Source organism: Enterobacter cloacae complex sp. Mu1197 (assembly GCF_040059225.1).
Lineage (GTDB): Bacteria > Pseudomonadota > Gammaproteobacteria > Enterobacterales > Enterobacteriaceae > Enterobacter > Enterobacter quasiroggenkampii.
On record NZ_CP157375.1, the window covers coordinates 3261934 to 3721810 of the forward strand.

A 459877-nucleotide genomic window follows, 5' to 3' on the forward strand; every position below is an offset into this window, starting at 1 on the left:
ACGCCGAAGGCGCCGAGGCTGCTGAACAGGTAACCGGCCAGATAGACGCCCACGGCTTCCATCGACATCTCACCGCTCTGCAGCGCAATCAGCGCCACCATCAGGTAGCCCAGATGAGAGATAGACGAGTAGCCCAGCAGACGTTTGATATTGGTCTGGCTCAGCGCCATCAGGTTACCGAAGATGATGGAGACGAACGCAATAATGCCCAGCACTACGCGAACCGCTTCGCTGTCACCCACCGGTGCGTACAGGAACAGACGCATAACCACCCCGAAGATGGCGATTTTGCTCGCCGTCGCCAGGAAGGTCGACACCGGCGCTGGCGCGCCCTGGTAAACGTCTGGCGTCCACAGGTGGAACGGCACCAGAGAGAGTTTGAAGCCAAGGCCAACAATCATCATGCCCAGACCCGCCAGCAGCAGCGGCTCATGCAGCATGCCGTCACCGAGGCTCTTGCCGAGCGCCATAAAGGAGAGGTTACCGGACTGTGCGTACACCAGCGCAATACCAAACAGCAGGAACGAGGACGCCGCCGCAGACAGGATGGTGTACTTGATGCTTGCTTCCAGGGAGCGCTTCTGGCGGAAGGCGTAACCAATCAGACCGAACAGCGGCAGAGAGATCAGCTCAATACCGAGGAACAGCGCGGCCAGGTGGTTCGCATTCGCCAGCAGAATGCCGCCCAGCGCGGCAATCAGAACCAGCAGGTAAAACTCTTCTTTGTTGTCGTTGTAGCCTTCGAGCCATGGGTACGCAAAGGTACAGGTTGCCAGGCTCGCCAGCAGCACCAGACCGGTATACAGCATGGCGTAACCGTCAACGCGCATCAGCGGGGTGACGTCCATCGCCCCACCCTGGCCAACAAACCAGAGAGAGACTAACGCGGCGTTCAGGCCGATGACCGACAGCGTGGCATTCAGGAAGTGATTGCGTCGCCACGCAATGGAGAGCATCACAACCACCACCGTCAATCCGACGATCAGCAGCGGTAGCAGCGCGATCAGTTGTTGTGGAGTTATTGTCATGGCGAATTACGGCCTTGTAGTAGAAACAGAATTAACAAACCACTGCTGGATATTGCCCATCGCGCTGTGCGAGGTATCCAGAATCGGCTGCGGGAAGAAGCCCAGCAGCACCAGCAGTACGACCAGCAGCAGGATGATGAACAACTCACGCAGCGACATCCCCGGCAGTTCTTGTGCAGCAATTTCGCTCTTCGCTTTACCGAAGTAAGCGCGGTGCAGCATCGCCAGCGAGTAGACGGAAGCGAACACCAGACCAAAGGTAGAGATCACGGTAATCACCGGTACCACTTTGAAGCTGCCGAACAGAATCATAAATTCGCCGACGAAGTTACCGGTGCCCGGCATCCCCAGAGTCGCCACTGCGAAGAACATGGAGAGCGCTGGCAGCCACTTAATTTTGCTCCACAGGCCGCCCATCATACGCATGTCGCGAGTGTGCAGACGTTCGTACAGCTGACCACACAGGATGAAGAGACCGGCTGCAGACAGACCGTGCGCAATCATCTGGATCACCGCACCCTGGTACGCCAGCTGGCTGCCGGTGTAGATAGCAATCAGCACGAAGCCCATGTGGGAAACGGAGGTGTAGGCAATCAGACGCTTGATGTCGTACTGCGTGAAGGCCATCCAGGCACCGTAGAAGATACCGATCACACCCAGCCACATGGCAATCGGTGCGAATTCTGCGGAGGCGTTCGGGAACAGCGGCAGAGCGAAACGCAGCAGACCGTAGGCCGCCGTTTTCAGCAAGATGCCCGCTAGGTCAACGGAACCCGCCGTTGGCGCCTGAGAGTGCGCGTCTGGCAGCCAGCCGTGCAGCGGAACCACCGGCATTTTCACCGCGAAGGCGATGAAGAAGCCCAGCATCAGCAGATATTCCACGCCGTGAGACATTGGGGTCTTCAGCAGGTCTTCGTAGTTGAAGGTCCAGGTGCCGGTCGCGTTGTGGTGAACAAACACCAGCGCCAGAATGGCAATCAACATCACCAGACCACTCGCCTGGGTATAGATGAAGAACTTGGTTGCCGCCGTGATACGCGTTTTACCGTCGGATGCCTTGTGGCCCCACAGCGCGATCAGGAAGTACATCGGAACCAGCATCATCTCCCAGAAGAAGAAGAACAGGAACATGTCGATGGCAAGGAACACGCCGATTACGCCGCCCAGGATCCACATCAGGTTCAGGTGGAAGAAGCCCTGGTATTTTTCGATTTCACGCCAGGAGCAGAGTACCGCCAGAACGCCGAGCAGACCGGTCAACACCACCATCAGCAGTGAGAGACCGTCAATCGCCAGGTGGATCGTAATGCCGAAACGTGGGATCCACGGCAGGATGAACTCAGACTGCCACTGCGGAATGCCCGCAGACTGGGTCAGTGAGTAACCGCCCTGCAACCACAGTTGCAGGCCAAGCGCGAGCGTCAATCCCATGGTGATCAGCGCGATCCAGCGCGGCATCTTCACGCCAAAGCGTTCAGTCTGCCAGCACAGGAAGCCGCCGATGAAGGGAATTAATATTAGCCAGGGTAGTAACATGGCGATTTACATTCCTTTTTAAGGCCCCCAGCAGGGGCCTGATTTTCAACGAATTCGAATAAAATTCACTTAACGATCAACGCAACACCATCAGCAGCGCCAGCACGACAACCGCACCGATGCTCATGGACGCCACATACCAGCGCAGGTAACCGTTCTCGCTGTACAGCAGGCCTTTGCCTGCAAAGCGGGAAAGGATCGCCGGGATGTTCATCAGGCTGTTCAGCGGGTCGCGCTTCAGCAGCCACGCGATGCCCAGGAACGGCTTAACGAAGATCATGTCGTACAGCCAGTCGAAGCCCCACGCGTTGTACCACCAGGTGCCCAGCAGGCGGCCCGGCGCACTGTTGGCCACGGCAGTGACCAGCGTACGTTTACCCAGCCACAGCCATGCGGCAATCAGGATGCCCGCGATAGCGACCACACCGGAGGTGATTTCAAGCGTCAGAACGCGACCGTGCTCAAGCTCGGTGGTGTCTGGCAGCACGCCCTGCAGCGGAGGCACAATCATCGCGCCAACGAAGGTGGACAGTACCAGCAGCACAATCAGCGGCAGGTGATGGGTAATCCCCTTCCCTGCGTGAGCGTGAATTTGTTCTTTACCGTGGAATACGATGAAAATCATACGGAAGGTATACAGGGAGGTCATGAACGCACCGACCAGACCCGCAACCATCAGATTGATATGACCATTCGCCATGGCACCCGCAAGGATTTCGTCCTTACTGAAGAAGCCCGCGGTGATCAGCGGCAGTGCCGCCAGCGCCGCGCCGCCCACCAGGAAGCAGACATAGACCAGCGGGATAGACTTACGCAGTCCGCCCATTTTGAAGATGTTCTGCTCGTGATGGCAGGCCAGAATCACCGAACCGGATGAGAGGAACAGCAGCGCTTTAAAGAACGCGTGCGTCATCAGGTGGAAAATGGCCGCGTCCCACGCCTGAACGCCCAGCGCGAGGAACATGTAACCAATCTGGCTCATGGTTGAGTACGCGAGAACGCGCTTGATGTCGGTCTGCACCAGCGCGGCAAAGCCTGCCAGCACCAGCGTGACCGCACCGACGATACCCACCAGATGCAGAATTTCCGGGGTCATCAGGAACAGGCCATGGGTACGCGCAATCAGGTAGACACCGGCGGTGACCATGGTCGCAGCGTGGATCAGCGCGGAGACAGGGGTTGGACCCGCCATCGCGTCGGCCAGCCATGTCTGCAACGGCAGCTGCGCGGATTTACCCACGGCACCACCCAGCAGCATCAGCGTTGCCCACCACAGCATGTTGTTGCCTGCGGCGAAGTGCGCTGGCGCCAGTTCCACCATTTCGCGGAAGTTCAGCGTGCCCAGTTCGTTGTAAAGAATGAACAGCGCGAAAGCGAGGAAGACATCACCCACGCGGGTCACGACGAACGCTTTCATGGCCGCTGCGCCATTCTTCGGATCGGTATAGTAGAAACCGATCAGCAGGTAAGAACACAGACCCACGCCTTCCCAGCCCAGATACATCAGCAGCAGGTTATCGGCCAGGACCAGAACCACCATGCTGGCGATAAACAGGTTGGTGTAGGCGAAGAAGCGGGAGTAACCCTCTTCACCGCGCATATACCAGGAGGCGAACATGTGGATCAGGAAGCCGACGCCAGTAACCACGGAGAGCATGGTCAGGGAGAGACCATCCAGCACCAGGTTGAAACCGATGTTGAAATCACCGACTGACATCCAGGTCCACAGCGGCACGCTGAAAGGCTGACGCCCGTTGTTAAAGAAGTCGATACCCGCATACGCTGTCACCAGCGCGGCCAGGCCAACAGAGCCCATGCCAACGGTTGCAGACAGATTCTCAGACCAGCGGCCGCGAGAAAACGCCAGCAGCACGAAGCCAATCAGCGGAAAAATAATGGTTAAGGCAAGCATGTTCATCCACGCAACTCACTTACTGAATCGATGTTCAGATTCTGGCGGCGACGATGGAGCTGCAGCAACAGCGCCAGGCCAATACTCGCTTCGGCAGCCGCGAGGCTGATGGCGAGAATGTACATCACCTGACCATCGGTCTGGCCCCAGTAGCTTCCGGCGACCACGAAGGCCAGCGCGGAGGCGTTAATCATGATTTCCAGCCCGATCAGCATAAACAGCAGATTGCGGCGGATAACCAGACCGGTCAGACCCAGAACGAATAAAATCGCAGCGAGGATCAGTCCATGTGTTAAGGGGATCATGCGCGCTCCTCCGTTTTTCTTTTCGCGCGGTCGTCAGTGCGGTTGCTCAGCACCTCGCCAGCACGCTCTTCGCGGCCAACGTGGAAAGCCACAACCAGACCTGCCAGCAGCAGCATTGAGGCCAGTTCCACTGCCAGAACGTATGGGCCAAAGAGCGTGATACCCACCTCTTTCGCGCCAATCGGCGTGCCGTCGATGCCCTGATCGTTAACACCCAGAATGGCGTAAACGATCACCACCAGCATGATGGCCGACAAAATTGCCGGGCCGATCCACACCTGCGGTTTTAACCACTGACGTTCCTGCTCAATTTCAGAGCCGCCCAGGTTCAGCATCATCACCACGAACACGAACAGCACCATGATGGCCCCGGCGTAGACGATGATTTCCAGCGCACCGGCGAAGTGCGCGCCCAGTGCGAAGAACACCCCGGAAATGGCCAGCAGCGAGATGATTAAGTACAGCAGCGCATGCACCGGATTGGTGTGCGTGATCACTCGCAGCGTAGCCAGGATGGCGATAAGGCCACAGATATAAAAAGCGAATTCCATTGCCCTCTCCTTAAGGTAACAGGCTCTTGACGTCGATAGGCTTAGCTTCGTTCTCTGCTTCGCCCTTATCTTTGCCGTCGATTGCCATACCCGCCATCCGGTAGAAGTTATATTCCGGGTATTTGCCCGGACCGGAAATCAGCAGATCCTCTTTCTCGTACACCAGGTCCTGACGCTTGTACTCACCCAGCTCGAAGTCTGGAGTCAGCTGAATCGCCGTGGTTGGGCACGCTTCTTCACACAGACCGCAGAAGATGCAGCGTGAGAAGTTGATGCGGAAAAACTCAGGGTACCAGCGGCCGTCTACCGTCTCGGCTTTTTGCAGAGAGATACAGCCGACCGGGCACGCTACCGCACACAGGTTACAGGCAACGCAGCGCTCGGAACCATCCGGGTCGCGCGTCAGCACGATACGGCCACGGTAGCGCGGCGGCAGATATACCGGCTCTTCCGGGTACATCCGGGTTTCGCGTTTGGCAAACGCATGCAGGCCGATCATCCAGATACTGCGTACCTGGGTACCGAAGCCTACCAGTAATTCTTTTAAGGTCATGGTCTATTGCCCCTTATGGCTGCTGCCAGAGAATGACAGCGGCCGTTACCAACAAGTTGACGAGCGTCAGCGGCAGGCACACTTTCCAGCCGAAGGACATTACCTGGTCATAACGCGGACGCGGTAACGCTGCGCGAATCAAAATGAACATCATCATGAAGAACGCGGTTTTCAGCGCGAACCAGATGAACGGCGGTAAGAACGGGCCATGCCAGCCACCAAAGAACAGCGTTACCATCAACGCGGAAATGGTGACAATACCGATGTACTCGCCCACGAAGAACAGACCGAATTTCATACCGGAATATTCGATGTGGTAACCGTCGGCCAGTTCCTGTTCGGCCTCTGGCTGGTCAAACGGGTGACGGTGACACACCGCCACGCCCGCGATGGCAAAGGTAATAAACCCAAAGAACTGCGGAATAACGTTCCAGATGTCGGCCTGGTTGTTGACGATGTCGGTCATGTTGAATGAACCGGCCTGCGCCACCACGCCCATCAGGGAGAGACCCAGGAACACTTCGTAGCTCAGGGTCTGCGCGGAAGCACGCATCGCACCCAGCAGCGAGTATTTGTTGTTACTGGACCAGCCTGCGAACAGTACCGCGTAAACCGCGAGGCCTGCCATCATCAGGAAGAACAGAATGCCGATGTTCAGGTCAGCGACCACCCAGGTTGGGCTGACCGGCACGATAGCAAACGCCAGCAGCAGCGAGGTGAAGGCGATCATCGGTGCCAGAGTAAAGATCACGCGATCCGAGAAGCGAGGGATCCAGTCCTCTTTAAAGAACATCTTGATCATATCCGCGACCAGCTGGAGTGAACCACCCCAGCCCACGCGGTTCGGTCCGTAACGGTTCTGGAACAGACCGAGCAGACGACGTTCACCAAAGCTCATGAACGCGCCGCAGGTGACCACCACCAGCAGGATAACAATCGCTTTCAGAATGCTCAGCAGGATGTCGATAAGATCCGGCGTTAACCAACTCATGCTTTTGCCTCCTGCAGATTATCAAGACGCGCACCCGCCAGAACCGGCGCGATGCCAGGCATACCCATCGGCAGACCGACCTGCCCTGCTGTCAGACTTTCAGAAATAATCAGCGGCAGGCTGATGGTCTGGCCGTCATAGCTAAAGGCGATGTTCGCACCCGCGTTAACGCCAAGCTTCGCGGCATCCGCCGGGTTAAGCTTGATGTACGGCTGCGGCATACGGGTCTGGAAGACCGGTGAACGCTGGGACAGCTCGTCGCTACCGAACAGGTGGTAGTACGGCGCAATACGCCAGCTACCGTCCTGCGCCTGGAAGCTCGCCGGTACGGTGGTGAAGAAGTCCAGACCGGTTTCGGAAGCTTCAATCAGACGCACGCCCGGATCGCCGTGGCGCAGGGAGCCGCCCACTTCAGCCTGGAACTTGTTCCATGCCTGCGGGGAGTTCCAGCCCGGTGCCCATGCGAACGGGATTTGCGAACGCGGCGCAGACGGCTGGTTGTTCCCTTCCATTGAGAAGGCGAACATGGTGTCTTTATCCTGCGGCTGGCGCGGTTCGTGCACGCTGATATTGGCGCGCATTGCGGTACGGCCGCTGTAACGGTGCGGTTCACGCGCCAGTTTCTGGCCGCGAATGCGGAAGCTCGCTTCAGGCGCGGCATCTTTAATGCCTGCCAGCTGAGGCAGTTTTTCCACCACCGCGTCGATAACGTGGTCGAGCTGCGTCCAGTCCACTTCACGGCTCTGCACAGTGCTGTGCAGGGAGTGCAGCCAGCGCCAGCTTTCCAGCATCACGGTGTTGCTGTCGTAGTAAGACGGGTCATAAACCTGGAAGAAACGCTGCGCGCGGCCTTCGTTGTTGATAACGGTACCGTCGCTTTCTGCGAAGCTTGCCGCAGAGAGCACCAGGTGCGCTTTGTCCATAATCGCGGTGCGCTGATGGTCAATCACCATCACCAGCGGCGCTTTGGAGAGCGCGGCGTCAACGCGAGCGGCAGAAGCATGACGATGCAGGTCGTTTTCCAGCACCACCACGGCGTCAGCGGCACCGGATTCCAGTTCGCTTAACGCAGCTTCCAGCGAGCCGCCACCAATCATGCCCAGACCAATGCTGTTCACCGCACGGGCAATCATGGTCACACCGACGTCAGCACCGCGGCCTTTCAGGGCTTTGGCCACGTTGGCTGCGGCCTGAATGATCTCTGCGCTACCGGCGTTGGTACCGGAAATAATCAGCGGTTTCTTCGCACCGGCCAGGGCCTGAACAATCACGTCAACCTTGTTTTGCAGGTCGCGATCCAGCTCAACGGCCGGTGAGTTGTTGTCCAGTGCGTGGGCAATGGCAAAACCAAGACGCGCCTGATCTTCAACCGGTGCGCAGTAGGTCCACGCCGCGATATCGTCCAGACGGGTATTGTCGACGTTGGTCACAAACAGAGGATGCTTCGCGCGCTGACCGATGTTCAGGATCGCCGCAATCTGCCAGTCTGCCACTTTTTGCGCCGCTGCCATTTCACGTGCTTTACCCTTCACCGCCTGACGAACCGCCAGAGCCGCGCGGGCGCCGGTCTGGGTCAGGTCTTCACCCAGCACCAGGACCGCATCATAGGATTCGATTTCGCGCAGCGCAGGGGTATGGATACCGCCTTCACGCAGCACTTTCAGTACCAGCTGCAGACGTTCCTGCTCGCCCTGGGCGATGCCGGTATAGAAGTTTTCCGCCCCGACCAGCTCGCGCAGCGCGAAGTTGCTTTCGATGCTGGCACGCGGGGAACCGATACCGATCACTTTCTTCGACTGGCGCAGAATATCTGCCGCGCCCTGCATCGCCTGTTCTGCGTTCAGGGTAATGAAATCGTCGCCACGGCGCTGAACCGGCTGACGCGGACGGTCTTTCAGGTTCACATAGCCATAGCCGAAACGACCGCGGTCGCACAGGAAGTAGTGGTTAACGGTACCGTTGTAGCGGTTTTCGATACGACGCAGTTCGCCGTAGCGCTCACCCGGGCTGGTGTTACAGCCGAGGGAACACTGCTGGCAGATGCTTGGCGCAAACTGCATGTCCCATTTACGGTTGTAACGCTCGGAGTGAGTTTTATCCGTGAAGACGCCGGTCGGGCAGATTTCTACCAGGTTACCGGAGAATTCGCTCTCCAGCACGCCGTCTTCCGGACGACCGAAGTAGACGTTGTCATGCGCGCCATACACGCCCAGATCCTGACCGTCTGCATAGTCTTTGTAGTAACGCACGCAGCGGTAGCAGGCGATGCAGCGGTTCATTTCGTGAGAGATGAACGGCCCCAGATCCTGGTTACGGTGGGTACGCTTGGTAAAGCGATAGCGACGGAAGCTGTGACCGGTCATCACGGTCATATCCTGAAGGTGGCAGTTACCGCCCTCTTCACAAACCGGACAGTCGTGCGGGTGGTTGGTCATCAACCACTCCACCACGCTTTCGCGGAACTGTTTGGCTTCTTCGTCATCAATCGAAATAAAGGTGCCTTCGGTGGCTGGCGTCATACAGGACATCACCAGGCGACCACGCGTGTCTTCCGCGTTTTGATATTGCTTCACCGCACACTGGCGGCAAGCACCGACGCTGCCCAGCGCCGGATGCCAGCAAAAGTACGGAATATCGAGGCCAAGAGACAGACAAGCTTCCAGCAGGTTGTCCGCCCCGTTGACTTCGTATTCTTTGCCGTCTACATGAATCGTAGCCATTAGCATGCTTCCAGTTGGCTCGGTCGAAACCGAGCGTTAATCAAAATTCTTGTCGTTACCAGCGCGCTTTAAGCAGGTTCGGCTGAATCCCATTGATCGCATGGGTATTGCTGAACGGCTGCTTGATGCCTGCTTCGAACTCGTCGCGGAAATATTTGATCGCGCTCTGCAGAGGTTCGACGGCACCCGGTGCGTGGGCACAGAAGGTTTTACCCGGGCCTAAGAATCGACACAGTTGCTCAAGTGTTTCGATATCGCCAGGCTGGCCTTCGCCACGTTCGATTGCACGCAGGATCTTCACGCTCCACGGCAGACCATCACGGCACGGTGTACACCAGCCGCAGGACTCACGGGCGAAGAACTCTTCCAGGTTACGCACCAGCGAGACCATGCCGATCTCGTGGTCGACGGCCATCGCCAGCGCCGTACCCAGACGGCTGCCTGCTTTACCAATGCTTTCGAATTCCATCGGCAGGTCAAGGTGAGCTTCGGTCAGGAAGTCTGTCCCTGCCCCACCCGGCTGCCAGGCTTTGAATTTCAGGCCATCGCGCATGCCGCCGGCGTAGTCTTCAAGAATTTCGCGCGCGGTGGTACCGAACGGCAGTTCCCAGACGCCAGGATTTTTCACGCGACCGGAGAAGCCCATCAGCTTGGTACCGGCATCTTTGCTTGAGGAGATGCCCTGATACCACTCCACGCCGTTCGCGAGAATAGCCGGAACGTTACACAGGGTTTCGACGTTGTTTACGCAGGTCGGTTTCCCCCACACGCCGGAGCTGGCCGGGAACGGTGGCTTGGAACGCGGGTTCGCGCGGCGGCCTTCCAGGGAGTTAATCAGCGCGGTCTCTTCACCGCAGATGTAACGCCCGGCACCGGTGTGCACGAACAGTTCGAAGTCAAACCCGGTGCCCAGGATGTTTTTGCCCAGCAGGCCCGCTTCGGTGGCTTCGGCAATCGCGCGACGCAGGTTTTCCGCTGCTTCGATGTACTCACCGCGCAGGAAGATGTAGCCACGGTACGCTTTCAGCGCAAACGCGGAGATCAGCATGCCTTCCACCAGCAGGTGCGGCAGCTGCTCCATCAGCAGGCGGTCTTTATAGGTGCCCGGCTCCATTTCATCGGCGTTACACAGCAGGTAACGGATGTTCATGGATTCGTCTTTTGGCATCAGGCTCCACTTCAGACCAGTGGAGAAGCCCGCGCCGCCGCGGCCTTTCAGGCCAGACTCTTTTACCGCGTTAACGATGTCGTCCGGCGCCATGCCGCCAAGGGCTTTACGCGCACCGGCATAGCCGTTTTTGCTCTGATATTCGTCGAGCCATACCGGCTGTTTGTCATCACGCAGACGCCAGGTCAGCGGATGCGTCTCAGCAGTACGAATTACAGTTTTCATTTGTACTGCTCCAGCAGGTCAGGAATCGCTTCCGGCGTCAGATGACTGTGAGTGTCCTCATCAATCATCATGGTCGGCCCCTTGTCGCAGTTACCCAGGCAGCAGGTTGGCAGCAGAGTAAAGCGACCATCGAACGTGGTCTGGCCCGGCTTGATATTGAGCTTCTTCTCAATCGCAGCCTGAATGCCCTGATAACCGGTGATGTGGCAGACCACGCTGTCACAGTAGCGGATCACATGGCGGCCTACCGGCTGACGGAAGATCTGGCTGTAGAACGTGGCTACGCCTTCTACGTCACTTGCCGGAATACCCAGCACTTTCGCGATCGCATAGATCGCCCCATCCGGCACCCAACCACGCTGTTTCTGTACGATTTTCAGCGCTTCAATGGACGCCGCACGCGGGTCTTCGTAGTGGTGCATCTCGTGCTCAATGGCGGCACGTTCTGCTTCACTCAGCTCAAAAGCCTCGGTTTGTGGTTGTTGATTCTCGTGCATAATTAGCGGTCCACATCTGACATAACAAAATCGATACTACCCAGATACACAATCAGGTCGGAGACCAGACTGCCGCGGATGGCGGACGGGATCTGCTGCAGGTGCGCAAAGCTCGGCGTACGCACGCGGGTACGGTAGCTCATGGTGCTGCCGTCACTGGTCAGGTAGTAACTGTTAATACCCTTGGTCGCTTCAATCATCTGGAAGGATTCTTGCGCCGGCATGACCGGACCCCAGGAAACCTGCAGGAAGTGGGTGATCAGGGTTTCGATATGTTGCAGCGTGCGCTCTTTCGGCGGCGGCGTCGTCAGCGGGTGATCCGCCTTGAACGGGCCTTCCGGCATGTTGTTGAGGCACTGCTCAAGGATGCGCAGACTCTGGCGCAGCTCTTCCACTTTCAGCATCACGCGGGTGTAGCAGTCGGACACGCCGCCGCCCACCGGGACTTCAAAGTCGAAGTTCTCGTAGCCAGAGTAAGGACGGGCTTTACGCACGTCGAAATCAATACCGGTTGCGCGCAGACCTGCCCCTGTCGTCCCCCACTCCAGCGCTTCTTTCGCGCCGTAGGCAGCAACGCCCTGGGAACGGCCTTTCAGGATGGTGTTGCGCAGCGCGGCTTTCTCGTAAGACGCCAGACGTTTCGGCATCCAGTCGAGGAATTCACGCAGCAGACGGTCCCAGCCGCGCGGCAGATCGTGTGCCACACCGCCGATACGGAACCAGGCCGGGTGCATACGGAAACCGGTAATGGCTTCTACCAGATCGTAGATTTTCTGACGGTCGGTAAAAGCGAAGAAGACCGGGGTCATCGCGCCGACGTCCTGAATGAACGTGGAGATGTACAGCAGGTGGCTGTTGATACGGAACAGTTCTGACAGCATGACGCGAATCACGTTAACGCGATCCGGCGTAACGATACCCGCCAGTTTCTCAACGGCCAGCACGTATGGCATTTCGTTGACGCAGCCGCCGAGGTACTCGATACGGTCGGTATACGGAATGTAGCTGTGCCAGGACTGACGCTCGCCCATCTTCTCAGCACCACGGTGGTGATAACCGATGTCAGGCACGCAGTCGACAATCTCTTCGCCGTCGAGCTGAAGAATAATACGGAATGCACCGTGCGCAGACGGGTGGTTTGGACCGAGGTTGAGGAACATGAAGTCCTCGTTGTCGGTACCGCGCTTCATGCCCCAGTCTTCCGGTTTGAAGGTCAGCGCTTCCATCTCCAGATCCTGCTTGGCTTTGGTCAGCTCAAACGGATCGAATTCGGTGGCACGTGCCGGGTAGTCTTTACGCAGCGGGTGGCCGGTCCAGGTCTGCGGCATCATGATGCGCGTCAGGTGCGGGTGGCCGTCAAAGGTCATGCCGAACATTTCCCAGGTTTCACGCTCGTACCAGTTGGCGTTCGGGAAAAGTTTGGTGATCGTCGGCAGATGCATGTCGTTTTCAGACAATGCCACCTTGAGCATGATATCCGTATTACGGTCTATTGAGATCAGGTGGTAGAAAACGGAAAAATCCGCAGCAGGGAGACCCTGGCGGTGCGTTCTGAGACGTTCATCCATGCCGTGTAAGTCAAACAGCATGACGTACGGTTTTGGCAATTTCTTGAGGAAATCGACAACTTCCAGCAATTGTTCACGCTTCACCCAAACAACGGGTACCCCGGTGCGGGTAGCCTGAACAGTAAAGGCATCCGGCCCAAAACGGTTGCGCAGTTCGCCAATGACTGGGTCATCCAGATGATCCCGGGTCTGCCAGGCGGCTTCTTGCGCGGTTAAGTCGGTCATATTGTTCACCATTGCAAATGGTCCGTGGTGACTGTTGAGCCTGGCTTCGCGCTATTTGAGTAGTGATATGCGAAGGTGTTCTCCAGGCCTACAGGCGCAAATTAAATTTCGTCAGGCGTACGCAGATTGGTGACGGCAATACGTTCACCACGTTTACGCTCGCGCTCAGACTGCATGTTCGCGCGATACACACCCTGATCGCCAACGACCCACGACAGTGGGCGACGTTCTTTACCGATAGACTCCTGCAGCAGCATCAGCGCCTGCATGTAGGCTTCCGGACGAGGCGGACAACCCGGGATGTACACATCCACTGGGATAAATTTATCTACGCCCTGTACGACGGAATAGATGTCGTACATACCGCCAGAGTTAGCACATGCACCCATGGAGATAACCCATTTTGGCTCCAGCATCTGGTCATAAAGACGCTGAATAACAGGTGCCATCTTGGTAAAGCAGGTACCGGCTACCACCATCAGGTCAGCCTGACGTGGAGAAGCACGCAGTACCTCTGCCCCAAAACGCGCAACGTCATGCACCGCAGTGAATGACGTCACCATTTCAACGTAGCAGCAAGAAAGGCCAAAGTTGTAAGGCCAGATGGAGTTCTTACGACCCCAGTTGACCATATCGTGCATGGCATGTTCGAGTTTGCCCATGTACACGCTTTTATTGACTTCTTGCTCCAGGGGGTCGGTTACGATCTCCTGTTTTTGCAGGGGGTAACGGTCATTCTCACCGTTAGGATCTATGCGGGTGAGCGTATAATCCATCTTATTGCCTCGCTGTTACTGCTGACGATTAGAGATACTGTTTTCCGGGTTGATGTGTTCACGACGTGAACGCGCAGGCGTCCAGTCAAGCGCGCCAATACGCACCAGATAAACCAGACCGGCCAGTAGCACTAAAATGAAAATTGCGGCCTCGACAAAGCCCACCCAACCACTTTCGCGAATGGAGGTCGACCATGCGAAAAGGTAAAGCGCTTCCACGTCGAAGATGACGAAGAACATGGCTACCAGATAAAACTTGGCAGACAGGCGTAAGCGAGCGGTACCTACTGAATCAATACCTGATTCGAAAGGTGTGTTTTTGTGCCTTGCACGGGCGCGACCGCCCAGGAACCAGCCGCCGACTAACATCAGGCAGCACAGGCCAATGGCTACAATAAGAAAGATTGCGAATGCCCAGTGATGAGCGATGACTTCTGTGGATGTTGACATACTCATTGCTTACTCATCAAAAGTGATACCAACGACACTGCTCTTGCTGGCAGATGGGCATCACATCGATTCATGGGGAGGAACAAATAACCTTACACTAACTGTCAGAAATGAGACGTAGACAGCAAAATGATGGGGTTTTTTACTCCTTTCTATAACCTATTGTCAACTTTAACAAAGGTTTCTTCACATTAAATTACATCGAGCGATTCTCATTAACATTTGGTGCCCTTTAACCCTGGTGGGTTCATGACTTTCCGTCAAATGTATGTTGTTGAATCGTGTCCGTTTCGGAAGTAAAAAAAATAACCCTCCTATTTTGACAGGATTTGCCAACGATTCCTCCCCCCAAATAGGAGTATTTTCTTGATCTGCGACACGCTTTTGTTAATTCAACCTGGAAAACGGCAACATATTTCCTGTTTTTTTAACATAGGAGGGATGTGGATGACGTTAGAACGGAAAGCGGACAAGTTTTAGACAAAAGCATTTAGTTCATTGATAAATATAGAATATCCTTAAAAACCACGCACCATAAGAGGGTATTTTTGCTAAAAAAAAGCCACTGCATGTGAAAATCACACGAGTGGCTTTTTTTTACACTTACATTTTGTTACCAGAATTTTGAGCTGGCGATCACTCAAAATCCCCTTCAACGATCAGGGAGTCATCCCCCCCTTCGGAGGTAACGCGCTCGAACTGCCATGGGTTATGGTAGTTTTCCATCGCCTCGAACACCACCTTCGCCAGTTCGTTATGACTGGACGAATTGTGGCAGAGCAGATACTCCGTATCCGGCAGTGCAGGCAGGCCATCGGATTTGCCCAGAACGCGCAGATCGGGGCTCATCATTTCTACCGGACGGGCGGTGACACCCAGACCGGCTTTCACGGCGGCACGCACCGCTGGCAGCGTGGATGCCACATACGCCAGACGCCACGGAATATTGGCCTCATTCAGCGCCGTCAGTACCATATCGCGGAACGGGCTCGGGTCATCCAGCAACACCAGCGGCACCGGCTCCCCTTTTTGCAGAACGTATTCGGCCGCGCAATACCAGTGCGTAGGCGATGTACGCAGCGTCAGACAGTCAAACTGCCCGGGACGATGCGTGGTGACCACCAGGTCGACTTTATTCTCATTTAACATCTCAACCATAAAAGCATTACGCTTTACGCTCACGTCCAGCGCAAGCTTCGGATAAACCGAACTAATACGATTGAGAAGAAACGGCAATATAGTATCCGCCGACTCATCAGATGCACCTAACGTTAGCACGCCCTGAAGGTTGCTAAACATTAATGACATACATGCTTCATCATTAAAGCGAAGAATTTTCCTGGCATAACCCAGAAGCTGAATACCGTGTTCCGTTAAGAGCTTATTACGCCCGTGACGGGCAAAAAGCTCTTTACCAACCAGTTGCTCCAGCCGCTGCATTTGCTGGCTGACGGCGGACTGAGTTCGGCAAACGGCGGCAGCAGCTGCTGCAAAAGTGTTGAGATCGGCGACCGCAACAAACGTTCTCAGCAGATCGAGGTCGAGATTCATTATCGGACGATTTGCATTTATCATATCTATTCACTTTCAGGTTGCTCGTGCGGAGCTGCCCGGGTTGAAGCTGTGTGTGTACAGTTAAGCAATTCCCTCTGAAGATTTTCCCTCGCATCCCGGCCCGGCAGACTGCCTGACAGATAGTTATTGTGCTGCTTTATATCAACAGTCAGAAAGCACGTTTCATGACGATATTTTTATTCTCTTAAACGTTCAGGATATTTAGATGTTCGCAGGTTTATGTAAATTACATTAAAGGTATAACACCTTTTCTGCCATCTGTATCGCAGCGCTGTCAACGTAGCAGGAGATGTGCGACACATTCCAGCCAGAGATAACTCTAACAATAACAATCAATTAATTCGGAAAATCAGGGTCAGATATACAAAAAACGTGCATCTGCCCTCTGCTTTCCTGGAAGACATCTTAACCCAAATCCACTTTATTTATAAGTCTTATTGCAATATTAAGGATTAAAGAAGAATGTTAAGCTTCTAAACTAATTTTATTAAAATTAACTAAAGTTGCATTTTATAGGTTAATAATAAATAAATTTTAATTTAGATTAAGACCATTCATTAATGGCACTTAACATTAATTTCACATGGGTAACTTTTATCCACAGTATGCTATTACAGAAACAGGTATCAAGCATTCAGGTTTTACGAAAAGTCACTCAGGGTGACTGCCACCGCTGTCAAGCTCACCACTTATTTTTAACAGCACATTATACAGTATTTTGGTAAATGAATAGCACATTTAACCTAAGCTCTCGCGATGCGCACAACTTTAAGACAGTGAAAAAGCGTACCCGCAGCGAAAAAGATTCATCAAAAATTTGCACCCCGCACAAAATCTTCTACTGCACACCCTTCAAAACGAAGCGAGGGGGGAGTACATTATTCCGTGCTGACTTCCACGGCAGGGAGCGGCAATAATAGCGAAAAGGTTAAAGGTTCATGTCCCCTATCGAAAAATCCAGCAAGCTAGATAACGTCTGTTATGACATCCGCGGCCCGGTTCTGAAAGAGGCAAAACGCCTTGAAGAAGAGGGCAACAAGGTTCTGAAACTCAACATTGGTAACCCTGCGCCATTTGGTTTTGAAGCGCCGGATGAAATTCTGGTTGATGTGATCCGCAACCTTCCCACTGCACAAGGCTATTGCGATTCAAAAGGACTTTACTCCGCACGTAAAGCCATCATGCAGCACTACCAGGCACGTGGTATGCGCGATGTTACCGTTGAAGATATCTATATCGGCAACGGCGTCTCCGAACTGATTGTGCAAGCCATGCAGGCCCTGCTGAACAGCGGGGACGAAATGCTGGTCCCTGCGCCGGACTATCCGCTGTGGACGGCTGCCGTGTCGCTGTCCAGTGGTAAAGCGGTGCACTATCTGTGCGACGAATCCTCTGACTGGTTCCCGGACCTGGACGATATTCGCGCAAAAATTACGCCCCGCACGCGCGGTATCGTCATTATTAACCCGAACAACCCGACGGGCGCGGTCTACTCAAAAGAGCTGCTGATGGAGATCGTCGAGCTGGCGCGTCAGCACAACCTGATCATCTTCGCCGACGAAATTTACGACAAGATCCTGTACGACGCGGCGCAGCACCACTCCATCGCCGCGCTGGCCCCGGACCTGCTGACCGTCACCTTTAACGGCCTGTCCAAAACCTACCGCGTGGCCGGTTTCCGTCAGGGCTGGATGGTGTTAAACGGTCCGAAAAAACACGCCAAAGGCTATATTGAAGGGCTGGAGATGCTGGCCTCCATGCGTTTATGCGCCAACGTTCCGGCACAGCACGCGATCCAGACCGCGCTCGGCGGCTATCAGAGCATTAGCGAGTTTATCGTGCCCGGTGGTCGCCTGTACGAACAGCGTAACCGCGCGTGGGAACTGATTAACGATATCCCGGGCGTCTCCTGCGTGAAGCCGAACGGGGCGCTCTATATGTTCCCGAAAATTGACGCGAAGCGCTTCAATATTCACGACGACCAGAAAATGGTGCTCGATTTCCTGCTGCAGGAAAAAGTGCTGCTGGTTCAGGGGACGGCTTTTAACTGGCCGTGGCCGGATCACGTGCGTATCGTGACGCTGCCGCGCGAAGATGACCTCGAAATGGCCATCAGCCGCTTCGGGCGCTTCCTCTCCGGATACCATCAGTAACATTGCCTTTCGGCCGGGTGGCGCTTCGCTTACCCGGCCTACACAATCCGCAAATTTGCATCTTGCCTCCCCTCCCCGCACAATGAACGCCTGTCGCAGTGAAGACAAAAGGTAACCTATGAGTCAGAGTCATTTCTTTGCCCACCTCTCCCGCCTGAAACTCATCAACCGCTGGCCGCTGATGCGCAATGTTCGCACGGAAAATGTGTCAGAGCACAGCCTGCAGGTTGCGATGGTCGCTCACGCGCTGGCCGCCATTAAAAACCGCAAATTCAACGGTCAGGTCAATCCAGAGCGCATCGCCCTGCTGGCGATGTACCACGATGCGTCAGAAGTGCTGACCGGCGATCTGCCTACGCCGGTGAAATATTTCAACTCGCAAATTGCGCAGGAATATAAGGCCATCGAGAAAATTGCCCAGCAGAAGCTGATTGAGATGGTGCCCGAAGAACTGCGTGATATCTTCGAGCCGCTTATCAACGAGCATCAGTACACGGAAGATGAAAAGTCGCTGGTCAAACAGGCCGACGCGCTGTGTGCCTATCTGAAGTGTCTCGAAGAGTTGTCCGCAGGGAATAACGAATTCCTGCTGGCGAAAACGCGCCTGGAAAAAACGCTGGAATCCCGCCGCAGCGAAGAGATGGATTACTTTATGCAGGTGTTTGTACCGAGCTTCCATTTATCGCTGGATGAGATCAGCCAGGATTCGCCACTCTGATTTTCGCCCAGCGGCGCTGCGCTTGCAGGGCCTACGGGGTTGTAGGCCGGGTAAGGCGTAGCCGCCACCCGGCAAAATGCTCAGAACGGAAACAGGACCGGTATCAGTACCACGCACACCACCATCACCAGCACGGTGAACGGCACGCCCAGCTTCACGAAATCGCTGAATCGATAGTTCCCCGGTCCCAGCACCAGCGTGTTCACCGGTGAAGAGACCGGCGTCATAAATGCCGCGGATGCGGCCATCGCCACCATCATCGCAAACGGATACGGCGACACGCCCATGGACTTCGCCATCGCCAGCGCGATAGGCGCCATCAGTACCGCCGTCGCGGTGTTCGAGATAAACAGGCCGATGGTGGCGCACATGATAAACAGGCAGACCATCATCATGTACGGCCCATACCCGCCGCCCACGTCCATTAAGCCTTTAACGATCAGATCCACCCCGCCGGTTTTTTGCAGCGCCAGGGCGAAGGGCATCATCCCGACAATGAGAATGATGCTCGGCCAGTGAATGGCTTTATAGGCGCTTTCGGCGTCAATGCAGCGGAATTTGCCCATCAACAGGCAGGCGATAATTGCAGCGACCGGATTGGGGATCTCATCGGTCAGCATCAGCGCCACCATCAGCACCAGACAAAAAATCGCGTGTGGCGCCTGGCTGTGTGCTGGCGATGCATCGCTCTCCTCAACAGGCATGTTGAGCACCACAAAATCACGCCCTTTTTGTCCGAGCTGGCTAATGAGCTTCCAGTTACCGACGACGAGAAAGATATCGCCCAGCAGGATCGGCTCATCCACCACTGCCCCTTCCATCGCCACGCCATCGCGCTTCAGGCCCACGACGTTCAGGCCATAGCGGGTACGGAACCCCATCTCCCGCACGGTTTTACCCAACAGTTCCGACTCCGGGATCAGCGACACCTCGGCCATGCCGACATCCAGCGCCTGATCGGAGAAATACTCCCCGCGTAGCACCATCGGCTCCAGCAGCTGTTCGCTGCAGAACTCGCGCAGGTCCACATCCGCGGTGGACATATCAATCAGCAGGACGTCACGGGCGCGGAATTCCGACACCCCGTTGACGTTGACGATCACCCGACGAAACCGTCGCCAGCGCTCTACGCCGATCACATTCGCGCCATAGCGCTCACGCAACTTCAGGTCATCCAGCCTCTGTCCCACCATCGGCGAGCCGGGGCGAATAGCCAGACGGCGCGCGCGCCCGGTAAGGCGGTACTCCTTAATCAAATCGCGGAAGGTGCGTCGCTTCCATCCTTCTTTGTTTTTGTCCTGTTTTTCACCCTTCAGGGCGAACCTGGTCAGCAGCATATAGACCACGCCCATGACCAGAATGACCAGCCCAAGCGGGGTGACGCTGAAAAAGCTGAAGCCCTCAAATCCTTCCCGGATCAGTTCGCTGTTAACAACCAGGTTCGGCGGCGTTGCCACCAGCGTCATCATCCCGCTGATCAAACCGGCAAAACTCAGGGGCATCATCAGGCGCGACGGCGAGCTCTGCATCCGCATGGAAACACTCAACACCACCGGGATAAAGATGGCGACCACGCCCGTGGAGCTCATAAACGCCCCCAGCCCGGCGACGGTCACCATCAGGTAGATCAACATCTTGGTTTCGCTGCTGCCCGCCACCTTCACCAGCCACGACCCCATGATGGTCGCCACGCCGGTGCGCACCAGCCCATCCCCGATGATAAACAGGGCAGCAATCAGGATAACGTTGGGATCGCTAAATCCGGAGAAGGCTTCCGGCAGCGTCAGCGTTCCGCTCAACACAAACGCGACGATGACAAACAGGGCGACGGCGTCCATGCGTACCTTGCCCGTGGCAAAAAGAATGATGGCGATTAAAAGCAGGCTCAGGACCCAAATCAGTTCACCGTTCACAACCTATCCTTGTCAGTGGAAGATGAGGAATTTTGCCATAAAAAAGCCCCAGCAATGTGGGGCCATATCATGGGATTACACTTTTAGCGAGACGGTTACAACTCCGTCAGAGGCTTTTGAAACAGACAATGCCGTCAGGGAATCCAGCACTAAATCTGCCTCCTCCAGGCGGGGAGAACCGGCCGGAACGTTAACGGCGATGACGTGGCTCCCTGCGTTCAACCCGGCCAGTACGCCAGCCGCCGCATCTTCCACCACCACGCACTCTGCAGGATCGAGGCCCAGCAGTTCAGCGCCCAGTAAAAATGCGTCAGGCTCCGGTTTACCCCGCTTCACGCGCTCCGCCGTGATAAACACGTCCGGCGTCGGCAACCCTGCCGCCTTGTGTCGGGCGTGGGCAACCGGCACGGAACCGGAGGTGACGATAGCCCACGGGATCTGCGCCTCGTTCAGATGTTCAAGCAGTTCGCGCGCGCCCGGTAACGCGGTGATGCCGTCCGTATCGGTGGCTTCAATGTGTTCCAGGTATTTGAACTCCGCCTGAATGTCGTCCTCAGAGCGTCCGGCCAGGAAGTGCCGTAGCGAGGTGATGGCCTGTTTGCCATGGATAAAATTCAGCACGTCCTGATGGTCGATGCCATGTCTGTCAGCCCAATGGCACCAGGAACGTTCCACAACCGGCAGCGAATCCACCAGCGTACCGTCCAGATCAAACAGAAAACCTCTACACTGCACACGCACCTCCGTCAGGCATTAATGATTTGTTGAATTTCGTTGCTGCTTAAATGGTACTGACGCGGGCAGGCATGCCACGCGCTCAGCATGCGCTGATATTTATCCCACATCGGGGTCTGCGCGTTGAAGCCGTGGGTACCCGCGTCAAAGTGGGTATAACGCCCTTCCGTATTCACCATAAAGCGAACATAGCTCAGATAACGCGCTTCCGTTGCGGCATCAAAGCCTAAGAAAGTGACGCGACGCTCGTCAATGGACTGTTGATCTTTGAGATTTGTCCAGGAGACGTGCAGGGCGTGATACATCTCCATAATGTCGATCACGATGCGACAGGTTTCTTCTTTCAGCTCGCCAAACTCGCGGTCCAGTTCGCGCATTTGCAGACCAAAGCCGCGTTCGACGATGGTTTGCAGGCGGCTGTAGCGCGCAGCGTTGTCGGGATCAAGCATAGTCATCATCTTGTACTGGTTGGACAAAATCAGACGTTGAGCATGGGTCATTTCCATCTTTCGACTCCTGTAGCGCATTGCACTTAAAAAAAAGACACGGTAACTGATTGTTACTGTGCCCTCTTTTCGTCGTCGTTTCGATGATCAATCACAAATCATCGAGGAATGTTTTATCCAGTTGCTTAAAAGCACGCTTTAACGTGTCCGCCAGCGCCTGGTAATCCGGCTTGCCTTCCACCGGGGCGAGCGCCTGACCGGCCTCTTCCAGCTTACCGCGCACTTCATAAAACCAGTGTAAAATAGAAGGAGGAAGTGGCGTGATGGACCGTTTACCTAACCACCACAGGCCCTGCATCGGCAGGCTTAATGCGAAGAGCGCCGTGGCAACGGCAGGTCCAAGCTGCCCACCCAGCGCAATCTGCCAGCACAGCGTAAAGATAGCGACAGGCGGCATAAAGCGAATCGCATAGCGCGTGGCGCGGATGGTGCGATTCTCAATAAACATCGGCGCAAGGCGCTTTTCCATTGGCCACGTCTTTGCGTAATGCTGTCCCCGACGAAACAGACTGAAGAAATTTACGGACGGGTTCTCTGGTGTCGACATGGCTGTACCTCAACTTCACATATAAAAATTAAAATTTTCGTGCAAAACCACAACAAGCTATGACAACGTTCAAAATATTTTGTCATCTCTACCCCGTATCGGGTATCCTGTGCCAGCCTGATAGGGCCATAGACGAGAATCATTAGCTCGTCAAATTATTGCATATTATGCCATTGGCTGAAAATTGTGCAAAATGGCATAAAATCATAGTTATTTCTTCCATCATGCCACAATGTTCGTTTGGCATGATGTTAATCATAAATGTCCGAGTCATCATGCGTTACGCTGTTAGACTCACTGACGTTTTTTTAGCCACGTATCAATAATAGGTACTTCCATGTCGAGTAAGTTAGTACTGGTTCTGAACTGCGGTAGCTCCTCACTGAAATTCGCCATCATCGATGCGCTCAACGGTGACGAATACCTCTCTGGTTTGGCCGAATGTTTCCATCTGCCTGAAGCACGTATCAAGTGGAAGATGGACGGCAGCAAACAAGAAGCGGCTTTAGGTGCAGGCGCCGCTCACAGTGAAGCGCTGAACTTTATCGTTAACACTATTCTGGCACAAAAACCAGAACTGTCTGCTCAGCTGACTGCGATTGGTCACCGTATCGTCCACGGCGGCGAAAAATACACCAGCTCCGTCGTGATCGACGACTCTGTGATCCAGGGCATCAAAGACTCTGCCTCTTTCGCACCGCTGCACAACCCGGCTCACCTGATCGGTATCGCTGAAGCGCTGAAATCCTTCCCGAATCTGAAAGACAAAAACGTGGCCGTATTCGACACCGCGTTCCATCAGACCATGCCGGAAGAGTCTTACCTCTATGCCCTGCCATACAGCCTGTACAAAGAGCACGGCGTACGTCGTTACGGCGCGCACGGCACCAGCCACTTCTATGTGACTCAGGAAGCGGCAAAAGTGCTGAACAAGCCGGTTGAAGAGCTGAACATCATCACCTGCCACCTGGGCAACGGTGGTTCTGTATCGGCTATCCGCAATGGTAAATGTGTTGATACGTCCATGGGTCTGACCCCGCTGGAAGGTCTGGTGATGGGTACCCGTTCCGGTGACATCGACCCGGCGATCATCTTCCACCTGCACGACACCCTGGGCATGAGCGTTGACCAGATCAACAAAATGCTGACCAAAGAGTCTGGCCTGCTGGGTCTGACCGAAGTCACCAGCGACTGCCGTTACGTTGAAGACAACTACGCAGAGAAAGAAGACGCTAAACGTGCAATGGACGTTTACTGCCACCGTCTGGCGAAATACATCGGCTCTTACACTGCGCTGATGGAAGGCCGTCTGGACGCGGTTATCTTCACCGGTGGTATCGGTGAGAACGCGGCAATGGTTCGTGAACTGTCCCTGGGCAAACTGGGCGTTCTGGGCTTCGAGGTTGATCACGAGCGTAACCTGGCTGCCCGCTTCGGCAAGTCTGGCTTCATCAACAAAGAAGGCACCCGCCCTGCTCTCGTTATCCCAACTAACGAAGAACTGGTCATCGCGCAAGACGCGCACCGCCTGACTGCCTGATTCCACACCGCCAGCAATGCTGGCGGTGCTGTTTTGTAACCCGCCCCATTTGGGCGGTAACGAAAGAGGATAAACCGTGTCCCGTACTATTATGCTGATCCCTACCGGAACCAGCGTCGGCCTGACCAGCGTCAGCCTTGGCGTTATCCGTGCTATGGAACGCAAAGGCGTTCGTCTGAGCGTCTTTAAGCCAATCGCCCAGCCACGTGCCGGTGGCGATGCGCCAGACCAGACCACCACCATCGTTCGCAAGAACTCCAATCTGCCGGCGGCCGAACCGCTGAAGATGAGCCACGTTGAATCTCTGCTGTCCAGCAACCAGAAAGACGTGCTCATGGAAGAGATCATCGCCAACTACCATGCTAACGCGCAAGACGCGGAAGTGGTGCTGGTTGAAGGTCTGGTGCCAACCCGCAAACACCAGTTTGCCCAGTCTCTGAACTTCGAAATCGCGAAAACCCTGAACGCAGAGATCGTTTTCGTGATGTCTCAGGGCACTGATACCCCAGAGCAGCTGAACGAGCGTATCGAACTGACGCGCAGCAGCTTCGGCGGCGCGAAAAATACCAACATCACCGGCGTGATCGTCAACAAGCTGAACGCGCCAGTGGATGAGCAGGGCCGTACTCGCCCTGACCTGTCCGAGATCTTCGACGACTCGTCCAAAGCGAAAGTCATCAAAGTTGACCCGGCTAAGCTGCAGGAATCCAGCCCGCTTCCGGTTCTGGGCGCGGTGCCATGGAGCTTCGATCTGATTGCCACCCGTGCAATCGACATGGCGCGTCACCTGAACGCGACCGTGATTAACGAAGGCGACATCAACACCCGTCGCGTGAAGTCCGTGACCTTCTGTGCGCGTAGCATTCCGCACATGCTGGAACACTTCCGCGCAGGTTCCCTGCTGGTGACTTCCGCAGACCGTCCTGACGTTTTGGTTGCAGCCTGTCTGGCCGCAATGAACGGCGTGGAAATCGGTGCGATCCTGCTGACCGGTGCCTACGAGATGGACCCACGCGTCAGCAAGCTGTGCGAACGCGCGTTCGCTACCGGCCTGCCGGTCTTCATGGTGAACACCAACACCTGGCAGACCTCCCTGAGCCTGCAGAGCTTCAACCTGGAAGTGCCGGTTGATGACCACGAGCGTATCGAGAAAGTTCAGGAATACGTTGCGGGCTACATCAACGCAGACTGGATCGAATCCCTGACCGCGACCTCCGAGCGCAGCCGCCGTCTGTCTCCTCCAGCATTCCGTTACCAGCTGACCGAGCTGGCGCGTAAAGCGGGCAAACGCGTTGTTCTGCCAGAAGGCGACGAACCACGTACCGTTAAAGCAGCTGCTATCTGTGCAGAGCGCGGCATCGCGACCTGTGTGCTGCTGGGTAACCCGGATGAGATCAACCGCGTAGCGGCCTCTCAGGGCGTTGAGCTGGGCGCAGGCATCGAAATCGTTGACCCTGAAGTGGTTCGCGAAAGCTACGTTGCCCGTCTGGTTGAGCTGCGTAAGAGCAAAGGCATGACCGAAGCCGTTGCGCGTGAGCAGCTGGAAGACAACGTGGTGCTGGGGACGCTGATGCTGGAGCAGGACGAAGTTGACGGTCTGGTTTCCGGTGCGGTTCACACCACGGCGAACACCATCCGTCCACCGCTGCAGCTGATCAAAACCGCGCCAGGCAGCTCTCTGGTGTCTTCCGTGTTCTTCATGCTGCTGCCTGAACAGGTTTACGTTTACGGCGACTGCGCGATCAACCCGGATCCAACTGCAGAACAGCTGGCTGAGATCGCTATCCAGTCCGCAGACTCCGCGACCGCTTTCGGTATCGAGCCGCGCGTGGCGATGCTCTCCTACTCCACCGGCACCTCAGGTGCAGGTAGCGACGTAGAGAAAGTGCGTGAAGCGACCCGTATTGCGCAGGAAAAACGTCCTGATCTGATGATCGACGGCCCGCTGCAGTACGACGCCGCGGTCATGGCTGACGTTGCGAAATCCAAAGCGCCGAACTCACCGGTTGCTGGTCGCGCTACCGTGTTCATCTTCCCGGATCTGAACACCGGTAACACCACCTACAAAGCGGTACAGCGTTCTGCCGACCTGATCTCCATCGGGCCAATGCTGCAGGGCATGCGCAAACCTGTGAACGACCTGTCTCGTGGCGCACTGGTAGACGATATCGTTTACACCATCGCGCTGACGGCGATCCAGTCTTCGCAGCAGCAGTAATGTATTGCCGGATGGCGCTTCGCTTATCCGGCCTACAGGACCGTAGGCCCGGTAAGCGCGAGCGCCACCGGGCAACAAAAAGGCGACCACTTAACCGGTCGCCTTTTTTATTTACAGCAGCTCGCGCGCCGCCGATACAATGTCATGTGCCGTCAGGCCATACTCTTTCTGCAGGAAATCCTGCGTCCCCACCTGGCCGTAACGCTCCTTGACGCCCACCCGCCGCATCGGCACCGGGCAAGTTTCCACCAGCACTTCCGCCACCGCCGACCCCAGCCCGTTGTAAATGCTGTGGTTTTCACAGGTCACGATGCGCCCGGTTTTCTCGGCGTAGTTTTTCACCAGCATCCGGTCGATGGGTTTCAGGGTAAACATGTCGATGACCGCCGCGCTGACGCCCTCCTGCTCAAGCTGCCGCGCCGCCTCAAGGGCTTCTGCAACCATGATGCCGTTGGCTATCAGCGTAATATCGCTCCCCTCGCGCAGCACGTTACCTTTTCCAATGGTGAAGGTGGAGCCCGGCGCATAGACGCTCGGCGCCTGCTTACGGATGGTCCGCACCCAGTAGAAGCCGTCGAGATCGATAAGCTGGCGCAGCACGTCCTCAAACATCACCGCATCAGTGACTTCCAGCACCACCGAGTGCGCCAGACCGCGTACGATGCCCATATCCTCAAACGACATATGCGTTCCGCCGTTGTGGCAGGCCGTCACGCCCGCATCCGACGCTATCACCTTCACGTTGTTGCGCTGATAGTCCAGGGACATAAACAGCTGGTCAAAACAGCGGCGGCTGGCAAAGGCGGTGAAGGTGTGAACGAACGGCTTACGTCCGGTAAGCGACAGCCCGGCTGCCGTGCCGATGACGTTGGCCTCCATAATGCCGCAGTTAATCACGTGCTGCGGATAATCACGCGCCACGCCGTCCATCGCCATCGAGCTCATCAGGTCGGCTTCGAGCGCAATGATGTCACTTCCGGCCTCAATCTGTTTTGCCACGAAACCAGCGTAAACTTTACGCATCTCAACGGCGTCTTTCTGTCCTGCCGGTGCAACCTTAATCATGTGAAGCCTCCAGTTGGCGAATCGTCTCGTTGAGGGCCGCTTTGCTCTCCGCGGTCAATCGCAGATGGTGTGAGTTGCTGAGCTGCTCCAGATACGGCACCCCCTGGCCTTTGATGCTGTCGAGGATGACGACTAACGGACGCGCATCGGCTGCCGGGATCCGCGATGTCACTGCCAGCAGACCCGGAATGTCGTCCCCTTTCACCGTCACCACGTCAAAGCCAAAGGCGCGGAATTTTCCCTCCAGGTCAAACGCGCTGATGATCTCGTCCAGCTCGCCGTCGAGCTGCTGTTTGTTCCAGTCGACAAATACCGTCAGGTTGTTCAGGCGATGGTGGGCAATAAACTGGAACGCCTCCCAGCACTGCCCTTCGTTCAGCTCGCCGTCGCCGACGATGCAGAAGACCCGATTCGATCGCCCGGCCAGCCTGTGCGACAGCGCCATGCCGCCCGCGATGGAAATCCCCTGCCCCAGCGAACCGGTAGTGGCGTCCACACCGCGCGTTTTCAGGCGGTCCGGGTGGCTCGGCAGGCGCGTGCCGTTCTGGTTAAGCGTGCTCAGCTCTTCTGTCGGGAAGTAGCCCTTGATCGCCAGGGTACTGTAGAGCGCCGGGCCCGCATGGCCTTTCGACAGGACAAAGTAGTCTCGCTCCGGCCAGTCCGGATCCGCCGGGTCGATTTTCATCACCGCGCCGTACAGCACGGCCAGGGTTTCTACCACCGACATGCTACCCCCGTAGTGGCCAAAGCCCAGCTGCGTCAGTGATTTCAGCGTCTCAAGACGAATCTGACGCGCGAGTTCGGTTATCTCTTTCTCATTCATGATTTGGCTCCGGTGTTTTCCTGCGCGTTACCGTCCGCAGGTTTGTTTTTCGCGAAGACGTTGTACGCCACCAGCAGCGCGAACAGCGCCACGACCAGCCCGGTGATGGCCAGCGGCGACAGGAAGCGCGCCAGGTTGCCGAGGACAATCCCGACCGCGCCGAAGTCGGCGTCAGAGAAGGTGGTGTTCGCAAAACCAATGGCGCCGAGTACCGGCAGCAGCAGGACCGGCAGGAAGGTAATCAGCAGGCCGTTGGCAAAGGCGCCAATCATTGCCCCGCGACGTCCGCCGGTGGCGTTACCGAACACGCCCGCCGTTGCGCCGGTGAAGAAGTGCGGCACCACGCCCGGGAGGATCAGCACCCAGCTAAACTGACCGCAGATGAACAGCCCCACAATCCCGCCGAGGAAGCTGAACAGGAAGCCAATCAGCACCGCGTTAGGCGCATAGGGATAGACCACCGGGCAGTCCAGTGCAGGACGCGCGTTCGGCACCAGTTTTTCCGAAAAGCCGGTAAAGGCCGGAACGATTTCCGCCAGAATCAGGCGTACGCCCTGCAGAATGATGAACACCCCCGCCGCGAAGGTGATCGCCATGATGATGGCGTAGACGAGGTAGTTCTGCCCGGCGCTGAAGGTGGCCTCGACGTACTCGCGCCCGGCGCTCACCGCCATGATCAGGTAGATAATCATCATGGTCAGGGAGATGGAGATCGAGCTGTCGCGCAGGAAGCTCAGGTTCTTCGGCAGGTTCATCTCTTCCGTTGAGCGGGATCCTTTGCCGACCTTGCTGCCAATCCAGCCGGACAGCACGTAGCCCAGCGTGCCAAAGTGGCCGAAGGCAATCTCATCGTTGCCGGTAATGCGCTTCATGTAGCGCTGCGCAATCGCCGGGAAGAAAGCCATGATCAGGCCAAGGATCAGCGACCCGGTAAAGACCAGCCCCACGCCCTCAAAGCCCGCCACCGTCAGGATCACGCCAATCATGCACGCCATATAAAACGTGTGGTGTCCGGTCAGGAAGATATACTTCAGGCGGGTAAAGCGGGCGACGATAATATTCGCCACCATCCCGAAGGCCATAATCAGCGCGGTCGCTGCACCGTATTTTTCCAGTGCAATGGACACGATCGCTTCATTGTTTGGAATAATCCCCTGGATAGTAAAGGCGTGTTCAAACATACCGCCTAAGGGATTTAATGACCCGACCAGCACCGTGGCGCCGCCGCCCAGTACAATAAAGCCCAGGATGGTTTTGATGGTCCCTTTCACCACGTCGGAAAACGCTTTTTTCTGCGCAACCAGACCGATTAACGCAATTAAACCCACCAGCACCGAAGGGACTTTTAAAATATCAACAACGAAATTCAGCGTTTCAAGGATAAACATATCCACCTCGCCTTATCAGGGTTATTGTCTTTCGAACCAGCCGCGCAGCTGCGCTTCAAGTTCGTTGATGTCGATGATGTTGTTGATCACCACCAGCTGGCTTTCCGGCACGCTGGCGCTGGCGGCTATGTCTTTTGCCATCACGAACAGATCGGCCGCGCCCGGCGTGGCTGAGGAGAGATCGGAGTGTTCAACCTCAGCTTCAATCTCCAGCTTTTTGAGCACCTTTTTAATATTCATTTCGACCATAAAACTACTGCCTAGGCCAGAACCGCAAATAGCCATGATTTTCATTGTTGTCCCCTTATTTTGAGTAGAGTACGCCCCATCACGCTGACGCGTAATGTTGTGAAAAACCGGATTAAAGAATTAAATCAGAAGCGGTTAATAATCGTTTTAATTTCCTCCAGGGTATTCACCTGATGCAGTTCGGCCATATCGGTATCGCTGGAAAATAACTCTGCCAGCGACGAGATCATCTCGATATGGCTATTTTTGTCGGGTGCCGCGAGCATAATAATGACGTCGACAGGGTCAAACTCACCGGCACCAAACGAGACGCCCTGTTTTAGTTTTAATAACGACAATCCCAGTCCTTTGGCGCCTTCCTCCGGCCGCGCATGCGGCATCGCCAGCCCTGGTGCCAGCACATAATAAGGTCCTAACGTGTGGTGCTGCTGGATGATGGCCGTGACGTATTCAGGCTCAATCACCTGCAAATCCAGCAGCGGCTTCGCGCACAGCTCCAGCGCCTGCGGCCAGTCTTCCACGCTCTCCTGCAGCGTGATGGTTGTATCATATATCCATTTTTTGAGCACTTTTCACTCCCGCGACACGCTTAAGATGAGCAAACTTTATTCAACGCATCACTGATTGACTGCGATCGCGATCACAAAGATAGCGCTACCAATCGTTATCATGCAGAAATGTGATAGCGCTATCAAATTGCAATCACGTTGCTAAATCACAGCAAAAAAAGGGATTTAAGGCGTATACTGCCTGTCACGTGAAACGAAGGAAAATAAGAACGCGTCTGGTCAGCAGGAAGGTGTATGTCTCTAACCCGAAAACGGCGCAGTACTGGTAAAGTGACACTCGCCGATGTCGCACAGCTTGCCGGTGTGGGCACGATGACCGTGTCCCGTGCGCTTCGCACGCCCGAACAGGTTTCCGATAAACTACGAGAAAAAATTGAAGCTGCCGTGCAGGAGCTGGGTTATATGCCTAATCTTGCCGCAAGTGCCCTGGCCTCGGCATCGTCATGGACGATCGCCATGGTGGTGCCCAACCTCTCCGAAGCAGGCTGCTCGGAGATGTTCGCCGGGCTACAGCAGGTACTGCAGCCTGCCGGGTATCAGATCATGCTGGCTGAGTCCCAGCATCGTCTTGAGCAGGAAGAGAAACTGCTGGAGACGCTGCTGGCGTCGAACATTGCCGCCGCTATCCTGCTCAGCGTTGAACATACCGACACCGTTCGCCACTGGCTGAAAAACGCCTCAATTCCGGTGATGGAGATGGGCGCCATGCGCGCCGATCCGATTGATATGAATATCGGGATTGATAACGTGGCGGCCATGTATGAGCTCACGGAGATGGTCATTAAGCGCGGCTATCAGAATATTGGCCTGCTGTGTGCCAACCAGGAGCAGTGGATTTTCCAGCAGCATCTGCAGGGCTGGTACAAAGCCATGCTTCGCCACCATATGTCGCCGAACCGGGTCATTAACGCGGCGATGCCGCCGAGCTTCTCGACCGGCGCGGCGCAGCTGCCCGAGTTCCTGCTGGCCTGGCCGGAGCTGGATGCGCTGGTGTGCGTCTCTGACGAGCTGGCCTGTGGCGCGCTGTACGAGTGCCAGCGCAGGCGAATCAAAGTGCCGGACGATCTGGCGGTGGTAGGTTTTGGCGATAGCGACGTGAGCCGCGTCTGTCAGCCGCCGCTGACGACCATGGCGGTGCCGCATCGTAAGATTGGAATTGAAGCCGGGAAAGCGTTACTGGAGCGCCTGAATGGCGGAGACTGGCGCGATCAAAAGCCCATCGCGTCCAGTCTGTGTCTGAGAGAGAGTTGCTGAAGCTTACTCAGCCTCTTCCTCTTTCTCTGATTTGGTCGATTCGTTATTGGCGTTGCGGCTCATCCAGAGCGCCAGCGCTTTTAACGAATCCGGCGTGAACTCGTCGCAGCGCGCGGTAATCTCCTCCGGCGTCATCCAGTTCACTTCGCTGACTTCTTCTTCCTGCAGGGCGAACGGGCCGTGAGAGACGCAGCTAAACAGCCCGCCCCAGACGCGACAGTGTTCATCCTCGAAGTAGAACTGCCCGTGCTCGGCAAACGGCACACCGGCAATGCCTAACTCTTCTTCCGCTTCACGACGCGCGGAATCCAGCAGCACTTCATCCGCCTGGACGACGCCACCTGCAGTCGCATCCAGCATACCCGGGAGAAAATCTTTCGTGTCCGTGCGGCGCTGAACCAGAATTTTACCCATACCGTCATGCACAACGATATATGTCGCACGGTGACGCAGGCGCTCCGCACGCATTTGCTCGCGGCTGGCCTGCGCGATCACTTCATTCTCTTCGTTGACAATGTCAACCCACTCTGTACTTGCCAAATGACTCTGCTCCACCATCGGGAAACCTTCTCTTCTAAGCGCTCTTTCGGCGCGTTTGCAGTTGAGGTGTAACTTACGGATTAATCGCTACCTGCGCAATAACTTGCTGATCATTAAGTGCGATAACGCTCAGGGTATTTCCTTCCAGCATGCCGTAGCTCGCAGGATACCCGCCTTTTGGGATGCTGACCGAGCCCGGATTAAAGTGATAAATCTCACCGCGTTTTTCCGCAACCGGAATATGAGTATGACCGTAAACCAGGACATCGCCAGCCGCGAGGGCCGGAAGATTATCCGGGCTGAAAAGATGCCCGTGGGTCAGGAACAGGCGGTGTTGTTCAAGCAGCACCTGTTGCCACGGTGCGGTAAGAGGGAAATGCAGCAGCATCTGGTCCACTTCGCTGTCGCAGTTGCCGCGAACGGCAATGATGCGCGAGGCGGACTGGTTGAGTTTTTCCGCGACCTGCGCAGGGGCATAGCCCTCCGGCAGCGCGTTGCGCGGGCCGTGATTCAACACGTCGCCCAAAATAATCAGCCACTGCGCACCGCTTTGTGCAAACAGGGAAAGGACACGCTCGGTAGCAGGCAGCGATCCATGGATATCCGACGCAAACATCAGTTTCATCAGTCACTCCTCGGGAAAACAGACTGCCCCCATGATACCTGAAGCGGCAGGGCTTATCAGCCCGCGCGCTTAGCCGAGAGTGCCACATAGCGCTGCACGGAGGCACGCTGCCACTGGAACGCGGCATAATCCACCAGCAGCTGCGGCACCTCATCACCGTTGAGGATCAGGCGGTTTAACATCAACGCCAGATCGGCATCGGCAATGCACCACTCGCCAAACAGGTTTGGGTTGCCATGGGCGAGCAGCGAGGTGGCAGTTTCAATCAGCTTCTGCGCGCTTTCTGCACCTTCTGCGCTGAGAGCTGGCTTTTTCACCCCGGCAAACACAACGTCCGTGGAGCGTTCGACGCGAATCGGCACCAGATCGCTTCGCAGCCACGCCTGGATCTGCCGCGCCCGGGCGCGCTTTTGCAGATCGTGAGGATAGATACGTTCCCACTCCGGGGGGGCGAACCGATCTTCCAGATACTCATCGATCGCCGACGATTCGCTCAGGGCAAATCCATCAATCTCCAGCACCGGCACGCGTCGGGTCAGATCGTAGCCCTGCCAGTGCGGTTTAAGATGCTCACCACCGTCAAGATCAACGGTCTTCAGCGTAAAGGTGAGCCCTTTTTCGGCCAGCGCAACGTATACGCTCATAACATAGGGGGAAAAGAAGTTCGCATCGGACCACAACGTGATGACGGGCTGGTTCATAACATCCTCATAGGCTGATCGGTTTTTACTCAACATATAATCTCTTTGCCTCGCTGTCACTTGATGAAAACTCACGATTTACAACAACCACCTATACTCATTTGTCATGGCACCACTCTTCGCATGGACAGGAGTTGAGAATGATCGACCTTTATTACGCCCCTACCCCAAACGGCCATAAGATCACCCTCTTTCTTGAAGAAGCCGAGCTGGATTACAGGATCATTCGCGTGGATATCAGCAAAGGCGAACAGTTCAGCCCTCTTTTTCTGGCTATCTCGCCGAATAATAAAATCCCGGCCATTATTGATAACCAGCCAGCGGACGGGGGCAGACCGTTGAGCCTGTTTGAATCCGGTGAAATTTTGCTCTATCTGGCAGAGAAAACCGGCAAGCTGCTGAGCGGCGAGCTGCGTGAGCGTCACCATACCCTGCAGTGGCTTTTCTGGCAGGCGAGCGGGCTGGGCCCCATGCTGGGTCAAAATCATCACTTTACCGCTTACGCCCCGCAGCCCATTCCTCACGCGATAGAACGCTATCAGGTCGAGACGCAGCGGCTCTATGACGTTCTGAACCGTCGGCTGAAGAAAACACCGTGGCTCGGGGGCGATCATTACAGTATTGCCGATATCGCCTGCTGGCCATGGGTGAATACGCATGAAAAACACCGAATTGACCTGGCTTCTTACCCGGCGATAAACAACTGGTTCGAGCGCATCCGGACCCGCCCGGCGACCGAGCGGGCGATGCAAAAAATCCAGCAAATTTAACCCGGTATGAGGCTGGGTGCCTGTGAGGCACTCATGTATTATGGGCAGGAAATACTGACACGGAGAAGACCTGCAATGTCACAGCCAGACGCCATTATTCGTATAAAAAATTTACGCCTGCGTACCTTTATCGGTATCAAAGAGGAAGAGATCGCCAACCGTCAGGATATTGTCATTAACGTGGTGATTCACTATCCCGCAGACAAAGCGCGCGCCAGCGAAGATATTAATGACGCGCTGAACTACCGCACAATCACCAAGAACATTATCCAGTTTGTGGAGAATAACCGCTTCTCTCTGCTGGAAAAATTAACTCAGGATGTGCTCGATATCGCACGCGAACATCACTGGGTCACTTATGCTGAAGTTGAGATCGATAAACTTCACGCCCTGCGCTACGCCGATTCCGTCTCCATGACGTTAAGCTGGCGGCGCCAGGCGTAAACCTGGAGGTTGTATGAAGATTTTGCTGACCGGCGGTACAGGCCTGATTGGTCGTCACCTCATTGCGCGTCTGCAGGCCTTGCATCACGACATTACCGTCGTCACGCGCAGCCCGGAGAAAGCGCGTCAGGTGCTGGGGGCGGGTGTCGATATCTGGAAAAATCTGGCCGATCAGCAAAATCTGGACGGCTTCGACGCCGTCATTAACCTCGCGGGTGAACCCATCGCCGATAAGCGCTGGACGGAAGAGCAAAAACAGCTGTTATGCAGCAGCCGGTGGAACATCACCGAAAAGCTGGTCGAGCTGATCCGCAACAGCCACACGCCGCCTTCCGTGCTGATTTCGGGTTCCGCAGTGGGTTATTACGGCGATCTTGGCGAGGTGGTGGTGACCGAGGAAGAGCCGCCCCATAACGAGTTTACCCACAAACTCTGCGCCCAGTGGGAGCGTATCGCCAGTGCGGCGCAAAGCGATCGAACCCGCGTCTGCCTGCTGCGGACCGGTGTCGTTCTGGCACCGAAAGGCGGCATCCTGGCGAAGATGCTTCCCCCTTTCAGGCTCGGACTCGGCGGCCCCATTGGTAATGGCCGTCAGTATATGGCCTGGATCCATATCGACGATATGGTCAACGGGATTCTCTGGCTGCTGGATAACGATCTGCGTGGGCCGTTCAATATGGTTGCACCGTATCCGGTGCGTAATGAACAGTTTGCCCACGCGCTGGGGCATGCCCTGCACCGTCCGGCAATTTTGCGCGTGCCTGCCACGGTCATTCGTCTGCTGATGGGTGAAGCGTCTGTTCTGGTATTAGGCGGACAGAGAGCGCTGCCAAAACGACTGGAAGCGGCCGGGTTTGCGTTCCGCTGGTATGAATTAGAAGAAGCGCTGGGGGATGTGGTGCGGTGAATATGGTACAGTGACAGGCCATTTTCCGAAGATATGGCGTCACAATGGCAACCATCACCACACCCCGGCTTCACCTCACCCCTTTCGAACCCACTGACTGGGCCTTCTTCCGCTCGCTGCGTGAAGATCGCGCCATCATGCGCTATATGGCCGCCATCGCCCCGGAAAAAGAGACTCGACGCGTGTTTGCCGCGCGACTCGCTGCTGCTCATGTGTTTGTCATTCGCGCCCGGGATGATGATACGCCGCTAGGCGATATCGGCCTGCAAATCAGCGCAGAGAATCGTGAAGAGGCGGATATCGGCTATACGGTTGTGCCTGCCGCGCAAGGGAAAGGTATCGCCAGCGAGGCGCTGCGCGCGGTGTGTGATTATGCGTTCAACCAGACCGGCGTGAAGGCGATTAACGCGTACGTGCTGGCGGACAACGGCGGGTCGGTGCGGGTGCTGGAGAAAGCCGGGTTTGTGCGTATGCAGGTACTGGAAAAGGCGTATGAGATTGATGGCGTGCGCTATGACGACTGGGTGTACCGGCTGGTGTGTCGTACGGCCTGAATGCCGGGCGGCACTGCGTTTGCCCGGCCTACGGTTTTGTAGGCCCGGTAAGCGAAGCGCCACCGGGCAACTGTGCTGCACTGCGGTCTGATGCCCTCTTACTTCAGGGAGCCTTTCAGGAATTGCTGCAAACGCGGGCTTTGCGGGTTCGCCAGCACCTCGTCCGGGTGCCCCTGCTCTTCAATTTTCCCCTGGTGCAGGAATATCACGTGGTTCGAGACGTTACGGGCAAAGCCCATCTCGTGCGTCACCACCACCATCGTTTTGCCCTCTTCAGCCAGCTTCTGCATGATGCGCAGCACTTCGCCAACGAGTTCCGGGTCGAGCGCGGAGGTCGGTTCGTCGAACAGCAGCACCTCAGGCTCCATCGCCAGCGCGCGGGCGATGGAGACACGCTGCTGCTGACCGCCGGAGAGATGCACCGGGTATTTCATCTGCTGGCGCTCGTCGATGCCCACTTTTGCCAGGTATTTCACCGCGCGCTCGCGGGCTTCATGCTTGCTCAGGCCAAGCACCTGAACCGGCGCTTCCATCACGTTCTCCAGCACCGTCATGTGGCTCCAGAGGTTAAAATGCTGGAACACCATCGTCAGACGCGTACGCAGCAGACGCAGCTGGTGCTTATCGGCCACCTTCAGCTGGCCGTCTTTGTCACGCACCAGATTGATGTTCTGCCCACTCACCACAATCGAGCCTTCGCTCGGCTTTTCCAGGAAGTTAATGCAGCGCAGGAAGGTACTTTTACCCGAGCCGGATGAGCCGATGATACTGATTACGTCGCCCGCATTCGCCTGCAGCGACACCCCTTTCAGCACTTCATGTTCGCCGTAGCGTTTGTGCAAATCAATAACGTTTAATTTGTTCTCAGCCATCATCTTTCTCAGTGCGTCGAAGAAGGTTTTATATGCTGCAACCAGCGTTTTTCAGCCTTACGGAACAGGCTAATCAGAACATAAGAGATAATTAAATAGAGCACCGCCGCAATGCCAAATGCGGTAAACGGCTGATAGGTCGCGGAGTTAATATCGCGCGCGATTTTAAGCAGATCCGGCACCGTCGCGGTAAAGGCAAGCGCGGTCGAGTGCAGCATCAAAATCACTTCGTTACTGTACGCCGGTAACGCGATACGCAAGGCCGACGGCAGAATGATGCAGCGGTAGAGTTTCACCGACGAGAAGCCGTAGGCCCGCGCGGCTTCAATCTCACCGTAAGGGACAGAGCGAATTGCCCCCGCGAAAATCTCGGTGGTGTAGGCGCAGGTGTTGAGCGTCAACGCCAGCACCGTACAGTTCAGACCGCTGCGGAAGAACGCATTCAGCATCTCAGTGCCTTTTACGATCTCAAGCGTATACATCCCCGAGTAGAACACCAGCAGCTGCACGTACAGCGGCGTACCGCGAAACACGTAGGTGAAGAGCCAGATCGGGAACTGGACAAATTTATTGTTCGACACGCGGCCAATGGCGAGAAACACCGCCAGAATACCGCCCATCACTACGGAGGAGATCAGCAGCCAAAGCGTAATCGCCACGCCGGTAAAGCGGTAGCCATCCGTCCACAGCAGCGATTTCCAGTATTCCTGAATAATCTCAATCACAGGTCAGCCCTCTTCACACCCACGGAGTAGCGACGCTCGAGCAGAAGCAGCACACCATTGGAGACGGTCGTAAAGACCAGATAAATCACGCCACAGACCACCGCAAAGTAGAACGGCTCCCAGGTGCTCTTGCCCGCCAGTTGAGTCGCTTTCACGACGTCTTCCAGACCGAGCAGCGAGACCAGCGCTGTCGCTTTGAGGATAACCTGCCAGTTGTTGCCGATGCCCGGCAGCGCATAGCGCATCATGGCCGGGAACATAATCCGACGAAACGTTTGTGATGAGGTAAAACCAAATGCGGTTGCCGCCTCAATGTGACCTTTCGGCACGGCCATGTAAGCACCGCGGAAGGTTTCGGTGAAGTAGGCGCCGTAGATAAAACCGAGGGTAATAATACCGGCCACCATCGGGTCGATATCAATTTGTCCCATGCCCATCGCGTCCGTCACGCTGTTCAGCGCAATCTGCAGACCGTAAAAGATCAGCAGCATCAGCACCAGATCGGGAACGCCGCGAATAAGCGTGGTGTAGCCTTCAAAGATCAGCGCCAGCGGTTTGTTAGCCGAAAGCTTCGCCCCTGCGCCTGCCAGACCTATCAGCACCGCCAGCACCACGGAGCTGATAGCCAGCTCAAGGGTGACAAGCGCGCCCTGTAAAATAACGCCAGAAAATCCGTACAGCATACCGCGAGCCCTGTCGTATCGTGAGTGGTGGAACCGTGTCTTTTCCCCTCCCGCCGTGGGAGGGGCCGCACGTTATATGACGGGGCGATTAGCCGCCGTAAACATTAAAATCAAAGTACTTTTTCGCCAGCTTGTCGTAGGTGCCGTCAGCGCGCATTTCAGCAAACGCTTTGTTCAGCGCCTCACGCAGCTCGTTGTCTTCTTTACGCAGGCCCATACCGGTGCCCACACCAAACAACTTAACGTCCTTAATGGACGGGCCGCCAAACTTGTAATCTTTACCGACCGGCGTTTTCAGGAAGCCTTCGCTGGCCGCGACTTCATCCTGAAATGCGGCATCAATACGGCCTGCCGTCAGGTCAGCGTAGATATTTTCCTGGCCCTGATAGGAGACAATTTCAATCCCCTTCGGTGCCCAGTGCTCGTTGCCGTAGGTTTCCTGAGTGGTACCCTGCAGCACGCCCACGCGTTTGCCCTTCAGCGACTCCAGCGTTGGCTGAATATCAGACGATTTCGCCACCACCAGACGTGAATCGGCCGCGTAGAGTTTGTCGGTGAAGGCAATCTCCTGCTGGCGTTTTTCGGTGATGGAGAGGGAGGACATGATCACGTCGATTTTTTTCGCTTTCAGGGAGGGGATCAGCGCATCCAGCGGGTTCTCAACGTAGGTACACTGTGCTTTGATGCGTTTGCACAGCTCATTGGCCAGATCGATGTCAAAACCGACCAGTTCACCCTTTGAATTCTTCGATTCGAACGGCGCATAGGTTGGATCGGTACCAATGCGAATTTTCTGCGGAATAGCTGCGAATGCCGCGGTGGCGCTGGAAAAGGCCAGTACCAGTGATAATGACAACACGAGTTTTTTCATATTTGTCCTCAACAAACTGTCTTCATACGGGATTTTTACGACGACGGGGTGGTGCTAATGTGCCATTAATCCCCTCAGTCAGGCAAAGATTAATGCCTTTCAGGCGGGAATTTTTGCATTATAAATGCGTAAGTATGCACAAAGCGATCCAATACGGTGCAACACATGCACCGTATTGGGTCAACCACTTCCGTAACGCACCGTTACGGTGCGTTACCGCCAGGTGTTATTCACCGTATACGTTGAAGTCGAAGTATTTCTTCGCCAGTTTGTCGTAAGTACCGTCTTTACGCAGCTCCGCAAAGGCTTTGTCAAAGGCGGCTTTCAGCTCGGTATCATCCTTACGCAGGCCAATCCCGGTGCCGTCACCAAAGTACTTTTTGTCTTTCACCGACGGGCCTGCAAACGCGAATTCTTTGCCCGCAGACTGCTTCAGGAAGCCTTCGCTCGCGGCGACTTCATCCTGGAATGCCGCATCCAGACGGCCTGCCGCCAGGTCAGAGTAAATCAGATCCTGGTTCTGATAAGCCACCACGTCTACGCCCTTCTCACGCCAGTTAGCATTGGCATAGCCTTCCTGCGTCGAGCCCTGAAGCACGCCGACGTGTTTGCCTTTCAGCGAGTCGATGGTGGGCTTAATCGGGGAGCCTTTAGGCGCAATCAGGCGAGAATCCGCGGCGTAGAGCTTGTCAGAGAAGGCAATCTCCTGCTGGCGTTTTTCGGTGATGGAGAGAGAAGAGATAATGGCGTCGATTTTCTTGGCTTTCAGCGACGGGATTAACGCGTCAAAGTCGCTGCCCACCCATGTGCATTTCACCGCAATGCGTTTGCACATTTCATTACCCAGATCGATATCAAACCCCACGAAATCGCCTTTCGCATCCTTGGAAGAGAATGGCGCGTAGGTTGCGTCTGTACCGATACGTACCGTCTGTGGAAGCGCTGCGTAGCTACCTGCTGCCGCACTTAACCCCACGAGTAAAGACAGAGCCAGAACCGTCTTCTTCATACATTTACCCTCAAGTACCGTGATTTTATTATGTATTGTGTTGTGTGTTGTGTTGCAGGCTTCATCTTGCAGGTCTTATGCCACATTGCCGTCTGGTCAAAACTTCGACGTTAAATATGTTAATAAAACGTTGCGATATTGCCTTAATGGTGAAAGATAGCAGGTCTGCCGAACGAACCGGAGAGAGAAAAAGGGAAAAAACGAATTAAATGTCGAGGATATGATCGCCGTTGCATAATTGCCCTGAAACAGGGCAACTTGTCTTTTCATGCACCTGGTTTGTGCACAGATTCAGGCACCCTGCCAGCGGGTGAAGAGATCGTCGGGCAGGTCGATGTCAAACTGATCGAGCACCCGGTTAACCGTCTGGTTGATGACGTCGTCCAGCGTTTGCGGGCGATGGTAGAACGCGGGTACCGGCGGCATGATGACCGCGCCCAGCTCCGCAGCCTGCGTCATTAAGCGCAGATGGCCCAGGTGCAGCGGCGTTTCCCGCACGCACAGCACCAGAGGACGCCGCTCCTTCAGCACCACATCCGCCGCGCGCGTCACCAGGGTGTCCGTATAGCTATTCACAATGCCGGAGAGCGTTTTAATTGAACAGGGCAGGATAACCATGCCGGCTGTTTTAAACGAGCCTGAGGAGATGCTGGCAGCGATATCACGGGCATCGTGAACGACATCCGCCAGCGCCTGAACATCGCGCAGGGAGAGATCGGTTTCCAGAGAGAGGGTCTGCCGCGCCGCCTGGCTCATCACCAGATGGGTTTCGACGTCCGCAACGTTACGCAGAACCTGTAACAAACGTACGCCGTAAATCGCGCCGCTGGCACCGCTGAGCCCAACTATGAGTCGTTTCATGATTTTCGCCCTTACTGATTTCAGGGCAGACTGTGCAGGATTTTCCGGGGAGTTGCAAGTGAGGGCATATGCCCTCACTTGCCAGAGAATCAACCTTCGTTGTGCATCTCTAAGCTTTCAAGATCGTTCTGCAGCTGGACGGCTTTGGCGTCGTCGTTGCGCAGCGAATCAAGATAGTCGAGGTACTGCTGGTCAACGTCCTTGGTCACGTAAATACCGTTGAACACGGAGCATTCAAACTGCTGAATTTCTGGATTCTCGGCACGTACCGCGTCGATGAGATCGTTCAGGTCCTGGAAAATCAGGCCATCAGCGCCGATGATCTGGCGAATTTCATCCACTTCACGGCCGTGAGCGATCAGCTCGTTGGCGGTTGGCATATCAATACCGTACACGTTCGGGAAGCGAATCTCCGGCGCGGCAGAGGCCAGGTAGACTTTCTTCGCACCCGCTTCGCGCGCCATCTCGATAATCTGCTCAGAGGTGGTGCCACGAACAATGGAGTCATCCACCAGCAGAACGTTCTTATCGCGGAATTCCGCGCGGTTGGCGTTCAGCTTGCGGCGCACGGACTTACGACGCAGATGCTGCCCCGGCATGATAAACGTGCGGCCAACGTAGCGGTTCTTCACAAAGCCCTGACGGTATGGCTTATCCAGAATGCGGGCAATCTCCAGCGCGATATCGCAGGAGGTTTCCGGGATAGGAATCACCACGTCGATGTCCAGATCGTCCCACTCGCGGGCAATCTTCTCGCCGAGCTTCGTGCCCATATTGACGCGCGCGCTGTAGACGGAAATCTTGTCGATGAAGGAATCCGGACGGGCAAAGTAAACGTATTCAAACAGGCACGGGTTGCTGACCGGGTTGTCGGCACACTGGCGGGTAAACAGCTGGCCCTTCTCGGTGATGTACACCGCTTCGCCCGGCGCCACGTCGCGCAGGAATTCGAAGCCCAGGGTGTCCAGCGCCACGCTTTCAGAAGCAACCATATATTCGGTACGGCCATCGCCGAGGTCGCGCTTACCGAGCACCAGCGGACGAATGCCGTTTGGATCGCGGAAGGCGACCATACCGTGACCGATGATCATCGCAACGCAGGCGTACGCGCCGCGGATCTGACGGTTTGTCGCGGCAATCGCGGCAAAAATGTTGTCTGCTTCCAGCGGATAGTGACGGAAGTTATCCAGCTCGCTGGCGAACACATTGAGCAGGATTTCAGAATCAGAGGTGGTGTTAATGTGGCGACGTTTCTCTTCGAACAGCTTTTTACGCAGTTCATGCGCGTTGGTCAGGTTGCCGTTATGAGCAAGGGTGATGCCATACGGTGAGTTGACGTAGAAAGGCTGTGCCTCAGAGGCGCTGGAACTGCCAGCAGTAGGATAACGAACGTGACCGATCCCCATATTACCTTGCAGACGCTGCATATGGCGGGCTTCAAACACATCGTTTACCAGGCCATTCGCCTTGCGTAAACGGAAGCAGTTGTTTGCATCAATGGTGATGATACCCGCAGCATCCTGCCCACGGTGCTGAAGCACCGTTAACGCGTCATAAATCGACTGGTTTACCGGCATGAAACCGGCGATACCGACAATACCGCACATTCGTCTTTTCCTCGTTAAGCCACATCTCAGGGTTTATGCCCTGGGCAAAAAACTCGACGAGCTTTGCAGATAGTCAAAGAACCATCTGATGATGAAGCTGAACTCTGGAATGAGCTGCGATTTCTGCCAGTCTTCACTTTTGGAGAACCCGGTGAAGGTATCCAGGAAGAACAGGATCGCGGCCACAATCAGCACGCCTCGTAATGCCCCGAAACAGATCCCGAGCACCCTGTCCGTTCCTGACAGACCGGTTTTCTCGACCAGCTGACCTATCACGTAATTCACGATAGCGCCGACAATCAGCGTTGCGATAAACAGCACCGCGATAGCGATTCCATTTCGGACCAGTTCATCTTCAAAGCCCGTGAACCAGACAGACAGGTAAGTGTAGTAATGACTGGCGACAAAGAAAGCACAACCCCAGGTCACCAGCGATAACGCTTCACGAACAAAGCCACGGATCAGGCTAACCAGACAGGAAAAACCAATCACCGCAATGATGGCGTAATCAATCCAGACCATATGTGTCCCACGATTTAACGCCCTGTCATCCAGTTCGGGGCGAATTCTAACAGAAAAAGAAAACGTTTGCGTAGGGATTTCCTTCCCGCGCGTAAATAAAAAAGGCGCTGAAAAAATGTTCAACGCCGTGGCTTATCGCCTCTCTCTTAAAGGAGCAGGTCGTACTTAGTTTGCGCTGTAGCCCATCACCACACCGCTCAGGCCGGAGATCTGCTTCAGCTCACCCAGCGACCCTTTCAGTTTGTCTTTAGACGCTTCTGGCCCCACGAGGATACGGGTAATTTTACCCTGCACCGGCGTGGAAGGTGAAGTGTAAACACGATATCCCGCACTGCGCAGTTTGCTTACGACCTCGTTAACTTTATCGGCATTTTTCAATGCACCGAGCTGCACCACATAGGCTTTACCCGTTGGGGCAGCAGCGTCCTGCTGCGTCGGTTTTGCTGGCGGAGGCGTCTCTGACGCCGCGGCGAGCTGTTCTGCCGCTTTATCGCGCTGCGGTTTCGGCTGCGGCTTCTCAACCGGCTTCGGTTTTTCAACCGGTTTAGGCTGCTCGACCGGCACAGGATCGATATCGCTGTTGCTCGTGGCCGCCAGGCGAGACGGGTCGAGCGACGGTGCGGCGGCATCACCCGCGCGCACCTCTTCCGCCGCGCCTTCCGGTGGCTGAGCAGGCAGCGCCTGCGTCGCCGCAGGCAGCATATCCGGCTCATCGCGGTCACCCGGTTTCGGCACCAGCGGAATCGCGGCAAACTCATCCTGATAATGCTTTTTCTGCCCGTCGAGCAGCCCGGGAAGAATAATCACCCCGAGCGCGACCAGCACAATGGTTCCTGTTAAACGGTTCTGAAACTTACTCGCCACCGGTTCTCCCCGCGTCCATCACTTCCATGACATGTGCCACCGTGTGGAATGAACCACACACCAGCACGGTATCTTCTGGTTTAGCATCCGCCATCGCGGCATGCCAGGCCTGCGCCACGCTACTGTAGATTGCGCCTTTGCCGAGATGTTCCATCAGCTGCTCAGCCGTCGCGCCGCGAGGCCCCTCCAGAGGAGCACAATACCAGCTATCGACCACACTCTCCATGCAGGCCAGCGTCCCGCCGATATCTTTATCATGAAGCATACCGATAACCGCCAGCACGCGCCCGGTTTTTGGTAACGATTTGAGACGTCCCGCGAGATACGCCGCAGCATGGGGGTTGTGCGCCACATCCAGAATCAGGCGCGGTGACTCGCTGACTAACTGAAAACGTCCGGGCAGAATCGCGTTTTGTATGCCCTCGCGGATCGCCTTTTCGCTGACCACGAGGCCGCTGGCGCGCAGTGCCGCCAGTGCGGTAGCTGCGTTCGGCTGCGGCACCTGGGGCAGCGGCAGGTTGTCGAGCGCGCCCTGCGCATCGCTAAAGCGCCAGCCGTTGTCCTGAACCTCATACTGCCAGTCAACACCGCGGCGCAGCAGCTGCGCGCCCTTCTCGTTCGCCACGTCAGCAATGGTATACGGCATATCCGGCTCGCCAACCACCGCGGGCTTATTTGCCCGGAAAATACCGGCCTTCTCGCGGCCGATGCTTTCACGATCGGGCCCCAGCCAGTCGACATGATCCAGCGCGATGGAAGTCACCACCGCCACGTCCGCATCCACGATATTGGTCGCATCAAGACGTCCGCCGAGACCGACCTCAAGGATCACCACATCCAGCTGCGCCTGCTTAAACAGCCACAGGGCCGACAGGGTGCCGTATTCAAAATAGGTTAATGAGATCTCACCGCGTGCGGCTTCAATTTCAGCAAACGACGCCGTATGCGCGGATTCCGGCAGCTCGCGGTTCTGTACGCGAACCCGCTCGGTGTAGCGTACCAGGTGTGGCGAGCTGTAAACGCCAACCCTGTAACCCGCCGCCATCAGGACGGATTCCAGCGTACGGCAGGTCGTGCCTTTGCCGTTGGTTCCCGCGACGGTGAACACGAAAGGCGCCGGTTTGAGCACGTCAAGACGCGCCGCAACCTGGCTTACGCGTTCAAGCCCCATATCGATGGTTTTACTGTGCAGGTTTTCCAGATAAGAAAGCCACGCGGCCAGGGGCGACGTGGCTTGGGGAATGCTTTTATTTTCCATAATGCCCGGTTGTCATTAACAGATTAGAAAGCAAAAGGGCAGCGCCAACCGGCCCTGCCCTTTTCAGTTATCAGGCCTCGGGTTCCTGATCCGGTACCACCACGCCTTCGCGCGGTTCATCCGGGTTCGGCGCTGGCAGATTCATCAGCTTCGCCAGGATGCTCGCCAGCTTCAGGCGCATTTCCGGACGGCGGACGATCATATCGATGGCGCCTTTCTCGATGAGGAACTCACTGCGCTGGAAGCCCGGCGGCAGTTTTTCACGAACGGTCTGCTCGATAACGCGAGGACCCGCAAAGCCGATCAGCGCTTTTGGCTCAGCGATGTTCAGATCGCCCAGCATCGCGAAGCTCGCGGAGACGCCGCCCATGGTTGGGTCGGTCAGCACGGAGATATACGGCAGACCGCGCTCCTGCATCTTCGCCAGCGCTGCAGAGGTTTTTGCCATCTGCATCAGCGACATCAGCGCTTCCTGCATGCGCGCACCGCCGGAAGCAGAGAAGCAGATCAGCGGACAGTTGTCTTCCAGCGCCTGCTCAACGGCACGCACGAAGCGCGCACCGACCACGGAGCCCATTGAGCCGCCCATAAAGGAGAACTCAAACGCAGCGGCAACAGCCGGCATCCCGTGCAGGGTGCCTTTCATGACGACCAGCGCGTCTTTCTCGCCGGTCTCTTTCTGTGCAGAGGCCAGACGATCTTTATATTTTTTGGAATCGCGGAACTTCAGCACGTCTTTTGGCTCAAGCTCGCTGCCCAGTTCTACCAGAGAACCTTCGTCCAGCAGGCTATGCAGGCGGTTGCGCGCCGACATACGCATATGGTGGTCACACTTCGGACACACCTCAAGGTTGCGCTCCAGCTCTGCGCGATACAGAACCTGGCCGCAGCTATCACACTTCGTCCATACCCCTTCAGGAATGCTCGCTTTACGCGTTGGGGTAATGTTGCTTTTAATTCGTTCAATCCAGCTCATTGATAACCTTTCTGCCTGAACCTGGTCGTATGCCAGTTTTGCTATAAGAGGCGAATAATGCCATTTTTGCCTCCAACAGACCATGAATGTTGCACATTAAAACATAACAGCCCGAAACTTTGGATAAAAAAGTGGTCGAACCGCCAGTGTGCATTTACTTCGCTTGCTTTGCCGCCGCACGTTTGTGACGAATGATTTCGATAACGCCCGGCAGTACGGAAAGCACAATAATCGCTACAATCAGTAACTTAAGATTTTCCTGAACCACCGGGAGATCGCCAAACAGGTAGCCTGCATAGGTAAACAGCAGCACCCACAACAGCGCCCCCACGACGTTATACATGGCAAAATGACGATAGGACATATGCCCCATTCCCGCCACAAACGGTGCAAATGTGCGCACAATAGGCACAAAGCGCGCAAGGATAATGGTTTTTCCGCCATGGCGTTCATAAAACGCATGGGTTTTGTCTAAATAGCTGCGACGGAAAATTTTTGAATCCGGATTACTGAACAGCCGCTCACCGAAAACCCGTCCAATCGTGTAGTTGACCGCATCACCGACGATGGCGGCAATCACCATCAGCACCACCATAAGATGCACATTCAGATCGTTGGTGGGCAGCGCCGATAACGCCCCGGCGACAAACAGCAGTGAATCGCCCGGCAGGAACGGCGTGACAACCAGCCCGGTTTCACAGAACAGAATGAGGAACAGAATGGCATAAACCCAGACGCCATACTGCGCGACCAGCTCTGCCAGGTGAACATCAATATGCAGGATGAAATCAATCAAAAAACGAATTACGTCCATATTGTCTAAGCCTTAATTGCACCTTTGTTTAGTCCGCTAAAAACAGCGGCCCCATTGGCGGTTTCGGCAGGTCAAACCGATCCGGATAGTCTACCGAGACCAGATACAGCCCTTCCGCTTTCGCCGTGGCTGCCGCAAGCGTTCTGTCCTTCGCTGCCAGCAGGTCTGCAATCCAGCTCTCCGGCTGGTGTCCGGCACCCACTTCCATCAGGCTGCCCACAATATTCCGCACCATATGATGTACAAAGGCATTGGCTTTGATATCCACCACCACATACGCGCCAAAACGGCTGACGTTGATATGCATGACGTTACGCCACGGCGTGCGGGACTGACACTGCACCGCACGAAACGAGGTAAAGTCATTCTCCCCAATCAGACACTGCGCCGCGCGATGCATACGTTCAGCATCAAGCGGTTCATAAAAATGCGTCACGCCCTGGCTTAACACCGCCGGACGCAGACGCTGATTGTAGATGACATAACGGTAGCGACGCGCGGTGGCGCTGAAGCGCGCGTGAAAATCATCCGGCACAGCTTTCACCCAGCGCACCGCAATGTCACCAGGCAAATTCGCATTTACCCCCAGCGTCCAGGCGGCATCCTTACGCACGGCGGTGGTTTCAAAGTGCACCACCTGCCCCGTGCCGTGAACGCCCGCATCCGTACGGCCTGCGCACAGGACGTTAATCGGCTCGTTTGCCACCTGAGAGAGCGCTTTCTCCAGCTTCTCCTGGACGCTGCGCACCTCATTCTGACGCTGCCAGCCATAATATTTACTGCCATCGTACTCAATACCGAGGGCAATTTTATGAACCGGCTTTTGTTCCACGTCTGACATCAGTACAGGTACTCCTGCACCAGTTTTTCAGCGATCTTGACCGCCATCAGCGCGCCGCCGAAACGAACGTTGTCGGCAACGGACCAGAACTGGACCTGCTCCGGCATACCGTAGTCGTTACGCACGCAGCCAACGGAAAGATGCGCGCTGCCGGTGGCATCGCCCACCTGCGTCGGGAACTCGCTCTCTTCAGAGAGGACGATGTCTTCCCCGCGGCCAAACGCATCGCGCGCCTCTTCTGCCGCCAGGGGACGCAGCGCTTCAAAGCCGACCATCTGCGCGTGACCGTAGAAGACCGGGGACTGCACGACGCTTGCGGAGATCATCAGGCCATCGTCCTGCAGAATTTTACGTACCTCATCAACGATACGACGCTCTTCGCGCACGGAACCCTCGCGGTCCGGCAGCAGCGGCAGCATGTTGAACGCCAGCTGGCGGCCAAAGAAATCATCTTCGTCAATCGGAATGCCGTTCAGCAGCTTCGCGCTCTGCCCGGCCAGCGCGTCAACGGCCTTTTTGCCGTTTGCGGACGCGGACAACAGGCTGGTGACGGTAATGCGCGACAGGCCGCCGTCGTCGATCAGCGGTTTCAGCGCGGTCAGCAGCTGGCTGGTCAGGCTGTTCGGTACCGCAATGACGTTACGGTTGCGGTAATCAGCCAGTACAAACGGGTTCACGTCCGGCACCACCAGCGGCACATCCGGCTCCATGGAGAACAGGCCGCTCAGGTCGATGACCAGGCAGCCTGCGTTGGTCGCCTCTTCAACGTACGCCGCAGTGGCTTCAGGGCCTGCGGCGAAAAACGCCAGCTGCGCCTGCGTCCAGTCGAACGCCGCCGCATCCTGAACCATGACGGATTTACTGTTAAAACGCAGATGCTCACCCGCGCTATCCGTTCGCGCCAGCGCATAGATATCGCCCACCGGGAACTGACGCTCAGCAAGCGTTTCGAGCAGGGCTTCGCCCACGGCACCCGTGGCACCTAAAATGGCAATGTTCCAGCCTTCAGACATGGTGGTTTACTCCAGAAATAAAAAAGCGTCCCTGTCGGAGTATCCGACAGGGAGCATTAAGAAGACATTAATGCGCCGGATGATGAACGGCGTTAAACCCCAGCTTATGCAGCAGCGTCGCCGCCGAGGCGTCGTCGCACATCACATACAGGGAAGACCACTCGCGGCGCTCAACGTAGTGCTTGCGCAGCTTATCAAACTCACCCGGGATCCCCGCCACTTTACGCAGCAGCGCATCATCGCGGCGCACATCATACACCAAATGCACCAGCCTTTTCAGCGTTGCCTGATCGAGCGGGCCGTGAAGGGTAATGCGGCCAAATTCAGGCGCGGGGAGTAAGGTATCCAGCGCCACCTGCTGCGGATGACCGATAAAGGCGCTGTAGGCCTCGAAGACCTGCGTCGTGCCGCGGGCTTTCCCTTCGAGGGTATAACCGGCGATATGTGCGGTGCCCACGTCCACCTTGTTAAGCAGCTCAACGATGAGGTCCGGCTCCGGCTCCCAGACGTCCAGCACCACGCTGAGATCTTGTCCTTCGTTCAGACACGTCAGCAGCGCGGCGTTATAGACTACCGGACCACGACAGGCATTTATCAGAATAGTGCCAGCCTTCAGACGGCGAATGAGCGCCTCATCGGCAAGATGCAGCGACTTATACGGTCCCTCTTTAAACAGAGGCGTGTGGAACGTCAGCACGTCACACTGTTCAACCAGCTCGTCCAGCGAGCGGAAATCCCCGTCATCGCCATTGTCTTTGCGCGGCGGATCGCACAGCAGCGTGCGGATCCCTAACGCTTCCAGGCGCTTTTGCAGGCGCCCGCCGACGTTACCCACGCCGACAATCCCCACGGTGCGGTCTTTCAGCGCAAACCCGTCGCGCTCGGCCAGCATCAGCAGCGAGGAGAAAACGTATTCCACGACGGCAATCGCGTTACAGCCCGGCGCGGCGGAGAAACCGATTCCGGCCTGCTTCAGCCATTTATCATCCACATGATCGGTCCCTGCCGTTGCGGTCCCAACGAACTTAACCGCCTTACCAGCGAGCAACGCCTCATTTACTTTGGTCACCGAGCGCACCATCAGGGCGTCGGCGTCGTCCAGTTCGTTGACCGGGATCGGGCGACCAGGAACAGCCTTAACGTTACCCAGGCGGCTAAACAGCTCACGGGCGTAAGGCATATTTTCATCAACGAGGATTTTCACGTCTGAGTACCTGTTTGAGAGGAAGAAAACCTGCCAAGTGTGCCATAATCTGGCCGCCAGGCATATACGTCTGCCAGGTTTACGCTGAGTTTTGACTTTAAGGATTTTTGACGATGCAGCCCATTTCAGGTACGCCGCCACGCCCTCCGGGTGAAGGCCCTGTCACGCCAAACGTTGCCGGTGAACAACCGCTATCTACGCAACAGCGCACCGTGCTGGAGCGACTGATCACGCGCCTGATTGCGCTGACTTCGCAGCAAAACGCGGAAGTCTGGGCCGGGGTGAAGCATGATTTAGGCGTGAGGAACGACGCACCGCTGCAGTCGCGTCATTTCCCCGCTGCCGAGCAAAATCTGAACCAGCGTATTACGACCGCGCAGCAGAACCACACCACGCGCCAGATTGTTTCTCAGCTGACGGAGCTGCTGGGCCAGGGAAATAACCGCCAGGCGGTGAGTGATTTTATTCGCCAGCAGTATGGTCAGACCGCGCTGGGCCAGCTGACGCCCGATCAGCTCAAAACCGTGCTGACGCTGCTGCAGAACAATCAGCTGTCGATTCCGCAGCCACAGGTGCGCCCGGCGACCGAGCGTCCGCTGCTGCCCGCCGAGCACAATACGCTCAAGCAGATGGTGACCAAGCTGGCCGCGGCCACCGGCGAGCCGACGAAGCTCATCTGGCAATCCATGCTGGAGCTGTCCGGCGTGAAGGCGGGCGAGCTGATCCCGGCCAAACAGTTTACCCATCTGGTGACCTGGCTCCAGGCACGCCAGACGCTCAGCACCCAGAGCGCCCCGACTCTGCATACTGTCCAGGCCGCGCTGAAACAGCCGCTTGAGCCGCACGAGTTCGAGGTGATTCGGGATTATGCCCAGCAAAACTGGCAGGCCACACCGCAGACGGTACTGACTACCGCGCAGGTACAGGATTTGCTCAACCAGATCTTCGTTCGCCGCGCCGAACGTGAAAGTGGCGTGCCGGAGGTGAGAAATGTTCAGCCGATCTACAGCCCGCTGTTTGCGCCGGTCGTGGAGACCTTCAGAACCCTCTCTGCGCGTCCGGGATTGATGTTTATTGCACTGCTGATTGCGCTGGCGATTTTCTGGTTGGTTGCTTGATATTTTGCCCGGTGGCGCTGCGCTTACCGGGCCTACAACGGCTCGAACCGTAGGCCGGGTAAGGCGCAGCCGCCACCCGGCAACAAAGACTCACGTTCTGCGAAACGCCACCAGCGTCACCACGATCCCCACCACCGCGGAAACCGCACCGGCCAGGAAGACGGACGGATAACCAAACGAGGTGGCTAACAGCCCGGCCAGCGGCCCGGTAACGCCGTATGAGATATCCTGAAACGCCGCATAGCCGCCCAGCGCCGTCCCGCGCACCTGCGGGGCCACGCGCTTCACCACTTCAACGCCCAGCGCCGGGAAGATCAGAGAACAGCCGCAGCCGGTCAGCGCCGCACCCAGCAGCGCCACGGATGCCACGGGTGCATTCCACAACAGCAGAAGACCGATGGTTTCAATGACCAGCGACGCCACCGCCACCTTCACGCCGCCGAAGCGATCCGGCATCCAGCCAAAAAGCACGCGCATCAGAACAAACGCGCCGCCAAACGCGGTAAGCGTAAAACCGGCCATCGCCCAGCCGCGGCTCATAAAATAGAGCGAGACGAACGTCCCTATTACCGCAAAACCCACACCCTGCAGCGCCAGGCCCAGGCCCGGCTGCCAGATTTGGCCGACCACGCTCCACAGGGAAGGTCGCTCGCCTTTGTGCGCGGGCACCTTACGCACCGAGCCGTTAAACGCCCATGCCACCAGCGGCAGCGCCATGGTGGTGGCAGCCAGCGCCGCAAAACCAAACTGGTTGTTGATCAGCAGGCCAAGCGGTGCACCGGCGGCCAGCGCGCCGTAGATGGCCATGCCGTTCCAGGACATCACCTTGCCGGAACGTGCTGGCCCCACCAGCCCCATTCCCCAGGTCAGGGTGCCGGTCAGCAACTGGCTTTCACCAAAGCCAAGAATTAAACGGCCCAGCACCAGCAGCGCAAATTTATACGCCGCGTCGACCGGCAGAAGTGCCGCCAGCAGCCAGGCACCGCCCGCCAGCCCGCAGGCAAACATCCCCTGCAGCGCCGAGCGTTTTGCACCGTGCTGATCCGCCAGCCGTCCAGCGTATCCGCGGGTTAATACCGTGGCTAAAAACTGAATGCCCACGGCAATGCCGACCATGGTGTTGCCATAGCCCAGCTCCTGATGAACGAACAGCGGGATCACCGGCAGCGGCAGGCCAACGGTCATATAGGTCAGGAATACCGCAAAGGCGATACGGAACAGCGAGACGTTCGCTGAAGGGGTTGTTTCTGTTTGAGTTACTGCAGTCATGCTTTACTCCGAAATGAAGAGTAAGGCGGGGAAATGCCACGCCCCCTCTACCTGATTATCAGGATTAAGGTGCGTTGGTTGACGTTAAACGCTTACGCATTATCGTGAGGATAATGTTGAGTGGTGAAGTTTGCCTGTGAGATCAGCTGCTTGTCAATGCATAAAAAAGGGAGCCTTATGGCTCCCCTTCTGAATCAAACATAAAACTTATGCTTTCAGCTTACGCATGACCAGCGTGGCGTTGGTGCCGCCGAAACCGAAGCTGTTGGACATGACGGTAGTCAGCGTCGCTTCCGTTGGTTTGGTCACGATGTTCAGGCCAGCAGCCTGCTCGTCCATCTCTTCGATATTGATGCTTGGGGCGATAAAGCCGTTTTCCAGCATCAGCAGAGAGTAGATCGCTTCCTGAACGCCAGCCGCACCCAGAGAGTGACCGGTCATGGCTTTGGTCGCAGAGATCGCCGGGCTGTTGTCGCCGAAGACTTCGCGGATCGCACCCAGCTCTTTCACGTCGCCTACCGGCGTAGAGGTACCGTGAGAGTTCAGGTAGTCGATTGGGGTGTCAACGCCGTGCATCGCCATCTTCATGCAGCGCACCGCGCCTTCGCCGGATGGTGCAACCATGTCGGCGCCGTCAGACGTTGCACCGTAGCCTACGATCTCAGCATAGATGTACGCACCACGTGCCAGGGCGTGCTCCAGCTCTTCAACCACAACCATACCGCCGCCGCCCGCGATGACGAAGCCGTCACGGTGCGCATCGTAGGTACGGGAAGCTTTGTCCGGAGTCTCATTGTACTTGGTGGACAGTGCCCCCATCGCGTCGAATTCGCAGGCCATTTCCCAGCCCAGCTCTTCGCCGCCGCCAGCAAATACGATGTCCTGTTTACCCAGCTGGATCTGCTCAACAGCATTACCGATGCAGTGCGCGGAAGTCGCACACGCAGAGCTGATGGAGTAGTTCACACCGTGGATTTTGAACGGGGTCGCCAGGCATGCGGAAACCGCAGAACCCATGGCTTTAGTCACCACGTACGGACCTACCGCTTTCAGACCACGCGGGCTACGCATTGCGTCAGCACCAAATACCTGCGCTTTAGATGAGCCGCCGGAACCGGCGATCAAACCCACGCGCGGGTTGTTCTGATAAACCTCTTCGCTCAGGCCAGAATCTTTGATCGCTTCCTGCATGGAGAGATAAGCATAAATAGAGGCATCGTTCATGAAACGAACCACTTTGCGGTCAATCAAACCGGTGGTGTCCAGTTTGACGTTACCCCATACGTGGCTACGCATACCTGAATCTTTAAACTCTTCAGAGAAAGTGATCCCGGAGCGTCCTTCACGCAGAGATGCCAGGACTTCCTGCTGGTTATTACCGATGCTGGAAACAATGCCCAGGCCAGTAATCACTGCACGTTTCATTCAATACCTCTGTAAGTCGCACTATAGTAAGTTTCGAGTCGCACAATAGCGTACACTTGTACGCCGAACAAGTCCGATCAGACATTTTCTGCGGAAATTTGCACCGATGGACTCACATCGTTAAGATCGTGCCACTGCCTGTCAGACGAGTAACTTACGTGAAACAAAACGCTATACAACCCGCCAACCTCGAATTCAACGCTGAGGGTACACCTGTTTCCCGAGATTTTGATGATGTCTATTTTTCTAATGATAACGGACTCGAAGAAACTCGCTATGTTTTCCTCGACGGAAACCAGCTCAGCACCCGCTTCCCGGCGCACCCGCGGAGCCTGTTTGTGGTCGCGGAAAGTGGATTCGGCACCGGGCTGAATTTTTTAACCCTCTGGCAGGCGTTTAACCAGTTCCACGCTGCTCACCCCGAGGCTACGCTACAAAGATTACATTTCATCAGTTTCGAAAAATTCCCGCTCACCGCGCACGATCTGCGGCTTGCCCACCAGCGCTGGCCGGAGCTTGCGCCCTGGGCGGAGCAGCTTCAGGCGCAGTGGCCGCCCCACATAGGCGGCTGTCACCGTCTGATGCTGGACGGCGGACGCGTCACGCTGGACTTATGGCTCGGCGACATCAACGACCTGACCGACAGGCTCGATGATTCGATGAATCAGAAGGTCGACGCGTGGTTTCTGGACGGTTTTGCCCCTGCCAAAAACCCGGACATGTGGAGCCAGCATCTGTTTAACGCGATGGCGCGGCTGGCGCGCCCTGGGGCTACCCTTGCCACCTTCACCTCGGCGGGCTTTGTCCGCCGTGGGTTGCAGGAGGCAGGCTTTACCATGCAGAAGACCAAAGGCTTTGGCCGCAAGCGCGACATGCTGGTCGGCAGGATGGAGCAGACGCTGGACATCCCCGCTCAGACGCCCTGGTTTGCGCGCCGCGCGAGCGCATCGCGCGACGTGGCGATCGTTGGCGGTGGGATCGCCAGCGCCCTGCTCTCGCTCGCGCTTCTCCAGCGCGGCTGGCAGGTCACGCTCTACTGTGCTGACGACGCGCCCGCCAGCGGCGCGTCCGGCAACCGTCAGGGGGCGCTCTATCCGCTTTTAAGCGCGCACGACCCGGCCCTGTTCCAGTTTTTCCCGGCAGCGTTTACCTTCGCCCGTCGCCTGTATGACGCGCTTCCGGTGGCGTTCGACCATGACTGGTGCGGCGTTACGCAGCTTGGCTGGGATGAAAAGAGCCAGCAGAAGATCGCGCAGATGCTCTCTCTGGGTCTGCCTGACGAGATTGCCCGCGCGGTGAGCGCGCAAGAGGTGAAAGACACCGCTGGCGTGGAAACCGGGTGTGGAGGCATTCAGTATCCGCTCGGCGGCTGGCTGTGCCCGGCTGAACTGACCGCGGCGGTCATTGCCCTGGCGCAGTCGCGAGGGCTGACGGTGCAGTATGGCCACAAGGTGGAATCGCTCACCCGGACAGAACGCTGGGATCTGCGTTTCGCTGATGGCAGGGAGGCGAGCCATGCCAGCGTTGTGCTGGCCAACGGGCATCACATCAGCCAGTTTATTCAGACAGCGACGTTGCCGGTTTATCCGGTCGGCGGCCAGGTGAGCCATATCCCGACCGCGCCTGCGCTCGGCAAACTGCGTCAGGTGCTGTGCTATGACGGCTATCTGACGCCGCAAAATCCCTCTAACGGCCATCACTGCATCGGGGCCAGCTATCATCGTGGCGAAACGGAGATGCACTACAGCGAGGCGGATCAGTTGCAGAACCGCCAGCGCCTGATTGACTGTTTCCCGGATGCAGCGTGGGCGAAAGAGGTCGACGTTAGCGAGGGTGACGCGCGCTGCGGCGTGCGCTGCGCCACCCGCGATCATCTGCCGATGGCGGGCAACGTGCCGGACTACGAGGCGACGCTTGCGGCCTATGAGGATCTGGCTGAACACCAGGAAACCGCGGTGGCCTCACCGGTCTATCCAGAGCTGTTTATGCTGGGGGGACTGGGTTCCCGCGGGCTGTGCTCTGCCCCGCTGCTGGCTGAAGTGTTAGCCGCGCAAATGAGCGACGAGCCGATTCCGCTGGACAGGGTCACGCTTGCGGGTCTGAACCCGAATCGATTGTGGGTACGGAAACTGCTGAAGGGGAAGAAGGTTAAGTAAGGTGCGGCCTGGTGCCCTCACCCTAACCCTCTCCCACAGGGAGAGGGAAGAGAAGGCGGCGGCTTAGCGTTTAGCCTGCTGGAACAGGTTGTCCCACATGCCCAGCACTAAAGACTGGTCTCGCGGAGAGAGCTCCCCGGCCTGAATGGCTTTCTCCAGACTGCGGGCCACTTCAGCGTGAACGGCGTCGGCAGAGTGATCGTCACCTGCTTCCAGCTCAGCTACCGCGAGCGTCAGGTGACCACGCAGATAACCGCTGGCGAACAGCTCATCATCGCTGGCGTGTTCCACCATGTCATCAATTAACGCCAGAATGCGTGATTCAAATTCTGCGATCATCTTCTTTCCTCTGTTAAAGATCTTCCGGCCAAGGGAAGCATTCCGCCGTGATCACCGGCGTGTGGTAATAATTCTGTAAGGCCTCAATCAGGCGCGCCGGACGTTCCGGGATGCCTTTCTCAAGATAGTCCATCACCTGCGCATGCACGCGGCGCTGGAAGACGATACGGTCTGGCTCGAAGTCGCCTTCGAGGTTGTCACAGCTCACGTTGAACGGGAAACCCGCCGCGACGCAGAATAGCCATTCCAGCGCCTGCGGCTTCACTTCCACATCCTCAAACTGGCCCTGCGTTGCGGCGTCACGCCCGTCCGGGCAGTACCAGTAACCAAAGTCCACCAGCTCGCGACGCGCTTTTCCGGCGATGCACCAGTGCGAAATTTCGTGCAAACCGCTGGCGTAAAAGCCGTGCGCAAAGACGATGCGGTTATACGGAACCTCTGCATCAGCAGGAAGATAGATCGGTTCGTCGTCGCCTTTAATCAGACGGGTATTAAAATCGTCAGCAAAACAGCCGTCAAAAATCTCAATCAGCTGTTCGTATTTATGCGTACTGTTCATTAATGCATCCCCAACCAGGTGAGGATCTCCTGTCCATGGCTGTCATAAAGAAGTTTGGCGCTCATTACGGCCGAGACGATGACGATCATCGGTCGAATCAGCTTTTGTCCTTTGCTTAACACCAGACGCGAACCCGCGCGCGCGCCCAGGAACTGCCCTGCCATCATGACGAATCCGGTTGCCCAGATGACCTTGCCGCCAATGATAAACAGCAGCAGACCGCCGAGGTTCGACGTCGCGTTGAGCACTTTGGCATGAGCGGTCGACTTGGCGAGGTTAAACCCGGCCAGCGTCACGAACGCCAGCGCGTAAAACGAGCCCGCCCCCGGGCCGAAGAAACCGTCGTAAAAGCCGACGCAGCCCCCGGCAATCAGGGCAAACGGCAGACCGTGCAGACGACGCTGGCGGTCTTCCTCGCCGAGCTTCGGCATCAGCAGGAAATAAAGCCCGATGCAGATGACCAGAACCGGCAGGATCTGGCGCAAAATATCCGACTGCACGTGCTGAACCAGCAGCGCGCCCGACGTGGAACCAATAAAGGTCATCAGGATATTGAGCTTCTGGTCGGCCAGGCTCACCACCTTGCGGCGGATAAAATAGAGCGACGCTGAGAGCGAGCCGCCGCAGGCCTGCAGCTTGTTGGTGGCAAGCGCCTGCGCCGGGCTCATGCCCGCCGCCAGCAGCGCGGGTACGGTTAATAACCCACCGCCGCCCGCAAGGGCATCAATAAAACCGGCCAGCATGGCCACGAAGAAAAGAACCACCAGCAGCAGCGGTGACACCATAAACAGATCGACGAAATTATCCATTAAAGTACATGCTCATCCAGTAGCGCCTGGCAGGAAGGCGGCAACGGAGGCGGTGTCTTCTTCTCAGGCTTAGAGGTTCCAGGTTTTGCCGGTTCAAACCAGCTTTGCAGTTCCGCACCGCAGCCATCGCCTGGCGGCGGGAGCGGCTGATCTTCACATTCGAGGCTGTTCGCCGGGCAGCGCAGGCGAACGTGCATGTGCGCGCGATGCTGGAACCAAGGGCGCACTTTGCGCAGCCAGTCACGGTCCGTTCCGGCATCCAGGCAGAGCTGCTGCTTGATGGCCGGGTTGACGAAAATCCGCGTGACGTCGTTATCTTCTGCCGCCAGCTTGATCATGCTGGAGACCTCCCGCGTCCACAGGGACGGCACAACGCGCTTGCCGTCGCTCGCCACCAGATCCAGCGCCTGCGGCTTCAGCAACTGGGCAGACGTCCAGCGCGCTTTCGGCAACTGCAGGAAGATATCAACATCCAGCCCGGTCTGATGACTGGCGTGTCCACCGTTAAAACGCCCGCCGGCAGGCATCCCCATATCACCGATCAGCATCGTGCCCAGCCCCAGGTTATGCACCTGGTTGCCAAGACGCTGAATAAACAGCACCAGATCCGGGTGGCCAAAATAGCGACGCTGGTCGGTACGCATCACCTGATAGGTGTCTGATTGCAGTGGAAGTTCCTGCGCGCCGACGATACAGCCGTTGGAAAAGGCGCCGATGGACTGCGCGCTCCCCGCCACCGGGTGGGTGATTTTTTGCCATGGCGTCGCGGCCAGACTGGCTCCACTGGCCAGCAGCGCCAGCAGAGCAATTGCGGTTTTTTTCATGTTTACCAGCGTGGAATGGTGGTCGTCACATCCGCATTCTGCGCGCGCTGGCGCAGGAAGTGATCCATCAGCACGATCGCCAGCATCGCCTCTGCGATCGGCACCGCGCGGATCCCCACGCACGGATCGTGACGTCCTTTGGTGATCATCTCAACTTCTTCGCCATCGCGGTTAATCGTGTGGCCCGGCACGGTAATGCTGGAGGTTGGCTTCAGCGCGATGTTGGCAATAATCTGCTGCCCGCTGCTGATACCGCCCAGAATGCCGCCCGCGTGGTTGCTCTGGAAGCCCGCTTTCGTGATCTCGTCGCGATTCTGGCTGCCGCGCAGGGATACCACGTCAAAACCGTCGCCAATCTCAACGCCCTTCACCGCGTTGATGCTCATCAGCGCGTGGGCGATGTCGGCGTCGAGACGGTCAAATACCGGCTCGCCCCAGCCTGGCGGGACGCCGTCGGCCACCACGGTCACTTTCGCCCCGATGGAGTCGCCCTCTTTTTTCAGGCCCCGCATCAGTTCGTCCAGCGCATCCAGCTTGTCGGCATCGGCACAGAAGAACGGGTTTTGCTCGACCAGATCCCAGTCTTTGATCGCCAGCGGAATGTCGCCCATCTGGGTCAGACAGCCGCGGATAACGATGCCAAATTTCTGCTGCAGGTATTTTTTGGCAATGGCACCCGCCGCCACGCGCATCGCGGTTTCACGCGCAGAAGAACGTCCGCCGCCGCGATAGTCGCGGAAGCCGTACTTTTGTTCGTAGGTATAGTCGGCATGGCCCGGACGGAACACGTCTTTGATGGCGCCGTAGTCCTGGGAGCGCTGATCGGTGTTTTCAATCAGCAGACCAATGCTGGTGCCTGTAGTGCGTCCTTCAAAGACGCCGGAGAGAATTTTGACCTGGTCCGGCTCGCGACGCTGCGTGGTGTAGCGAGAGGTGCCCGGACGACGACGGTCGAGGTCGTGCTGTAAATCAGCTTCGGTCAGTTCGATGCCTGGCGGTACGCCATCAACGATACAGCCCAGCGCCAGCCCGTGCGACTCGCCAAAGGTGGTCACGCGGAATACCTGTCCAATACTGTTTCCTGCCATCACGGCTCCGATGTTGTTGTTTGTGTTTGAGCGTTGTGAAACGGGCCGAAGCCCGCTGGATTAATCTTTATAGATGCTAAAGTGTTCGCGCGCGTCGAGCAGCTGCGCTTTGGTCAGCATAAAGACGCCGTCACCGCCGTTATCGAACTCAAGCCAGGTGAACGGCACATCCGGGTACTGCTCTATCAGATGTACCATGCTGTTGCCCACTTCACAAATCAGAACGCCGTCGTCGGTCAGATAATCCGGCGCGCAGGCCAGAATGCGGCGGGTCAGCTTCAGGCCGTCAGATCCTGACGCCAGACCCAGCTCCGGCTCGTGACGGTATTCGTTCGGCAGATCGGACATGTCTTCCGCATCGACGTACGGCGGGTTGGTGACGATCAGATCGTACTGCAGCGTCGGCAGATCGCGGAACAGATCGGAGCGAATTGGCGTGACGTGATGGATCAGTCCATGCTCTTCAATGTTGTGCTCGGTCACGGCCAGCGCATCGGTGGAGATATCGACGGCATCGACTTCCGCTTCCGGGAAGGCGTAAGCGCAGGCAATCGCGATACAGCCGCTGCCGGTACACATATCCAGGATGTGCTGCGGCTGATGGCCGATCAGGCCTTCAAAGTGGTTGTTAATCAGCTCACCAATCGGCGAGCGCGGCACCAGCACGCGTTCATCGACATAGAACTCGTGACCGCAGAACCAGGCTTTGTTGGTCAGGTAGGCGACCGGGATGCGTTCGTTGACGCGGCGGATCACGCGCTCAACGATGCGGTGTTTTTCGCTGGAGGTCAGTCGCGCGGTGCGCATGTCTTCCGGAATATCCAGCGGCAGATAGAGTGATGGCAGCACCAGCTGCACGGCCTCATCCCACGGGTTGTCGGTACCGTGTCCGTACCAGATATTGGCGGCGCTGAAGCGGCTAACCGACCAGCGCAACATGTCCTGTATGGTATGCAGCTCGTTTACTGCTTCATCGACAAATATTTTATCCACTCTTTCCTCCAGGGCATGCTCGCATAATTTTCGGCGGCTAGTTTGCCATGAAGACGGCGATAAATCAGCAATGACGCGTACCGCTTGAGGTTAAAAAATGCGTTTAGTCGGGTACACTATCGGAAATACGAGATGAGAATGACGAATGAAAAAGAAAACATCGCTCAGCGAGGAGGATCAGGCGCTCTTCCGCCAGCTAATGACCGGGACGCGGAAAATCGCGCAGGACACCATCGTTCATCGCCCGCAGCGTAAAAAAATCAGCGAAGTCCCGGTCAAACGGCTGCTGCAGGAGCAGGCGGATAACAGCCACTATTTTTCAGATGAATTTCAGCCGCTGCTCAATACTCAGGGTGCGGTGAAGTACGTGCGCGAAGACGTCAGCCATTTTGAACTGAAAAAGTTACGTCGCGGAGATTATTCGCCGGAGCTGTTTCTCGATCTGCATGGTTTAACGCAGATGCAGGCAAAACAGGAGCTGGGGGCATTGATCGCCGCCTGTCGCCGCGAACATGTTTTTTGCGCCTGCGTGATGCACGGCCACGGTAAGCATATCCTCAAGCAACAGACGCCGCTGTGGCTGGCTCAGCATCCACACGTGATGGCGTTTCATCAGGCACCCAAAGAGTACGGCGGAGATGCCGCATTGCTGGTGTTGATTGAAGTGGAAGAGTGGCAGCCGCCAGAATTACCCTGACAGGACGGCGGGAGGCCTGTTTTGCGCCCCCGCACAATCACACGTCACGTCAGATGGCTTTTGCCATCCTCAGGTTGCACGGACTCATTTGCCAGTTAAAGACACCTTTACCCGTTTCGTCCAGAGACACATTGGCAATGGCGGATGTCGTGAACATCGGCGGCGTTTCGCCCGGGCACAGCTCAGATACCAGATAGCCAACCAGTGGTAGGTGGGAAATGACCAGCGCGGACGCAACACCTTCATTGCACAGCGCCTGAAGATAGGCACTGACAAGGCCTACATCGCCACAGGGGGTGAGTTCAGGAAGAACATCCACGCTGGCAGGCAGGTTCATGCACTCCCCTACCACCTCCAGCGTCTGTTCAGCACGCAGGAACGGACTCACCAGAACACGTTCGATGTCCACTTTTTGACCTTTAAGCCAGGTCGCCATCTGACGAGATTCGTCGCAGCCACACACGGTCAAAGGACGTACTGAGTCACTGGCGGCATCGAGTGCCGCGTCGCCGTGACGCATGATAAAAACTTGCATATTGCACCGCTTTTGTTAACCAGAATCACCGGCGTTAACTACCCGCGATAAATGCTGAGAGGTAGAAAACCCGATGGCCGGGCATTGTGCCTGATCCATTCGGTGAATGAAACGCTGTTTTTTACCTCAATGGCGTAAGTATAGTCAATCTCTGTTTACAAAATCGCCAGAACAGGTTCATTCACTTCAGGATTTACCCTTCTTTGACCTCAGCTTACGAGGACAGTTTCCCTTGCAGGCCAAAATGTCTGGCCCCGTTCCGCCATCTGCAATAATTCGTCACACGGTGTAAAGCGTGGACCATATTGCGAAGCCAGACGTTGCAGGATAGCAACCACTTCACCCGCGCCGAGCATATCCATGTAACGGAACGGGCCGCCAAGGAACGGCGGGAAACCAATGCCAAATACCGCGCCGATGTCGCCATCGCGCGCGCTTTTGATTACCTGCTCACCAAAGCAGCGCGCCGCTTCATTGAGCATCATCATCACGCAGCGTTCAGCGCACTGAACGGCGGACAGTTTTCCCTGACCGGTGGTCGAAATAAGCCCATAAACCGAAGGGTCGACCTGTTTCTTGCTTTTACGCCCTTTCGCGCCGTAAAGATAGAAACCGCGTTCATTTTTTCTGCCTTTGCGATCGTCCTTCAAAATTGCAGAAACAATGTTTGCAGGCGGGCTAAAACGATCGCCATAAGCCGCCTCCAGTACAGGTATAATTTTAGTGCCGGTGTCTATTCCCACCTCATCCAAAAGTTGGATTGGGCCCACGGGGAAACCAAACTTTACCAGCGCCTCGTCGACGTGCTCGATCTTCTCGCCTTCCGTCAGCAGCCGCATGGCTTCATTAATGTAGGGCGCCAGAATGCGGTTGACGTAGAAGCCAGCTTTGTCGGCGACCACGATCGGCGTTTTACCCTGCTTCTTCGCAAGTTTGACTACCGTGGCGATGGTTTGCGGGCTGGTGGTCGCATGTGGAATAACTTCCACCAGCGGCATTTTTTCTACCGGGCTAAAGAAGTGCAGTCCGATCACCTGCTCCGGACGCGCGGCTTTCGCCGCGATATCGCTAATCGGTAATGACGACGTGTTAGAGGCAAAAATGGTGTGCGGGGCGCAATGCTGCTCAACGTCTGCCACCATCTGCTGCTTAAGCGCCAGATCCTCAAACACGGCTTCAATCACCAGATCGCGGTGCGCAAAACCGCTGTAATCCGTCGTACCGGAGATCATCGCCAGGGTTTTATCACGTTCGCTTGCCTTGATATGGCGGCGCTTGACCTTTTGATCAAGGTTCTGCCAGCTGTACTGCAGCGCGTGGTTGATTCCCTTAGGATTAATGTCTTTGATGCGTACAGGCAATTTGCCTTTGCTTGCGGTAACAAAAGCGATACCGCCGCCCATAAGCCCCCCACCCAGCACGCCAATGGCACGCAGCGGCGCAGGCGATGCCTCGCTGCCCGGGTCTTTTTTCACCTCAGTGCTGGCGAAGAAGATGCTGCGTAGCGCCTGTGACTGGGGCGTCATCGCCAGTTCGCCAAAGGCTTTGGCCTCCGCGGCATAGCCGCTGCTGCTGCCCTGCGACAGCCCGGTTTCGATCACGTCCAGGATCCGCTTTGCTGCCGGGTAATTGCCTTTGGTCTTTTGTTCGGTCTTTTTGCCCACCATGTTGAACAGGAGCGTTCTGCCCAGCGGGCCGGCCAGCACGCGCTCGCGAACCGGCAGAGGACGTCTTGCCTGACGCCCTTTCAGCGCAAGCTCAACGGCGGCCTCCAGCAAAATGGACTGTGGCACGACGTCATCGACCAGACCGGCTTTCAGCGCCTGACGGGCACGCAGCTGTTTACCGGTTAAGATCATCTCCAGCGCCGTGCTGACGCCCACCAGGCGCGGCAGACGTTGCGTTCCGCCGGAGCCAGGCAGCAGCCCCAGCTGCACTTCCGGTAGGCCCAGAATGGTTTTCGGATCGTCGGTACATATACGGCTATGGCAGGCCAGCGCCAGCTCCAGCCCACCGCCCAGACACGCCCCGTGAATCGCGGCGATAACCGGGATCGGCAGGCTGTTGATCTCCGCCATCACCTGCTGGCCCTGACGCGCCAGCTCTTCGGCCTCCAGCGCGCTTTGTGCCCGGGCGATCATGTTGATATCCGCCCCGGCTATAAAGTTGTCGGGTTTGGCAGAGATAAACACCAGGCCGCGAATGGCTTTATTGTCGCGGATCTGCTTTAGCATCGCGCGCACCTGAACGCCAAATTCAGCCTTCAGGGTATTCATCTTTTCATCAGGCACATCAATAGTGATAACGGCCACGTTATCGAGGCGAACCGTCAGATTAAATGCAGATGGCATATCCATTATTCAGCCTCCAGAACCATTGCTGCGCCAAGGCCGCCCGCCGCACAGGCGGTTACAAGGCCAAACCCGCCGCCACGGCGACGGAGTTCATGTAATGTTTGCGTGATCATTCGCGCGCCGGTGGCGGCAAACGGATGACCGTAGGCGATAGAACCGCCCAGCACGTTGAATTTACTCTGATCCACTTCGCCTGTGGCATGGGCGCGGCCCAGCACATCGCGTGCGAAACGCTCGCTTGCCAGCAGCTGGACGTTTGCCAGGGTTTGTGCGGCAAACGCTTCGTGCATATCAATCAGGGTTAAATCAGCCAGCGTCAGCCCCGCGCGATCCAGCGCCAGCGGCGTGGACCACGCGGGACCTAACAGCATGTCCTGCCAGACGTCAATGGCGGTAAAGGCGTAGCTGCGTAAATAGCCCAGGGGAGTAATGCCCAGCTCCTTCGCACGGGATTCGGTCATCAGGATCACGGCGGCAGCCCCGTCCGTCAGCGGCGTACTGTTCGCCGCCGTCACGGTGCCGTGCTTGCGGTCAAACGCCGGGCGCAGTTTGGCGTAATCCGCCAGCGTTGAGGTGCCGCGAATATTGTTATCTTCCACAAGCGGTTCGCGATAGGGCGGAATGTAGGCGGTCATGACCTCGTCGGTCAGCTTACCTTCCGACCAGGCTTTTGCCGCAAGCTGATGCGAGCGATGCGCCAGCGCATCCTGCTGTTCACGGGTAATGCCGTAGGTTTTCGCCATCTGCTCGGCGGTATCGCCCATGCGCAGGCCGGTGGAATATTCCGCTACGGCAGGAGGGACAGGCATCAGATCGCGCAGACGTAAACGCGAGAAGAGTTTGAGCTTCTGACCCGTCGTGCGGGCTTTGTTGGCATCGACCAGGATACGCGCCAGCTTTTTACTGACCCCAATCGGCAGTACCGAAGAGGAGTCCGCTCCACCCGCTATCCCGGCGCGAATGGTACCCGCCATCAGACTTTCGGCGACGTTCGCCACGGCCTGGAAACTGGTTGCGCAGGCGCGGCTGACGCTGTAGGCGTCGGTATGAACATTCATCCCGGTACCGAGGACGATTTCCCGCGCGATGTTGGGGGCTTCAGGCATCTGCACGACCTGGCCAAAAACCAGCTGTTCGATGACCTCCGGCGGAATTTCGCTGCGAGCCAGCATCTCCCCCACTACCATTTTCCCCAGGTCGACGGCCGGTATGCCATGGAACGCCGTTGCCTGACGCGCAAATGGCGTGCGCAATCCACTGACGATGGCAATGCGATCGCCCTGACGGGTAATAAGCGGTAATGCCTGACTCATAACACTCCCCTGTAAAAAAAATTTTCGCAAACGCAAAGTGGTCTGACCTGATAATAGTCTTAACCATTTTTTTACATTCAGCCAATCGGGGAAACGAAAAAATGCGAGCTAAAACACAGAGAAGAAAAAGAAAATGCCCCTGCATGGCAGGGGCATTTGTGCGGTATGTTGCCGGGTGGCGGCGTTGCCTTACCCGGCCTACACGATCGTAGGCCCGTGCAAGCGAAGCGCCGCCGGGCAAAAAGGATTAACGCAGACCCAGCTGGAAAATCAGCGTTTCTGCTTCGCAAGCGAAAACAAAGTCGATGTCCAGCTTCACGCCGCCTTCCACTTCGGTAAAGGTCGACTTGATTTCACACGGATCGGATTCAACATCACGCGCACGCTTGCTCAGCGCGGCCAGGGTCTCTTCCGCTTCGGCGCGGTTGGTGAACACACGGCTGTAAGACGCGGTGCAATCGGTGTTGTCCATGATGGTCCCAACATCCATACAGCAGCAAACCGGGGTTTCATCAGCACTGCATTTACTCATAGCTCAATTTCCTCTGTATTCGCGCAGCGCGCGAGATAAACACGATGCTGCTATTTTACGCCCCGGCTCGGGCTCTCTCCAGCCGTTAATGGCGCAAAATCGGATAAGTGACCAATATCACACTAAAAAATGATCTAAAACAAAAACCACCCTTTTGGGTGAGTCGCGATGGTCACAATTTTGCCAACCAGATCTCGTTTCACGAAACATGTTTGAAAATATTAATAAACAAACTTGCAACATTCGGGCTGGTCGGACCTATACTCTGGCCACTGGTCTGATTTGTCTGTCATACCTCAGACCCTACACTTCGCGCTCCTGTTACGGTATGTAACAATTATTGAATAAAAATAACTCAATGAGGTTATGGTCATGAGCCAGAAAACCCTGTTCAACAAGACTGCGCTGGCAGTCGCAGTGGCACTCGTCTCCACTTCCGCATGGTCAGCGGGCTTTCAGTTAAACGAATTTTCTTCCTCTGGCCTTGGCCGCGCGTATTCGGGGGAAGGTGCGATTGCGGATGATGCGGGTAACGCGAGTCGTAACCCCGCATTGATAATGATGTTTGATCGTCCGACCTTCTCTGCCGGTGCGATTTTCGTTGATCCGGGCGTTGATATTACGGGCCGTTCACCTACCGGTGCCAGTCTGAATTCAGATAACATCGCGCCAACGGCGTGGGTGCCAAACCTGCACTTCGTCGCGCCAATCAATGACCAGTTTGGCTGGGGTGCCTCCGTGACCTCTAACTACGGTTTAGCGACCGAGTTTAGTGATAACTATGCCGCAGGGGCGTTTGGCGGTAAAACCGACCTGGAAACTCTGAACCTCAACCTGAGTGGTGCTTACCGTCTGGATAACCACTGGAGCTTTGGCGTTGGCTTTGATGCTGTGTATGCCAAAGCGAAAATCGAACGTTACGCGGGTGACCTGGGCAAAGTCGTTGCTGGCTCAGGTGCACTGCCGCCTGCTCTGGCGCGTCAAGTTGCGGGCATCCCGGCAGACACTCAGATCGCTTATCTGAAGGGTGATGAGTGGGGCTTTGGCTGGAACGCTGGCATCCTGTATGAACTTGATAAAAACAACCGTTACGGATTTACCTATCGTTCCGAAGTTAAAATCGATTTCGATGGCGATTATAAGAGTAGCCTGCCTTCTGCCTATAACCAAATCCTCGGCAACTTCGGCTTGCCGATGGGTACCAACGGCAGCACCACTGGCGGTTCTCTGAGCCTGCACCTGCCGGAAATGTGGGAACTGTCAGGTTATAACAAAGTGGCACCGCAGTGGGCAATTCACTATAGCCTAACCTATACCAGCTGGAGCCAGTTCCAGGAACTGAAAGCAACCAACAGCAAGGGCGACACGCTCTTCTATAAAGATGAAAGCTTCAGAGACGCTTACCGCATCGCGCTGGGGACCACCTACTATATGGATGATAACTGGACGTTCCGTACCGGTATTGCCTTCGATGACAGCCCGGTACCTGCCGACAAGCGTTCCATCTCTATTCCGGATCAGGACCGTTTCTGGCTGAGCGCAGGTGCTACTTATGCCTTCAACAAGGATGCCTCAATTGACGCCGGTATCTCTTATATGCACGGTCAAAAAGTTTCCTTCAAAGAAGGCCCGTATGAGTTCTCTTCCGAAGGTAAAGCCTGGCTGTATGGTATGAACTTCAACTACGCGTTCTAATCGTACTGGAATCAAAAAAGGTGAGCATTGCTCACCTTTTTTATTTACTCCGAATCGATATCTTTTAGTTCGTTTTCGATAGCCTTCGCGTTTGGATTCTCTTCCGGCTTCAGCTTACCGCCGTTGGCAATAAAGTCATGATTCTGGAAGTACGCTTCACGCACCATAATGTACGGGTCAGAAGACTGGCGCAGCAGACCGTCAGAGTCGAGCAGTTGCGCACGGGTTTCAATCCCTTCCACCGTCCATTTACCTACCGACAGCGGCCAGGTCAGCCACGACAGAACCGGATACAGCGTATCGACCATATCACCGCCATCATCACGCACGGTGAAGCTGCCATAGAACGGCAGATGAACGTAAGGGCCGTAGCCGACACCATAATGCCCCAGCGTACTACCAAAACGGTGCGGCTGTTCACGCTGCAGTTTCGGGTTCGCCATGCCAGCGACGTCAATAAAGCCGCCCATCCCCAGAATAGAGTTCAGGAAGAAGCGGGTAAAGTGCACCATCCCCTGATACGGGTCGCCCTGCAGGAAGTAGTTCACCATTACCGCAGGCTCTTCGAGGTTGCTGGTAAAGTTACTTAACCCGTTACGCGCGGGTTGTGGAACATAATCGCGCCATGCCACTGCCACCGGGCGAACCACATACGGGTCCAGCACGTTGTAGTTAAAGCTATACATGGAGCGGTTAAATCCTTCGAGAGGATCGGAGCGTCCCGTTTGCTCCCCGGAGCTGGCGCAGCCCACAAGCATCGTCGCGCCCAGCGCAAGCGCCGACAGCCGAAGTTTCATAAATATCTCCCTGTTCAGTATGGCTATCGTTGATTGCCATCCGTAACGGAGCCGTTGACGCTCCGTCTGTAAACGTGCAAGCGATTGTAACAGCACGTTTACCGATGTCTATGAGCACAATTACGGGCAGTAACCACCGTGACTCTGATCTCAGCATAGCCTGGCTTTTGGAATTCGTTTCGCTGGCAATTTTATAATGTCTTTGAAAGAGATGTATCACCTTTGTTGTCATTGCCGCCAATTTAAGAGCATCCCCACAGGCATCCCGACAAAAGCCGCTACGCTTAACAGAAAGATCAACCTCCGGGAGCAGATATGAAAGAAGTGGGCGAAGAAAAGATTGGCGAGAGCAATGAGGAAATTGAAATTGAAAGCGAGGAGAAAGCGCGCGGCGAGAAAATAGAAATTGATGAAGATCGCCTGCCTTCCCGCGCGATGGCCATCCACGAGCATATCCGCCAGGACGGTGAAAAAGAGATGGAGCGCGATGCCATGGCCCTCTTCTGGTCAGCTATCGCCGCTGGGCTCTCAATGGGCGCATCTCTGCTCGCCAAAGGGATATTTCATGTTCAGCTGGAAGGCGTACCCGGCGGATTTTTACTCGAGAATCTCGGCTATACCTTCGGCTTTGTGATTGTCATTATGGCCCGCCAGCAGCTGTTTACCGAGAACACGGTGACCGCCGTTCTGCCGGTAATGCAAAACCCTACCCTCGGCAACTTCGGTTTATTGATGCGTCTGTGGAGCGTCGTCCTGCTGGGTAATATCATCGGCACAGGCATCGCGGCCTGGGCGTTTGAATACATGCCGATCTTTGATGAACCCACCCGGGACGCGTTTGTAAAAATCGGCATGGATGTGATGAAAAACACGCCGGTGGAGATGTTCTCGAATGCCATCATCTCCGGCTGGATCATCGCCACAATGGTCTGGATGTTTCCTTCTGCAGGAAGTGCCAAAATTGTGGTGATTATATTGATGACCTGGCTGATTGCGCTGGCTGATACCACGCATATCGTGGTCGGTACCGTTGAAATACTGTATCTGGTCTTTAACGGTACGCTTCACTGGAGCGATTTTTTCTGGCCGTTCGCCCTACCGACGCTGGCGGGTAACATCTGCGGCGGAACGTTTATCTTCGCACTGTTAAGCCATGCCCAAATCCGTAACGACATGTCGAACAAACGCAAAGCTGAGCTTAAGGCACGGGAAAATGATGATAAATCGACAAAAAAATCGTCCTGAATGGTGACTCTTTGAGCAGTCAGGCGGCGATGCGCTTAACGCATAGTGTAAATAAGGCTATACTCGTGCCGCCTCGTCCCCTTAGTTAAATGGATATAACGAGCCCCTCCTAAGGGCTAGTTGCAGGTTCGATTCCTGCAGGGGACACTTTGACCTCCACGCGTTGTTGAACACATTCGCCTGTCCACCGCAGAATTCACTGCGAAGAAGAATCCCGTTTTATTTGAGCGTAACGCGTTGACAGCTGTTTAAGACGCAACTCCAGCTGGGTCTTTTCAGCTTCAGGAAGCACACCTCCTGCGGGATGCTGTGACAGGCGTCTGAGTTGTTCTTCAGCCGGTATTGTTTGGTTAAATGACTGTATAGTCGAAAAAACCACCGATTTAAGCTCACTCACGGTGATATATTTTCCCTTTTGCTCATCCAGACTACTCAGCCGAAGGCTCAGTTGCTGAAGCTTCATCATTCCCTGGTACCAGCTGTTCATGGCCTCAGCAGGCAACGCTGCCGCGTTAAATTTTTGCTGCCACTGCACGGCAAGCGGCTTTGCCTCCTCTGGCCGCACCGTCTGGAGTTGCGCTAACAGCTGAAGGCTGTAGGAAATATTCCAGTCAGGGGGCAGCTTATCCAGTCGGGCAAGCTGCTGCTGCGTTTCTGTAATAAACGTGGGCGGTAAAGTGCCTCGCTGTGCTAACGCCTCTTGCTGAGCAGGTGTAAGCGCTTCAGGTAACGGCGCCAGCGAGGCAACAGCCTGAGTCGTTAAGGGATCGGGTCTGGACAGAAAGCCCCCTCCCCACGCCGCGGCGAGGCTGACCACCAGCATAGAACACATCCCGGCGACAAAAGGCTTCCATGGTCTGACCGCCCCGTGCGCTGTCGTAAGCCCCTCTGCATCAGGCTGATTCTCCGGCTGCACAACATAGACCCATTTCACGTCGTCAACCGGTTCTGCCCTTTCCTGAGGTAATTCGCAACCGGGCATCATGCGTGCATTCCGATCTAATGCGTCATTACTGCTTTCCAGCCGTTCAGCATTCGAACGTATCATTGTTCGTAACGTATCGAACTGGCTTAGGTGTTTCAGTTCAAGACGCTGGAGCACCGCACTCAGCCGGGTAAGCAACGTTTCAGCACTGTAAAGCTCACTTAGATGGCTGTTGTTGAGTGGAAGCATACGCATGCGCTGCTGCAGTCGCTGGCTCAGGCCGGTAAGGATCTCCAGACGCGTATGTAACGTCTTCGGCCAGAAAACGTCCCACTGATGGCTAATCAGGGCCTCCAGAATCGCCAGCCCTTCGTTCAGGCCAGCCAATCCAGACAGGTGAGTCCGGGCAAGGGTGTACCAGGCCGCAGTCTGCAACTCCACACCGTTTTGTTCAAACAGAGAGAGACAGCGTTTTTCGACATATTGCCAGTTTACATCCGGGCGAGCAGGATGCGTCAGCTTGCTGAGTTCATCGCGGAGAGCAGCGTAATCTGGCAGCGTGCGCGGGTCGCCGCCGGTTTTTAACGTTATATGTGTGGTCATCCTGGAGGGCCTGCATATCCGTGTGGATAATTTCGTCAGTTGATGTGAGGGGCTATTTTGCGTTTAAAAGTGCAATGACTCAGAAATATCGCTATGGCAGCAGCGCTAAAATCAGACCGAAAAACACACCTTCATCCCATCGTTGTCCGGACCGGGATGAGGTATCAGGGGGAGTAAAGATCCAGCCATTTGCGTTCCCCACCCGCATGAACAGGCGTCCTTGAGAAATCACCTTGTCCCCGGAACAGAAAGTCACCTCGACACAACCGGCGACGCCCTGTCCATACAGAAAGATCGGCATAAAGTTGACCGCCCGGCTGTCATAGCGCAAAACGATACCGGAAATCTCAAATGCCCCGCCCTCCACCAGCAGATCCGGAACGGATACGGTCAGTGGCTCCACATTCAGTCCCGTATCCGTCAGCCACGCGTCCATTTGCTCCTGAAGCTGGGCCATTCGCTGGCGAAACTCTGCAATATCAGCCTGACTCTTGCTGATGGCAGGAACAGGTGAAAGTTGGCGTGCCTGCAACTTCTTCAGGAACTGTAATTTTACAGACATGATGTTATCGGACCTTATATACGGAGAGTGGTGTCGAGATACTGCTGTTGCCTGAGATGCCTTAACAGAACCCGTCCTTCGGGCATAAATTCAGTCCCGTAGCGCACCAGGCCAATCCCTTTAAGTTCAGCATCAATGGCATAGCGCAGTTCGCCGGGGACGTTTTGTTCCAGCAGGACAACGGTTATTTTTTTCAGACGCGGTTCATACTTGAGCAGGACGGCAGACAAAGTGCCCATCAGTTCATGGGCCGTTCCCGGCATGCCCTGCAGGATTTTGGTCATATCCGGCAGGCCGTAGTCAGGCAGATGCGCCAGCGTGCCGGCACGACAGTTGAGGATACGCTGCATGTTATCCAGTACCGAGAGGATGACCTGATTTTCCTCACTGACCTGGTTGAGATTGAGGCCACCTGTAAAATTTCCCGTTAACATTTCATACAGCGAAGGCGTGTTATGTCCGTAGGGCATCAGTCGTCCTTAAGCGGTTGCAGCGTCAGAGAGTTATCACCTGCTTCCAGGATACGTGGTTTATCCGGATCCAGGTCACTGCGTTTGATAACCTGCTTCCAGGCGTTGTTGTCCATATCCGGATGGCGGAACAGCCCTACCACCGCGACAAACTGCGCCTTTTCTTCCATTGGCATATCAAGGTTTGCATCGCCACCCGGTTTCACCACGACATCACGAATGGCCAGCATGTCGTCTTTCAGAATGGTGCTATCATCCTGAAGCAACTGCTGATACACCGTCTTATCAAAGGTTTTGCGGTCTTTGAGCTGGTAAACCCTTATCACCACCGGCTGAGACAGCGAGTTACTTTCACGGGAGTCGGTGTTCAGCGCCTCACGTGCGGTGAAATCCAGATGCAGGATTTTAATTTTTTTATAGAACACAGAATTGAACGCCGATCTGGTACCGTCGGTGACGCTCTGCGTTACCCCACAGCCCGTCAGAGTGAGTGCTATCAGCGGCATCAGCCAACGCGTAGTCTTAATTAAACTTGTACGTAACACGTCTGTTTCCTTGTTGTGTTTTTGCAGGCTCCAGGCCACTGTAATAACCCAGCTCTGTCGTAAAGGTCTCAGGAATATCATCCGGAAGGCTATCATCATCAGCGCCCAGCACGCCGTTCAGCCCCAGCCAGAAAGGATTTTCTCCCAGCGGTGGAACGGCCAGCAGACGTACGGAAGTGGTCAGGGTAATTCTGGCTTTAAACCGCCAGCCCAGATATACCCGTAGCATTACCAGAAAATCCAGGTACAACTGGCCATCCGGTTTCCAGCCCTGCGCTTCCTGTTCGTTGTCCGTTGCGAGAGCAACCAGCAGTTGGCTGCCGGCATCCATCGCTTCGTCACCCAGAGGCGTATTGCCATCAAGCAGAAACTCTTCGTCACCGTAAAAACCCAGCGGCCTGTCAATCTCTACAGACCGGAGACAATACGGACTCACCTGCACCGTCGTATCGGGGGCCAGCAGGCGCACCAGTGCCTGCATCCCTTCCTGAGTTTTGCCCGGCTGCTGCAGCACACCCAGTAGTGCCAGAAAGCGGGACACTGGCGTGGCTATATGATTCGCAGTGCCCGGTATTCCCAGACCAACCAGACCCAATAACGACTGCGAAATGCTGTCGGTCCCTCCGGGCTCAAACGTGGCCGGATACGAGTATTTACGCCAGACGCGGTAAAACTGCGTCAGGATGCGATGACTGAAAATATCCAGGAACCCCTGCAGCGCCTCATGTCCCTCCCGGCGCTGGGAAATGTCATCGAGATAGGCGGTCGGTAGAGGCGAATCAACACCGTACATCCCCATAAAGGTCGTGCGGATAAGCGGTGGCCTGCTGTCATCATCCTCGTCATACTCGACAGCCTTCAGTTCACTGGCCGGGAACCCCATTCCAGGGTGCGGCGCAAAGCGTACCGGGTCATCCGCCGGATGGCTGGTAGAGCCCATCAGCGGCCTGTCCGGATGGCGCTTCTCCAGTAGCTGGCATAAACGATAAAAGTTGATGCGGTGAAGATCGGCCTCCAGCCGCGGGGTCAGCCGGGAATGCGGCGGTTGTGCTTCTCTTCCCATTCCAGGCGCTCTCCGGTCGGTTGCAGAATAATAATCAGGCGGTTAAACAGATAGATATCGGTGTACAGTGCAAAGAAGCGGCTCAGCATCTCGCCGAACAGACAGATATCGCCGCGCCCGGCAAAGCCGTTGCTCTCAAGCGTCACCTCAATCTGCACCCCGCGCACCAGATATCCCTGCTCAAAGCGTTCCGTTTCACTGTGCTTCACATCGATAATCGCCTCCAGACGACGACGGTTCATCTCGCTGTCAGTCCACTCGTACAGCGCCAGCGTGCCGCGCAGCACGTCGGCATTGTCCATCATCGACAGGAAGCCGCTGCCGAGATGGCTCAGCACACGCCAGTGAAAGCGATCCTGTGCCGGGGGATAACAAGGCAGCGTCGGCGCACACAGGTTGCGCACGGCGATACTGGCTGAAGTGGTTTTCATCACTGTATCGAGCACGGTACTTTGCAACGCTCTGCGAGGTAGTTGGCCATTGGTGCCGGTTAGCGTCAGCGACAGGCTTTCATCCTCCGGCACCGTGTGGTTATCAAACGCTTCCCCGCCGAGGATAAGCCAGGTGTTATGCAACCCCGACGGGCCACGGCGCACGCGGGTGTGGTAGTAATATTCCGGGGCTTCATGGCGCATCATTCCGCCCTTGTGGCGGAAGCTTGAAAATGGCACGTAGGTATGCTGGCTCGATGACATCACCGAATCCACCGCATATATCTCGGTGTGGCCATCCTGCACGCGCATCGGGCGCAGCATGTATTCGGTCTGCAGGGAATTGAGCGTCAGCGGATCGGATTCCAGCGGGAACAGGTTAATCACCGGCACACAGTTCAGGCGCAGATGCTTTTCGGTAAAGCTGAAATCATGCTCCCAGCGTTCTACCAGCACCACGTCGATTTCAAACCATGGGAGCTCAGCCGGAAAGGCCACGGTCTCCAGCCCACGCAGCCCCGTGAACATGAATTTTTCACGAAAGGTGAAGTACTCCAGCAGCAGTTGATAGCCGCTAAAGCTGCTGCTTCCCTTCGGCCACAGGACGTCATCATCGCCAAAGCCCAGCGCGGTGAAATACCCGTCGAGCGGTCTTCTGTCCATGTCGCCCGGCATTCGCAGCCAGAGGCGAGCTGTATTCATGGTAAAGGCTTCATGCATTGCGCAGGCCAGCGGTGCATCCGCGTTGAAGTAGAGCGGGATCTGGCTGAGATCGATACGACTCCAGTCGGCAAGATGGCTGCAGTTAAAGCGCAGGCTGATAACCGAACGCCCGTCAGGGTCAGTCGACAGGCGGGCTTGCTCCAGCGACAACGGCAGGAGCTCGATCTCTTTGGTTGTGGTGTACCGACAACGCGTGGCCTTCTCGCCGATCGGCCGCGAGTTCACTTCGAAACCTTTGGCGATGCGCATCTGCTCTTTCATCTCGCGCCAGTCAGGGGTGAACTCCACCACCGACATCGACGGTATGGTGCGCAGATAATGCGGCCACAGCAGGCTGACCAGCCCTTCGGTCAGTTCAGGCAGGTCGTCATCGAGCTTTTCACGCAAGCGCCCCATCAGGAAGGCAAAGCCCTCGAACAGGCGTTCAACATACGGGTCGCGCGCTCCGGCTTTATCAAGGTTGAGCATTGCTGCCTGCTCGGGGTGAGCACGGGCAAACTCTTCGCCGGCTTCCAGTAGATAGCGCATTTCAGCGTCGTAGTAACGCAGGGTTAAGTCGTCCATAAAAAACCTGAATATAGGAATGTTAAAGGTAGCCAGGCGTTTTTATCCGCAAAGCACCGCACTACTTGCCGGGTCGAGCGCAATCAGACCGGCAAGAAGCTGGTCCATCTCAGGCTGAAGACGTGATTTATCGGTTTCACTGCGTGTAGCTTTCATGCGTAGCAGTCTGAGGCGACGGGATTTCACTTCAAATAACAGGGCCGGAGTCCACTGCGTGAGGGTGATTGACCGTGCGGCGCTATCGAGCTCACCCAGCAGATGCAGGGCCAGCTCATTTTTACCCTTTTGCTCGGCTATGCGGGCCATCAGCAGGCGCAGCAGCCATTTGTCTTTTGTAGAGTCGCAACCAGGACGGGTCTGGAGCCAGTGAAGTGTGGCATCCAGACCGTCAGTGTCCGCTTTATCCAGCGCTTCCGGCTCGAGGAGCAGGATATCGTTATCTGTCTCACCAGCAGCATTGACCGGCTCATCCCGCCAGTTGGACAAATCGCCCAGCACGCTCTGATTTATCCAGTTGAGCGTGACCTCATCGGCAAACGGCGTTCCGTCATTAAAGGCCAGCGTTTCAAGTCCTGTGAGACGGCTCAGCAGCCCTTTCAGATCGGCGATGATGATATCGGCCAGCACATCGTGCCCCAATTTCACCAGAGCCTGGTGGATATACCACTGCAAATCCAGCCAGAGGTGATTAGCACCACGCGAGAAGGTGCTGTCCGCCTGCTCCAGTATCTCCAGCCAGCTCTGTTGCAGGTACAACCGTTTAAGCATGGCCCGCTGGTCAGCCCGCGGTGGTTCGATACGTGTTTTCCCTTCGGCATCCGGTGCAGGGATCGCTCTCAGCGTGTCATGGCGCAGGCTTTTCATCAGCCGGTGTGCGGCTAGCCAGCCATCAGGCTGCTCGCGCAGATATCCCGTCAGGGTACGGGCCTGGGCCAGCAAATCCTGACCGGAGGTGATGCGGTTCAGAACCGGCGCATCTGACTCGGTCGCATGCGTAAAGGGCTGTGACTGCGCCTTATTCCCTGCGTTCTGCGGTACCACGGCATCCACACCACCTGCCTTCATCAGGCGAGACTCCAGCCCGCTGTACAGGGCATTCAGCTCTGGCCGCGATGCTTCCGGCTCTGTCTCCAGACGGGTACTGATGAGCAGCAAGGCTCCGGCTGTACGCTGTGCACCCTCGCGGATGACCTCCGGGAACAGTGACAGACTGTCCAGGACACGGCTACCGGCGAGCCATTCCAGTGCAGCCTTGCGGCTTCGGTCCCGCTGCGGGTGAAGCTGCATGCCGTAGCGCTGCAATAATCCGGCAAGCAGTTCAAGCCCTTCGGCAAAGCCGGCTTCGCCATCCTGGTGCAGTCGCGCCCAGCAGTAATAGGTCGCAATACGGATGTCTTTGGCTGTGGTGGTCAGTAACTTTTCAGCAAGCGTGCATATCAGTTCGGTATCAATCCCAGAGAGCTTATTAACCTCTTCGCGGATACGCTGAAAATCATCATCATATCCCGGGTCTTCCCCTGTCGGACTGGCTACGCTTACCGGAGCAAGCCAGGGCTGCCAGTTATCCGTGCGCGTCTGCGCCTGTTCACGCAGCTGAGCATCGTCAGCCTGACAGGCGGTAACCAAATTCTGCAATGTGCTCATTATTCGACGCCCTCCATGTCATTGTTTTCCGTATTAGCCATCAGCGCCTGAGCGGTGGCCGCGCTGTCGACACTGAATATGTGATCCGGCAGCGTGAAACCACGCAGATCCAACAGCGCCAGCGGGCCTTTTCCGAGTTGTGAACGCAGCACCCACTGCAGGGTGCGACCATCCGGTGCGGTAAAGCTCATCATCCACTGGCTGCGATCCAGCTGCTGACGCTTGCTCAAGTCCAGCCAGCGGATAAAGCCCCATGTCCCGCTGTAATCCCCGAACAGACGCGCACCGGCGTTGACCGTGGTCCATGTCAGCATCGTTCCCGACTTGTAAGTCTCTCCCGGCCAGCGGAAGCTTTGCCAGTCGGCCATCTGGTTGAAGTAGTGCAGCTTTTGTCCATCAATGGTTAGCTGCGTCTCCACCACCTGTGGCACAGGACGCGCCTGCAGCTCAAAGCTGATGCCCTGACTGCCATCGGTGAACAGGATGTCTGACAGCTGGCTCAGCTGGTTAATGGCCCGCAGGAAGGCCGGGTTAAAGTTCAGTCCCTGGCTGTTGACCTTATCCGGTACCCACTGGCTACCCTCTTTGTGCAACACACCGTTGAGCTCTGTCGACAAGAAGCGCTCTATCCGTCCACTGTCCTTACGCACAAATTCAGCCAGCATCGGTAAAGAGGCATCGCTTTTGCTGGCAGCAAACGGGAAACGACCGTCAAAGGCAGTTTGCCAGTTCGCGACAACCGAACGGCTCCATTTGTCATTCAGACTGGCTGCCGACGGCTGAAGCACGGTCTCCCAGGCCTGGGTCAGCGGCTGCACAAACATTGTGCTGCCAAATCCGCTCCACTCCTCGCCAAGACTTGCCGAAATCAGGCTGCCGTATTGCTGAGTGTCGGTGAGGTCCACGCTTTTGCCCTGGAATACGGTCTGCGCCAGGGTCTGCATCATTGCCTGCGGGTCAGAAGCGCTGGCCACCTGCTGCAGTCGCAGACGCACGCGGGTGATACGGGTCAGATACGTCTGCAGACTCAGGGAGTTGTCCGCCGACATGACGTTACCACCTTTGTTTTTACCCAGAAGCTGTAGCAGCGGGCCAAAGGTATCGTCCAGCGGCCCCTGCGGCCCTGACGCAGACTGATCAATGGCAGGTTTATCTTTTCCACCGACGAGATCTTTAGCCGATTTGATGAGGGAGTCCGAAAGACCTTCGCTTTGCTGGCCTGTCTGTCCCTGCCAGGCAAGGGTATTCATCAGGGCAATCAGTGGCGACTGGCGGACATCGCTCATCAGCGTCAACTGGTCGGTAACGTCCGCAATATTGTTTGCCGGGTTCCAGTGCAGACTGTTGAGGAAATTCAACCAGCTGCCGGCAAAGTCAATGAAATAACGCTCTGTCAGGCGTGCTTTGAGCGCTTCCGGCGACAGATCCGCCGATACGGCTTTACGGGAATCACTCAGCACCCAGTCAATTTCATCCCGGCGGGAATTTGCAGCCTTTTCGATAGCCTGCTGAATGCCACCTTCCCAGGCCTGGCGGGTAAACATGCCCGGCACGACCTCCTCGGTAGTAAAAAGTCGACGCGCATCGGTACCGCTGGTCATGTCCTCCAGGGAGACATCGGCGAAGTTACGACGCACTGACTTGAGCATATTTTCATACAGTGTGCTTTCAGCGTTACGACGCCCAATTTGCTGCAGCAGCAACTGGCGACTCTGGCTGACCAGCTGCGCATCCGGTGTGATTTTCCACTGTGGCTGCTTAGGCAGTTCGGTGATGTAGAAGGCCCACAAATCCGGCGCCAGGCTTTGCCACAGACCGGTAGAAATACCCATTCGTGTCGGCTGCACGGTTTTCAGGGTCTGCGCATAAAACGCGCCGTCGACTTTATCCGGACGGGCCATCATCAGCCAGGCTTTAAGCTGGTCATAACCTGGCTTCGCCAGCTGTGCACGCTGGTCGCTGTTGGGGGCAGAGTTTGCCAATGCGCTGAGTTTTTGTGTCAGCGCCTGATTCGCCGGGTCGCGTATCAGGCGGTTGTTTGCCACGCCGTACCAGGGCAGCAACGCATCGAGCAGCTGCTGGTTATGGTCCAGACCGAAGCGCTGGTACCAGGGCGCTCCTTCCTGAATACGGTGCTGCAGGCGGCCGGCGTCATTACGTAGGGTATGCAGAGCCGTGAGCTGGTAATCCGATACGGAAGAATGCTCCACCAGCGCATGCGCCTGCTCGGCAACAGAGACTATCTGCATGCGGTTGATCGCGAACGACAGCAGTATTCCCGCTCCCCAGATACCGATGATAGTCATCAGTGTCCAGGCCAGCGTCTGTTCCCAGGCCATACCGACACGGCGGCCACGCACACGGATGCAGTCATCCACAATGCCCTGCCAGGTTACGGGCAGGGCGAAGGCATGGCGTTGTGATTCGGGGATATATTTCTCAGGTTCGGCTGTCCCCTCTGTAGTATGAACAGGGTAACTTTCCGGCAGGCTGAACATCAGACCACGCAACGGAACACGCTGCTGAGAGGCAGCCAACCATGGCACCAGTTGTTGAGTCCAGCGGGCGATACCGCCGTCTTTGAGGTACTGGCCCAGACGCAGCAGGAAATCGTGGCCGTTGTTCTCAGCGACCTGACTCACCCCCTGTATCCGCAATGCAGGCAGCATCAGCTCAAGCTGACGGGTAATATCCTCAGCTTTGGCACGCTGCGGGAAACGGGCTCCTACCGCCTGTTCAGTACGTTTTGCCTGCGACCATTTGCTGTCACACAGTTGCCATAGCCAGACCGGCGCGGAATAACGGAGCAATTCGCTGATTTTTTCCACCCCGCGTAAATCGTTGTCGCTAATCTGAGGGGTGAGATTAAGCGACTGCGGTACGACGCGAATTATTCCGTCCAGAGGACGACCGCGACGCAGTTTACGCAACGCGGTATATTTCTCCCGGCCAGGCTCTAATGCCAGGCTCCCGCCGTAAATCAGCACGGTGCGGTTGCCTTCAAGCCACTGGCTTTCCTGCAGGCCAGGTACCAATTGCTCTATAGCGGCTTCATTGCCAGTGACGAGCAGCAGGTGGACTTTGCGTCGCCAAAGGACGCCATAACGAAGATTAAGATGCTGTTTTAAATCGGTATAATCTCTGATGGTTGTGCTCACATCTGGAGTTGTTTTAGTTTCAGCACTTGAGGGTTCCGGTGGTAAATAAATGAGCTGTTTTTTTCTTTGCTTCCAGCGCCAATAAAAAGGAGAGCAAATAGTGCCTAAGAATAAAAAACCAAATACACCACCCCACACCGACCAAATTTGGCGATATGTCAGTCCATATTTAAGCAAGGCATCTTGATTAATAAATAGTAAAAACGCAGTTATACCCGCAAGGCCAACAATTAAAACAAGATAGCCCCAAAATCCATAACGTGCTGACTGTAATTCCTTTTCTTGGGTCATAAGTAAAGTTTCCGAGTAATCAAACAAAGCAGTCTGGACTGAGGTGATGCCTGAATAATTAATAATTGGTTAGCTTCAGTCTTTTGAGCCGCGTCAACCAACAATGCGAGTGAAACAGGGAATACCATTTCACCAGGGGGACCAAAAGAAAAATCAATCAAATTAAAAGGATGTTTCTCTGGAAGTTTCCACTGACATCGATCGGCATACTGAATCAGTTTTGAATTAATATCAGCAGGAATACCAGAAAGCCAGACATGGCGTAAATCACGCTTGTCAATTCGATTGTATTCAAAAAGCATATCTAAATCTTTTTCAATATTCTCATTATCCACAGGCATAACACGGCCTAATCCGGCAAGTACCGGTACAGCATGTTGTCTGGAAAAAGTTGAGGATGATAAAAGCTGGGCAGAGACCATTTCGCTGGATTGTTTCGATACACCTGCCAACCAGCATTGGAAACTAAGAACTAATATCAAACCATCAAAATTAACGTTATCGTGGAATTTTCCAATACACTCAACGGAACAATTTACTTCAGGAAGCAGATCCCATTGAGACAGAATAATCTGGCATACGTTCTTTTTGTCCCAACCAGAGGGTTGCAATACATAAATAGTATGCAAAAATTTCCGATAACCAGGATACTGTTGCTCAAGCTGTTTGTCGATCATATCAGACAAAACACGAAGGGAGCCCCAGGAATGTGACAACGACCTGACTTTATCTGGATATGCTGGAATATCAGACAGAGGTCCAAGAAAACTCGCGGCCCCGTTTTCCTCAGGAGTAAAGATAACATTACCAACCACTGACAACTGCTGTCGGCTCCAGTGCTGCCATAAAGCCTTAGTTCTATCAGTTTCTTCTTTCCAGGCAGAAAGAGCGCTCCTTGACTGCTCATAACGGTTTAGCGCTGCGCCAAAAATACATAACCATATGAAAAATGCCGGAAGTAGCAGGAAAAATACTATTTTAGTATATGCCTCCGTTCCCCACAAAGAAAAACCAAAAACAGAACAAACCATTAAAATAGAAATAAGAACAATCCCCCATCGCTTGTATGACAAGCTGGCAATTGTACTTTTTTTGGGTACTTTGGGGATAGGCCACATAATATCAAGACTCAATAGTATTTTCGATGTGAGAACTAATGACTCTGCATCCACAGGAACAGGCGCAGTTATTAACAACAACGTTCATCCCATTTTCTGACGCTCCGGGATCACCTTCTTTTATCGGATTAATTCCGTGTTCTGGACATGAAACCAAATCACCGACCAAGGCAACCTGAATACCATTGATAAACATTGTCGACGACGCGGTAATAACCTTTCCACCATGGGTGGTATCATCACCCAGGCAAACAATTCCAGGCATATCTTCCTCTTTTTTAAAAATTAATTTACGACAATATAATGGTTTGCGACCAAGACAGCGCCCCACTTAATTATTATCGATAAAATTTAATTTTCGCTGTATGAAAATACATAATCAAAACGCGCCGGGGCGCACGCGTACGCTACGGCTGATCGTGTCCCAGAAGGCGATAATTTCCTCCTTGCTGTAGGAGGTTGGCGGCATGGAATCATTCTCCAGGGTCAGAATAAAATTGGGAGTCTTGTAGCTGGCTGTCATTTCATTGATGAACATATCAAAGCCGTAACGTGGCTCGTCCTGAGATGCCTGTAAACCCGTTGCCAGAAACTCCTGGGCCTGCAGTCCGTTAATACTAAAGGCCCCTTTTCTTTCCACATGGCCACGGTACAAGTTACTCTCTATCTCACCTGCTCTCTCCAGCACCGTGTCTTTTTCTCGGGTGAAGTTATCGGTAGAAAGAATAACTCTGATATGTTCCAGTGTTTTACTTTCAAGCCCAACGGAGATATCTTCCCGTTCCCTTGCCGCCGGGTCGGTGGCAATAAACGCATGGGCGATACAGGAACCTGGTTTCGTCGGAATGACGTCATTATCCCTGCCGCTAATTCTCGCCATCAGCGACTGCATCTGGCTGACGTCACTTGCGACATAATCTTGAATTGGATCGCCATTTCGTTGTCTTTCATAACGTGAAGCTGAATCATTGACCGTTTGCTTCTGAAACTTGATAACCACACCATTGGTATAAATATATCCTTCCAGAATCCGCATTGCGTCCGCGGCCCCCCCGTTTTCATTCCGTTCAAAAATAACACCATCCATACCAGTGGGTAACGGCCAGACTTTTTTTAAAAACGGCATATCCTGTGCGTCTATGGTTTTACTGTTTTGTAGCGCCTTTTCACGTAATGCTATTAACTGCACAAAACCTGGGTGGTACATTTTCTTTGTCGCCAGATAGGTTTTATACATATCCTCAGGCCGGGAAATCACCGCCGCCCAGATATTGTCATCCAGCGGTGCAGCGTCATTATAAGCCGTAAAGGATGATGGCAGGTCGAGCATATAGCGCCCGACGCAGTAAGGTTTCATTTCAGCGTTTATTTTGTTCATGGTTACCTGCTGTGATGACGTCAGTGTCTGCGGTGATGGATTGTAAGGGCGAAAATACTGATATACCCCGAATCCCAGTGCGAACAAAACAGCAAAAATAATGACTTTCCGTTTTATTTTATCCATTGTATAGCCTCCCTGTTATTTATCCGTGATCCTTTCCGGCTGGTCAAAACGCGCCGGGGCGCACACGTACACTACGGCTGATCGTATCCCAGAAGGCAATAATTTCCTCCTTGCTGTAGGAGGTTGGCGGCATGCGTTGATTATCAAGAGTGAGTATAAAACCCGGAGTCTTATAACTGGCCGTCATTTCATTAATATACATTTCAAAATTATATCGTGATTCATCGTTGTCTTCCTGCAAGCCCGTTGCCAGAAACTCCTGGGCCTGCAGTCCGTTAACACTAAAGGCCCCTTTTCTTTCTATGCCTCCCCGTGAACGGGAAATATTGCTTGTTATTTCTCCCATTCTGTCCAGCACCGTGTTTTCTTCACACGTAAAATTATCAGTGGAAAGCGCAACGCGTATATTGTTGAAAGTAGCACTAATGAGCCCTATGTTAATATCCTCCTGTTCCCTTGCCGTCGGGTCGGTGGCAATAAACGCATGGGTGATACAGGAACCTGGTTTTGTTGGAATAACGTCATTATCCCTGCCGCTAATTCTCGCCATCAGCGACTGCATCTGGCTGATATCATTTGCGACATAGTTTCTGGCTGGGCGCCCTCTTCGTTGCTCATTATATATAGAGCTCGAATCATTAATGGTTTGCTTCTGAAATTTAATAACTACGCCATTAGTATATAAATAGCCTTCCAGTGTTCGAATAAAATCTGCAGTACCCCCATTATCATTCCGTTCAAAAATAACACCATCCATACCGTCCGGCAACGACCAGACTTTTTTTAAAAAAGGCATATACTGAGTGTCAATTGTTTTAGTTTCTCGCAGAGCATTTTCGCGTAATGCGATTAACTGCTTAAAACCCGGATGGTACATTTTCTTTGTCGCCAGGTAGGTTTTATACGTATCCTCGGGTCTTGAAATCACCGCAGCCCAGATATTTTTATCCAGCGGCGCAGAGTCATTATAAGCCGTGAAGGACGATGGTAAGTCGAGTACATAGCGCCCGATGCAGTAAGGTTTCATTTCAGCGTTTATCTTGTTCATGGCTACCTGCTTTGATGACGTCAGTGTCTGCGGTGATGGATTGTAAGGGCGAAAATACTGATACACCCCATATCCCGCTACGATGAAGGCGACCAGGACCATTGCTTTTTGTTTTATCTTATTCATGGTAAGCAAGCCCTGTATTTTTTACCTGCTGTGCAATTTTTATAATTGAGCGAAGAGTAAACCAGCGCGCATCCATGGTGTTGTCAGGTTTGTACGCCCCCTCGTGGTCAACGCCCACACCGAACTGGGCCTTTAACTTCGGAGAATTAATCACTGCCGCTCTGACCGGTACAGTGCCGTCACCGTCTTCCACAGGAGGTAATAATTCATATTTGCGGGTAACATAACCCTGGTCAGGTGTTTCCAGTGTTGCATAGCGGATGGTCTGGTTAAATTTGTCTGCCGGGTAGAAAACTTCCCCCTGTTCGCTGACCTGAGAGCGGTAAGCTTCTGGGGTATGTTTTCCACTTACGTCCTTCCAGTGCAGTTCTGCATAAGAGGGGTAATTCTTCCCATCATTTCCATAAAAGGCATAGGTATGTTCATGGTAATGCCCATTAAGCCCCTCTATAAATATTTTGACTTTACCATCAATAATATCTACATAAGATTGCCAATCTTTTTCCAACTGGAGCTTATCCATCTTTTTGTTATCCGGATTAATAAAGCGCTCCTCACATAGCCCCCACCACGCCGATCGCTCAGTGTAGATATCTTTGTAGGGGTCTGTCTGAGGCAAAGGCTGTTGAAGTCCCTCGACGTGAAACCAGCCCATACCGTATCCTTTGCCAGGCAGGAGCTGTAAAGGGCCCGGCGATTGCGCCAGTACAGGGGTCATTTCAGCGCCACTGCTGCCAATCACTAAACCAACCGGCACTGCCTCTCCCGCTTTCATACGCTTATAGGCCATCGGGGCACCGCGGTCCGGCATCACCCCGTGTACAATACCCAGAATATTTTTCTGTCCGAAATCACCGTCCAACAATTCCGAATAGTAACGGGCAACCAGCCCTCCCATTGAGTGGGTCACCAGGATCACCTTTTCGCATTTGCGTCCGCTAGCTTTGTAATCGCCAATAATCTTTTCAATACGATCGGCTAGTGCTTGTGCAGAATCCATATTTGACTGAAGCCAGTTATAGCCCACCGCATGAACCGGAAAAAGGTACTGATAGCTTAGAGCCACTTCGTCAGTGGTCAGGGGACTCTCACCCGTTTCGGCTCCCAATGCTTTATCCAGCAGCCTCTCACGCAAGGTCAGACTACCATTTTTGCTGGTCTTATTTATTAACATTGTCTGATTATCGTTCAGCGTTTCCTGGAGCCAGGGGAGGAAAGTGCCGTAGCTCATTGCTCCCACCTCCCCCCAGCCTCTCTCCCGACGCGATGAAAATAACAGCCGCTCTTCCGGACTTTCGGTCTCGATTTTCCCGCTGGGATCAACCACGGTTTTGGTGGGATCCAGTAATTTTTTTCTTTTCGCTGGCCCCCTTCCAATCCAAGGTAACATGCTTGCATTACCGTTGACGGTCCAGACGGGTTTACCATCATCTGGGTTCATCAAATTACTCCCCATCACCCCCGGTAAAAACACAACCGGGATGACTCTGTCCGGCATCTTATAAAGTTTGAGCCATTGCTCCTTGTCTTTCGGCGTGGCAATGGCCTTGTAGAGGGGATGACCAAACTTGTCGTATCCCAGCAGAACACAATTGCTTTCAGTGGCTTCAATCATCTGTTAGTCCTCATCCTTCAGGTTTATCTGCACTGATGCAGGATCCACCAAGTTTTGCTTCTCCCCACGGCCGTCCGCAGAAGTCATTAACTCCTGCACGGTACCATCGCTGTGCGTCAGGCTGATTTTCTGACCCGCTACGGGTGTCTCAGAATAGGGCCACAGCACTTCAGGCCCCATTTCAAATTCGCTGCTCTCCCACTTCTGGGCCGCCTGACTAAAACTCTGTCCACCAAACTTCTGCCACACCGCCCCGCGCTCGATGATTTTGTCCGGCGCCGCACACTCCACCGTGCCGTCCGCTATCCGGATATATCCTCCGCCGCTCGTCAGCACTATCTCCTGCTTCGCGCTGATGATGAGTTTTCCCTCACTGCTGCTGATGCGGATATCCTTCAGCGCATCCAGCGTCATCTCATCCCCCTGCGCCTGGATCTCCACCTTCCCTTTGCCGGCAAACATTTTGATGCCCAGCTTTTGCGCATACAGACTTACCCGCTCCCCGGCCGCCACGGTGAATCTTTTCAGTGCGCTGAAATCCGTGTGCCCGCCGCTGGTGCTGATGATGTTGTCTCCCGCCGACTGCTGCAGGCTTTTCCCTGTCACCTGCGCTATTCCTTCCGGTGCCGAGACCAGCAACGCCGCTTTCTTTAAATCCGTCAGCGCCTCTGACAGCAGCGCCTTCTGCGTCTGCACATCTGCCAGTTCAGCCCTCGCCGCTTCTGCCGCGCTGCGTAACGCTTCAGCCAGCGACCGCGCCTGCTCCAGCTGGCTCATCGCTGCCTGCATCTCCAGCACCTCACCCTGCGCCCTGGCCTGCCCGTCAGCGCTGATAAATATCCCTTTCTGCGCCCGTATCGCGCCCCAGCTGTCGGTTCTGAGCTCAAACCCCTCACCGCGCTGCTGTTTCTCGCTGTCGACCAGGTGGCCGAGGTTCAGCTGGCTCTTGCCGCCGTACTCCGTGCTGACCTTGATGTGCTCTTTTCCGCGCTCGTCATCGAGGCGGATTTTGTTGTTCGCCGGGGTACGCAGGACGTTGCGTTTGTAGTTGCGGATGGTGACGTGGTCGCCGTGCGCCGAGTCGTGCAGCACGCCGGCAATGTACGGCCGGTCGGGGTTACCGTCCTCAAAGCCAATCGCCACTTCGGTGCCCGCCAGCAGCGGCAGGTGCAGGCCGTAGGTGTCGCCGGCGTACGGGCGCGACTGGCGTACCCACAGGCTCTCGAAGCCGGTTTCCCAGTTATCACGGTCAAACAGCATGTTGACGCGGTAACGACCGTCTTTATCGATATGCCCGTAGGTGTCGTTCTCGGTGGTGCTGGTGACGCGGGCCGGTAAGGTGCCGGCCATCACCGGGCGTGAGCCAGGTTCCGGGCGGAAACCAAAATCGGTGCTGTCCGGGATGCCGTCAAAATCAACCGCAAAGTCCTTATCACGGCGGGCATATGTGTGCATCGCCGTGATGACCACGCCCTGCGCAAACACGTCCGCCACTTCATACCCGCCGGTGACTTTCAGTACCTGACCCGGTGAGAGGGTCGGACAGCTGGTGATGCCCTGCGCCCGGGTCTGACCATTCAGGTAGCGTTCGTGACGAAGGCGGGCATAAAACGCCCCGGACTCCGGGGCCGGATTACGGTCATAGGTGCTGCCCGGCGTCAGGTAGTTATCCGCCCAGTGATAGGCATCACCGTATGTGGTGACATCCCCGCGGGTCGCATCCACCAGGGTGTTCATGTCCTGCGTGGCCTGACGGTAGTTGTAGTCCCGGGTGCTGACCTGCTTCTGCACCACGTTGTGATGGCATTCCATTCCCCAGACCGAATCCACGCCTTTTGAATGCTGGCCCGATGGCGGTACCGACGGCAGCGTCAGACCTTTTTCATACCCCTGTTGGCTGTCGTAAAACTCCACCACGTCAATGTTGAGGCGCGTGTCGGTGGTGAAGCGAAACCAGATACCGACCTCACCCAGCAGGCGGATGATAAAGTGCAGGTCGTCCTCACCGTACTGCATCACCTGTTCACGGCGCGGGTATTCTTTTGACAGCGAGAACAGAAAATCCTGACCGCGCATACCGTGGCGCTCGCGCAGGATTTTTTCCACGATTTGCGGAACCGACATGTCCTGGTAAATGGCGTTCTGGTGCGAGCGGTCGAGCAGCGCCAGACGTGGCCGGAGCGTCAGGGCGTAGCGGGTTTCATCTTTTGACGTGCTGAGGCGTTCAAAACCGGTCACCACACCCTGAAGGGTGCGCACGGCCTGCTGCACTTTAATGCCGTAACCCTGGTCTACCGGGGCCTGCAGCGTCAGCGAACCGGGCTTCATCAGCATCGCCTCTCTGGCGATAGCGTGGTCACTGCTGGTGAATTCAATACGGTAGCGGAACGGCGTGCTCAGGGCTTCATCGCCTTCAAACGCCAGCACGTCGAGCGCGGACCCACAGTCTTTCACCGCCAGCAGGTGGTGGCTATGGCTGTATCTTAATGGAGGATTATTACTCATGCGTCCACTCCCTGTTTCACATCAAATTCCAGCCCGATCCCCTCTTCCTCACTCCAGCTAAAGCGTAATGACTGTGGTTTCAGTTTTGCGGCCATATGGGTCAACAGTTGCTGACTGAGCACCGGCAGAATTTGCTGATTGAGCAGACTGTCGACGTTACGCGCACCGGTATCTGGCAGCAGGCAGGCTGAAGTCAGCGCATCATAAAGACTTTCATCAATGTGCGTGCTCAGGCCGTAGTGTCGATGCAGGCGCTTGCTAACCTGTGAGAGTTTCATTTCCACGATGGTACGCATGGCTGCTTCCGAGAGGGGGCGGTAAATCACGGTCTGGAAGCGGGCCAGCAGCGCCGGCTGGAAGTGATCGCGCAGCATCGGACGCAGCAGCTCGTGAAGATCGCCTTCGCTGGCCTCCGGCTGTTCGTCAAGCAGTTGCATCAGGTGGTCGCTGCCGAGATTCGAGGTCATCAGAATGACGGTGTTGCGGAAGTCGATTTCACGTCCTTCGCCGTCACGCATAAAGCCGCGGTCGAACACCTGATAAAACAGATTCATCACGTCGCGGTGGGCTTTTTCGACTTCATCGAGCAAAACCACACTATACGGGCGCTTGCGCACGGCTTCGGTCAGGATCCCTCCCTGGCCATAACCGACGTAACCCGGAGGTGAGCCCTTCAACTGGGAAACCGTATGCGGCTCCTGGTATTCGGAGAGGTTAATCGTAATGAGTGACTTCTCACCGCCGTACATGACATCGGCCAGCGCAAGCGCGGTTTCGGTTTTCCCCACCCCGCTCGGTCCCACCAGCAGGAATACGCCCTGCGGGCCATTCTCTGAGGTGAGACCCGTTTTTGCCGCACGCAGACGCTGGGCGATGGCCTCGAGCGCCACATCCTGCCCGACCACACGTTTACCCATTTCATTTTCCAGGGTCAGCAGTTCGGTCTGCTCATCTTTCATCAGCGATGACAGCGGAACGCCTGTCCAGTCAGCAATCACGTTGGCAACGGTGCGTACGTCAACATCCAGAGAGAGCAGCGGGTTGCTGTGCTGCATGCCGTTCAGTTCCTGTTGCAGCGTGCGCGTCTCGCTTTGACGGGAGATGTCCTGGCGGCTTTCCAGCAGTTGTTCGGTGAGTTTCAGTTCCTGCCCGTACTGCGTTTCAAGCTCGTCGAGAGCAACGATAAGAGCGTTCTCTTCCTGCTCAATGACGGTCAGGCGTTCACCATGGCTCTGATTGCCGACAGCAATATCTTCCAGCAGCGCCTGCTTCTCCATTTCAAGAGAGGTAATCTGCGAGCGAATGCAGGTCAGCTGTTCCGGTACCGTGTCGAGGCTCATTCGGACGCGCGCTGCGGCGGTGTCGAGCAGATCAACCGCCTTATCCGGCAACTGGCGGCCCGTGAGGTAGCGGCGGGAAAGCGTAACAGCAGCGCGCACCGCATCGTCGGTAATGTGCACGTTATGGTGCTCGGCGTAACGGGATTTCAAACCACGGAGCATCAGGCAGGCGGTGTCATCGTCAGGCTCATCGACTTTTACCATCTGGAAACGACGCTCCAGGGCCGCGTCGCGTTCGAAGTACTGCTTGTACTCGCTCCAGGTTGTGGCCGCAATGGTACGCAGTTCGCCACGCGCCAGCGCCGGTTTTAGCAGGTTCGCTGCATCGGCGCCTCCCGCCTGGTTGCCCGCGCCGATGATGGTATGCGCTTCATCAATAAATAGCAGGACCGGGGACGGGGATTGCTGCACCGCATCGATGACGTTTTTCAGCCGCTGTTCGAACTCGCCTTTCACGCCTGCACCGGCCTGCAGCAGGCCCAGGTCAAGGGTACGCAGAGTGACCGTTTTCAGGGATTCAGGCACATTACCCTCGGCAATACGCAATGCCAGACCTTCAACCAGTGCGGTTTTCCCTACGCCCGGCTCGCCGACCAGAATCGGATTGTTTTTGCGGCGACGAGAGAGGATATCCACCATCTGACGGATTTCTGTGTCACGGCCAAACACCGGATCGATCTTCCCTTCCTTCGCTTTGGCGGTGACATCGAGGGTGAATTTATCCAGCGTGTTCTGCAGCGCAGGGCTCAGTTCCCCCTCTTTCATTTCCACACCAGCCGGACGCCCGACAAACTCCACCTCACCACCGTGGTTCTGTGCCAGCTCGGCTTCGCGCTGCATTTCCGGACGCTCATCCGATTGCGCATCCAGCAACGGTCGCAGGCGCTCCAGCTGGCTCTGAGCAAGCGTTAACAACGGCCAAAGGCCGTCACAACGTGCCAGTTTTGGTTTTTCCACCAGGGCCATCAGCAGATGGATGCTGCGAATGTGCTCTTCGCCATTGAGTGAGGCAAGTAGCCAGGCTTGCTGCATCAGAGTCTGGATGTCATCAGAGAGCTGGGGCCGATGGCGCACGGATCGAGGTTGTCTGTCGAGCCAGCCAAGTAAATCCTGCCAGATGCCATCCATATCCCATTCATAGCGACGCGCCAACACCGTCAGGTCACCTTCCCCCTGCTCCAGCAGCTTCAGCAGCCAGTGCTCCGGCAGAATTTCGGCATGGGCACGGGTCTGACAGAGCGAAGCTGCACCTTCCATCGCTCGGGCACAGTAAGGGTTTAGACGACGTAACAGGATGGCTGGATTTTCCATGAGATTCTCTCTTTGTCGGTTCCTGGACACGCTACCGCCCCTCGCTGTTCACCAAAGCGCATAAGGTCAGGCAGGCAGATTGTTTTTTCTTTGCTGAGTGCCCGCATCTCAGGCACTCAGCAAAAAACTGCGGACAGGAAAACCTGCCCGCATCAGGATTACGCCGTGGCGCGTTCGTTCCAGGAATCGGAATGAATGATGTTGCCGTCTTTGTAGGTCCAGGTGATTTTTTCGTAACGCAGTTCAACGCGCTCAAGGTGGTTGTGCTTCTCTTTAGAAGGATCCTTGATGTCATACATTTCAGGATTCACTTTCACTACCTTCACGTTTTCCAGTTTGGTGTTGAAGTACTCCACTTCCTGGCCCGCGTCGTTGATTTTGTACCACTTGAATTCAGCGGATTTCAGGGTCTGACCGGTTGTCACCGCCTTGTACAGATACGGGCTGGAGGAATCAATTTCCTTCGTGAACAGGAACGGCGTGTGGATACGGGTGCCGGTCAGCTTGCCGGTGTTGTTGTCGGTTGGGATGTACAGGTTATGCTCCTGTGCAACCACTTCGATGCTGCCTTCACGATCCTGAACGTCAACAGACCCTTTGATGTCCGCGCCGCCGTCGTCCTTCAGCCAAAGATAAACAGGAATTGCCATGGAATTACTCTCCATTGTGTAGTGAAGCGCCATCATCCTGCGATGGCGCCGGGTGTTTGCCGGGTATCTGACAGGCGTTGGCCTGCGGTACCAGACTGATTTCGACACGGCGGTTGAGCGCACGCCCTTCCAGGGTGTCGTTGGTTGCGACAGGACGGCTTTCGCCATAGCCCTGCACCGCAAAACAGCTTTCGGGCACGTCGCCCGTGTCCCGCATCCAGTTGCGCACCGCTTCGGCGCGTTTCAGAGACAGCGTCTGGTTCAGCTGCGGATTGCCGGTGATATCGGTATGCCCAGACACGACAATCAGCCAGCCCGGTTTCGCTTTGATGCCAACCAGTGAATTCACCAGCATCCTGGTGGAACCCGCTTTCAGCACGGACTTGCCGGAATCGAACAGCGACATGCTGTCGAGCCTCACTATTTTCGGTGCTGGTTTTGGGGTTGGCTGCGGTTTAGGGGGCGGCGGCATATACGAGCGGATCGCTTCCAGTAGGGGTATCCGTAGACGTTCCCCCTGATAAAGCCCCAGGCTCAGCCGGACCGGTACGCCGTTACGTGCATAGTCATCCAGCAGCGCCGAATTCTCACGAAGGACCGCAACGGCGCCAGCTTTCGGGCCGTAGTCATCCATGGAGAGACTGTCGTAACGGGCTATATCGAAGCTCACGCGATGCAGCAACTGGCGATTGTTCCAGCCACTGCTCAGCAGCGCGGCGATGGCCGCCAGGGTGAAAAGACCAAGGGCACAGCGCCAGGTGCGGGCGCGGGGAGTAAGTCCACTTCCTTCCGGTAGCAGCGGCAGGATGAAATCCGGTAAGGGTGAGATCACCGTGCTGTCCGTCCCTATCGGTTGCCAGCCGGCTACCTGCTGCATGGCAGTATGACGCGATAACCATGCCGTCCAGGCAGAGGACGCAAGGCTTCCGGCAAGAATCGGTCCCATTCCCCACAGCTGCGCTGCAGGTGCAATGACCGGAACATCAGGATTCTCATCGATGAATACCGCCTGGACATGCTGATGGAACCAGCTCATCAGGCTGTTCATCAGCACCTGCTGCTGCATCACAGGCGCACCGCCAGTGGTGACCCACGCGGCGATCGAACAAGGCGCATTCGACTCACGCCAGACAGTCCACCCTTCACCCGGAATAGCGGCCTGCCAGAGCATGTCATCCGTCATCGCGCTGCCAATCTGACCATTCAGAATGAGTGGCACAGACTGTCCCGTTTCTTTACGCAACTGGCTGATTTGCCAGCGCAGAGCCAGCAGACGACTTGTCAGGGCTTCGCTGTCGACATGTTTCTGCGGGCAGACACTGACCATCACCGACAGCTGACGCCCCCAGTCCGGGCGCTGCCACAGAATCTGACGGGCAACCTGCTCCAGATCCTGATGGTCCTCAACGCGGATCCAGCATCCCTGCGTGACGATCAGTACTGGTGACTGCTGCGGCCAGGTCAGAGGCATATCGCCACAAACCAACACCACAGGTTGACGGTAAGTAGTTTCAGGAAGGTCATCCAGACGCAGGTTGACGTCATGCTCCGCACGAGGTCTGGCGATATACCAGAACGCGACGATAACCCCGATCATCGCCAGCAGAACGAGCACTGAAGCCAGCCGGGATAACGGCAGAAAAGCCAGGCAGACCACAGCACTCAGCAGGGCAGCCCACAGCGCAAGCCCGCGCTGTTGTACAGGACTCATTTTACGACTCCCGGCAACAGGGTCAGCAGCATCTGATCGAGCCAGCGATCCAGTCCCCACCAGAGTGCGGCAAGAACAATCACGCTCAGGCCGATACGCGCGGGCCAAGACGCCAGCCAGCCTCCCGCTCCCCGTCCGCTGCGGCTCTCGGCCAGAACGGGATGGGTCTGCGGGTAGCTGAACGGTGTAACGCGCTCATTGAGGGCGCTGACCAGCTTCTGGCGTTCCGGATCGTTTAGCGCACGAAAATCTCCCAGGAATCCGAGCATCATTACCCGCTGGAAGCAGGTCAGTACGGCATTATCTGGTGCAGGTTCACGCAGCACATCGCGCATCCTGTCACACAAAGTGTCACCCGCGTCCATTGTGCCGAGGAAGTGTCCCTGCAGAGGAATGTCATACCACTGCACACAGGCATCATCCTCTACACCGCGCCCTTTGACTGCCTCATCAAGCAATGCACATTGTGCAGTGAGGATATGCTTACAGCTGGCTTCATCAAGTTCACTCGCTTTCAGTTCACGCTGAACGCGTTCCACATCAGCGATACAGCGTTCCCACAAGACCCGACCTTCGCCTTCCTGAAACTGCGGGCCATAGCGAAGGCTGATGACCTGAAGCCAGGTATCCTGCAGCAGTGCGTCAATATCAATAGACACGACAGCGCCGTGTTTACGTTCACTCATGTTCTCAATACCGCAAAGAGTTCAAGTTCAGGCTCGCCGAGCATGCCCGGGACGTAAAACATACATGTCCCACTCTGGAGCATTTCAGTCGCCAGAGGATGGGAGAGATCGAGACTGAAATACTGATTTTCCAGGCGCAGTGGAATGGCGGCTGGCACATGGCGCAGCGGCGTCAGCGGCACGCCCACGCGGGAAGAGTTGACGATCCCGCGCACATGGTCAGGGCTGCCCACCTTACACTGGCGCGGAAACTGCTCCTGCAGTTGCGCCACCGGGATCGGTGAGCGCACAGAAAGATAGTAATCAGCCCCTTCGCGCAGACGCGGGTCATGCAGGCGAGCCTGCCAGAAGTGCAGCCGTGGGTCATAGTCGAGTGCCAGGGCCACCACGCGTGACGGCAGGCTGGCTTCAAGCAGATCGCCAAGCAAATCAAACAGCGGTGGAAATACCGCATTGAGTTGCTCGTGATGCCAGGCCGGTATGGCGCTCACCTGATGTTCCAGGGAAAAGGTCAGCAGGCTCCCCGCAAGGCGAGAAAGTTCCGGATACAGACGTTCCGGTGGGCTTTGAAGATTACGCTGGAACTGACCCAGCACGGGCTCGGCACTGTTCAGCGCGTTGAGCAGCCAGAACAGTGATACATCTGCCACGGCGAAATCAGCCATGCGCTCATTGCTTTCACGCCGCATTGCCATCAGACGGCAAAGTCGCGCACGCAGTTGTGTCAGTAGTTGTTCCAGTTGGGTAACCAGCCAACGGCTGCCCTGGAGGGTCAATAGCGGAGGAAGAAATGTTTCATCCAATAGCCATGTACCCTGCGAGTCTTGCTGCAGGCGGGCGACCGGACAAGTCAGATAATCGCTGTTGTTCTGATGGGCAAAACGCAGCGTCAGTTCAGGCTGCATCACGGCAATCTGACGAGTGTCTTCCCCAAAGGTATTGCGTACATCCCGCCAGCGCTGACGATATCGCACCGGACGCTCGGCCACCTCATCGGGTTTCAGGCAGTTGCCGCCGTTCGCCCGCAGTAGCGGGAGTGCCAGCACCACCGTCACCTCCTGCGATTCGCTTTCAAGCGACAGTACCGGTGGCAGCGAATCAGCATTGTCTGTATCAATCAGCGTACCGTCCTGAAAACGGACATGCAGATGACGGGCCTGAAGACGTCCAAGCCTGAGAGCTTCCGACTCGAAGGTAGCATTTATCACCCCCCACGGGCAGGAGAGGCCCAGCCGGGCAATGCACTCGGCAGACCAGGCCGCATACGCGACCTGTTGCTGAAAATGCTGGGGAGCGACCATAATGCCCCTACCCCATAACGGTTGTTCCGTTTTCATCGGCTTCCTGCCTGTTATTACGATTTCGCTTTCGGCATCTGGGAAACCAGCGACAGGTTGACGTCCATCCCTTCCACCTGGAAGTGCGGAATCGCATACAATTTCACGCGGAAGAAGCCCGGGTTATCCTCAATATCTTCCACCACCACTTTTGCATCACGCAGTGGATGAGATGCCTGAAGTTCGTCGCCCGGATCGGTCATTTCGGTCACCAGACTGCGGACCCAGGTGTTCAGCTCAAGCTCCAGCAGTCGGCGATCCTTGGTGGTTCCGATGTTTTCGCGCTGAATCAGCTTCAGGTAGTGGGCAATACGCGACAGCAGGAAGATGTACGGCAGGCGGGCGTTGATGCGGCTGTTGGCCGTTGCATCTGCGGTATCATACAGCGCCGGTTTCTGGGCGGAGTTGGCTGAGAAGAAGCAGGCATAGTCGCGGTTTTTATAGTAGGACAAAGGAATAAAGCCCAGATTCGCGAACTCGAATTCACGCGTTTCAGGGATCATGACCTCAGACGGGATTTTTACCTGATTGCCGGTACCCAGGTCATACAGATGGATAGGCAGATCCTGAACCGCACCGCCGGCCTGCGGACCACGGATTTGTACACACCAGCCATTATTGATGAAGCTACGCACCATGTTGGACGCGAAGGCAAACGACGCATTCGTCCACAGGTATTTGTCGTGATCCGGACCTTTGACTTCTTCAACATAGTTAAAGCTGCGAACCGGAACAGTATCCGGGCCATACGGTAAACGTCCCAGTACGCGGGGCATCACCAGACCAATGTAGCGAGCGTCGTCCGTATCGCGGAACGATTTCCACTTGATGTACTCCGCGCGGTCAAAATAGTTACCAATATCTTTAATCGCCGCGACGTCTTCCATGGACTCCTTGAGGAAGAATTTCGGGCCTGCCGAGCCGATAAATGGCATATGTGCAGCCGCAGATACTTTAGAGATGTTGCGCAGCAGAGCGACATCCTGCGCTGAAGCATCGAACTCATAAGCGGAAATCAGCGCCGCAATCGGCTCGCCGCCCGGGGTATCGTATTCATCAATGTAGGCGTGTTTATAGAGACCACTCTGGATGATTTCCGGGCTGTCTTCAAAGTCCTGGCGCAGGTCTTCTTTAGACATGCTCAGAAGCTCAATTTTCACGTTCTGGCGAAAATCCGTTTTATCAACCAGCGACTTCACGCCGCGCCACAGGCTCTCAACCGCCTGAAACTCTTCATGGTGCATAACGGCGTCGAGCTGGCGGCTTATCTGGTAATCGAGCTCAGCGATGTGGTGATCGATCAGGCTTTTATCCAGTTTTTCGACCTTCGAGCCTGCCTTGGTCAGGCATTCCAGAAAGACCTGCATACCTGCGGTGAGACGCTCGTCAGCGGTCGCATCCGACATCGCCTGCGCATCTTGCCAGATATCCAGCGCGCTCAGCTCGGAGACCGGGTTCAGATTGATTTTCTCAAACAGTGAAGCGTATACCCCACCCACAGCAGGGCGTTCCAGCACCACGCTTTCCCCGCCAGCAGTATTATTTTGTACAGACATGAGCATTCCTTGATTAATCCGTTAAAACAGCATGATGGTTAAGGTTTTTTTGAAGCCAGTGCGGATAGTTCATTTCGCAACTCAGCACTAAGTGACTGGTCAAGAACGATTTTCTCCAGCTCTTTTCGGAAAGTCTGGTTATCCAGCAGGTTGGCTTTCAGATCGCGGAGCAAGTTGCGCATTGCCAGCATCGCCTTCAGCTGTGGAATTTGGGCAGCCACCTGCTCTGGCGTGAAATCTTTCATGCTCTGGAAAGTCAGCTGAATGTTGTCCTCACCACCATCGTCAGACAGCGTATTTTTAACGGCCAGGTTAACTTTTGGGGAATATTCGGAAAGAACGCTGTCAAAATTATTTTTGGTGATGTTAATCTTTTCACGCTCAGATATTGTCGCAGATTCCTGCCCATTACTGAAATCACCCGCAACAAGCAATTTCAAGGGTAATTCCATTTTCTTGCTTGCTCCGCCAGTATGCAGGTCAAGCTTCAGGTTAATACGTGCCTTAGGCACCTCATTCTGAAAACTGTCAGCCATCTAATCATCCCTCTTTGTTTTGCTATGCCAACTTCACGGTATCGTTCTTTATGCGCAATAATAGAATAATGATCGGAACAAAATCAAATACACAGATCATTAATCCGATACAAGAATTTTCTTAAGAATTTTCCACTAAGACATTATCGTAAATAGGCCAACTAAATCAGGAAAAGAAACTGCTCTTTTCGCACAAAGCGAATATTTGTATCGCAGAAGGGGTTGTAGCCAGAGAGATGTTTATAAAAACTTCTTGTTTTGATTTGCATCACAGCATTACGTCAAAAAGCGCGAAAGAACGACAATATCTTATTGCGGCACGATTAAAAGAAGACAGGAATGGATGAAAGCAGATGACTATTCCATTGATGGTATGAATAACGCTTAAGAATTTTCACGAAGAAATTTCCTATTTATTATGCGGAGGAATAAATAAAGGCGTAAATGTTTAATTTGGCGCAAATAAACAATGCCGTTTTTTTCTTTACGCCTTCCCTCTGAACGCTAACGCTTTTGCCTTCCGCTCAGGCAGGAAAGGCGCTTTCATGCGACTGCCTATAAAATCTGTAAAATCAATCACCTTCCGAACTGCCGCTTTTTTAATCAAAAACGAGTAATAGCACATATCGTATAACGGTGCTACATTACGCCGCCCGCCCAAATCAGCAGTGGCCAGGCAACGCCGTAAAGTTCGGTAAAGCCTGCAACCATCACCTTGAAGAACGGTCTTATCGGCACGTCGTATCGCAAACTCTGCGCTACCTTTACAGGCTTCACATAGGTTTCACTATTTTGTCTCAATCCAAATTTCAACGCGCGTTTTTACACCCGCGTTACTGGTTTACATGGTTTGGTCTTGGCGTTCTCTGGCTGCTGGTTCAACTTCCGTACCCTGTACTGCGTTTGCTGGGGTCGAAACTGGGCAGCGCTTCCCGCGTCTTCCTGAAACGTCGCGAATCTATCGCGCGTAAAAATATTGAGCTTTGCTTTCCGCAGTACAATGCCGAAGAGCGCGAGAAGCTCATCGCTGAAAACTTTAAGTCTATCGGCATGGCGCTGCTTGAAACCGGCATGGCCTGGTTCTGGCCGGATGAGCGTGTCCGTAAGTGGTTTGATGTAGAAGGACTGGATAACCTGCAACGCGCGCAGATGCAAAAACGCGGCGTGATGGTCGTCGGCGTTCACTTTATGTCGCTGGAACTGGGTGGCCGCGTGATGGGCCTGTGCCAGCCAATGATGGCGACCTATCGACCACACAACAGTGCGCTGATGGAATGGGTCCAGACGCGTGGCCGCATGCGTTCCAATAAGGCGATGATCAGCCGTAACAATCTGCGCGGTATGGTCGGTGCCCTGAAGAAAGGTGAAGCCGTCTGGTTTGCACCCGATCAGGATTATGGACGTAAAGGCAGCAGCTTTGCGCCTTTCTTTGCGGTTAAAGAGGTTGCGACGACTAACGGCACCTTTGTCATTTCTCGTTTGTCAGGCGCCTCAATGCTGACCGTAACGATGGTGAGAAAAGCAGATAAATCAGGCTATCGTCTGCACATCTCTCCTGAAATGGCTAACTATCCGGAAAACGAGTGCGAAGCCGCGGCGTTTATCAATAAAGTCATCGAAACTGAAATCATGCGTGCGCCAGAGCAGTATCTGTGGATGCATCGTCGTTTCAAAACCCGCCCTCTTGGCGAAGCCTCGCTCTATATTTAAGCCTTTCATTAAGGTTAGTTTCGCTAAGAAACTAACCTTTTCAATCACCTGTCATCCCGTTGAGAAATCGTCTTTCATTGCGTCGCCCAAAGTGAATTTATTGCGATGCGAAATCAAACTGTCGCCGTTCCACGACACTCGTAAGTAACGGAAATTATTTAAAAAAATCCCTCTTGTCACCCCTCATTTTTAGGCGTACATTAGCGCCGTCTGGCAACAGGAAAGCACAGAATTCTGAGCTGGAGTGAGCGGCGTAACGGGAAAATTCTCATTTCCGTTTTGACCGGATTTCAGTTCTCTATAATCAGGTGGACTCTGTTTTTAAATGCGTACCACAAGATACGCGGAGCGATGAAACGTGAAATATTTCTTTATGGGCATTTCGGTGATTGTTTTAGTCTGGGCCGGAACCTTTGCCCTGATGATCTAGTGAAGAACATGCAGTCAAAAAAACAGGAGCCATCGGCTCCTGTTTTTTTATGTCATGTCGACGCGGGATGTTCAGCCACGCTCTTCGACGAAAGAAGGCCGTCGGCCCGGAACATACTCTTGATGCCCCTCACCGCCTGACGAATGCGGTCGCTGTTTTCAATCAGGGCAAATCGCACATGGGTGTCGCCATAATCACCAAAGCCAATGCCCGGTGATACGCACACCTTCGCATCCTGCAGTAGTTTTTTGGCAAACTCCAGCGATCCCATCGCCGCGTACGGCTCCGGAATTTTTGCCCAGACGTACATAGACGCCTTCGGCATTTCCACCATCCAGCCCGCTTCATGCAAGCCCTTTACCAGCACGTCACGGCGGCGCTTATACTGGGCGGCAATCTCGTGAACGCACTGTTGGTCGCCTTCCAGGGCAGCAATAGCCGCGACCTGTAGCGGCGTGAAGGTACCATAGTCGTGGTAACTCTTAATGCGCGCCAGTGCGCTCACCAGCGTTTTGTTACCCACCATAAAGCCAATGCGCCAGCCTGCCATGTTGTAGCTTTTTGACAGCGTAAAGAACTCGACCGCCACGTCACGCGCGCCCGGAACCTGCATGATGGAAGGCGCTTTCCAGCCGTCATAGACGATGTCAGCGTAGGCTAAATCATGAACCACCAGCACGTCATAACGTTTAGCCAGGGCGACGACTTTCTCGAAGAAATCGAGCTCCACGCACTGGGCCGTTGGGTTTGACGGGAAACCGAGGATCATCATCTTCGGTTTCGGATAACTTTCACGAATCGCACGCTCAAGTTCGTTAAAGAAATCGACACCTTCCACCAGCGGAACCGAACGGACCTGCGCCCCGGCAATCACCGCGCCGTAGATGTGGATCGGGTAGCTTGGATTAGGCACCAGCACCGTATCACCATGATCCAGCGTGGCCAACATCAGGTGTGCCAGCCCCTCTTTCGAGCCGATGGTGACAATCGCTTCACTTTCCGGATCGATATCAACCTGATAGCGATCCTGATACCAACGCGAGATCGCGCGACGTAATCTGGGAATACCGCGAGAGGTCGAGTAGCCGTGCGTATCCGGACGCTGGGCAACCGTGCAGAGCTTTTCAACGATATGCGGTGGCGTTGGGCCGTCAGGGTTACCCATGCTGAAATCAATAATATCTTCGCCGCGCCGACGCGCAGCCATTTTCAGTTCAGCAGTGATATTGAAAACATAAGGGGGGAGACGATCGATACGCGTAAAACGGCGTTCAGGACTGAATTCAGCCATAGATTCCTCAGATTAACGTTAGCGCCCGGACCGTCCGAGCGACGCTGCCACCGATGTGGCATGCTTAGAAAATAACCTGAAAAAAATCATGCTGTCGAGAGGGAAATGAAAAAAAAGCGATCGCCTGAAAACCGGAACCCGGCAGTGCCAAAAAGCGGAAGCCCCTGTTTCAGGGTTGGCTTTCTGATAGCCGTTATTTAACAGGATGATATCAAAACAGTTACCTGACGATACGCTGGCTATAAAAAATCAGGCCATGTCCGTGACCGCCGGACAATCCCCTTTAAGAATTATGGTTTTTCCTCATTTGATAAACCTGACGGATAGCTGGTCAATACGCGTCAGGTTTTTTATCATGGTTCTTTCCCGTTTTCCCAGGTCTACTCGTGCACGAAATATTCACTATGCTGCTGGCGGTTTTTGACCGTGCGGCATTAATGCTGATTTGCCTGTTCTTCCTCATCCGCATTCGCCTGTTTCGCGAGCTGTTGCACAAATCCGCCCACTCGCCAAAAGAGCTGCTGGCCGTTACCGCCATCTTTTCGCTGTTCGCCCTGTTCAGCACCTGGTCAGGCGTGCCGGTAGAGGGCTCGCTGGTTAACGTGCGCATTATCGCCGTGATGTCCGGCGGAATTTTGTTTGGCCCGTGGGTGGGCGTTATCACCGGCGTGATTGCCGGAACCCATCGCTACCTGATTGATATCGGCGGCGTCACGGCGGTGCCCTGCTTTATTACCAGCATTATCGCCGGGGTGCTCTCCGGCTGGATCAGCCGCAAAATCCCGAAAAAACAGCGCTGGCGCGCAGGGATCGTCGCAGGCATGGTATGCGAAACGCTGACCATGATCCTGGTCGTCGTCTGGGCCCCGACTACCGCGCTGGGGCTGGATATCGTCTCGAAAATCGGAATTCCAATGATCCTGGGCAGCGTCTGCATCGGTTTTATCGTGCTGCTGGTGCAAAGCGTTGAAGGGGAAAAAGAGGCCAGCGCCGCCCGTCAGGCCAAGCTGGCGCTGGATATCGCCAACAAAACGCTACCGCTATTTCGCCACGTTAACGCGGAGTCGTTGCGTCAGGTCTGCGAGATTATCCGCCATGACATCCATGCTGACGCCGTCGCCATCACCAACATTGACCACGTGCTGGCCTACGTTGGCGTCGGGGAACACAACTATCGCGACAACGATGACACCATCAGCCCAACCACCAGACAGGCGATCAACTACGGTAAAATCATCATTAAAAACAATGACGAAGCCCACCGAACGCCGGAAATCCACTCGATGCTGGTGATCCCATTGTGGGAGAAAGGCGTCGTGACGGGCACCCTGAAGATTTATTACTGTCACGCGCATCAGATCACCTCCTCGCTCCAGGAGATGGCCATTGGCCTGTCGCAGATTATCTCCACCCAGCTGGAAGTCTCCCGTGCAGAACAGCTGCGTGAGATGGCAAATAAGGCAGAACTGCGCGCGCTGCAGAGCAAAATCAATCCCCATTTCCTGTTTAACGCGCTGAACGCGATCTCCTCGTCCATACGTCTTAATCCGGACACCGCACGCCAGCTGATTTTTAACCTGTCCCGCTATCTGCGCTACAACATCGAGCTAAAAGATGACGAGCAGATCGACATCAAAAAAGAGCTGTATCAGATCAAAGACTACATCGCGATTGAGCAGGCGCGCTTTGGCGACAAACTCACGGTCATTTACGATATTGATGAAGAGGTCAACTGCGTGATCCCGAGCCTGCTTATCCAGCCGCTGGTCGAAAACGCGATTGTTCACGGCATTCAGCCCTGTAAAGGCAAAGGCGTCGTCACCATCAGCGTCACCGAAAGCGGCAACCGCGTGCGTATTGCGGTGCGCGATACCGGCCACGGCATTGATCCAAAAGTTATTGAGCGCGTGGAGTCTAACGAGATGCCCGGAAATAAAATCGGCCTGCTGAACGTGCATCACCGGGTCAAGCTGCTTTACGGCGATGGGCTGCACATTCAGCGTCTTGAACCGGGTACCGAAATTGCTTTTTACGTCCCGAACGAGCGCACTCCCGTTCATTCAACAACATCACTGTTGCCCCAGGTGGAGTAACCCATGAAAGTCATCATCGTAGAAGATGAAATCCTGGCTCAACAGGAGCTAACCTGGCTTATCAACACCCACAGCCAGATGGAGATTGTGGGCACCTTTGATGACGGTCTGGACGTGCTGAAGTTTCTGCAGCATAACCGGGTCGACGCTATCTTCCTGGATATCAACATTCCGTCGCTGGATGGCGTATTGCTGGCGCAAAACATCAATCAGTTTGCCCATAAGCCGTTTATTGTGTTCGTGACCGCATGGAAAGAGCACGCGGTAGAGGCCTTCGAGCTTGAAGCGTTTGACTATATCCTTAAGCCTTACCAGGAGTCGCGGATTGTCAGTATGCTGCAGAAGCTGGAGGCCGCATGGCAGCAGCAGACCGCCCCCGCTAGCGCCAGCCCAACGGTACGGGAAAACGACACCATTAATCTGGTCAAAGATGAGCGCATCATCGTGACGCCGGTCAATGATATCTACTATGCCGAAGCCCATGAAAAGATGACGTTTGTCTATACGCGGCGGGAATCTTACGTGATGGCGATGAACATCACCGAGTTTTGCAGCAAGCTGCCTGCGTCGCACTTTTTCCGCTGCCACCGCTCGTTCTGCGTTAATTTAAACAAGATCCGCGAGATCGAACCGTGGTTTAACAACACCTATATCTTGCGCCTGAAGGATCTGGATTTTCAGGTGCCGGTGAGCCGCAGCAAGGTGAAAGAGTTCCGCCAGCTTATGCACCTGTAACGAAAAAGCCCTCTCCCGCGGGAGAGGGCCAGGCATCAGAGAATCTGACCGAGAACCTGACGCAGGTGGGCACCCGACCCCAGCAGGCCTGGGTTATCATGCACGATCAGATAAACCGGGATGTCCTGCACGTAGCTTCTGAAGCGCCCTTTATCCTCAAACCCGCCGCGGAAGCCGGAGGCTTTAAAGAAGTCGAGGAAGCGTGGCACAATGCCGCCCGCGATATAAACGCCCCCGAAGGTGCCCAGCGTCAGCGCCAGGTTGCCGCCGAAGCGTCCCATAATCACGCAGAACAGCGACAGGGCACGACGGCAGTCAATGCAGCTGTCCGCCAGCGCGCGTTCGGTGACGTCTTTCGGCTGCAGGTTTTCCGGCAGACGACCGTCTGACTTCACAATCGCCCGGTACAGGTTCACCAGCCCCGGCCCTGACAGCACGCGCTCGGCGGAGACGTGGCCGATCTCAGCGCGTAATTCTTCGAGGATAATGCCCTCTTCTTCGCTGTTTGGCGCAAAGTCAACGTGACCGCCTTCACCCGGCAGGCTCACCCAGCGCTGAGCAACATGCACCAGATGTGAAACGCCCAGACCGGTACCGGCCCCGTAAACCGCAATCGGCTTACCTTCGACCGGCTCAGCGCCACCGAACTGGATCAGATGCTCAGGCTTCAGCATCGGGATCGCCATGGACACCGCGGTGAAGTCATTGATGATTTCAAGATGCACAAAGCCGAGGTTTTTTTTCATCTCGGCGATGGAGAATGCCCAGGTATGGTTGGTCATGGCGACCCAGTCGCCGGTTATCGGACAGGCAATGGCGATGCAGCCATCTTCGACGCTTACCTGATGCTCGTCCAGATAGACGCGAACAACAGCCTCAAGACTTGGATAATCCAGCCCGGAATAGGTTTTCGCCCGGGAAATTTCACCGCTACTTACATCGCATAATGCGAGGCGCGCGTTCGTGCCGCCCACATCACCTACCAAAGCATACTTTGTCATTCTTCTACTGCTCCGCTAAAGTCAGAATAAATCTTTGGGACACTGTAAATTCAAGGCGTGATAACAACAACGACCGGAAGGTGAATGCCCATGGATTATCGATCTTCGTCACAGAATAACTTTACCGTTTCAGCACCTTTTGCACTATTGCCATAAGGCTTAATGTGCAAAGTAACGTCATACCGTTTTGTACAAGGAAATCATCATGCTCCACCCGCGAGCCAGAACCATGCTGTTGCTGGCCATTCCGGCGCTCATCATTGGCGTGGTTTCAAGTCTGGTGCTCATCGTCGTGATGAAAGTCGCGTCGGTGCTGCAAACACTATTATGGAACGCGCTTCCTGCAGGACTGGGCGTCACCGCTGACTCTCCTGCCTGGATCGTTGGGATGCTGACGTTAACCGGTATTGCGGTGGGCCTGGTGATCCGTTTCAGTCCCGGCCATGCTGGACCAGACCCGGCGCAGGAACCGCTGATTGGTGCCCCGGTTTCCCCTTCGGCACTGCCGGGGCTGATTATCGCGTTGATTCTCGGTCTGGCCGGCGGCGTCAGCCTGGGGCCAGAGCATCCGATTATGGCCGTGAATATTGGCCTGGCGGTTTTTCTCGGTTCACGCATTTTGCCCCGCGTCGGCGCGCTGGACTGGACCATTCTCGCCTCAGCAGGCACCATCGGGGCGCTTTTCGGCACGCCCGTGGCGGCGGCACTGATCTTTTCGCAGACGCTCAGCAGTAATAACGATGTCCCGCTCTGGGATAAACTGTTTGCTCCGCTGATGGCCGCCGCCGCCGGGGCGTTGACCACCAGCCTGTTTTTCCATCCCCATTTTTCACTCTCCTTGCCCCACTACGGCCAGATGCAAATCGCCGATATCTTCAGCGGCGCCATCGTCGTCGCCATCGCCATTGCGCTGGGCATGGTGGCAGTATGGTGTCTTCCACGTCTGCATCGGCTGATGCATCGACTCAAACACCCGGTGTTGATTCTGGGAGCTGGCGGTTTGATCCTCGGTATTTTAGGCGCAATCGGCGGGCCGGTGACGCTGTTTAAAGGTCTGGACGAGATGCAGCAGCTGGCTTTCAGCCAGATATTTAGCGTCTCCGACTATCTGCTGTTTGCCGTGATCAAGCTGGCAGCGCTGGTGGTGGCGGCCGCCTGCGGTTTCCGTGGTGGACGTATCTTCCCGGCGGTCTTTGTCGGCGTCGCGCTGGGGCTGATGCTGCACGAGCATGTCGATGCGGTCCCGGCGGCGATTACCGTCTCTTGTTCTATTCTGGGGTTGGTTCTGGTGGTCACGCGCGACGCGTGGCTAAGCCTGTTTATGGCAGCGGTAGTCGTACCGGATTCGACGCTTTTCCCTCTGCTTTGTATTGTGATGTTGCCCGCCTGGCTCCTGCTGGCGGGCAAACCGATGATGATGGCCTGGCGAAACGACAAATAATCAGGCGCTATTGCGCGCTTCCAGCGCTTTGGTGATCGCCCCCAGCAGCGGTGGGATATCGGCTTTCGGCAGCATCACCTCAATCAGCGAGAGCTGCTCGTGGTGCGCCACTTTTTCAAGGACGTCCGCCAGCTGCTCCGCTTCACTGACCCGCCAGCACTGGGCCTGAGGATCAAGGCTCAGTGCCTGCGGGATTTGCGTCCAGTTCCATAGCGCAATGTCGTTATACCGCTGTTCAGGCCCATGGATCGCTCTTTCCACCGTATACCCTTCGTTGTTAAGGACCAGAATGATGGGGTGTTGTTTATCCCGCAGCATCGAGCCGAGCTCCTGGATGGTGAGCTGCGCCGCGCCATCCCCCGTCAGAACAATCACGCGCCGGTTCGGGCAGGCCGTTTGTGCGCCAAATGCCGCCGCCAGCGTATAGCCAATCGATCCCCACAGCGGCTGGACGATAAAGTTCACATCAGCCGGCAGACGAAGGTCGATCGCGCCGAAGGCCGAGGTGCCCTGATCCGCAAGAATGATGTCTCCCGGACGAATAAACGTCTGCAGCGTTTGCCAGAAATTCGCCTGCGTCAGCGAGCCATCCGGCTGCGGGTAGGCCATCGCGCTTTGAGAGGACGGCACGGGCGTCTCGTGCACGTGCTGTTTGCACAGCTCCACCAGCGTTTCGATTGCCTGAAGCATGGGGATGCCGGTAAACCAGATATCACCAACGCGTGAGGCATGAGGCTGAACTTCTATCGTCTGCGCCGGGGTGAGCTGATGCGTGAAGCCGGCGGTCAGGGTATCGGTAAATCGCGTGCCGATGCACAGTACGGTATCCGCCTCTTCAATCGCCTCTTTTACCGCGCCAGCGCTCGCCGAACCGCTGTAGGTGCCGTAAAAACCAGCGTGACGCTCGTCGAATATCCCTTTACCCATCAGCATGGTGGCGTGTGCCATCGGCACGTCTTTGACCCATTTCTGTAGCGCATGCTTCAGGCCATGGCGCAGGACAAGGAAATCGGCCAGCAGCGCAGTACGCTTGCTCCTGGCAAGCCTGTTTTCTGCAGCATCCCGGAATGCTTTCAGGCAGGCGCTGTCGGCATGCGTATGCCGGAGCGTGAGAGCGTTTACAGGAGGGGTGGCGGCTTTTTTTGCCACGTCGGCAGGCAGCATCAGATAGCCGGGGCGACGCTCCCGGAGCATGGTTGTTAACACCCGGTCGATTTCATAACAGGCGTTTTGTTCGGTCAGGATCGCCTGCGCAGCGGTGATCGGCTCGCTCATATGATAAAAGTGACTAAACTCACCGTCGCCCAGCGTATGGTGCAGCAGCTCACCTCTTTGCTGTGATGCCATCCCCGGCGCACCCACAATATGCAAGACCGGAACGTGCTCGGCGTAGCTGCCCGCAATGCCGTTCATGGCGCTTAACTCTCCTACGCCAAATGTCGTCAGCAGCGCGGCGAAGCCCTTACATCGTGCATATCCGTCAGCGGCGTAAGAGGCGTTTAATTCGTTGGCACAGCCCACCCAACAGATATCCGGGCTGTCTATTACATGGTCGAGAAACTGCAGGTTATAGTCGCCCGGCACGCCAAACAGATGATCGGCTCCACAATCTGTAAGACGGTCCAGCAGGTAATCGGCGACGCAGTATGGGGTACGCATAAACAGGTATCCTTCTAATGTTTTGACCTCACCTTGAGTATTAAATAAGCGTGATGGGTGTCCAGAATTGGCGATAAGAAGGACATGGAAAGAATGCTTTACAAAAAAGGCTGCGCTATGCTGCTTTTTTTCACGTAAATGTAAACGCATACACTGATTTTTCACTTCAGCGCCAGAGGTTACGAAAATGGGTTATCAGCCGGACAAAAATCGTTACGGGACAATGGAGTATCGTCGCTGCGGACGAAGCGGGCTCAGGTTGCCCGCCATCTCGCTTGGGCTGTGGCATAACTTTGGTGACGCCACCCTTATCGAAAACAGCCGTCAACTTTTACAGCGTGCGTTCGATCTGGGCATTACGCATTTCGACCTTGCCAACAACTATGGCCCGCCTCCCGGATCCGCCGAACGTAATTTCGGCCGTCTTTTGCAGGAGGATTTCCTGCCCTGGCGCGACGAGCTGATCGTCTCCACCAAAGCGGGTTATACCATGTGGGAGGGTCCTTACGGCGACTGGGGATCGCGCAAATATCTGCTGGCAAGCCTCGATCAAAGCCTGAAGCGCATGGGGCTGGAGTATGTGGATATCTTCTATCATCACCGGCCAGATCCGGAAACGCCGCTGCAGGAAACCATGAAAGCGCTTGACCATGCGGTGCGTCAGGGGAAGGCACTGTATGTCGGATTATCCAATTACCCGGCTGTTCTGGCTCGCCAGGCGATTGATATCCTCAATGACCTCGGGACGCCCTGCCTGATCCACCAGCCGAAATACTCCCTCTTTGAACGTGCGCCGGAAGCGGGACTGCTGGACGTGTTGCAGGAAAAAGGGGTCGGCTGTATTCCCTTCTCGCCGCTGGCTGGCGGGCAACTGACCAATCGCTATCTGCACGGCATTCCTGCAGACTCACGCGCGGCAAGCGGCAGTCAGTTCCTTAAACCCGATCAGCTCACCGAAGAGAAGCTGGAAAAAGTCAGGAAGCTGAATGCCCTGGCAGAAAGTCGCGGCCAGAAGCTGTCCCAGATGGCGCTGGCCTGGGTATTACGCCATGAGGAAGTGAGCTCGGTGCTGATTGGGGCAAGTAAAACGGCTCAGATTGATGACGCCGTGGGGATGCTGGCAAACCGCCATTTCTCAGAGGAAGAATTGGCCCGCATAGACGCGATTCTCAGCAGCTCAAAATAACACCACCTTTAGCAAAAAGTGCTCTCACCCAGGAATTCGGAGTTGAGGCGATGATACGAAGGTTTACCAACTCGTAAAATTGCGTTAACAGGCCCTACAAAGGCCCCGATCGTGAAGGAGAAAGAGTATGTTCAGGTCACTGATTCTTGCAGCGGTATTACTGGCTTCGGCGCCGCTGATCGCCACTGCGGGCGAAATCACCCTGTTGCCATCAGTAAAATTACAAATTGGCGATCGTGACGACTACGGCAGATACTGGGACGGCGGCTACTGGCGCGACCGTGATTACTGGCATCGTCACTATGAGTGGCGCGGCGATCGCTGGTGGAAACATGATAACGGCAGACACCGCGGCTGGTATAAAGACAGCGCCTATGAGCGCGGTTACCGTGAAGGCTGGCGGGATCGTGACGACCGTCGCGGCGGCTGGGGTCGCGGCAAAGGTCACGGACATGGCCACCACGGCCACGACTAACAGCAAAAAGGAGCCTCATGGCTCCTTTTTCTTTTACAGCCCCAACGCTGTGCCAATCAGCAACCACAGGTTCAGCGCCACCACCACCACCACGATGGCCCACCCGGTCCGTTTCACCAGCGTCGAGTTGACCAGCTCGCCCATCAGGGTTTTATCGCTGGTAAAGATCAGCAGCGGCACCAGCGCCAGCGCAATACCAAAACTCAGCAGCACCTGGCTCATGACCAGAATTCGCGTGGGGTCGAGCCCCATCAAAATCACCACAAATGACGGCAGCATGGTGACGGAGCGGCGCACCCACAGCGGAATATGGAACCGGACAAACCCCTGCATCACCACCTGGCCTGCCAGCGTACCCACCACCGTAGAAGAGAGACCAGCAGCCACCAGGCTAAGACCAAATATTGTGGCGGCAGCATGGCTCAGCAGCGGCTCCAGCGTGAGATACGCCTGGTCGAGGTCGGCAATACCGGTATGACCGTTAAAGTGGAAAGCCGCGGCTGCTGTTGCCATCATCGCCAGATTGACAAACCCCGCGATGGTCATGGCGATCGCGACGTCCCACTTGGTGGCGGAGTAGCGCTCTTTACGCGTCCCACCGTGGAGATGCTGTGTCAGCGAGGAGTGCAGATAAATCACGTGCGGCATGATGGTCGCTCCCAGCACGCCGGCGGCCAGGAACACCGCTTCCGAGGTTGGCAGGCTTGGGATCGCCATCCCTTTAGCGAGCTGCGCCAGATTCGGCTGTGAGAAAATCAGTTCGACAATATAGGCCGCCGCCACAAACAGCAGCAGTCCGCCAATGACCTTCTCCAGCGGCTTTTGACCCCGACGCTGTAGCATCAGGATCAGGAACGTGGCAATCCCGGTCAGTACCGCCCCCTGTAACAGCGACACGCCCAGAATCAGCTTAAAGCCGATTGCTGCGCCGATAAATTCAGCGAGGTCAGTAGCCATGGCGATGATTTCAGCCTGAACCCAGTAGAGCCAGACGGCGGGACGCGGATAATGGTCGCGGATTTGCTCCGCCAGGTTTTTACCCGTCGCAATCCCCAGCTTTGCGGAGAGCATCTGAATCAGCATCGCCATGAGGTTAGCCCAGACGACCACCCACAGCAGCTTATAGCCGAAGCTGGCCCCGGCCTGAATATTGGTCGCAAAGTTACCTGGATCGATATAGCCAATGGCAGCGATGAACGCAGGTCCCATTAATGCGAACCGCAACTTGCGCGCTGCTCTGCCACTGCTACCCTCTACGCGACTGTTTGTCATTTCTGCCTCTGAAATATAGCCTTTGCTATGTTTAATGCTATCAAAATGAGAATGATTATCAAGATCATTTATAAAGTTTGCAGTGATTTCTCTGATAGCTTTGAACGATAGACGGGCGGGTAAGCTGGGCGATCTAACAGAAACTCAAATCGCGGGCTCTTTTGTGAAGACTAGCACACAAACTTAACTTTTCACTCATTTACCTAACATAACAAAAATGTATTGTGGATCACTATTTTTGAGACTCGTCACAGGATGTAACTATAGTGTGTCCTCGATCTCGTTTTCTTTTCGGTTGTTACATAGAATGTGCACGAAAATTAAACCTGCCTCATATTTGGAGCAAATATGGACCGCGTCCTTCATTTTGTCCTGGCACTTGTTGTCGTTACTGCACTCGCATTGCTGGTCAGCACAGACCGCAAAAAAATTCGTATTCGTTATGTTGTCCAACTGCTGGTCATTGAAGTTTTACTTGCGTGGTTCTTCCTGAACTCCAACGTAGGCCTCGGCTTCGTGAAAGGCTTCTCCGAAATGTTCGAAAAACTGCTCGGATTCGCCAACGAAGGGACCAACTTTGTCTTCGGTAAAATGAACGACGAAGGTCTGGCGTTCTTCTTCCTGAAGGTTCTCTGCCCTATCGTCTTCATCTCCGCGCTGATCGGTATTCTGCAGCACATCCGCGTTCTGCCGTTCGTGATCCGTGGAATTGGCTTCCTGTTATCCAAAGTGAACGGCATGGGTAAGCTGGAATCTTTCAACGCCGTCAGTTCCCTGATCCTCGGTCAGTCTGAGAACTTCATCGCGTATAAAGATATTCTCGGCAAGATGTCCCGCAACCGCATGTACACCATGGCGGCAACCGCAATGTCTACCGTTTCCATGTCTATCGTGGGCGCGTATATGACCATGCTGGAACCAAAATACGTGGTGGCTGCGCTGGTTCTGAACATGTTCAGCACCTTTATCGTTCTGTCGCTGATCAACCCATACCGCGTTGACGCCAGCGAAGAGAATATCCAGATGTCAAACCTGCACGAAGGCCAGAGCTTCTTCGAAATGCTGGGTGAATACATCCTGGCCGGTTTCAAAGTCGCGATTATCGTTGCCGCCATGCTGATCGGCTTCATTGCGCTGATTTCTGGCCTGAACGCCCTGTTCGCCGCGGTGCTGGGTATCTCCTTCCAGGGCATTCTGGGCTACATCTTCTACCCGGTTGCATGGGTGATGGGTGTTCCGGCTCACGAAGCGCTGCAGGTGGGCAGTATCATGGCAACCAAGCTGGTTTCTAACGAATTCGTTGCGATGATGGATCTGCAGAAAATTGCCAGCACGCTTTCTCCGCGCGCGGAAGGCATCCTCTCCGTGTTCCTGGTCTCTTTCGCGAACTTCTCGTCCATCGGGATTATCGCGGGTGCGATTAAAGGCCTGAACGAAGAGCAGGGTAACGTGGTTTCTCGCTTTGGCCTGAAGCTGGTTTATGGCTCTACGCTGGTGAGCGTCCTGTCCGCGTCCATTGCGGCACTGGTTCTGTAACGTTTACCGTTAAACAAAAACCGGGAGCCTGGCTCCCGGTTTTTTTATGCCCGCAATTCTTCCAGCGGTTTGGGTTTGCCTATCAGGTAGCCCTGCAGGTAATCCACACCGAAGCGGAGCAGCATCTCCCGCTGTGCCGGTGTTTCCACATATTCCGCGACGACGCAGAGCGATTTCGTCTTTGCCAGATTACACATCGACTGCACGATCATTGCATCCATGTCGTCTGTACAAATGTCTTTCACAAAGCAGCCGTCGATTTTAATGATGTCCGCCTGCAGGCGTCTGAGACGCTCATAGTTAGCGTAGCCAGTACCAAAATCATCAATGGCGATCCGGAAACCGTAATCCCGCAGTTGCTGAATATTGTTGATACTCGAGCCTGAATTAGAGAATGCCTGCTCTTCGGTAATCTCGATCACGACGGCCTGCGGTGCCACGCCGTACCGTTCAAACAGCGCGCAAATCTCGGTCGCCACCTCTTTTTGCATCAGCGTCAGGGGCATCAGGTTGACGGAAAAACGGGCGCCAGCATGCGTTGCAGGGTTATCGCGCAGCCACACCAGTAATTTTTCCATGACGCACATATCAAACCGGTGGCTGAGATTGAACTGCGCAATCAGCGGAATAAAGCGGTCAGGGGTCATAATCTCCCCCTCGCTCTCCATTCGCGTCAGGATTTCATAGTACCCACTTCCGTCCGCCTTCTGGATCGGCTGCGCATACAAATGGAACTGCCCCGCCTCCAGGGCATGCTTAATTCGCGCCAGCATCAGGACACGCTCTGTCGTCTGTCCTGAGGCCGCCTCAAGGCTATTCGTGAGCGCGAGTACGTTTTGCTCTCCGCAGGCCTGTTCTGCCAGCCAGCTCAGTTGCCCCAGCGTGTGATGCAGCTTTTCGCCGTTTTCGACCATTCCCCAGGACGCGCCAAACTCAATATCCAGCCCGGTGTTGTTCCAGAAAATCTTATTGCTGTTGAGCCGATCGACCATATGCTGGAGACGTTCAGCAATTTCCGGCCCGAGCAAGACCAGCACCAACTCGCTTCCGGGCAACTGGAACAGCAGCTCATCTTTTTGCAGGAGCGGCTGAAGCGACGTGGCGATCGTTCGTTTGCAGTGGACCCGCATAATAATGCCGTAGTGGCGGCTCAAAAACTCCAGATTGTCCATGCGCAGAATGCACACTTTGGCATCCGGATGGATTTCAAGGTAATCCTCCAGCGCGCGAATATTGGGCAAACCGGTAAGAGGATCGGTCAGCGCCCTGTCCTGCCAGCCCCGCTTCAGCCACTCGCTGCGCTGGTAAATTCGCGACATGTAAAGCAAGCAGATGGCGAAAGAGATCAGCACGGAGAGGATAAAGGAGAGCGAATGGCCCGATTCCACCCCGTTAAGGAAGTTGTAGTTGTAGGTCAACAGCAGGAGCGCTGAGATGGCCCACAGCAGAGAAATCAACGCATAGGTCAGGCGGCTTATTGCTAAGGTAAAAAGAATAAAAATCAGCGGCATCAAATAACCCGCAATGACCGGTGATTCAAAAGGACCACATAAAATGACGAGAATGAAGCCTAAAAGCATCAGCCAGACAAAAATATATAATGGATTCTTGTGATAAAACACGGGCTTCACGCTTCGCCGCCAGAAGGCGATGGCATAACGAGGATTAATTATCATTCTTAATGGGTAATAGAACATCATGGTAAAAATCAGCCCCGCGCATATCAGGCTTTGAATATCCACAACGCTATAAATTACCGTTCCTTCGCCAAAATAAGTTGAAATAGTCACCGGAAAATCAAACAAATAGCCTGCCATATACATCGACAGCTTAATACCTAACGGCACCATAAAACCGAGCCAGAATATACGTAGCCCGATGTGCTTGTTAGGAATGCTGTGCCGCCAGCGCTTGCCCAGCATAAGGCGTAGCAGGCCGCACACCGCAAACAGCGCAAAGGTCTGACAGAAAAGCAAAACTGAATATTGTAGCGGTGCTAAATCAACATAAAATAAATTAGTGACAGTAAAACCTAACACAATGGGAAGAATTGCCCGGCGCCCAAATATCAAAATTACCGCCAGCATCACGCTGAGTGGCAACCATGCTAAATAAACGTCATGACCATTAACAATTGCACGCGGAGAGAGATAACGGGAGACAGGTACCGCAATCAGGCAAAGTGCCAGGGCAATCATAAATATCTTTACATTATTATACGTTTTTCTATTCATTAAGTTGGGGAATATATTATCCGTTCGAATTATTGACCGGATGGATAATAGGTTTATTAATTGCACGAATCAAGTTCAAGTCTATTTATAGACTGGTTTATTGATGTCGATTGAGGAGAGGTACAGGAATACCTTCTTTTTGATAACAAAATGCAGTAATGGACGTTACAAACAGATAAAAAAACCCTCGTCATATGACGAGGGTTTACAATTTTGGTGGAGCTAAGCGGGATCGAACCGCTGACCTCTTGCATGCCATGCAAGCGCTCTCCCAGCTGAGCTATAGCCCCACATGTGACTTTACTGACCGCACTCTGTTGGGTTCAGAGTTTGGTGGAGCTAAGCGGGATCGAACCGCTGACCTCTTGCATGCCATGCAAGCGCTCTCCCAGCTGAGCTATAGCCCCATCGTAAAGCTGTCATGTTGACGGGCGGCATAATATGAATTCCGCTGCGGAGTGTCAACGGCAAAATCAATGACCGCCGTTCGATCGCCGAAAAATCATGCAAATGAATCACTTTGCGAGCGTGCTCGTAATCAGGAGTTAAGCCTGTCACGTTTTCACGTAAAACGGTGCTATAAAATGAGCCGTTAATTAACCCCACAGATATTCAGGAAATTGTATGATCAAGGAACGAATGACGCCAGAAGAGTTAGCCCTGCTCACTGGCTATAGCCGCCAGACCATCAATAAATGGGTACGCAAAGAGGGTTGGATTACGTCACCAAAACCAGGCGTCCAGGGCGGAAAAGCGCGCCTGGTACATGTGAACGAAAAAGTCCGTGACTTTATCCGCAGCGCACGTCGGGCAAGCGAAACGTCCGAACTGCCAGAAGGCACCAGCCATGATCGTTCGCTTCATACCCTCCTCCTGACGCTGGCTAATGAAATGACGCCGGAAGAGCAGAAGCAGATGACATCGCTGTTATTACGGGAAGGGATCACCGGATTGTTGCAACGTTTAGGGATACGCGATCGGGACTGATATGAAAAGATTACGGAGCAAAATGACCACGGAAGAGCTGGCGGGAAGTTTGGGCGTCGCCAGACAAACGGTCAATCGCTGGATACGTCAGCAGGGGTGGAAAACCGAAGGGCTCAACGGCGTGAAAGGCGGTCGCGCGCGGCTCATTCATGTCGATGCACGCGTGAAGGAACATATAATGAGTCTCCCGGCGATCCGCAACCGTCAGGCGGTTTACCATCTCGCGGAGGCCACGTCTGTCTATAATGGCCCCTCTTCAAACCTGTCTCCGGGCATTATAGAGACGCTGGAGAGTATGACGCCGTCAGAACAGAAGCGTCTGGACGCCTTTTTGAAACGCGAAGGCATTCACGGTTTTCTTACCCGTCTGGGTATCGCGGAAAAAGAGGCATAAAAAAACGGCAGGTTACCCTGCCGTTTGTTTTTTCTTAGACGTGATTACTGCTGATTTTCACGTTCAGCGATAAAGTCCAGCGCCTTGTTAATGCGCGCCACGCTGCGTGATTTGCCGATGGCATGAACCGTTACGTCCAGCGCCGGAGACTGACCTGCCCCGGTCACCGCAACGCGCAGTGGCATACCAACTTTACCCATGCCGACTTCCAGCTCATCCGCCGTCGCCTGAATGGCATGATGCACATTCTCAGCGGTCCACTCGTTGAGGGCGGCCAGCTTGTCACGCACCACTTCCAGCGGCTGACGCGCAACCGGGCGGAGGTGTTTCTTCGCGGCGTCCGCATCGAACGCATCAAACTCTTCATAGAAGTAGCGGCAGCTTTCAGCAATCTCTTTCAGCGTTTTGCAGCGCTCGCCGAGCAGTTTCACCAGATCCGCCAGCTCAGGGCCCGTGCGGGTATCAATATTTGCCTGCTCAATGTGCCACTGCAGATACGTCGCCACATATTCTGGCGGCATGGTATTGATGTAGTGATGGTTCAGCCACAGCAGCTTGTCAGTGTTAAACGCGCTGGCGGATTTGCTGACAGAGCTCAGAGAGAAGAGTTCGATCATCTCTTCGCGGCTGAAGATCTCCTGGTCACCATGGGCCCAGCCCAGACGCACCAGATAGTTCAGCAACGCTTCTGGCAGATAGCCGTCGTCGCGATACTGCATGACGCTCACCGCACCGTGGCGTTTAGACAGTTTTTTGCCGTCATCACCGTTGATCATGGAGACGTGCGCATAGACAGGCACCGGCGCGTTCAGCGCCTTCAGAATGTTGATCTGACGTGGCGTGTTGTTGATGTGGTCTTCACCGCGCACAACGTGGGTAATTTCCATATCCCAGTCGTCAACCACCACGCAGAAGTTGTAGGTTGGGGAACCATCGGTACGACGGATGATCAGATCGTCCAGCTCCTGGTTGCTGAATTCGATCGGGCCACGGATCTGGTCGTCAAAGATCACAGACCCCTCTTGCGGGTTAGCAAAACGCACGACGCAAGGCTCATCAGCAGCATGCTCGCTGTGGTCATGGCGGCAGCGGCCGTCATAACGCGGCTTTTCACCGTTCGCCATCTGCTCTTCGCGCAGCGCATCCAGACGCTCTTTGGAGCAGTAGCACTTATACGCCGTGCCCGCGACCAGCATCTCATCAATGACGGCGTTATAGCGGTCAAAGCGTTTGGTCTGGAAATAGGGACCTTCGTCCCATTCCAGGTTCAGCCAGTTCATCCCATCCATAATGGCTTCAATTGCTTCTGGCGTGGAGCGCTCAAGATCGGTGTCTTCAATACGCAGCACGAACTCACCTTTGTTGTGGCGTGCGAAAAGCCAGGAATAGAGAGCGGTACGTGCACCACCGACGTGCAGATAGCCTGTCGGGCTCGGCGCGAAGCGAGTTTTGATTTTCATGAAATGGCCTTACGTTATAAAGATGCCGGCAATCGGCAAATCCTGGGGAAAAACGATGGGCAATATTCTATCACTGTGCGGCGATTCCTCAATGTTGTTCCCTGAATCGGGCCCGAGTTTGCGATTTTTGTTTAGAAATCATGCGCCACTGCCCGTTTCGCGATCGTTTTGCTTAATTTTACGACGAACGAATAAAAACTTTAGAAAATGCGTTGACTCATTTTCAACTCTCCCTATAATGCGACTCCACACAGCGGGGGTGATTAGCTCAGTTGGTAGAGCATCTCCTTTACACGGAGGGGGTCGGCGGTTCGAGCCCGTCATCACCCACCATCTACTTCGGTAGGCTCGCAGTGTAGATAAGAATTGAGATTGGGCGATTAGCTCAGTTGGTAGAGCATCTCCTTTACACGGAGGGGGTCGGCGGTTCGAGCCCGTCATCGCCCACCATTCTCACCTTATCGCAGCAGTTCCGAAATGGGCGATTAGCTCAGTTGGTAGAGCATCTCCTTTACACGGAGGGGGTCGGCGGTTCGAGCCCGTCATCGCCCACCATTTCGGGTCGTTAGCTCAGTTGGTAGAGCAGTTGACTTTTAATCAATTGGTCGCAGGTTCGAATCCTGCACGACCCACCAATGTAAAAAAGCGCCCTAAAGGCGCTTTTTTGCTATCTGCGATCTGGATGATTCGAACCTGCAGCAGGTTCGAGCCGAACGCAGTGAGGCACCGGAGCCGTTTACGGCGACGGCCCGAAGGGCGAGCGAAGCGAGTCATCCTGCACGACCCACCAATGTAAAAAAGCGCCCTAAAGGCGCTTTTTTGCTATCTGCGGTACTGAGCGTAAAAAACATAGCCTGATGACGCTACGCTTATCAGGCCTACGAAACCATCACACTCCTGTTAACGTTTCAATTAGCGTCTTCACCGCTGGCGTCGCCTGCTTCTCGTCATACACCACATACAAATCTGCCGGTATACGCTCTTTAAGCGGGCGGAACACCACGCCCGGCCACTGCATTTGCGCGTAACTGTCTGCGGCAAGCGTAATCCCCATGCCCATGCTGATCATCGCCAGTACCGTTTGCGGCTCAACGGCTTCACGCACGATCATCGGCGAAAACCCGGCCTGCTGGCAGACGCGATGTAAAAATGCCCAGTCAGAATGCGCTGAAGGCATCGTGACAAAATACTCGTCCTGCAACTCTGCGAGCGCAATCGATGATTCGCTCACCAGCCGGTGATCCTCCGGCATCGCCACCAGAAAAGCGGCCTCGCGTAACCGCACGCTGGTAAACCCAGCGGTGGGCTCGGTTGCCATTCGCCAGATGCCCACATCCAGCTCCCGGCGCTCAAGCAGCGCCATCTGCATGACCGGGGATTTCTCTCGGAATACAACATCTACATTCGGGTGCGATTTCAAAAAAGCGCGCATCACCGTGCGCACCTCACTCCACATGGCGGTACCGACAATACCCAGCTCAATGCGCCCTGCCTCCCCCCGGCCAATCTGCTCAACGCGAGCCAGCGCCTGGTTTGCACCGGCAAGCAAACGACGGGACTCTTCCATCAGCACCTTACCGGCATGCGTCAACGCGACGCTCCGTGAGTGTCGAATAAACAGTAACGTCCCCAGTTGGCTTTCTAGCTCTTTAATATGCAGGCTCAACGGCGGCTGAGACATATTGAGACGGGCCGCAGCCCGTCCAAAATGCAGCTCCTCAGCCACGGCCAGAAAATAGCGCAGCAGCTTGAGATCGGTCCGATAGGCGCGTTCCATCAAAACATATCCTGGCGATAACACTTATGTGCCTACCTTAAAGCCTTTCATCGTCCAGAGGGGAAATTTAGTGCGCAACTGTGCGCATCTCGCTGTTTTTGCAGGTGTGGCGATAGTTGAAGCTGAAATAAAACACCACCGCGAGCGCCAGGGCATAGGCCGCGAATACCAGCCAGATCGTCTGCCAGTCCTTCACTCCGTCCACCGAGAAATAATCGACGGCCATACCGCTCAATACCGATCCGAACCAGGCCCCGATACCGTTAACGGTTGTCATAAACAGCCCCTGTGCGCTGGCGCGTATATCGGCGCTCACCTCCTGTTCGACAAACACCGAGCCGGAAATATTGAAAAAGTCGAACGCGCAGCCGTAGACAATCATTGAGAGCATGAGCAGCACAAAGCCTGTTGCAGACGGATCGCCAAAGGCGAACAGCCCAAACCGCAGCATCCAGGCCACCATGCTCATCATCATGACCGTTTTAATACCAAAGCGTCCGAGGAAGTACGGAATGGTCAGAATGAAGAACACTTCAGAGATTTGCGAAACGGAGAGCAGGATGGACGGATATTTGACGATAAAGCTATCGGCATACGCCGGATTACGCGCAAAATCATGCAGGAAGGGGCTGCCAAACGTGTTGGTTATCTGCAGCACGGCCCCCAGCAGCATCGCGAATAAAAAGAACACCGCCATGCGGGGCTGTTTAAACAGGACAAACGCATTGAGGCCCAGCTTGCTGGCCAGCGACGGAGACGTTTTTGTTTTCGCCACCGGAATGGCTGGCAATGTCAGAGAATAGAGCGCCAGCAGCACGGACGCGGCAGCCGCCATATAGAGCTGCAGGTTGCTCAGCTCTGCCCCCATCAGGCTTACGGTCCACATCGCGGCAATAAAGCCCACGGTGCCATACACCCGCACTCGCGGAAAATGGCTCACCGTATCCAGCCCTGCCTGTTCAAGACAGGAGTAAGAAATCGTATTCGACAGCGCAATCGTGGGCATAAAGGCCATCGCATTCACCAGCATGACCCAGAACATCAGGCCCGGCTCATTGACCTGTGCGGCATAGCAGAGCGCGACGGCGCAAACGAGGTGACAAATCACGTAGGCGCGGTCTGCCCGCAGCCATTTGTCGGCAATAATTCCCACCAGCGAGGGCATAACAATCGCGGCAAGTCCTTTGGAGCTGTACACCATGCCCACGTCGGAGCCGGTAAAATGTAGGGTGTTAATCATGTAAGCGCCGAGGGTAACCAGCCAGCTCCCCCAGATAAAATATTGCATAAAGGACATCATCTTTAAGCGAGTCGTGATGTTCATAACCCATTCCTTATAGCAGTGTGGCCCTCACGGGCCACTTTATTGTTTTACTCAGGCAATATGGCGAAGAAAACCGCAGATAAGATTGATAAAGTTCTGGCGGGAAAGCTCAGCGGCAGCGAGGGTTTGTTCATGCGAGAGTTTGATATCGCCCAGCCCTTCCGCGAGATTGGTAATCGCAGAAACGGCCACGACCTTCAGGCCGCAGTGACGCGCGGAAATCACTTCCGGCACTACGGACATGCCCACCACATCGCCGCCGATAATTTGCATCATGCGGATCTCGGCCGCCGTCTCGAAGTTCGGACCGGGATAAGAAACAAACACCCCTTCATGGAGCGGGAAGCCGGCTTTCGTCGCCACGGTTTGCAGAATGGCGCGGTAATCCGCGTCGTAAGCATTGGCCAGCGAGAAGAAACGCTCGCCAAAGCGCTCATCGTTCAGCCCCACCATCGGCGTGCCCGGCATGGTGTTAATATGGTCGCTCAGAGCGACCAGACTGCCTGGCTGAACGTCCGGACGCAACGAGCCCGCCGCATTGGTGCTAAACAGCAGTTCGCACCCCAGCAGCTTAAAGGTGCGGATCGCATCGGTCATGATGGCCATCCCGCGCCCCTCATAGAAATGGCCGCGCCCCTTCATGCAGGCAACTGGCACCCCGGCAAGATGCCCAAGCACCAGCTCCCCGGCATGGCCATGCACGGTGCTCACCGGGAAGCCAGGCAGCGTTTCGTAGCTCAGAGAAACGGCGTCATCAATCTGGTCGGCAAGGGCGCCCAGGCCAGAGCCGAGAATAAACGCCACGCGAGGCGTGAAGTTTGGCTTAGCGGCGCGAATGATGTCGGCGCAGTACCACGGATTATTCGAGAGGGTCATAGAGGCTCCTTAAGGATGAAGATCGCGATGCGGGGATCGCATGACTTACGTCTTATATCCGCAGCCTGCCGGTGACCTCCAATACACTTTCACCGCACCATCAATACTGATTGTGTATCGATGCAACTCCCTGCCAGATATGGCAGTTTTGCTCAAGCTAATCCCGCCGGTGCCGATACCTCTGTTTTATACCGCGAGGAAAAAGTATGACGACCATTCAGGCTTCAACCCAACAGATACAAACCAGCGGCGCGAGTGGCACTTCGAGCAGTAACGATATCTCTGCGCAAATCACCCGTATTCTCGACAAGATCAAAAAGCTGACCCAGCAGTTAAAAGAGCTGTCGAACAGCCCCATCAGCACCGATGAGAAGAAAAAGCAGCAGGAACTGATTCAGACCCAGATCAAAGTGCTGCAGGCGCAGCTCGCCGCGCTGCAGCGCCAGCAGGCCGAAGAGGCCCAGAAAAAGCAGGAACAAAAACTGGGCAAAGTGGAAGGCGTGAATAGCCCGTCAGACACTAATCAGATTGATATCTACATCTAATCTTCTGATGCGTTAAACAGTGGATCGCGTATGCGGGCCTCGGTTAATCGCTGTGCCTGGATACGCACCACTTCCCAGATAGCCTGCGCCGCCCCCGAGAGTGAACGATTTTTTCGCCGCACCAGCATTAGCTTTCGCTCGACAACGGGCGTCAACCGCTTCACGGCCAGTCGACTTCCCTGCGGCAGGGGAAGCGCCAGGGCGGGCAATACGCTGATGCCAATGCCCGCTTCCACCATGGGAAACAGCGTTGCCGGGTGACCAATCTCCTGCACGATTGCTGCCTTGACCCCCTGATCCACCAGCGCGGAATCAATCAGCGGACGGCTTCCCGAGGCATAATCCTGTAAAACCAGGTTCGCGCCCTGCAGTGACTGCCACCTGACCTCCGGTAACGCGGCCAGCGGATCGTCGTCACGGCAGAGCAGCAAAAAGGGCTCTGAAAGTACGCTTTCGCACTCCAGATCGCTCACCTGGCCGGGATCGATAACAATACCAAAATCGACATCTCCCTGGCGGATGCTCTCCAGCACCCACTGTTGCGGTCTGTCATGCAGCACAAAATCAATGTCCGGGTAGAGATGGCTTCCCTCGGCAATACACTGCGGGATAAGGTGCGCAGAGATCGTCTGGCTGGCCGCAACCCGCACGGTACCCGAAAGCTGCTGGCCCAGTCTCCCCACGTCTCTGAGCGTGCTGTTCAGCTCATCCAGCAGCCGTTCAAGGCGCAAAGCCAGCTGCTGCCCGGCTTCGGTCAACACCACTTCGCGCGTGGTACGATCAAGTAATCTTACCCCCGTCTGATTCTCCAGCTCTTTCACGCTGTGGCTGACCGCCGACTGGCTCAGGCCAATCATCTCTCCTGCCCGGCTAAAGCTGCGGGCATGGGCGACGGTGACGAAAATGCGAAGCTGGCGTAAGGAATAATTCATCTGTTTAATTCATGAATGGATGCAATAAATCAATTTTATTTCTCAAATGGAAAAAAGCACAATAGCGACATCTGTTTTCAGGAGTCATTATGAAACTATTTCGTATTGTTGATCCGTTTACGCTCACCCTGGTGGTTACCGTTTTACTGGCCTCGTTCTTTCCCGCTCGCGGCGGGTTCGTCCCGTTCTTTGAAGGGCTGACGACGGCCGCCATCGCGCTGCTGTTCTTTATGCACGGCGCAAAACTCTCCCGTGAAGCCATTATCGCGGGCGGTAGCCACTGGCGACTGCACCTCTGGGTGATGTGCAGCACGTTTATTCTGTTCCCGATCCTCGGGGTGCTGTTTGCCTGGTGGGCGCCGGTTAACGTCGACCCGGCGCTCTACACCGGCTTCCTGTATCTCTGTATTCTTCCGGCCACGGTGCAGTCCGCTATTGCCTTTACCTCTCTCGCGGGAGGGAACGTGGCGGCCGCGGTCTGCTCGGCATCAGCCTCCAGCCTGCTGGGGATTTTCGTCTCGCCGCTGCTGGTGGGCCTGCTGATGAACATGCACGGTGCGGAAGGTAACCTTGAGCAGGTGGGCAAAATCTGTCTGCAGCTGCTGCTGCCCTTTGTCCTGGGCCATCTCTCCCGTCCGTGGACCGGGGCGTTTGTGACGAAGCATAAAAAGTGGATCTCAAAAACCGACCAGACCTCGATTCTGCTGGTGGTTTACTCCGCCTTCAGCGAAGCGGTCGTGAATGGGATCTGGCACAAGGTGGGGGCAGGCTCGCTGCTGTTTATCGTGGTGGTCAGCATTGTCCTGCTGGCGATTGTAATAGCAGTAAACGTCTTTGTGGCACGCAAGTGCGGCTTCAACAAAGCGGATGAAATTACGATTGTGTTCTGCGGTTCGAAGAAGAGCCTGGCGAACGGCATCCCGATGGCCAACATTCTGTTCCCGACCTCGGTGATTGGGATGATGGTGCTGCCGCTGATGATTTTCCATCAGATCCAGCTGATGGTCTGCGCGGTGCTGGCGCGTCGCTACAAGCGCCAGACCGAAAAGCTGGCGCAGGAAGCGACCCGCGCCGCGAAGGCTTAAGGACGTTTCAGGGGCTGCACCAGTTGGGTCAGCCCCTCGGTTTTGATCAGTAACGTTATCGCCATCAGCTCGCCCAGTCGCCCTGCCGGAAATTCATCCTTACGGGCAAACCACAGCAGATACTCCTCCGGCAAATCAATCAGCCTGCGGCCCTTGTATTTACCGAACGGCATCTCGGTATTGGCGATCTCAACGAGCTGCTCTTTCTCCACCTTACTCTCCTAACAGACGCATCATTTCCGCTTCGTCGATAACCTCAATGCCGAGCTCCTGGGCTTTCGCCAGCTTCGAACCCGCCGCTTCTCCGGCAATCACCAGGTCGGTTTTCTTCGACACGCTGCCCGCCACTTTGGCCCCCAGCGCCACCAGACGGGCTTTAGCATCGTCGCGTGAAAGCTGGCTCAGGCTGCCGGTGAGCACCACCGTTTTACCGGCGAACGGACTGTCGATCTCTTCAGCATTAACCACCACCGGCGCGGGCCATTTAATGCCCTCTTCCAGCAGTTCGCCGATGACGTTACGGTTGCTCTCTTCGGCAAAGAAGTTAAAGACGTGCGTGGCAACGACGATGCCGACATCCGGGACTTTCTGCAGCTCCTCGATGCTCGCCTTTTCCAGCGCCTCCAGCGTACCAAAGTATGCTGCCAGACCCGCGGCCGTGGCTTCACCCACTTCACGAATGCCCAGCGCGTACAGGAAGCGGGCGAAGGTGGTTTCTTTGGCGGCTTCCAGCGCGTTAACCACGTTCTGGGCTGACTTTGGCCCCATGCGGTCCAGACCGGTCAGTTTACCTGCGGTCAGCCTGAAGAGGTCCGCTGGCGTGTGGACATACTCTTTTTCAACCAGCTGATCGATAATCTTGTCGCCCATGCCGTCCACGTCCATTGCGCGACGGGAAACGAAGTGCTTCAGTGACTCTTTACGCTGTGCGCCACAGATTAAGCCCCCCGTACAGCGCGCCACGGCTTCACCTTCCACACGCTCAACGTCCGAGCCACACACCGGGCAATGGGTTGGGAAGACAACCTCGCGCGTATCGTCAGGACGTTCTGACTCCACAACGTTAACCACCTGCGGGATCACGTCCCCCGCGCGGCGAATCACCACTTTGTCACCAATACGCAGGCCCAGGCGGTCGATTTCATCGGCGTTATGCAGCGTAGCGTTACTCACCAGCACGCCCGCCACCTGCACCGGCTCCAGACGGGCGACCGGCGTAATGGCTCCCGTACGTCCCACCTGGAACTCCACGTCGCGGACGAAGGTCATCTGCTCCTGAGCCGGGAACTTAAACGCCACCGCCCAGCGCGGCGCGCGCGCCACGAAGCCCAGCTGCTCCTGCAGCGCCAGTGAATTCACCTTGATGACCACGCCATCAATATCAAAGCCGAGCGTCGGACGATCCTCTTCCACCTTGTGGTAGAACGCCAGTACCGCTTCCGGCGAGTCGCAGAGCTGAACGCGGTTGCTCACCGGCAGCCCCCACGCCTTAAACTGCAGCAAACGCCCGAGATGGGTATCCGGCAGCTCGCCGCCCTCCAGAATACCGACACCGTAGCAGAAGAAAGTAAGCGGTCGCTTCGCAGTGATGCGCGGGTCAAGCTGACGCAGCGAGCCCGCCGCCGCGTTACGCGGGTTAGCAAACACTTTCCCGCCGGTGCGACGCGCCTCTTCGTTAATTTTCTCGAAGCCCGCCTGCGGCAGGAACACCTCGCCGCGCACTTCCAGACGCGCAGGAATGTTGTCACCCTGAAGCTTCAGCGGGATCGCGCGGATGGTACGCACGTTAGTGGTGATGTCTTCACCCGTCGTGCCGTCGCCACGCGTCGCGGCACGCACCAGCACGCCGTTTTCATAGAGAAGGCTGACGGCCAGGCCATCCAGCTTCAGCTCGCAGCACCAGGTGAGCGCGTCGCTGCTTTTCAGGCGATCCTGCACGCGCTTGTTAAACGCGAGGAAGCTCTCTTCATCGAAGACGTTATCCAGCGATAGCATTGGCACTTCATGCCGCACCTGGCTGAAGGCCCCCAGCGGCTCTGCGCCGACGCGCTGGGTGGGGGAATCCGGCGTGATGAGTTCTGGATGCTGCGCCTCTAATTCCCGCAGCTCACGCATCAGGCGGTCATACTCCGCATCCGGGACTTCCGGTGCGTCCATAACATGATAGAGATATTCATGATGGCGAAGCGTGGTTCGCAGTTCAGTGAGTTGTTGTTCGATTGAGTCCATATCACACCATCAATGAGAAAAAACCCCCGACATGCGGGGGTTGAGGAGGAGTTGAAGTCAACGCGGCGATTACGCGTTAGCTTCCTTAACTTCGCGGATGCGGTCCTGATACTCGCGCAGTTTCTGCGGGGTCATCATTCGACGCTGATCGTCGAGCACCACACCACCGACTTCGTCAGCGATATGCTGAGCGGACTGCAGCATCAGCTTAAAGTTTTGCAGTTCGTCGCCGTAAGACGGCACCTGCATAAAGATAGTGACGCCAGGCGTAACGAAATCACCGGTCATGTCCGGATCAAAGGTACCTGGGTTAACCATGTTGGCCAGGCTGAACAGCGCCGGGCCGCTACCGTCAGGACTCAGGTGACGATGGAAAATGTTCATATCGCCAAACTTGAAGCCTGCCTGTTGAATACTGTTAAGCAGAACGTCACCGTTGAGATGGCTACCGTGATGCGCGGCCACGTTCATGATGATCACCGCTTCTTTACGCTGCGGTTTTTCAACAACCGGTTCTGGCTCTGCAACGGGCTCAGGCTCAACGTGCGGGGCTGGCGCGGGCTGCGGCGCAGGTTGAACATGAACAGGCTGCTGCGGTTGTGGTACCGGCTGTGCAGGCTGCTGTTGCACGGGCTGCTGCACCGGTTGCTGTTGAACCGGTTGTGGCGCAGCAGGCTGCTGATAGACAGGCTGTTGCGGCGGCTGGCGCACCGGTTCTTCCACAGGCTGCGGCGCTGGCTGGCGCGGCTGTGCAGAAGCATACGGCGGTTGATACTGGTGCTGCGAAGGACGAGGCGCTTCATGCTCCCCATGGCCTACGCCGGGCGCAGTATTGACCCGATGAACACGAACTTCACCCACGCCGTCGTCGTCGCTTCCATCGATGTCATCTTCACTGTCATCGTCGTCACGACTGGACTTCATGCGCTTCAGTGGGCGATCGCGAAACATCGAGGAACGCTCTTTACGGCTGGTCCAGAAACCATGTACCAGTAAAGCGATTATGGCGATCGCGCCAACAATGATTAATATCAGACGCAAATCCTGCATCATTATATTCTCTGTTGTTCTAACACCTTGCCACCACGGCAAACATTTACTCACTAAGAGTATTTGCCGTTTACGTCAAGTGCAAGTGTGTGCAGAGCATTCACAGCATAAAGATGAAGGAAATCGTGCTTTTTGCTGGTTTTTCGAACATTTCCGAACTGGTCATTGGTTCGTAAGTGGATAATATAGGCGGGCAATTCCACTGGTTGTGTAAAAAGGAGTACAGCCTGGCTATGGTTTCAACATCTTCTTCCCCCCCGCGCAGCGGCGTCTGGTATTTTTCTCAGGGCTGGAAACTGGTCTCCCTGCCGGGTATTCGACGCTTCGTCATCCTGCCGCTGTTGATCAACATAATTCTGATGGGCGGCGCGTTCTGGTGGCTGTTCACAAAGCTGGAGAGCTGGATCCCGTCGCTGATGAGCCATGTGCCAAACTGGCTGCAGTGGCTTAACTACCTGCTCTGGCCGGTGGCGGTGATCTCCGTGCTGCTGGTGTTTGGCTACTTCTTCTCGACGATTGCCAACTGGATAGCCGCACCGTTTAACGGCTTGCTGGCGGAACAGCTGGAAGCGCGCCTTACCGGCGCAACACCGCCGGACACGGGCATATGGGGGATCATGAAAGACCTCCCTCGCATTATGAAGCGTGAATGGCAGAAGTTTGCCTGGTACCTGCCCCGCGCGATTGTGCTGCTTATCCTCTATTTTGTGCCCGGCATTGGCCAGACGGTGGCACCGGTGCTGTGGTTCCTGTTCAGCGCCTGGATGCTGGCCATCCAGTACTGCGACTATCCGTTCGATAACCACAAGGTGCCGTTTAAAGAGATGCGCACCGCCCTGCGCAGCCAGAAGGTTGCCAATATGCAGTTTGGTGCGCTGACCAGCCTGTTTACCATGATCCCATTCCTGAATCTGTTCATCATGCCGGTCGCCGTCTGCGGCGCGACGGCAATGTGGGTGGACTGCTACCGTGCAAAGCACGCGTTATGGAAATAATGCAAAAATGTGTAAAGCAGGGGTGGCTTATGCCGCCCCTTATTCCATACTGATCCCCATTATTTCCTTGCAGTATATAGATATGCGAATTCCTTACTTCCCCCTACCTGCTTAGCAGGTATGCTGGGTCGGTATCCCAATTTCATACAGTTAAGGACAGGCCATGAGTAAGATTTATGAAGACAACTCGCTGACTATCGGTCATACGCCCCTGGTTCGACTGAACCGTATCGGTAATGGACGCATCCTGGCGAAGGTCGAATCACGTAACCCGAGCTTCAGCGTAAAATGCCGCATCGGTGCAAACATGATTTGGGATGCTGAAAAACGTGGCGTACTGAAGCCTGGCGTTGAGCTGGTGGAACCGACCAGCGGCAATACCGGGATCGCTCTGGCCTATGTTGCTGCCGCGCGCGGCTACAAGCTGACGCTGACCATGCCTGAAACCATGAGCATCGAGCGTCGTAAGCTGCTGAAAGCGCTGGGCGCGAACCTGGTGCTGACCGAAGGCGCGAAGGGCATGAAAGGTGCCATTCAGAAAGCCGAAGAGATTGTGGCCAGCGATCCGGCGAAATACCTGCTGCTGCAGCAGTTCAGCAACCCAGCAAACCCGGAAATTCACGAGAAGACCACCGGCCCGGAAATCTGGGAAGATACTGACGGCCAGGTTGACGTCTTTATCTCCGGCGTGGGTACCGGCGGTACGCTGACCGGCGTGTCACGCTATATTAAAGGCACGAAGGGTAAAAAAGATCTGATTACCGTTGCCGTTGAGCCGACTGACTCACCGGTTATCACCCAGGCGCTGGCGGGGGAAGAGCTCAAACCTGGCCCGCACAAAATTCAGGGTATTGGCGCAGGCTTCATTCCGGGCAACCTGGATCTGAAGCTGATCGATAAAGTGATCACCATTACGAACGAAGAAGCCATCTCTACCGCGCGTCGCCTGATGGATGAAGAAGGTATTCTGGCGGGTATCTCTTCCGGTGCAGCCGTTGCGGCAGCGCTCAAGCTTCAGGAAGATGAAGCCTTTACCAATAAGAATATTGTGGTTATCCTTCCTTCCTCGGGTGAGCGTTACTTGAGCACCGCGCTGTTTGCCGATCTCTTCACTGAAAAAGAGCTGCAACAGTAGTGCCAGCATGTTAATAACGCGTAAAAAAGCACCTTTTCAGGTGCTTTTTTGTGGCCTGCTTCAAACTTTTACCCCTCCTGGCATTGCTTCACCCCGTAGGGTCTGGTATTTAAACCAGCAATTATTTTGATGCGTGAAATTAATCAGCGAACGAAATAGCCTTGCTGAATCGATTTTATGATTTGGTTCAAGTCTTGCTTTCGCTGCATAATGTTTAATGACGATCGAAACGTCAGCGCTAACAATACAGGCTAAAGTTCAGTCGCCAGGCTAGACTTTAGTTCCACAACACTAAACCTATAAGTTGGGGAAATACAATGTTCCAGCAAGAAGTTACCATTACCGCTCCGAACGGTCTGCACACCCGCCCTGCTGCTCAGTTTGTTAAAGAAGCAAAAGGCTTTTCTTCTGAAATCACTGTGACTTCCAACGGCAAAAGCGCGAGCGCAAAAAGCCTGTTCAAACTGCAGACTCTGGGCCTGACTCAGGGCACCGTAGTCACCATCTCTGCGGAAGGTGAAGACGAGCAGAAAGCAGTTGAGCATCTGGTAAAACTGATGGCTGAGCTCGAGTAAGTTTCCGGGTTCTTTTAAATATCAGTCACAAGTAAGGTAGGGTTATGATTTCAGGCATTTTAGCATCCCCGGGTATCGCTTTCGGCAAAGCACTGCTGCTGAAAGAAGACGAGATCGTCATCGACCGGAAAAAAATTTCTGCCGACAAGGTTGATCAGGAAGTTGAACGTTTTCTGAGCGGTCGTGCCAAGGCATCTGCGCAACTGGAAGCAATCAAAACTAAAGCTGGCGAAACTTTCGGTGAAGAAAAAGAAGCCATCTTCGAAGGGCACATCATGCTGCTCGAAGATGAGGAGCTGGAGCAGGAAATCATAGCCCTGATTAAAGATAAAGGCATGACGGCCGACGCGGCTGCGCATGAAGTTATCGAAGGTCAGGCAACTGCCCTGGAAGAACTGGATGATGAATACCTGAAAGAGCGTGCGGCTGACGTACGTGACATCGGTAAGCGCCTGCTGCGCAACATCCTGGGTCTGGCCATTATCGACCTGAGCGCAATTCAGGATGAAGTGATCCTGGTTGCTGCTGACCTCACCCCGTCTGAAACCGCACAGCTGAACCTGAAAAAGGTCCTCGGTTTCATCACCGACGCGGGTGGCCGTACCTCCCACACCTCTATCATGGCGCGTTCTCTGGAACTGCCTGCCATCGTGGGTACCGGTAGCGTCACCTCTCAGGTGAAAAACGGCGACTATCTGATTCTGGATGCCGTAAACAATCTGGTTTACGTCAACCCAACCAATGAAGAGATCGATAAACTGCGCGCGGTTCAGGAGCAGGTTGCGACTGAAAAAGCGGAACTCGCTAAGCTGAAAGACCTGCCAGCCATCACCCTGGACGGCCATCAGGTTGAAGTGTGCGCAAACATCGGTACCGTCCGCGACGTTGATGGCGCTGAGCGCAACGGTGCGGAAGGCGTCGGTCTCTATCGTACTGAATTCCTGTTCATGGACCGCGACGCGCTGCCTACAGAAGAAGAGCAGTTTGCCGCGTATAAAGCCGTGGCTGAAGCGTGTGGCTCTCAGGCGGTTATCGTCCGTACCATGGACATCGGTGGCGACAAAGAGCTGCCGTACATGAACTTCCCGAAAGAAGAGAACCCGTTCCTGGGCTGGCGTGCAATCCGTATCGCAATGGATCGTAAAGAGATTCTGCGTGACCAGGTTCGCGCGATCCTGCGTGCCTCTGCGTTCGGTAAGCTGCGCATCATGTTCCCAATGATCATCTCTGTTGAAGAAGTGCGTGCACTGAAGAAAGAGATCGAAATCTACAAACAGGAACTGCGCGACGAAGGTAAAGCGTTTGACGAGTCAATCGAGATCGGCGTGATGGTGGAAACACCAGCGGCGGCGACCATTGCGCGTCATTTAGCCAAAGAAGTTGATTTCTTTAGTATCGGTACCAATGATTTAACGCAGTACACCCTGGCAGTTGACCGTGGTAATGATATGATTTCACATCTCTACCAGCCAATGTCACCGTCCGTACTGAACTTGATCAAGCAAGTTATTGATGCTTCTCATGCAGAAGGTAAATGGACTGGCATGTGTGGTGAGCTTGCAGGCGACGAACGTGCTACACTTCTGTTGCTGGGTATGGGTCTGGACGAATTCTCTATGAGCGCCATTTCCATCCCGCGCATTAAGAAGATTATCCGTAACACGAACTTCGAAGATGCGAAGGTGTTAGCAGAGCAGGCTCTTGCTCAACCGACAACGGACGAGTTAATGACGCTGGTTAACAAGTTCATTGAAGAAAAAACAATCTGCTAATCCACGAGATGCGGCCCAAATTACTGCTTAGGAGAAGATCATGGGTTTGTTCGATAAACTGAAATCTCTGGTTTCTGATGATAAGAAAGACTCCGGAACTATTGAGATTGTTGCTCCGCTCTCCGGCGAGATCGTCAACATCGAAGACGTGCCGGATGTAGTGTTTGCTGAGAAAATCGTTGGTGATGGCATTGCTATCAAACCAACTGGCAACAAAATGGTTGCTCCAGTTGACGGCACCATCGGTAAAATTTTTGAAACCAACCATGCGTTCTCTATCGAATCTGATAGCGGTATCGAACTGTTCGTTCACTTCGGTATCGACACCGTTGAACTGAAAGGCGAAGGCTTCAAACGTATCGCGGAAGAAGGCCAGCGTGTTAAAGTTGGCGACCCGGTGATTGAATTCGATCTGCCACTGCTGGAAGAAAAAGCCAAGTCTACCCTGACTCCGGTTGTTATCTCCAACATGGACGAAATCAAAGAACTGATCAAACTGTCTGGCAGCGTCACCGTGGGTGAAACCCCGGTTATCCGCATCAAGAAGTAATTCTTGCCGCACAGTAAAATGGCGCCTTCGGGCGCCATTTTTGTTTATGCCGGCAGGATAAGCTCGTCGTAGCCTTTCGACTGGGTGTAGAGCATCACGTCCGTCACCCGATCGCCAGCCATGCGAATGGCATCGGCAACGGTTTTCCCCTCAACAATGCCGCTCACCAGCTCTGAACAGAACAGATCGCCCGTCCCTTTCAGATCGGTTTCTACCCGCGGATGCGCGCTAACGGTAACGCCCTCGCGGGTGACCAGCACCACGTGGATGTTCTGCGGGTCATCAGCGACCGGCGCACTGGTGATCGCCACCCATTTCAGGCTGTCAGAGAGCAGTCCCTGTGCCGCCGCGATGGCGCTTTCCGGCGTACGGCACAGTTTGCCGCTTAGCACTTCCAGCTCATAGACGTTTGGCGTGATCCCTTGCGCCAGCGGCAGCAGGTGCTCCCGATACGCCTCGGGGATCTCGGGCTTCACGTACATCCCGCTGTCGATATCGCCTATAACCGGGTCGACCAGCACCAGCAGGTCAGGATGCTGCGCTTTGACCGCCTTCAGCCACTGCGCCAGCAGGGCGATCTGGCTGGCATTTCCCATATATCCGGTAGTGACCGCCTTAAGCTCGCGCAGGATCTCGCGCTCTTCCAGCGCCTTCAGGTAGCCGCTGAACCACTCATCGGGGATCACGCCGCCGTAGAACGTGTCATAGTGTGGCGTGTTGCTGAACAGTACCGTTGGCACGGCGGTGACGTTCAGCCTGTGGGTTCGAATATTCGGCACCGCGATGCTGTTTCCCACGCTGCCGTACACCACCTGCGACTGCACCGCGACAATATCGGTTTGCTGCGCCCGGGTATTATCCCGGAATAGAATCATCTCCATGACGCTTAAATCCCCGCCCCCTGCGAATAACTCTCTTCACCAAAGACGCCGGTAGACAGATAGCGATCGCCGCGATCGCAAATAATCGCCACCACCACCGCGCCCGGGTTTGCCTGCGCCACCCGAATCGCGCCCGCTACCGCGCCGCCCGAGCTGACGCCGCAGAAGATGCCTTCGCGCACGGCCAGCTCACGCATGGTATTTTCCGCCTCGCGCTGATGAAGATCCAGCACCTGGTCCACAAGCTGCGCATTAAAGATGCCGGGCATATACTCCGCTGGCCAGCGGCGAATGCCCGGAATGCTGCTCCCCTCTTCCGGCTGCAGGCCGACAATGGTGACGGCTTTATCCTGCTCGCGCAGAAAACGCGATACCCCGGTAATGGTGCCGGTGGTGCCCATGCTGGAGACAAAATGGGTGATTCGCCCGTCGGTTTGCTGCCAGATTTCCGGGCCGGTGGTGGTGTAGTGGGCGTAAGGGTTGTCCGGGTTATTAAACTGATCGAGCAGTTTACCTTCGCCGCGCTCGGCCATTTCTAACGCCAGGTCGCGCGCGCCTTCCATCCCCTGCTCTTTGGTCACCAGAATCAGCTCGGCTCCGTAGGCACGCATCGCGGCGCGGCGCTCCTGGCTCATGTTATCCGGCATCAGCAGCTTCATGCGGTAGCCTTTCAGCGCCGCAATCATCGCCAGGGCGATACCCGTGTTGCCGCTGGTGGCTTCAATCAGCACGTCGCCCGGCTTGATTTCACCACGCTTTTCGGCCTGGACAATCATCGACAGCGCGGCGCGGTCTTTCACCGACCCCGCCGGATTATTGCCTTCGAGTTTGACCCAGATTTCGCTGCCGTTGTCTGGCCCCATGCGCTGAAGCTTGACCAGAGGCGTGTTGCCGATGGTATGTTCTAATGTATTCATGATCGCTGTCCAATAAAAAGCCCGGTGGCGCTTCGCTTACCGGGCCTACAGACGTCATATTGTAGGCCGGGTAAGCGCAGCGCCACCCGGCAAAACTACGTAATCCTAACCTATCAGGCTGACTCCGCCAGAGCAATATCCTCGCGCGTCTCGATGCGTTCCTTGCCGTGATAAATACGGGCATGCTGCAGACCGACAAACAGGCGTTCTCCCCGATGCGGCGGGACGTCGTCGCGCATGACCACCGTCAGCGGCTCGGTATACCAGCCCAGCGGCTGTACCACCAGTTGGGTATAGTGCCCTTTAGGGCTCGCTTCCAGCACCTGCACCGGCAGTGGTGAATCCAGGCTGGTTCGACGGCTCACGTCCACTTCCCACGGACGCAGGAACAGATCGACCGGTCCCTGGTGGGCGGAGCTATAGCCCAGCGGCCAGCGGTGCGCGCCCACGTGGAACTGTCCGCCGCGAATGGTGCCCTGCAAACGGTTCACCTCGCCCATAAACTCCAGCACGAAGCGGGTCGCCGGTTCACGCCAGAGCTGCTCCGGCTCGTCAACCTGCTCAATGTTGCCCTGACTCATGACCACCACGCGATCCGCGACTTCCATCGCCTCTTCCTGGTCGTGGGTCACAAAGACGCTGGTGAATTTCAGCTCTTCATGGAGCTGACGCAGCCAGCGGCGCAGCTCTTTACGCACCTGTGCATCCAGCGCGCCAAAGGGTTCATCCAGCAGCAGAATTTGCGGCTCAACGGCCAGCGCGCGCGCCAGCGCCACGCGCTGTTTCTGCCCGCCGGACAGCTGGGCCGGGAAACGGTCCGCCAGGTGAGCCAGCTGCACCATCTCCAGCAGTTTGGTCACTTTCGCCTTAATGGTTGCCGCATCCGGGCGTTCGCGACGCGGCAGCACGGTGAGGCCAAACGCAATGTTGTCAAACACGGTCATGTGGCGGAACAGCGCGTAGTGCTGGAACACAAAGCCCACTTTACGATCGCGGGCGTGCAGGCGGCTCACGTCGGTACCGTGGAAACGGATGTGCCCGCTGGTCTGATGCTCAAGCCCGGCGATAATACGCAGCAGCGTGGTTTTGCCGGAGCCAGACGGTCCCAGCAGCGCCACCATTTGTCCGGAAGGGATATCCAGCGAGATATCATTCAGCACCTGGGTGCGACCAAAAGACTTCTTAATATTGGCAATCTCAATGCTCATGATTTCCCTCCTGATGCAGACGTTTTTCCTGATTTTCTAAACGCCACTGCACCACACTCTTCAAAAACAGGGTCAAAATGGCCATCAGCGTCAGCAACGCTGCGGCAGTAAAGGCACCGATGGTGTTGTAGTCCTGCTGCAGCAGTTCAATCTGGAGCGGCAGCGACAGGGTTTCACCCCGGATGGATCCGGAAACAACGGAAACAGCACCGAACTCGCCAATCGCGCGGGCGTTGGTCAGTACCACGCCGTAAAGCAGCGCCCAGCGAATGTTCGGCAGCGTCACGCGACGGAACATTTGCCAGCCTGAAGCCCCCAGCAGCACCGCCGCTTCGTCTTCGTTGCTCCCCTGGCTTAACATCACCGGCACCAGCTCACGCACCACAAACGGACAGGTCACGAAGATGGTGACCAGCACCATGCCTGGCCAGGCGAACATAATCTGCAGGTTATGCGCATCCAGCCAGCCGCCCAGCGGGCCGTTTGAGCCGTAAAAGAGCAGGTACACCAGACCGGCCACCACCGGCGACACGGCAAACGGAATATCCAGCAGGGTCAGCAGCAGCTGACGTCCCGGGAAGTTAAAGCGCGTCACCAGCCACGCCAGCAGGGTACCGAACACCAGGTTCACCGGAACGGTAATCAGGGCAATCAGCACGGTCAGCCAGATGGCGTGCAGCATATCCGGGTTCGCCAGGTTTTCCAGCGCGGGCATCAGGCCCTTGCTGAACGCCTGAACGAAGATATAAATCGTCGGCACGACGAGAATGAGGGCGGACACCAGCACGCCCGCCCCAATCAGAAACCATTTACCCCAGTTGATGCGGGGCGCATCGTATCGCTTCAATTGCGTAACTTCCGCCATCAGTGACCTACCACACGTCGACCAAAGCGACTTTGCAGAGTGTTAATCGAGTACAGCAGCAGCAGCGAGGCCGCGAGGATCACCGAAGCAATCGCGCTCGCCGCCGGATAATCAAACTCCTGCAGGCGAATGAAAATCATCAGCGAGGTCACTTCCGTTTTCCAGGCGATGTTCCCGGCGATAAAAATCACCGCGCCGAACTCGCCAAGGCTGCGGGTAAACGACAGCGCGACGCCCGCCATCAGCGCCGGAGACAACTCCGGCAGCACCACCTTGCGGAAGCTCTGCCAGCGCGTGGCGCCCAGCGTTTCCGCCGCTTCTTCGTATTCCGGACCTAACTCTTCCAGCACCGGCTGCACGGTACGCACCACAAACGGGATGCTGGTAAAGGCCATCGCCACCGCGATACCAAGCCAGGTATAGGTCACCTTGATGTCAAATTTCGCCAGCCACTCGCCGTACAACCCGTTCACGGAGAAAAGCGACGCGAGGGTTAAGCCTGCGACCGCCGTCGGCAGCGCAAACGGCAGATCCATCAGGGCGTCAAGCAGCGTGCGGCCCGGGAAGCGATAGCGGGTTAAAATCCATGCCATCAGCAGGCCGAACACACCGTTAAAAATGGAGGCGACAAACGCCGACAGCAGCGTCACCTTATAGGCCGCCACCACCTGGGGGTTAGTGACCACGTCCCAGTACTGCGCCCAGCTCATCTGCGCAAGCTGCATCACCAGCGCGCTGAGCGGCAACAGCAGGATCAGGCAAACGAACAGCAGGCTAGTCCCGAGGCTTAAGGTAAAGCCCGGCAGCACGCGTTTAGTCGATACTGCAAACATTACTTATGCCCCGCCGCCAGCAGTTTGTCTAACTCACCGCCACTGGCAAAATGCGTTTTCATCACGTCTGGCCAGGAGCCAAAATGATCTTCCACGCGGAACAGCGCGGTCTGCGGGAATTTATCTTTCAGCTTGTCCATCACGTCCGGGTTGTTCACGCGGTAGTAGTAATCGGTAATGATGGTCTGCGCCTGAGGGCTGTACAGGTAGTTGAGATAGGCTTTTGCCGCTTTCTCGGTACCGTTTGCCTGCACGTTTTTATCCACCCATGCGACCGGGAATTCGGCCAGAATGTTGGTTTTCGGGATAACCACCTCAAAGCCCTGCGCTTCATACTGTTTGCGAATGTTGTTCACTTCCGACTCGAAGCTGATCAGCACATCGCCCAGACCGCGCTCTGCGAAAGTCGTGGTCGCCCCGCGGCCGCCGGTATCAAACACTTCGACGTTTTTCAGGAACTGGGTCATGAACTGCTCGGTTTTGGCTTTATCGTTACCGTCAGCCTTGTCCGCCGCACCCCACGCCGCTAAATAAGTGTAACGCGCGTTACCGGAGGTTTTTGGGTTCGGGAAAATCAGTTTCACGTCGGAACGCACCAGGTCGCTCCAGTCGTGGATATTCTTCGGATTGCCCTTGCGCACCAGGAAACCCATGGTGGAGTAGAACGGCGAGCTGTTGTTCGGCAGACGGCTCTGCCAGTCCGCCGGGATGAGCTTGCCTTTGTCATGCAGGATCTGCACGTCAGTGACCTGGTTGTAGGTCACCACATCCGCTTTCAGCCCCTGGAGAATGGCCAGCGCCTGTTTGGACGAACCGGCGTGGGACTGCTTGATGGTCAGCTTATCGCCGTTATTGTCTTTCGCCCACTGCTGTTCGAACGGGGGGTTAAGGGCGGCAAACAGCTCGCGGGAGACGTCATACGAACTGTTCAACAGTTCAGTCGCCTGCGCCTGTGCCACCAGCAGTAAACCTGCCAGCGCCAGAGTTCCTTTTTTCAGTACAGTAACGGCCATTGCGCACCCTTATAAATGTGATGACTATCTTATAGTCATAATATTTATAACGGGGATGAAAGGAGTAACGGTTTTATATACCGTTTGGTGATTTAGAAGCAGAAAAGGGAATAAGGGGCAGGGAAAATTGCCGGGTGGCGCTAACGCTTACCCGGCCTACGTATGGAGAGCGGTTTTACAGCGCCAGCAGACGCTCAACGGACGGCGCGAAGTAGTAGCCGCCGGTCACCGGTTTGGTGAAGCGCAGCATGGCGTCGCGCTTGCCGTCGGTATCGCCGAACATGCTCAGCAGCTGCTGTTCAATATTATACAGGCGCGCGCAGTAGGCGCAGAAGTAGAGGCCGTGCGTGCCGCTTGCCGTGCCGTACGGCAGGCTCTGGCGGACAATCTTCAGTCCTTTACCGTCTTCCTTGAGGTCAACGCGGGTCAGGTGCGAGGTGACCGGACGGTCATCACCGTCGATCTCTTCGTTGGCCTCTTTCGTACGGCCAATCATCATCTCCTGGTCGTGCACGCTCATGCGGTTAAGCTGCTTGAGGTTATGCTCCCAGCGCTGCACGAACACGTAGCTGCCGCCCGCGTCCACGCCGTCTTTGATTACCGCGACTTCACGACGCGTCTCTTCCCCTGCCGGGTTTTCCGTTCCGTCGACGAAGCCGCTCAGATCACGCTCTTCGACCCAGCGGAAACCGTGAACCTCTTCCTGCACCTCAATGCTGTCGCCAAAGGCCGCCACCGCCGCCTGGGCAACGGAGAAGTTCACGTCGTGACGCAGAGAAAGAATGTGGATCAGCAGGTCGTACTGGGTCGCCGGAGCCAGGCCTTTGCCGTAAGGGATGAAGTCTTTCAGCTCTTCCGCCCCTTCCCCGCCGCTCAGTTGACGCCAGACGTTATTGCCAAACGCAACAACGGCGCCGAGGTGGGCTTCCGGGAATTTGGCCTGGAAGGTCGCCAGTTTATCAATAAACGCTTTGCTGGCCGCACGCAGGGCATCCACGTCCCCTTTGACATTGGCTTCAATCCAAATCGCCGCGCGGCAATGTTCTGGCAAAATGCCACTCTGAACCTGAGACATCGCTCCTCCTGAAATAAAGATGCCACGTCAGCGTGGCATTGATGGCGGCTATTATACCCGGATTTCAGCGAGGCGGTTTGTTCAGACGCAAATTACTGCTTCCAGAGTATTTTGCTCACCTTCCAGCTCTTCAGCGTGTCGTCAGACGGCATCAACCCTTCCGGACCGCTCCAGGTGCCGGTAAAAACATAGCTGATGTGCTGGCTGCCTTCCGCCTTACACTCCACCGCCACTTTATCGTCGGATGGCGCGCTGGAGCAGTTGCCAAAGGCCTGCTTATAAAGATCGCTGAACGGGGTCCCGACCTTCACGCCGCTGGCGGTCGGAATATCTTCATCCATGACGGCAATCCGGTTTACCGTGCCTTTGTCACCGTTGATCACCAGTGCCAGCTTGTCGCCCTTCAGCGCTTCGTAATAGCGCACTATATTGCCATTCTCTGTTTTCATGCCGCTGCGCAGGCGGTAATCGCTGCTGAGCGCATCCTGAATAGCATTCTGATCCAGCGCCGTCGCGGCGGTAATTTTCCCCACGCCCTGCTCGGTCACTTCCGTTGATGAGCCAAACCAGTTCCACGGATACGCGGCGGACCAGTTAATGGAGGAGAGCGTCGAACAGCCGGTCAATGCCAGCGGGAGAACGCATAAGAGTAAACGCAGCGATTTCATTGAAACGTCCTTACGTGTTAAATCAACGCTTGTTGGAGTGCGACATCGGCAAAAAGTGCCGGATTAATCATCCTGCGGCGCAAAACAGGCGCGAAGGCGCGGGTTGGTCAGCAGCCACAGCAGCGCCACAATATCGGCAACCACCAGCGCAACGCCGATGCCCGTCAGCGGTTCACCGTACCACCAGAGTACCGGCTGCCAGAAGAGCAGCGCAATCTGGGCAAGGATCAGCAGCCCGCGAAGCGCGCGCCACAAACGCGGGATCGCATGCCGTCGGCCGCTGCATAAGAAAGCCACCACCGCCGGTACGCCCGGCAGCAAGCCGAGCCAGAAGGCATCGTGATCGGGATAAAAGAGCGTCAGCAGCGTGTCGCCCTGCCCGCGCGACGCGGCGGCCATCACGAACAGCACCCAGGTCCGGGCCTGGAGCAGCAGAACGCACCAGAATAAAAAGGGCAGCCTGACGCGCCCCTGCGCATCATAGTCTGCCGGATGGATCTCAGTACTCTTCATCTTCGATGAGACGCTTTCCTAAATTCAGCACGTCAGCGTGAACGTAGCCCAGGCGTTCATACATGCCCAGCACCACGTCGTTATCTTCCCGCACCATGATCTGGATTTTCGGACAGCCGCGGGCGATCAGCTTCTTCTCGAGCCGGTTGAGCAGCGCATTGGCGATGCCGCGACCACGGTATTCCGGGTGCACGCCCAGATAATAGGCCGAGCCGCGATGGCCGTCGTAACCGCCCATGACCGTCCCCACGACCTCGCCATTGACTTCCGCGACCAGAAACAGACTGACGTCGTGATTCACCTTACGTTCGATATCCATTTCCGGATCGTTCCACGGACGCAGCAGATCGCAGCGCTCCCAAAGGGTGATCACCTCTTCGAAATCTTCCTGGCGAAAAACGCGTATCTCCATGGTATTAACCGCCTTTTCGGGTTTAAAAACAGTGATTATGGCGCGAACCACGCCTTTAGCCAATAACCGGGGAAAATCTCGCCAAAATTTGGCATAATGTCACTTTGTCACGTATTGAAATGAAAAGTAAAACAATTCTCACTATGGACTGTCGTAACGCTAAACGCGATACGATATAACACCAGGACCCCATTTTTTAGTATTCAGGCCGCATGAGCACATTCAAACCATTAAAAGCACTCACATCGCGTCGTCAGGTTCTCAAAGCGGGGCTGGCGGCCTTAACGTTAACGGGCATCGCAAAGCAGGCTCAGGCGAAAGACGAGAGCACGCTCAAAACCAGTAACGGACACAGCAAACCGAAAACGAAAAAGCCGGGCGCGAAGCGTCTGGTGATGCTCGACCCGGGCCACGGCGGTATTGATACCGGCGCCATCGGCAAAAACGGGTCGAAAGAAAAACACGTCGTGCTGGCGATTGCAAAAAATGTGCGGGCGATTTTACGCAGCAACGGCATTGACGCCCGCCTGACGCGCTCTGGCGACACCTTTATTCCGCTGTATGACCGCGTAGAGATCGCCCACCAGCACGGAGCGGATCTGTTTATGTCGATTCACGCCGACGGCTTTACCAACCCGTCAGCCGCCGGCGCCTCGGTGTTTGCGCTTTCCAACCGCGGCGCCAGTAGCGCCATGGCGAAATACCTCTCCGATCGCGAAAACCGGGCGGATGAAGTCGCCGGGAAGAAAGCCACTGACAAGGACCACCTGCTACAGCAGGTGCTGTTCGACCTCGTGCAGACGGATACGATCAAAAACAGCCTGACGCTCGGCTCGCATATTCTGAAAAAGATTAAGCCGGTGCATCGACTGCACAGTAAAGGCACCGAGCAGGCGGCGTTCGTGGTGCTGAAATCACCGTCCATCCCGTCCGTACTGGTGGAAACCTCGTTCATTACCAACCCGGAAGAGGAGCGACTCCTCGGCACCGCGGCGTTTCGTCAGAAGATTGCCAACGCCATCGCTTCCGGCATTATCAGTTACTTCAACTGGTTCGATAACCAAAAAGCGCACTCCAGGAAACGTTGATGAAACCCAATGCTCAACTGGTCAAAACGTTCCTGCTGCAGCTGCAGGATGAGATTTGCCAGAAACTGGCCGCCGCAGACGGCGGAGAATTTCAGGAAGATACCTGGCAGCGCGAGGCCGGTGGCGGCGGACGCAGTCGCGTGCTGCGTAACGGCGGCATCTTCGAACAGGCCGGGGTGAATTTTTCCCACGTTCATGGCGACGCCATGCCCGCGTCTGCGACGGCACATCGTCCTGAGCTTGCGGGCCGCAGCTTCGAAGCGATGGGCGTCTCGCTGGTGGTGCATCCGCACAACCCGTTTGTGCCGACCAGCCACGCCAACGTGCGCTTTTTCATTGCCGAAAAGCCGGGGGCCGATCCGGTCTGGTGGTTTGGCGGCGGTTTCGACATGACGCCCTACTACGGCTTCGAAGAGGATGCCGTGCACTGGCACACCACCGCGCGGGACCTTTGTCTGCCGTTTGGCGAAGACGTTTACCCGAAATATAAAAAGTGGTGCGACGACTACTTTTACCTGAAGCACCGCGACGAGCAGCGCGGCATCGGCGGGCTGTTCTTTGACGACCTCAACACGCCTGATTTTGATACCGCGTTCAGCTTTATGCGCGCGGTGGGTGAAGGCTATACCGACGCCTATCTGCCCATCGTCGAACGCCGTAAAAACACCGACTACGGCGTGCGCGAGCGTGAGTTCCAGCTTTACCGCCGCGGGCGCTACGTGGAGTTCAACCTGGTGTGGGATCGCGGGACGCTGTTCGGCCTGCAGACCGGCGGGCGCACGGAGTCGATTCTGATGTCGATGCCACCGCTGGTGCGCTGGGAGTACTGCTACGAGCCAAAAGAAGGCAGCCCGGAGGCTGCCTTAAAAGAGTTTATTCAGGTGCGGGATTGGGTGTAACTGCCGGATGGCGCTGCGCTTATCCGGCCTACTCAACCCGTAGGTCGGGTAAGCGAACGCGCCACCCGACACGCAGCGATTACAGCGGCTGCGTCTGCGCCTCAACCACCGCCAGCGCCACCATATTCACGATACGGCGCACGGAGGCAATCGGCGTTAACACGTGCACCGGTTTTGCCACGCCCATCAGCACCGGTCCTACGGTCACCCCTTCAGAGCTGGAGACGCGCAGCAGGTTATAGCTGATACGCGCCGCTTCCACGTTCGGCATAATCAGGATATTTGCCGATCCCTTCAGCGGGCTGTCCGGCATACGTTCGTTACGGATGCTCTCCACCAGCGCCGCATCACCGTGCATTTCCCCGTCAATCATCAGCTCCGGCGCGCGCTCGCGCACCAGCGCCAGCGTCTCACGCATTTTGCACGCCGCCGCGGATTTAGACGAACCAAAGTTAGAGTGCGACAGCAGCGCCACCTTCGGTTCGATACCAAAGCGACGCACGGTCTCGGCGGCCATCACGGTGATCTCCGCCAGCTCGTCCGGGGTGGGATCGTCGTTAACGTAGGTATCGGCAATAAAGGTGTTGCCGCTTGGCAGCAGCAGGGCGTTCATCGCCCCGGCGGTGTGCACGCCGTCGCGATAGCCGAAGATCTCCTGCACCACGCTAAAGTGCTCGTGGTAATCGCCGATGGTGCCGCAGATCAGCGCATCCGCCTCGCCGCGATGGACCATGATCGCGCCGATCACCGTCGTGTTGCTGATGACGGCTTTCTGCGCCTGCTCCTGGGTGATCCCCCGACGTTTCATGATCGCGTAGTATTCGCTCCAGTACTCTTTGAAGCGCGGATCGGATTCGTTGTTGACGATCTCGAAGTCGACGCCCGGCTTAATCTGTAGGCCCAGCTTCTGGATACGCATTTCGATCACGCTCGGACGACCAATCAGAATCGGCTTCGCCAGGCCTAAGGTGATTAGCTCCTGGGTGGCGTGCAGCACGCGCGCCTCTTCCCCTTCCGCCAGCACCACGCGCTTGGCGTCGGCGCGCGCCTGAGAGAAGATCGGCTTCATGAACAGGTTCGTTTTATAGACAAACTCGGTGAGTTTATCGACGTAAGCGTCGAAATCCTCAATCGGACGCGTCGCCACGCCGGAATCCATCGCCGCTTTGGCCACCGCAGGGGCAATTTTGACAATCAGACGCGGGTCGAACGGTTTTGGAATGATGTAGTCAGGGCCAAAGCTCAGATCCTGATCGCCATAGGCTGAGGCAACCACTTCGCTCTGCTCGGCGTGGGCCAGCTCCGCGATGGCGTGCACGGCGGCCAGCTTCATCTCTTCGTTGATTGCCGTCGCGCCGACGTCCAGCGCTCCGCGGAAGATGAACGGGAAGCAGAGCACGTTGTTGACCTGGTTCGGGTAGTCGGAACGTCCGGTACAGATAATGGCGTCTTCACGCACCGCTTTCGCCAGCGGCGGCAGAATTTCCGGTTCCGGGTTGGCCAGGGCCAGGATCATCGGCGCGCGCGCCATCTTCTTCACCATCTCCTGGGTCAGGACCTTCGGACCCGAGCACCCGAGGAAGATATCCGCGCCGTCGATCACGTCCTCAAGCGTGCGTTTACCGTCGTCTTCTACCGCATACGCCGCTTTGGTTTCCGCCATGTTCGGCTCGCGATCTTTGTAAATCACGCCCTTGGAGTCACAGACCACAATGTTGTGTTTCTGCATACCCAGCGCTACCAGCAGGTTCATACAGGCGATGGCCGCGGCGCCTGCGCCCGACACCACCATGCGCACGTCGGAGAGATTTTTCTCCACCACCCGCAGGCCGTTGAGAATGGCAGCGGTGCTGATAATGGCCGTACCGTGCTGGTCGTCATGGAACACGGGAATGTTCATACGCTCGCGCAGCTTCTGCTCGATATAGAAACATTCCGGCGCTTTAATGTCTTCCAGGTTGATCCCCCCGAAGGTCGGCTCCAGCGCGGCCACCACGTTGATGAATTTGTCAGGATCGAGCTCGTCCACCTCGATATCAAACACGTCGATACCGGCGAATTTCTTGAACAGCACCCCCTTGCCTTCCATCACCGGCTTACCGGCCAGCGCGCCGATGTTACCGAGACCCAGTACCGCCGTGCCGTTAGAGATCACGGCAACAAGGTTGCCACGCGCGGTATATTTGTAGGCCGCCAGCGGATCTTTTTCGATTTCCAGACACGGGGCCGCTACGCCCGGCGAATAGGCCAGCGCCAGATCGCGCTGGGTTGCCAGCGGTTTGGTTGGGGAGACCTGAATTTTGCCCGGGACAGGGAACTCGTGAAAATCGAGGGCACTCTGTTTCAACTGCTCATCCATCTTATTTATCCTTTCACGTATCGGTCAAAAGGGTGACGAAAGCGATCCGGTTGCACACCCTGGTGTGCCGCCTAGTATCGCCTCAGACCGCCTCCTAAACTTTGAAGGCTGCCAAACTCTCACCATCACACATTAAAAATTGTTATCAATTTATAACAGCCATGTTACCCGTCTCAAAAGCAATGCCTCCCCCGTCTGCTATGCTTTTTTGTTAAGTCCATCATGATTTTTCCAGAAGTGTGAACTAACGCACTCATCTAACTCTTTTATTTCCAAGGAGTAATCATTTATGAACCAGCTAGACGGCATCAAACAATTCACCACCGTGGTCGCCGACAGCGGCGATATTGAGTCGATTCGTCACTACCAGCCGGAGGATGCGACCACTAACCCTTCGCTACTGCTCAAGGCAGCCGGGCTTGCCCATTTTAGTCATCTGATTGATGACGCCATTGCCTACGGTAAGCAGCGCGGGAAAACGCAGGAGCAACAGGTCGCCGAAGCCAGCGACAAGCTGGCGGTTAATTTTGGTGCGGAAATTCTTAAAAGCATTCCGGGCCGCGTCTCGACCGAAGTCGACGCCCACCTCTCGTTCGATAAAGAAAAGAGCATTAACAAAGCGCGTCGTCTGGTGGAACTCTACCAGGAGCAGGGGATCGATAAATCACGCATTCTGATCAAGCTGGCGTCGACCTGGGAAGGCATCCGCGCCGCAGAGGTGCTGGAAAAAGAGGGGATTCACTGCAACCTGACGCTGCTGTTCTCCTTTGCCCAGGCGCGCGCTTGTGCCGAAGCGGGCGTGTTCCTGGTTTCACCGTTTGTAGGCCGCATCTACGACTGGTACCAGGCGAAACAGCCGATGGATCCGTACGTGGTGGATGAGGACCCGGGGGTGAAATCGGTGCGCAATATTTACGACTACTACAAGCAGCATCGCTACGAAACCATCGTGATGGGGGCCAGCTTCCGCCGTACCGAGCAGATCCTTGCCCTGGCAGGCTGCGACCGCCTGACCATCTCCCCTAACCTGCTCAAAGAACTACAGGACAAAGAAGAGACGGTGATCCGCAAGCTGGTGCCAACCTCTACCGTTCTGCCAAAACCGAAAGCCATGACCGAAGCGGAGTTCCGCTGGGAGCACAATCAGGACGCAATGGCCGTGGAAAAACTGGCGGAAGGTATCCGTCTGTTCGCCGTCGACCAGCGCAAACTTGAAGATCTTCTCGCTGCCAAACTTTAACCTTGCCACGGAGTGAACTATGTCCCGTAAAGAGCTCGCCAATGCCATCCGCGCCCTCAGCATGGATGCCGTGCAGAAAGCCAATTCCGGCCACCCCGGCGCACCGATGGGCATGGCCGATATTGCCGAAGTGCTGTGGAACGACTTCCTGAAGCACAACCCCAACGATCCCACCTGGTATGACCGTGACCGCTTTATTCTCTCCAACGGCCATGCCTCGATGCTGCTCTACAGCCTGCTGCACCTGTCCGGTTACGATCTGCCGCTTGAGGAGCTGAAAAACTTCCGCCAGCTGCACTCCAAAACCCCGGGACACCCGGAGATTGGCTATACGCCGGGCGTGGAGACCACCACCGGGCCGCTCGGTCAGGGGCTGGCAAATGCGGTCGGGCTGGCGATTGCCGAGCGTACCCTGGCGGCACAGTTCAACCAGCCGGATCACGAGATTGTCGATCACTACACCTACGTGTTTATGGGTGACGGCTGTCTGATGGAGGGGATCTCCCACGAGGTCTGCTCCCTGGCGGGCACCCTGGGGCTGGGTAAGCTGATCGGGTTCTACGATCACAACGGCATCTCCATCGACGGGGAAACCGAAGGCTGGTTCACTGACGACACGGCAAAACGCTTCGAGGCCTACCACTGGCACGTGGTCCACGAGATCGACGGCCACGATCCTGAGGCGGTGAAAAAAGCGATTCAGGAAGCGCAGAGCGTGAAGGACAAACCGTCCCTGATTATCTGCCGCACGGTTATCGGCTTCGGTTCACCGAACAAGGCGGGCAAAGAAGAGGCGCACGGCGCGGCGCTGGGTGACGAAGAAGTGGCGCTGACCCGCCAGAAGCTGGGCTGGAAATACCCGCCATTTGAAATCCCGAAAGAGATCTACAGAGCATGGGATGCGCGTGAAGCGGGTGAAAAAGCCCAGCACGCCTGGAACGAGAAGTTTGCCGCCTACAAAAAAGCGCACCCGGATCTGGCCGCCGAGTTTTCCCGCCGCATGAGCGGCGGTCTGCCGGAGGACTGGGACGATAAAACTCAGGCGCTGATTGAAAACCTGCAGTCCAACCCGGCAAAAATCGCCACCCGTAAGGCGTCGCAAAACACCCTGAATGCGATTGGCCCTCTTCTCCCTGAACTGCTGGGCGGCTCGGCGGATCTGGCACCGAGTAACCTGACCATCTGGTCGGGCTCGAAATCGCTGAAAGAGGACATTGCCGGGAACTATATCCACTACGGCGTGCGCGAGTTCGGGATGACCGCGATCGCCAACGGCATCGCTCACCACGGCGGCTTCGTGCCCTACACCGCCACCTTCCTGATGTTCGTCGAGTACGCCCGGAACGCGGCGCGCATGGCAGCGCTGATGAAGGCGCGGCAAATTATGGTCTATACCCACGACTCCATCGGTCTGGGAGAAGACGGCCCCACCCATCAGGCGGTTGAACAGCTGGCGAGCCTGCGCCTGACGCCAAACTTCAGCACCTGGCGTCCCTGCGATCAGGTCGAAGCGGCGGTGGGCTGGAAGCTGGCGGTAGAACGCCATAACGGTCCGACGGCACTGATTCTGTCACGCCAGAACCTGGCGCAGATAGAGCGCACGCCAGAGCAGGTGAAAAACATCGCTCGCGGCGGCTATATCCTGAAAGACAGCGGCGGCAAGCCGGACGTGATCCTGATTGCGACCGGTTCAGAGGTAGAAATCACGGTGAAAGCGGCGGAGAAACTGACCGCCGAAGGCCACGCGGTGCGGGTCGTCTCCCTGCCTTCCACGGATATCTTTGACGCCCAGGACGAGGCGTACCGGGAATCGGTCCTGCCGTCCAGCGTCGCGGCGCGCGTGGCGGTGGAGGCCGGTATTGCCGACTACTGGTACAAGTATGTCGGGCTCAAAGGAGCGATTGTGGGCATGCGGGGCTACGGTGAGTCCGCCCCTGCCGATAAGCTGTTCCCGTACTTCGGCTTTACCGTTGAGAACGTGGTGGAGAAGGCGCTGAGCGTGCTGTAGTGCGGCCTGCGTTGCCGGGTGGCGCTATCGCTTACCCGGCCTACGGCTCGGTTTTTTGTAGGCCGGGTAAGGTGAAGCCGCCACCCGGCACATTGCCACAGACCGCATGATTCGTAGGCCGGGTAAGGCGAAGCCGCCACCCGGCACATTGCCACAGACCGCAAGATTTGTAGGCCGGGTAAGGCGAAGCCGCCACCCGGCACATTGCCACAGACCGCAAGATTCGTAGGCCGGGTAAGCAACTGCGCCACCCGGCAAAAAGCTACCGCGTGATCCACAGCGTGGGCCAGGCGTCTGGCCCGTTCCAGTTATCGCAGCTGGGTTCCTCAGCATAACGCACCAGGCGGAAACGCTGGCCGTCAAACCGCCAGCGCGTCTGGAACCCACAGTCGCCCATACCGCGCCCCAGCGAGAGCGTGGTCAGCTCGCGCGTCTTCTCATCAAAGCTGGCGTTCATCAACTCTATTTCGCTGCTGTCGCTTGACGGCGTAAACGGCAGACGCAGCCTGACGCTGCGGGCAGAAAACGGTTTCTTACGTGACACCAGCCACGCCAGATCGACGGTGTTATAGGCCCCCGCCTCGCAGCTGACGATCAGCAGCGCCTTGTCATCGGTCAACGCGGTGACGCGTACTTCCCGGCGGTTAGGATCCAGCGAGCACTGGCTGCTGTTCATCCTGCCGGTGCCATAATCCAGCAGGTCGTTCAGTTCGGCATGGGAAAGCGGTGTTGGGGTAGGATTAACGGTCGCCACCTTTTTCAGGGCGGGTGCGGGCGGTACGCTTAACGGCGGATCGTCACCTTTTCTGATCCACGCGGTTTCACTGCCCACGCGCTTTTGCTGCGCATCAATGAACAGCAGCGCGGCTTTCAGACCGCTCAGAGAAATCACCTGCTTACCGCCGCGAAGGGTCAGGGCCTTCCCTTCCTGGATATTTTTCAGAAAGGCGGTGATGGTGGTCGCATCGTCCGTTTTCAGATGCCAGGGCGTGAGTTGCCAGCGCTGTTTGTCCAGCTTCAGAGGAATATTATCCAGCAGCAGCCGGGGGGCAATCTCAGGCTCTTTCACGGAAGGCGTATCAAGCCCGCCGAGATCGATACGCAGCGTGGCATCCGTTTTCGCCCCGGCGCTTCGGGTGAGCGTCATGACCAGACCACGGTGTTCGCCCGTGTTGCGGGCAAGGCAAAAGTTCTGGTTATTGCAGGTCACCTGCCAGTCAGAAAAGGCTTGCTGCGCGGGTGCAGCCCGCACCTGCGGCGCGAGGAGCACATAAAACAGGGAAAATAAAAAGACGCTGTAGCGCATGAATGGCACAATCCCGGAACGAAAACGCGTAACTGGGCAGTATCTTCGTGTTCCCGCCGGGGTTGCTCAATCGGATTTATCAGATATACCCGAAAAACAGGCTATATCCGTTCGAAAGGGTGATTCATCAGCCCGGTCGTCTGTAAATACTGCAGTAATATCACCGCTTTACCATCCCTGATTTCGCCTGAACGCACCATCTCCAGCGCCCGGGCAAAAGGAAGCTCCAGCACTTCGATATCTTCATCCTCTACGCCGCCGCCCCGGTGAGTGCGCTGCGCGTCGCTGTATTCCGCGATGAAGAAATGGACGATTTCCGTCACGCCGCCCGGCGACATAAACAGCTCGAAGACCTTTTTGACCTCGCCCACTTCGAAGCCGGTCTCTTCGACGGCCTCTTTGCGGATGCAGACTTCAGGCTCATCGTCATCGAGCAGGCCCGCGCAGGTTTCAATCAGACGTCCGTCCGGGTTGCCATTGACCCACGTTGCCACCCTGAACTGGCGGATCAGCACCACGCTCTGCTTTTCACGATTATAGAGCAGGATAGTTGCCCCGTTGCCGCGGTCGTAGACCTCGCGCCTGTGGCGGATCACTTCACCGTTGTTACGCGTCAGATCGTAGGTGATGTTACGCAGGACAAAGTAGTTTTCAGAGAGAATTTTGTCTTTGATAACGTCTATTTTCAGGGTCATACGGGCTCCACGACACAATGAGTCGTCCTATACTACGCCGTGAATCCCGCTTTGTCGCCCGCCGGATTAATGATGCTGTGGCGCATTACCTCCCAGCCAGTCGAGTATTCCTTGCGCGGCATGACGTCCTTCCGCCATCGCGGTCACCACCAAATCCGCGCCGCGTACCGCATCGCCCCCGGCGAAGATCTGCGGGTTGGTCGTCTGGTAACGGTAGCGGCTCTCGACCGAGGCCACGATCCGTCCCCACTCGTCCGTTTCAACCCCCTGCGCCTGCAGCCAGGGCATCGCGTGCGGATTAAAACCAAACGCCATGATGACCGCATCCGCGTCCATCACAAACTCGCTGCCCGCCACCGGAACGGGCCGACGCCGTCCCTGCGCATCCGGTTCACCGAGCACGGTTCGCAGCATCCGGATACCGTTGACCTTACCGTTCGGATCCAGCGTCAGCTCAACCGGCTGAACGTTAAACTCAAACGCGGCCCCCTCTTCTCTGGCGTTCTTCACCTCTTTCTTCGAGCCTGGCATGTTGGCCTCATCCCGACGATAGGCGCAAGTGACGTTTGCCGCCCCGTGGCGTAACGCAGTGCGGACGCAGTCCATCGCGGTGTCGCCTCCGCCCAGCACCACCACGTTCAGGCCACGGGTGTCGATGAACGGTTCGCTGGCCGTCGCCTCCAGCCCCATAACATGCCGCGTGTTGCCCACCAGGAAAGGCAGCGCGTCGTAGACCCCTGGCGCGTCCTCGTTCGGGATACCCGCCTTCATCGAACGATAGGTTCCCACCCCAATAAACAGGGCGTCGTAATCGTGCTTTAGCTGTGACATCGACACGTCCTGGCCCACCTCGCAGTTCAGCTCGAAGCGGATCCCCATCGCGGTAAATATCTCTCTGCGCCGCGCGAGCAGCGATTTGTCGAGCTTAAATGCCGGGATGCCAAAGGTCAGCAAACCGCCGATCTCCGGATGCCGGTCATAGACCGTCACGCTCACGCCGTGGCGCGCCAGCACGTCGGCGCACGCCAGCCCGGCGGGCCCCGCGCCGACAATCGCGACACGTTTACCTGACGGCGTGACGGCGGACATATCCGGCCGCCAGTCCATCGCCAGCGCCCGATCGGCGATATAGCGCTCGATGTTGCCGATGGTCACGGCGCCCGCCGCTTCACGCAGCGTGCAGGCCCCCTCGCATAACCGGTCCTGCGGACAGACGCGGCCGGTAATTTCAGGTAAACAGTTGGTCTGATGAGAAAGCTCAGCCGCGCCGGTGATATCCCCCGCGTTGAGGCGCTCAATCCACTGCGGAATGTGGTTATGCAGCGGGCAGGTCCATTCGCAAATGCTGTGCTCGCCGCACTTCAGGCAGCGCGACGCCTCGCGGTTGGCCTGTTCGGCCCGGAACGACAGGTAAATTTCGCTAAAATGGCTCACGCGTTCGGCGGCAGCCAGCTTATCGGGCTCGCCGCGGGGCGCCGTCGCCTGCATCTGCTGCAGTTTGGTATGCGGCGCGTCCACGCTGACGGCGTCGGCACCATGCCAGGGTTGCGCCTCCAGGCAGGCCGTGCGCTGTCGGCGCGATTTCGCCAGATTATCCAGCACGGCAGGCGTCGCCAGAGAGAGGACATCTGCGGGGCAATTTGCGATACAGGCCGGCCCGTGTGGACGCGTCAGGCAGAGATCGCATTTATTCGCCGAGGCCTTCACGCTGCCGTTGTCGAGCGGGGTGACGATAATCTCCATCGTGCCAAACGGGCAGGCCACCACGCAGGCCTTACAGCCGATGCATTTTTGTTGATTCACCTGTACGCTGTCATCGCATTTGCTGATGGCGCCGTTCGGGCAGCTTTGCGCGCAGGGTGCATTTTCGCAATGATGGCAGGTCACCGGGCGGCTCTTCTCGCCGGATCTCAGGACCGTGATACGGGGATGAAAATGGCGCTCGCTCAGGACATGCTGCTCATCGTTGTGCGCCATCACGCAGGCCACTTCGCAGGCGCGACACCCAATGCACTGCTGGCTGTTAGCCATAATAAAACGATTCATAACCACACCTGTTTTTGGTTCAATAACCTTTCTCTTTATAAGAGTATGGTATTTACGCATCACGGTGCGATCGGGCAATGTTCAAATGCCCTGAACGCCCAATTATTTCCAGTGAACCTGTGGCAGATCAATTTTATTCAGAGAGCCGTTCTGTGACCGTTAAACGACCTGTTTCCGGAAGCCTTGCCTGGGCTTTCTTTTCGATCATTGCCCTATCCGTGCTCAGCAGCACCGTCGCGCTGCTGACGCTGGCCAGCAGCCAGCGCGATGCCGAAGCCATTAATATCGCCGGTTCGCTGCGCATGCAGAGCTATCGTCTGGGCTACGAGATGCAGCGCAACAGCCCTTCCCTTGCGGCACATCGCGAGAGCTGGCAACAGACGCTCGGCGCGCCTGCCCTGCAGAAGCTGAACCGCTGGTACGTCCCGGACAATGTGAAAGCACGCTATCAGCAGCTGCATGTGGCCTGGCAGGAGATGGATGCGCGCATCGCCCGCGGCGACAGCGCGTGGTATCAACGCAATATTGAAGATTTTGTCGGCCGCATTGATGCCTTTGTGCTCGCCCTCCAGCACTACACCGAACATAAAATTCAGACGGTCACCCTGCTCTCGCTGGCTGGCGCACTCGGGATCCTGCTGCTGACGCTGTTTACCCTGCGACGCATCCGTCGTCAGGTGGTGCTGCCGCTGAATAACCTGGTGGCGGCCAGCGAACGCATTGAGCGCGGCGAATTTGCCACTCCTGCGCCGGATAGCGCCCTGCCGAACGAGCTGGGCCAGCTTTCGCGCGCCTTTAACCACATGTCGGCCGAGCTCGATACACTCTACCGTTCGCTCGAAGCCTCGGTTGCGGAAAAGACGCGGCACCTGCACGAAGCCCACCAGCAGCTCGACATGCTGTTCAAGTGCTCGCAGGCGCTCAATACCGGCCAGATAGACAGCCACTGTTTCCGGCATATCCTGCAGATTGTCCATGACTATACGCAGATGAATTATCTGGAACTGCGCACCAGCGACGACTGGCGGCTGTGTGAAGGGACGGAGGCTGAGGGTATCCCTCTGCAAAACCTGCCGGTACTGATGCAGGACACGCTCTACGGCGAACTGCGCTGGCAAAGCGAGGCGGACAGCGTCCCCCTTCCGCTGATGAGAAGCGTGGCGACCATGCTCGGACGCGGGCTGTACTTTAACCAGGCGCAAAAGCATTACCAGCAGCTGCTGCTGATGGAAGAGCGCGCCACCATTGCCCGCGAGCTGCACGATTCGCTGGCGCAGGTGCTGTCGTATCTGCGCATTCAGCTTGCGCTGCTCAAACGCGCCGTGCCGGAAGAAAATACCCAAGCGCAGGCCATTATCACCGACTTCTCCCGTGAGCTGAACAACGCCTGGCAGCAGCTTCGCGAGCTGCTGACCACCTTCCGCCTGACGTTGAACCATGCGAATTTACCCGCGGCGCTGCAGGAGTCCCTCGACGGGCTGCAGAGCCAGACGCAGGCGAAACTGCATCTCGACTGCCGCCTCTCCTCGCTGGCGCTCGACGCGCAAAAGCAGGTGCATTTGCTGCAGATCGTGCGTGAGGCGGTGTTGAACGCCATTAAGCACGCGCAGGCAAGCGAAATCACCGTCAGCTGCGTGACCGCAGCGGACGGTACGCACAGCGTCAGCATTCGCGACAACGGCATCGGGATTGGCGAAGCCAGCGAGCCGCCGGGACATTACGGGCTGAACATTATGCGCGAACGCGCGCAGCGGCTTGGAGGAGTGCTGCACTTTTCACAGCCGCAAAACGGCGGCACGCTGGTCAGCGTGACGTTCCCGGCGCCCACGCCGTTTACGGGTAAATAACGGTAAAGAGGGAAGCGCAGGGAAAAGCGCATGATAATTTACACTATCTCCTTTATTTCTCCACGTTTGACCTGGGCCTTACCGCTAAAGTTATGCGGGCAATAAACAATAATGACGTGCAGCAAAACGAGGTCACACTTTCATGGCGAATTTTTTCATCGATCGCCCCATTTTTGCCTGGGTGCTTGCCATCCTGTTGTGTCTGACAGGCGTCCTGGCGATTACTTCACTTCCCGTTGAGCAATACCCCGACCTGGCACCGCCGAACGTGCGCGTCACCGCAAACTACCCCGGCGCGTCGGCACAGACGCTGGAAAATACCGTGACGCAGGTTATCGAGCAGAACATGACGGGTCTGGATAACCTGATGTACATGTCCTCGCAAAGCAGCGCCACGGGACAGGCGACGGTCACCCTGAGCTTTAAGGCGGGCACCGACCCGGACGAAGCGGTGCAGCAGGTCCAAAACCAGCTGCAGTCGGCCATGCGCAAGCTGCCCCAGGCGGTGCAAAACCAGGGCGTGACCGTGCGCAAAACCGGCGATACCAACATATTGACCATCGCCTTTGTCTCGACAGATGGTTCGATGGATAAACAGGACATCGCGGACTACGTCGCCAGTAATATTCAGGATCCCATCAGCCGGATCAACGGCGTCGGGGATATCGACGCCTATGGCTCACAATACTCCATGCGTATCTGGCTCGATCCCAACAAGCTGAACAGCTACCAGATGACGGCAACCGACGTGACGGATGCTATCAAAGCCCAGAACGCCCAGATTGCCGTGGGGCAACTGGGGGGAACGCCTTCCGTTGATAAGCAAGCCCTGAACGCCACCATTAATTCACAATCCCTGCTGCAGACGCCGGACCAGTTCCGCAATATCACCCTGCGCGTGAATCAGGACGGGTCGGAAGTGCGTCTCGGCGATGTCGCCACGGTGGAGATGGGGGCGGAGAAATACGACTACCTGAGCCGCTTTAACGGCAATCAGGCCTCCGGTCTGGGGATTAAACTGGCCTCCGGCGCGAACGAAATGGCGACGGCAAAACTGGTGTTAGACCGTCTGGACGAGCTGTCGCAGTATTTCCCGCACGGGCTGGAGTACAAAGTCGCCTATGAAACCACCTCCTTCGTAAAAGCCTCCATTGAGGACGTGGTGAAGACTCTGCTGGAAGCCATCGCGCTGGTGTTCCTGGTCATGTACCTGTTCCTGCAAAACTTCCGCGCGACGCTGATCCCCACCATTGCCGTCCCCGTGGTGTTGCTGGGGACCTTTGCGGTGCTCTACGCCTTCGGGTACAGCATTAATACCCTGACGATGTTTGCGATGGTGCTGGCAATCGGCCTTCTGGTGGATGATGCCATCGTGGTAGTTGAAAACGTCGAGCGCATCATGAGCGAAGAAGGGCTCTCTCCGCGCCAGGCGACGCGCAAGTCCATGGGGCAAATTCAGGGGGCGCTGGTCGGGATTGCGATGGTGCTGTCGGCCGTCTTTATCCCGATGGCCTTCTTTGGCGGCACCACCGGGGCGATTTACCGCCAGTTCTCGATCACCATCGTCTCGGCGATGGTGCTCTCGGTGCTGGTCGCGCTGATCCTCACCCCCGCGCTCTGCGCCACCATTCTGAAACCGCTGCACAAAGGAGAGCATCACGGGCAGAAAGGGTTCTTCGGCTGGTTTAACCGCATGTTCAACCGCAACGCCGCGCGGTATGAATCTGCCGTTGGTCGCGTACTGCACCGCAGCCTGCGCTGGATGATGATTTACGTTGTGCTGCTGGGCGGCATGGTCTGGCTGTTCCTGCACCTGCCCACCTCGTTCCTGCCGATGGAAGACCGGGGGATGTTCACCACCTCGGTGCAGCTTCCGAGCGGCGCAACGCAGCAGCAGACGCTGAAAGTGGTGCAGAAAGTGGAACAGTACTTCTTCACCAAAGAGAAAGATAACGTAGTGTCGGTCTTCTCCACCGTCGGCTCCGGCCCGGGCGGAAACGGACAGAACGTCGCCCGCATGTTTGTTCGCCTGAAGGACTGGGACGAGCGCGATACCCGGACGGGCACCTCGTTTGCCATCATTGAACGTGCGACAAAAGCCTTTGCGCACATCAAAGAGGCGCGCGTCTTTGCCAGCAGTCCTCCGGCGATAAGCGGGCTGGGCAGTTCCGCCGGGTTCGATATGGAGCTGCAGGATCACGCCGGTGCAGGCCATACGGCGCTGATGGCGGCACGCGATAAGCTGTTAGCGCTGGCAGGCAACGATCCTGGCCTGACCCGCGTTCGCCATAACGGCCTCGACGACAGCCCGCAGCTTCAGGTGGATATCGACCAGCGTAAGGCGCAGGCGCTGGGCGTCTCGATCAACGATATCAACGACACCCTGCAAACGGCGTGGGGGTCGAGCTATGTGAATGACTTTATGGATCGCGGCCGCGTGAAAAAAGTGTATGTCCAGTCCGCCGCGCCGTTCCGCATGCTGCCGGATGATATTAACCGCTGGTTTGTCAGAAATAATGCTGGCGGCATGGTGCCGTTCTCCGCCTTTGCCAGTTCGCACTGGGAGAGCGGATCGCCACGCCTGGAACGCTATAACGGCTATTCTGCGGTTGAAATCGTCGGAGAAGCCGCGCCGGGCGTCAGCACCGGTACCGCCATGGACACCATGGAAAAACTGGTGCAACAGCTGCCCGCCGGTTTTGGTCTCGAGTGGACGGCCATGTCTTACCAGGAGCGTCTCTCAGGGGCGCAGGCCCCCGCCCTTTACGCGCTCTCGCTGCTGGTGGTCTTCCTCTGCCTTGCCGCCCTGTATGAGAGCTGGTCGGTCCCATTCTCGGTCATGCTGGTCGTGCCCCTTGGGGTTATCGGTGCGCTGCTCGCGACCTGGATGCGCGGCCTGGAGAACGATGTTTACTTCCAGGTGGGCCTGCTCACCGTCATTGGGCTATCGGCGAAAAACGCCATTCTGATCGTTGAGTTTGCCAACGAGATGAATGCCAAAGGCCACGAACTGATGGCCGCCACGCTGCACGCCTGCCGTCAGCGCCTGCGTCCGATCCTGATGACATCGCTGGCGTTTATTTTTGGTGTACTGCCGATGGCGACCAGCACCGGCGCAGGCTCCAGCAGCCAGCATGCCGTCGGCACAGGGGTGATGGGCGGCATGATTTCGGCCACCATCCTGGCCATTTACTTCGTTCCGCTGTTCTTTGTGCTGGTGCGTCGCCGCTTCCCGCTAAAGGAACGTCCTGAGTAAGTGGTTGAAATAAAAAAAGGCGGCTTTATCGGCCGCCTTTTTACTGTGTGATTAATTCACACTATGGTTATTTTACTTATTTTAGTGCTCTTGCAATTCTTACTGAATGTCATTTACGAAGCATGCCTTCGATAAAATCTTTCCAGTTCCCCAGTTCACGTTCAATCATAACAACCTCTCTTATTATTATGCGCATTCTACAAAAACGTACCATCATTGTGAAGACTATTTAACCAATTGCTGTGATTGTACCCCACGTCCTGCGGGGATTTATGATAAATATGAACGGAGAGCCCTCAATTTTTTGTGACGGCCAGCAATATTTTGAAATAACCCTACGAACGGGTGAGTTTTATTTTATTGGCTGAGTTTATTGGGTTTTTAAAGTTTATGGACATCTATGCTTAAATGATGAAAGAATATTCAGCGTACAGTTGTGAGTTGAATTAAGCAGGCGCATTAATCCAGACAATTCCTGAATGTGTTATATTCCACTTAAGGATATATCTTCGAATTTACTGAACATTTAATTATCAGAACATCAAAAGGATTCACCATGGTTGTGATGTACGGCATTAAAAATTGCGACACCATCAAAAAAGCCCGCCGCTGGCTGGACGCTAACAGCGTGGAGTACCGCTTCCACGATTACCGTGCCGATGGGCTCGATGCAGAATTTCTGTATAGCGCTATTCGCGAACTGGGCTGGGAAGCCCTGCTGAACACCCGCGGTACCACCTGGCGTAAACTGGACGACTCTCTGCGCGCCAGCATCAAAGATGCCGACAGCGCGGCAAAACTGATGCTCGAAATGCCGGCAATTATCAAACGCCCATTGCTCTGCGCGCCAGGGCAGCCTATGCTGCTGGGTTTCAGTGAAACCCTTTATTCCGACTTTTTTCGTTGAGGTGTAGTTTATGTCATGCCCGGTCATTGAGCTGACTCAGCAGCTTATTCGCCGTCCTTCCCTTAGCCCGGACGACGCAGGTTGTCAGGCTCTTATGATTGAACGCCTGCGCGCCATCGGTTTTACCGTTGAACGCATGGATTTTGGCGATACCCAGAACTTCTGGGCGTGGCGCGGACAGGGCGAAACGCTGGCCTTCGCCGGGCATACTGACGTCGTTCCCGCCGGTGACGCGGATCGCTGGATTAACCCGCCGTTTGAGCCGACCATTCGGGATGGCATGCTGTTTGGTCGCGGCGCGGCAGACATGAAAGGCTCTCTGGCGGCGATGGTCGTGGCGGCAGAGCGCTTTGTGGCGCAGCATCCGAACCACAAAAACCGTCTCGCGTTTTTGATCACCTCCGACGAAGAAGCCAGCGCGCACAACGGTACCGTAAAGGTCGTTGAAGCGCTGATGGCACGCAACGAGCGTCTCGACTACTGTCTGGTCGGTGAGCCGTCCAGCACCGAAGTGGTGGGTGACGTCGTCAAAAACGGACGCCGTGGCTCGCTGACCTGTAACCTGACCATTCACGGCGTTCAGGGCCACGTTGCGTATCCGCATCTCGCCGATAACCCGGTTCACCGCGCCGCGCCAATGCTGAGCGAGCTGGTGGCGATTGAGTGGGATAAGGGCAACGAGTTCTTCCCGCCGACCAGCATGCAGATAGCAAACGTCAAGGCCGGGACCGGCAGCAATAACGTGATCCCGGGGGATTATTTCGTCCAGTTCAACTTCCGCTTCAGCACGGAACTGACCGATGAAATGATCAAGGCGCGCGTTATCGCCCTGCTGGAAAAATATCAGCTGCGCTATACCGTGGAGTGGTGGCTTTCCGGCCAGCCGTTCCTGACGCAGCGTGGCAAACTGGTGGATGCGGTGGTGAACGCCATCGAGCACTATAATGAAATTAAGCCACAGCTGCTGACAACGGGTGGTACCTCAGACGGACGCTTTATCGCCCGTATGGGTGCTCAGGTTGTCGAACTGGGGCCAGTGAACGCAACCATTCATAAAATAAATGAGTGTGTCAATGCGGCAGATTTACAACTGCTGGCCCGTATGTATCAACGTATTATGGAGCAAATCGTCGCCTGACGAACGCTCTGAGAGGAATAGCGAATGGATTGGCTTTCAAAGTACTGGTGGGTTCTGGTGTTGGTTTTTCTGGTCGGCGTACTGCTTAACGTGATTAAAGACCTTAAGCGCGTGGACCATAAAAAATTTCTCGCCAACAAACCGGATCTTCCCCCGCACCGTGATTTCAACGACAAGTGGGACGATGACGACGACTGGCCGAAGAAAGACCAGAAGAAGTAACCGGTCTGTATCCCCTCTCCTGTGGAGAGGGGATAACCTCACATAAACTCAACAATATCATCATTATCCGGCTTACCGCCGCTGAGCGCTTCATCAAAGTAGTGCTTCGGTACGGTATAGCGTAAACGATCGAGCGCAAACTGCATGCTGCGGTCGTCAATGGCGTGGCCCAGATCGTCAACAATATCCAGCGTCACATCCCCACCTTCCCGAATCAGCGCTTCCTGGGCAGCAACCGCATGCGAGAGTTCAATCACCCGGTCTTCACCGCCGTGGATTAAGTGGATCGTGGTCTGCGTGGTTGCGCTTGTCGGTAACGTCGCAAAACGGCCGTTAAACGCGATCACCCGTGACACCAGACCTGGCTGCGCCTTTACGCTTTCCAGCGACATGATTGACCCCTGCGAGAAGCCAATCAGCGCGGTGGCATCGGCTCCTACGCCGCTCTGCTGCTGCCAGTAGCGGACGACCTCGATAAAGGTCGGCATGATGGCATCAATGCGCGCCTGACGGTTCTCTTCCGTCACGCCCTGAACCGAGAACCACTGGCGCCCGTTCGGGCCGCATGGCTCTACGCCACCAATGCTAACAATCAATGCCTCCGGAAAAACGGGCGCAAACCAGCTGCCAATCTGACCCATATTAACGGCATTATCGCCAACCCCATGAAACAGAAGCAGTAACTGTTTAGCCGGTTTGTCAGGGCTTTGAACAACAAAATGGTCGTGTTTCATGGTGGTCTCCTTAATAGATGACCTGGATTCTACGCCTCCCGGCGGGAATGACCATGCCACTTTACTGAAGAAGTCATTGAAAAAATTGCCATTGCAAAATGGCTTCCTTCAACTGCTGGCAGCGGGGATAATCAAGGCTTTCAAGCGCTTGCGCGGTTTCACTGCGCAGCTTGACCAGCAACGCTTTTCGCCCGACCTCATCCGTTTTCCCTGCCATTTTCCCCCGCAGGGCCGGAAGCGGCATATCAACGGTGAGCAACAACCGCGTCAGCGCGGCAACCGAGGTTGAAAACGCGCGATGGGCAAACGCAAACCCCGCCAGCTCCCGCCAGTCATCACTATTAAGGGTAGCTTCCCAGCCGTCGTCCACCGGGATCTTTTCACCGTTCCAGGCCGACAGGACGCGCATATCCCGGCACAAACGCTGATGTTCCTGCGCGCACAGCCGATGCCCTGCCTCGCTCAGCGGCAGCAGCGCCATCGCCGTGTAGCAGCCACTGCTGGCTTCCCGATGGCTCCCCATCCGCACCAGCACAAACCCGCACCGCTGCCAGAAATGCCACAGCTCGTCGGTATAACCGAAACTCACCGACAGATAATCTTCCCCGCGGGCGCTACGGATAAGCCGTTGCCCGATGCCTTCCCGCTGGCGCAGGGGGTGAACCGCAATGCGGCTAACCCGTCGCCCTTTCAGCGTTGCCGCGAGCGGAGAGCCGCCGTGCGCCGCCAGGGACTGCGCCACGAGATTCCCGCGTGGACGCCGGTATCCCGCCCACACGGCGCGGCTAAGCTCAGGGGACAACCCGCCCTCTTCCACCAGCCAGAGCGCGCCTGCAATCTCTGCCTCCGTCCCGGCAACAGCAAAGTGCTGGCCGGGCGCGTCCATCATCCGGCGTAAATCGAGCGGTGAAGTACGGTAGTGTGCCGCACACAGCAGTTCATACACGCTTGCCACGCGTGCCGGGTCGCTCTCCCACATCCGCGGCGCCAGCGGCGTTATACGCACGTCGCCTTCCGGTTTGCGGTCGATAAGCGCATCATCAAATAACAGAGCATTCGCCACGAACCGCTCAAGCGGACATCCGGCAGCCCAGCGAATGGGGGTCGATAAGGCATAATGCCGCAGTCCGCTAAAACGGGCGCAGAACTTCAGCAGGAACCCCCTGCCCGTCCCTTCATAGCCCTGAACCGTGGTGGTTAACACTACGCGCGGAAAGCGCGTGACCAGCTTCTCCAGCAGCGGGCCCGGGATGGCAGCCGCTTCATCGACAATCAGCCAGTCGGCCTGCAGCGTGGAGGCCAGCAGCGCATCCGGGGCCATAAAGTGGAAATGCTCGCCCGCAAAGCGCGCGATGACATCCGTTGCCCCTTTAGCCGGTGCCGTGACCACCGCACGCCCCTGAATGCTACTGAGCAGCATCCCCGCCAGCGCTGACTTTCCGCGCCCGCGCGGTGCCGTTACCGCGGCAATGCCCGCAGGCATGGTCAGAAGCGCGTCGAGGATCTCTGCCTGCTCACGCTGCGGTGCGCCGCTGGCAGGCTGCCAGGCGGGTAAATCCGGCGCAACGGAAACGGACAAGGGACGATGCTGCTGCCAGACAATCGCATCCGAATCGGTGGCAAGCGTCCGACAGAAGTGGTGCACAAAGTGTGGAGTGGCGATCGGCTCCGCGCTGTCGCTCCAGCGCAAAGAATCGCTGTCTGGCCTGTCGGCCCAGTCAGCAAGCGGAGGAACCAGCAGCACAAGGAGGCTTCCGGCGCGCAGCGTTCCGCTGAGCGCGGCGAACGCTGAGACGTCAAACCCGGCGCGCGCGTCAAAGACAGCATGCCGATATTCGCGTCCCAGCAGTCCGCTGAGGGCTTTAGAGGGATTATCATCCAGCCACAGCCAGTCTCCCGGCAGGGTATTACGCAGGTCAGTCGCCTGACTCAAGGTCCACTGCGCTTCACCGCTGAGCACCACCAGCCGACGATGGCCGGTGCGCTCAAGCTCGCGTATCAGCTGATCAAACGCCAGCATTACATCGCTTTGCCGAAGGTATTACACTGCGCCGGGTCGCCGCTGTCGAAACCGCGTTTAAACCAGCTGTAGCGCTGCTGTGATGTACCGTGGGTGAAGCTGTCCGGCACGACGCGCCCCTGGCTCTGCTGCTGAAGGCGGTCGTCACCGATCGCCTGAGCGGCATTCAGCGCCTCCTCAAGATCGCCGGATTCCAGCACGCCCTGCTGCTGCATGCTGTGGCCCCAGACGCCCGCGAAGCAGTCCGCCTGCAGCTCCATTTTGACGGACAGGCGGTTCACTTCCGCCTGAGACGCATTTTGCTGGAGCTGGCGCACTTTTGGCTCAATCCCCAGCAGCTTTTGCACGTGATGGCCGACTTCATGCGCGATCACGTAGCCCTGGGCAAAATCGCCGTCAGCGCCAAGCTTGCGTTTCATGTCATCGTAAAAGGAGAGATCGATATAGACGGTGCCGTCCGCCGGGCAGTAGAACGGCCCCATCACGGACTGTCCGGTACCGCATCCGGTGCGGGTGGCGCCCCGGTACATCACCAGCTTCGGCTGCTGGTAGGTGCGCCCCATTTTCTCAAACAGCTGACCCCAGGTATCTTCCGTTGTGGCGAGGATCACGGAGGTAAATTTGGCCGCTTCATCTTCATTCGGGCTGATGGAGCGCTGAGAATGCTGCTGTTGCAGCGGCTGACCGGTCATTAACCCGGTGAGATCGACGCCGTAATACCCCGCGACCAGCACCACTATCAGCAGGATGATACCGCCCTTGCCGCTGGGTAAACGGAAGCCGGGTCCCCCCATGGAAGGACCGCCGCCGCCATCACTGCGTCTGTCTTCTACATTGTCACTTTCACGACGCCCTTGCCAGCGCATAACCACCTCGAACTATTCCATTTATAATAGCTATGATCGTAGGCGGTTAACGACAAGATTACCATAGGAAACAAAGGTAAGACGCCAAAGGATGCGAACATCCTTTGGCAAGTGAGGGAGTTAGTCGAGCTTAACGCCTAAACGGTGAGCAACCGCTTCGTAGGCTTCAATCAGGCCACCCAGGCTCTGACGGAAACGGTCTTTGTCCATTTTATCCAGGGTTTCTTTGTCCCACAGGCGGCTGCCGTCCGGTGAGAACTCATCGCCCAGCACCACTTCGCCTTTGAACAGACCAAACTCCAGCTTGAAGTCGACGAGGATCAGGCCCGCGTCATCAAACAATTTTTTCAGCACGTCGTTGGCTTTGTAGGTCAGCTCTTTCATGCGCGCCAGGTTCTCTTTGTTCACCCAGCCGAAGGTTTCGCAGTAGGAATCATTGACCATCGGGTCGTGCATGGCGTCGTTTTTCAGGAACAGATCGAACAGCGGTGGATTCAGTTCGATACCTTCTTCAATGCCCAGACGCTTCACCAGGGAGCCCGCCGCACGGTTACGAATAACGCACTCAACCGGAACCATATCCAGTTTTTTCACCAGACATTCCGTATCGGACAGCAACGCTTCCATCTGAGTCGGGATACCCGCTTCGGCCAGTTTGGTCATAATGAAGTGGTTGAACTTGTTGTTCACCATGCCTTTACGATCGAACTGCTCAATGCGTGCGCCATCCCCTGCTGACGTATCATTGCGGAACTCGAGCACCAACAGATCCGGGTTTTCCGTGCTGTATACGGTCTTCGCTTTGCCACGATACAACTCAGCTTGCTTCTGCATCTTCATTACTCCTGGTGTGATGATTTGTGTTCAAAACTGGGGATATTATGCCACGCACACGTTTGCGTAGCACGAAAATAAAAAGGGCTGGATTCACCAGCCCTCGTATTTATTTGCTGAATGCTGCCTGGAAGACAGCGACCAGCGCATCGTTCTGCGACTGGGTCAGCGTGTGACCTTTTGGATCGATAAACTGCAGGCTACTGCGGTTATCAAGGTCACCGACCTGAATTTTGTAGTCACCGGAGGCAAGCTGAGGATCTTTCGCACCCAGTTCCTGCCACGCGCTGTCGGAGAGCGGCTTATAGGTTGCCGTTATGCTGCCGGTTGAGCGGGTGCTGTCAGTGACTTTCATGCCCACTTTTTCCAGCGTCGCTGGCAGACGCTGCCAGGTCTGGTTAAACGGTGCGCGCACCACCAGCATTGGCAGGCCGGTATCATCCGCGCCGCTCTGGACATCGAAGGTTACACCGTTGCGGCTCTGTGCGGCGTTGGCGGCATCGGTCGCGGTTTTATCCAGACCTGCGGCAATCACGTTCAGCATTTCGGTGCTGTAACGCTGCAGGGACGAGGCATCCGCAACCGGTTTACCCGCCTGCTCCAGGTTCAACAGCTTAACGTTGACCGCCTGCTGGTAACCCTGTGGTTTTACGGAGACTTGATAGCGACCGCGGTACTGCTGATCTTCATCCAGACGGTTCCATTCGATCCAGTCGGTGGTTAACGTCTGGCTGGCGTCATCGCGTTTATCGATGGTGTAGTTCTTCGACTGAATAACGCTGACAACCTGTGGCCACAGCGTGCTACCGCGCGCGCTCTCAACCATCAGAGACGCGGTATCACCGGTGAACTGGGTACGCGCCCCGTTAACCAGCGCCAGAGGCTGTGCTGGTGGACGAATATCAAGCGCTTTACCGACCAGGCCGCTGCCGTTGGTCACGGGAATATTATAATCGCCGTTCTGAATCGGCAGGATCATACCAGCCGGTGCGTGAAGTTCAGCAAGCGGGGTCGCATCCAGATAGGATTCATCACCGCTCACCTGGCGCTTGTAGCGCGAGTCTGAACTACAGGCAGCGAGCAGCATAACAAGCGAAACACTCGCAACCTTCGCCAGGCGCGACTTCTGTACTGAATAAGCCATCAAATCTCCCTAAACTCTACAGCAAACCGGCATGCTTCAGCGCTGCCCTGACGATATCACGACCGTGGTCGGTAATCGGTGTCATTGGCAGACGCAGCGTGTCGGTTGCTACAAGCCCCAACTCCTTACATGCCCATTTCACTGGGATCGGATTGGGTTCGACAAATAATTTATTGTGCAGCGGCATCAGACGCTGATTGATGACACGCGCTTCATCAAAGTGACCGGCCGCGGCCAGTTTGCACATTTCAGCCATGTCGCGCGCCGCAACGTTTGCCGTTACGGAGATCACGCCATGACCACCGAGCTGCATAAAGTCCAGCGCGGTCGCATCATCACCGCTCAACAGGATAAAGTCGTCTGAAACCAGCTCTTTGATCTGATGAACGCGGCTTAAGTTCCCTGTCGCCTCTTTAATACCGATAATATTTTTTACTTCCGAGAGACGGCCAACGGTTTCCGGCAGCATATCGCAACCGGTACGGGACGGCACATTATACAGAATTTGTGGCAAGTCAGTATGTTCAGCGATGGCTTTGAAGTGCTGGAACAAACCTTCCTGAGTGGGACGGTTGTAGTAAGGGGTCACCGTCAGACAGCCGACAATGCCGCTGTCGTTAAAACGTTTAGTCAGGCTGATCGCTTCTGCGGTGGCATTCGCGCCTGTGCCCGCGATGACCGGAATACGTCCGTCAGCCAGTTCCAGGGTCAGCATAACCACATCGCCGTGCTCGTCGTGGCTCAGCGTTGCAGATTCACCGGTAGTCCCTACCGAAACGATCGCCGAGGTTCCATTGGCGACATGGTAATCAATCAGCTTCTTCATGCTAGACCGGCAGACGTTACCTTTTTCATCCATCGGTGTTACAAGCGCGACAATACTTCCCGTGAACATGAGCCATCCTCTGTGCGAACAAGAGTCTCAATGGTACGTTTGGAACTGTAATAAAAGCAAGCGACCTGAGGCCCTCAGGCGGTTGTATGCATGTTTTTTTTATGCTTTCCTTAGGAAGACTTAACCATGCAAAGGAAGAACAGGTTTGACAACCTCATCACAACATTACCTGGTTATCACTGCGCTGGGTGCCGACAGGCCGGGTATCGTGAACACCATCACCCGCCACGTAAGCAGCTGCGGCTGTAATATCGAAGACAGCCGTCTGGCCATGCTCGGCGAAGAGTTCACATTCATTATGTTGCTTTCCGGGACATGGAACGCCATCACGTTGATTGAATCGACCCTGCCGCTGAAAGGCGCCGAGCTGGACTTGCTGATCGTCATGAAGCGCACCACCGCGCGACCGCGTCCAGCTATGCCTTCTACCGTCTGGGTGCAGGTTGAAGTGCCTGATTCTCCGCATCTGATTGAGCGCTTCACCGCGCTGTTTGACAGCCATCAGATGAACATCGCCGAGCTCGTTTCCCGCACACAGCCGGGCGACGCAAGCACGGTTCCCACGCTCTTTATTCAAATTACCGCGCACAGTCCTGCATCACAGGATGCGTCAAATATCGAGCAAGCGTTCAAAGCCCTCTGTACAGAATTAAACGCGCAGGGCAGTATAAGCGTCGTCAATTATTCGCAGCACGAACAGGATGGAGTTGAGTAATGAATCCACTGAAAGCCGGTGACATCGCACCGAAATTTAGCTTACCGGATCAAGACGGCGAGCAAGTAAATTTGACCGACTTCCAGGGACAGCGTGTTCTGGTCTATTTCTACCCGAAAGCCATGACCCCCGGCTGCACCGTACAGGCCTGCGGCTTACGCGACAACATGGATGAGTTGAAGAAAGTCGGCGTGGAAGTGCTGGGTATCAGCACCGATAAACCAGAAAAGCTGTCACGATTTGCTGAAAAAGAGCTGCTGAACTTCACGCTGCTTTCTGATGAAGATCATCAGGTTTGCGAGCAGTTCGGCGTTTGGGGCGAGAAGACGTTTATGGGTAAAACCTACGACGGCATTCACCGCATCAGCTTCCTGATTGACGCTGACGGTAAAGTTGAACACGTGTTTGACGACTTCAAAACCAGCAACCACCACGACGTGGTGTTGAACTGGCTGAAAGAAAGTGCCTGAAAGTGAGTGTCGGGTGGCGGCTTCGCCTTACCCGACCTACAAGGATAAGTCGGCCGGGTAAGCGCAGCGCCACCCGGCTAAACTTACTGCTCTTCTACCGCCGGCACATCCGGCCACGCGTGGACGACCGCTTTAATCAGCGTTGCCAGCGGAATGGCGAAGAACACGCCCCAGAATCCCCACAGCCCGCCGAAAATCACCACCGATAAGATAATCACCAGCGGATGCAGGTTTACCGCTTCGGAGAACAGCACCGGTACCAGCAGGTTACCGTCCAGCCCCTGAATAATCAGGTACACCGCGAAGCAGCTCCAGAACTCGGTCCCCAGCCCAAACTGGAACAACGCCACGCCAACCACCGGAATGGTCACCACAAACGCGCCGATATACGGGATCAGGACCGATAACCCCACCAGCACCGCCAGCAGCAGCGAGTAGTTCAGGCCGAAAATCAGGAAGCCAATCCAGGTGGCGACCCCCACGACAATCATCTCCAGCACCTTGCCGCGAATGTAGTTGGTGATCTGCTGGTTCATCTCTTCCCAGACCTGCCCCGCCAGCCCACGGTTGCGCGGCAGGATACGGCGCACGGCGTTGAGCATCTGGTCTTTATCTTTCACCAGGAAGAAGACCATCAGCGGCACCAGCACAAGGTAGACCGCCAGCGTCAGCAGTCCGACCAGGGACGCCAGCGAGTACTTCACCACTGAATCGCCCATCGTCATGATGCGGGCGCGCATGTTTTCGGCCATCGCGTCGATAATCCCGGCATCCATCAGCGCAGGATAACGGCGCGGCAGCGTGGCGGCGAAATCAGAGAGTTTGTTCAACATGCCGGGCATATCGCGGATCAGGTTGATTCCCTGTTGCCAGGCAACCGGCATCACCACAAAGGCCATCAGTAGCAGGATGCCAACAAACAGCACCAGCACGATGCTGGTCGCCCAGCGGCGGGAACAGCCGATATGTTCCAGGCGCGCCGTGGGCCACTCCAGCAGGTACGCCAGCACAATCGCCACCAGCAGAGGGGCGAGCAGACCGCTAAAGAAGAACAGGATACCGAACCCGGCAACCAGAATAACCAACAAAGCAATGGCTTCCGGGTCGCTGAAGCGACGCCGGTACCACTGCATTAACATTTCGAGCATACAACCCTTCCCTGAATCGAATGGCGGGAGTGAGACGGTGAATTGTATCTAACTGTCACAAAAAAGACTTTCGCTTTTTGTATCCCGATCGCAATCCGCAAAAGCCTGATGAATGGGATTTTCTTCATGCTACAACACGGCTACACTCGCAGGGCAGCAGAGATGAACGATATGCCGGTTCATCGGTCAAATTAGCACATCCAACATACAGGACAGTGGTTATGTTCAGGCAATTGAGAAAAACACTGGTTGCAACACTGATTGCCGCGGTGACGGTCGGTCAGGTGTTGCCCGCTTTTGCTGACTCGTCCGATACATTGCCGGACATGGGCACCACAGCAGGAAGCACGCTCTCTATTGGGCAAGAGATGCAAATGGGGGATTACTATGTTCGCCAGCTGCGCGGCAGCGCCCCGCTGATTAACGACCCTTTGCTGGTACAGTACATAAACGGGTTGGGAATGCGTCTGGTGGCGCACGCCGATTCGGTCAGAACCCCCTTCCATTTCTATTTAATCAATAACGACGAAATCAACGCCTTCGCCTTCTTTGGCGGTAACGTGGTGCTGCATTCGGCGTTATTCCGTTACTCAGACAACGAAAGCCAGCTGGCCTCGGTGATGGCGCACGAAATTTCGCACGTCACGCAGCGTCACCTGGCGCGTGCGATGGAAGACCAGAAACGTAACGCTCCCCTTACCTGGGTGGGCGCACTGGGATCGATTCTGCTGGCGATGGCCAGCCCACAAGCCGGGATGGCAGCGCTGACCGGTACGCTGGCAGGAACGCGCCAGGGGATGATCAGCTTTACCCAGCAGAACGAGCAGGAAGCAGACCGCATCGGCATCCAGGTGTTACAGCGTTCAGGCTTTGACCCGCAGGCCATGCCGAGCTTCCTCGAAAAACTGCTCGATCAGGCGCGTTATTCTTCCCGTCCACCGGAAATTTTGCTCACGCACCCGCTGCCTGAAAGCCGTCTGTCGGACGCGCGTAACCGTGCCAACCAGATGCGCCCGGTCGTGGTCCAGTCTTCGCAGGATTTCTACATGGCGAAAGTGAGAACGCTGGGGATGTACAATTCCGGGCGTAACCAGCTCACCAGCGACCTGCTGGATACCCTGGCGAAAGGCAACGTGCGCGAGAAGAACGCCGCGCAGTATGGTCAGGCGCTCCAGGCGATGGAAGCCAGCAAATACGACGAGGCGCGTAGGGCGCTGCAGCCGCTTCTGGCTGCCGACCCAAACAACCCGTGGTACCTCGATCTGTCGACGGATATCGATCTGGGGCAGAAGAAGCCTGCCGATGCGATTAACCGCCTGAAAGGGGCAAAAGACGTCCGTACCAACCCGGTGCTGCAGCTTAACCTGGCGAACGCTTACTTGCAGGGCGGCCAGCCGGGTGAAGCGGCGACCATCCTGAACCGCTACACCTTTAATAATAAAGACGATCAAAACGGCTGGGATCTGCTCGCTCAGGCGGAAGCCCAGCTCGGCAACCGCGATCAGGAGCTGGCGGCACGCGCAGAAGGGTTTGCCCTGGTGGGGCGACTCGATCAGGCCATTTCCGCGCTCAGTAGCGCCAGCTCGCAGGTCAAACTCGGCAGCCTCCAGCAGGCCCGATACGACGCGCGTATCGATCAGCTTCGCGGCCTGCAGCAGCGCTTCAAGCCGTACGAGAAGATGTAATCAAGGAGAATTCACGTCATGACAGACGCCGTAAAAATTTACCACAACCCGCGCTGCTCCAAGAGCCGCGATACCCTGAGCCTGCTGAAGTCTAACGGCGTGGAGCCGGAGGTGGTGCTGTACCTCGACACCCCACCGGACGCGCAGACCCTCCGCCAGCTGCTGCATATGCTGGGCATGGGCAGTGCGCGGGATCTGATGCGCAAGAAAGAAGATCTGTATACGTCGCTTAACCTGGATGACAGCCGTCTCTCCGAGGCTCAGCTGATACAGGCGATGGTTGAAAATCCAAAGCTGATTGAGCGCCCGATTGTCGTGGCGAACGGCCAGGCGCGCATTGGACGCCCGCCGGAAGACGTGCTCGAGATCCTCTGATGGTTTCGCCCGGTGGCGCTGCGCTTAGCGGGCCTACGGGTACCATATGTAGGCCGGGTAAGGCGCAGCCGCCACCCGGCACAACTATAGCTTCAGAATATCTTTCACAAACGGAATGGTCAGCTTGCGCTGGGCGGTAATGGAGGCGCGATCGAGCTGATCCAGCGTGTCAAACAGCGTACGCATTTCACGATCCAGCCGCTTCAGCAGGAAACGGCCCACGTCTTCCGGCAGCTCAAAGCCGCGCTGCTTTGCACGCAGCTGTAGCGCCTGAAGCTTATCTTCGTCCGACAGCGGCTGAAGCTTATAGATTTGGCCCCAGTCCAGGCGAGACGCCAGATCCGGCAGTCCCAGATTCAGCTGGCGAGGCGGACGATCGCCGGTGATCAGCAGCCGGGTTTTGCCCGATTCCAGAATGCGGTTGTAGAGGTTAAAGATCGCCATTTCCCACGGCTCATCCCCCGCCACGCATTCGATGTTATCGATGCAGACCAGGGAGAGATGTTCCATCCCCTCCAGCACGTCAGGGACAAACCAGGTTCGTTTATCCAGCGGCACATAGCCTACCGCATCACCGCGCGCAGAGAGCTCCGCGCAGGCGGCATGCAGCAGGTGGCTGCGCCCCGCGCCTTCGCGTGACCAGATATAGATGTATCCGCTGTGTTCCTGACGCAGCACGTTTTGCAGTGCAGCCAGTAAAGAGGGGTTATCACCCGGCCAGAAACTCGCAAACGTTTCGTCGTCAGGGAGATAGAGTGGCAGAGAGAGCTGTGCCGGTCCGTTCAGAAGTACCTCAACCAGATCTGACATAAAATCGGCATGGAGTTTAACACGGAACCTGCAAGGAGAGAACCGGGCGGATCGTCCGCCCGGTTATAGGATCAGTGTGACGCTTTTTCGCTTTCGTCAGCGTCCAGCACCACCTCTTCCGGACGGATCACGGAGATCAGCTTGAAAATCAGGCTCAGGCCCACGCCGACGATGGTTGCCAGCGCCATGCCTTTCAGCTCGGCCGCGCCGATGTGCACCTTCGCGCCGCTCACGCCGATAATCAGGATCACCGACGTCAGGATCAGGTTCTGCGCCTTGCTGTAATCCACTTTAGATTCAATCAGCACGCGAATACCGGAGGCACCAATTACTCCGTACAGCAGCAGAGACACGCCACCCATCACCGGAACCGGGATGATCTGAATCGCTGCAGCCAGCTTGCCGACGCAGGAGAGCAGAATGGCAATGATCGCCGCGCCGCCGATAACCCAGGTGCTGTAAACGCGGGTAATCGCCATCACGCCGATGTTTTCACCGTAGGTGGTGTTTGGCGTAGACCCAAAGAAACCGGAGATGATGGTGGAGAAACCGTTCGCAAACATGGAGCGGTGCAGGCCCGGATCGCGGATTAAATCGCGCTTAACGATGTTCGCCGTTACCACCAGGTGGCCGACGTGCTCCGCAATCACCACCAGCGCCGCAGGCAGAATGGTGAAGATCGCAAACCATTCGAAACGCGGCGTGTAGAAGGTTGGCAGCGCGAACCAGTGCGCCTCGGCAATCGGGGTGGTGTCCACCACGCCCATCACGAAGGAGAGCGCGTAGCCCGCCAGCACGCCGATCAGGATCGGGATAATCGCCATAAAGCCGCGGAACAGCACGGAGCCAAACACCGTTACGCCCAGCGTTACCAGCGAGATGATAATGGTTTTGGAATCCGGTGACTGGCCGTCAGCAGGCAGCAGACCGGCCATATTCGCCGCCACGCCCGCCAGTTCGAGACCGATGACGGCCACGATGGCGCCCATCGCCGCTGGTGGGAACATCACGTCCAGCCAGCCGGTCCCGGCTTTCTTCACGATGAAGGAGACCAGGCAGAACAGCACGCCACACATGATAAAGCCGCCCAGCGCGACCTCATAACCCAGCGGCAGCAACAATAACACCGGAGAGATAAAGGCGAAGCTCGACCCGAGATACGCCGGGATTTTGCCTTTACAGATAAAGAGGTACAGCAGCGTACCAATGCCGTTGAACAGCAGCACGGTTGCCGGGTTAATGTGGAACAGGATTGGCACCAGCACGGTTGCGCCAAACATGGCGAACAGGTGCTGCAAACTAAGCGGGATAGTCTGTAAAAGCGGCGGTCTTTCACTCACCCCGATAGCACGGCGCGTCATAGTGTTTTCCTCTGAGTAGTATCGTTGTTGGTGTTTTATTCAAAAAAAAGCCGACTATCAAAGTCGGCTTATTTATCGTTATTCGATTATTTCGTACCAAAGATCTTATCGCCGGCATCGCCGAGCCCCGGGATGATGTACCCGTGCTCGTTCAGGCCCTGGTCGATAGAGGCGGTATACAGCTCAACGTCCGGGTGCGCTTTTTCCAGCGCCGCGATCCCTTCCGGTGCCGCAACCAGCACCAGCACTTTAATGCTGCTGCAGCCCGCTTTTTTCAGTAGGTCGATAGTGGCAATCATTGAACCGCCGGTTGCCAGCATCGGGTCAACCACCAGCGCCATACGCTCGTCGATGTTGGACACCAGCTTCTGGAAATAAGGAACCGGCTCGAGGGTTTCTTCGTTACGGTAGATCCCCACCACGCTGATGCGCGCGCTTGGCACGTGCTCCAGCACGCCTTCCATCATGCCGAGACCGGCACGCAGGATAGGCACGACGGTAATTTTCTTACCTTTGATCTGCTCAACCTGTACTGGACCGTTCCAGCCTTCGATGGTGACTTTTTCCGTTTCCAGATCAGAGGTCGCTTCGTAGGTCAGCAGGCTGCCGACTTCAGAGGCCAGTTCGCGAAAACGCTTCGTGCTGATGTCATGCTCACGCATCAGGCCCAACTTGTGTTTAACGAGTGGGTGTTTCACTTCCACAATCTTCATTCTCTTTCTCCTCTGAATGGCATCCGCAAAAAAATCGCGGGATTATACCGCTTTTTTCGGATTAGGCCATACCCATGTTGTTTGATGTACATCAATCAAAAACAAAAAAGCCAGAAGCTGGGCTCCGGCTTGGGTGCGGGGTTCTGCCGGGTGGCGCTAACGCTTACCCGGCCTACACATCCCGTAGGCCCGGTAAGCGCAGCGCCACCGGGCAATTATAGCTGCTCCCCGTTGCTCGCGATCACCTGCTTATACCAGTCGAACGATTTCTTCTTGCTGCGGTTCAGCGTGCCGTTTCCTTCATTGTCTTTGTCGACAAAGATAAAGCCGTAGCGTTTTTTCATTTCACCGGTACCGGCAGACACCAGGTCGATACAGCCCCACGGGGTATAGCCCATTAGGTCTACGCCATCTTCCACCACCGCTTTTTTCATCTCGCGGATGTGGGCGGCCAGGTAGTCAATGCGGTACTGGTCGTTCACCGTGCCGTCGCTCTCCTGTACGTCGATTGCGCCAAAGCCGTTCTCAACGATAAACAGCGGCAGCTGGTAGTGATCCCAGAACCAGTTGAGGGAGTAGCGCAGCCCCACCGGGTCAATCTGCCAGCCCCAGTCGGATTTCTGCACGTACGGGTTGGAGACCAGGCTCTTGCTCTCGTCATAGTCCAGCTGCGGGTTGTCCGCCGTCGCCTTGGTGGCGAAGGACATATAATAGCTAAACCCGATGTAATCCACGCAGCCCTGCGTCAGCGCGGCTTTATCTTCTTCGGTGATATCCAGCGTGAAGCCGCGACGTTCGAAGTAGTTGAGCAGATGCTGCGGGTACTTGCCGCGCACGTGCACGTCGGTGAACCAGTAGCGGCGGTGCATGGCGTTCATCGCCATCATCATGTCGTCCGGCGCGCAGGTCAGCGGGTAGATTGGGCACATGGCAATCATGCAGCCGATCTGCAGGGACGGGTTAATCTCGCGCCCCGCCTTCACCGCCAGCGCGCTGGCCACCAGCTCATAGTGCGCGGCCTGGAACATCACCGGCTCACGGTCTTCGCCCTGCGCGTACTTCAGCCCGGAGTTGGTGAACGGCGCAAAGTCTTCATGGAAGTTGGCCTGGTTGTTGATCTCGTTAAAGGTCATCCAGTACTTCACTTTATGCTGATAGCGCTGGAAAACCACTTTTGCAAAACGAACGAAGAAGTCGATCAGCTTACGGTTGCGCCAGCCGCCGTATTCGGTGACCAGGTGGAAAGGCATCTCGAAGTGAGAGAGGGTAATAACCGGTTCGATGCCGTACTTCAGGCATTCGTCGAACAGGTCGTCATAGAATTTCAGGCCAGCCTCGTTCGGCTCACGCTCGTCCCCTTTCGGGAAAATGCGCGTCCAGGCGATAGAGGTGCGGAAGCATTTGAACCCCATCTCGGCAAAGAGTTTGATGTCTTCTTTATAGCGGTGGTAGAAATCGATGGCGTCATGGTTAGGGTAATTTTTCCCCGGCAGCACGCCGTTGGTGATTTCACGCGGCACGCCATGCGCGCCTGCAGTCATGACGTCGGCTACGCTTACGCCTTTACCCCCTTCTTTCCAGCCGCCTTCCAGCTGGTGCGCCGCAACCGCACCGCCCCACAGAAAATCTGCTTTAAATCCTGACATTCGCTTTCCCTCATTCTGCGTTAATTTCTGCAAAAACAATTACAGAAACCGGTTTCAGTTGAATGATGTGCAAAGCCGTTTCGGGTTGCAAGGAGAATACCGAAACCGGTTTCATTTTCGTGAACAGACGCAAGTTTGGGCGCACTGGCAGGCTGCGCGTAAAAAAAGATCCTCTCGCCGAGAATAGGCTCGCAAACGTTTGCCTGGACTGTTAGAATTGCGCCGATTTTTCTTACTAGCTATGCAATCGCGTGGGGATTTAAGCCGTGACCAACAAAACTTCTCTCAGCTACAAAGATGCCGGTGTTGATATTGACGCAGGTAATGCGCTGGTTGACCGAATCAAAGGTGTGGTGAAAAAAACCCGCCGCCCGGAAGTGATGGGTGGTCTGGGTGGATTCGGCGCACTGTGCGCGCTGCCGCAAAAATATCGTGAACCTGTTCTGGTCTCGGGAACTGACGGTGTAGGCACCAAACTGCGCCTGGCGATGGATTTAAAACGTCACGACACGATCGGTATCGATCTGGTCGCGATGTGCGTGAATGACCTGGTGGTTCAGGGCGCAGAGCCGCTGTTCTTCCTCGATTACTACGCGACCGGCAAACTGGACGTGGATACCGCAGCAAGCGTGATCAACGGTATCGCCGAAGGGTGCCTGCAGTCTGGCTGTGCGCTGGTCGGCGGTGAAACCGCGGAAATGCCGGGCATGTATCACGGCGAAGATTATGACGTCGCAGGCTTCTGCGTCGGCGTAGTAGAAAAATCAGAAATTATTGACGGCAGCAAAGTGGCGGATGGCGATGTGCTGATCGCGCTGGCCTCCAGTGGCCCGCACTCCAACGGCTACTCCCTGGTGCGTAAAATCCTCGAGGTGAGCGGTTGCGACCCACAGACGACCGAGCTTGAAGGGAAACCGCTGGCTGACCATCTGCTGGCCCCAACCCGCATCTACGTGAAGAACGTGCTGGAACTGATCGAGAACGTTGACGTGCACGCTATTGCCCACCTGACCGGTGGTGGCTTCTGGGAAAACATCCCGCGCGTGCTGCCGGACAACACCCAGGCGGTGATCGACGAGTCCTCATGGCAGTGGCCAGCGGTCTTTAACTGGCTGCAGACCGCAGGCAACGTGAGCTCTCACGAAATGTACCGCACCTTTAACTGCGGCGTGGGCATGGTTATCGCCCTGCCGGCAAGCGAAGCGGATAAAGCGGTCAAGCTGCTGACCGAGAAAGGTGAAAACGCGTGGAAAATCGGTACGATTAAAGCCTCCGATTCCGAACAGCGTGTGGTCATTGAATGAAAAACATCGTGGTGCTCATTTCCGGCAACGGAAGCAATTTGCAGGCCATCATAGACGCCTGCAAGCAGAAGAAAATCAACGGCACCATTCGGGCAGTATTCAGCAACAAGGCCGACGCGTTCGGCCTTGAGCGCGCGCGGGAAGCGAACATCCCCGCGCACGCGCTGGAAGCCAGCCAGTTCGCCGGGCGTGAAGCCTTTGACCGCGAGCTGGTTCAGGAGATTGATGCCTACGCGCCGGACGTCGTGGTGCTGGCGGGCTATATGCGCATTCTGAGCCCGGCCTTTGTCGCGCACTACGCCGGACGTTTGCTGAATATTCACCCTTCTCTTCTGCCGAAATATCCCGGCCTGCACACCCATCGTCAGGTTCTGGAAAACGGCGATGAGGAGCACGGCACCTCCGTGCATTTCGTGACCGACGAGCTGGACGGCGGTCCGGTGATCCTGCAGGCCAAAGTCCCGGTCTTTGACGGCGACAGCGAAGAAGACGTGACCGAACGCGTGCAGACCCAGGAGCATGCCATTTACCCGCTGGTGGTAAGCTGGTTTGTCGACGGGCGTCTCGAAATGCGCGACGGCGCAGCCTGGCTGGATGGCGTGAAGTTACCCCCGCAGGGTCATGCTGCCGAAGAGTAGTCTCTTTGAATTGCCCGGCGGCGCTTCGCTTGCACGGGCCTACGATCCCGTAGGTCGTGATAAGCGCAGCGCCCCCCCTCCCCCAACCCTCTAAATTCCCCAACAAAAAAAATAACTGTCATACTTTTCTGGCACTGTTGGACATATCGTGGAAATGCTCGCCATAATAAGGACGAGACGGATTTACCACGTCCTGTGATTGAACTGGAGTGTGAGCTGTAATGGGTCAGGAAAAGTTATATATCGAGAAAGAGCTAAGCTGGTTAGCATTTAACGAACGTGTACTCCAGGAAGCGGCTGACAAAAGTAACCCGCTGATCGAACGCATGCGTTTTTTGGGCATCTATTCCAACAATCTGGATGAGTTCTACAAGGTTCGCTTTGCCGAGCTGAAGAGACGCATCATCATCAGCGAAGAACAGGGCCTAAACTCGCACTCGCGGCACCTGCTGGGCAAAATCCAGTCCCGCGTGTTGAAAGCCGATCAGGAATTTGACGGCCTGTATAACGAACTGCTGCTGGAGATGGCGCGTAATCAAATCTTCCTGATTAACGAACGTCAGCTTTCCGTTAACCAACAAAACTGGCTGCGCCACTATTTTAAACAGTACCTGCGCCAGCACATTACCCCGATTCTCATCAACCGCGAAACCGATCTGGTGCAGTTCCTGAAAGATGACTACACCTATCTGGCCGTGGAAATTATCCGCGGTGAATCCATCCGTTACGCGCTGCTGGAGATCCCGTCCGACAAGGTCCCGCGCTTCGTGAACCTGCCGCCGGAAACCCCGCGCAGACGCAAGCCGATGATCCTGCTCGATAACATCCTGCGCTACTGTCTGGACGACATCTTCAAAGGCTTCTTCGATTACGATGCCTTAAACGCCTACTCGATGAAGATGACCCGTGACGCCGAATATGACCTGGTGCACGAGATGGAAGCCAGCCTGATGGAGCTGATGTCCTCCAGCCTGAAACAGCGCCTGACGGCCGAGCCGGTGCGCTTTGTCTATCAGCGCGATATGCCGGACGCCATGGTGGAGATGCTGCGCGAGAAGCTGACCATTTCGCGCTATGACTCCATCGTGCCTGGTGGCCGTTACCACAACTTTAAAGACTTTATCGGTTTCCCGAACGTCGGCAAAGCCAATCTGGTGAACAAGCCGCTGCCGCGCCTGCGCCATCTCTGGTTCGATAAATTCCGCAACGGATTTGACGCCATCCGAGAACGCGATGTCCTGCTCTACTATCCGTATCACACCTTTGAGCACGTGCTGGAACTGCTGCGTCAGGCCTCGTTCGACCCGAGCGTGCTGGCGATCAAAATCAACATCTACCGCGTGGCAAAAGATTCCCGCATCATCGATGCGATGATCCACGCGGCGCACAACGCCAAAAAAGTGACCGTGGTGGTGGAGCTGCAGGCGCGCTTCGATGAAGAGGCGAACATTCACTGGGCGCGTCGTCTGACGGAAGCCGGTGTACACGTCATCTTCTCCGCGCCGGGGCTGAAAATTCACGCCAAGCTGTTCCTGATCTCCCGTAAAGAGGGCGATGAGGTGGTGCGCTACGCCCACATCGGTACCGGGAACTTTAACGAGAAAACGGCGCGAATCTATACCGACTACTCGCTGCTGACCGCCGATGCCCGCATCACCAACGAGGTGCGCCGGGTCTTTAACTTTATTGAGAACCCGTACCGTCCGGTAAGCTTCGACTATCTGCTGGTCTCGCCGCAGAACTCGCGCCGTCTGCTGTACGATATGATCGATAAAGAGATCGCCAATGCCCAGAAAGGGCTGTCGTCCGGCATCACGCTGAAGCTCAACAACCTGGTGGACAAAGGGCTGGTAGACAGGCTGTACGCCGCCTCCAGCTCCGGCGTGCCGGTTAACCTGCTGATCCGCGGCATGTGCTCGCTGATCCCGGAACTGGAAGGCATCAGCGACAATATTCGCGTGATCAGCATTGTTGACCGCTACCTGGAACACGATCGGGTCTATATTTTCGATAATGCGGGTGATAAACAGGTCTATCTCTCTTCGGCAGACTGGATGACGCGCAATATTGACTACCGAATTGAAGTCGCGGCACCGCTGCTGGATCCGCACCTGAAGCAGCAGATCCTCGACATCATCGAGATTCTGTTCAGCGATACCGTGAAAGCACGCTATATCGACAAAGAACTCAGTAACCGCTATGTACCGCGCGGCAACCGCCGCAAAGTGCGGTCGCAACTGGCGATTTACGACTATATCAAATCACTCGAGCAACCCGATTAACCTATGCCGATAAATGATAAGACCCCACGCCCGCAGGAATTCGCCGCGGTCGATCTAGGCTCTAACAGTTTCCATATGGTCATCGCCCGTGAGGTGGATGGCGCGCTGCAGATCATCGGTCGTCTGAAGCAGCGCGTGCACCTGGCGGATGGCCTTGATGAACGCAGCATGCTCAGCGAAGAGGCAATGGAGCGTGGGTTAAACTGCCTGTCGCTGTTTGCTGAACGCCTGCAGGGCTTCTCGCCCTCCAGCGTCTGCATCGTGGGCACCCACACCCTGCGCCAGGCGCTGAACGCGCCAGAGTTTCTCAAGCGGGCCGAAAAGGTGATCCCTTACCCGATTGAGATCATCTCCGGTAACGAGGAAGCGCGTCTGATTTTCATGGGTGTCGAACACACCCAGCCGGAAAAAGGGCGCAAGCTGGTGATCGACATCGGCGGCGGTTCTACGGAGCTGGTGATTGGCGAAGACTTTGAGCCTCGCCTGGTGGAAAGCCGCCGTATGGGCTGCGTCAGCTTCGCGCAGATGTATTTCCCGGGCGGCACCATCACCCGCGAGAACTTCCAGCGAGCGCGTATGGCAGCTGTCCAGAAACTGGAAAACCTGGCCTGGCAGTACCGTATTCAGGGCTGGAACGTTGCGCTGGGCGCGTCAGGCACCATCAAAGCAGCGCATGAGGTGCTGCTGGCAATGGGTGAAAAAGACGGGTTCATCACGCCCGAACGCCTGACGCTGCTGACCGACGAAGTGCTGAAGCATAAAAGTTTTGACGCCTTAAGCCTGCCGGGTCTTTCCGACGAGCGTAAGGCGGTCTTCGTGCCGGGGCTGGCCATCCTCTGCGGCGTGTTTGACGCTCTCGCCATTAAAGAGCTGCGCCTTTCCGACGGCGCGCTACGCGAAGGCGTGCTGTACGAAATGGAAGGCCGTTTCCGCCATCAGGATATTCGCAGCCGCACCGCGCAAAGCCTGGCTAACCAGTACAACATCGACCGCGAGCAGGCGAAGCGCGTGCTGGACACCACGGTGCAGATGTACGAGCAGTGGGAAGAGCAGAATCCGAAGCTCGCGCACCCGCAGCTTGCCGCGCTGTTAAAATGGGCCGCGATGCTCCATGAGGTGGGGCTGAACATCAACCATAGCGGGATGCACCGCCATTCGGCCTATATTCTGCAAAACAGCGATCTGCCTGGCTTCAACCAGGAACAGCAAACCATGATGGCGACCCTGGTGCGGTATCACCGCAAAGCCATCAAGCTCGACGACCTGCCGCGCTTCACGCTGTTCAAGAAAAAGCAGTTCCTGCCGCTCATTCAGCTGCTGCGTCTTGGCGTGCTACTCAATAACCAGCGTCAGGCGACCACCACGCCGCCCACGCTGAAGCTTAAAACCGACGACCATCACTGGACGCTGAGCTTCCCGCACGACTGGTTCAGCCAGAATGCGCTGGTCCTGCTGGACCTGGAAAAAGAGCAACAGTACTGGGAAGCGGTCACCGGCTGGCTGCTCAAAATTGAAGAAGAGAGCGCTGACGTCGCCGCGTAACGGTTCAGGCGTCCGCGCAGGACGCCTCCGTTTCCAGCAGTGATTCAAGCGGCGCTGGCCTGCCAATCAGATAGCCCTGCACATAATCGATGCCTAGCGCGTGAACCGCGCTACGTATCTCCTCGGTCTCGACATACTCTGCCACCACCAGCATCTTCTTCATGCGCGCCAGATGGCAGATAGACGCCACGATCTGATAATCCAGGCTGTTGTTGACGATATTGCGGATAAAGCTGCCGTCGATCTTGAGAATGTCGGCATCCACGCTTTTCAGCCGTGCATAGCTTGCATAGCCGGTCCCGAAATCATCAATCGCAATGCGTACCCCCATTTTCTGCAACTGCTGGAGGATGTGTAGCGCCTGCTCCCCGCTGCCGAAGGTGCTGCACTCCGTCACCTCAAAAATCAGCTGCCACGGCTCAATGGCGTATTTCGCCAGCAGGCGACTCACCTCAAGCGGGAACGGCACACGGCATACGGTTGAGGGGGCCAGATTAATGGCAAAACGCTGGCCGGGCAGGCTCTCGCGATGCGCGGCCAGGAAGCGCAGCGTATGCTCAAGCACCCACAGGTCCACCCGGGAGGACAAACCAAACTCCTGCGCGACAGGCAGGAACTGGTCGGGAGAGATCAATAGCCCGTTTGTATCCGGCATCCGCAGCAGGACTTCGTGATAGCAATCGCCACGCATGCCGCGAACGGGTTGAACCAGCAGGGTGAATTCGTCGTTATCGAGCGCCTTTTGCAGGCGGCTCATCATCGCGACTTTATCCTTCAGGCTGCGCTGCAAATGGACGGCACCACGCTGCTGAAGATTTTCCGGATGGTTTGAGGAGAGTGACAGATCGGCCACCACCCCCAGTTCACCCAGCACCAGATAAAGATGGTTAACCGGGGACCGGACATAGCAGTAGCTTACGCCCACCTGCGGCTGCAGCGGCATGCCGTCCCAGACAAAGCGGAACTGCTTGATATGCTCGTCCAGGGTTTCAATTCGCTGCTGGTGCGATTCCGCGTTGAGCCGCACCGCCATGTCATACCCGGTGAGGTGATACACCAGCTCGTTGGGCTGGAGGGTACCGTTTACCCACTGCGCCAGCTGCTGTTTGTACAAAATACGCAGCAGCACGCCGTAATTTCGGCCCAGAATTTCCAGCTCCGGAATGCGCAGCAGACAGAGCGCCGACCACGGATTCTTCGCCAGATCGCGCGACAGCGCCCGCAGGTTAGGCATATGGACGACCGGGTCGAGCAGCGCCAGCCTGCGGGAGCGTTTATTCACGGTGCGCTGGCGAGTCGCCAGCATCGACATATAAATCACCACAAACGAGAAGACCAGGTAACTGGACGAGGTGATCGCCAGCTGAATGTCATACCCCTGGTTCTGCGGGATATAGTGATAATAGTAGTGAATAGACACCAGCAGCACCGGCGTCCAGATCAGCGATATCAGTTTATAGCCAAAACGCATCGCGCCCCAGAGCATCACCGGCATCAGCAGCGACAGGGTATAGTTTGTGGTGAATATGGAGCTGTTTTCATTCATCGGGAGCAGCAGCAGCGTAAGCAGCCCGCCTAGCGTAATCGCCCACAGCACAAACTCAGCGACCGTCACCTTTTTGTCTATCTGGGCACGGATCTGCGAGAGAAGACTTTTGATATAGCGCGGATGACGAATCAGGCGGATCAGCAGATAGCTCAGCGGCATGCCCGTCAGCCCGCTGACCAGCAGCGCCTGGTAGTTGATGAGCGTACGAATATTAAGAGGGTTTAATCCCGCAAGGCTCTGGCGGCTCTCATACACGCCCAGATACACGGCAAACTGAAACAGCACCAGAAACAGCGTCGCGGGGCAGAAGGCCTGCCAGAAGATGCGCTGCGCCATTAAGCGGATGTCGCCGTACGCCGTCATATTGCGTCTGGGCGCAAACACCCGGTAGCCGCCCCAGCTGAGCACTAAAGGGACGATAAAATGGAGCACACCGGCAACCGTTTCAAACATCCCGACCGACGGGTAATAGCGGATAAACAGGGATAATACGATCCCGGGCAGCGCTTCCAGGCCAAAGAACATCATCAGCGAAAGCAAAAATGAGAGCGGTAAATAATAGAGTGCCACAATGCCGTCGCCCAGCTGCGTAAACGTATTCGCAACGCTCAGCGCGGGGAGTAAAACCACAGGTAAAATAAGCGGCAATGCCCACCAGCGGTTTGCATTGTTTTTCAGGAAAGCGAGAATAGTCATAGATGCCCGGTTAAACCCCTATCGCTCCAGAGGGAAATAAAGACAGGCATCCAACCTGACGTACGCGCCACCCGGCAGCATGTCGGGCGAACAGTGTGGAGGAAGGATTTTAAATATCAGCGCCGGGAATCCGTTGACATAAATCAAACTACTTTACGCAAATAACATTTTGTGGCGTTTTTTCGACATCTTTTTCTTCATATTATCAATATGGTAAATGCGTTGATTAATTTCAATAACATTAATTAATGTAAACATTGACGGTTATTTACACATCACAGAATTGACCCCATCTTCTCGCTGTGCCTTAATATCCTTATCGCCCGGAAGGGCTTATCCAGGAAAAACAGAGTGAGTCAGGTCACGCGTATGCGCAAACGACATCGATTTAACACCCGAATGACCCGCATCATACTGCTCATCAGCTTCCTGTTTTTCTTTGGCCGCTTCGTTTACTCTTCGATTGGCGCCTGGTACCACCATCAGGATAAAACCCAGTCGCAGCAATCCAGCCTGACCGTCGACACCGCTGACCGCTAAACCGCCGAAGGCTGTTGCACGAGCCGAATAAGGGCCGCGATCCCTTTGCTGAGGATTTTATCCTGCCGCATGACCACCGCCAGCTGCCGCTGCAGCATGGGCATCAGCGACATCACGCATAGCCCTTCGCGATCGACCTCCTGTTCCACCGCCATGCGCGGCACGATGCTGTAGCCCAGCCCTGCGCGAACCATGCGTTTGATCGCCTCGATGCTGCCAAGCTGCATCACCGGCGCGATCGCTAAACCCTGGGCGGCAAACCAGCCGTCGATCAGCGCCCGGGTCCCACTGCCTGATTCAAAGGCAATCAGCGGATGAACGTGCAGCGCGGCTGGGGTGAAGTCCCTGAATGCAGCCTGCTGTTCCCTTGAGGCGATAAAGACAAACTCTTCGTCCATCACCGGCATCACGTCCAGCGCTCTGCCACTCACCGGCAGCGTGACCAGCCCCATATCGAGACGGTTCTCTTCGATAGCTCTGACGATGTCGAGGGTGTTGCCCGTCGTCACCCCCACGCTCAGGAGCGGATAGTCGCGGCGTAGCTGCTCCAGCAGCGGCGGCAGAAGATGGATGCAGGCCGTTGCCCCCGTGCCAAGCGTAATGGTGCCGCTTACGTCGTGGCTAAACGCATTCACGGCCCGGATGGCGTCATCCACCACCTGCTGAATACGCTCCCCGTGCGCCAGCAAGGTTTCTCCGGCAGCCGTCGCCCTAATCCCTCGTCCGGTACGCTCCACCAGCCGCGTTTGCAGAAACTGCTCCAGCTGACGTATTTGCAGGCTGACGGCGGGCTGGGAGAGGCCTAGCACGTCCGCTGCCGCTGAAAAACTGCCGCGCTGGATCACCAGACGGAAGGTGGCGAGATAGCCCAGATTAAGCGTCGTCATTCAAAGTTTCTCTTATACCGCGCATAAGGTTGCGGCCCTGCCAGCACAATACCGCGCCCGTTATGCTCTGGACAACTGCATAACGGAATGAACACTCATGGAAACACCTGCCCTGCCACACCGCCTCGCCCTCACGGCCGGGTGCAATCAGCTCATCAACTGGGGGATCTCGTTTTATATGCCCGGCACCTTTGCGCTGGCCATTTCAGCCGACCGGGGATGGTCATCACCGCAGATTTACCTCGGCCTGACGCTGGCGATGCTGGTGATGGCGGCGGTTTCCCCTTTTGTCGCCCGCCTGCTGGCACGCTTTGGCGGTCAGAAGGTGGTGATGGGCGGAACGCTGCTGATCGCCGCAAGCTGCGCCTGTATGGCGTATACCCGGACGCTTTATGGCTGGTACGGCGCCTGGCTGGTTACGGGCGTGGGAATGCGCCTGTCGCTGTACGATGCGCTGTTCGCCGCGCTGGTCAACCTCTACGGACAACAGGCGCGAAGAACAATCTCGCGCGTCACGCTGGCGGGCGGGCTGGCCTCCGTCGTCTTCTGGCCGCTGGGCGATGCGCTGCTTCACGTGATGCGCTGGCAGGACGCATTACGCATTTATGCCCTGCTTGGCCTGCTGAGCGCGCTGCTGATCCGCACGCTTCCCCGGCAGCGGCTGACGGTGACGACGAAAATCGCCGCACCGCCGCTGAACAACGAGCGCAGAAACGGCTGGCTTTATGCCGCCTTCATTGCCCTCATCACCTTTGTCTCTAACGGCACCTCCACCCATCTGCCGGAGTTTATTGCCCACTACGGCCTGCCGGTCGCTATCGGCATGCTGTGGGGAATCGGCCAGACGGGCGCGCGCTCGCTGGAGGTGCTGGCGGGGGCTCGCTTAACGCCCTTCACGTTAACGCTTTTTACCGCTCTCGCCATGCCGCTCTGTTTTCTTGTTGGGTTGAGCAGCGCCCTGTTTGTCTGGTGTGCGGCCGGCTTTGTGCTGGGCTATGGGGCCATCAACGGGCTGGTTACCCTTGTCAAAGCCACCCTGCCGCTGGAGCTGTTTAGCGCGGAAAGCTATGCCCGCCGCACGGGCATGCTGCTTATCCCCGGTCAGCTGATGGCCGCAGCCTCACCGTATGCCTATGCGTGGCTAAATAAAACGCTGGGGATCGCGGGTGCAATGGGGGTATCGACGGGCCTGACGCTGCTGATTGCCGGGCTGGCGATAGCCATTGTGCGCCGTCCCGGGAGGCAAACTGTATCGCACTGTATCCCGCGGGCCACGGTGACAAACGGGTACAAAACGCCCCCTCCGGCAAATATCTCCGATACATAAAAATGGTTTTCTTTCCCTGTCGCCATTGAGAACTGATGAGGAGAGAGAGCAATGATTCGTCGCTACGTACTTTTCCCCCTGCTTGTCCTGACATCCGTCGCAGGTGCCCAGGCCATACCTCTGGACAATCTGAGCGCCGCGGACGTTAACGGCCCCGCCGCCGTTGCCCCGCTGGCGCAGCCGCAGCCGCCTGCAAAACTGATCGTCGATCCGCCGCTTGCCGGGCCGCTGAGCAAAGGCGCGGTGTTTATCCAGTACCGCGCCGAAAATCTTCGCATCGAGCCGGTATTCGGGCCCGACGCGCTCAAGATCACCCCGCGCATCGGGCACATTCACGTGGTGGTGGATGATGCGCCATGGCACTGGGCTGACACCAGCGGAGAGCCGGTGATCCTGGTGGGGCTGCCCGCCGGTAAACACAAGGTGACGATAATTCTGGCCGACCCGACGCACAAGCCGCTCGACCACAAAACCGTTGAATTCACCGTCCCGCCCCACGCGGCGGTCCACCATTTTTAAGGAGTCTGAAGATGAAAGCACTGTCTGTAGTCACGGCAGGCCTGCTGGCGCTTTTCGCCAGCGCCTTTGCGCAGAGTAAAACCAGCGTCGTGCTGGTCCACGGCGCGTTTGCCGACGGCAGCAGCTGGAATAAGGTCATTACCCTGTTGCAGAAACAGCACGCAGAGGTCATTGCCGTCCAGCTGCCGCTCACGTCGCTAAAAGATGACGTTGCCGCCACAAAGCGGGCCATCGCCCGCGCGCGGGGTGACGTAGTGCTGGTGGGTCACTCCTGGGGCGGCACCGTCATTAGCGAAGCGGGCAACGATGCGCGGGTAAAATCGCTGGTGTATGTGGCGGCTTTCGCGCCGGACTCCGGCCAGTCGACGGCGGACCTGGCAGGAAGCTACCCTGCACCGCCGGGCAGCGCGGGCATTGCCAAAACGGCGGACGGCTATTTATATCTGCCAACGGACGCCGTCAGGAAGGATTTCGCGCCGGATGTGAAACCGGGTGAACAACAGACCATTGCGGCCACGCAGGGGCCAATAAAGGGCGAAGCTTTCGCAGAAAAAGTGACTCACGCCGCGTGGCACAACAAACCGAGCTGGTATGTGGTGAGTCAGAATGACCGGATGATTAACCCGGCGCTTGAACGCGCGATGGCGAAGACGATCCACGCGAAAACCACCGAGGTGGCGGCGAGCCACGTGTCGATGGTGAGCCAGTCGCAGATCGTTGCCCGGACGATTGAGCAGGCGATTGAAGCAAAGTAATTTTTTGCGAATTGTAGGCCGGGTAAGCGCAGCGCCACCCGGCAAAAAACAGCCTCAGCGCCCGCCATCCGCGGGATAATCCCGATTAATCCACGCGTGGTCCTCTTCCCAGGTGAACATCCACTTGCGCACCGGCCCGGCCATCACGTTGAGATAATAGCTGTCATACCCGGCCATCGTCGCCACCGGGTGGTAGCCCTTCGGCACCATGACCACGTCACGGTTATAGACCGCCATACACTCATCCAGCGCTCTGTCGTCGGTGTAAACCCGCTGCATGCAGAACCCCTGCTCCGGATTGAGGCGATGGTAGTAGGTCTCCTCCAGATAGGTCTCCTGTGGCGGGTTATCCGTGTCGTGCTTGTGGCTCGGGTACGAGCTGGTGCAGCCCTCGTTGGTCCAGACTTCCACCACCAGCAGGCTGTCGGCGGGCTTGTCTTCCGGCAGAATGTTGTGCACATAGCGCTGGTTGTGACCCTTACCGCGCGCCTCACCGGCGATATCCTGCGGGGCAATCAGCCGCGTCGGATGCGTGCCCTTGCCCGGCGCGGCGCAGACCGCCAGCTCCAGCGTCGTCAGCGCCTTCACCTGCACCGTCTCCTGCGGAGTGACGTACACCGCCCACGGCTTGATGCGCTCAAACGGGCTCATCCGCTCGCCGATGTCGTTAAACTGCGCGGAAGGCGTGCTGATGGAGGCGCGTCCTGCCACCAGCACCAGACAGCGCTCTTCGCGGACGGCGGGCAGCGTCAGCGTCTGCCCCTCCTGCAGCTCATACGCCTCAAAGCCGACGTATCCCCACCCTGCGCTTTCCGGCGTGACGGACTGAGTGCGCCCCTCCGCGTTTGGCTGTTGCCAGCGTGATAACAGACGTGACATGTCACCTCCTCAAATCAGTCCGGCGTCGCGCGCCAGACGGCTCAGATTGTTATACCCCAGACGGGCGTAGGTCAGCGGATGGGCAATAGCCGGATCCTGCTCCGCCTCCACCACCAGCCAGCCGTGATAGTCCTGCGCCTTCAGTAGCTGCATAATCGGCGGATAATCCACGCAGCCGTCGCCCGGCACCGTAAACACGCCGCTCAGTACCGCATCAAGGAAGCTGGTTTTGCGGTTTTTCACGTCCGCCAGCACGTCGGCACGCACGTCTTTGCAGTGAACGTGGTTGATACGCGACGCCCAGCGCTGCGCCACCGCCAGCGGATCGGCCCCGGCAAAGGTCAGGTGACCGGTGTCCAGCAGCAACCCAACCTCTTCGCCGGTGTGGGTCATCAGGTTGTCCACGTCGTCGGCGGACTCAATCACCGTGCCCATATGGTGATGGTAGGCAATCTGCACGCCCTGCTGCTGGGTGTAGCGGGCAAATTCGGTAAGCTTCTCGCCGTACTCCTTCCAGCGCGACTGCGGGAAGCGCGGGCGCAGGTGCACCGGGGTCTGCTGCTCGCCGTGAATGCAGCCGCTCACTTCCGCAAAGACCAGCACCTTCGCCCCCAGCTCGCGCAGCAGCGTCAGGTGGGACTGCACGGCGGCGATCTCCTCCTCCACGCTGCGCTCCAGCAGGCGGCCGGAATACCAGCCGGAGACCAGCTGCAGGTCGTGGCGCTGCAGGATGGGGCCGAGCAGGCGCGCTTCGCGCGGGAACTTATTGCCCAGCTCGAAACCGGCGAAACCGGCCTCTTTACCTTCGCTCAGGCAGGTCTCCAGCGACGTCTCCGCGCCGAGAGAAGGCAGATCGTCGTTCGTCCACGTCAGCGGGTTAATGCCCAGTTGTACACTCATTGTCGTCTCCATTATGCGTGTCCGCGCTCGCGCCACCAGGCGATAAGCTGCAGGTAGTTGTCCCGGATGCGCGCCACCAGCTGCGCATCGTCAATATCGTGCTTCAGCCACGCGCGGGAGGCATCGCCAAACAGCGTGCGCCCTACGGCGAAGCCTTTTACTACCGTTTGCCCCGCTGCGGCCCTGAAGTCGGCGCGCAGCTGTTCCGCCGGAGCGTCCAGGCCGAGGATCACCACCCCGCGGCAGTGCGGGTCCCGGCGTTCGATAATCTCGCTCAGCGCCGTCCAGCCCTCCGCTGAGAGCGGCGGCAGCTTCCACCAGTCGGGATAAATGCCGAGGTTGTAGAAGCGGGAAATGGCGCGCAGGTAGAGCTCGTCGCTGCGCGGCATGGTCGCAGGCAGGATCACCTCCAGCAGCAGCTCGTGCCCGGACCGGCAGCAGGCGTGATACACCTCGGCAATTTTCTGCTCCTGCTCCAGGCGCAGGCCGTGAGCGTCTTCCGGATGGAAAAAGACCAGGCACTTCACCACGTGCTCCTGTGGCCAGCTGATGAGCTGGGTGCCGATGTTGCCATGCTCCATCTCCAGCGGACGCGAGCCCGGCAGCTCAATGGGGCGACCAATCCACCACCCCTCGCCGGTGATGGCGTTCAGCGCGTCCTGACCAAAGGTGCCGTCGCACAGCAGGCCGGCTTTGCCCTCCAGCCCGGCCCGGCTCGCCGCCTCGCGGCTGGCCTGCAGGATCAGCTGCTTCAGCGCCGGAATGCGCCCGATCGACGCGCCGCACTGCAGCGCCATCTCCTCAAGCTGGCTGCGGTGATCGAAGGCCATTACGCACAGCTCCGGCCACTCGCGGCGGCGGGTGGTCACCCGGTGGAGGTGGTTCAGACGCGGGTCGAGGTCCGGGCGCGGCACATCCGCAGCGCGGGAGAGATAGTCATCCAGCTCGATTTTGCTCGGCATCGCCGGGGCGCAGCCGTGGCGCGAGACCACCAGCGCGCCGCAGGCGTTGGCATAGCGACACGCCTGCTCCCAGCCCTCGTCGTTCAGGTAGCCGCGCAGCAGGCCGGACATAAACGCGTCCCCCGCGCCGAGGACGTTCAGCACCTCCACGCGCACGCCAGTCACCGTCAGGCCGTCGTCCAGCCGGGGTGGAATGGCGTCGGTATAGACCGAGCAGCCGAGGGCGCCGCGCTTGCAGACCAGCGTTGCTTCACTCACGGCACGCACCTGCCCCAGCGCCTGCAGGGTCTCCGTGCTGCCGCCCGCAATGTGAAACTCCTCCTCGGTGCCGACGATGACGTCGAAGAGGTGCAGCACCTCCTGCAGCTCGCGGGTGACCTTATCGGCGGCGATAAAGCGCGTTTCACCGTCGCCTAAGGAGGTCAGCCCCCACAGCACCGGACGGTAGTCGATGTCCAGCACCGTGCGCACGCCGTGACGGCGGGCATAGCCCAGCGCCGTCAGCACCGCATCGCGGGTCTGAGGATGAGAAAGGTGAGTCCCGGTGATGGCAAGACAACGTGCGGAGGCAATGTAGCTTTCGTCCACATCGCTGGCCGTAATGGCCATATCCGCGCAGTTATCGCGATAAAAAATCAGAGGAAAGGTGTCCCGGTCTTTAATGCCGAGTAGCACCAGCGCCGTGAGGCGGTCTTTATCAGTAATCAGATGGCTGGTATCGCAGCCCACCTGGTTAAGCTCTTCCCGCAGGAAGCGGCCCATATGTTCATCGCCGACGCGCGCCAGCATCGACGAGCGCAGGCCCTGGCGCGCGGTGCCGTACGCCACGTTGCCGGACGAGCCGCCGAGGTATTTGGCAAAGCTCGACACATCCTCCAGACGGGCACCAATCTGCTGACTGTAGAGGTCTACCGCCACGCGGCCCATGCATATCACATCAAACTGCTTTTCCACGTTGATACCTCATCAGACAATGTCGTTCACGTTCAGCCAGCGGCCTTCCCGGTGCGAGAGCGCGATCGCGTCCAGCACGCGCGACACCTTCCAGCCCTCTTCGAAGTCCGGCCACATCGGCACGTCGGCGGCAATCCCGTCCACCAGATCGCGCACCTCCACCGTTTTTTGATCGTTAAAGCCTATCCCGTGGCCTGCGCCCATGCAGAACGCGGCGTAGTCGGGGTGTGCAGGGCCGACGAGTAAGGTGCGGAATCCCTGACGGTTAACCGGATCGTCATGCAGATAGAGCTTCAGCTCCGCCATGCGCTCCTGGGTGAAGCTGATGGCGCCTTTCGTGCCGGTAATGACGTACGACAGCCCCATCTTGCGGCCGCAGGCGACGCGGGAGGTTTCAATCACGCCCTGCGCCCCGCCCGCGAAGCGCACCATCGCGTGCGCCTGATCCTCGTTTTCGACGGCAACCATGTCCGACGAGCCGGCCTTCGCCGGGCGTTCCGGGACCACGATCTTCAGGTCGCCGCAAACCTGCTCAATCTCCCCGACCAGGTACTGGGCCATGTTGACGATATGCGCCGCGAGGTCGCCCAGCGCGCCCAGCCCGGCGGTCTCTTTGAAGCAGTGCCAGTGAATGGGCGAGCGCGGGTCGGCCATATAGTCTTCGTTGTGGGTGCCGTAGAAGTGGATCACCTCGCCAATCTCGCCGCGGGCGATAATCTCCTTCGCCAGCTGCGCCGTCGGGTTTTTCATGTAGTTGAACCCCACCAGCGTTTTCACCCCGGCCCGCTTCGCGGCGTCGACCATCTCCCGTGCGTCGTGGGCGTTCAGCGCCAGTGGCTTCTCCGAGTAGACGTGTTTGCCGTGGCGGATCGCCTCCAGCGCCATCTCTTTATGCAGATGGTTGGGTGAGCAAATATCCACCACGTCGATCGCCGGGTCGGCCACCAGTGCCCGCCAGTCGCCGGTGGAGCGGTTGAAGCCAAACGCCTGCGCGCGCGCTGCCGCCAGCTCCGGCGTGACTTCCGCCACCATCTCGCGCACCAGCCTGCCGCGCAGGTTGAACACCGTCGGGGCCTGGGCATAGGCGATAGCGTGCGCCTTGCCGATATACCCGGTGCCAATCAATCCAATACGAACCTCTTTCATCGTGATCCTCACAGTGCGCCGCGACGGCTCTTGGCGTAGGTATCAAACGCCACCGCCAGAACGATAATTAATCCGGTGATAATCTGCTGGTAGTAGGCCGAGACGTTCATCAGCACCAGGCCGTTAATCAGAATCCCCATGATGATGGAGCCGATGATGGTGCCGCCGATGCGCCCGTAGCCGCCCATCAGCGAGGTGCCGCCAATCACCACCGAGGCGATGACGCGCAGCTCAAAGGAGATCCCGGCCACCGCCTCGGCGCTCCCCAGACGCGCGCTCAGAATGAAGCCCGCCAGCCCCGCCAGGCAGCCGATCAGCACGTAGACGCTGACCAGCACGCGCTTGACGTTTACCCCCGCCAGGCGCGCCGCCTCCGGGTTACCGCCGATGGCGTAGACGAAGCGGCCCCAGCGGGTTTTATGCAGCGCCAGATAGCCGCCGAGGGCGACGATGGCGAAGATCCAGATCGGAATGGAGATGCCGAGCAGCTCCCCACGCCCCCACCAGCGGTAGCCCTGATCGAAACCGGCAATCGGCGCGCCGTCGTTGATCACCAGCGTCAGGCCGCGCCAGATGGTCATCCCGCCGAGAGTCACGATGAACGGCGGCAGGCGCAGGCGGGTCACGCCCAGACCGTGCAGGAAGCCAATCGCCGTGCCCATCGCCAGGCAAATCCCGAGCCCAATCAGCCAGCTCATACCGCCCCAGGCGTTCGGGTCGACAGTAGTGAAGTTGTCGCCCTTAATCACGTACGCCGCGGTCATGGCGCAGACCGCCAGAATGGAGCCCACGGAGAGGTCAATCCCGGCGGTCAGGATGACGAAGGTCATCCCTACGGCCATGATCCCGTAGATGGAGACTTCGGTCAGGATGTTGAAAATATTGCGTTCAGAGAAAAAATTACTGTTCTGCGACTGGAAGAAGATCAGCAGCAGGATCATGAAAATCAGCACCCCGAAGCGCTCGAAGAAGGCGATGGGATCGATGCGTCCGGCGCGTTTGACCGGGGCCTGCGTTTTAGAAATCATCTGCGTCATGAGAAACTCCGTTATGCCGCGTTCAGGGCGTTGTGGTTGATGGCCATCATCGTCATCAGCCGTTCTTCGTTAGCGTCGTCACCGTGGATCTCGCCGGTCACTCGCCCTTCGCTCAGGGTGATGATCCGGTCTGACACCGCCATCACTTCAGGCAGATCGGAGGAGATCACGATCACCGCCACGCCCTTTTTCGCCATGTCAAACAGCACCTGGTGCACTTCCGATTTGGTTCCCACGTCGATGCCGCGCGTCGGCTCATCGACGATCAGCACCCGCGGGTTGAGCGCCATGCAGCGCGCGAGGATCACTTTTTGCTGGTTACCGCCGGAGAGCTTGCGCACCTCCTGCGCGCTGTTGACCATTTTGATCTGCAGCGCCTTGCGGTAGGACTCGATCAGATCGTCCTCTTTGCGGGTGTTCACGAACCAGCGCCACTGCAGCAGCGAGGAGAGGCAGGAGAGCGACAGGTTGTCGCGAATCGACAGTCCCAGCACCGCCCCCTCTTTTTTGCGGTCTTCCGGTACCAGCGCCACGCCCTGGTCAAGGGCATAGAGCGGGTCGCGCGGCTGGTACGGTACGCCGTCCAGCTCAAAGCTCCCGGCGGTAAACGCGTCTGCGCCAAACAGGCAGCGCGCCACTTCGGTGCGCCCGGCGCCCACCAGTCCGGCAATGCCTAAGACCTCCCCGGCGTGGACGTGGAAGCTGATGTCGTGCAGAGCGATGCCGTGCGGATCCAGCGGCGGCTTTTCGCGGCTCAGCCCCTTCACCGCCAGGCGGACGGGTTTGTCCTCATGATGGGTTTCGCTGGCGGGACGGCGATTAAAGGCCACGTCGCGCCCGACCATCAGGCGGATGAGCTGTTCGACGTTGGTCTCCGCCACCGCGCCGGTGCCGGTGAAACGGCCGTCCTGGAAAACGGTGAAGCGATCGCAGAGCTGGAAAACTTCGTGCAGACGGTGGGTGACATAGATAATGCTCACGCCACGGTTTTTAAGCTCGCGCACCACGCGGTGCAGGCTTTCCACCTCGCTGTCGCTCAGCGCGGCGGAGGGTTCGTCCATAATGATGAGCCTGGCGTTGAGGGTCAGCGCCCGGGCGATCTCCACCATCTGCTGCTGGGCAACGCTCAGACGGGCGACCGGCGTGGTCGGCGCAACGTTCAGCTGCAGATAGTCGAGAATGACCTGCGCCTCCTGATTGACCGCCTTTTCGTCGACGATCAGGTTACGTTTACGCGGCTCGCGCCCGAGAAACATGTTTTCCGCGACGGTCATGTTGGGCAGCAGGTTGAATTCCTGATAGATGGTGATAATGCCCTTGTTCTGCCGTTCCACCGGGGAGTCGTCCACCGGCAGCGTTTCGCCGTTGAACCAGATCTCCCCGCGGGTTTGCGGCTGCGCCCCCGCGAGCGCCTTCAGCAGCGTCGATTTTCCCGCCCCGTTTTCCCCCAGCAGGGCGTGAATTTCTCCGCTGCCGACGGTCAGCTGGGCGCTGCTTAACGCCCAAACGCCGGAAAAGCTTTTTGCCAGGTCGGTCACTTTCAGTAAGGGTTGCGACATCGGTCTGCTCCTCCTTTAGAGTGAGCCGCCGCGCCAGCGGCGGCTACGGATAAATCAGTTACCGGCCTCACCGATACGCTCAGCCTGCTGCAGGTTCTCTTTGGTGATCAGCGTCGGCGGGTAGTCGGCCCCGGTGATGGCTTTTTTCTCGCGCACGTTGGCCACCAGCTGGCTCATCGCCGTCTGCACCGCAAAGCCCGGACGCTGATCCGCCGTCACCGCCAGCCAGCCGTCGCGCACGCGGGCCAGCGCTTCCGGTACCGCATCAAAGCCGGTGACCAGAATTTCGCCCGGCTTCACGCCCTGGCTCTGCAGGGCTTCAATCGCCCCCAGCGCCATGTCGTCGTTGGCGGAGAGGATCACCTGAGGACGTTTCGGCAGCGAGGGCAGCACGCTTTCCACGATGCGCATCCCTTCAGAACGCATCCAGTTGCCGGTCTGATCGGCGACGATCTTGTACTTATCCCCGCCCGCCTTCAGGCTGTCGCGGATCCCTTTAGTGCGTTCGATGTTAGAGGAGGAGCCCGGCTGGCCGGTCAGCAGAATGATCTCCGCCCCGTCGGGGAATTTGGTTTTGACGAAGTCGCCAATCGCCTGGCCGCCTTTGTAGTTGTTGGCGCCAAAGTGCGGCACTTTCTTCTGGCTGTCGACGGAGCGGTCAAGGGTGACCACCGGCAGCTTCGCATCCTGAATTTCATCCACCGCGCTGGAGACCGCGTTCACGTCGTTAGGGGAGACGATAAAGCCCTGCGCGCCGCGGGTGATGGCGTTTTCCAGGTCAGCCACCTGCTTCGGTGAACTGCCCTGCCCGTCCAGCACCTGAAGCTTCACGCCCATCTCTTTTGCGGCTTTTACCGCCGTGCGCTGCATGTGAACTTCAAACGGCATGGCCAGGTTTGGCGTACTGAAAACAATTTGCTCGTTTTCGGCGAGAGCGGCCCCGGACGTCATGGCGATGAGGGCGGCTACGATCAGTTTTTTCATTATTATGTCTCTCTGTGTAGGGTTGTGGTGTTTAGAGGACGATCTCGCGCTGGCTGCGCAGTGACTCCAGCGCTTTATCCGCAAGGTACAGCGCACGTTCACCATCATCGCCGCTGCAGTCAGGCACCGCTTCGCCGCGCAGGACCGCGACAAAGTGTTCCCATTCCGCGGCGTAAGCGGATTTGTAGCGCTGCAGGAAGAAGTGTTCCGGCAGCGCGCTGGTGCAGCCCTGTTTGCCGTAGTGCTGCACCTGGTTTTCCAGAATGTTGCCCGCGCACAGCAGCCCTTCGGAGCCGTGCAATTCCAGGCGCTGGTCGTAGCCGTAAGATGAGCGGCGGCTGTTGACGATGGTCGCCATCGCGCCGGAAGCGTATTTCAGAACGATAAACGCGGTATCGATGTCGCCTGCCTCGCCAATCGCCGGATCCACCAGGTTGCTGCCCTGGGCATACACCGACACCGGCTCTTCGCCCATGATGAAGCGGGCCATGTCAAAATCGTGAATGGTCATATCGCGGAACATGCCGCCGGAGACGCGCACGTACTCCGCAGGGGGTGGAGACGGGTCGCGGGAGATGATCAGCAGCGATTCCGGCTTGCCGATGCGCCCGGCCTGCACGTCGGTTTTCACGCGGCGGAACTGCGGGTCAAAGCGGCGGTTAAAGCCGATAAACAGCGGCACGTCGTACTCTTTGACCACCTTCAGGCAGTCGCGCACGCGGGCAAGGTCGAGGTGGACCGGCTTTTCGCAGAAGATGGCCTTACCGTGGCGGGCGGCCATTTCAATCAGGTCCGCGTGGGTATCGGTGGCGGAGGCGATCAGCACGGCGTGAACGTTAGGGTCGGTCATCGTTTCATCCAGGCTCTGCTGGCGGGCCTGATACTGCGTGGCGAGGCGGGTGGCAAATTCCTGATTCGGGTCAACCACGGACCAGAGCGTGGTCGCGCCGTGGCTGGCGATGTTAGCTGCATGTACCTGGCCAATTCGGCCAGCGCCCAGTAAAGCAATGTTAAACATAACGGCTCCCGGTGTTGGTGAATGCTGTGAACTAACGACCCTATAAATAAAACATTTATTTCATTTTTATAAATAGTGAAAATTATGTTTTTGAGTGCGGGTTAACACTTTTGAGATGAATGAGATAAATTTTGTTATCAATCTCACAACATGGGAGGACATACAGCAGCTCCCCTCACCCCGGCCCTCTCCCCAAAGGGGCAAGGGAGAAAAGAGTGCACCACACCGTCCCCTCTCCCCTTTGGGGAGAGGGTTAGGGTGAGGGGAAAATGAAATGAAAATTTCGTTACGACGGAAAAACTTAATACTGACGGGCTTTTTTCACCTGCGCCTGCGTTTGCTCCGCGGCTTTACGCACGGCAGACGATTCCGCCACCTGCGCATCACCGGTTCGCCACCAGGAGGCGTAGTCGTGGGTCATGGTCTTCGGCAGCACCTTGATGTCCAGCAGCGTGGCGCCAGGATGCGCGCGGGACGCCGCCAGCGCCGCCAGCAGGGTTTGCTCGTCGTGCACCCGCCACGCGCGGCAGCCGTAGCTCTGCGCATTTTGCGCGAAGTCGACCTTCACCAGCGGACCGTCAAGCCGTCCGGTTTCCGGATTGCGATGGCGGTTTTCCGTGCCAAAGCTGCCCATGCCGTGCCCCATCTGCAGGTTGTTAATGCAGCCGAAGCTGGCGTTATCAAACAGCAGAACGGTGACCTTAATGCCCTCCTGAACGGCAGTTTGCAGCTCGGAGTGCAGCATCATGTAGGAGCCATCCCCCACCATGGCGTATACCGGCTGCTCGGGCCGGGCAAGCTTCGCGCCGAGGGCTGCCGCAATCTCATAGCCCATGCAGGAGTAGCCGTACTCCAGGTGATAGCTGTCCGGCGTTTTGACCTGCCAGAGGCGCTGTAAATCGCCCGGCAGCGAACCGGCCGCGCCCACCACGATGGCGTTATCTTCAATATGCTGGTTGATCAGCCCCAGCACCCGCGTCTGGGTCAGGCGGGTATTGAGCGTCTCGCCGTACTCCGCCAGCTGCGCGTCCAGGTGCCCCGCCACTTCGGGCGCGTCGTCCGGACGCCACTGGCGATCCCACAGGCGACGGCACTCGTCGCGCCAGGCGGATTTCGCCTCAGCGATTGCCTCTCCCCAGCCGCTGCGGTAATCACCAAGCGCGTGGGTCAATGCCTCGAGCCCGGTTTGAGCGTCGGCAATCAGCGCCGTGGCGTCCACCTTCAGGGCGTCAAACTCGGCCACGTTCAGCAGCAGAAATTCGACATCCGGATGGGAAAAGAGCGCCTTGGAGCCGGTGGTAAAGTCGGTCAGGCGCGTGCCGATGCCAATCACCAGATCAGCCTGCGGCGCGAGCTGGTTGGCCGCCATTCCGCCCGTCACCCCTACGCCACCGAGGTTAAGTGGGTGGTCACTTACCAGCGCCCCCTTTCCGGCCTGGGTTTCGGCAAACGGCAGCTGCAGCGTCTCGACAAAGTCGCGAAACGCCTCATGTGCGCCGGAATAGCGCACCCCGCCGCCGCACACCACCAGCGGACGACGCTTGCGGGCGATCAGCGCCCGCGCCTGCGCCAGACGCTGCGGATCGGGCGGACGACGCTCGATGTGGTGCACGCGACGCGCGAAGAAGCTCAGCGGGTAATCCCACGCTTCCCCCTGCACGTCCTGCGACAGGCAAATCGTCACCGCACCGGTATCTGCCGGGTCAGTAAGCGTTCGCATCGCGCTGAGCATCGCGCTCATCAGTTGCTCGGGGCGGTTAATGCGGTCCCAGTAGCGGGAGACCGGACGGAAACAGTCGTTGGTGCTGATGCTGAGGTCGTGATACTGCTCAATCTGCTGCAGCACAGGGTCCGGCTGGCGGCTGGCATAGATATCGCCCGGGAGCAGCAGCAGCGGAATACGGTTCGCCGTGGCGGTTGCCGCGGCCGTGACCATATTGGCGGCGCCCGGCCCGACGGAGGAGGTGACGGCAAAGATGCGCTGACGACGGTGCTGTTTGGCAAATCCCGTCGCCATATGGGCGATGCCCTGCTCGTTGCAGCCCTGCATCACCTGCAGATGGCCGGGATCCTGCTCCAGCGCCTGGCCGATACCCAGCACGTTGCCGTGCCCAAAGATGGTGGCGACGCCCTCCACGAAGGGCGTTTCGTGACCATCCACGCTAACGTACTGTTGATTAAGGAACCGGACCAGCGCCTGAGCCATGGTCATACGTTCGGTTTGCATAACGCCTCCTGTCAGCCCAGCGTCGGCATGGAGAACGCAGCGCCTGTCTCCTGCTGCATTTCCGGCCAGCGCGCGGTGATGGTTTTCATTCGGGTGTAGAAACGCACGCCGTCGTTGCCGTGGACGTTGAGCGCCCCGAAGATGGAGCGCTTCCAGCCGCCGAAACTGTGGAATGCCATCGGCACCGGGATTGGCACGTTGACCCCCACCATGCCCGCCTGCACCTCTTCGCAGAAGCGACGCGCGCAGCCACCGTCGCGGGTGAAGATTGCCGAGCCATTACCATATTCATGGCGGTTAATCAGGTCCACCGCGCTGGCGTAATCTGCTACGCGCACCACAGAAAGCACCGGACCAAAAATCTCTTCTTTATAGATGGTCATCTCCGGAGTGACGTTATCGAACAGCGTCGGCCCGACGAAATAGCCCTGCTCGTGGCCCTTCACGCTAAAGCCGCGGCCGTCCGCGCGAAGCGTCGCCCCCTGTGCTTCCCCGCTGTCGATGTAGCCCAGCACCTTGCTACGGTGCGCGGAGGAGATGAGCGGCCCCATTTCGTTTTCCGGCGTCTGGTCGAGCCCCGGTCCGACGCGCAGCGCGGCAATCTGTTTTTCGAGCCGGGCGCAGAGGTCATCGGCGGTGCTATCCCCCACCGCCAGCACCACCGAGAGCGCCATGCAGCGCTCGCCCGCCGCGCCGTAGGCCGCGCCCATGATGGCGTTGGTCGCCATCTCCATGTCGGCATCCGGCATTAAAATGCAGTGGTTTTTCGCACCGCCCAGCGCCTGGCAGCGCTTACCGTGGGCGGACGCGGTCTGGTAAATGTATTCCGCAATCGGCGTGGAGCCGACAAAGCTCACCGCCTGCACGCGCGGGTCGGTCAGGAGCACGTCAACGGACTCTTTATCGCCCTGCACCACGTTGAAGACGCCGTCCGGCAGGCCGGCTTCTTTCAGCAGCTGCGCCAGCGCGAGCGCCAGAGAAGGGTCTTTTTCCGACGGTTTCAGCACGAAGGTATTCCCGGTCGCCAGCGCAATCGGGAACATCCACATCGGCACCATCGCCGGGAAGTTAAACGGCGTGATCCCGGCGCAGACGCCGAGCGGCTGCATCAGCGAGTGGCTGTCGACGCCGGTCCCGACGTTCGCCGAGTGTTCGCCCTTTTGCAGATGCGGAATACCACAGGCAAACTCCACCACTTCCAGGCCGCGGGTCAGTTCGCCCACCGCGTCGGAGAAGACCTTGCCGTGCTCTTCGCTGATGAGGCGGGCCAGGCGATCCATGTTCTCTTCCAGCAGCGCTTTGAAGCGGAACATCACGCGCGCGCGCTTAAGCGGAGCATGACGCGCCCACGCCGGAAACGCCTGCTGCGCGGCGGCGATCGCCTGCTCCGTTTCCTGTGCCGTACTCATCACCACCTGGCGGATCTGCTCGCCGGTGGCCGGGTTGAAGATCGCCTGAACGCGCTGGCCTGAACCGGTGACACATTCGCCGTGAATAAAATTCGCTACCGTCTCCATCCTTAACCTCTCGCTGTTGATACGTGACTGTGACCTGAACACTGTGTACTGACCACTATATATGAAACAAATATTCCATTTTAAGTTGAAATAAAATAAATGATGATTATTGTGATCAAGGATGGATTTTTATGTTAACAGCCAGCACCACTGACGCCGCGTGCGCTATTAAGGGATTTCGGGCGAGGAAATGACTGAAGCTTCTGTTTCATTTTTGCTGCCAGATGGATGGCCGACATTTAAAAGACGCGGTTTTGCGTTTAGAATCATATGACTGTATTTGGGGGATAAGATGACGACAGCAACCAGCCTGAACGAACTGCAGCAGCAAATCCGCGATCGCTACGATAGCCTGAGCAAGAGGCTGCAGCAGGTCTCCCGCTACGTGCTGGACAATACCAACAGCGTGGCCTTCGATACGGTTGCCGTCATTGCCGAGCGCGCCGACGTGCCGCCTTCGACGCTGATCCGCTTTGCCAACGCCTTTGACTTCACCGGCTTCAATGAAATGAAACAGCTGTTTCGCATGAACCTGGTGGAGGAGACCGCCAGCTACAGCGACCGCGCCCGGCTGTTCCGCGAGATGGAGAGCGAGGCCGTGCCGGAAACGCCGCTCGATATCCTGCAGGAGTTTGCCCGTTCAAACGCGCAGGCGCTGCAGCAGCTGGCCGCCCGCGCCGAGCCGGAGATGCTGGAGCGCGCGGTACAGCTGCTGGCCGACGCCGACACCATCTACATCGCCGGGCTGCGCCGCTCCTTTAGCGTCGCCGCGTACCTTACCTATGCCCTGAGCCATCTGGAGTGCCGCCCTATCCTGCTCGACGGCATGGGCGGGATGCTGCGCGAGCAGATCAGCCGCATTAAGGCGCGCGACATTGTGGTGTCGATAAGCTTCTCGCCGTACGCGGAAGAGACGGTGATGGTCAGCGAAACCGCCGCCAGCGTTGGCGCGCGGCAGATTGTGATTACGGACAGCCAGATAAGCCCGCTGGCGACGTTCAGCGATCTCTGCTTTGTGGTGAAAGAGGCGCAGGTGGACGCGTTTCGGTCTCAGTCGGCGACGCTGTGCCTGGTGCAGTCGCTGGTGGTGGCGCTGGCGTATCGGTTGGGTGGCGGGGATAAATAGCCCATGGTACCGCTCAACAGGCCGGGTAACATAAACACGCTACCCGGCATAATCGCCGTTTCCGGTGTACATCCGCCCGATCTTAGCAGTTTTCGATCTCAGGACACTCAGGATAGCTGACCGAAGCGAGGGCATTTAGACGCTGCCCCGTAATCTGTAACACGCGCAGCAAAAGCATGATGCCGCGGCGGGTATCAGGGTCGTTGAGCATAGTAAACACCTGCCGAAGTGAGATATCCCCTTCCCGGTTAATTTGCTCCCCCCATGCCATGCGCAGCGCGGTTCCCCCTTCCCAGCCGACGGTCACGACATCGTCAAAAACGCCAGCCAGTTTTTCGACCATCGCGTTATCGGCCATTTCCAGCAGGTCTGCGACGACGGCAAGCAGATCAACCAGATTATTCAGGCGATTGCCCGCCATAAGCGGGGCAAGGCTTTTTAGTAACTGTTCCTGGTCACTCATCAGAACATCCCCCTCACGACGCCCCAATACAGTCCACGGTTAAAACCGTTTCGCAGCATGCCGCCGAGTTTTGTCGCCGGCATGGGGGTCACGTCATTGCGATAGTCATATACCAACGGCATACCGGCCCAGAGTCCCATCTGCGCGACGGCCTGAACCCGTCCATCATAATGGTTACCGCTTCCGGGCGGTCTGCCATACAGCTCCGCCACAATGTTATCCGCGATTATGGGCGCCTGGTTGTGGCACGACCCTCCCGCTTTACTGATCGGCAGATCGACGGTATCGCCGATCACATATACCCCTTCTAACCCGTAGACGCCCAGCGTCTGGTGATCCGTCGGCAGCCAGCCTTCACCGTTCTGAACCTCGCTAAGCCCGGTATCACGCACCGCGTCGACTGCCCGAATGGGAGGCGTTGCCATCAGGATGTCGAAATTCTGTGAATCGCCCTCGGCGGAATAGGCAATTTTGCTGTCAGGATCGACATGGCTTAAGGTAAAACCACGCTGATGCTGTATTCCTTTGGCGGCAAAAATATCGCCAAGCGCCTCCCCCACCGGACGCTGCAGGAACAGGCAGTTTCGCAGCAGCTGCGCGATGGTCGGATAGGTATAAACAATCTCAACCTGATTACGCACCCCACGCTGGCGCAGATAATCGTCAACCATCAGCGTGGTTTCAATAGGGGCAATGCCGCACTGGTGGGGAACATTCGGTGTTTCAGGGAAAGAGACGGTAATAAATATTCGCCCCTTTTTGAGGGTGGCGAGCTTATGCGCTAATTGTCTGGCCGCCGCGTATTGATAAAAATGATCGCCCGCGTCGGCAAGGCCAGGGATTTTTTGTGTAAAAGGTGTGCAGCCGGTGGCAATAACCAGCAGGTCCCAGTCGTAATGTCGCTTACTGGCCCCGTACAGTCGACGCTGCTTAAAATCGAAAGATTCAATCCTGTCGGTAATAAATTGAATTTCCGGACTCAGTAATTGCCGTTCAGGCCGGGCCAGTTCATGGTGATGGAAGAGGTTAAAGGCGACGTACATAAAGGCGGGTTTGTAGTAGTGCATTGGTGATTCGGAAATCAGTACCAGCTCTACCTGACCGGCAGCAATTTCACGTCGTAATTTCCTGGCCAGCAGATTGGCAACAATGGTTCCTCCCGTGCCGCCGCCGACAATCATTATGCGGTTTTTCATTCCTTTATTCGCTCATGATAGTGAATGGGAATTCACGTAACCAGACCGCTTCACTGTTACGCTCAGCTAAAGCGTAGTAACAGAATAATATTCCGCAATATAAACTTTAATGAGAAATTTAATTTTGATAAACATATCATTATTTATAATATATACTATAAAATATAATTTATATCTCTATAACGTAGCCTTTAACTGTGGTCTCTTTTCATTACTATTATTCGCCAAACAGCAGCGTTGTGTACTTTTTAGATACCGCCCCGGAGCGCTGTCCGTTCGCGCCATAATAGCGATCTTCACGGCACAGTCGCTCCTTCACATCGCAGAAAATACCGTTGGCAAAGGTGAATTCAGTCAGATCGACATTGCTCGACGTGAACACCTCGTTTGCAGCAGCCTTCTTACCGAGATAGGTCTCTGTCAACGCGCGGGATAATCCCTTGTCATTGGCGCATACATATCGGTCGCAGAGCACGCCCGATACTGGCGACTTGAGCCTGGCGGGGGTCCTGGCCTGGGCGGACATGGTGGACACGGCCAGCAGCGCGGCCACAGAGCATGCGAGTATTGATTTGTTCAAGATGATAATCTCCGTTAGTTAATGAGTGTCGGCTTTGCACCGGGCGCGGTGGAACCATGATGAGGGTGAAAAATCCTGGAGGGTTCTGAGTTTCAGCAGGAAATGCCCCGTATGGCTTTTTGTTGACCTAACAGTTGTCGAAAGTTCGGCTCGGAGGCAATTGTAAGGACCCTATCCCGGTGAGTCATGCGATTTTAGAGACCTGAACTAATATGCTGTATACGGAGTGGGCTTGTGGGGCGGGTTAGGTCCGGTGTGAGCGAGAAGCGGAAGTTGCTTGTGATCATACGCCACAGCAATCAACTTAAAATTTATTGATCATGTCTACTTTTGGATGACAGCATAACAAATTATCGTGTCGAAAAAATGGGCTATAAAAATAGGCAGAATTAGTCACCAATACGCTTTTTATAAGCAAGCTAATTAAATTCTCACTGGTGCTTAAGAAACTATATTCCTCATCAGCAAGATTCTCGGATTCTAATTCCATGTTAATATCCAAGACACATCATGATGTAAGATCTGGAGGGTGTACTGATTTTCGGTACAACTCCAAGTCATATTATTGTATTAGCCTCAGGGCTTAAAATGATATTGTAGTTGTATTTCCAAAGCTCACTTTCTTGATAACAATAATGACAATTATCTTATTGGAGGGGAGGCTATGAAAGCACAATGCAATGATGTATCCTTAAAAAGGATGTCTATAACATGCTTGGTATTCACGCTGACATCTTGCGCTATACCACCATACGATGAAAAAATGGATGAACAACTCACCAATTTACAGTTATCTATGGACACCAGTCTTGGGGAGATAGAAGGAGCTTCATTTTTTTATGAGCAGTCAATAAGAAATAACGCAACATCAAAGGAAAATATTGAAAAACTAAAAAAACAATGTAGTTATGAGGTTAATTATAATCGCTATTCTGATATAAACGCAAAAATTAATTATTTAGTGATGAGGCTATCAGTAACACCCAATATTCCACAAGGTCCTATTAATGCAATGGTAGCAATGCAAAAGAACTTCAAGAGTTTGCAGGAAATGCATGCAACTCATCAACCATGTCTTAAGTCTGTTAACTTCGCAGAAAAAAGAATGCAGCTAAATGGTGACTTCTATCCAATCTACAGCTATTTACTCCAAACAAAAGTTGGAACTACTGAAAGCAAAACTGATAAAAGTAACAAGTGATAATCTAAAGAGGAAAGTAAAATGTCTGAGTTCAATACTGATAAGGTCACCAGTGATGTTATAAAAGCCGTCACTAACATTTTAGGACAAACGGTTGAGATTAATAGTAAATCAATAGCTTTTCAAATGGGACAGTATGTTGCTGCTTATAAGTACTTAAAAGATAATTGGGATGATTTTGAACCTGATACTCGAATACTGCATGAACAACAGATTCAAGACTCAATGACTACAATACTGAAAGGATACGAAGGTGTTAGCGCCATGGCTGCTAAGCAAGCAGTTAATGCTGCCTTTGAGGTAATTGTTGAAGCAGCAGGGAAATTTATCAGATTATTATGAATTTCTCTTTCCGGCTAAACAAAACGCTATCTTTTAGCAATTGCATGTAATTAATAGATAAAGTCCACTCGTTTTTTAATTAATAAGCTTCAATATTTAGTCATACTAAAACAGCCTAAGCTTGGATATGAATATGAGCACATCCAATTAATTGTCAGATACATTATTGAAATGTGTGGAAGAGCTAACGAGTGCGCCCCAATACAGGAGATGACATGGCTACCATTCCTGATATTTCTACTGCGAAGCTTTTGGCTTGGAACGAATACAAAGATAAGACACCAGACCAAGCATTGCCATTAATATATGCGAACATTGAAAAAAAATCAAAAGGAATGTGTTCATGGTATTGGTTGAGTATTAGAGCAAAGAGAAACACATCTCTGGCTATAAGAGGGGTCGCCTTCATACTTCTTGTGTTTGGTACGACTTTTCCTATTCTTTCAGCTTTATTTGGCAGTGCAGCCACAAAACTAGTGTTGACACAAGTCGGTGCGGCGCTGCTAATAATTGCAACACTTTTCGTCCTTGCAGATAGAGTATTTGGGTGGTCAAGTGGCTGGATGCGATATATAGCAACAGTTACAACAATGGAAAACCTAACACGTGCGTTTGAGCTAGAGTGGGCCAATTACATTGTTTCTAAAATAACGGCACTAGATGCTGTTGATGTGAAAGCACTGTTTGAACTAGCTAAAACGCTAGAAGCAGAATTAACTAAACTTCAAGCTGAAGAAACAACCAAGTGGATTACTGAATTCAACACCAGTATTGCCCTTCTTGAATCGATGATTAAGTCTCAGCGTGAAGAAACTGACAAAAGGCTTGACGCAATCCGAACTAACCTTACAACTCAAGCAGCCCAAGCCCAAGCATCTCAGAAAGCAGCGCTACCGGGGGCGATCGAGGTTTCGTTTGTCTTTAAAGCAGAACTGAAGAAGGTCAAAATTGCCATAGATTTAAATGAACCTGTTGAGTTTTTTGGACACTCTTGGTCAGAGCTGAATGTTTCACCAGGCAAACATAAGCTTTCGGTAGAGGTAATGTCGAATCCACCGGAAATGATAACTAAGGTCATTGACGTGCAAGCGGAAACAACTGCGCGAACAACCATTAGTTTTGAAACTTAGGTGTAATCCATAGGTTACCGATAAATCATCCCTCTCAAACTACCACGTTCAAACCACGCATGGTGTTGCCAACCATGGCCCAAAAAAAGCCCGCAATCCGCGGGCGTAGAGATAATTTAGAACCTGTTAGTATCAGACGTTTCCGGTTGGGAAAACATTCCCACTCGATCATCACTAGAAAATGAAAACATTTATTAAGCAAGGAGTTAATACAAGAAATAATCTAAACACCATGAGAAATACCATACCCAGTAAATTCAAGAAGTCGAATTAACCTCTCACTCGGCAAACGTTACCGATAGCTGCCTCTCCAAGTTGGAGAGGCTCATCCGTGCTACCATCCTCAACACTCTTCACCAGCAGCTCTGCCGGATAAGATGGGTAGGCCAGGAAAAGCTCGACCATTGCCTCGTCGTGACTACGGTCTTTCATCAATAACCCATAGTTATGGATGCACTCAGCCCCAAGAATAACCTGCTTAGGCCGCTAAAAATCTTTCCGTTAATGACAGTACCGCTTGTCAGGACTGACAGAAACTGGCCAGAAGCAGTCATTGCTACTCGTCCGACTCATCAGTCTCGCCGAACAAGAATTTCCCTATGTACCAAATCGATCGCCCAACGTTGTGAATGAGCTGCTCTCCCTGCCGCAATGGCGAGTCTTCTTCATCGACGCCCGCGAGCTTGATCGCGTCTGTTATCTTTGAGCCTGTAGGGTGTGCATCTCCCACTCGCATATCATAAGCACCGGCAATCTCAGCAAATACTCTTTTGGCTTTATCGTCTCCAATTTTCTCAGCCAAAATACTTTGGAGTAACTTGTTTGAACCGAGCTTGGCTTTCTCTTGGTGTGTAGAAAGCTTGCGTAGCTCGGTTACGTTGAGCCTGTCCGAGAATACGCGAATGATGTCCTTGGCTAGTCTGAGTAGGGTCACTCTATCTTTGCTTGCAAACCTGGATATTTGCTGCCCTACTTCGAAGTCATCAATATCATGGGTGAACAGCGATATTTCGTATTTATGCCTGAAGCCGTCTTCCAAAAGCCTCATGCTTCCAAAAAACATTTCTTCAACCGCATATGTGGATGCCGGTTTCGCCCTCACCTGCGCGTCCAGTAGCTCACTTGAAACCTTTCCTTCAGGAGCTACATTATGCCCCGCCCAAACATGCTGCTCCCATGGGGCGAGTCGTGCGATGTCATAAGCATATACGGTGATAAGATCCGAACTGTTTATGCCGAAATGCGTTTTATATCCTGATGTGGAATTAATAGCTCCAGTTTCAGCCGTATACCACGCCAACTTAAATCCTCGGCTATTGAGAAGCTCATTCACGACGCTGACCCGAAACCATAGCCAACGGCCTATGTCCTCATTGTCAAGCTCTGCTGATCTCAATCGCGTTCCATCGGTTTCCACGATGAATTGCGGGAGGTTCGGATCGGCATCTCCGCGAACACGAAGGCTTTTTGATTGGTGGTCTATCCATTCCTCACGCCAAAACTCACCCTCTACCCGTACACCTTTATAGCCTCCACGATTCCCCTCAGAACTTTCATAGTCAGTGTTCGAGTCATTCTCAGGGCCCATCACAGGGGCGTCTTCACCCTCATCTACGTCCGTTCGCCAAGCTCGAAACATCGCCCAGCGTCCCCCAAAGACGTCATCAAGCTTGCGAACAATCAGGGTAAATTTACCGTTATCTCTTTCTTCATTGTGAGGCTGCAAATTTGAATATGCGCTGCACTCAAATACGGGGACATTTTCTACCCTCTGTCGGTAGTACGAAAGACGGAGCGACAGATTTCTGGCCGCTAGATAGTCGATTAAAAATTCTCTTTTTATTTCTATCTGACTATGCTCGCCATCTTCACTCACTGTCTCGCGAGCTACTACAACGAAATTTTCTTCAGGTCTGACCCAGTTGCCCCCCTCTTTGACCAAGTGCAGCGCGACAACCAAATCAGGGCTCAGTATCCATTTCCTACCTCCAACAACAGGCTGCGGGTGTTCATAAACTAGATTGACACCTATTGGCTCTTTATCATTGTATTGATATTGGTCAATGGACGCATAATATCCATCTTCATATGCATAAGGCGCGATTGTGTGCCCAATGCCTATGTCGCTCCATCCAAGACGTTCCTCAACTAGCTGGCGATGCTCTGATGGGAATGCAACAGAACCACAGCCGAAATATTCACTTACATAGCCTACTTCTTTTAGATCCCCTTTCTTGCTCCCAACTGACGCTCTCAAAGGAACCCAAGCCGCGTTAGAAAATACCCTGCGGGTTTCCTTGGTTTGGAGAATCCACTCTTCACTCATGGTCGAATTTCCTGTATTCATGACAGCATGCTGGAATTAAGCAATGGCCTTCACTTGATAGTTTCCAGCCTACCGTGGATCGAATAGTTGTAGCGGAATAAAATCGACCCCGCAGGCGTGCTGGCTACATAAAGGACGTTACGGTCGTTCACTTTGTAGAGTTTGTTTTTCGGCTTGATGTTACTCAGCTTGGTATCGGTCAGCATGGTCGAGTTTCATCTAGAAAACACCATACCCCCCTCATCACACCAAACTATTAAAAGTATTATAAATCAATAGATTAATTTAAATAGATACCATACCTATCTGGTCAGGAACGACATGGTACCGAGTGCCGAACATAGTATTAGGGTACAGATTGTACCATCTACCATGCCATAAAAACGGGGGACTGGCGATGCGAAAACTTGCCAGATAGTGCGAGGTCGAAAACGCAAAAAGCCCGCAATTACGCGGGCTTCCGGGTGTTTCTTGCCACTCACTGCCGGTCTATACCGGACGCAGGATTATTCCCACTCAATCGTTGCCGGTGGCTTACCGCTGATGTCATACACCACGCGGGAAATACCGTTCACTTCGTTGATGATGCGGTTAGACACGCGGCCTAAGAAGTCATACGGCAGGTGCGCCCAGTGCGCGGTCATAAAGTCGATGGTTTCCACCGCACGCAGGGAAACAACCCAGTCGTATTTACGGCCATCGCCCATCACGCCTACAGAGCGTACTGGCAGGAACACGGTGAACGCCTGGCTCACTTTGTTGTACAGGTCAGCTTTATGCAGCTCTTCGATGAAGATCGCGTCCGCACGACGCAGCAGGTCGCAGTACTCTTTCTTCACTTCGCCCAGCACGCGCACGCCCAGACCCGGACCCGGGAACGGGTGACGGTAGAGCATGTCGTACGGCAGACCCAGTTCCAGACCGATCTTACGCACTTCGTCTTTGAACAGCTCGCGCAGCGGCTCAACCAGACCCATCTTCATCTCTTTCGGCAGGCCGCCCACGTTGTGGTGAGATTTGATGACGTGCGCTTTGCCGGTGGCGGATGCGGCAGACTCGATGACGTCAGGGTAGATGGTGCCCTGCGCCAGCCACTTCACGTCGTCCAGCTTCAGCGCTTCTTCGTCGAACACTTCCACGAACACGCGGCCGATGATCTTACGTTTTGCTTCCGGATCGTTCTCGCCTTTCAGCGCGTCCAGGAAGCGCTGCTCGCCTTCCACGTGAACGATGTTCAGACCGAAGTGGTCACCGAACATGTCCATAACCTGCTGGGCTTCGTTCAGGCGCAGCAGGCCGTTGTCCACAAAGACGCAGGTCAGGTTTTTACCGATGGCGCGGTGCAGCAGCATCGCGGTCACGGAGGAGTCCACGCCGCCGGAGAGGCCGAGGATCACTTTGTCATCGCCAACCTGCTGGCGGATACGCTCAACGGCGTCGTCGATAATTTTTGCCGGGGTCCACAGGGCTTCACACTGGCAGATGTCGCGCACGAAGCGCTCCAGCATGCGCATACCCTGACGGGTGTGGGTTACTTCCGGGTGGAACTGCACGCCGTAGAAGCGTTTTTCTTCGTTCGCCATGATGGCAAACGGGCAGCTCTCGGTGCTGGCAACGGTGACGAAGTCAGACGGGATAGCGGTGACTTTATCGCCGTGGCTCATCCACACGTCCAGCAGCGGTTTGCCGTCTGCGGTCAGGGAGTCTTCGATACCGCGCACCAGCGCGCTGTCGTTTACCACTTCAACCTGCGCATAGCCGAACTCGCGCTCGCTGGAGCCTTCTACGTGGCCGCCCAGCTGCATTGCCATGGTCTGCATACCGTAGCAAACGCCGAATACCGGCACGCCAGCTTCGAACACGTACTGCGGCGCGCGCGGGCTGTTCTCTTCGGTGGTGCTTTCCGGGCCGCCGGACAGGATGATGCCGCTTGGATTGAATTCGCGAATCTGTGCTTCCGTGACATCCCACGCCCACAGTTCACAGTAAACGCCCAGTTCACGTACGCGACGCGCCACCAGCTGAGTGTACTGAGAACCAAAGTCCAGGATGAGAATGCGATGTTTATGAATGTTTTCCGTCATTGACGCTAATTCCGAGGCAAGTGAAACAAAAACAGAGCGCCCGGCAGAAGCCGGGCGCGGAAATTAATCAGGAGCCCAGACGGTAGTTCGGGGACTCTTTGGTGATCGTCACGTCATGAACGTGGCTCTCCTGGATACCCGCACCGCTGATGCGTACGAATTCCGCTTTAGTACGCAGCAGGTCAATGGTACCACAGCCGGTCAGGCCCATACAGGAGCGCAGGCCGCCCATCTGCTGGTGGATGATCTCTTTCAGACGGCCTTTATAGGCAACGCGACCTTCGATACCTTCCGGCACCAGTTTGTCTGCGGCGTTATCGGTCTGGAAGTAACGGTCAGAGGAACCTTTGGACATCGCGCCCAGGGAGCCCATGCCGCGGTAGGATTTGTAAGAACGGCCCTGGTAGAGTTCGATTTCACCCGGGGATTCTTCGGTACCGGCCAGCATGGAGCCTACCATCACGGCAGCGGCGCCAGCGGCGATGGCTTTCGCGATGTCGCCTGAGAAGCGGATACCGCCGTCAGCGATAACCGGAATACCGGTTCCTTCCAGCGCTTCAACCGCGTCAGACACCGCGGTGATCTGCGGAACGCCCACGCCGGTCACGATACGCGTGGTACAGATAGAGCCAGGACCGATACCCACTTTCACCGCGCTGCAGCCAGCGTCAGCCAGCGCGCGAGCGCCTGCGCCAGTGGCCACGTTACCGCCGATGATCTGCAGATCAGGGTATTTGGCTCGGGTGTCACGAATACGCTGCAGAACGCCTTCGGAGTGGCCGTGAGAGGAGTCGATCAGCAGGACGTCAACGCCCGCAGCAACCAGCGCGTCAACGCGCTCTTCGTTACCGGCACCTGCGCCTACCGCAGCGCCAACGCGCAGACGGCCATGCTCGTCTTTACAGGCGTTAGGCTTACGTTCTGCTTTCTGGAAATCTTTAACGGTGATCATGCCGCGCAGGTGGAAGTTGCTGTCAACAACCAGCGCTTTTTCAACGCGTTTTTCGTGCATTTTTGCCAGCACTACGTCGCGGGTTTCACCTTCGCGAACGGTGACCAGACGCTCTTTTGGCGTCATGTACACGCTGACAGGCTGGTTCAGGTCAGTCACGAAACGCACGTCACGACCAGTAATAATACCGACCAGCTCGTTCTCTTCGGTCACCACCGGGTAACCGGCGAAGCCGTTACGCTCGGTCAGGGCCTTCACTTCGTGCAGGGTGGTAGTTGGCAGAACGGTCTGTGGGTCGGACACGATACCGGATTCATGTTTCTTCACGCGGCGAACTTCTTCCGCCTGACGTTCGATAGACATGTTTTTGTGAATAAAGCCAATGCCACCTTCCTGTGCCAGGGCAATAGCCAGGCGCGCTTCAGTCACGGTGTCCATTGCCGCAGAGAGCATAGGAATGTTCAGGCGAATGGTTTTCGTCAACTGCGTGCTGAGATCGGCAGTATTCGGCAGAACAGTGGAGTGAGCGGGAACGAGGAGGACGTCGTCAAACGTCAGTGCTTCTTTAGCGATACGTAGCATGGGCAATATCTCTGACCTGGGTGGTTAAATATTGCCGTGGCATTATACAGAGCGTAACCGATTGCATCTACACTTTTTTATAAAAAAGCTTGCGATTGCCTCTCAGCAGGTTACTATCGACTGAATAACTTGCTGATTTAGAATTTGATCCCGCTCACATGTTATCCTCTCAATCCCCCTCAATTTATACCGTCAGCCGCCTGAATCAGACGGTGCGTTTGCTGCTTGAGCAGGAAATGGGGCAGGTCTGGATCAGCGGTGAAATCTCTAACTTCACGCAGCCCTCCTCCGGCCACTGGTACTTTACGCTAAAAGACGATACCGCCCAGGTGCGCTGCGCAATGTTCCGCAACAGCAACCGCCGCGTGACGTTCCGTCCTCAGCACGGCCAGCAGGTTCTGGTACGCGCCAATATCACCCTGTATGAGCCGCGCGGTGATTATCAAATTATCGTCGAGAGCATGCAGCCTGCGGGCGAAGGCCTGCTGCAGCAAAAGTACGAACAGTTAAAGGCGAAGCTCTCGGAAGAGGGACTTTTCGACCAGCAGTTCAAAAAGCCGCTGCCCTCGCCTGCCCACTGCGTGGGTGTCATCACCTCGAAAACCGGTGCAGCACTGCACGATATTTTGCACGTTTTGAAGCGTCGCGACCCTTCCCTGCCCGTCATCATCTACCCGACCGCCGTGCAGGGTGACGATGCGCCGGGCCAAATTGTGCGCGCCATTGAGCTGGCGAACGCGCGTCAGGAGTGCGACGTCTTAATCGTCGGACGCGGCGGCGGCTCGCTGGAAGATCTGTGGAGCTTTAACGACGAGCGCGTGGCGCGGGCAATCTTTGCAAGTCAGATCCCCGTGGTGAGCGCCGTCGGCCACGAAACGGACGTGACGATCGCCGATTTTGTCGCGGATCTCCGCGCGCCGACGCCGTCCGCGGCGGCAGAGGTGGTCAGCCGCAACCAGCTGGAGCTGCTGCGTCAGATCCAGAGCGCACAGCAGCGTCTGGAGATGGCGATGGACTACTACCTCGCCAACCGAACCCGGCGCTTTACCCAACTTCATCACCGTCTCCAGCAGCAGCACCCGCAGCTGCGCCTGGCGCGTCAGCAGACCGTACTGGAGCGACTGCGCCAGCGCATGAACGTGGCGATGGACACGCAGATCAAGCGCGTGGTGTCGCGCCAGCAGCGCGTGACGCAGCGTCTGAACCAGCAGAACCCGCAGCCAAAAATTTATCGCGCGCAAACGCGGATCCAGCAGCTGGAGTACCGTCTGGCGGAAACTCTCCGTGCGCGACTGAGCACCACCCGCGAACGCTTTGGCAATGCGGTGACCCACCTTGAAGCGGTCAGCCCCCTCTCCACGCTGGCGCGCGGCTATAGCGTGACGACGGCGACGGACGGCAAGGTGCTGAAGCAAACCAAACAGGTGAATACCGGTGATGTGCTGACGACGCGTCTGTCAGACGGCTGGGTAGAAAGCGAAGTGAAATCAATTAAACCGGTGAAAAAGACGCGTCAGCGTAAAACCGGATAATTCTTCGCCGGTTACTTACTATACTGCTGCTATTCCCTTTTTTAATAAGGAGAGCAGCATGTCCCATCTTTATAGCGTGATCCCCCCGTATATTCTTCGTCGTATTATCGAAAGCGGTTCCGAACCGCAGCAGCGCTGTGCCCGCCAGACCTTAACCCACGTCCAGACGCTGATGGCCCACATGCCGGGCAAACCCGCCGCGCCGCACGTGAATAAAGCCGGACAGCTGGAGCGGGACATCTACGATGCGAAGCAAACTCAGGAGCTACCGGGTACGCAGGTACGTTATGAAGGTCAGCCGTCGAACGGCGATGTGGCGGTAGACGAAGCCTACGAGTATTTGGGTATTACCCATGATTTCTTCTGGAAGGAATATCAGCGCGATTCGCTCGATAATAAAGGGCTTATTTTAACCGGTACCGTTCACTATGGCCGGGAATATCAGAACGCCTTCTGGAACGGTCAGCAGATGGTATTTGGCGACGGCGACGGGGAAATATTTAACCGCTTTACCATCGCCATAGACGTCGTGGCGCATGAGTTGAGCCACGGCGTGACCGAGACCGAAGCCGGGCTTATCTACTTTGAGCAGTCCGGCGCGCTGAACGAGTCGCTGTCGGACGTGTTTGGCTCACTGGTGAAGCAGTACCATCTGAAGCAAACCGCCGATAAAGCGGACTGGCTGATTGGTGAGGGATTACTGGCGAAAGGCATCAATGGCAAAGGGCTGCGCTCGATGTCTGAACCGGGCACCGCCTACAACGATCCGCTGCTCGGCAAAGACCCGCAGCCTGCACACATGAAGGATTTCATCAAAACGCGTGAGGATAACGGCGGCGTACATCTGAACTCCGGCATCCCCAACCGGGCATTTTATCTGGCCGCGACGGCGATCGGCGGCTACGCCTGGGAAAAAGCGGGTTATGCCTGGTACGACACGGTTTGCGATCGCAATCTGGCGCAGGATGCAGATTTTGAGGCCTTCGCAAAACTGACGATCGCGCACGGAGAGAAACGCTCCGGCGGCGACGTTGGGGCGGCCATTAAACAAGCCTGGGAACAGGTGGGAGTGTTGTAAATGCAGGTTCCGGAACTGACGGATGACGCCGTGGTTGAGCTGGCCCGGGAAGGCGGCGTCGCCTATATTCCCAAGCTGAGCGGCCAGCGCACCATCGCGCTCTCCTCGCTCAATGAGGCCCAGCGCCAGCGCCTGGTCAGCATCCTGGAGCAGGCCTTTCCGCGCGGTCAGCCGCCGGGACAGGCCTCGTCACCCGGCAGCGGCGACCAGCGCTATTTCCGCATCCAGATTATCTGGACCGGGCAAAATCAGGCGCACTACGCCGATATCATCGTGCTGGTACCGGAGCAGGAAGCGCCCGAGTCGCTGGTCGAGCTGTGGAAGAAAGGCGAAGGCTGCGTGTGCGATTAACCTTCGGCCCGAACAAACTCCACGCGTTTTTTAGAGATAAGACCGTGGCCGTTCTTGCAGAAATAATCCACCGCCCCGCAGGCTTTTAAGACCTGGAGTGGCTGATGGCACTCCGGGCAGCGGGCTTCAAGCGCAATATCCTTATTACAGCTCTCGCAGTGTGCCACCCCGTTCAGGGGCTCAAGCGGTGCCTGGCAATCCGGGCAGGTAATCGTCATGGTGACTCCTTAAAGCATTCTGGTCTGCAATAATTTTACCACGTTGCGTTCAGTGCGGGCCACGCAGCTGTTGCTGCAAGGTCAGCAGCAGCGTCACTTCCTCGATTCGGCGACGCGTCGTGCGGCTCACCTCGTACGGATCCCGTTCAAACAGGCTGTTCGTGCCCAGAATGTGTCCGGTAAGACAGTGCTCGTAGATTGTCCCGGGGATATGCCAGCGCTGAATGTTCTGACCCTCAATCAGCTCCAGCACATCCTCCGCACCGCGCCGGTCGTAGCTAATGATGCGCCCGTCGCGCAACCAGATCCGTAAGCCTTTTTGCCCGCCCGCGGGTCCCGCATATTTATTAAGCCAGATATCCACCGGCACGCCGCTGATGCGGCCCTGCAGATGCGCCTCGCCCTCCGCCGTGGTCAGGTCGCCTTTCGCAATAGCGCGGCCCAGGCGGTCTTTAGCCGTCACCACCTGCAACGTCATCTCATCATTCCCGCCCAGATAACGCACCGTTTCGCGCAGCATCGCCAGCACATGCGTGCCGATATCCAGAATCACGCCATCCGGGTGGCGAAGCGTGCGGGTGTCCGGTTCGCCGGTAGCAAAGTTAAGGGCGATGGGCTCCCCTGCAGCGTTAAATCCGCTCGGCTCCTGCAAAAAGCCGTCGATTTTGACGATGTCAGAGACAGTGCCCACCAGCGACCGCTTCACCGTTTCGAGGCGCGCCATCCAGTGATCGAGCGCCAGCACGCGGGGTGCAATGTCGGGGTTTGCCAGCAGCGCGTTGAGCTTTTCGATTTGGGCAAGCGTGGCAACGATCGGTTTTTCAACCACGATGCGGGAAACCGATGAGGCGAGAGCGTGTTCAAGCACCTCAAGATGGTGCAGCGACGCCGTGGTAATAAACAGGGTATCAAGCGGCCGGGAGAGGAGTTCAGCCAATGTGGCACAACGCGTTACCCCCTCCGGCTGTTTTACGGGCTGGATATCAAAGCCTAAACAGTGCGGGGGATTATCAAAGCATTTTCGTATTGCGGGCAGGTAAGCTGTTTCAACGACTGCGCCAAGACCAACAAACCCTAACAGCATGTTCTTACCTCGTTGAGTAAATTGCCGGGGCATAACGCCGCCCCGGCAAGCCCGAGGTTTATGAGGCGTTAGCTGCCGGTTTAGTCTGCGCATTTTCCAGCATGCGGCGAACCGGAACAATGAGGACGATCAGTACCGCGGCACAAATCAGCAGCGCGACGGAGCAGCGCGCAAAGAGATCCGGCAGCATATCCAGCTGGTCGGCCTTCACATGGCCGCCAATCAGACCCGCCGCCAGGTTACCCAGCGCGCTGGCACAGAACCACAGCCCCATCATCTGACCGCGCATTCTCTCCGGCGCCAGCAGCGTCATGGTCGCCAGGCCAATCGGGCTGAGACACAATTCGCCGAGCGTCAGCATCAGGATACTGCCCACCAGCCAGAACGGCGATACGCCCGCCCCACCGCTGCTCAGCACGTTCTGTGCCGCCAGCATCATCAGGCCAAAGCCCGCTGCGGCACACAGAATACCGATAACAAACTTGGTGATGCTGCTCGGACGAATGTTCATGCTCGCCAGCTTCGGCCACGCCCAGCTGAACACCGGTGCCAGCAGGATGATGAACAGGGCGTTGATTGACTGGAACCACACCGCCGGGATTTCGAAATCGCCGATCATGCGGTTAGTGTAGTCGTTGGCAAACAGGTTGAACGAGGTTGGCTTCTGTTCAAACGCGGACCAGAAGAACGCCGCGGAGATCAGCAGAATAAAGCAGACCAGCAGTCTGGCGCGCTCTTTACGGTTCAGGCCCGCAAAAACAAACAGATAGATAAAGTAGAGGGCCACGGACGCCGCAATCACGTAGACCAGCACGCTGGCTACCGCGACCGGGTTAATTACAATCACGCCCTGCGCAATCAGCGTCACGAGCGTTGCCACGCCTGCCGCCAGCGCCAGCAGCCAAACGCCCACGCCGTTACGCTTCACCACCGGGCTGTTCCAGGTGGAGTCGAGGCCGACTTCGCCGTCATAGCGTTTCATGGCCGGAACAGCAAACACGCGGAAGATAATCAGCGCCACCAGCATCCCGATACCGCCAATGCCAAAGCCCCAGTGCCAGCCGTGGGTTTTAATCAGCCAGCCGGAAATCAGCGGCGCGATGAACGAGCCCATGTTGATACCCATATAGAACAGCGAGAAACCGCCGTCGCGACGCGCGTCGCCTTTTTTATACAGGGTACCGACCATCACTGAAATACAGGTCTTGAACAGCCCGGAGCCGAGCACGATGAACATCAGGCCGATAAAGAACAGGTTGTTCCCCATCACCGCCGAGAGCGCAATCGACAGGTGACCGAGCGCAATAAGGATCGAACCGTACCAGACGGCTCTCTGCTGACCGAGCCAGTTATCCGCCAGCCAGCCGCCCGGCAGCGCAGCCAGGTACATGGTACCGGCAAAGATGCCGACAATCGCCGAGGCGTTTTCACGCGCCAGGCCCATCCCGCCGTCATAGACGGTGGCGGCCATAAACAGGATCAGTAACGGACGAATGCCGTAAAACGAGAAACGCTCCCACATCTCGGTGAAGAACAGCGAACCGAGCGGATACGGGTGGCCGAAGAACGTTCGGCTCTCTTTTTGATTAACAGTGGATTGCATAATTCTCCCGAAAGGTATGTCGTCGTGCTTGTAAACACCAGCAGGTACGCCGGCCAGTTACGTATCTGGCCGATTTTTTACATGCGGCGAAAAGTTAGTTAACCATTTGATAACCAGGCGCTAGTTTTGTCTAGTACCGGACCCTGGACTTTAAGATGAAAATTCGACGATTGTCTACTTTCTTAGATTTAAACATGGTTAAAAGTGAATAGTGATTGACTTCACACAGGGAAAACCGGCGGTATGATTGGGCAAAAAAAAGCCCGCGATCATCGCGGGCTTTCGTGAGAGCAGCAAAGCTTATTTGCTTTTCTTAATGTGCTTAATCAGGCGCTTACGCTTACGCATCTGGTTTGGCGTCAGGGTGTTGCGCTTGTTGGCAAACGGGTTTTCCCCTTCCTTGAACTGAATACGGATAGGCGTGCCCATCACGTCCAGCGATTTACGGAAGTAGTTCATCAGGTAGCGCTTGTAGGAATCCGGCAGGTCTTTCACCTGGTTGCCGTGAATCACCACGATTGGTGGATTATAACCACCGGCGTGGGCGTATTTCAGCTTCACGCGACGACCGCGCACCAGCGGCGGCTGATGGTCTTCAGCAGCCATATTCATGATACGGGTCAGCATGGCGGTGCTCTGACGACGGGTGGAACTGTCGTAAGCTTCGCGCACGGATTCGAACAGGTTACCCACGCCGCTGCCGTGCAGCGCAGAGATGAAGTGTACGCGAGCAAAGTCGATAAAGCCCAGACGGAAGTCGAGGGTCTCTTTCACCTGCTCACGAACCTCGTTGCTCAGGCCATCCCATTTGTTGACCACGATAACCAGTGAGCGCCCACTATTGAGGATAAAGCCGAGCAGAGAGAGGTCCTGATCGGAGATCCCTTCGCGTGCGTCGATAACCAGCAGCACGACGTTGGCATCTTCGATCGCCTGCAGGGTTTTGATAACGGAGAATTTTTCCACCACATCGGTGATTTTCCCGCGCTTACGCACCCCGGCAGTGTCGATGAGGACATACTCACGCTCATCGCGCTGCATCGGGATGTAGATGCTGTCGCGGGTGGTGCCCGGCATGTCGTAAACGACCACGCGCTCTTCACCCAGAATACGGTTAGTAAGTGTAGACTTACCTACGTTTGGACGGCCCACGATAGCCAGCTTGATCGGCAGATCCTGCGGGTTGAAGTCGTCTTCAGGCTCTTCTTCTTCGCCCTCTTCTCCGTCTTCAAACTGCGCCCAGTATTCAGCGTCTTCGTCCACCTCTTCCGGCGGGTTCACTTCGTCAACCCACGGCAGCAGAACGGTTTCCAGCAGGCTGGTAACGCCACGGCCATGCGATGCCGCGATAGGGTAGATTTCACCCAGGCCCAGAGACCAGAAATCCGCGATGGCCTGATCGGCATCGATGCCGTCGGTTTTGTTCGCCACCAGGAAGGTTGGTTTTTCGCGTGAACGCAGGTGTTTAGCGATAGCGGAGTCCGCCGGCATCAGGCCAGCGCGTGCATCCACCATGAACAGCACCACGTCCGCTTCTTCAATCGCCAGCAGGGACTGTTCCGCCATGCGGGTTTCCACGCCGTCTTCTGTGCCGTCAATACCACCGGTATCAATACAGATGAACTCGCGCCCTTCCACCTCTGCACGACCGTACTTACGGTCACGCGTCAGCCCCGGGAAATCCGCAACCAGCGCATCACGGGTGCGTGTTAAACGGTTAAAAAGAGTGGATTTTCCAACGTTAGGGCGCCCGACAAGCGCGACCACAGGTACCATGTTTGAAGCCTCATAAAATTCAAAATAACGTCGCTTTCGCGGCGTTTTTAAAAATGTCAAAACGGCTCCTGAGTGAACAGGAGCCGTTTAGTATACTACAACCGCCGGGTAATTAACGCGTGATCGCGTACAGCGTGCCGTCTTTTGCCTGAATCAGCAGTTTGCCGTCGGCCACAACCGGGTCGGTCAGGAAACCGGAGCTGTCGACTTTTTGTTGCGCAACAAAGCGGCCGTTATCCGGATCGATCCAGTGCATATACCCTTCGCTGTCGCCCACAACCAGGCTACCGTTGTACAGCGCTGGCGCAGTCAGCAGACGGTGCAGCAGGTCGCTTTGCGTCCACAGCGTCACGCCGCCTTCGGTACTCAGGGCCAGCAGACGGTCGTTCTGGTCAACCATATAGATGCGGTTACCCTCAACGATGAAATCATTTACCGAGCCCAGCTCACGTTTCCACATGATCTGGCCGCTGCGCAGATCCAGCGCGGTCAGGTTGCCGTTGTAGGCCAGCGCGTAAACCACACCGTTAACGATAACCGGTGTTGTGTCCACATCGCTCAGACGGTCAATTTCCGTTGAGCCTGTGGCCTGAGAGATACGCTGCTGCCAGATCATCTGGCCCTGCTGCATCAGCACGGCGCTCACGCGACCGTTGTCACCGCCCACAATGGCAGCACCAAATGCGGTAGCCGGGGCAGATTCGCCGCGCAGAGAGAGAGCAGGCATATCCAGGTTAACGGTCCATTTCACCAGGCCGTCCGCTTCGTTCAGCGCCTGCAGCTGGCCGTTGCTGGTATGAATCAGCACCAGGCCGTCGCTCACTACCGGACGCGACAGGGATTCACCCGCCACGGTTGTTTGCCAGGCAATGGAGCCGTCGCTGCTGTTCAGGGCATAAACCTGCGCTTTTTCGCTGCCCACGTAGACGTGGCCACCGGCAACGGTCAGACCGCCAGACAGCAGTGCCGGCTTACGGGAGAACCAGCCGTCTTTTTCCGCCAGGTTAACGGACCACACTTCTTTTCCGTCATCCGCGTTCACCGCTTTCACGGTACCTTTGCGGTCAGCCGCATAGACAACGCTGTCTGCATACGCTGGATGAAGGTTGGAATAGAAATCACCAATCCCATTGCCTACGGAGACATCCCACGCGGTGGATGGGGTAAACTGGTTTTCAACCGTCGGCAGTGGGGACATTTTCACAACGTCTTCTTCGCCACTGAACAGTGAACAACCACTCAATAACGTAACAGAAAGCAGTCCTGGCAGAAGTAATTTACGCAATTGCATCGGGTCCCTCTCAGACGGACAAATTATTTATTTTCATCTGCATCATTTCGCTCAGCGCAGGTGAAGCATTGCTCTCTACGCCAGCTTGCCACGCTTTACGCGCGCCCGCTTTGTCACCTTTGCTCAGTAGTGCTTCACCGCGCAGATCGGCAACGATGGCAGCAAAGCCTTCGCCTTTGATGGTATCGAGCGTTTTCAGCGCATCGTCAGCTTTCTTCTGCTGAACCTGAATACGTGCCAGGCGCAGATTGATCACCGCTTTCAGGTTTTCATCACTGGCGGCAGCAAGGCCCTGAGACAGCTGTGCTACGGCTTTATCCAGTTCGTTCTTATCAACGTACTGCTGAGCCACTTCCAGCGCAGCCAGTGCACCGTAGGTGTTTTTGTTGTCAGCCGCAAATTTTTCTGCCGCCGTCAGCGTTTGCGGCTGATCGGCACGAATTGCGCTCACGGTATTTTCATAGGACAGAGACGCGCCGCGCGCGGAATCCGCCTGATGATTGTTCCAGTAACGCCAGCCTACCAGCGCACCGACACCTAAAATAACCCCAACAACCAGCGCTTTGCCGTTTTCAGCAAAGAAGCGTTTAATCGCGTCGACCTGATCGTGTTCGTTCTCGTAAATTTCCACGCAGTCCTTCTCCTTAGCCCAATAGAGTGCGCAAGTGCGCCGCAACGCCGTCCTGCGTTACCGTTGTCTGCTCACCAGAGCGCAGGTCTTTCACCACCACTTCGCCGTTGGCCACTTCGGACTCACCCAGCACCAGTGCGATACTTGCGCCCCACTTATCGGCACGAGCAAACTGTTTTTTGAAGTTGCCGCCGCCATGGTTGGTCATCAGCTTAACGCCCGGCAGCGCATCGCGCACGCGTTCGGCAAGCTGCATTGCCGCAGACTGCGTTTCCGCGCCTGAGGCCACCAGGTATATATCGACAACGGAATCTGCTTTAAATTCCGGATTAACTGCCTGAACCAGCAAAACAAGTCGCTCAAGACCCATCGCGAAGCCTACAGCAGGTGCTGCGCGACCGCCAAGTTGCTCAACCAGACCGTCATAACGACCGCCCGCGCACACGGTGCCCTGAGAGCCGAGGCTCGTGGTCACCCACTCAAACACGGTACGGTTGTAGTAGTCCAGACCGCGTACCAGGCGCTGGTTTACGGTGTAGGCGATGCCAGCCGCTTCAAGCAGCTTACACAGGCCCGCGAAGTGTTCGCGAGATTCTTCATCCAGATAATCACCCAGCGCAGGCGCATCGTTCAGCAGTGCCTGAACATCTGCGTTTTTGGAATCCAGAACGCGCAGCGGGTTGCTGTACATGCGACGTTTGCAGTCTTCGTCCAGCTTCTCTTTATGCTGTTCCAGGAACGCCACCAGCGCATCGCGGTAGTTAGCGCGCGCTTCCAGAGAACCGATAGAGTTCAGCTCGAGGGAAACGTGATCGGCAATACCGAGCGCACGCCACCAGCGGGCGGTCAGCATAATCAGTTCAGCGTCGATGTCCGGGCCCTGCAGGCCAAAGACTTCCACACCCAGCTGATTGAACTGGCGATAACGCCCTTTCTGAGGACGTTCGTGGCGGAACATCGGGCCGATATACCACAGGCGCTGCTCCTGATTGTACAGAAGACCATGTTCGATGCCGGCGCGTACGCAGCCCGCCGTCCCTTCCGGACGCAGGGTCAGGCTGTCGCCGTTGCGGTCCTCAAAGGTGTACATCTCTTTTTCAACCACGTCGGTGACTTCACCAATCGCGCGTTTGAATAACGGGGTCTGCTCTACAATCGGCAAACGGATTTCGCTGTAACCGTAGCTGCCGAGCACCTGCTTCAGCGTGCCTTCAATGCGCTGCCAGATGGCGGTTTCGCCAGGCAGATAATCGTTCATGCCGCGGATGGCTTGAATGTTTTTTGCCACGTTTATTCTCTTTCTATATACAAAAAAAACCCAAAGAATGGGTTCAATCATACATGGGAAGCTCGCGGCTTCCCATCACGTTATTTTTCAACCTGCTGAACGTTGATACGCTGTGTCTCGTCCATCATGGCGGCTTTCGCGCGGATGCGGGCTTCAAGCTGGTCGATCATGTCGCTATTATCCAGACGATCTTTACGAACGCCATCTTCATAGAGACCACTTTTCTTGTTACCGCCGGTCACGCCCAGGGTTGACACCAGTGCTTCACCCGGACCGTTTACCACGCAGCCGATGATAGAGACGTCCATCGGGGTGATAATGTCTTCCAGACGTTGCTCCAGGGCATTCACCGTCCCGATCACATCAAACTCCTGACGCGAACAGGTTGGGCAGGCAATGAAGTTGATCCCACGCGCGCGAATACGCAGCGACTTCAGGATATCGAAACCGACCTTGATCTCTTCGACCGGATCGGCCGCCAGCGAGACGCGCAGGGTGTCACCGATCCCTTCAGAGAGCAGCAGCCCCAGACCGATCGCGGATTTTACCGAGCCGCTGCGCAGGCCGCCCGCTTCGGTGATCCCGAGGTGCAGAGGCTGATCGATCTGCTTTGCCAGCAGGCGATAAGATTCTACGGCCAGGAACACGTCGGAGGCTTTTACGCTGACTTTGAACTGATCGAAGTTGAGACGATCGAGATGATCGACATGACGCATCGCGGATTCGAGCAGCGCCTGTGGCGTCGGCTCACCGTATTTTTCCTGCAGATCTTTTTCCAGCGAACCGGCGTTAACGCCGATACGGATAGGAATATTTTTATCGCGGGCGCAGTCCACGACCATGCGGATACGCTCTTCGTTACCGATGTTGCCCGGGTTAATACGCAGACAATCGACGCCGTATTCGGCCACTTTCAGTGCGATGCGGTAGTCGAAGTGAATATCCGCCACCAGCGGAACGCTGACCTGCTGTTTGATCAGTTTGAACGCCTCAGCGGCATCCATGGTCGGGACGGAGACGCGAACAATATCCGCGCCTACACGTTCTAATGCTTTGATTTGATTGACCGTCGCTTCCACATCGGTGGTGCGCGTGTTGGTCATCGACTGAACGGCGATAGGTGCCCCATCGCCGATTGGCACATTCCCAACGTAAATCCGTTTCGATTTTCTACGTTGAATCGGAGCCTGGTTATGCATGAAAAATCTCCCGCGTTGCCCGTCTGTTACTGTGCTGCTGATTGTTCGGCATTAACGGTAAGACGTGCAACCTGGTTAGTTCTGATAAAGCGGCTCAGGTCGACAGGTTTTCCTTGATACTGGATCTGTACCGCTGCCGGAGCGCCGATTTTAAGTTTATAGGGAGCCTGGCCTGTTAGGTTTAACGTGCCATCTTTGCGCTGCAGGCCGCTGAACAGTTTTTTACCTGTCGCGTCAGTGACTTCCAGCCAGCAGTCGGCGCTGAAGTTCATTACCAGCGCATTAGGGTCGGCTGCTGCGGTCGCCGTACCCGCCGGGCTGGTTGGCAGAGACGCTGCGGTATTGTCTGCAGGCTGAGTAGCTGCAGGCGCGTTCGCCGCCGTATCAACATTTGCCTGAGAAGGGGCAACCACCGCGTTTTGATCCTGAGCCTGCGGCGCAGCGGTGTTAGCCGTTGCTGCCGGGGCCTGTGCTGCACCAGTCGCCGATGCGTCTGGCGCTGCGGTCTGTGGCTCGCTGGAGGACGCCGCACCGTCGGTATTCAGCGGCACGCTCTGGGCGTTATCATTTCCGGCCTGGTTGAGTTCGGCGGAGGATTGATCAGCCATGGTGGTGATCTCTTCCTGCTGCGCCTTGTGGTTTTGCCACCACCATGCACCGGTCAGACCGATCACCACAAACAGCACCAGCCAGGTAAAGCTCATCAGCCAGCCATCACGTTTTTTACGACGTTTCCCCAGGGAGAAGGTCTGCATCGGCGCAACTTTTGCTGCACGGACCGGTGCCTGCTTCTCCATCATTGGCAGTAATTCGTTTTCGGGGATGTGAACCAGTTTTGCGTAAGAGCGGATATAACCGCGCAAGAACGTTGAAGCCAGATCGGCAGGCGCCTTATCTTCTTCAATATCGCGAACCGTGGAAACCTTCAGGCACAAGCGTTCCGCAACGGCTTGCTGGCTGAGTCCGAGTTGTTCACGGGCGTTGCGAAGACGAACGCCAGTGGAGAGTGCTTCATGTTGGTCGTGAGTGGCTTCAGTATTCATTCGCTACAACTACTGGTACGTGAAAAATAAGGGTTCAGGCGCCGGTGAGTCACAATGCCACCCGCACCGCGAAACTTCTGGTCAGTTAACCTTGAACAGAGAGTATAAGACTGTCAGCCCGGAGATGACAGTACAGCCCTGCCCGTACGGCTAAACTGTTGTTACGTCGTTACATACTGCCCGAAAGTCGGATGAAACGCACCGTAATTATTGATCAGTCTTCACGAATCTGACTGATTATTCAGTAAGGTTATGTCTCACGGCGCAGATAATGCGCCGCGAGTGCATAATAATCAAACAGCTTTAACCGCGATCGTCTCGCCCTGCATGCGTTTACGCAGGGTGCGCTTGGTACGGTCAATGACATCACCAGCCAGCTGTCCACATGCGGCATCAATATCATCACCACGCGTTTTACGCACGATGGTGGTGAAACCATACTCCATCAACACCTTGGAAAAACGGTCGATACGGCTGTTCGAGCTACGGCCATACGGCGCGCCCGGGAACGGGTTCCATGGGATCAGGTTGATTTTGCACGGCGTATCTTTCAGCAGTTCAGCCAGCTGATGCGCATGTTCGGTGCCGTCATTGACGTGGTCCAGCATCACATACTCGATGGTCACGCGGCCCTGGTTGGCGTTGGATTTCTCCAGGTAGCGACGTACGGCGGCGAGGAAGGTTTCGATATTGTACTTTTTGTTGATCGGCACAATTTCGTCACGAATTTCATCGTTTGGTGCGTGCAGGGAGATCGCCAGCGCGACGTCAATCATGTCGCCGAGCTTGTCCAGCGCAGGCACAACGCCTGAGGTCGACAGCGTGACGCGACGCTTGGACAGGCCAAAGCCAAAGTCATCCAGCATGATTTCCATCGCCGGAACGACGTTGGTCAGGTTCAGCAGCGGTTCACCCATCCCCATCATCACCACGTTGGTGATAGGGCGCGTGCCGGTTACTTTTGCCGCGCCCACGATTTTCGCGGCACGCCAGACCTGGCCGATAATTTCTGAAACACGCAGGTTACGGTTAAAGCCTTGCTGCGCGGTTGAGCAGAATTTGCACTCCAGCGCACAGCCAACCTGGGAGGAGACGCACAGCGTCGCGCGGTCTTCTTCCGGGATGTAGACGGTTTCAACGCGCTGATCGCCGACCGCAATCGCCCATTTGATGGTGCCATCCGCGGAGCGCTGCTCTTCCACCACTTCCGGTGCACGGATTTCAGCCACTTCTTTGAGCTTATTGCGCAGGACCTTGTTGATGTCAGTCATGTCATCAAAATTGTCGCTGCAGTAATGGTACATCCACTTCATGACCTGATCGGCACGAAACGGCTTTTCGCCCATCTCTTTAAAGAACTCGCGCATCTGCTGACGGTTCAGATCCAGCAGGTTGATTTTTCCATTTTTATTGGGAACCGCAGGAATGGCGACTTCGGAGGTATTCACTAATTCAGACATAATATTTACCGGCCTCGTTGTTACACGTTATGGCCCATGGAGGGTTGAATAGAAACGCCCCGGAAAGCGGTCTGCTCGTCCGGGGCGTTGCATTGTACAAAGTCTGGCGCAGGGATGCCACGTCTGGACGCGGCATTTACGAAAATAATGTGTAAACGAAACCGTTAAATTAACGGGTACGTGGACACACTTCGCCTTCTGCGAAGAAGAAAGCGATTTCGCGTGCAGCAGATTCAACAGAGTCAGAACCGTGGGTGCCGTTCTCGGTGAAGCTGTCAGCGTAGTCAGCGCGCAGAGTTCCTGCCAGCGCGTTGTCCGGGTTGGTTGCACCCAGCAGGTCGCGGTGACGCTGTACGGCGTTTTCACCTTCCAGTACGGATACCACGATTGGACCGGAGGTCATGAACTCCACCAGGCCGTCAAAGAATGGGCGACCTTCGTGCTCAGCGTAGAAGCCGCGAGCCTGCTCAACGGTCAGGTGCAGCATTTTGGTACCAACAATTTTGAACCCTGCAGATTCAAAGCGAGCGAAGATGCTGCCAATAACGTTTTTTGCCACCGCGTTTGGTTTGATGATGGAAAAAGTACGTTCAATAGCCATGATAACCTCTGTCAATGTTCTGTTGTTTTGCATACCTGAGTATGGTGTGGCGCGGATTATAATGAGCAATGGCGCCATTGCCTATGGATTCAGGTAACATTTTTTTAAAATAAGACGAGTTTTAGCAACAGCTCACATCAGAAAGCTGTTTTCAGGTCACTGAAGCGTAAAATTCACCGTCGCGACCTGCCCGGTCTCATCCATAACGAGTAACTGATAATCGCCCGACTTATCAAGCTGTAATGTGTAAACGCTTCCTTTCACACTCAGCGGTTCACCGTTCAAAAACCACCAGCGCTCACCGCTGTTGCCGGTCGCCTGAAGCGGCAGCGAAACGCGGGATTCCCCCGGCAGACGTTTAATAACGGCCCCTTCACGCACGCCGGTCAGAATGAGTGGCGCAGGTGCGTCCTGCGAGAGTGGAGGACAGATTCTTGATGAAGGCGGAATCCGTACCGCACGACGCTCGGTTGCAGGCAGCCACGGCTCCAGCGGCAGCGGCCATACATCCAGGACTTTTTCAGTAGCTTCCGGGCAATCTGCGGCCACGCGTTTGCCGGTTTTATCCAGCCAGACCGGGAAACGGATCCCGCGTATGCCCTCCTGTTCGGGCAGGAGTAGCGTGGGCGGTTCACTCCCTTCCAGCAGCCAGGTCGACAGGCGACGTCGACAGTTTTCGCTGCCTTCCGGTAGCGACTGGCCGCCCGGCCAGCAGATCACGCCCCGCCCGACGCTTGCCGGACGCGGATCGCGCGGCAGGCGGGCTTCGTCTACCGTTGAGCGCGACTGAAGCAGGTTATTGACCTGGTTTAATAGCGGAACCGCGCTGGCAAACCCAAACTGTCCTGCCACGGGCGTGCCGTCCGGTCGTCCGGTCCAGATGCCTATCACATAACGGGCATTCAGACCGATGGCCCAGGCATCACGGTAGCCGTAGCTGGTACCGGTTTTCCACGCCAGTGGCGCAACCTGCGGTAGCGCATTATCCGGCAGCGGCTGCGCTTCATTGGCCAGAATACGGCGAATAATCCACGCCGAGCCCGGTGATAACAGCGGACGTTCAGTCAGCGGATCGCCCGGCTGCAGGCGCAGCCTACCCGCCTTACCGTGTCGGGCAAAAGCACTGTAGGCCGCAGCAATATCTGCCAGCCGCGCGCCTGCCCCACCGAGGATCAGAGACAGATTCGGCTGCGCCCCCGCAGGCAGGATCAGCGGCAAGCCTGCGTTGCTCAGCATCCCGGCAAATCGTTTTGGTCCGTAGGCTTCCAGCACCTGAACGGCAGGCAGGTTGAGGGAGCGTACCAGCGCTTCACTCATGCTGACCGGTCCATGAAACCCGCTGTCAAAATTCCCGGGCCGATAATCACCGGTTTTTCTGGGAACGTCCTGAAGCAGCGAGGCGGGATGGATCAGGCCATCATCCAGCGCCATGCCGTAGATAAAGGGTTTTAACACCGATCCCGGCGATCGGATCGCATTGACCATATCCACATGGCTAAAACGCGTGTCATCGTTGATATCCACCGATCCCACCCAGCCGCGCACTTTCATATCGGTATGATCGACCACGATCATCGCCAGCGAGCTGCGTGCCGGCAGGCGGGATTTCCAGTTCATCGCCAGCTCTTCCAGCTGCCGCTGCAGTCCGGCATCCAGCGTGGTGACAATTTTCGTGTCGCGACTTTTGCCGAGCATCATCCGAGCAAAGAGCGGCGCCAGCTGCGGCATCTGCCGGGGCGCCAGCCATACTGATTCTTCACGGGACTCTTTGACCTGCTTTGCGGACCAGACGCCCTGCGTCGCCATGCGGTCGAGCACTTTATTGCGCGCCGCTTCGGCCCGTTCAGGCCAGCGATCCGGACGTAAACGACTCGGTGCCTGCGGCAGCACCGCCAGCAGCGCCGCGTCGGAATAGCTGAGCTGCGACGGCGGCTTGCCCAGATACGTCCAGCTTGCCGCTCCCACGCCCTGCAGCGTACCGCCAAATGGGGCGCGATTGAGATAGAGCGTGAGGATTTCGCGTTTGGAAAGATGCCACTCCAGCTGCATGGCACGCCAGAGCTGGCGAATTTTACCGCCGAAGGTGCGCGGATGCGGGTCCAGCAGTCGCGCGACCTGCATGGTGAGCGTGCTTCCGCCAGAGATGACTTTCCCGGAACTGAGATCCTGCCAGGCGGCGCGCAGGACAGAAAGCGGGTTTACGCCGGGGTGATCCCAGAACCAGCGATCTTCGTACTGGATCAGCGCCTCAAGATAACGGGGAGAGACCTCTTCGATCGTCACCGGATAGCGCCAGATCCCGTCGCTATCGGCAAAACGCCAGAGCGGCGTGCCCTTCTCATCCACCACCACCCGGGCAGGGTTAACCTCTTTCAGCGGCAACGGCCACAGGCGGTCGGCGGCGACAATCAGCCCCCATAAAACGAGAAGCGCTCCCGCCAGCCACAGCCAGCGGGAGCGTGTCAAACGTGCCATTCGCATATTACGGAACAACAATCAGCGGGCCACTGGCCGCACCCGTTGCCCGCCACTGCGGCACATACATAGACTCGACCATCGGAACCGGCACCTGGTAGGTTCCCGGCGTCACGGCGCGCGCCAGATAAACCAGCGTAACCGGCTGACCTTCATTTACTGGCACGGCCGCCACAAAGCGGTCGTCGCGGAATTCCATATGCTGAATGTCCGCCTGCTGCATCTGGCTGAGCAGGTTCTGCACTTCGCTACCGCTGTCCTGCAGGCTGGCGCTGCTGCTTGCCAGGTTCTGGTTTTCCAGCTCCAGACCCGCAGGGAGGAGATCCACCACCAGCGCGTCCGGCACGTTCTGGCTGGCTTTGACTTCCAGCCATACCAGCACCAGCTCGCCGCTCTTCAGCGAAGAGAGCGATTTCGTGCTGCCGTCCGTTGCCAGAATATGGCGTTCAACCTGCAGCACGTTCGAGCTCGGCTGAGGAGCATAGTCAGGATAACCGGTGCTATCAAGGCGTACCCACAGCGGTGAAGTGCCGGTATTGGTCACCTGCAGCGCGCCAAGCTGGTCGCCGCTCACGTTTTGTACCTGCGCTTTATCGCCACCTGATGCGGAATCTGACAGGGAGGTTTTCGCCTGCCACGCACCCGACAAGGTTTGCAGCGAACGACCGGCCAGGAACAGCGCATTGCTCTCCTGAGTGGACAACCAGCGCTGGCTGAAGGCCTGCTCAGACAGGGCATTCAGCAGCGTATTTTGCGCATCCGGCAGCAGCTTGTACTCCTCCAGAAGAGAGAGCATCAGCGCATTATCGCGAAGCTGGCTGCCGTAATCGGCCATCCAGGTTTTGCTGTCGTTGCGCGGCGTTTTGAGCGCCAGATCCAGCGCCTGCTGGCTGCGCGGGGCATCGCCCATCAGCTTGAGCGCCATGCCCAGCTGCATCAGCGGCAGGCCGGACGCCGCCTGAGCGTGACGATCCCAGATTTCACGCAGCGCGCCCAACGGCGCTTTTTGCTGACGTGCCAGCACCAGCGCGGCATAGGCCTGCACGGCGAACTTGCTGGCCTGCGTATCGTCGCTGTAGCGAATAGACATCATGCCCGGGTCCTGCAGGTAGCGCAGCAACCGGCTATTGGCATTATTCACCGCATCGGCAGGCACGCTGTAGCCCTGCTCGCCCGCACGGACCAGGAAGTCGGTCACGTAGGCCGTCAGCCAGTACTCTTCCGGACCGTTTTTATCCCACAGCGCGAACCCGCCGTCTTCACGCTGCATCTGCAGCAGACGGGAAATACCGATATCAATGGCGGCACGGCGTTTATCGTCCGTATCACCTTTGATGCCAAGCGCCGTAAGCTGCGCCGCGTTGGTGTAGAGCGACGGGAACAGACCGCTGGTGGTCTGCTCCAGACAGCCATACGGATAGGCCTGCAGTTCGCGAATATAGCGCGCCAGGTTGAGCGGTGGTTTGCCGCTCAACAGCAGTTGCCCCTGCAGGGTGGCAGGAGAGAAACCGTTGCTGTGCTGCGCCGGTGCGGTCCACGATTCGCCAGGGTTCAGCATGGCACCGGTATTGACCGTCTGCGCCGGGAACGCCGGACGCACGCCGATTTTCCAGCTCTTCTGCTGCGGGGCGAAGGTCTCGCCCGGAAGCTGCAGGCCGGTCACCTGCGCGGTCACTTCACCGTCACCATAACCGTCCAGCGCGCGTACCGGAATAAACAGCGTGCTGCGCGCCCCCGGTGGCAGCTGAACCGGCTGAGGCTGCGCGCCTTCCAGCGCCAGTTTGCCTGTCGCGTTCAGAGCGATATTCAGCGTTTGCGGCTGGTCGGTCAGGTTAGTGATATCCAGCGTCAGCCGCGAGGTATCTCCGCTTGCCAGGAAGCGCGGGGTATTCAGCTCGGTAATGACCGGCGCGGCCACGATAATCTTGCTTTCGCTGCTGCCGAAATCCTCTTCCGTCCAGGCCTGCGCCATCAGACGCAGCTCACCGTTGAAGTCTCCAATCGGCAATGTAATTGTGCCTTCCCCGTTGGCATCCAGCGTAACCGGCTGTGCCTGCTGGGCAATGATGGTGACGTGGTTCACCGGCGGTTTGCCGCCGCGCTTCAGTTCATCCCCATCGCCACCAAAGCGCAGCGCGGCCAGACGGCCCTGCCCTTCAATGACCTGGCCGTATATATCGTAGATATCCGCGCCGTAACGCTTCTGACCAAAGAAAGCCTGCCACGGATCCGGCGTGACGTAATCGGTAATATTCAGCACGCCGCTGTCCACCGCCGATACCAGGACGTTCACCTTCTGCGGCACGGCCCCCTCTTTGACGCTGGCTTTCACCTTCACCGAGAGCGTCTGGTTTGGACGCATTTTCTGCGGGTTATCGAGCGCAATATTCAGGCGGCGATTTTCGTCACCCATCGGCAGATGCAGCAGGCCGACCGCGCGTTTCGGCGTGGCGGATTTGGATTTATCTCCGGGACGTACCACCAGCGTACTCAGGTAGAGGTCGTGACGCTTCCAGGCCTTGTCGACCGGGATAGCGAGATCCAGTCCGTTTGCCGGTACGTCGATCTCTTTCCACCACAGCGGCCCTTCGCTGGACTCGATCATCGCATAGCCCTTGCCTGCGGCTGGCGCGGCAATGTGCAGGTTGATGGTGTCGCCTGGCTGATAGGCTGGCTTATCCAGTTTCAAGGTCACACGGTCAGGGCGTGCAGCGCCGGTGCCGTCGCTGTTATCCTGCCAGCTGTACCCCGCCCAGAAGCGCACGCTGCTGACCATCTCATCAGGCGCTTTCACCTCCAGACGATAAGAGCCCCACTCCACCGGGAAGGTGACTTTACCCGTTTCATCGGCCTTAAGTGTCAGCTCCTGCTCGCCTTCGACCAGGTCTTTCTGATCGAACTGAGACTGCCAGCCTTCGCTCTCAGACCAGTTCCAGAAGTAGTCCCGACGCTCGCGAATCAGACGAACCTGTAACCCGGAAACGGCCTTTTTCGCGCCGCTGGCATCGGCATACACGATGTCGAAGCTGGCGTTGCCGTTCTCATCAACAATCGGCTGGTTGACGGTCGTATCGGTGCGGTAGTCGTAAACGGCTTTACTGGCGAACTGAGGGCGAATACCCGGCAGCTCAGCCGCCGGCCAGATAGCCTGCTCAGCACGACGCGTCACCGGACGACCGCCCGACTCCAGCAGGCTGGCCTGCAGAATCAGCTGCAGCGGAGAGTGCACCTCTTTCCACTGGCTTTCGGTAGTAACCTGCCCACGTCCCTGCTCGTCCAGCGTAAGCTGCACTTCATCCAGGCTGCGGCTCAGGTTCTCTTCGGCGATATCACCAAACTGGAAGCCCGGCAGCGCGGCCACCGCGTCACGCAGCGGACGCAGGAAGAGCTGGCCCTGCAGAGAGTTACCGTTGGCCGGAGCGCCATACAGGTAATAGCCGACCACATTAAAGTCAACGTTATCCTGCGGTGAAACCGGCTCTTTTTGTCCGCTCAGGTTGAGCGCCATACGCTCTGGCATGAAGTCTTCAACGTGGAAGTCCCACAGACGCTGCAGGTTATCGCCCGTGTTGGCGCGGATATGCCACATGCCGGTCTGCGCCCCGCTGTCCAGCGGATAGTTAAAGCGATAGAGACCGTTCTCCGGCTTGACGACGATGGTACGCGCGACCTGTCCATCCGGACGCAGCACGTCAAGCTTCACGGGTTGATCGGGAAGTGGCTTACCGTCACTGTCGCGCAGCAGGCCGTTGAGGATCACCGTTTCGCCCGGGCGGTAGAGATCGCGTGGGCCAAACATAAAGAACTGCTTGCTGTAGCCCGGACTCCCTGCGATATCAAACTCCGCCAGATCAAGAGCCGGTAGCTTGAGGTCAAGCAGCGTGGTCTGACCGTCTTTACTGGCCAGGATCAGCGCGGCCTCTTTGTCGGTCTCAAGCTTTGCGTGGCCATCGCTGTCGCTTTTCGCTTCGGCAAGCGTCTGCCCTTTATCATTCAGCAGGGTGACGGTGACGCCGGACTGCGCCGCACCGTTCTCCAGACTCTGGGTGAAGATGTCCAGGCGATTATGATAACGGTGAGCGGACAGGCCAATATCGCTTAAGGTAAAGAGCGTCGCGGCGTTACTGTAGTTGTAGTGCCCGGCCTGGTTCATGACCGCGATATAAACGCCAGACTGCTGGAGCGGTTTAATATCCTTCAGGGGCAACAGTAATTTTTCGCGCGTGTTGCGCGCCGGATTAAGATCGAATCGACCGGTGTAAACCAGCTCCGCCATCTTCAGCAGGTTGTCGGATTCCCAGTTGGTCAGCGAGTTACGGTACTCCCACTGGCTGACAAGGGAAGCCAGCGATTCCGGCTTCACGCGGTAGAAGTTGACGTCAACATTGTTGACGTTGAGCGCCATTACCGGCAACCCTTCCACCACCTTACCCGGCAGCAGCGAGCCGCGGCTGGCAAAACCGACGGTGGGTTCAACGTCCCGGGTGGTCAGGGCTTTCTCATAATCAATGCCGAACGTCGCCTTGTTCAGCGCCTGCAGGCCCCGTTCAACGGTGACGACCAGGTTGCGGTTGGGCTCCAGATGGCGCAGGCGAAGCTCTTTCAGGTTAGGCGCAAGTTCCCACGCCCCGTCAACTTTGCCGCTTTTTTTGTCCACGACATGCACGGTTTTCGCGAAATCCTGATCGGGATTCAGCGGAACCGAGAATGTCAGCACCAGCGTGGCGGCACCGTCGAGCTGAACTTCAGAGGCATCCAGCAGGGTCAGCGCTTTTCCCTGACTCTGGGCGGCGAGCTTAGCCAGCGTTTCAGCATTTGGCTTTTCCGCGGCTTTCGGTGTGGATGCGGTGGATGCCGCGGGAGCCGCAGCCTGAGATTTATCGTCGCTGTTATCACAGCCGACAAGCGTAAACGTGGTAAGCAGCGCAAGAGAGAGCGCGGCTAAGCGAAACGGTTTCATCCTTTGTCCCTGGCCCTGAGGGGGCCTGTTGGTCGTCGTCCGGATAAGTATTATCCGCAAGTTTCATTAATTCAAAAAGTCCAATTTTAGAATCTGGAAAGCGCCTCGCAGAATGGCAACACGCCGCTACGCCGTGATGGAACCGCGATCACAGCCCCAAACGTCACATGTTACCTTTCACGTCATTTGTTTTTAAAACAAGAGGATAGCTGGATAAGCGTCCCTGAAGGCTGCTAGTTTTATAACCATGACGCACCCCGAGTGCGCGGTTCAATAAGAGAGAAAGCCATGAAACGAGCCGTGAACGCCCTACAAAATTTCGGAAAATCATTGTACGGACCGGTGCTTATCTTACCGATCGTCGGTCTGTTTATCGCCTTTGGTAACGTGCTGGGTAACGGTAATCTCGCTGAATACCTGCCCTTTCTTGGCCATCCGCTGATTCAGCATCTTGGTCAGCTTATCGCGAAATCGGCCGTGTCGGTGCTGGTGAACCTGGCGCTGGTGTTTGCCGTTGGTATTCCGATTGGTCTGGCGACGCGCGATAAAGGCTATGCCGCGCTGATTGGGCTGGTCACCTTTGTCGTATTCATCAACGCCATGAACGTCACGCTGCAGCTGCAGGGCGCGCTGGCGCCTGCAGCCGAAATGAAGGCGGCCGGGCAGACCATGGTGCTGGGCGTCCAGGTGCTGGAGATGGGCGTTTTCGCCGGGATCCTGACCGGGGCGCTGTCGGGATACCTGTACAATAAATATTCCGGCGTACAGTTTAACGGTGCGATGGCGATTTACTCCGGCCACTGTTTTGTCGCCATTGTAATGCTTCCGGTCTCCATGGTGCTCGGCGTGGTGATGAGCGAACTGTGGCCGTTTGCCCAGCACGGTATTAGCGCCCTGGCGCTGGCCATCAAAGGCTCCGGACCGTTTGGCGTGGCCATCTACGGCTTCCTGGAACGCATTCTGGTCCCCACTGGCCTGCACCATCTGGTCTATACCCCGTTCCTCTATACCGAACTCGGGGGCACGCAGGAGGTCTGCGGCACGGTGTATCAGGGCGCGCGCAATATCTACTTCGCCGAGATGGCCTGCCCGGACGTGAAGCAGCTCAGCAGCACGGTGGTGTGGGACGCCCGCGGCATCAGCAAGATGTTTGGCCTGCCCGCCGCGGCGCTGGCGATGTATATGACCGCCAGGCCAGAGCGTAAAGCGGCGGCGAAAGCGATTCTGATCCCGGCGGCGCTGACCTCGCTGCTGGTCGGCGTCACCGAGCCGATTGAATTCTCCTTCCTGTTCGTCGCCCCGCTGCTGTTCGTGGTGCACGCGGTGCTGACCGGCATCGGCATGATGCTGTTCTCCCTGCTGGGCGTTCACGCCATCGGCGCCAACGGGATTATCGACTTCATCCTCTACAACCTGCCGCTCGGCACGACCAAGTCCAACTGGCCGATGTACATCCTGGTCGGGCTGATCATGTTCGCCCTCTACTTCGTGGTGTTCCGCTTCCTGATCCTGCGCTTCAACATGAAAACGCCGGGTCGTGAAGATGAGGACCAGGAGACGCGCCTCTACAGCAAGCAGGAGTACCAGGCGAAGGGCAATAACGACGGTCTGGGCGAGTCCATCGTGGTGGGGCTGGGCGGCCGGGAAAATATTGAAGTGGTGGACAACTGCTACACCCGCTTACGCGTAACGGTAAAGGACGTCGCCATTATCGACGAGCCGCGTCTGAAGGCGACCGGCGCGAAAGGGATTATCAAACAAGGTAACAACGTTCAGGTGGTCTATGGGCTGCATGTCAAAAAAATGCGAGAAGCCGTTGAGACGTTTCTCTGAAAGGAGCTAAAGATGTTTACACCCCCATTCATTCTGTCGATTGCCGGCGGCGGCAGCACCTACACACCGGGCATTGTGAAAAGCCTGATGGTGCGCCTGCAGGATTTCCCGCTGGCCGAAATTCGCCTGTACGATATCGACGAGGCGCGTCAGAACACCATTGCGCCGGTCGTCGAGAAGGTCATTCGCGACCACAGTCAGCATATCAAATTTACCGTCACCAGCGACCCGGAAGTGGCCTTCAGCGGCGCCCATTTCGTCTTTGCCCAGATGCGTGTCGGTCAGTATAAGATGCGCGAGCAGGATGAGAAGATCCCGCTGCGTCACAGCGTGGTGGGCCAGGAAACGTGCGGACCCGGTGGCCTGGCGTACGGCCTGCGCACGATCCTGCCGATGGTGAAGCTTATCGATCTGGTGGATCGCTACGCGCATGAAAAAGCCTGGATCGTGAACTACTCCAACCCGGCGGCGATCGTCGCGGAGGGCGTGCGCCGTCTGCGGCCAAATGCGCGGGTGCTGAACATCTGCGATATGCCGGTGGCCGCCATGCGCAATATGGGGGCGATTCTGGGTGTCGATCGCCGCAAGCTGGAAGTGGACTACTTCGGCCTGAACCACTTCGGCTGGTTTACCCGCGTGCTGGTGGACGGCGAAGACAAGCTCCCGGCGCTGCGTAAGCATATCGCTAAGTTTGGCCTGCTGACGGAAGATGCGGCTAAAACCGATCCGCAGCATTCTGACCCCTCCTGGGTGAAAACCTGGCGCAACATCAAGCCGATCATGGACAATTTCCCCGAGTATCTGCCGAACCCGTATCTGCAGTATTACCTGATGCCGAACCAGATTGTGGCGCACCAGAACCCGGACTATACCCGCGCGAATGAAGTGATGGACGGGCGCGAGAAAAAGCTGTTCGCCGCCGCTGAAGAATATCAACGCACCGGAATTTTACCGGATGCCTTCCATGTGGGCGTCCACGGCGAGTTTATCGTCGATGTGGCCTGCTCGCTGGCCTTTAACCTGCGAAGCCGCCATCTGGTGATGGTGGAAAACCGCGGGGCGATCACCAACCTGCCGTACGATGCGGTGGTGGAAGTTCCCGCTTATATCACCTCCGAGGGCCCAGAACCGATCCGTATTGGTCAGGTGCCGCTGTTCCATCAGACGCTTTTGCAACAGCAGCTCGCATCTGAACAGCTGCTGGTGGAGGCGACTATCGAAGGCAGCTATGAGAAAGCCTTGCAGGCGTTTACCCTCAACCGCACCGTGCCGACCATGGAACATGCAAAAGCCATTCTGGATGAGATGATTGAGGCCAACCGCGACTACTGGCCAGCGCTGCAAAAAGCCTGGCAGGACGGCGAACCGGTGAAAAAATAGGGGCTTGCTCGCGAGTTGAACGTGGTTTGCTTGTCGGTGTCAGAAAAAACACCGACAATCCTTTTTTACGGAAAAGAATGGAGGCAACTCATGTCCACCTCATATTTTGTCGCTGCCGACTGGCTGATTGAGCACGGCGACGATCCGGAAGTTCAGATTATCGACGCGCGTATGGCCCCTCCGGGACAAGAGCATCGTGACGTGCCCGGTGAATACCGTGCCGGGCATCTGCCGGGTGCGGTATTTTTTGATATTGAAGCCCTCTCCGATCACACCTCTCCCCTGCCGCACATGCTGCCGCGCCCGGAAGCGTTTTCCGTGGCGATGCGCGAGCTGGGCATCAGCAAAGACAAACACCTCGTTGTCTATGATGAAGGTAACCTCTTCTCCGCGCCGCGCGCGTGGTGGATGCTGAAAAACTTCGGCGTGGAAAAAGTCTCGATTCTTGCCGGCGGGCTGGCGGGCTGGAAGCGCGACGAGCTGCCGCTTCAGCAAGGTGACGTCACGCTGCCGGAAGGTGAATTCGACGCGACCTTTGACACCCACGTGGTAAAACGCCTGACCGACATGCTGGTCGTGAGCCATGAAAAAACGGCGCAAATCGTCGATGCCCGCCCTGCTCCTCGCTTCAATGCCGAAGCGGATGAACCGCGTCCGGGTCTGAAGCGCGGACATATTCCGGGCGCGCTAAACGTGCCGTGGGGCGATCTGGTATTTGAGGGCGAGCTGAAAACTACCGACGAACTGCGCGCCATTTTTGACCGGGCAGGGGTCGATTTGCATCGTCCAGTGATTGCCAGCTGCGGTTCCGGCGTAACGGCCTGCGTGGTCATTCTGGCGCTCGCCACGCTCGGCGTAAGCGACGTCACGCTCTACGACGGCGCCTGGAGCGAATGGGGTGCGCGAGACGATCTGCCTGTCGAACCCGCGAAATAATGGATAACCGCCTGGCCACGCTGTTAACGCGCGGAGCGTCATTGACCCGCGCGGAGTATCGCGTCCTCGCCCACCTCACGGAGCATCCGCTGCTGGTGGGCAATATTACGGTTCGCGAGCTGGCGCAGGCGACATTCGTTTCTACCGCCACCATCATGCGGCTGTGCCAGAAGCTGGGGTTCAGCGGCTTTAGCGAGTTTATCTGGCACTGCAAGCAGTTGCTCTCCGACACGCCGCACATTGCCGTTCAGGGGCAATCGCCCCCTGAGCTCCCGGCGCTGTTTAATCAGTTTATCGCCAACTATCAGCACACCTTTCAGTGGGTCACCCAGGACAAACGCCAGCAGTTTGCTAACCTGCTGCGCCAGAAAGAGAGTTTCTTTCTCTACGGGGCCGGGTTCTCTTATCTGTTTGCGGAGTACCTGACCAAGAAGCTGCAGGTGCTGGGCAAAACGGCGTTTATCTCCGGACCGGGCGACAGCCGGAACATTTTTCTCAGCAATGCCGCCCGCTATCAGGTGTTTATTGCCGTCTCACGCAGCGGCGAAACGGAACAGGTGCTGGATAAAGCGCGGATAGCCAAAAATGTCGGCATGACCATCGTCGCGTTTACCCGCGCCTCGGCCAACACGCTGGCGGAGATGGCCGACGTGCACTTTGCGCTCTATGACGAAGCGGTACACTTCGCTGCCGAAGCCGCAGGGGTGACGTCGTTTGAGTCGAATCTGGTGCTGCTGATGGATTTACTGCTGCTGGAAGCAACGGGGTGACATTCACCCCGCTGAAATCAGATGATGCGGTTGGTTTTGAGATCGCGCAGGAAGCCCCCCCAACGACGCTCATAGAACGGCGTGATGTGCTCGGTAATAAAGTGGCTGATGCCCTTCTCACCGTTTTTCACCTGACAGATATCAATTGGTTCATCGCCCGGTAGCGTGTCGGTCGCCACGCTGCCCGCCGCCTGAACGATCTCGTCGAAATCGCCATCGGCTTCAATACCGATCAGCAGCACCGGCTTTTCGTCCGCGCGCTCTTTAATGGAGCAGAGAAACGCGCGCCTGACCGGCTTGAGCGTTTTGAAAAGCGTAGTCAGGGAATCGATCATCTGCGCGGGTGGTTCAGCCACTTCAGAGAGCAGCAGCGTTTCGCCCCCTTCCAGCACTTCCTGCGTGCTGAGCGGGTTGCCCTCTTCGCCAATCAGGTGGCTGATTTCACGCGGCGTAAACTCTTTCCCGGTCGGCAACTTGGCGTTGAGGAACAGCGTCTGGCCGAGCGTCATTTCAAACAGGGTACGCACTGGCATCACCACGAACGCCTGTTCGTCTTCAACCGCTTCCTGCAGCGCTTCCAGCGAGGTGAAGAACGGAATCACCGACGTGCCGTCGTCTTTCTCCCAGTGCAGCAGATCCAGCGCGCTGTCTTCCACGACCTGCTCACCTTCCGCGGCGGTACCTGGTACCCAGACGGTGGACTCCAGCAGCGTGCGGAAAAATGCCGGACGGTGGGCGGGCTCGGTCGCCGCCTGCTCCAGCAGGGTTTCTAATTCGTTTTTGGTATCTGACATAGTTTGGCTACTTCAAAAAATGCCGGGTGGCGCTTCGCTTACCCGGCCTACAAAACCGTAGGCCCGTGCAAGCGCAGCGCCGCCGGGCAATATGATGAATCCGAAGGCGCGCGTAAGCGTAGCGCCACCCGGCAAAAAAGATTACTCAGCCGTCAGCAGATTCGCTACGGTACGCACGCCCAGACCGGTCGCGCCCGCGGACCACTGCTCAACCGCCGCTTTGCGGTACGTTGCAGAGCAGTCAATGTGCAGCCAGCCCTCGTGGTAGTTCTCAACAAAGTGAGACAGGAACCCTGCTGCGGTGCTTGCCCCCGCCGGGTACGCCGCGCTTGCGGTGTTGTTCAGCTCGGCAAAGTTGGACGGCAACTGGCTACGGTGGAACTCGGCCAGCGGCAGACGCCAGAACGGTTCGTTTTCCGCCGCAGCGCTGGCCAGCAGGCGTGCGGCCAGCTTGTCGTCAAAGCTGAACAGCGCGTGGTAGTCGTTACCCAGCGCGGTTTTCGCCGCACCGGTCAGAGTCGCCATGTCGATGATCAGCTCAGGCTTCTGGGCAGAAGCGTCGATCAGGCCATCGGCCAGCACCAGACGGCCTTCGGCGTCAGTGTTCATCACCTCAACGTTTTTGCCGTTACGGTAGTGAATGATGTCGCCCAGCTTGAAGGCGTTACCGCTGACCATGTTGTCCGCGCAGCACAGGTACAGCTTCACGCGCTTTTTCAGACCGCGGGTGATGGCAAACGCCAGCGCACCGGTGATGGTGGCCGCGCCGCCCATGTCGGACTTCATTGAGTCCATGAACGCGCTCTGCTTCAGGCTGTAGCCGCCGGTGTCGAAGGTGATGCCTTTACCTACCAGGCAGGCAAAGACAGGGGCGTCTTTATCGCCGGTTGGGTTGTAGTCCAGCGCCAGCAGCACCGGTGGACGCTCAGAACCACGACCCACGGTGTGGATACCCATGTAGTTCTGCTCGCGCAGGTCTTCACCCTTGGTGATGCGGTAGGACATCTTGTCGCCCGCCACGCCACACAGCAGGTCAACGGCGCGCTGCGCCAGCTGCTCAGGGCCTAACTCTTCCGCCGGAGCGTTAATGGTGTCGCGTACCCAGTCGATGATTTGCAGACGGCTTTCCAGCTCTTTCTGACCGGCTTCGTCGAGGTTCGCCCACTCAATTTTGCGGGTGCCTTTCGGCCCTTTGTAACCCGCCCAGAACGCCCAGCTGCGGTCGGTGTCCCAGCCTTCGCCTTCCAGTGAGACATGCTTGATGCCCAGACCGTCAATTTTACGCGCGGCGCGCTGGATCAGGCCCAAATCATCGTTGCCCGTCAGGTGCAGGGTAATACCGTCGTTGTTGATGCTGTAGCTGGCTTTCTCGCCCCAGCGCGCGTCGGCGGGCTGCGTAGAGAGCGTAATCTTCATCGCTTCGGTCATTTTATTTTTCCTTATTAGCAACTAGCAAACGGGCCGCCTGAAGGCAGCCCGTTTTGTTATTTATTCTGCTTCATCTAACCAGACTAACAGAATCGCCTCCAGAATTTTTTCATTGGATGCGTTTGGATCGTCGTCGAAATCCTCCAGATCGCAGATCCACTGATGCATATCGGTGAATCGTACGGTCTTCGGATCGAGATCCGGGTTCGCGTCGTAGAGCGCTTCGCCGATTTCACGGCTGTCTGTCCACTTAAGTCCCATATTAATGCTCGCGTGCGTGGTTGATGGTATAGCGTGGGAACTCCACGACCAGATCTTCATCGGTCACCGCAGCCTGGCAGCTTAAGCGGCTGTCTGGCTCCAGACCCCATGCTTTATCCAGCATGTCGTCTTCGTCTTCGGTGCTCTCGGCGAGAGAGTCAAAACCTTCACGCACGATGCAGTGGCAGGTGGTGCAGGCACAGGATTTTTCACAGGCGTGTTCCACTTCGATACCTGCACGCAGGGCAACATCGAGAATGGTTTCACCGGTCTTCGCTTCCAGAACAGCGCCATCCGGACAGAGGTCCGCATGAGGCAAAATTACAATCTTTGGCATATTAAACCTCGTCCACGGACTGGCCTTTCAGCGCGACGCGGACAGATTTGTCCATGCGGCGAGCAGCAAAGTCCTGGGTTTGTTTATCAACGTTTTTAATGGCTTCTTCTATTGCGTCAGCGTCATTACCTTCGGCCACGGCGCTTAAGCGCGCGGCGGCTTCGTCAATCACCTGACGCTCAGCGGCGCTTAACAGCGCGGCGTCGGCAGCGAGCGCGCCGTTCAGGCTCTCCAGCACGCGTGCGGCTTCCACTTTTTGTTCCGCCAGCATACGCGCCTTCACATCCTGCTCGGCGTAGCTCATTGAGTCCTGAATCATGGAGGCGATTTCGCCATCGGTCAGGCCGTAGGACGGCTTCACCTGGATGGACGATTCCACGCCGGTGGATTTTTCCATCGCCGTTACGCTCAGCAGGCCGTCGGCATCCACCTGGAAGGTGACGCGAATATGCGCCCCGCCCGCAGGCAGCGCCGGGATACCGCGCAGCGCAAAGCGCGCCAGAGAACGGCAGTCCTGCACCAGCTCGCGTTCGCCCTGCATCACGTGGATGGACATCGCGGTCTGGCCGTCTTTAAAGGTGGTGAACTCCTGCGCGCGCGCCACCGGAATGGTAGTGTTACGCGGGATCACTTTCTCCACCAGGCCGCCCATGGTTTCTAAGCCCAGCGACAGCGGGATGACGTCCAGCAGCAGCATTTCGCTGTCCGGCTTGTTGCCGACCAGAATATCGGCCTGGATTGCGGCGCCCACGGCAACCACTTTGTCCGGGTCGATGGAGGTCAGCGGCGTGCGGCCAAAGAATTCGCCCACGCGCTCGCGCACCAGCGGCACGCGGGTCGAACCGCCCACCATGACCACTTCCAGCACCTCGTTCGCCTCAACGCCCGCATCTTTCAATGCGCGACGGCAGGCCTGTAAGGTGCGTTTCACCAGCGGGGCAATCAGATCGCTGAACTGATCGCGAGAGATCTCACCCTGCCAGCCCGCAACATTGACGGTAACCGTCTGCGCATCGCTCAGGGCGATTTTGGCGTCGATGGCCGCATCCAGCAGTTCACGCTGTACGCGCGCATCGCTGCGATCGCTGATGCCCGCCTGCTCGCGGATGTAGTCCGCCAGCAGATGGTCGAAGTCATCACCGCCCAGCGCGGAATCCCCGCCGGTCGCCAGCACTTCAAACACCCCGCGGCTCAGGCGCAGGATAGAAATATCAAACGTCCCGCCGCCAAGATCATAAACCGCGATCACCCCTTCCTGACCGGAATCGAGGCCGTAGGCAATCGCAGCCGCCGTCGGTTCGTTCAGCAGACGCAGCACATGCAGGCCCGCCAGACGCGCGGCGTCTTTGGTGCCCTGACGCTGTGCATCGTCAAAGTAGGCAGGAACGGTAATCACCACGCCGTCCAGATCGCCACCGAGCGTTGCCGTAGCGCGCTCAGCCAGCGCTTTGAGGATGTCAGCAGAAACACGAATCGGGTTCAGCAGACCGGCCGCGGTCGCAATCATCGGCAGGCCGTTTTCACTTGCCTGCAGTTGATACGGCAGATGCGGATAGCGGGTCTGAATATCGGCCAGCGAGCGGCCCATCATGCGCTTGACGGAGCTGATGGTATTCGCCGGATCGCGCGCGGCATTAGCGCGGGCGTCATAGCCTACCGCGTGACCCTGCTGCTGGTAGTGGACCACGGAAGGCAGCAGATGGCGCCCCTGCTCGTCAGCCAGCGTTTCCGCCTGGCCGCTGCGCACGGTCGCCACGAGGGAATTGGTGGTGCCCAGATCAATACCCACCGCCAGACGACGCTGGTGCGGTGCGGCACTTAAGCCAGGCTCACTAATTTGTAATAAGGCCATAATTGCTTCCGAAATTAAAAATCGAGCAGCTTTTCTTCGAGTTGTTCAGCACTGCTTCGCAGTTTATCGAGAAAACGGAGTTTGCGCACAGTATCTGCCGCCACGTCCCAGGTCTCGTTGTTCAGTTGCTCCACCATCTGCTGATGGCGGGTATCGAACATGCCCTTTACGCGCGTAATAAAGCTTTCCAGACGCGCTTCGTCTTTGGCCTGTTCAATCTCATCGAGCTCTTCGCGAAGCTCCAGCTGCTCCATCAGAAACGCCGTGTCACGCACGGTGTGCTGTTCGCTCGCCAGATCAAAACCGTGGAGCGAGAGCAGATATTCAGCGCGCGCCAGCGGATGGCGCAGCGTCTGCCAGGCCTGGTTGATGGTGGCAGAGTGGGAAACCGCAGCCAACTGCTCTGCCTGAGTACCGCTCGCGAATTTGTCCGGATGGTACTGACGCTGCAGATCCTGAAAACGGATCGTCAACGCCTGGAGATCAATCGGGTATTGAGCGGGTAGTCCGAAGAGAGTGAAGTAATCCATAACAATCTCAGGGGTAGCCTGTTAAAACAAACCCCACGCGTAGCGGGTAACGCCACGGTGGGGTTTCGGATGACGCGCGGTTAAACGTGGAAGCTTTCGCCGCAACCACACTCGTCTTTGACGTTCGGGTTCGTGAATTTGAACCCTTCGTTCAGGCCTTCTTTAACGAAGTCCAGCTGAGTGCCGTTGAGGAATTGCAGGCTTTTGCCATCGACCACCACCTTCACGCCCTTGTCTTCAAACACGGTGTCGTCAGACGCCGGTTCGTCAACAAACTCCAGTACGTAAGCCATACCAGAACAGCCGGAGGTACGTACGCCCAGTCGCAGGCCAAAGCCTTTACCACGGTTCGCCAGAAAAGAGCTTACTCGCGCGGCAGCGCTGTCGCTAAGGGTAATCGACATACTCAAACCTCAATTATTTTGCTTCACGTTTGCTTTTGTAATCCGCAATGGCGGCTTTGATCGCGTCTTCTGCCAGAATTGAGCAGTGAATTTTCACCGGTGGCAGTTCGAGTTCTTCAGCAATATCCGTGTTCTTGATTGCCTGTGCTTCGTCCAGAGACTTGCCCTTCACCCATTCGGTGACGAGGGAGCTGGACGCGATAGCAGAACCGCAGCCGTAGGTCTTGAAGCGCGCGTCTTCAATGATACCTTCATTGTTGACTTTAATCTGCAACTTCATCACGTCGCCACACGCTGGCGCGCCGACCATGCCGCTACCAACAGATTCGTCGCTGTTGTCAAAAGAGCCAACGTTGCGTGGGTTTTCGTAATGATCGATGACTTTTTCGCTGTATGCCATGATTGAATTCTCCTTATGTACCGATTAGTGATGTGACCATTCAATGCTGTTCAGATCCACGCCCTGCTTGAACATTTCCCACAGTGGAGAAAGGTCGCGCAGACGGCCAATGGAGTTGCGAACCAGCTTGATGGTGTAGTCAATCTCTTCTTCGGTAGTGAAACGACCTAAAGAGAAACGGATAGAGCTGTGTGCCAGCTCGTCAGTCATACCCAGCGCACGCAGCACGTAGGATGGCTCAAGGCTTGCAGACGTACAGGCAGAACCGGAAGAAACCGCCAGGTCTTTCAGCGCCATGATCAGCGACTCGCCTTCAACATAGTTGAAGCTGACGTTGAGGATGTTTGGTGCGCCCTGCTCGAGATCGCCGTTCAGATACACTTCTTCCATATCTTTCACACCGTCCCACAGACGGTTACGCAGCGTGCGCAGGCGTGCCATCTCGGTTTCCATCTCTTCTTTTGCAATGCGGTAGGCTTCGCCCATGCCCACGATCTGGTGAACAGGCAGCGTACCGGAACGCATGCCGCGCTCGTGACCGCCACCGTGCATCTGCGCTTCGATGCGGATACGTGGTTTACGACGAACGTACAGCGCGCCAATCCCTTTCGGGCCATAGATTTTGTGGCCGGAGAAGGACATCAGGTCCACTTTCAGCTGGCTCAGGTCGATAGGCAGTTTGCCCACGCTCTGGGTCGCGTCCACGTGGTAGATGATACCGCGCGCGCGGCACATTTCGCCGATGGTCGCGATGTCTTGTACCACGCCGATTTCGTTGTTGACGTGCATGATGGAGACCAGAATGGTGTCATCACGCATGGCCGCTTCGAGCTCTTTCAGATCGATAATGCCGTTGCTCTGTGGCGCCAGGTAGGTGACTTCATACCCTTCACGCTCCAGCTGACGGCAGGTGTCCAGCACGGCTTTGTGTTCGGTTTTGCTGGTGATGATGTGCTTGCCTTTTTTCTGATAAAAGTTGGCTGCACCTTTGATCGCCAGGTTGTCGGATTCGGTCGCACCGGAGGTGAAAACAATCTCACGCGGGTCGGCACCCACCAGGTCAGCGATCTGATTACGGGCGATATCAACCGCCTCTTCAGCATGCCAGCCAAAACGGTGTGAACGGGAAGCTGGGTTACCAAAGTTTCCGTCCAGGGTCAGACACTGCATCATTTTCTCGGCAACACGCGGGTCCACCGGCGTGGTTGCGGAGTAGTCGAGATAAATCGGTAATTTCATTGCTCTATAAACTCCGTACATCGCTTCAATGCAAGGAATCAGGCAACCGGCTGGATGTACGACCGAGTACACGGGGCGAGTCTTCGCCCCGGCCTGATTCTGAAATACTTATCGTTTTATTACGCGCGTAATTTGACGTCGATAGCGTCCTGCGCGCGGGTGCTGCGTTGGGAATCATGGCCGTGCTGACGGCCCGATACGTCCAGAACTTCCTGGTTGTTCACCAGCTCACCGAGGGTGATGTTGTTCAGGAAGCCGGTCAGACGGTCGCTCAGATCGCGCCACAGCGCGTGGGTCAGGCACTTATCGCCGCCCTGGCAGCCGCCTTTACCCTGGCAACGGGTCGCGTCAACGGATTCGTCAACTGCGCTGATCACTTCGCCAACTGCAATACTGCCCGCGTCTTTACCCAGCAGATAACCGCCGCCTGGGCCACGAACGCTGGAAACCAGTCCATTTTTACGCAGTCTGGAGAACAGCTGTTCCAGATAAGAGAGGGAGATCCCTTGTCGTTCAGAAATATCAGCCAACGGAACCGGGCCCGCTTCGGAGTTGAGCGCAACGTCCAGCATCGCGGTCACGGCATAACGCCCTTTAGATGTCAGTCTCATGTCTTACTTAACCTCAAACTCGCCCCTGCCCGGGGTTTTTTATTGTAAAATGGGGTATTGCATAGCAGGGCCAAGTCTGACATTCCTGACTAAAATGGTCAACTATTTACTTGACTGTTTTAGTCAGGTATTTAACCTTCCGTGCCGTTTTTTGTCGGGTGACGCTTCGCGTACCCGACCGACGGTTTTGTAGGCCGGGTAAGCGAAGCGCCACCCGGCGAACAGACGACACTACTCTTTATTCTTCTGCTCAATCGACGCCAGGATCCCGCGCAGGATGTTCAGCTCCTGGCTTTCCGGACGCGCGCGGGTGAACAGACGGCGCAGCTTATTCATCACCTGACCCGGGTGGCCTTCGCGGATAAAGCCGGTCGAGAGCAGCGTCTGCTCCAGGTGACCGTAGAAACGCTCAAGGTCGTCCACCAGCGGGTAAGCCGTCTCTTCTTTAGGCTCAACCTCTTTTTCCTGCGTTGCCAGCCACGCCATACGCACTTCATAGGCGATAACCTGCACCGCCATCGCCAGGTTCAGCGAGCTGTACTCCGGGTTTGCCGCAATCGCGACGTGATAATGACACTTCTGCAGTTCGTCGTTGGTCAGGCCAACGCGCTCGCGGCCAAATACCAGCGCAACCGGTGCCTGTTCTGCTTCCGAGACACTTTTCAGGCCGCATTCACGCGGATCGAGCATTGGCCACGGCAGCGTGCGCGAACGCGCGCTGGTACCAACAACGAGGCTGCAGCCAGCCAGCGCTTCGTCAAGGGTATCGACGATCTGGGCATTGCCGATCACGTCGCTGGCCCCGGCCGCCAGCGCGATAGCCTGCGAGTCAGGTTTCACCAGCGGGTTAACCAGCCACAGGTTCGTTAAGCCCATGGTTTTCATAGCGCGGGCAACGGAGCCCATGTTGCCGGTATGCGATGTTTCGACCAGCACAATTCGAATGTTTTGCAGCATAATTTTTAATGTCTGAATTCAGTGTCTGAAGAATATTCGGGCATATTATCATAAACGGGAGACATAATCCGATCCCGCTGCTATACTCTGCGCCGATTTTCCTGTTCTTTAACATCCAGTGAGAGAGACCGATGCATCCGATGCTGACCATCGCCGTGCGCGCAGCGCGCAAGGCGGGTAATGTAATTGCCAAACACTACGAAACGCCAGACTCCGTAGAAACCAGCCAGAAAGGCAGCAATGATTTCGTGACTAACGTCGATAAAGCCGCAGAAGCGATTATTATCGAAACGATCCGCAAATCTTACCCACAGCACACCATCATCACCGAAGAAAGCGGTGAACATGAAGGTACCGATCAGGATGTTCAATGGGTTATCGATCCACTGGATGGCACCACCAACTTCGTCAAACGCCTGCCACACTTCTCTGTGTCTATCGCAGTACGCATTAAAGGCCGTACTGAAGTCGCCGTTGTGTACGATCCAATGCGTAACGAACTGTTCACCGCGACCCGCGGTCAGGGCGCGCAGCTGAACGGCTACCGTCTGCGCTGCAGCAACGCACGCGATCTGGACGGCACCATCCTGGCGACCGGTTTCCCGTTCAAGGCGAAACAGCACGCGACCACCTATATGAATATCCTGGGCAAACTGTTCACCGAATGCGCGGACTTCCGTCGCACTGGTTCTGCTGCGCTGGATCTGGCCTACGTGGCAACCGGCCGCGTTGACGGTTACTTCGAACTCTCACTGAAGCCATGGGATTTTGCTGCGGGCGAGCTGATCGCGCGTGAAGCAGGCGCCATTGTTTGCGACTTCACCGGCGGCCATAACTATATGTCTACCGGCAACATCGTTGCGGGTAACCCACGCGTTGTTAAAGCCATGCTGGCCAACATGCGTGATGAACTGAGCGATGCGCTGAAGCGTTAATCCAGTTTGTTAAGCCCGGTGGCGCTACGCTTACCGGGCCTACAAAATCCCTCAGTACGCTAGAAAGGCCGTAATCCCCTTCCCACCGGTACCGCACTCATCCACATCGTCACCGCCGCCACCAGCAGAATCACCCCACCCGCCAGCGCAAGCGTGGTCCACCCTATCTGTCGCCACAGCACCGGCGTTTTATTGCCGCTGAATTTGACCGCCAGCTGACGGAAGCTGTGTACCAGCAGCGCTAAAGACGAAATGGTGAGAGAGGTTCCTGCCGCCATCGCCAGCGCGGACAGCATGCCCCAGCCGAACACGCCGATGACCTTACTGAACAGCAGCACCATGATGGCCCCCGAGCACGGGCGCATCCCCATCGAGAGAACAATCATCAACCTCGCGCGCCAGTCGTCGCCGTTCTGTAATTGTTCCTGCGTGGGCAAATGCTGATGTCCGCAGCCGCAGTGTTCATCATGAACGTGGTGCGGCGTAAAGGTTTTGAATGTCGGTTTTTGCAGCAGCACGCGCAGCTTTTTCAGCGCCCGCCAGCACAGGATCAGCCCCAGCACGCCCACCAGCGCGTAGCTCCCTTTCTCCAGCCAGAAGCTGCTCATATGCAGCTGGCGCGCCGGAAGCTGCAAAAGTGAAAGCACAACAACGACCAGCGCAATCGCCACGCCGCCCTGCAGCAGCGAGGAGGCCAGCGTCAGGCCGATGCTCGATTTCAGCTTTGACGGATGGGTGGCGAGCCAGGTCGTAATCACGATTTTGCCGTGCCCCGGCCCCAGCGCGTGCAGAACGCCATAGACAAAACTGAACGCCAGCAGGGATCCGCCCGCTTTGGTCGGGTTCTCCGCCACCGCCTTCAGCAGTCCACTCATCTGATGGTTGACCTCACGCTGCCAGATAATGCTTTTCATCATGACCTGCGGCCAGGCCTGCCACAGCCACAGCGCGCCGCAAACCGCTAACAGAAAAAAGAGCGCCAGCGGCCAGAGATGCAGCCAGCGGCGAGGTTTCCGAACCGGAGAGGAGATCACTGACATTGTAACGTCACCTCCTGTGCGAACTGTTTACCCAATTCCATATCCTCGGGTGGGGCATCGTCCTTGTCGAGTGAGACCGCAAAGTTCAGCATCTCTTCACTGGGCTTCGGGGTATGAACGCCAATTTTGCAGCTTTTTTGCAGCGCGTCCGGCAGCCGTACGTCGCTGTCTTTGTCATAGCGCATATCAACATAGTAAGTGGGATCAAAAATGGAAAACGTGTACGTTTGCCCGGCCAGCGGCTGAGGATGCGCCAGCGGAAGCACGAACGTCAGCACCGCCTGGTGCCCTTCACGCGTCATCCCGTATTCCGTTGGTCGGTTCAGAAATTTGACCTTTTGGCCGTTATGCCAGAACTCGGTGAAGTAGTGCTGGCCGAGCACGTTGGCCATTACTTCCGCTGCCAGCTTTTTCCAGATTTCGTCACCGGGCTTCGCGTTTCCCGCGTCATAGAGCAGGTCAGCCGAGGTGATTTCATCCATCGTCCAGCGCATTTTCAGGCCGCTCAATTGCGTGCCGTCGGTGATCAGCTCGGTTTTGAGGTCAATAAAGCTGTGAGGGTGTGCGCTGGCCGTTAAGCTGATAACCGCCAAAAATAACGCCATCGCACATTGTTTAACTGTTTGCATCAATTCCTCACGTCAAAAATTCTGTGATGTTCCCCAGCAATCCTGAATGAAAGGCCTGCCGGCGCGCTTTTCAGCGCTCATCCTTTAGCTATTCTTATCAAACATTCACACTGGATACCCGACAGATGATGACGACGCTTGAAATACCATCTGTGCTTTCCAGTTCGCAGCGCCGCTGCCAGGTGCTTTTGATGCTTTACCTGCCCGATGCTGCCGTCACCGCACAGAGCATAATCGCTGCCAACGGCGTGGACGACGCGATGGCACGGCAAGATATAGCCGAGACGCGCGATGAAATCCAGCGCTATCACCGGCTGGATATCGTTACGCACCACGACGGCTGCTACCGGATTGAAGGCACAGCCCTGAATCAGCGTTTATGCCTGCTGCACTGGCTGCGCCGGGCGCTACGGCTTTGCCCGCAGTTCGTCTCGCACCAGTTTACCCCCGCATTAAAAACCGCGCTTAAACAACACGGCATCGCGCGCCCGCTTTACGACGATGCGAACCTGCGGGCGCTGATCGGTTTCTGCTCACGCAAGCTCCAGCGCCAGTTTGAATGCCGCGACGTCCAGTTTTTACAGCTCTATCTGCAATACTGCCTTATTCAGCACCAGCTCGGGAATACGCCGCAGTTTTCCCACGTTCAGCGCAGTTGGACCCAGTCGAGGGGGGAGTATTTTACAGCGCAGGAGATCGTGCGCCACTGGAGACGGCGCGTCCCGCAGGGTGCCCACGGGGATGAACAGCTGTTTCTGGCGCTGCTGTTTATGATGCTCCGCACGCCCGATCCGGTGCTTGATAAGCACCAGCAGGATCAGCGTCTGCGCCGGGCCATCGTGCGCATGGTGGCCCGCTTTCGTTCGCAGACCGGGATGAACTTCAGCGATGAACAAGGGCTGACCGATCAGCTGTATATCCATCTGGCTCAGGCGCTGGACCGTTCGCTGTTTGAGATCGGCATCGACAATAGCCTGCCGGAGGAGATCCACCGCCTTTATCCCCGACTGTTACGCACTACGAAAGAGGCGCTGTTTGAGCTGGAGGCGGAATTCGGGCTACGTTTTTCCGATGAAGAGATGAGCCTCGTGGCGGTGATTTTTGGGGCCTGGCTGATGCAGGAGACCGACCTGCATGAAAAACAGGTTATCCTGCTGACGGGAGAAGACAAAGCCAGTGAGGAGCAGATCGAACAGCAGCTTCGCGAGCTGACGCTGCTGCCGCTCAACATTCGCTACCTGACGCTGCAGGCTTTTCAGAAAGAGGGGGCACCGCGCGAAGCCGCGCTGGTTATCACCCCCTACCCTACAGCCCTGCCGCTGTTCTCGCCGCCGTTGATTCATGCCGTTGAGACATTGAACGCGCAGCAGCAAGAACATATTCGCGCCATGCTGGAATCATAGCGACGCGCGTGCGGCCACTTTCGGTCGAACAAACATTGCCGGTAGCGCCACCAGAGCCATTACCCAGAACACGCCGTGCCCCAGATGCTGATAGAGGAACCCCGCAAACACCGTCATGATCGCGATACTGCCCCCCATTGCCACTGCCGAATAGACGGCCTGCAGGCGAATCACGTCCCCACCCTCGCGCGCAGCGATATAGCGCATGGCCGCCAGATGGCACACGGTAAAGGTGCCACAATGAAGAATTTGCGCCACAATCAGCCACGGCAGATCGGTCGTCCAGCCCATAATCCCCCAGCGCGCCACGCCACACACGGCGGAAAGCAGCAGCAGGTCACGCGCGCCAAAGCGGCGGAACAGTTTTTTGCTCAGGGCAAAGATAATGACTTCGGCCACCACGCCCAGCGACCACAGATAGCCCACGGCGGAAGCGGAATATCCTGCGCCTTGCCAGTAGATGGCGCTGAAACCATAGTACGCCGCATGTGCCCCCTGAAGGAGGCACACGCACGCCAGAAAACGCCAGCTCTGTGCGACCAGGCTCCGCCATGCGGGCCAGCCCGCGCTCTCCTGATGGCGGCTTTCCCCTTGCGGCATCACCGACGGTCGCAGCAGCATGCCCAGCAGCATCGAGGCAATACCGATGCTCAACAGGGCAAGAATGGCGCGGTAATCGTACAGGCTGACCAGTTTGCCCACCAGCGCTGAGCCAATCACAAAAGCGATAGAGCCCCACAGGCGCACGCGACCGTAGTCCATGGTGATCTGCTTTTGCCAGGTGTTCGCCAGGGCATCCGTCAGCGGCACCAGCGGTGAGAAGAACAGGTTAAAGCCAACCATCACCACCATCAGCCAGGCAAACTGGTGGCTGACCCAGAAGCAGGCCACAAAGACCAGGGTCAGCAGAGCCAGAATGCGTACGGCCTTGATCAGTAAGGAGGGATCGCTGACGCGTGGGGCTATCAGCAGGCTGCCGAGGAAACGCGCCACCAGCCCGGCTCCCAGCAGGACGCCGATGGTCTCGGGCGTCAGGCCGATACCCTTAAGCCAGACGCTCCAGAAAGGCAGAAAAATGCCGTAGCTAAAGAAATAGGTGAAATAACTGAGCGCCAGCCAGCGCGTGGAATGCAAGACCATGAATCCCTCCCGAAATCGAGGCCATAGTCTGGCGAGAATATAAAAATTAAGCAAGTAGATAGCCTGCTATAAATTAACGAAAATTTAACATCTTGTGCAAGATGTCTGGCTTATGGCAGGGAATGAAAATATGTATTACGTTTAAATTACTCCACTTGCAGAGGTTTTTCTGCCATGAACTCACTACGTTATCTCGATTTCGGCCAGTCACGTCACCTGCTGCTGCTGATTGGCCGCATCGCGCTTGTCGTGCTGTTTATTATCTTTGGTTATCCAAAACTAACGGGGTTTAGCGGCACCGTACAATACATGACCTCGCTGGGAACGCCGATGCCCATGCTGGCGGCCATTATTGCGGTAGTCATGGAAGTACCTGCCGCCATTCTGATCGTACTGGGCTTTTTCACCCGTCCTCTCGCGGTACTGTTTGTGTTCTACACTCTCGGAACGGCGGTGATTGGGCATCATTACTGGGATATGACCGGTGATGCGGTCGTACCGAATATGATTAACTTCTACAAGAATATCAGTATTGCTGGCGCCTTTATTTTGCTGGCGATTGTGGGGCCAGGCGCCATCTCCCTTGACCGGCGTTAAGCCATAAAAAAAGGCCGCAAGCGCGGCCTTTTTTATTTCTGCAAAGCAGAGGAATTATGCGTAAACCGGGAAGCGTGCGCAGATATCCAGAACTTTACCTTTGACGCGCTCGATAACCGCTTCGTCATTGATGTTGTCCAGAACGTCACACATCCAGCCAGCCAGCTCTTTCACTTCCGCTTCTTTGAAGCCGCGGCGAGTCACGGCCGGGGAACCGATACGGATACCGGACGTCACGAACGGGCTCTTAGGATCGTTTGGCACGCTGTTTTTGTTCACGGTGATGTTGGCGCGGCCCAGGGCTGCGTCAGCTTCTTTACCGGTCAGGTTCTTATCAACCAGATCCAGCAGGAACAGGTGGTTTTCAGTCCCGCCGGATACCACTTTGTAGCCACGGTTCAGGAACACTTCCACCATCGCTTTGGCGTTCTTAGCAACCTGCTGCTGGTAAACCTTGAACTCTGGCTCCATCGCTTCTTTCAGCGCGACCGCTTTTGCCGCGATAACGTGCATCAGTGGGCCACCCTGCGCGCTTGGGAACACCGCGGAGTTCAGTTTTTTGTACAGCTCTTCGTCACCGCCTTTCGCCAGGATCAGGCCACCGCGTGGACCCGCCAGGGTTTTGTGGGTGGTGGTGGTCACAACGTGAGCGTGTGGAACCGGGTTCGGGTAAACGCCTGCAGCGATCAGACCCGCAACGTGCGCCATGTCAACGAACAGGTAAGCACCGATGCTGTCTGCGATTTCGCGCATTTTTGCCCAGTCAACGATACCGGAGTAAGCAGAGAAGCCACCGATGATCATCTTCGGTTTGTGCTCTTTAGCCTGCTTCGCCATGTCTTCGTAGTCAATTTTACCGGACTCATCAATACCGTAAGGGATGATATTGTACAGTTTGCCGGAGAAGTTAACCGGGGAGCCGTGAGTCAGGTGGCCGCCCTGCGCCAGGTTCATACCCAGAACGGTATCGCCCGGCTGCAGCAGTGCGGTGTAGACCGCGAAGTTAGCCTGAGAGCCAGAGTGCGGCTGGACGTTTGCATAGTCAGCGCCAAAAAGTTCTTTCGCACGATCGATAGCCAGCTGCTCAACGATATCAACGTACTCGCAACCGCCGTAATAGCGTTTGCCCGGGTAACCTTCAGCGTATTTGTTGGTCAGCTGAGAACCCTGCGCCTGCATAACGCGCGGGCTGGTGTAGTTTTCGGAGGCGATCAGTTCGATGTGCTCTTCCTGACGTACTTTTTCCTGCTCCATAGCCTGCCACAGTTCGGCATCATAATCGGCAATGTTCATTTCACGCTTTAACATCCGCATCTCCTGACTCAGCTAACAAGTAAATTTTGGCCTGAAAAGGCAGTCCTGTTGGACGACGGGCAACAGTATAACTGATTAGTTCTGTGATAACAGGTCTTGACAAACGATTTTACGCAAACGTTTTCCTACCCGCCACGCAAGGGTTTGAGGAATAAAGCGCTCGCCCTTTCCAGCGGATTTCTTTTCAGGTTTGTGATGCATATTTTTCATCTTGCAAAGAACCATTTACAACGCAGGGGTATTTTTTATAAGATGCATTTAAAATACATCATTAAAGTGACATCAGAAGGACGCGCTCATGCTCGACGCTCAAACCATCGCTACCGTAAAAGCCACCATTCCCCTGCTGGTACAAACCGGCCCTAAACTCACCGCTCATTTCTACGATCGCATGTTCACGCACAACCCGGAGCTCAAAGAGATTTTCAACATGAGCAACCAGCGTAACGGCGATCAGCGTGAAGCGCTGTTCAACGCCATCGCGGCGTACGCCAGCAATATTGAAAACCTGCCAGCATTGCTGCCTGCGGTGGAAAAAATCGCGCAGAAACATACCAGCTTCCAGATCCAACCCGAGCAGTACGACATCGTGGGTAGTCACCTGCTGGCAACTCTGGACGAAATGTTCAGCCCGGGCCAGGAGGTGCTGGATGCGTGGGGTAAAGCCTACGGCGTGCTGGCAAACGTGTTTATCAACCGTGAAGCGCAAATCTACAGTGAAAACGCCAGTAAGAACGGCGGCTGGGAAGGCACGCGCGCGTTCCGCATTGTTGAGAAAACGCCGCGCAGCAGGTTAATCACCAGCTTCGAGTTTGAGCCGGTGGACGGTCAACCGGTGGCCGATTACCAGCCAGGGCAGTATCTGGGCGTGTGGCTGAAGCCTGAAGGTTTCCCGCATCAGGAGATCCGCCAGTATTCTCTTACCCGTAAGCCAAACGGTAAAGGCTACCGCATTGCGGTGAAGCGTGAGGACGGCGGTCAGGTTTCCAGCTGGCTGCACAACGAAGCGAACGTGGGCGACGTGGTCCATCTGGCCGCGCCAGCGGGCGACTTCTTTATGGCCGTTGAAGCCCATACGCCGGTCACGCTGATCTCTGCGGGCGTCGGCCAGACGCCGATGCTGGCGATGCTCGATACGCTGGCAAAATCACACCACGGTGCACAGGTTAACTGGTTCCATGCCGCCGAAAACGGCGACGTGCACGCTTTTGCGGATGAGGTGAAAACGCTCGGGGCCTCCCTGCCGCGTTTCACCGCGCACACCTGGTATCGCCTGCCGACGGAAGCAGACCGCGCAGCCGCACGGTTTGACAGCGAAGGTCTGATGAATTTAAGCCAGATGGAAGGGGCATTTAGCGCGCCGGACATGCAGTTCTACGTCTGCGGGCCGGTGGCGTTTATGCAGTATGCCGCGCAGCAGCTGGTGGGGCTGGGTGTGAACAAAGACAGCATTCATTACGAGTGCTTCGGCCCGCATAAGGTGCTGTAATCGCCCGGCGGCGCTTCGCTTGCGCGGGCCTACGAAGAGTTTTGTAGGCCGGGTAAGCGCAGCGCCACCCGGCAAGAACGTTAAATCGCAGCGTCGTCTTCTTCGCCGGTACGGATACGGATCACGCGCGCCACGTCAAAGACGAAGATTTTACCGTCGCCAATTTTGCCGGTTTGCGCCGTGCGGATAATGGTGTCCACGCAGGTGTCCACGATATCGTCGCTGACCACGATTTCAATTTTCACTTTCGGCAGAAAGTCGACCATGTATTCTGCGCCACGGTAAAGCTCGGTGTGACCTTTCTGACGACCAAAACCTTTCACTTCCGTCACGGTCATCCCGGTGATGCCGACTTCCGCCAGCGCTTCACGCACATCATCCAGTTTGAAAGGTTTAATAATCGCATCAATCTTTTTCATGGTGGGTCCTTAAACTCTTGCCTGTAAGCTGCCTCGTAATCGATTGCTCACAGTACCATATTCAGGCGAATTTTGCGGTACTACTCTTTAAAATCGTTCGCTTCCAGCTCGTGACGCGAGAGCAGCTTGTAAAACTCGGTGCGGTTGCGCCCGGCCATCCGCGCCGCGTGGGTCACGTTGCCTTTGGTGATCTGCAGCAGCTTACGCAGATAGTTCAGCTCAAACTGGTTACGCGCTTCGGCAAACGTCGGCAGCGCCGTGTTTTCCCCTTCCAGCGCCTGCTCCACCAGCGCGTCGCTGATGACCGGTGAGGAGGTCAGCGCCACGCACTGCTCAATCACGTTAACCAGCTGACGCACGTTACCCGGCCAGCTTGCGGCCATCAGCCGTTTCATCGCATCGGTGGAAAACGCGCGCACGAACGGTTTATGACGATCGGCCGCCTGGCGTAAAAGATGGTTCGCCAGCAGCGGTATATCTTCCGCACGTTCGGCCAGCGCCGGGATCTTCAGGTTGACCACGTTCAGACGGTAGTAGAGATCTTCGCGGAACTCGTTGCGGGCCATCACTTTTGGCAGATCGCGATGGGTAGCGGAGATAATTCGCACGTTAATATCGATATCGCGGTTGCTGCCCAGCGGGCGCACTTTGCGCTCCTGCAGCACGCGCAGCAGCTTGACCTGCAGCGGCGCAGGCATGTCGCCAATCTCGTCCAGGAACAGCGTGCCGCCTTCCGCCGCCTGGAACAGCCCTTCACGGCTGCTTACCGCGCCGGTGAATGCGCCGCGGGCATGACCAAACAGTTCAGATTCAAGCAACTGCTCCGGGAGCGCGCCGCAGTTAATCGCAATAAAGGCGTTCTTGCTGCGCGGGCTGGCGTTATGAATCGCCTGCGCGAGGATCTCTTTTCCGGTTCCGCTCTGGCCGTTGATGAGCACGCTGACGTCAGACTGCGCCACCATCCTCGCCTGTTCAAGCAGGCGCAGCATCACGGGACTGCGGGTGACGATAGGCTCCCGCCACGCTTCATCCCCCGCCGGAGCGGCATGTTCCAGCGCGCTGTCGATAGCCTTATACAGCGCATCTTTGTCCACCGGCTTGGTCAGGAAGCTGAATACCCCCTGCTGCGTCGCGGCAACCGCATCCGGGATCGACCCGTGCGCGGTCAGGATAATCACCGGCATCCCCGGCTGCTGCTTCTGGATCTCCGCGAACAGCTGCAGGCCGTCCATTTCATCCATCCGCAGGTCGCTTATCACCAGATCGATTTTCTCGCGGCTGAGAATTTTCAGCCCCTCCAGCCCGCTTTCCGCGGTCACGACGCTGTAGCCTTCACTCACCAGACGCATCCCCAGCAGCTTTAACAGACCGGGATCGTCATCCACCAGTAAGAGATGGGCTGGTTTACGGCTCGTCATGCTTCACATCCTCTTGTTTCGGCGTATCGCTGTCCGGCGCAGCGGATGAACTCCCCGGCTGATATTTACGCGACGAGAGCTGTCTTTCGATATCGGTCAGGTTCTCCAGCTTACGCGTCGTGGTATCCAGCTGCGTACGTAAATGTTGCTGCTGTTGGCGCAGTGTATCAAGCTCGCTATCGGTTGACTGTTGCAGCTTGCTGTAGCGGGAGCGCTCTTCAGAAAGCTGAAGCTGTAGCGTCTGTCCCTCGCGCCAGAGCTGGTATACCGGGCGGATCTGTACCGGAAGATTGACCACAAACGTGTCCAGTCGGGTCACGTTGGCGCGGCGTTCAACGGGAGTGATTTTCGCATCCGCCAGCAAAATCCCACGCTTGAACGCGTCCTGCCAGGTATCATCATCCAGCATCGCCGCTTTCGCGCGGGCATCAACCGGCGCCAGACGCTGGGCGCAGTCTATCCCGCGCAGCCAGAACAGCGGGTTACTTTCGACGTCATGCCCCGACAGGTTCCAGATGTCGTCACAGCGGGTTGAGAGGAAATCGGCCAGCTGGTTATCGGGCCATTTATCTTCTTGTTTATCGCTAATCGCGCTTTGCGGCACATGGGAAACACACCCAGCCAGAAATAAACAGGGCAGGCTCAGGCGAAGCGTGCTGCGGGAAAACACCGCGCGTACGGCGCGGAAAAAGACGTGTGACATACTCACCAGACATAGATTCATTTTATTGATTTTTCCGGCTCAGGGGCAGTTCAATACGGAAGCAAACATCCGAACGTTCGTCCGTGGCAATGTTTAGCTCACCCTGCATGCGTCGTATGCAGTCCCGGGCGATGCTTAAGCCCAGACCACTGCCTTTCACCGCACCTTTCCGCTGATGACTCCCCTGGAAAAAGGGCTCGAAGATCATGGTTTTTTCGTCATCGGGAATCGGGGTGCCGGTGTTAGCGACGTCTATAAACACCCGGGAACCCTTCGTATAGCTTCGGATATAAATGTTACCGGATTCAGTACCATAGTGCACCGCATTGGAATAAAGATTATCCAGCACGCTCATTAGCAGCATGGGTTCAGCGAGACAGGTCGGCGCATTCAGCTCTACACCGGTATGCATCATTTTAGCTCTTGCTGGCAAGCTATGGGCGGAGATCACCATATCCACCAGCGGTTCAATGTCGACGTTTTCCAGTACAACCGCCCCGTCAGCCAGCTTGCGGTTGTAATCCAGCAGTTGCTCAATCAGCTTCTGCAGATTGCGGCTGCTGTTATCCAGGATCTCGACAATTTCTTTCTGTTCGGGCGTAAGCGGCCCTGCCACTTCGTCCGCCAGCAGTTCCGTCCCTTCGCGCATGCTGGCCAGCGGCGTTTTAAGCTCATGGGAGATATGGCGCAGGAACTGATGACGCTGTGATTCAAGCCACGCCAGGCGCTCGGACAGCCAGATAATACGCTGACCGACGGAACGCAATTCGCGAGGGCCTTTAAAAGCGACCGTATCACCCAGTGATTTTCCCTCCCCCAGGCGGTTGATCATCCGCTGGATCCCCTTCACCGGGCCGATGATCATGCGGGTAAAGAGCAGAACGAGCCCGAGGCTCACGAGGAACAGCACCAGCGCCTGCCAGCCGAAGAATTGGCCGCGCTCGGCAATCTCCTGCTGGAGCTGCTGGCCGCGCGAGAAAATCACCGTGCGGGTTGACTGCACCATCTCGGTGTTAGCGTTGGCGAAGGCTTCCAGGCGCGCGGCGGCGGCGACATCGGGTCCACTATTTTGGCACTGCAACTGTGCGAGATCGTTCAGATCCTGACGTAACGCCTGATACAGCTTGTCGTCAGGCAATACGCCGGCGTGGGCATCCAGCATTTCGCTGTAGCGCTTACGCTGACTCTGGTACACCTTTTCCAGCGTGCGATCGTCAAGCACGCAGTACTGACGATAGCTGCGCTCCATCTCAAGCGCGGCGTTGGTCATGGCCTCACTGCGCCGGGCGTCAATAAGCGTCGTGCGGTTGGTTAATGCCGCCTGCGCGCTCAGCGCGTTCAGGCTTTGCCACGCCTGCCAGGCAAGGATCAGCAACGGCAGCAGGATCAGCAGAAAGGCCATCATGACGAGCTGTCGCAGGGAGCGGGGAAAAACGGGCCAGCGTTTCAACGCATTACTCTCTTAATGGGGGTTTACGCAGAGCGTAACTGAGTCTGCCCTTCAGATACAACAAAGCCGGGTAAAAACCCGGCTTTGTCATGGAATGAGGCGGTGCCTAACTCGACGTTTCGCCCTGGCCTGATAAAGCATCGCTATGATCAGTAGTTGGACGGCAGGCACCTTTTTGTGCGTCATTCGAAGTTTATGTAGCACGTCCCGAAGGGGCTGACATAAGAAGGTGAATGAGCCACTGGTTAATATTATGCAACACCCGTGCCAGAATGCAAAACAAAAAATTAACACCTTGAAATATATAATTTTTACTCGCTTAACCCGTTCGTTATCGGTTGAATGATTTTCAGGCTAAGTGTCGCTGTTCAGCAACACCTTAACGGGAACCTTTCCTGCCACATATAAATCAATAGGTTAAATGTCTCCTTTTGGAGACACTCAAACCAAAGGGTTGTCGCGATTTTGCGACAGAGACAAAAAAGCCCGGTGGCGCTCGCGCTCACCGGGCCTACAGTCAGGACGCTGAAACTTAACCCAGCTGCTTACGCGCGTTGCGGAAGATACGCATCCACGGGCTGTCCTCGCCCCAGTTTTCCGGGTGCCAGGAATTGCTCACGGTACGGAACACACGTTCAGGATGCGGCATCATGATGGTTGCACGACCGCTTTCGCTGGTTACCGCCGTAATACCGTTGACGGAACCGTTCGGGTTGGCCGGGTAGGTTTCGGTGACCTTGCCGAAGTTATCGACAAAGCGCAGCGCCACCAGACCTTTGCTCTCCAGCTGAGCCAGATGCGCAGCATCACGCACTTCGACCTGACCTTCGCCGTGGGACACCGCGATTGGCATCTGCGACCCGACCATTCCCTGCAGCAGCAGAGACGGGCTCTGGGTCACTTCCACCAGGCTAAAGCGCGCTTCGAAGCGGTCAGACTGGTTACGCACAAAGCGCGGCCAGGCTTCGCTGCCCGGGATCAGTTCGCGCAGGTTAGACATCATCTGACAGCCGTTGCACACGCCCAGCGCCAGGGTCTGCGGACGATGGAAGAAGGTTTCGAACTCGTCGCGCACGCGGCTGTTGAAGAGGATAGATTTCGCCCAGCCCTCGCCCGCACCCAGCACGTCACCGTAGGAGAAACCACCGCACGCCACCAGCGCCTGGAAATCTTCCAGACCGGTACGTCCGGCCAGCAGGTCGCTCATGTGAACGTCGATAGCGTCAAAGCCCGCGCGATGGAAGGCGGCAGCCATCTCAACGTGGGAGTTAACGCCCTGCTCGCGCAGCACGGCCACTTTCGGACGCGCACCAGTCGCAATGTACGGCGCGGCGATGTCTTCGTTGATGTCGAAGGAGAGCTTCACGTTCAGGCCTGGATCCTGGTCATTGGCCTTCGCGTTGTGCTCCTGATCGGCACATTCCGGGTTATCACGCAGGCGCTGCATCTGCCAGGTGGTTTCCGCCCACCACATGCGCAGCGTGGTGCGGCTTTCGCTGAACACAGCGTGACCGTCTGCTTCAATGACGAAGCGATCGCCCTGAACGGCTTTACCCAGATAGTGCACGCAGTCTGCCAGACCGTGCTGCGCCAGAATCGCTTCAACCGCGTCGCGATCTGCCGCACGCACCTGAATCACGGCGCCCAGCTCTTCGTTAAACAGCGCCGCCAGACGATCTTCGCCCAGCGTAGCGATGTTGGTTTCGACCCCACAGTGGCCGGTGAAGGCCATCTCTGCCAGGGTCACCAGCAGGCCGCCGTCGGAACGGTCGTGGTAGGCCAGCAGCTTACGCTGCGCCACCAGCGCCTGGATGGCGTCGTAGAAGCCTTTCAGCTGCGCCACGTCGCGCACGTCGGCTGGCTTATCGCCAAGCTGACGGTAAACCTGCGCCAGCGCGGTAGCGCCCAGCGCGTTGTGGCCTTTACCCAGGTCAATCAGCAGCAGGGCGTTATCTTCGGTCGCCAGCTGCGGCGTAACGGTGTGACGCACGTCTTCCACGCGGGCAAACGCGGTGATCACCAGCGACAGCGGGGAGGTCATCTCGCGCTGCTCGTTACCTTCCTGCCAGCGGGTTTTCATCGACATGGAGTCTTTGCCCACCGGAATGGTCAGGCCGAGGGCAGGACACAGCTCCTCACCCACCGCCTTCACGGCTTCATACAGGCCCGCATCTTCGCCTGGGTGACCGGCAGCGGCCATCCAGTTTGCGGAGAGCTTGATACGTTTGATGTCGCCAATCTGCGTGGCGGCGATGTTGGTCAGCGCTTCACCGACCGCCAGACGGGCAGAGGCCGCGAAGTCCAACAGCGCGACCGGGGTGCGTTCACCCAGCGCCATCGCTTCGCCGTAGTAGCTGTCGAGGCTCGCGGTGGTCACGGCGCAGTTCGCCACCGGGATCTGCCACGGGCCAACCATCTGATCGCGGGATACCATACCGGTCACGGTACGGTCGCCGATGGTCACCAGGAAGGTTTTCTCAGCAACAGCTGGCAGGTGCAGCACGCGATTAACGGCTTCAGCCACGGTAATGCCCTGGCGATCCAGCGCTTTGCCCGCCGCTTTACGGGTCTGCACGTCGCGGGTCATCTTCGGCGTTTTACCGAGCAGGACGTCGAGCGGCAGATCGATCGGCTGGTTGTCGAAATGGGTGTCGCTCAGAGTCAGGTGCTGCTCTTCGGTCGCTTCACCGATGACGGCATACGGCGCGCGCTCGCGGCGGCACAGTTCGTCAAACAGCGGCAGCTGATCCGCCGCAACGGCCAGCACGTAGCGCTCCTGGGATTCGTTACACCAGATTTCCAGTGGGCTCATGCCCGGCTCATCGCTCAGGATATCGCGCAGGTTGAAACGGCCACCGCGACCGCCGTCGCTCACCAGCTCCGGCATGGCGTTGGACAGACCGCCCGCGCCCACGTCGTGGATAAAGAGGATCGGGTTAGCATCGCCCAGCTGCCAGCAGCGGTCGATCACTTCCTGGCAGCGACGCTCCATCTCAGGGTTGTCACGCTGCACGGACGCGAAGTCGAGATCCGCATCAGACTGGCCGGAGGCCATCGAAGAGGCCGCACCGCCGCCCAGACCGATGTTCATCGCCGGGCCGCCGAGCACGATCAGCTTCGCGCCGACGACGATCTCGCCTTTCTGCACGTGATCGGCACGGATGTTGCCGATCCCGCCCGCCAGCATGATCGGTTTGTGGTAGCCGCGCAGCTCTTCGCCGTTGTGGCTGTCCACTTTCTCTTCATAGGTACGGAAGTAACCGTTCAGCGCCGGACGACCAAATTCGTTGTTAAACGCCGCGCCGCCCAGCGGGCCTTCGGTCATGATATCCAGCGCGGTCACAATGCGCTCTGGCTTGCCGAAATCTTCTTCCCACGGCTGTTCAAAGCCCGGGATACGCAGGTTAGAGACGGAGAAACCGACCAGACCCGCTTTGGGTTTTGCACCACGACCGGTCGCCCCTTCGTCACGGATTTCACCGCCGGAGCCGGTCGCCGCACCCGGCCACGGGGAGATCGCGGTCGGGTGGTTGTGGGTTTCAACCTTCATCAGGATATGCGCGGGCTCCTGATGGAAGTCATAGCGCCCTGCTTCGCGATCGGCGAAGAAGCGGCCCACCTCGGAACCTTCCATCACCGCGGCGTTGTCTTTATAGGCAGACAGCACGTGGTCAGGGGTTTGCTCCATGGTGTTTTTGATCATTTTGAACAGCGACTTTGGCTGCTGTTCGCCGTCAATAATCCAGTCGGCATTGAAAATCTTGTGACGGCAGTGCTCAGAGTTCGCCTGCGCGAACATATAGAGTTCGATGTCGTTCGGGTTACGGTTGAGCTTAACGAACGCATCCTGCAGGTAGTCGATTTCGTCTTCTGCCAGCGCCAGGCCGAGACGCAGGTTGGCGTCAATCAGTGCCTGACGGCCCTGCCCCAGCAGGTCCACGCTCTGTACCGGCGCAGGCTGATGGTGGGAGAAAAGCTTCTGCGCGTCATCGAGAGAGGCAAACACGCTCTCCATCATGCGGTCGTGCAGTTCAGCCGCAACCGCCTGCCACTGCGCGTCGCTCAGGGTAGAGGCTTCCACGTAGTACGCCACGCCGCGCTCCAGACGGTTAATCTGGCTCAGGCCACAGTTGTGGGCGATGTCGGTGGCTTTGGAAGACCAGGGGGAGATGGTGCCCGGACGCGGCGTCGCAAGAATCAGTTTGCCGGTTGGCGTATGGCTGCTGAGGCTTGGGCCATACTTGAGCAGGCGTTCCAGCTGTACGCGCTCCTCTGCATTCAGGGGGGCATTCAGGTCAGCAAAATGGACATACTCAGCGTAAATATTGCTTACCGGAAGGTCGGCCGCCTGAAAACGTGCCAGCAGTTTGGTAATACGGAAGGCAGACAGTGCAGGCGAACCACGCAGAATTTCCATCATAAGTCTCTCGTCTTCGAAGCGCCGGGGCGCTTACAGTGTGCGCAAGGGGGGAAAACGGGCGTCATTATAGAGAATCCTGAGCGCCGACGAAACCGTTTGCGTCGAAATAAAATTGACGAAGAGATTTAACAATAGATGTGACCTGTCTCTCTAATTGGTTGCCAAGTGGCGCAAGTTTACGCAAAATGCCGCTCATTCAATGGCAAACCTTATTGTTAACATGGCTACAGCAGACTGAGGCAACCGGCGTCGCAGAGAATTAACTAATTGAAAAAATTAAAGATTAATTATCTGCTCATCGGCATTGTAACGTTGCTGCTGGCAGTGGCCCTCTGGCCTTCCCTCCCCTGGATCGGCAAAGCCGAAAACCGTATCGCCGCCATTCAGGAGCGGGGGGAATTGCGCGTCAGTACCCTTAACTCTCCGCTGATTTACAGCGACATCAACGGCAAAATCATTGGTCTGGATTATGAACTGGCACAACAGTTCGCCGATTATCTTGGCGTGAAGCTAAAAATCACCGTCCGCCAGAATATCAACCAGCTGTTTGATGACCTCGATAACGACGATGCCGATATGCTTGCCGCCGGGCTGGTGTATAACAGCGAGCGCAGCAAAAACTATCAGCCAGGCCCGACCTACTACTCCGTTTCGCAGCAGCTGGTTTATCGCGTCGGGAGCCTGCGCCCGCGCTCGCTGGCCTCGATTAACGATCGGCAGTTGACGATTGCCCCCGGTCACGTGGTGATTGACGATCTGCGTGAGCTCAAGGAGAAGAAATATCCGGACCTGAGCTGGACGGTGGATGCGAAACTCGGCACGACGGAGCTGCTGGAGCAGGTAAAAGATCAGAAAGTCCCCTACACCATCGCCGATTCGGTCGCGATCAGCCTGTTCCAGCGGGTGCATCCTGAAATCGCCGTGGCGCTGGACGTCACCGACGAGCAGCCTGTGACCTGGTTTACTCAGCTCGATGACGATCAGACCCTCTCTGCCGCGATGCTCGATTTCTTCAACACCATGAATGAAGACGGTACGCTGGCGCGCCTGGAGGAGAAGTACCTCGGGCATGGTGATGACTTTGACTACGTTGACACCCGCAGCTTCCTGCGTGCGGTAGACAGCGTCCTGCCGGACCTGCAGCCGCTGTTCGAAAAATACGCCCAGGAAATTGACTGGAAACTGCTGGCGGCTATTTCTTATCAGGAATCCCACTGGGATACCCAGGCCACGTCTCCGACTGGCGTACGTGGTTTGATGATGTTAACCAAAAATACCGCGCTGAGCCTGGGCGTCAATGACCGTACCGATGCGGAACAGAGCATCAGCGGCGGCGCGCGCTACCTGCAGGATATGATGGCCAAAGTCCCGGAAACGGTGCCGGAAGAGGAGCGGATCTGGTTCGCGCTGGCGGCCTACAATATGGGCTATGCGCATATGCTGGATGCGCGAGCGCTGACGGCCAAAACGAAAGGCAACCCGGACAGCTGGTCAGACGTAAAGCAGCGGCTGCCGCTGCTGAGCCAGAAGCCATGGTATAACAAGCTGACGTACGGCTACGCGCGCGGGCATGAAGCCTACGCCTACGTGGAAAATATCCGTAAATATCAGATTAGCCTGGTCGGGTATCTGCTGGAGAAAGAGAAAGAGGCGACAGAGGCCAAACAGCTGGCCCAAAGCTACCCTGTCGTGGCGCCGGACGAGCTTAATCGGCCGACGGCTTCAATTCTGCCTTTTGCTGCTTTTTCTGCTGACGGCGCATTCGAAAGAAATCGCTTAATAGCCCCGAACACTCTGGTGCAAGCACCCCGCCGATAGTCTTCACCTGGTGGTTCATCCCCGGGTGACCCAGCACGTCCATCAGTGAACCGGCCGCGCCGGTTTTTTCATCCCGCGCACCGAAGACTAAAGTCCCGATCCGGCTGTGCACCATCGCCCCGGAACACATCACGCACGGCTCAAGCGTCACATACAGCGTGGTATCAAGCAGGCGATAGTTTTGCAGCACCAGACCTCCCTGACGAAGCGCCATGATTTCGGCGTGCGCGGTAGGATCGTGGCGGCCAATGGGGCGGTTCCATCCTTCACCAATCACCTGGTTATTGTGGACCAGCACGGCGCCCACGGGCACTTCGCCCTCGTCCCAGGCACGCTGAGCCAGCGTCAGCGCATGGCGCATCCAGTATTCATGGTCGAGTTCAGGGTTGGACAACGGTTGATACTCCAGTCGAAAAGCGGGGCGCATTATACACGCCGATTATGGATAAGACTATTCGAGTTGCTGGAGTTCACCTGATGGCGTAACGCGCCAGCGGTGCTGGCAAAAATAGAGCAGCGGGTTGTCCTGTTTGCTGTCGCTGTAGCCGCTGTACAGGCGCAGCGGCGTACCGATGCGTTTCTCCAGCTGAACCACTTTTTCATGCCCCAGGCAGCGCATCGTCAGTACCCAACCGCCGTAGCCGCGGGCAATTTGCGTGGCAATAAGATTCACGCGCGGAAGCCAGGGGGTATCAAAATAGACTTGCTCCACCAGCGTCTGCGGGGAGCCGGTAATCAGCCAGATGTCGGCATCATTCGCATCGAGATAGCCGGTAAGGCGCGCCTGCACCACCGGAAAGGCGGCAACGTGGCCGCGAAACCAGTGCGCAAAATCCTGCTCCAGCTGTTTAAGCCGCGCTTCGCTGTGCCCAAACGTACATCCCCACAGCAGCAGGCTCATCGGCCATCGCGCCGCACGGCCTTTCACCAGCAGCGCGATACCGATCGCCGGTAAGAGCGGTAGCACGAGCAGCGCATTCAGAGGTAGACGCCGCAGCAGGTAACGCATAAACGTACCAAACATATCCTGCTGATGCAGCGTGCCATCCAGGTCGAAAAAGACAACGCGACGCGCGTGATTTGCCAAACCTTACTCCTCTGGGTCGTTGAATCCTAACAGCCAGGTAAACAGGAACCCGGCGATCACCGCTACTAAATAGCCTATCAGATAGAGCATCACTTTTCCGGTCACGATGGTTAATGCCAGCGGTAAACCCGAAATGCCAAAGGTAATAACGGTTGCGACCTTCCAGTAGCTGATCAGCGCCCCGCCTACCGCGCCGCCCAGACAGGCCGCGAGGAACGGTTTACCCAGCGGCAGCGTGACGCCAAAAATCAGCGGCTCGCCAATACCGAGCAGGCCGACCGGGAGTGCGCCTTTAATCACCTTTTTCAGACGCGCGTTGCGGGTTTTCATCAGTACCGCAATCGCCGCACCGACCTGCCCCACCCCCGCCATCGACAGGATAGGCAGCAGCGCATTATAGCCATGCGCCTGCACCAGCTCGACGTGGATCGGTACCAGCCCCTGATGCAGCCCGGTCAGCACCAGCGGCAGGAAAGTACCCGACAGCACCGCGCCCACTAACAGGCCGCCACGGTCAATCGCCAGCGACGCACCGTGGGCGATGGCTTCAGAGATCCACCCGCCTAACGGCTGGAGGGCGACAATCGCTACGCTACCGGTAATCAGCGTAGTCAGCAGCGGGTTGAGAATCAGCTCAATCGAGCCGGGCAGAACCGCGCGCAGCCTTTTCTCAATCCAGCACATCAGGATGACCACCAGCAGCACCGCAATTACCCCGCCGCGGCCGGGCTGGAGCGCCTCACCAAACAGCGTGATCTGCGCCAGCTGCGGGCTGGACAAGATGCCCGCCATCACGCCGCCCATCGCCAGCGATCCGCCAAACACCTTCGCGGTATTCACCCCGACCAGAATGTTCATAATGGCGAACACCGCGCTGCCGAAGATCCCGAGAATCCCCAGTAGGTTCGGATACTGCGTGGCGAAATCCCCCACAATATCCGGTCGCTTGAGGATATTGATGATCCCGGTGATCAGGCCCGAAGCAATAAACGCCGGGATCAGCGGAATGAAGACGTTTGCGAGCTGTCGCAGCGCGTCGCTCATCGGGGCTTTATATTTGGCCTTCACCTGCGCTTTGGTGCGCTCAGCATCGTCAATCGACACGCTCGCGCTAACGCCCATCAGTGCCCGCATGGCATCGACAACCTGCGCCGCTTTCCCCGGGCCGACGATCAGCTGATGCTGCTGACCCTGTTTCACGTAGCCGCTGACGCCGGAAAGTTGCTTCAGACGTGGCACGTCAAGCTGGTCGTCGTTATGCACCTCGACGCGCACGCGCGTCATGCAGTTTTCGAGACGCTGAATATTTTTTTCCCCACCGATCCCCTGCAGGATACCGCTGGCGAGCGCTGCTGTTTTGTCCATACACGCCTCTGTTAGTTTTCTAATGCCGCCCGTAAGAAGCCGTTATGCGCATCGAGTTTGGATCTCGCGCTCGCCGCATCCAGCCCGCTTAAGATCATCAGAATGGCAGGCTTAACATCGTGATCGGTCTGTTTGAGCACCGCTTCCGCCTCTTCACGCCCTGCGCCCGTCGCCTCCATCACCATGCGGCAGGCTCTGTCCACCAGCTTGACGTTGGTGGCCTGCATATCCACCATCAGGTTCTGATACACCTTGCCGAACTTCACCATCGCGCCGGTGGAGATCATATTGAGCACCAGCTTTTGCGCGGTCCCGGATTTCAGGCGCGTGGAGCCGGTGAGCGCTTCCGGCCCAACCACCGGAGAGATAGCGATAGCGGCCACCTGTGCAATCGGTGAGCCTGGGTTACAGGAGATGGCGACCGTCGTGCAGCCGGTCTGGTTAGCGTATTCCAGCCCGCCAATCACGTACGGCGTGCGCCCGGATGCCGCCAGCCCGACCACCAGATCCTTCGCCGTCAGATTCAGCGCCTTCAGGTCATCCTCGCCCAGCTGTTTGTTATCCTCCGCCCCTTCAACGGCTTTCAGCAGCGCACCGGGTCCACCGGCAATCAGCCCAACCACCAGACCATGCGGCACCCCAAAAGTTGGCGGACATTCTGACGCGTCCAGGACCCCAAGACGCCCGCTGGTCCCCGCCCCCATGTAAATAATGCGTCCACCGGCCTTGAGGGCTTCCGCCGCCGCATCCACCGCTTTCGCCACCTCAGGTAATGTCTCTTTCACTGCCTGCGCGACCAGCGTATCCTGTTGATTAAAGCGGTTAACCAGCTCCAGGGTGGAAAGCGCATCCAGATCCATGGTTTGCGGGTTACGCGTTTCAGAAACAAGTGAGCCAAGATTCATTTTTGTACCTCAAGAATTTTTAATTCATAATAATCACACTATAATGGAATATAAAATTCATTCAGGCGAGCAAAATCCGTATTTGCGCAGATAATCACATTTTCGCCAGGAGACCGTATGAACTGTTTAATTCGCATTCGCCAGCGCTACGCAGGCTTTGCCCAAAGCGACAAGAAGCTGGCGGATTTTCTGCTTTCTCAGCCCGACTACGCGCGCCATCTCAGCTCGCAGCAGCTGGCGAGTGAAGCCGGTGTGAGCCAGTCCAGCGTGGTGAAATTTGCGCAGAAGATTGGCTTTAAGGGATTCCCCGCCCTCAAGCTAGCGATCAGTGAAGCGCTGGTCAGTAACCCCAATCCGCAGTCCATGCCGGTGCATAATCAGATCCGCGGAGACGATCCGATGCGGCTGGTCGGCGAAAAGCTGATCAAAGAGAACGTGGCGGCCATGCATGCGACGCTCGATGTGAATACGGAAGAGAAGCTGCTGGAGAGCGTGGCGATGTTGCGCGGCGCGCGGCGAATCATTCTGACCGGCATCGGCGCGTCCGGACTTGTGGCGCGTAACTTTGGCTGGAAGCTGACAAAAATTGGCCTTAACGCCATCGTCGAGCAGGATATGCACGCCCTGCTGGCGACCGTACAGGCGATGGATCCTGACGATCTGCTGCTGGCGATCTCCTATTCCGGCGAGCGCCGCGAGATCAACATGGCCACCGATGAAGTCCTGCGCGTCGGCGGTAAAATTCTGGCCATCACCGGTTTTACGCCGAATGCCCTGCAGCAGCGAGCCACGCGCTGTTTATATACCATTGCCGAGGAGCAGGCCACGCGCAGCGCGGCTATCTCGTCCACCAGCGCACAAATGATGCTGACGGACCTGCTGTTTATGGCGCTGGTGCAGCAGGATCTGGAGCGTGCGCCCGAGCGCATTCGCCACAGCGAAGAACTGGTAAAGAAACTGGTTTGACGCGTATAATGCCCGCCCAGTTTGTGTTGTTTCTGAGAATTTCCTGATGGCGCTGTTAATTACCAAAAAATGCATTAATTGCGATATGTGCGAGCCCGAATGCCCGAACCAGGCCATTTCGATGGGCGACAGCATTTATGAGATTAACAGCGACCGCTGCACCGAATGCATCGGCCACTATGAAACGCCGACCTGTCAGAAAGTGTGCCCGATCCCCAATACCATCCTGAAGGATCCGGCACACGTCGAGAGCGAAGAGCAGCTGTGGGATAAGTTTGTCCTGATGCACCACGCGGACAAACTTTAACTTTCGATGATCACCGTTGCGCTGGCATAGTGGCGCTCATCGGCGATCGTCACGTGCACGTGATTCACGCCCAGCTTCTCGGCCAGCTTTTGCGCCTCGCCCCATAAGCGCAGGCTTGGCTTACCCAGCTCATCGTTAAACACTTCAAACTGGTTGAACGCCAGACCGTTACGAATGCCGGTTCCGAAGGCTTTGGCGGCCGCCTCTTTTACCGCAAAGCGCTTCGCCAGGAAACGCACCGGCTGCTGATGCGCTTCCCAGATGGCCCATTCGTTATCGCTCAGCACGCGTCTTGCGAGGCGATCGCCGCTGCGGGCGATCACCGCTTCAATGCGGGCTATTTCAACGATATCAGTGCCTAAGCCCAGAATGGCCATTACTGACGCGCTTCCTGCATCAGGCGTTTCATCTCTGAGACCGCCTCTTTCAGGCCGCTCATCACCGCACGGCCAATGATCGCGTGGCCGATGTTCAGCTCGTGCATTTCCGGGATGGCGGCAATAGCTTTCACGTTATGGTAGGTCAGGCCGTGACCGGCATTGACCTTCAGACCCAGGCTCGCCGCGTAGGTGGCCGCTTTAGCAATACGCTCCAGCTCTTTCGCCTGCTCTTCATCATTTTTGGCATCGGCATAGCAGCCGGTGTGAATTTCGATATACGGCGCGCCCACGTCGGCTGCCGCTTTAATCTGGGTGAAATCGGCGTCAATAAACAGCGAAACCAGGATACCGGCATCCGCCAGGCGCTTGCAGGCATCGCGCATTTTGTCGAGCTGACCGGCCACATCCAGACCGCCTTCGGTCGTCACTTCCTGGCGTTTTTCCGGCACCAGGCAGCAGAAGTGCGGCTGAGTCTCACAGGCAATCGCCAGCATCTCTTCGGTGACCGCCATCTCCAGATTCATACGGGTATCCAGCGTCTGGCGCAGAATGCGCACGTCGCGGTCGGTGATGTGGCGACGGTCTTCACGCAGATGAACGGTAATGCCGTCGGCGCCAGCCTGTTCAGCGATAAACGCCGCCTGAACCGGATCGGGATACTCCGTGCCGCGCGCATTACGCAGCGTGGCGATATGATCGATGTTGACGCCTAACAGTAATTCAGCCATGACAATCCTCGGTTTTCTTTTCGATTCTGTGGTCTAACGTTTCGGCACAAACTGCCTGAATAATTCGCGGCTCTTTAAGGGCTTGCCGCCAAGATACGGCTTGAGGGCAATCCGGGTAAAGCGTTTTGCTGCGCGCAGGGTATCCTGATCGGGAAACTCGCGCTCATACAGCGCCCGGAGCTGGCGCCCGGTAAAGGTGTTATTGTCGATCACGATGCTGGCAATAAAGCCCTTTTCTTCGCGGTAGCGGTAGGTCATGGTGTCTTCCACTTCGTCACCGCTGCCCGCACAGTGCAGAAAATCGACCCCGTACCCAAGATGGCCCAGCAGCGCCAGTTCAAAACGCCGCAGCGCAGGCTCGGGCGTGCCGGTTGCGCCAGCCAGCGCCTGGATACAGTGCAGATAATCAAAGAAAAGTTCAGAGAAGCGCGTCTCATGTTCAAGAACGCGTGAGATGAGTTCATTGACATACAGGCCGCTGTAGAGCGTGATGCCCGAGAGAGGAAGCGCCAGGGAGACGGCTTCGGCGCTGCGCAGGGTTTTAACTTCCCCTCGCCCACCAAAACGTACCAGCAGCGGCGTGAAAGGCTGTAAGGCGCCTTTCAGGTTAGAACGTTTGGAACGTGCGCCTTTTGCAACAAGGCGCACGCGGCCCGACTCTTCCGTGAAGACGTCCAGCATCAGGCTGGTTTCGCTCCAGGGACGACTATGCAGGACAAAGGCGCGCTGCCATCCATCCATATGCTCGTCGTCTTGAGTTACTGGTCTTCGCCGTAACCGAGGCTGCGCAGAGCACGCTCATCATCGGCCCAGCCAGATTTCACTTTCACCCACAGTTCGAGGTGAACCGGCGCTTCGAACATCTCCTGCATGTCCTTACGGGCTTCGATACCGATGGTTTTGATCTTGGCGCCTTTGTTGCCGATCACCATCTTCTTCTGCCCTTCGCGCTCAACGAGGATCAGGCCGTTGATGTCGTAGCCGCCACGCTCGTTGCTCTGGAAACGCTCGATCTCCACCGTCACAGAGTACGGCAGTTCAGCGCCCAGGAAACGCATCAGCTTTTCACGGATGATTTCAGACGCCATAAAGCGCTGAGAACGATCGGTGATGTACTCTTCCGGGAAGTGGTGAATCGCTTCCGGGAGATGCTTACGCACGATGCCCGCGATGGTGTCCACGTTCAGCCCCGTCTCCGCAGACAGCGGGACGATATCAAGGAAGTTCATCTGGCTACCGAGCCACTGCAGATGCGGCAGCAGATCGGCCTTTTCCTGAACGTTGTCAACTTTGTTGACGGCGAGGATGACCGGCGTTTTGCCGTCACGCAGTTTGTTCAGCACCATCTCGTCGTCCGGCGTCCAGCGGGTGCCTTCCACAACGAAAATCACCAGCTCCACGTCGCCAATCGAGCTGCTCGCCGCCTTGTTCATCAGACGGTTGATAGCACGCTTCTCTTCCATGTGCAGGCCCGGGGTATCGACGTAGATCGCCTGATACGCGCCTTCAGTATGGATACCGACGATGCGGTGACGCGTGGTCTGCGCCTTACGCGAGGTGATAGAAATCTTCTGCCCAAGCAGATTATTCAGCAGAGTAGATTTGCCAACGTTCGGACGTCCAACGATGGCAATAAATCCGCAATAGGTCTTTTCTTCGCTCATTCCAGCTCCAGCATTTTTAACGCCTGTTCGGCGGCAGCCTGTTCAGCCTTACGACGGCTTGAACCTGTGCCCACCACCGGTTCACTCAGGCCACTGACCTGGCAATGGATGGTAAATTCCTGATCGTGCGCTTCGCCACGAACCTGCACCACCAGATAAGATGGCAGCGGCAGATGACGACCCTGCAAATATTCCTGCAGACGCGTTTTCGGATCTTTTTGTTTATCGCCCGGGCTGATTTCGTCCAGACGGGTCTGATACCAGTTCAGGATCAGCTTTTCGACGGTCTGGATATCGCTGTCCAGGAACACACCACCAATTAATGCTTCGACCGTATCGGCAAGAATAGATTCACGACGGAAGCCGCCGCTTTTCAGTTCACCCGGCCCAAGACGCAGACATTCGCCCAGTTCAAATTCGCGCGCGATTTCCGCAAGGGTATTACCCCGAACCAGCGTGGCACGCATGCGGCTCATATCCCCTTCATCCACACGCGGGAAACGATGATAAAGCGCATTCGCAATCACGAAACTTAAAATAGAGTCGCCTAAAAACTCGAGACGCTCATTATGTTTGCTGCTGGCACTGCGGTGGGTTAATGCCTGTTGCAACAACTCCTGATGATGAAAAGTGTAGCCCAGCTTCCGTTGAAGCCGATTAATTACGATGGGGTTCATGCGATACCAATAAATGAATGCGTCAAAAATGCAGCACACGAAACCGACCTGAGAAAACCAACGCGGTTTCGTGTGCCGTGGCACCCTTGCAGGGCCAACCTTAAACTTCGGGGGAATATTCTATACACAACGACAGGGGATGTCGTTAGTTCGAAGAGATTTATCGGTGAAATAATTCGTGTAGCCGCTTTAATTAGCGGCTACACGTTCATTTAGTGAGAATTAATGGATTCCGCCAATACGATTCAGGCGTACGCCGGTCGGCCATTCGCCTTCCTGCTTCTCAAAACTCATCCAGATCGCGGTCGCTTTACCCACCAGATTCGCTTCCGGCACAAAGCCCCAGTAACGGCTGTCCGCAGAATTATCGCGGTTGTCACCCATCATGAAGTAATGGCCCGGCGGTACAATCCAGCTTGCCAGCTGCTGACCCGGCTGACGATAGTACATACCCAGCTGATCCTGCGCGATTGGCACGGTGAGGATCCGGTGCGTCACGTCGCCCAGCGTCTCTTTGCGCTCAACCAGACGGATACCGTTATCTTTGGTTTCGCCTTTCGGTACCTGGAAGAATCCGCTAGTCGCTTCACCGCCGTTATGACGGGCAAAGGTCTGCACAAAATCACTTGGCTCGACGTTTGAGTAGGTGATTGGCAGCGCGTTTTCACATGCGGTACCGGAACTGCAGCCTGGCTGAACGGTGACTTCTTTCGCAACCGGATCGTAAGTCACTTTGTCACCCGGCAGACCTACCGCACGCTTGATGTAATCCAGGCGCGGATCTTCCGGATATTTGAACACCACGATGTCGCCACGTTTCGGATGACCGGTTTCGATCAGCGTTTTCTGGTAGATAGGATCTTTAATGCCGTAGGCAAACTTCTCTACCAGAATAAAATCACCAATCAGCAGCGTTGGCATCATTGAACCTGATGGGATCTGGAACGGTTCGTAAATAAACGAACGTACCACCAGCACAATCGCCAGCACCGGAAACACCGAGGCACCCGTTTCCAGCCAGCCCGGTTTCGGACCGACTTTCTTCAGGGTTTTCGCGTCAATACCATCGCCAGTGGCTGCCTGTGCGGCAGCCTGACGTTCACGACGTTTTGGGGCGAAGATAAACTTATCCAGACACCACAGCAGACCCGTCACCAGGGTAGCAATGACCAGGATCAGGGCAAACATGTTCGCCATGCCAACTCCTTAGGGTTATTTGCCGTCTTTACCAACATGAAGGATGGCAAGGAATGCTTCCTGCGGCAGCTCGACGTTACCGACCTGCTTCATACGCTTCTTACCTTCTTTCTGCTTCTGGAGCAGCTTTTTCTTACGGCTGACGTCACCGCCATAGCACTTCGCCAGAACGTTTTTACGCAGCTGTTTCACGGTGGAACGCGCGATAATGTGGTTGCCGATGGCCGCCTGAATCGCGATATCGAACTGCTGACGCGGGATCAGATCTTTCATCTTCTCAACCAGTTCGCGACCACGGTATGGCGCATTGTCGTTGTGGGTGATCAGCGCCAGCGCATCCACACGCTCGCCGTTGATCAGCACGTCCACACGCACCATGTTGGAGGCCTGGAAGCGTTTGAAGTTGTAATCCAGTGACGCATAGCCACGGGAGGTGGACTTCAGACGGTCGAAGAAGTCGAGTACCACTTCCGCCATCGGGATTTCGTAGGTCAGCGCGACCTGGTTACCGTGGTAAACCATGTTGGTCTGCACGCCGCGCTTCTCAATACACAGCGTAATGACGTTACCGAGGAATTCCTGCGGCAGCAGCATGTGACATTCGGCAATAGGCTCACGCAGCTCGTGAATATTGTTCAGCGGTGGCAGCTTGGACGGGCTGTCGACGTAGATCACTTCTTTCGAGGTGGTTTCAACTTCATACACTACCGTCGGCGCGGTGGTGATCAGGTCCAGATCGTATTCACGCTCCAGACGTTCCTGAATGATCTCCATGTGCAGCAGGCCGAGGAAGCCGCAGCGGAAGCCGAAGCCCAGCGCCGTTGAGCTTTCTGGCTCGTAGAACAGGGAGGCATCGTTCAGGCTCAGCTTGCCAAGCGCATCACGGAAGTTTTCATAGTCGTCAGAGCTGACCGGGAACAGGCCCGCGTAAACCTGCGGCTTCACCTTTTTAAAGCCTGGCAGCGCTTTTTCTGCCGGGTTACGCGCACCGGTCAGGGTATCGCCCACCGGCGCACCAAGGATGTCTTTGATGGCGCATACCAGCCAGCCTACCTCGCCGCATGTCAGCTCGGTACGGTCAACCTGTTTTGGCGTGAAGATACCCAGACGGTCGGCGTTGTAGACCTGTCCGGTACTCATAACCTTGATTTTGTCGCCTTTGCGCATGGTGCCGTTTTTAATACGCACCAGGGAGACAACGCCCAGATAGTTATCGAACCAGGAGTCGATAATCAGCGCCTGCAGCGGGGCATCCGGATCGCCTTCCGGGGCCGGAATATCACGCACCAGGCGCTCCAGCACGTCGGTCACGCCGACACCGGTTTTAGCAGAGCAGCGCACGGCATCGGTCGCGTCAATGCCGACAATATCTTCAATCTCTTCCGCGACGCGCTCAGGATCGGCGGCTGGCAGGTCAATCTTGTTCAGAACCGGCACAACTTCGAGGTCCATTTCCATCGCGGTGTAGCAGTTTGCCAGGGTCTGGGCTTCTACGCCCTGCCCGGCATCGACTACCAGCAGCGCGCCTTCACAGGCCGCGAGCGAGCGTGAAACCTCATAGGAGAAGTCAACGTGGCCTGGGGTGTCGATAAAGTTCAGCTGATAGGTTTCGCCATCAGCCGCCTTGTAATCCAGCGTGACGCTCTGCGCTTTGATGGTGATACCGCGTTCGCGTTCCAGGTCCATGGAGTCCAGAACCTGGGCTTCCATTTCACGATCAGACAGGCCACCGCAAATCTGGATAATACGGTCAGACAGCGTCGACTTACCGTGGTCAATGTGAGCAATGATCGAAAAGTTACGTATGTTCTTCATATAGTTAAATAATTATGCCTTACGAATTCCTGGAGGCCGCTGTTCTTAGCCTGACGTTTTTCAGTGCGAAAACGCAGCATTCTACACTACATCTCCGCTACCTGGAAATGGACTTAGCGCCAGGTATAGCGTGAAGAAAGGACGTTTTCTGTTTTAAGACGTAAAAATGATAAAGCCCGATGAATCACCGGGCCTCAGAAGAGAGCGTCTCGACGCGAAGCTGGTCTGGCGCCAGCCCAACGCTGAGAATGACAGGCTGCCACTCCTCGCGCGCGGCAAGCGTCGGGGAGAGGCCTTTGGCAAGCCAGAATCCCCCCAGACCACCTAATGCGGCACCGCACATGGCGGCTCCATCGGTGCCAAACAGCATCTGGAAAACGCCGCCCATAATAAACAGCCCGATCAGCGGAGAGAGATAGACCAGCATGGCGGAGCTGAGCAGACTGCCTTCCGCGATGCCCAGTTCAACCTTCTGCCCGGCCATCAGCGGCTGTTCGCTTGGCACAGAAATCGTGTGCGATGTTTGCGGCCCGAGCTTATTCAGCACGCGGCTGCCGCAACCGGCTCGGGATGCGCAGCTATTGCATGAGGCTTTTACATCGCAACTCACCAGCGCAATGCCGTTTTGCCACGAGACTACCGTCGCCCACTCTTTGATCATTGTGCGGCCCTGAATTTAATGCTGTCGGAGATGCGCTTCGCCGTTTGCGGAGGAAGTTCACCCACAATGGTGATCTCTGCGTTATCGCGTACCGTTGTGCTCACCGTACGGCGCCCGGTACGCAGCATTTGTTCGGCGCTGTTTGCCGTTGCGCGATTGATATTCACCGAGAAGCTGAACAAACCATCGGAATAGAGGCGAGATTCCACTGGCGTTTCAATCGTTGGCAACTGACGACGGCTGCTGGACACTTCGCTAAACCCTTGTGGGATCCAGGCAGGTACCCAGTTGAAATTAACGGAATCGCCTGCCGGAACGGAAAGCAGCGGCGGCAGGCTGGCCTTAGCCAGATTCTGCATGCTGTTGCCAACCTGATTGTTCACGCTGAAGGAGATAACGCGGAACTGTTCCAGCGTTTCACCGTCACGGTCAAGCAGATCTACACGCATGGGGAGTTTGGTTTCCGCGTCGATCCAGACAATATAGCTGTAGCGCGTTCCATCCCGGGCGACAACGCGGATCACCTCACACAGTCTGTCCGCAATACGCGTACGCCCTACCGAGATAAAATCGTAGTAAGGGGCCAGCCGTTTGAAGTCGGTGTAAATGAGTGACGGCAGAGAATCAACGATATAGTCGCCATTCAGCGTGAAAGGCTCCAGGCCGGGCTCGAAATAGCTGATTTCGTTACCACGCTGGACAACTTCCCGACGCGGACCATCCATCTGTAAAAGCTGGGCGAGCGGCTGATTATCAAGACGGGCATGGCGATAGCGTAACGACTCGACGCCCTGCTTATTGATGCTGATAAATGCCAACTCGTAATTGAGTGACTGGCTGGCCAGATTCATTTGCTGCAACAACGCCCCGGATGATACATCAGCCGAGGCGTTGGCAGAGAAGAACAGGCTACCCGCCATCAGAGACATGGCGAACCAAAGTTGCTTCATTACTGCGATTGCGTTCCTAAAGTTTGGTTTCCGGGCACCTGCACAGCAGCTTGCTGTGTCTGCGCCTGCTCAAACTGAAGCTGTTCAGAGTGCAGACGACGCTGCAACTCGTAATCCTGCAACATCGCATTAATGCGACGGCGCTGCTCCTGAACCTGCTGTTGCTGACCGCCGCTGGCGGAAGCATCAGCCGGTACGCCCAGGCTTACCGGGCTGGCTTTGCCCATCATCGGCAGTGTGTTAAACACTGGCGCTTCTGGCTGCTGATTAGTTTCAGACTGAGTATTATAGTGCTGGACGCCAACGATAACTGCAAGCGATACGCATGCAGCCACACCCATTTGTGTAAGCTGGCTGGCCCACGGACGCACCTTTTGCCAGAATGGCATTTTCTGCCACTGGTGAGGCGCGGGTTGAGCTTCAGGAATCAGCGGAGTGGTCTGATGAACAGGCTCATTCTCAATCGCCGCCATGACGCGGGCTGAGATATCGAAATGGAGAACCTCGCCGGTGTCACCGCGAAGGGTGTCACGGATGAGATGGTAACTCTCCCAGGTCTCTTGCATTTCGGGAGAATGAGACAGCTCGTTGAGCAGCTCACTATCCACCGTTTCACCATCCATTAAAGCGGAAAGTTTTTCTTTCTGCATGCCTAATACCTTTTCCAGTATCCCGCTATCGTCAACGCCTGATAAGCGGTTGAACTTTATTATCAATAGCTTCTCGCGCACGGAAAATTCGTGAACGTACCGTGCCGACCGGACAATCCATGATAGCGGCTATTTCTTCATAGCTCAGACCATCCAGCTCCCGTAACGTAATTGCCATGCGTAAATCTTCCGGGAGCGACTCGATCGTGCGAAAAACGATTTGTCTCAGTTCTTCTGACAACATTAAGTTCTCAGGGTTCGAAATTTCTTTCAATGCGCCGCCACTTTCGAAGTTTTCGGCGTCGATTGCGTCCACATCACTAGAAGGCGGACGACGGCCCTGAGCGACCAGATAATTCTTTGCCGTATTGACCGCAATACGGTACAGCCAGGTATAAAAAGCACTATCTCCCCGGAACGAATCCAGCGCGCGATAGGCCTTAATAAAAGACTCTTGCACCACATCAGGCACATCGCCTGACGGTACATAGCGGGAAACCAGGCTCGCCACCTTATGCTGGTAGCGCACCACCAGTAAGTTAAAGGCTTTCTGATCTCCCTTCTGGACCCGTTCAACCAGGACCTGGTCCGTTAACTGCTCGCTCATCCGAGGTAATGTCTCCCCAAACCTAAATTCCACGCGTTATCGAAACGCCACTCTAAAAATACCGCACTTTGAGCAAGCACCGAATTAGAGTGTCTGATCTTCAATAAGTTCCGTAACGCCTTTGTTTTTGTTCATCGCGCCGCAGACTGTTCATTTTCTCTCATTATAAGTCTGTTCACGATACGCACCACTTTCTGACAAGAAACATCTTTTTCCCGCCAGAAGAGTAACGCAACCCAGTCTTTATTTCATCACAAAATCTGACGCTAACGATCTGCTTCGCAAAATAATTTCACTCATTTACCCTCCGTTTACCTCTGCTTACGCGTTTAGTCATTGCAACAGCCATAAAAAAAAACGTGCGATAAATCGCATTCAGGTGCTATTCTGGCCTAACACTGTTTAGTAAATTAAACAACAATCATGAACACAACACCTGAACTCCATTGTGATGTACTGATCATCGGCAGCGGCGCTGCCGGTCTCTCTCTGGCGCTACGCCTGGCCGAGCATCAAAACGTTATCGTTCTGAGTAAAGGGCCGATAAGCGAGGGTTCCACGTTTTATGCCCAGGGCGGGATTGCCGCCGTGTTTGATGAGACAGACAGCATTGCCTCCCACGTCGACGATACGCTGATTGCCGGGGCCGGGATCGTGGATGCGCATGCCGCAGAGTTTGTCGCCAGCAATGCCCGCCATTGCGTGCAGTGGCTCATCGACCAGGGCGTCTTATTCGATACGCAGGTTCAACCCAATGGTGAAGAGAGCTACCACCTGACGCGTGAAGGCGGCCATAGCCACCGCCGCATCCTGCACGCAGCGGATGCCACCGGGAAAGAAGTGGAGACCACGCTGGTCGGCAAGGCGCTGAGCCATCCTAATATTCGAGTGCTTGAACGAAGTAACGCCGTTGACCTGATTATCTCCGACAAGATTGGCCTGCCGGGCACGCGTCGCGTGGTGGGCGCCTGGGTCTGGAACCGCAATAAAGAGAAGGTGGAAACTTGCCAGGCGAAAGCTGTAGTGCTGGCCACGGGTGGTGCCTCTAAAGTGTATCAGTACACCACGAACCCGGACATTGCCTCCGGAGACGGTATCGCGATGGCCTGGCGCGCCGGCTGCCGGGTGGCGAACCTTGAGTTCAATCAGTTTCACCCAACCGCCCTGTTCCATCCTCAGGCGCGCAACTTCCTGCTGACGGAAGCCCTGCGCGGCGAAGGCGCCTATCTGAAACGCCCTGACGGCACCCGCTTTATGCCCGACTTTGACGCCCGTGGCGAACTGGCCCCGCGCGATATCGTTGCCCGCGCCATCGACCATGAAATGAAGCGTCTTGGCGTGGATTGCATGTATCTTGATATCAGCCACAAGCCTGCAGAGTTTATTCGCCAGCACTTCCCGATGATTTACGAAAAGCTGCTCAACCTTGGCATCGATTTAACGCGCGATCCGGTGCCGATTGTGCCAGCCGCCCACTATACCTGCGGTGGGGTGATGGTTGACGATCATGGGCGTACCGATGTCGATGGCCTGTATGCTATCGGTGAGGTCAGCTATACCGGGCTTCACGGCGCGAACCGTATGGCGTCTAACTCGCTGCTTGAGTGCCTGGTCTACGGCTGGTCGGCCGCAGAAGACATCACCAAACGCATGCCCTACGCCCGCGAGACAGAGCGCCTGCCTGCCTGGGATGAAAGCCGCGTGGAAAATCCGGACGAGCTGGTCGTGATCCAGCATAACTGGCATGAGCTACGGCTGTTCATGTGGGATTACGTCGGGATTGTGCGCACCACGAAACGTCTTGAGCGCGCGCTGCGCCGCATCACCATGCTGCAGCAGGAAATTGATGAGTATTATGCCAATTTCCGCGTGTCGAATAATCTGCTGGAGCTGCGCAATCTGGTGCAGGTTGCCGAGCTGATCGTTCGCTGCGCGATGATGCGTAAAGAGAGCCGCGGGTTGCACTATACGCTGGACTATCCGGATCAGCTTGCGGAATCCGGCCCGTCGATCCTCGCCCCGCAGGTTTACATAAACAGATAAAACGCCTGGGTCAGGGCAGTGTAATCTTCGGAATAACGCTGGTCTGGCCCACGGATCACCATTCGATCGTTAAAGCATTCACCCTCTTTCGGCGAGAGCGCCAGCAGCACGCGGTGTGGCAGTCGGCCTTCCGTATCCGAAATATCGGTACGCAGACGTAACGTCCAGCCAATCTCCTGCGCGATACCGATGAACGTGTTGCCGGTACTCTCTGGCAGGACCACGCAGAAAAAGCCTTCTTCGGAGATGAGTTCGGCCGCACTGGTGAGCAGCGCTTTATGATCGAGGGAACGGGTATAACGCGCCTGTTCGCGCTCGGGTGTCCCGCACTCAACGCCGGGCGCATAGTAGGGAGGGTTGCTGACGATCAGGTCGTAACGCGCGGTTTGTTCAGGCGCCCAGGCGAGCACATCGGCGCAGTCCACTTTCATGCGGGCAGCCCAGGGGGATTCGGCCACATTTTCACTTGCTTGCTCTGCCGCCTGCGCATCCAGTTCGACGGCATCGATGGTGACATGTTCTTCCGTGCGCTGCGCCAGCATTAACGCCACCAGCCCGCTGCCGGTACCGATATCAAGAATACGCTTAACCCCTGCGACAGGCGCCCACGCGCCCAGTAAAATACCGTCCGTACCGACCTTCATGGCACAGCGATCGTGAGCGACAAAAAATTGTTTAAACGTAAAACCATCGCGGCGCAGCTGCGCTTTGAGTTGAGACATGTCGGAGCAACCTTCTAAGTGAAACTGGAGTAGCATAGGGGAAAGCGAAGTGGCCGAAAAGCGATATCCATACAAACAGATGAAGATTACAGCCGTAACGTCTATAATCAGCGCCCCACACAGAGGTAGAACATGACTGTAACGACTTTTTCCGAACTTGAACTCGATGAAAGCCTGCTCAATGCACTTGAGAGCAAAGGCTTTACACGCCCGACCGCCATTCAGGCAGCGGCCATTCCGCCTGCGCTTGAGGGCCGCGATGTGCTCGGTTCTGCGCCAACCGGCACGGGGAAGACAGCAGCCTATTTGCTGCCTGTGTTGCAGCATCTGCTCGATTTTCCACGTAAAAAATCTGGCCCGCCGCGTATTTTAATCCTGACGCCGACGCGCGAACTGGCCATGCAGGTGGCCGATCACGCGCGTGAACTCGCGGCAAATACCCATCTGGATATCGCGACCATCACCGGCGGCGTTGCGTATATGAACCACGCCGAAGTGTTCAGCGAAAACCAGGACATCGTCGTTGCGACGACGGGCCGCCTGCTGCAGTACATTAAAGAAGAGAACTTCGACTGCCGTGCGGTTGAAACGCTGATCCTCGACGAAGCCGACCGTATGCTGGACATGGGCTTCGCACAGGATATCGAGCATATTGCGGGTGAAACGCGCTGGCGTAACCAGACGATGCTGTTCTCTGCCACCCTCGAAGGGGAAGCGATTAAAGACTTCGCAGAGCGTCTGCTGGAAGATCCGGTGGAAGTGTCAGCGACGCCGTCCACCCGTGAGCGTAAGAAGATCCACCAGTGGTACTACCGCGCGGACAACCTTGAGCACAAGGTCGAATTGCTCAAACACCTGCTGAAGCAGGAAGATGCGCTGCGCACAATCGTGTTTGTCCGTAAGCGCGAGCGCGTGCACGAGCTGGCAGAAATGCTGCGTAACGCCGGGATCAACAACTGCTATCTTGAAGGCGAGATGGCGCAGATCAAGCGTACCGAAGGCATTAAGCGCCTGACCGATGGCCGCGTTAACGTGCTGGTTGCCACAGACGTTGCCGCTCGCGGGATCGACATCCCTGACGTCAGCCACGTCATTAACTTCGATATGCCGCGCAGCGGCGATACCTATCTGCACCGTATTGGCCGTACCGGCCGCGCGGGCCGCAAAGGGATTGCGATTTCACTGGTCGAAGCGCATGACTACCTGCTGCTGCAGAAAATTGGCCGCTATGTTGACGAGCCGCTGAAAGCGCGCGTTATTGATGGCCTGCGCCCAACCACGCGTGCGCCGAGTGAAAAAATGACGGGTAAACCGTCCAAGAAAGCGCTCGCGAAACGTGCTGAGAGAAAAGAGAAAGAAAAAGAGAAACCGCGCGTGAAGCAGCGCCACCGCGATACCAAAAATATTGGTAAGCGCCGTAAGCCAAGCTCTGCTGCACCAGAGACAAAAACGGAAGAGTAAAAAAAAGCCGGGGAAATCCCCGGCTTTTTTATTCCCCCCGTAGCTGAAGCCTTACAGGCTTTCAGTAAAGGTACGCGCGATAACGTCGCGCTGCTGTTCTGGGGTCAGAGAGTTGAAGCGTACCGCATAGCCGGACACGCGAATGGTCAGCTGTGGGTATTTTTCTGGGTGCTCAACCGCGTCCATCAGCGTTTCGCGACGCAGTACGTTTACGTTCAGGTGCTGACCACCTTCCACGCGCACTTCCGGTTTCACTTCCATTGGAATTTCACGGTATTCGATTTCGCCCAGTTTGCTCACCGGCACGATTTCATCTTCAGCAAAACCCGCTTTCGCGACGACACAGCGCGCTTCGTTTTTCTCGCTGTCCAGCAGCCAGAAAGAGTTGAGCAGATCGTCATTTGCAGCTTTAGTAATCTGGATACCTGTAATCATGTGTTGCCTCCCTTAGGCTACATTAACTGATGTCGGCCTCTCGCGGCCAATTGGTAAAACCATTGTTTCTTGTGTGTATATATATCATTCACACCCCGGTGATTTATTGATTTAAATCAACAAAAACACCAACCACATAAAGAGTGTGGTTTGAATTTATTGCTTTAGATCAATTTCACGACCTTACCAATTCAATTCAACCTGCATATTTTCAACATAAATTTAGCCACTTAGCGCGTATTCAGTGTGCTATTTTGCTCACCGGGCTTTAACAGGTAAGCTAGTCAGAGATTGAAATTCGCAGGAGAGCGAGATGACGACACCTTTAACCTGGCATGACGTGCTGGCAGAAGAAAAGCAGCAGCCCTATTTTATCAATACGCTCAGCACCGTTGCGGCTGAGCGCCAGTCCGGACAGACGATTTACCCACCGCAGAAAGATGTGTTCAACGCCTTTCGCTACACCGAACTGAGCGATGTGAAAGTGGTCATTCTGGGCCAGGATCCCTATCACGGCCCGGGTCAGGCGCATGGGCTGGCGTTTTCCGTACGTCCCGGCGTGGCGATCCCCCCTTCTCTGCTCAACATGTATAAAGAGCTTGAGGGAACCGTGCCCGGGTTTACCCGACCAAACCATGGCTACCTGGAAAGCTGGGCGCGTCAGGGCGTGTTGTTATTGAACACGGTACTCACCGTTCGGGCCGGCCAGGCGCACTCGCACGCCAGCCTGGGCTGGGAGACGTTCACCGATAAAGTCATCAGCCTGATCAACGAACACCGTGAAGGGGTCGTGTTTTTACTCTGGGGATCGCACGCGCAGAAGAAAGGGGCGATTATTGACCGTCAGCGTCATCACGTGTTGAAAGCGCCGCACCCGTCACCGCTGTCTGCACATCGCGGTTTCTTTGGCAGTAATCATTTTGTTCTGGCGAACGAATGGCTGGAAAAACGTGGCGAAACGCCCATTGACTGGATGCCTGTGTTACCGGCAGAGAGCGAATAGTATTTGAATGTGCCGGGTCTGACCCGGCACATGAAGAGGCTTATGCCTTATTCTGACGCCACCATTCGGCCAGCAGTACACCGGTCGCAACGGATACGTTCAGACTTTCCACATTGCCTGTCCCATCAATAGAGACACTCAGATCCGCACTGGAGAGCGCCGCATCAGACAGACCATCGCGTTCCTGACCCAGCACCAGCACCATTTTGCGTGGCAGCGTCGCTTTAAACAGCGGCGTACCGGCATGGCTCGAGGTGGTCACGATGGAATAACCCGCTTTACGGAACTGCTCAAGGGCATCCAGCACGCTGTCGCCGGTGATCGGCTGTACGTGTTCAGCTCCGCCTTCCGCAGTACGGATCGCGGCACCGGATTCCAGCAGCGCGGCATCCTGCAACAGCACGCCTTTCACGCCAAAGTGCGCGCAGCTACGCATCATTGCGCCCAGGTTATGCGGGTTGCCCACGTCTTCCAGCGCCAGTACGCAGTCATCGGCATCCGCCTGACTGACCCACTGCTGAACGGTCGTACCGTTACGTTTTTTGATCAGGAAGCAGACGCCGCCGTGGTGTTCAGTACCGGATGCTTTGGTCAGCTCGGCATCATCAACCACGTGGTAGGCTTTGCGGTTTGCCGCCATCCAGCGCAGCGCTTCTTTAAAGCGCGGGGTTACGCTCTGAATAAACCAGGCGCGGACGATACATTCAGGACGGCTCTGGAACAGCGCCTGGCAGGCGTTTTCACCATACACGCGAGTCTCTTCCGCACGCTGACGGCGCAGCACTTCCGGGTCGATAAAGCTTTTACCGCTAATACCGCCGTGATCGGCCTTTTCTGGCGTTTCGTCGCCAGGGGCACGAGAAACGGTGCGCCACGGGGAGGCGTTATCACGTGAGAAGTCATCCCGTGGACGGTCATCGCGTTTGCGATCGTCACGCTTGCGGTCATCACGTTTGCGGTCATCACCGCGGTTGTTTCTGTCATCGCGGGCGGGGCGACGGCCACCGTCTGCACGAGAAGACGCCGGACGCCCGCCACCTTTTCCGGTACGCGGATTTTGGGTGCGTTTATCAGAGTCATCATCACTGCGGACATACATCACTTTGACCTTGCCGCTTTTATTTTTCATTTCGTCGTTCATGCTTTTCTCCACCAGCGCTGCGCGAAGCGCGCAGATTACCCGATGTGCCAGCGCATAGCCATAATTTCGTACAAAAGCCTGTGACTATTGTTCTCATTGAATAAAACGCATTGTTGTTTCAAACAGGCTCATTGATAATATGTAACATATTAGAAACATTATCGGCATTTTGCCGCTGTCCCACGGCTCTATCAGAGGTTAGTTATGAATACCGTATGTGCCAACTGTCAGGCTCTTAACCGCATTCCGGACGATCGGATTGAAGATGGTGCGAAATGCGGACGCTGCGGCCATGAATTGTTTGATGGCGAGGTCATTAACGCGACGGGTGCTACGCTGGACAAACTCCTCAAGGACGATCTTCCTGTTGTGGTTGATTTCTGGGCGCCCTGGTGCGGCCCATGCCGTAGCTTCGCGCCGATCTTCGAAGACGTGGCCGAAGAGCGCAGCGGAAAAATACGTTTCGTTAAGGTCAATACTGAAGCTGAACCTGAACTGAGCGCCCGTTTTCGTATTCGCAGCATCCCGACCATTATGATTTTCAAAAATGGTGAAGTGCTCGATATGCTCAACGGTGCGGTGCCTAAAGCGCCTTTTGAAAGCTGGTTAAACGAGTCGCTGTAACATTCTCGGGGCACATCTTGTGCCCCGTTCTCGCCTCTGCGAAAATAGGGTTTTTCCTGCATTTCGCCCATGACTGATAACGCTGTTCTTCAATTACGCGCCGAACGCCTTGCGCGCGCTACCCGACCGTTTCTCGCGCGCGGAAACCGTATTCGCCGCTGTCAGCGCTGCCTGCTGCCGCTGAAGGTTTGCCTGTGCGAGACGCTGGCGCCGAGTACGGCCCAGAGCCGTTTTTGTCTGGTCATGTTTGATACCGAGCCGATGAAGCCCAGCAATACAGGTCGCCTCATTGCCGATATTCTGCCGGATACCGCGGCATTTCAGTGGTCCCGTACTGAGCCCCCTCAGGCGCTGCTCGACTTAGTGGCAAGCCCGGACTATCAGCCGATGGTCGTTTTCCCTGCGTCATATGCAGGTGTCGATCGCCAGGTGCTTTCGACGCCGCCATCCGGTAAACCGCCGTTGTTTATTATGCTGGACGGCACCTGGACCGAAGCGCGAAAAATGTTTCGTAAAAGCCCGTATCTCGACGCACTGCCGGTGATTTCTGTCGATCTGTCCCGCGTCTCCGCCTATCGCCTGCGTGAAGCGCATGCTGACGGGCAATACTGCACCGCCGAAGTGGCCATTGCGCTTCTGGACCTGGCGGGTGATACCGCTGCGGCTCACGCCCTGGGCAACCATTTCTCCTGTTTCCGGGAACGCTATCTGGCGGGAAAAACCGTTCATAAGGGCAGCGTCACAGCAGCCGAGACGGAAAGCGTTTAAAATCATCAGGTCGCTTGCATTCACAGGAGGCCTGCATGAGCCAGCGAGGGTTAGAAGCGCTACTTCGTCCTAAATCCATTGCCGTCATCGGCGCATCAATGAAACCGGATCGTGCTGGCTATCTGATGATGCGCAACCTGCTGGCCGGAGGATTTAATGGCCCCGTCATGCCCGTCACACCGGCGTATAAGGCGGTTCAGGGAGTGCTTGCATGGCCGGATGTACAGAGCCTGCCTTTCGTACCGGATCTGGCCGTACTGTGTACAAACGCAAAACGTAATCCGGAACTGCTGGAATCGCTCGGCAAGAAAGGCTGTAAAACCTGCATTATTCTCTCGTCTCCGCCTGAACAGAAAGCCGAGCTTCTGGCCTGCGCCAGCCGCTATCAAATGCGCATTCTTGGGCCAAACAGTCTGGGCCTGCTCGCCCCCTGGCAGGGGCTGAATGCCAGCTTCTCTCCGGTTCCAATCCGCAAAGGCAAGCTCGCGTTTATCTCGCAGTCGGCTGCAGTATCGAACACCATTCTCGACTGGGCGCAGCAGCGTGAAATGGGATTCTCCTACTTCATTGCGCTCGGCGACAGTCTGGATATCGACGTCGATGAGCTACTGGATTTTCTGGCGCGCGACGGCAAAACCAGTGCGATCCTGCTTTATCTTGAGCACCTCAGCGACGCGCGTCGTTTTGTCTCGGCGTCACGAAGCGCGTCGCGCAATAAGCCGATCCTGGTGATCAAAAGCGGACGCAGCCCTGCGGCACAGCGTCTGCTGCATTCGCATTCCGGCATGGATCCCGCCTGGGACGCCGCCATTCAGCGCGCGGGTTTGCTGCGGGTACAGGATACGCACGAGCTTTTTTCCGCCGTTGAGACGTTAAGCCATATGCGCCCGTTGCGCGGCGAGAAGTTAATGATTGTCAGTAACGGCGCCGCCCCTGCCGCACTCGCCCTTGATGAGCTGTGGCGGCGCTTCGGCAAGCTGGCCACGCTGAGTGAAGAGACGCTGCAGCGCCTGAAAGACGCGCTTCCGACCAGCGTGACGCCCGGCAATCCGCTTGATTTGCGCGATGATGCCAGCAGTGACCGCTATATCAAGGCCATTTCCATTTTGCTGGATAGCCAGGATTTCGATGCGCTGATGATTATCCACTCCCCCAGCGCGGTCGCGCCGGGCAGCGAAAGCGCGCGCGCGCTCATTGACGCCGTGCACAACCATCCGCGAGGCAAATATGTCACCCTGCTGACCAACTGGTGCGGTGAGTTTTCTTCGCAGGAGGCTCGGCGCCTGTTCAGCGAAGCCGGACTGCCAACCTACCGCACGCCGGAAGGCACCATTACCGCGTTTATGCACATGGTGGAATATCGCCGCAACCAGAAACAGCTCCGCGAGACGCCGGCGTTGCCCGGTAATCTGACGGCCAATACCGTCGACGTTCACCGGCTGTTGCAGCAGGCAATCGAAGAAGGCGCGACATCGCTGGATACGCATGAAGTCCAGCCCATTCTGGGCAGCTACGGGATGCAGACCCTGCCGACCTGGATCGCCAGCGACAGCGCTGAGGCCGTGCATATTGCCGAGCAGATTGGCTATCCGGTTGCCCTGAAGCTGCGCTCCCCGGATATTCCGCATAAGTCTGACGTTCAGGGGGTGATGCTCTACCTGCGTACGGCGACTGAGGTGCAGCAGGCCGCAGATGCCATTTTTGACCGGGTCAAAATGGCGTGGCCACAGGCAAGGATCCACGGCTTGCTGGTGCAAAGCATGGCTAACCGCGCAGGCGCTCAGGAGTTACGGGTGGTGGTCGAACACGATCCCGTCTTCGGCCCGCTCATCATGCTGGGGGAAGGCGGCGTGGAGTGGCGCCCGGAGGAACAGGCCGTGGTGGCGTTACCGCCACTGAACATGAACCTGGCACGTTATCTGATTATCCAGGCGATCAAAAGCAAAAAGATCCGCGGCCGGAGCGCGCTGCGTCCGCTTGATATTGCCGGGCTAAGTCAGTTCCTGGTGCAGGTGTCTAACCTGATTGTGGATTGTGCCGAGATCCAGCGGCTGGACATTCATCCGCTGCTTGCCTCCGGCAATGAGTTTACGGCGCTGGACGTGACCCTGGATATCGCGCCATTCGAAGGAGACAGAGAGAGTCGTCTTGCGATCCGCCCGTATCCCCTGCAGTTGGAAGAGTGGGTTGAGATGAAAAATGGGGAACGCGCCTTGTTCCGCCCTATTCTGCCGGAAGATGAGCCCCAGCTGCGGGCCTTTATCTCTCAGGTCACGAAAGAGGATCTTTATTATCGCTATTTTAGCGAAATCAACGAATTTACCCACGATGATTTAGCCAATATGACCCAGATCGACTACGATCGAGAAATGGCGTTTGTTGCCGTTCGTCGCGCCGATAAGGGTGATGAGATCCTCGGCGTCACGCGTGCGATTTCTGACCCGGATAACGTCGATGCGGAGTTTGCCGTGCTGGTACGCTCCGATCTTAAAGGTCTGGGCCTGGGAAGACGACTGCTGGAAAAACTCATCAGTTATACGCGAGATCACGGATTGTTACGCCTTAATGGCATTACTATGCCTAACAATCGCGGTATGGTGACCCTGGCGCGAAAACTTGGTTTTGACGTTGATATTCAGCTGGACGAAGGTATTGTTGCCTTGTCCCTCAGTCTGTCATCAGCAGACAAACGCGAGTAAGCTACTGGAAATGTTACCCACTTTGGACGGGACTGGTGGTATCATTGTCCGCTTATGTTGTTTGCATAGTACAGACAACCCTTCAATGAACAGAGAAGAAACGCACTGTGATGTTGTCAAAATTTAAGCGTAATAAACATCAACAACACCTTGCTCAACTACCGAAGATTTCTCAGTCAGTTGATGATGTAGAGTTCTTTTACGCTCCCGCTCATTTTCGGGAGACGCTTCTGGAAAAGATTGCCAGCGCCACGCGACGCATTTGCATTGTGGCACTGTATCTTGAACAGGATGAAGGCGGGCGCGCGATCCTGAACGCGCTCTATGAAGCCAAACGTCAGCGTCCGGAACTGGATGTACGCGTGCTGGTAGACTGGCATCGCGCCCAGCGTGGCCGTATTGGCGCTGCCGCGTCAAACACCAATGCTGACTGGTATTGCCGCACAGCGCAGGAAAATCCTGGCGTTGACGTGCCTGTTTATGGCGTCCCGGTGAATACCCGTGAAGCACTCGGCGTTCTTCATTTCAAGGGGTTCATTATTGATGACAGCGTGCTTTACAGCGGCGCCAGTCTCAATGATGTCTACCTTCATCAGCTCGATAAATATCGCTACGACCGCTACCATCTGATCCGTAATCCGCAGATGGCCGATATCATGTTCAACTGGGTTGATAAAAATCTGGTTCATGGCCGTGGTGTTAATCGTCTTGACGATCCCGAGCGCCCTAAAAGCCCGGAAATCAAAAATGATGTTCGCGCCTTCCGCCAGGAGCTGCGCGATGCGGTCTATCATTTCCAGGGCGATGCGAACAACGAAGAGTTATCCGTTACCCCGCTGGTAGGGCTCGGCAAATCAAGCCTGCTGAACAAAACGATTTTCCATCTGATGCCGTGCGCGGAGCAGAAACTCACTATCTGCACGCCGTATTTCAACCTTCCTGCCGTGCTGGTGCGTAATATCATTCAGCTGCTGCGCGAGGGTAAAAAAGTGGAAATCATCGTGGGTGATAAAACGGCAAACGACTTCTTTATTCCTGAAGATCAGCCGTTCAAAATCATCGGTGCATTGCCTTATCTCTATGAGATTAACCTTCGCCGTTTCCTGAGCCGCTTACAGTATTACGTCAACACTGACCAGCTGGTTGTGCGTCTCTGGAAAGATGAAGACAATAGCTACCATCTGAAAGGCATGTGGGTCGACGATGAGTGGATGCTGCTGACCGGTAACAACCTGAACCCGCGCGCGTGGCGACTGGATCTGGAAAACGCTATCCTGATCCATGACCCGCAACATGAGTTAGCCGCCCAACGTGAGCGCGAGCTGGAGCTGATTCGCACCCATACAACCGTGGTGAATCACTACCGCGAACTGCAGAGCATTGCTGATTATCCGGTGAAAGTTCGCAAGCTTATTCGCCGCTTACGTCGTATCCGTATTGACCGACTTATCAGCCGTATTCTGTAATGTCCAGGCCCTGTCACCCGCAGGGCTTTTTTATGGGGCCCGTTGATGCGTATTCCTCTGTTACTGAGCGTCATTTTCCTGAGTGGCTGTAGCCATATGGCCAACGATAGCTGGTCCGGACAGGATAAAGCACAGCATTTTCTCGCTTCCGCGATGTTGTCCGCAGCCGGTAATGAATATGCCCAGCATCAGGGATACAGCCGGGATCGTAGCGCGGCGATCGGGCTGATGTTCTCAGTAAGTCTTGGGGCATCAAAAGAACTGTGGGATAGCCGCCCCGCAGGGAGCGGCTGGAGCTGGAAAGATTTCGCCTGGGATGTCGCTGGCGCAACGACCGGCTATGCCGTATGGCAGATGGCGCGGTATTAAAGTCGAATGCCTTTCCCTTTGCGATGCAGCATCAGGGAGACAACAAACGCCAGTGCCCCCATTCCCGTTACGTACCAGAAGAATGTCGTTTCGCTTCCCCATGATTTAAGCGACAGCGCTACGTACTCCGCCGATCCGCCAAACACCGCGTTGGCGACCGCATAAGAGAGCCCGACCCCTAACGCACGGACCTGCGCCGGGAACATCTCGGCTTTCAGTATCCCGCTGATGGAGGTGTAGAAACTGACAATCACCATCGCCACCATCACCAGCGCAAAGGCAGCATACGGTGAAGAGACATGCTGAAGCGCAGTCAGAATGGGGACGGTACATAATGCCGACAATCCGCCAAAAATGAGCATCGACGTACGTCGGCCAATTTTATCCGAGAGCGCGCCGACGATCGGCTGTATGAGCATAAAGACAAACAGTGCCACGGTCATGACCACGCTGGCGACGTTTGCGTGCATGCCGGTGGTGTTTACCAGGTATTTTTGCATATAGGTGGTGAACGTATAAAAACTGAGAGAGCCGCCCGCGGTGAAGCCCAGCACCATCAGGAAAGCTTTACGGTTACGCCATAATCCTTTGAATGTTCCCGCCTCCTTCAGCATCCTGACCTCTTTCTGAGAGGTTTCATCTAGCTGACGGCGTAGCCAAAGTGCAACGACCGCCAGTACAGCGCCCATTGCGAAAGGGATCCGCCATCCCCAGGCGTGAAGTTGTTCGTCCGTCAGAATTTGCTGCAGGATCACCACCACAAGAATGGCCAGCAGTTGACCGCCAATCAGCGTGACGTACTGGAATGAGGCGTAAAAACCTTTACGGCCTTCCAGTGCAATTTCACTCATGTAGGTTGCACTGGTACCGTATTCACCGCCCACCGATAATCCCTGGAATAAGCGGGCCAGCAAAAGTAGTGCCGGTGCCCAGGTACCAATCGATGCATATCCCGGTAAGCAGGCGATCACCAGCGAGCCAAAGCACATCATGCACACCGAGATCAGCATAGAGGCCTTACGCCCGCGACGATCCGCAATACGGCCGAACAGCCAACCCCCGATGGGTCGCATCAAGAAGCCTGCGGCGAAGACTCCTGCCGTTTGTAGCAGCTGCGTGGTGGTGTTGCCGGAGGGGAAGAAAATATGTGCGAAGTAGAGTGAACAGAATGAGTAGACGTAAAAGTCGAACCATTCAACCAGATTCCCTGAAGAGGCGCTGATGATTGCCCATACCCTTCTTCGGGTATCACTGTGAGCCAGCGTCCCGTTTGATGTCATGCTTTCTGTCATTGTGGTTATGCTCCTGCCATAAACTGCGGCGTATTGAGCCTGGAGACTCAATAACCTCGTAAATGAAATGTTATAATTTTGTTATAAATCACATTGAGACAGAGATCACACATTCCATTAGCAGGATAAGGGATTAAGACAAAAGCCAGAGTGGGAAAACAAAAGCAAAAAACCCCGCACCTTCCGGTACGGGGTTCTTCTTAATTGATGCCTGGCAGTTCCCTACTCTCACATGGGGAGACCCCACACTACCATCGGCGCTACGGCGTTTCACTTCTGAGTTCGGCATGGGGTCAGGTGGGACCACCGCGCTAAAGCCGCCAGGCAAATTCTGTTTAATCTGTATCAGGCTGAATTTTGATTGTTCGTCTCTTCGCCAAAACATCTTCGGCGTTGTAAGGTTAAGCCTCACGGTTCATTAGTATCGGTTAGCTCAACGCATCGCTGCGCTTACACACCCGACCTATCAACGTCGTCGTCTTCAACGTTCCTTCAGGAGACTTAAAGTCTCAGGGAGAACTCATCTCGGGGCAAGTTTCGTGCTTAGATGCTTTCAGCACTTATCTTTTCCGCATTTAGCTACCGGGCAGTGCCATTGGCATGACAACCCGAACACCAGTGATGCGTCCACTCCGGTCCTCTCGTACTAGGAGCAGCCCCCCTCAATTCTCCAGCGCCCACGGCAGATAGGGACCGAACTGTCTCACGACGTTCTAAACCCAGCTCGCGTACCACTTTAAATGGCGAACAGCCATACCCTTGGGACCTACTTCAGCCCCAGGATGTGATGAGCCGACATCGAGGTGCCAAACACCGCCGTCGATATGAACTCTTGGGCGGTATCAGCCTGTTATCCCCGGAGTACCTTTTATCCGTTGAGCGATGGCCCTTCCATTCAGAACCACCGGATCACTATGACCTGCTTTCGCACCTGCTCGAGCCGTCACTCTCGCAGTCAAGCTAGCTTATGCCATTGCACTAACCTCCTGATGTCCGACCAGGATTAGCTAACCTTCGTGCTCCTCCGTTACTCTTTGGGAGGAGACCGCCCCAGTCAAACTACCCACCAGACACTGTCCGCAACCCGGATTACGGGTCTACGTTAGAACACCAGCCATTAAAGGGTGGTATTTCAAGGACGGCTCCATGCAGACTGGCGTCCACACTTCAAAGCCTCCCACCTATCCTACACATCAAGGACCAGTGTTCAGTGTCAAGCTATAGTAAAGGTTCACGGGGTCTTTCCGTCTTGCCGCGGGTACACTGCATCTTCACAGCGAGTTCAATTTCACTGAGTCTCGGGTGGAGACAGCCTGGCCATCATTACGCCATTCGTGCAGGTCGGAACTTACCCGACAAGGAATTTCGCTACCTTAGGACCGTTATAGTTACGGCCGCCGTTTACCGGGGCTTCGATCAAGAGCTTCGCGTTGCCGCTAACCCCATCAATTAACCTTCCGGCACCGGGCAGGCGTCACACCGTATACGTCCACTTTCGTGTTTGCACAGTGCTGTGTTTTTAATAAACAGTTGCAGCCAGCTGGTATCTTCGACTGATTTCAGCTCCACCCGCAGGGGCTTCACCTACATATCAGCGTGCCTTCTCCCGAAGTTACGGCACCATTTTGCCTAGTTCCTTCACCCGAGTTCTCTCAAGCGCCTTGGTATTCTCTACCTGACCACCTGTGTCGGTTTGGGGTACGATTTGATGTTACCTGATGCTTAGAGGCTTTTCCTGGAAGCAGGGCATTTGTTACTTCAGCACCGTAGTGCCTCGTCATCACACCTCAGCGTTAATAAGGTACCGGATTTACCTGGAACCTCCGCCTACATGCTTAAACCGGGACAACCGTCGCCCGGCTAACATAGCCTTCTCCGTCCCCCCTTCGCAGTAACACCAAGTACAGGAATATTAACCTGTTTCCCATCGACTACGCCTTTCGGCCTCGCCTTAGGGGTCGACTCACCCTGCCCCGATTAACGTTGGACAGGAACCCTTGGTCTTCCGGCGAGCGGGCTTTTCACCCGCTTTATCGTTACTTATGTCAGCATTCGCACTTCTGATACCTCCAGCATGCCTCACAGCACACCTTCAACGGCTTACAGAACGCTCCCCTACCCAACAACACATAGTGTCGCTGCCGCAGCTTCGGTGCATGGTTTAGCCCCGTTACATCTTCCGCGCAGGCCGACTCGACCAGTGAGCTATTACGCTTTCTTTAAATGATGGCTGCTTCTAAGCCAACATCCTGGCTGTCTGTGCCTTCCCACATCGTTTCCCACTTAACCATGACTTTGGGACCTTAGCTGGCGGTCTGGGTTGTTTCCCTCTTCACGACGGACGTTAGCACCCGCCGTGTGTCTCCCGTGATAACATTCTTCGGTATTCGTAGTTTGCATCGGGTTGGTAAGCCGGGATGGCCCCCTAGCCGAAACAGTGCTCTACCCCCGAAGATGAGTTCACGAGGCGCTACCTAAATAGCTTTCGGGGAGAACCAGCTATCTCCCGGTTTGATTGGCCTTTCACCCCCAGCCACAAGTCATCCGCTAATTTTTCAACATTAGTCGGTTCGGTCCTCCAGTTAGTGTTACCCAACCTTCAACCTGCCCATGGCTAGATCACCGGGTTTCGGGTCTATACCCTGCAACTTAACGCCCAGTTAAGACTCGGTTTCCCTTCGGCTCCCCTATACGGTTAACCTTGCTACAGAATATAAGTCGCTGACCCATTATACAAAAGGTACGCAGTCACACCACTAGGGTGCTCCCACTGCTTGTACGTACACGGTTTCAGGTTCTTTTTCACTCCCCTCGCCGGGGTTCTTTTCGCCTTTCCCTCACGGTACTGGTTCACTATCGGTCAGTCAGGAGTATTTAGCCTTGGAGGATGGTCCCCCCATATTCAGACAGGATACCACGTGTCCCGCCCTACTCTTCGAGTTCACAACCTGTGTGTTTTCGTGTACGGGACTGTCACCCTGTACCGTGCGACTTTCCAGACGCTTCCACTAACACACAAGCTGATTCAGACTCTGGGCTGCTCCCCGTTCGCTCGCCGCTACTGGGGGAATCTCGGTTGATTTCTTTTCCTCGGGGTACTTAGATGTTTCAGTTCCCCCGGTTCGCCTCGTTAACCTATGTATTCAGTTAACGATAGTGTGACGAATCACACTGGGTTTCCCCATTCGGACATCGCCGGGTCAAAGGTTCATATCACCTCGCCGGCGCTTTTCGCAGATTAGCACGTCCTTCATCGCCTCTGACTGCCAGGGCATCCACCGTGTACGCTTAGTCGCTTAACCTCACAACCCGAAGATGTTTCACTTCTGATTGCGAAAATTTTAGAGACTCGAACACACCTTAAAGATGTGTCGTTTCAATTTTCAGCTTGATCCAGATTTTTAAAGAGCAAATATCTCAAACATGACTCGCAAGTCAGTTTTGAGATATGACGGCAGGTGACTTTCACTCACGAACCAGCAAGTGGCGTCCCCTAGGGGATTCGAACCCCTGTTACCGCCGTGAAAGGGCGGTGTCCTGGGCCTCTAGACGAAGGGGACACTGAAGTCTCAATCGCAAGACGCCTTGCTATTTACTTTTCATCAGACAATCTGTGTGAGCACTGCAAAGGCAGGTTCTTTAAGGTAAGGAGGTGATCCAACCGCAGGTTCCCCTACGGTTACCTTGTTACGACTTCACCCCAGTCATGAATCACAAAGTGGTAAGCGCCCTCCCGAAGGTTAAGCTACCTACTTCTTTTGCAACCCACTCCCATGGTGTGACGGGCGGTGTGTACAAGGCCCGGGAACGTATTCACCGTAGCATTCTGATCTACGATTACTAGCGATTCCGACTTCATGGAGTCGAGTTGCAGACTCCAATCCGGACTACGACGCACTTTATGAGGTCCGCTTGCTCTCGCGAGGTCGCTTCTCTTTGTATGCGCCATTGTAGCACGTGTGTAGCCCTACTCGTAAGGGCCATGATGACTTGACGTCATCCCCACCTTCCTCCAGTTTATCACTGGCAGTCTCCTTTGAGTTCCCGGCCTAACCGCTGGCAACAAAGGATAAGGGTTGCGCTCGTTGCGGGACTTAACCCAACATTTCACAACACGAGCTGACGACAGCCATGCAGCACCTGTCTCAGAGTTCCCGAAGGCACCAAAGCATCTCTGCTAAGTTCTCTGGATGTCAAGAGTAGGTAAGGTTCTTCGCGTTGCATCGAATTAAACCACATGCTCCACCGCTTGTGCGGGCCCCCGTCAATTCATTTGAGTTTTAACCTTGCGGCCGTACTCCCCAGGCGGTCGACTTAACGCGTTAGCTCCGGAAGCCACGCCTCAAGGGCACAACCTCCAAGTCGACATCGTTTACGGCGTGGACTACCAGGGTATCTAATCCTGTTTGCTCCCCACGCTTTCGCACCTGAGCGTCAGTCTTTGTCCAGGGGGCCGCCTTCGCCACCGGTATTCCTCCAGATCTCTACGCATTTCACCGCTACACCTGGAATTCTACCCCCCTCTACAAGACTCTAGCCTGCCAGTTTCGAATGCAGTTCCCAGGTTGAGCCCGGGGATTTCACATCCGACTTGACAGACCGCCTGCGTGCGCTTTACGCCCAGTAATTCCGATTAACGCTTGCACCCTCCGTATTACCGCGGCTGCTGGCACGGAGTTAGCCGGTGCTTCTTCTGCGGGTAACGTCAATTGCTGAGGTTATTAACCTCAACACCTTCCTCCCCGCTGAAAGTACTTTACAACCCGAAGGCCTTCTTCATACACGCGGCATGGCTGCATCAGGCTTGCGCCCATTGTGCAATATTCCCCACTGCTGCCTCCCGTAGGAGTCTGGACCGTGTCTCAGTTCCAGTGTGGCTGGTCATCCTCTCAGACCAGCTAGGGATCGTCGCCTAGGTGAGCCGTTACCCCACCTACTAGCTAATCCCATCTGGGCACATCTGATGGCAAGAGGCCCGAAGGTCCCCCTCTTTGGTCTTGCGACGTTATGCGGTATTAGCTACCGTTTCCAGTAGTTATCCCCCTCCATCAGGCAGTTTCCCAGACATTACTCACCCGTCCGCCGCTCGCCGGCAAAGTAGCAAGCTACTTTCCGCTGCCGCTCGACTTGCATGTGTTAGGCCTGCCGCCAGCGTTCAATCTGAGCCATGATCAAACTCTTCAATTTAAGTTTGATGCTCGTGAATTAAACTTCGTAATGAATTACGTATGTTCACTCAGAGACTTGGTATTCATTTATTGTCCGAAGACATTAAGAATCCATGTCACTTTGAGTGCCCACACAGATTGTCTGATAAATTGTTAAAGAGCAGTGCCGCTTCGCTTTCGCTGCGGCGCGGGGTGTGCATATTACGCCTTCCCGCTTCAGAGTCAAGCGTTTATTTTCGCTTTTCTCTGCTGACCCGGCGGCGTGTGTGCCGTTGTTCCGTGTCAGTGGAGGCGCATTATAGGGAGTAATTCTGAACCTGCAAGGATAAAGTGAAATTTATTTACTGACCGCTCACTTTCCAGGCAAAACCGACTCCAGACCTCAATTTTCGCCTGGTTTTTAAACAAAAACGAGCCGCAAGCGGCTCGTTTTTGCGTTTTGTGACTTACTGCACTGCCACAATGCGATCGTCGTTGGCTTCCAGACGGATAACTTTGCCAGGAACCAGCTCCCCGGAGAGGATCTGCTGCGCCAGCGGGTTTTCGATCTGCTGCTGGATAGCGCGTTTCAATGGACGCGCACCGTACACCGGATCGTAACCATTCTTACTCAGCAGCTTCAGCGCATCGTCGGAGATGTGAATTTCATATCCACGCTCTTCCAGACGTTTGTACAGACGCTGCAGCTGGATCTGCGCAATCGACGCAATGTGTTTCTCACCCAGAGGATGGAATACCACCACTTCATCAATACGGTTGATGAACTCCGGACGGAAGTTATGGCTTACCACACCCAGCACCAAATCCTTCATATGGCTGTAGTCCAGTTCACCGAAACGTTCCTGAATCAAATCGGAACCCAGGTTCGAGGTCATAATGACAACCGTATTACGGAAGTCGACCGTTCTCCCCTGCCCGTCGGTCAGACGACCATCATCCAGCACCTGAAGCAGGATGTTGAACACATCCGGATGCGCTTTTTCCACCTCATCCAGCAGGATGACGGAATAAGGACGACGACGCACCGCTTCTGTCAGGTACCCACCTTCTTCATAACCCACATATCCTGGAGGCGCCCCGACCAGACGCGAGACGGAGTGTTTCTCCATAAACTCGGACATGTCGATACGCACCATCGCATCGTCGCTGTCGAACATAAAGTTAGCCAGCGCTTTGCACAGCTCGGTTTTACCGACACCGGTCGGCCCCAGGAACAGGAACGAACCAATCGGGCGGTTCGGATCGGACAGCCCTGCACGGCTACGACGAATAGCATTCGATACCGCTTCAACCGCTTCATTTTGACCAATCACACGATTGTGGAGATCGTTCTCCATGCGCAGCAGTTTTTCACGCTCGCCTTCCAGCATGCGCGCCACGGGAATACCGGTCCAGCGCGCCAGGACTTCCGCGATCTCGGCATCCGTCACTTTATTACGCAACAGACGCATCGTTTTACCTTCTGACTGCGTCGCTATCTCAAGCTGTTTTTCCAGCTCAGGAATTTTGCCGTACTGCAGCTCAGACATTCGCGCCAGGTCGCCCACGCGTCGCGCCTGCTCAATGGCAATTTTTGCCTGTTCGAGTTCAGCTTTAATGGTCTGCGTACCGGAAAGGGAGGCTTTCTCGGCTTTCCACTCTTCTTCCAGCTCAGAATACTGGCGCTCTTTATCGTCCAGTTCTTCATTGAGCATATCGAGACGTTTCTTACTGGCTTCATCAGACTCTTTCTTCAGCGCCTGCTGTTCCAGCTTGAGCTGAATGATGCGTCGGTCGAGTCGATCCAGTTCTTCCGGCTTCGAGTCAATCTGCATACGAATGCTCGACGCCGCTTCATCAATCAGGTCGATGGCTTTATCCGGCAGCTGACGGTCAGCAATATAACGATGCGAAAGCGTCGCCGCCGCAACGATCGCCGGGTCGGTGATCTGCACATGGTGGTGCAGTTCATAGCGCTCTTTCAGACCACGCAGGATCGCGATGGTATCTTCAACGCTTGGCTCGGCAACAAACACTTTCTGGAAACGACGTTCCAGCGCAGCATCTTTCTCAATGTACTGACGGTACTCATCCAGCGTGGTGGCACCGACGCAGTGAAGTTCACCGCGCGCCAGCGCAGGTTTCAGCATGTTCCCGGCATCCATCGCGCCGTCTGCCTTGCCGGCACCGACCATGGTGTGCAGCTCATCGATAAACAGGATAACGTTGCCTTCCTGCTTCGCCAGGTCATTAAGCACGCCTTTCAGACGCTCTTCGAACTCGCCGCGGTATTTCGCACCGGCCACCAGCGCGCCCATGTCCAGCGCCAGTACGCGGCGGCCCTTCAGACCTTCCGGCACTTCACCGTTCACAATACGCTGCGCCAACCCTTCAACGATGGCGGTTTTACCGACCCCCGGTTCACCTATCAGTACCGGGTTGTTCTTGGTACGACGCTGCAGCACCTGAATGGTACGGCGGATTTCTTCATCACGGCCGATTACTGGGTCAAGTTTGCCCTGTTCAGCACGCTCGGTCAGATCGACCGTAAATTTCTTCAAAGCCTGACGTTGGTCTTCGGCTCCCTGATCGTTCACGCTTTCACCTCCGCGCATGTTCTCAATCGCCTGAGTCACATTAGCGGTGGTCGCACCGGCGGATTTCAGCAGGTCGGTCAAGGTACCGCGTGATTCAAGCGCCGCCAGAACAAACAGCTCTGACGAAATAAAATTGTCCCCACGTTTTTGCGCCAGCTTGTCGCAAAGGTTCAGGACGCGCACCAGATCCTGCGACGGCTGAACGTCGCCGCCGGTCCCTTCGACCTGCGGTAAACGGCTCAGCGCCTGATCGATAGCGGTGCGTAACTGGCCAGCATTAATGCCAGCGGACGTTAATAAAGGACGTACCGATCCCCCTTCCTGATTCAGCAAGGCGCTCATTAAATGAAGAGGTTCGATAAATTGGTTGTCGTGCCCCAGTGCGAGGGACTGGGCATCGGCGAGAGCAAGCTGGAATTTATTAGTAAGACGATCCAGACGCATAACTCCTCCCATAACAGGTCAAATTTGCTACTGGAGATTAAATGAGGTCATCCCTCAATTATTCAAGGTTAATGACCTGAATTATGTGAAAAGAAAACGGCACGTGCCGGATCGTCTTGATTCTTTAGGTTATATCAGCCAAATGAAACTTGCCATACGCCCCGTCGTCTTGTCGCGGCGATAAGAGAAAAAATCACCCTTTTCGGTGAATGTACAGCGATCGCCGCCGAAGATCTGCGTTATACCGACGCTGTTCAGGCGCTGACGAGCAAGCTGGTAAATATCGGCCAGATATTTATCTCCAGAAGGCAGGAAGGCGTCCACCGCTTGCGGATCTTTATCCATAAAGGCTTCGCGAACCTCCGACCCCACTTCAAAAGCGCGAGGACCAATGGCCGGGCCAAGCCAGGCCATAATATTGGCGGGCTCATCCTTAAAGCAGGCGACGGTTTCTTCCAGCACGCCTTCACACAGTCCACGCCAGCCCGCGTGCGCTGCAGCCACCTCGGTGCCTGCACGGTTGCAGAACAGCACTGGCAGACAATCGGCGGTCATTACGGCACAAACGGTTCCCGGAGTATTGCTGTAAGAGGCATCAGCACGTTTAGAAGCATAGGGTTCTCCCGTCAACTTCAGCACCGCCTTGCCATGAACCTGTTCCAGCCAGACCGGATTTGAAGGCAGGTTCCCCGCAGCAAACAGACGCCTGCGGTTCTCTTCCACGTGTTCCAGGTTATCGCCACAGTGTGCGCCGAGGTTCAACGACGCCCACGCGCCCTGGCTAACACCGCCAATACGGGTTGAACTGCAGGCAGCCACGCCGGCAGGCAATGGCCACTCCGGGACAATCAGTTTGGTCATAACCAGTCCACTTGATCCTTATGTTCTTCGAAATCGGCACGCATGGCGTCAATAAGGTCCACCATATCCTGCGGGATAGGCGCATGCCACTCCATCTGAATGCCGGTGATAGGATGGTAAAGACGCAGCATGGTCGCGTGCAGCGCCTGGCGGTCGAATTTACGCAATACGCTGATGAACTCATCCGATGCGCCTTTAGGCGGGCGAGGACGACCACCGTAGACCTGATCCCCCACCAGCGGATGGGTAATGTGGGCCATATGCACGCGGATCTGGTGGGTACGTCCGGTCTCCAGACGCAGACGCAGGCGCGTATGAATACGGAAATGCTCCATAATGCGATAGTGCGTCACCGCCGGTTTACCCATCGGATGCACCGACATATGGGTTCGCTTGGTCGGGTGACGGCTGATAGGCTCTTCTACCGTCCCGCCAGAGGTCATATGCCCAATGGCTACCGCCTCATACTCACGGGTGATTTCGCGCAGCTGCAGCGACTCCACCAGACGTGTCTGAGCAGGAACGGTCTTCGCCACCACCATCAGACCGGTAGTGTCTTTATCGAGACGGTGCACGATGCCCGCGCGCGGAACATCCGCGATCGGCGGATAATAATGGAGAAGTGCGTTAAGTACCGTACCGTCAGGGTTTCCCGCCCCCGGGTGAACAACCAGGTCGCGCGGCTTGTTGATCACCAGAATGTCATCATCTTCATAGACGATGTCCAGTGGGATATCCTGCGGCTCGAAGCGGATTTCCTCTTCGATTTCAGCATTGATGGCGACAGCTTCCCCACCTAACACCTTCTCTTTTGGTTTGTCCCAGATCTTGCCGTTTACCATCACGCGCTGGTCAAGGATCCATTCTTTTATGCGTGAACGCGAATAATCAGGGAACAATTCGGCCAAAGCCTGATCTAAGCGTTGACCGAGCTGATTTTCGGAGACTGTTGCGGTGAGTTCTACTCGTTGTGCCATAAACTGCTTCTTCGTTTAACGTTGGGTTTTACGGCTTTGCCGTTTAATATAGTGTGCTATTGTAGCTGGTCTTAATCGGGAGCAGGAACAGAGTTTCTCCCGGACAAACATTTGAGGAAAGTCAAAACGTCATGACGCGCATGAAATATCTGGTGGCAGCGGCCACGTTGAGCCTGGCTTTGGTGGGCTGCTCCGGTTCAAATGAACAGGTCCCTGACAATCCGCCGAATGAAATCTATGCGACTGCACAACAAAAGTTGCAGGACGGTAACTGGAAACAGGCGATAACGCAACTGGAAGCGTTGGATAATCGCTATCCATTTGGTCCGTATTCGCAGCAGGTACAGTTAGATCTCATCTACGCATACTATAAAAATGCCGATCTGCCGCTGGCTCAGGCAACCATCGATCGTTTCATGCGTCTGAACCCGACTCATCCTAACATCGACTACGTGATGTACATGCGCGGCCTCACCAACATGGCGCTGGACGACAGTGCACTGCAGGGCTTCTTCGGCGTGGATCGTTCCGACCGTGACCCGCAGCATGCGCGTGATGCCTTCAATGACTTCTCCAAGCTGGTGCGCGGCTATCCTAACAGCCAGTACGTGACCGACGCCACCAAACGTCTGGTGTTCCTGAAAGATCGTCTGGCGAAATATGAATACTCCGTGGCGGAATATTATACCCGCCGTGGCGCATGGGTTGCCGTGGTTAACCGCGTAGAAGGTATGCTGCGTGATTATCCGGATACTCAGGCAACGCGCGACGGCCTGAAGCTGATGGAAAATGCTTACCGTCAGATGCAGATGACCGCTCAGGCGGAAAAAGTGGCAAAAATCATCGCCGCGAACAGCAGCAACACCTGATTTTGCCTCAATGCAAAACGGCAGCCCGAAGGCTGCCGTTTTTTTATTCGTTTCTGAGCGTCGCTGAAGCGCGCTAGCCTCAACACATCCTGTCAACTATGGCCCCAATTTATGCCTTCTACAAGGTAAATCTCACCTCTTCCTGCCCTGCCTCACAAAAAAGATTCCCTGACAAAAACCGACAAAATAACGTGATCTAAATCACACATTTTGACATTGGGTCGGGTATGCTGGAATCACCAAGACGGAAAGACAAGAGGTAAAATTTATGACAATGAACATTACCAGTAAACAAATGGAAATTACTCCGGCAATTCGCCAGCACGTCGCAGACCGTCTCGCCAAACTGGATAAATGGCAAACACATTTGATTAATCCACATATCATCCTGTCCAAGGAGCCGCAGGGTTTCATCGCTGACGCAACTATCAATACTCCAAACGGCCATCTGGTCGCCAGCGCAAAACATGAGGATATGTACACCGCTATTAACGATTTGATCAACAAGCTGGAACGGCAGCTCAATAAAGTGCAACACAAAGGTGAAGCCCGTCGCGCCACAACGTCGGTGAAAGACGCCAGCTTCGCGGAAGAAGTTGAAGAAGAGTAATCCTTTAAATTGAGTGTATCGCCAACGCGCCTTCGGGCGCGTTTTTTGTTTTTTATTGACAGGGTGAAAACAGTACGGGTACTTTAACGGTATCACTCACAGGATGACTTTATGAAACTTACGCCGTTCTTCTTCGCATTCTTTTTTACCTTCCCCTGAACGGGAGGCGTTTCGTCGTGTGATAAAGAATGCGAAGACGAACAACAAGGCCTCCCACACCGGGGGGCCTTTTTTATTGATAACGATAAGATGAGACAGGCAACACTATGACACCGGAAAACCCGTTACTGGATCTGCGAGTAAAAATCAGCGCGCTGGATGAGAAACTGCTGGCGCTGCTGGCCGAACGCCGCGCCCTTGCCGTTGAAGTGGGTAAAGCCAAGCTGGACTCCCATCGTCCGGTCCGCGATATCGACCGCGAGCGGGATCTGCTGGAACGGCTCATTCAGCTCGGCAAAGCGCATCACCTCGATGCCCACTACATCACCCGGTTGTTCCAGCTCATCATCGAAGATTCCGTTCTGACCCAGCAAGCGCTACTCCAGCAGCATCTCAATAAAACCAATCCGCACTCTGCGCGTATCGCTTTCCTCGGACCAAAGGGCTCCTATTCTCACCTGGCCGCACGTCAGTATGCCGCTCGCCATTTCGAAGAATTTATTGAAAGCGGCTGCGCGAAGTTTGCCGACATTTTTAACCAGGTCGAGACCGGCCAGGCGGATTACGCCGTGGTGCCGATTGAAAACACCAGCTCCGGCGCCATCAACGATGTCTACGACTTGCTGCAGCACACCAGCCTGTCGCTGGTCGGCGAGTTGACGATTCCTATCGATCACTGCGTGCTGGTATCCGGTTCAACGGACCTGAACACGATCGAAACCGTCTATAGCCACCCGCAGCCGTTCCAGCAGTGCAGCCAGTTCCTGAACCGCTATCCGAACTGGAAAATTGAGTACACCGAAAGCACCTCGGCGGCGATGGAAAAAGTCGCCCAGGCGAACTCTCCCACCGTCGCGGCGCTCGGCAGCGAAGCGGGCGGCGCGCTGTATGGTTTACAGGTGCTGGAACGCAACCTGGCAAACCAGACGCAAAACATTACCCGCTTCGTGGTGCTGGCCCGCAAGGCAATCAATGTGTCTGACCAGGTACCGGCCAAAACCACGCTGCTGATGGCCACCGGCCAACAGGCCGGTGCGCTGGTTGAAGCCCTGCTGGTACTGCGTAATCACAACCTGATCATGACCAGGCTGGAATCGCGCCCAATCCACGGTAACCCATGGGAAGAGATGTTCTACCTCGATATCCAGGCCAACCTCGAGTCTGCTTCCATGCAGAAAGCCCTGCGCGAGCTGGGCGAAATCACCCGCTCCATGAAAGTGCTGGGCTGCTATCCGAGCGAAAACGTCGTGCCGGTCGATCCGATCTAACGTTCGATAAAACGGCTTTTCTTCATCCCTGCCACGCTCACCGGCAGGGTGAAGATGGCGCCGGAGAGCGGATATCTCGTCACCTCCTCCGCATCCATATTTTCCCGCGTGGTGGTAATAAACAGCGTTTTCATATCATCGCCGCCAAAGCAAACCATCGTCGGACAACGTACCGGCATGCGGTATTCTTCCAGCTGCTCCCCTTGCGGTGAAAAACGCGCGATGCGCCAGCCGTCAAACAGCGCGCTCCAGTAGCAACCTTCCACATCCATCGCCGCGCCGTCCGGTATCCCCTCGCCCTCTTTAAACTGACGAAACACCTCTCGCTTACCCGGTTCGCCCTGCTCATCAAGCGGGGTACGGTAAATCACACCGTTTGGCGTGTCTGAGGTAAACATCCACTGCTTATCCGGGCTAAACGCTAAGCCGTTGTGCCCGTGAATATCGCACTGGATCACCTTCGGCGTCAGGTCGTTGTCGATGCGCATCAACAGGCCACCGTTGTAATCTCCGGGTCCCCAGAACGTGCCCGCATAGAACCGGCCCTGATGGTCGGTACCTCCATCGTTAAAACGCGCCAGCTGCGGGTTAGAGGGGTTGTCGCACACCTTGCGCTGCAGAAGGCCATGCTTATCGGCAAGCCAGATGCCATTGCGCATGGCGACGATAAACCCGCCGCGCTCGCGCAGCGCGAAACAGCCCACCTCCTCGTGGAAAGAAAGCACGGTGTGTTCCGCCGTCGGCAGATGGTAGCGGTGGATCTCTCCTTCCAGAATATCGGCCCAGTAGAGCGCGTGCTCGTCGGCGCTCCACGTCGGGCATTCAGGCAAATGCCCGGTGTAATTCAACAGCAGCTGCGGTTCGGCCATGACAGTTCCCCAAAATGAAAAAAGCCAGCAATGCTGGCTTTCAGTATATACATCATCACATTACTGGCGACTGTCATTTGCCTGGCGCAACAACGTCCGGCTCTCATTCTGGAAACGCTGCGCGTAATCGCCAAACCAATGCTCGACCTTGCGGAAGCTGTCGATAAACGCCTGCTTGTCTCCGTGCTCCAGCAGCGTAATGGCTTCACCAAAGCGCTGATAGTAGCGCTTGATCAGCGCCAGGTTATTTTCCGAGGACATAATAATATCCGCGTACAGCTGCGGATCCTGCGCGAACAGACGCCCGACCATCGCCAGCTCCAGACGATAGATAGGTGAAGAGAGCGCCAACAGCTGTTCAAGCTGTACGTTCTCTTCCGCCAGATGCAGGCCGTAGGCAAACGTGGCAAAGTGGCGCAGCGCCTGAATGAATGCCATGTTCTGATCGTGCTCAACAGCGCTGATGCGGTGCAGCCGTGCGCCCCATACCTGAATTTGTTCCAGGAACCACTGATAGGCTTCCGGCTGACGACCGTCGCAGTAAACCACTACCTGCTTAGCCAGGCTGCCGCTGTCCGGGCCAAACATCGGGTGCAGACCCAGCACCGGCCCGGTATGCGCCGCCAGCATAGCCTGTAGCGGACCATTTTTGACGGAGGCCAGATCCACCAGGATACAGTCTTTCGGTAAAGGAGGAAGCTTCCCGACGATCTGCTCCGTCACGTGGATCGGCACACTGACGATAACCATCCCGGCATCTTTCATGAGTTCCGGCGCCTGCGCCCAGTCCTCTTTTTCCAGAATGCGCACCTGATAACCAGAAAGGGTCAGCATTTTTTCAAACAGGCGCCCCATCTGTCCTGCACCGCCGACAATCACCACCGGACGCAGGGTCGGACAGAGGGTTTTGAAGCCCTTGTCGTTTTCACTGGAATAGGACTCCCGCATCACGCGACGCAGAACATCCTCAATCAAATCCGGCGAAACGCCCAGCGCCTGCGCCTCTTTGCGACGGGAGGCCAGCATGGAGGCCTCGCGCTCCGGGACGTAGATCGGAAGGCCGTATTTGCTTTTCACCTCACCGACTTCGGCAACCAGGGCCATGCGGCGCGCCAGCAGATCCAGCAGCGCCTTATCCACTTCATCAATCTGATCGCGCAGTGCGGTCAATTCAGCAACCATAACTACCCTCTTAAGCCAGACGCGTCGCCAGATGGCCGTTTAAATCTTTATGGATCTCACGCAGCAGCGCATCGGTGGTCTCCCAACTGATGCAGGCATCCGTCACGGAGACGCCGTGCTTCATGGCGCTGCGCGGTTGTTCAGATGATTGATTGCCTTCATGAATATTGCTCTCAATCATCAGACCGATAATCGAACGATTGCCATCTTTGATCTGTGCGACCACGGATTCCGCAACCGCAGGCTGGCGACGGTAATCTTTATTCGAATTACCATGACTGCAATCTACCATCAGTGCCGGGCGCAGTCCCGCCTGCTCCATCTCTTTTTCACACTGCGCCACGTCCGCCGGGCTGTAGTTCGGGGCTTTCCCGCCGCGCAGGATCACGTGACCGTCCGGGTTGCCCTGCGTTTGCAGGAGGCAAACCTGGCCCGCCTGGTTGATACCGACGAAACGGTGCGGCATGGCGGCAGCGCGCATGGCGTTGATCGCCGTCGCCAGACTGCCATCGGTACCGTTTTTAAAACCAACCGGCATCGACAGACCAGACGCCATCTCGCGGTGGGTTTGCGATTCCGTGGTACGCGCGCCAATCGCGGACCAGCTGAACAGATCGCCAAGGTATTGCGGGCTGTTCGGATCCAGCGCTTCGGTTGCCAGCGGCAGCCCCATGCTGACCAGCTCCACCAGCAGGCGACGCGCAATCTTCAGACCTGCTTCCACATCAAACGAGCCATCCATGTGCGGATCGTTAATCAACCCTTTCCAGCCGACGGTGGTACGTGGCTTCTCAAAATAGACGCGCATCACCAGATAGAGGCTATCGCTGACCTCCTCCGCTAATGCTTTAAATCGACGAGCGTACTCAATGGCGGTTTCAGGATCGTGAATGGAGCAAGGACCACACACCACCAGCAGGCGCGGATCGCGGCCGGCGATGATATTTGAAATGGTCTGACGCGAGTGCTCAATCTGAGCCTCCTGCGCGACGCTCAGCGGAAATTCCGCTTTCAGTTGATCCGGAGTAATTAAAACCTGTTCGTCAGTGATATGTACGTTGTTCAGCGCGTCTTTTTGCATGATGGCGATCCTGTAAAGCTCGTTTGCGATAGTTGTTTTCCTCGATGAGGTGAGACCACGATACCATAAAAAGTAAACATTTCAATCCAAAATACGTACACATTGGTTTACAGAAACCAATTTATTGCAAAAATCAGCCGATAAAAACGTAAAGTTTAAATTACAGACATATTTTCTTAAGCCAGGCTATGCTGAAGAAAAAAGGAGAATGGCTATGCGTTCAATTGCTCTCACGCTGTTGTCGCTGTTTTTAACGGGCTGCCAGATCAATCCTTACACCTTCCAGCCCGACTGGAGCAGTCCATCCTGGTTTGATGCCGGTAAAGAAGACGCCATGAATGGCCTGCCGGTTAAAGATAACCAGACCCTGGCCGATAGTTTTAACGACACCCACGTTGATCGTAGTGAATATCTTCGCGGCTATGCCGATGGTCAGAAGAGAGTCTGCGAAGAAGGGTTTATTCACGCCTGGGGATTAGCGGGCAAATCTTTCCCTGCCAGTTGCGATACTGTCGAAAACGCGACAAAACTGCGTGCGTCATGGCAAAAAGGAATGGATGAAGGTATGCGTTCCAGCAGACTCAATTAAGTCTGTTTTTAACCACCGGAAAATAAACAACAGTAGGATTTAGCTTAGGTTGGCCTGATGCTATTTCTGACATAATGACGGCTCTGATAAACAATGGTATTCTGCCCGCAACTCTTAAGGACATCTATTTCCGGAGCGATGTGGCGGATTCTGGTGAGAAATTTATTCTTGATCTCTTTTTTCCGACTCACTCTGGTGTTAATGCTGTTCCTTATGGTGGGCCCAGCGACGGCAGGCACGCTTACGGAAACGGATAAATCGGTACGTTCGATTGTCTCAGGCATTGTGAGCTATACGCGATGGCCGTCACTATCCGGGCAGCCCAGACTTTGTGTCTATGCCACTTCTCACTATACACACGCGCTCAGCGGCGACGAAGGGCACAACGAGTTACCCTATACTCCCGTTATTGTACGTAACGATCGGGAAGCCCTGGCCGCGACGTGCGATGCGATATATTTCGGGTCTGAATCACCGGCAAAACAACTTGAATTAATAAGTCAATATCAGGGCAGAGCGTTGCTATTAATCTCAGAGCAAAATCCGGAATGTGTAATTGGCAGTGCCTTTTGCCTGATGATCGATCGCGGCCAGGTACGGTTTTCCGTCAACCTGGATGCATTGACGCGCAGTGGCGTAAGAGTCAATCCGGATGTATTAATGCTGGCACGGAATAAGCAGCATGGATAAAGATTTCACATCAACGCCACGTCCGACGTTTAAAAGAACGTTGAGGCGAAACAGCATGATAAGCGTCATTATTACCATGACGTTAATATGGCTGTTGCTCTGTTTTGCTTCCGTCGTGACGTTAAAACAATACGCGCAAAAGAATCTCGAATTAACCGGCGCCACAATGAGCCACAGCCTGGAAGCCTCGCTGGTTTTCAACGACTCGCTGGCGGCCAACGAAACGCTTGCCGCCCTGGGCAAACAGGGGCAGTTTGCCGCGGCGGAGGTGATTAACGCGCATAAAAAGCGGTTCGCCTACTGGTCCTGGAACCCGGAGGATAACAACGACACGCTGGGCGCGCTGGTCAGTCGCTGGCTTTTCCCCGTACCGGTTGCGCAGCCCATCATGCATAACGGCTTAACGATCGGCGAAATCCGCCTTACCGCACGCGACAGTTTGATCAGCCATTTCATCTGGACGTCGTTTGCCGTACTGACCGGCTGTATTCTCTTTGCCGCCGTCGTCGCGCTCATCATTACCCAGTCTTTGCATCGTGGAATGGTCACGGCCCTGCAGAACATTACCGACGTCGTGCATGACGTACGCACGAACCGCAACTTCTCCCGCCGGGTGAAAGACGGCCGTATCGAAGAATTTCACCAGTTTGGCGAGGACTTCAACAGTCTTCTGGATGAAATGGAAGAGTGGCAACTAAAGCTTCAGGCGAAGAACGCTCAGCTGTTGCGGACCGCCATGCACGACCCGCTTACCGGACTTGCCAACCGCGCGGCGTTTCGTAACAGCATTGCGGCATTAATGAACGACCCTTCAGCCAGAACAAACTCGGCTCTGCTCTTCCTCGACGGTGATAATTTTAAGTTTATTAACGACACCTGGGGACACGCGGCAGGAGACTGTGTGCTCATCGAAGTCGCCAGCAGGATGATGGAGTTTGGCGACAAACGTCATCAGTCTTACCGTCTTGGCGGAGACGAATTTGCCATGGTGCTGTACGGCGTTCACTCTGAGCTTGAGGTTCAACACATTTGTGCTGCGCTTTCGCAGCAGTTTATCCGTCCGTTTGATCTTCATAACGGACAAAAAGCATCGATGTCACTCAGCATTGGCTTTGCTCTGGCGTGGGAAAATGCTTCCGTGGAAGCATTACTGGAGAGGGCTGACCGCAATATGTACCAGGTTAAAAACCAGCGTACGAAAACAATAAGTTAGAAAGGATACACTATGTTAAAACGTTACTTCGCGCCGTTAGTACTGGCCTCACTGGTTCTGGCAGGCTGTCAGTCGCCGCCGGAAGGCAAATTCACTCCTGAGCAAATTGCGGCGATGAAGTCTTACGGTTTTAACGAACTGAACGGTGACTGGTCGCTTGGCATGTCGGACACCATCCTGTTTGATAAAAATGACGCCCGACTGCGCCCGGAAAGTGAAACGCAGATCCAGTCCATGGCCTCTCGCCTGGCCGAAACCGGCCTGAACCACGCGCGAATGGACGGTCACACGGATAACTACGGGGAAGAAAGCTACAACGAAGCGCTGTCGTTAAAACGCGCCAACGCCGTGGCCGACGCCTGGGCGAAGGGGGCAAATATCCCGCGCAGCAATCTCACCACGCGGGGATTAGGTCAAAAATACCCGGTTGCGAGCAACAGTACCCCGCAAGGGCGCGCTGAAAACCGCCGCGTCGCAGTGGTGATCAGCACGCCATAGGGTTATTTAGCGGATGAATCGGCGAGCGTCATCCTGGTTGCCGCTCGCCAGCGAAGCCAGTCCACCAGAACAAACAGCGCCAGACTCACGCCCATAACGGGCAAGCACAGCCCCAGCAGCAGGCTAACCATCGCCGTAACGCCTCTTCCCCATCCTGACAGCGCCAGCCAGCTCTGACACAGCGTCTGTACCGGACTCACTGCCGATTGCGCAGGACGACGCATCCACCACATACGATATCCCCAGATGATGAGCACGCACAGGGCGAGGCCGAACGCCACGAGCAGCAGCTGATTTGCCAGGCCGAATAAGATCCCCATATGGAAATCCACGCCCCAGCGGGTCAGTTTTGCCATTAACGGAAAATCCTCGAATCGGGTTCTGTCCAGGACCTGCATCGTATGGGGATCAACCGCCACGGCGTCCACCTGGGTCGGCCAGCTGCGATCGATTTCCGTCACGGTCCAGGCACGATCCCTCGTTTTCGCCGGGCGGATCTCCAGCTTGCTGGCATCAATCCCCGCGTGACGTGCCGCGCTTAACACCCCGTCAAACTGCGTCAAATCCATCGCCATTTCCGGCATCACCATTCCGCCGTGATGACCACGATGTTCGGCATGTTCATCCATAACCTCATGTTGGCCGGATAGCGTCGTGTTCACCTGCGGGGTGAGCCAGTTCATCTCTGCACGCAGCTTATCCACGTTCCCGCCAGCCCACTGGGACCAGGTCAGGCCGGTTGCGGAGAACAGCAGCATTCCTCCCAGCAGAACCCAGCCCAGCGTCACGTGCACCCGACGCCGGTTCTGGAAGCGATTGTTGATCCGTCTTTTGGGTCGGGTATAAAACCACAGGGCAATACCGCCCAGCGCGGCAACCCACATCCACGAGGCCGCAAGCTCGCTGTAGAGGCGCCCAATGTCGCCCAGCATCAGGGACGTATGCAGGTAATCAATAGTCTGACGCAGAGGTAAAATCCCGCTGGTGCCGTATACCGTCAGATCTCCCAGCACCGCCAGGCTCACCGGATCGATAAAGATAGCCCGGTTCTCCGATGGCCCAAGCTTCGGGTCACCGAACATCACGCGGGTGGTTTCGCCCGCAACCAGCCCCGGACGAACGGCGTGCAAACGTAAATCTGATCCAACGGTTTTTTCCGCCACGGCGATTTGTTCCGCCAGAGGCTGCGGCTCGCCCACGGAATCCGCGTGGAGCGCGTGCCGGTAGAGTGCGTTTTCCAGCTGTGGGGTCGCCACATACAGCGTCCCGGTCAGCGCGGCAAAGAAGATAAACGGGCCGACAAACAGCCCAACGTAGAAATGAAGGCGACGCAGCAGGTTTCCCCATGCCGCGCGCAAGGTGCAGGTAGTCATACTTTTCCTTTTTAAGGCAAAAAGTTATCGATAATTTTTATTGGGAAAAAGCAGACTGCCGCGGCGGCGCGCGGGTATCAGGGTAAAGCCAGGGGAAGAAGTGCCAGTGGTTGACCGCCTGACGCGGCGGCTTAATGCGAAGCCTCTGCAGCACCACGCTGAGCAGGACGATGAGCGCCAGCATTACGCCAGGGACATGCGCTAACAGCACGCAGTAGCCGCACGCTTCCGCATGGTCGACAGGCATCGTGTGCGGCATATCGCCGTGATGCTCGTCCATCGACATCATGCTCATGTCATGATGCATGCCCGGCATGGCGCTCATGGGATCTTTCTGCAGCGAAACGGAGATAAGGGGTGCTACCACGATCAGCAGGATCGCGAACAGCGCGGTCAATGCCGCTGCGCGTTTCCGGTCAGGCTGATGCAGTACGTTATCCACGTCCCCTCCATTCAAGAGGCAAGCATTGTAAATGATTTATGACGAAAGGGTTAACGCGAGAGGTGCGATGGAATAAAAAAAGGGCCAGCCTTTCGGCCAGCCCTTTCTAACAGGATGTCGCTTAAGCGAATCTTAGTTCAGACGCTCTTTAATACGAGCAGACTTACCAGTACGCTCACGCAGGTAGTACAGTTTAGCTTTACGTACAGCACCACGACGTTTAACAGCAATGCTGTCAACTACCGGAGAGTGAGTCTGGAAGACACGCTCAACGCCTTCGCCGTTGGAAATTTTACGAACAGTGAATGCAGAGTGCAGACCGCGGTTACGAATAGCGATAACCACGCCCTCGAATGCCTGCAGACGTTTTTTGGAACCTTCAACAACCCATACTTTCACTTCCACGGTGTCACCTGGACGGAAGGAAGGTACGTCCTGCTTCATCTGCTCTTGTTCAAGTTGCTTAATAATGTTGCTCATAATTTAATCTCTTATCCTGGGTAAACTGATATTCGGGAGCGTATTACGCATTCCCATCATGTTCATGCTGCTGTTGCGCGTGTTCAGATTTGAACTCGGCCAGCAACTTTGCTTGCTCTTCAGTCAGAGCCAGGTTTTCCAGAAGTTCAGGTCTTCTAAGCCAGGTTCGGCCCAGCGACTGCTTCAAACGCCAGCGACGTATCTCGGCATGGTTTCCAGACAGTAACACTGCCGGGACCTCCATCCCTTCTAACACTTCAGGACGAGTATAGTGTGGACAGTCCAGCAACCCATCGGCAAAGGAATCTTCCGTTGCCGAAGCTTCATGGCCCAGAACACCCGGAATAAACCGGGCGACGGAGTCAATCAGCGTCATTGCCGGTAACTCACCACCGCTGAGAACGTAATCGCCGATAGACCATTCTTCGTCAATCTCGGTTTGAATTACGCGCTCATCTATCCCTTCGTAGCGCCCACAGACCAGAATCAGCTTTTGATTCGTCGCCAGTTCGCTCACGCCCGCTTGATCAAGCTTGCGTCCCTGAGGTGACAGATAAATCACCTTTGCGCCTTCACCTGCCGCGGCTTTTGCTGTGTGAATGGCGTCCCGTAAGGGTTGCACCATCATTAGCATCCCCGGTCCGCCGCCGTAAGGACGATCGTCCACGGTACGGTGCCGGTCATGAGTAAAGTCACGAGGACTCCAGCTCTGGATGCTCAGCAGGCCATTCTTTACTGCCCGGCCAGTTACCCCGTAATCGGTAATCGCGCGGAACATTTCAGGAAACAGGCTAATTATGCCAATCCACATAGCGCCGTCTTTTACCGTTTATCCGGAGAATTTAAAAACCAGGATCCCAATCTACTTCAATGGTTTGAGTAGTGAGATCGACTTTCTTGATAACCTGTCCATCGAGGAACGGGACCAACCGCTCCTTGATGCCAAATGCATCTTTCAGGTTTGCCTTAATGACGAGAACGTCATTCGACCCGGTTTCCATCATATCGATGACTTTCCCCAGGCTGTAGCCTTCGGTAGTGACTACCTGGCAACCCATAAGGTCTTTCCAGTAGTAGTCGCCCTCTTCCAGCTGTGGCAACTGCGACGAATCCACGACAATTTCACAATTAGTCAGCGCATTCGCGGCATCACGATCGTCAATGCCTTTCAGCTTGATGATGATGTCCTGATTGTGGTGACGCCAGCTTTCCAGCTCGACCTCTTCCCACTTACCGCCTTTCTGGATAAACCAGGGCTGGTAATCAAAAATGCTATCAGCGTCTTCAGTGGAGGAAAACACTCTGAGCCAACCACGGATACCGTAGCAAGAACCCATTTTTCCCAATACGATCGGTTCAACAGGTGCTTTATTGCTCATCATGACCACCGTGACAGATTAAGCTGCTTTGTTTGCTGCTTTGATCAGCGTAGCAACGCGATCGGAAACAGTAGCGCCCTGGCCAACCCAGTGAGCGATACGATCCAGATCCAGACGAGTTTCTTCTTCTGCGCCAGCGGCCAGTGGGTTGAAGAAACCAACGCGCTCGATGAAGCGACCGTTGCGTGCATTACGGCTGTCAGTCACAACAACCTGGTAGAACGGACGCTTTTTAGCGCCGTGACGTGCTAAACGAATAGTTACCATAACATCCTCTTGTGTGAATAAAACAACCGGGCCCCATCGAGGAACGGAGCCCGGGTGTCATATTAAAAGCCCGAAAATTTTACTCATTTTCGGGCAAAAAGCAATCTCAAAAGCGATTAACGCCCTGGAAAACCGGGAGGCATCATCCCTTTCATGCCGCGCATCATCTTCGCCATGCCGCCTTTCTTCATTTTCTTCATCATGCGCTGCATGTCGTCGAACTGTTTCAGAAGGCGGTTAACGTCCTGCACCTGCATGCCGCAACCGGCTGCGATACGGCGTTTACGGGAACCTTTGATGATGTCCGGGTTAGCGCGTTCTTTCAGCGTCATCGAGTTGATGATCGCCTCCATACGCACCAGCACCTTGTCATCCATCTGCGCTTTCACGTTGTCAGGGATCTGGCCCATGCCCGGCAGTTTGCCCATCAGGCTGGCCATGCCGCCCATGTTTTTCATCTGACGCAGCTGCTCAAGGAAGTCGGTGAGATCGAAACCGTCGCCTTTTTTCAGCTTGCTGGCCAGCTTCTCGGCCTGCGCGCGGTCAACCTTGCTCTCGATATCTTCGATCAGCGACAGCACGTCGCCCATGCCAAGGATACGGGAGGCAATACGATCCGGGTGGAACGGCTCCAGCGCTTCGGTTTTTTCGCCCACGCCAAGGAACTTGATCGGCTTGCCGGTAATGTGGCGAATCGAAAGGGCCGCACCGCCGCGGGCGTCACCGTCCACCTTGGTCAGCACCACGCCGGTTAACGGCAGCGCTTCGTTAAACGCTTTCGCGGTATTCGCGGCATCCTGACCGGTCATGGCGTCGACAACAAACAGGGTCTCTACCGGGTTGATAGAGGCATGCACCTGCTTGATCTCGTCCATCATCGCTTCGTCAACGTGCAGACGACCGGCGGTATCCACCAGCAGCACGTCGTAGAATTTCAGCTTCGCCTCTTTCAGCGCGGCGTTAACGATGTCGACAGGCTTCTGCGCCACGTCGGACGGGAAGAAATCCACGCCAACCTGCTCTGCCAGGGTTTCCAGCTGCTTGATCGCCGCCGGGCGATAGACGTCCGCAGAGACCACCAGCACTTTTTTCTTGTGCTTTTCGCGCAGGAATTTACCCAGCTTACCGACGCTGGTGGTTTTACCCGCACCCTGCAGGCCTGCCATCAGCACCACGGCCGGTGGCTGAGCGGCCAGGTTAAGCACCTGGTTCTCTTCGCCCATCGCCGAAACCAGTTCATTACGAACGATTTTGACGAACTCCTGACCCGGGGTCAGGCTCTTGTTAACTTCATGACCAACCGCCTTCTCTTTAACGCGGTTGATAAAATCACGAACAACCGGCAACGCGACGTCTGCTTCCAGCAGCGCCATGCGCACTTCGCGCAGCGTTTCCTTGATGTTCTCTTCAGTAAGGCGTCCGCGGCCGCTGATGTTGCGCAGCGTGCGCGACAAACGATCGGTTAAATTATCAAACATTGTCTCTCGCCTGAGTAGAAACGTTGGGCCGCCATGAGCGACACATACACAGAATTTTGCCGGAGTATAACATGAAGGCGCCTTTGTTGTTATGCAACGGTTGGAGCAGGCGTCACGTAACGTTATACTGCTTCTCTTTCTTATTAAGACAACTGTCGATGCCTATATGCCTGTTTTCGCACTGATCGCCCTTGTTGCCTACTCTGTCAGCCTCGCGCTGATCGTTCCCGGACTGCTGCAAAAAAACAGCGGCTGGCGGCGCATGGCTATTCTTTCTGCGGTCATCGCACTGATTAGCCACGCCTTTGCGCTGGAATCACGCATCATTCCCGGCGACGGCAGCGTGCAAAACCTGAGCGTCCTCAACGTCGGCTCGCTGGTCAGCCTGATGATCTGTACGGTAATGACCATCGTCGCGTCTAAAAATCGCGGCTGGCTGCTGCTGCCGATTGTCTACACTTTCGCGCTGATCAATCTGGCCCTCGCCACCTTTATGCCTAATGAGTTCATTACGCATCTGGAGGCGACGCCGGGGATGCTGGTGCACATCGGCCTGTCGCTCTTTGCCTACGCGACGCTGATTATCGCCGCGCTTTACGCCATGCAGCTCGCCTGGATTGACTACCAGCTGAAAAACAAAAAGCTGGCCTTTAACCATGAAATGCCGCCGCTAATGGTCATTGAGCGTAAGATGTTCCATATCACCCAGGTGGGGGTGGTGCTGCTGACGCTCACGCTCTGCACGGGCCTGTTTTACATGAAGAACCTGTTCAGCGTGGAGAATATCGATAAAGCGGTGCTCTCCATCATCGCGTGGTTTGTCTATATTGTCCTGTTATGGGGCCATTATCATGAAGGCTGGCGCGGTCGTCGCGTGGTCTGGTTCAACGTCGCGGGTGCGGGCATTCTCACCCTTGCCTATTTTGGCAGCCGCTTCATACAGCAATTTGCTGGCTAAGAAACAAAGGAGTTCCCCCTGGAACACATCTCTACCACCACGCTGATCGTTACGCTGATCGTCATGGTGGTCATCTCCGCCTATTTCTCCGGCTCGGAAACCGGCATGATGACCTTAAACCGCTACCGGTTACGTCATCGTGCTAAACAGGGTAACCGTGCCGCCCGTCGCGTTGAAAAACTGCTCCGCAAGCCGGATCGCCTGATTAGCCTGGTGCTTATCGGCAACAACCTCGTCAACATTCTGGCCTCCGCCCTCGGCACCATTGTCGGGATGCGCCTGTACGGTAACGCCGGGGTGGCGATTGCCACCGGCGTGCTGACGTTCGTGGTGCTGGTGTTTGCCGAAGTGCTGCCGAAAACCATCGCCGCACTTTACCCGGAGAAGGTCGCCTACCCGAGCAGCTTCCTGCTGGCACCGCTGCAGATCCTGATGATGCCGCTGGTCTGGCTGCTGAACATGGTGACGCGCGTCCTGATGCGGATGGTGGGAATCAAAGCCGACGTCACCATCAGCAGCGCACTCAGCAAAGAGGAATTGCGCACTATCGTGAATGAATCCCGCTCGCAGATCTCCCGGCGCAATCAGGACATGCTCCTGTCGGTGCTGGATCTGGAAAAGGTGAGCGTGAACGACATCATGGTGCCGCGTAACGAAATCGTCGGTATCGACATTAATGACGACTGGAAAGCCATCGTTCGCCAGCTGACGCACTCTCCGCACGGGCGCATTGTGCTGTACCGCGACTCGCTGGATGACGCCATCAGCATGCTCCGCGTGCGCGAAGCCTACCGTCTGATGACCGAGAAAAAAGAGTTCACCAAAGAGGTGATGCTGCGCGCCGCCGACGAGATTTACTACGTGCCGGAAGGAACGCCGCTCAGCACGCAGTTGGTGAAATTCCAGCGTAACAAGAAGAAGGTCGGCCTGGTGGTCAACGAGTACGGCGATATTCAGGGGCTGGTGACGGTCGAAGATATTCTGGAAGAGATTGTCGGGGACTTTACCACCTCAATGTCGCCTTCCCTCGCGGAAGAGGTCACCCCGCAAAACGACGGCTCGGTGCTGATTGACGGAAGCGCAAACATTCGTGAACTCAACAAAGCCTTTAACTGGCATTTGCCGGAAGATGAGGCTCGCACCATTAACGGGATGATTCTGGAAGCGCTGGAAGAGATCCCGGCCGCGGGCACGCGGGTGCGCATTGAGCAGTACGATATTGATATCCTGGACGTGCAGGACAATATGATCAAGCAGGTGAAAGTCCTGCCCGTTAAACCCCTGCGCGAAAGTATCGCGGAGTAAGGTTATAGGCCGGGTAAGGCGAACGCCGCTACCCGGCACTACGGATAGCGAATTACGCTTTCGCTTTCGCCACGGTTACCATCGCCGCGCGAATGGTACGGCCGTTCAGGGTGTAACCTTTCTGCATTACGCCCAGCACTTTACCGGCTTCAATCTCTTCAGATTCAACCATCGCAATCGCCTGGTGAACGTTTGGATCCAGCGGAACGTCGGTATCGGCAATCACTTCCACGCCAAACTTACGCACCACGTCGAGCATGGATTTCAGCGTCAGTTCGATACCTTCGATCATTGCGGCGTTGTCCGGATTCGCTTTGTCAGCCACTTCCAGCGCACGATCGAGGCTATCGATGACCGGCAGCAGTTCGTTGACGAATTTCTCCAGCGCAAATTTATGCGCCTTCTCAACGTCCTGCTCGGTACGGCGACGCAGGTTTTCCATTTCGGCCTTGATGCGCAGAACACTGTCGCGTTCGCGATTCTGTGCTTCTACCAGCTGGGCTTCCAGATTCGCAATTTTTTCATCGCGCGGGTCCACCTGCTCAGCAGATGCGTCTGGCTCTACAGCCTCAACTTCATCGTGCTGTTCCGTGATAATTTCTTCAGGGGCTTGCCCCTCAGGCGTTTTCTGTTCTTTACTACTCATGAATTTCTCCGCGTTTTTCTGCATTCATCTCGCTAACTTCGCTTATTATGGGGATCAGTTTCCGGGATTCAAGGGAACAAGACAGATTGTCATCATTCATCAGGCACAAGGACCTCCAGAAAATGAATAATCATTTCAGGTGTATTGGGATCGTCGGGCATCCGCGTCACCCTACCGCACTAACGACACATGAAATGTTGTATCGCTGGTTGTGTAGCAAAGGCTATGAAGTGATGGTCGAGCAGCAGATTGCCCAGGAGCTGCAGCTGAAGAGCGTCAAAACCGGCACGCTGGCGGAAATTGGTCAACAGGCCGATCTCGCGGTGGTGGTGGGCGGCGACGGCAACATGCTCGGCGCGGCCCGCACGCTGGCGCGTTATGACATCAAGGTCATCGGCATCAACCGTGGCAATCTCGGTTTTTTAACCGACCTCGACCCGGACAATGCGCAGCAGCAGCTGGCCGACGTGCTGGAAGGCCACTATATCAGCGAAAAACGTTTTTTACTGGAAGCGCAGGTGTGCCAGCAGGACTGCCAGAAGCGCATCAGCACCGCGATTAACGAGGTGGTTCTTCACCCCGGTAAAGTGGCGCACATGATTGAGTTCGAAGTCTATATCGACGAAATCTTTGCCTTCTCCCAGCGTTCTGACGGGCTGATTATCTCGACACCGACCGGTTCAACCGCCTACTCGCTGTCTGCCGGCGGCCCGATTCTGACGCCCTCATTGGATGCCATTACCCTGGTGCCGATGTTCCCGCACACGCTCTCCGCCCGCCCGCTGGTGATCAACGGCGACAGCACGATCCGTCTGCGCTTCTCGCACCGTCGTAACGACCTGGAGATCAGCTGCGACAGCCAGATTGCGCTGCCGATCCAGGAAGGTGAAGATGTGCTTATTCGCCGGTGTGATTACCACCTGAATTTGATTCACCCGAAAGATTACAGCTATTTCAATACATTAAGTTCGAAGCTTGGCTGGTCAAAAAAATTGTTCTGATTTAGCATCCAGTACTTTACTGTATAAAAAACCAGTTTATACTGTATGAAAACACAGTCATGGTTTTTCATACAGGAAAACAATTATGCTGGCACAACTGACCATCAGCAACTTTGCCATTGTTCGTGAGCTTGAGATCGATTTCCACAGCGGCATGACGGCGATCACCGGGGAAACCGGTGCGGGTAAATCCATTGCCATTGATGCCCTCGGCTTGTGCCTTGGCGGCCGCGCCGAGGGCGACATGGTGCGCATGGGCGCAAACCGTGCCGACCTGTGCGCCCGCTTCTCCCTGAAAGACACCCCTGCAGCTCAGCGCTGGCTGGAGCAGAACCAGCTTGAAGATGGACGTGAGTGTTTACTTCGCCGCGTGATCAGCAGCGACGGCCGCTCACGCGGCTTTATCAACGGCACGGCGGTCCCGCTCTCCCAGCTTCGTGAACTCGGTCAGTTGCTTATCCAGATCCACGGTCAGCACGCGCATCAGCAACTCGTTAAACCCGAACAGCAGAAAGCGCTGCTGGATGGCTATGCGGGTGAGTACGCGCTTACTCAGCTTATGGCGGAGCACTATCGCCAGTGGCATCAGAGCTGCCGCGAGCTTGCTCAGCACCAACAGCAAAGCCAGGAGCGCGCCGCCCGTGCGGAGCTGCTGGAATACCAGCTCAAAGAGCTGAACGAATTTAACCCGCAGGCGGGTGAGTTTGAGCAAATCGACGAAGAGTACAAGCGCCTGGCGAACAGCGGACATCTGCTCTCAACCAGCCAGAATGCGCTCAACCTGCTCGCGGATGGCGAAGACGTGAACCTGCAGAGCCAGCTGTATAACGTCCGTCAGCTGCTTACCGAACTGGTCGGCATGGACAGCAAACTGTCTGGCGTGCTGGATATGCTGGAAGAGGCGGCCATTCAGATCTCTGAAGCCGGTGACGAACTGCGTCACTATTGTGAGCGTCTGGATCTCGACCCGAACCGTCTGTTTGAGCTGGAACAGCGTATCTCCCGTCAGATCTCGCTGGCGCGCAAGCACCACGTTACGCCGGAAGAGCTGCCGGGCTACTATCAGTCTCTGCTGGACGAGCAGCAGCAGCTTGATGATCAGGCTGACTCGCTGGAAACCCTCTCTCTGGCGGTGAGCCTGCATCATGAACAGGCGCTGGCGACGGCGCAAAAGCTGCATGAAATTCGTCAGCACTATGCTCAGGAGTTAAGCCAGCACATTACCGACAGCATGCACACGCTGGCGATGCCGCATGGCGTCTTCACCATTGACGTTCGCTTTGAAGAGAATAACCTGACGGCGGAAGGTGCGGATCGCATCGAATTCCGCGTCACCACCAACCCGGGGCAGCCGCTGCAGGCGATCTCCAAAGTGGCCTCCGGCGGTGAACTGTCACGTATTGCGCTGGCGATTCAGGTGATCACCGCGCGTAAAATGGACACCCCGGCGCTGATTTTCGATGAAGTGGATGTCGGCATCAGCGGCCCGACGGCGGCGGTAGTGGGTAAACTGCTGCGCCAGCTCGGCGAATCCACGCAGGTGATGTGTGTCACCCACCTGCCGCAGGTCGCGGGCTGTGGCCATCATCACTTTATCGTCAGCAAAGAAACCGACGGTGAAATGACCGAAACGCACATGAAGCCGCTGGATAAACGTGCGCGTCTGCAGGAGCTGGCACGCCTGCTCGGCGGCAGCGAAGTCACGCGTAACACGCTCGCGAACGCGAAAGAACTGCTGGCGGCATAAACTTTTTCGGGATCTCAGGGTCATACAGAACAACAAAAACGCCGCCAGACCGGTTTCAAAGTGGGGCAAGGTCTATTATCATCGGCATATTACATATGAGCCGCGTTCTGCTCGGGCCCGAAAAGGAATCAAATCACTATGCGTTGTAAAATGCTGACCGCTGCCGCAGCGGTTCTTCTGATGTTGACCGCAGGCTGTTCCACTCTGGAGAAAGTGGTTTACCGTCCTGACATCAACCAGGGGAACTACCTTACCCCTAACGATGTGTCCAAAATCCGCGTGGGGATGACACAACAGCAGGTCGCTTATGCACTGGGAACCCCGATGATGTCCGATCCGTTCGGCACTAACACCTGGTTCTATGTATTCCGTCAGAAGCCGGGCCATGAAGATGCGACCCAGCAGACCCTGACGCTGACCTTCAGCAGCGCCGGTGTGTTGACCAACATCGACAACAAGCCTGCCCTGACCAAATAATCCGGTGTCAGAAAAGCAAAAAGGTGCTCATTGAGCACCTTTTTTGTTTTGTGTTGATCCCCTCGCCCCTTTGGGGAGAGGGTCAGGGTGAGGGGAAGAAAGCGCTATTTACTGGCCTTCTCCGCGCGCTGACGACGCAGCTCTTTCGGGTCGGCAATCAGCGGACGATAAATCTCCACCCGGTCGCCCTCTTTCAGCACATCGCCGAGCTTCACCGGACGGCTGTAAATCCCGACCTTATTCTTCGCCAGGTCAATATCGCTGCGAAGCTCGAGGATGCCGGAAGCACGGATGGCCTCCTCAACGGTCGCCCCCTCTTCCAGCGTCACGCGCTGCAGATACTGCTTCTCCGGCAGCGCGTACACCACTTCTACAGCAATCTTATGCGACACTGTAAACCTCTTTGGCGCGGGTGGTGAACGCCTGAACCATATTCGATGCCAGCTCTTTAAAGATGCGGCCAAACGCCAGCTCAATCAGCTTATTGGTGAACTCGAAGTCCAGATGGAACTCAATGCGGCAGGCGTCAGCGCTCAGCGGCGTAAACTTCCAGCCCCCCATCAGGGTCTTAAAGGGACCATCCACCAGATGCATCAAAATACTCTGATTGCTCGTCAGCGTATTACGGGTGGTGAACGTCTTGCTGATCCCCGCTTTGGAGACATCCACCGCAGCGGTCATCTGCGTCGGACCGGACTCCAGAACGCGGCTCCCGGTGCATCCCGGAATAAACTCTGGATAAGACTGAACATCGTTCACTAACTGATACATTTGTTCCGCGCTGTAAGGCACAAGCGCAGTACGGCTAATCTGAGGCATAGCATTTCCCATGGTCACACAACGGACAAATAATAACATTTATCACCTGTTAAAAAAACGCTAAGCCTCATCTCGTGCTAAGATAGCGCGTTAGACCTCACAGGACGCAATGAGGTGACTTTTTGAAATCAGATTACCGACGGCTTTACGACACTTATGACGAAGAAAAAAGCACATAAACCAGGCTCGGCGACCATTGCGCTCAACAAGCGTGCTCGCCACGAGTATTTCATTGAAGAAGAATTCGAAGCTGGCCTTGCGTTGCAGGGCTGGGAAGTAAAATCGCTGCGCGCCGGGAAAGCCAACATTGGCGATAGCTACGTGATCCTGAAAGATGGCGAAGCCTTCCTGTTCGGCGCGAACTTTACGCCGCTGACCGTCGCCTCTTCACACTACGTGTGTGACCCAACGCGCACGCGCAAATTGCTGCTGAACAAGCGTGAGCTGGAATCCCTCTACGGACGCATCAACCGCGAAGGTTTCACCGTGGTCGCCCTGTCGCTGTACTGGAAAAACGCCTGGTGCAAAGTGAAAATTGGCGTCGCGAAGGGTAAAAAACAGCACGACAAACGTACTGACCTGAAAGAGCGTGAATGGCAGCTCGACAAAGCGCGCATTATGAAAAACGCAGGACGTTGATTCTGCACACTTATTGTACTATTCAATTAGTTAGCGTTCCGGGCTGGTATCCAGGAAGTGAAATCTGGTATACTCAGTTCAACACTATTGGGGCTGATTCTGGATTCGACGGGATTTGCGAAACCCAAGGTGCATGCCGAGGGGCGGTTTGCCTCGTTAAAAGCCGCAAAAAAATAGTCGCAAACGACGAAAACTACGCTTTAGCAGCTTAATAACCTGCTCTGAGCCCTCTCTCCCTAGCTTCCGCTCTTAAGACGGGGATCAAAGAGAGGTCAAACCCAAAAGAGATCGCGTGGAAGCCCTGCCTGGGGTTGAAGCGTTAAAACTAATCAGGCTAGTTCGTTAGTGGCGTGTCTGTCCGCAGCTGGCGTGCGAATGTAAAGACAAACTAAGCATGTAGTACCGAGGATGTAGAAATTTCGGACGCGGGTTCAACTCCCGCCAGCTCCACCAAATATAATGGTCTGATTCTCTTAGAGTTTCAGGCCGTTTTTCTTTGGGCGTGTGGCACAACTGTGACTTAGGAGTGTACCATATGCCATCAAACAGTATCCCCCATTACCTCTATAAGCGTAACCACACCTGGTGGTTCAAGAAGCGTTTCGTATCTGAGGGCAATGCAATCGAATACAGACTGAGCCTGCAAACAGCAAGCTTTCAGCGTGCCAGCCTTACTGAACAACGGCTCAAAACACCTAATGCCTTACGTTATATTCCTCTACATAAGTGCCTGATCGATTTAGGTTTATTAGCTTCGTTGAGGATATCAAAGCTTTAACAGGAGGCAACGGCAGATTGTTCCCTGAAATCAAGGCGATAAAAAGGCTATCACTCACACAAACCTGGTGAATGGTTAAACAGAAACCTCTGCAACAAGCTGGAGTTAACGACTGCTTCGACGCTCTATACTTTCAGACATGCTTTTCGAGATAAATTGGTAATGCTGAACGCAACGGATGAATACTTGAACCGTCTGATGGGGCATAAAGGGAGCCCATACGCCCGTGTGTCCACTACCGGGAAAAGTCTGGATACACAACTCGAAGCGCTATCCGGCTGGCGCTGTCGTCCGTGAACCTCCTTTCTCTGGCTAGCCTTGCCCGTCAGAAACACCCGGCCTGTCAGATTGTCCTCGCTGCTGACCGTGACCTTAACGGCGATGGTCAGACAAAAGCCGCCACGGCCGCAGAAACCTGTGAGGGCGTTGTTGCCCTGCCGCCGGTGTTCTGTGACTGGAATGATGCGTTTATGCAGAATGGCGGGGAGGCCACCCGAAAAGCGATTTATGATGCCATCCGGCCACCAGTACAAAGTCCGTTCGACACCATTAGCGAGGCGGAATTTACCGCCATGAGCGCCAGCGACAAGGCTCTGCGGGTGCATGAGCATTACGGCGAAGCACTGGCGGTGGATGCGAACGGCCAGCTCCTGTCCCGTTATGAAGCAGGGATATGGAAAGTCGTTCAGCCGTCCAGTTTGGAACGCGACGTAGCCGGGCTTTTCCAGCGCCTGCGCGCCTCGTTCTCGTCGGGGAGAATCACCTCAGTGGTGGAGACGCTGAAGCTGATTATTCCGCAGCAGGACGCACCGGCACGCCGTCTGATTGGTTTTGGTAACGGCGTACTCGATACCGCCACCGGTACTTTTAGCCCGCATCATAAATCGCACTGGCTGCGCACGCTGTGCGACGTGGATTTTACTCCGCCGGTCGAGGGGGAAACGCTGGAAACCCATGCCCCGAATTTCTGGCGCTGGCTCGACCGTGCTGCCGGTAGCAGACCAGAAAAACGCGACGTAATTCTGGCCGCGCTGTTTATGGTGCTGGTGAACCGCTACGACTGTCAGCTCTTTCTCGAAGTGACGGGGCCAGGGGGAAGCGGAAAGAGTATTCTGGCCGAGATTGCGACCATGCACGCAGGCGAGGACAACGCCACGTCGGCGACCATCGGGACGCTGGAATCGCCACGCGAGCGCGAAGCGCTGATAGGCTTCTCACTCATCCGCCTGCCTGACCAGGAGAAATGGAGTGGGGACGGGGCAGGACTCAAGGCCATCACCGGGTGCGATGCCGTGTCGGTTGACCCGAAATACCGCGATGCGTATTCCACGCACATTCCGGCGGTGATTCTGGCGGTGAACAATAACCCGATGCGCTTCACCGACCGCAGCGGGGGCGTGTCCCGTCGCCGGGTGATTATCCACTTCCCGGAGCAGATAGCCCCGGCGGAGCGCGACCCGCACCTGAAAGACAAAATCGCCCGCGAGCTGGCGGTTATTGTGCGCCAGCTTATGCAGCGGTTCGGCGATCCGATGACAGCCCGCACGCTGCTTCAGTCTCAGCAGAACTCCGGCGAGGCACTCAGCATCAAGCGCGATGCCGATCCAGCGTTTGATTTTTGCGGGTATCTGAAAGCGCTGCCGGATGCAGACGGAATGTATATGGGAAATGCTAATATCGTGCCACGTCAGACTCGTGTTTATCTGTATCATGCCTATCTGGTCTACATGGAGGCGCACGGGTATAAAAACACGCTGAGCCTCACCATGTTCGGCAAGGGGTTGTCAGCCATGCTCAAAGAATACGGCCTGAATTATGACAAGCGCAGGACGAATCAGGGCATGCAAACTAACCTCACGCTGAAAGAGGAAAGCAACAGCGACTGGATGCCGAAGTGCGACGAACCTACCGCGAAATAGACTACTCTGACCGGCTAATGCCGGTCTTTTTTGGCCTGCGCTACGGCCAGATTGAACAGCTTTCCCAGATGAGGCTTTTTAACATCAAAAGTTATCAGGCCGCTCAGTACCAGAAACGGGGATAGCTAACTTTATAGAGAAGACCATTGCTTTTTAAGATTTTTCGTATAAATATTGTACTTACAAAAACATACCTACAGTCTGAAACTATATGAATTTCACTTTACTGAGGGTTACTTTAAAGTGAGATTTTTCTGTTTAAAGAAAAGGAACACAAATGATTAGCAACATCTCTTCGAAGAATTTCAAAGCATTCGAATATATAGATATGGACATTAGGCCTATAACTTTAATTGTCGGCCCAAACAACTCTGGAAAATCTTCAGCCTTAGCTATCCCGAGAATACTTTCACAGACACTTCAGAGTTATGATAATAATATCCCACTACTTCTCAATGGTTATCTCGGGGATTTTGGAACTTACAAAGACATTACCTTTGGAAACATCACAAGACGTGGCATTGAAATAAAAATAAGCACATTTAAAAACACAAACTCTAATTTTTATTTAAGTTACTTTAGAAGATCCGGCTTGGATTATAACTCTGAAATTTTATTCACTTTTAAGTACAAGTATAGGTCTAAACTCCGTGAAATTGTTTTGAGAGAAATAAACATTGAATGTAGTGGTAAAAATGTAATTACTATTACTAGATCCGACGATAGTGAAAACTACGTTATTAACACCTTGAATAATGTGGTTATACCAGCTGAATTGCGATCTTCTATATCAAAAAATATGAGGGTTTTCAACTTTTTGCCAAGAAACCTTTTCCTGTCTCATGAGTTAAACAACAACAATAAGCTAAAGGAATTGATTGACGAAGAAACAATGAATACAACAAGAGTATTAAATTTTATTTGTGACATTTTGCACAAAGATTTAATCGGCTTAGAATATTTGGGTGCTATGCGTTCTGCTCCATCTCGAAGCTATTTATATTCTGGCGAAAGACATTCTAAAGTTGGTGTCGCAGGTGAAAACTCGGCTAACATACTTGCAATGGATGAGATTAAAGGTGGTAAGAAAGCCAAAAATCTTATATCAAAAGTATCTGACTGGCTGAATAAGGCAGGAATTGCATCCGATTTAAAAATAAACCATCTTTCTGACCGTCATTATGAAATAAAAATACAACACCCTGTTACAAGAGAATATGAAAACTATGCAGATGTAGGTTATGGAAATAGCCAGATCATCCCGGTCTTAACTGCTGGTTATAATATGAATGAAGGCAGCGCATTAATCGTTGAAGAGCCTGAAATACATTTACACCCTAAAGCTCAAGCGGAGCTTGCAAGCTTCTTCCTTGATATGTATAAAGATAAAAAAACTATTATTGCCGAGACGCATAGTGAGCATCTAATTGTTCGTCTTCAGCAGTACATTGCATCTGGATTATTATCTGAAAAAGATATTGTTATTTATTACTCTCACTTTATTGACGATAAAAAATCACTCATAAAACTTGAATTAGATGCTTTAGGTAACTTTACCCAGCCTTGGCCTGAAGGTTTTTTCCCGCAACGACTTGAAGAGGCTAAAGCATTAGCTAAGGCTCGATATAATCAGACATCTCAAACATTACGGAATGAAGAAAAATGAATCTTGTTATAGATGCAAATGTATTTAAAGGATTCTATCAGGAGTCTGTACTTGAGTTAACAGTGGAGAGAACCAGTTTAACTGGTTCAACATTAGAATTATTTGACGCAGATGATAAAATAATTTATCTGGATGAAGGTGCGCAAATTGAAACTGAGTGGAGAAAAGTAGTTTGCCCTGAATGGTTTAATGCCTGGCTCATATATAGCATAGAGGCAGGGAATATAATAAATATACCTACTAATAATCATGAGGCAATTTTGAAAGCTCTGAGAACTAAAGGCTTCCCCTCTTCTGGGGACAAATGGTATATAAGAACCGCGGTAAGTTTGACAGATGCAAACCATGAGGTGAAATTCATCACAGAAGATATGGATTTCTATGATCCAACAAAGAAAAACGTCAATGGTTCTAATAGAGTAAATATCATGAAAAGTAAGTCATCAACTATCAGGAAACATCTTTTAAAAAAAACCGGTCTATCTGTCATGCCAGTTTGCGAATTCAATGAGTTGTAGAGATTCTATTGAACTTTATGGAAAATGAGCTCCTAAGAATACAAAAACACTTCATTTTCCATTTCTCCTCGAATTATCAAGTTAAACATATAGATCAACCCACGTTTATACTAGTCACTGTATCCTTCTACTTTATGGGCTCTATTATCACGCAAGAATGCAATAACTATCTCTTACGTGAAAACTTCGCTGAATTGCAAAATTCGTAGCCACAATTCTTAAGAGCAGTAGCGTTGGAAGTCCGTTCCTCGCTCATAGCAGACTATAACGATTCTGTAGCGGTGAACAGTAAAGTGTTCACTGTTCATCAAGAATCCACAGGCTAACACAATGAAAATAAACCAAAAAATCACTTAGTGAACAGTATGAATAGTAGAACACAAAAAAACTTTTCTCCTGACGATGTAAATGCCGAGAAATGTTCAAGAGTAAAAACAGACGACGATTTTAGAAAGTCAAGATCGCTATAACCCTTCCTAATTGGTACACGTTTAGGTACATAACTGAAAGTTGAATACGTAAAAAACATTAATATTTAATCACTTAAGATATCTATTCAGACTCCGCCAGCACCAAAATTCTCCATCGGCGATCACCAGAGTCGACTGATGAAGTCCTGAAAGCCCGCACGGCGCAAGCCCTGCGGGCTTTTTTGTACCCTCAACATGTCCCGCGAAGTCCGTAAATTTTCCCGGCGACACAGCAACATCACGCCATTAAACATTGTTTTTCTCATGCTCAATAAGCCATTCTTTGCGTGAAATCCCCCCACCATAACCTGTCATCGTCCCATCTTTTCCAATTATCCTGTGACAGGGGATCACAATCGCAATCCGGTTGGCACCGTTAGCGGCAGCGACGGCGCGCACAGCATTTGGCTTATTAAGCCGTAGTGAAATGGCCTGATAGTGTGAGGTCTGTCCATAGGGAACAGTACGCAACGCATGCCAGACGGATTGTTGAAAATCACTGCCCGGAGCATCTAAAGCCAGATCAAACTGTCGGCGCGTTCCGGAAAAATACTCGTCGATCTCTTTTACTGTCTGCCGGGTATGGCTGTTTTCGCCGGTGACGATTCTGGCGTTAAATAAACGCTGAATATCGCGGAATTCAGTTTCTAACATCCGGCGATCGGTAAACTCCAGCAGACAGACTCCCCGCTCTGTCGCGCAGACAAACATCGGTCCAAGCGTCGTGGTAAACCGGTGAATGACTATCACCTGGGTTGCCTGAGTCGGCGCAGCGCCAGTAAGACGCTTGTAGGTATAACCAAAGCCGCTCAGCGATTCATAGCCATTGTCCAGCGCAACGTCAGTCGCCGCTCGTCCACTTTTCAGCTCCTGCAGGGCAACGTTCACCCGCTGCATTCGCTGGAAAGCCTGAAAAGTGATGCCGTGATGTTGCAGGAACCAGCGCCTTACCCGCTCCGGGCTGATGCCATGCTGACGAAGCTCCGCGTCTGCTACACGGGATTTGATATCGCGCCTGACAAGCGCAAGCGCCTGCTCAACGAATAATGGCGCGCTGTGCGCATTTTCCGCAGGTCTGCAGACTTTACAGGGACGAAAGCCGTCCGCCAGGGCAGATTTGGCATCTTTATAAAATTCGACATTTTCGCGCTTGGGCTTTCGCGCCCGGCATACCGAAATGCAGAATACACCAGTGGTTTTGACGCCAACAAAAAACACGCCAGTGTAGTCTGAAGCACGTTCAAGTAATGCCTGATACCAGATATCACACAGATTTTTATCGGTTATTTTCATCACCAAAAAGTCCTTCAAACGTCTGACGAGATCGGATCGCATGCATGACATCAGTCAGCGTTGACTGCATCGCTGAATGAACAAAATTGCCCATTGAAATGCGGCTTACCCCTGCCCGTTTCAGCCTGTCGAATGACGGAAGATCGGGCATACACATGACATTCAAAGGCAACCCCGTTGCCTCTGCAATGAGGCTGATGTCTTTCTCTGACGTCAGGCAGGGAACAAAAAGGCCGTCAGCACCTCCAGCTTTATAGCGTTGACCCCGTAATATCGTCTCCTGCAACGCGTCTTCATGCCCGAGCAGGTACGTGTCAGTCCGGATGTTCAGAAACAGGCTGTAATTTTCGCTTCTCAGCGTATCGCATACTGTTCTCAGGTTACGGGAAAAGTCAGAGGCATCGTCAAGCTGACGAACCCCGTTTATGACTCGGCTGTCTTCGAGGTTAACGCCCGCGACGCCTGTCTGAGCAAGGCGCCGCAGATTGTCTGCTATCTCTTCGGCTGAATCACCATACCCTGCTTCCATGTCAACGCTCAATGGCAGGTTGCTGGCAGCCCGGATCCGGGTGACCATATAAAATAACTCATCAAACGGCACTCCCTGCCCGTCGTCATATCCCAGTGTGGACGCTATAGCTGCACTGGACGTTCCCAGAACCTGGTAGCCTGCTTTTTGCGCAGCGACAGCACTGGCGGCATCCCAGACGTTGGCGATAAGAAGAGGCTCATGCTGATAGTGGCGTTCTGCAAAGTTCATATTCATATCCTCTCGATAGATTGAAAATGAATCTAAGCACTCAGGAAGAACCTCACAACCGAAATTCAGACGACCATTTTTTAGCAAACGTCGTCTGAACATGGGGGGCGGAACAGACCAAAACCTTTCAGGCCCGGGCTCCGGCTTTCAGCATGGCTAAGCAGACGAGGCTCTCCCACATGTTCCCCGGTGAAAGCATGGAGCAGGTGACCCAGTGTTCCGGCGAACACAATACGCTGAGCCATGATTTCGTCATAGTAGAGAGGGTCTACCACAACGACAAAATCAAGATCGGAGTATTTATCAAACCCGCTATGAACAAGCGAGCCGCCAGCGAGAAGGGAGTAAATCTGCGATCATTCCACCACAATCACTACGTCCAGCCCTGACAGAGCTCATTCATCTTCTCGCTTGAGAAGCTACCCTCTCCCTTTGACCAACATCAACGACACCGCCCCTCCCCCTATGGAGAATAAAAAAACACCCCTACCCAGCGCTACGGAATAGCCGCTTAACCCGGAAGGAACTCCACCATGTACAGACCCATAACCGTCATCATATTCATTCTCCTGACGCTCGCCGCCCTCGCGGAAATAGGCGTTTTACCCTTTGGATAATCCTCAGGCGAAATACCTCTCATCAGGGCATGTTGATCTCATTACAGTTTTTTCCTAAAGCCATCCCGTTTCGCCTGTGCCATGCTGAATCACGCTCATAACCGATAACGTTAAATGAGGATATTATGAAAAAAACAATTATCGCATTATCTGCCGTTCTGCTGGCTTCCCCAGTATTTGCTGCGACCACACATGCAACTGACGATACCGTCGCGGCGGCGAACGCAAACGCCAACGAGGCGAAGCAAAAACTGCACGAAGAGCAGAACAAAGGTGAAGAGCTGAAGCTGAAACAGAAGCATGCTGCGGAAGGCAAGAGCGAGAGCCTGGGCAGCAAGGTCAGCGAAGATTCCCAGAAAGCCTGGCATAAAACCAAAGAAGGCACCGAGAAAGGGTGGGATGCCACCAAAGAAGGCGCTGAGAAAGGCTGGAACAAAACCAAAGAAGGTGCCAGCGAGCTGGAAAAGAAAGTCACTGAGTAATTAGTTATACTCACGAAAAGGTCGCGCTTGCGGCCTTTTTTATTTCTTCGAATATAATTAGCACCTCAGGCGTTTACGCAGTGCGCACTTATCGGAGAAACCACTATGTACCGCCTTTTGGCCTTTCTGACCGTTCTGCTGTTGTGCCCTTCCCTGCATGCTGCCCCGAAAAGCTACCTTATCGATACCGATAACACCGCCATTCGGCTCTCGTGGCATGCCTTCGGCGGCATCCTCTCCTGGGCAACGTTCAGCGGCGTAACGGGTGCCGTGACGCTCAATCCGGATAACGACGTTGACGACCACATCCACGTCACCATTCCTGTGGCCACCCTGGTGGCCTCAAACACGCTGCTCACCTGGCAATTAAAAAGCGACATGTTTTTTGATGCGGAGCACTACCCGACCATCGAGTTCATCAGCTCTCGCGTGGTCGCCCAGGGCGCCGGACGGTTCAGGGTGTTCGGCACGCTGACCGTACGAAACATTGCCCGGCCGGTGATCCTGGAGGCCGTGGTGAAAGACCCGCATGCGCAGGCCCCCACGCTGGACGCCACCACGGCGATCTCGCGCGCGTCCTATGGGATGGATAAGTTTGCCCTGGTCGTGGACGATCGTATTGCCATCGCCATTGCGATTCAGACGAACAAGGTGCCGTCACCCTGAGATCAGGCGCTGTAGCTGCTCCGCGTGTTCCCGCAGATAGGACGGTGGGTTGCGGCCAATCAGGACAAACTGGTAGCCCGCCTCCTGCCACCAGGCCAGGTTCATGCTGTGCCGCTGTTCTTCACGGAGCGAGGCCGTCGCCTTTTCATCAACAGGCGAAATACAGAGGGCCATCGGGCCGTAGTCGGGGTTGATCCAGGCAATCTGCGCGATAGACGTCGTTTCATAGCGCAGCATGCGCACCATTTTAAGCTCTGCCCCCTGCAGGGTAAGCTGCGACAGGTTTAGCCTCATGCCGATGTCCTGCGCGGCCCGTTCCAGCCCGCGCTGCAGGACCGGCGTTGCGCTGTCCATATCCAGCAGCGTCTCGACGCTGTACAGGGACATATATTGCGCTTCGAGGTCGCGGATATGGGCGTTCTCATCCTCTGGGCCAGCAGCAGGCCGCAGCAGGTAGCCCAGCCCGGAGCCGACCAGCAAGAAACTGACCGAGGCGGCGATCAGCGCCCGTCGGCTGACGCCAGTCGGCGTGGCGGACTGCGGGTCGGGAAGTGCCGCAAGACGCGCCTGCATCGTCTCAAGAGGCGCGTCATCCAGCAGGGAAGCAAACGCCCCGGCGTAATCCTGGCTGCTTTTCATCAGTTCATCGGTTCGTCCGGCGAGGCGTTCGTCACGCTTTAACTGTTCTTCAAACTGCTGCGCGTCGGCGAGACACATCTCGCCATCTATCCAGGCCACGATGGCGTCGTCGTTATAGGGCGGTGTAAAACGGTGCGCGTTCAAGAGCGTTTCTCCTTTACCGGAGGGAGTGCGTCAGCGGATCTGGCAAGCCGAGCCCGCGCCGTCGCCAGCCGGCTCATCACGGTACCGATCGGCACCGCCAGGGTCTCCGCCGCCTCCTGGTAGGTAAAGCCTTCGACATAAACCAAAAATACCGCGTTGCGCTGGGCTTCGGGCAGCGCGTTAACGCGCTGCATTACCTGAAGGTAATGCAGGCGCGTCTCATTCTGTTCGCAGGTGTCCGGCGCCAGCAGCTCGTCGCTGGGAACAAATCCCTGCCCCTGTCGAACGTGTCGTGCCCGAAGCTCAGAGATCCAGATGGAGTGCAGGATCGCGAACAGCCACCTGTCGATGCGCGTGCCAGGCGTATACTGGCTGCTTCTTTCAAGCGCACGCACGCAGGTGGACTGAACCAGCTCTTCGGCGATATCCCTGTTTCGCGACAGCACCAGCCCATAGCGCCAGAGGCGCGGCAGGAGTGCGGCGAGCTGTTGACGAACCTCACGGGTTGCGATGGGTTTTCCCTCCACGAGATAATCAGGACTCCGGGTGTCCATTGATGGCGGCCTGCAGGTCACGGTACTCCTCGCAGGACTGGCCGCAGATACCGGCAATCACCTTCAGCTGTTCTTTCGCGAGGTCCGGGCGTCCTTTCACCATCCATGCTTCACCGAGATACTCCCGGGCTTTGGCATAATCCGGCGCGATAGCCAGCGCGCGCTGGTAGTAACCAATCCCTTCGTCCGTGCGGCCCAGTTTGCGCGTGGCGAACCCGCGATAGTTCCACGCTTCAGCCGTATTGCCATTTTTCAGCGAATCAAGCAGATTCAGCGCCGCCTGGTACTCCCCTTTCTTCGCGAGATGGTACGCGTAGTTGGTTTTGTCCTGGTCGCTGAGGCTGCTGCTCTTGTCCGGCACGCATTTCTGCGTGGCGCTGTCATACACCTGTCCGGAAGGACAATCAGGCGTTTTGCTCTCGGTACTATTATTGCCCATGGCCAGCGCCAGTGGAGACAGCAGGGAAAAAATCAGCACCGGGATCAAACGAAACGAGGTCGTGTTCATACAAAACTCCAGGGTAAGTGGGGAGTGACGTCAGTAAACGTCCGGCTGACGATTTTTATTCATTCTTCGGTGAATTTTTTGCTTTCCTGAAGTCCTGCCCGTGCCTCAGTCGGAAAGAAAATAAATCAGCTTATTTTCTCTTTGCTTGCCCGTTATTATTGCTTACGCGTGATAGCAGAGTTTCAACCCTGTACAAGAATATATTTCATTACCTCAATGACATAATATATCTTACATCAAAAACGTTACCCTAACTTAAACACACGTTAAGCCCGCTTAAACAATAACGCTTAACATGTTATTTAAAATGCTCCCTACCAATTATCATACCGGGTCGTAAACCTTAAATAACAGCGCCATCACAATAAATAAAAAGCATTCAAAAACAAAAAGATAGCAAATATGAATTATAAAACACATCAATAGATTAATGCCCCCTTCATTGTTTGCACCTTTATTTACGAAAGCTTAATTTGCACAACACGCATTTTCTGTCTATATCATTTTTATATTCCAGAAACCAATTCCTCTATTAATTACAGGGTTTTATAAAATACAAAACACCCATTAAACGTTTTTTCATAAGTCATTAGATTCGCTCTGATGTTGCCACTCTGACGCATGGCGGGCATCGTGCGCGCTGAATTCTACGGTGAGAGCTGTTTTATAACAGCAACTACACCGGGGGCGCCCTTTACCTTCAGCAGAGATGGCTCGTCTTGCTCGCCGTTCATGACACTTCTGCTGGAGTAATAACAAAATGAGCCAAATCTCTGTTATTTCAAAACTTACTGGCGTAGAAACGATCCTGGAAGGTACACAGGTTACGCTGAACCATTCCTCTGTCGTTGAGCTTCACGTCGAGCGAGCGAGCGTCTCCCACTTCGCGCGAAGCGGTAACGACCTGCTGGTGACACTCCACTCCGGCGAGGTGATCACCCTTAAAAATTTCTACGTCGCGGACGCGCAGGGCGTGAGCCAGCTGGTTCTGCAGGACAGCAACGGCGCGTTATGGTGGATTGAAGATCCGGCTGGTGCCGCCACGTACGAATCTATCGCGTCCACGGACGTGCTGCTTGCGGCATCAGGAAGTGATGCCGGTGGCGCCGCCATCTGGCCATGGGCTCTGGGCGGTATTGCGGCTGCGGGCGGCATCGCGGCCGCGGCAAGTACCGGCGGAGGAGGTGGTGGTGGCGATGACGGTAATAACAACAGCACCAACCCCAACACCCCGGTCGACCCCGCCGATCCGGATACGACACCGCCGAATGCGCCATCCAGCCTTCGTTTCTCGTCAGACGGTAAAACCGTCACCGGTTCCGCCGAACCCGGCAGCACCATCACGCTGAAAGACGCGAACGGCAACGTCATTGGTACAGGAAAAACGGGCAGCGACGGCAACTTTAGCGTCTCCCTCGGAACACCGTTGACCAACGGCGAGCAGGTAACTGCCACCGCAACGGATAGCGCCGGGAATACCAGCCAGGGTTCAAGCGTCACCGCACCGGATCTCACCGCACCCGATGCACCAACGATTGGCAGCGTAATCGACGATATCGCCCCTCAGACGGGGACGGTGACCAACGGCGGCAGCACCAACGATCAGCGGCCGCAACTATCCGGCACCGCCGAAGCGGGCTCCACCGTGACGATTTATGACGGCGGAATAGCCATTGGCACCGCGGTCGTCGCCAGCAATGGCACATGGACATTCACCCCGTCCGTCGACCTGAATGAAAGCACCCACCAGATTACCGTACGGGCAACCGACGCCGCCGGCAACACCGGACCAGCCTCACCGGTATTCACCCTCACCGTCGATCTCACCCCTCCGACAGCGCCCACCGCGATTGTGCTGCTCGACGATACGGGCATTATCCGAGGAACAATCTCGTCGGGCGTGCCTACCGATGCCTCGCAGCCGATTCTGGCGGGAACGGGCGAGCCCGGTGGAACCATCACTATTTACGATAACGGCGTGGCGATTGGCACAACGACGGTGCTGCCTAACGGTACCTGGAGCGTTACCCCAGGGGGCCCGCTTCCGGACGGTACGCATTCGATCACCGTCACTGAAACCGATGCCGCCGGAAACCAGAGTACGGCCTCTGAACCTATCACCTTTACCGTGGACACCACGCCGCCGTCTGCCCCAGGAAACCTCGTGGTGTCGAATGATGGCGGTACCATCAGCGGTATCGGAGAAGCAGGCAGCACGGTGACCATCCGTGAAGGCGATTTCACTCTTGGCACAGTGGTTGTTGATAGCCAGGGGAACTTCAGCCTGACGCTGAGCCCGCCGAGGATCAACGGCGAAATCCTGACCGCTGACGCCACCGACACGGCGGGCAACACCAGTCCAACCACCTCCGCGGCGGCACCGGACATTACCCCGCCGCAGACCCCGGTCATCCTGTCGGTGATTGATGACGTGCAGGCCACCACCGGCCCCGTGGCCCAGAATGGGCTGACTAACGACCGGGCACCGACCCTGAACGGCACAGGCGAGGCGGGCTCGACCATCACGATTTATAACGGCAGCGATGCCCTCGGTACGGTGGTTGTTCCCTCCTCCGGCCAGTGGAGCTTTACGCCGCCCACACCGCTGACCGATGGCACCTGGGTGCTGACCGCGAAGGCGACGGATCCCGCCGGTAACCCGAGCGGGATATCAAATGCGTGGACAATTAACGTTGACGGGACGGCGCCAACCGCCCCGGTGATTTTACAGGTTGTAAACGACATCCCAGGGCAGACCGGCGCGATCGACTTGAACGGGACCACCAACGACGCCACCCCGACGCTCAGCGGTACCGCTGAAGCAAACGCGACGATCAGCCTGCGCGTGGACGGTGTTGAAATTGGTACAACCGTTGCCAATGGCCTCGGCGTATGGAGCTTTACCCCTTCCTCCTCAATCGGTGAAGGCTCCCACGCCCTGACCGCCGTCGCAACCGATGCGGCAGGCAACCCCAGCCCCGTCTCCAACACCTGGCCCCTGACGGTTGACAGCGTCGCGCCTGCGGCGCCGGTCATTACCCAGGTGCTGGATGATGTGCCGGAGCGCCTCGGCGCGCTCAACCCCAACGACAGCACCAACGACACCACGCCAACGCTCAACGGCACGGCTGAACCGGGTTCAACCGTCACTATTCGCCTGGATGGCGGCGATCTCACTACGATTCTGATCGACGGCAGCGGCACCTGGACCTATACCCTTACCACGCCGCTTGGCGAAGGTCCTCATACCTTTAGCGTCGTCGCCACCGACGCGGCGGGTAACACCAGCCAGCCGTCAGACGACTTCACCCTGAACGTCGATATCACTGCGCCAGCGGCGGCCACCATCGCCACCGTGACCGACGATGTCGGCGGCGTACAGGGTTCGCTCAACAGCGGCGATACCACGGATGACACTCGCCCCCTGCTGCAGGGCACCGCCCCTGCAGACACGGTGATCACCGTCTATGACGGCACGACTCTGCTTGGCACCGCCATCCTCAACGGCAGCGGCGGCTGGAGCTTCACGCCCGTGACCCCGCTCACCGACGGTCCGCATTCCCTGACGGTGCACGCCACAGATGCCGCGGGCAATACCACCATCTCAACGCCATTTGAACTGACGGTGGATACCGTTGCGCCTGCCACGCCGGATATCCCGGCCATTACCGTCAATCCTGACGGCACAGCAACGCCGCTGAACCCGGGCGAAATCACCCGCGACACCACGCCGACCCTGAGCGGTACCGGCAATCCGGGTGATACCGTGACGATCTACAACAACGGCGTCAAAATCGGCGACGCTGTCGTGGACAATACCGGCAACTGGACCTGGACACCGCCATCCCCCCTGGCTGGCGGCACCTATGACATCACCCTGACCGTCACCAATGTGGACGGCACGGGCAACGAAAGCGCCCCGTCGCAGCCGGTCACCATCACCATTGACACCGACCCGCCAGCTACGCCTGCAGCACCGGTCATTACTGACAGCGTCACCCAGATCACCGGCCCCGTTCCCGATGGCGGCACCACCAACGATCCGCGCCCGGTGCTGAGCGGCACCGGTACGCCAAACGACGTTATCAACATCACTGACACGGTCAACGGCGGCACGCCAACTATCGTTGGTACCGTCACGGTAGACAGCAACGGCAACTGGAGCTGGCGTCCTGACAGTAATATTGCGGAGGGCAGCCACGTCTATACCGCCACCGCCACCGATGAAGCGGGCAACGTCTCTGACGCTTCCCCGGCGATCGCGATCACCGTGGATACCGTGGCACCGGCTACGCCAGCGATCAGCGCCGTGGGCGGTGAACCGAACGGGGGCTACATCACGGATACCACGCCGACAGTGGGCGGAACCGGCGTTAACGGTGAGACGGTGATCGTCTACAACAACGGCGTCGAGCTGGGCCGTGTCGTGGTGGTGAACGGAGAATGGAGCCTGACGCTTCCAGCGCAAACGGACGGCCCGCTGAACATTACCGTGGCGGGCGTGGACGCAGCGGGCAACGTCAGCGCGCCGAGTTCGGTCTTTACCGTCACGCTCGATACCGTTGCGCCTGGGATCCCGCAGATCAGTGCCGTCTCAGACAGCCAGCTCACCAACAACGTGCTCTACACCCGCGACGGCACGCCGACCCTTACCGGGACAAGCGAACCCGGCACCACCGTGATTGTCTCCGTCGACGGTATCCCGTCAGGGGTGCCGGTCACGATCCAGCCGGACGGTAGCTGGAGCTGGACCGCAGGTACAACGCTCTCAGAGGGTCCGCATACCTTCACTGTCTCCGCTACCGATCCTGCGGGTAACGCTTCAGGAAGTTCAGCCCCGCTGAGCGTGACGGTGGATACCCTCACCCCGGACGCCCCTGACAATCTGAACCTGGCACCAGAAGGTACGCCACTAACCGGTAGTGCCGAAGCGGGAAGCCTCATCACGGTGAAAGACAGTAATGGCAACGTCATTGGTACCGGGGTTGCCACCGGCGGCAACTTCTCCATCGCTGTCAGCCCCGCTCAGCAGGATGGCGCGACCCTGACCGTGACCGCGACAGATGCTGCCGGGCATGAAAGTCCCGTTGCGAATTACACCGTCACCGGTACGGAGCCGAATCTTCCTGATGTACCCGTCATCACGGCGATCAACGATGACGTCGACCCAATCATTGGCGATGTGAAAGGCAAAACCACCAACGACACCACCCCGACCCTCACCGGTACGGCTCAGGCGGGGAGCCAGATCGCTATCTACCTGGACGGTAGCGCGACGCCATTGACGACGGTCACCGCCGACGGCAGCGGCAACTGGAGCTATACGCCAGCCGCGCTTGGCGAAGGGCTGCACACCTTTGAGGTGACCGCGACCCTCAACGGTCAGACCAGCGGTCGCTCTCCGGCGGCCAGCGTCACCGTTGACCTTACCGCGCCGGGCACGCCGACCATCGGCGCCGTGATTGACGACGTTGGTCCGGGCACCGGCCCGCTGACCAGCGGCCAGACCACCAACGACAACCAGCCGACCCTCACCGGCACCGGTGCGGTGGGTGATACTATCTCCATCTACAACAACGGCGTGCTGCTGGGGACCGCAGAGGTCGGCATCACCGGCACCTGGAGCTATACCACGCCTGTCCTGGCAGAGGGCAATCACGTCCTGACCATCCGCGAGACCGATCCGGCGGGGAACCAGAGCGGTCCTTCGGCGGGCTTCACCGTCGTGGTGGATTCCGTTTCCGCCACGCCGGTCATCACCAACGTCACGGATAATGTGGGCAATGCCGCCACCACGGTGGTCAGCGGTGGTCTCACCAACGACGCCACGCCAACCCTTTCGGGGACAGCGGACGCAAACAGCGTGGTGACCCTTTTCGACGGCGGCACGCAGATTGCCGTAGTGACAGCTGACAGTACCGGCGCATGGACGTTTACCCCTGATACCGCCCTCGGCGAAGGCTCGCACAGCTTCACCGTCCAGGCGACCGACCCGCAGGGCAACCTCAGCGCGGTCTCCGCGCCCTGGAGCGTGGTGATTGACCTGACGGCACCGACGGTTCCAACGCTGGATACGGTAAATGACAACGTCCCAGGCGGCGTCCAGGGCAACCTCACCAGCGGGCAGGTGACCAACGACAACACCCCTACAATTAGCGGCACCGGACAGGCAGGCAGCACTGTTCACATCATGAACAACGGGACGCAGATTGGTACTGCAACCGTTGACGGAAGCGGGAACTGGTCCTTTACCCCGACCACGCCGCTGGGCGACGGCAGCTACGCCCTTCGCGTCTATGCAACGGATGCGGCAGGCAATGCCTCGGCTAACTCATCGGTCTTCGCCTTTACCGTGGATACCGCAGCCCCTGGCGTACCGGTAGTCACCAGCGTGGTTGACGATGTCGGTCCGGTCACCGGGACGCTCACGTCGGGCAACAGCACTAACGACGCGCGTCCGACCTTCAACGGCACGGGCGACGTCGGTGCCACAGTGCACGTGATTGTCGACGGGAGCGAAATAGGTACGGCGGTGGTAAATGCCCAGGGCAACTGGACCTTCACCCCGGGCACCGATCTGGGCGACGGGTCCCATACGATCACCTTCAACGCTACCGATGCGGCAGGCAACACCGGCACCACAACGGCACCGTTTAACCTGACGGTGGATACGGGCGTGCCGTCGGCACCGGTCATTTCGACCGCGGGTGACAACGTGGGCAGTATTCAAACCCCGCTCTCCTCCGGGCAGAGCACCGACGACACCACGCCGACCCTGAACGGCACCGCCAGCGCCAACGCCACGGTCACCGTGTATGAGAACGGGCAGCCGGTCGGCACCGTGCTGGCGGACGGCAGCGGCAACTGGAGCTTTACGCCGTCAACGCCGCTGTCCAGCGGCAGCCACACCTGGACCGCCACGGTCACCGATGCAGCGGGCAACGTCAGCCCGGCGTCGCCAAACTTTACCCTGATTGTCGATACCACGGCACCGAATGCGCCGGTTATCAGCCAGGCAATCGACGACGTGGGCAGCCTCACCGGACCGCTCACGTCCGGGCAGACGACCGACGACACCGTACCGCGGCTTGTTGGAACCAGCGAGCCGTTTGCCACCGTGAAGATCTATGAGGGAACCACCCTGGTCGGAACGGGCACCGCGGACAGCAGCGGGAGCTGGAGTATCTTGCTCACCACCACGCTGGCGAGTGGCCCGCACAGCTTCACCGCGCAGGCCACGGATGCGGCAGGCAACACCAGCGTGTCGTCGACCAGCTTCAGCCTCACCATCGACACCACGCCGCCTGCGCTGCCGGTGCTGACCAGTATTCTGGATGACGTGGGCAACGCAGCGACGCCGGTTGCCAACGGTGGGTTCACCAACGACGCGCAGCCTACGCTCAGCGGCACGGCAGAAGCGGGGTCGACGGTGAAAATCTTTGATAACGGGGTCCAGATCGGCAGCGTGACGGCGACCGGCGGCGCGTGGAGCTTTACGCCATCTCCGGCGCTGAGCAACGGCGCGCACACGTTGACCTTTACCGCCACCGATGCGGTGGGCAACGCCAGCGCGCCCACCGCCGGGTATGTGATTAACGTCGATACCCTCCCGCCGGCCGCGCCGGTCATCAGTTCGGTCATTGATGATGTCGGCAGCGTCACCGGCCCCGTGACCGGTACGAACCCGACTAACGACACCCGCCCAACGCTGAGCGGGACCGCCGAAGCGAATGCCACGGTTCGGATCTACGACGGCATCACGCTGGTGGGTACGGTCACCGCCGATGGCAGCGGCAACTGGACCCTGCCGCAAACCACCACCACGCTGACGCAGGGCACGCATAACTTCACCGCCACGGCCACCGATGCGGCGGGCAACACCAGCGTGGCGTCAGCCGTGACGACGATTATCGTCGATACGACCGCGCCAACGGCACCGACCGGTACCTTCAACGCCGACGGTAGTGTCCTGACCGGGAGCGCGGAGGCGGGCAGCACCGTCACAATCCGCCTTGCGGACGGCTCAACGGTAACCGCCATTGCGGGCAGCAACGGCACCTACAGCTACACCTTCATTAACAAACAGACCGAAGGCCAGACGCTGCAGATCACCGCTACCGACGTCGCGGGCAACACCTCCCTGCCGGGCTCTGCCCTTGCGCCGGTGGTGCCGCTCTCTGCCAGCAATAACGTTGAAGAGCTGAACCTCAGCACCACGGCAACCGTGACCAACAGTCAGTACAGCGACTACGGCTTCCTGCTGGTCGGCGCCGTGGGCAACGTCCTGACGCTGCTGGGCAATGACACCGCGCAGGTGAACTTCACGGTGGGCAGCGGCGGCAGCGCGGATATTGTGGTAAACGCCAACGCCACGGGGGCGGTGCTCTCTCTGCTCAATACTCTTGAGCTGGTAGTGCAGCATTACGTCAACGGTGCCTGGACCACCGTGGTGGATACCGGCCAACCGCAGTTTGCCGATCTCCTGACCCTCGGCGCCACCGGCGTCTCACTGAACCTGACCGGACTGGCCGACGGCAACTACCGCGTACTCAGCTACAACACCAACCTGCTGGCGACCGGCTCCTACACCAGCCTCGACGTGGCGGTGAAAGAGACCGGTCCGGGTACGGTCACGGGCGATACCAGCCTCAACGGCAACGTGATCCTCGATACGGACCCGACCGCCGGCAGCGACAATGCCCCGGCCGGAACCACCATTTCCACGGTCACTAACGCGCAGGGCGTGACCACCAGCGTGAACGCCGACGGCACGGTGATCCAGGGCAAATACGGTACGCTGACCATCAACCGCGACGGCAGCTACACCTACAACCTGACCGACACCAGTGCCGCGGTCATTGGCCGCACGGAAAGCTTCACCTACACCATCACCCATAACGGCGTCAGCGCGTCGGCGAACCTGGTGCTGTCTCTGGGTGCCGGTACGGTACTCAACGGCATTGTGGCGGTGGACGACACGGCCTCGCTGACCTTTGACACCACCGTAAGTGAGATTAATAACGGCGCCTCGTCTCAGGGTGGCTTTACCGTGGTGGGCATTAATCTCGGCAACACGCTGGGGCTTAACCTGCTGGACGACATGACCAACCCGATTATCTACAACGTGGAGGAAGGCACGACCCGCACCATGACCATCCAGGCCTCCGTGGGCGGCGTGGCGCTGGCGTCGGTGTTCGATCTGTACGTCTATAAGTTCAACAACGCGACCCAGACCTTCGAGCAGGTTCGCGTCGAATCGGGCTGGCTGCGCGCCCCGCTGCTGGGGGGCACGTCATCCCAGCTGACGCTGAATCTGCCTGCCGGGGAGTACCTGTTCTTACTCAATACCGCATCGGGGATCGCCGTCCTGACGGGCTACACGCTGAGCGTCCTGCAGGATCATGTCTACAGCGTGGCGAGTATTAGTGAAACCACCACGGGCGACGTGCTGGCGAATGACCCGGTTCCAGCGGGTACGCTGGTTACCGAAGTGAACGGCGTGGCGGTCAACAGCAGCGGCACCACCACCATTCAGGGGGAATACGGCACGCTGACCATCAATGCGTCCGGTCAGTACACCTATACCCTGAGAAGCGGCGTGGGGGCGGACCATATCAGCACGCCGGATACGTTCGTCTACACCGTTACCGCGCCTGACGGCTCGAAGGATACTGCATCGCTCAACATCACCCCAACCGCGCAGGCAATGAATGCGGTCAACGATGTCAGCGCCACGATGGACCTCACCTCGGTGCACCACACGTCGGTCTACTCGGATACCACCGTGGGTGTCGCCAGCTGGACGACGGCCCTGTTCTCATCAACCCAGGGCAGCGGCAGCGGAACCTTCGTGGTCGACCCGAACACCGCGCTGCACAACGCGTCGCTGCACTTTAGCGTGGCCTCGCTGCTGGCGCTGGGCGGGCTGACGGTGAACTGGACGATTAGCGATGCCAACGGCGTGATCCGCAGCGGCTCCTTCAGCGGCGGCTCGCTGCTGGGCGGCAGTATCGACGTCCCGCTAACCGGGCTGGATCTGAACGCCGGGACCTATACGCTGAACTTTACCGGTAGCGTCCCGGGGCTCAGCGTCGGGACCATCACCATCACGCCAAGCGTGAACGGCACCACCTACTCGCTGAGTGATTTCGACGTCACCGGCAGCCACACCGTCAACGGCAATATCTTTGACGGCACCGACTCTGGCGGCGTGCTGGATCAGCTCCACTCGGTGGATACCCGTCTGAGCGTGACCGGCTACAACGGCGTGACCACCACGCTGGATCCGTATACCGGCAGCGCAACGGTGAACATTGTCGGCCACTACGGCACGCTGGCGATCGGCGCTGACGGCCATTACACCTATACCCTCAACAGCGGGGTATCGCTCTCAACCATGACCTCGAAGGAGACCTTCAACTACACCCTGACCGACTCTGCCGGAAGAACGGATACCGCCACGCTGACCATCAATATGGCACCGCAGTTCATCAGCTCGGAACATAACGACGCCATCACCGGTACGGCCTACGGCGATACGCTGATTTACCAGGTGCTGAACAGTACGGTGGGAAATGCCACGGCGGGTAACACCAGCAGTGCCGGAGGCGATCACTGGACCGGGTTCTCGCTGGCGCAGGGGGACAAGATCGACATCGGCGATCTGCTGGTGGGCTGGGACGGTAATACCGCCTCGTTGGGGAATTATATCCATGTCACACAAAGCGGTAGCAACACTGTGATCTCCATCGACCGTGATGGTGCAGGGTCCACCTACACTAATACTGCACTCGTTACGCTTGATAACGTTCAGACCACGTACGACGAGCTCGTTAACCAGCAACACATCATTACCTGATAGCACCTGCAAGAGATGACCCGGGCGTATAGCGCCCGGGCATTAATAATAAAGCTGTACTTTTTTATTAGGGACATGACATGGGAATGAAGATGCCTTACTGGTGGCTCTCGTGCTGCCTGATATCTGCGCCCGCTTTCTGCGCAAATCCGGCGGCAACCATCAATACCGGACAGCTTCGCGAAACGCAGGAACTCCCCTCACTCAACGGCCGCGTGGCCCCGGTGGCTGGCAACGCCGCACCCGGTTCATTACAGCTTGGCGAAGCCGTTAACCGTGCCGTCACGTGGCACCCGGCCATCAGCGAAGCCGTGGGCAAACTCTACCAGCAGAGCGAAGAGGTGGACGTCGCGAAGTCAAAATACTATCCGCAGATTAATGCCGGCGTGGACAACGGGTATTCCCACGACGGCGACCAGAACGGCTTTACGCCGTCGCTGGTGCTTTCTCTCTCTCAAATGCTCTACGACTTCGGCAAAGTGGCCAGCCAGGTGCGCGCCGAGAGCGCTGGCGTTGCCCAGCAGCAGGCCAACGTGCTGGTGAGTATCGACACCATCGCCCACGATACCGCCGTCGCCATGGTACAGGTGCAGACCTGGCAGCAGATGGTCGACACCGCCAAAGAGCAGCTTGAGGCCCTCTCCTCCATCGGCACGCTGACCCGCCAGCGTAACGACGAGGGCGCCACGTCGCTCTCTGACGTGGTGCAGACCGATGCTCGTATCGAAGGCGCGCGCGCCCAGCTGATGCAGTACCAGGCCAGCCTGGAGAGCGCCCGCGCGACGCTGATGAGCTTTCTCGGCTGGAACAGCCTGAACGCGATCAGCAACGACTTTCCGCAAAAGCTGGCCCGCAGCTGCGATGTCGCCGAGCCGGATGACCGCCTGGTCCCTGCGGTGCTCGCCGCCTGGGCGCAGGCTAACGTCGCCCAGGCTAACCTCGACTACGCCGACGCGCAGATGACGCCAACCGTCTCGCTGGAGCCGGAGGTGCGCCACTACATGAACGATCGCTACGCGGGCAGCGACACGCGGGATCGCACCCAGTATTCCGCCTGGGTGAAAGTGCAGATGCCGCTCTATCAGGGCGGCGGCCTCACCGCCCGGCGTAACGCCGCCGGACACGCGGTGGAAGCGGCACAGTCCACCATTCAGCGCACGCGCCTGGATGTCCGCCAGAAACTGCTGGAAGCCCGCAGTCAGGTGATGAGCCTGCAAAGCACGCTGCAAATTCAGGGCCGCCAGGAGGCGCTCAGCGCCCGCACCCGCGAACTGTACCAGCAGCAGTATCTTGACCTCGGCTCGCGCCCGCTGCTCGACGTGCTCAACGCCGAACAGGAGGTTTATCAGGCGCGCTTCACCCAGCAGCAGACCCTCGGTCAGCTGCATCAGCTGCAGCTCAACTGCCTGTATAACACCGGGCAATTGCGTCATGCGTTCGACCTTGATAACCGCACCATCCAGACCGTGGAGATCCAGCCATGAAGCAGCGTGATATCCCGCAAGGTGAAAATATGACGGATGAGGCGCTGGCGCAGTGGGCGCAGGCCTTTGGCTTTATCGCCACCCGCTACCGCGTCGCCTGCTCGCCCGGCGCGCTGATCGCAGGCGCACCGTGGCTGAAAGGCAAACCGATGGTACCCGCCCTCACCCAACTGGCGCGTGAGGCGGGGCTGTCGTTTCAACTGCTCACCGCTGACCAGCAGTCGATCAACAGCTGGCGTCTGCCGGTGGTGGTGGCGCTGAATGACGGCCGGGTCGGCGCGATCGAGCACTTCGACGGCGACGACACGCTGGAAGTCAGCTTCTTCGACGACCAGACCTACACTAACCGGCTGTCGATGACGGCCATGCTGCCCGCCATCCGCCACGTCATTGCCCTGCGGCCACTCGCCGCGCTGAAGGACAGCCGCGTGGATGCCTATATCTCAAAATACCGTCCGGACTGGCTCTACCGGCTGGTGATGCGCGATCTCCGCCCCTACAGCTGGGTGATGCTCGCCGCGCTGTTTATCAACGTGCTGTCGCTTTCCGGGATCGTCTTTTCCATGCAGGTGTATGACCGGGTGATCCCCGCCCAGTCCTACCCGACGCTGTACGTCCTGACCATCGGGGTGCTGATCGCCACCCTGTTTGGCTTCGTACTGCGCGTGGCGCGCGGGCACATTATGGATCTGCTCGGCAAGCGCTCGGATATGCGCGTCTCGGATCGCGTCTTCGGCCACGCGCTGCGGCTGCGCAACAGCGCGATTCCCCGCTCCACCGGCAGCTTTATCTCACAGCTGCGCGAGCTGGAGCAGATCCGCGAGATGGTCACCTCGTCCACCATCTCGACGATTGTCGACCTGCCCTTCTTTTTACTGTTCGTGGTGGTGCTGGCGATCATCGCCCCACAGCTGGCGTGGATCGCCCCGGTCGCGGCGGTGATCATGGTCCTGCCCGGCCTGCTGCTGCAGAAAAAGCTGGCGGAGCTGGCGAAGCAGTCGGCCCATGAATCAACCCTGCGCAATGCGGTGCTGGTGGAAAGCGTGCAGGGGCTGGAGGACATCAAGCTGATGCAGGCGGAAAACCGCTTTTTGCAGCAGTGGAACAGCTATATCCAGATCACCGCCGAATCCGGCCTGCGCACCCGCGAGCTGACGCAGAACCTGATCAGCTGGGGGATGACCATTCAGAGCCTGGTTTACGCCGCCGTGATTGTGGTCGGCGCGCCGATGGTGATCGACGGCACCCTGACCACCGGCTCGGTGGTCGCCGCCTCGATGCTGGCCTCCCGCATGATCGCCCCGATGGCGACGCTGTGCGGCGTGCTGGCCCGCTGGCAGCAGGTCAAAGCGGCAAAAGAGGGGCTGGACAGCATCATGCAGCTCCCCACCGAAAACCAGCGCGAGGAGACGCCGATCCGCCAGGACGTGCTGCGCGGTCACTACCTCTTTGAGCAGGCGCAGTTCCGCTATCAGCCGGACGATCCGCGCATGGCGCTGCGCATTAACCGCCTCGAGATCGTGCCGGGTGAGAAAGTGGCGATCCTCGGGCGCAACGGCGCGGGCAAATCGACCCTGCTGCAGGCGATGGCGGGCGGGATGGATCTGGCGGCGGGCGAGCTGCGGCTCGACGGCTTCAGCCTGCCGCATCTCGACGTGGCGGACGTGCGGCGCAACGTCGGCTTTATGACCCAGAACGCGCGGCTGTTTTACGGCACCTTGCGCGAGAACATCACCCTCGGCATGCCGCGCGCCACCGACGAAGAGATCTTTGAAGCGCTGGAACTGACCGGCGCGGCAAGTTTCGTGCAGAAGCTGCCCAAGGGGCTGGACTACCCGATCATGGAAAACGGCGTGGGGCTCTCCGGTGGGCAGCGTCAGTCGATTCTGCTGGCGCGGATGCTGCTGCGCGATCCGAATATCGTGCTGATGGATGAACCCACCGCCTCGCTGGACGAGCACACCGAGCGGGAATTTATCCAGCGGCTGGGCGACTGGCTCGGACACCGCACCCTGATCGTCGCCACCCATCGCGTACCGGTGCTGGAGCTGGTGGAGCGCGTGGTCGTGTTGAAAGATGGGATGCTGGTGATGGACGCGCCAAAAGCCCAGGCGCTGAGCAACAGCCGTATGCAGCAGCAACAGCAGCAGGCAGCAACCGGACGGGAGTGGAAAAATGAAAATCAGTCAGCGTGACGTGGCGGCAATGGACGATCTTGATAACGCCCTCGACTCCGAAAGCGGCTACACCGGCGCGCGTCGGATCGTGATCTTCTCGCTGCTGATGTTTGTGGTGCTGGGCGTCTGGGCGTGGTTTGGCGTGCTGGATGAGGTGTCAACCGGATCGGGGAAAGTGATCCCCAGCTCGCGCGAGCAGGTTTTACAGTCGCTGGACGGGGGGATCCTCACCGAGTTGAACGTCCACGAGGGCGATCAGGTGCAGGCCGGACAGGTGCTGGCGCGGCTTGACCCTACCCGTTCCGAGTCAAACGTCGGCGAAAGCGCGGCGCGCTACCGCGCGTCTCTGGCCTCCAGCGCCCGCCTGTATGCCGAGGTGAACGATCTGCCGCTGAAGTTCCCTCCTTCGCTGGCGAAATGGCCGGATCTGATTGCCGACGAAACGCGGCTGTACAACTCGCGCCGCGCGCAGCTGGAGGATACCCAGCGGGAGCTTCGCGCCGCGTTAGATCTGGCGAATAAAGAGCTGGCCATTACCCAGCGGCTTGTGAAAACCGGGGCTGCCAGCCACGTGGAGGTGCTGCGCCTGCAGCGGCAGAAAAGCGATCTGGAACTGAAGCTCACCGACGTGCGTTCGCAGTATTACGTCCAGGCCCGCGAGGCGCTCTCCAAGGCCAACGCGGAGGTGGATATGGTTTCGGCGATCCTCAAGGGCCGTCAGGATTCCGTCACCCGTCTGACGGTAAAATCCCCGGTGCGCGGGATCGTCAAAAACATCAAGGTCACCACCATCGGCGGCGTGATCCCGCCCAACGGCGAGCTGATGGAGATTGTGCCGGTGGACGATCATCTGCTGATTGAAACCCGCCTGTCGCCGCGTGATATCGCCTTTATCCACCCGAATCAGGAGGCGCTGGTGAAGATCACCGCCTACGATTACGCCATTTACGGCGGGCTGCACGGGGTCGTGGAGACGATTTCGCCGGACACTATTCAGGACGAGGCCAAGCCGGAGGTGTTTTACTACCGGGTATTTATCCGCACCAGCCAGGATTACCTGGTCAATAAGGCGGGCAGGCATTTCTCGATTGTGCCGGGGATGATTGCCACGGTGGACATTAAGACCGGCGAGAAAACGGTGCTGGATTATCTGATCAAGCCGTTTAACCGGGCGAAAGAAGCGCTGAGGGAGCGGTAGTCAATCGCCGGGTGGCGGCTTCGCCTTACCCGGCCTACATTGTAAAGCTCAGCGGGACGTGGGGAGGGCATCAGACCGCAACATCGCCCACTGCCCCGGTGTTTTACCGGTCCATGCTCTGAAAACCTCAATAAATGCGCTGACGCTGCTGTAGCCGCAGGACAGCGCAATCCACCCTACCGGCTTCCCCGCCGCCAGCCACTCCATTGCCTGCATGACGCGCGCCAGCTGCCGCCAGTTAACAAAGTTCATTCCGGTCTGGGCACTAAACCGACGATTGAACGTACGTACGCTCATCCCAGCATGAATAGCATGACTCTCGACCGTCTGGTTATCATCGACAAACTGCAGCAAATGGCTGACCACGTTCTTAAGATGCGGATCCGTCGGCACGGGCAGAGAAAAGTGAACCTGGGGCGTCAGGGCAAGCTCATCCAGCAGCAAAGTCAGCTTTCGCGGATCGTACTCGTTCTCTGCACCACATAAACGGGAAACCAGTGCATGAGTCAGATCGTCGGGCTCGAACAGCGCGGGTGCATCGGGAAGCCCTGCACAGCAGGCGGGGTCAAGATAGATGGCGCAGCCTTCTATTGCGCTTTCAGAAAAGGCGGCATGCTGCTGACCTGGCGGGATCCAGCCGATGTGTTTTGCCGGTACGACCGAGCGCGCCTGCTGCGTCTCAATGACCAGCAGACCCGTTGCAATGCGCCACAGCTGGCCGGTGCGATGACTGTGCCACGGTGTTCGATACCCGCCGGGATGACGGAGCGTTTCAAAACTGACCATCTCATTTTGACCGAAAATCGTTATTCATCGGCCTATTACAGAAACCACGTCTTTGGCTGTCAAGGATAATGGGGACTCAACCACATAAGGAGCCCGTATGAGCATTATCACCTCTCTGGTAGCCCAGCCTGACAACGCCGCGCAGCGCGAAAAAATGGCGTGCCTGTTAACCCGCTTATTCAACGACGATATCGATCCGGCAGAGGTATTTACGCCCGATTACCAGCAGTTTACGGACGGTCACGCCCTTGACTACCGGGGTTTTATTCAGCACCTGAACCACGTCCGCTCGCAGATCCGCGCGATCGCCTTTAGCGTGGCGGAGATAGCCTGTCATGACGAACTTCTGGCTGACCGGCATATCGTGACGGTCACGTATCCTGATGGTCGTCAGGCAGAGATAGAGGTTTACCTGTTTGCCGCGCTGCGTGAAGGGAAAATCTGGCGGATCCATGAAGTCACGCGAGCGCTCAGCGGCGATGCTTCAGATCGCACCCTGGCACACGCGACAGAATAACGTCACTCCGCCGGGCGCGGCGCGGTACGGCTAAACACCTCAACATACCGCGTAAACTTGCCGATAAACACCCCGGCAAACAGCCCGCCGGAGACAATCGCAAGGGCGCAGATGGCGGGCTGCTGCAGCGTCTGCGGCGCGATGGCGCTCATTACCCCCAGCACGTATTTCACCGCGAACGCCAGCATCATAAACGGCAGCGCGGTGTAGTCAGCCTGGCGGCAAAGGGTGCGCGGCGCGGCGGCGCGAGTTACCGCCGTCGGGCGAATCAATGCGTAACCCAGCGCAGCGCCAGCCAGAATGCCCGCAAGCCACATCGACAGCGTCGCGACGCTGAGGGAGCGGTACATCACCAGATCGTAAATATCCCATAGCAGAAAAATGGCCGGGATTATCGCCAGTTTTTCCAGCGTGACCGTGGCGGGCCGGCGGGCCCGGAGCCCACGAGAAACCAGAAACACAAACAGCACCCAGACCCAGATGGGGGTGTGCGTCAGAATACCAGTCAGTTGTTCGAACATAGCTGTTTACCGTGGGCGTCACGCGGCCGTTATCGCGCGGGATAAGTATTACGCAAAATAGCCCGCACGCAATCCCCACTTTTGTTACTTGAACGTCACGGTAAAGGTGGCTGTCGCACTGTAATCCCCAAGCTTCGGCGTCGTGGTCGTCCATATAAACCCTGCGTGATAATCATGCGTGAGCCGATCTCCACCGATCGTTCCTATCTCCTGCGGCGTGTTCAGCGTAATGCGCGGCTCCATCAGGCTGCTGGCGGAAATGATAAAGCCAAAGCCGCTGTCTGCCGCGGGCATGATGATTGCTCCGTCTTTGACCGTATTCGTCGAGCTTAACGTCATCAGCAACGTCTCCCCCGTGCAGGTTTTACCGCTGGCTTCACGCGTCAAATCGACCTGTAGCGTAAAGGGTTTTGTTTTCTCAATCTTACCGGGCGTCGCCCAGCTGCCGTTGATGACGCCAAAGTCGAGGGTATCGGGTACCAGCAGCACTTTTGGCGTGCAGGCCAGAAAGGTGATTTTATCCAGCCCGGTAATGGTCAGGTTAAAGTTACCGTCCTGAGTCACCGTGCCGCCTCGCAGACCGCCCACGCCATCTACCTGGAAGAGCGACAGGCTGACATCCCCCATCACTTTGCCATTGGTGGCCGCCGGAAGGCCGGTGGTTTTGATGTAAACCTGATAGGTGAGCGTGAACGTCTGCGGGGCCGCCGGGGAGAGACAGCCTTTGTTGCCGTTAGGGCGGCACACTGTGCCTGGACCAATTTCTATTTTATCGCCTTTCTTCAGCTTGTAATCGACGTTCCTGAAGGTGATGCCAATCTCCAGAGAGTTGTGCACGTTTTTCACCGCATCTTTCGGATCGAGCCATAAATAGGCGCTCTCGCCGTTTGGATAGGCGTCCGTGTCAGAGCAGGTAAACGTCGCCGTGATCGGTGACGATACCCATATTTTGGTGTTGGTGCCGAAGTCGCCGATTGACGCTTTGATGATGCTGTTAATGGCAACGTACTGGCTCACCGAACCCTGGGCTTTACAGGTCAGCGCCATAACGGTGGAAGAAAACAGGCCGAAGCAAAAAATCACCGCGGCGTACAGCATATGTCGTCCCTGAAATTGCATTGTCCTCTCCTTTATCGACAAATTGCGCTGATCTCGCGATAGCCCGCGGTATCCTGTTCACGCCGTTCCTCATCCGGAAGCTGGATACGACACTGTTCGTCATCCCCCTCCCCCCAGCGAATGGCGATCGCTTCGCCCGGCAGCACGCCTGAAACAAAAATATCCCCGTCAGGCCCGACAATGCCGTTGTTACGCTCGCCCCGGCTGTAGGCCTGCGCGCCAACCGGCGGCACGCTGTTGTCGGGTCGTTTGCTGTGAATCAGCACGCTGTCGCCCCGATATGTTTCAAACGTCACGCGCGTAATCGCGCCGCGGGTAGGGACGTTATTCTGGGTGGCAACAGGCACGTCGAGCCCCTCCGGGAAGTCCTGGGTGTTCAACGACCAGGTATTGTTGCGATAAGGAATCGCATGCGGGGCAACGGCATAGCCCGCAGCGTCGATCCGCACTCCGGCCTGATTCTCTACCCTCACCCCTTGCGCATCCTGAGCCTCAATCAGGGTAAAGGCACTGCCCGGTGGCTGGGACAGCGTCACGCCGCCAGCGTGAGCAAGGATGCCGCCGCTGAGGTTCATGCTGCTTTGCTGCACATCTTCCGCTCTGGAATAGCCCAGCCACAGATTTCCGGCGCCCCCCTTGTAGCCCATGCTCAGATCGCCCGCCGTCCCCTCGGCATCGTTTTGCTGCACCTGCATGGCATAGCTGAGGCGGTTATCCTCAAGCAGGGAGCCACTCAGCCCCGCGGAGGAGGACACGTTTCCGGCACGATCGGCGTGAAGGTCTGTCGTCGCCGTCGCCGGGTGGCTGCCAAAGCTGAGCGGCAGAGACAGGCGCAGGTTAATGCTGCTGTCATGTGCAATGTAGTGGTTGCGCGTATTCTGGTAGTACAGACTCCAGGTCACATTGCCCAGCCGTGAGGTAAAGCCAGACTGAACCGTGGTATCAGAACCGGCATCCTGCCAGTAGCTTTGCTTGCTGAAGGTGAGATAAAGCTGGCTGATCTCACCTATCTGCTGGCTCATTGAGATATCCAGCCGCGCTTTTTTGGTTGCGTAGCGGCTGTCGTAATGGATTTCAGGCTTTGACGCGACCCAGTCAGGGTTATCCTGATCGGCGTCATCCCAGTAATAGGTTTTATATCGGCCATTATCCCAGCGGCGACGTTCCTGAACCGACTCCTGGAAATCGTAATAACCGGACGAGGAGTAACGATAGCCCGCCACCTGGAAATCGGTGCGGGAATCGAGAAAGGATTTCGCGTACAGGAAGCGAGCGCTCCCCCCTTGCTCTTCGTCGCCCCGCGCCAGCCGCGTGTCGGATAACGCCAGATCGACGGACAGCGCGCCAAAATGCCCCATGTTTTTGCCCACGCCCATCGCCGCGCTGCGGTAGTGTTCCGCCGAAAGCAGGCCGCCCGACAGGGTCACCGTATCGCTCATCCCTCTGGCGAGCTGGCTTTCAACAAACGCAGGGGCATAGCCGTCGGCACCGTCATGATATTTTGCGGCCGTGATTTCATAGTTCCACTGCCCCTTGCGAACCAGTCCCGGGAGCACGGTATAGGGGATCACCAGATTGGTTTTCCGTCCGTCGGTTTCAATGATGGTGACAAACAGATCCCCGCTCTGACTGACCGGCACAATGTCATCAAACGCGAACGGTCCCGGCGGCACGTTGGTGGAGTAGATCAGATACTTATTCTGTCGAACCTCCACGCGGGCATTGCTTTCCGCCACGCCTCTGACGACAGGGGCATAGCGCGACTGGCTGTCTGCACGCATCATGGGCTCCGAGGCCAACTGCACCCCACGAAACGGAATACTGTCGTAGAGGGTTGTTCCGGTACTCCCTTGTCCCAGCAGCAGACGACTCCTGAGTGACGGAAGCGCCCTTTCAGCCCACGACGAGACATTTTTCCAGTGGCCCGTTTCTCCATCCCGCTTTGTCAGGTTCGCCATCTGGCGCAAGCGCCACGCCCCTATATTGATGCCGTTATTCAGGTAAAGGTAGGCGTACTGGCTGTTTTGCCCGTAGCTTCTGATGGTGTTCGCCGCCAGGTTGTAGTTCACAAAAGCGGCATTGATGCCCTCGTCGTAACGCGTGGCGGGTACCGTTCCGCGCGGTTGCGTCAGCATATTGAGCTGGGGAACTTGAATATCCAGCCGGTGCTCGGTCATCGTAACGCTCATGGACGCACCCGCAATCCGGCGCTCGAGGGGATAGCACGACTCGTCATCGTCAGCGGGAAGAGCGACGGCCCACGCGCGCAGCCGATCGGCGCTAATGCACGGGTGCAGCGCGCTGTCGGGCTTATCGCGGACGATCTCAACGTCACGCTGTTCAACGAGCTTTCGGTTAACGTAAACATCGAGGGAATAGGTTCCGGGAATAATGCCGGAATCAGGGTCGATCAAATTAATGAACGATTGCTCGCCCGTTCCATGAAAAAATGCGGTGTTATATTCACTTTGCGCCAGACATTCGCTGCCGGAAACCAGTAAAGAGGTGAGCGCGCACAGGGGGATCCATGTTCGTTGCATAATGATTCATCCATGACATTATTTAATAATCTGCAACGGTGGGCTTAGTGCATTTTCACGTCGGCAACGCCGCCGTAATCGTTAATGTACGTTAAGCCAACCACCCGCGAGCCTTTGGGAAAAGGAATCGTTTCGCTACCAAAGGGAGCGATCATCGGGGCCGTTATTTTTTGTTCTTTTCCCTGCGGGGTTTTAATAATTAACTGGCTCAGGCTAATATGCAGAGGCCCGGGATTGCTGACGACCAATGCCTCACTACTTTTCGTCAGCGTTAACTGACCTATCTGCTCGTCCAGTTTTGCCTTCATCCCAACCGGGCGATAAAATAGCTTAAGGCGCGTTCGAATCGCCAGCTGCATCACATTAGGCTCGCTGGCCCTGGGTGGTATTTCCTGAACGTTAATCCAGTAAACGCTTTCTCTGTCGGCCGGTAATCCTTTACCGGAATAGATAAAACGTAAGACGGCGGATTGATCGGGTTTCACCTTCATAATAGGCGGCGTCACCACCATCTCTTTTCCGGGCTTGTCTGAATCTTCGTCCAGCCAGGTCTGGATAATATAATTTTTTTGCGACGCGTTATGCAGCGTTAACGAGGCCGATTTATTCTCACCGGAATAAATCACCCGTGAACTTTCAATCTGAATAGCTGAAATAGCCGATGCAGAGTACAGCGCGAATAGCGCAATAATAAGTGACTTCATCATACCACCTTAAAAGCAGGCCCGAAGGCCTGCTCCTGTTATTGTTGAACAATGGTGAAGGTGGCCGTTGCGTTTGCTTCCCCGGTGGTGACCGCATCTTTGTTATAGGCGTAATAGTTCGCTTTCAGGAAGAACGTCCCGCTGCCCGAGGTGTCGCCTTCAGCAATGGTGATGCTGGCATCGGATTTATCAAGGGTTTTGGATAAGGTAATGTTCTGGTCGGAGATATCTTTAATCTGAATCCCCACCCCTTTTGCCGTGGTGCTGGCGGTCGCGTTATCCAGGTCCAGCACGTTCGGCTGACCGGACGGGCTGACGCCGTCAAGAATCAGATAATAGGTGCCCGGCTGACAGCCCGTCAGGTTAATGGCAAAGCCCACCTCCGGACCGTTGGCATCTTGTTTTAAGGTTTCCATCGGAATAGTTCCCATCGGAACCGTAATTTCGGCAGTGCTTTCCCCGGAGAGCTTGCAGGATGATGAGCCAATTTGCCCTACAAATTTTAACTTACCGTCTGCCGCATGGGCAAAAGAGGTAAAAAGCCCCAGGGCAACCATCGCCGCGCAAAGAGATTTCAATTTCATATACAGCTCCTTCTGTTTATACAACATATTATGAATAACAGTGCATCGTTTCTGCCTGAATACTACACCCGCATAAAACACTTCATTTCCCGGCGAACGTTATGTAACCTTTATATCCGTTGTCAGGTAATGATAAAGACCGGTGAGACTCTCAACCTGGAGTTTGGAATAAATGTTACGCCGGTGAATACTGACCATTTTCTCACTAATATCGACCTGCCGGGAGATCTCTTTATTACCTTTCCCTGTAATAAAAAATGGCATCAGGTCTAATTCCCGATGGGTGAGATTTGAATTTTTCTTAATCATCGCCCAGGTTTTATTGGTCACGGATTTTGAAATAATCTGGCCAGCCTTATCTTTGACCATAAAAGTGCTGAGTTTATCAAATGATTCGCTGTTATCAATTAAGATATCCGCAACCGAGTCCAGCAAAATATTTTCAGTCACTTCCACAATTCGCGCATTAGTCGTAATAATAAGTATATTGTCAAAAACATTCTGGCGCTTCATCTTTAACAGTAACAACAGTAAACCGTGGTCAGCAATATAATAGTCAATGATTATCGTGACCGGTGATCTCAATACCATCGTGCTCAGCGTTACGCTGGCTTTTTCAAATGCTAAAAACTTCAGTTCCTGCTTATCTCTCTGGCAATTTTGTATGATTTCACTCAACCCAATTCTGAACCAGACATTATCAGATACACAAATAATCATCATCCGTAACCTTATACTGATCCATGTATAACATTCCGGGAATAGAGCCTGTGAAGTGATTTAACCCTGAGCGAACGCTAAAAAATCATCCAACGACTGCGCTTATTCCATGAGACATTATTCAGATCAAAATGAATGAGATGCAAATAAGAATATGGGCAACAAGTGTAAGAGCAATCCGAAAAGGGATAATACAAAAAATGCTTTTCTTAGAAAAAAAGCATTAATAATTAATGAGTTAGTTAATGTTAATTTTGGTATTACTTTTCGAATACAATCCAAAAACATGGCCCGGGTATGATCCTGCGCAAGTTAACGTGAAGTTCCTGATCTGCATTTTCAGCTTCACCGCTTAAATTACGTCCAGAATCATCCCCCCCGTTCTGTTATAAAGAGGCTTTCAGGCGTCGAACGGCCTCTTTCAGCTCTTCATCCGTTGGCGTGACAAACGACATGCGCAGCGTCGCTGGGTCTGGCTCATTGCAGTAGAAAAATTCGCCCGGCACAAATACCACGCCGTTACTTAACGTTTTTTTCAGCCAGCGGGTGGTGTTCATGCCGTTGTTCATTTTCGCCCACAGGAACATGCCGCCCTTCGGCTTGTGGAACGACATCACGTCGCCCAACTCGGCTTCCAGTTCCGTGGCGAACGTCTGGTATTTCTGGCGATAGGCTTCGCGGATCGTTTTAATCTGATCGGCCAGACGGCCGGTCTTCAGGTACTCATACGTCATCAGCTGCGACAGCGTGCTGGTGTGCAGATCGGTGGTTTGCTTCAGGTTCACCACCGCGCGCTTCAACCATTCCGGCACCACCACCCAGCCTACGCGCGTGCCCGGCGCGAGGATTTTAGAGAAGGTGGAGGTATACACCACGTTTTCTTCGTTGCCGATATCTTTGGCATGGGCAATTAACGGGCGGAAGACTTCATCGGTATAATTAATTTCGCTGTACGGATCGTCTTCAATGATCACGAAGTCATAGCGCTTCGAGAGTTCCACCAGTTGCTTACGGCGCGCTTCGGAAAGCGTGACGCCGCCGGGGTTACCAAACGTTGGAACGATATACACCGCTTTAATGGCTTTTTTGGCCACCAGCGCTTCGAGCTCATCCACCTTCATGCCGTCGCCGTCGGTGCCAACGGATTCAAAATTCGCCTGCGCCAGGCCGAATACCTGCAGGGCGGCGAGATAGGTTGGACGCTCGACGACAACAATATCGCCCGGGTTAATTAACGCGCGCGCCAGCACGTCGAGGGACTGCTGTGAACCGGAGGTTACGACCACGTCATCGGCCTTACAGCGAATGCCTCGCCCCTCGCAAATGCGCTGAATCTCTTCCCGCAGTCCCGGTACGCCTTCGGTCAGGCCATACTGAAACGCCTCGCCAAAATGCTGAGATAATACGGCATCAGCGGCAATTTTCAGCCCTTCACGATCGAACAGATCAGGGTTTGGAATACCGCCCCCCAGCGAGATCACGCCCGCCATTTTGCTGTGTTTTAATAATTCACGGATGGCAGATGATTGCAGGCCCTGCGCGCTGCTGGCGAGTTTACTCACGGACATTCTCTTGTTACCTTCTTTTTTATGATATGACCACTCTTACTAGCACAAGTCCCTGGATTTTTCATGCGCTTCGTAGGATCCTCGCTACACTGCTCGGTGTGGGCTTCTCTGCCAGCACATTCTCATAAGGCATCAATAATGAAAATCATCGTAACGTTATCCTGTTTCCTCCTGAGCGGCTGTGTTGTAGATAACATGGACTCTTCCAACTATAAATATGTTCGCTATGCTCAAACCTTCCAGAGGCCGGGGCCAGGAGGCTACACCGATAATGAGCAGCGCAAGAAAGATCTTTACTTCTGTGGCGTAGACAAAGACGCCAATCTTGATGACGGCAGCTATAACGGGGGCAGCAGCAGACCTGACCAAACACTTCAGGAAATCGTTGCCAGAGAAGACAAAATATCGAATTGCATGAAGCAGAAGGGCTATACCGTCTACGGCTATGACGAGTGTGGCCCCCTCAAAGCGCCAACCGGACGTTGCCCTAATTAACGCTGACATGCCCGTTCTGCATGATGTGCGCAATAAACTGAGTGAGTTTAGGCAGCGGCCGCAAATCCTGACGCCACAGTAAATGCACCGGCCTTGGCGCGGGCGTGAACGGCTTAAGCACGCGCACCAGCCTGCCGCTTGCCAGCTCTTCCGCCACCAGCACTTCCGGTTGCAGCAACAGCCCCGCCCCGGCCCGCGCCGCCATGCGTAAGCCGTAGCCGTCGTTACATCTCAAGATCGCATCCCGCTTCCAGCGCACCTCCCCTTCCACGCCCGGCAGCCGCCACTCGTTGCGTGCCGTCCACACCGTGTGCGAAAGACAGAGATGATCCACCAGATCGCCTGGCGTTTGCGGCGTGCCGTGTCGCGCTAAATAATCCGGCGCGGCGCAGATCACCATGTTGTAGGGGCACAGGTATTTCGCCACCAGATCGTCATTGCGAACGTCACCAATGCGAATGGCCAGATCGACGCCCTCCTCCACCAGATCGACCATCCGGTTGGTGAGATCCAGCTCGATGCGTACCTCCGGGTAGCGCTGTAAAAAGGTGGCCGTCAGCGGGGCTATCACGCAGCCGCCAAACGACGTGGGCGCCGTGACGCGCAGGGTGCCAGACGGCGCGGCGCGCAGCCGTTCAACCGCGCTTTCGGCAATCATGACTTGCTCCAGCACCCGCTTCGCCTCGTCGAAATAGACGCGTCCGGCATCCGTCAGGCTCTGACGGCGCGTGTTACGCTCCAGCAGGCGAGTGCCGAGCTGTGCTTCCAGCAGCGCAACGTACTTGCCCACCATCACCGCCGACATCTCCAGCCGTGCCGCCGCACCGGTGAAGCTGCCGCTTTCCACCACGGCAATAAACGTCTCCATGCTGCGGAGCTTATCCATATTCCAAACCTCTGGTTAGCAATCTTCTAACTTTAGCCCAGTTTATCCGCATTTTAATTTATTAAAGAATGAAGGCTCACAACATAAGGAGTCGGCTATGAAAATCGTCATTATTGGTGCCAGCGGTACGGTCGGTCGTGCGGTAACGGAAGAGCTGAGTCGTCGCCACGAGGTCATCCGCGTCGGTCGCACGCAGGGCGACGAGCAGGTGGATATCACCTCGCAGTCAAGCGTTCAGGCGCTCTTCGAGAAAATCGGCCAGGTGGATGCGATTGTGTCCGCCAGTGGTGGCCTCTACTTCGGCCCGCTCGCGACCATGAAAGACAGCGACTTTAACCAGGGTCTGCAGGATAAGCTGCTGGGGCAGGTGCGCCTGGCGCTGACCGGCCAGCACTACCTGAATGAAGGCGGCTCGATTACGTTGATAAGCGGAATCGTGGCACACGAGCCGATTGCGCAGGGCGTAAACGCCACCACGGTGAATGCCGCGCTGGAAGGGTTTGTTCGCGCCGCAGCCTGCGAACTGCCGCGCGGGATCCGCATCAACCTGATCAGCCCGACGGTGCTCACCGAATCGGTCGACACGTACGATGGCTTCTTCCCGGGCTTCGAAAGCGTGTCTGCCGCCACGGTGGCGCAAGCCTATCGTCGCAGCGTCGAAGGCGTGCAGACCGGGCGCGTATACAAGGTCGGCTACTGATCCTTGCGGGCGGCGATCAGCACCAGCATCGGGCGCTCCGCCTCCTCGGCCAGTGCGGGCCAGGCGTCAATCTGCGCCTGCGTTGGTCCCCACTCATTGACGTTGCTTATCGTTAATCCGGCCTTGATCAGCGCGTTAAGCGTGGTGCCCAGCGTGCGGTGGTATTTGATCACCCCGTCCGCCAGCCAGTTGCTGACGCGCTGGCCTTCGTCCTGATAATGATTCACGCCCCAGAACCGCTCGCCGTTATCGTCGGTCAGCCAGCCCTGACGCGAGGCGCAGGTGTAAATCGGGTGCTCCATCGAAAAGACCAGGCTGCCGCCGGGCTTAAGCGCGCGCTGAGCCTCGGCAAATACCGTGTCCAGTTCCGGCAGATAGTGCAGCGCCAGCGAGCTGTAGACCAGCTCGACGCTGTTTTCGTCGAGGCTGAGAGAGTCCAGATCGCTACGCTGATAGTGAATCAGTGGGTCCGCGGTAAGCTCCGCTGCGCGGGCGAGCATCTTTTCTGAGATATCAATGCCCGTGACCTTAGAGGCACCCAGTTCGCGCGCGGCGCGGCAGAACCAGCCGTAGCCGCAGCCGAGATCGACAACCGATTTACCGGTTAAATCGGGCAGCAGGCTTTTCAGCGCGGGCCACTCCGGCGCGCCGTCCAGCCCCTGCACCGAACGCGGAAGCTGGGCGTAGCCTTCAAAAAACGCCGGGTTGTCGTAGATGTTTTGTGCCATGGCAGATCCCTCTTTAAGAATGTGACTCCCAGTATAAAACATTGCCGGGTGGCGCTGCGCTTACCCGGCCTACGATTTGAGGGTTTCAGTAGGCCGGGTAAGGCGAAGCCGCCACCCGGCTCGCTTTTAGTCCACCGTACCCCAGACCAGATTTCCTTTATGGAACGTTGCGGTACGCGGGGAAATGCGCGCCACGGCTTCGGCGGAACAGGAGGCGTCCACCAGCACAAAGCTGGCGTCATCCTGCGTTTTCGGCCACACGCGTTCGCCTTTGTCGTTCAGCGGCAGCACGTCGCCGGTCGCAATCCCCAGCGCGCGGGAGAGCGTCTGCTCGTTCGGGCGGATGTAGAGCTGGGCGTAAAGATTGGCTTTTTCCAGCATGTCCCCCAGACCGTACGGCGACCAGTGGTCGATCACGCTGTCGGTGCCGGTCATCACAAACACGCCCTTGTCCCGCAGCTGCTTCAGCGGCATATGCAGGGTGCCAATCGGCACGGTGGAGGCGATGGTTACCTGCTGCGCCGCCATGCGGGTGGCGATCTCATCCACCTGCTGTTCGTTGAGCGTCGCCAGCGCGAAGGCGTGGCTGATGGTGAGTTTCCCCTTCAGCGCCGGCGTTTTCTCCACGGTTTCGACCATGTAGTTCACCGCCGCTACGCCCGCCGGGCTGGTTTCGTGCAGGTGAATGTCCACCCCTTTGTCGTAGTCCAGCGCAATCTGGAACATCAGATCGAGAGATTTCTCCATCGCCCCGTCGACGTTGGTTGGGTCCAGCCCGCCCACGTAGTGCGCGCCGGCCTGCATCGCCTCGCGCATCAGCTTTTCGGAATTCGACAGCAGCAGGCCGTGCTGCGGAAACGCCACGATTTCGCAGTCAAAACCAGGTTTGCGGCGCGCCAGGACCGCCTGCAAGTTTTCCAGGTTTTTCAGGCCGGAAACCGGCTCAATGTTGCAATGGCTGCGGGCGGTGGTGGAGCCTTTCGACTGGATCAGGTCGATCAGCTTTTCCGCACGCTCCTGGGTGTAGGGCTGCAGCTCAGGCAGCAGCTTCTGTTCCAGGCGGATCATATCCTGAATCGTGGTGCCTGCCGGGCGGTTGAGCGATCGCCACGGGCCGCCGTAGAAGGTTTTATCCAGGTGGATGTGCATGTCGCGCATTGCCGGGAGCATCAGCTTGTTGCCCGCGTCGTAGTGCGGCAGCGAGGCGTCGGCGTGGCGCTTGTTGTCGCGCAGGGCGACGATCTTCCCGTCCTTGATCTCCAGCGTTTTCAGTTCGGTGCGTGTGCCTGTCGCCACGCCGCCGTCGAAGTTAAACCCGGCTTCGAGCAGCACGTTGTCCAGATAGTAATGTTTCGCGGTGATATTCATAGGCTTACCGGTCTCGCAGAGTGGCTTTGCGGAGTCAGCAGCATACGCGACGGATCCGGTCGCGCCAAACAGCGCGCAGGCGGTCACCATTTTGCCGCTCTGGCTGATAAATTCACGGCGGCTTTTGTTTTCACTCATCTTATCTTCCTTCATTCACAATATGGGTACCGGTTTCCCCGCGCAGCGCGGCGGGCAGGCAGTCTGGCGAGGTGATGATCACCCGCTTGCCGCCGTGGTGTAAAAATTCCAGCGAGGCGACGATTTTGGGCAGCATGCTGCCCGCCGGGAAGTGACCTTCTTCCCTGTAGCGCGTCATCTCCGCTACGTTGACGGTGTCCAGCGCCTGCTGGTTTGGCTTGCCGAAGTTGACGCACACCTTCTCCACGCCGGTGGTAATCACCAGCACGTCGGCGCGGATCTCGCGCGCCAGCAGCGCGGTGGAGAGATCTTTATCAATCACCGCGTCAACGCTCTGGTAATCGCCCTGCTCAGTGCGCACCACCGGAATACCGCCGCCGCCCGCGCCAATCACCACAAAGCCTTTTTGCGTCAGGGTCTTGATCGCATCGGCCTCGACAATGCGCAGCGGCTGCGGAGAGGCCACCACGCGACGATAGCCCCGGCCCGAATCCTCAACAAAGTGCCAGTCCGGGTGTGTGCGCTGCAGCTCGTCGCGCTGCGCCTCGCTGAAGAACGCGCCGATCGGTTTCGTCGGGTGCGTAAAACCGGGATCGTTTTTATCCACTTCCACCTGCGTGACGACCGTAACCGCTTTTTGCTCCCCGCGTGCGGCCAGGCGGTTGTTCAGCGCCTGCTGGATCAGGTAGCCGATGCCGCCCTGGGTGTCCGCCACGCAGTTTGCCAGCGGCGTCAGGGGAAGCCCCTCCCGCTCGTGGGCAATTTCAGCCCGGCGCAGATCCAGCCCCACCTGAGGGCCGTTGCCGTGGGTAAGCACGATGTCATAGTCGGAGGCCAGCATTTCGAGCACTGACTCTGCCACCGCTTTAACCGCCTGCGCCTGATGTTCAACCGACTGGCTGGCGTTGTCTTTGATAATGCTGTTGCCGCCAATGGCGACGACCATAAGCTCTTTCATACGTGCTCCTTCGCAACAGTACCCGGCTCAGCGCTCGCCGCTTCACGACTATCCAGCACATGCTTCACCACAAACATGCCGCCCATCATCAGATACGCGGTGACGAACATCAGAGAACTGCCTTCGGCAAAGCCCACGACCGGAGCGTGGATCACCCCGAACAGCGCCAGCAGCGCCCCGCCCGCCGCAGCCACGGCACCGCGCAGCGGTTTGTTGATGATGGCGAAAATGGCGATACAGCCCCACAGCATGCTGGCGAGCGGTGCCCCGTTCCCCAGATGGACTAATCCTTCGTAGTAGATCCCTTTGCTATGCAGCACGTCGGTACCGATTTTGGCGGCATTCGTACCCGCCGCGCCCATCACGCTGTTCATCATGGTCAGCGCCCAGTTGGCGATCCACGGGAACAGGCAGATGAAGATCACGGGCACTTCCACCTTCGGCGTTTCCCTCACCACCTGGTTGGCGGTGACCACGCCGATAAACACCAGAATCGGCACGATGGCGGTCATCGGGATGATGGCGAGCATAAACGCCCCCAGTCCGAACAGCGGCACGATGAACATGGTCACGCCGGAGGCCAGCGTGTAGCCGATGCTCGCACCCATCGCTTTCCAGCCGGGATGACCGACGTAGACCGTCACCGGGAACGGGTTCCCCATCAGGCAGCCGAGCATGGAGGCCAGACCGTTTGCCAGCATGACTTTACGCGTCGGGTATTCATCCCCCGCCGCGTGGGCGCTTTCGATGTTCTCCAGGTCAAAGATGTAGTTCGCCAGCCCCAGCGGTACGGCAGAGGCAAGATACGGCAGCGCGTGCGGCAGCCCCTGCAGGAAACCTTCCACGTGCACCTGCGGCGGGTTAAAGCCGAAGGATGATATGGAGGCTTTGATCGCCTCCGGGCTCTGCAGGCCGGAGATCCACGCCAGGGCCGTACCGGCAATCAGCAGCAGAAGACCGGTCGGGATGCGGGCAAAGATCGGTTTTTTACCGAACCAGTTGATGAAAATCAGCAGCAGCACGATAAACGACACGGTCGGCGCCTCGAACGCCTGCAGCATCGGGTTCATCGCCAGCAGCAGCAGACCCAAACCGGACAGGCACGACAGCAGCACGGTGCGCGGGATCATCTTGCGGATGGTTTCCCCTAAAAACGAGCCGCCCGCCAGGATCATCGCCTCAACAAAGCACCACACCAGGCCAATCTGGATGGCGAACTCCGCATCACCGGTCTGCTGATAGACCGGCATCAACACCAGGAAGGTCACGGTAAAAATAGACGGCGCGCTGGGGCCGGACGGCAGCGCGGTGACGTCCGTTCGTCCAGTGGCGCGCGCCATCTGCATGCCAAACCAGGCGTAGCAAATACTCGCGGTCAGCACCGCCAGCCCGAAGGCTGGCGCAATGCGTCCATAAACAATCTCCTTCGGGATGCCGACGACAAAAATGAGCAACCCCATCATGGTCAGCAAATTGGTCAGGTTGTTGGTCATCAACCCGAAATACGCCGCCCAGTCACCTCTTTTCCACTCCAGTTTCATGTTTTTCATGGATGCATGCCTTATAAAAAGTAGCGATCGCGGAAGGTCAACAGCGCCTTTTCAAAACAGCTAAACGGCGGGTGAACGATGCCCGCCCCTATCATGCCGATGCCCGCATCTTTATGCGCAATAGCGGTGTTAATCACCGGCAGAATGCCGCTGCCGGCGACTCTGGTGATGTCGATGGCGGTCGGGATCCCCATAAACGAGAGCAGCGGAATGGTAACGTTCGGGTTTTCGCCGAGGGTGATTTCGCGCATCTGACGGGAAAAGTCGATAGCTTCCTCCACCGTGCCGCCCACCAGCGCAACGATTGCCGGGGCCGTCGCCATCGCAAAACCGCCGATGCCGTAGGTTTCGGTGATGGCGCTGTCGCCGATATCCAGCCCGGAGTCTTCCGGCTTATAGCCCGCGAACATCGGGCCGATCACCTGCTGCGCCGGGCCGGTGAACCACTGCCCCGGCAGGCCGGAAACGCGCAGGCCGAACTCGTAGCCGTTACGCGCCATGGTGGTAACCACGGTGCTGTATTCAATGCCGTGGGCGGCGTCCAGGGCGGCTTTACACATCGCCATCCACGTCGGGCCGGAGAAGTAGTCGCTGCTGGCGACAAACTCGAACACCTCGCGCTGCTGCTCAACCGGATAGCCCGCCTGGATCAGCCCCGGGGTCAACGCCTGGATCAGCAGCGTGGTGCCCGCATTGTTGCGGTTGTGGCACTCATCGCCCATGTGCAGCGCCTGGGCCAGCATCAGGCGCAGGTCGATTTCGCCGATAATCTTCATCGCGTCGCGCAGCATCGGACCGAGCACGTCGCGCATCCAGTTCAGGCGATCGATAACGCTCTGGTCGTTGGCCCCCATGCGCAGGATCTTCGCCATCTGCTCGCTGAGGTTGGTGAAGGCGCGGTTGCCGTAGGTTTTGTTCTCAACAATGTGCATAAACATCGACGCGGAGGTGACGCCCGCCATGGAGCCCACGCAGTCATGCTCGTGGCATGGCGAGAAGGTGATCTCCCCTGAGGCGGCAAGCCGTGCCGCGTCGTCGAGATCTTTCGCCAGCCCTTCAAACACCAGCGCACCGGTGACCGCGCCTTTCATCGCGCCACACATGTTTTCCCAGGAGACAGGCGGACCAGCGTGCAGAATGGTGGTGCGGGTCATCCCCGGCACGACGTTAATCGCCTGGTCATAGCCCACCAGCACCGGATGGGACTGAATAATGCGCTCAAGGGCGATTTGGTTGGCGGCGGCGATCTTCTCCGCCAGCGGTTTTTCCGCCAGCTGGTCGAGCGCTTCAACAACCTGCATATTGCCCTGCCCCGGCGGCGTCCAGTCAAGCTGGGTCACGGGAACGTGCTGCTTTTTAAGATCGTCGCTGAACATCGCGATACCCACGTTAATGACGTTCAGCGGCTGGTTAAATAAGGTGGTCATTATGCGTTCTCTCCTTTGCAGACAAATTCGCGTGCCAGTAATCCGGTATTGGTGCTGCTGCTGGCCCAGATGACGCCTGCGTCGGTCAGCATCTGGCACTGCTGCGCCAGCGACTGCGGATCCTGATCGGTGCCGAGCACGTACCCGAGGATCTCAAGCGGACGGTTATCGGCCTTCGCGATGGCCTGCGCCTCTTTGATCGCCTCAATCATCACCCCCACCGGATCCTCGTGCGCGCCGAAGCCCAGCACAAAGTCCATCACGATGACGCCCACTTCCGGATCGCGCGCCTCCTGCAGCAGTCGGCTGATGCGGTTGGTCGGGTCGATCATCGGATGCGGTTTGCCGTTGGTGAAATCGTCGTCGCCAAAGTCGAGGAAGGTGTGGGCTTTACTGACGCTGACGTCCGGCAGGCGTTTAGCGGGATCCGGCTGGATATTGCTGTACACGTCGTCGAACTTCTCCAGCGCGGCAAACATCGCTTCGTCGCACAGGGTGCCGCCGCAGAAAAGACCGCGAATGTACTTCTGCTGCGGGGTCAGGCGGGCGCGCACCTCTTCAATCAGTGGCCAGTTGAGCGGGTGCAGATCAAGGGACTCTTTTTTGATGCCGGTAAGCAGAACGGCCTTCAGCGCCGCCTCTTTGGTGCCGCGCGCAAACTGCAGTCCGTCCTCATCGGCGGGCGGTTCATTGCGGCCGAGGAAGCAAACAACCACCGGCTTGCGGCAGGCTCTGGCGCGGGCCAGCACCTTTTCCGCCACGGCAGGAGCCGCTGGTTTGGAGATCAGCGCGATAACCTGGGTGCCCTCGTCGGCTTCCAGCATGTCGATGGCGTCGAGCATCATCAGGCCGCCAATTTTCTCGCTGAGATCGCGCCCGCCGGTGCCAATCAGCTGCGACACGCCGCCGCCGAATTCATGGATGCGCACGCTCAGCTCCTGGCTGCCGGTGCCGGATGCGCCGACGATGCCAATCGGTCCGCGACGTACCGCGTTGGCGAAGCACAGTCCCGCGCCGTTGATGATGGCGGTGCCGCAGTCCGGCCCCATCATCAGCAGTCCTTTCTGGTGCGCCAGCTGCTTCAGCGCCAGCTCGTCGTCGAGCGAGACGTTATCGGAGAAGAGCATCACGTTGAGATCGTTTTCCAGCGCCTGACGCGCCTCGCGGGCGGCAAAGGTGCCGTTGACGGAAATCACCGCGAGGTTGCTCTCCGGGCGATGGGTTTTAGCGCTGGCAATCGTCGCGTAGCGCGCTTCATGAGAGCTGGCGCTCTCTTTACGCGTGAACAGCGCTTCAATAGCGGCCAGCGTTTCATCATTCGCCGCGTCACCTTTAATGACGATCATCAGGTCGCCGTTTTTCGCCTCATTTAATTCCGGCGTTAACAGCCCGAGGTTTTTTAATACGCCCTTATTCATTTCCGTTGCCATGGCGACAAAGGCCTGTTCAACGCCCGGCAATTTATTGGCTTTAGTGGAAACGGACATTAATGACACGGAGTCAAAATAGGTGTTCTTTTTAATCACGATTTTCGTTGGCATTATTTGCACCTGTTCGCGGATAAAAGGGGGCCGCCGTCGTGCACAATGCACGTCGGTAAAAAATGCTTTATTTAATTAGCGGCCAGCCGGAACGGGCTGACCGATTGTTTTACGCGCCCGCCGCCAGCAGCAGGTCGGCAATCTCAGTGAAGCCTTTCTCCCGAGCCAGTTCGAGCGGGGTTTTGCCGTATTTGTCGGTCATATGCGGGTTCGCGCCGTGATCCAGCAGCAGCTTCACGATCGCCTGCTGTTTCGCACCGCCGTCGTTTAACACAATGGCTTCCAGCAGCGGCGTCCAGCCGACAAAGTTGGTGTGGTTAACGTTGATATCGGTTTTTTCCAGCAACTCGCGCACGATCTCCACGTGCCCTTTTTCACTGGCAGGCGTAATGCCCACGCCGCCAAAACGCGTCAGGCGGTCGAGATCCGGATTCGCGGGTAATACCAGCCGCAGGAGGGTTAAATCATTGGTCAGGCAGCTAATGAGGAAAGGGTTAAAGCAGGTCTGATCCTGTTTATCAATATCTGCCCCGGCGGCAATTAAAAATTCTACGCAGGAATAGTGTTTTTTCAGGCTGGCAATCGTAACGGCGGTTCTTTTCTGGCGGTTAGTGGCGTTAATATCCACGCCTTTCTCCAGACAGGCTTTTAGCGCATCGCTATTGCCCTCTTCTGCCGCCAGCAGAAATTCCGTAACCAGTTCAGTTGCAGACATATTCAGACTCCCGATGTTTTTCTTTCTGTTGACCTGAGAATAGCAACAGCCTGGTCATAAAAGAATCCGCTTAAAAATGATTCATCGACAGTCAATTCATTGTTGAGTTAAATTCAACAGTTCGATCAAAACGTGCGTCTGTGCAACCTTTTTCTTATGTTTAACCGCTTTTTAGCGCGTCAAAACGCATTATGCTTATGTCTGATAAAAGCCTTATACACCAGGGCTTTCGGCAAAGCGTCAGAACTGTGATCGGCTTCAAATGCGTTGTAACAGCGTTGTTAAAATATGTTCAAAACTGATGTCTGACGGAGCCGTGATATGAATTCCATCTTTACCGAAGAGAACCTGCTGGCCTTCACCACCGCCGCCCGCTTTGGCAGCTTCAGCAAAGCCGCCGCCGAACTGGGCGTCACCACCTCCGCCATCAGCTACACCATTAAGCGCATGGAGACCGGGCTGGACGTGGTGCTGTTCGTGCGTAACACGCGCAGCATTGAGCTGACCGAGTCCGGCTTTTACTTTTACCGCAAAGCCACCGACCTGCTTAACGACTTTCACGCCATCAAGCGCGGGATTGATACCATCTCACAGGGTATCGAGGCGCGGGTACGCATCTGTATCAACCAGCTGTTGTATACGCCGCGCCATACCGCGCGGCTGCTGCAGGTGCTGAAAAAGCAGTTTCCCACCTGCCAGATCACCGTCACCACCGAAGTCTATAACGGCGTATGGGACTCCATCATCAACAACCAGGCCAATATCGCCATTGGCGCACCGGACACGCTGCTCGACGGCGGCGGAATTGACTACACCGAGATCGGCGCCATTCGCTGGGTGTTTGCCATCGCGCCGGCGCACCCGCTGGCGTTTGTTCCGGAACCGATAGCGGAAAGCCAGCTGCGCCTGTACCCCAACATCATGGTGGAAGATACCGCGCACACCATTAACAAGAAGGTGGGCTGGCTGCTACACGGACAGGAGGCGATTCTGGTGCCGGACTTTAATACCAAATGCCAGTGTCAGATTCTGGGCGAAGGGATAGGTTTTTTACCGGAGTATATGGCGCGGGAAGCGGTGGAAGACGGGCTGCTGGTGACGCGGCGTATCAATAACCCGCGTCAGGATTCGCGCATGCTGCTTGCCACGCAGCATGCCGCGACCGGCCAGGTCACGCGTTGGATCAAACAGCAGTTTGGCCCCCAGGGCGTGCTGACCGGGATCTACAGCGACTTACTCTGGCGTGCTTAGCTCTTACTCTGAACCCAGAAAGCGTGGATAAGACCCGGGATGTAGCCCAGCAGCGTCAGAATAATGTTGATAATAAACGCCCAGCCGAAACCTTTGCCCAACAGCACGCCCAGCGGCGGCAACAGGATGGTAAAAACAATACGCCAAAAACCCATATCAAAACTCCGTGCAAGCTAATCCATTGAAAATAATAAAGAGAACTCTCTCTAAGCATAGCCAGTTTACCTGTCTGCGCCAGTTCTCTCCCCCGCGTTTACCCTCTTTTACGCTTTTGACGCTGGCGAAAGGCGCAGAATTACTTTAGCATTAACTTAATTAAGCAAATACTAAACTATCATGACCGAACTCGAACAGCTTCAGGCCAGCGCAGAGCAGGCCGCAAACCTTTTAAAAGCGATGAGCAATCCGCGTCGCCTGCTGATCCTCTGCACGCTGTGCGGCGCCCCCGGCACCAGCGCGGGGGAACTGGCCCGCGCGACGGGGCTAAGCCCTTCCGCCACGTCGCAGCATCTGGCGCGCATGCGTGAGGAAGGTCTGATTGACAGTACCCGCGAGGCGCAGCGCATTCGCTATTTCATTAAAAACGATGCGGTGCATCAGCTCATCAGCACCCTGAAAACCCTTTATTGCCCGTAAGGAGCCGCCATGTCACTTCCCCTTATTTCGCCGCGCGAGGCCAGCGCCCGCATCGCTGAAGGTGCAAAGCTGATTGATATTCGTGATGCCGACGAGTACGCCCGCGAGCATATTCCCGCCGCGCAGTCCATGCCGCTGGATACCTTACCCGGTGGACTTAAAACGCACGCGGGCGAAACGGTGATTTTTCACTGCCAGTCTGGCGCCCGCACCTCAGGCAATGCCGATCGCCTTGCGCAGGCTGCCGCCCCCGCTCAGGCACTGGTGGTCGAAGGGGGCATTCAGGGCTGGAAGCAGGCGGGTCTGCAGACTGTCGAAGACAAAACCCAGCCGCTGCCGCTGATGCGTCAGGTGCAAATTGCCGCCGGGCTGCTCATTCTCTGCGGCGTGGTGCTCGGCTATAGCGTCTCCGACGGCTTTTTCCTGCTCAGCGGCTTCGTAGGAGCCGGGCTGCTGTTCGCCGGTGTGACCGGTTTTTGCGGCATGGCGAGGCTGCTCAAGGTGATGCCCTGGAACCGTCGTACCTCATAAGCAGTAATCGGTGAAATACGCTGTACCCGCCGTCATACGTGGGCTAAGGTGAAGATCGCTAAAACGATGAGGAGGTAATATGTTTTCTGTCGGTGATTATGTTCAACCGCGTAAAGGCGGCCCGAAGCTGAAAGTGCTTGAAGTGAATGGTGACAGCGTTGTGGCGGTACAGGCCAGCAATGAGCAAGGCGAGAAATATACCCTGAAAGCGGCCGATCTGGCGCCGTATACTGAAGACGGTGATTTCGGCGTCTGCTGAAAAAATGCCGGGCGGCGTGTTCCGCCCGGTTTACCTGTTTAGATCAGAAAATCTTCCAGTGATTTGCCGTTTGCCAGCGCGCTGGCAATAGGCTTCGGCGTGCGACCCTGGCCGGTCCACGTTTTCTCTTCACCGTTCTGGTCAATAAAGCGATATTTGGCATCACGCGGCTTGCGCTTTTTCACTGGCTTACCCGCCTGCCCCAGTTCAGAGCCCAGCAGATCGGTCGGTGAAATACCATCGGCTTTCATTCGTTCCAGCAGGGCATTAATTTTCTCCTGCTGCTCAGCCCGCTGCTGCTCTAATTCCGCCAGCTCACTACGTTTCTCTTCAGCAACGACCCTGACCTTTTCCAGCATTTCCTCAAGAACGTCCAGGGATAATTCGCGTGCCATGGCGCGCAGAGTTCGGATATTATTAAGATTCTGTAACGTCAAAGACATATTATTTGAAAACCTTCTCTTTAGGGTAAATAGATAAATCACCGACAGAATAATTCATTTCCGCTGAAATATCTACCCGCGGGGCGTCCGTGCCAATAGCGTAAATATGTTTTACTGCCACCCTTAATATTATCTTATAACGCCTGTGGGATACGCATGGATTCAATCACCCCATCAATATAAATGGTCATCCTTAATCAAAATCTCAGCATCCTGCGCTGTCCAAAAGCGGGTTGACGCCCTCGTCAGTGCGAAGAGATACAACCCCCTGATTTACATTAAAAAATCATCACACGAGACACATTATAACGAAGCGAACAAAAAACCATCAATTTTAGAGAATTTTGTGGACAAAACGCGTTTAAATAAAAATAAATCACTAGTTGTTAGTTCAAACATAGAGATATACGCTATACACGTCAAACAAACCAACCTAAAGCACTAATCGCTTCGGGAAAATCGTTTCTTTTGTGTTCTTCTCAAGGAGTTCAGACATGTTCTCACCGCAATCACGCCTTCGCCATGCCGTGGCGGATACTTTCGCGATGGTTGTCTACTGTTCCGTTGTGAACATGCTGATCGAAATATTCCTCTCCGGAATGACCTTCGAGCAGTCACTTTCTTCTCGTCTGGTGGCGATCCCGGTCAATATTATTATTGCATGGCCTTACGGCTTATACCGCGATGCCGTCATGCGTTTCGCACGTCGTATCAGCCCCGCAGGCTGGGTGAAAAACCTGGCGGACGTTCTGGCCTATGTGACGTTCCAGTCGCCGGTTTACGTGGCCATTCTGCTGACGGTGGGCGCGGACTGGCACCAGATCGCTGCGGCGGTCAGTTCGAATATTGTGATTTCAATGCTGATGGGGGCGGTATATGGCTATTTCCTCGACTACTGTCGCCGCCTGTTTAAGGTCAGCCAGTACAGCCAGGCAAAAGCGTGATGTGAAGCGACTGGCGCATGCCAGTCGCAAATTTACTGTACGTCGCCAAACAGTCCCTTCAAAAACCGTTCCAGCGCCATACGCGAGCTGAAACCATGCGGAATACCATAATGCTCATGCGTCTCTCCGCCTAAATAGAGCGGAAATTGCTGATAGTGATCGCAGGTTTTAATATCCGAGGCAGGCTCAGCAAATGACAGGCTTCTGTCTTTCAGCGTGGGGTGAATAATGAGAGCGGTACGTCCCATTCTTGCTTCACGATTAACGTAAACATAATTCTCGCCACGGCGATATCCATACGCTTTTGGCGTCACCTCATCCATGGTGAATCCCTCTTTTTCAAGAACGCGCGCCACCTCATCAGGTCGTAAATACATATCTTTTCCTCGTTATCTTTTCCTGCCCGGCAACCTTACAGTATTCAGCATTAGCAGGGCTTTCAGAATAGTCCATAAACTGCCAGATAACGCGTGATGCGCTTCAGATATTAAATTTCTGAACTAAACTGAACGGGAACGCAAAATTACGGAGGATCGTATGTTTAACAGACCGAACCGAAACGATATTAATGACGATGCGCAGGATATTCGTAATGATGTCAGCCAATTAGCGGACACGCTGGAAGAGGTGCTGAAATCCTGGGGAAGTGACGCGAAGGACGAAGCGGATGCCGCAAAACGTAAGGCTCAGTCTCTGCTCCGTGAAACCCGCGCACGCTTAAACGGCCGCACGCGTACGACACAGGCTGCCTGCGATGCGGTCAGCTGCGCAACGACCTTCGTGCGCGAGAAACCGCTCTGTACGCTCGGCACGGTAGCGGCAGTCGGTATCTTTGTGGGCGCTCTGCTTAGCCTGCGTAAATAACCCGCTCACGCACCGTTATCTGCCCCGGAGGTCAGTGGCTGCCGGGGCTTTTCTTTGCCTTCTTGCCTGTAAAACCCGTATAGCCTGCCCTGCCCCGCTGAGCTCATCATCGTGACAACATCAATCTGAATTTCCCATATCTTGTATGGTTGAAACTTAAGACAACTACATCTAGTATTCCTTTTAGCAAGACACACACAACCTGACGCGATGACTCGCGCCGTTCTCTCATTTTAAATGGAAATACGAATCATGAGCATTATTATTTACACTCGTAACGATTGTGTTCAGTGCCACGCGACCAAACGGGCGATGGAAAGCCGCGGCGTGGCGTTTGAGATGGTGAATATTGACCAGCAGCCCGAGGCCGCCGATACCCTTCGCGCGCAGGGTTTCCGTCAGCTTCCAGTTGTGGTGGCCGGGGAGACCAGCTGGTCTGGCTTCCGCCCGGACATGATCAACCGCATCGCCGCGCAGGCCGCACGGGCATGAGCAGACTGGTGTTCTTCTCCAGCAGCTCGGAAAACACGCTCCGTTTTATTGAGCGCGTCGGGCTGCCTGCGGTGCGCATTCCGCTTAACGAGCGGGAGCGGATCCGGGTAGAGGAACCTTACATTCTGGTGGTGCCCAGCTATGGCGGAGGCGGCACGGCGGGCGCAGTGCCTCGCCAGGTGATCCGCTTTCTGAACGATCCTCATAACCGGGAGCTGATCCGCGGCGTCATTGCGGCGGGGAATCGCAATTTCGGCGACGCCTTTGGCCGCGCCGGAGATGTCATCTCTCAAAAATGCGGCGTGCCGTATCTCTATCGCTTTGAGCTGATGGGGACGCAGCAGGACGTCGAAAACGTGCGTAAAGGAGTGAACGAATTTTGGCAACGACAACCGCAGAACGGGTAATGCAGGCGACGCCGGATTACCACGCATTAAACGCGATGCTTAACCTCTACGACCGGGAGGGACGCATTCAGTTTGATAAAGACCGTGAGGCGGTGGACGCCTTTTTTGCCGCCCACGTGCGGCCCAACAGCGTGACCTTTACGAGCCAGAATGAACGTCTCGACCATCTGATTAACGAGGGATACTACGACGCGCGCGTCCTCACCCGCTACGAACGCGCCTTCGTCGTGAAGCTGTTTGAACGCGCCCACGCCAGCGGCTTTCGTTTCCAGACGTTCCTTGGCGCGTGGAAGTTCTACACCAGCTACACCCTGAAAACCTTTGACGGTAAGCGCTACTTAGAAAGCTTTGAAGATCGCGTGGTGATGGTCGCGCTGACCCTGGCGCAGGGCGATGAAGCGCTGGCGCAACAGCTCACCGACGAGATCCTCTCCGGCCGCTTCCAGCCCGCCACGCCCACCTTTCTCAACTGCGGCAAAGCCCAGCGCGGTGAGCTGGTCTCCTGCTTCCTGCTACGTATCGAAGATAATATGGAGTCGATTGGCCGCGCGGTGAACTCGGCGCTGCAGCTTTCCAAACGCGGCGGCGGCGTGGCGTTTTTGCTCTCTAACCTGCGCGAAGCGGGCGCGCCGATCAAGCGCATCGAAAACCAGTCCTCGGGCGTGATCCCGGTGATGAAAATGCTGGAGGATGCGTTCTCCTATGCTAACCAGCTTGGCGCGCGCCAGGGCGCGGGAGCGGTTTACCTGCATGCGCATCATCCGGACATTCTGCGTTTCCTCGATACCAAGCGCGAAAACGCCGACGAAAAAATCCGTATCAAAACCCTGTCGCTTGGCGTGGTGATCCCGGATATCACCTTTAAACTGGCCAAAGAGAATGCCGAGATGGCGCTCTTCTCGCCGTATGACGTTGAGCGAATCTATGGCAAAGCCTTTGGCGACGTGGCCATCAGCGAACTTTATGACGTGCTGGTAGCCGACGAGCGCATTCGCAAAAAATATATCAACGCCCGCGATTTCTTCCAGACGCTTGCCGAAATTCAGTTTGAGTCCGGCTATCCGTACATCATGTACGAAGATACGGTAAACCGCGCGAACCCGATTGCCGGGCGCATCAACATGAGCAACCTGTGCTCGGAGATTTTGCAGGTCAACAGCGCGTCCGGCTATGACGAGAATCTGGACTATGCGGAGATCGGCAAAGACATCTCCTGCAACCTCGGGTCGCTGAATATCGCCCACACCATGGATTCACCCGACTTTGGCCGCACGATAGAAACCGCCATTCGCGGGCTGACGGCGGTGTCGGACATGAGCCACATCCGCAGCGTACCGTCCATCGAAGCGGGCAACGCTGCGTCGCACGCTATCGGGCTGGGGCAGATGAACCTCCACGGCTATCTGGCGCGGGAGGGCATCGCCTACGGCAGTCCGGAAGGGCTGGACTTCACCAACCTCTATTTTTATACCGTCACCTGGCACGCGCTGCATACCTCGATGATGCTGGCGCGCGAGCGCAACCAGCGTTTCGCGGGCTTTGAGCAATCCCGCTACGCCAGCGGAGCGTATTTTAGCCCGTATCTTGAAGGCGACTGGCAGCCGAAAACCGAAAAAGTACGCGAACTGTTTGCTCGCGCCGAAATTGTGCTGCCGACGCGCGCGATGTGGCAGCAGTTGCGTGATGACGTGATGCGCTACGGCATCTACAACCAGAACCTGCAGGCCGTACCGCCAACCGGTTCGATCTCCTACATCAATCACGCCACGTCGAGCATTCACCCGATCGTGTCGAAAATTGAAATTCGTAAAGAAGGCAAAACCGGACGCGTTTACTACCCTGCCCCGTTTATGACCAACGAGAACCTGGCTCTGTATCAGGACGCATACGAGATTGGCCCGGAAAAAATCATCGATACCTACGCCGAGGCGACGAAACACGTGGATCAGGGGCTGTCGCTGACGCTGTTCTTCCCGGATACCGCCACCACGCGGGACATCAACAAAGCGCAGATCTACGCCTGGAAGAAAGGCATCAAAACGCTCTACTACATTCGCCTGCGCCAGCTTGCGCTGGAAGGCACCGAAATTGAAGGCTGCGTGTCCTGCGCGCTGTAAGGAGAAAGGATGAAACTGTCACGCGTGAGTGCCGTTAACTGGAACAAAATCCAGGACGATAAAGACCTGGAGGTATGGAACCGCCTGACCAGCAACTTCTGGCTGCCGGAAAAGGTCCCGCTCTCCAACGATATTCCGGCCTGGCAAACCCTGAGCCACGCCGAGCAGCAGCTGACGATCCGCGTCTTTACCGGCCTGACGCTGCTCGACACCATTCAAAATACCGTCGGCGCACCGGCTCTGATGAGTGACGCGCTGACGCCACACGAAGAGGCGGTGATGTCGAACATCAGCTTTATGGAGGCGGTGCACGCCCGCTCCTACAGCTCGATTTTCTCCACGCTGTGCCAGACCAAAGACGTGGACGCAGCCTACGCATGGAGTGAAGCGAGCGAGTCACTACAGAGAAAGGCGGAGCTGGTGCTGACGTATTATCGGGCCGACGAGCCGCTGAAGAAGAAGATCGCCAGCGTGTTTCTGGAATCCTTCCTCTTCTATTCCGGCTTCTGGCTGCCCATGTACTGGTCGAGCAGGGGCAAGCTCACCAACACCGCCGATTTGATTCGCCTCATCATCCGGGATGAAGCGGTGCACGGGTATTACATCGGCTATAAGTATCAGAAAGGGCTGGAAAAGGTCAGCGACGCGGAGCGAGAGGAGCTCAAAGGGTTTGCGCTCGATTTGCTGATGGATCTGTACGACAACGAGCTGAGCTATACCGAAGAACTCTACGCTAGTACCGGCTGGGAGGAAGACGTGAAGGCCTTCCTCTGCTACAACGCCAACAAGGCGCTGATGAACCTGGGTTACGAGGCGCTTTTCCCACCGGAGATGGCGGAGGTGAACCCGGCGATTCTGTCCGCGCTGTCGCCCAACGCCGACGAAAACCACGATTTCTTCTCCGGGTCGGGTTCATCGTACGTGATGGGCAAAGCGGTGGAAACTGAGGATGAAGACTGGGATTTTTAATGAACGTTAACGTTCGTTAATTTAATATAAACCCAACACTTCCTCTCTAATATTTACAAAGCAACTACACTGTCATTTCTGCGTCATATTCGCCTGAATCACCCGATTCAGGCGAAATTCTCCTGCGCCACAGCAAAAAATTGAGAAAAATTCAGATCACGCTCAGCCCTTTACTCATGGGAAATTCAGCCGTTTCGCTTCCCTGAAAATTCACGTCATAAGCAAACCCAGGGTTGTCTCAGATTCTCAGTATGTTAGGGTTATGCCCGTTAACAATTTACCATGGTAATCATATCGACATAAACAAATAACAGGACACTCTCTATTGCATGGCAATTAAATTAGAAGTGAAAAATCTTTATAAAGTATTTGGCGAGCATCCGCAGCGCGCATTCAAATATATTGAGAAAGGCCTTTCGAAAGAGCAAATTCTGGAAAAAACCGGGCTATCGCTTGGCGTTAAAGACGCCAGTCTGGCCATTGAAGAAGGCGAGATTTTTGTCATCATGGGATTATCCGGTTCGGGTAAATCCACTATGGTTCGCCTTCTCAATCGCCTGATTGAACCCACCCGCGGACAGGTACTGATTGACGGCGTGGATATCGCCAGAATATCAGACGCCGAGCTTCGCGAGGTGCGCAGAAAGAAGATTGCGATGGTATTCCAGTCATTCGCGCTGATGCCGCACATGACGGTACTGGATAATACCGCCTTCGGCATGGAATTAGCCGGAACGCCTGCGCAGGAACGTCAGGAAAAAGCCCTTGATGCCCTGCGTCAGGTTGGGCTGGAAAATTATGCGCATGCGTACCCGGACGAACTTTCCGGCGGTATGCGTCAGCGCGTGGGATTAGCCCGCGCATTAGCCATTAATCCAGACATTTTATTAATGGACGAAGCTTTCTCCGCCCTCGATCCGTTAATTCGCACCGAGATGCAGGATGAGCTGGTAAAATTACAGGCTAAACATCAGCGAACCATTGTCTTTATTTCCCACGATTTGGATGAAGCCATGCGTATTGGCGACCGTATTGCCATTATGCAAAACGGTGAAGTGGTGCAGGTCGGCACGCCGGATGAAATACTCAATAATCCGGCGAATGATTATGTCCGCACCTTCTTCCGCGGCGTGGATATTAGCCAGGTCTTTAGCGCCAAAGATATTGCCCGTCGAACGCCAAACGGCATTATTCGTAAAACCCCAGGCTTCGGTCCGCGCTCGGCGCTTAAGCTGCTGCAGGACGAAGACCGTGAATACGGTTATCTGGTTGAACGCGGCAATAAATTTGTCGGCGTTGTCTCCATCGACTCTCTGAAAACCGCGCTCAGCGAAAACCAGGGGATCGATGCGGCGTTGATTGACGCTCCGCTTGCCGTGGACGCCGAAACGCCGCTCAGCGAGTTGCTCTCTCACGTAGGGCAGGCGCCGTGCGCCGTGCCGGTCGTGGGTGAGGAACAACAGTACGTCGGCATCATCTCAAAGCGGATGCTGCTGCAGGCTTTAGATCGCGAGGGGGCAAACAATGGCTGACCAAACTAACCCGTGGGGTACCACTGAAGCGGCGGATAACGCTGCACAATCCGCCGACGCGTGGGGTTCCACGCCAGCCCCCGCCGACGGCGGCGGCGGCGCGGCAGACTGGCTGAACAGCGCCCCCGCGCCTGCGCCAGAACACTTCAACATCATGGACCCGTTCCATAAAACGCTGATCCCGCTGGACAGTTGGGTCACGGAGGGGATCGACTGGGTGGTGACGCACTTCCGCCCGGTGTTCCAGGGGATCCGCATCCCGGTGGATTACATCCTGAACGGCTTCCAGCAGCTGATGCTGGGCATGCCGGCACCGGTGGCGATTATCCTGTTCTCCCTGATCGCCTGGCAGTTTGGCAGCGCCGGCATGGGTGTCGCCACGCTGATTTCGCTGATTGCCATCGGCGCGATTGGGGCCTGGTCGCAGGCGATGATCACCCTGGCGCTGGTGCTGACCGCCCTGCTCTTCTGCATCGTCATCGGCCTGCCGATGGGGATCTGGCTGGCGCGCAGCCCGCGGGCAGCGAAGATTATCCGTCCGCTGCTGGATGCAATGCAGACCACCCCGGCCTTCGTCTATCTGGTGCCGATTGTGATGCTGTTCGGCATCGGCAACGTGCCGGGCGTGGTGGTCACCATTATCTTTGCCCTGCCGCCGATTATTCGTCTGACCATTCTCGGGATCAACCAGGTGCCTGCGGACCTGATCGAAGCGTCACGCTCGTTCGGTGCCAGCCCGCGCCAGATGCTGTTTAAGGTTCAGCTCCCGTTGGCCATGCCAACCATCATGGCGGGCGTTAACCAGACGCTGATGCTGGCCCTGTCGATGGTGGTGATTGCCTCGATGATCGCCGTTGGCGGTCTCGGTCAGATGGTGCTGCGCGGCATTGGCCGTCTCGATATGGGGCTGGCCACCGTCGGCGGCGTCGGGATCGTGATCCTCGCCATTATTCTTGACCGTCTGACCCAGGCCGTCGGTCGCGATTCACGCAGTCGCGGCAACCGTCGCTGGTATTCCACCGGCCCTGTCGGGTTACTCACCCGCCCTTTCACGAAATCAAAATAAGGAACAACGATGCGACATAACGTCCTTTTTGCCACAGCGTTTGCCACCCTTGTCTCCACCAGCACGTTCGCGGCTGATCTGCCGGGCAAAGGCATTACCGTGCAGCCGGTGCAGAGCACCATTTCGGAAGAGAGCTTCCAGACCCTGATCGTCAGCCGCGCGCTGGAAAAACTCGGCTACACGGTTAACACGCCGAGCGAAGTGGATTACAACGTGGGCTATACCTCGATTGCCTCCGGTGACGCCACCTTCACCGCCGTGAACTGGCAGCCGCTGCACGACGACATGTATGCCGCCGCCGGTGGCGACAAGAAATTCTATCGTGAAGGCACCTTTGTCACCGGCGCGGCGCAGGGATATCTGATCGACAAGAAAACCGCCGACCAGTACCACATCACCAATATCGAACAGCTGAAAGATCCGAAGATCGCCAAACTGTTCGACACCAACGGTGACGGCAAGGCCGACATGATGGGCTGCTCGCCGGGCTGGGGCTGTGAAGCGGTGATTAACCACCAGAACAAGGCGTTCGATCTGGCGAAAACGGTCGACGTGAGCCACGGCAACTATTCTGCGATGATGGCCGACACCATTGCCCGCTTCAAAGAGGGTAAACCGGTGATTTACTACACCTGGACGCCATACTGGGTGAGCGACGTGCTGAAGCCGGGGAAAGACGTGGTGTGGCTGCAGGTGCCGTTCTCCTCCCTGCCGGGCGAGCAGAAAGATATCGACACCAAACTGCCGAACGGCATGAACTACGGCTTCCCGGTGAACACCATGCATATCGTGGCGAACAAAGCCTGGGCCGAGAAAAACCCGGCCGCGGCGAAGCTGTTCTCGGTGATGAAGCTGCCGCTGGCGGATATCAACGCCCAGAACGCGATGATGCACGCGGGTAAATCGTCTGAGGCAGATGTCAAAGGCCACGTCGACGGCTGGATCAAAGCCCACCAGCAGCAGTTTGACGGCTGGGTGAAAGAGGCGCTGGCGGCGCAGAAGTAAAAACAAAACCCTCCCCCTCCCCCTCTCCCCTGTACATCCCAAAGGGGAGAGGGTGAGGGCTAACCGCACAAACACACACATAACAATCCCCCAACATTCACAATCATTCGCTATTATGGTTTCCGGAAAAATAATCACTTAACTAACGATTCCTGAAACTAATGACAAAAACAGCTCAAGGGCTTAGCCCCGCACTCATTCTTTTAATGTCCGTGGCCACGGGTCTGGCCGTCGCCAGCAACTATTACGCGCAACCTCTTCTCGACACCATCGCCCGCGCGTTTGACCTTTCCGCCAGTTCAGCAGGCTTTATTGTCACCGCCGCCCAGCTTGGCTATGCCGCCGGGCTGCTGTTCCTGGTGCCGCTCGGCGATATGTTTGAACGCCGACTGCTGATCGTCTCCATGACCCTGCTGGCCGCCGGTGGGATGCTGATCACCGCCAGCAGCCAGTCGCTGACGATGATGATTATCGGTACCGCGCTGACGGGGTTGTTCTCCGTGGTCGCGCAAATCCTGGTTCCGCTCGCGGCGACCCTCGCCTCCCCGGAAAAACGCGGCAAGGTGGTGGGCACCATCATGAGCGGCCTGCTGCTGGGGATTTTGCTGGCGCGTACCGTTGCCGGGCTGCTGGCAAGCCTCGGCGGCTGGCGCACCGTATACTGGGTGGCGAGCGTGCTGATGGTCGTCATGGCGCTGGCGCTGTGGCGCGGGCTGCCAAAAGTGAAGCAGGAAAATCACCTGAATTACCCGCAGCTGCTGGCCTCCGTTTTCAGCCTGTTCACCCAGGATAAACTTCTGCGCACCCGCGCCCTGCTGGGCTGCTTTACCTTCGCCAACTTCAGCATTCTGTGGACGTCGATGGCGTTTCTGCTGGCCGCGCCGCCGTTCAATTATTCCGAAGGGGTGATTGGCCTGTTCGGTCTGGCCGGTGCCGCAGGCGCACTGGGCGCGCGTCCCGCAGGCGGGCTGGCCGACAAGGGCAAATCCCACCTGACCACCTCCGCGGGGCTGATATTACTCCTGCTCTCCTGGGCGGCAATCTGGTATGGGCACGTCTCGGTGCTGGCGCTGATCGTCGGTATCCTGGTGCTCGATCTCACCGTGCAGGGCGTTCACATCACCAATCAGACCGTCATCTATCGCGTGAAGCCAGAGGCGCGTAACCGCCTGACGGCCGGGTACATGACCAGCTACTTCATTGGCGGCGCGGCGGGCTCGCTCATTTCCGCCTCGGCGTGGCAGCATGCCGGCTGGTCAGGGGTATGTGCGATCGGCGCCATCGTCGCCACGCTTAACCTTCTAGTATGGTGGCGCGGCTACCATCGTCAGGATGCAATTCATTAAGTTTTACATTGCGTTGGCCTCTTAGGGTGTTAAGAGGCCCTTCACTCTGTTAATGTAAACGTAATCATTTATCCCAGAAATTTTAATGTGGGTGACATATTTACAATTGGCATGAATAGTTCAGACCCCCGTCCTCACATCCTCTCTTCAGCGGGTTCACACCCTACGCTTTCTGTGCTCACCGGGTCACGGACTTACCCGGCGCTTTCTGATGGTGACATTAATTTGGCGGATATAACCGCACAAATAATTCATTTACATTATTTGTCACTATCGTTACTATATCGGCTGTAATTAATGAGGTTATGCCCAAATGGATAGTTCGTTTACGCCCATTGAACAAATGCTTAAATTCCGCGCCAGTCGCCATGAGGACTTCCCGTACCAGGAAATCCTGCTGACTCGCCTGTGCATGCACATGCAGGGTAAGCTACTGGAAAACCGTAATAAAATGCTGAAAGCTCAAGGGATTAACGAGACATTGTTTATGGCGTTGATTACGCTGGAGTCTCAGGAAAACCACAGCATTCAGCCTTCCGAGCTGAGCTGCGCGCTGGGCTCCTCCCGTACCAATGCGACCCGAATTGCCGATGAGCTCGAAAAGCGTGGCTGGATTGAGCGCCGTGAAAGCGACAACGATCGCCGCTGCCTGCATCTGCAACTGACCGATAAAGGTCACCAGTTCCTGCGCGAGGTGCTGCCACCTCAGCACAATTGCCTGCACAAACTCTGGTCCGCCCTCAGCACCGCCGAGCGTGACCAGCTTGAGCACATCACTCGCAAGCTGCTCACCCGTCTGGACCAGATGGATGAAGACGGCGCCGTTCTTGAGGCGCTGCGCTAACGCGACGACACGCTCACCATTCCAGATTCATAAGAAAACCGACAGGCCAGCACGTCACACTGCTGGCCTTTCTGACAACAGGTCGGCTCAGCCGATGTGAAAATAAGAAGATCGTGGAGAACTACAATGAGCGCAAATGCGGAGAGCACTACCCCGCAGCAACCGGCCAACAAGAAAGGCAAACGTAAGAGCGCCCTTCTTCTGTTGACCTTGCTCTTTATCATTATTGCCGTGGCATATGGGATCTATTGGTTTTTAGTACTGCGTCATGCTGAAGAGACTGACGACGCGTACGTGGCAGGGAACCAGGTACAAATTATGGCGCAGGTGTCGGGCAGCGTGACGAAAGTCTGGGCTGACAATACCGACTTTGTGCAAAAAGGCGATGTGTTGGTGACCCTCGATCCAACCGACGCCCAGCAGGCGTTTGAAAAAGCACAGACCGCGCTGGCCTCCAGCGTCCGTCAGACCCGCCAGCTGATGATCAACAGCAAGCAGCTGCAGGCCAACATCGACGTGCAGAAAACCGCACTCGCACAGGCGCAGAGCGACCTGAACCGCCGCGTGCCGCTCGGCACGGCCAACCTGATTGGCCGTGAAGAGCTGCAGCACGCCCGCGACGCCGTCGCCAGCGCTCAGGCACAGCTGGATGTGGCCATTCAACAGTACAACGCCAACCAGGCGATGGTGCTGGGCACCAGCCTGGAAAACCAGCCTGCCGTTCAGCAGGCGGCGACCGAAGTGCGCAACGCGTGGCTTGCCCTCCAGCGTACTAAAATCGTCAGCCCCATGACCGGCTATGTCTCCCGTCGTTCCGTTCAGCCTGGGGCGCAGATTAGCCCGACCACGCCGCTGATGGCGGTCGTACCGGCAGACAACCTGTGGGTCGACGCCAACTTTAAAGAGACGCAGCTTGCCCATATGCGTATCGGCCAGACCGCGACGGTTGTCAGCGACATCTATGGCGATGACGTGAAGTACACCGGGAAAGTGGTGGGTCTGGATATGGGGACCGGCAGCGCCTTCTCCCTGCTGCCTGCGCAGAACGCCACCGGTAACTGGATCAAAGTCGTACAGCGTCTGCCCGTGCGTATCGAACTGGATGCTAAGCAGCTGGCGGATCACCCGCTGCGTATCGGCCTGTCAACGCTGGTGACGGTTGACACCGCCAACCGCGACGGTCAGATCCTGGCAAGCCAGGTGCGTAGCAGCCCGGCTTATGAAAGTAACGCCCGTGAAATTAGCCTCGATCCGGTCAACAAGCTGATCGATGACATCGTGAAGGCAAACGCCGGTTAATCCGAAGGTGAGCGTTATGCAACAGCAAAAGCCGCAAAAACCGCTGGAAGGCGCGCAGCTGGTCATTATGACCATTGCGCTGTCGCTGGCGACATTCATGCAGGTGCTGGACTCCACCATCGCAAACGTGGCGATCCCAACCATCGCCGGTAACCTTGGCTCGTCGCTGAGCCAGGGGACCTGGGTCATTACCTCGTTTGGGGTGGCAAACGCCATCTCCATTCCGATCACCGGCTGGCTGGCAAAGCGCGTCGGTGAGGTGAAGCTGTTCCTCTGGTCCACGGTGGCGTTTGTACTGGCCTCGTGGGCGTGCGGCATGTCCAGTAGCCTGACGATGCTGATTTTCTTCCGCGTCATTCAGGGGATTGTCGCGGGGCCGCTGATCCCGCTTTCTCAGAGTTTGCTGCTGAGCAACTACCCTCCCGCAAAACGTTCCGTCGCGCTGGCGCTCTGGTCGATGACCGTTATCGTCGCGCCTATCTGCGGACCGATTCTGGGCGGGTACATCAGCGATAACTACCACTGGGGCTGGATCTTCTTCATCAACGTACCGATTGGCGCTGTCGTGGTATTGATGACGCTGCAGTCGCTGCGGGGACGAGAGACGCGCACCGAACAACGGCGTATCGACAGCATCGGGCTGGCGCTGCTGATCCTGGGTATCGGCAGTCTGCAGATCATGCTCGACCGCGGTAAAGAGCTCGACTGGTTCAACTCGCAGGAAATTATCATCCTGACCATTGTCGCGGTGGTGTCGATCAGCTTCCTGATCGTCTGGGAGCTGACGGACGACAACCCGATAGTCGATCTCTCGCTGTTTAAGTCGCGAAACTTCACCATCGGCTGCCTGTGTATCAGCCTCGCCTATATGCTCTACTTCGGCGCGATTGTGCTGCTGCCGCAGCTGTTGCAGGAGGTGTATGGCTATACCGCCACCTGGGCGGGTCTGGCGTCGGCGCCCGTTGGGGTGATCCCGGTCCTGCTGTCGCCGATAATTGGCCGCTTCGCCCATAAGCTCGACATGCGTCGGCTGGTGACGTTCAGCTTCATCATGTATGCGGTGTGCTTCTACTGGCGTGCGTATACCTTTGAACCGGGAATGGATTTTGGCGCCTCGGCGTGGCCGCAGTTCATTCAGGGCTTCGCGGTGGCGTGCTTCTTTATGCCGCTGACCACCATCACGCTCTCTGGCTTACCGCCCGAGCGTCTGGCGGCCGCCTCGAGCCTGTCGAACTTCACCCGTACGCTGGCGGGCTCCATCGGTACGTCGATCACCACCACCCTGTGGACGAACCGCGAATCGATGCACCACGCGCAGCTGACCGAAGCGGTGAACCCGTACAACCCGAATGCTCAGCAGATGTATAGCCAGCTTCAGGGGATGGGAATGACGGAGCAGCAGGCGTCCGGCTGGATTGCCCAGCAGATCACCAACCAGGGGCTGATTATCTCGGCCAACGAGATTTTCTGGATATCGGCAGGGATCTTTATCGTCCTGCTGGGGCTGGTGTGGTTTGCCAGACCGCCGTTTGGTGCCGGTGGCGGCGGTGGCGGCGCGCACTAGTCTTGTGCGCGGGTTGCCGGGTGCGGCTACGCCTTACCCGGCCTACAATAACTACGCTTACCGGGCCTACGAACGTAGGCCGGATAAGGCGTAGCCGCCATCCGGCAAAAAACCGCACCGTGTCCAGAACGCGACAGCCATTGTCAGTTCCGATAAAGCAGCGCGCCTGAAATCGATTCACGATAGTGAAAAGACAACAGGAGCGCATCATGCTGAACACACCCGCCGACAAGTACCAACCCTATCCCACCCTTTCCCTGCCCGACCGTCGCTGGCCGGAACAACGCATCACCCGCGCGCCGCGCTGGCTCTCGACCGACCTGCGCGACGGCAACCAGGCCCTTGCCGAGCCGATGGACAGCGCCCGCAAGCTGCAGTTCTGGGCACTGCTGCTGGGCTGCGGATTCAAAGAGATCGAGGTTGCCTTTCCTTCCGCCTCACAGACGGATTTCAACTTCGTTCGCCAGCTGATTGAAGAGAACCGCATCCCGGATGACGTGACGATTCAGGTGCTCACTCAGGCACGGGAAGATCTCATCCATCGCACTTTTGAATCCCTGCGCGGCGCGAAGCAGGCTACCGTACATCTGTATAACGCCACCGCTCCGCTGTTCCGCCGCCTGGTCTTCGGCATGGAGAAAGCGCAAATCGTTGAGCTGGCGACGCGCTCGACGCGACTTATTCGCCAGCTGTGTGAGGAAAATCCCGACACCCGCTGGCAGTATGAATACTCTCCGGAAACCTTCTGCTTTACCGAGCCGGAGTTTGCGCTGGAGATTTGTGAAGCCGTGGCGGAAATCTGGCAGCCGTGCGACGAGAGGCCTATGGTGATCAACTTACCTGCCACCGTCGAAGTGAGCACGCCGAACGTCTATGCCGACCAGATCGAGTACTTCTGTCGCCACTTCAGCCGCCGACGTGATGTCTGCATCAGCGTGCATCCGCATAACGACCGCGGTACCGGCGTTGCCTGCGCGGAGCTGGGCGTAATGGCAGGGGCTGACCGCGTGGAGGGCTGTCTGTTCGGTAACGGGGAACGTACGGGCAACGTCTGCCTGGTGACGCTGGCAATGAACCTCTACAGCCAGGGGGTTAGCCCGAATCTGGACTTTAGCGATATGAACCGGGTGGTGGAAGTGGTGGAAACCTGCAATCAGCTGCCGGTCCACCCGCGCCATCCGTGGGCAGGACGGCTGGCCTATACCGCCTTCTCCGGCTCGCATCAGGACGCGATTAAAAAAGGCTTTGATGCCCGCAGGCCAGGCGATCGCTGGGAGATGCCTTACCTGCCCGTCGATCCCCAGGATATTGGCTGCACCTACGAAGCGGTGATCCGCGTAAACAGCCAGTCAGGAAAAGGCGGCAGCGCGTGGCTGATTGAGCAAAACCATGGTCTGAAACTGCCCCGCGCCCTGCAGCAGGATTTCAGCCAGCACGTGCAGCAGGAAACCGATCGTCACGGAAAAGAGATGACGCAAAATGCGCTGTGGCAGCTATTCCGCACCCGCTACGGCCTGGTGGCAACGCCGCACTATGCGCTGCAATCCTACCGCAGCGACAGCCAGCAGGACGGCCAGCTGCGTTTGACGGCCAGCGTCGTCACACAGGGAGGAACGCGCCAGCTGGAAGGTCAGGGCAACGGTCTGCTCTCCGCCGCCGCTCACGGCCTGAGCCGCTGGGTCAACGCCCCGTTCGTGATTAAGGATTATCACGAGCATACGTTAGGTGAACGCAGCGACAGCCGCTCGGTGGCCTACATCCGCTGTCTGTTCCAGGACGGCAGCAGCCGCTGGGGCGTGGGCATTGATAGCGACGTGGCGCGCGCGTCGCTTCAGGCGCTCTTTAACGCCGTCAGTCGTTCTTAAAGTAATCGCTGGGAGAGACGCCCATCACCCGACGGAACATGGCCGTAAAGGCGCTGTGGCTGCCGTACCCCAGATCCAGCGCCACGCGTAATACCGGCTGGCCCTGCGCCAGCCGCACTAAGGCTTCCAGCAGGCGCGCCCTTCTCAACCACTCTCCGTAGCTTAATCCCGTCTGCTGCTGAAAATGGCGGTTCAGCGTGCGCTCGCTCATGTTCATCATGCTCGCAGCCTGCGCGCTGCTCCAGCTTTCACCCGGGTGTTGCCGGATTTGCAGACACAGGCGACGTAGCGCCTTACTTTCCGGCTCCGGCAGGTGAAACGGCAGCACTGGCATAGTGCGGATTTCATCGAGAATGAGCTCATAGACGCGCTCATCCCGGCTTCCGGGTGAGTACGATTCAGGTAAAGCAAGGCAGACGAGGATCAGCTCGCGCAACAGCGGCGTGATCTGCACGATCTGGCAGGTGGCCGGGAGATCGGCCCGCGCCAGCGGATCGATAAACAGCGTTCGCGCCGCCACGTTGCCGGTAATGCGCAAGGAATGCTGCGTGCCCGCAGGCAGCCAGACGCCGCGACCGGGAGGAACAACCCAACAGCCTGATGCGGTATCCACCCGTACCACGCCGCTCAGGGTGTGCAGCAGCTGCGCGCAGTCGTGCTTGTGCCAGGGTTCGCTGTCACCATGAACGTAATCATGGGCAAACGGAACGAGGGGACGGTGGGTAAAGGAGAAGGTTAAGGTTGTGGTCAAAGGAGGCACCAACACAATGTAGGCCCGGTAAGCGAAGCGCCACCGGGCATCCACAGGCACAATACTAGATGTGCAGTTCCTGCAGTTTTTCTTTCGGCAGGGCCAGCTCTTCGTTGCTGTTCACGCGCACATCACGCTCGATGATATGACGCGCGATTTCCTGCGCTTCTTCCAGAGAGTGCATCTGGTAGGTACCGCACTGGTAAACGTTCAGCTCAGGGATCTGGTTCTGCTCTTTCACCTTCAGCACGTCCTGCATGGCCGCTTTCCAGGCATCTGCCACACGTTTCTCTTCAGGCTGACCAATCAGGCTCATGTAGAAACCGGTACGGCAGCCCATTGGAGAGATATCGATGATCTCAACGCCGTTGCCGTTCAGGTGGTCACGCATGAAGCCAGCGAACAGGTGTTCCAGCGTATGAATGCCTTTCTCCGGCATCACTTCTTTGTTTGGCACGCAGAAACGCAGATCGAAGACGGTGATCGTGTCGCCGTGCGGGGTGTGCATGGTCTTCGCCACGCGGACTGCAGGTGCTTCCATACGGGTATGGTCGACAGTAAAGCTATCTAATAACGGCATACGTCACCTCCGATAGTGATTTTTTTTAAAATAAACTGAACTCTTCTACAGAATGCGCGTCTGAGTATATGAAAGACGCGCATTTGTTATCATCATCCCTGAATTCAGAGATGTATATTTTGGCCACAGCGATGTGGCCTTTTTCTTTTCTGCTTAAGCCTGCTTCGCCAGAAACGCCTCAAACGACTCGGTATCCGCCGCTTCAACCTCTTTCTGACGCACAACGGACGCTTCGCGTTCCGCGACAAAATCTGCTTCGCTCAGGATTTCTAACGGCTCCTGGATCAGCATCTCACGGTACTCCGCCGAGAGTGAACGCCCCGTACCACCAATGCCCTGATCAATCATAGAACGCAGAATGCGTGCTGAGAACGTCAGTTCCGGGTTATCAAAGCATTCCACCAGCTGGTCGCAAATCTGTTGATACGCATCCCCGCCGTCGATGCTGTCCATCGTCCGGGCAACACGCTTCAGATCGCGGAACAGATCTTTGCCGACTTTCGTCAGCGGGAACTGTGCCGTTTCGCAGCCGATACCCAGCGTCAGACCCGGCTTACGCCCTTCCAGAATCACGCGGTTCCAGTTTGTACGGGTGCAGAGCAGTTCGTCTGAACTCATTTCCGGCGCATCCGCCAATACGCACCAGACCATAAACAGATCCAGGAAGCGAATCTGCTGTTCATCAACGCCAATCGGTGAGAACGGGTTGATATCCAGCGAGCGCACTTCAATGTATTCAATCCCGCCGCGCTGCAGCGCATCCGACGGGGTTTCGCCGCTGCGCGTCACGCGCTTAGGACGAATAGGTGCATAGAGCTCGTTTTCAATCTGCAGCACATTACTGTTGATCTGCAAACGCTTGCCGTCTTTTTCGAGGCCGATTTTCTCGTACTCTTCCGACGGGGTTTTGATCGCCCGCTTCAATCCTGCCACATATTCGTGCAATTCGTTAAACGTAATACCGAGATTGCTTTGCGATTTATTGGTATAGCCGAGATCGCTCAGGCGCAGAGAGGTGGCGTACGGGAGATAGTACATCCCACACTCGGTCTTCTCGAACGGTAGCGTCGTCGGTTTTCCCTGCAGGAAGGATGAGCAAATAGCAGGCGATGCGCCGAACAGATACGGGATCACCCAGCCGAAACGGTAATAGTTTCGGATCAGGCGGAAGTAGCCTGCTGAGATAGCGTCTTTATCCGTTTCACCGCATTTCGCTTCCCAGAATGCCATTGGCAACGAGAAGTTGTAGTGCACGCCAGAGATGGTCTGCATCAACGCGCCGTAGCGGTTTTTCAGCCCCTCACGGTAAAGCGTTTTCAGCCGGCCGATATTTGACGTGCCGTACTGTGCCAGCTCAATCTCCTGGCCCTGCTCGATATAGCACGGCATGCTGAGGGGCCACATGCGCTCGTCGCCCAGATTGCGCGCGGTGTAGCGATGGATATCGCGCATGATCGTCAGCATATGATCAATATCACCCTCTACTGGGGTGATGAACTCCAGCAGCGCTTCAGCGAAATCGGTTGTGATCCATTTATGTGTCAGCGCCGAGCCTAACGCCTTCGGGTGACCCGTTGTCGCTAAACTGCCGTCCGCGTTAACGCGCAGCGTTTCACGCTCGAGACCACGCTGAATACCCTTCAATGCCTGAGGGTGGTTTTCCAGCCAGGCCAGCGCCTGAGATACGTCCGGGATCAAATTGACCTCCCGCCTGTCAAAGTAATGTTACTCAGCATAATTGTAATGGTTGACGATTGAAGGTCGCGTATTCATTCCACCAATTAGTGCCACCACGTCATACCCTGCAGCGTTGCCCATGCCACGAGGACATAACGCAACGCCTTGCCAAGGCACAAAAAAAAGAGCACCGGCCCCCAGGAGATGCGCATCCATCCCGCCAGCAGACACAGTAAATCGCCTATTACAGGCATCCAGCTTAATAACAGCGTGGCAGCGCCATAGCGTTTTAGCCAGCCGACTGCCTTTTCCTGCCAGCGCGATTTTTCACGCAGCGGAAAGAAACGCCCAAGAATAACGTTAGTCAGCCCCCCAAGGCTATTACCCATTGTTGCTATTACTACAAGCAGCCAGGGCTGACTCACGCCGGACAACAGCATCGCCACCAGCACCACTTCCGAATTGCCCGGTAACAGCGTGGCGCTGAGAAAACTGCTGGCGAATAATGAGGCAAGTGACAGCGCGTCACTCACAGTAAGCGCACATCCACCGCATCCATTCCAGCATCACGCGCGGCCTGGATGCCGAAATCGGCATCTTCAAACACGACGCATTTTGCCGCCGGGACGCCCATTAATTCTGCGCAGAGCAGGAAGGTGTCCGGTGCGGGCTTGTGATGTTTAACATGATCGGCGGCAACCACGGCAGAGAAATAGTGGCGCAGGCCAAGATGATTGAGTAATGCCTCTGCAATCGCGCTTTCGCTGCCCGTCCCCACCGACATCGGGCGACGCCCGTGCCACTCTTTTACCACATCAATCAGTGGCAAAGGACGTACGGTATCTAAAAGCATGGCTTTTACCGCATCGGTTTTTTCGCGTGCGAGCAGGTGCGGGTCGAGATCGGCCTGATTCAGTTCAATCACGGCCTGTGCAATACGCCAGGTTGGGGAGCCGTTGAGGGCGATCATCGCCTGAAGGTCGAAACGCATACCGTAGCGGCCCAGGACGTCGGTCCAGGCTTGACGATGCGTGGGTTCGGTATCCAGAAGGGTACCATCCATATCGAAGATCAAACCGTCATACTGTGCGTACATCGTGCTCTCACTAACCGATTAACAAAGCATTACTTTATCGTAAATGGTGGTTTTTGTCGCTGATTGCGAAATGATAACAACGAGAGTGATTAAGAACTAAACATCGAAGGGAAAGGCAGAAGAGATGGTGCATCCGGGAGGATTCGAACCTCCGACCGCTCGGTTCGTAGCCGAGTACTCTATCCAGCTGAGCTACGGATGCATCGGGAAATGCTTTTAGAAACAGTAATGGTGCATCCGGGAGGATTCGAACCTCCGACCGCTCGGTTCGTAGCCGAGTACTCTATCCAGCTGAGCTACGGATGCATCAGGGTACTGCTTTCAGAAATAGTAAATGGTGCATCCGGGAGGATTCGAACCTCCGACCGCTCGGTTCGTAGCCGAGTACTCTATCCAGCTGAGCTACGGATGCATCGGGATTTACTACTGTACTGCTCGATATTCATATCACTTCTAAAGCAATATGAAGTAATAGATGGTGCATCCGGGAGGATTCGAACCTCCGACCGCTCGGTTCGTAGCCGAGTACTCTATCCAGCTGAGCTACGGATGCAAAATGGCGGTGAGGCGGGGATTCGAACCCCGGATGCAGCTTTTGGCCGCATACTCCCTTAGCAGGGGAGCGCCTTCAGCCTCTCGGCCACCTCACCACACAACGCCTCTTTCGAGTGCTTCGAGCAACTCGTTAAGAGCTTCTCGTCGCTGCGTGGCGCATATATTACTTTCTGGGACTTATAAGTCAAACAATTTTCCAAAAGCTTTTATCGTTTGCACAAATCACACGCAATTCGCATGTAAAAGCCGCAAAGAGGGTGTTTTATAAGCGGATTTTGCAGGCATCTTCACAGAAAACCGATGCAGAAAGGACAGTGTTGGGACGAGATAAGGGTAGTGGAGTGGTTAAAAAGAGAGCGATTGAAATTAAACGGTAACTTTGAGCAGGAAAAATAGCGGGAGGGTTGCGTCTCGCCCGACAGCGAGACGCGACAATATCAGTAACTGGACTGCTGGGATTTTTCAGCCTGGATACGCTGGTAGATCTCTTCACGGTGGACAGATACTTCTTTAGGAGCGTTAACACCAATACGTACCTGGTTACCCTTTACCCCTAAAACTGTCACGGTGACCTCATCCCCAATCATGAGGGTCTCACCAACTCGACGAGTCAGAATCAGCATTCTTTGCTCCTTGAAAGATTAAAAGAGTCGGGTCTCTTGTATCCCGGCATTATCCATCATATAACGCCAAAAAGTAAGCGATGACAAACACGTAAAGTGTAAGCAGTCACGGCATCACATTCTGTTAAACGTAAGTTTAGCCGATATACACAAACTCAACCTGACTTTATCGTTATCGATAGCACAGTGAACAAGACGCCATAACGTTACCGCTATGGCGTCTGCTTGTGCTTTGTAGTTATTACAGTTTCGCGCTTACCCAGCTTTCAACGCTGGCTAATGCCGCAGGAAGTGCCGCCGCATCCGTACCACCGGCTTGCGCCATGTCCGGACGACCGCCACCCTTGCCGCCCACCTGCTGAGCGACCATACCAATCAGTTCCCCTGCTTTTACGCGGTCAGTCACATCCTTAGAGACGCCCGCAATCAGAGAAACCTTACCTTCTGCCACTGTCGCCAGCACGATAACGGTAGAACCAAGCTGGTTCTTGAGATCGTCGACCATAGTACGCAGCATCTTAGGCTCAACGCCCGCCAGATCGCTGACCAGCAGTTTGACGCCCTTAATGTCTACAGCCTTGCTGGAGAGGTTTGCACTCTCCTGCGCCGCAGCCTGCTCTTTCAGCTGCTGCAGCTCTTTTTCCAGCTGACGCGTGCGATCCAGCGCAACGCGCACTTTCTCGCCCAGGTTCTGGCTATCGCCTTTCAGCAGCTGCGCGATGTCGTGCAGCTGATCGCTCTGCGCATGCAGGCTGGCAATCGCACCTTCACCGGTCACCGCTTCAATACGACGCACACCTGCCGCCGTTCCCGACTCGGAAACAATGCGGAACAGGCCGATATCACCGGTGCGCGAGGCGTGCGTACCGCCGCACAGCTCGGTAGAGAAGTCGCCCATGCTCAGCACGCGAACGCGCTCGTCGTATTTCTCGCCAAACAGCGCCATCGCACCTTTTTTCTTCGCGTCCTCGAGATCCATGATATGGGTCTCGATTGGCAGGTTACGACGGATCTGCGCGTTCACCAGATCTTCCACCGCACGGATTTCAGACGGCTTCATCGCTTCAAAATGCGAGAAGTCGAAGCGCAGCACTTTGTCGTTGACCAGAGAACCTTTCTGTGCAACATGGGTACCGAGTACGTCGCGCAGGGCAGCGTGCATCAGGTGGGTTGCAGAGTGGTTCAGACGAATGCGCGCGCGGCGAGCTTCATCAACGTTAGCCTGGACGCCCTCACCCACTTTCAGAGAACCGGAAACCAGTTTGCCCTGGTGACCAATCGCCTGACCGTATTTTTGGGTGTCGGTCACGCTGAAGCTAAAGCCATTGCCCTTCAGTTCGCCTTTATCGCCAACCTGGCCGCCGGATTCGGCGTAGAACGGCGTTTTGTCCAGAATGACCACGGCTTCCTGGCCCGCGCTGATGCTGTCTACAGCTTTACCGTCAACAAACAGAGCGGTCACTTTGCCGGTCAGTTCCAGCGCCTCATAGCCTTTGAATTCTGACGCGCTGTCAACGCGGATCATCGCGTTGTAGTCTGCGCCGAAGCCGCTGGACTCGCGCGCACGACGGCGCTGCTCTTCCATCGCGGCTTCGAAGCCCGCTTCGTCAACTTTGATGTTACGCTCGCGGCAAACGTCCGCCGTCAGGTCAACCGGGAAGCCGTAGGTGTCGTACAGGCGGAAAGCAGTTTCGCCATCCAGCGTGTCGCCCTTAAGCTTCGCCAGCTCTTCGTCCAGCAGCGCCAGACCACGCTCCAGCGTACGGGCAAACTGCTCTTCTTCGGTTTTCAGAACCTGCTCAACCTGCGCCTGCTGGCGTTTCAGCTCGTCACCGGCTGACCCCATCACGCCAACCAGTGGCCCAACGAGTTTATAGAAGAAGGTATCCTTCGCGCCCAGCATGTTGCCGTGACGGATAGCTCGACGAATGATACGACGCAGCACGTAGCCACGGTTTTCATTCGACGGGATAACGCCGTCGGCAATCAGGAACGCGCAGGAACGAATGTGGTCCGCGATAACGCGCAGCGATTTGTTGTTCAGATCGGTCGCGCCGGTCACTTCCGCAACGGCTTTGATCAGGGTGCTGAACAGGTCAATCTCATAGTTGGAGTTAACGTGCTGCAGTACCGCGGCAATACGCTCCAGACCCATACCGGTATCAACGGACGGCTTCGGCAGCGGCTCCATCGTACCGTCGGCCTGACGGTTAAACTGCATGAAGACGATGTTCCAGATCTCAATGTAGCGATCGCCGTCTTCTTCCGGGCTGCCTGGAGGGCCGCCCCAGATGTGGTCGCCGTGATCGTAGAAGATCTCGGTGCACGGACCGCAAGGACCGGTGTCACCCATCTGCCAGAAGTTGTCGGACGCGTAAGGCGCGCCTTTGTTATCGCCGATGCGAATAATACGCTCGCGCGGGATCCCGACTTCTTTTTCCCAGATTTCGTAGGCTTCGTCATCGGTTTCATAGACGGTAACCCACAGACGCTCTTTCGGCAGGTTGAACCAGTTTTCACCGGTCAGCAGTTCCCACGCATATTGAATGGCATCGTGTTTAAAGTAGTCGCCGAAGCTGAAGTTACCCAGCATTTCGAAGAAGGTGTGGTGACGCGCGGTGTAACCGACGTTTTCCAGGTCGTTGTGTTTACCGCCCGCACGCACGCAACGCTGTGAGGTTGTGGCGCGGGAATAATTACGCTTGTCGAGACCAAGGAACACATCCTTGAACTGGTTCATCCCGGCGTTGGTAAACAGCAGAGTCGGATCGTTGTTCGGTACCAGGGAGCTGCTGGCAACAACCTGGTGTCCCTTACTATGGAAAAAATCGAGAAACGCCTGACGGATCTCAGCGGTGCTCTTGCTCATAATTATCCTGAAATCAAGCTAACGAAATGTCGTAGCCAGCCTGTATCGGTAAACCGTTGGACAGACCAGCTACTGGAAAAAGTGGGAATAAGATAAGTTTTCTTTGGTGGGAAGTAAAATCCCGCATGCGTTCAATCGGCAAAATTACGCCAGATATCCTGAATATCTTCCATCAGGAAGCCGCGGTAGAGCAAAAAGCGCTGGATTTTGACTTTTTCTGAAAATTCACGCGGCAGCGGTTCGCCGTACTTACGAATGGCCTGCTCTTTTGCCAGCTCGCACCAGTCAATGTCGCATTCGCGCATCGCTTTTTCGATGGACTCCCGGGCCACCCCTTTCTGGTTTAGCTCCTGCCGGATGCGCGCGGGCCCGTATCCCTTGCGGCCACGGCTGGCGAGAAACCGCGAGGCAAAACGCTCGTCATCAAGATAGCGATGCTCATAGCACCATGCGATGACGCGGTCATAATCTTCCGCGGTGGCATCAATCTCTTCCGGGCCGTTTTTACTCATCACCGGTGCCGACAGTTTTCGCCGCAGCTCCTGTTCACTGTGGTCACGGACGGCCAGGATGCGCACCGCGCGATCCAGTAGGCGTGCATACGCGGGTCGACGTGTTGTCGGTTCACTCATAAAAAACCTGCTGATTCAGAAATGCAAAAAGGGCCGCATCAGCAGCCCTTCATTGTTAAACGAAAGAATTAAAAGTCTTCGTTAGTTTCTTCAGCATCCGCGCTATCAACCGCGAAATCTGGCGTGGAGTCCTGGTTGTTCAGCAGCAGCTCACGCACTTTCTTCTCGATCTCTTTCGCCGCAGCCGGGTTCTCTTTCAGCCAGGAGATGGCATTCGCTTTACCCTGACCAATCTTGTCACCGTTGTAGCTATACCAGGCGCCCGCTTTTTCAATCAGCTTCTCTTTCACGCCCAGGTCAACCAGCTCACCGAAGAAGTTAATACCTTCGCCGTAGAGGATCTGGAACTCAGCCTGCTTGAACGGCGCAGCGATTTTGTTCTTCACAACCTTGACGCGGGTTTCACTACCCACCACGTTCTCACCCTCTTTCACCGCGCCAATACGGCGGATATCCAGACGGACAGAGGCGTAGAATTTCAGGGCGTTACCCCCGGTCGTGGTTTCTGGGTTACCGAACATCACGCCGATTTTCATACGGATCTGGTTGATGAAGATCAGCAGCGTGTTGGACTGCTTCAGGTTACCCGCCAGCTTACGCATCGCCTGGCTCATCATACGTGCCGCGAGGCCCATGTGAGAGTCGCCGATTTCGCCTTCGATTTCCGCTTTTGGCGTCAGTGCAGCAACGGAGTCGACCACGATAACGTCAACGGCACCAGAACGCGCCAGCGCGTCACAAATTTCCAGCGCCTGCTCACCGGTGTCCGGCTGAGAACACAGCAGGTTGTCGATATCGACGCCCAGCTTACGGGCATACACAGGGTCCAGCGCGTGCTCGGCATCGATAAACGCACAGGTTTTACCTTCGCGCTGTGCTGCGGCAATGACCTGCAGCGTCAGGGTGGTTTTACCGGAGGACTCTGGCCCGTAGATCTCTACGATACGGCCCATAGGCAGACCGCCAGCGCCCAGCGCGATATCCAGAGAAAGCGAACCGGTGGAGATGGTTTCCACATCCATGGAACGGTCTTCACCCAGGCGCATGATGGAGCCTTTACCGAATTGCTTTTCGATCTGGCCCAGTGCTGCCGCCAACGCTTTCTGTTTGTTTTCGTCGATAGCCATTATTACTCCTGTCATGCCGGGAGAAGCGACTGTGCTTCACCGTGGATTTCTGTTCTGTTGGTGCAATTATACTGTATGGTCATACAGTATCAAGTGTTTTGTAGAAATTGTTGCCAGAGCGTTTTTAACGCATAAACGGTTGCCTGACGACGCACGCTTTCGCGATCGCCGCTAAAGCACTCCCGGCGGGTGATCCCTTCACCTTTTGCGGTGGCAAAACCAAACCAGACGGTACCGACAGGCTTCACGTCACTGCCGCCGTCCGGCCCCGCGATGCCGCTAATGGAAATGGCGAAATCAGCACGCGCCGCTTTGAGCGCGCCAATCGCCATCTCAATGACCACCGGTTCGCTGACCGCGCCGTGCTGTTCCAGCGTGGATTCGCGCACGCCAATCATCTGTGCTTTAGCTTCGTTACTGTAGGTCACAAATCCGCGTTCAAACCAGGCGGAACTGCCGGCAATGTCGGTAATCGCTTTCGCCACCCAGCCGCCGGTGCAGGACTCAGCGGTGGTAAGGGTCGCCCCACGTTGCTTAAGCGCAAGGCCAACTATCTCGCTAAGCTGCATCAATTCATGGTCAGTCATTCTCGCTCCAGGCATCAGAAAAACGTGCTGCACAAGATAGCACTTTCTCGTCAGATGTGGGGACACGCTTCGGGTTTTACGAGGGAGCTTCAGAAAAAAGCCGGTGCGGGCGCACCGGCGGTGGAAAAGTTATTTCATGCTGTTGGCGAGCGTATTCACATTGTGGCGAAACGCCTTAACGTAGGTGTCTGCTACCCCGCCTTTGGCCGACAGCGCTTCGGGGTAAAGCTCGCCCCCCGGCTGCGCGCCCGTCGCCGACGCAATCTGCTTCACCAGACGCGGATCGAGCTGATTTTCCATAAACCAGGTTTTTACGCCATCGGCTTTGATCTGATTGATAATCTCAGCAACCTGCGCCGCGCTGGCCTCGCTCTCGGAGGACAGTCCCTGCGGCGCCATAAACCTCACGCCGTAGGCACGGCTGAAATAGCCGAACGCGTCATGGCTGGTCAACACGTTACGCTTCGCCTGCGGGATCTGGCTAAAGCGCGTTTTGGCCCAGCTATCCAGCTGGTTAAGCTGCGTGATATAGGGTTTACCGGAGGCTTCCAGCGCGGCTTTGTCCTGCGGATCGGCTTTCACCAGCCCGTTCAGAATATTTTGTGCATACAGCGCCCCGTTCGCCGCGCTGTTCCAGGCGTGCGGATCGGTCACGGTCTTTCCATCTTCCTCAAGCGTGTGGGTTTTCACCCCGGTTGAGGCAACGACCAGTTGTCCTTTGAACCCGGAGGCTTTCACCAGACGGTCAAGCCAGCCCTCCAGCCCCAGGCCGTTCACCACCACCACATCGGCTTTGCTTAGTGCCGCGCTGTCTTTCGGCGACGGCTCGAAGGTATGCGGATCGCCATCCGGCCCCACCAGCGTCGTCACCTTCACGTGATCACCGCCCACCTCCTGGGTGATATCCCCCAGTATCGAAAAGCTGGTGACCACATTCAGCGTTTTCGCCATCACGCCGTGCGACATCATCCCCAGCGCGAGCGCCACTGCTAATCCTGTACGTTTCATCGTTTCCCCTTGCGTTAAAAATACGCCCGCAGACTGCCAGCGAGCCTGCTTCGCGTACCCAATAAAATGGAAATAAAGAACAGCGCGCTGGCGGTGAGCACGATGGATGGCCCGGCCGGAAGACTCATCGCCCAGGAGAGGCTCAGCCCCAGCCATGCGCAGAAAATACCGCTGATGCCCGCCATCAGGAGTAACGCCGGTAGCGTGCGTACCCAGCAGCGAGCTGCCACAGCCGGCAGCATCATCAGACCAACGGCCATCAGCGTGCCGAGCACCTGAAAACCGGCCACCAGGTTAAGGACCAGCAGCGCCAGAAACAGTCCGTGCAGCAGGCCGGGCAGCCAGCGGGCGTTCACCTGTAGCCAGGCGGTGTCAAACGCTTCGGTAACCAGCCCGCGATAGAACATCGCCAGCACAATAAGGGTGAACATGCACACGCATGTGACAAACAGCGCGGCGTCGTTGTCCACGGCGAGGATGGAGCCAAACAGCAAATGCAGCAGATCGACATTCGACCCACGAAGCGACACCAGCGTGACCCCCAGCGCCAGTGAGCCGAGATAAAACCCGGCAAAGCTGGCATCTTCCTTAAGCGGCGTGCGGCGACTGACCAGACCGGCCAGCAGCGCCACGGTAATGCCCGCGATAAAACCGCCGATACTCATCGCCAGCAGCGACATGCCGCTGAGCAAGTATCCCACGGCGACGCCCGGTAAAATGGCGTGAGAAAGGGCGTCGCCCATCAGGCTCATCCGGCGCAGCTGAAGAAACACGCCAAGCGCGGTGGTGCTGACCGAGAGCGCAAGGCAAACCACCAGCGCGCGACGCATAAAGCCATACTCGATAAACGGCTGAAAAAAGAGATGCCAGATCATGCCACCCTCACCCGCCCGGTTTTCCATTGAGGAACGTCAGCATCCAGCCGTAACGTCTGCGGGAAGTGGCGCGACACGCGCTCGCTGTCGTGCAGTACCGCGAGCAGCGTTTGCCCCTGCATATACATCTCCAGCATCACATCCATCAGCACGTTGCAGGTGGCCTCATCGACCCCGGTAAAGGGCTCATCCAGCATCACCAGCGGCGCCTGCTGCACCAGGACGCGGGCGAACAGCATGCGCTGGAACTGGCCGCCGGAGAGCTCATCGATGGTGGATAACGCCATGGATTCCAGCCCGACGCGCTCAAGCGCGCTGGCAATGCGCAACCGCGTTTCGCGGCGAAACCCGGAAAACAGCGAAATGCCAGGCCAGCAGCCCATGCTTACCACGTCCCGTACGGTTAGCGGAAACTGCGCCTCCAGCGCGTGGCGCTGTGCCAGCCAGCCGATTACCGGACGCTTTCCCTGCCAGCGAAAACTGCCGCTTACGGGCGGGATAAACCCAGCGAGCGTTTTCAGTAAGGTAGATTTCCCGCAGCCGTTAGCGCCGACAATCGCGGTCATACTTCCACGCGCAATCGTGCCCGAGAGGGGCCGCGTCACGGGCTGGCGTTCATAACCCGCGACCAGTTCATTCATCACAATCATGGCAACGCCACCGCCCAGCGCACGGCCAGCCCGAGAAAGACAATAAGCACCAGCGCCAGCAAAAGCCGAACCGGAGCAGACAGAGAAAAAAGGGACGTTGACATCTCGACACCAGCTTAAATGTTATAACATAACAATAATGAAAGGTAGTTAAGATGTAAATGGCAGGTTTGAAAAGGGAGTGTGGCGAAATGTTTCTGCAAAACGCCCTCTCCCGTGGGAGAGGGCGTCAGGCCGCACCGTGTGCGCAGCCATGCCGGGTGGCGGCGTTGCCTTACCCGGCCTACCCGTCGGGGTAACTTACTGACTAAACGGTGACGCCGCCGGCACGCGGGCCTGCGATACCGCTAGCCCCAGCTGCCATACGGCCATCGCATAGTGGGTGCTGTGGTTATAGCGGGTGATGGTGTAGAAGTTCGGCAGTCCGTACCAGTACTGATAGCCCGTTCCGACATCCAGACGCAGCAGGCTCGCCTGCTGTGCATTGCCCAGCGGCTGCGTTGGCGTTAAGCCTGCCGCGGTCAGCTGCGAAATGCTGTAGTTAGTTTTGAAGCCATTTTCCAGCCCCGGCGCCTGACCGTTCGCCTGCACCGCCACCTGGCCGCCCGGCACCCAGCCGTGCGCTTTGAAGTAGTTCGCCACGCTGCCGATGGCATCCACCGGATCCCACAGGTTGATATGGCCATCGCCGTTAAAGTCGACGGCATACTGTTTATAGGACGACGGCATAAACTGGCCGTAGCCCATCGCGCCGGCAAACGACCCTTTCAGATCGAGCGGATCGTCCTGTTCGTTACGCGCCATCAGCAGGAAGGTTTCCAGCTCGGAAGAGAAATACTCCGCGCGGCGCGGGTAGTTAAAGGAGAGCGTCGCCAGCGCATCCAGGATGCGGGTTTTGCCCATCACGCGGCCCCAGCGGGTTTCCACACCGATAATCCCGACGATGATTTCAGGCGGTACGCCGTACACCTGCCACGCGCGGTTGAGCGCCTCTTCATACTGATTCCAGAACGCCACGCCGTTTTGCACGTTGTCCGGGGTAATGAACTGTTTGCGATAGCGCAGCCACGCCCCGTTTGGCCCGCTCGGCACCTGAGCCGTCGGCGCCTGTCTGTCCATCAGGCGCAGCACGTAGTCCAGACGCTTGGCCTGAGACAAAATTTCGTGCAGCTGCTGTCTGTCAAAGCCGTGTTTGCTCACCATTTTATCGATGAACTGCTCGGCCGCCGGGTTATTCGCGAAGTCGCCGCCCATCTGCATCATATTGTGCTGCGGCTCCAGCAGGAATCCTCCGGAAGGCGCGCCCGCCGTTTGCTGAACGGCTTCGGTCTTAGGTTTGCTACTACAGGCAGACAGCAGAATAAGCGCAGGCAACAGCGCTGCATAACGACGCTTGAACATGAGACATCCATTTAACGGGTTCGATAAGAACCCAGTATGGTAAAGCATCCGCAACACCTCAAGGAAGCGGTACGCACCTCCCCAACGCAAATCCGTGCTTTTTTCCCCCGAAAATCATTCACCACGTCAATTAACTTTCAAAATAATACATTTTTCTTTCATTGTGAGATCTAACTAACACTTTAAAACCTTTCAAAATGATTATTATTAGCCGCAGATAGACAAAAACAAACGCCCTACAGGAGAGAAGAATGATAGAAACCATCACCCACGGCGCCGAGTGGTTCATCGGGCTGTTTCAGAAAGGCGGAGAAGTGTTCACCGGCATGGTGACCGGGATCCTGCCCCTGCTGATCAGCCTGCTGGTTATCATGAACGCGCTGATTAACTTTATCGGGCAGCAGCGTATTGAACGCTTCGCCCAGCGCTGCGCCGGAAACCCGCTGTCCCGCTACCTGATACTGCCCTTTATCGGCACCTTCGTGTTCTGCAACCCGATGACCTTAAGCCTCGGCCGCTTTATGCCAGAGAAGTACAAGCCGAGCTATTACGCCGCCGCCTCCTACAGCTGCCATTCGATGAACGGCCTGTTCCCGCACATCAACCCCGGCGAGCTGTTCGTTTATCTCGGGATCGCCAGCGGCCTTACCACGCTTGGCCTGCCGCTCGGCCCGCTGGCGGTGAGCTACCTGCTGGTCGGTCTGGTCACCAACTTCTTCCGCGGCTGGGTGACCGACCTCACCACCGCTATTTTCGAGAAAAAAATGGGCATCCAGCTTGAACAGAAGGTCCATCTTTCAGGAGCCACAGCATGAACCGGATCCGCATTGAGAAAGGCACGGGCGGCTGGGGCGGCCCGCTGGAGTTCGACGCCACCGAAGGCAAAAAGATTGTTTACATCACCGCGGGTACCCGCCCGGCGATCGTCGACAGGCTGCGCGAGCTGACGGGCTGGGAAGCGGTCGACGGCTTCAAAGAAGGGGAACCACCGGAGGCGGAAATCGGCGTGGCGGTGATCGACTGCGGCGGCACGCTGCGCTGCGGCATCTATCCGAAGCGCCGCATTCCGACGGTAAATATTCACTCCACCGGGAAATCCGGCCCGCTGGCGCAGTACATCCTCGAAGACATTTATGTCTCGGGCGTTAAGGAAGACAACATCACCCTGGTGAAGGGGACGTCTGCACCGCAAAAAGCGGCTCCGCGCGAGTACGACACCAGTAAAAAAATTACCGAGCAGAGCGACGGCCTGCTGGCGAAGGTCGGGATGGGCATGGGGTCCGCCGTGGCGGTGCTGTTCCAGTCCGGGCGCGACACCATCGACACGGTGCTGAAGACCATTCTGCCGTTTATGGCGTTCGTCTCGGCGCTCATCGGCATCATCATGGCCTCCGGCCTGGGCGACTGGATTGCCCATGGGCTCGCCCCACTCGCCAGCCACCCGCTTGGGCTGGTGACGCTGGCGCTGATCTGCTCCTTCCCGCTGCTGTCGCCGTTCCTCGGCCCGGGCGCGGTGATTGCTCAGGTCATCGGCGTGCTGATTGGCGTGCAGATTGGTCTGGGGAACATTCCCCCGCACCTCGCCCTGCCCGCCCTGTTTGCCATTAACGCCCAGGCGGCGTGCGACTTTATCCCTGTGGGGCTGTCGCTGGCCGAAGCGCGCCAGGACACCGTGCGCGTGGGCGTGCCGTCCGTGCTGGTCAGCCGCTTCCTGACGGGCGCGCCGACGGTGCTGATTGCCTGGTTTGTTTCCGGCTTTATTTATCAATAAGAGGTGCCTGCTATGACCGTGATTTACCAGACTACTATTACCCGCATCGGCCAGAGCGCCGCCGACGCGCTGAGCGACCAGATGCTGATCACCTTTCGCGAAGGGGCGCCTGCTGATATCGAAGAGTTTTGCTTCATCCACTGCCACGGCGAGCTGAACGGTGAGCTGAAGGCCGGGAGCCAGCTGGAGCTGGGCGAGGCGCGCTATGCCGTGACCGCCGTCGGCGACGTCGCTGAACAAAACCTGCGCGAGCTGGGCCACATCACCCTGCGTTTCGACGGCCAGCCGCAGGCGGAGTATCCCGGCACGGTTCACGTAACGGGCCCGGTTCCGCAGGCTGTCACCCCAGGCTGCACGTTAAAATTTGTTGCGTAATTAAGGAGATAGACATGAGTCAGGTTGCCGTTGTCATTGGTGGGGGACAAACCTTAGGCGAGTTCCTCTGCCGTGGGCTTGCCGCAGAGGGTTACCGCGTGGCGGTAGTGGACATCCAGAGTGAAAAAGCCGCCCGCGTGGCGGACACCATCAATACCGAGTTTGGTGAAGGAATGGCGTACGGGTTTGGCGCCGACGCCACCAGCGAGCAGAGCGTGATGGCGCTGGCCCGCGGCGTGGACGAGATTTTTGGCCGTACCGACCTGCTGGTCTACAGCGCGGGAATTGCGAAAGCGGCCTTTATCAGCGATTTCGAGCTGGGGGATTTTGACCGCTCGCTGCAGGTCAATCTGGTGGGCTATTTCCTCTGTGCCCGCGAGTTTTCCCGTCTGATGATCCGCGACGGCATTCAGGGGCGCATCATTCAGATCAACTCTAAATCGGGGAAAGTGGGCAGCAAGCATAACTCCGGCTACAGCGCGGCGAAGTTTGGCGGCGTGGGGCTGACGCAGTCTTTGGCGCTGGATCTGGCCGAATACGGCATTACCGTTCACTCGCTGATGCTCGGCAACCTGCTGAAATCGCCGATGTTCCAGTCCCTGCTGCCGCAGTACGCCACCAAGCTCGGCATCAAAGCGGAAGAAGTGGAGCAGTACTACATCGATAAAGTGCCGCTCAAGCGCGGGTGCGATTACCAGGACGTGCTGAACATGCTGCTGTTTTACGCCAGCCCGAAAGCCTCGTACTGCACCGGACAGTCGATTAACGTCACCGGCGGGCAGGTGATGTTCTGAGTTCATTCCCCGGTGGCGCTGCGCTTACCGGGGCTACCATCCCCGCAGGCCGGGTAAGGCGCAGCCGCCACCCGGCCATTAAAGGAGCAGATATGGTTACCGCACTCATCACCGTCGCCGCCCTCGCCTGGCTCTGCCAGATGGCGTTCGGCGGCTGGCAAATCCACCAGTTTAACCGCGCGTTTGACGCCCTGTGCCAGAAAGGCCGCGTGGGCGTCGGACGTTCCGGCGGACGCTTTAAACCACGCGTCGTCGTGGCTATTGCGCTGGATGAAAACAATAACGTCTGCGATTCCCTCATCATGCGCGGCATGACCGTCTTTGCCCGTCCGGTGAAAATCCAGGCAATCAACGGCATTTCGCTGCAGGAATTGCAGCCTGATGTGATCTTTCCCCATGATCCACTCTGTCAGAATGCACTATCATTAGCGCTTAATCTGAAACATGGATAATTTCGTTGTGAAAGCTATAGACTTGCGAAATTATCATTTCGCAACCTAAGGAACGAAGCGCCTATGAAACCTCGTCAGCGCCAGGCGGCCATTCTCGAACATCTGCAAAAGCAGGGAAAATGTTCGGTAGAGGATCTGGCCCACTACTTTGACACCACCGGCACGACGATACGCAAGGACCTCGTATTGCTCGAAAACTCTGGCGCCGTCATTCGAACCTACGGCGGCGTGGTGCTCAATAAAGACGAAGCCGATCCGCCTATCGACCACAAAACGCTGATCAACACCCACCAGAAAGCGCTGATTGCCGAAGCCGCCGTAAAATTTATCCACGATGGCGACTCCATCATTCTGGATGCCGGCAGCACCGTCCTGCAGATGATCCCGCTGCTCAGCCGCTTTAACAACATCACGGTGATGACCAACAGCCTGCATATCGTCAACGCCCTGTCGGAGTTCGACAGCGAGCAGACCATCCTGATGCCCGGCGGCACCTTCCGCAAAAAATCCGCCTCATTTCACGGACAGCTGGCGGAGAACGCCTTCGACCACTTCAGCTTTGATAAACTGTTTATGGGCACCGACGGCATCGATCTGAACGCGGGCGTCACGACGTTCAACGAAGTGTTCAGCGTCAGTAAAGCCATGTGCAACGCCGCGCGGGAAGTGATTTTGATGGCAGACTCGTCGAAGTTTGGCCGCAAAAGCCCCAACATTGTCTGTAGCCTGGAAAGCGTCGACAAGCTGATTACCGACGCGGGTATCGATCCGGCGTTCAAAAAAGCGCTGGAAGAGAAAGGCATCGACGTGATCGTAACCGGAGAGAGAGATGAGTGATTTTCTGTTAGAAACGGGCCGCCAGACGCTGATGCTGGAGCTGCAGGAAGCCAGCCGCCTGCCGGAACGTCTGGGCGAGGATTTTGTCCGCGCCGCCAACACCATTATCCACTGCGAAGGCAAAGTGATCGTGGCGGGCATCGGTAAATCCGGCCACATCGGCAAAAAGATTGCCGCGACGCTGGCCAGCACCGGCACCCCGGCTTTCTTCGTGCATCCTGCAGAGGCGCTGCACGGCGATCTGGGAATGATTGAGAGCCGCGACGTGATGCTGTTTATCTCCTACTCCGGTTCGGCGAAAGAGCTGGATCTCATCATTCCGCGTCTGCAGGAAAAATCGGTTGCCCTGCTGGCGATGACCGGGAAATCCCGCTCGCCGCTGGCGCTTGCCGCCAAAGCAACGCTGGATATTTCCGTTGAGCGTGAAGCCTGTCCGATGCACCTCGCCCCGACCTCCAGCACCGTGAATACCCTGATGATGGGCGACGCGCTGGCGATGGCGGTGATGCAGGCGCGCGGGTTTAACGAAGAAGATTTCGCCCGCTCGCATCCGGCGGGGGCGCTCGGGGCACGCCTGCTCAACAAGGTTCACCACCTGATGCGCACCGACGATGCGATTCCGCAGGTCAAACTCAATACCAGCGTCATGGATGCGATGCTGGAGCTCAGCCGCACCGGTCTGGGGCTGGTTGCGGTGTGCGATGACGACGGGTACGTCAAAGGCGTATTCACTGACGGCGACCTGCGCCGCTGGCTGGTGGGCGGTGGCAAGCTGGAAACCAAAGTGTCGGACGCCATGACCCAGGGCGGGCTGACGCTGAACGCCGAGAGCCGCGCCATTGAAGCCAAAGAGGTGCTGATGAAGCGCAAAATCACCGCCGCACCGGTGGTGGATGACACCGGCAGGCTGTGCGGCGCCATCAACCTGCAGGATTTCTATCAGGCCGGGATTATCTAACCCTTCAGCCCGAGACGCTTCGCCAGCCGGTGCAGGTTGGCGACGTCCATCTCCAGCGACCGGGCGCACGCCGCCCAGTTGCGGTTGTTCTGATCCAGCGCGCGGATAATCATCTGACGCTGAAACGCCTCTGTCGCGTCACGCAGGTTTTCGCTCGTTATCTCCGGAGCTGCATGGGCAATCGTGGGTGCGGTTTCATCATGCTGCGCAAAATGCCGGGCATGTATGACCACTTCATCACCCGAACGCGTCGCTCGCGCCAGCACCACCGCGCGGTGGATCGCATGCTCCAGCTCGCGCACGTTGCCCGGCCAGCCGTAGCTCAGCAGATGCGCCCTCGCCCCCGGGCTTAACACCACGCGGGAAAGTCCCATCCTGAGACGGCACTGTTCGCAGAAATAGCCCGCCAGCAGCACCACGTCGTCCCCGCGCTCGCGCAGCGGCGGCACGGTAAGCGGGAACACGCTCAGGCGGTGGAAGAGGTCGGCGCGGAACTGCCCGGCCAGCACCGCCTCACGCAGGTCGCGGTTGGTCGCCGCCAGCACGCGCACATCCACTCTTAAGCTGCGGTCATCCCCCACGCGCTGGATATCGCCGTACTGTAATACGCGCAGAAGTTTGGCCTGTAGCGACAGGGAAAGCTCGCCTATTTCATCCAGAAACAGCGTACCGTTATCGGCCATTTCGAACTTGCCGCTGCGGTTGCTGATGGCGCCGGTAAACGCCCCTTTGACGTGACCAAACAATTCGCTTTCCGCCACGCTTTCCGGCAGCGCGGCGCAGTTGAGGTACACCAGCGGATTGACCGCGCGCGGCGACGCTTCATGAATCGACTTCGCCACCAGTTCCTTGCCGGTGCCGGTCTCCCCGAAGATCAGCACGTTCAAATCGGACGCGGCAACAATCTCAATCTCTTTTTTGAGCTGCGCCATGCCCGGAGAGAGGCCAATCATCTCCGTGTGCGTGACCTGCTCAAACGACGCCGGGCTGCCGGGAAGGATATTCTGGCTCTCCAGCTGTTCAATCAGCAGCGCGTTGTTAAGCGCCCCGGCAGCCAGCGCCGCAATGAGGCGCAACTCTTCATCGCTGAAAGTATCGAACTGGTCCGGTGACATGCCGTCGAGGGTCAGCGCCCCAATCAGGTTTTGCCCGGCAAACAGCGGCAGGCCGATACAGGCGTGCACCTTCAGGCTCTCCTGGCCGGGAATCAGCCCGTCGTACGGGTCGGGCAAGTCGCTGTCCGCCGGGAAACGCACCACGTCACCCGCGCGGGCAATGGTCTCCAGACGTGGATGGCCTTCAAGGGTAAAGCGCCGCCCGAGCACGTCCTTCGCCAGGCCGTCGATCGCCAGGGGAATAAACTGTCGCCCTTCGTAGCGCAGCAGCGCCGAGGCGTCGCACGCCAGCACGTGGCGCAGCGTGGAGATCAACCGCTGAAAGCGGTCCTGATGGCCGATACCGGTTTGCAGCTCAATGGCGATCTTCGCCAGCACGTCTACGGAAAAGCTCATTTCTGCCTCGCTGTCATTTTGACAATGCATATTGTCATAGTGACACTGCTTTTGATAGTCAAAATGACTAACCATTACGGATCATTAAAATATAAATATATAAAAATCAATAAATTAAAAGTTGGCACGCAGCTTGATATAAGCAAACCATCCTATTTTGAAAAACGCGATATTACGCTGAGGTTTGCTATGTCTATTCTGGTTAAAAATAACATTCATTGGGTGGGTCAACGTGACTGGGAAGTGCGCGATTTCCACGGGACGGAATATAAAACGCTGCGCGGCAGCAGCTACAACAGCTATCTCATCCGCGAAGGAAAAAACGTGCTGATCGATACCGTCGATCACAAGTTCAGCCGCGAGTTCGTGCAGAACCTGCGCGGTGAAATCGACCTGAACGCCATCGACTACATCATCATCAACCACGCGGAAGAAGATCACGCCGGTGCGCTGACCGAGCTGATGTCTTACATCCCGAACACACCTATCTACTGCACCACCAACGCCATCGACTCGATCAACGGTCACCACCACCATCCGGAGTGGAACTTCCACACCGTGAAAACGGGCGACGCGCTGGATATCGGCAACGGCAAGCAGCTGATCTTCGTGGAAACGCCCATGCTGCACTGGCCGGACAGCATGATGACCTACATGACCGGCGACGCGGTGCTGTTCAGCAACGACGCCTTCGGCCAGCACTACTGCGACGAACGCCTGTTTAATGACGAAGTGGATCAGACCGAGCTGTTCGAGCAGTGCCAGCGTTACTACGCCAACATCCTCACCCCGTTCAGCCGTCTGGTGACGCCAAAAATCACCGAGATCCTCGGCTTTAACCTGCCGGTGGAGATGATTGCCACCTCTCACGGCGTGGTGTGGCGTGAAAACCCCACCCAGATCGTCGAGCTGTACCTGAAATGGGCGGCAGATTATCAGGAAGATCGCATCACGATCTTCTACGACACCATGTCCAACAATACCCGCATGATGGCGGACGCCATTGCTCAGGGCATCAACGAAGTGGACCCGAACGTGGCGGTGAAAATCTTCAACGTGGCGCGCAGTGATAAAAACGAGATCCTCACCAACGTCTTCCGCTCAAAAGGGGTGCTGGTGGGTACGTCCACCATGAATAACGTGATGATGCCGAAGATTGCCGGTCTGGTCGAAGAGATGACCGGCCTGCGTTTTCGCAACAAGCGCGCCAGCGCCTTTGGCTCCCACGGCTGGAGCGGCGGCGCGGTAGACCGTCTCTCTACCCGTTTACAGGATGCAGGGTTTGAGATGTCGATGAGCCTGAAAGCGAAATGGCGGCCGGATATCGACGCCCTGGAAATCTGCCGCCAGCACGGCCGCGACATCGCCCGTCAGTGGGCACTCGCGCCGCTGCCGGAAACCACCCCCGCCGCGGCGATTGCGCCGGAAGCCATAGCTGAAGCCGCCGCTGCCGACCTCGGTCCATGCATGCAGTGCAGCGTTTGCCAGTGGATTTACGACCCGGAACGGGGCGAGCCGCTGCAGGATGTCGCCCCGGGCACGCCGTGGAGTGAGGTGCCGGACAACTTTCTCTGCCCGGAATGTTCCCTCGGGAAAGACGTCTTTGATGAACTGGCAACGGAGGCAAAATGAACCACGGCATCGTCATTATCGGCTCGGGCTTTGCCGCCCGCCAGCTGGTGAAAAATATCCGCAAACAGGATGCTAACGTGCCGCTGACGGTGATCGCCGCCGACAGCATGGACGAGTACAACAAGCCTGATTTAAGCCACGTCATTAGCCAGAACCAGCGCGCCGACGATCTCACCCGCCAGACGGCGGGGGCGTTCGCAGAACAGTTTAACCTGCGCCTGTTTCCGTACACCTGGGTCACCGATATCGACGCCGACGCCCGTCTGGTGAAAGCGAAAGATAAAACCTGGCAGTACGACAAGCTGGTGCTGGCCACGGGTGCCTCTGCGTTTGTGCCGCCGGTTGAGGGCCGCGAGCTGATGGTCACGCTCAACAGCCAGCAGGCGTATCAGGCCAGCGAAACGGAGCTTCGCGACGCCACGCGGGTGATGATTGTCGGCGGCGGGCTGATCGGCACCGAGCTGGCGATGGATTTCTGCCGGGCGGGTAAATCCGTCACCCTGGTCGACCACGCGGCGAGCATTCTGTCGGCGCTGATGCCCGCTGAAGTGAGCAGCCGCTTACAGCATCATCTGACCGACATGGGCATCCATCTGCTGCTGAAATCGCAGCTGCAGAGCCTGAGCAAAACTGGCACCGGCCTACGTGCAACGCTCGACGGCAACCGCAGCGTGGAAGTGGATGTGGTGATTGCAGCGACAGGGTTGCGCCCGGAAACGGCGCTGGCGCACCGCGCAGGCGCCGAAATTAACCGCGGCGTGAAGGTAGACTGCTACCTGCAAACCACTCAGCCGGACATTTATGCCCTGGGCGACTGCGCGGAAATTAACGGCCAGGTGCTGCCCTTTTTACAGCCGATTCAATTAAGCGCGCTGTCTCTGGCGAAAAACCTGCTCGGCGGCACTACGCCGGTGAAATTACCCGCCATGCTGGTCAAAGTGAAAACGCCGGAATTACCGCTGCATCTCGCCGGCGAAACGCAGCGTCAGGATCTGGACTGGCAGATTGCCCTTTCGCCGCAGGGCATGGTGGCGCGCGGCATCGATGCTGACGGTCAGATGCGCGCCTTTGTCGTCAGTGAAGACCGAATGAAAGAGGCCTTCGCCCTGCTGAAATCGCTCCCTGCTTAACCCTCGTAATGCCGGGTGGCGCTCCGCTTACCCGGCCTACATGCAGACCCGTGCAAGTGTAGCGCCGCCGGGCTGGGTCGTTCAGGAACGTACCGCCAGCGCGTCGTAGCCGCGCCAGCGGTAATTCGCCATGGAAATCAGCCAGCAGGCGACAAACAGACCCACGACGATAAACCCGGCGTTGCCCAGATTGTCGTTCACCGCGCCAATCAGATCCCAGAGGCCGCCGCTGAGGGCAAATTTATCCATCAGCAGACCCAGCGCTTCCAGCCCGCCGATAAACAGCGCCACCACCACGGAGGTGCCGGTGATGGTCATGTTGTAGTAGAGCTTGCGCTGCGGCTTGTTAAACGCCCAGCCGTAGGCGCCGACCATCAGCAGGTTGTCGAGGGTATCCACCAGCGCCATGCCGCTGGCGAAGAGTGCCGGAAAGATCATGATTGACCACACCGACATCCCGCTGGACGCGCTGGCGGCAGAGATCCCCAGCACGCCGATCTCGGTGGCCGTATCAAAGCCGAGACCAAACAGGAAGCCAACCAGGTACATCTGCCAGCTTTTATTGACGAGGCGGAAGGTCTTGCCAAACAGCCAGTTCATTACCCCGCCCTGAGCAGGTAGCGTGATGTCGTCCTGCACGGGCCTGCCGTGTTTCAGCGCCTGAAAACTGCGCCAGACGCCGCGCAGGATCACCATATTCACCAGCGCCATCGCCAGCAGGAAGGTCGCGGAAACAGCGGTACCAATCAGGCTGCCGGTTTCGTGGAACCACGCCATGTTCTTCTGAAACGCCGTGGCGGTAGCGGCGATGGCAATGGAAGCCAGCACCACGATGGTGGAGTGGCCCAGCGAGAACCACGCCCCCACGCCGGACGGGCGTTTGCCCTGCTGCATCATCTTACGCGTCACGGTATCTATGGCTGCAATGTGGTCAGCGTCCACCGCATGACGCAGTCCGTAGCACCACGCCAGCAGGCTTGCCGCCATCAGCGCCGTGCTGCCGCTAAAGGTGTGCCATGCCCATCCCCAGGCCAGCAGGTTTGCTATTACCAGAGCTAGCAGCAGAAGCGCGGCGCGAGGTTCATTGCGTAACAGTCGTAACATTTTTAGTCCTTTGTAAACATGACCGGGCAGCGGCGACCACCGCCTGCCCGAAGGAGATCGCTCCGTCACCTGCGGGCAGGCGCGAAGGAAAAAGAAGCGTAAAGTCAGAAAGATAATGACGCAGACGCGCGCGCAGCAGACGGTTGTGTAATACCCCGCCGCTGAGACAGATTGTCGAAAGCGACAGGCGCCGGGCATGAAACGCGGCGAGCTCCGCCAGCCCTTTTGCCAGCGCATCGTGAAACGCCCAGGCGCGCGCGCAGGGTTCCGCCTGCCAGCTCAGCCACTGCTGCCAGAAAAGCGCGAGGTTATCCACTTCCAGCGTCACCGGATGGTCGACACCCGCGCACTGCGATGCCAGGGCTTCCAGCCGGCAGGCCGCTTCCCCTTCGTAACGCTGCGTGTCGATGCCGAGCGCACAGGCAACCGCGTCAAACAGGCGACCACAGGAAGAAGCTCGCGGCGCGTTGATGCCACGCTGGATCGCCGTCGCCAGCAACGGCCAGTGCTGGCGCTGAACCGCATGGGTTTCCGGGTACTGCTGCCAGTCGCGTACAAACGCCAGACAGTGGGCGAGCAGATTACGCCACGGCTGCATGGCCGCCAGATCGCCGCCCGGCAGCGCAACAGCAGGCAGACCACCCAAATGCGCATAGTCGAGATAGCTGACCCGCAGGCACTCCCCGCCCCACAGCGCGCCGTTCTCGCCCATGCCGATCCCGTCCAGCGTGAGGGCGATAACGTCTCCGCCATCGCGCGGCCAGCCGTTTTCGGCCAGGCACGCCGTGGCGTGGGCGTGATGGTGGTGTACCTCTTCAAGGGGCAACGCCTGCGCCTGCGCCCACTGACGAGCGCGGTATCCCGGATGGGCATCGCACACCACGCGCGCCGGCTGGAAGGCGTAAATGTCCTGCATCACCGACAGCGCGGAACGCCACTGCGCTTCCACCCCCTCGTCACGGAGATCGCCAAAATGCTGGCTCAGCACCGCCTGATTCCCACGCACCAGGCAGAAGGTGTTTTTCATCTCCGCCCCGGTGCACAGCATGGCGGGGATATTGTCGAACCCGGCAGGCAGCGTGATGGCATCGGGCACAAAACCGCGCGCGCGGCGCAGCATCGCACCGTCCCGATCCATCACCGAATCGTCCATCCGCTGCAGAATATCGCGGTTATGCAGCAGGAAACCGTCCGCGATGCCGCTGAGCTCATCCAGCGCCTGCCGGTTGGTGATGGCAGGCGGTCTGCCGCTGAGGTTGCCGGAGGTCATCACCAGCGGGCACTGGCAGTCCATCATCAGAAGGTGCTGCAGCGGGTTCGCAGGAAGCATGATGCCGACGGAATCCAGACCGGGTGCGATACCTTCCGGGAACGCGGGCAGCCAGGCTTTTGGCGTGAGCACAATGGGTGCGGCGGGTGAGCGTAGCAGCGTCTGAACCGTCTCCGGCAGGTCATCCGCATGCGGGATCATCACTGCCAGCGGCTTCGCGGGCCGCTGCTTGCGTGACCGAAGCGTCGCGACCGCCTGCGGGTTCCGCGCGTCGCAGACGAGGTGAAAGCCCCCCAGCCCTTTGACGGCGACAATACCGCCGCTTTTCAGCATCGCCACCGCCTCGTGCAGCGCAGCCTCGCGCTCAGCTGTCATGTCGCCCGCACGCCACATAAGCGCGGGCCCGCAGTCCGGGCAGGCGACCGGCTGGGCGTGAAAACGGCGGTCGGCAGGATTGCGGTACTCGGCTTCACACGGCCCGCAGAGCGGGAACGGCGCCATTGCCGTGGCCGGGCGGTCGTAGGGCATGGCGCGGATAATGGTAAACCGCGGCCCGCAGTGGGTGCAGTTGATAAACGGATAGCGATAACGGTGTTCGCGTGGGTCGCCCATCTCAGCCAGACACGCCGGGCAGGTCGCCGCATCGGGGACAATCTGGGTGTCCATCGTCCCGGCCGCGCTGTGGCGGATGGTAAAGACCTCCGGCACGCGCGCCCAGGTAAACGGCTGCGCTTCCACGCGGTCAATGCGTGCCAGCGGCGGGCAGTCCTGATGCAGCCTCGCGGTAAAGGCCCCCCCATTACCCGCGAGGCGCACCAGCACACCCTCTCCGTCATTGCAGACGTCACCGGTCAACTGAAGCGCCTGCGCCAGCTGCCAGACGAAGGGACGAAACCCGACGCCCTGCACTTTGCCGCGCACCCGCAGCTGAACGCCGTTGCTGCTCATACGGTTCAGAACAGCAGTGATGACGAGGTGTCGAACGCCGCGCGACGGCGCTTTTCGGCGCTCATCTGCTCAAGCTTGTCGCGATCCACGCAGACCAGCGCGTGTGTCGGACACGCTTCCATACAGGCCGGGCCGGCCTCACGGTGGTAGCACAGGTCACATTTGTTGGCTTCGGCTTTGTCCGCGCGCACGCTCAGCCCCATACCGCTGTTGCGCACTACCGGACGGACCACCACCTCCATCGCGCCATACGGACAGGCGACCACGCAGGTTTTGCAGCCAATGCAGCGCTCCTGCATCACGTGCACAAAGCCTTTCTCGCGTTTAATCGCCCCGTTCGGGCAGACGTTCGCGCACGGTGCGTCTTCGCACTGGCGACAGATGGCGGCGGTGGAAATATTCACGCCTTTGATGACGTGGATGCGCGGCAGGAAGGTGTCAGGGGTAAGCGACGCGCAGTCCTGCTCCGCCTGATGGGAAACCACACACGCCACTTCACAGGTACGGCAACCAATACACTTACTGGCATCGGCCATAATAAAACGGTTCATCTGCTTCTCCAGCATTACAGTTATGCGCGGAGATATTCATAAACCGTGCCAATAATTAAATTATTGATTTTATAGAATTTTAAAAATCACAGTGGTGCCGTCATCGTCACTTATGACGATGACAGCTGTCGACATCAGCGGTGCGGGCCGTCAATAACCGAGTCGCGCAGGACAAGCTCGCCGCAGAAGGTTTGCTGATATTTAAACTCACCGCCGTCGAGCATAAAGATCAGGCGGCTGATGGTCTCTTTGATCATCTCCGTTACCGGAATGCGGACGCTGGAGAGCGACGGCACAATGTAAGGCGCGATGGCCACATCGTCGAAACCGATCACCGACACCGCGTCCGGCGTGGCCACGCCGCTGTCGTGCAGTTGCTTCATGGCACCGATGGCCATATCGTCATTGCTCGCCACCAGCGCCGTAAAGCGCTCACCCCGAGCAAGCAGCTCGGACACCGCCGCCGCACCGCTGGCGGGGTTCCACTTCCCCTGCGCAATCAGCCCCTCGCGCAGCGGAATACCGTGCTGCGCCAGCGCGTCCTTATAGCCGGAGAGACGCTCAACCCCGGTGGGAGAATCCAGCGAGCCGGTGATAAAGGCGATCTCCCGATGCCCTTTCGCAATCAGCTGTGCCACCGCGTCCTGGCTGGAGGCTTTATGATCGGACCACACGCTGTGGCTGCTGTTTTTCCGCAGGCGGCGGTTGAGCACCATAATGGGCTGCTCGCACTTCTCGACGATCTCATCCATCGCTTCCACGCTCAGAAAACGCGGATAGATGATCACCGCGTCGCAGCGCATATCGAGCAGATACTGGATCGCCTCGCGCTCTTCATCGGCGCTGTGCTTGCCGTCCGCGAGGATCAGCTGCCGCCCTTTCTCCTCCGTCATACGCGCGGCGTGAAACAGCAGCTCGCTAAAGTAGACGCCGTGATACAAGGTGTTGGTCACCACCAGGCCCAGCGTCTGGGTACGTTTGGTCGCCAGGTTGCGCGCCAGCAAATTTGGGCGATAGCCGCTCTCTTCAATGGCCTGAAACACCCGATCTTTGGTCTCCTGGCTGACATAGCCATTGCCCGACAGCACCCGGGATACCGTCGCTTTCGAAACGCCTGCCCGCTTCGCCACTTCAAGCATCGTGGTCATGTTGTTATTCCGTCTGAATCTGATGGAGCGCAGTGTACTGCACTGCAGAAAAATTGTCGCAGCGGCGACATCACGCTTTGGGTTCCTGCTGGTGATCGGCGTCACGAAATAAAAAAATGGTCAAAAAGCGATCTTGTTTCATTCATAAAAACTCATGATGATTATGTGGAACCGGTTTCCTACATTTCACACAACGATAACAGGATCACATCCGATGGCCAAAAATTACGCTGCGCTGGCGAACGACGTTATCAGCGCGCTGGGCGGCAAAGAGAACATCGTCGCCGTCACCCACTGCATGACGCGACTGCGTTTCGTTCTGAAAGACGAAACCCTCACCGACGCCGCGCGCCTGAAAAGCATCAGCGGCGTGCTCGGCGTGGTGCGCAACGACAACCAGTGCCAGGTGATTATTGGCAATACCGTCTCCCAGGCGTACCGCGAGGTGGTAAGCCTGCTGCCCGCTGACCTGCAGCCCGCGGTGCCGGAAGGCCCGCAAAAGCTGACGCTGCGCCGCATTGGCGCCGGGATCCTCGACGCGCTGATCGGCACCATGTCCCCGCTGATCCCGGCGATCATCGGCGGCTCGATGGTCAAGCTGCTGGCGATGATCCTTGAGATGACCGGCGTGTTGCCCAAAGGCGCGCCGACGCTCACCATTTTGACCGTCATCGGCGACGGCGCGTTCTTCTTCCTGCCGCTGATGGTGGCGGCCTCGGCGGCGGTGAAATTCAAAACCAACATGTCGCTGGCGATAGCCATTGCGGGCGTGCTGGTGCATCCGAGCTTTATCGAGCTGATGGCGAAAGCCGCGCAGGGCGAGCACGTTGAGTTCGCCTTTATCCCGGTGACGGCGGTGAAATACACCTACACCGTCATCCCCGCGCTGGTGATGACCTGGTGCCTGTCATACATCGAGCGCTGGGTGGATCGCATTACCCCGGCGGTGACGAAAAACTTCCTCAAGCCGATGCTGATCGTGCTGATTGCCGCCCCGCTCGCCATCGTGCTGATTGGCCCGCTGGGCATCTGGATCGGTAGTGCGATTTCCGCGCTGGTCTACACCATTCACGGCTATCTGGGCTGGCTCTCCGTGGCCATCATGGGCGCGCTGTGGCCGCTGCTGGTCATGACCGGCATGCACCGCGTGTTTACGCCAACCATCATTCAGACCATTGCCGAGACGGGCAAGGAAGGGATGGTGATGCCGTCGGAAATTGGCGCCAACCTGTCGCTCGGCGGTTCGTCGCTGGCGGTGGCGTGGAAAACCAAAAACCCGGAGCTGCGCCAGACGGCGCTGGCGGCGGCGGCCTCCGCCATCATGGCGGGGATCTCTGAACCGGCCCTGTACGGTGTCGCAATACGTCTGAAACGCCCGCTGATTGCTAGCCTGATCAGCGGCTTTATCTGCGGCGCGGTTGCCGGTATCGCGGGTCTTGCCAGCCACTCGATGGCGGCACCGGGGCTGTTTACCAGCGTACAGTTCTTCGACCCGGCCAACCCGATGACCATCGTCTGGGTGTTTGGCGTGATGGGTCTGGCAGTGGTGCTGTCGTTTATTCTGACCCTGATACTGGGCTTTGAGGATATTCCGGTCGAAGACGAGGCTGAAAAAGCGCGCGCCCTGCAGACCGCACCGGTACAGAACAACGCAGCAAAAGCATAAATTGAAAGCGAGGTAAGAATGTCTGTTTTTCCACAAGGATTTTTATGGGGCGGCGCGCTTGCCGCCAACCAGAGCGAAGGGGCTTACCGTGAAGGCGGCAAAGGGCTGACGACGGTCGATATGATCCCCCACGGCGCGAATCGCCTGGCAGTGAAGCTCGGTAAGGAAAAGCGTTTCTCGCTGCGTGACGACGAGTTCTACCCGAGCCACGAGGCGATTGATTTTTACCATCGCTATAAAGAGGACATCGCCCTGATGGCGGAGATGGGCTTTACGGTGTTCCGCACCTCGATCGCCTGGAGCCGCCTCTATCCGAACGGCGACGAGCCGCTGCCGAACAAAGAAGGCATTGCCTTCTACCGCGCGGTGTTCGAGGAGTGCAAAAAGTACAACATCGAGCCGCTGGTAACCCTCTGCCACTTCGACGTGCCAATGCACCTGGTGACGGAGTACGGCTCCTGGCGCAACCGCAAAATGGTGGATTTCTTTGCCCGCTACGCCCGCACCTGCTTCGAGGAGTTTAACGGGCTGGTGAAATACTGGCTGACCTTCAACGAAATCAACATCATGCTACACAGCCCGTTCTCCGGCGCGGGGCTGGTGTTTGAGGAAGGCGAAAACGAAGACCAGGTGAAATACCAGGCCGCGCACCACGAGCTGGTGGCGAGCGCGCTGGCGACCAAAATTGCTCACGAGGTGAACCCGGAAAACCAGGTCGGCTGCATGCTGGCGGGCGGTAACTTCTACCCCTACTCCTGCAAGCCGGAAGACGTGTGGATGGCGCTGGAGAAAGACCGCGAGAACCTGTTCTTTATCGACGTGCAGGCGCGCGGCAGCTATCCGGCCTATTCTGCCCGCGTGTTCCGCGAGAAAGGCGTCGTGATTGTTAAAGACCCGGGCGATGACGAACTGCTGAAAAATACCGTCGATTTTGTCTCGTTCAGCTATTACGCCTCGCGCTGCGCCTCGGCGGATATGAACGCGAACAACACCAATGCGGCGAACATCGTTAAATCTCTGCGCAACCCGCACATTCAGGTGAGCGAATGGGGCTGGGGCATCGACCCGCTTGGCCTGCGCATCACCATGAACATGATGTACGACCGCTACCAGAAGCCGCTGTTCCTGGTGGAAAACGGCCTGGGGGCGAAAGATGTCGTTGATGAAAACGGCGAGATTAACGACGACTACCGCATCAGCTATCTGCGCGAGCATATCCGCGCGATGGGCGATGCGATTGAGGACGGCGTGCCGCTGATGGGTTACACCACCTGGGGCTGCATTGACCTGGTCTCGGCCTCAACCGGTGAGATGAGCAAGCGCTACGGGTTTGTGTACGTTGACCGCGACGACGCCGGGAATGGCACGCTGGAGCGGAAACGCAAGAAATCGTTCGGATGGTATAAGAAGGTGATTGCGAGTAACGGGGGGGATCTCGAGTAGCCTGTTTTGCCGGGTGGCGGCTTCGCCTTACCCGGCCTACAAAACCGTAGGCCCGGTAAGCGTAGCGCCACCGGGCGCTGCTCAGAGCTGAGAAAACCCTCCGTTCCCAACCCATCCCGCTAGCCGTGAATACACCACCTCCACCGCCTCCTTCACCGGCGGCGTCATCGGGTAATAAAACCCTACGATGTCCGGCTGAATGCCCAAAAACAGCACCTCGCCCACGTCACCTTTGATCTGATCCACCAGGTAGTTCAGCGGCATATTGTGGGTGGTCATCATAAACATCTCGGCGATGTCGTCCGGGTCAATCAGGCGGATCTCGCCGGGGTTGAGTCCCATATCGGTGGCATCGACGATTAACAGCCTGTCCGGACGCAGCTCGCGGATGGCGACCACGTCGTTTTCCGGCGCGCTGCCGCCGTCAATCACCACCCAGTTGCCCTGCGGGTTCGCGGCGCACATCTCCGCCAGCAGCGGACCCGCGCCGTCGTCGCCCATCATGCTGTTGCCGACACACAGTAAAACGTCAGTCACGTAATCTCCTCACCATCAGGTAGATGGCACTCTCCTGATGAATATCATGCAGCATACCGAGCAGCGTTTTGCTCCACGCCTGCTGCTCCGGGGTTTGTCTGCCGAGCGCCGCGTCAAAGGCGTTGGCGAGCATGGCAATGTGGTTCGCATTGATCACGATCTCACCATATTTCGGCACGCCTTCCATTTTGCGCCGCGCCGTACTGCTCTCCTCCAGCGTGGCAATCCACGCCAGGTATTCCGGCCACGGACAGCTCAGTGCGGCCTCCAGGCAGTCAATCACCCCGAGGTGATGCCCAATCGCCAGGCTGTAATAGACCACCTGCTGCGCCGCATCCGGCGTGGCATCGTTCTCATCAATAAACTTACGGCTCAGCTGGCTGAACACCACCGTTTCACTCATCGGATACGCGCCTCATCGACGATGCTGTTCAGGTTCGCCACAATCTCATTGAGGCGCGGATCGTTTTCCGCCTCCAGCCAGCGTGCGACCTGATGCTCGCCCTGGCTCAGCAGGCGCAGATAGTCGTCGGCAATCTGACGGCCGTAGCGATAGCCCGCCAGCCTGCGCGCCGTGCGATCGACCTTCACCCGCAGCGGCTGCACCATGTCCGGGTGCAGAATGGCCGCAGCCTGGTTGTCGAGTTCGCCCGGCTCGCGGGCGTGGATTTTCTGCTCCAGCAGGCCGAGCGCCATCGCGAAGCCGTACAGCGTGGCGGCGGGCGTCGGCGGACAGCCCGGAATGTAGACGTCCACCGGCACGATTTTGTCGGTGCCGCCCCAGACGCAGTAGAGGTCATGGAAGATGCCGCCGCTGTTGCCGCAGGCGCCGTAAGAGATGCAGATTTTCGGGTCCGGCGCGGACTGCCAGGCGCGCAGCGCGGGCGAGCGCATGGCGCGGGTGACGGCCCCGGTGAACAGCAGGATGTCCGCATGACGCGGGGACGGCACCACTTTGATACCGAAGCGCTCGGCGTCAAACAGCGGCGACAGCGTAGCGAAGATCTCAATCTCGCAGCCGTTGCAGCCTCCGCAATCCACGCGGTAGACGTAGGCCGAGCGTTTGATTTTTTTCAGCAGCGACGCCTTCATGCTGGCGATGGATTCGTCCACCGTCATCGGCACCGGAATGCCGTTAGCGTCGCGTGGGCCAAGTAAATTGTCCATCAGCTGGCCTCTCTCATGTGGCGGGTGATATCAATGCGGTCGGACGGCAGCAGACACTTCTGTCGCTTGCATGCCGGGCAGGTTTCAAAGCTTTCACGGTGATGCTCCGCGCGGGCGTCGCCGTTGTGCTGCAGCAGCGCAATGGCGTAGTCGATCTCTTTCTGCACAGCGAACGGGCGCTGGCAGACGCGGCAGTGGCACAGGTCAAAGCGCGACTGCTGCAGGAAATCCTCTTTCTTCCACACCGCCAGCTCGTACTCCTGCGACAGGCGAATGGCGACCGTCGGGCAGACCTCTTCGCAGCGGCCGCAGAAGATGCAGCGCCCGAGGTTAAACTGCCAGGCCAGCTCGCCGGTTTTGAGATCCGTTTCCACCGTTAAGGCGTTCGACGGACAGGCATTGACGCAGGCCGCGCAGCCGATGCACTGCTGTGGGTTGTGCTCCGGCTTGCCGCGAAAGTTTTTGTCGACCGGCATCGGCTCCAGCGGATAGCGGCTGGTCTGCGTACCGGTTTTGATCACTTTTTTGATAAAGGTAAACATGACGAATCCTTATTTCAGCGGCGAGTTCTTACGCTCGATGCTGTAGCGCTCAAGCTCTTTATACGGCACCACCTGGCTTTTCTTCTTGCGCACGTCCACGACGGTCATGCGGTCGGTGCAGGAGTAGCACGGGTCGAGGCTGCCGATGATCAGCGGCGCATCAGACACGGTGTTACCGCGCAGCATGTAGCGCAGGGTTGGCCAGTTGGCGTAGGTCGCCGCACGGCAGCGCCAGCGGTAGAGCTTCTGGTTGTCGCCGGTCATGCTCCAGTGAATATCGTCCCCGCGCGGCGCTTCGGCAAAGCCTAGGGCAAAGCGGTTTGGAATGTAGGTGAAGCCCTCCACCATCAGCGGGCCGCCCGGCAGGTTGTCCAGACCAAAGTCGATCATATTCAGCGCGGTGAACACCTCGTTGATGCGCACCTTCAGGCGGGAGATGACGTCGCAACCCTGATCGCTGTGCACGGTCATTGGCAGCAGGCCGTAGCCGACGAACGGGTGATCGGCACGCGTGTCGCGGGCGTGGCCGCTGGCGCGCACCATCGGGCCGACGTTACTGAAATCGCGGGCGATCTCCGGATCGAGGCGGCCAATGCCGACGGTGCGCTGCTCGATGTTGGGCGTGCTGAGCAGCATGTCCACCAGCTCCTGCACGTCGCGGCGCATCTGCTGCGCCAGTTGGCGGGTCTGGATCATGTCATCCTTCAGCAGGTCGCGGCGGATCCCGCCGATCAGGTTCAGACCGTAGGTTTTGCGCGCCCCGGTGAGGATCTCCGCCATCTTCATCGACGCTTCACGCACGCGGAAGAACTGCATAAACCCGGAGTCAAAGCCGACGAAGTGGCAGGCCAGGCCGAGGTTCAGCAGGTGCGAGTGCAGGCGCTCCACCTCCAGCAGAATGGCGCGGATCATCTGCGCGCGTTCCGGCACCACGATCCCCATGCCGTTCTCCACCGAGGTGGTGTAGGCGGTGCTGTGGGCGAAGCCGCAGATGCCGCAGACGCGGTCAGAAAGAAACGTGACTTCGTTGTAGCCCATGCGGGTTTCCGCCAGCTTTTCCATGCCGCGATGGACGTAGAACAGGCGGTAGTCGGCGTCGATAATGTTTTCGCCGTCAACGAACAGGCGGAAGTGGCCCGGCTCGTCGGAAGTGACGTGCAGCGGGCCGATCGGCACCACGTTATTTTTCTTGCTGCCCAGCTCGTTGATGAATTCGTAGGTTTCACTGTCGGTGGTCGGGGCCGGACGCTGACGGTAGTCCATGCTGTCTTTGCGCAGCGGATAGAGTTCGTCCGGCCAGTCGTCCGGCAGCACCAGACGGCGTTCATCCGGCAGGCCAACCGGCACCAGGCCATACATGTCGCGCACTTCACGCTCGCCCCAGACAGCAGCGGGCACGCGCGGCGTGACGGACGGGTATTCCGGTTTATTCGGGTCGACCTCGACGCGCACGGTGATCCAGCACTTCTCGCCCTGCTCCATCGACATCACGTAGTACACCGCGTAATTGCCGCATAGCTGGCGCTCGTCGTTACCGAACAGCACCGACAGCCAGCCGCCCTGCCGGTAGTAGAGAAACTCCACCACTTCTGGCAGATAGTTCACCTTTACGGTGACGGTGATCTGGTCTTTGGTTTGCCAGGATTCCTCCAGCACCACGCCGGGGAAAGCCTGATGCAATGCGGCGAGATACTGCTGACCTTTCTTTTCTTCAGACATAAACACTCTCTTTAATCACGCCACCAGCAAGGAGACGAACGCTAAAAATGCAAAACCAAAACCGGCCCAGGTAATGCGTGACGTTTCCACAAAACGCAGACGCGCCATGCTGTTTTCGAACAGGGCAATGACCAGCACGCCGACCAGCAGCTTGAGGACGGCAACCACGACGGCCAGCAGCAGACCGCCCGCGGAGAGGTGCGTCATCTGCCCCCACGGGAAGAAGACGCCGACAAACATCTGCAGCACCACCAGCTGTTTAAGGCTGATGCCCCACTTCAGCACCGCAAAGCCGTAGCCGCTGTACTCGGTGAGCGGTCCTTCCTGCAGTTCCTGCTCGGCTTCGGCCAGATCGAACGGCAGCTTGCCCATCTCGATAAAGGTGGCAAACGCGCAGGCGCACAGCGCCAGCACCAGCGGAAGGGAGCGGGCAACCGGCCAGTGGTACACGGTGTGGGTGATAAAGCTGATATGCGTGGAACCCGCAACCTGCGCGGCAACCCACAGCCCCAGCAGCAGAATCGGCTCAACCAGCACGCCGAGCATCGCCTCGCGACTGGCACCGATGCCGGTAAACGGGCTCCCGGTGTCGAGACCCGCAATCGCAAAGAAAAAGCGGGCGATGGCAAACAGGTAGATCAGCGTAATCAGATCCCCGAGCGCCGGCAGCGGCGATCCCACCGTCACTACCGGCAGCGCGGTGGCGATGGTGAGCATCACGCCCACCATCACGAACGGCGTCAGGCGGAAGACCCAGCCTGCGGCATCCGGCGCCACGCTCTGGCGAGAAAGCAGCTTGAAGAGATCGCGATACTCCTGGAGCACGCCAGGCCCGCGACGGTTGTGCATCCGGGCTCGCGCCACGCGCGTGATGCCCGACAGCAGCGGCGCGGCGGCAAACAGCACCAGCGCCTGAAGAATTGCCAGTAACAGACTCATGTCAGGCTCCTCGTGAAATCACAACGATCACCAGCACCGCCAGCTCGATAATCGCCAGACGGCGGAACAGCGCGGGTACGGCAGCGCTCTGCCAGCCGGGTACCCAGCGCACCGGGTTCAGCCAGTGGCGCAGCTTCAGCACGGCGGCAAAGTTCTCTTTCACCGGCATAGCGAAACCGTGGGCGGTGATGACCATCGACTGTTCGTGTTCGTAGCCGCAGGCCCATGCTGCACCGCGCGAGCGGGAGGTGAGCCGGTCGCGTTTGAAGAACAGCATCAGCACCAGCGGCAGCAGCGGTGCGCCGATCAGCAGCAGCGCGATCATGGGCTGGGAAACGGTGGTGTTCGCCGCGGTCAGCGGCAACGGAATGGCATTGCCCAGCAGCGGCAGCAACCACGGTGCGGCGACGCCGCCCGCGATGCAGCACAGCGCCAGCGCGACCACGCTTACGCCCATCAGTAGCGGTGCGCAGCAGGCGTTCTCAGCCTCACGCGTACGCGGTGCGCCGAGGAAGGTCACGCCATAAACTTTCGCCATGCACATCACCGCCAGCGCCCCGGTAATCGCCAGACCGACCGCCAGCAGCGGCCCCAGCAGACGGGCGATAAACGCCTCGCTCTGACCGAGGGCGAAGAAGGACTGATAGATCACCCACTCCCCGGCAAAGCCGTTCAGCGGCGGCAGCGCGGCCATCGCCATCAGCCCGACCAGCATCGCCAGTGAAATCACCGGCATCTTTTTGCCAATCCCGCCCAGCTTTTCGATATCCCGATGGCCGGTGCGGAACCAGACGCTGCCCGCTCCAAGGAACAGGGTGCTTTTAAACAGGCTGTGGTTGATCAGGTGATAAAGACCGCCGATAAAACCGGCCGCAATCAGCGCCGGTTGATTCAGCGCCAGCCCGGTCACGCCCGCGCCAATGCCGAGCAGAATAATGCCGATATTCTCCAGCGTGTGGTACGCCAGAAGACGCTGGATATTGTGCTCCATCAGCGCGTAGAGGCCGCCGACGAAGGCGGTGATCATGCCCGCAATCAACAGCATCACGCCCCACCACAGCGGCGGTTGTCCGCCGGTCAGCGTAATCGCCAGGATCCCAAACAGACCGACCTTCATCACCACCACCGAAAACAGCGCGGCGGCGGGCGCGGAGGCATTCGCATGCGCCTGCGGCACCCAGCCGTGCAGCGGGATGATTCCGGCGAGCAGGCCAAAGCCGAGCACACCCAGCAGCCAGACGTCATTCCCCAGCGGATGCCCGTTAAGCGCAGCGAAGTCCAGCGTGCCGAAGCGCTGCCACACCTGCCAGCAGGCCAGCGCCAGCAGCAGCGTCCCGAGGCGCCCCAGCGCAAACCACAATTTCCCGGAGGCGCTACAGCCCGTCAGGAACACGCCGCACAGCGCCATGATTTCCGCCATCACCACCAGCGCGCCGAGGTTGCTGGCGGTAACGGTACAGACCGCCGTCGCCATCAGCAGGTTCACCAGCAGGCCGTTGGCTTTAGCGTGCGGGTGGCGATGCCACTCGATATTGAACAGGCTGATAAACAGCCCGCACAGGCCAAACGTCACCAGCCAGAGGGCGTTCAGCGGCGTAATCTCAACGGTGTGGCGAACCAGCGGTATGAGGGTGTCAACGGATTGTCCGCCGAGCAGAACAATGCCGCCTGCCGCCAGCGTCAACAGGCTACCTGCCGCCCCGCCGATCCCGGCAACCCCGCCGCTCAGGGTTTTATGGAAGGAGAAGATCGGCGCCAGAATAGCTGCGGCAATAAAACAGGCTACCGCGCCGGTAATCATTATGGCCGCGTTCATTTCGCCCCCTCGTTAAGCGCCTGTAGCAGAGAAAGGTCGCCAAAATCACTGTTGATGGTCAGCTCGCGCTTGCGCTTGCTGGTACGGGCGATATCGCGAATGTTAACCAGAATCAGCGCTTTCGTCGGACAGGTCCGTACGCAGGCCGGGCCCTGTTCATCGAAGCTGCACAGGTCGCACTTCACCGCCACGGCACGGATGCCGGGCACCCAGTCCAGCAGTGTGCTGACGCGTGCAGGCGCCGGCGGCGCGGGCGGGGCTTTAGGCGAGTTGGCATTGGCCGGAATATGCAGCGGGCGGCTGCCGGAAAATTCAATCGCGCCGAACGGACAGGCAATGCCGCACAGCTTGCAGCTTACGCACAGGCTTTCGTTCAGCTGGACTGCGCCATCCACGCGGGTGATGGCATTTACAGGACAGACGCCCGCGCACGGGGCATCTTCACAGTGATGGCAGAGCTGCGGGGCAGACTCTTTTTCATTACGCATGACGTGCAGGCGCGGCATGGACTGCAGCCCATGCAGGCGATGCGTTTCCGAACACGCCGCCTCACAGGTTCGACAGCCAATGCAGACCGTCGAGTCAGCAATTACAAAACGGTTCACCGGGTTATCCTCTGGTGATAGTCATTTTTGTCGAAAAGCTGTCTTGTCGACACTTCTCGACACGCATGGGTCAGGCCACGTTCGCTGAGGCATTTCCATCCATCAGCTGCTTCAGGTTGACCGGAAGATCGTGCTCAACGGCGGCGTACAGGCCGTTATAAACCGGCGCGATTTTTTCCAGATAGTGCTCCAGCACCTGCTGGCGATCGCGGTTGCTGACGTGGCCGTCCACCATGCCGTCGGCCATCAGCTGCGCCTTCGCAATACACTGTTTTTCGCCGTCTTTTGTCTCGAGGTAGTACTCAATGGTGTGGCTGTTGAAGTTATCCGCCAGGGTCACGTTGATGGTGAAATGGCCGAAGAGGACAAAGCGCATATCCCCCTGCGCCGCGCAGCTCATCGCGTGGTGAAGACGCGCTTTCGACAAGGTAATGCCCTGAACCAGCGAATTGCAGTAAAGGTGCCACTGGTCCTGTAACTGTTGATGACGCTGCGCGATGTAATCTGCTTTTTCGCTGATTTCCCAAATAGTCATAGAAGGTATCCGTTTAATGGAGATAGCGGCTGTTAAGCAGATTCCATGCCAGTTTTTATTTTGCTGATTTTAAAGGGATTAAACTGAAAAACCGCTGTCATCACCGCGGTGTCGACGTGTCATTTCGACAGCGTTGACATCGTCACGCCTTAACAAAAATCAAGCTGGCACTGTTATTGCATTACCGGGGCAATTCATTGAGGAGGCGTCATGCACGAAATCACCCTCTGCCAGCGGGCTCTGGAACTTATCGAACAGCAGGCAGTGCAAAACCACGCGAAGCGCGTCACCGGCGTCTGGCTGAAGGTCGGAGCGTTTTCCTGCGTCGAGACCAGCGCCCTGACCTTCTGTTTTGAGCTGGTCTGCCGCGGCACGCTGGCGGAAGGCTGCGAACTGCATATTGAAGAACAGCAGGCGGAGTGCTGGTGCGAGCAGTGTCAGCAGTACGTCACCCTGCTGTCATCGAAGGTACAGCGCTGCCCGCAGTGTCAGAGCGGCGGTCTGCGCATCGTGGCGGATGACGGCATGCAGATCCAACGCCTCGAAATCGAGAAGGAGTAAAGTATGTGTAGTACCTGCGGTTGCGCCGAAGGCAACCTGTATATAGAAGGGGATGAACACCGCCCCCACTCCGCGTTTCGCTCCGCGCCCTTTTCACCCGCCCCACGCCCTGCGGCAGCCCTGACCGGCATTACCTTTGCGCCGCAACGCTCCGATGCGGGCGACCTGCATTACGGCCACGGCGAAGCAGGCACCCACGCGCCGGGCATGAGCCAGCGCCAGATGCTCGAGGTGGAAATCAACGTGCTGGACAAAAATAACCAGCTCGCCGCCCGCAACCGCGCCCGCTTTGCCACCCGCAAACAGCTGGTGCTGAACCTGGTCTCCAGCCCCGGTTCCGGTAAAACCACGCTGCTGACCGAAACGCTCAAGCGCCTGAACGGGCGCGTCTCCTGCGCGGTGATCGAAGGCGACCAGCAAACCGTTAACGACGCGGCGCGCATTCGCGAAACCGGCACCCCGGCGATTCAGGTCAACACCGGTAAAGGCTGCCACCTGGATGCGCAGATGATTGCCGACGCCGCCCCGCGCCTGCTGCTGGCAGATAACGGCATCCTGTTTATTGAAAACGTTGGCAACCTCGTCTGCCCGGCGAGCTTCGACCTCGGCGAACGACACAAGGTGGCGGTGCTTTCAGTGACCGAAGGCGAAGACAAGCCGCTGAAGTACCCGCACATGTTTGCCGCCGCGTCCGTCATGCTGCTGAACAAAGTCGACCTGCTGCCGTACCTGAATTTCGACGTGGATAAGTGCCTGGCGTATGCCCGCGAGGTGAACCCGGAGATTGAGATCCTGCTGGTCTCCGCCACGCGCGGCGACGGCATGGACGGCTGGCTACACTGGCTGGAGAGCGAACGATGTGCATAGGCGTACCGGGACAAATTCACGCCATCGACGGTAATCAGGCCAAAGTCGAGGTTTGCGGCATCCTGCGCGACGTCGACCTGACGCTGGTGGGCAGCACCGATGAAACGGGCGCTTCGCGTCTCGGACAGTGGGTGCTGGTCCACGTGGGGTTTGCCATGAGCGTGATTAACGAAGCGGAAGCCCGCGACACGCTCGACGCCCTGCAAAATATGTTCGACGTGGAGCCTGACGTGGGCGCGCTGCTGTACGGCGAGGAGCGGTAATCATGCGTTACGTTGATGAATACCGCGCGCCGGAGCAGGTGCTGCAGCTTATCGGCCACCTGAAAACGCGCGCAGCGCGGCTGGACTACACGAAAGAAAGGCCGCTGCGGATCATGGAGGTGTGCGGCGGGCACACGCACGCGATTTTCAAATTTGGCCTTGACCAGCTGCTGCCGGAGAACATTGAGTTTATCCACGGCCCGGGCTGCCCGGTCTGCGTGCTGCCGATGGGGCGCATCGACAGCTGTATTGAAATTGCCAGCCAGCCCGACGTCATTTTCTGCACCTTTGGCGACGCGATGCGCGTGCCGGGGAAAAATGGTTCGCTGCTGCAGGCGAAAGCGCGCGGCGCAGACATCCGGATTGTCTATTCGCCTATGGATGCCCTGACGCTGGCAGCGGATAACCCCGCGCGCAAGGTGGTGTTTTTGGGCCTGGGGTTTGAAACCACCATGCCCGCCACCGCCATCACGCTGCAGCAGGCGAAAGCACGCGGTGTCGATAACTTTTTCTTCTTCTGCCAGCACATTACGCTCATCCCCACCCTGCGCAGCCTGCTGGAAGAGCCAGGCAACGGCATTGACGCCTTTCTGGCACCGGGCCACGTCAGCATGGTGATTGGCACAGACGCCTACGGTTTTATCGCTGAACAGTACAATCGTCCGTTAGTGGTGGCTGGTTTCGAACCACTTGATCTACTGCAAGGTGTCACCATGCTGGTTGAGCAGAAAATAGCGGCCCTGAGTACCGTGGAAAATCAGTACCGCCGCGTGGTGCCGGATGCGGGAAATGAACGAGCGCAGCAGGCGATAGCCGACGTGTTTAGCGTTGAGGGCGACAGCGAATGGCGCGGCCTGGGGCTGATTGCTGAATCCGGCGTGCGCCTGACGCCAGCCTATCGCGCGTTCGATGCCGAAGCGCATTTCCGCCCGCAGCCGCAGCAGGTTTGCGACGATCCCCGGGCACGCTGTGGCGAGGTGCTCACCGGCAAATGCAAACCGCATCAGTGTCCGTTATTTGGCAATACCTGTAACCCGCAAACGGCGTTTGGCGCGCTGATGGTCTCCTCCGAAGGGGCGTGTGCCGCATGGTATCAGTATCGCAACCAGGAGAGTGAAGCATGAATACGGTTGAAATGGCGCACGGCAGCGGCGGACAGGCGATGCAGCAGCTGATTAACCGGCTGTTTATGGAGGCCTTTAACAACCCCTGGCTCGCCGAACAGGAAGACCAGGCGCGCATTGACCTCGCCACCCTCACCGCCCAGGGCGACAGGCTGGCCTTCTCCACCGACAGCTACGTCATTGATCCGCTGTTCTTCCCGGGCGGCGATATCGGCAAGCTCGCCGTCTGCGGCACGGCGAACGACGTCGCCGTCAGCGGCGCCATCCCGCGCTACCTCTCCTGCGGGTTTATCCTTGAAGAGGGATTACCGATGGAGACGCTCACGGCCGTGGTCAACAGCATGGCGCAGACCGCGCGCGAGGCGGGGATAGCGATCGTCACCGGCGACACCAAAGTGGTGCAGCGCGGCGCGGCCGACAAGCTGTTTATCAACACCGCCGGCATGGGCGCGATCCCCGCCGATATTCACTGGGGTGCGCAGCGCCTCAGCGCGGGCGACGTGCTGATCGTGACCGGCACGCTGGGCTGCCACGGGGCGACCATCCTGAACCTGCGCGAAGGTCTGGGGCTGGACGGCGAACTGCGCAGCGACTGCGCGGTACTCACCCCGCTGATTCAGACGCTGCGCGGTATTCCCGGCGTGAAGGCCCTGCGGGATGCCACGCGAGGCGGTGTCAACGCCGTGGTCCATGAGTTTGCGGCAAGCTGCGGATGCGGGATTGAACTCACCGAGCGCAGCCTGCCCGTTAAGCCCGCCGTTCGTGGGCTTTGCGAACTGCTGGGGCTGGACCCGCTCAACTTTGCAAATGAAGGTAAGCTGGTGATTGGCGTTGAACGGGCCGCAGCACAAGCCGTTCTTGAACAGCTGCAGGCTCATCCGTCAGGAAAAGAGGCGGCGATGATTGGTGAAGTGGTTGAGCGCAAAGGGGTGCGCCTGACCGGACTTTATGGCGTGAAGCGCACGCTGGATCTGCCGCACGCTGAACCCTTACCCCGTATTTGCTAGGCCGCGCCACAAGCGGCCAGCATGGATTTTTTGCTCGTTTTTACTGGAAAGCACTATGCCGTATACACCGATGAGCGATCTTGGACAGCAGGGCCTGTTTGACATTACGCGCACACTTTTACAGCAGCCCGATCTCGGCGCGCTGAGCGATGCCCTGACGCGGCTGGTCAGGCAGTCGGCGCTGGCCGACAGCGCCGCGATTGTACTGTGGCATAGCGGAACGCACCGCGCGAGCTACTACTCAACGCGTGACAATGGCAAAACGTTTGAATACGAAGACGAAACGTATCTCGCGCATGGCCCGGTGCGCCGCATTCTCTCCCGACCTGAAGTGCTGCACTGTAACTTTGAGGAGTTCCGGCAGGCGTGGCCGCGGCTCGCGGAGAGTAACCTCTATCAGCCGTTCGGGCATTACTGCATGCTGCCGCTGGCAGCAGAGGGTCAGATTTTTGGCGGCTGCGAGTTTATCCGCACGACCGACCAGCCCTGGAGCGAGGCGGAATACGAACGCCTGCACACCTTTACCCAGATTGTGGCCGTCGTTGCGGAGCAGATCCAAAGCCGCGTGACCAATAATGTGGATTACGACCTGCTGAGCCGCGAACGCGACAACTTCCGCATTCTGGTCGCCATCACCAACGCCGTACTGTCACGGCTCGATATGGACGAGCTGGTCAGCGAAGTGTCGAAAGAGATCCATCACTATTTCAAAATCGATGCCATCAGCATCGCGCTTCGCGGCCATCGCAAGGGCAAGCTGAATATCTACTCCACGCATTATCTCGATGAAGCCAACCCGGCACACGAGCAGAGTGAAGTGGATGAAGCGGGGACCCTTTCGGAGCGGGTCTTCAAAAGCAAAGAGATCCTCCTGATCAACCTCAACGAACAGGATCCGGTGGCACCGTACGAGCGGATGCTGTTTAACACCTGGGGCAATAAAATTCAGACCCTGTGCCTGTTGCCGCTGATGTCCGGCAACACCATGCTGGGCGTGCTTAAGCTGGCGCAGTGCGAGGAAGGCGTCTTTACCACCGCCAACCTGAAGCTGCTGCGACAGATCGCCGAGCGTATTTCCATCGCCCTGGATAACGCCCTCGCCTATCAGGAAATTCATCGTCTGAAGGAGCGGCTGGTGGATGAGAACCTGGCCCTGACCGAACAGCTCAACAACGTGGACAGCGAGTTTGGTGAAATCATCGGACGTAGCGACGCCATGTACAACGTGCTCAAGCAGGTTGAGATGGTGGCGCAAAGCGACAGCACGGTACTGATTCTGGGCGAAACCGGTACGGGTAAAGAGCTGATTGCTCGCGCCATCCACAACCTGAGCAACCGCAACAGCCGTCGGATGGTGAAGATGAACTGCGCGGCGATGCCCGCAGGGCTGCTGGAAAGCGACCTGTTCGGCCACGAACGGGGCGCCTTTACCGGGGCAAGCAGCCAGCGGCTGGGCCGGTTTGAGCTGGCGGACAAAAGCTCGCTGTTCCTCGACGAAGTGGGCGATATGCCGCTTGAGCTACAGCCGAAACTGCTGCGCGTCCTGCAGGAGCAGGAGTTTGAACGTCTTGGCAGCAACAAGCTTATCCAGACTGACGTGCGGCTGATTGCCGCGACCAACCGCGACCTGAAAAAGATGGTCGCCGACCGCGAGTTTCGCAGCGATCTCTACTATCGCCTGAACGTCTTCCCGATCTTCCTGCCGCCGCTGCGCGAGCGCCCGGAAGATATTCCCCTGCTGGTCAAAGCGTTTACCGCCAAGATCGCGCGCAGGATGGGGCGAAATATCGACAGCATTCCTGCCGAGACGTTACGTACCCTTTCATCGATGGAATGGCCCGGCAACGTGCGCGAGCTGGAAAACGTCATCGAGCGTGCGGTACTGCTGACGCGCGGGAATGTCCTGCAGCTCTCCCTGCCTGAAGTGACGCTGCCTGACGTGAGCGTGCCCGCCGCCGAGACAGCGAAAGAGGGAGAAGATGAATATCAGCTCATTATGCGCGTACTCAAAGAGACCAACGGCGTGGTCGCCGGGCCAAAAGGTGCCGCCCAGCGTTTAGGGTTAAAACGCACTACCCTGCTGTCGCGCATGAAACGTCTCGGGATCGATAAAGAGAGCCTGGTTTAAGCCCCTCAATCCGGCGGTGTTGCTCTGACACCGCCTTTCGTTACCCTGCGCAATTGTCCCTCATTGACACAAAATCGTTTCCTCTGTATAAAATTCCGCCTTAATAATGAGTTTCATTTGCATCAATAATAATATTAATCAAGGGTAGCGTTTCATGAAGAAGGTCATCTGCGCGTTAGGCCTGGCGGTTGCGTCGGTCAGTTCTGCTCTGGCAACCACATATCCTCTGACCATTGAAAACTGTGGCTATAAAGAGACATTCACCAAAGCGCCGGAACGCGTCGTGGCCCTGGGTCAGAATACCGTCGAAATCTTGCTCCTGCTGGGGCTGGAAGATAAGGTGAAGGCCAGCGCCTTCTGGCCGACGAAAGTGTTGCCGCAGCTCGCGGAACAGAACGCAAAAATCAAAACCCTGACGGTTGAAATCCCTACCCTTGAATCCGTGCTTGCGCAAAATCCCGACTTTGTACCCGCCCAAACGCCGCTGTTGCTGGGACCGGAAAGCAAGGTCGCAAAACGCGACGATCTGATGACCCTGGGCGTGAACAGCTACGTGTCCCCGGGCATGTGCGCGACCAAAAAAGCCACGGGCGATATGTACGGCAGCCGCCAGAAACTGTGGGATATGACGTATCTCTATCAGGAGATTGAGGATTTCGCCAAAATCTTTAACGTTGAAGACCGCGGTCAGGCCGTGATTGCCGATTTCAAAAAACGTGAGGCCGACCTGCGTAAGGAATTCGGCAAGAACAAAAAAGACCTCTCGTTTGTCTTTTGGTTCTCCAGCTCATCCCCCTCTGCGGACGCCTACGTAGGCGGTAAAAATAGCCCCTCCGGGTTTATTGCGAGCCTGATGGGCGGGCATAACGCCATCACCTCCGAGACCGAATGGCCAACCGTGGGCTGGGAGAGCATTATTGCCGCCAATCCGGATGTGATTGTGGTCTCCAGCCTGGACCGCAACCGCTGGGCGCTGGATAACGCGGAAGAAAAAATCAAATTCCTGAAGAGCGATCCGGCCGTCAGCCAGCTGGACGCGGTGAAAAAAGGCCACATCGTGGTGATGGACGGCCAGGCCATGAACCCGACGATTCGCACGATTTACGGGGCTGAGCAGGTAGGCGAACAGCTCAGAAAGCTGGGGCTGAACTGATGACAATCGCCGTTCTTCAGGCCCGGCAGAGCCTGGTTCTGACGACCTCGGCTTTGCTCGCCCTGGTACTGCTATTTCTGGTGATCGCCCTGAGCGTCAGCGTCGGCGAGCTGTCCATCCCGCTGGATAACGTGTTTTACGCCATCAGCAATAAAATGGGGCTCACCGAGGTTCCGCTCACTCGCATCTATGAAAGCGTCATCTGGGACTTTCGCCTGAGCCGCGCGCTGGTGGCGGCCTGCTGCGGCGCGGGGCTGGCCATCTGCGGTGCCGTATTGCAGAGCTTGCTGAAGAACGCGCTGGCGGAACCCTACGTGCTCGGCGTGTCCGCGGGCGCGTCGACCGGGGCGGTTTCTGTTGTCGTATTGGGGATCGGCACCGGTGCGGTCTCCCTTTCTGCCGGTGCCTTCGCCGGGGCATTCGCCGCGTTTGCGTTTGTCGCGTTTCTGACGAACGGCGCGCGCGGCGGGAATGAACGTACTATTCTGGCAGGCGTCGCCGCCTCGCAGCTTTTCAACGCCATTACCGCCTACACCATCAGCACCTCCGCCAGCGCCCAGCAGGCGCGCGACGTGATGTTCTGGCTGCTGGGTAGCTTCAGCGGCGTACGCTGGCCTGAATTCCAGCTGGCACTGGTCGTGGTGCTGATTGGGTTAGCCATTTGCCTCTACTATTCCCGGGCGCTGGATGCCTTTACGTTCGGTGACGACGCCGCCGCGTCGCTGGGCATTGCCGTTCCCTGGGTGCGCCTGGCGCTCTTTACCACCACCGCGCTGATTACCGCAACTATCGTCAGCATGGCGGGGTCAATCGGCTTTGTCGGGCTGGTGGTGCCGCACGTGATGCGTTTCCTGTTCGGGCCGCTGCACCGCACGCTGCTGATTGCCAGCGCGCTGGCTGGCGCGATCCTGATGGTGCTGGCAGACATTGCCTCACGCATGCTGATTGCACCGCAAAGCCTGCCCGTCGGCGTGGTCACCGCGCTGGTTGGCGTCCCCTTCTTTGCCGTGATTATCTACCGTTCAAGGAATAAGTGATGAGCATCTGCGCGGAAAATATTACCTGGAAGGTCGGCAAAAAAGTCATCGTTAATGACGTCTCGCTGAAGGTGTCACGGGGCGAAACGGTAGGACTGCTTGGCCCTAACGGCTGCGGTAAATCGTCTCTTTTACGTATCCTCGCGGGGCTGCGTCGCCCGGATGCTGGCTGCGTCACCCTGGACGGACAGGACATTACCCGCATCGCCAAAAAACAGCTTGCCCGCCGGGTCGCCTTCGTGGAACAGCACGGCATGACTGACGCCAATATGCGCGTGCGCGACGTGGTGAAACTTGGACGTATTCCGCACCACTCCGCCTTTTCCAACTGGAGCACGCACGATGACGAGACCGTCACCGCCGCTCTGCAGCGTGTGGATATGCTGGATAAAAGCGACCAGGGCTGGCTGAGCCTCTCCGGCGGCGAGCGACAGCGCGTCCACATTGCCCGCGCGCTGGCCCAGACCCCGACGGAAATCCTGCTGGATGAACCGACCAACCACCTGGACATTCATCATCAGATACAGCTGATGCAGTTGATCAGCGAATTACCGGTCACCAGCATTGTCGCCATCCACGATCTCAACCACGCCTCGATGTTCTGCGACTCGCTGATTGTGATGCAGAAAGGGCACATTGTGGCGACGGGAACACCGCAGGACATCCTGTCCGAGTCGCTGCTCTGGGACGTCTTCCGGGTCAAAACCAAAATTGAGATCTCACCGTTCCATGGCAAAAAGCACATTCACTTTATCGTTTAGGGGCGAGTGAACAACGATGCCCCTTCGCCCTGCCACCACGCTCTGGCCGCCCGTCTTACTGGGTAGCCAGTTTGTTTTTAACATCGGCTTTTACGCCGTTGTTCCCTTCCTGGCGATATTCCTGCGCGACGACATGCTGCTCTCCGGCGGGCTGATCGGGCTGATCCTCGGCCTGCGCACCTTCTCTCAGCAGGGGATGTTTATCGTCGGCGGTGCGCTCTCGGACAGGTTTGGCGCGAAAGTCGTTATCCTGAGCGGCTGTATTGTTCGCGTTGCGGGGTATCTGCTGCTGGCGTTCGGAGAATCGCTGTGGCCGATTATTCTGGGCGCGTGTCTGACAGGCGTGGGCGGCGCGCTGTTTTCTCCGTCGATTGAAGCATTGCTGGCGAAAGCGGGCACGCACAGCGAGGCGAAAGGTAAACGAAGCCGGGCGGAGTGGTTCGCGCTCTTTGCGGTCTGCGGGGAACTCGGTGCGGTACTGGGCCCGGTTGCCGGCGCCCTGCTCACCAGCCTGGGCTTTCGCCAGGTGGCGCTGGCGGGCGCAGGGGTCTTTATCGTTGCGCTGGTGGTGCTCTACTTTTGCCTGCCCGCGTCACGCCACGCCTCGCGGACGCTGAAGCTCGTTCCCTGGTGGACGACGTTCCGCCAGCCCCGCTTTGTCGCCTTTATTATTGCCTATAGCTCGTGGCTTTTGAGCTATAACCAGCTCTATCTGGCGCTGCCGGTAGAGATCCAGCGTTCCGGCGGAAACGAGAAAGATCTCGGCCCGCTTTTTATGCTGGCCTCTGTCCTGATCGTGGCGTTACAGCTGCCGCTGGCGCGTTTCGCCCGGCGCGTGGGCGCGGTGAGGATCCTGCCGGTGGGCTTTTTGCTGCTCTCCGCCGCCTTTGCAAGTGTGGCAATGTTTGCGTCGACGGCACCGCCAGAGGGCTGGCTGCGCCTGCTGCCGTCGGTCTGTTTCGTGACGCTGTTGACGCTGGGGCAGATGCTGCTGGTACCCTCGGCAAAGGATCTGATCCCAAGGTTTGCCGAAGAGTCCACGCTGGGGGCGCACTATGGCGCACTCGCCACCGCTGGCGGAGTCGCGGTCCTGACGGGGAATTTGCTGTTTGGCAGTCTGTTGGATCGCGCCCTGGTGCCCTCCACGCAGGCGATGCTCCCCTGGCTGCTGCTGGCCCTCTTCCCGCTCTGCAGCGCGCTGGCCATGAACGTGATTTGCCGCCCGCTCAGAAGCTGAACCGGTCACTTTTTCGGACGATACTTTTCCGGCAGTTCCGGTACGGGACGACGCTCATCCATCAGATGACGGACGGTCAGAATGGGGTGACGCCAGAGCATTCGCGGGCCTGCCCAGCGCATAATTTGCTTCATCTCTTCGCGTTTGGCAGGCTGGTAGCAGTGGACCGGACACTGTTTACAGGCGGGCTTTTCCTCCCCGAAAACGCATTTATCCAGGCGCTTATCGGCATAGGCATTTAGCGCCTGATAGTGCCCCTCTTCCGCAGAGGCCTGCGGACACTGCTTCTGATACAGCGCGATCATTTTCGCGATGGTCTCTTTTTCGCGTGAAATTCGTTTACCGGACATAGCGACTTACCGAACAATAACGTGCAAAAATAATACACCTTTCAATGCAGAATTTCAGTTTTTGCATGCGGTTTTCTGAAGCCTGATTCCAGTTTTAGCCCTGCACCGCCCGACAATCACTGGTATTTTATACAGGCATCAGTAATGACTTTTATCTGTGTTGTCGGGAGACCCTATGCAAGAACTTGCTATCAACAAACCCTATCGCCATTTAACAGTGGGATATTTCAGAAAGCGCCATGAAGACCGCAATACCAAGATACCGAAGCGCTACAGCGTGCATGCGGCGCTGAGCTTAAAAGGAGACTGGCTTGAACAGGCAGGGTTTACCACCCACTCCCGGGTTCGCGTGGGCGTTGAGCATGGAAAAATAGTCATTGAGTTAATGTCGGAAGATGCCTCGTAAAGCGACGACATTTTTCTGCGCCGTACCTTTTTTTCATGCGACAATAGAAGGAACAAACGGCCACTGAGCCGCTCAAAACGGTTTATATTCAAAGAAATGGACATCATAACTCCATGAGCACACTCGACAATTTCGACGCACATACGCCGATGATGCAGCAGTATCTGAAGCTGAAGGCACAGCATCCGGAAATCCTGCTGTTTTACCGTATGGGCGATTTTTACGAGCTGTTTTATGACGATGCTAAGCGTGCATCGCAGCTGCTCGACATCTCGCTGACCAAACGTGGCGCATCGGCAGGTGAGCCCATCCCGATGGCAGGCATTCCGCACCACGCGGTAGAAAACTACCTGGCGAAACTGGTGAATCAGGGTGAATCTGTCGCCATCTGCGAACAGATCGGCGACCCCGCGACCTCAAAAGGTCCGGTGGAACGCAAAGTCGTGCGCATCGTCACGCCAGGCACCATCAGTGATGAAGCCCTGCTTCAGGAGCGCCAGGATAACCTGCTGGCCGCGCTGTGGCAGGACGGCAAAGGGTTTGGCTACGCGACGCTGGACATCAGCTCCGGGCGTTTTCGTCTGAGTGAACCGGCCGATCGTGAAACGATGGCAGCCGAACTGCAGCGCACCAACCCGGCAGAATTGCTCTACGCCGAAGATTTCGCCGAAATGGCGCTGATTGAAGGTCGTCGCGGGTTGCGCCGCCGTCCGCTGTGGGAATTCGAAATTGATACCGCGCGCCAGCAGCTGAATCTGCAGTTTGGCACCCGCGATCTGATTGGCTTTGGCGTTGAAAATGCCCCACGCGGGCTGTGCGCGGCCGGTTGCCTCCTGCAGTACGTGAAAGATACCCAGCGCACTGCCCTGCCGCACATTCGCTCTATCACCATGGAGCGCCAGCAGGACAGCATCATCATGGATGCCGCCACGCGCCGTAACCTGGAGATCACGCAGAACCTGGCGGGCGGTGTAGAAAATACGCTTGCGTCGGTCCTGGACAGTACGGTCACGCCAATGGGCAGCCGTATGCTGAAACGCTGGCTGCATATGCCGATTCGCGATACCGCAACGCTGGTTTGCCGTCAGCAGACGATTGCCGCCCTGCAGGATCGGTATACCGAGCTGCAGCCTGTCCTGCGCCAGGTGGGGGATCTGGAACGAATCCTGGCCCGTCTGGCGCTGCGCACGGCGCGACCGCGCGACCTCGCGCGGATGCGTCATGCTTTCCAGCAGTTACCGGAACTGCGCGCGCAGCTGAGTGACGTTGACAGCGCGCCGGTACAGAAACTCCGCGAAACCATGGGTGAATTTACCGAACTCCGCGAGCTGCTTGAACGCGCCATTATTGATGCGCCTCCGGTTCTCGTGCGTGATGGCGGCGTGATTGCTCCGGGCTACAACGAGGAGCTGGACGAATGGCGAGCGCTGGCCGACGGCGCGACAGACTACCTTGATAAGCTGGAGATCCGCGAGCGCGAGCGTCTTGGTCTCGACACCCTGAAAGTGGGTTACAACGCGGTTCACGGTTACTACATTCAAATCAGCCGCGGGCAGAGCCACCTGGCGCCGATTCACTACGTGCGCCGCCAGACGTTGAAAAACGCTGAACGCTATATCATTCCCGAGCTGAAAGAGTATGAAGACAAAGTCCTCACCTCGAAAGGGAAAGCGCTGGCGCTGGAAAAACAGCTCTATGAAGAGCTGTTCGACATGCTGATGCCGCACCTGGCCGACCTGCAGCTGAGCGCCAGCGCGCTGGCGGAACTGGACGTGCTGGTGAACCTGGCAGAGCGCGCGGAAACGCTGAACTACACCTGCCCGACCTTTACCGACAAGCCGGGCATTCGTATTACCGAAGGCCGTCATCCGGTGGTCGAGCAGGTGCTGAACGAACCGTTCATCGCCAATCCGCTGAGCCTGTCGCCGCAGCGAAGAATGCTGATCATTACCGGTCCGAACATGGGCGGTAAGAGTACCTATATGCGTCAGACGGCGCTGATTGCCCTGCTTGCCTATATCGGCAGCTACGTTCCGGCGCAAAACGTGGAGATTGGCCCCATCGACCGTATCTTTACCCGCGTCGGGGCTGCGGACGATCTGGCGAGCGGTCGCTCAACCTTCATGGTCGAAATGACTGAAACGGCTAACATTCTGCATAACGCGACGGAGCACAGCCTGGTGCTGATGGATGAAGTCGGACGCGGAACATCAACCTATGACGGTTTGTCGCTGGCATGGGCCTGTGCGGAAAGCCTCGCGAATAAAATCAAGGCCATGACGCTGTTCGCCACCCACTACTTCGAGCTGACGCAGCTGCCGGAGAAAATGGAAGGGGTGGCTAACGTCCACCTTGATGCGCTGGAGCACGGCGACACCATCGCCTTCATGCACACGGTGCAGGATGGCGCGGCAAGCAAGAGCTATGGTCTGGCCGTTGCGGCGCTGGCCGGGGTACCGAAAGAGGTGATCAAGCGCGCGCGTCAGAAACTGCGTGAACTGGAAAGCCTGTCACCGAATGCGGCAGCGACGCAGATTGACGGTACGCAGATGTCGCTGCTGGTACCGGCGGAAGAGACATCGCCTGCCGTGGAAGCGCTGGAAAACCTCGATCCGGATTCACTGACGCCGCGTCAGGCGCTGGAGTGGATTTATCGTTTGAAGAGTCTGGTTTAGTTTTCTGCGATCTTTGCCCGGTGGCGCTGCGCTTACCGGGCGATAACATCGTGCGGTCTTTTTTGCCGGGTGGCGGCTTCGCCTTACCCGGCCTACAAAAACCGTAGGCCCGGTAAGCGCAGCGCCACCGGGCTTTCTTTACAGCAGCGGCGGGATTGTCGGTACCTGCGGCGCCTCATCGATATCCTTCTGCGTCATGCGGAACGCTTCCGGGTAATGTTCGCGGCTGGTACGACGCAACGGTTCGGTATCGCGCCAGGTATACAGACAATGCTGGCACTGATAAACGGTCCAGACCCCTTTCACCGGTGACGTCGCCATCACTTCAATATGCTCATCGGCACAACGTGGACAAATCATCTTTTCCTCCTTATTGGCGTGCTGCCAGCATCGCGGTCAGTTTTTCAGCCCAGGCTTTGGTTTCGGGGAGATCCTGTACCGGCTGGCTATAGTGGCCCCGGGTATCCGGTGCGACAGGCGTGGTGGCATCGATAATCAGTTTGTCGGTAATGCCCGCCGGACTGGATCCTGGATCGAGTTCCAGCACCGACATGTTCGGCAACTGCACCAGATCGCCTGCCGGGTTGACCTTCGACGACAGCGCCCACATCACCTGCGGGAGGTTGAACGGGTCGACATCCTCATCTACCATGATCACCATCTTCACGTAGCCCAGGCCGTGCGGCGTGGTCATGGCGCGCAAGCCGACCGCGCGGGCAAAACCGCCGTAACGCTTTTTGGTGGAGATAATCGCCAGCAGGCCGTGGGTGTACATCGCGTTCACCGCCTGCACTTCCGGGAACTCCGCTTTCAGCTGCTGGTAGAGCGGCACGCAGGTGGCTGGCCCCATCAGATAATCAATCTCGGTCCACGGCATACCGAGATAAAGGGATTCGAAAATCGGTTTGGTGCGGTAAGAAACTTTGTCGATACGCACAACCGTCATGTTACGGCCACCGGAGTAGTGCCCGGTAAACTCGCCAAACGGACCTTCAATTTCGCGCTTGCGGCCTTCAATCACCCCTTCCAGGATCACTTCAGAACCCCACGGTACGTCGAAGCCGGTCAGCGGCGCGGTGGCAATCGGATATGGGCTTTCACGCAGCGCGCCGGCCATTTCATACTCTGACTGGTCGTATTTCAGCGGCGTCGCGCCCATGAGGGTAATGATCGGATCGTTGCCGAGGGTAATGGCAATCGGCAGGTCTTCGCCGCGCTCTTCGGCTTTGTGCAGATGCAGAGCGATATCGTGCATCGGTACCGGCTGCAGGCCGAGCTTGCGCTTGCCCTTCACTTCCATGCGATAGATGCCGACGTTCTGCTTGCCGAAGTTATCCGGGTCGAGCGGATCGCGCGAGACGACGCACGCTTTATCGAGATAGAAACCCCCGTCGCCGTCGTTCAGACGGAACAGCGGCAGAATATCGAACAGGTTAATGTCTTCACCGTCCACCGTATTCTGCGCCCAGGCCGGATTGGCGCGGCGCTCTGGCGCAATCGGGAATTTATCCCAGCGGCGAATAAACTCGTCGATCTGCTTTTTCACCGGCGTGTTCGCAGGCAGCCCCATGGAGATGGCATGGTTCTGCCAGGAGCCGATGGTGTTCATCACCACGCGGGCATCGGTAAACCCGCGAATGTTGTCGAACCACAGCGCGGGCGCGCCGTCACCAATGCGGCCGGTCGCGTTGGCTGCCGCCGCCAGATCCGGCTCGGCGTTTACCTCTTCCTCAATTTTCAGCAGTTGCCCTTGCTCATCGAGCGCCTGCAGGAAGCTTCTCAAATCATCAAATGCCATCTTTATTCTCCTGTGAAAAATGTTTCGCCTCCCGCAACCCGTTCCAGCGGCGCGCCTTTTTATGCTCCAGTCCAAACTGGTCAAGCACGCGGGTCACAATATGCTGGGTAATGTCATCGGCGGTTTGCGGGTGGTTGTAATACGCAGGCATAGGCGGCACCATCGCCACGCCCATGCGGGAGAGCGCAAGCATATTCTCCAGATGAATGGTGCTGAGTGGCGTTTCACGGGGCACCAACACCAGCTTGCGCCCCTCTTTCAGCACCACATCCGCCGCACGGCCCACCAGCCCTTCGGCATAGCCCGCGCGGATCCCGGCCAGCGTTTTCATACTGCAGGGAATGACGATCATGCCATCGGTACGAAACGAACCGGAGGAGATAGTAGCGGCCTGGTCAGCCGGGCTGTGGACGACGTCAGCCAGCGCAGCAACGTCCTGCGCGGTGTAAGGGGTTTCCAGTTCAATGGTGGTTTTTGCCCACTTCGACATCACCAGATGCGTCTCTACTTCCGGCATTTCCCGCAGCGCCTGCAGCAGCGCCACGCCCAGCGGAGCACCCGTTGCTCCCGTCATTCCCACGATTAATCTCATTCAGCACCTCAATCAATTTGTTCGTACACGAACATTATGAGTAAACTACTCCCGGATCGATTTCCTGACAAGATTGTTCGCATACGATCACACGAATTGCTAAAAAATGCCGCGTTAAAATCCAGAGCAAGAGCGGCTATCATAGAGGGAGATTTTTTCCGTCGGAGTGTTCATGGAACTAAGACAAGAGGCGTTCCACCTGTTACGTCAGCTTTTTCAACAGCATACCGCCCAGTGGCAACATGCATTACCGGAGCTGACCAAGCCGCAGTATGCGGTGATGCGCTCTATTGCCGAGCATCCAGGCATCGAACAGGTGGCATTAACTGAAGTCGCGGTCAGCACGAAAGCGACCCTGGCGGAAATGCTGAGCCGCATGGAGGCGCGCGGGCTGGTCAAACGCGAGCACGACCCTGCGGATAAGCGCCGTCGCTTTGTCTTCCTCACGCCAGAAGGTGAGGCCCTGCTTGCAGACTGTAAGCCGGTAGGCAATGAGGTTGATGAGGCCTTTTTAGGCCGTCTAAACAAGGCCGAGCGGGAGCAGTTCTCGGCTCTCATCAAAAAGATGATGCACGATTAATTCACGCTGGTGCGCATAAAATCGATAAAGGTGCGCACTTTCGCTGACACATGCCGGGCATCAGGATAGACCGCATAGATGCCCTGCCGCGCAAAAGTATACCCCGGTAAAACCGTCACCAGCGTTCCCGCATCAAGCGCATCGCGCACCAGCCATTCCGGCAGTAACGCCACGCCACCGCCTGCGAGCGCAAAAGCCATAAGCGCCTGAGCGCTGTCGGCAAACAAACGCGGCGCCTTTTTTATCTCCAGCACGTCAGGCGCACCGCGGGCATCTTTCACCTGCCAGCGCAGCGGCGAGGCTAAGCGTTCGTGGATGATCCAGTCGGCTTGCGCCAGCTGCGCAAGCGAGTCGATCGGGTTTCGCGCAAGCCACTCGGGCGTTGCGACGGGGAGAATAGAAAAATGAGAAATCAGTGCGGCGTGGTTGCGCGAATCGACAAGCGTCCCCAGCCGGATGGCCACGTCAAAGCGCTCCGAGATAAGATCAGCATGCAGTGACGACGAAGCATGTCGTACGCGAAGATCCGGGTGTTGGTGGCTAAATCTGGCCAGCAGCGGCACCACGACCCGGGAGCCATATTCCGGCGTGGTCGTGATCCGCAGTTCGCCGGTGAGCCCCGCATGGTTCGCGCGGACATCATCCTGCAGCCGTTCGGCGTCCTTCAGAAGCGCCACGCTGCGTTGATGAAACAGCACGCCCGCCTCGGTTAACGTCAGTCGACGGGTGGAGCGCAGCAGCAGCGTAACGCCCAGCTCATCTTCAAGCTGGAGAATATTGAAGCTGACGACCGCTTTTGTCAGCCCCATCGCCTCGGCGGCCGCCGTAAAACTGCCGGTGTCGGCCACTGCGATAAACATCTGCGTCCGCTGTAGGTTAATCATCATCTCGCCCGACACTGTCAAAATATTTTTGACAGTATATCGCGCTTTGTCAGGTTTATCCGTGATTCCCGAGCCGATACGATACGCCACCTCACCGGAGGATCCACCATGACGTATCGCAGCAAAATTGCCGTTGTCTATCTGCTGGGCTTTTTTCTTGATTTGATCAACATGTTTATTGCCAGCGTCGCCTTTCCGGCAATGGCTCACGCCTTTACTGCCACGCCTTCTGCGCTTGCCTGGGTCAGTAACGGGTATATTGCCGGTCTGACGCTGGTGATCCCGTTCAGCAGCGTGCTCACGCGCCGCATCGGGCCAAAGCGCGTCATCCTGCTTTCGCTTTTTCTGTTCAGTGCCGCCTCTGCTGCGGCAGGCACGTCGGCAACGCTTGAGAGTCTGATCGCCTGGCGAGTGCTTCAGGGCGCAGGAGGAGGCTTACTGATCCCGGTCGGACAGGCGCTGACCTGGCAACAGTTCAGGCCGCACGAGCGGGCCCGACTCTCCTCAGCGGTGATGCTGGTTGCGTTGCTTGCCCCGGCCTGCTCCCCGGCTGTCGGCGGCATGCTGGTGCAGACGCTGGGCTGGCGATGGATCTTTTTCGCCACTCTCCCGCTGGCTATCGTGACCTTTATTCTGGCCTGTCTGTGGCTTAAACACGAAAAACCCACGATGAACGCGGCCAGACTGCTAAACCTGACCTTGCTCGCGGACCCGCTTTTGCGTTTTTCCATGCTTGTCTATTTATGCGTCCCCGGCATATTTATTGGGGTGAACGTCACGGGCATGTTTTATCTTCAGCACGAGGCGAACATGAGCCCAGCCGCAACGGGAATGCTCATGCTGCCGTGGTCTGTGGCATCGTTTCTCGCCATCACGGCGACGGGACGTTATTTTAACCGTATCGGCCCCCGGCCGCTGATCGTCATCGGCTGCCTGTTGCAGGCGGCGGGTATTCTGCTTTTGATTGACGTCAGCTCGTCAACACTGTTGCCTGCCGTCGCGTTTACCCTGATGGGCGCGGGAGGAAGCCTGTGCAGCAGTACGGCTCAGAGCAGCGCGTTTCTGACAATGCGCCGGGACGAGATGCCGGATGCCAGCGCGCTGTGGAATCTCAATCGTCAGCTGAGCTTTTTTGCCGGTGCCCTGCTGCTTGCGCAGGTGCTGAACCTGGCGCAGGCGTGGCTGACACCTCACGCCGCCTGGCACGGGATGTTTATTTTTGCTGCAGGCATGACCTTGCTGCCTGTACTGTACGTTTTTCGTCTTAACAATACGCAGGTGCTAAACCCGCTGCGACAGGAGAATACATGACGCCTTTCGAACACGACATTATCGACCTCCACATTGCGCTTGAAGACTGGTTAGGCAAAGGTGATGGCGATCCGGATGCCCTGCTCGCCCGTTTCCGTCCCGATTTTCTGATGATCCCGCCGGGCGGTGTGCAGATCGACTATCGCGGCCTGGCCAGTTTTCTGGAAAAACAGCGCGGAAGCCGTCCCGGGCTGAAAATTGTCATTGACGAATTAACCACGATCCAAAGCGGCGAACGGGGTGCTGTGCTTCACTACCGGGAGACGCAAACCCGTCCAGACCTGCCCGTCAACGTGCGCTGGTCGACCGCGGTGCTCAGTCAGGAAGGCGACAAAATAACGTGGCGTCTGCTGCACGAGACGGCGGCACAGCCGTAACACAAAAGAAAAAGGCCCGTCTCACGACGGGCCTTTTTTGACGAAAGGTTGCTTATTCGCGGAACAGCGCTTCGATATTCAGACCTTGCCCCTGCAGGATTTCACGCAGGCGGCGCAGACCTTCAACCTGAATCTGACGAACACGTTCACGGGTCAGGCCAATTTCACGGCCGACGTCTTCCAGTGTCGCAGCTTCATACCCCAGTAAACCGAAACGACGTGCCAGCACTTCACGCTGTTTGGCGTTCAGTTCGAACAGCCATTTGACGATGCTCTGTTTCATGTCATCGTCCTGCGTGGTGTCTTCCGGACCGTTATCTTTTTCATCGGCCAGGATGTCCAGCAGCGCTTTTTCGGAGTCGCCACCCAGCGGGGTGTCAACGGAGGTAATGCGCTCGTTGAGACGCAGCATACGGCTTACGTCATCAACCGGTTTATCGAGTTGTTCGGCAATTTCTTCTGCGCTTGGCTCGTGGTCCAGTTTATGGGACAACTCGCGTGCGGTGCGCAGATAAACGTTCAACTCTTTGACGATATGGATCGGCAGGCGGATCGTACGGGTCTGGTTCATAATAGCCCGTTCGATGGTCTGACGAATCCACCAGGTCGCGTAGGTTGAGAAACGGAACCCGCGTTCCGGGTCAAACTTCTCAACTGCGCGGATGAGACCTAAGTTGCCCTCTTCAATCAGATCCAGCAGAGCCAGACCACGATTGCCGTAACGGCGGGCAATTTTCACGACCAGTCGCAGGTTACTTTCAATCATGCGACGACGCGAGGCGACATCACCACGCAAAGCACGACGTGCGAAATAGACTTCTTCTTCGGCCGTTAGCAGTGGGGAGTAACCAATCTCCCCAAGGTAAAGCTGAGTCGCGTCCAGTACACGCTGTGTGGCACCCTGCGATAACAGCTCTTCTTCAGCCAAATCGTTATCACTGGGTTCCTCTTCTACTAAGGCTTTTTCGTCAAAAGCCTCTACTCCGTTCTCATCAAATTCCGCGTCTTCATTTAAATCATGAACTTTCAGCGTATTCTGACTCATAAGGTGGCTCCTACCCGTGATCCCTGAACGAGACACCCTGGCTGGCATGCCCCGTCAAATTATCGCTGCGGCAAATACTGCAGCGGGTTTACGGATTTCCCCTTGTAACGAATTTCAAAATGCAAGCGTGTAGAACTGGTTCCGGTGCTACCCATGGTAGCGATTTTTTGCCCCGCCTTAACTTCTTGTTGTTCCCGGACCAGCATTGTGTCGTTATGGGCGTAGGCACTCAGGTAATCATCGTTATGTTTGATGATAATAAGATTACCGTAACCGCGCAGAGCGTTACCGGCATACACAACGCGTCCATCTGCGGTCGCGATGATAGCCTGTCCTTTACTCCCTGCGATATCGATCCCTTTATTTCCCCCTTCGGAGGAAGAGAAGTTTTCGATAACCTTGCCGTCAGTCGGCCAGCGCCATGCAGAAATCGGCGAACTGGAGGTCATACTGCTGGCAGTCGGTTCAGTAGAGCTAACCACAGGTGCCGTAACCGGTGCTGTGACAGCAGTCGCAGTCCCTTTATTATTCGGCAACATTTTGTTAGCAGTCTGATCACCTGAATCCTCAGAATACGTAATTACAGGTTGTGAAGCAACCACCGTGGTGGATTTTTGTGCAGGCTTAACGCTGTTATTTTGAGCCGTCACATCGGCCGCTGAAACCGTGTTGCCAGGCGTAAGCGGCGTGCCCGTCGCGTTGCCCACCTGGAGCGTTTGCCCGACTTCCAGACCATATGGGGCCTGGACGTTGTTGCGCTGCGCGAGGTCACGGAAATCGTTCCCGGTGATCCACGCAATGTAGAACAGCGTATCACCGCGTTTCACGGTATAGGTGCTGCCACCGGTGTAGCTACCTTTCGGAATGTTCCCATACTGGCGGTTATAGACTATGCGGCCATTTTGGGTCTGAACAGGCTGTTCAACTGGCTGAACCTGCATTGGCTGTGTAACAGGATGTTGCACAGACTGAATTTGTGGTGTTTGCTGCGGCGCAGCCGTCCCCATTTTAGGTGGCGGCGTGATTAACATTCCGCTGGACGTGTTACCGGAGCCGCTGTTTCCGCCGACGGAACTGACGGGCGCAGGCGCGTTGTTAGAACTTGTACAGCCTGCCAGCCAGAGCGAAACCAGTGATAATGCCGCAACACGGCTGATGGTGAATTTAGGGCTTCCCGCGCTCATTTATCCCCCAGGAATGTGTTAACTACCAGTGACTTAAAATTTACCGTGATGGCACGAATCTTTCGCGCCACACCATACGCTGAATTTGCCTTAATAACCCTGGATAATTCCGAGTCTCAGGCCAACTCCCCCTTCACCAGAGGCACAAAGCGCACGGCTTCCACGGTGTCGATAATAAACTCGCCGCCGCGCCGACGAACGCGCTTCAACAGCTGCTGCTCGTCCCCGACAGGCAGAACCAGAATGCCCCCCTCATCCAGCTGCGACAACAGGGCTGCTGGAATTTCAGGCGGGGCCGCCGTCACGATGATCGCGTCAAACGGGGCACGAGCCTTCCAACCCTGCCATCCATCACCGTGTCGTGTCGAAACATTATGTAAATCAAGTTGTTTCAGGCGACGACGCGCCTGCCACTGTAAACCTTTGATCCGCTCAACGGAGCAAACATGATGCACCAGATGCGCCAGGATCGCGGTCTGATACCCCGACCCGGTGCCAATCTCCAGCACGCGGGAGTCGGGCGTCAGCTCCAGCAGCTCCGTCATGCGAGCCACCATGTAAGGCTGCGAAATCGTCTGGCCCTGCCCGATGGGCAGCGCCACGTTTTCCCACGCTTTGTGTTCAAACGCCTCGTCTACAAATTTCTCACGCGGAACCAGGGCGAGCGCTTCAAGCACGTGCTCGTCGCGGATCCCCTGCGCGCGTAGTTGTTCCAGAAGAGTTTGTACACGTTTGTTTACCATTGCGCGTTCACTCCTGCGCGATCCAGCCAGCCCGACACCACATCATGCGCGCTATACGCGGTTAAATCTACGTGCAGCGGGGTAACCGAAACATAGCCTTCCTCCACGGCGGCAAAGTCGGTATCCGGACCCGCATCGCACTTATCGCCGGGAGGGCCGATCCAGTAAAGCGTGTTGCCGCGCGGATCCTGCTGCGGGATCACCTGATCGGCAGGATGTCGACTCCCGCAACGGGTGACGCGGATGCCTTTAATTTCATCAAGAGGAAGATCCGGCACGTTGATGTTGAGGATGCGTCCGGTACGCAACGGCTCGCGGCCGAGCGCCCGCAGGATCGAACAGGTCACCGCGGCGGCGGTGTCGTAGTGCGTGTAGCCGTTCAACGAGACCGCCAGCGCCGGGAACCCCAGGTGACGTCCTTCCATTGCGGCCGCCACGGTGCCGGAGTAAATCACGTCATCGCCGAGGTTAGGCCCGGCGTTAATGCCGGAGACGACGATATCCGGACGCGGCCGCATCAGCGCGTTCACGCCCAGAAAAACACAGTCGGTTGGCGTGCCCATCTGTACGGCAATATCGCCATTTTCAAAGGTAAAGGTGCGAAGCGACGACTCCAGCGTCAGCGAGTTAGACGCTCCACTGCGGTTACGATCGGGTGCCACGACCTGCACATCCGCAAACTCACGGAGGTGTTTCGCCAGGGTCTGAATGCCTGGCGCGTGGATCCCGTCATCGTTACTCAGCAATATTCGCATAATCACCCGAGGTGTTGATTAGTTCCCTGACAACACTGGTGGCAAAGCTGCCTGCCGGCAGCCAGAAGCGTAACTCGACGGTCACGTCATCCCACCAGTTCCAGCTTAACTGCTGCGGATAGAGCAGCATCGCGCGGCGTGCCGCGTCGACTTTTTCCCGCACCAGCAAGGACTGCAATTCTGGCGCATCCGCCACGGCTGACTGCTCGGCGGCCAGCGCGTCGCCCTGTGTTCCCCAGTCGCCCGTACCGGGCAACGCAGCGGTGATCAGCAGCCCTTTTGCGTCCACGCGCGACTGGACATCGGCCATCTCTTCGGCCGTTGCCACAAACCAGCTTCCGCGTCCCGCTAATTGTAGCGCATCGCCAACAACAACTTGATTCGCGTCCGGTTTTTTCAGCCTTTCGCTCACAATCTGATTAAACAACGCACTGCGGGCCGCCGACAACCAAAAACTGCGTTTATTCCTGTCCCGCACCGGCGCGTCGCTTTGCGCCCAGCGCAGTGCGCCCTGCAGGTTGCTGCCGCCAATGCCGAAACGTTGCGCGCCAAAGTAGTTCGGTACGCCGCGGTCGCTGATGGCGTTCAGACGTTTTTCAACGTCTTCACGGTCAGTCACTTCGCGCAGCACCAGCGTAAACGCGTTGCCTTTCAACGCCCCCAGACGCAGTTTGCGCTTGTGGCGGGCATATTCCAGTACCTTACAGCCCTCAAGCTCAAATTTGCTTAAATCAGGCATCGTATTGCCGGGAACGCGCGCGCAGAGCCACTGTTCGGTGACGGCGTGTTTATCTTTCTGCCCGGCAAAGCTCACCTCGCGGGCATGAATTTTGAGAAATTTTGCCAGCGCGTCGGCCACAAAGCGGGTATTGCAGCCATTTTTCAGAATACGCACCAGGATATGTTCGCCTTCGCCATCCGGCTCAAAGCCCAGATCCTCGACCACGAGGAAATCTTCAGGGCTGGCTTTCAGCACCCCGTTCCCCTGCGGTTTGCCATGCAGATATGTCAGGTTGTCGAAGTCTGTCATTTGCTCGCCTTCACCAGCAGCGCCACGGCTTCACAGGCAATCCCTTCGCCACGACCGGTGAAGCCCAGCTTCTCAGTCGTCGTCGCTTTGACGTTCACGTCGTCCATATGGCAGCCCAGATCTTCTGCGATAAACACGCGCATCTGCGGAATGTGCGGCAGCATTTTCGGGGCCTGGGCGATAATCGTCACGTCGACGTTGCCAAGGGTGTAGCCTTTCGCCTGGATGCGGCGCCACGCTTCGCGCAGCAGTTCACGGCTGTCTGCCCCTTTAAACGCCGGGTCGGTGTCCGGGAACAGCTTGCCGATATCACCCAGTGCGGCCGCGCCCAACAGCGCGTCGGTCAGCGCATGCAGCGCCACGTCGCCATCAGAATGCGCCAGCAGCCCTTTTTCATAAGGAATGCGCACGCCGCCAATGATAATTGGGCCTTCACCGCCAAAGGCGTGTACATCAAAACCGTGTCCAATTCGCATTATGCCTTCTCCTGATGGGTCAAACGGGTAAGATAAAATTCCGCGAGCTGTAAATCTTCCGGACGCGTCACTTTAATATTATCAGCACGTCCTTCAACAAGCGTTGGGTGGAAACCGCAGTACTCCAGCGCAGAGGCTTCGTCCGTAATGGTCGCACCTTCGTTAAGCGCGCGCGTTAAGCAGTCGTGGAGTAATTCGCGGGGGAAAAATTGCGGCGTCAGCGCGTGCCATAGATCGACGCGATCGACGGTGTGGGCGATAGCCCGTTTGCCCGGCTCGGCACGCTTCATGGTGTCGCGCACGGGGGCGGCCAGAATGCCACCCACTTTGCTGGTTTCGCTCAACGCCAGCAGGCGAGCGAGATCGTCCTGATGCAGACACGGACGCGCCGCGTCATGCACCAGCACCCACGGCGCGTTACCGGCAGCCTGAATGCCTGCCAGCACGGAATCGGCGCGCTCGGCACCGCCATCGACAACGGTAATCTGTGGATGATTTGCCAGCGGTAGCTGCGCGAAGCGCGCATCGCCCGGGCTGATAGCGATGATCACCCGCGTCACCCGCGGGTGCGCCAGCAGCGCCGCCACGGCGTGCTCAAGGATCGTTTTATCGCCAATAGAGAGGTATTGCTTGGGACATTCTGTCTGCATGCGCCGGCCAAAACCTGCGGCCGGCACCACGGCGCATACGTCCGAAAAAGTTACTGCCATGTCGTAATCCTGGGCCTGATTATCGATTGTTTTGTGCTGAGCCCTGATTGCGTTTAGACGCATCCGGAACCAGACGATAAAAGGTTTCGCCCGGCTTAGTCATACTGAGTTCATTGCGTGCGCGTTCCTCAATCGCCTCTTGCCCGCCATTGAGGTCATCAATTTCAGCGAAGAGTTGATCGTTTCGCGCCTTAAGTTTGGCGTTTGTTGCCTGCTGAGCCGCGACGTCATCGCTCACCCGGCTATAGTCGTGCAGTCCGTTCTTACCGAACCACAGCGAATATTGCAGCCAGATTAGCAAAGCCAGCAACAGCAGCGTTAGTTTACCCATCCTGCCCCCTGAAAAACGGCATCATCATCCCAAGACTTCCCCAGAGCACTACGCCGGGGTAACAGAGATGCCGCAACATCGCGGGCAAATGTACCACATTTTTTCCGCAGAATCGTCCTGCTCAATATCGTTACACAGTTGGTTACGGTTTGAATTATGGCTGAAGTTAGCCCATGAGCCACAAAAATAACAGACCAAACATCAGAACCACCGTCACAATCGTGACCACGGTACTGTAGAGCAGCTTGCCATTGAGCAGCGAGTGCAGCGCAATGCCGACGACAACCGCCACGGGCATCAGCGCCAGAAAGAAAGGCCAGGTGTAGAGAAAGAAGAACAGCGTGTTGCCGCCGTAGATAAGAAACGGGATACCCAGCGCCAGCAACCATGAGACGAAGCCAATGATGGCCCCAGGAAATGACCAGGTCGTTTCGTCGTCGGTCGCAAGCGGCTCCGACCCGGTAGTGGTAATGTAATGTTCACTGTTGCGCATAGCTAGTCCTGTGACCGTGACTCATCGTTCGGGAAGACAGCTCCCGAACGATACCGTCTCAGGATCTGATAATATCGTCCCGTCTGAGCAGGTCTAATAATTGGCTTACTAAATTTGTTACCAATTGTTGACCCTCCAGGTGAATTTCAGGCGATTCAGGCGCTTCGTAGACCGCGTCAATTCCGGTGAAGTTGCGCAGCTCCCCGGCACGCGCTTTTTTGTACAGCCCTTTCGGGTCGCGCGCTTCGCAAACCTCCAGCGGCGTATCCACAAACACTTCAATAAAGCGA

Annotated in this window: 415 protein-coding genes, 13 tRNA genes, 3 rRNA genes, 2 other RNA genes, 3 pseudogenes and 1 other annotated feature (2 of these 437 running past the window's edge); of the genes and pseudogenes, 155 read left to right on the forward strand and 281 right to left on the reverse strand. The window is 56.6% G+C overall.

What is annotated here, in order from left to right; translation table 11 throughout:
• The 14 genes from nuoN to lrhA all read right to left on the reverse strand — a co-directional run.
• Positions 1–1028 carry the 5' portion of an NADH-quinone oxidoreductase subunit NuoN gene (gene nuoN / locus ABFV38_RS15280; protein ID WP_024908971.1) on the reverse strand. Its footprint begins 430 nt before the window's first position, so the window shows 1028 of its 1458 coding nt (coding positions 1–1028); its start codon is at positions 1026–1028; the stop codon falls past the left edge of the window.
• Between the two features lie 6 nt (positions 1029–1034).
• Positions 1035–2564, reverse strand: a complete 1530-nt coding sequence (gene nuoM / locus ABFV38_RS15285; protein ID WP_008500214.1) for an NADH-quinone oxidoreductase subunit M — start codon at positions 2562–2564, stop codon at positions 1035–1037.
• A gap of 76 nt (positions 2565–2640) precedes the next feature.
• Positions 2641–4482, reverse strand: coding sequence for an NADH-quinone oxidoreductase subunit L (nuoL, locus tag ABFV38_RS15290; RefSeq protein ID WP_023325763.1), 1842 nt, complete (start codon positions 4480–4482; stop codon positions 2641–2643).
• Complete coding sequence (nuoK, locus tag ABFV38_RS15295) at positions 4479–4781, reverse strand: NADH-quinone oxidoreductase subunit NuoK (protein ID WP_003861496.1); 303 nt, start codon at positions 4779–4781, stop codon at positions 4479–4481. The genes nuoL and nuoK overlap by 4 nt, the downstream gene beginning before the upstream one ends.
• Positions 4778–5332: an NADH-quinone oxidoreductase subunit J gene (gene nuoJ / locus ABFV38_RS15300; RefSeq protein ID WP_008500212.1), complete on the reverse strand. Its 555-nt coding sequence runs from the start codon at positions 5330–5332 to the stop codon at positions 4778–4780. Before nuoJ ends, nuoK begins: the two co-directional genes overlap by 4 nt.
• Before the next feature lie 10 nt (positions 5333–5342).
• Positions 5343–5885 carry an NADH-quinone oxidoreductase subunit NuoI gene (gene nuoI, locus ABFV38_RS15305; RefSeq protein ID WP_003861491.1) on the reverse strand — a complete coding sequence of 181 codons (543 nt, stop codon included), beginning with the start codon at positions 5883–5885 and terminating at the stop codon, positions 5343–5345.
• Positions 5886–5898: 13 nt separating this feature from the next.
• Positions 5899–6876 carry an NADH-quinone oxidoreductase subunit NuoH gene (gene nuoH, locus ABFV38_RS15310; RefSeq protein ID WP_008500211.1) on the reverse strand — a complete coding sequence of 326 codons (978 nt, stop codon included), beginning with the start codon at positions 6874–6876 and terminating at the stop codon, positions 5899–5901.
• Entirely contained in the window at positions 6873–9596 is a 2724-nt protein-coding gene (nuoG, locus tag ABFV38_RS15315) for an NADH-quinone oxidoreductase subunit NuoG (protein ID WP_021241554.1), read from the reverse strand. Before nuoG ends, nuoH begins: the two co-directional genes overlap by 4 nt.
• A 55-nt stretch (positions 9597–9651) precedes the next feature.
• Entirely contained in the window at positions 9652–10989 is a 1338-nt protein-coding gene (gene nuoF, locus ABFV38_RS15320) for an NADH-quinone oxidoreductase subunit NuoF (RefSeq protein WP_008500209.1), read from the reverse strand.
• Complete coding sequence (gene nuoE, locus ABFV38_RS15325) at positions 10986–11486, reverse strand: NADH-quinone oxidoreductase subunit NuoE (RefSeq protein WP_008500208.1); 501 nt, start codon at positions 11484–11486, stop codon at positions 10986–10988. Before nuoE ends, nuoF begins: the two co-directional genes overlap by 4 nt.
• A gap of 2 nt (positions 11487–11488) precedes the next feature.
• A complete protein-coding gene (gene nuoC, locus ABFV38_RS15330) occupies positions 11489–13291 on the reverse strand; it encodes an NADH-quinone oxidoreductase subunit C/D (protein WP_023312537.1) in 1803 nt (600 codons plus the stop codon).
• 89 nt (positions 13292–13380) lie between these two features.
• Positions 13381–14055 carry an NADH-quinone oxidoreductase subunit NuoB gene (nuoB, locus tag ABFV38_RS15335; protein WP_003861482.1) on the reverse strand — a complete coding sequence of 225 codons (675 nt, stop codon included), beginning with the start codon at positions 14053–14055 and terminating at the stop codon, positions 13381–13383.
• Positions 14056–14070: 15 nt separating this feature from the next.
• Positions 14071–14511, reverse strand: a complete 441-nt coding sequence (gene nuoA / locus ABFV38_RS15340) for an NADH-quinone oxidoreductase subunit NuoA (protein WP_006176516.1) — start codon at positions 14509–14511, stop codon at positions 14071–14073.
• 630 nt (positions 14512–15141) lie between these two features.
• Entirely contained in the window at positions 15142–16080 is a 939-nt protein-coding gene (gene lrhA, locus ABFV38_RS15345; RefSeq protein ID WP_021241557.1) for a transcriptional regulator LrhA, read from the reverse strand.
• A 938-nt stretch (positions 16081–17018) separates the two neighbouring features.
• Here lrhA and alaA point away from each other — a divergent pair.
• A complete protein-coding gene (gene alaA / locus ABFV38_RS15350; RefSeq protein ID WP_008500204.1) occupies positions 17019–18233 on the forward strand; it encodes an alanine transaminase AlaA in 1215 nt (404 codons plus the stop codon).
• A gap of 118 nt (positions 18234–18351) precedes the next feature.
• A complete protein-coding gene (gene yfbR, locus ABFV38_RS15355; protein ID WP_008503531.1) occupies positions 18352–18951 on the forward strand; it encodes a 5'-deoxynucleotidase in 600 nt (199 codons plus the stop codon).
• 80 nt (positions 18952–19031) lie between these two features.
• Here yfbR and ABFV38_RS15360 read toward each other — a convergent pair whose 3' ends face one another.
• The 4 genes from ABFV38_RS15360 to yfbV all read right to left on the reverse strand — a co-directional run bounded on the left by ABFV38_RS15360 (position 19032) and on the right by yfbV (position 22652).
• On the reverse strand, positions 19032–20864 hold the full coding sequence (locus ABFV38_RS15360; protein ID WP_023344589.1) for an SLC13 family permease: 1833 nt from the start codon (positions 20862–20864) through the stop codon (positions 19032–19034).
• A 75-nt stretch (positions 20865–20939) separates the two neighbouring features.
• Entirely contained in the window at positions 20940–21599 is a 660-nt protein-coding gene (locus tag ABFV38_RS15365; RefSeq protein ID WP_045908726.1) for a sugar phosphatase, read from the reverse strand.
• Between the two features lie 11 nt (positions 21600–21610).
• Complete coding sequence (locus ABFV38_RS15370) at positions 21611–22105, reverse strand: YfbU family protein (RefSeq protein WP_008502874.1); 495 nt, start codon at positions 22103–22105, stop codon at positions 21611–21613.
• Positions 22106–22196: 91 nt separating this feature from the next.
• Positions 22197–22652, reverse strand: a complete 456-nt coding sequence (gene yfbV, locus ABFV38_RS15375) for a terminus macrodomain insulation protein YfbV (RefSeq protein WP_008502875.1) — start codon at positions 22650–22652, stop codon at positions 22197–22199.
• A 337-nt stretch (positions 22653–22989) separates the two neighbouring features.
• On the opposite strand from yfbV, the gene ackA reads away from it, so the two are divergent.
• Together ackA and pta are read left to right on the forward strand one after the other, a co-directional pair.
• Positions 22990–24192: an acetate kinase gene (gene ackA / locus ABFV38_RS15380; protein ID WP_045334289.1), complete on the forward strand. Its 1203-nt coding sequence runs from the start codon at positions 22990–22992 to the stop codon at positions 24190–24192.
• A gap of 76 nt (positions 24193–24268) precedes the next feature.
• Positions 24269–26410 (forward strand): phosphate acetyltransferase, encoded by a 2142-nt coding sequence (gene pta, locus ABFV38_RS15385; protein WP_008502877.1) that lies wholly within the window; start codon positions 24269–24271, stop codon positions 26408–26410.
• 111 nt (positions 26411–26521) lie between these two features.
• Here the strand turns inward: pta and ABFV38_RS15390 are convergent, their stop codons facing one another.
• The 5 genes from ABFV38_RS15390 to ABFV38_RS15410 all read right to left on the reverse strand — a co-directional run bounded on the left by ABFV38_RS15390 (position 26522) and on the right by ABFV38_RS15410 (position 30504).
• Positions 26522–27475 carry a transketolase family protein gene (locus ABFV38_RS15390; RefSeq protein ID WP_348957521.1) on the reverse strand — a complete coding sequence of 318 codons (954 nt, stop codon included), beginning with the start codon at positions 27473–27475 and terminating at the stop codon, positions 26522–26524.
• The gene (locus tag ABFV38_RS15395; RefSeq protein ID WP_348957522.1) at positions 27468–28298 is read right to left on the reverse strand and encodes a transketolase; all 831 of its coding nucleotides are present in this window, start codon (positions 28296–28298) and stop codon (positions 27468–27470) included. The genes ABFV38_RS15390 and ABFV38_RS15395 overlap by 8 nt, the downstream gene beginning before the upstream one ends.
• Positions 28295–29686 (reverse strand): PTS ascorbate transporter subunit IIC, encoded by a 1392-nt coding sequence (locus ABFV38_RS15400; RefSeq protein ID WP_111967574.1) that lies wholly within the window; start codon positions 29684–29686, stop codon positions 28295–28297. The genes ABFV38_RS15395 and ABFV38_RS15400 overlap by 4 nt, the downstream gene beginning before the upstream one ends.
• Positions 29687–29707: 21 nt before the next feature.
• The gene (locus ABFV38_RS15405; RefSeq protein ID WP_024908960.1) at positions 29708–29980 is read right to left on the reverse strand and encodes a PTS sugar transporter subunit IIB; all 273 of its coding nucleotides are present in this window, start codon (positions 29978–29980) and stop codon (positions 29708–29710) included.
• An 80-nt stretch (positions 29981–30060) separates the two neighbouring features.
• On the reverse strand, positions 30061–30504 hold the full coding sequence (locus tag ABFV38_RS15410) for a PTS sugar transporter subunit IIA (RefSeq protein WP_048029678.1): 444 nt from the start codon (positions 30502–30504) through the stop codon (positions 30061–30063).
• Between the two features lie 234 nt (positions 30505–30738).
• Here ABFV38_RS15410 and ABFV38_RS15415 point away from each other — a divergent pair, with 234 nt between their 5' ends.
• Positions 30739–31758, forward strand: a complete 1020-nt coding sequence (locus tag ABFV38_RS15415) for a LacI family DNA-binding transcriptional regulator (protein WP_024908958.1) — start codon at positions 30739–30741, stop codon at positions 31756–31758.
• A 3-nt stretch (positions 31759–31761) separates the two neighbouring features.
• Here ABFV38_RS15415 and yfcD read toward each other — a convergent pair whose 3' ends face one another.
• Genes yfcD through yfcF form a run of 3 tightly spaced genes read right to left on the reverse strand, consistent with a single transcriptional unit; the run spans position 31762 to position 33624 of the window.
• Positions 31762–32316 (reverse strand): NUDIX hydrolase YfcD, encoded by a 555-nt coding sequence (yfcD, locus tag ABFV38_RS15420; protein WP_025757169.1) that lies wholly within the window; start codon positions 32314–32316, stop codon positions 31762–31764.
• Between the two features lie 55 nt (positions 32317–32371).
• Positions 32372–32923, reverse strand: coding sequence for a phosphodiesterase (gene yfcE, locus ABFV38_RS15425; protein WP_048029677.1), 552 nt, complete (start codon positions 32921–32923; stop codon positions 32372–32374).
• A gap of 56 nt (positions 32924–32979) precedes the next feature.
• A complete protein-coding gene (gene yfcF / locus ABFV38_RS15430; RefSeq protein WP_229226173.1) occupies positions 32980–33624 on the reverse strand; it encodes a glutathione transferase in 645 nt (214 codons plus the stop codon).
• Positions 33625–33764: 140 nt separating this feature from the next.
• Between yfcF and yfcG the strand changes: the two genes are divergently transcribed.
• The 4 genes from yfcG (at position 33765) to ABFV38_RS15450 (ending at position 36299) form a co-directional block, all read left to right on the forward strand.
• Entirely contained in the window at positions 33765–34394 is a 630-nt protein-coding gene (yfcG, locus tag ABFV38_RS15435; protein WP_348957523.1) for a GSH-dependent disulfide bond oxidoreductase, read from the forward strand.
• A 75-nt stretch (positions 34395–34469) separates the two neighbouring features.
• Positions 34470–34838: a dihydroneopterin triphosphate 2'-epimerase gene (gene folX / locus ABFV38_RS15440; protein ID WP_023616057.1), complete on the forward strand. Its 369-nt coding sequence runs from the start codon at positions 34470–34472 to the stop codon at positions 34836–34838.
• A gap of 13 nt (positions 34839–34851) precedes the next feature.
• Entirely contained in the window at positions 34852–35745 is an 894-nt protein-coding gene (locus ABFV38_RS15445) for a TIGR01777 family oxidoreductase (protein ID WP_045908733.1), read from the forward strand.
• 44 nt (positions 35746–35789) lie between these two features.
• Positions 35790–36299 carry a GNAT family N-acetyltransferase gene (locus ABFV38_RS15450; RefSeq protein WP_348957524.1) on the forward strand — a complete coding sequence of 170 codons (510 nt, stop codon included), beginning with the start codon at positions 35790–35792 and terminating at the stop codon, positions 36297–36299.
• 98 nt (positions 36300–36397) lie between these two features.
• Here ABFV38_RS15450 and hisP read toward each other — a convergent pair whose 3' ends face one another.
• The 15 genes from hisP to pdxB form a co-directional block, all read right to left on the reverse strand.
• Entirely contained in the window at positions 36398–37171 is a 774-nt protein-coding gene (gene hisP / locus ABFV38_RS15455; protein WP_045908735.1) for a histidine ABC transporter ATP-binding protein HisP, read from the reverse strand.
• Between the two features lie 8 nt (positions 37172–37179).
• Positions 37180–37896 (reverse strand): ABC transporter permease, encoded by a 717-nt coding sequence (locus ABFV38_RS15460; protein ID WP_235403555.1) that lies wholly within the window; start codon positions 37894–37896, stop codon positions 37180–37182.
• Complete coding sequence (locus tag ABFV38_RS15465) at positions 37893–38579, reverse strand: histidine ABC transporter permease HisQ (RefSeq protein WP_014832782.1); 687 nt, start codon at positions 38577–38579, stop codon at positions 37893–37895. Before ABFV38_RS15465 ends, ABFV38_RS15460 begins: the two co-directional genes overlap by 4 nt.
• A gap of 88 nt (positions 38580–38667) precedes the next feature.
• Positions 38668–39450 (reverse strand): histidine ABC transporter substrate-binding protein HisJ, encoded by a 783-nt coding sequence (gene hisJ / locus ABFV38_RS15470; protein ID WP_008502592.1) that lies wholly within the window; start codon positions 39448–39450, stop codon positions 38668–38670.
• 226 nt (positions 39451–39676) lie between these two features.
• Entirely contained in the window at positions 39677–40459 is a 783-nt protein-coding gene (gene argT, locus ABFV38_RS15475; RefSeq protein WP_348957525.1) for a lysine/arginine/ornithine ABC transporter substrate-binding protein ArgT, read from the reverse strand.
• 291 nt (positions 40460–40750) lie between these two features.
• The gene (locus tag ABFV38_RS15480) at positions 40751–41320 is read right to left on the reverse strand and encodes a UbiX family flavin prenyltransferase (protein ID WP_048224260.1); all 570 of its coding nucleotides are present in this window, start codon (positions 41318–41320) and stop codon (positions 40751–40753) included.
• Between the two features lie 89 nt (positions 41321–41409).
• The gene (gene purF, locus ABFV38_RS15485; RefSeq protein ID WP_021241570.1) at positions 41410–42927 is read right to left on the reverse strand and encodes an amidophosphoribosyltransferase; all 1518 of its coding nucleotides are present in this window, start codon (positions 42925–42927) and stop codon (positions 41410–41412) included.
• 33 nt (positions 42928–42960) lie between these two features.
• On the reverse strand, positions 42961–43449 hold the full coding sequence (gene cvpA / locus ABFV38_RS15490) for a colicin V production protein (RefSeq protein ID WP_000262116.1): 489 nt from the start codon (positions 43447–43449) through the stop codon (positions 42961–42963).
• A gap of 165 nt (positions 43450–43614) precedes the next feature.
• Positions 43615–44313 carry a cell division protein DedD gene (gene dedD, locus ABFV38_RS15495; RefSeq protein ID WP_045908737.1) on the reverse strand — a complete coding sequence of 233 codons (699 nt, stop codon included), beginning with the start codon at positions 44311–44313 and terminating at the stop codon, positions 43615–43617.
• Positions 44303–45571 carry a bifunctional tetrahydrofolate synthase/dihydrofolate synthase gene (folC, locus tag ABFV38_RS15500; RefSeq protein ID WP_334755192.1) on the reverse strand — a complete coding sequence of 423 codons (1269 nt, stop codon included), beginning with the start codon at positions 45569–45571 and terminating at the stop codon, positions 44303–44305. The genes dedD and folC overlap by 11 nt, the downstream gene beginning before the upstream one ends.
• A 70-nt stretch (positions 45572–45641) precedes the next feature.
• A complete protein-coding gene (accD, locus tag ABFV38_RS15505) occupies positions 45642–46547 on the reverse strand; it encodes an acetyl-CoA carboxylase, carboxyltransferase subunit beta (protein WP_023312564.1) in 906 nt (301 codons plus the stop codon).
• Between the two features lie 154 nt (positions 46548–46701).
• Positions 46702–47361: a DedA family protein gene (locus ABFV38_RS15510; protein ID WP_008502599.1), complete on the reverse strand. Its 660-nt coding sequence runs from the start codon at positions 47359–47361 to the stop codon at positions 46702–46704.
• A gap of 28 nt (positions 47362–47389) precedes the next feature.
• Positions 47390–48202, reverse strand: coding sequence for a tRNA pseudouridine(38-40) synthase TruA (truA, locus tag ABFV38_RS15515; protein WP_008502600.1), 813 nt, complete (start codon positions 48200–48202; stop codon positions 47390–47392).
• On the reverse strand, positions 48202–49215 hold the full coding sequence (locus tag ABFV38_RS15520; protein WP_348957526.1) for an aspartate-semialdehyde dehydrogenase: 1014 nt from the start codon (positions 49213–49215) through the stop codon (positions 48202–48204). Before ABFV38_RS15520 ends, truA begins: the two co-directional genes overlap by 1 nt.
• 67 nt (positions 49216–49282) lie before the next feature.
• On the reverse strand, positions 49283–50419 hold the full coding sequence (pdxB, locus tag ABFV38_RS15525) for a 4-phosphoerythronate dehydrogenase PdxB (RefSeq protein WP_348957527.1): 1137 nt from the start codon (positions 50417–50419) through the stop codon (positions 49283–49285).
• A gap of 113 nt (positions 50420–50532) precedes the next feature.
• On the opposite strand from pdxB, the gene flk reads away from it, so the two are divergent.
• Entirely contained in the window at positions 50533–51537 is a 1005-nt protein-coding gene (gene flk, locus ABFV38_RS15530; RefSeq protein ID WP_348957528.1) for a flagella biosynthesis regulator Flk, read from the forward strand.
• Positions 51538–51627: 90 nt separating this feature from the next.
• Here flk and ABFV38_RS15535 read toward each other — a convergent pair whose 3' ends face one another.
• On the reverse strand, positions 51628–52806 hold the full coding sequence (locus ABFV38_RS15535; RefSeq protein WP_348957529.1) for an MFS transporter: 1179 nt from the start codon (positions 52804–52806) through the stop codon (positions 51628–51630).
• 207 nt (positions 52807–53013) lie between these two features.
• On the reverse strand, positions 53014–54231 hold the full coding sequence (gene fabB, locus ABFV38_RS15540) for a beta-ketoacyl-ACP synthase I (RefSeq protein ID WP_348957530.1): 1218 nt from the start codon (positions 54229–54231) through the stop codon (positions 53014–53016).
• Between the two features lie 158 nt (positions 54232–54389).
• Between fabB and mnmC the strand changes: the two genes are divergently transcribed.
• Positions 54390–56387, forward strand: a complete 1998-nt coding sequence (mnmC, locus tag ABFV38_RS15545) for a bifunctional tRNA (5-methylaminomethyl-2-thiouridine)(34)-methyltransferase MnmD/FAD-dependent 5-carboxymethylaminomethyl-2-thiouridine(34) oxidoreductase MnmC (protein WP_348957531.1) — start codon at positions 54390–54392, stop codon at positions 56385–56387.
• Positions 56388–56450: 63 nt separating this feature from the next.
• Here mnmC and ABFV38_RS15550 read toward each other — a convergent pair whose 3' ends face one another.
• From ABFV38_RS15550 to prmB, 6 genes are read right to left on the reverse strand one after another with little or no spacing between them, the layout of a single operon-like run.
• Complete coding sequence (locus ABFV38_RS15550; protein ID WP_167211729.1) at positions 56451–56726, reverse strand: YfcL family protein; 276 nt, start codon at positions 56724–56726, stop codon at positions 56451–56453.
• Positions 56727–56739: 13 nt separating this feature from the next.
• On the reverse strand, positions 56740–57285 hold the full coding sequence (locus ABFV38_RS15555) for an elongation factor P hydroxylase (protein WP_048029666.1): 546 nt from the start codon (positions 57283–57285) through the stop codon (positions 56740–56742).
• Entirely contained in the window at positions 57285–58094 is an 810-nt protein-coding gene (locus tag ABFV38_RS15560) for a sulfite exporter TauE/SafE family protein (protein ID WP_045908744.1), read from the reverse strand. Before ABFV38_RS15560 ends, ABFV38_RS15555 begins: the two co-directional genes overlap by 1 nt.
• Positions 58094–58918, reverse strand: a complete 825-nt coding sequence (gene mepA / locus ABFV38_RS15565; protein WP_023336439.1) for a penicillin-insensitive murein endopeptidase — start codon at positions 58916–58918, stop codon at positions 58094–58096. Before mepA ends, ABFV38_RS15560 begins: the two co-directional genes overlap by 1 nt.
• 2 nt (positions 58919–58920) lie before the next feature.
• On the reverse strand, positions 58921–60006 hold the full coding sequence (gene aroC / locus ABFV38_RS15570; RefSeq protein ID WP_045908745.1) for a chorismate synthase: 1086 nt from the start codon (positions 60004–60006) through the stop codon (positions 58921–58923).
• A gap of 60 nt (positions 60007–60066) precedes the next feature.
• On the reverse strand, positions 60067–60999 hold the full coding sequence (gene prmB, locus ABFV38_RS15575) for a 50S ribosomal protein L3 N(5)-glutamine methyltransferase (protein WP_008502612.1): 933 nt from the start codon (positions 60997–60999) through the stop codon (positions 60067–60069).
• A 145-nt stretch (positions 61000–61144) separates the two neighbouring features.
• On the opposite strand from prmB, the gene smrB reads away from it, so the two are divergent.
• Complete coding sequence (gene smrB / locus ABFV38_RS15580) at positions 61145–61696, forward strand: endonuclease SmrB (RefSeq protein ID WP_008502613.1); 552 nt, start codon at positions 61145–61147, stop codon at positions 61694–61696.
• Between the two features lie 49 nt (positions 61697–61745).
• On the opposite strand, the gene sixA is transcribed toward smrB, so the two are convergent.
• From sixA to ABFV38_RS15600, 4 genes are all read right to left on the reverse strand, one after another.
• Positions 61746–62231, reverse strand: coding sequence for a phosphohistidine phosphatase SixA (sixA, locus tag ABFV38_RS15585; RefSeq protein ID WP_032623034.1), 486 nt, complete (start codon positions 62229–62231; stop codon positions 61746–61748).
• 209 nt (positions 62232–62440) lie between these two features.
• Entirely contained in the window at positions 62441–64588 is a 2148-nt protein-coding gene (gene fadJ / locus ABFV38_RS15590) for a fatty acid oxidation complex subunit alpha FadJ (protein ID WP_348957532.1), read from the reverse strand.
• Positions 64588–65898 carry an acetyl-CoA C-acyltransferase FadI gene (gene fadI, locus ABFV38_RS15595; protein WP_063622185.1) on the reverse strand — a complete coding sequence of 437 codons (1311 nt, stop codon included), beginning with the start codon at positions 65896–65898 and terminating at the stop codon, positions 64588–64590. Before fadI ends, fadJ begins: the two co-directional genes overlap by 1 nt.
• A 247-nt stretch (positions 65899–66145) precedes the next feature.
• Positions 66146–66430 carry a YfcZ/YiiS family protein gene (locus ABFV38_RS15600; RefSeq protein ID WP_023336445.1) on the reverse strand — a complete coding sequence of 95 codons (285 nt, stop codon included), beginning with the start codon at positions 66428–66430 and terminating at the stop codon, positions 66146–66148.
• A gap of 372 nt (positions 66431–66802) precedes the next feature.
• Here ABFV38_RS15600 and fadL point away from each other — a divergent pair, with 372 nt between their 5' ends.
• The gene (gene fadL, locus ABFV38_RS15605) at positions 66803–68125 is read left to right on the forward strand and encodes a long-chain fatty acid transporter FadL (RefSeq protein WP_048224283.1); all 1323 of its coding nucleotides are present in this window, start codon (positions 66803–66805) and stop codon (positions 68123–68125) included.
• Between the two features lie 44 nt (positions 68126–68169).
• On the opposite strand, the gene mlaA is transcribed toward fadL, so the two are convergent.
• Positions 68170–68922 carry a phospholipid-binding lipoprotein MlaA gene (gene mlaA, locus ABFV38_RS15610; RefSeq protein WP_023336447.1) on the reverse strand — a complete coding sequence of 251 codons (753 nt, stop codon included), beginning with the start codon at positions 68920–68922 and terminating at the stop codon, positions 68170–68172.
• Between the two features lie 315 nt (positions 68923–69237).
• On the opposite strand from mlaA, the gene ABFV38_RS15615 reads away from it, so the two are divergent.
• Together ABFV38_RS15615 and ABFV38_RS15620 are read left to right on the forward strand one after the other, a co-directional pair.
• A complete protein-coding gene (locus tag ABFV38_RS15615; RefSeq protein ID WP_045908749.1) occupies positions 69238–70167 on the forward strand; it encodes a formate/nitrite transporter family protein in 930 nt (309 codons plus the stop codon).
• Between the two features lie 75 nt (positions 70168–70242).
• Positions 70243–70314, forward strand: a tRNA-Arg gene (locus ABFV38_RS15620).
• A gap of 49 nt (positions 70315–70363) precedes the next feature.
• Here ABFV38_RS15620 and ABFV38_RS15625 read toward each other — a convergent pair.
• The 22 genes from ABFV38_RS15625 to ABFV38_RS15730 all read right to left on the reverse strand — a co-directional run bounded on the left by ABFV38_RS15625 (position 70364) and on the right by ABFV38_RS15730 (position 98966).
• Positions 70364–71695, reverse strand: a complete 1332-nt coding sequence (locus tag ABFV38_RS15625; RefSeq protein WP_348957533.1) for a VasL domain-containing protein — start codon at positions 71693–71695, stop codon at positions 70364–70366.
• Positions 71696–71786: 91 nt separating this feature from the next.
• Positions 71787–72257 (reverse strand): hypothetical protein, encoded by a 471-nt coding sequence (locus ABFV38_RS15630; protein WP_348957534.1) that lies wholly within the window; start codon positions 72255–72257, stop codon positions 71787–71789.
• Between the two features lie 14 nt (positions 72258–72271).
• Positions 72272–72727: a type VI secretion system baseplate subunit TssE gene (gene tssE, locus ABFV38_RS15635; protein WP_059355594.1), complete on the reverse strand. Its 456-nt coding sequence runs from the start codon at positions 72725–72727 to the stop codon at positions 72272–72274.
• Positions 72727–73272, reverse strand: coding sequence for a type VI secretion system lipoprotein TssJ (gene tssJ / locus ABFV38_RS15640; protein ID WP_045908753.1), 546 nt, complete (start codon positions 73270–73272; stop codon positions 72727–72729). Before tssJ ends, tssE begins: the two co-directional genes overlap by 1 nt.
• On the reverse strand, positions 73250–74335 hold the full coding sequence (tssG, locus tag ABFV38_RS15645; protein ID WP_348957535.1) for a type VI secretion system baseplate subunit TssG: 1086 nt from the start codon (positions 74333–74335) through the stop codon (positions 73250–73252). The genes tssJ and tssG overlap by 23 nt, the downstream gene beginning before the upstream one ends.
• Positions 74299–76053 (reverse strand): type VI secretion system baseplate subunit TssF, encoded by a 1755-nt coding sequence (tssF, locus tag ABFV38_RS15650; protein WP_348957536.1) that lies wholly within the window; start codon positions 76051–76053, stop codon positions 74299–74301. The genes tssG and tssF overlap by 37 nt, the downstream gene beginning before the upstream one ends.
• 42 nt (positions 76054–76095) lie before the next feature.
• On the reverse strand, positions 76096–77697 hold the full coding sequence (gene tssA / locus ABFV38_RS15655; protein ID WP_348957537.1) for a type VI secretion system protein TssA: 1602 nt from the start codon (positions 77695–77697) through the stop codon (positions 76096–76098).
• Positions 77697–81146 carry an ImcF-related family protein gene (locus ABFV38_RS15660; protein ID WP_348957538.1) on the reverse strand — a complete coding sequence of 1150 codons (3450 nt, stop codon included), beginning with the start codon at positions 81144–81146 and terminating at the stop codon, positions 77697–77699. The genes tssA and ABFV38_RS15660 overlap by 1 nt, the downstream gene beginning before the upstream one ends.
• On the reverse strand, positions 81143–82279 hold the full coding sequence (locus ABFV38_RS15665) for a hypothetical protein (protein ID WP_348957539.1): 1137 nt from the start codon (positions 82277–82279) through the stop codon (positions 81143–81145). The genes ABFV38_RS15660 and ABFV38_RS15665 overlap by 4 nt, the downstream gene beginning before the upstream one ends.
• Positions 82269–82529, reverse strand: coding sequence for a PAAR domain-containing protein (locus ABFV38_RS15670; protein ID WP_072050499.1), 261 nt, complete (start codon positions 82527–82529; stop codon positions 82269–82271). Before ABFV38_RS15670 ends, ABFV38_RS15665 begins: the two co-directional genes overlap by 11 nt.
• 114 nt (positions 82530–82643) lie before the next feature.
• Complete coding sequence (locus ABFV38_RS15675; RefSeq protein WP_348957540.1) at positions 82644–83768, reverse strand: T6SS immunity protein Tli4 family protein; 1125 nt, start codon at positions 83766–83768, stop codon at positions 82644–82646.
• Between the two features lie 43 nt (positions 83769–83811).
• Entirely contained in the window at positions 83812–84942 is a 1131-nt protein-coding gene (locus tag ABFV38_RS15680; protein ID WP_348957541.1) for a T6SS immunity protein Tli4 family protein, read from the reverse strand.
• A complete protein-coding gene (locus ABFV38_RS15685; RefSeq protein WP_348957542.1) occupies positions 84935–86557 on the reverse strand; it encodes a hypothetical protein in 1623 nt (540 codons plus the stop codon). Before ABFV38_RS15685 ends, ABFV38_RS15680 begins: the two co-directional genes overlap by 8 nt.
• A gap of 3 nt (positions 86558–86560) precedes the next feature.
• Positions 86561–89062 (reverse strand): type VI secretion system tip protein VgrG, encoded by a 2502-nt coding sequence (gene vgrG / locus ABFV38_RS15690; RefSeq protein WP_348957543.1) that lies wholly within the window; start codon positions 89060–89062, stop codon positions 86561–86563.
• Positions 89059–91713, reverse strand: a complete 2655-nt coding sequence (gene tssH / locus ABFV38_RS15695; RefSeq protein WP_348957544.1) for a type VI secretion system ATPase TssH — start codon at positions 91711–91713, stop codon at positions 89059–89061. Before tssH ends, vgrG begins: the two co-directional genes overlap by 4 nt.
• A gap of 158 nt (positions 91714–91871) precedes the next feature.
• Positions 91872–92363 (reverse strand): type VI secretion system effector Hcp, encoded by a 492-nt coding sequence (gene hcp, locus ABFV38_RS15700; RefSeq protein WP_023325816.1) that lies wholly within the window; start codon positions 92361–92363, stop codon positions 91872–91874.
• A 4-nt stretch (positions 92364–92367) separates the two neighbouring features.
• Positions 92368–94074: an OmpA family protein gene (locus ABFV38_RS15705; RefSeq protein ID WP_348957545.1), complete on the reverse strand. Its 1707-nt coding sequence runs from the start codon at positions 94072–94074 to the stop codon at positions 92368–92370.
• Positions 94071–94760 carry a type VI secretion system protein TssL, short form gene (gene tssL, locus ABFV38_RS15710; protein ID WP_348957546.1) on the reverse strand — a complete coding sequence of 230 codons (690 nt, stop codon included), beginning with the start codon at positions 94758–94760 and terminating at the stop codon, positions 94071–94073. The genes ABFV38_RS15705 and tssL overlap by 4 nt, the downstream gene beginning before the upstream one ends.
• The gene (gene tssK / locus ABFV38_RS15715) at positions 94757–96097 is read right to left on the reverse strand and encodes a type VI secretion system baseplate subunit TssK (RefSeq protein ID WP_262779279.1); all 1341 of its coding nucleotides are present in this window, start codon (positions 96095–96097) and stop codon (positions 94757–94759) included. Before tssK ends, tssL begins: the two co-directional genes overlap by 4 nt.
• A 17-nt stretch (positions 96098–96114) precedes the next feature.
• Positions 96115–97659 (reverse strand): type VI secretion system contractile sheath large subunit, encoded by a 1545-nt coding sequence (tssC, locus tag ABFV38_RS15720; RefSeq protein ID WP_045909385.1) that lies wholly within the window; start codon positions 97657–97659, stop codon positions 96115–96117.
• Positions 97660–97691: 32 nt separating this feature from the next.
• Positions 97692–98189, reverse strand: a complete 498-nt coding sequence (gene tssB / locus ABFV38_RS15725; RefSeq protein ID WP_045909386.1) for a type VI secretion system contractile sheath small subunit — start codon at positions 98187–98189, stop codon at positions 97692–97694.
• A gap of 639 nt (positions 98190–98828) precedes the next feature.
• On the reverse strand, positions 98829–98966 hold the full coding sequence (locus ABFV38_RS15730; protein ID WP_159427010.1) for a hypothetical protein: 138 nt from the start codon (positions 98964–98966) through the stop codon (positions 98829–98831).
• A 12-nt stretch (positions 98967–98978) separates the two neighbouring features.
• On the opposite strand from ABFV38_RS15730, the gene lpxP reads away from it, so the two are divergent.
• Complete coding sequence (gene lpxP, locus ABFV38_RS15735; RefSeq protein WP_090392995.1) at positions 98979–99899, forward strand: kdo(2)-lipid IV(A) palmitoleoyltransferase; 921 nt, start codon at positions 98979–98981, stop codon at positions 99897–99899.
• Between the two features lie 358 nt (positions 99900–100257).
• On the forward strand, positions 100258–100329 hold the full coding sequence (gene ypdK, locus ABFV38_RS15740; protein WP_099458937.1) for a membrane protein YpdK: 72 nt from the start codon (positions 100258–100260) through the stop codon (positions 100327–100329).
• A gap of 52 nt (positions 100330–100381) precedes the next feature.
• On the opposite strand, the gene alaC is transcribed toward ypdK, so the two are convergent.
• The gene (gene alaC, locus ABFV38_RS15745) at positions 100382–101620 is read right to left on the reverse strand and encodes an alanine transaminase (protein WP_045909388.1); all 1239 of its coding nucleotides are present in this window, start codon (positions 101618–101620) and stop codon (positions 100382–100384) included.
• A gap of 386 nt (positions 101621–102006) precedes the next feature.
• On the opposite strand from alaC, the gene ABFV38_RS15750 reads away from it, so the two are divergent.
• Positions 102007–103713: a sensor histidine kinase gene (locus ABFV38_RS15750; RefSeq protein WP_045909389.1), complete on the forward strand. Its 1707-nt coding sequence runs from the start codon at positions 102007–102009 to the stop codon at positions 103711–103713.
• A gap of 3 nt (positions 103714–103716) precedes the next feature.
• Positions 103717–104448, forward strand: coding sequence for a LytTR family DNA-binding domain-containing protein (locus ABFV38_RS15755; protein WP_023294232.1), 732 nt, complete (start codon positions 103717–103719; stop codon positions 104446–104448).
• 35 nt (positions 104449–104483) lie between these two features.
• On the opposite strand, the gene glk is transcribed toward ABFV38_RS15755, so the two are convergent.
• Positions 104484–105449 (reverse strand): glucokinase, encoded by a 966-nt coding sequence (gene glk / locus ABFV38_RS15760; protein WP_348957547.1) that lies wholly within the window; start codon positions 105447–105449, stop codon positions 104484–104486.
• Between the two features lie 205 nt (positions 105450–105654).
• On the opposite strand from glk, the gene ABFV38_RS15765 reads away from it, so the two are divergent.
• A complete protein-coding gene (locus ABFV38_RS15765) occupies positions 105655–106890 on the forward strand; it encodes an ion channel protein (RefSeq protein ID WP_045909392.1) in 1236 nt (411 codons plus the stop codon).
• Here ABFV38_RS15765 and ipdC read toward each other — a convergent pair whose 3' ends face one another.
• Complete coding sequence (ipdC, locus tag ABFV38_RS15770; RefSeq protein WP_348957548.1) at positions 106891–108549, reverse strand: indolepyruvate decarboxylase; 1659 nt, start codon at positions 108547–108549, stop codon at positions 106891–106893.
• A 187-nt stretch (positions 108550–108736) separates the two neighbouring features.
• Between ipdC and mgrA the strand changes: the two genes are divergently transcribed.
• A complete protein-coding gene (mgrA, locus tag ABFV38_RS15775; protein WP_348957549.1) occupies positions 108737–109735 on the forward strand; it encodes an L-glyceraldehyde 3-phosphate reductase in 999 nt (332 codons plus the stop codon).
• Between the two features lie 127 nt (positions 109736–109862).
• Positions 109863–110210: a DUF2502 domain-containing protein gene (locus tag ABFV38_RS15780; protein WP_045909395.1), complete on the forward strand. Its 348-nt coding sequence runs from the start codon at positions 109863–109865 to the stop codon at positions 110208–110210.
• Positions 110211–110243: 33 nt separating this feature from the next.
• Here the strand turns inward: ABFV38_RS15780 and ABFV38_RS15785 are convergent, their stop codons facing one another.
• Positions 110244–111482, reverse strand: coding sequence for an Nramp family divalent metal transporter (locus ABFV38_RS15785; protein WP_048029632.1), 1239 nt, complete (start codon positions 111480–111482; stop codon positions 110244–110246).
• A 348-nt stretch (positions 111483–111830) separates the two neighbouring features.
• On the opposite strand from ABFV38_RS15785, the gene ABFV38_RS15790 reads away from it, so the two are divergent.
• A complete protein-coding gene (locus ABFV38_RS15790; protein WP_045909397.1) occupies positions 111831–113018 on the forward strand; it encodes a NupC/NupG family nucleoside CNT transporter in 1188 nt (395 codons plus the stop codon).
• A 44-nt stretch (positions 113019–113062) separates the two neighbouring features.
• Here the strand turns inward: ABFV38_RS15790 and ABFV38_RS15795 are convergent, their stop codons facing one another.
• From ABFV38_RS15795 to ABFV38_RS15805, 3 genes are all read right to left on the reverse strand, one after another.
• Positions 113063–115252 (reverse strand): EAL domain-containing protein, encoded by a 2190-nt coding sequence (locus ABFV38_RS15795; RefSeq protein WP_348959428.1) that lies wholly within the window; start codon positions 115250–115252, stop codon positions 113063–113065.
• A 214-nt stretch (positions 115253–115466) separates the two neighbouring features.
• Positions 115467–115542 (reverse strand) — tRNA-Ala (locus ABFV38_RS15800).
• 41 nt (positions 115543–115583) lie between these two features.
• Positions 115584–115659 (reverse strand) — tRNA-Ala (locus tag ABFV38_RS15805).
• 217 nt (positions 115660–115876) lie between these two features.
• Here ABFV38_RS15805 and ABFV38_RS15810 point away from each other — a divergent pair.
• Entirely contained in the window at positions 115877–116239 is a 363-nt protein-coding gene (locus ABFV38_RS15810; protein WP_045909399.1) for a YfeC-like transcriptional regulator, read from the forward strand.
• A 1-nt stretch (position 116240) separates the two neighbouring features.
• Positions 116241–116633, forward strand: a complete 393-nt coding sequence (locus ABFV38_RS15815; protein ID WP_348957550.1) for a YfeC-like transcriptional regulator — start codon at positions 116241–116243, stop codon at positions 116631–116633.
• Positions 116634–116677: 44 nt separating this feature from the next.
• Here the strand turns inward: ABFV38_RS15815 and gltX are convergent, their stop codons facing one another.
• Entirely contained in the window at positions 116678–118093 is a 1416-nt protein-coding gene (gene gltX / locus ABFV38_RS15820; protein WP_252073009.1) for a glutamate--tRNA ligase, read from the reverse strand.
• Positions 118094–118350: 257 nt separating this feature from the next.
• On the opposite strand from gltX, the gene ABFV38_RS15825 reads away from it, so the two are divergent.
• The 5 genes from ABFV38_RS15825 (at position 118351) to ABFV38_RS15845 (ending at position 118883) form a co-directional block, all read left to right on the forward strand.
• Positions 118351–118426 (forward strand) — tRNA-Val (locus tag ABFV38_RS15825).
• A gap of 41 nt (positions 118427–118467) precedes the next feature.
• Positions 118468–118543 (forward strand) — tRNA-Val (locus tag ABFV38_RS15830).
• Positions 118544–118572: 29 nt separating this feature from the next.
• Positions 118573–118648, forward strand: a tRNA-Val gene (locus tag ABFV38_RS15835).
• 4 nt (positions 118649–118652) lie between these two features.
• Positions 118653–118728, forward strand: a tRNA-Lys gene (locus ABFV38_RS15840).
• Positions 118729–118754: 26 nt separating this feature from the next.
• Positions 118755–118883, forward strand: a non-coding RNA gene (locus ABFV38_RS15845) — RtT sRNA.
• Between the two features lie 99 nt (positions 118884–118982).
• Here the strand turns inward: ABFV38_RS15845 and ABFV38_RS15850 are convergent.
• The 3 genes from ABFV38_RS15850 to xapA all read right to left on the reverse strand — a co-directional run bounded on the left by ABFV38_RS15850 (position 118983) and on the right by xapA (position 122070).
• Entirely contained in the window at positions 118983–119870 is an 888-nt protein-coding gene (locus tag ABFV38_RS15850) for a LysR family transcriptional regulator (protein ID WP_167211821.1), read from the reverse strand.
• 67 nt (positions 119871–119937) lie between these two features.
• Positions 119938–121194, reverse strand: coding sequence for a nucleoside permease (locus ABFV38_RS15855; RefSeq protein ID WP_348957551.1), 1257 nt, complete (start codon positions 121192–121194; stop codon positions 119938–119940).
• 51 nt (positions 121195–121245) lie between these two features.
• A complete protein-coding gene (gene xapA / locus ABFV38_RS15860) occupies positions 121246–122070 on the reverse strand; it encodes a xanthosine phosphorylase (RefSeq protein WP_167211827.1) in 825 nt (274 codons plus the stop codon).
• A gap of 206 nt (positions 122071–122276) precedes the next feature.
• Between xapA and ABFV38_RS15865 the strand changes: the two genes are divergently transcribed.
• Entirely contained in the window at positions 122277–122615 is a 339-nt protein-coding gene (locus tag ABFV38_RS15865) for a FlxA-like family protein (protein ID WP_045909442.1), read from the forward strand.
• On the opposite strand, the gene ABFV38_RS15870 is transcribed toward ABFV38_RS15865, so the two are convergent.
• A complete protein-coding gene (locus ABFV38_RS15870; protein WP_063622219.1) occupies positions 122612–123547 on the reverse strand; it encodes a LysR family transcriptional regulator in 936 nt (311 codons plus the stop codon). The two genes, ABFV38_RS15865 and ABFV38_RS15870, sit on opposite strands and share 4 nt — an antisense overlap.
• An 89-nt stretch (positions 123548–123636) precedes the next feature.
• Between ABFV38_RS15870 and ABFV38_RS15875 the strand changes: the two genes are divergently transcribed.
• A complete protein-coding gene (locus ABFV38_RS15875; protein ID WP_348957552.1) occupies positions 123637–124632 on the forward strand; it encodes a bile acid:sodium symporter family protein in 996 nt (331 codons plus the stop codon).
• On the opposite strand, the gene ABFV38_RS15880 is transcribed toward ABFV38_RS15875, so the two are convergent.
• From ABFV38_RS15880 to zipA, 3 genes are all read right to left on the reverse strand, one after another.
• A complete protein-coding gene (locus tag ABFV38_RS15880) occupies positions 124629–124844 on the reverse strand; it encodes a DUF3820 family protein (RefSeq protein ID WP_003861328.1) in 216 nt (71 codons plus the stop codon). The genes ABFV38_RS15875 and ABFV38_RS15880 overlap by 4 nt on opposite strands.
• A gap of 1 nt (position 124845) precedes the next feature.
• On the reverse strand, positions 124846–126861 hold the full coding sequence (gene ligA, locus ABFV38_RS15885) for an NAD-dependent DNA ligase LigA (protein WP_048029625.1): 2016 nt from the start codon (positions 126859–126861) through the stop codon (positions 124846–124848).
• Positions 126862–126930: 69 nt separating this feature from the next.
• Positions 126931–127914: a cell division protein ZipA gene (zipA, locus tag ABFV38_RS15890; RefSeq protein ID WP_048226152.1), complete on the reverse strand. Its 984-nt coding sequence runs from the start codon at positions 127912–127914 to the stop codon at positions 126931–126933.
• A gap of 230 nt (positions 127915–128144) precedes the next feature.
• On the opposite strand from zipA, the gene cysZ reads away from it, so the two are divergent.
• The 5 genes from cysZ (at position 128145) to crr (ending at position 132938) form a co-directional block, all read left to right on the forward strand.
• A complete protein-coding gene (gene cysZ / locus ABFV38_RS15895; RefSeq protein WP_048226154.1) occupies positions 128145–128906 on the forward strand; it encodes a sulfate transporter CysZ in 762 nt (253 codons plus the stop codon).
• A 163-nt stretch (positions 128907–129069) separates the two neighbouring features.
• Complete coding sequence (cysK, locus tag ABFV38_RS15900; protein ID WP_045909448.1) at positions 129070–130041, forward strand: cysteine synthase A; 972 nt, start codon at positions 129070–129072, stop codon at positions 130039–130041.
• Positions 130042–130358: 317 nt separating this feature from the next.
• Positions 130359–130616 carry a phosphocarrier protein Hpr gene (ptsH, locus tag ABFV38_RS15905; RefSeq protein WP_045909449.1) on the forward strand — a complete coding sequence of 86 codons (258 nt, stop codon included), beginning with the start codon at positions 130359–130361 and terminating at the stop codon, positions 130614–130616.
• A 44-nt stretch (positions 130617–130660) separates the two neighbouring features.
• A complete protein-coding gene (gene ptsI, locus ABFV38_RS15910; protein WP_023332954.1) occupies positions 130661–132388 on the forward strand; it encodes a phosphoenolpyruvate-protein phosphotransferase PtsI in 1728 nt (575 codons plus the stop codon).
• Positions 132389–132428: 40 nt separating this feature from the next.
• Positions 132429–132938, forward strand: a complete 510-nt coding sequence (crr, locus tag ABFV38_RS15915; RefSeq protein WP_003861316.1) for a PTS glucose transporter subunit IIA — start codon at positions 132429–132431, stop codon at positions 132936–132938.
• 44 nt (positions 132939–132982) lie between these two features.
• On the opposite strand, the gene pdxK is transcribed toward crr, so the two are convergent.
• The 10 genes from pdxK to ABFV38_RS15965 all read right to left on the reverse strand — a co-directional run bounded on the left by pdxK (position 132983) and on the right by ABFV38_RS15965 (position 141323).
• Complete coding sequence (gene pdxK / locus ABFV38_RS15920; protein ID WP_348957553.1) at positions 132983–133819, reverse strand: pyridoxine/pyridoxal/pyridoxamine kinase; 837 nt, start codon at positions 133817–133819, stop codon at positions 132983–132985.
• A gap of 5 nt (positions 133820–133824) precedes the next feature.
• Positions 133825–134736, reverse strand: coding sequence for a cysteine synthase CysM (gene cysM / locus ABFV38_RS15925; RefSeq protein ID WP_044597836.1), 912 nt, complete (start codon positions 134734–134736; stop codon positions 133825–133827).
• Between the two features lie 113 nt (positions 134737–134849).
• Positions 134850–135944 (reverse strand): sulfate/thiosulfate ABC transporter ATP-binding protein CysA, encoded by a 1095-nt coding sequence (gene cysA / locus ABFV38_RS15930; protein WP_348957554.1) that lies wholly within the window; start codon positions 135942–135944, stop codon positions 134850–134852.
• Positions 135934–136809 (reverse strand): sulfate/thiosulfate ABC transporter permease CysW, encoded by an 876-nt coding sequence (cysW, locus tag ABFV38_RS15935; RefSeq protein WP_045909450.1) that lies wholly within the window; start codon positions 136807–136809, stop codon positions 135934–135936. The genes cysA and cysW overlap by 11 nt, the downstream gene beginning before the upstream one ends.
• Positions 136809–137642 (reverse strand): sulfate/thiosulfate ABC transporter permease CysT, encoded by an 834-nt coding sequence (cysT, locus tag ABFV38_RS15940; RefSeq protein ID WP_004123378.1) that lies wholly within the window; start codon positions 137640–137642, stop codon positions 136809–136811. The genes cysW and cysT overlap by 1 nt, the downstream gene beginning before the upstream one ends.
• Positions 137642–138655, reverse strand: coding sequence for a thiosulfate/sulfate ABC transporter substrate-binding protein CysP (cysP, locus tag ABFV38_RS15945; RefSeq protein ID WP_167211839.1), 1014 nt, complete (start codon positions 138653–138655; stop codon positions 137642–137644). The genes cysT and cysP overlap by 1 nt, the downstream gene beginning before the upstream one ends.
• A gap of 175 nt (positions 138656–138830) precedes the next feature.
• Complete coding sequence (locus ABFV38_RS15950) at positions 138831–139730, reverse strand: Dyp-type peroxidase (RefSeq protein WP_348957555.1); 900 nt, start codon at positions 139728–139730, stop codon at positions 138831–138833.
• Positions 139731–139822: 92 nt separating this feature from the next.
• Positions 139823–140398, reverse strand: coding sequence for an RpoE-regulated lipoprotein (locus tag ABFV38_RS15955; RefSeq protein WP_348957556.1), 576 nt, complete (start codon positions 140396–140398; stop codon positions 139823–139825).
• 63 nt (positions 140399–140461) lie between these two features.
• Positions 140462–140911 carry a DUF2919 domain-containing protein gene (locus ABFV38_RS15960; RefSeq protein ID WP_048226167.1) on the reverse strand — a complete coding sequence of 150 codons (450 nt, stop codon included), beginning with the start codon at positions 140909–140911 and terminating at the stop codon, positions 140462–140464.
• The gene (locus tag ABFV38_RS15965) at positions 140898–141323 is read right to left on the reverse strand and encodes a GNAT family acetyltransferase (protein WP_008501614.1); all 426 of its coding nucleotides are present in this window, start codon (positions 141321–141323) and stop codon (positions 140898–140900) included. The genes ABFV38_RS15960 and ABFV38_RS15965 overlap by 14 nt, the downstream gene beginning before the upstream one ends.
• Positions 141324–141535: 212 nt before the next feature.
• On the opposite strand from ABFV38_RS15965, the gene amiA reads away from it, so the two are divergent.
• Both amiA and hemF read left to right on the forward strand, forming a co-directional pair.
• A complete protein-coding gene (gene amiA / locus ABFV38_RS15970) occupies positions 141536–142411 on the forward strand; it encodes an N-acetylmuramoyl-L-alanine amidase AmiA (RefSeq protein WP_045325904.1) in 876 nt (291 codons plus the stop codon).
• The gene (gene hemF, locus ABFV38_RS15975) at positions 142411–143310 is read left to right on the forward strand and encodes an oxygen-dependent coproporphyrinogen oxidase (RefSeq protein ID WP_045909456.1); all 900 of its coding nucleotides are present in this window, start codon (positions 142411–142413) and stop codon (positions 143308–143310) included. The genes amiA and hemF overlap by 1 nt, the downstream gene beginning before the upstream one ends.
• A gap of 79 nt (positions 143311–143389) precedes the next feature.
• Here the strand turns inward: hemF and maeB are convergent, their stop codons facing one another.
• Positions 143390–145669: an NADP-dependent oxaloacetate-decarboxylating malate dehydrogenase gene (maeB, locus tag ABFV38_RS15980; RefSeq protein ID WP_045406103.1), complete on the reverse strand. Its 2280-nt coding sequence runs from the start codon at positions 145667–145669 to the stop codon at positions 143390–143392.
• Between the two features lie 289 nt (positions 145670–145958).
• Here maeB and tal point away from each other — a divergent pair, with 289 nt between their 5' ends.
• Together tal and tkt are read left to right on the forward strand one after the other, a co-directional pair.
• On the forward strand, positions 145959–146909 hold the full coding sequence (tal, locus tag ABFV38_RS15985; protein WP_348957557.1) for a transaldolase: 951 nt from the start codon (positions 145959–145961) through the stop codon (positions 146907–146909).
• A gap of 19 nt (positions 146910–146928) precedes the next feature.
• The gene (gene tkt, locus ABFV38_RS15990; protein WP_167211847.1) at positions 146929–148917 is read left to right on the forward strand and encodes a transketolase; all 1989 of its coding nucleotides are present in this window, start codon (positions 146929–146931) and stop codon (positions 148915–148917) included.
• A 262-nt stretch (positions 148918–149179) separates the two neighbouring features.
• Here tkt and ABFV38_RS15995 read toward each other — a convergent pair whose 3' ends face one another.
• From ABFV38_RS15995 to aegA, 3 genes are all read right to left on the reverse strand, one after another.
• Entirely contained in the window at positions 149180–150223 is a 1044-nt protein-coding gene (locus ABFV38_RS15995) for a DUF1176 domain-containing protein (RefSeq protein WP_126534719.1), read from the reverse strand.
• Positions 150224–150324: 101 nt separating this feature from the next.
• Positions 150325–150918, reverse strand: a complete 594-nt coding sequence (gene nudK / locus ABFV38_RS16000; protein WP_348957558.1) for a GDP-mannose pyrophosphatase NudK — start codon at positions 150916–150918, stop codon at positions 150325–150327.
• Positions 150919–150984: 66 nt separating this feature from the next.
• Positions 150985–152964, reverse strand: coding sequence for a formate-dependent uric acid utilization protein AegA (gene aegA / locus ABFV38_RS16005; RefSeq protein ID WP_348957559.1), 1980 nt, complete (start codon positions 152962–152964; stop codon positions 150985–150987).
• Positions 152965–153116: 152 nt separating this feature from the next.
• On the opposite strand from aegA, the gene narQ reads away from it, so the two are divergent.
• Together narQ and acrD are read left to right on the forward strand one after the other, a co-directional pair.
• On the forward strand, positions 153117–154811 hold the full coding sequence (narQ, locus tag ABFV38_RS16010) for a nitrate/nitrite two-component system sensor histidine kinase NarQ (protein WP_348957560.1): 1695 nt from the start codon (positions 153117–153119) through the stop codon (positions 154809–154811).
• Positions 154812–154953: 142 nt separating this feature from the next.
• Positions 154954–158067 (forward strand): multidrug efflux RND transporter permease AcrD, encoded by a 3114-nt coding sequence (gene acrD, locus ABFV38_RS16015; RefSeq protein WP_008501624.1) that lies wholly within the window; start codon positions 154954–154956, stop codon positions 158065–158067.
• Between the two features lie 109 nt (positions 158068–158176).
• Here the strand turns inward: acrD and ypfM are convergent, their stop codons facing one another.
• Positions 158177–158236, reverse strand: a complete 60-nt coding sequence (gene ypfM, locus ABFV38_RS16020) for a protein YpfM (RefSeq protein WP_015572204.1) — start codon at positions 158234–158236, stop codon at positions 158177–158179.
• 387 nt (positions 158237–158623) lie between these two features.
• On the opposite strand from ypfM, the gene ABFV38_RS16025 reads away from it, so the two are divergent.
• Genes ABFV38_RS16025 through ABFV38_RS16035 form a run of 3 tightly spaced genes read left to right on the forward strand, consistent with a single transcriptional unit; the run spans position 158624 to position 160334 of the window.
• A complete protein-coding gene (locus ABFV38_RS16025) occupies positions 158624–158974 on the forward strand; it encodes an ArsC family reductase (protein WP_348957561.1) in 351 nt (116 codons plus the stop codon).
• A gap of 10 nt (positions 158975–158984) precedes the next feature.
• Positions 158985–160112, forward strand: coding sequence for a succinyl-diaminopimelate desuccinylase (dapE, locus tag ABFV38_RS16030; RefSeq protein ID WP_023294260.1), 1128 nt, complete (start codon positions 158985–158987; stop codon positions 160110–160112).
• 24 nt (positions 160113–160136) lie between these two features.
• On the forward strand, positions 160137–160334 hold the full coding sequence (locus ABFV38_RS16035; protein ID WP_008501627.1) for a YpfN family protein: 198 nt from the start codon (positions 160137–160139) through the stop codon (positions 160332–160334).
• A 38-nt stretch (positions 160335–160372) separates the two neighbouring features.
• Here the strand turns inward: ABFV38_RS16035 and ypfH are convergent, their stop codons facing one another.
• The 6 genes from ypfH to dapA all read right to left on the reverse strand — a co-directional run bounded on the left by ypfH (position 160373) and on the right by dapA (position 166827).
• Positions 160373–161068 carry an esterase gene (ypfH, locus tag ABFV38_RS16040; protein WP_048029615.1) on the reverse strand — a complete coding sequence of 232 codons (696 nt, stop codon included), beginning with the start codon at positions 161066–161068 and terminating at the stop codon, positions 160373–160375.
• Positions 161069–161141: 73 nt separating this feature from the next.
• Positions 161142–163088, reverse strand: coding sequence for a GNAT family N-acetyltransferase (locus ABFV38_RS16045; protein ID WP_348957562.1), 1947 nt, complete (start codon positions 163086–163088; stop codon positions 161142–161144).
• A complete protein-coding gene (locus ABFV38_RS16050; RefSeq protein ID WP_126289279.1) occupies positions 163088–163954 on the reverse strand; it encodes a neutral zinc metallopeptidase in 867 nt (288 codons plus the stop codon). Before ABFV38_RS16050 ends, ABFV38_RS16045 begins: the two co-directional genes overlap by 1 nt.
• A 120-nt stretch (positions 163955–164074) precedes the next feature.
• Positions 164075–164788, reverse strand: coding sequence for a phosphoribosylaminoimidazolesuccinocarboxamide synthase (gene purC, locus ABFV38_RS16055; protein ID WP_008501631.1), 714 nt, complete (start codon positions 164786–164788; stop codon positions 164075–164077).
• A 109-nt stretch (positions 164789–164897) separates the two neighbouring features.
• The gene (bamC, locus tag ABFV38_RS16060; RefSeq protein ID WP_028016136.1) at positions 164898–165932 is read right to left on the reverse strand and encodes an outer membrane protein assembly factor BamC; all 1035 of its coding nucleotides are present in this window, start codon (positions 165930–165932) and stop codon (positions 164898–164900) included.
• A 16-nt stretch (positions 165933–165948) separates the two neighbouring features.
• Entirely contained in the window at positions 165949–166827 is an 879-nt protein-coding gene (gene dapA, locus ABFV38_RS16065) for a 4-hydroxy-tetrahydrodipicolinate synthase (RefSeq protein WP_008501633.1), read from the reverse strand.
• A gap of 145 nt (positions 166828–166972) precedes the next feature.
• Here dapA and ABFV38_RS16070 point away from each other — a divergent pair, with 145 nt between their 5' ends.
• A complete protein-coding gene (locus tag ABFV38_RS16070; RefSeq protein ID WP_023325845.1) occupies positions 166973–167542 on the forward strand; it encodes a glycine cleavage system transcriptional repressor in 570 nt (189 codons plus the stop codon).
• Positions 167542–168012, forward strand: a complete 471-nt coding sequence (gene bcp, locus ABFV38_RS16075; protein ID WP_008501635.1) for a thioredoxin-dependent thiol peroxidase — start codon at positions 167542–167544, stop codon at positions 168010–168012. The genes ABFV38_RS16070 and bcp overlap by 1 nt, the downstream gene beginning before the upstream one ends.
• 83 nt (positions 168013–168095) lie before the next feature.
• Here the strand turns inward: bcp and ABFV38_RS16080 are convergent, their stop codons facing one another.
• A complete protein-coding gene (locus ABFV38_RS16080) occupies positions 168096–169160 on the reverse strand; it encodes an AI-2E family transporter (protein ID WP_045908583.1) in 1065 nt (354 codons plus the stop codon).
• A gap of 221 nt (positions 169161–169381) precedes the next feature.
• Between ABFV38_RS16080 and bepA the strand changes: the two genes are divergently transcribed.
• Positions 169382–170845 (forward strand): beta-barrel assembly-enhancing protease, encoded by a 1464-nt coding sequence (bepA, locus tag ABFV38_RS16085; RefSeq protein ID WP_348957563.1) that lies wholly within the window; start codon positions 169382–169384, stop codon positions 170843–170845.
• A gap of 18 nt (positions 170846–170863) precedes the next feature.
• The gene (gene arsC, locus ABFV38_RS16090) at positions 170864–171220 is read left to right on the forward strand and encodes an arsenate reductase (glutaredoxin) (RefSeq protein ID WP_032675303.1); all 357 of its coding nucleotides are present in this window, start codon (positions 170864–170866) and stop codon (positions 171218–171220) included.
• A gap of 84 nt (positions 171221–171304) precedes the next feature.
• Here the strand turns inward: arsC and ABFV38_RS16095 are convergent, their stop codons facing one another.
• The 4 genes from ABFV38_RS16095 to ABFV38_RS16110 all read right to left on the reverse strand — a co-directional run bounded on the left by ABFV38_RS16095 (position 171305) and on the right by ABFV38_RS16110 (position 175750).
• Positions 171305–172006 (reverse strand): DnaA inactivator Hda, encoded by a 702-nt coding sequence (locus ABFV38_RS16095; RefSeq protein WP_213014348.1) that lies wholly within the window; start codon positions 172004–172006, stop codon positions 171305–171307.
• 95 nt (positions 172007–172101) lie between these two features.
• Entirely contained in the window at positions 172102–173391 is a 1290-nt protein-coding gene (uraA, locus tag ABFV38_RS16100) for a uracil permease (protein WP_032646790.1), read from the reverse strand.
• Between the two features lie 86 nt (positions 173392–173477).
• Entirely contained in the window at positions 173478–174104 is a 627-nt protein-coding gene (gene upp, locus ABFV38_RS16105) for a uracil phosphoribosyltransferase (protein WP_008501641.1), read from the reverse strand.
• Positions 174105–174319: 215 nt separating this feature from the next.
• Positions 174320–175750, reverse strand: a complete 1431-nt coding sequence (locus ABFV38_RS16110) for a 6-phospho-beta-glucosidase (protein ID WP_348957564.1) — start codon at positions 175748–175750, stop codon at positions 174320–174322.
• A gap of 266 nt (positions 175751–176016) precedes the next feature.
• Here ABFV38_RS16110 and purM point away from each other — a divergent pair, with 266 nt between their 5' ends.
• The 4 genes from purM (at position 176017) to ppx (ending at position 181516) form a co-directional block, all read left to right on the forward strand.
• Positions 176017–177054 carry a phosphoribosylformylglycinamidine cyclo-ligase gene (purM, locus tag ABFV38_RS16115; protein WP_025758936.1) on the forward strand — a complete coding sequence of 346 codons (1038 nt, stop codon included), beginning with the start codon at positions 176017–176019 and terminating at the stop codon, positions 177052–177054.
• Positions 177051–177692 carry a phosphoribosylglycinamide formyltransferase gene (gene purN, locus ABFV38_RS16120; RefSeq protein ID WP_021241814.1) on the forward strand — a complete coding sequence of 214 codons (642 nt, stop codon included), beginning with the start codon at positions 177051–177053 and terminating at the stop codon, positions 177690–177692. The genes purM and purN overlap by 4 nt, the downstream gene beginning before the upstream one ends.
• A gap of 221 nt (positions 177693–177913) precedes the next feature.
• The gene (ppk1, locus tag ABFV38_RS16125; RefSeq protein WP_348957565.1) at positions 177914–179974 is read left to right on the forward strand and encodes a polyphosphate kinase 1; all 2061 of its coding nucleotides are present in this window, start codon (positions 177914–177916) and stop codon (positions 179972–179974) included.
• 3 nt (positions 179975–179977) lie between these two features.
• Positions 179978–181516, forward strand: a complete 1539-nt coding sequence (gene ppx / locus ABFV38_RS16130; RefSeq protein WP_008501646.1) for an exopolyphosphatase — start codon at positions 179978–179980, stop codon at positions 181514–181516.
• Positions 181517–181520: 4 nt separating this feature from the next.
• On the opposite strand, the gene ABFV38_RS16135 is transcribed toward ppx, so the two are convergent.
• Positions 181521–183761, reverse strand: coding sequence for an EAL domain-containing protein (locus ABFV38_RS16135; RefSeq protein ID WP_348957566.1), 2241 nt, complete (start codon positions 183759–183761; stop codon positions 181521–181523).
• A gap of 351 nt (positions 183762–184112) precedes the next feature.
• On the opposite strand from ABFV38_RS16135, the gene ABFV38_RS16140 reads away from it, so the two are divergent.
• Positions 184113–184301, forward strand: a complete 189-nt coding sequence (locus tag ABFV38_RS16140; RefSeq protein ID WP_021241815.1) for a YfgG family protein — start codon at positions 184113–184115, stop codon at positions 184299–184301.
• On the opposite strand, the gene ABFV38_RS16145 is transcribed toward ABFV38_RS16140, so the two are convergent.
• Positions 184298–185188 (reverse strand): LysR family transcriptional regulator, encoded by an 891-nt coding sequence (locus ABFV38_RS16145; protein ID WP_348957567.1) that lies wholly within the window; start codon positions 185186–185188, stop codon positions 184298–184300. The genes ABFV38_RS16140 and ABFV38_RS16145 overlap by 4 nt on opposite strands.
• A gap of 97 nt (positions 185189–185285) precedes the next feature.
• On the opposite strand from ABFV38_RS16145, the gene ABFV38_RS16150 reads away from it, so the two are divergent.
• Genes ABFV38_RS16150 through ABFV38_RS16160 form a run of 3 tightly spaced genes read left to right on the forward strand, consistent with a single transcriptional unit; the run spans position 185286 to position 187789 of the window.
• Positions 185286–186515, forward strand: a complete 1230-nt coding sequence (locus ABFV38_RS16150) for an MFS transporter (protein ID WP_348957568.1) — start codon at positions 185286–185288, stop codon at positions 186513–186515.
• Between the two features lie 51 nt (positions 186516–186566).
• Positions 186567–187034, forward strand: coding sequence for a DUF6130 family protein (locus tag ABFV38_RS16155; protein WP_348957569.1), 468 nt, complete (start codon positions 186567–186569; stop codon positions 187032–187034).
• Positions 187035–187045: 11 nt separating this feature from the next.
• Positions 187046–187789, forward strand: coding sequence for an alpha/beta hydrolase (locus tag ABFV38_RS16160; RefSeq protein ID WP_348957570.1), 744 nt, complete (start codon positions 187046–187048; stop codon positions 187787–187789).
• A gap of 54 nt (positions 187790–187843) precedes the next feature.
• Here the strand turns inward: ABFV38_RS16160 and iolB are convergent, their stop codons facing one another.
• The 10 genes from iolB to ABFV38_RS16210 form a co-directional block, all read right to left on the reverse strand.
• A complete protein-coding gene (gene iolB, locus ABFV38_RS16165) occupies positions 187844–188668 on the reverse strand; it encodes a 5-deoxy-glucuronate isomerase (protein WP_090420154.1) in 825 nt (274 codons plus the stop codon).
• A gap of 9 nt (positions 188669–188677) precedes the next feature.
• Positions 188678–189568, reverse strand: coding sequence for a myo-inosose-2 dehydratase (gene iolE / locus ABFV38_RS16170; RefSeq protein WP_348957571.1), 891 nt, complete (start codon positions 189566–189568; stop codon positions 188678–188680).
• 11 nt (positions 189569–189579) lie between these two features.
• Positions 189580–191484 carry a 5-dehydro-2-deoxygluconokinase gene (gene iolC, locus ABFV38_RS16175; RefSeq protein ID WP_348957572.1) on the reverse strand — a complete coding sequence of 635 codons (1905 nt, stop codon included), beginning with the start codon at positions 191482–191484 and terminating at the stop codon, positions 189580–189582.
• Positions 191485–191496: 12 nt separating this feature from the next.
• Positions 191497–192630 carry a Gfo/Idh/MocA family oxidoreductase gene (locus ABFV38_RS16180; RefSeq protein WP_024907544.1) on the reverse strand — a complete coding sequence of 378 codons (1134 nt, stop codon included), beginning with the start codon at positions 192628–192630 and terminating at the stop codon, positions 191497–191499.
• Positions 192631–192638: 8 nt separating this feature from the next.
• A complete protein-coding gene (locus ABFV38_RS16185) occupies positions 192639–193667 on the reverse strand; it encodes an ABC transporter permease (protein ID WP_008502116.1) in 1029 nt (342 codons plus the stop codon).
• An 11-nt stretch (positions 193668–193678) separates the two neighbouring features.
• Positions 193679–195226, reverse strand: coding sequence for a sugar ABC transporter ATP-binding protein (locus tag ABFV38_RS16190; RefSeq protein WP_348957573.1), 1548 nt, complete (start codon positions 195224–195226; stop codon positions 193679–193681).
• A gap of 54 nt (positions 195227–195280) precedes the next feature.
• On the reverse strand, positions 195281–196210 hold the full coding sequence (locus tag ABFV38_RS16195) for a sugar ABC transporter substrate-binding protein (protein ID WP_008502118.1): 930 nt from the start codon (positions 196208–196210) through the stop codon (positions 195281–195283).
• Positions 196211–196241: 31 nt separating this feature from the next.
• Positions 196242–197228 carry an inositol 2-dehydrogenase gene (gene iolG, locus ABFV38_RS16200; protein ID WP_348957574.1) on the reverse strand — a complete coding sequence of 329 codons (987 nt, stop codon included), beginning with the start codon at positions 197226–197228 and terminating at the stop codon, positions 196242–196244.
• A 301-nt stretch (positions 197229–197529) separates the two neighbouring features.
• On the reverse strand, positions 197530–199455 hold the full coding sequence (gene iolD, locus ABFV38_RS16205) for a 3D-(3,5/4)-trihydroxycyclohexane-1,2-dione acylhydrolase (decyclizing) (RefSeq protein WP_348957575.1): 1926 nt from the start codon (positions 199453–199455) through the stop codon (positions 197530–197532).
• An 11-nt stretch (positions 199456–199466) separates the two neighbouring features.
• Positions 199467–200972, reverse strand: coding sequence for a CoA-acylating methylmalonate-semialdehyde dehydrogenase (locus ABFV38_RS16210; RefSeq protein ID WP_348957576.1), 1506 nt, complete (start codon positions 200970–200972; stop codon positions 199467–199469).
• Between the two features lie 292 nt (positions 200973–201264).
• Between ABFV38_RS16210 and ABFV38_RS16215 the strand changes: the two genes are divergently transcribed.
• Positions 201265–202098, forward strand: a complete 834-nt coding sequence (locus ABFV38_RS16215; RefSeq protein WP_023344667.1) for a MurR/RpiR family transcriptional regulator — start codon at positions 201265–201267, stop codon at positions 202096–202098.
• A gap of 82 nt (positions 202099–202180) precedes the next feature.
• On the opposite strand, the gene ABFV38_RS16220 is transcribed toward ABFV38_RS16215, so the two are convergent.
• From ABFV38_RS16220 to ABFV38_RS16230, 3 genes are all read right to left on the reverse strand, one after another.
• Positions 202181–202561 (reverse strand): DUF1641 domain-containing protein, encoded by a 381-nt coding sequence (locus tag ABFV38_RS16220; RefSeq protein ID WP_348957577.1) that lies wholly within the window; start codon positions 202559–202561, stop codon positions 202181–202183.
• Positions 202561–203757, reverse strand: a complete 1197-nt coding sequence (locus tag ABFV38_RS16225) for an FAD/NAD(P)-binding oxidoreductase (protein ID WP_348957578.1) — start codon at positions 203755–203757, stop codon at positions 202561–202563. Before ABFV38_RS16225 ends, ABFV38_RS16220 begins: the two co-directional genes overlap by 1 nt.
• A 217-nt stretch (positions 203758–203974) precedes the next feature.
• Positions 203975–204310, reverse strand: coding sequence for a YcgJ family protein (locus ABFV38_RS16230; protein ID WP_348957579.1), 336 nt, complete (start codon positions 204308–204310; stop codon positions 203975–203977).
• A gap of 691 nt (positions 204311–205001) precedes the next feature.
• Between ABFV38_RS16230 and ABFV38_RS16235 the strand changes: the two genes are divergently transcribed.
• The 3 genes from ABFV38_RS16235 (at position 205002) to ABFV38_RS16245 (ending at position 207010) form a co-directional block, all read left to right on the forward strand.
• Complete coding sequence (locus tag ABFV38_RS16235; protein WP_348957580.1) at positions 205002–205538, forward strand: hypothetical protein; 537 nt, start codon at positions 205002–205004, stop codon at positions 205536–205538.
• A gap of 21 nt (positions 205539–205559) precedes the next feature.
• On the forward strand, positions 205560–205880 hold the full coding sequence (locus ABFV38_RS16240; protein WP_348957581.1) for a hypothetical protein: 321 nt from the start codon (positions 205560–205562) through the stop codon (positions 205878–205880).
• 215 nt (positions 205881–206095) lie between these two features.
• Positions 206096–207010, forward strand: a complete 915-nt coding sequence (locus ABFV38_RS16245) for an SLATT domain-containing protein (protein WP_348957582.1) — start codon at positions 206096–206098, stop codon at positions 207008–207010.
• A gap of 556 nt (positions 207011–207566) precedes the next feature.
• On the opposite strand, the gene ABFV38_RS16250 is transcribed toward ABFV38_RS16245, so the two are convergent.
• From ABFV38_RS16250 to guaB, 4 genes and pseudogenes are all read right to left on the reverse strand, one after another.
• Positions 207567–209336: a hypothetical protein gene (locus tag ABFV38_RS16250; protein WP_348957583.1), complete on the reverse strand. Its 1770-nt coding sequence runs from the start codon at positions 209334–209336 to the stop codon at positions 207567–207569.
• 56 nt (positions 209337–209392) lie between these two features.
• Positions 209393–209542, reverse strand: a pseudogene (locus ABFV38_RS16255) (Arm DNA-binding domain-containing protein); the annotation flags it as partial.
• 300 nt (positions 209543–209842) lie between these two features.
• Entirely contained in the window at positions 209843–211420 is a 1578-nt protein-coding gene (guaA, locus tag ABFV38_RS16260) for a glutamine-hydrolyzing GMP synthase (RefSeq protein ID WP_008502126.1), read from the reverse strand.
• A 67-nt stretch (positions 211421–211487) separates the two neighbouring features.
• The gene (gene guaB / locus ABFV38_RS16265) at positions 211488–212954 is read right to left on the reverse strand and encodes an IMP dehydrogenase (RefSeq protein WP_008502128.1); all 1467 of its coding nucleotides are present in this window, start codon (positions 212952–212954) and stop codon (positions 211488–211490) included.
• A gap of 158 nt (positions 212955–213112) precedes the next feature.
• Between guaB and xseA the strand changes: the two genes are divergently transcribed.
• Genes xseA through ABFV38_RS16280 form a run of 3 tightly spaced genes read left to right on the forward strand, consistent with a single transcriptional unit; the run spans position 213113 to position 215915 of the window.
• Positions 213113–214486, forward strand: coding sequence for an exodeoxyribonuclease VII large subunit (xseA, locus tag ABFV38_RS16270; RefSeq protein WP_348957584.1), 1374 nt, complete (start codon positions 213113–213115; stop codon positions 214484–214486).
• A 58-nt stretch (positions 214487–214544) separates the two neighbouring features.
• Entirely contained in the window at positions 214545–215564 is a 1020-nt protein-coding gene (locus ABFV38_RS16275; protein ID WP_048226222.1) for a M4 family metallopeptidase, read from the forward strand.
• Positions 215565–215915, forward strand: coding sequence for a protealysin inhibitor emfourin (locus ABFV38_RS16280; protein ID WP_021241848.1), 351 nt, complete (start codon positions 215565–215567; stop codon positions 215913–215915).
• Here the strand turns inward: ABFV38_RS16280 and ABFV38_RS16285 are convergent.
• From ABFV38_RS16285 to ABFV38_RS16345, 13 genes are all read right to left on the reverse strand, one after another.
• Positions 215912–216133 carry a zinc ribbon domain-containing protein gene (locus tag ABFV38_RS16285; protein ID WP_348957585.1) on the reverse strand — a complete coding sequence of 74 codons (222 nt, stop codon included), beginning with the start codon at positions 216131–216133 and terminating at the stop codon, positions 215912–215914. The genes ABFV38_RS16280 and ABFV38_RS16285 overlap by 4 nt on opposite strands.
• Positions 216134–216182: 49 nt before the next feature.
• Positions 216183–217217, reverse strand: a complete 1035-nt coding sequence (locus ABFV38_RS16290) for a Gfo/Idh/MocA family oxidoreductase (protein ID WP_348957586.1) — start codon at positions 217215–217217, stop codon at positions 216183–216185.
• A gap of 58 nt (positions 217218–217275) precedes the next feature.
• Positions 217276–218820 (reverse strand): peptide MFS transporter, encoded by a 1545-nt coding sequence (locus ABFV38_RS16295; protein WP_069719846.1) that lies wholly within the window; start codon positions 218818–218820, stop codon positions 217276–217278.
• A gap of 300 nt (positions 218821–219120) precedes the next feature.
• Complete coding sequence (der, locus tag ABFV38_RS16300; protein WP_024908655.1) at positions 219121–220596, reverse strand: ribosome biogenesis GTPase Der; 1476 nt, start codon at positions 220594–220596, stop codon at positions 219121–219123.
• Between the two features lie 112 nt (positions 220597–220708).
• Complete coding sequence (gene bamB, locus ABFV38_RS16305; RefSeq protein WP_008502135.1) at positions 220709–221887, reverse strand: outer membrane protein assembly factor BamB; 1179 nt, start codon at positions 221885–221887, stop codon at positions 220709–220711.
• A 10-nt stretch (positions 221888–221897) separates the two neighbouring features.
• Positions 221898–222518, reverse strand: coding sequence for a YfgM family protein (locus ABFV38_RS16310; protein ID WP_008502136.1), 621 nt, complete (start codon positions 222516–222518; stop codon positions 221898–221900).
• 13 nt (positions 222519–222531) lie between these two features.
• Entirely contained in the window at positions 222532–223806 is a 1275-nt protein-coding gene (gene hisS, locus ABFV38_RS16315) for a histidine--tRNA ligase (protein ID WP_032622984.1), read from the reverse strand.
• Between the two features lie 80 nt (positions 223807–223886).
• A complete protein-coding gene (ispG, locus tag ABFV38_RS16320; protein WP_008502138.1) occupies positions 223887–225005 on the reverse strand; it encodes a flavodoxin-dependent (E)-4-hydroxy-3-methylbut-2-enyl-diphosphate synthase in 1119 nt (372 codons plus the stop codon).
• Between the two features lie 26 nt (positions 225006–225031).
• A complete protein-coding gene (rodZ, locus tag ABFV38_RS16325) occupies positions 225032–226048 on the reverse strand; it encodes a cytoskeleton protein RodZ (RefSeq protein WP_235404606.1) in 1017 nt (338 codons plus the stop codon).
• Positions 226049–226341: 293 nt separating this feature from the next.
• Positions 226342–227508 (reverse strand): bifunctional tRNA (adenosine(37)-C2)-methyltransferase TrmG/ribosomal RNA large subunit methyltransferase RlmN, encoded by a 1167-nt coding sequence (locus ABFV38_RS16330; RefSeq protein ID WP_014171168.1) that lies wholly within the window; start codon positions 227506–227508, stop codon positions 226342–226344.
• A gap of 169 nt (positions 227509–227677) precedes the next feature.
• Positions 227678–228109, reverse strand: a complete 432-nt coding sequence (gene ndk, locus ABFV38_RS16335) for a nucleoside-diphosphate kinase (RefSeq protein WP_003860625.1) — start codon at positions 228107–228109, stop codon at positions 227678–227680.
• A gap of 156 nt (positions 228110–228265) precedes the next feature.
• The gene (gene pbpC, locus ABFV38_RS16340) at positions 228266–230590 is read right to left on the reverse strand and encodes a peptidoglycan glycosyltransferase PbpC (protein WP_348957587.1); all 2325 of its coding nucleotides are present in this window, start codon (positions 230588–230590) and stop codon (positions 228266–228268) included.
• 1 nt (position 230591) lies between these two features.
• A complete protein-coding gene (locus ABFV38_RS16345; RefSeq protein WP_348957588.1) occupies positions 230592–235544 on the reverse strand; it encodes an alpha-2-macroglobulin in 4953 nt (1650 codons plus the stop codon).
• Between the two features lie 288 nt (positions 235545–235832).
• On the opposite strand from ABFV38_RS16345, the gene ABFV38_RS16350 reads away from it, so the two are divergent.
• The 4 genes from ABFV38_RS16350 to ABFV38_RS16365 all read left to right on the forward strand — a co-directional run bounded on the left by ABFV38_RS16350 (position 235833) and on the right by ABFV38_RS16365 (position 240463).
• Complete coding sequence (locus ABFV38_RS16350) at positions 235833–237377, forward strand: PTS transporter subunit EIIC (RefSeq protein WP_342821805.1); 1545 nt, start codon at positions 235833–235835, stop codon at positions 237375–237377.
• Positions 237378–237389: 12 nt separating this feature from the next.
• Entirely contained in the window at positions 237390–238757 is a 1368-nt protein-coding gene (locus ABFV38_RS16355) for a 6-phospho-alpha-glucosidase (RefSeq protein ID WP_348957589.1), read from the forward strand.
• Between the two features lie 90 nt (positions 238758–238847).
• Positions 238848–239693, forward strand: coding sequence for a 3-mercaptopyruvate sulfurtransferase (gene sseA, locus ABFV38_RS16360; protein WP_348957590.1), 846 nt, complete (start codon positions 238848–238850; stop codon positions 239691–239693).
• Positions 239693–240463, forward strand: a complete 771-nt coding sequence (locus ABFV38_RS16365) for a MurR/RpiR family transcriptional regulator (protein WP_348957591.1) — start codon at positions 239693–239695, stop codon at positions 240461–240463. The genes sseA and ABFV38_RS16365 overlap by 1 nt, the downstream gene beginning before the upstream one ends.
• Before the next feature lie 17 nt (positions 240464–240480).
• On the opposite strand, the gene sseB is transcribed toward ABFV38_RS16365, so the two are convergent.
• From sseB to trmJ, 11 genes are all read right to left on the reverse strand, one after another.
• Positions 240481–241257 (reverse strand): enhanced serine sensitivity protein SseB, encoded by a 777-nt coding sequence (sseB, locus tag ABFV38_RS16370; RefSeq protein ID WP_032648693.1) that lies wholly within the window; start codon positions 241255–241257, stop codon positions 240481–240483.
• A gap of 141 nt (positions 241258–241398) precedes the next feature.
• On the reverse strand, positions 241399–242685 hold the full coding sequence (gene pepB, locus ABFV38_RS16375) for an aminopeptidase PepB (protein ID WP_348957592.1): 1287 nt from the start codon (positions 242683–242685) through the stop codon (positions 241399–241401).
• A 60-nt stretch (positions 242686–242745) separates the two neighbouring features.
• A complete protein-coding gene (gene iscX, locus ABFV38_RS16380) occupies positions 242746–242946 on the reverse strand; it encodes a Fe-S cluster assembly protein IscX (RefSeq protein WP_003860650.1) in 201 nt (66 codons plus the stop codon).
• A 1-nt stretch (position 242947) separates the two neighbouring features.
• The gene (gene fdx / locus ABFV38_RS16385) at positions 242948–243283 is read right to left on the reverse strand and encodes an ISC system 2Fe-2S type ferredoxin (RefSeq protein WP_003860652.1); all 336 of its coding nucleotides are present in this window, start codon (positions 243281–243283) and stop codon (positions 242948–242950) included.
• Between the two features lies 1 nt (position 243284).
• Positions 243285–245135, reverse strand: a complete 1851-nt coding sequence (hscA, locus tag ABFV38_RS16390; RefSeq protein WP_348957593.1) for a Fe-S protein assembly chaperone HscA — start codon at positions 245133–245135, stop codon at positions 243285–243287.
• Between the two features lie 14 nt (positions 245136–245149).
• Positions 245150–245665: a co-chaperone HscB gene (gene hscB / locus ABFV38_RS16395; protein ID WP_024908642.1), complete on the reverse strand. Its 516-nt coding sequence runs from the start codon at positions 245663–245665 to the stop codon at positions 245150–245152.
• Between the two features lie 80 nt (positions 245666–245745).
• Positions 245746–246069 (reverse strand): iron-sulfur cluster assembly protein IscA, encoded by a 324-nt coding sequence (gene iscA, locus ABFV38_RS16400; protein ID WP_003860659.1) that lies wholly within the window; start codon positions 246067–246069, stop codon positions 245746–245748.
• A gap of 13 nt (positions 246070–246082) precedes the next feature.
• Positions 246083–246469 carry a Fe-S cluster assembly scaffold IscU gene (iscU, locus tag ABFV38_RS16405; RefSeq protein WP_003860661.1) on the reverse strand — a complete coding sequence of 129 codons (387 nt, stop codon included), beginning with the start codon at positions 246467–246469 and terminating at the stop codon, positions 246083–246085.
• A 24-nt stretch (positions 246470–246493) separates the two neighbouring features.
• Positions 246494–247708, reverse strand: coding sequence for a cysteine desulfurase (iscS, locus tag ABFV38_RS16410; RefSeq protein WP_008502157.1), 1215 nt, complete (start codon positions 247706–247708; stop codon positions 246494–246496).
• A gap of 119 nt (positions 247709–247827) precedes the next feature.
• Positions 247828–248319, reverse strand: coding sequence for a Fe-S cluster assembly transcriptional regulator IscR (iscR, locus tag ABFV38_RS16415; protein ID WP_045399615.1), 492 nt, complete (start codon positions 248317–248319; stop codon positions 247828–247830).
• A 231-nt stretch (positions 248320–248550) separates the two neighbouring features.
• Positions 248551–249276 (reverse strand): tRNA (cytosine(32)/uridine(32)-2'-O)-methyltransferase TrmJ, encoded by a 726-nt coding sequence (gene trmJ / locus ABFV38_RS16420; protein ID WP_008502159.1) that lies wholly within the window; start codon positions 249274–249276, stop codon positions 248551–248553.
• Between the two features lie 131 nt (positions 249277–249407).
• Here trmJ and suhB point away from each other — a divergent pair, with 131 nt between their 5' ends.
• Positions 249408–250211 (forward strand): inositol-1-monophosphatase, encoded by an 804-nt coding sequence (gene suhB / locus ABFV38_RS16425; RefSeq protein WP_003860668.1) that lies wholly within the window; start codon positions 249408–249410, stop codon positions 250209–250211.
• Positions 250212–250270: 59 nt separating this feature from the next.
• Here the strand turns inward: suhB and ABFV38_RS16430 are convergent, their stop codons facing one another.
• Both ABFV38_RS16430 and ABFV38_RS16435 read right to left on the reverse strand, forming a co-directional pair.
• Entirely contained in the window at positions 250271–251251 is a 981-nt protein-coding gene (locus tag ABFV38_RS16430) for a nickel/cobalt transporter (RefSeq protein ID WP_348957594.1), read from the reverse strand.
• Positions 251242–251880, reverse strand: coding sequence for a DUF1007 family protein (locus ABFV38_RS16435; protein WP_348957595.1), 639 nt, complete (start codon positions 251878–251880; stop codon positions 251242–251244). The genes ABFV38_RS16430 and ABFV38_RS16435 overlap by 10 nt, the downstream gene beginning before the upstream one ends.
• A 125-nt stretch (positions 251881–252005) precedes the next feature.
• On the opposite strand from ABFV38_RS16435, the gene csiE reads away from it, so the two are divergent.
• Positions 252006–253283 carry a stationary phase inducible protein CsiE gene (gene csiE, locus ABFV38_RS16440; RefSeq protein ID WP_045908545.1) on the forward strand — a complete coding sequence of 426 codons (1278 nt, stop codon included), beginning with the start codon at positions 252006–252008 and terminating at the stop codon, positions 253281–253283.
• Here csiE and ABFV38_RS16445 read toward each other — a convergent pair.
• Positions 253278–254423, reverse strand: a complete 1146-nt coding sequence (locus tag ABFV38_RS16445; RefSeq protein ID WP_167211955.1) for a 3-phenylpropionate MFS transporter — start codon at positions 254421–254423, stop codon at positions 253278–253280. The two genes, csiE and ABFV38_RS16445, sit on opposite strands and share 6 nt — an antisense overlap.
• Before the next feature lie 174 nt (positions 254424–254597).
• Here ABFV38_RS16445 and ABFV38_RS16450 point away from each other — a divergent pair, with 174 nt between their 5' ends.
• Entirely contained in the window at positions 254598–255020 is a 423-nt protein-coding gene (locus tag ABFV38_RS16450; RefSeq protein WP_024908634.1) for a DoxX family protein, read from the forward strand.
• A gap of 54 nt (positions 255021–255074) precedes the next feature.
• Here ABFV38_RS16450 and glyA read toward each other — a convergent pair whose 3' ends face one another.
• Positions 255075–256328, reverse strand: a complete 1254-nt coding sequence (gene glyA, locus ABFV38_RS16455) for a serine hydroxymethyltransferase (RefSeq protein ID WP_008502165.1) — start codon at positions 256326–256328, stop codon at positions 255075–255077.
• Positions 256329–256632: 304 nt separating this feature from the next.
• Here glyA and hmpA point away from each other — a divergent pair, with 304 nt between their 5' ends.
• A complete protein-coding gene (gene hmpA, locus ABFV38_RS16460) occupies positions 256633–257823 on the forward strand; it encodes an NO-inducible flavohemoprotein (protein ID WP_348957596.1) in 1191 nt (396 codons plus the stop codon).
• 80 nt (positions 257824–257903) lie between these two features.
• Here the strand turns inward: hmpA and glnB are convergent, their stop codons facing one another.
• The 5 genes from glnB to purL form a co-directional block, all read right to left on the reverse strand.
• Positions 257904–258242, reverse strand: a complete 339-nt coding sequence (gene glnB / locus ABFV38_RS16465) for a nitrogen regulatory protein P-II (RefSeq protein WP_003860685.1) — start codon at positions 258240–258242, stop codon at positions 257904–257906.
• Positions 258243–258322: 80 nt separating this feature from the next.
• A complete protein-coding gene (gene glrR, locus ABFV38_RS16470) occupies positions 258323–259660 on the reverse strand; it encodes a two-component system response regulator GlrR (protein WP_045908542.1) in 1338 nt (445 codons plus the stop codon).
• A complete protein-coding gene (gene qseG / locus ABFV38_RS16475; RefSeq protein ID WP_348957597.1) occupies positions 259647–260384 on the reverse strand; it encodes a two-component system QseEF-associated lipoprotein QseG in 738 nt (245 codons plus the stop codon). Before qseG ends, glrR begins: the two co-directional genes overlap by 14 nt.
• Before the next feature lies 1 nt (position 260385).
• The gene (gene qseE / locus ABFV38_RS16480) at positions 260386–261813 is read right to left on the reverse strand and encodes a two component system sensor histidine kinase QseE/GlrK (protein WP_252072985.1); all 1428 of its coding nucleotides are present in this window, start codon (positions 261811–261813) and stop codon (positions 260386–260388) included.
• Between the two features lie 532 nt (positions 261814–262345).
• A complete protein-coding gene (purL, locus tag ABFV38_RS16485) occupies positions 262346–266233 on the reverse strand; it encodes a phosphoribosylformylglycinamidine synthase (RefSeq protein WP_348957598.1) in 3888 nt (1295 codons plus the stop codon).
• Between the two features lie 267 nt (positions 266234–266500).
• Between purL and mltF the strand changes: the two genes are divergently transcribed.
• Positions 266501–268051: a membrane-bound lytic murein transglycosylase MltF gene (gene mltF, locus ABFV38_RS16490; RefSeq protein WP_048029578.1), complete on the forward strand. Its 1551-nt coding sequence runs from the start codon at positions 266501–266503 to the stop codon at positions 268049–268051.
• On the opposite strand, the gene tadA is transcribed toward mltF, so the two are convergent.
• Genes tadA through murQ form a run of 4 tightly spaced genes read right to left on the reverse strand, consistent with a single transcriptional unit; the run spans position 267939 to position 271408 of the window.
• On the reverse strand, positions 267939–268445 hold the full coding sequence (tadA, locus tag ABFV38_RS16495; RefSeq protein ID WP_214608234.1) for a tRNA adenosine(34) deaminase TadA: 507 nt from the start codon (positions 268443–268445) through the stop codon (positions 267939–267941). The two genes, mltF and tadA, sit on opposite strands and share 113 nt — an antisense overlap.
• Before the next feature lie 57 nt (positions 268446–268502).
• Complete coding sequence (gene yfhb, locus ABFV38_RS16500) at positions 268503–269138, reverse strand: phosphatidylglycerophosphatase C (RefSeq protein ID WP_045908537.1); 636 nt, start codon at positions 269136–269138, stop codon at positions 268503–268505.
• Positions 269139–269141: 3 nt separating this feature from the next.
• Entirely contained in the window at positions 269142–270503 is a 1362-nt protein-coding gene (locus tag ABFV38_RS16505) for a PTS transporter subunit EIIC (RefSeq protein ID WP_348957599.1), read from the reverse strand.
• Between the two features lie 11 nt (positions 270504–270514).
• Positions 270515–271408 carry an N-acetylmuramic acid 6-phosphate etherase gene (gene murQ, locus ABFV38_RS16510; protein WP_348957600.1) on the reverse strand — a complete coding sequence of 298 codons (894 nt, stop codon included), beginning with the start codon at positions 271406–271408 and terminating at the stop codon, positions 270515–270517.
• A gap of 117 nt (positions 271409–271525) precedes the next feature.
• Here murQ and ABFV38_RS16515 point away from each other — a divergent pair, with 117 nt between their 5' ends.
• Both ABFV38_RS16515 and ABFV38_RS16520 read left to right on the forward strand, forming a co-directional pair.
• The gene (locus ABFV38_RS16515) at positions 271526–272374 is read left to right on the forward strand and encodes a MurR/RpiR family transcriptional regulator (protein WP_348957601.1); all 849 of its coding nucleotides are present in this window, start codon (positions 271526–271528) and stop codon (positions 272372–272374) included.
• 46 nt (positions 272375–272420) lie between these two features.
• On the forward strand, positions 272421–272681 hold the full coding sequence (locus ABFV38_RS16520; RefSeq protein ID WP_008502177.1) for a YfhL family 4Fe-4S dicluster ferredoxin: 261 nt from the start codon (positions 272421–272423) through the stop codon (positions 272679–272681).
• Here ABFV38_RS16520 and acpS read toward each other — a convergent pair.
• The 11 genes from acpS to rpoE form a co-directional block, all read right to left on the reverse strand.
• Entirely contained in the window at positions 272678–273058 is a 381-nt protein-coding gene (gene acpS, locus ABFV38_RS16525) for a holo-ACP synthase (protein WP_008502178.1), read from the reverse strand. The two genes, ABFV38_RS16520 and acpS, sit on opposite strands and share 4 nt — an antisense overlap.
• Positions 273058–273789 (reverse strand): pyridoxine 5'-phosphate synthase, encoded by a 732-nt coding sequence (gene pdxJ, locus ABFV38_RS16530; protein ID WP_348957602.1) that lies wholly within the window; start codon positions 273787–273789, stop codon positions 273058–273060. The genes acpS and pdxJ overlap by 1 nt, the downstream gene beginning before the upstream one ends.
• Before the next feature lie 33 nt (positions 273790–273822).
• Positions 273823–274530, reverse strand: coding sequence for a DNA repair protein RecO (recO, locus tag ABFV38_RS16535; RefSeq protein ID WP_348957603.1), 708 nt, complete (start codon positions 274528–274530; stop codon positions 273823–273825).
• A gap of 17 nt (positions 274531–274547) precedes the next feature.
• Positions 274548–275453, reverse strand: coding sequence for a GTPase Era (gene era / locus ABFV38_RS16540; RefSeq protein ID WP_008502181.1), 906 nt, complete (start codon positions 275451–275453; stop codon positions 274548–274550).
• Entirely contained in the window at positions 275450–276130 is a 681-nt protein-coding gene (gene rnc, locus ABFV38_RS16545; protein ID WP_003860711.1) for a ribonuclease III, read from the reverse strand. The genes era and rnc overlap by 4 nt, the downstream gene beginning before the upstream one ends.
• Positions 276131–276352: 222 nt before the next feature.
• Positions 276353–277327, reverse strand: a complete 975-nt coding sequence (lepB, locus tag ABFV38_RS16550) for a signal peptidase I (RefSeq protein WP_045908532.1) — start codon at positions 277325–277327, stop codon at positions 276353–276355.
• A 15-nt stretch (positions 277328–277342) separates the two neighbouring features.
• Positions 277343–279142 (reverse strand): translation elongation factor 4, encoded by a 1800-nt coding sequence (gene lepA / locus ABFV38_RS16555; RefSeq protein ID WP_008502183.1) that lies wholly within the window; start codon positions 279140–279142, stop codon positions 277343–277345.
• A 184-nt stretch (positions 279143–279326) separates the two neighbouring features.
• Positions 279327–279803 (reverse strand): SoxR-reducing system protein RseC, encoded by a 477-nt coding sequence (rseC, locus tag ABFV38_RS16560; protein WP_032653064.1) that lies wholly within the window; start codon positions 279801–279803, stop codon positions 279327–279329.
• Positions 279800–280753, reverse strand: coding sequence for a sigma-E factor regulatory protein RseB (gene rseB / locus ABFV38_RS16565; RefSeq protein ID WP_023308851.1), 954 nt, complete (start codon positions 280751–280753; stop codon positions 279800–279802). The genes rseC and rseB overlap by 4 nt, the downstream gene beginning before the upstream one ends.
• Positions 280753–281403 carry an anti-sigma-E factor RseA gene (gene rseA / locus ABFV38_RS16570; RefSeq protein WP_008502186.1) on the reverse strand — a complete coding sequence of 217 codons (651 nt, stop codon included), beginning with the start codon at positions 281401–281403 and terminating at the stop codon, positions 280753–280755. Before rseA ends, rseB begins: the two co-directional genes overlap by 1 nt.
• 31 nt (positions 281404–281434) lie before the next feature.
• The gene (rpoE, locus tag ABFV38_RS16575; protein ID WP_006176728.1) at positions 281435–282010 is read right to left on the reverse strand and encodes an RNA polymerase sigma factor RpoE; all 576 of its coding nucleotides are present in this window, start codon (positions 282008–282010) and stop codon (positions 281435–281437) included.
• A gap of 423 nt (positions 282011–282433) precedes the next feature.
• On the opposite strand from rpoE, the gene nadB reads away from it, so the two are divergent.
• Positions 282434–284053 (forward strand): L-aspartate oxidase, encoded by a 1620-nt coding sequence (gene nadB / locus ABFV38_RS16580; protein WP_025912839.1) that lies wholly within the window; start codon positions 282434–282436, stop codon positions 284051–284053.
• Here the strand turns inward: nadB and ABFV38_RS16585 are convergent.
• On the reverse strand, positions 284038–284775 hold the full coding sequence (locus tag ABFV38_RS16585) for a tRNA1(Val) (adenine(37)-N6)-methyltransferase (protein ID WP_045908530.1): 738 nt from the start codon (positions 284773–284775) through the stop codon (positions 284038–284040). The two genes, nadB and ABFV38_RS16585, sit on opposite strands and share 16 nt — an antisense overlap.
• Before the next feature lie 132 nt (positions 284776–284907).
• Between ABFV38_RS16585 and srmB the strand changes: the two genes are divergently transcribed.
• Entirely contained in the window at positions 284908–286236 is a 1329-nt protein-coding gene (gene srmB, locus ABFV38_RS16590; protein ID WP_023344704.1) for an ATP-dependent RNA helicase SrmB, read from the forward strand.
• Positions 286237–286287: 51 nt separating this feature from the next.
• Here the strand turns inward: srmB and grcA are convergent, their stop codons facing one another.
• Positions 286288–286671, reverse strand: coding sequence for an autonomous glycyl radical cofactor GrcA (grcA, locus tag ABFV38_RS16595; RefSeq protein ID WP_008502190.1), 384 nt, complete (start codon positions 286669–286671; stop codon positions 286288–286290).
• A 313-nt stretch (positions 286672–286984) separates the two neighbouring features.
• On the opposite strand from grcA, the gene ung reads away from it, so the two are divergent.
• Positions 286985–287674, forward strand: a complete 690-nt coding sequence (ung, locus tag ABFV38_RS16600; protein WP_023333064.1) for a uracil-DNA glycosylase — start codon at positions 286985–286987, stop codon at positions 287672–287674.
• 40 nt (positions 287675–287714) lie between these two features.
• On the opposite strand, the gene ABFV38_RS16605 is transcribed toward ung, so the two are convergent.
• Entirely contained in the window at positions 287715–288815 is a 1101-nt protein-coding gene (locus ABFV38_RS16605; RefSeq protein WP_008502192.1) for a tRNA/rRNA methyltransferase, read from the reverse strand.
• Positions 288816–289019: 204 nt separating this feature from the next.
• Between ABFV38_RS16605 and trxC the strand changes: the two genes are divergently transcribed.
• The 5 genes from trxC (at position 289020) to ABFV38_RS16630 (ending at position 294741) form a co-directional block, all read left to right on the forward strand.
• Entirely contained in the window at positions 289020–289439 is a 420-nt protein-coding gene (trxC, locus tag ABFV38_RS16610) for a thioredoxin TrxC (RefSeq protein WP_045908528.1), read from the forward strand.
• A 69-nt stretch (positions 289440–289508) separates the two neighbouring features.
• Positions 289509–290207, forward strand: a complete 699-nt coding sequence (tapT, locus tag ABFV38_RS16615) for a tRNA-uridine aminocarboxypropyltransferase (RefSeq protein ID WP_063622284.1) — start codon at positions 289509–289511, stop codon at positions 290205–290207.
• Positions 290208–290242: 35 nt separating this feature from the next.
• Entirely contained in the window at positions 290243–292906 is a 2664-nt protein-coding gene (gene pat, locus ABFV38_RS16620) for a protein lysine acetyltransferase (RefSeq protein WP_348957604.1), read from the forward strand.
• A 110-nt stretch (positions 292907–293016) separates the two neighbouring features.
• Positions 293017–294372, forward strand: a complete 1356-nt coding sequence (gene pssA, locus ABFV38_RS16625) for a CDP-diacylglycerol--serine O-phosphatidyltransferase (RefSeq protein ID WP_023294337.1) — start codon at positions 293017–293019, stop codon at positions 294370–294372.
• Positions 294373–294417: 45 nt separating this feature from the next.
• Positions 294418–294741, forward strand: coding sequence for a YfiM family lipoprotein (locus tag ABFV38_RS16630; RefSeq protein ID WP_045908525.1), 324 nt, complete (start codon positions 294418–294420; stop codon positions 294739–294741).
• Here the strand turns inward: ABFV38_RS16630 and ABFV38_RS16635 are convergent.
• The 8 genes from ABFV38_RS16635 to rluD all read right to left on the reverse strand — a co-directional run bounded on the left by ABFV38_RS16635 (position 294738) and on the right by rluD (position 306059).
• A complete protein-coding gene (locus ABFV38_RS16635; protein WP_045908524.1) occupies positions 294738–296033 on the reverse strand; it encodes an MFS transporter in 1296 nt (431 codons plus the stop codon). The genes ABFV38_RS16630 and ABFV38_RS16635 overlap by 4 nt on opposite strands.
• Positions 296034–296242: 209 nt before the next feature.
• Positions 296243–296358: ribosomal RNA gene (gene rrf / locus ABFV38_RS16640) — 5S ribosomal RNA — on the reverse strand.
• A 72-nt stretch (positions 296359–296430) separates the two neighbouring features.
• Positions 296431–299335 (reverse strand): 23S ribosomal RNA (locus tag ABFV38_RS16645).
• Between the two features lie 182 nt (positions 299336–299517).
• A tRNA-Glu gene (locus tag ABFV38_RS16650) sits at positions 299518–299593 on the reverse strand.
• A gap of 85 nt (positions 299594–299678) precedes the next feature.
• A 16S ribosomal RNA gene (locus ABFV38_RS16655) occupies positions 299679–301220 on the reverse strand.
• The 16S, 23S and 5S rRNA genes sit together here with 1 tRNA gene alongside, the layout of an rRNA operon.
• 427 nt (positions 301221–301647) lie before the next feature.
• Positions 301648–304221, reverse strand: a complete 2574-nt coding sequence (clpB, locus tag ABFV38_RS16660) for an ATP-dependent chaperone ClpB (protein WP_045909253.1) — start codon at positions 304219–304221, stop codon at positions 301648–301650.
• A gap of 129 nt (positions 304222–304350) precedes the next feature.
• The gene (yfiH, locus tag ABFV38_RS16665) at positions 304351–305082 is read right to left on the reverse strand and encodes a purine nucleoside phosphorylase YfiH (RefSeq protein WP_348957605.1); all 732 of its coding nucleotides are present in this window, start codon (positions 305080–305082) and stop codon (positions 304351–304353) included.
• The gene (rluD, locus tag ABFV38_RS16670; RefSeq protein ID WP_008502468.1) at positions 305079–306059 is read right to left on the reverse strand and encodes a 23S rRNA pseudouridine(1911/1915/1917) synthase RluD; all 981 of its coding nucleotides are present in this window, start codon (positions 306057–306059) and stop codon (positions 305079–305081) included. Before rluD ends, yfiH begins: the two co-directional genes overlap by 4 nt.
• 131 nt (positions 306060–306190) lie before the next feature.
• On the opposite strand from rluD, the gene bamD reads away from it, so the two are divergent.
• The 4 genes from bamD (at position 306191) to pheA (ending at position 308965) form a co-directional block, all read left to right on the forward strand.
• Positions 306191–306928: an outer membrane protein assembly factor BamD gene (gene bamD / locus ABFV38_RS16675; RefSeq protein ID WP_023308867.1), complete on the forward strand. Its 738-nt coding sequence runs from the start codon at positions 306191–306193 to the stop codon at positions 306926–306928.
• A 268-nt stretch (positions 306929–307196) separates the two neighbouring features.
• Complete coding sequence (gene raiA / locus ABFV38_RS16680; protein ID WP_008502470.1) at positions 307197–307538, forward strand: ribosome-associated translation inhibitor RaiA; 342 nt, start codon at positions 307197–307199, stop codon at positions 307536–307538.
• Between the two features lie 110 nt (positions 307539–307648).
• Positions 307649–307774: a sequence feature (Phe leader region), on the forward strand.
• A complete protein-coding gene (gene pheL, locus ABFV38_RS16685) occupies positions 307650–307697 on the forward strand; it encodes a pheA operon leader peptide PheL (protein WP_100249759.1) in 48 nt (15 codons plus the stop codon). Its footprint overlaps the feature before it by 48 nt.
• Positions 307775–307804: 30 nt before the next feature.
• Complete coding sequence (pheA, locus tag ABFV38_RS16690) at positions 307805–308965, forward strand: bifunctional chorismate mutase/prephenate dehydratase (RefSeq protein ID WP_021242003.1); 1161 nt, start codon at positions 307805–307807, stop codon at positions 308963–308965.
• Here the strand turns inward: pheA and ABFV38_RS16695 are convergent.
• The 3 genes from ABFV38_RS16695 to aroF are packed head-to-tail and all read right to left on the reverse strand — an operon-like array spanning position 308962 to position 312097.
• Positions 308962–309834 (reverse strand): SMP-30/gluconolactonase/LRE family protein, encoded by an 873-nt coding sequence (locus ABFV38_RS16695; RefSeq protein WP_348957606.1) that lies wholly within the window; start codon positions 309832–309834, stop codon positions 308962–308964. The two genes, pheA and ABFV38_RS16695, sit on opposite strands and share 4 nt — an antisense overlap.
• Positions 309835–309894: 60 nt before the next feature.
• Positions 309895–311016, reverse strand: a complete 1122-nt coding sequence (gene tyrA / locus ABFV38_RS16700) for a bifunctional chorismate mutase/prephenate dehydrogenase (protein ID WP_008502473.1) — start codon at positions 311014–311016, stop codon at positions 309895–309897.
• Positions 311017–311026: 10 nt separating this feature from the next.
• On the reverse strand, positions 311027–312097 hold the full coding sequence (aroF, locus tag ABFV38_RS16705) for a 3-deoxy-7-phosphoheptulonate synthase AroF (protein WP_045909256.1): 1071 nt from the start codon (positions 312095–312097) through the stop codon (positions 311027–311029).
• 214 nt (positions 312098–312311) lie between these two features.
• On the opposite strand from aroF, the gene ABFV38_RS16710 reads away from it, so the two are divergent.
• The 4 genes from ABFV38_RS16710 (at position 312312) to ABFV38_RS16725 (ending at position 315087) form a co-directional block, all read left to right on the forward strand.
• On the forward strand, positions 312312–312686 hold the full coding sequence (locus ABFV38_RS16710) for a DUF2799 domain-containing protein (protein WP_348957607.1): 375 nt from the start codon (positions 312312–312314) through the stop codon (positions 312684–312686).
• Between the two features lie 138 nt (positions 312687–312824).
• On the forward strand, positions 312825–313376 hold the full coding sequence (locus ABFV38_RS16715) for a YfiR family protein (RefSeq protein WP_198925595.1): 552 nt from the start codon (positions 312825–312827) through the stop codon (positions 313374–313376).
• A complete protein-coding gene (gene dgcN / locus ABFV38_RS16720; protein WP_045909259.1) occupies positions 313369–314589 on the forward strand; it encodes a diguanylate cyclase DgcN in 1221 nt (406 codons plus the stop codon). The genes ABFV38_RS16715 and dgcN overlap by 8 nt, the downstream gene beginning before the upstream one ends.
• 12 nt (positions 314590–314601) lie before the next feature.
• Positions 314602–315087, forward strand: coding sequence for an OmpA family protein (locus tag ABFV38_RS16725; RefSeq protein ID WP_045909260.1), 486 nt, complete (start codon positions 314602–314604; stop codon positions 315085–315087).
• A 2-nt stretch (positions 315088–315089) separates the two neighbouring features.
• Here the strand turns inward: ABFV38_RS16725 and ABFV38_RS16730 are convergent, their stop codons facing one another.
• From ABFV38_RS16730 to ffh, 7 genes are all read right to left on the reverse strand, one after another.
• Positions 315090–316460 carry a PepSY-associated TM helix domain-containing protein gene (locus tag ABFV38_RS16730; protein WP_348957608.1) on the reverse strand — a complete coding sequence of 457 codons (1371 nt, stop codon included), beginning with the start codon at positions 316458–316460 and terminating at the stop codon, positions 315090–315092.
• 37 nt (positions 316461–316497) lie between these two features.
• Positions 316498–316902: a DUF2946 domain-containing protein gene (locus tag ABFV38_RS16735; RefSeq protein WP_111967696.1), complete on the reverse strand. Its 405-nt coding sequence runs from the start codon at positions 316900–316902 to the stop codon at positions 316498–316500.
• Positions 316903–317034: 132 nt separating this feature from the next.
• The gene (gene rplS / locus ABFV38_RS16740) at positions 317035–317382 is read right to left on the reverse strand and encodes a 50S ribosomal protein L19 (protein WP_002914145.1); all 348 of its coding nucleotides are present in this window, start codon (positions 317380–317382) and stop codon (positions 317035–317037) included.
• Between the two features lie 43 nt (positions 317383–317425).
• Positions 317426–318193, reverse strand: coding sequence for a tRNA (guanosine(37)-N1)-methyltransferase TrmD (gene trmD, locus ABFV38_RS16745; RefSeq protein ID WP_229226514.1), 768 nt, complete (start codon positions 318191–318193; stop codon positions 317426–317428).
• A 31-nt stretch (positions 318194–318224) separates the two neighbouring features.
• Positions 318225–318764 (reverse strand): ribosome maturation factor RimM, encoded by a 540-nt coding sequence (gene rimM, locus ABFV38_RS16750; RefSeq protein ID WP_032640972.1) that lies wholly within the window; start codon positions 318762–318764, stop codon positions 318225–318227.
• A gap of 15 nt (positions 318765–318779) precedes the next feature.
• A complete protein-coding gene (gene rpsP / locus ABFV38_RS16755) occupies positions 318780–319028 on the reverse strand; it encodes a 30S ribosomal protein S16 (protein ID WP_003863133.1) in 249 nt (82 codons plus the stop codon).
• A 116-nt stretch (positions 319029–319144) separates the two neighbouring features.
• A complete protein-coding gene (ffh, locus tag ABFV38_RS16760) occupies positions 319145–320506 on the reverse strand; it encodes a signal recognition particle protein (RefSeq protein ID WP_014884878.1) in 1362 nt (453 codons plus the stop codon).
• A 166-nt stretch (positions 320507–320672) separates the two neighbouring features.
• Here ffh and ABFV38_RS16765 point away from each other — a divergent pair, with 166 nt between their 5' ends.
• Positions 320673–321464, forward strand: a complete 792-nt coding sequence (locus tag ABFV38_RS16765; RefSeq protein ID WP_014884879.1) for an inner membrane protein YpjD — start codon at positions 320673–320675, stop codon at positions 321462–321464.
• A gap of 18 nt (positions 321465–321482) precedes the next feature.
• Entirely contained in the window at positions 321483–322769 is a 1287-nt protein-coding gene (locus ABFV38_RS16770) for an HlyC/CorC family transporter (RefSeq protein ID WP_045909263.1), read from the forward strand.
• A gap of 52 nt (positions 322770–322821) precedes the next feature.
• On the opposite strand, the gene grpE is transcribed toward ABFV38_RS16770, so the two are convergent.
• Entirely contained in the window at positions 322822–323415 is a 594-nt protein-coding gene (grpE, locus tag ABFV38_RS16775) for a nucleotide exchange factor GrpE (RefSeq protein WP_008502499.1), read from the reverse strand.
• Between the two features lie 122 nt (positions 323416–323537).
• On the opposite strand from grpE, the gene nadK reads away from it, so the two are divergent.
• The 3 genes from nadK (at position 323538) to bamE (ending at position 326640) form a co-directional block, all read left to right on the forward strand.
• Positions 323538–324416 (forward strand): NAD(+) kinase, encoded by an 879-nt coding sequence (gene nadK, locus ABFV38_RS16780; RefSeq protein ID WP_008502500.1) that lies wholly within the window; start codon positions 323538–323540, stop codon positions 324414–324416.
• Positions 324417–324501: 85 nt separating this feature from the next.
• The gene (recN, locus tag ABFV38_RS16785) at positions 324502–326163 is read left to right on the forward strand and encodes a DNA repair protein RecN (protein WP_348957609.1); all 1662 of its coding nucleotides are present in this window, start codon (positions 324502–324504) and stop codon (positions 326161–326163) included.
• Positions 326164–326301: 138 nt separating this feature from the next.
• Complete coding sequence (bamE, locus tag ABFV38_RS16790) at positions 326302–326640, forward strand: outer membrane protein assembly factor BamE (RefSeq protein WP_008502502.1); 339 nt, start codon at positions 326302–326304, stop codon at positions 326638–326640.
• A 104-nt stretch (positions 326641–326744) separates the two neighbouring features.
• Here the strand turns inward: bamE and ABFV38_RS16795 are convergent, their stop codons facing one another.
• Both ABFV38_RS16795 and ABFV38_RS16800 read right to left on the reverse strand, forming a co-directional pair.
• On the reverse strand, positions 326745–327032 hold the full coding sequence (locus tag ABFV38_RS16795) for an RnfH family protein (protein WP_023325903.1): 288 nt from the start codon (positions 327030–327032) through the stop codon (positions 326745–326747).
• Positions 327022–327459 (reverse strand): type II toxin-antitoxin system RatA family toxin, encoded by a 438-nt coding sequence (locus ABFV38_RS16800; RefSeq protein ID WP_014832955.1) that lies wholly within the window; start codon positions 327457–327459, stop codon positions 327022–327024. Before ABFV38_RS16800 ends, ABFV38_RS16795 begins: the two co-directional genes overlap by 11 nt.
• A gap of 156 nt (positions 327460–327615) precedes the next feature.
• Here ABFV38_RS16800 and smpB point away from each other — a divergent pair, with 156 nt between their 5' ends.
• The 5 genes and pseudogenes from smpB to ABFV38_RS16825 all read left to right on the forward strand — a co-directional run bounded on the left by smpB (position 327616) and on the right by ABFV38_RS16825 (position 332979).
• On the forward strand, positions 327616–328098 hold the full coding sequence (gene smpB, locus ABFV38_RS16805) for an SsrA-binding protein SmpB (protein ID WP_024908331.1): 483 nt from the start codon (positions 327616–327618) through the stop codon (positions 328096–328098).
• A gap of 89 nt (positions 328099–328187) precedes the next feature.
• Positions 328188–328551: a transfer-messenger RNA gene (gene ssrA, locus ABFV38_RS16810) on the forward strand.
• Positions 328552–329154: 603 nt separating this feature from the next.
• Positions 329155–330795, forward strand: a pseudogene (locus ABFV38_RS16815) (primase-like DNA-binding domain-containing protein); the annotation flags it as partial.
• Between the two features lie 277 nt (positions 330796–331072).
• Positions 331073–332461: an AAA family ATPase gene (locus ABFV38_RS16820; RefSeq protein WP_348957610.1), complete on the forward strand. Its 1389-nt coding sequence runs from the start codon at positions 331073–331075 to the stop codon at positions 332459–332461.
• On the forward strand, positions 332458–332979 hold the full coding sequence (locus tag ABFV38_RS16825) for a hypothetical protein (protein ID WP_348957611.1): 522 nt from the start codon (positions 332458–332460) through the stop codon (positions 332977–332979). The genes ABFV38_RS16820 and ABFV38_RS16825 overlap by 4 nt, the downstream gene beginning before the upstream one ends.
• Positions 332980–333695: 716 nt before the next feature.
• Here ABFV38_RS16825 and ABFV38_RS16830 read toward each other — a convergent pair.
• The 3 genes and pseudogenes from ABFV38_RS16830 to ABFV38_RS16840 form a co-directional block, all read right to left on the reverse strand.
• Positions 333696–334742 carry a methylated-DNA--[protein]-cysteine S-methyltransferase gene (locus tag ABFV38_RS16830; protein WP_348959429.1) on the reverse strand — a complete coding sequence of 349 codons (1047 nt, stop codon included), beginning with the start codon at positions 334740–334742 and terminating at the stop codon, positions 333696–333698.
• On the reverse strand, positions 334726–335502 hold the full coding sequence (locus ABFV38_RS16835) for an isocitrate lyase/phosphoenolpyruvate mutase family protein (RefSeq protein WP_348957612.1): 777 nt from the start codon (positions 335500–335502) through the stop codon (positions 334726–334728). The genes ABFV38_RS16830 and ABFV38_RS16835 overlap by 17 nt, the downstream gene beginning before the upstream one ends.
• Positions 335503–335660: 158 nt before the next feature.
• Positions 335661–335858: pseudogene (locus ABFV38_RS16840) on the reverse strand (nucleotidyltransferase domain-containing protein); the annotation flags it as partial.
• A 386-nt stretch (positions 335859–336244) separates the two neighbouring features.
• Between ABFV38_RS16840 and ABFV38_RS16845 the strand changes: the two are divergent.
• The gene (locus tag ABFV38_RS16845) at positions 336245–336601 is read left to right on the forward strand and encodes a hypothetical protein (RefSeq protein ID WP_023333137.1); all 357 of its coding nucleotides are present in this window, start codon (positions 336245–336247) and stop codon (positions 336599–336601) included.
• A 105-nt stretch (positions 336602–336706) separates the two neighbouring features.
• Complete coding sequence (locus tag ABFV38_RS16850) at positions 336707–337267, forward strand: YceI family protein (RefSeq protein WP_063616778.1); 561 nt, start codon at positions 336707–336709, stop codon at positions 337265–337267.
• Here ABFV38_RS16850 and ABFV38_RS16855 read toward each other — a convergent pair.
• The 3 genes from ABFV38_RS16855 to ABFV38_RS16865 are packed head-to-tail and all read right to left on the reverse strand — an operon-like array spanning position 337259 to position 339112.
• Positions 337259–338050, reverse strand: coding sequence for a hypothetical protein (locus tag ABFV38_RS16855; RefSeq protein ID WP_348957613.1), 792 nt, complete (start codon positions 338048–338050; stop codon positions 337259–337261). The genes ABFV38_RS16850 and ABFV38_RS16855 overlap by 9 nt on opposite strands.
• On the reverse strand, positions 338047–338604 hold the full coding sequence (locus ABFV38_RS16860; protein WP_235404749.1) for a sigma-70 family RNA polymerase sigma factor: 558 nt from the start codon (positions 338602–338604) through the stop codon (positions 338047–338049). The genes ABFV38_RS16855 and ABFV38_RS16860 overlap by 4 nt, the downstream gene beginning before the upstream one ends.
• Complete coding sequence (locus ABFV38_RS16865) at positions 338585–339112, reverse strand: tetratricopeptide repeat protein (protein WP_023294382.1); 528 nt, start codon at positions 339110–339112, stop codon at positions 338585–338587. The genes ABFV38_RS16860 and ABFV38_RS16865 overlap by 20 nt, the downstream gene beginning before the upstream one ends.
• A gap of 760 nt (positions 339113–339872) precedes the next feature.
• Here ABFV38_RS16865 and ABFV38_RS16870 point away from each other — a divergent pair.
• From ABFV38_RS16870 to ABFV38_RS16885, 4 genes are all read left to right on the forward strand, one after another.
• On the forward strand, positions 339873–349970 hold the full coding sequence (locus tag ABFV38_RS16870; protein ID WP_348957614.1) for a BapA/Bap/LapF family large adhesin: 10098 nt from the start codon (positions 339873–339875) through the stop codon (positions 349968–349970).
• An 80-nt stretch (positions 349971–350050) separates the two neighbouring features.
• Positions 350051–351454 (forward strand): TolC family outer membrane protein, encoded by a 1404-nt coding sequence (locus ABFV38_RS16875; protein WP_348957615.1) that lies wholly within the window; start codon positions 350051–350053, stop codon positions 351452–351454.
• Positions 351451–353649 carry a type I secretion system permease/ATPase gene (locus tag ABFV38_RS16880; RefSeq protein ID WP_167213813.1) on the forward strand — a complete coding sequence of 733 codons (2199 nt, stop codon included), beginning with the start codon at positions 351451–351453 and terminating at the stop codon, positions 353647–353649. Before ABFV38_RS16875 ends, ABFV38_RS16880 begins: the two co-directional genes overlap by 4 nt.
• Positions 353650–353659: 10 nt before the next feature.
• Entirely contained in the window at positions 353660–354829 is a 1170-nt protein-coding gene (locus ABFV38_RS16885) for an HlyD family efflux transporter periplasmic adaptor subunit (RefSeq protein ID WP_086374946.1), read from the forward strand.
• A 48-nt stretch (positions 354830–354877) separates the two neighbouring features.
• Here ABFV38_RS16885 and ABFV38_RS16890 read toward each other — a convergent pair whose 3' ends face one another.
• Positions 354878–355615 carry a helix-turn-helix transcriptional regulator gene (locus tag ABFV38_RS16890; RefSeq protein ID WP_348957616.1) on the reverse strand — a complete coding sequence of 246 codons (738 nt, stop codon included), beginning with the start codon at positions 355613–355615 and terminating at the stop codon, positions 354878–354880.
• A gap of 97 nt (positions 355616–355712) precedes the next feature.
• Between ABFV38_RS16890 and ABFV38_RS16895 the strand changes: the two genes are divergently transcribed.
• Positions 355713–356132 carry a nuclear transport factor 2 family protein gene (locus ABFV38_RS16895; protein ID WP_348957617.1) on the forward strand — a complete coding sequence of 140 codons (420 nt, stop codon included), beginning with the start codon at positions 355713–355715 and terminating at the stop codon, positions 356130–356132.
• Between the two features lie 2 nt (positions 356133–356134).
• On the opposite strand, the gene ABFV38_RS16900 is transcribed toward ABFV38_RS16895, so the two are convergent.
• The 7 genes from ABFV38_RS16900 to ABFV38_RS16930 all read right to left on the reverse strand — a co-directional run bounded on the left by ABFV38_RS16900 (position 356135) and on the right by ABFV38_RS16930 (position 363888).
• A complete protein-coding gene (locus ABFV38_RS16900; protein WP_348957618.1) occupies positions 356135–356653 on the reverse strand; it encodes a DUF6622 family protein in 519 nt (172 codons plus the stop codon).
• Positions 356654–356737: 84 nt separating this feature from the next.
• Entirely contained in the window at positions 356738–357772 is a 1035-nt protein-coding gene (locus ABFV38_RS16905; RefSeq protein WP_111967724.1) for a fimbrial protein, read from the reverse strand.
• An 11-nt stretch (positions 357773–357783) separates the two neighbouring features.
• Positions 357784–360312: a fimbria/pilus outer membrane usher protein gene (locus ABFV38_RS16910; RefSeq protein WP_348957619.1), complete on the reverse strand. Its 2529-nt coding sequence runs from the start codon at positions 360310–360312 to the stop codon at positions 357784–357786.
• 44 nt (positions 360313–360356) lie between these two features.
• Positions 360357–361019: a molecular chaperone gene (locus ABFV38_RS16915; protein ID WP_348957620.1), complete on the reverse strand. Its 663-nt coding sequence runs from the start codon at positions 361017–361019 to the stop codon at positions 360357–360359.
• 35 nt (positions 361020–361054) lie between these two features.
• Positions 361055–361600 carry a fimbrial protein gene (locus tag ABFV38_RS16920; RefSeq protein WP_167213801.1) on the reverse strand — a complete coding sequence of 182 codons (546 nt, stop codon included), beginning with the start codon at positions 361598–361600 and terminating at the stop codon, positions 361055–361057.
• A gap of 99 nt (positions 361601–361699) precedes the next feature.
• Positions 361700–362323 (reverse strand): LuxR C-terminal-related transcriptional regulator, encoded by a 624-nt coding sequence (locus ABFV38_RS16925; protein WP_348957621.1) that lies wholly within the window; start codon positions 362321–362323, stop codon positions 361700–361702.
• A 383-nt stretch (positions 362324–362706) separates the two neighbouring features.
• The gene (locus ABFV38_RS16930) at positions 362707–363888 is read right to left on the reverse strand and encodes a PLP-dependent aminotransferase family protein (RefSeq protein WP_348957622.1); all 1182 of its coding nucleotides are present in this window, start codon (positions 363886–363888) and stop codon (positions 362707–362709) included.
• A gap of 138 nt (positions 363889–364026) precedes the next feature.
• On the opposite strand from ABFV38_RS16930, the gene ABFV38_RS16935 reads away from it, so the two are divergent.
• Positions 364027–364383: a hypothetical protein gene (locus ABFV38_RS16935; protein WP_235403749.1), complete on the forward strand. Its 357-nt coding sequence runs from the start codon at positions 364027–364029 to the stop codon at positions 364381–364383.
• Here ABFV38_RS16935 and ABFV38_RS16940 read toward each other — a convergent pair.
• The gene (locus ABFV38_RS16940; RefSeq protein ID WP_348957623.1) at positions 364376–365269 is read right to left on the reverse strand and encodes a LysR family transcriptional regulator; all 894 of its coding nucleotides are present in this window, start codon (positions 365267–365269) and stop codon (positions 364376–364378) included. The genes ABFV38_RS16935 and ABFV38_RS16940 overlap by 8 nt on opposite strands.
• A gap of 97 nt (positions 365270–365366) precedes the next feature.
• On the opposite strand from ABFV38_RS16940, the gene ABFV38_RS16945 reads away from it, so the two are divergent.
• A complete protein-coding gene (locus ABFV38_RS16945; protein WP_348957624.1) occupies positions 365367–365969 on the forward strand; it encodes a short chain dehydrogenase in 603 nt (200 codons plus the stop codon).
• Here the strand turns inward: ABFV38_RS16945 and ABFV38_RS16950 are convergent.
• From ABFV38_RS16950 to ABFV38_RS16980, 7 genes are all read right to left on the reverse strand, one after another.
• The gene (locus ABFV38_RS16950) at positions 365963–366697 is read right to left on the reverse strand and encodes a class I SAM-dependent methyltransferase (protein ID WP_348957625.1); all 735 of its coding nucleotides are present in this window, start codon (positions 366695–366697) and stop codon (positions 365963–365965) included. The two genes, ABFV38_RS16945 and ABFV38_RS16950, sit on opposite strands and share 7 nt — an antisense overlap.
• 126 nt (positions 366698–366823) lie before the next feature.
• Positions 366824–368203 (reverse strand): amidohydrolase family protein, encoded by a 1380-nt coding sequence (locus tag ABFV38_RS16955; protein WP_348957626.1) that lies wholly within the window; start codon positions 368201–368203, stop codon positions 366824–366826.
• A gap of 1 nt (position 368204) precedes the next feature.
• A complete protein-coding gene (locus tag ABFV38_RS16960; RefSeq protein WP_126533943.1) occupies positions 368205–369161 on the reverse strand; it encodes a carbamate kinase family protein in 957 nt (318 codons plus the stop codon).
• Complete coding sequence (locus ABFV38_RS16965; protein ID WP_348957627.1) at positions 369158–370711, reverse strand: xanthine permease; 1554 nt, start codon at positions 370709–370711, stop codon at positions 369158–369160. Before ABFV38_RS16965 ends, ABFV38_RS16960 begins: the two co-directional genes overlap by 4 nt.
• Before the next feature lie 11 nt (positions 370712–370722).
• Entirely contained in the window at positions 370723–372138 is a 1416-nt protein-coding gene (locus ABFV38_RS16970; protein ID WP_069720362.1) for a DUF1116 domain-containing protein, read from the reverse strand.
• Positions 372138–373679 (reverse strand): acyl-CoA synthetase FdrA, encoded by a 1542-nt coding sequence (fdrA, locus tag ABFV38_RS16975; protein ID WP_348957628.1) that lies wholly within the window; start codon positions 373677–373679, stop codon positions 372138–372140. Before fdrA ends, ABFV38_RS16970 begins: the two co-directional genes overlap by 1 nt.
• 109 nt (positions 373680–373788) lie before the next feature.
• Positions 373789–374394: an ankyrin repeat domain-containing protein gene (locus ABFV38_RS16980; RefSeq protein WP_111967733.1), complete on the reverse strand. Its 606-nt coding sequence runs from the start codon at positions 374392–374394 to the stop codon at positions 373789–373791.
• A gap of 321 nt (positions 374395–374715) precedes the next feature.
• Here ABFV38_RS16980 and ABFV38_RS16985 point away from each other — a divergent pair, with 321 nt between their 5' ends.
• On the forward strand, positions 374716–375645 hold the full coding sequence (locus ABFV38_RS16985) for a LysR substrate-binding domain-containing protein (protein ID WP_045909292.1): 930 nt from the start codon (positions 374716–374718) through the stop codon (positions 375643–375645).
• Here the strand turns inward: ABFV38_RS16985 and ABFV38_RS16990 are convergent.
• Positions 375642–375800: a YqaE/Pmp3 family membrane protein gene (locus tag ABFV38_RS16990; RefSeq protein WP_045909293.1), complete on the reverse strand. Its 159-nt coding sequence runs from the start codon at positions 375798–375800 to the stop codon at positions 375642–375644. The two genes, ABFV38_RS16985 and ABFV38_RS16990, sit on opposite strands and share 4 nt — an antisense overlap.
• Positions 375801–375981: 181 nt before the next feature.
• On the opposite strand from ABFV38_RS16990, the gene ABFV38_RS16995 reads away from it, so the two are divergent.
• From ABFV38_RS16995 to ABFV38_RS17005, 3 genes are all read left to right on the forward strand, one after another.
• Complete coding sequence (locus tag ABFV38_RS16995; RefSeq protein ID WP_048029255.1) at positions 375982–376281, forward strand: metalloregulator ArsR/SmtB family transcription factor; 300 nt, start codon at positions 375982–375984, stop codon at positions 376279–376281.
• 9 nt (positions 376282–376290) lie between these two features.
• Positions 376291–376812 carry a rhodanese family protein gene (locus ABFV38_RS17000; protein ID WP_234084990.1) on the forward strand — a complete coding sequence of 174 codons (522 nt, stop codon included), beginning with the start codon at positions 376291–376293 and terminating at the stop codon, positions 376810–376812.
• A gap of 79 nt (positions 376813–376891) precedes the next feature.
• The gene (locus ABFV38_RS17005; RefSeq protein ID WP_048029253.1) at positions 376892–377071 is read left to right on the forward strand and encodes a hypothetical protein; all 180 of its coding nucleotides are present in this window, start codon (positions 376892–376894) and stop codon (positions 377069–377071) included.
• Between the two features lie 38 nt (positions 377072–377109).
• Here the strand turns inward: ABFV38_RS17005 and stpA are convergent, their stop codons facing one another.
• Positions 377110–377514 carry a DNA-binding protein StpA gene (gene stpA / locus ABFV38_RS17010; RefSeq protein WP_048029252.1) on the reverse strand — a complete coding sequence of 135 codons (405 nt, stop codon included), beginning with the start codon at positions 377512–377514 and terminating at the stop codon, positions 377110–377112.
• A 494-nt stretch (positions 377515–378008) separates the two neighbouring features.
• Between stpA and alaE the strand changes: the two genes are divergently transcribed.
• The gene (gene alaE / locus ABFV38_RS17015; RefSeq protein ID WP_023617655.1) at positions 378009–378458 is read left to right on the forward strand and encodes an L-alanine exporter AlaE; all 450 of its coding nucleotides are present in this window, start codon (positions 378009–378011) and stop codon (positions 378456–378458) included.
• 32 nt (positions 378459–378490) lie between these two features.
• On the opposite strand, the gene ABFV38_RS17020 is transcribed toward alaE, so the two are convergent.
• Positions 378491–378835 carry a DUF2002 family protein gene (locus ABFV38_RS17020; protein WP_008502568.1) on the reverse strand — a complete coding sequence of 115 codons (345 nt, stop codon included), beginning with the start codon at positions 378833–378835 and terminating at the stop codon, positions 378491–378493.
• A 160-nt stretch (positions 378836–378995) separates the two neighbouring features.
• Between ABFV38_RS17020 and ABFV38_RS17025 the strand changes: the two genes are divergently transcribed.
• The 13 genes from ABFV38_RS17025 to leuA all read left to right on the forward strand — a co-directional run bounded on the left by ABFV38_RS17025 (position 378996) and on the right by leuA (position 393828).
• The gene (locus tag ABFV38_RS17025) at positions 378996–379322 is read left to right on the forward strand and encodes a DUF883 domain-containing protein (protein WP_008502569.1); all 327 of its coding nucleotides are present in this window, start codon (positions 378996–378998) and stop codon (positions 379320–379322) included.
• A 252-nt stretch (positions 379323–379574) separates the two neighbouring features.
• Complete coding sequence (gene nrdH, locus ABFV38_RS17030) at positions 379575–379814, forward strand: glutaredoxin-like protein NrdH (RefSeq protein WP_008502570.1); 240 nt, start codon at positions 379575–379577, stop codon at positions 379812–379814.
• The gene (gene nrdI / locus ABFV38_RS17035; protein ID WP_024907682.1) at positions 379811–380221 is read left to right on the forward strand and encodes a class Ib ribonucleoside-diphosphate reductase assembly flavoprotein NrdI; all 411 of its coding nucleotides are present in this window, start codon (positions 379811–379813) and stop codon (positions 380219–380221) included. The genes nrdH and nrdI overlap by 4 nt, the downstream gene beginning before the upstream one ends.
• Entirely contained in the window at positions 380194–382338 is a 2145-nt protein-coding gene (gene nrdE / locus ABFV38_RS17040) for a class 1b ribonucleoside-diphosphate reductase subunit alpha (RefSeq protein WP_348957629.1), read from the forward strand. The genes nrdI and nrdE overlap by 28 nt, the downstream gene beginning before the upstream one ends.
• Positions 382339–382347: 9 nt before the next feature.
• Positions 382348–383307 (forward strand): class 1b ribonucleoside-diphosphate reductase subunit beta, encoded by a 960-nt coding sequence (gene nrdF, locus ABFV38_RS17045; protein WP_348957630.1) that lies wholly within the window; start codon positions 382348–382350, stop codon positions 383305–383307.
• Between the two features lie 329 nt (positions 383308–383636).
• Positions 383637–384839 carry a glycine betaine/L-proline ABC transporter ATP-binding protein ProV gene (proV, locus tag ABFV38_RS17050; RefSeq protein ID WP_008502574.1) on the forward strand — a complete coding sequence of 401 codons (1203 nt, stop codon included), beginning with the start codon at positions 383637–383639 and terminating at the stop codon, positions 384837–384839.
• Positions 384832–385905: a glycine betaine/L-proline ABC transporter permease ProW gene (gene proW / locus ABFV38_RS17055; RefSeq protein ID WP_348957631.1), complete on the forward strand. Its 1074-nt coding sequence runs from the start codon at positions 384832–384834 to the stop codon at positions 385903–385905. The genes proV and proW overlap by 8 nt, the downstream gene beginning before the upstream one ends.
• 9 nt (positions 385906–385914) lie before the next feature.
• Positions 385915–386910: a glycine betaine/L-proline ABC transporter substrate-binding protein ProX gene (gene proX / locus ABFV38_RS17060; protein ID WP_235403479.1), complete on the forward strand. Its 996-nt coding sequence runs from the start codon at positions 385915–385917 to the stop codon at positions 386908–386910.
• 161 nt (positions 386911–387071) lie between these two features.
• On the forward strand, positions 387072–388256 hold the full coding sequence (locus ABFV38_RS17065) for an MFS transporter (protein ID WP_235403478.1): 1185 nt from the start codon (positions 387072–387074) through the stop codon (positions 388254–388256).
• 313 nt (positions 388257–388569) lie between these two features.
• Positions 388570–389100: a transcriptional repressor MprA gene (gene mprA, locus ABFV38_RS17070; protein WP_023308933.1), complete on the forward strand. Its 531-nt coding sequence runs from the start codon at positions 388570–388572 to the stop codon at positions 389098–389100.
• A 126-nt stretch (positions 389101–389226) separates the two neighbouring features.
• Positions 389227–390399 (forward strand): multidrug efflux MFS transporter periplasmic adaptor subunit EmrA, encoded by a 1173-nt coding sequence (gene emrA / locus ABFV38_RS17075; protein WP_045909303.1) that lies wholly within the window; start codon positions 389227–389229, stop codon positions 390397–390399.
• 16 nt (positions 390400–390415) lie between these two features.
• The gene (gene emrB, locus ABFV38_RS17080) at positions 390416–391963 is read left to right on the forward strand and encodes a multidrug efflux MFS transporter permease subunit EmrB (protein WP_028014182.1); all 1548 of its coding nucleotides are present in this window, start codon (positions 390416–390418) and stop codon (positions 391961–391963) included.
• Between the two features lie 209 nt (positions 391964–392172).
• Positions 392173–393828 carry a 2-isopropylmalate synthase gene (gene leuA, locus ABFV38_RS17085; protein WP_348957632.1) on the forward strand — a complete coding sequence of 552 codons (1656 nt, stop codon included), beginning with the start codon at positions 392173–392175 and terminating at the stop codon, positions 393826–393828.
• Here leuA and ABFV38_RS17090 read toward each other — a convergent pair.
• The 19 genes from ABFV38_RS17090 to mltB all read right to left on the reverse strand — a co-directional run bounded on the left by ABFV38_RS17090 (position 393815) and on the right by mltB (position 408259).
• Positions 393815–394579: a helix-turn-helix transcriptional regulator gene (locus ABFV38_RS17090; RefSeq protein ID WP_348957633.1), complete on the reverse strand. Its 765-nt coding sequence runs from the start codon at positions 394577–394579 to the stop codon at positions 393815–393817. The two genes, leuA and ABFV38_RS17090, sit on opposite strands and share 14 nt — an antisense overlap.
• A 64-nt stretch (positions 394580–394643) precedes the next feature.
• A complete protein-coding gene (luxS, locus tag ABFV38_RS17095) occupies positions 394644–395159 on the reverse strand; it encodes an S-ribosylhomocysteine lyase (RefSeq protein ID WP_014833019.1) in 516 nt (171 codons plus the stop codon).
• Between the two features lie 153 nt (positions 395160–395312).
• Entirely contained in the window at positions 395313–396857 is a 1545-nt protein-coding gene (gene gshA / locus ABFV38_RS17100; protein WP_348957634.1) for a glutamate--cysteine ligase, read from the reverse strand.
• An 83-nt stretch (positions 396858–396940) separates the two neighbouring features.
• The gene (locus tag ABFV38_RS17105; RefSeq protein WP_021241956.1) at positions 396941–397369 is read right to left on the reverse strand and encodes a YqaA family protein; all 429 of its coding nucleotides are present in this window, start codon (positions 397367–397369) and stop codon (positions 396941–396943) included.
• Entirely contained in the window at positions 397366–397932 is a 567-nt protein-coding gene (gene yqaB, locus ABFV38_RS17110; protein ID WP_032648006.1) for a fructose-1-phosphate/6-phosphogluconate phosphatase, read from the reverse strand. The genes ABFV38_RS17105 and yqaB overlap by 4 nt, the downstream gene beginning before the upstream one ends.
• A gap of 125 nt (positions 397933–398057) precedes the next feature.
• Positions 398058–398134: transfer RNA gene (locus ABFV38_RS17115), tRNA-Arg, on the reverse strand.
• A gap of 27 nt (positions 398135–398161) precedes the next feature.
• A tRNA-Arg gene (locus ABFV38_RS17120) sits at positions 398162–398238 on the reverse strand.
• A 29-nt stretch (positions 398239–398267) separates the two neighbouring features.
• Positions 398268–398344 (reverse strand) — tRNA-Arg (locus tag ABFV38_RS17125).
• A gap of 64 nt (positions 398345–398408) precedes the next feature.
• Positions 398409–398485 (reverse strand) — tRNA-Arg (locus ABFV38_RS17130).
• A 4-nt stretch (positions 398486–398489) separates the two neighbouring features.
• Positions 398490–398582: transfer RNA gene (locus ABFV38_RS17135), tRNA-Ser, on the reverse strand.
• A 342-nt stretch (positions 398583–398924) separates the two neighbouring features.
• Complete coding sequence (gene csrA, locus ABFV38_RS17140; RefSeq protein WP_000906486.1) at positions 398925–399110, reverse strand: carbon storage regulator CsrA; 186 nt, start codon at positions 399108–399110, stop codon at positions 398925–398927.
• 241 nt (positions 399111–399351) lie between these two features.
• Positions 399352–401979 (reverse strand): alanine--tRNA ligase, encoded by a 2628-nt coding sequence (gene alaS, locus ABFV38_RS17145; protein ID WP_348957635.1) that lies wholly within the window; start codon positions 401977–401979, stop codon positions 399352–399354.
• A 131-nt stretch (positions 401980–402110) separates the two neighbouring features.
• Complete coding sequence (gene recX, locus ABFV38_RS17150) at positions 402111–402611, reverse strand: recombination regulator RecX (RefSeq protein WP_032640869.1); 501 nt, start codon at positions 402609–402611, stop codon at positions 402111–402113.
• 68 nt (positions 402612–402679) lie between these two features.
• Positions 402680–403738: a recombinase RecA gene (gene recA / locus ABFV38_RS17155; RefSeq protein WP_024907698.1), complete on the reverse strand. Its 1059-nt coding sequence runs from the start codon at positions 403736–403738 to the stop codon at positions 402680–402682.
• Positions 403739–403827: 89 nt separating this feature from the next.
• A complete protein-coding gene (pncC, locus tag ABFV38_RS17160) occupies positions 403828–404325 on the reverse strand; it encodes a nicotinamide-nucleotide amidase (protein WP_045908520.1) in 498 nt (165 codons plus the stop codon).
• Between the two features lie 129 nt (positions 404326–404454).
• On the reverse strand, positions 404455–405333 hold the full coding sequence (locus tag ABFV38_RS17165; RefSeq protein WP_048029245.1) for a metal ABC transporter substrate-binding protein: 879 nt from the start codon (positions 405331–405333) through the stop codon (positions 404455–404457).
• A 14-nt stretch (positions 405334–405347) separates the two neighbouring features.
• Positions 405348–406208 (reverse strand): metal ABC transporter permease, encoded by an 861-nt coding sequence (locus tag ABFV38_RS17170; protein ID WP_348957636.1) that lies wholly within the window; start codon positions 406206–406208, stop codon positions 405348–405350.
• A complete protein-coding gene (locus ABFV38_RS17175) occupies positions 406205–406858 on the reverse strand; it encodes an ATP-binding cassette domain-containing protein (protein ID WP_196346645.1) in 654 nt (217 codons plus the stop codon). Before ABFV38_RS17175 ends, ABFV38_RS17170 begins: the two co-directional genes overlap by 4 nt.
• 300 nt (positions 406859–407158) lie before the next feature.
• Positions 407159–408259: a lytic murein transglycosylase B gene (gene mltB / locus ABFV38_RS17180; RefSeq protein WP_045908517.1), complete on the reverse strand. Its 1101-nt coding sequence runs from the start codon at positions 408257–408259 to the stop codon at positions 407159–407161.
• Positions 408260–408510: 251 nt separating this feature from the next.
• On the opposite strand from mltB, the gene srlA reads away from it, so the two are divergent.
• The 7 genes from srlA to gutQ all read left to right on the forward strand — a co-directional run bounded on the left by srlA (position 408511) and on the right by gutQ (position 413446).
• Positions 408511–409074 carry a PTS glucitol/sorbitol transporter subunit IIC gene (srlA, locus tag ABFV38_RS17185; protein ID WP_003862164.1) on the forward strand — a complete coding sequence of 188 codons (564 nt, stop codon included), beginning with the start codon at positions 408511–408513 and terminating at the stop codon, positions 409072–409074.
• Positions 409071–410030: a PTS glucitol/sorbitol transporter subunit IIB gene (locus ABFV38_RS17190; protein WP_039025237.1), complete on the forward strand. Its 960-nt coding sequence runs from the start codon at positions 409071–409073 to the stop codon at positions 410028–410030. Before srlA ends, ABFV38_RS17190 begins: the two co-directional genes overlap by 4 nt.
• 12 nt (positions 410031–410042) lie before the next feature.
• The gene (srlB, locus tag ABFV38_RS17195; protein ID WP_045908516.1) at positions 410043–410405 is read left to right on the forward strand and encodes a PTS glucitol/sorbitol transporter subunit IIA; all 363 of its coding nucleotides are present in this window, start codon (positions 410043–410045) and stop codon (positions 410403–410405) included.
• 14 nt (positions 410406–410419) lie between these two features.
• Positions 410420–411199, forward strand: coding sequence for a sorbitol-6-phosphate dehydrogenase (gene srlD, locus ABFV38_RS17200; RefSeq protein WP_023294411.1), 780 nt, complete (start codon positions 410420–410422; stop codon positions 411197–411199).
• 92 nt (positions 411200–411291) lie between these two features.
• Positions 411292–411651, forward strand: a complete 360-nt coding sequence (gene gutM / locus ABFV38_RS17205) for a transcriptional regulator GutM (protein WP_045908515.1) — start codon at positions 411292–411294, stop codon at positions 411649–411651.
• Positions 411652–411714: 63 nt separating this feature from the next.
• Positions 411715–412488 carry a DNA-binding transcriptional repressor gene (locus ABFV38_RS17210; protein WP_032640855.1) on the forward strand — a complete coding sequence of 258 codons (774 nt, stop codon included), beginning with the start codon at positions 411715–411717 and terminating at the stop codon, positions 412486–412488.
• A complete protein-coding gene (gutQ, locus tag ABFV38_RS17215) occupies positions 412481–413446 on the forward strand; it encodes an arabinose-5-phosphate isomerase GutQ (protein WP_069720350.1) in 966 nt (321 codons plus the stop codon). Before ABFV38_RS17210 ends, gutQ begins: the two co-directional genes overlap by 8 nt.
• Here gutQ and norR read toward each other — a convergent pair.
• Positions 413443–414957, reverse strand: a complete 1515-nt coding sequence (norR, locus tag ABFV38_RS17220) for a nitric oxide reductase transcriptional regulator NorR (protein ID WP_348957637.1) — start codon at positions 414955–414957, stop codon at positions 413443–413445. The two genes, gutQ and norR, sit on opposite strands and share 4 nt — an antisense overlap.
• Before the next feature lie 189 nt (positions 414958–415146).
• Here norR and norV point away from each other — a divergent pair, with 189 nt between their 5' ends.
• Positions 415147–416589, forward strand: a complete 1443-nt coding sequence (gene norV / locus ABFV38_RS17225) for an anaerobic nitric oxide reductase flavorubredoxin (RefSeq protein ID WP_348957638.1) — start codon at positions 415147–415149, stop codon at positions 416587–416589.
• A complete protein-coding gene (norW, locus tag ABFV38_RS17230; RefSeq protein ID WP_348957639.1) occupies positions 416586–417719 on the forward strand; it encodes an NADH:flavorubredoxin reductase NorW in 1134 nt (377 codons plus the stop codon). The genes norV and norW overlap by 4 nt, the downstream gene beginning before the upstream one ends.
• A gap of 81 nt (positions 417720–417800) precedes the next feature.
• Here the strand turns inward: norW and ABFV38_RS17235 are convergent, their stop codons facing one another.
• The 4 genes from ABFV38_RS17235 to ABFV38_RS17250 all read right to left on the reverse strand — a co-directional run bounded on the left by ABFV38_RS17235 (position 417801) and on the right by ABFV38_RS17250 (position 422740).
• Positions 417801–418823: a HoxN/HupN/NixA family nickel/cobalt transporter gene (locus tag ABFV38_RS17235; RefSeq protein ID WP_348957640.1), complete on the reverse strand. Its 1023-nt coding sequence runs from the start codon at positions 418821–418823 to the stop codon at positions 417801–417803.
• On the reverse strand, positions 418801–421041 hold the full coding sequence (gene hypF / locus ABFV38_RS17240; protein ID WP_348957641.1) for a carbamoyltransferase HypF: 2241 nt from the start codon (positions 421039–421041) through the stop codon (positions 418801–418803). Before hypF ends, ABFV38_RS17235 begins: the two co-directional genes overlap by 23 nt.
• Positions 421042–421046: 5 nt before the next feature.
• Positions 421047–421592, reverse strand: coding sequence for an electron transport protein HydN (gene hydN, locus ABFV38_RS17245; protein ID WP_032643033.1), 546 nt, complete (start codon positions 421590–421592; stop codon positions 421047–421049).
• A 134-nt stretch (positions 421593–421726) separates the two neighbouring features.
• Positions 421727–422740 carry a LacI family DNA-binding transcriptional regulator gene (locus tag ABFV38_RS17250; RefSeq protein ID WP_348957642.1) on the reverse strand — a complete coding sequence of 338 codons (1014 nt, stop codon included), beginning with the start codon at positions 422738–422740 and terminating at the stop codon, positions 421727–421729.
• A gap of 214 nt (positions 422741–422954) precedes the next feature.
• Between ABFV38_RS17250 and ascF the strand changes: the two genes are divergently transcribed.
• Positions 422955–424406, forward strand: a complete 1452-nt coding sequence (ascF, locus tag ABFV38_RS17255) for a PTS cellobiose/arbutin/salicin transporter subunit IIBC (protein ID WP_008499568.1) — start codon at positions 422955–422957, stop codon at positions 424404–424406.
• Positions 424407–424424: 18 nt separating this feature from the next.
• A complete protein-coding gene (locus ABFV38_RS17260) occupies positions 424425–425849 on the forward strand; it encodes a 6-phospho-beta-glucosidase (RefSeq protein ID WP_045908509.1) in 1425 nt (474 codons plus the stop codon).
• An 81-nt stretch (positions 425850–425930) separates the two neighbouring features.
• On the opposite strand, the gene hycI is transcribed toward ABFV38_RS17260, so the two are convergent.
• The 9 genes from hycI to hycA form a co-directional block, all read right to left on the reverse strand.
• A complete protein-coding gene (gene hycI, locus ABFV38_RS17265) occupies positions 425931–426386 on the reverse strand; it encodes a hydrogenase maturation peptidase HycI (protein ID WP_348957643.1) in 456 nt (151 codons plus the stop codon).
• The gene (locus ABFV38_RS17270) at positions 426379–426789 is read right to left on the reverse strand and encodes a formate hydrogenlyase maturation HycH family protein (RefSeq protein ID WP_235400452.1); all 411 of its coding nucleotides are present in this window, start codon (positions 426787–426789) and stop codon (positions 426379–426381) included. Before ABFV38_RS17270 ends, hycI begins: the two co-directional genes overlap by 8 nt.
• Positions 426786–427553: an NADH-quinone oxidoreductase subunit B family protein gene (locus ABFV38_RS17275; RefSeq protein WP_104950236.1), complete on the reverse strand. Its 768-nt coding sequence runs from the start codon at positions 427551–427553 to the stop codon at positions 426786–426788. The genes ABFV38_RS17270 and ABFV38_RS17275 overlap by 4 nt, the downstream gene beginning before the upstream one ends.
• Positions 427553–428095 carry a formate hydrogenlyase complex iron-sulfur subunit gene (locus tag ABFV38_RS17280; protein ID WP_008499573.1) on the reverse strand — a complete coding sequence of 181 codons (543 nt, stop codon included), beginning with the start codon at positions 428093–428095 and terminating at the stop codon, positions 427553–427555. The genes ABFV38_RS17275 and ABFV38_RS17280 overlap by 1 nt, the downstream gene beginning before the upstream one ends.
• Positions 428096–428104: 9 nt before the next feature.
• Positions 428105–429814: a formate hydrogenlyase subunit HycE gene (gene hycE / locus ABFV38_RS17285; RefSeq protein WP_348957644.1), complete on the reverse strand. Its 1710-nt coding sequence runs from the start codon at positions 429812–429814 to the stop codon at positions 428105–428107.
• A 15-nt stretch (positions 429815–429829) separates the two neighbouring features.
• Complete coding sequence (locus tag ABFV38_RS17290) at positions 429830–430753, reverse strand: respiratory chain complex I subunit 1 family protein (protein WP_348957645.1); 924 nt, start codon at positions 430751–430753, stop codon at positions 429830–429832.
• A gap of 1 nt (position 430754) precedes the next feature.
• The gene (hycC, locus tag ABFV38_RS17295; RefSeq protein ID WP_348957646.1) at positions 430755–432569 is read right to left on the reverse strand and encodes a formate hydrogenlyase subunit 3; all 1815 of its coding nucleotides are present in this window, start codon (positions 432567–432569) and stop codon (positions 430755–430757) included.
• A complete protein-coding gene (locus ABFV38_RS17300; protein ID WP_023308971.1) occupies positions 432566–433174 on the reverse strand; it encodes a 4Fe-4S dicluster domain-containing protein in 609 nt (202 codons plus the stop codon). Before ABFV38_RS17300 ends, hycC begins: the two co-directional genes overlap by 4 nt.
• A 70-nt stretch (positions 433175–433244) precedes the next feature.
• Complete coding sequence (gene hycA, locus ABFV38_RS17305) at positions 433245–433709, reverse strand: formate hydrogenlyase regulator HycA (protein WP_032653166.1); 465 nt, start codon at positions 433707–433709, stop codon at positions 433245–433247.
• A gap of 210 nt (positions 433710–433919) precedes the next feature.
• On the opposite strand from hycA, the gene hypA reads away from it, so the two are divergent.
• The 10 genes from hypA to ABFV38_RS17355 all read left to right on the forward strand — a co-directional run bounded on the left by hypA (position 433920) and on the right by ABFV38_RS17355 (position 443847).
• On the forward strand, positions 433920–434270 hold the full coding sequence (hypA, locus tag ABFV38_RS17310; protein WP_039265546.1) for a hydrogenase maturation nickel metallochaperone HypA: 351 nt from the start codon (positions 433920–433922) through the stop codon (positions 434268–434270).
• Between the two features lie 3 nt (positions 434271–434273).
• Positions 434274–435137 carry a hydrogenase nickel incorporation protein HypB gene (gene hypB, locus ABFV38_RS17315; protein WP_348957647.1) on the forward strand — a complete coding sequence of 288 codons (864 nt, stop codon included), beginning with the start codon at positions 434274–434276 and terminating at the stop codon, positions 435135–435137.
• Positions 435128–435400 carry a HypC/HybG/HupF family hydrogenase formation chaperone gene (locus ABFV38_RS17320; RefSeq protein ID WP_063622353.1) on the forward strand — a complete coding sequence of 91 codons (273 nt, stop codon included), beginning with the start codon at positions 435128–435130 and terminating at the stop codon, positions 435398–435400. The genes hypB and ABFV38_RS17320 overlap by 10 nt, the downstream gene beginning before the upstream one ends.
• 2 nt (positions 435401–435402) lie before the next feature.
• On the forward strand, positions 435403–436524 hold the full coding sequence (gene hypD, locus ABFV38_RS17325; protein ID WP_348957648.1) for a hydrogenase formation protein HypD: 1122 nt from the start codon (positions 435403–435405) through the stop codon (positions 436522–436524).
• Positions 436521–437531, forward strand: coding sequence for a hydrogenase expression/formation protein HypE (gene hypE / locus ABFV38_RS17330; RefSeq protein WP_111967754.1), 1011 nt, complete (start codon positions 436521–436523; stop codon positions 437529–437531). The genes hypD and hypE overlap by 4 nt, the downstream gene beginning before the upstream one ends.
• A gap of 55 nt (positions 437532–437586) precedes the next feature.
• Positions 437587–439659, forward strand: coding sequence for a formate hydrogenlyase transcriptional activator FlhA (flhA, locus tag ABFV38_RS17335; protein WP_048224598.1), 2073 nt, complete (start codon positions 437587–437589; stop codon positions 439657–439659).
• A gap of 154 nt (positions 439660–439813) precedes the next feature.
• Complete coding sequence (locus ABFV38_RS17340; RefSeq protein ID WP_048029226.1) at positions 439814–440812, forward strand: ABC transporter substrate-binding protein; 999 nt, start codon at positions 439814–439816, stop codon at positions 440810–440812.
• The gene (locus ABFV38_RS17345; RefSeq protein ID WP_045908496.1) at positions 440812–441849 is read left to right on the forward strand and encodes an iron chelate uptake ABC transporter family permease subunit; all 1038 of its coding nucleotides are present in this window, start codon (positions 440812–440814) and stop codon (positions 441847–441849) included. The genes ABFV38_RS17340 and ABFV38_RS17345 overlap by 1 nt, the downstream gene beginning before the upstream one ends.
• The gene (locus ABFV38_RS17350) at positions 441849–442610 is read left to right on the forward strand and encodes an ABC transporter ATP-binding protein (RefSeq protein ID WP_235400428.1); all 762 of its coding nucleotides are present in this window, start codon (positions 441849–441851) and stop codon (positions 442608–442610) included. The genes ABFV38_RS17345 and ABFV38_RS17350 overlap by 1 nt, the downstream gene beginning before the upstream one ends.
• A 16-nt stretch (positions 442611–442626) precedes the next feature.
• Positions 442627–443847 carry an MFS transporter gene (locus ABFV38_RS17355; protein WP_348957649.1) on the forward strand — a complete coding sequence of 407 codons (1221 nt, stop codon included), beginning with the start codon at positions 442627–442629 and terminating at the stop codon, positions 443845–443847.
• Between the two features lie 5 nt (positions 443848–443852).
• On the opposite strand, the gene ABFV38_RS17360 is transcribed toward ABFV38_RS17355, so the two are convergent.
• Entirely contained in the window at positions 443853–444197 is a 345-nt protein-coding gene (locus ABFV38_RS17360; RefSeq protein ID WP_348957650.1) for a nitrous oxide-stimulated promoter family protein, read from the reverse strand.
• Between the two features lie 175 nt (positions 444198–444372).
• On the opposite strand from ABFV38_RS17360, the gene ABFV38_RS17365 reads away from it, so the two are divergent.
• Positions 444373–444603, forward strand: a complete 231-nt coding sequence (locus ABFV38_RS17365) for a SymE family type I addiction module toxin (RefSeq protein WP_045908493.1) — start codon at positions 444373–444375, stop codon at positions 444601–444603.
• Positions 444604–444716: 113 nt separating this feature from the next.
• On the forward strand, positions 444717–447278 hold the full coding sequence (mutS, locus tag ABFV38_RS17370; protein ID WP_023616757.1) for a DNA mismatch repair protein MutS: 2562 nt from the start codon (positions 444717–444719) through the stop codon (positions 447276–447278).
• Between the two features lie 138 nt (positions 447279–447416).
• Here mutS and ABFV38_RS17375 read toward each other — a convergent pair whose 3' ends face one another.
• The 3 genes from ABFV38_RS17375 to ABFV38_RS17385 are packed head-to-tail and all read right to left on the reverse strand — an operon-like array spanning position 447417 to position 449668.
• Positions 447417–447638, reverse strand: a complete 222-nt coding sequence (locus ABFV38_RS17375) for a non-oxidative hydroxyarylic acid decarboxylases subunit D (protein WP_003862116.1) — start codon at positions 447636–447638, stop codon at positions 447417–447419.
• 10 nt (positions 447639–447648) lie between these two features.
• Positions 447649–449076, reverse strand: coding sequence for a non-oxidative hydroxyarylic acid decarboxylases subunit C (locus ABFV38_RS17380; protein ID WP_008499594.1), 1428 nt, complete (start codon positions 449074–449076; stop codon positions 447649–447651).
• Positions 449066–449668 (reverse strand): non-oxidative hydroxyarylic acid decarboxylases subunit B, encoded by a 603-nt coding sequence (locus ABFV38_RS17385; protein ID WP_008499595.1) that lies wholly within the window; start codon positions 449666–449668, stop codon positions 449066–449068. Before ABFV38_RS17385 ends, ABFV38_RS17380 begins: the two co-directional genes overlap by 11 nt.
• Before the next feature lie 172 nt (positions 449669–449840).
• Between ABFV38_RS17385 and ABFV38_RS17390 the strand changes: the two genes are divergently transcribed.
• Positions 449841–450248: a MarR family transcriptional regulator gene (locus tag ABFV38_RS17390; protein WP_023294441.1), complete on the forward strand. Its 408-nt coding sequence runs from the start codon at positions 449841–449843 to the stop codon at positions 450246–450248.
• On the opposite strand, the gene ABFV38_RS17395 is transcribed toward ABFV38_RS17390, so the two are convergent.
• Positions 450245–451132 (reverse strand): LysR family transcriptional regulator, encoded by an 888-nt coding sequence (locus ABFV38_RS17395; RefSeq protein WP_348959430.1) that lies wholly within the window; start codon positions 451130–451132, stop codon positions 450245–450247. The genes ABFV38_RS17390 and ABFV38_RS17395 overlap by 4 nt on opposite strands.
• A 108-nt stretch (positions 451133–451240) precedes the next feature.
• On the opposite strand from ABFV38_RS17395, the gene ABFV38_RS17400 reads away from it, so the two are divergent.
• On the forward strand, positions 451241–452443 hold the full coding sequence (locus tag ABFV38_RS17400; protein ID WP_262766780.1) for an MFS transporter: 1203 nt from the start codon (positions 451241–451243) through the stop codon (positions 452441–452443).
• Positions 452440–452820 (forward strand): DUF4440 domain-containing protein, encoded by a 381-nt coding sequence (locus tag ABFV38_RS17405; RefSeq protein WP_229226468.1) that lies wholly within the window; start codon positions 452440–452442, stop codon positions 452818–452820. Before ABFV38_RS17400 ends, ABFV38_RS17405 begins: the two co-directional genes overlap by 4 nt.
• A 52-nt stretch (positions 452821–452872) precedes the next feature.
• Here the strand turns inward: ABFV38_RS17405 and rpoS are convergent, their stop codons facing one another.
• From rpoS to cysC, 10 genes are all read right to left on the reverse strand, one after another.
• Positions 452873–453865, reverse strand: a complete 993-nt coding sequence (gene rpoS / locus ABFV38_RS17410; protein WP_008499600.1) for an RNA polymerase sigma factor RpoS — start codon at positions 453863–453865, stop codon at positions 452873–452875.
• Between the two features lie 59 nt (positions 453866–453924).
• Positions 453925–455049, reverse strand: coding sequence for a murein hydrolase activator NlpD (gene nlpD, locus ABFV38_RS17415; protein WP_348957651.1), 1125 nt, complete (start codon positions 455047–455049; stop codon positions 453925–453927).
• Positions 455050–455165: 116 nt separating this feature from the next.
• The gene (locus tag ABFV38_RS17420) at positions 455166–455792 is read right to left on the reverse strand and encodes a protein-L-isoaspartate(D-aspartate) O-methyltransferase (protein WP_008499604.1); all 627 of its coding nucleotides are present in this window, start codon (positions 455790–455792) and stop codon (positions 455166–455168) included.
• Positions 455786–456547: a 5'/3'-nucleotidase SurE gene (gene surE, locus ABFV38_RS17425; RefSeq protein ID WP_021241911.1), complete on the reverse strand. Its 762-nt coding sequence runs from the start codon at positions 456545–456547 to the stop codon at positions 455786–455788. The genes ABFV38_RS17420 and surE overlap by 7 nt, the downstream gene beginning before the upstream one ends.
• Positions 456528–457577 (reverse strand): tRNA pseudouridine(13) synthase TruD, encoded by a 1050-nt coding sequence (gene truD / locus ABFV38_RS17430; RefSeq protein ID WP_045908488.1) that lies wholly within the window; start codon positions 457575–457577, stop codon positions 456528–456530. The genes surE and truD overlap by 20 nt, the downstream gene beginning before the upstream one ends.
• On the reverse strand, positions 457574–458053 hold the full coding sequence (gene ispF / locus ABFV38_RS17435; RefSeq protein ID WP_008499607.1) for a 2-C-methyl-D-erythritol 2,4-cyclodiphosphate synthase: 480 nt from the start codon (positions 458051–458053) through the stop codon (positions 457574–457576). Before ispF ends, truD begins: the two co-directional genes overlap by 4 nt.
• Entirely contained in the window at positions 458053–458763 is a 711-nt protein-coding gene (gene ispD / locus ABFV38_RS17440) for a 2-C-methyl-D-erythritol 4-phosphate cytidylyltransferase (protein ID WP_048029219.1), read from the reverse strand. The genes ispF and ispD overlap by 1 nt, the downstream gene beginning before the upstream one ends.
• 19 nt (positions 458764–458782) lie before the next feature.
• A complete protein-coding gene (gene ftsB, locus ABFV38_RS17445) occupies positions 458783–459094 on the reverse strand; it encodes a cell division protein FtsB (RefSeq protein ID WP_008499609.1) in 312 nt (103 codons plus the stop codon).
• Positions 459095–459260: 166 nt separating this feature from the next.
• Positions 459261–459587: a DUF3561 family protein gene (locus ABFV38_RS17450; protein WP_008499610.1), complete on the reverse strand. Its 327-nt coding sequence runs from the start codon at positions 459585–459587 to the stop codon at positions 459261–459263.
• Between the two features lie 58 nt (positions 459588–459645).
• On the reverse strand, positions 459646–459877 hold the final stretch of the coding sequence (cysC, locus tag ABFV38_RS17455; RefSeq protein WP_021241908.1) for an adenylyl-sulfate kinase. It continues 374 nt past the right edge of the window; the window shows 232 of its 606 coding nt (coding positions 375–606); its start codon lies beyond the right edge, outside the window; the stop codon is at positions 459646–459648.

Excerpts from the sequence above, each read along its gene's own strand:
- nuoM (WP_008500214.1), bottom strand. The coding sequence starts at position 2,564 with ATGTTACTACCCTGGCTAATATTAATTCCCTTCATCGGCGGCTTCCTG.
- nuoL (WP_023325763.1), bottom strand. The coding sequence starts at position 4,482 with ATGAACATGCTTGCCTTAACCATTATTTTTCCGCTGATTGGCTTCGTG.
- nuoK (WP_003861496.1), bottom strand. The coding sequence starts at position 4,781 with ATGATCCCCTTAACACATGGACTGATCCTCGCTGCGATTTTATTCGTT.
- nuoJ (WP_008500212.1), bottom strand. The coding sequence starts at position 5,332 with ATGGAATTCGCTTTTTATATCTGTGGCCTTATCGCCATCCTGGCTACG.
- nuoI (WP_003861491.1), bottom strand. The coding sequence starts at position 5,885 with ATGACCTTAAAAGAATTACTGGTAGGCTTCGGTACCCAGGTACGCAGT.
- nuoH (WP_008500211.1), bottom strand. The coding sequence starts at position 6,876 with ATGAGTTGGTTAACGCCGGATCTTATCGACATCCTGCTGAGCATTCTG.
- nuoG (WP_021241554.1), bottom strand. The coding sequence starts at position 9,596 with ATGGCTACGATTCATGTAGACGGCAAAGAATACGAAGTCAACGGGGCG.
- nuoF (WP_008500209.1), bottom strand. The coding sequence starts at position 10,989 with ATGAAAACTGTAATTCGTACTGCTGAGACGCATCCGCTGACCTGGCGT.
- nuoE (WP_008500208.1), bottom strand. The coding sequence starts at position 11,486 with ATGCACGAGAATCAACAACCACAAACCGAGGCTTTTGAGCTGAGTGAA.
- nuoC (WP_023312537.1), bottom strand. The coding sequence starts at position 13,291 with ATGGTGAACAATATGACCGACTTAACCGCGCAAGAAGCCGCCTGGCAG.
- nuoB (WP_003861482.1), bottom strand. The coding sequence starts at position 14,055 with ATGGATTATACGCTCACCCGCATAGATCCTAACGGTGAGAATGACCGT.
- nuoA (WP_006176516.1), bottom strand. The coding sequence starts at position 14,511 with ATGAGTATGTCAACATCCACAGAAGTCATCGCTCATCACTGGGCATTC.
- lrhA (WP_021241557.1), bottom strand. The coding sequence starts at position 16,080 with ATGATAAATGCAAATCGTCCGATAATGAATCTCGACCTCGATCTGCTG.
- alaA (WP_008500204.1), top strand. The coding sequence starts at position 17,019 with ATGTCCCCTATCGAAAAATCCAGCAAGCTAGATAACGTCTGTTATGAC.
- yfbR (WP_008503531.1), top strand. The coding sequence starts at position 18,352 with ATGAGTCAGAGTCATTTCTTTGCCCACCTCTCCCGCCTGAAACTCATC.
- ABFV38_RS15370 (WP_008502874.1), bottom strand. The coding sequence starts at position 22,105 with ATGGAAATGACCCATGCTCAACGTCTGATTTTGTCCAACCAGTACAAG.
- yfbV (WP_008502875.1), bottom strand. The coding sequence starts at position 22,652 with ATGTCGACACCAGAGAACCCGTCCGTAAATTTCTTCAGTCTGTTTCGT.
- ackA (WP_045334289.1), top strand. The coding sequence starts at position 22,990 with ATGTCGAGTAAGTTAGTACTGGTTCTGAACTGCGGTAGCTCCTCACTG.
- ABFV38_RS15390 (WP_348957521.1), bottom strand. The coding sequence starts at position 27,475 with ATGATTAAGGTTGCACCGGCAGGACAGAAAGACGCCGTTGAGATGCGT.
- ABFV38_RS15395 (WP_348957522.1), bottom strand. The coding sequence starts at position 28,298 with ATGAATGAGAAAGAGATAACCGAACTCGCGCGTCAGATTCGTCTTGAG.
- ABFV38_RS15400 (WP_111967574.1), bottom strand. The coding sequence starts at position 29,686 with ATGTTTATCCTTGAAACGCTGAATTTCGTTGTTGATATTTTAAAAGTC.
- ABFV38_RS15405 (WP_024908960.1), bottom strand. The coding sequence starts at position 29,980 with ATGAAAATCATGGCTATTTGCGGTTCTGGCCTAGGCAGTAGTTTTATG.
- ABFV38_RS15415 (WP_024908958.1), top strand. The coding sequence starts at position 30,739 with ATGTCTCTAACCCGAAAACGGCGCAGTACTGGTAAAGTGACACTCGCC.
- yfcD (WP_025757169.1), bottom strand. The coding sequence starts at position 32,316 with ATGGTGGAGCAGAGTCATTTGGCAAGTACAGAGTGGGTTGACATTGTC.
- yfcE (WP_048029677.1), bottom strand. The coding sequence starts at position 32,923 with ATGAAACTGATGTTTGCGTCGGATATCCATGGATCGCTGCCTGCTACC.
- yfcF (WP_229226173.1), bottom strand. The coding sequence starts at position 33,624 with ATGAACCAGCCCGTCATCACGTTGTGGTCCGATGCGAACTTCTTTTCC.
- yfcG (WP_348957523.1), top strand. The coding sequence starts at position 33,765 with ATGATCGACCTTTATTACGCCCCTACCCCAAACGGCCATAAGATCACC.
- folX (WP_023616057.1), top strand. The coding sequence starts at position 34,470 with ATGTCACAGCCAGACGCCATTATTCGTATAAAAAATTTACGCCTGCGT.
- ABFV38_RS15445 (WP_045908733.1), top strand. The coding sequence starts at position 34,852 with ATGAAGATTTTGCTGACCGGCGGTACAGGCCTGATTGGTCGTCACCTC.
- ABFV38_RS15450 (WP_348957524.1), top strand. The coding sequence starts at position 35,790 with ATGGCAACCATCACCACACCCCGGCTTCACCTCACCCCTTTCGAACCC.
- hisP (WP_045908735.1), bottom strand. The coding sequence starts at position 37,171 with ATGGCTGAGAACAAATTAAACGTTATTGATTTGCACAAACGCTACGGC.
- ABFV38_RS15465 (WP_014832782.1), bottom strand. The coding sequence starts at position 38,579 with ATGCTGTACGGATTTTCTGGCGTTATTTTACAGGGCGCGCTTGTCACC.
- hisJ (WP_008502592.1), bottom strand. The coding sequence starts at position 39,450 with ATGAAAAAACTCGTGTTGTCATTATCACTGGTACTGGCCTTTTCCAGC.
- argT (WP_348957525.1), bottom strand. The coding sequence starts at position 40,459 with ATGAAGAAGACGGTTCTGGCTCTGTCTTTACTCGTGGGGTTAAGTGCG.
- ABFV38_RS15480 (WP_048224260.1), bottom strand. The coding sequence starts at position 41,320 with ATGAAACGACTCATAGTTGGGCTCAGCGGTGCCAGCGGCGCGATTTAC.
- purF (WP_021241570.1), bottom strand. The coding sequence starts at position 42,927 with ATGTGCGGTATTGTCGGTATCGCCGGTTTCATGCCGGTAAACCAGTCG.
- cvpA (WP_000262116.1), bottom strand. The coding sequence starts at position 43,449 with ATGGTCTGGATTGATTACGCCATCATTGCGGTGATTGGTTTTTCCTGT.
- folC (WP_334755192.1), bottom strand. The coding sequence starts at position 45,571 with ATGGAAAATAAAAGCATTCCCCAAGCCACGTCGCCCCTGGCCGCGTGG.
- accD (WP_023312564.1), bottom strand. The coding sequence starts at position 46,547 with ATGAGCTGGATTGAACGAATTAAAAGCAACATTACCCCAACGCGTAAA.
- ABFV38_RS15510 (WP_008502599.1), bottom strand. The coding sequence starts at position 47,361 with ATGGACGTAATTCGTTTTTTGATTGATTTCATCCTGCATATTGATGTT.
- truA (WP_008502600.1), bottom strand. The coding sequence starts at position 48,202 with ATGTCAGACGTGGAACAAAAGCCGGTTCATAAAATTGCCCTCGGTATT.
- ABFV38_RS15520 (WP_348957526.1), bottom strand. The coding sequence starts at position 49,215 with ATGTCTGAAGGCTGGAACATTGCCATTTTAGGTGCCACGGGTGCCGTG.
- flk (WP_348957528.1), top strand. The coding sequence starts at position 50,533 with ATGCAGCCCATTTCAGGTACGCCGCCACGCCCTCCGGGTGAAGGCCCT.
- ABFV38_RS15535 (WP_348957529.1), bottom strand. The coding sequence starts at position 52,806 with ATGACTGCAGTAACTCAAACAGAAACAACCCCTTCAGCGAACGTCTCG.
- fabB (WP_348957530.1), bottom strand. The coding sequence starts at position 54,231 with ATGAAACGTGCAGTGATTACTGGCCTGGGCATTGTTTCCAGCATCGGT.
- ABFV38_RS15550 (WP_167211729.1), bottom strand. The coding sequence starts at position 56,726 with ATGATCGCAGAATTTGAATCACGCATTCTGGCGTTAATTGATGACATG.
- ABFV38_RS15555 (WP_048029666.1), bottom strand. The coding sequence starts at position 57,285 with ATGAACAGTACGCATAAATACGAACAGCTGATTGAGATTTTTGACGGC.
- ABFV38_RS15560 (WP_045908744.1), bottom strand. The coding sequence starts at position 58,094 with ATGGATAATTTCGTCGATCTGTTTATGGTGTCACCGCTGCTGCTGGTG.
- mepA (WP_023336439.1), bottom strand. The coding sequence starts at position 58,918 with ATGAAAAAAACCGCAATTGCTCTGCTGGCGCTGCTGGCCAGTGGAGCC.
- aroC (WP_045908745.1), bottom strand. The coding sequence starts at position 60,006 with ATGGCAGGAAACAGTATTGGACAGGTATTCCGCGTGACCACCTTTGGC.
- smrB (WP_008502613.1), top strand. The coding sequence starts at position 61,145 with ATGAAAAAGAAAACATCGCTCAGCGAGGAGGATCAGGCGCTCTTCCGC.
- sixA (WP_032623034.1), bottom strand. The coding sequence starts at position 62,231 with ATGCAAGTTTTTATCATGCGTCACGGCGACGCGGCACTCGATGCCGCC.
- fadJ (WP_348957532.1), bottom strand. The coding sequence starts at position 64,588 with ATGGATATGCCATCTGCATTTAATCTGACGGTTCGCCTCGATAACGTG.
- fadI (WP_063622185.1), bottom strand. The coding sequence starts at position 65,898 with ATGAGTCAGGCATTACCGCTTATTACCCGTCAGGGCGATCGCATTGCC.
- ABFV38_RS15600 (WP_023336445.1), bottom strand. The coding sequence starts at position 66,430 with ATGAGTAAATGCAGTGCTGATGAAACCCCGGTTTGCTGCTGTATGGAT.
- fadL (WP_048224283.1), top strand. The coding sequence starts at position 66,803 with ATGAGCCAGAAAACCCTGTTCAACAAGACTGCGCTGGCAGTCGCAGTG.
- mlaA (WP_023336447.1), bottom strand. The coding sequence starts at position 68,922 with ATGAAACTTCGGCTGTCGGCGCTTGCGCTGGGCGCGACGATGCTTGTG.
- ABFV38_RS15615 (WP_045908749.1), top strand. The coding sequence starts at position 69,238 with ATGAAAGAAGTGGGCGAAGAAAAGATTGGCGAGAGCAATGAGGAAATT.
- ABFV38_RS15625 (WP_348957533.1), bottom strand. The coding sequence starts at position 71,695 with ATGACCACACATATAACGTTAAAAACCGGCGGCGACCCGCGCACGCTG.
- ABFV38_RS15630 (WP_348957534.1), bottom strand. The coding sequence starts at position 72,257 with ATGTCTGTAAAATTACAGTTCCTGAAGAAGTTGCAGGCACGCCAACTT.
- tssE (WP_059355594.1), bottom strand. The coding sequence starts at position 72,727 with ATGCCCTACGGACATAACACGCCTTCGCTGTATGAAATGTTAACGGGA.
- tssG (WP_348957535.1), bottom strand. The coding sequence starts at position 74,335 with ATGGGAAGAGAAGCACAACCGCCGCATTCCCGGCTGACCCCGCGGCTG.
- tssF (WP_348957536.1), bottom strand. The coding sequence starts at position 76,053 with ATGGACGACTTAACCCTGCGTTACTACGACGCTGAAATGCGCTATCTA.
- tssA (WP_348957537.1), bottom strand. The coding sequence starts at position 77,697 with ATGAGCACATTGCAGAATTTGGTTACCGCCTGTCAGGCTGACGATGCT.
- ABFV38_RS15660 (WP_348957538.1), bottom strand. The coding sequence starts at position 81,146 with ATGACCCAAGAAAAGGAATTACAGTCAGCACGTTATGGATTTTGGGGC.
- ABFV38_RS15670 (WP_072050499.1), bottom strand. The coding sequence starts at position 82,529 with ATGCCTGGAATTGTTTGCCTGGGTGATGATACCACCCATGGTGGAAAG.
- ABFV38_RS15675 (WP_348957540.1), bottom strand. The coding sequence starts at position 83,768 with ATGGATAAAATAAAACGGAAAGTCATTATTTTTGCTGTTTTGTTCGCA.
- ABFV38_RS15680 (WP_348957541.1), bottom strand. The coding sequence starts at position 84,942 with ATGAATAAGATAAAACAAAAAGCAATGGTCCTGGTCGCCTTCATCGTA.
- ABFV38_RS15685 (WP_348957542.1), bottom strand. The coding sequence starts at position 86,557 with ATGATTGAAGCCACTGAAAGCAATTGTGTTCTGCTGGGATACGACAAG.
- vgrG (WP_348957543.1), bottom strand. The coding sequence starts at position 89,062 with ATGAGTAATAATCCTCCATTAAGATACAGCCATAGCCACCACCTGCTG.
- tssH (WP_348957544.1), bottom strand. The coding sequence starts at position 91,713 with ATGGAAAATCCAGCCATCCTGTTACGTCGTCTAAACCCTTACTGTGCC.
- hcp (WP_023325816.1), bottom strand. The coding sequence starts at position 92,363 with ATGGCAATTCCTGTTTATCTTTGGCTGAAGGACGACGGCGGCGCGGAC.
- ABFV38_RS15705 (WP_348957545.1), bottom strand. The coding sequence starts at position 94,074 with ATGAGTCCTGTACAACAGCGCGGGCTTGCGCTGTGGGCTGCCCTGCTG.
- tssL (WP_348957546.1), bottom strand. The coding sequence starts at position 94,760 with ATGAGTGAACGTAAACACGGCGCTGTCGTGTCTATTGATATTGACGCA.
- tssK (WP_262779279.1), bottom strand. The coding sequence starts at position 96,097 with ATGAAAACGGAACAACCGTTATGGGGTAGGGGCATTATGGTCGCTCCC.
- tssC (WP_045909385.1), bottom strand. The coding sequence starts at position 97,659 with ATGCTCATGTCTGTACAAAATAATACTGCTGGCGGGGAAAGCGTGGTG.
- tssB (WP_045909386.1), bottom strand. The coding sequence starts at position 98,189 with ATGGCTGACAGTTTTCAGAATGAGGTGCCTAAGGCACGTATTAACCTG.
- alaC (WP_045909388.1), bottom strand. The coding sequence starts at position 101,620 with ATGGCTGAATTCAGTCCTGAACGCCGTTTTACGCGTATCGATCGTCTC.
- ABFV38_RS15755 (WP_023294232.1), top strand. The coding sequence starts at position 103,717 with ATGAAAGTCATCATCGTAGAAGATGAAATCCTGGCTCAACAGGAGCTA.
- glk (WP_348957547.1), bottom strand. The coding sequence starts at position 105,449 with ATGACAAAGTATGCTTTGGTAGGTGATGTGGGCGGCACGAACGCGCGC.
- ABFV38_RS15765 (WP_045909392.1), top strand. The coding sequence starts at position 105,655 with ATGCTCCACCCGCGAGCCAGAACCATGCTGTTGCTGGCCATTCCGGCG.
- ipdC (WP_348957548.1), bottom strand. The coding sequence starts at position 108,549 with ATGCGTACCCCATACTGCGTCGCCGATTACCTGCTGGACCGTCTTACA.
- mgrA (WP_348957549.1), top strand. The coding sequence starts at position 108,737 with ATGGGTTATCAGCCGGACAAAAATCGTTACGGGACAATGGAGTATCGT.
- ABFV38_RS15780 (WP_045909395.1), top strand. The coding sequence starts at position 109,863 with ATGTTCAGGTCACTGATTCTTGCAGCGGTATTACTGGCTTCGGCGCCG.
- ABFV38_RS15785 (WP_048029632.1), bottom strand. The coding sequence starts at position 111,482 with ATGACAAACAGTCGCGTAGAGGGTAGCAGTGGCAGAGCAGCGCGCAAG.
- ABFV38_RS15790 (WP_045909397.1), top strand. The coding sequence starts at position 111,831 with ATGGACCGCGTCCTTCATTTTGTCCTGGCACTTGTTGTCGTTACTGCA.
- ABFV38_RS15795 (WP_348959428.1), bottom strand. The coding sequence starts at position 115,252 with ATGAATAGAAAAACGTATAATAATGTAAAGATATTTATGATTGCCCTG.
- ABFV38_RS15810 (WP_045909399.1), top strand. The coding sequence starts at position 115,877 with ATGATCAAGGAACGAATGACGCCAGAAGAGTTAGCCCTGCTCACTGGC.
- ABFV38_RS15815 (WP_348957550.1), top strand. The coding sequence starts at position 116,241 with ATGAAAAGATTACGGAGCAAAATGACCACGGAAGAGCTGGCGGGAAGT.
- gltX (WP_252073009.1), bottom strand. The coding sequence starts at position 118,093 with ATGAAAATCAAAACTCGCTTCGCGCCGAGCCCGACAGGCTATCTGCAC.
- ABFV38_RS15850 (WP_167211821.1), bottom strand. The coding sequence starts at position 119,870 with ATGGAACGCGCCTATCGGACCGATCTCAAGCTGCTGCGCTATTTTCTG.
- ABFV38_RS15855 (WP_348957551.1), bottom strand. The coding sequence starts at position 121,194 with ATGAACATCACGACTCGCTTAAAGATGATGTCCTTTATGCAATATTTT.
- xapA (WP_167211827.1), bottom strand. The coding sequence starts at position 122,070 with ATGACCCTCTCGAATAATCCGTGGTACTGCGCCGACATCATTCGCGCC.
- ABFV38_RS15865 (WP_045909442.1), top strand. The coding sequence starts at position 122,277 with ATGACGACCATTCAGGCTTCAACCCAACAGATACAAACCAGCGGCGCG.
- ABFV38_RS15870 (WP_063622219.1), bottom strand. The coding sequence starts at position 123,547 with ATGAATTATTCCTTACGCCAGCTTCGCATTTTCGTCACCGTCGCCCAT.
- ABFV38_RS15875 (WP_348957552.1), top strand. The coding sequence starts at position 123,637 with ATGAAACTATTTCGTATTGTTGATCCGTTTACGCTCACCCTGGTGGTT.
- ligA (WP_048029625.1), bottom strand. The coding sequence starts at position 126,861 with ATGGACTCAATCGAACAACAACTCACTGAACTGCGAACCACGCTTCGC.
- zipA (WP_048226152.1), bottom strand. The coding sequence starts at position 127,914 with ATGATGCAGGATTTGCGTCTGATATTAATCATTGTTGGCGCGATCGCC.
- cysZ (WP_048226154.1), top strand. The coding sequence starts at position 128,145 with ATGGTTTCAACATCTTCTTCCCCCCCGCGCAGCGGCGTCTGGTATTTT.
- cysK (WP_045909448.1), top strand. The coding sequence starts at position 129,070 with ATGAGTAAGATTTATGAAGACAACTCGCTGACTATCGGTCATACGCCC.
- ptsH (WP_045909449.1), top strand. The coding sequence starts at position 130,359 with ATGTTCCAGCAAGAAGTTACCATTACCGCTCCGAACGGTCTGCACACC.
- ptsI (WP_023332954.1), top strand. The coding sequence starts at position 130,661 with ATGATTTCAGGCATTTTAGCATCCCCGGGTATCGCTTTCGGCAAAGCA.
- crr (WP_003861316.1), top strand. The coding sequence starts at position 132,429 with ATGGGTTTGTTCGATAAACTGAAATCTCTGGTTTCTGATGATAAGAAA.
- pdxK (WP_348957553.1), bottom strand. The coding sequence starts at position 133,819 with ATGGAGATGATTCTATTCCGGGATAATACCCGGGCGCAGCAAACCGAT.
- cysM (WP_044597836.1), bottom strand. The coding sequence starts at position 134,736 with ATGAATACATTAGAACATACCATCGGCAACACGCCTCTGGTCAAGCTT.
- cysA (WP_348957554.1), bottom strand. The coding sequence starts at position 135,944 with ATGAGCATTGAGATTGCCAATATTAAGAAGTCTTTTGGTCGCACCCAG.
- cysW (WP_045909450.1), bottom strand. The coding sequence starts at position 136,809 with ATGGCGGAAGTTACGCAATTGAAGCGATACGATGCGCCCCGCATCAAC.
- cysT (WP_004123378.1), bottom strand. The coding sequence starts at position 137,642 with ATGTTTGCAGTATCGACTAAACGCGTGCTGCCGGGCTTTACCTTAAGC.
- cysP (WP_167211839.1), bottom strand. The coding sequence starts at position 138,655 with ATGGCCGTTACTGTACTGAAAAAAGGAACTCTGGCGCTGGCAGGTTTA.
- ABFV38_RS15950 (WP_348957555.1), bottom strand. The coding sequence starts at position 139,730 with ATGTCTCAGGTTCAGAGTGGCATTTTGCCAGAACATTGCCGCGCGGCG.
- ABFV38_RS15955 (WP_348957556.1), bottom strand. The coding sequence starts at position 140,398 with ATGAAATCGCTGCGTTTACTCTTATGCGTTCTCCCGCTGGCATTGACC.
- ABFV38_RS15960 (WP_048226167.1), bottom strand. The coding sequence starts at position 140,911 with ATGAAGAGTACTGAGATCCATCCGGCAGACTATGATGCGCAGGGGCGC.
- ABFV38_RS15965 (WP_008501614.1), bottom strand. The coding sequence starts at position 141,323 with ATGGAGATACGCGTTTTTCGCCAGGAAGATTTCGAAGAGGTGATCACC.
- amiA (WP_045325904.1), top strand. The coding sequence starts at position 141,536 with ATGAGCACATTCAAACCATTAAAAGCACTCACATCGCGTCGTCAGGTT.
- hemF (WP_045909456.1), top strand. The coding sequence starts at position 142,411 with ATGAAACCCAATGCTCAACTGGTCAAAACGTTCCTGCTGCAGCTGCAG.
- maeB (WP_045406103.1), bottom strand. The coding sequence starts at position 145,669 with ATGGATGAGCAGTTGAAACAGAGTGCCCTCGATTTTCACGAGTTCCCT.
- tal (WP_348957557.1), top strand. The coding sequence starts at position 145,959 with ATGAACCAGCTAGACGGCATCAAACAATTCACCACCGTGGTCGCCGAC.
- tkt (WP_167211847.1), top strand. The coding sequence starts at position 146,929 with ATGTCCCGTAAAGAGCTCGCCAATGCCATCCGCGCCCTCAGCATGGAT.
- ABFV38_RS15995 (WP_126534719.1), bottom strand. The coding sequence starts at position 150,223 with ATGCGCTACAGCGTCTTTTTATTTTCCCTGTTTTATGTGCTCCTCGCG.
- nudK (WP_348957558.1), bottom strand. The coding sequence starts at position 150,918 with ATGACCCTGAAAATAGACGTTATCAAAGACAAAATTCTCTCTGAAAAC.
- aegA (WP_348957559.1), bottom strand. The coding sequence starts at position 152,964 with ATGAATCGTTTTATTATGGCTAACAGCCAGCAGTGCATTGGGTGTCGC.
- acrD (WP_008501624.1), top strand. The coding sequence starts at position 154,954 with ATGGCGAATTTTTTCATCGATCGCCCCATTTTTGCCTGGGTGCTTGCC.
- ABFV38_RS16025 (WP_348957561.1), top strand. The coding sequence starts at position 158,624 with ATGGTTGTGATGTACGGCATTAAAAATTGCGACACCATCAAAAAAGCC.
- dapE (WP_023294260.1), top strand. The coding sequence starts at position 158,985 with ATGTCATGCCCGGTCATTGAGCTGACTCAGCAGCTTATTCGCCGTCCT.
- ABFV38_RS16035 (WP_008501627.1), top strand. The coding sequence starts at position 160,137 with ATGGATTGGCTTTCAAAGTACTGGTGGGTTCTGGTGTTGGTTTTTCTG.
- ypfH (WP_048029615.1), bottom strand. The coding sequence starts at position 161,068 with ATGAAACACGACCATTTTGTTGTTCAAAGCCCTGACAAACCGGCTAAA.
- ABFV38_RS16045 (WP_348957562.1), bottom strand. The coding sequence starts at position 163,088 with ATGCTGGCGTTTGATCAGCTGATACGCGAGCTTGAGCGCACCGGCCAT.
- ABFV38_RS16050 (WP_126289279.1), bottom strand. The coding sequence starts at position 163,954 with ATGCGCTGGCAAGGGCGTCGTGAAAGTGACAATGTAGAAGACAGACGC.
- purC (WP_008501631.1), bottom strand. The coding sequence starts at position 164,788 with ATGCAGAAGCAAGCTGAGTTGTATCGTGGCAAAGCGAAGACCGTATAC.
- bamC (WP_028016136.1), bottom strand. The coding sequence starts at position 165,932 with ATGGCTTATTCAGTACAGAAGTCGCGCCTGGCGAAGGTTGCGAGTGTT.
- dapA (WP_008501633.1), bottom strand. The coding sequence starts at position 166,827 with ATGTTCACGGGAAGTATTGTCGCGCTTGTAACACCGATGGATGAAAAA.
- bcp (WP_008501635.1), top strand. The coding sequence starts at position 167,542 with ATGAATCCACTGAAAGCCGGTGACATCGCACCGAAATTTAGCTTACCG.
- ABFV38_RS16080 (WP_045908583.1), bottom strand. The coding sequence starts at position 169,160 with ATGCTCGAAATGTTAATGCAGTGGTACCGGCGTCGCTTCAGCGACCCG.
- bepA (WP_348957563.1), top strand. The coding sequence starts at position 169,382 with ATGTTCAGGCAATTGAGAAAAACACTGGTTGCAACACTGATTGCCGCG.
- arsC (WP_032675303.1), top strand. The coding sequence starts at position 170,864 with ATGACAGACGCCGTAAAAATTTACCACAACCCGCGCTGCTCCAAGAGC.
- uraA (WP_032646790.1), bottom strand. The coding sequence starts at position 173,391 with ATGACGCGCCGTGCTATCGGGGTGAGTGAAAGACCGCCGCTTTTACAG.
- upp (WP_008501641.1), bottom strand. The coding sequence starts at position 174,104 with ATGAAGATTGTGGAAGTGAAACACCCACTCGTTAAACACAAGTTGGGC.
- ABFV38_RS16110 (WP_348957564.1), bottom strand. The coding sequence starts at position 175,750 with ATGTCAGGATTTAAAGCAGATTTTCTGTGGGGCGGTGCGGTTGCGGCG.
- purN (WP_021241814.1), top strand. The coding sequence starts at position 177,051 with ATGAAAAACATCGTGGTGCTCATTTCCGGCAACGGAAGCAATTTGCAG.
- ppk1 (WP_348957565.1), top strand. The coding sequence starts at position 177,914 with ATGGGTCAGGAAAAGTTATATATCGAGAAAGAGCTAAGCTGGTTAGCA.
- ppx (WP_008501646.1), top strand. The coding sequence starts at position 179,978 with ATGCCGATAAATGATAAGACCCCACGCCCGCAGGAATTCGCCGCGGTC.
- ABFV38_RS16135 (WP_348957566.1), bottom strand. The coding sequence starts at position 183,761 with ATGACTATTCTCGCTTTCCTGAAAAACAATGCAAACCGCTGGTGGGCA.
- ABFV38_RS16145 (WP_348957567.1), bottom strand. The coding sequence starts at position 185,188 with ATGACGACGCTTAATCTGGGCTATCTCGCCACCTTCCGTCTGGTGATC.
- ABFV38_RS16150 (WP_348957568.1), top strand. The coding sequence starts at position 185,286 with ATGGAAACACCTGCCCTGCCACACCGCCTCGCCCTCACGGCCGGGTGC.
- ABFV38_RS16155 (WP_348957569.1), top strand. The coding sequence starts at position 186,567 with ATGATTCGTCGCTACGTACTTTTCCCCCTGCTTGTCCTGACATCCGTC.
- ABFV38_RS16160 (WP_348957570.1), top strand. The coding sequence starts at position 187,046 with ATGAAAGCACTGTCTGTAGTCACGGCAGGCCTGCTGGCGCTTTTCGCC.
- iolB (WP_090420154.1), bottom strand. The coding sequence starts at position 188,668 with ATGTCACGTCTGTTATCACGCTGGCAACAGCCAAACGCGGAGGGGCGC.
- iolE (WP_348957571.1), bottom strand. The coding sequence starts at position 189,568 with ATGAGTGTACAACTGGGCATTAACCCGCTGACGTGGACGAACGACGAT.
- ABFV38_RS16180 (WP_024907544.1), bottom strand. The coding sequence starts at position 192,630 with ATGAAAGAGGTTCGTATTGGATTGATTGGCACCGGGTATATCGGCAAG.
- ABFV38_RS16185 (WP_008502116.1), bottom strand. The coding sequence starts at position 193,667 with ATGACGCAGATGATTTCTAAAACGCAGGCCCCGGTCAAACGCGCCGGA.
- ABFV38_RS16190 (WP_348957573.1), bottom strand. The coding sequence starts at position 195,226 with ATGTCGCAACCCTTACTGAAAGTGACCGACCTGGCAAAAAGCTTTTCC.
- ABFV38_RS16195 (WP_008502118.1), bottom strand. The coding sequence starts at position 196,210 with ATGAAAAAACTGATCGTAGCCGCCCTCATCGCCATGACGTCCGGGGCC.
- iolG (WP_348957574.1), bottom strand. The coding sequence starts at position 197,228 with ATGTTTAACATTGCTTTACTGGGCGCTGGCCGAATTGGCCAGGTACAT.
- iolD (WP_348957575.1), bottom strand. The coding sequence starts at position 199,455 with ATGCAAACCGAACGTATGACCATGGCTCAGGCGCTGGTCCGGTTCCTT.
- ABFV38_RS16210 (WP_348957576.1), bottom strand. The coding sequence starts at position 200,972 with ATGGAGACGGTAGCGAATTTTATTCACGGCGAATGTGTCACCGGTTCA.
- ABFV38_RS16215 (WP_023344667.1), top strand. The coding sequence starts at position 201,265 with ATGACGACAGCAACCAGCCTGAACGAACTGCAGCAGCAAATCCGCGAT.
- ABFV38_RS16220 (WP_348957577.1), bottom strand. The coding sequence starts at position 202,561 with ATGAGTGACCAGGAACAGTTACTAAAAAGCCTTGCCCCGCTTATGGCG.
- ABFV38_RS16225 (WP_348957578.1), bottom strand. The coding sequence starts at position 203,757 with ATGAAAAACCGCATAATGATTGTCGGCGGCGGCACGGGAGGAACCATT.
- ABFV38_RS16235 (WP_348957580.1), top strand. The coding sequence starts at position 205,002 with ATGAAAGCACAATGCAATGATGTATCCTTAAAAAGGATGTCTATAACA.
- ABFV38_RS16240 (WP_348957581.1), top strand. The coding sequence starts at position 205,560 with ATGTCTGAGTTCAATACTGATAAGGTCACCAGTGATGTTATAAAAGCC.
- ABFV38_RS16245 (WP_348957582.1), top strand. The coding sequence starts at position 206,096 with ATGGCTACCATTCCTGATATTTCTACTGCGAAGCTTTTGGCTTGGAAC.
- ABFV38_RS16250 (WP_348957583.1), bottom strand. The coding sequence starts at position 209,336 with ATGAGTGAAGAGTGGATTCTCCAAACCAAGGAAACCCGCAGGGTATTT.
- guaA (WP_008502126.1), bottom strand. The coding sequence starts at position 211,420 with ATGACGGAAAACATTCATAAACATCGCATTCTCATCCTGGACTTTGGT.
- guaB (WP_008502128.1), bottom strand. The coding sequence starts at position 212,954 with ATGCTACGTATCGCTAAAGAAGCACTGACGTTTGACGACGTCCTCCTC.
- xseA (WP_348957584.1), top strand. The coding sequence starts at position 213,113 with ATGTTATCCTCTCAATCCCCCTCAATTTATACCGTCAGCCGCCTGAAT.
- ABFV38_RS16275 (WP_048226222.1), top strand. The coding sequence starts at position 214,545 with ATGTCCCATCTTTATAGCGTGATCCCCCCGTATATTCTTCGTCGTATT.
- ABFV38_RS16280 (WP_021241848.1), top strand. The coding sequence starts at position 215,565 with ATGCAGGTTCCGGAACTGACGGATGACGCCGTGGTTGAGCTGGCCCGG.
- ABFV38_RS16285 (WP_348957585.1), bottom strand. The coding sequence starts at position 216,133 with ATGACGATTACCTGCCCGGATTGCCAGGCACCGCTTGAGCCCCTGAAC.
- ABFV38_RS16290 (WP_348957586.1), bottom strand. The coding sequence starts at position 217,217 with ATGCTGTTAGGGTTTGTTGGTCTTGGCGCAGTCGTTGAAACAGCTTAC.
- ABFV38_RS16295 (WP_069719846.1), bottom strand. The coding sequence starts at position 218,820 with ATGCAATCCACTGTTAATCAAAAAGAGAGCCGAACGTTCTTCGGCCAC.
- der (WP_024908655.1), bottom strand. The coding sequence starts at position 220,596 with ATGGTACCTGTGGTCGCGCTTGTCGGGCGCCCTAACGTTGGAAAATCC.
- bamB (WP_008502135.1), bottom strand. The coding sequence starts at position 221,887 with ATGCAATTGCGTAAATTACTTCTGCCAGGACTGCTTTCTGTTACGTTA.
- ispG (WP_008502138.1), bottom strand. The coding sequence starts at position 225,005 with ATGCATAACCAGGCTCCGATTCAACGTAGAAAATCGAAACGGATTTAC.
- rodZ (WP_235404606.1), bottom strand. The coding sequence starts at position 226,048 with ATGAATACTGAAGCCACTCACGACCAACATGAAGCACTCTCCACTGGC.
- ABFV38_RS16330 (WP_014171168.1), bottom strand. The coding sequence starts at position 227,508 with ATGTCTGAATTAGTGAATACCTCCGAAGTCGCCATTCCTGCGGTTCCC.
- ndk (WP_003860625.1), bottom strand. The coding sequence starts at position 228,109 with ATGGCTATTGAACGTACTTTTTCCATCATCAAACCAAACGCGGTGGCA.
- pbpC (WP_348957587.1), bottom strand. The coding sequence starts at position 230,590 with ATGCGAATGGCACGTTTGACACGCTCCCGCTGGCTGTGGCTGGCGGGA.
- ABFV38_RS16345 (WP_348957588.1), bottom strand. The coding sequence starts at position 235,544 with ATGAAACCGTTTCGCTTAGCCGCGCTCTCTCTTGCGCTGCTTACCACG.
- ABFV38_RS16350 (WP_342821805.1), top strand. The coding sequence starts at position 235,833 with ATGAAACGAGCCGTGAACGCCCTACAAAATTTCGGAAAATCATTGTAC.
- ABFV38_RS16355 (WP_348957589.1), top strand. The coding sequence starts at position 237,390 with ATGTTTACACCCCCATTCATTCTGTCGATTGCCGGCGGCGGCAGCACC.
- sseA (WP_348957590.1), top strand. The coding sequence starts at position 238,848 with ATGTCCACCTCATATTTTGTCGCTGCCGACTGGCTGATTGAGCACGGC.
- ABFV38_RS16365 (WP_348957591.1), top strand. The coding sequence starts at position 239,693 with ATGGATAACCGCCTGGCCACGCTGTTAACGCGCGGAGCGTCATTGACC.
- sseB (WP_032648693.1), bottom strand. The coding sequence starts at position 241,257 with ATGTCAGATACCAAAAACGAATTAGAAACCCTGCTGGAGCAGGCGGCG.
- pepB (WP_348957592.1), bottom strand. The coding sequence starts at position 242,685 with ATGACCGAAGCGATGAAGATTACGCTCTCTACGCAGCCCGCCGACGCG.
- iscX (WP_003860650.1), bottom strand. The coding sequence starts at position 242,946 with ATGGGACTTAAGTGGACAGACAGCCGTGAAATCGGCGAAGCGCTCTAC.
- fdx (WP_003860652.1), bottom strand. The coding sequence starts at position 243,283 with ATGCCAAAGATTGTAATTTTGCCTCATGCGGACCTCTGTCCGGATGGC.
- hscA (WP_348957593.1), bottom strand. The coding sequence starts at position 245,135 with ATGGCCTTATTACAAATTAGTGAGCCTGGCTTAAGTGCCGCACCGCAC.
- hscB (WP_024908642.1), bottom strand. The coding sequence starts at position 245,665 with ATGGATTACTTCACTCTCTTCGGACTACCCGCTCAATACCCGATTGAT.
- iscA (WP_003860659.1), bottom strand. The coding sequence starts at position 246,069 with ATGTCGATTACCCTTAGCGACAGCGCTGCCGCGCGAGTAAGCTCTTTT.
- iscU (WP_003860661.1), bottom strand. The coding sequence starts at position 246,469 with ATGGCATACAGCGAAAAAGTCATCGATCATTACGAAAACCCACGCAAC.
- iscS (WP_008502157.1), bottom strand. The coding sequence starts at position 247,708 with ATGAAATTACCGATTTATCTCGACTACTCCGCAACCACGCCGGTGGAC.
- iscR (WP_045399615.1), bottom strand. The coding sequence starts at position 248,319 with ATGAGACTGACATCTAAAGGGCGTTATGCCGTGACCGCGATGCTGGAC.
- trmJ (WP_008502159.1), bottom strand. The coding sequence starts at position 249,276 with ATGCTGCAAAACATTCGAATTGTGCTGGTCGAAACATCGCATACCGGC.
- suhB (WP_003860668.1), top strand. The coding sequence starts at position 249,408 with ATGCATCCGATGCTGACCATCGCCGTGCGCGCAGCGCGCAAGGCGGGT.
- ABFV38_RS16430 (WP_348957594.1), bottom strand. The coding sequence starts at position 251,251 with ATGTCAGTGATCTCCTCTCCGGTTCGGAAACCTCGCCGCTGGCTGCAT.
- ABFV38_RS16435 (WP_348957595.1), bottom strand. The coding sequence starts at position 251,880 with ATGCAAACAGTTAAACAATGTGCGATGGCGTTATTTTTGGCGGTTATC.
- csiE (WP_045908545.1), top strand. The coding sequence starts at position 252,006 with ATGATGACGACGCTTGAAATACCATCTGTGCTTTCCAGTTCGCAGCGC.
- ABFV38_RS16445 (WP_167211955.1), bottom strand. The coding sequence starts at position 254,423 with ATGGTCTTGCATTCCACGCGCTGGCTGGCGCTCAGTTATTTCACCTAT.
- ABFV38_RS16450 (WP_024908634.1), top strand. The coding sequence starts at position 254,598 with ATGAACTCACTACGTTATCTCGATTTCGGCCAGTCACGTCACCTGCTG.
- glyA (WP_008502165.1), bottom strand. The coding sequence starts at position 256,328 with ATGTTAAAGCGTGAAATGAACATTGCCGATTATGATGCCGAACTGTGG.
- hmpA (WP_348957596.1), top strand. The coding sequence starts at position 256,633 with ATGCTCGACGCTCAAACCATCGCTACCGTAAAAGCCACCATTCCCCTG.
- glnB (WP_003860685.1), bottom strand. The coding sequence starts at position 258,242 with ATGAAAAAGATTGATGCGATTATTAAACCTTTCAAACTGGATGATGTG.
- glrR (WP_045908542.1), bottom strand. The coding sequence starts at position 259,660 with ATGACGAGCCGTAAACCAGCCCATCTCTTACTGGTGGATGACGATCCC.
- qseG (WP_348957597.1), bottom strand. The coding sequence starts at position 260,384 with ATGAATCTATGTCTGGTGAGTATGTCACACGTCTTTTTCCGCGCCGTA.
- purL (WP_348957598.1), bottom strand. The coding sequence starts at position 266,233 with ATGATGGAAATTCTGCGTGGTTCGCCTGCACTGTCTGCCTTCCGTATT.
- ABFV38_RS16505 (WP_348957599.1), bottom strand. The coding sequence starts at position 270,503 with ATGGACAAAACAGCAGCGCTCGCCAGCGGTATCCTGCAGGGGATCGGT.
- murQ (WP_348957600.1), bottom strand. The coding sequence starts at position 271,408 with ATGAATCTTGGCTCACTTGTTTCTGAAACGCGTAACCCGCAAACCATG.
- ABFV38_RS16515 (WP_348957601.1), top strand. The coding sequence starts at position 271,526 with ATGAACTGTTTAATTCGCATTCGCCAGCGCTACGCAGGCTTTGCCCAA.
- ABFV38_RS16520 (WP_008502177.1), top strand. The coding sequence starts at position 272,421 with ATGGCGCTGTTAATTACCAAAAAATGCATTAATTGCGATATGTGCGAG.
- acpS (WP_008502178.1), bottom strand. The coding sequence starts at position 273,058 with ATGGCCATTCTGGGCTTAGGCACTGATATCGTTGAAATAGCCCGCATT.
- pdxJ (WP_348957602.1), bottom strand. The coding sequence starts at position 273,789 with ATGGCTGAATTACTGTTAGGCGTCAACATCGATCATATCGCCACGCTG.
- recO (WP_348957603.1), bottom strand. The coding sequence starts at position 274,530 with ATGGATGGATGGCAGCGCGCCTTTGTCCTGCATAGTCGTCCCTGGAGC.
- era (WP_008502181.1), bottom strand. The coding sequence starts at position 275,453 with ATGAGCGAAGAAAAGACCTATTGCGGATTTATTGCCATCGTTGGACGT.
- rnc (WP_003860711.1), bottom strand. The coding sequence starts at position 276,130 with ATGAACCCCATCGTAATTAATCGGCTTCAACGGAAGCTGGGCTACACT.
- lepB (WP_045908532.1), bottom strand. The coding sequence starts at position 277,327 with ATGGCGAACATGTTTGCCCTGATCCTGGTCATTGCTACCCTGGTGACG.
- lepA (WP_008502183.1), bottom strand. The coding sequence starts at position 279,142 with ATGAAGAACATACGTAACTTTTCGATCATTGCTCACATTGACCACGGT.
- rseC (WP_032653064.1), bottom strand. The coding sequence starts at position 279,803 with ATGATCAAAGAGTGGGCGACGGTAGTCTCGTGGCAAAACGGCATTGCG.
- rseB (WP_023308851.1), bottom strand. The coding sequence starts at position 280,753 with ATGAAGCAACTTTGGTTCGCCATGTCTCTGATGGCGGGTAGCCTGTTC.
- rseA (WP_008502186.1), bottom strand. The coding sequence starts at position 281,403 with ATGCAGAAAGAAAAACTTTCCGCTTTAATGGATGGTGAAACGGTGGAT.
- rpoE (WP_006176728.1), bottom strand. The coding sequence starts at position 282,010 with ATGAGCGAGCAGTTAACGGACCAGGTCCTGGTTGAACGGGTCCAGAAG.
- nadB (WP_025912839.1), top strand. The coding sequence starts at position 282,434 with ATGAACACAACACCTGAACTCCATTGTGATGTACTGATCATCGGCAGC.
- ABFV38_RS16585 (WP_045908530.1), bottom strand. The coding sequence starts at position 284,775 with ATGTCTCAACTCAAAGCGCAGCTGCGCCGCGATGGTTTTACGTTTAAA.
- srmB (WP_023344704.1), top strand. The coding sequence starts at position 284,908 with ATGACTGTAACGACTTTTTCCGAACTTGAACTCGATGAAAGCCTGCTC.
- grcA (WP_008502190.1), bottom strand. The coding sequence starts at position 286,671 with ATGATTACAGGTATCCAGATTACTAAAGCTGCAAATGACGATCTGCTC.
- ung (WP_023333064.1), top strand. The coding sequence starts at position 286,985 with ATGACGACACCTTTAACCTGGCATGACGTGCTGGCAGAAGAAAAGCAG.
- ABFV38_RS16605 (WP_008502192.1), bottom strand. The coding sequence starts at position 288,815 with ATGAACGACGAAATGAAAAATAAAAGCGGCAAGGTCAAAGTGATGTAT.
- trxC (WP_045908528.1), top strand. The coding sequence starts at position 289,020 with ATGAATACCGTATGTGCCAACTGTCAGGCTCTTAACCGCATTCCGGAC.
- tapT (WP_063622284.1), top strand. The coding sequence starts at position 289,509 with ATGACTGATAACGCTGTTCTTCAATTACGCGCCGAACGCCTTGCGCGC.
- pat (WP_348957604.1), top strand. The coding sequence starts at position 290,243 with ATGAGCCAGCGAGGGTTAGAAGCGCTACTTCGTCCTAAATCCATTGCC.
- pssA (WP_023294337.1), top strand. The coding sequence starts at position 293,017 with ATGTTGTCAAAATTTAAGCGTAATAAACATCAACAACACCTTGCTCAA.
- ABFV38_RS16630 (WP_045908525.1), top strand. The coding sequence starts at position 294,418 with ATGCGTATTCCTCTGTTACTGAGCGTCATTTTCCTGAGTGGCTGTAGC.
- ABFV38_RS16635 (WP_045908524.1), bottom strand. The coding sequence starts at position 296,033 with ATGACAGAAAGCATGACATCAAACGGGACGCTGGCTCACAGTGATACC.
- clpB (WP_045909253.1), bottom strand. The coding sequence starts at position 304,221 with ATGCGTCTGGATCGTCTTACTAATAAATTCCAGCTTGCTCTCGCCGAT.
- yfiH (WP_348957605.1), bottom strand. The coding sequence starts at position 305,082 with ATGACCAAACTGATTGTCCCGGAGTGGCCATTGCCTGCCGGCGTGGCT.
- rluD (WP_008502468.1), bottom strand. The coding sequence starts at position 306,059 with ATGGCACAACGAGTAGAACTCACCGCAACAGTCTCCGAAAATCAGCTC.
- bamD (WP_023308867.1), top strand. The coding sequence starts at position 306,191 with ATGACGCGCATGAAATATCTGGTGGCAGCGGCCACGTTGAGCCTGGCT.
- raiA (WP_008502470.1), top strand. The coding sequence starts at position 307,197 with ATGACAATGAACATTACCAGTAAACAAATGGAAATTACTCCGGCAATT.
- pheA (WP_021242003.1), top strand. The coding sequence starts at position 307,805 with ATGACACCGGAAAACCCGTTACTGGATCTGCGAGTAAAAATCAGCGCG.
- ABFV38_RS16695 (WP_348957606.1), bottom strand. The coding sequence starts at position 309,834 with ATGGCCGAACCGCAGCTGCTGTTGAATTACACCGGGCATTTGCCTGAA.
- tyrA (WP_008502473.1), bottom strand. The coding sequence starts at position 311,016 with ATGGTTGCTGAATTGACCGCACTGCGCGATCAGATTGATGAAGTGGAT.
- aroF (WP_045909256.1), bottom strand. The coding sequence starts at position 312,097 with ATGCAAAAAGACGCGCTGAACAACGTACATATCACTGACGAACAGGTT.
- ABFV38_RS16710 (WP_348957607.1), top strand. The coding sequence starts at position 312,312 with ATGCGTTCAATTGCTCTCACGCTGTTGTCGCTGTTTTTAACGGGCTGC.
- ABFV38_RS16715 (WP_198925595.1), top strand. The coding sequence starts at position 312,825 with ATGTGGCGGATTCTGGTGAGAAATTTATTCTTGATCTCTTTTTTCCGA.
- dgcN (WP_045909259.1), top strand. The coding sequence starts at position 313,369 with ATGGATAAAGATTTCACATCAACGCCACGTCCGACGTTTAAAAGAACG.
- ABFV38_RS16725 (WP_045909260.1), top strand. The coding sequence starts at position 314,602 with ATGTTAAAACGTTACTTCGCGCCGTTAGTACTGGCCTCACTGGTTCTG.
- ABFV38_RS16730 (WP_348957608.1), bottom strand. The coding sequence starts at position 316,460 with ATGACTACCTGCACCTTGCGCGCGGCATGGGGAAACCTGCTGCGTCGC.
- rplS (WP_002914145.1), bottom strand. The coding sequence starts at position 317,382 with ATGAGCAACATTATTAAGCAACTTGAACAAGAGCAGATGAAGCAGGAC.
- trmD (WP_229226514.1), bottom strand. The coding sequence starts at position 318,193 with ATGTGGATTGGCATAATTAGCCTGTTTCCTGAAATGTTCCGCGCGATT.
- rimM (WP_032640972.1), bottom strand. The coding sequence starts at position 318,764 with ATGATGAGCAATAAAGCACCTGTTGAACCGATCGTATTGGGAAAAATG.
- rpsP (WP_003863133.1), bottom strand. The coding sequence starts at position 319,028 with ATGGTAACTATTCGTTTAGCACGTCACGGCGCTAAAAAGCGTCCGTTC.
- ffh (WP_014884878.1), bottom strand. The coding sequence starts at position 320,506 with ATGTTTGATAATTTAACCGATCGTTTGTCGCGCACGCTGCGCAACATC.
- ABFV38_RS16765 (WP_014884879.1), top strand. The coding sequence starts at position 320,673 with ATGCCTGTTTTCGCACTGATCGCCCTTGTTGCCTACTCTGTCAGCCTC.
- grpE (WP_008502499.1), bottom strand. The coding sequence starts at position 323,415 with ATGAGTAGTAAAGAACAGAAAACGCCTGAGGGGCAAGCCCCTGAAGAA.
- nadK (WP_008502500.1), top strand. The coding sequence starts at position 323,538 with ATGAATAATCATTTCAGGTGTATTGGGATCGTCGGGCATCCGCGTCAC.
- recN (WP_348957609.1), top strand. The coding sequence starts at position 324,502 with ATGCTGGCACAACTGACCATCAGCAACTTTGCCATTGTTCGTGAGCTT.
- bamE (WP_008502502.1), top strand. The coding sequence starts at position 326,302 with ATGCGTTGTAAAATGCTGACCGCTGCCGCAGCGGTTCTTCTGATGTTG.
- ABFV38_RS16800 (WP_014832955.1), bottom strand. The coding sequence starts at position 327,459 with ATGCCTCAGATTAGCCGTACTGCGCTTGTGCCTTACAGCGCGGAACAA.
- smpB (WP_024908331.1), top strand. The coding sequence starts at position 327,616 with ATGACGAAGAAAAAAGCACATAAACCAGGCTCGGCGACCATTGCGCTC.
- ABFV38_RS16820 (WP_348957610.1), top strand. The coding sequence starts at position 331,073 with ATGATTAGCAACATCTCTTCGAAGAATTTCAAAGCATTCGAATATATA.
- ABFV38_RS16825 (WP_348957611.1), top strand. The coding sequence starts at position 332,458 with ATGAATCTTGTTATAGATGCAAATGTATTTAAAGGATTCTATCAGGAG.
- ABFV38_RS16830 (WP_348959429.1), bottom strand. The coding sequence starts at position 334,742 with ATGAAAATAACCGATAAAAATCTGTGTGATATCTGGTATCAGGCATTA.
- ABFV38_RS16835 (WP_348957612.1), bottom strand. The coding sequence starts at position 335,502 with ATGAACTTTGCAGAACGCCACTATCAGCATGAGCCTCTTCTTATCGCC.
- ABFV38_RS16845 (WP_023333137.1), top strand. The coding sequence starts at position 336,245 with ATGAAAAAAACAATTATCGCATTATCTGCCGTTCTGCTGGCTTCCCCA.
- ABFV38_RS16850 (WP_063616778.1), top strand. The coding sequence starts at position 336,707 with ATGTACCGCCTTTTGGCCTTTCTGACCGTTCTGCTGTTGTGCCCTTCC.
- ABFV38_RS16860 (WP_235404749.1), bottom strand. The coding sequence starts at position 338,604 with ATGGACACCCGGAGTCCTGATTATCTCGTGGAGGGAAAACCCATCGCA.
- ABFV38_RS16865 (WP_023294382.1), bottom strand. The coding sequence starts at position 339,112 with ATGAACACGACCTCGTTTCGTTTGATCCCGGTGCTGATTTTTTCCCTG.
- ABFV38_RS16870 (WP_348957614.1), top strand. The coding sequence starts at position 339,873 with ATGAGCCAAATCTCTGTTATTTCAAAACTTACTGGCGTAGAAACGATC.
- ABFV38_RS16875 (WP_348957615.1), top strand. The coding sequence starts at position 350,051 with ATGGGAATGAAGATGCCTTACTGGTGGCTCTCGTGCTGCCTGATATCT.
- ABFV38_RS16880 (WP_167213813.1), top strand. The coding sequence starts at position 351,451 with ATGAAGCAGCGTGATATCCCGCAAGGTGAAAATATGACGGATGAGGCG.
- ABFV38_RS16885 (WP_086374946.1), top strand. The coding sequence starts at position 353,660 with ATGGACGATCTTGATAACGCCCTCGACTCCGAAAGCGGCTACACCGGC.
- ABFV38_RS16890 (WP_348957616.1), bottom strand. The coding sequence starts at position 355,615 with ATGGTCAGTTTTGAAACGCTCCGTCATCCCGGCGGGTATCGAACACCG.
- ABFV38_RS16895 (WP_348957617.1), top strand. The coding sequence starts at position 355,713 with ATGAGCATTATCACCTCTCTGGTAGCCCAGCCTGACAACGCCGCGCAG.
- ABFV38_RS16900 (WP_348957618.1), bottom strand. The coding sequence starts at position 356,653 with ATGTTCGAACAACTGACTGGTATTCTGACGCACACCCCCATCTGGGTC.
- ABFV38_RS16905 (WP_111967724.1), bottom strand. The coding sequence starts at position 357,772 with ATGCAATTTCAGGGACGACATATGCTGTACGCCGCGGTGATTTTTTGC.
- ABFV38_RS16910 (WP_348957619.1), bottom strand. The coding sequence starts at position 360,312 with ATGCAACGAACATGGATCCCCCTGTGCGCGCTCACCTCTTTACTGGTT.
- ABFV38_RS16915 (WP_348957620.1), bottom strand. The coding sequence starts at position 361,019 with ATGATGAAGTCACTTATTATTGCGCTATTCGCGCTGTACTCTGCATCG.
- ABFV38_RS16920 (WP_167213801.1), bottom strand. The coding sequence starts at position 361,600 with ATGAAATTGAAATCTCTTTGCGCGGCGATGGTTGCCCTGGGGCTTTTT.
- ABFV38_RS16925 (WP_348957621.1), bottom strand. The coding sequence starts at position 362,323 with ATGATGATTATTTGTGTATCTGATAATGTCTGGTTCAGAATTGGGTTG.
- ABFV38_RS16930 (WP_348957622.1), bottom strand. The coding sequence starts at position 363,888 with ATGTCCGTGAGTAAACTCGCCAGCAGCGCGCAGGGCCTGCAATCATCT.
- ABFV38_RS16935 (WP_235403749.1), top strand. The coding sequence starts at position 364,027 with ATGAAAATCATCGTAACGTTATCCTGTTTCCTCCTGAGCGGCTGTGTT.
- ABFV38_RS16940 (WP_348957623.1), bottom strand. The coding sequence starts at position 365,269 with ATGGATAAGCTCCGCAGCATGGAGACGTTTATTGCCGTGGTGGAAAGC.
- ABFV38_RS16945 (WP_348957624.1), top strand. The coding sequence starts at position 365,367 with ATGAAAATCGTCATTATTGGTGCCAGCGGTACGGTCGGTCGTGCGGTA.
- ABFV38_RS16950 (WP_348957625.1), bottom strand. The coding sequence starts at position 366,697 with ATGGCACAAAACATCTACGACAACCCGGCGTTTTTTGAAGGCTACGCC.
- ABFV38_RS16955 (WP_348957626.1), bottom strand. The coding sequence starts at position 368,203 with ATGAGTGAAAACAAAAGCCGCCGTGAATTTATCAGCCAGAGCGGCAAA.
- ABFV38_RS16960 (WP_126533943.1), bottom strand. The coding sequence starts at position 369,161 with ATGAAAGAGCTTATGGTCGTCGCCATTGGCGGCAACAGCATTATCAAA.
- ABFV38_RS16965 (WP_348957627.1), bottom strand. The coding sequence starts at position 370,711 with ATGAAAAACATGAAACTGGAGTGGAAAAGAGGTGACTGGGCGGCGTAT.
- ABFV38_RS16970 (WP_069720362.1), bottom strand. The coding sequence starts at position 372,138 with ATGACCACCTTATTTAACCAGCCGCTGAACGTCATTAACGTGGGTATC.
- fdrA (WP_348957628.1), bottom strand. The coding sequence starts at position 373,679 with ATGCCAACGAAAATCGTGATTAAAAAGAACACCTATTTTGACTCCGTG.
- ABFV38_RS16980 (WP_111967733.1), bottom strand. The coding sequence starts at position 374,394 with ATGTCTGCAACTGAACTGGTTACGGAATTTCTGCTGGCGGCAGAAGAG.
- ABFV38_RS16985 (WP_045909292.1), top strand. The coding sequence starts at position 374,716 with ATGAATTCCATCTTTACCGAAGAGAACCTGCTGGCCTTCACCACCGCC.
- ABFV38_RS16990 (WP_045909293.1), bottom strand. The coding sequence starts at position 375,800 with ATGGGTTTTTGGCGTATTGTTTTTACCATCCTGTTGCCGCCGCTGGGC.
- ABFV38_RS16995 (WP_048029255.1), top strand. The coding sequence starts at position 375,982 with ATGACCGAACTCGAACAGCTTCAGGCCAGCGCAGAGCAGGCCGCAAAC.
- ABFV38_RS17000 (WP_234084990.1), top strand. The coding sequence starts at position 376,291 with ATGTCACTTCCCCTTATTTCGCCGCGCGAGGCCAGCGCCCGCATCGCT.
- ABFV38_RS17005 (WP_048029253.1), top strand. The coding sequence starts at position 376,892 with ATGTTTTCTGTCGGTGATTATGTTCAACCGCGTAAAGGCGGCCCGAAG.
- stpA (WP_048029252.1), bottom strand. The coding sequence starts at position 377,514 with ATGTCTTTGACGTTACAGAATCTTAATAATATCCGAACTCTGCGCGCC.
- alaE (WP_023617655.1), top strand. The coding sequence starts at position 378,009 with ATGTTCTCACCGCAATCACGCCTTCGCCATGCCGTGGCGGATACTTTC.
- ABFV38_RS17020 (WP_008502568.1), bottom strand. The coding sequence starts at position 378,835 with ATGTATTTACGACCTGATGAGGTGGCGCGCGTTCTTGAAAAAGAGGGA.
- ABFV38_RS17025 (WP_008502569.1), top strand. The coding sequence starts at position 378,996 with ATGTTTAACAGACCGAACCGAAACGATATTAATGACGATGCGCAGGAT.
- nrdH (WP_008502570.1), top strand. The coding sequence starts at position 379,575 with ATGAGCATTATTATTTACACTCGTAACGATTGTGTTCAGTGCCACGCG.
- nrdI (WP_024907682.1), top strand. The coding sequence starts at position 379,811 with ATGAGCAGACTGGTGTTCTTCTCCAGCAGCTCGGAAAACACGCTCCGT.
- nrdF (WP_348957630.1), top strand. The coding sequence starts at position 382,348 with ATGAAACTGTCACGCGTGAGTGCCGTTAACTGGAACAAAATCCAGGAC.
- proV (WP_008502574.1), top strand. The coding sequence starts at position 383,637 with ATGGCAATTAAATTAGAAGTGAAAAATCTTTATAAAGTATTTGGCGAG.
- proW (WP_348957631.1), top strand. The coding sequence starts at position 384,832 with ATGGCTGACCAAACTAACCCGTGGGGTACCACTGAAGCGGCGGATAAC.
- proX (WP_235403479.1), top strand. The coding sequence starts at position 385,915 with ATGCGACATAACGTCCTTTTTGCCACAGCGTTTGCCACCCTTGTCTCC.
- ABFV38_RS17065 (WP_235403478.1), top strand. The coding sequence starts at position 387,072 with ATGACAAAAACAGCTCAAGGGCTTAGCCCCGCACTCATTCTTTTAATG.
- mprA (WP_023308933.1), top strand. The coding sequence starts at position 388,570 with ATGGATAGTTCGTTTACGCCCATTGAACAAATGCTTAAATTCCGCGCC.
- emrA (WP_045909303.1), top strand. The coding sequence starts at position 389,227 with ATGAGCGCAAATGCGGAGAGCACTACCCCGCAGCAACCGGCCAACAAG.
- emrB (WP_028014182.1), top strand. The coding sequence starts at position 390,416 with ATGCAACAGCAAAAGCCGCAAAAACCGCTGGAAGGCGCGCAGCTGGTC.
- leuA (WP_348957632.1), top strand. The coding sequence starts at position 392,173 with ATGCTGAACACACCCGCCGACAAGTACCAACCCTATCCCACCCTTTCC.
- luxS (WP_014833019.1), bottom strand. The coding sequence starts at position 395,159 with ATGCCGTTATTAGATAGCTTTACTGTCGACCATACCCGTATGGAAGCA.
- yqaB (WP_032648006.1), bottom strand. The coding sequence starts at position 397,932 with ATGTACGCACAGTATGACGGTTTGATCTTCGATATGGATGGTACCCTT.
- csrA (WP_000906486.1), bottom strand. The coding sequence starts at position 399,110 with ATGCTGATTCTGACTCGTCGAGTTGGTGAGACCCTCATGATTGGGGAT.
- alaS (WP_348957635.1), bottom strand. The coding sequence starts at position 401,979 with ATGAGCAAGAGCACCGCTGAGATCCGTCAGGCGTTTCTCGATTTTTTC.
- recX (WP_032640869.1), bottom strand. The coding sequence starts at position 402,611 with ATGAGTGAACCGACAACACGTCGACCCGCGTATGCACGCCTACTGGAT.
- recA (WP_024907698.1), bottom strand. The coding sequence starts at position 403,738 with ATGGCTATCGACGAAAACAAACAGAAAGCGTTGGCGGCAGCACTGGGC.
- pncC (WP_045908520.1), bottom strand. The coding sequence starts at position 404,325 with ATGACTGACCATGAATTGATGCAGCTTAGCGAGATAGTTGGCCTTGCG.
- ABFV38_RS17165 (WP_048029245.1), bottom strand. The coding sequence starts at position 405,333 with ATGAAACGTACAGGATTAGCAGTGGCGCTCGCGCTGGGGATGATGTCG.
- ABFV38_RS17170 (WP_348957636.1), bottom strand. The coding sequence starts at position 406,208 with ATGATCTGGCATCTCTTTTTTCAGCCGTTTATCGAGTATGGCTTTATG.
- ABFV38_RS17175 (WP_196346645.1), bottom strand. The coding sequence starts at position 406,858 with ATGATTGTGATGAATGAACTGGTCGCGGGTTATGAACGCCAGCCCGTG.
- mltB (WP_045908517.1), bottom strand. The coding sequence starts at position 408,259 with ATGTTCAAGCGTCGTTATGCAGCGCTGTTGCCTGCGCTTATTCTGCTG.
- srlA (WP_003862164.1), top strand. The coding sequence starts at position 408,511 with ATGATAGAAACCATCACCCACGGCGCCGAGTGGTTCATCGGGCTGTTT.
- ABFV38_RS17190 (WP_039025237.1), top strand. The coding sequence starts at position 409,071 with ATGAACCGGATCCGCATTGAGAAAGGCACGGGCGGCTGGGGCGGCCCG.
- srlB (WP_045908516.1), top strand. The coding sequence starts at position 410,043 with ATGACCGTGATTTACCAGACTACTATTACCCGCATCGGCCAGAGCGCC.
- srlD (WP_023294411.1), top strand. The coding sequence starts at position 410,420 with ATGAGTCAGGTTGCCGTTGTCATTGGTGGGGGACAAACCTTAGGCGAG.
- gutM (WP_045908515.1), top strand. The coding sequence starts at position 411,292 with ATGGTTACCGCACTCATCACCGTCGCCGCCCTCGCCTGGCTCTGCCAG.
- ABFV38_RS17210 (WP_032640855.1), top strand. The coding sequence starts at position 411,715 with ATGAAACCTCGTCAGCGCCAGGCGGCCATTCTCGAACATCTGCAAAAG.
- gutQ (WP_069720350.1), top strand. The coding sequence starts at position 412,481 with ATGAGTGATTTTCTGTTAGAAACGGGCCGCCAGACGCTGATGCTGGAG.
- norR (WP_348957637.1), bottom strand. The coding sequence starts at position 414,957 with ATGAGCTTTTCCGTAGACGTGCTGGCGAAGATCGCCATTGAGCTGCAA.
- norV (WP_348957638.1), top strand. The coding sequence starts at position 415,147 with ATGTCTATTCTGGTTAAAAATAACATTCATTGGGTGGGTCAACGTGAC.
- norW (WP_348957639.1), top strand. The coding sequence starts at position 416,586 with ATGAACCACGGCATCGTCATTATCGGCTCGGGCTTTGCCGCCCGCCAG.
- ABFV38_RS17235 (WP_348957640.1), bottom strand. The coding sequence starts at position 418,823 with ATGTTACGACTGTTACGCAATGAACCTCGCGCCGCGCTTCTGCTGCTA.
- hypF (WP_348957641.1), bottom strand. The coding sequence starts at position 421,041 with ATGAGCAGCAACGGCGTTCAGCTGCGGGTGCGCGGCAAAGTGCAGGGC.
- hydN (WP_032643033.1), bottom strand. The coding sequence starts at position 421,592 with ATGAACCGTTTTATTATGGCCGATGCCAGTAAGTGTATTGGTTGCCGT.
- ABFV38_RS17250 (WP_348957642.1), bottom strand. The coding sequence starts at position 422,740 with ATGACCACGATGCTTGAAGTGGCGAAGCGGGCAGGCGTTTCGAAAGCG.
- ascF (WP_008499568.1), top strand. The coding sequence starts at position 422,955 with ATGGCCAAAAATTACGCTGCGCTGGCGAACGACGTTATCAGCGCGCTG.
- ABFV38_RS17260 (WP_045908509.1), top strand. The coding sequence starts at position 424,425 with ATGTCTGTTTTTCCACAAGGATTTTTATGGGGCGGCGCGCTTGCCGCC.
- ABFV38_RS17270 (WP_235400452.1), bottom strand. The coding sequence starts at position 426,789 with ATGAGTGAAACGGTGGTGTTCAGCCAGCTGAGCCGTAAGTTTATTGAT.
- ABFV38_RS17275 (WP_104950236.1), bottom strand. The coding sequence starts at position 427,553 with ATGGACAATTTACTTGGCCCACGCGACGCTAACGGCATTCCGGTGCCG.
- ABFV38_RS17280 (WP_008499573.1), bottom strand. The coding sequence starts at position 428,095 with ATGTTTACCTTTATCAAAAAAGTGATCAAAACCGGTACGCAGACCAGC.
- hycE (WP_348957644.1), bottom strand. The coding sequence starts at position 429,814 with ATGTCTGAAGAAAAGAAAGGTCAGCAGTATCTCGCCGCATTGCATCAG.
- ABFV38_RS17290 (WP_348957645.1), bottom strand. The coding sequence starts at position 430,753 with ATGAGTCTGTTACTGGCAATTCTTCAGGCGCTGGTGCTGTTTGCCGCC.
- hycC (WP_348957646.1), bottom strand. The coding sequence starts at position 432,569 with ATGAACGCGGCCATAATGATTACCGGCGCGGTAGCCTGTTTTATTGCC.
- hycA (WP_032653166.1), bottom strand. The coding sequence starts at position 433,709 with ATGACTATTTGGGAAATCAGCGAAAAAGCAGATTACATCGCGCAGCGT.
- hypA (WP_039265546.1), top strand. The coding sequence starts at position 433,920 with ATGCACGAAATCACCCTCTGCCAGCGGGCTCTGGAACTTATCGAACAG.
- hypB (WP_348957647.1), top strand. The coding sequence starts at position 434,274 with ATGTGTAGTACCTGCGGTTGCGCCGAAGGCAACCTGTATATAGAAGGG.
- ABFV38_RS17320 (WP_063622353.1), top strand. The coding sequence starts at position 435,128 with ATGTGCATAGGCGTACCGGGACAAATTCACGCCATCGACGGTAATCAG.
- hypD (WP_348957648.1), top strand. The coding sequence starts at position 435,403 with ATGCGTTACGTTGATGAATACCGCGCGCCGGAGCAGGTGCTGCAGCTT.
- hypE (WP_111967754.1), top strand. The coding sequence starts at position 436,521 with ATGAATACGGTTGAAATGGCGCACGGCAGCGGCGGACAGGCGATGCAG.
- flhA (WP_048224598.1), top strand. The coding sequence starts at position 437,587 with ATGCCGTATACACCGATGAGCGATCTTGGACAGCAGGGCCTGTTTGAC.
- ABFV38_RS17340 (WP_048029226.1), top strand. The coding sequence starts at position 439,814 with ATGAAGAAGGTCATCTGCGCGTTAGGCCTGGCGGTTGCGTCGGTCAGT.
- ABFV38_RS17345 (WP_045908496.1), top strand. The coding sequence starts at position 440,812 with ATGACAATCGCCGTTCTTCAGGCCCGGCAGAGCCTGGTTCTGACGACC.
- ABFV38_RS17350 (WP_235400428.1), top strand. The coding sequence starts at position 441,849 with ATGAGCATCTGCGCGGAAAATATTACCTGGAAGGTCGGCAAAAAAGTC.
- ABFV38_RS17355 (WP_348957649.1), top strand. The coding sequence starts at position 442,627 with ATGCCCCTTCGCCCTGCCACCACGCTCTGGCCGCCCGTCTTACTGGGT.
- ABFV38_RS17360 (WP_348957650.1), bottom strand. The coding sequence starts at position 444,197 with ATGTCCGGTAAACGAATTTCACGCGAAAAAGAGACCATCGCGAAAATG.
- ABFV38_RS17365 (WP_045908493.1), top strand. The coding sequence starts at position 444,373 with ATGCAAGAACTTGCTATCAACAAACCCTATCGCCATTTAACAGTGGGA.
- mutS (WP_023616757.1), top strand. The coding sequence starts at position 444,717 with ATGAGCACACTCGACAATTTCGACGCACATACGCCGATGATGCAGCAG.
- ABFV38_RS17375 (WP_003862116.1), bottom strand. The coding sequence starts at position 447,638 with ATGATTTGTCCACGTTGTGCCGATGAGCATATTGAAGTGATGGCGACG.
- ABFV38_RS17380 (WP_008499594.1), bottom strand. The coding sequence starts at position 449,076 with ATGGCATTTGATGATTTGAGAAGCTTCCTGCAGGCGCTCGATGAGCAA.
- ABFV38_RS17385 (WP_008499595.1), bottom strand. The coding sequence starts at position 449,668 with ATGAGATTAATCGTGGGAATGACGGGAGCAACGGGTGCTCCGCTGGGC.
- ABFV38_RS17390 (WP_023294441.1), top strand. The coding sequence starts at position 449,841 with ATGGAACTAAGACAAGAGGCGTTCCACCTGTTACGTCAGCTTTTTCAA.
- ABFV38_RS17395 (WP_348959430.1), bottom strand. The coding sequence starts at position 451,132 with ATGATTAACCTACAGCGGACGCAGATGTTTATCGCAGTGGCCGACACC.
- ABFV38_RS17400 (WP_262766780.1), top strand. The coding sequence starts at position 451,241 with ATGACGTATCGCAGCAAAATTGCCGTTGTCTATCTGCTGGGCTTTTTT.
- ABFV38_RS17405 (WP_229226468.1), top strand. The coding sequence starts at position 452,440 with ATGACGCCTTTCGAACACGACATTATCGACCTCCACATTGCGCTTGAA.
- rpoS (WP_008499600.1), bottom strand. The coding sequence starts at position 453,865 with ATGAGTCAGAATACGCTGAAAGTTCATGATTTAAATGAAGACGCGGAA.
- nlpD (WP_348957651.1), bottom strand. The coding sequence starts at position 455,049 with ATGAGCGCGGGAAGCCCTAAATTCACCATCAGCCGTGTTGCGGCATTA.
- ABFV38_RS17420 (WP_008499604.1), bottom strand. The coding sequence starts at position 455,792 with ATGGTAAACAAACGTGTACAAACTCTTCTGGAACAACTACGCGCGCAG.
- surE (WP_021241911.1), bottom strand. The coding sequence starts at position 456,547 with ATGCGAATATTGCTGAGTAACGATGACGGGATCCACGCGCCAGGCATT.
- truD (WP_045908488.1), bottom strand. The coding sequence starts at position 457,577 with ATGACAGACTTCGACAACCTGACATATCTGCATGGCAAACCGCAGGGG.
- ispF (WP_008499607.1), bottom strand. The coding sequence starts at position 458,053 with ATGCGAATTGGACACGGTTTTGATGTACACGCCTTTGGCGGTGAAGGC.
- ispD (WP_048029219.1), bottom strand. The coding sequence starts at position 458,763 with ATGGCAGTAACTTTTTCGGACGTATGCGCCGTGGTGCCGGCCGCAGGT.
- ftsB (WP_008499609.1), bottom strand. The coding sequence starts at position 459,094 with ATGGGTAAACTAACGCTGCTGTTGCTGGCTTTGCTAATCTGGCTGCAA.
- ABFV38_RS17450 (WP_008499610.1), bottom strand. The coding sequence starts at position 459,587 with ATGCGCAACAGTGAACATTACATTACCACTACCGGGTCGGAGCCGCTT.